The following is a 453,250-nucleotide window of genomic DNA, read 5'->3' as shown; positions in this document are numbered from 1 at the left end:
TGATCCGCGCGCTGTCCGAGTCGGGCATCGAAGGCGGGGAAACGCCGTTCGCGCCGTTCGGCGTGCGCGTGACGGGCAAGCCCGCGCTCGCGAAACTCGACACGTTCAAGAACGGCTGGTTCGAGGTGCAGGACGAGGGCAGCCAGCTGCTGTGCACGCTGCTGGCGCCGCGCCGCGGCGAGATGGTCGTGGACTTCTGCGCGGGCGCGGGCGGCAAGACGCTGGCGCTCGGCGCGATGATGCGCTCGACCGGCCGTCTCTACGCCTTCGACGTGTCCGACCGGCGCCTCGCCAAGCTCAAGCCGCGCCTCGCGCGCAGCGGCCTGTCGAACGTCAATCCCGTGCTGATCGACAGCGAGCACGACGCCAAGATCAAGCGGCTGATCGGCAAGATCGACCGCGTGCTCGTGGATGCCCCGTGCTCGGGCCTCGGCACGCTGCGCCGCAACCCCGACCTCAAGTGGCGCCAGTCGCCGGAGTCGGTGGCCGAGCTCGCGCCCAAGCAGCTTTCGATTCTCACGAGCGCGGCGCGCCTGCTCAAGCGCGGCGGCCGTCTCGTCTACGCGACCTGCAGCATTCTCGAAGCCGAGAACGAAGCGGTCGTGAAGCAGTTCCTCGAGGCGCACCCCGAGTTCGTGCTGGTGAGTGCGCGCGACGTGTTGGCCGAGCAGCGTGTGGGCCTCGATACCGGCGACTACCTCTCGCTGTGGCCGCACCGCCACGCCACCGACGGCTTCTTTGCCGCCGTGCTGGAGCGTCGCGGCGAAGCGAAGCCGAAGACCAGGGCCGCCGGCGCGCAGACCACGCCTGAAGAAGCCGCCGCGGAACAAGAGGCGTCCGACGCGATCGCGAAGGCGCAGGAAAGCGAAGCGGCCGAGCCGGACGCCGCGCTGGAGTAAGCGGCGCAGGTACGACGTTTGCGGGACCGTCCGGCGGGAGAAGCCGGATGGTCCGCGACACTCGCGCTGGCCGGCTGCATCGAATAAGCAGGCGATGCCGTGCAGCTCGAACTAGCATTCTCAGTAGAGCGCGCGACACATGGGATCGCGGTGAAAGATTAGATGGGGTCAGATATCATGGAAAGTGCTAATTGAGGTGCGGCAAAGCGCCTCGAAACGCACTTCAGACGTTGACGCCGTAACCAATAAAGAAAAAAATCTCCCTTTGTTACAAACACTTGGAACGGTTCTAGTAGAATGCCGTCCAACCGCATCTAGTCGCTTTCACTTTCTTGACACTGGCGCCTGGCCGAAAGGCCGACGCGCTTCGCTTCACAGGTAAATGCCTTGTTGAACTCCCTGCTTGATTTCCTCGCCCACGGGGTGCTCCATTTCTCGTGGTGGCAGATCGTGCTGTTCGCGGCGGTGGTCACCCACATCACGATCATCGGCGTGACGGTGTACCTGCACCGCTGCCAGGCGCACCGCGCGCTGGATCTGCACCCCATCGCGAGCCACTTCTTCCGCTTCTGGCTGTGGATGACCACGGGCATGCTCACGGGCCAGTGGGCCGCAATCCATCGCAAGCACCACGCCAAGTGCGAAACGGAAGAAGATCCGCACAGCCCGCAAACGCGCGGCATCTGGAAGGTACTGCTCGAAGGCGCCGAACTATATCGCGCCGAAGCGAAAAACGAAGAAACGCTGCGCCGCTTCAGCCACGGTACGCCCAACGACTGGATGGAGCGCAACGTCTACACGCGCTACCCCATTCTCGGCGTGAGCATCATGATGGTGATCGACGTCGCGCTGTTCGGCGCGGTCGGCCTCACCGTGTGGGCCGTGCAGATGGCGTGGATTCCGTTCTGGGCCGCGGGTGTCGTGAATGGCCTCGGCCACTTCTGGGGCTACCGCAACTTCAATTCGTCCGACGCGAGCACGAACCTTCTGCCGTTCGGCATCATCATCGGCGGCGAGGAGCTGCACAACAACCACCACACGTTCGCGACTTCCGCGAAGCTGTCGAACAAGTGGTACGAGTTCGACATCGGCTGGATGTACATCCGCATGATGCAGGCCGTTGGTCTCGCCAAGGTGAAGAAGGTCGCGCCTACCCCGCGTCTCGCCAAGGGCAAGCTCGTGGCCGATCACGAAACGCTTCAGGCCGTGCTCTCGAACCGCTATGAAGTCATGGCGAGCTACGCGAAGGCCGTGAAGCAGGCCTATCGCCAGGAACTGGCGCACCTGAAGGAAGTGGGCGAACGCGAGAAGTACAAGGTCATGCGCGGCGCGCGCAAGTGGTTCGACAAGGAAGAAGCCAGCCTGAACGAACCGCAAAAGCGCCAGCTGCCGCAAATCTTCGCGAACAGCCAGAAGCTGCGCACGTTCATCGAACTGCGCAACGAACTCGCGGCAATCTGGGAGCGTTCGAGCGCCTCGCGCGAACAACTGCTCACGCAGCTTCAGGATTGGTGCCATCGCGCTGAACAAAGCGGTATCAAGGCGCTGCAGGAATTCGCTTCGCGCCTGCGCCGTTACGCCTGATCATCGGCTCGATCGTCCCGAGCGGATTTCGGCCCCTCAGTGGGGCGCAGGAAAATCCTTTAGAATGACGAGACGTCACAAAACCCCGCGCTGGCGGGGTTTTTCTTTTTGGGCCGCAAAAAAGCCGGAGTCCCCACAATGGCTTCATGGCGCGGCGATCGGTAGGGGCAGGAGATGATGAGTCAGGCGATCAGGAAGGTCGAATATGACCGGCCGCAGGGTGCCGTCTGCAGCGTTGGACAGGCTTGGGCGCGCGTGCCCGATGCGCCGTCCGCGGCAGAGCGCGTTGCGTTGAAGGAGCGAATTCGCGCGTTGCTCAAGCGCGAGAAGGCAGTGCTTGTCGCGCACTATTATGTGGATCCTGAGTTGCAGGAACTCGCGGACGAAACCGGTGGCTGTGTGGCCGATTCGCTCGAGATGGCGCGTTTCGGCCGCGACCACGAGGCGCAGACGCTCGTCGTGGCCGGCGTGCGCTTCATGGGCGAGACCGCGAAGATTCTGAGTCCGAACAAGCGGATTCTCATGCCCGACCTCGACGCGACCTGCTCGCTCGACCTCGGCTGCCCCATCGACGAATTCTCGGCGTTCTGCGACGAGCATCCGGACCGCACCGTGGTCGTCTATGCGAATACGAGCGCGGCCGTGAAGGCGCGCGCGGACTGGATGGTCACGTCGTCCATCGGTCTCGAGATCGTCGCTGACCTGCACGCGAAGGGCGAAAAGATTCTGTGGGCGCCGGACCGGCACCTGGGCAGCTACATCCAGAAGAAGACCGGCGCCGACATGCTGCTGTGGCAAGGCTCCTGCCTCGTGCACGACGAGTTCAAGGGCATCGAGCTCGATCTGCTGCGCGCCGAATATCCGGACGCCAGGATTCTGGTCCACCCCGAATCGCCCGAGAGCGTGGTTGCGCTCGCGGATGTGGTCGGCTCGACCACGCAGCTGATCGACGCCGCTGTGAAGCTCGACGCGCAACGCTTCATCGTCGCGACCGATCTCGGCATTCTGCACAAGATGCGCCTCGCGGCGCCGGGCAAGACCTTCATCGAAGCGCCCACGGCTGGCAACAGCGCCACCTGCAAGAGCTGCGCGCATTGCCCGTGGATGGCCATGAACGGTCTGACGAATCTCGTCGACGTGCTGGAGCGCGGTCACAACGAGATCCACGTCGACAGCGCGATCGGTGAGCGCGCGCGTCTGCCGATCGATCGCATGCTGGCGTTCGCGGCCGAGCACAAGCGCCGCGTGCAGGCAAGCGGCGACCTCGCGCGCGACACCGCGCTGTTCTCGCAAGTGGGGGCGGCGTAAATGGGCGCACTCGAATTGCTCGCAGTCGATGCCGTTTCGCCCGTGCTCGATGAAGTGCGCTCGCAGTACGGCGCGGCGTTCGACGCCGCGATCGCACGCAACGTGGCCGACGCGCTCGCAGAAGACGTGGGCCCCGGCGACCAGACCGGCCGCCTCGTGCCCGCCGACGAAATGCGCGACGCGCGCATCATCGTGCGCGAAGAAGCGGTGCTGTGCGGCGTGCTCTGGTTCGACGGCGTGGTGAAGCAGGTCGATCCGCGCATCGAAGTCCGTTGGCACTATCGCGAAGGCGAGCGCATGGCCGCCGATACGACCGTCTGCTCGCTGCGCGGTCCGGCGCGCTCGCTGCTCACGGCCGAGCGCAACGCAATGAACTTCCTGCAGCTGCTTTCGGGCGTGGCTAGCGTGACGCGCCGCTACGTCGAGATGATCGCGCACACCCGCACGCGCATTCTGGACACGCGCAAGACGATGCCCGGCCTGCGCCTCGCGCAGAAGTACGCAGTGCGCGTGGGCGGTGGCGTCAACCAGCGTCTCGCGCTTTACGACGGCATCCTGATCAAGGAAAACCACATTGCTGCGGCGGGTGGCGTTGGTGCGGCGATGGACGCCGCGCTGGCGCTCGATGCGGGCGTGCCGGTCCAGATCGAAGTGGAGACGCTCGAACAGCTCGACACGGCGCTCGCGCACGGCGCGAAGTCGGTGCTGCTCGACAACTTCTCGTTCGACATGATGCGCGACGCGGTGAAGCTCACGGCGGGGCGTGCGGTGCTCGAAGTCTCGGGCGGCGTGAGTTTCGACACGGTGCGCGCGATCGCGGAAACGGGCGTGGACCGCGTATCGATTGGCGCGCTCACAAAGGACGTGCGCGCGACGGACTTTTCGATGCGTATTGTCTGAAGCCGCGAGTTCGCTGAGCTGAACCAGAAGGAAAAAGGCCGCCTCGCGATGAGGCGGCCTTTGTTTTTTGCGGCGCTTTCAGTTCGCTCGACTCATGAAACCGTGCGATTGCGTACGCGCTCCGGCGCGAGCACGGTCGGCAGCGCCTTGGGCAGCGAGTTCGGCCAGTCGCGGCTGTAGTGCAGGCCACGGCTCTCGCGGCGCGAGCGCGCACTTTCCACGATCAGCGAAGCGACTTCGACGAGGTTGCGCAATTCCAGCAGGTCGCGCGTGACGCGGAAATTCGCGTAGTACTCGAGAATTTCGTCGCGCAGCAGGGCGAGGCGATGTTGCGCGCGCTCGAGCCGTTTGTCGGTGCGCACGATGCCGACGTAATTCCACATCAGCCGGCGCAGCTCGTCCCAGTTGTGGGCCACGACGACTTCCTCGTCGGAATCGGAGACGCGGCTTTCGTCCCAGTCGGGCAGCGGCGCATGCGCCCCCGCGCTGAAGCCTTCCGCCTCGATCGCCTCGGCTGCCGAGCGGCCGATCACGAGGCACTCGAGCAGCGAGTTGCTTGCGAGGCGGTTCGCGCCGTGCAGGCCCGTGTACGAGGTCTCGCCCACGGCGTAGAGGCCCGCGAGGTCGGTGCGCCCAGCCAGGTCGGTGACGACGCCGCCGCAGGTGTAGTGCGCGGCGGGTACCACGGGAATCGGCGCCTTCGTGATGTCGATGCCGAACTCGCGGCAGCGCGCGAGGATGGTCGGGAAATGCTCTTCGAGAAACGCCGGCGGCTGATGGCTGATGTCGAGATGCACGCAGTCGATGCCGTGTTTCTTGATCTCGAAGTCGATCGCGCGGGCGACGATGTCACGCGGGGCCAGTTCGGCGCGCGCGTCGTGCGAGGGCATGAAGCGGGTGCCGTCGGGCAGGCGTAGCACGCCGCCTTCGCCGCGCACGGCTTCCGAAATCAGGAACGACTTGGCGTGCGGGTGGAACAGGCAGGTGGGGTGGAACTGGATGAACTCCATGTTCGCCACCCGGCAGCCGGCGCGCCACGCCATGGCGATACCGTCGCCGGTGGCCGTGTCGGGGTTCGTCGTGTACAGGTAGACCTTGCCGGCGCCGCCCGTGGCGAGCACCGTGTGCGGCGCCTGGATCGTCACCGTGCGGTCATTCTTCAGATCGAGCGCATAGAGGCCGTGACAACGACGGCCAGGCAGGCCCAGCCGGTCGGACGTGATGACGTCGATCGCCTGATGGTCCTCGAGGATCGTGATGTTCGGGTGCGAGCGCGCACGCTCGAGCAGCGTTTGCACGACTGCGTGGCCGGTGGCGTCGGCGGCGTGGATGATGCGGCGATGGCTGTGGCCGCCTTCGCGCGTGAGGTGAAAGCCGAGTTCGGCGGCGGCGTCCTTCGTGAACGGGACATCCTGGGCGATCAGCCATTCGATGGCCTCGCGGCCATGCTCGACGATGTAGCGCGTGGCTGCCTCGTCGCACAGGCCGCCGCCGGCGACGAGCGTATCGTCCACGTGGTTCTCCACGCTGTCGGCCGAATCGAGCACGGCGGCAATGCCGCCTTGCGCGCGGTCGCTCGCGCCTTCGGTCATCGCGCGCTTGGCGATGATCACGACGCGGCGCGAACCGGCGAGATTCAGCGCGACGCTCAGTCCTGCGAGGCCGCTGCCGACGATCGCTACATCGAAATTCATGATCCTGCTTCTCCGTCTCTCTTGTTCTGCGCTTTCCGGCCGCCGCATTTGCCGCGGGGCTGCACTGTCATGGCCGCTGTGATGCCCGCTGTGATGCCCGCTGTGATGCCATATGACACGCGTGTGGCAGCCGGTATAAAGCGGGAAGCATACTCCGAGAGAGGAGCGAACGGATAGCGCCAGTTTGGGCGCTGCCGTTAAAACACCGTTGCCGGGCGCGAACCGAGGCGGGGCGGGCGAGCCAAAAGAAAAACCCCGCTAAAAAGCGGGGTTTTTCCGTCTTCGTCAGGCTCGAAACCCGATCAATTACTTGATCTTGGTTTCCTTGTACTCGACGTGCTTGCGAACAACCGGGTCGAACTTCTTGATCGACATTTTTTCCGGCATGTTGCGCTTGTTCTTCGTGGTCGTGTAGAAGTGACCCGTACCTGCGGTCGATTCCAGCTTGATCTTGTCGCGGACGCCCTTGGCCATGATTTACTCCTTACAGTTCGCCGCGTGCACGCAGGTCTGCGAGCACGGAATCGATGCCGTTCTTGTCGATCAGGCGCAGGCCTGCGTTCGAGATGCGCAGACGCACCCAACGGTTTTCGCTTTCAACCCAGAAACGGCGGTTTTGCAGATTCGGGAGGAAACGGCGCTTGGTTTTGTTGTTAGCGTGGGAAACGTTGTTGCCGCTCATCGGCGCTTTCCCAGTGACTTGGCATACACGTGCCATGAGACACTCCTACGGAAATTCTGAGTTCGAGAGCCGCTTAGGTTTCCCAGGCGAGAAATGGCCGGAATAAGAGCGCGCTCACGTATGGATGAGAGACAACCTCGAACCCAGGCCATATTTCCCCTGGAACGCCTCGATGGGCTTCGGAACAGGGTTGGAAATAGGCAAACCATAATTCTAGCAGGAAAAAGCCTGGAAAATCAAACCCGGTTTGCACAATTGTTGTGTGCCGTCGCGTCTGGCGCTGTGTCGCCTCAGCTCCAGCCATGGCGCGCGAAGGAAAACGTGTCCCGGGTGCCGATGACCAGGTGATCGATGAGTTGAACCTCCACGAGTGCCAGCGTTTCCCGCAACACCCGTGTGAGGCGCCGGTCGCTCGCGCTCGGCTGTACCGCGCCCGAAGGGTGATTATGGGCGACGATCAGGCTCGCGGCATTGAGCGTCAGCGCGCGCCGCACGATTTCACGCGGGTACACCGCCATGCGAGTGAGTGATCCGCGCGAACTTTCCTCCAGGCGGATCAGCCGATGGCGCGCATCCAGGAAGAGGCAAACGAACACCTCGTGCGGCCGCCCGCCGATCAGCAGGCGCAAGTAGTCTTCGACCGCACCGGGTGAGTCGACGAGCGGTTTGTCGTCGAGCGCTTGCGCAAGCGCCCGGCGAGCGAGTTCCGTCACCGCTTGCAGCATCGCGGCTTTTGCGGGCCCGATGCCGCGCAGGGCCTCGAATTCTTCTGGCGGCGCATCGAGCATGGCGCGCAGCGAGCCGAATTGGGCCAGCAGCGTGCGGGCGACTTCGAAGACATCGTGGCCCGGCAAGCCGAAGCCGAGCAGGATCGCGAGCAGCTCTACGTCCGAAAGCGCGCTGGCGCCGGCCGTGCGCAGTCGCTCGCGAGGCATGTCGCGGCGTGGCGCCGCAGGCGCCGCGCTCTCGGGGCTCGAAACCGCAGGCGCTGCCGGCGCGGGGAGGGCGCCGCCGACGGCATCGGGCGCCGTGTCCAGGATGCAGGCGCGTTCCGTCATGGCATTCTCCACAGACAAATAAGGCATGCCCGGCGCGCGCGAGCGCGAGAGTTGGCAGTGCACAATCGTGCCGCGACCGCCTCGGCCAAGTGGCTTACAATAGATGCTTTCCTGCCGCCCGAGGCAGGCCGGACCGGCGCCTTGCGGCGCGCACGCGCGAAGCGCGCGTTACGACGAAATGAGTTACGCATGAGCATCATCGACATCTCCGAAGTGAAATCCGGTTCCCACGTGACGCTGAATTACCGGCTTTCACTCGCCGATGGCACCGAAATCGTCAATACCTTTGTCGACCGTCCCGCCACTCTGCTGATGGGCGCCGGCCAGCTTGCGCCGCCGCTGGAAGAGATTTTGCAGGGCCTGAAGGTGGGTCACCACTCGACCTTTCAGCTAGAACCCGGCGTCGCATTCGGCCAGCGCAACCCCGACCTGATCCAGCGCGTTTCGCTCAAGACCCTGCGCGAGAACGGCATGATCGGCGAGGAATTCAGCCCGGGCGACCTGATCGAATTCAATGCCCCGAACGGCGGGCGCTACGCGGGTGTGCTCAAGGAAGTGAACGAGACCTCCGCCCTGTTCGATTTCAACCACCCGCTCGCAGGCCAGGCGGTTGCGTTCGAAGTGCAAATCATCGGAATCCTTTAAAGCCCATGACCAACACGGACACGTCCCTCATCGCAGAACTGGCCGACGCGGAAATCCTGCTCGCCCAGCCGCGCGGCTTCTGCGCCGGCGTCGATCGGGCCATCGAGATCGTCGAGCGCGCCATCCAGCTCCACGGCGCACCGATCTACGTGCGTCACGAGATCGTTCACAACGCCTATGTCGTCGAAGACCTGCGCAAGAAGGGAGCGATCTTCATCGAGCAGCTCGAAGAGGTCCCGTCCGGCAACACGGTGATCTTTAGCGCGCACGGCGTCTCCAAGTCGGTGCGCGCCGACGCCGAGGCGCGCGGCCTGCGTGTCTACGACGCGACCTGCCCGCTCGTCACGAAGGTGCACGTGGAAGTCGCGAAGATGCGCGACGAAGGGCTCGACATCGTCATGATCGGGCACAAGGGCCATCCGGAAGTGGAAGGCACCATGGGGCAGGTGGCCGAGGGCATGTATCTCGTCGAAGACATTGCCGATGTCGAGGCGCTCAAGCTGCGCGACCCACAGCGTGTGGCATTCGTCACGCAAACCACGCTCTCGGTGGACGACGCCGCGGAAATCATCGCGGCGCTCAAGGCGCGCTTTCCCGCCATTCGCGAGCCGAAGAAGCAGGACATCTGCTACGCCACGCAGAATCGCCAGGACGCCGTCAAGTTCATGGCGCCGCAGTGCGACGTCGTGATCGTGGTGGGCAGCCCGAACAGCTCCAATTCGAACCGGTTGCGCGAAGTGGCCGAGAAACGCGGCATTCCTGCCTATATGGTGGATGCGCCCGAGCAGATCGACCCCCAGTGGCTCGCCGGCAAGCGCCGGATCGGCCTGACGGCTGGAGCGTCGGCTCCCGAGGCGCTCGCGCAGGAAATCATTCGCCGCCTGCACGAACTTGGTGCGCGCAACGTGCGTGCGCTCGAAGGCATCGAGGAGAACATTGCATTCCCGTTGCCGCGCGGACTCGGTCAACCCGTCTGACGCCTGCCGCACTCCGCACGAACGCGCCCAGGTGGCGCGTTTTTTTATGCCCGCGACACATACTGCGCGCGAGTAATAAGGGTCGCATGATGGGGAAAGGCAGGTTAACCTCACATTCGGCGGGTGTTCTTATCAGTGTTTTCTCTAGAGTGCGGGACCGAATTACGTGGTGTGACCCCATAATATAGGGGGCAATTGACATGCTTTCGATACGAATGCACCGCGCCGGGGCGGCATTATTATGCTCTCCCTTAAATACCCTTCATTTGATCCAATGCCCGCGCGACAAGGCATTGCGGCCATTATCTGCAACACATGATGCGAAGCGCGTCGATTTTTGGTGCAACTGGTGCACGAAAATGCGGCGCAACCGGTGGTGCAACCCACCCCATGCGGTTATCTAAAAATATGGTTGCAATGCAGGAAAACCCTGCCGGTTCAACAATATTGCCCGTCGCATAATTGGCGTTACAATGCGCGCGTTCTGAAGGCTGGACATTCCATGCGAAGGCCATCAGACAAGCATTTCGGAAGGCGCAGGAGACCTGATTAATGCAATTCAAGTCGGCTTTTGCCGCGTCATCGGCAAATGCGGTTGCGCCGCGCAATGCGTGGCTTAGCCGCAATGTCGAGACGGGCACGAGCACAACATCGATCATTTCTGGCATGCAGATTGCTTTTGCATGCACCGGCGTTGTCATGCCGGTTCGCCGCCTGGGTGCGACGGGTCTCGCAGCCGAGATCCCGCAGTGCGCGGGCGGCCGGGGAGTGGGAGTCATGGCGTTTGACGCATTCGCGTTTGCCGGCCGCAAGGCTCGCCGCGAATACGCCAACGTGAATATGACGCGTAGTTGATTGAACCCGACGGCACCGAACCATCCGACGGTGCCGTTTTTGCATCCGCTTTTGGCGAGCCTGCCGCTGCAACACAGCGGCAACGCGAACCGGGGCGGCCAACCGTTACCGGTTTTTACTTCAATACCCGAAAGTGTCGTTGCGGTTCCGTAAAACATCGCCCACCGGCCGATGACGAGCGCGAATCCGGTTGCACGGGCTAAGGAGCATTAAATGGATATTTTCATCCAGCAGATCCTGAATGGGCTGGTGCTTGGCAGCATCTACGCCATCATCGCACTGGGCTACACCATGGTGTACGGGATTCTGGGCATCATCAATTTCGCGCACGGCGACGTGCTCATGGTCGGCGCCATGGTCGCGCTCTCCGCGATCAACGTGCTCCACAATCATTTCCCGGGCCTCGGGAACATCCCCACGCTGTGCATTGCGCTCGCGGTTGCCGCGCTCGTGTGTGCGGTCGTCGGGTACACGATCGAAAAGGTCGCGTACCGGCCGCTGCGCCGCGCGCCGCGCCTCGCGCCGCTGATCACCGCGATCGGTGTGTCGATCCTGCTGCAGACCCTCGCCATGATCATCTGGGGCCGCAATCCGCTCGCGTTCCCCCAGCTCATCTCGACCGACCCGATCAACGTCATCAAGCCGACTGAAACCGGCGTCGGCGCCGTGATCTCGATGACGGAAATCGTCATCATCGTCGTCGCGTTCGTCGTGATGGCGGGCCTCCTGCTCCTCGTGCACAAGACCAAGCTCGGCCGCGCCATGCGCGCCATCGCCGAGAACCCGAACAATGCTTCGCTGATGGGCGTGAACCCGAACTTCGTGATCTCGGCCACGTTCATGATCGGCTCGGCGCTCGCCGCGCTGGCCGGCGTGATGATCGCCTCGGAATACGGCAACGCTCACTTCTACATGGGCTTTATCCCCGGCATGAAGGCCTTCACGGCCGCGGTGCTGGGCGGTATCGGCAACCTCGGCGGCGCGATGGTCGGCGGCGTGGTGCTCGGTCTGATCGAGCAGCTCGGCGCAGGCTACATCGGCAACCTGACCGGCGGGGTGTTCGGCAGTAACTATCAGGACGTCTTCGCATTCATCGTGCTGATCGTCGTGCTCGTGTTCCGTCCGTCGGGGCTGCTGGGCGAACGTGTCGCGGACCGCGCATAAGAGGGAGTAACACAACATGACTTCAATTCAACCGATCGAGCCGTCGACGACGCTCATCCCCGAAAAGAACATGACGAAGACCCTCACGGTCGGCATCGTGACGGCCATCGTCGTGGCAGCGCTTCCCTTCGTGGTGGGCGCCGCGGGCGGCAACTACTGGGTGCGCGTGCTCGACTTCGCGATGCTGTACGTGATGCTCGCGCTGGGCCTGAACGTGGTGGTGGGCTTCGCCGGCCTGCTGGACCTGGGCTACATCGCGTTCTACGCGGTGGGCGCCTACGTCGCCGCGCTGCTGACTTCGCCGCACCTGACCACGCAGTTCACATGGATCGCCAACATGTTCCCGGGCGGCATGCATACGCCGTACTGGATCGTGATTCCGTGCGCCATGGCGCTCGCCGCGCTGTTCGGCGTGCTGCTCGGTGCGCCGACGCTGCGCCTGCGCGGCGACTACCTCGCTATCGTGACGCTGGGCTTCGGGGAAATCGTTCGTATCTTCATGAACAACCTCGACCGTCCGGTGAACATCACCAACGGGCCGCAGGGCATTACCGGCGTCGCGCCGCTGCAGGTGTTCGGCTTCAATCTCGCGCAGCCGCACGAGATCCTGGGCTTCACGTTCACGTCGGTCTACATGTACTACTACGTGTTCGTGATCTGCGCGCTGCTCGTGATCTGGGTGTGTACGCGTCTGCAGCACTCGCGTATCGGCCGCGCATGGGCCGCGATCCGCGAAGACGAAATCGCCGCCAAGGCCATGGGCATCAATACCCGTAACGTCAAGCTGCTCGCGTTCGCGATGGGCGCGTCGTTCGGCGGCCTGTCGGGCGCGATGTTCGGTGCGTTCCAGGGCTTCGTGTCGCCGGAATCGTTCACCTTCTGGGAGTCGGTCGTCGTGCTCGCCTGCGTGGTGCTCGGCGGCATGGGCCACATCCCCGGCGTGATTCTCGGCGCCGTGCTGCTCGCCATTTTCCCCGAGTTCCTGCGCTCGACGATGGGCCCGCTCCAGCACATGCTGTTCGGTCACGAAGTCGTCGATACGGAAGTCATTCGTCAGTTGCTCTACGGCCTCGCCATGGTCGTCATCATGCTGTATCGCTCGGAAGGCCTGTGGCCGGCGGCGAAGCACGAAGACAAGATCGCGAAGATCGCCAAGCGTGCCAGCAAGAAGCCGGTTCGCGCATAACGGGGAGAACAGAATATGAGCAACAAAGCTATCCGCCTGTCCGTGAAGGGCGTGAACAAGCGCTTCGGCGGCCTGCAGGCGCTGTCCGACGTCGGCCTGCAGATCGAGGAAGGCACGATCTACGGCCTGATCGGCCCGAACGGCGCCGGCAAGACGACGTTCTTCAACGTGATTACCGGTCTGTACACGCCTGACTCGGGCGAATTCAAGCTCGACGGCACGGCCTACACGCCGACCGCCGTTTATCAGGTGGCGCAGGCCGGCATTGCGCGTACGTTCCAGAACATCCGTCTGTTCGGCGGTATGACCGCGCTCGAGAACGTGATGGTCGGCCGCCACGTGCGCACGAAGCACGGCCTGCTCGGCGCCGTGTTCCAGACTCCCTCGGAGCGTCAGGAAGAGCGCGAGATCAAGGAACGTGCGATCGAGCTGCTCGAATACGTGGGCATCGCGCAATACGCGGACTACACCTCGCGCAACCTCTCGTACGGCCACCAGCGCCGTCTGGAAATTGCGCGCGCGCTCGCGACCGATCCGAAGCTGCTCGCGCTCGACGAGCCGGCAGCCGGCATGAATGCGACCGAGAAGGTCGAACTCACGCGCCTGCTCGACAAGATCCGCGCCGATGGCAAGACCATCCTGCTGATCGAGCACGACGTGAAACTGGTGATGGGCCTGTGCAACCGGATGACAGTGCTCGACTATGGCAAGGTGATCTCCGAAGGGCTGCCGCAAGACGTGCAGAAGGACCCGAAGGTGATCGAGGCATATCTGGGTGCGGGGGTTCACTGATGTCGACATCGGTTCTGAAAATCAAGGGTCTGCAGGTCAATTACGGCGGGATCCAGGCAGTCAAGGGCGTGGACATGGAAGTTCGCCAGGGCGAACTCGTCACGCTGATCGGCGCGAACGGCGCGGGCAAGACCACGACGATGAAGGCCATCACGGGTCTGAAGCCGTACTCGGCTGGCGACATCGAGTACATGGGCCAGTCGATCAAGGGCGTGCCCGCGTATGAACTGCTCAAGCGTGGCCTCGCGATGGTGCCGGAAGGCCGCGGCATCTTCGCGCGCATGTCGATTCTCGAAAACATGCAGATGGGCGCGTACCTGCGCAGCGACAACGACGGCATCCAGAAGGACGTCGAGCGTATGTTCGGCTTCTTCCCGCGCCTGAAGGAACGCGCCACGCAGCTCGCAGGCACGCTCTCGGGCGGCGAGCAGCAGATGCTCGCCATGGCGCGCGCGATCATCAGCAAGCCGAAGCTTCTGCTGCTCGACGAACCGTCGATGGGTCTCTCGCCGATCATGGTGGAGAAGATCTTCGAAGTGGTGCGCACGATCTCGTCGGAAGGCATCACGGTGCTGCTCGTGGAGCAGAATGCACGGCTCGCGCTGCAGGCGGCCAATCGCGGCTACGTGATGGACTCGGGCCTCGTGACGATGGAAGGCGAGGCCAAGCAGATGCTCGACGATCCGAAGGTGCGGGCCGCGTACCTGGGCGAGTAAGCTGCATGGCATTGCGGTCCGCGCGGCCGCAGCAAAACAAAAGCCGCATGGGTGCGAAACCCATGCGGCTTTTTTGATGGCGTCGACCAATGATGCTCAGACGAACGCTTCGGACTCCTGCACGGCGAGGCGCTTGCCGAGGCTCACCACGGCATCGGTGCGATAGCCAAGCTGCTCGTAGAACGCGAGCACCTCGGCTTTGTCGGTGAGCACCTGAAGGTTGAGCTTGAGGCAACCCAGCGCGGCGAGCGCGTTTTCCGCATGGCGCACGAGCCGCGTGCCGAGGCCGTGGCGCCGCGCATCGGGCGCGACGGCGACCGAATAGAGCCAGCCGCGATGCCCGTCGTAACCGGCCATGGCCGTGCCGATGAGCGCGCCGTCGACGTCGCCACCGTCGCGAACCGCAACGAAGAACAGCTCCGGCTGGGTGCCGAGCTTGTTCGCGATCGACAGACGCGGATTGCGATGCGGCCGGCTCGCATCGTTGTACTCGGGAAACGCCTGCAGCCAGAGCGCGATCACCGCTTCGGTGTCGGCTTCGCTGAACACGCGGATCGTGACGGACATCGCTCGTGCTCCCCTCGAATTACAGCGAGTCGAGGATCGTGCGCAGCATCGCCATCATCTGGTCGATTTCCTGCGTCGTCACGTTCAGCGCCGGCATGAAGCGCAGCAGGTTCGGGCGCGCGGCGTTGAGCAGCAGGCCGTCCGGCTGCATGAGACGCGCCTTCTCGACGATCTCCGGCCCGATGTCCTTGCCGAGCAGCAGCGCGCGCAGCAAGCCTTCGCCACGCTCGCCCTGGAAGCCGCGTTCGGCCGAAAGCTCGAGCAGCTTTTCGCGCAGATACTCGCTGCGCTCACGCACGCCTTCGAGGAAGCCGGGCGCAACCAGTTGCGAGATCACCGAATAGCCCACGGCGGTCATCAGCGGGTTGCCGTTGTACGTGCCGCCCTGGTCGCCCGCCTCGAACACGGAGATTTCCTTCTTCGCGAGCAGTGCAGCGAGCGGCACGCCGCCGCCGATGCCCTTGCCGAGCGTCATGATGTCCGGCTCGATGCCCGAGAGTTCGTAGGCGAAGAGGGTGCCCGCACGGCCGCAGCCGCTCTGCACTTCGTCGACGATCAGCAGGATGCCGTGCTTCTTCGTGAGCGCGCGCAGTTGCTGCATGAATTCGCGCGTGGCGGGAATCACGCCGCCTTCGCCCTGGATCGGCTCGAGCATCACGGCGACGGTCTTCGCGGTGATGAGCTTCTCGACCGAGGCGATGTCGTTCAGATCGGCCTTCGGGAAGCCCGGCACTTGCGGTGCGTAGATCGTGTCCCAGCCCGGCTTGCCGCTTGCCGACATCGTCGCGATCGTGCGGCCGTGGAAGCTGTGGTCGAACGTGATGATCTCGTAGGCGCCGTCACGATGCTTCTTGCCCCACTTGCGCGCGAGCTTGATCGCGCCTTCGTTGGCTTCGGCGCCGCTGTTGGCGAAGAACACCTTGTCGAAGCAGCTGTGCTCGGTGAGCAGGCCCGCGAGCTTCGCCATCGGCTCGTTGTAGAAGGCCGGCGACGGGTTGATGAGCAGGCGCGACTGCTGCTCCAGCGCCTCGATCATGCCGTCGTTGCAATGCCCGAGGCTGTTGACGGCCCACCCCTGGATGAAGTCCAGGTATCGCTTGCCCTCGTTGTCGTAGAGCCACGACCCCTTGCCATGCGTGAAAACGATTTCGGGCCGGTTGGTGATGTACATCAGCGACTCGATCGGGTATTCGGAATAATTCATGGCAACGGGCTCCGCGTTGGGGCTGCACAAGGGTTGAAGAAGATACGGCGGAAAAACAAAAAGCCACGGACTGGCCGTGGCTTTCGTGATTCGAACTTGCTGTGCGTTGAGATGTGCAACGCGCGTCCGCGAGTAGCCAGGCCCTAAAGATGGGGCGAGCGGCGACGTCGAAGGGCGGACAGGATGCAGTTCATGGGCGCAAGAATACGACAAGCCGAATGGCGATGTAAACCATCAATGTGCCGAATTTTTCCAGGCGGCCGAAGAATTTTTCGTGACGACTGCCCGGCGGGTCGATGCATTGCACACGCAACGACCCGCTCGGGCGAGCTTCAGACGGCGTTCGCGAGGTCGGCGGCGCTCGTGAACGAGTCCGCGTAGAACTCCTCTTCGGGCAGACCGTGGTGCTGCGTGAAGTCGCGCTGCGCGGACTCCACCATCACCGGCGCGCCGCACGCATAGACCTGGTGGCCCGAAAGATCGGGCAGATCCTCGATCACGGCGCGGTGCACGAAGCCCGTGCGGCCGGTCCAGTCGTCGCCGGCGGCGGGCTCGGAGAGCACCGGCACGAAGCGGAAGTTCGGAATCTCCTTCGCCCATTGTTCGGCGAGTTCCATCAGGTACAGGTCCTTCTTCTGGCGCGCGCCCCAGTAGAGCGTCATCGGGCGGTTCAGGTTCTTGTGGACCGCGTGCTCGACGATCGCCTTGAGCGGCGCGAAGCCGGTGCCGGAGGCCAGCAGCACGATGGGCTTATCGGATTCCTCGCGCAGGAAGAAGGTGCCGAGTGGCGCTTCGAAGCGCAGGATGTCGCGCTCCTTCATCTGCGAGAAGACGTGGTCGGTGAACTTGCCGCCCGGCATGTGGCGGATGTGCAGCTCGATCGGGCCTTGCTCGTGCGGCGCGCTCGCCATGGAGTAGCTGCGGCGCGTGCCGTCCTTGAGGATGAATTCGAGGTACTGGCCGGCGAGATACTGCAGGCGCTCGTTGGCGGGCAGTTGCAGCTTGAGGACGACGACGTCGTCGGCGCGGCGCTCGATGGCGGCGATGCGGGTAGGCAGCTTGCGCACCTGCACGTCGCCCACGCCCGCCACTTCGCGGATGTCGATTTCGAGGTCGGTTTGCGCCGTCGCACAGCAGAAGAGGGCCATGCCGCGCGTTCTTTCGTCATTGGAAAGCGCCGAAGCCGCGTGGGCGCGCTGCTCGACTTCGCCGTGGCAGACCGTGCCCTTGCACGAGCCGCACGCGCCGTTCTTGCAGCCATACGGCAGGCCGATGCCCTGACGCAGGGCCGCGTTGAGAATGGGTTCGTCGGGCTCGACCTGGAATTGCCGGCCGCTTTGCTTGAGCGTTACGTTGAAAGCCATATTCAGGGAAGCGTAAGTCTGTATCCGAGGGTTGATTCCGGGCGCGGGTCGCTTTGGGTAAGCTGCCGCGCTTTCTTGCCGGCCTTCGCCGCGAGGCCCGGGCCGCTAAAATGGTTCCGCCATGATTGCCACACGAACCTTGCGCCGTGCGCGCATCCTGATTGTCGGTTGCGGCGACGTCGGCCTGCGCGGCGTCACCCAGTTGCGCGAGCGGCCAGACCGCGCGCGCGTATTCGCGCTCACGCGCCGTGCCGAGCGCGCAGACGTCGTACGGGCCGCGGGAGCCACGCCGGTGCGCGGCGACCTCGATTCCCGCAGGAGTCTCGCGCGGATCGCGGGCCTGGCTCGCACCGTCCTGCACCTCGCGCCACCGCAACAATCCGGCGACGACGACCTGCGCACGCGCCGCCTGATCGCGGCGCTGGCGGCGCGGCGTCGCGCGGTGTCGCGGCCTGCGCTGACAGGCGCCGCGCCGCGCGCCTTGCGGCCCCCATTGCATTGCCTCGTGGACCGCATGCGCCGCAGCGCTGTCGGCCAAGCCGCAGCCTTTGGAGCATCCGTCATTGTACCCGAGCGCATCCGGCGGTTTTCCGGCGCCCGGCGCAAGCGGCTCGAACGCCCGAGGCTCGTCTACGCGAGCACGACGGGGGTGTACGGGGATTGCGGCGGCGCGCGCATCGACGAAACACGCACGGTGCAGCCCGCCAACGCCCGCGCCATTCGCCGGGTGTCGGCCGAACGGCAACTGCGCCGCGCGACGGCGCGCGGCGCGCTCAGCGCCACGATCGCGCGCATTCCCGGCATTTATGCCGCGAACCGTCTCCCGCTCGCCCGGCTGGAAAAGCGCACGCCAGCGCTCGTAGCGAGCGACGACGTCTACACGAGCCACATCCACGCAGACGACCTCGCGGCGATTCTCCTGCGCCTCGCGACGCACGGCCGCCCGGGGCGCACGATCCACGCGACGGACGACAGCGAACTGAAGATGGGCGAGTACTTCGACCGCGTGGCCGATGCCTTCGGCCTCGCGCGCGCCCCGCGCGTGAGCCGCGCCGAGGCCGAGCGCGAACTCGAGCCGGTCTTGCTGTCGTTCATGCGGGAGTCGAGACGGCTCGCCAATACGCGCCTCAAGCGCGAACTGCGCGTGCGTTTGCGTTATCCCGACGTAGATGCGTTTTTGCGCACGCTGCCGCCGCACCCGTGACTCCGGGCGGGCGGCGCGGCGCAAAGCGTGCCGTTCACGTGATGGCCGGCAGCGCTTCGAGCAGGAGGAAGCACAATAGCGCTCCGATGAGCGCCCCGATGAGGTTCGGATGATACTGATGTCGCATATGCATCGACGCGAGCAGGCCACCAATCAGAACCGCCCCTAGCGCCATGAAGGCCATCAACACGAATGAGATTTCGAATGAGCCGTTGATGATCATGATGCCCCTCCTTGCAACTTGTAATCGTTCTTGAGACGAGTATAGGGCGGAAGCCCGGCAAGGACATGCTGCGGCGCGGCGAAAACGATGCCTGTTTGCAAGCATCGGTGCGTCAACCCACTGAGCGGCGGGCGCCCGCGCCGCCCCGTGGTGGTTTACCCGTTGTTGCGCAACGCGTCGAGCGCCGCGGCGTCGAGCCATTGCCAGGCGCCCGGCGCCAGACCGGCGGGCAGGGAAAAGCCGCCAATGCGCTCGCGGTGGAGCGCCTCGACGCGGTTGCCGGCCGCGGCCACCATCCGTTTGACCTGATGATATTTGCCTTCGAGCACGGTCAACTCCAGCTCGTGATCTGAACGTGCGCAGGCAGCGACGGCGGCAATCGGCTCGCGCTCGCCGTGCAGCAGCACGCCTGCACGCAGGGCATTGAGCTGGACCTCGTCGAGCGGATGGCGCGTGCTCGCCACGTAGACCTTCGGCACCTTGCGCTTGGGCGACGTGAAGGCGTGGACGAACTGGCCATCGTCGGAAAGCAGCAGGAGGCCGGTCGTATCCTGATCGAGGCGGCCCACGCACTGCACGTTGCGCTCTCCGAACTGCGGCGGCAGCAAATGAAACACGCTCAGGTGATGCTGCGGATCGCGCGAGCACTCATAGCCCGCGGGCTTGTTGAGCGCAAGGTAGGCGCGCTCGTGAAACGGCCACGGCGTGCCGTCCACGCTGAAGACGAGGCCTGCCGTGTCGAACGTTGCGAGGGGGTCGTTGCAGGGCTCGCCCGCGACGGCGACCCGCGCGTCGGCGATGAGCGCGCGGCATTGGCGGCGCGAGCCGAAACCCTGAGTGAAGAGGATGCTTTCGAGATTCATGACGGACGGCTGACAGCGTAGAGCCGGCTATTTTATCCGTGGAGACGTGGTCAACGCCGCCGTGCCCGCCGCCTGTCCGCTTCGCACGGCTTGACCGCGCTTTTCGGGCGGATGGCGTAACGTAGCGCAAGGTATCGGCAGGTCCGGCCGGCTCGCACCGCCTGGACACGTACGAAATTGCCCCCCAATTTTCTTCTCGCGCAGCGCCCGGTCTCGGAGCGCGCGCTGCGCCATTCGGCTCACGTGGAGAACACCATGGCGAAGACAATAGCGGATCATCTGGCGAAAACGCTCGAGGCAGTCGGCATCGAGCGTATCTGGGGCGTGACCGGCGACAGCCTGAACGGGCTGTCGGCGAGCCTGCGCAAGCTCGGCACGATCCGCTGGATGCACACGCGGCACGAGGAAGTCGCCGCCTTCGCGGCGGGTGCCGAAGCGGCGGCAACCGGCCGGCTCGCGGTGTGCGCGGGCAGTTGCGGGCCTGGCAATCTGCATCTCATCAACGGTCTCTACGACTGCCATCGCAACCGCTCGCCGGTGCTCGCGATCGCGGCGCACATCCCCTCGACGGAAATCGGCCTCGGCTATTTTCAGGAGACGCACCCGACCGAACTGTTCCGCGAGTGCAGCCACTACGTGGAGCTGGTGACGAACGCCTCGCAGTTTCCGCGCGTGCTCGACACTGCGCTGCGCACCGCGATCGACCAGAAGGGCGTCGCCGTGATCGTGCTGCCCGGCGACGTGGCGCTTCTGGACGCGTCCGACGAGGAGCCCGCATGGGCTCAGGCGGCGCGTCCGGCGACCTTGCCTTCGTCGGCGGATATCGACCGGCTCGCCGAACTGCTCAATCGCTCCGAAGCGGTGACGCTGCTGTGCGGCAGCGGCTGCAAGGGCTCGCACGACGAAGTGGTGGCTTTCGCGGACGCGCTCGGCGCGCCGACGGTGCATGCGCTGCGCGGCAAGCAGTACGTCGAATGGGACAACCCATTCGACGTGGGCATGACCGGGCTGATCGGCTTCAGCTCGGGCTACCACGCGATGATGTCGTGCGACACGCTCGTCATGCTCGGCACCGACTTCCCGTATCGCAACTTCTATCCGCAGCATGCGAATATCGTGCAGATCGACCGCGACGCGGCCGCGCTCGGCAAACGCGCGCCGCTCACGCTCGGACTCATCGGCGACGTACGCGAAACATTGCGCGCGCTCACGCCGAAGCTCACGCGCAAGACCGACCGGCGCTTCATCGAGCATGCGCGCGAGCACTACGCGAACGCGCGCAAGGGACTCGACGAACTTGCGCGCCCGGCGGCTGCGGGCAAGCCGCTGCATCCGCAGTATGTGGTGGCGCGTCTCGACGCGCTCGCCGAGGACGATGCAATCTTCGCGGTCGACGTTGGCACGCCCACGCTCTGGGCCGCGCGCTATCTGACGATGAATGGCCGGCGCCGCCTGCACGGCTCGTTCAACCATGGCTCGATGGCGAACGCCATGCCGCAGGCGCTCGGCGCGCAGGCAGCCCACGCCGGGCGCCAGGTCGTCTCGCTCTCCGGCGACGGCGGTCTTTCGATGCTGCTCGGCGACATTCTCACGGCGCGTCAGCTCGATCTGCCGATCAAGATCGTTGTCCTGAATAATAGCTCGCTCGGTTTCGTCGCCATGGAGATGAAGGCCGGCGGCTACGTGGAGACTGGCACCGATCTGGCGGCCACCAACTTCGCGGATATCGCGCAAGGCGCGGGCCTTTTCAGCGTGCGCGTGGAGACGTCCGAAGCGCTCGATGAGGCGTTGCGCGCGGCGTTCTCTCACGCAGGGCCGGCGCTCGTCGACGTGGTGACGACGAAGCACGAACTGGCCATGCCGCCGAAGCTGCAGTGGGCGCAGGCGAAAGGGTTCAGCCTCTACATGTTGCGTGCGGTGCTGAGCGGGCGCGGAGACGAAGTGGTGGAGCTGGCGCAGACGAATTTGCGCTGAGTTTCGTGCGGCAGACCTGCGTCAGTCAGTGATCGAGAAGCAGGTGCTGTCCTCTGGCCAGGTGCGAAATTCATCGACGCGGCCCGCGCGCACGTCGAGCAGCAGCCGGTCCAGCGCTTCGAGCCTTGCGGATCTGTCTGCGCTCGAGCGTATCAACGTGGCGGCGGTGCGTCCCGAGACGGACTCGTGGGCCTCGATGAGGATGCGAATGGCTTCCTCTCGCGTCATGAAAATGCGGTCCATTGTGCGCTCCCGGTTTGCTATCTCAATAACATCGACAACGATAGCAGCGGGGCGCGGCACGCCGCGCGGCATCCGCAGGACGCTTGATCTTCGTCCAAAGAAGGGTGTGCTGGATTCGGACCGGCAACAAAAAACCCGCGAAGCGTCGAGCTTTCGCGGGTTTCAGGACTCCGGCGGCCATTGCCGGAAAGCATTCTGGTGCTCGGGCCGGAATGAAATTTTGGCCGTAAAGCCTTGTTGGGTAAGCCTCTATTGGTTTCTTGGTTTCAGAAAACCCCCAAAACAACCCCCGTGTGAGGCTTGCTGCGAGGTTGCGAAGATGCAACGGCTAGATTGCCCGCTGCCGATGCGCCACATTAGCGCCCATAAGCGCGCGGTCGGCGATTTTGTCTGTCTGGACACCCTTTAGGCGCCTTCTACTGCGGTACAGCAAATGCGGCGCCTTTTCGGCAACCGCAGTTGGATGCGCGCTAGAATACGCAGCCGACGCGTTCCGTTCGGCCGCACACTTTCGTGCGTCAAATTGACGTCGAAAAGTAGCCCAATTTGGCAGATCATGCCCGTCCGAACTGCTTAGAATAGTTGTATCAGGCGACGGAGAGAAACAATGACACACGTTTTAGATCGGGAGATCGCCGCCTTCGAAGCTCAAGAGGCGCAACTCCTAGCCCATCATCTGGGCAAATTCGTAGTTTTTTGCGATGGCCGACTCCAAGGGTCCTACGACACATTCGACACGGCTTTTCGCTCGGCATCGGCGCAGTTCGGTACAACGCCGTTCTTGGTCCGTCAGGTCGGCGTTTCTTCCACGTTTCCCGTTCCTGCGTCAGTAGCCTATCGACCGATCGCGTATGCCCATCGCTGAAGCTGGCTTCCATTTTCCTGACGGGCGCGCGGTTCCGAACGCTCTGATCAATGTTGGACCTACGATTCAGGTGGTGGTGAGCGCACTGGGGCCTGTCGTGGCCGCGCCGGCGGCAGGTGCAGCGCCGGTTGCGCCGGTGGCTCCTGCGCCAGCTCCAACTGCCCAAGTTGTATCCGGCTTGATTGACACTGGCGCCCAACAAAGCTGCATCGATTCGGACCTGGCTATCCGCCTCGGACTCCCCGTTGTCGACCGGGTAATGATTTCTGGAGCCAATGGCGCCCACGGCCATGACGTATTCGCGGCCCAGGTTTCGGTGCCGAGTTTGGGAATTACTCAGACCGGGCTTTTCGCGGGCGTTCATCTTTCCGGCGGCCAGCAGCCGCACCAAGTCTTGCTTGGGCGTACTTTTTTGCAGAATGTTGTGATGGTGTATGACGGTAGGCGCGCGCAGGTAATGGTGGCGAGTGCAAATGGTTTTGGTTTTGGGGGTATGATGCCATTCCCTTCTCCCGTTGCACCGTTGCCTGTTCCGGTCCAGCCTGCGACTGGGGCCGCACCTGATGCAGTTCCTCCGGTGCCCCCGAATCCCACGCCCTAAAACTAGCGATGGCAGCGCCCAGGCTATTCGCTTGGGCCGTCGCGCTACCGTCATTCGTATCCTACTCTAAGCGGGTCGATGCTCTGTGCCGTAGTGCGGCTCCTTGTCTATTCGACCTTTAGCAACTGAAGCTTACTAGCCGAACAGACGGACTGAGAACAACCGCCGCTGATCCCGGCGCATCTAAGCGTTGACCGGCGCGGGCGATTGATTGGAAAACGCTCGGAAGACCGGCTAGGCGGCGCGCGTCAAAATGAAATCCCGGATCATGTTGCTTCTGACCAGCGGAAGGGGCGGAGTTGCGCAGAATCTGGAACGGCGGCTGCGACCTGACTCGCGTCCCCCATCACCACCCCCAACATAGCGACCGCGTGATTGAACACGACGCCGAAGACTGCCGCTGGCGGCTCGACCTCGGCGACGTTGTACTTGTAGAAAAACTGGTCGTTCAGGGAGTGGCCTTCTCGCTTGAGTTCGGGGAACTTTACGAGCAGTTGCCTCATGCGTGCGTCCTCGAAGAACTCCACGAACGAAGACGTGTTGGTGCGCCAGACATGGATGATCCGGCCGTTAGGCCCCAAGATTCGCCCCGTATGCTTGTAGTACAGGCTGCTGAAGAGCTTCATTGCGAACCGGTCAGCCGCTTCATGGAAGCGGGGATGCGCAATCGAAGCGATCGGCAGCTCCTTGTAAGTCTGGCCGGCGGGCAACTCTAGGCCTTTTTCTCGCACGGCAGCCCGCTTTTCGTTGGTCGACATAACCATGGACGCTGCAACGTCTGGCATGACTTGGCGGATGCCCCGTAGCAGCCGATGCCATTCCTCGGGATTACCGGCAATGTCCGGGAAGCGGATCCGGCAGATCAGGGCCATCAGCGGCTCATCGAGGCGCGACGCGCTGTTGCAGCGATCGCAGGCGGGAAAGACGTAGCCCTCCGGCCATTTCCGGCCAACGAAGATTGCTCTCGACGGCCAATGGTCTTCCGTAGTCGCAGGCGTAGCTCCACCGCAGAAGCAGCACAGCGGATGCTTGGCCAGAAAGCGTTTCTTGCGCGACTGTTGCTCTCCCATCGTCTCCCCGAATGTTGAGAGTTGTTCTTGAAGTGCGTAAGGATACGCGCGGCCGCAACCGATTCCCTGTCCGGCTTTCAGTGCACCATGAAGTTTGGCGGTTCGGGCGTCACACCGTCGAAGACCGAAGGCTGGCGCCGCGCTGTGCTTTGATCTCTTCCATCCGCGCTTCGCTCTTCAGGTCGTCGACCGTATGCTCGCCCTGTGTCAGACCGGCAATATGCCGCAGGTGCTTGGGCATCAGGCGAATGAGCCTTTCGAAGAAGGACGAGTTGTTCCGCTGGGCCATAGCATCACCATCAGGAATAGGAGGAAGCTGGATCAGCGCTGCGAACAGCCGTCTATTCCGAGGCCGTGACACATGATGAGTATATCTGCACGGTGTGCGCGCCCGTCAACGAAGCGGGAGGGCACTCTCGCGCACTGTCGCTCGTGGTGCATGTGTAGCCAGCGCAGCCGAGATCATTTGCCGATCCGCTGCCGATATCTTCGGGCCGAGCGTAACGACGAGATGTTCTAGGCATTTGGCCGAGAAAGGCAGATCGATGAAAGTCGCGCTCGTCGGAACGTGCACGCCGCCGTTCGCGCCATCGCTTTCGAACTGGTCGAGCAGGGCCTTTTCGTATGCAGTGGATGAATCCACATAGTTCATCTGTGGACCCTTTATAGCCGACAGCACGAATCGGAATTCGCGCTGTTCGGCCCACATTTTCGATTTGACTCGCGCGATGCACGTTCCTTGTCCGTGGACCGTGATTTGTTCGTCGCTCGAAGTTACGAATTGCCTCGCCCATTGAGCCGGATTGTCGTCATAGACAACTTTTCCACCAAAGCACGGACGCATGTCAGCAGCGTCCGGCTGCAGAAAATAGCCATTGCCGAACATGGTCTCGAGGCTGAATGGTGCGATTACACCAGCAAGCTGAACACCTGCCGTACCGTGGATGGTTGGGCGGCGGACGTCGACCGTCAGGAGGTTAAAGTCGAATGGAACTCCCTCCGTGGTGATGCACACGCCTCGTCCGCCGTCGCCATACTGAAACCACTGGCTGGCTTGGTCGATTGCTGCAGCTGACCACGAATTCACGAAATAAAAGCGAGAGTCAAGGCGAGCGTCTCGGAATGGCACCTCAGTCGTATCGTCCAGAAGATCTGCCCGCGTGAAACGGAACTTGCGGCTCGCGAGAATTAGCGGCAACGTTGCCGCCTTGGTGTAGTGGTGAATTTCCATGAGAGGCTCGGTGCATGTCGACGCGTCCGACTGTAGCATTTCCATGTGCGCGCTCAGACTTTCGCTTGCCGTGACGCCGAACCGGCGACTAGTTGAACCCTCGTATGCCCTTCGTTCCATGACACCATCGACAAGGAGGCGAGCCGATAGCGCTGCGGCACGCGCATCTATCGATTTCGGCGCGGACGCTCATCGGTGGTAGGGGCAAATGAAAGCGATTCGAATCAGGGAGGTTGCCGCGAAGGTTGGCCTGGGGCAGCCCACGCTTTACCGCACGATGGCCGACGGCCGCTTTCCCAAATCGTTCGAGCTGGTGCCCGGTCGCACCGCTTGGATCGAGAGCGATATTGACGACTGGCTCGCCGGCAAAGTGGATGGCGGCATACCGGCTGCGGACACGACACACGCCGCGAAGACGCCGCCAGCGGCCGCGCAGTTGCGTAACTTGATCGAGCGTCACGACATTGAGGCACCGGCGCGACGGATCGCTGCGCGGCTCCGTGCACGAGACCACAAGTGGTTTCCCCTTCCACTTTAAAGGGCGAAAAGCCCGTCACCTTCACATGGGGGGCATCCCAATATCTGTGACGCCTGGCAAACTAATATCAGCACGCCGCCGCTCCATGCGATCCAATTCACATTTCCTTTATATAGAGTTTTTATTGAATTCCGTGAATTCTGCTGATTAGCGGAATGTTGCGAATACGTATAATATAAGTCATTGATTAAATTATAAATTATTTGGCTTCATGCCGCAAAATATATTACATCGAAATTTGTGAAGATTGGATTCGAATATAAAGTGAGAGCTTTGATAATTCATTGCGACGCGCTTTTGCAATATTTTGCGTTGATTTTCTGTGAATTTTAAAAATTGAGCATTTTCCTTTTTGCGTAAATCAATTTATGGTTCGCCATGTTCAAACAACCGCGAGGTTTTGCTCATGCCCGCAACCCATCAAAACGCGCCCCCCAGCGCACACTCGGCGCTCCCGCTCGACGGTTTCACGCGCTGGGCTGACCTGAAGCATTTCATCCCGCTGAGTCACGAATCGATCCGCCAGCGCGAGATCAATGGGCGCTTCCCTAAGCGCGTGCAGCTCGGTTCGGCGCGTTGCGTCGCGTGGCCGAATCGTGAGATTCATCGCTGGTTGAATGACCCTGCCGGATATCGCGTGGAGGGCGTCTAAATGCAAGCCTTCCCTGACATCACGAACGAACGCGAACTGCGTGTGTTGCACGCGCTGAACTCGCACGCCAGCATTTCGCGCGAGGGCCTTGACCGTGTTTCGGGCGCATCCAACTCTCCCGAAATCGTGCGCCGCCTCAGGAAGAAGGGGGTCACCATTTTTTGCGAGAAGGTTGCCGGCCTCGACCGCGACGGGCATCCCGTCAAGTACGGAACGTATTCCCTGTCCGACGCTAGCCGCTGCGCGTTCTCCGCGTGGATTGAAGATGTGAAGGTTGCAGCACCGTCGCCCTGCGACGGAGGTCCGCAGTAATGGCCTGCATCTGCCACTTCGTGCGTAAGGCGGGCGGGCCAATTGCAGTGGTGGTCAGCCATGAGTAGCCGCCGAAAGAAGCGAGACAACGGCATGGGCGGACGCTTCGTCGGGCTTCCCCATTGGGTAATGCTGGACCAAGCGTTCCGCGCCGCCTCCGCGCGCGCTCGCTCCCTTCTGTTCGACGTTGCCATGCAGTACAACGGGCGCAATAACGGGCGTCTGGTGGTCTGCGACAAGGTGCTCAAACCGATCGGATGGAACAGTCGGGACGGCATCACCAAGGCCAAAACGGAATTGATCGCGCTTGGCTTGCTCGTGGAAACGCGCAAGGGCGCGAAGCCGAACCGAGCCGCATGGTATGCGCTTTCGTGGCGCCCGCTCGACTCCGCCGAAGGCTTCGACATCAACCCGCGCTCCTATGTAATGCTCGGCACGCGGAAAAACACCAGCATGCCTACACAAAATGGCGTAGCGGGAATTGCATCTAGACCCCCGCAGCACGGTCTAGAGGGCGTCGAAATACGACCGCCCCACGGTCAAGAGGATTCGAACGCTAGACCGCCTCACGGTCGTATCCCGGTCGTTTCTGCACCTTCGCCTAGACCGCCACACGGTCAGTATCTAGATGTAGCCATACCCAGTGCGCAAGCGACCGAGGTGGCGGAATGAAAGAGCGAGCCGAAAGCAACCTCGTCGAAGCTCGCATCCGCCAACTCGAAAACCGACGCGGCGACCTTTGGTCCGCGGCGGGTGGCGCGCAATTCGCGGCGAATCGCTGCCGCGAGTATCTCGACGGTCGCCGACAACCTTCCGATTTGGCCGTCGCGCTCGCCGCTATCGAGGGCGTGGATTGGGTCGAGCACTACCGGACCCGGATGGCGTCTCGGTTGGCCGATGCGGCGATTGCAAAAGCTCGCGCCAAGGCAATCAGCGCGGAACTGCGCGCATTGCGAGGCGCATCGACTGACCGGCGAGGCTAAGGTGCGAACCCTGCGCGAGCACGCACCGCCTGACATGCAAGTTGTAGTCCTAACCCCATATCAACCAATAAGGTGACGCAATGATTGAAAGAGATTTTCTGGCCTCTACTGGCCTGCAAGGCGGCAATGGCCTGTCCACTACGGTCAACGGCGAGGTGCACCTGAGCATGGCAGGCGTGTTGCTTGTTGCCCTGGGCGCCATGCACGACAAGGATGAGACTGACAACTGTCGGGAGAAGGCGACGGCGCTTGTCGAAAAGTTGCTGTCCGGCGCGCGCCGCCGTGGCTTCGGGAAGGCAGACATTCTGCTGACGCTGGTCGCTGGCGGCGAGCGTTCGCCTCGTGTCGTTGAACTTGCCCGCCAGGCAATGAACGGTGCAACACGCGATGAGATGGTCGCGGCTTTTGGTGCGTAGGCATCTAAACATAGCCCGCACGGGGCTACCTTCTCTTATCGCTTCTGCAGCAGACCAAAGGAGCAAATATGACCAAGCACGCGGATTTTTGGGGTAGCGACGAACCCGAAATCGACCGCGCCGGGCCGCATCGTCGCCTTCATCGAAAGGCGTATGACCGGCGCCTCGCCGCCGCACGCTCGCGCCGTATTGCCTACGGCAAGGGCGGCGGTGGCTCCGCCCCCTCACCGGATCCGCAGATCGGCAAGGCCGCGCTGGAAGAACAGCAGCTCGGGCGCGACTGGCTCTCGTTCGCGAAAGACCAGTTTGACCAGGGCAACGTTCGGCAAGCTGACCTCGATTCGATGACGAAGCAGGTCACTGACCAGCAACTCGCCACTCAGGGCCAGCAGATGCAGTGGGCGCAGGAGGACCGCGACCGCTCCAAGAACGTGTTCCAGCCGTTGCAGGATGACTATATCCAGCAGGCGAAGGATTACGCGACGCCCGAGAAGCAGGAACAGGCCGCCGCCGCGGCTGTGGCAGATGTTCAGCAGCAGGCGAAGCAGGCCAACGATGCGAACACGCGCAGCATGGCCGCGATGGGTATCAACCCGAACAGCGGCCGCTTCCAGGGCATCACGCGCGGACAGGAAACGCTCAACGCGCTCAACTCGGCCGGCGCCGCGAACAATGCGCGCGAGCAGACGCGACAAACCGGCCTCGCGATGGAAGCAAACGCCGTGAACATGGGCAATGGTCTTCCGGCGAGCGCATCGAGCGCGGCAGGGCTCGGCCTGAACGCGGGCAACTCGGCGACGGGTAACGCGGGCGCGGCCATGAGCAACTGGCGTGCGAACGCGGGAATCGTGAGCCAAGGCTTCGGTGGCGCAATGCAGGGTATCAGTGGCGGCGGCAGTCTCCTGAACCAGCAGTACGGCAACCAGCTTTCCGCATGGCAGGCGAATCAGCAGGCAAGTGGCGCGAGCGCGGCCGGTTTGATGGGCGGTGTTGGCAGTTTGGTGGGTACGGGAATCGGATTGTTTTAACCGGAGATGGATATGCACGAAGTAATCAAGCGTCATGAAAAGATAGGACTGCAATTTAGCAGCGGCAAGGATTCGCTCGCACTGCTGTATCTGATGCGCGAGCACTGGAATGCGCTCACGGTCTACTGGCTTGACACAGGAGACGCGTTCCCCGAGACGCGCCCGCTCGTGGATGAAGTCGAGAAGATGGTCCCGCGCCTCGTGCGCGTGCAAGGCGATCAGCCGAACGTCATCAAGCTCTACGGCATCCCGACCGATATCTTGCCGGCGGCGAGCACGCCGATGGGCATCTCGGCGGCCGGCGGTGGCGTGGCGATGCAGGACCGCTACTCGTGCTGTCTGCGCTCGCTCATGTTGCCAATGCACGCGCGTATGAAAGCCGATGGCGTGACGCTCGTGATTCGCGGGCAGAAGAACAGCGACGAGCTGCGCGCGCCGATCAAGTCGGGCTATATCGAGGATGGCATCGAGTACCTGTTCCCGCTCGAAGGGTGGGACGATTCGGACGTGTTCGCGTATCTCGCCGACGAAGGCGTGGAGCTTCCGCGGTTCTACGAGACGATGCGCGCGAGCCCTGATTGCATGACGTGCTCCGCGTATTGGGGCGACGGCCGCGCCGCGTACCTCAAGAAGTACCACCCGCAGGCGTACGAGGAGTATCAGTCTCGCCTCAACGCAATCAGCGCAGCGACGGCTGAGGCTATTGCGAACTTCAACCAGGAAATCGGGGGGCAGTGATGCACTTTGGAATCGGCTTGGGCTCGTTCACGCGAGGCCTTGGGAACGGAATCAATATCGGGCGACAGCTTAGCCAAGCTCGCGACGAAGCGGACATTCGCGATGCGAGCAAACAGGCGATGGATGACGCGAATGCCGCGCGCACCGACGCCGTGAATCAGGAAATGGCGAAAATGATGGGGCTCGGTCCGAGGCCGGGCGCGGAAGGTGCGGACCAGACCGCCGGGCCGGGCGTCGAGTCGTATGCCGTGCCGTCGCAGACGCCGCAGGCCGCGGCGATTGACCCGAACGCACAGGCCGCCGCTGCGCAGGCACATGCGCAGCAGGCGCTGGCCGCCGTGCCTACGAGCGCACCCGCCGCGCAGCAAGCGCCCGTGAATGTCCCGCAGGCCCCGGCCGCGTCGCTCTCGCCTGGCGAGACGGTTAACGCGCCGCCGACCACGACGAACACGCCTATCGCGAAGGCCGCCGATCCTGGCGGGCCCGTGGCCGCGGGCGGCATGGGCGCACCGCCGCCGCAGATGACCGAGACGCAGGCGCGTGCGCTCGCGGAGAAGAAGGTGCCGGCCGTGATGGACTTCTTCAACAAACAGGGCGTGCCGCGCATCGCACAGGCGTATCTCGCGCAGGGCAACGCGGAGAAGGCGCAGGCATGGACCGATTGGGCCGCGAAGAACGAAAGCCAGAAGCATCTCCAGACGTGGGCGAAGATGTGGCGCGCGTCGCAGACGGGCGACGTGGAAGCGATGGGCGACCACGCGATGGACCTGTACAACGAGTACGAGGACGGCTCGACGGCGACCTCGAAGGAAGTCGTCAAGGACAAGGACGGCAACGTGACGGGCTTCAACGTGAAGCTCAAGAACGACGAAACCGGCGAGGAGCGCTCGACGTTCATTGGCAAGGACCAGATGCTCAACATGGGCCTTTCCGCGCTCTCGCCGCCGCAGATGTTCGAGGCCGCATACAAGGCGCAGCAGACGAAGGACGCCGCCGCTGCAAAGGCCGCCGAGAAGGTTGGCGAGGCGAGGCTGAAGCTCGCGGGCGACCTCGCTGTGGAGAACGCGCGTCAGAGCGGGCGCACGGCGCTGCAAACGCAGAAGGCCAGCGACAACATCGCGCGCGATAACAACAACGCCAAGAACGAGGCCGCGAACCGCCAGAACAAGGTAGCCGACGAGCTTAGCGCGAAAGTGGGCGCTCTGCGCGCGGCCGGCTACTCCGACCAGCAAATCCGCGACGCGCTGCCGCGGATGCTCGGCGCAAACGAGTTCAAGCGCGGATTCTCGCCGGAAGAGACCCGTCGACAACTCACCATCGAAATGTCCAAGGATGCTTTGTTCAATGCCCAACCCGCCGAGAAGAAGCGCAAGGCAATCGATGACGCGATGAACACCATCTACGGGAATGGAGCGTCGGATATCGGTGGTAGCACTTCGCAGGGGGCGACCGGCACGACCGTCAACCCGTTCAATGGGGGCGACAACCCCGCCAAGAAGGGCCTGCCGTACCTCGATACCAAGACGAACAAGGTGGTGTATCGGTAGTTTTCGATAGTCTCGGGCGCGTCGTTTCCGCGAACAACGCTCCTGAAGCTCCACCTCGACTCGGCAGGCGCAAACGAACGACGCAATTGCGTGACTATCCGTGACATCGCCCAGAAGTTTGCACCTCGCCGCCCGACTGTGTATCGATTGACGATAGTGGTTTCGAAATCAAACCATTGCGGGAAGATGCAACCAGAGATTGATTGCGGGCAGTTGGCGCGTTGGGCTTCCTTCGCTATCGTTAATACGCCGCTGAAACAACAGCGGCCGGGCGTGGAAACCCGATGTCACAAAGGCGGACGAGCCGCCGCGACTGCGGCTATTTTTTCGTCTGCGCTACGCTCTGCGCGTCAATTTTCAATGGCGGGCCGGGCGAGGGCCAGCTCCGGCTGGGCCGGTTTCCTTTGTGGCCGGTTTTCCACCCCTCGTCGTCAGGCCCGCCACCCCTCATGTGGAAATGCGCGGCGGGCCTCCTCAAAACACAAAGGAGCCTGCCCCATGCATAGCGCCCTGGCTGTCGATACAACCCGCCCCCGAAACGGTTGCCGCCCGTTGAGATACAAGGACAACGCCCTCGGCCTAGACCGCCTCCCCTTCGTTGACGGACTACGCTCCACGGCTACGGCACCCTATTGGCATGTTCCGACAACGTGTCATGCCGACGATGCTTTCGAGGTTGGCGCCGCGATGGCGGATGCGTACCTGAAGCATCTCCGTGAGGACACGGATGAATGCCCCGTCAGCGACCTTGCAAACATCGTTGAGTCGTTCATGATGCGTTTCGAGCAGGAAGGCGGACGGGCAATGCCGGGCCTCGGGTGTAGCGCGCAGAGCGAGAGTTTCGGAAGCCTCCGCCAGCAATGCGCCGGGTTCTTCGGCACGCTCGATGCGTGGCTCACTCAAGCGGCGAAGGACAGCGCGAGCTACCTCGATGCTCTCACCGAGGACATGATTGTTCAGAGGGCCAACCGTGCAATGCACGGCTCGGTGCGGCAAATCGAAGTGGTGATAGCGCGACGACCAAACGGGGTAGATCTGTACCTGTCGTCCGCAGTGAGGTTCGCGGCGCCCTTCGTGCCGGTCGACGCTACGCCACTTGACGTTGACGACGCGCGAGTGCGCGATTTCCTGTTCGCTGGCGCCGCGCGCTCGGAGTTCGATATCCCGGTGGACAGCGACATGGGCGGCTATGTGCGGGATGATGGCGACGAAACCCACATTCGCATGTGGCTGAAGTAACCCATTGGCAGGGACACGCGCCGGAGGCCAACGCTGCCAAAGGGCTTGCTGATCGATGCTTTCGACGAGCCTTTCGATGCTTTACGGCCTCCATGCGGTTACGGTTGAAGACTCTTCGACCCAGGCTTTGCCCTAGACCGGACAACCTCATGTGCGGTAGCCCACACTTCGCCGCATATATCGGACATAGCATTGGGCACCGTGACGACGGGCCGCCTTCCGCGGGATTCACCTGGGCAGTTCTTCATCGACGGATGAAGGCCAATCCATGTGAGGAAAAAAATGGCTACGATCGCTGATTTGCTTAATCAAGCAGGAACTGCCGCTCAGAACCCTGGGACAATTACAGAACCCGGCAAGGAACTCTCGCCGGACGTCGCCAATATCGTTGCGAACGCCCCGGCGGCCCAACCCGACGATATCGGGTGGCAGCTTTTCGTGGAGGCCTCCAAAGTCGCCTATGGGCTGTTCTGTCCGCCCGACCCGAACGACCCCGAGCCGGTAGCAGTCGCGATCCAGCAGGAAGGCAAGCAGGCGGCCGTTACGGCATTGGCCGCAGCGATCGTGGCAGCGCTGGGAATTGCGAGCCCAATCGCCGGGCTATTGGCCGCAGCTCTTGTGACCTTTGTCTTTTCAGAGGCGATTGCCTCGCAATGCCCTGCATGGCTTGCGTGGAATGCGAATCCCCAGCCGATCGTCGGCACGGTAGTTCCGCCCGACATCTACAAGGGCGAGTGATCGGGCCGTCCGCGTAGGCGCGGACTGAGTCGTCTCGATGCCGTCCGGTCTCGTGTTATCGGGCGGCCCTCTATGGGTGGTCAGCCGACGTGGCTCATCACCAGGCCGCAGATTATGGCTGCGAGCCCGAGCTTCACGGACCACGGCTGCAAACTCATGTGGAGGACCAGCATGCGCCAGTGCCACAGCGCGCACGCGCGTTCACGCGACAATGGCAGGGCTGCGAAGCCCACCGTCGGCGCGATGCGGCCACCGTGCGTGCGGCCACTTAGGCTAGCGCTGGTTGCATGCGAATGGCTGTTGACCAGCGTAGGCGGACAGCCGAGTGTCTAAGCGCCGGGGCCGCCAGATGACGCGTCATGGCCGAACTGTGCCGGGCGTTCAGACATCGTCTGCCCGATCAAGTCCGGACTTCTATATATCAGGACAGACATGCAGTTGTCGCGAGCCAAGCGCATGGCTTGTGTCTGCATCCCGTTGCCATTGGGAACTACGAAACTTTCGTAGTGCTAGCCACCAAGCTCATCTCGCACCCGCGCCACCGTCGCCTGATTGTGGTACGAACTGCGAGCGAGATTCAAGGTTGTTTGCGATGCCGAGTGCCCAATCGCGCCAGCGCCTGTATGCGGCCTGCGCGGCTAGATTCTCCGGCAATACGTTTACCTCCATCGCCGCAACGTACTCCCGAACTACACGGGCAGCGTACCACTGCTGAGCGTTTTCGATTAACTTGTCGCGCCGCGCGCGCTCTGCCATAAGTTCGCGATCCGCTTTTTGACGCTCCACGTGAGCGGCCTGGAAAGCCAGATCGCTACGGCGCCTCTTTTCCCAGAAGGCGACCATTGCAGCGTGAGATGTCTCGAGTTTCGACATCACCTCGGGAAGGCGCTCGACCAGACCAGCCGTGCTGGACTTCTCTTTGAATCGCAATGCCGCGTCGGAGTTCTCATTGAGCAGCAGCTCAAGCCATCCGGTACCGACTGTCCCAACGCCACTGATCGAGTTTCGTTTGGCCTCCGAGAGGAGACTTGTGTTCGTGCGGATACTCGGCTCAACAATGCGCAAGCCTGATGCTGCACCATCGCGGGAAAGGTCGATCCGCCTGCACCGCCACCCCATAGAAATAGCGAAACCGCGACTGCGAGCCGCCTTGCAAGTCGCGTCGAGGACGACCATTGCGCGTTCGTAGGTCGCTTCCGTGCACCGAATTGCCTCGGCGTCGTACGCGCGGATCTCCTCAATCCCTGGCGCCCTTGGAAAAAAATCCTTCCACGACGGATAAGAATACTTGCCGGTGGCATGCTTCGCCCCCTTGCAGCCGTACAGTGCGTCGAATCGATCTTTGACACGCTTTGCGAAGGGGTCCCATTTGTCCATCGTCGCCTCGCTTTGAAAATGATGATTGGCGCTGCCTCAAACTGGCTCAGCAAACGTACCAAGTCCTTGCCTTGCAACGATAGCTTGAATTCCAGCTATCGCCGCGACATTGATGAGTACATTGGTTTGCGCGAGCGCGATCCGACTCGGCACTGGCAAGTGCCATATCTGGCGCTAGCTCATCAACTAGCCCGTGGTAATCCAGCGTGCATGCATTCCCCGCGGGCCCGCTCGTTGCGTTGGGTATGCCCAGAATTCGACACACCCCCGTGTTGGGTCGAGACGCTCGTACCGTCACGATCGATGGCGAGCCGTGGTTCGCCGCGCGCGACGTTGCCATTGCGCTCGATTACACCCGCTTCGATACGAACTGGAAGGGGGCGAATCCGATTTGCACCCTTGGCGGCGACGACTACCCGGAAACAGAGTATCCCTACGCCCATCGGTGTTCAGCAGTTGACGCTCATTCCCGAGCGCGATGCCTACCGTCAAGCGACGCTCCTAAAATTCAAGGAGCGCAACCAACCATACAGGCGGCTTCGCCCTAGCGAACCCGTTAGAAAACGTGAGGTATGGAGCGAGAATATCGCACGTCAAAGTAAGATAATCGAATAAAAACGAAATGAAATAGAAATGTATTCGGCTGGAGGGTAGACTCGGCAAAACTAACAAAACGAAGGCGAAGAATGAAGAAGCTAATATCGCTTGCGACTGTCTTGGCACTGGCTGGTTGCGCGTCTGGGCCGAAGCCTATGGGTCGCGACACCTACATCATGACCGATACAGGTGCCTGGAGCTGGTCATCAGGTAGCGAACTAAAAGCTGGCCTATTCGGAGACGCTACAAAATTCTGTGCGAGCCAAGGCAAAGAGATGATGCCGGTAAACACAGACCAAACCGACGCAAGCTTCTCGCGCTTCGCACACGCCGAAATTCAGTTTCGATGCCTCGCGGCGGATGACCCTGCGCTCGGGCGACCGACGATGAAGTCTCGGCCCAATATTGTGATTGAATCGAAGTGACGGTCCTCGACGCCGTTCATGTGGCGTCGAGCTCAAAGCCGCGCAGCTCTCGGCTTCAGGGTGCCATAGCGGCGGACTTGTCCAGACCGCCGCCCCGAATTAATGTATCGTCACGGCACGATACATTAATGGGATGCCCATGCGAGACACCACCCGCAAACGCGCCGTCCTTCAAATGCTGGAGGAACATGGCGAATCGGAATACCGCGAATACGGGCCGCCGCCGTACACGGCGACCACCATTGCCTTCAGAATTGGTGGGAGCGCGCAGAGCGTCGCGCGCACGCTGCGCGGCATGGCGCAGGATGGACTGCTCGTTGCAGTGCGGGACAAGCAGGAGGTCTGGAACGCCATAGCTGGCAGCCACATCGAGACGACCGTCACTGCCTACTTCAGCGCTCGGACGATGGAGCGAGACATTGCGGCCGCCAAGGCGTGGAGGGCTGGTGCTGCGGGCCGCTCTGCTGCCGCACTCGCCCGCTTCGTATAGCACCTTGGTACAGCGCCATCCGCCAGCCACGTCACGTCGCGTCGCTGGAGTCGTGAGATCGAGCGCGTCAACGTCCGCATGCGCCAATTTGAACATTCAAATTGGTTGACATTTGATTACATCCGAGCCGCATCTCGCGGTCGAGCGCAGCGAGACGGCCCGGCAGGCCAACCCGTTGCTAGCCGATGGCGAGGTCGCCGCAAGGGCCTGATTCCGATAGCTCATTTCTGAGCAACTACGTTGGATGGGGCGCCGAAAATCGTAGCGTTTCCTCACTCCCTAGTGGCGCTCGGATACAGGCGGTAGCAGGATGCTGCGCCAATGCGTGTTTTCGCGTGGATTGCGCATTGCTCGGCGCTGGAATAGTCGAACAGGGCCGAACGCCCGATCAGCACGCCAGCCACGAGCGCGATAGCTAATGCGACCAACGGGTATTTTCGGATTAGGTTCATGTGGTCCCTCTGATTCAGAGTCTTTTTCGCGTTGTACCCGTGTGAGCGCAGTGGATGTGCGTTCCTGCGATGTAAGACGGCCAACTCCAGAGTTGGCGACAGGTTCGGTGCCGAGCGAATAAGGGCGCGGCTATCCGGCCACCGCAATCGGGATAACCATTGCGCCGGCCTTAAGCCGGTCGAGATAGTCGGCCCACTCCTGCATCATTGCCCGCCGCTCCTTGATGAACCGCGTCCGGTTGTACGCGCCTCCGAGGTTGTCTGGAACCGCGTGCGCGAGTTGGTGCTCGATGACCTCGGGTTTCTGCTCAAGCTCCTCGTGCAGGATGGTACGCGCCATGGCCCGGAAGCCGTGGCCGGTGATTTCGGTTCGTGTGTCGTATCCGAGCCGCCGAAGGGCCGCATTAATGGTTGCCTCACTCATTGGCCGCTTCCGGTCGCGCGCGCCGGGAAACACGTAGCGACCGGCGCCCGTCAGCGCATGTAGGTCGCGCAGAATGACGGCGGCCTGCGTCGCGAGCGGCACCAGATGTTCGGTTTTTGTCTTGCTGACGTGATAGCGCCACTCGCCTTTGTCGAGATCAATCTCTGTCCACTCTGCCTGTCGCAGCTCACCCGGGCGCACGAACAACATCGGTGCGAGCTTGAGCGCGCACAGCACGGGGAACGTGCCGGTGAAGCCGTCGAAGGCGCGGAGCATCTCGCCAACCTTGGCCGGCTCTGTAATGGACGCGAAGTGCTCGGTCTGCGCTGGCGGAATGGCGCCGACGAGGTCGCGCGCCGGATCGGACTTGCAAAATCCCTCCTTGATCCCGTAGCGGAAGACGCGGCTGATTTCGCCGCGCAGGCGGTGTGCCGTGAAGCGTGCGCCGCGGCTGTCTACGCGTTTGAGCACGTCGAGAATTTCGGGGGCGTCGATTTCCGCAATAGGGCGCTTGCCGAGCCACGGGAAGGCGTCGTTCTTGAAGCGCGCCAGCGTCTTGTCGTATTGGGCAGGCTCGACGTAAGGCCGGCGCTCCTCCATCCAGGCCAAGGCGACGGCTTCGAACGAGTTGGCAGCCGCCAGTCTCGCGGCGCGCTTATCCGCTTTCTTGGCCTCGCCCGGGTCCGTGCCGCCCGCCAGCTTCTCGCGCGCGGCGTCGCGCCGCTTGCGCGCCTCGACCAGTGACACCTCTGGGTAAGTGCCGAGCGCGAGGCTCTTCTCCTTGCCGCTGATCCGGTACTTGAGCACCCAGCGCTTGCCGCCCGCGGGTGTGACGAGCAGGAACAGGCCCCCGGCGTCGAACAGCTTTTGCTGCTTCTCCGCAGGCTTGGCATTGCGGACAGCGAGGTCGGTAAGAGCCATGGGGTGCTCCGTGTGGTAATCGCGGGGGCGTTTTCGGGGGTGTTTTTTTCTGCCGACGCGCTGCGATGACGAACAACCCCCGGAAAAACCCCCGCTTGGGGGTTGTTGGTGCTGGTGAAAGCTGGGAGTAGTTTGCAACAAAAAAACCCGCGAGACTAGATCTGGCGGGGTTCTCTGAGAGAACGTTGTGAACGTTGGGATATTCTTTGGTGCCTCGGGCCGGAATCGAACCGGCACTCCTTTCGGAACCGGATTTTGAGTCCGGCGCGTCTACCAATTTCACCACCGAGGCGTGTGTTTTTGCGAGTTTCTCGCACTCGAGCAAACATGCAAGCGCTCGAAGTAGCCGGTGATTATGACGCAAATCGCCCTCCCAGGCAACTGTGCGGCGCCGGAAAGCCGTCAAATCGTCCGCGAGAACCGCTCGGGCTGCTGTGCGCCAAGGTAGCGGTCAAACACCATCGCAATATTGCGCACCAGCATGCGTCCAGCGGACAGCACCTCGAGGCGGTCGGCGCTGCGCGCAACGAGCCCGTCGCGTTCGAACTCGCGCAGGCGTTCGAGTTCGGTCGCAAAAGTCGCCGGAAAACGAATGCCGTAGGCGGCCTCGAACTCGTCGTAGCGCAGTTCGAGATTGCACATGAGTTCCGTGATGATGTCGCGGCGCAGACGGTCGTCGGCGGTGAGGCGCACGCCTTTCGCAGTCGCGAGCTTGCCCGCGCCGATGGCCGCACCGTAGCCGATCAGATCCTTCGTGTTCTGCGCGTAGACGTCGCCGACCTTGCCGATCGCCGAGGCGCCAAAGCCGATCAGATCGCAGTCGGCGCGCGTGCTGTAGCCCTGGAAATTGCGGTGCAGCGTGCGCTGCGCCTGCGCGCGCGCGAGTTCGTCGGTGGGCAGTGCGAAATGGTCCATGCCGATGTAGACGTAGCCCGCCTCGGTGAGCTGCTCGATCACGAGCCTGAGCAGCGCCATGCGCTCCGCAGGCGTGGGCAAGGTGGCTTCGTCCATCTGGCGCTGCATCTTGAAGAGATGCGGCATGTGCGCGTAGCCGAACACCGAGATGCGATCGGGCGCGAGCAGCAGCATCGTCTCGAGCGTGCGGCCGAATGCTTTGACGTTCTGGTACGGCAAGCCGTAGATCAGGTCGACGCTGATCGACTCGAAGCCGTTCGCGCGCGCGGCGTTCATGACGTCGACGGTCAGTTCGAGCGGCTGCATGCGGTTGACCGCCTTCTGCACGACCGGATCGAAGTCCTGAACGCCCAGGCTCAGCCGGTTGAAGCCGAGCGAACGCAGATGCGCAATGGTCTGCGCCGTGGCTTCGCGCGGGTCGATCTCGATCGAGTATTCGCCGGCGTCGTCGGGCTGCAGCGCGAAGTGTTCGCGCGTGGCGGCCATGAGCGTGCTCATTTCGTCCAGCGAGAGAAAAGTGGGCGTGCCGCCGCCCCAATGCAGCTGCGAAACTGGGCGCTTCGTGTCGAAGAGCGCGGCCTGCAACTGCACTTCGCGGATCATCTGCGCGAGATACGGTTTCGCGCGGCCGCGGTTCTTCGTGATGACTTTGTTGCAGCCGCAATAGAAACAGACGGTGTCGCAGAACGGGATGTGGAAGTACAGCGAGAGATCGGTTTCGCTCGCGCCCGGATCGGCTGCCGCGCGCCGGTAGTCGGCGGGATCGAAGTCGTCGCGGAACTGCAGGGCGGTGGGGTAGGACGTGTAGCGCGGGCCGTTGGCGCCGTATTTGGCAAGCAGGTCGGGGCGAAAGAGCAGGTCGGCGTCGCTCATGCAAAGCTCACTGGGAAGGGCGGCGCACGGGTGGGCAGCGTTCGGTGCCGCGGAACGCCGCGCACAGGTGGCCTGTCCCTTGTCCTACAGCGCCAGATGGACAAAGTGTACGAGCGCGTAGGAAGAAGCGATTGTGTAAAAAGGTCGCACGCGAGCGATGGCACAATGCCGTCTGGTCCGCTGCCGCGCGGACACGATTTGTCAGCGTTCCAGGAAACCGAAGTGAGTACCGATTTTCCCGCCGATGCCTCAGTGCACGCCTGCCGTCCCGGTTGCGGCGCGTGCTGCATCGCGCCGTCCATTACGAGCCCGATTCCGGGCATGCCTGAAGGCAAGCCGGCCGGCGTGCGCTGTGTTCAACTCGGCGAGGACCTGCGCTGCATGATCTTCGGCTCGCCGTTGCGGCCGGCGTGCTGCTCGGGGCTGCAGCCGCAGCTCGAGATGTGCGGCGAGTCGCGCGAGGAGGCCATGTTCTGGCTCACGCGTCTCGAGGCGCAAACCCAGCCACAAGCGCCAGCCGCGCGCTGAACCCGGCGCAAACTGCGTCGGTCGGCAGCCATGCGCCAGAATGACGGCGCGCCAGTCCCGGCCCAACAAGGAGATTTCGCATGGCCCACACCGCAACGCGCGTTTCCCGGCGCGCCTTCCTGTTCTCAGCCTGCGCTGCGGCGGGTACGGCGATGTCGCTCGGCGCGTGTGCGACGGGGATCTTCCCGTTCATTCCCGATCACTACACGTTTTCACAGCAGCAAGTGCAGGATGCGGTGCAGCGCAAGTTTCCCTATCACCGCTCGATGCAGCAGATCTTCGACGTCTCGCTCACGAACCCGGTGGTCACGCTGCAGCCCGATCGCAATCGCGTGGCCGTGCGCCTCGACGCACACCTCGAAAGCCCGTTGATGCAGCAACCCGTGAGCGGCGCGTTTACGGTGTCGAGCGAACTCGCGTACGACAGCACGAGCCGCGCCGTGGTGCTGCGCTCGCCTTCGGTGGATGGTGTCGACATGGCGGGCAACGCCCCCGCCTACGCGCCGCAGGTGAGTGCGGTCGCCGCGCTCGTCGCCACCCAGCTGCTCAACAATTATCCCGTCTATACGTTCAAGCCCGACCAGCTCCGATTTGCCGGCGTCAACTACGAACCCGGTACAATCACCATCCTTACAAACGGCATACGCGTGCAGATCGTCGAGAAGTAAGCCGACGAGACGCCGTCCGGCGCACGCGGCCGTTGTCGGTCGCGTGGCGCGGCGTGCGCCGTCCCCCACGCTCAAAGAAGAGGGATAAAAGGGATGGACTGGATGTTGACCTGCAAGGCCTTGATTCTCGGCATCGTCGAAGGGCTGACGGAGTTTCTGCCCGTGTCGAGCACGGGGCATCTGATCGTCGCCGGCAGCTTGCTCAATTTCGACGGCGCCTATGCCAAGACCTTCTACGTGGTGATCCAGTTTGGCGCGATTCTCGCCGTGTGCTGGGAGTTCCGCCGCAAGATCGGCGAAGTGGTCACAGGGTTGCCCTCGCGGCCCGATGCGCGGCGCTTCACGCTCAACGTGATCGTCGCCACCATTCCGGCAGTCGTGCTCGGTCTGATGTTCGAAAAGACGATCAAGTCGGTGCTCTTCGCGCCGGTGCCGGTGGCGTTCGCCCTTGTTGGCGGCGGCCTCGTCATCCTGTGGGTCGAGAATCGCCTGCGTGGCCCGAAGGGGCTGCCGGTCGCCGAACAGCGCGGCGCGCGCGTGAACTCGATTGACGCGATCACGCCGCTCGACGCCTTCAAGGTGGGCTGCGCGCAGTGCTTCGCGCTGATTCCGGGCATGTCGCGTTCGGGCTCGACCATCATCGGGGCGATGCTGTTCGGCCTCGAGCGGCGCGTCGCGACCGAGTTCTCGTTTTTCCTTGCGATTCCCGTGATCTTCGGCGCGACCGTTTATGAGCTGTACAAGAGCTGGCACGAGCTTTCCATGGACTGGCTCGGGCTCTTCGGCATCGGCTTCGTCGCAGCGTTCGTCAGCGCGTTCGCGTGTGTGCGCTGGCTCCTGCGCTTCGTGGCTTCGCACGATTTCACGGCCTTCGCTTGGTACCGGATCGCTTTCGGTCTCGTGGTCCTGCTGTTCGGTTATGGCGGCGGGCTAGGCTGGGACGACTAAAAACGCAACGGGCGCCGCGTGACATCACGGCGCCCGTTTTTCTTCACGGTTGCGGTTTTAGTCCGCGCGGCGGCGGAACACGAGATCCCACACGCCGTGACCGAGCCGCAGGCCGCGGCGCTCGAACTTCGTCACCGGGCGGTAGTCGGGGCGCGGCGCGTAGTCGGCGGCCGTGTTCTCGAGCGCGGGCTCCGCGCTGAGCACTTCGAGCATCTGCTCGGCGTAGTTCTGCCAGTCCGTCGCGCAGTGCAGGTACGCGCCCGGCTTCATGCGCGAGACGAGATGCGCGACGAACTTCGGCTGAATCAGGCGGCGCTTGTGATGGCGGGCCTTGTGCCACGGATCGGGGAAGAAGATGTGCACGCCGTCGAGGCTCGCGGGCGCGATCATGTGCTCGAGCACTTCCACGGCGTCGTGCTGGATGATGCGGATGTTCTCCAGATTCTGCTCGCCGATCAGTTTGAGCAGCGCGCCAACGCCAGGCTCGTGGACCTCGACGCCGAGGAAGTCGTCCTCTCGGCGCAAGGCGGCGATTTCCGCTGTGCTTGCGCCCATCCCGAAACCGATCTCCAGAATGCGCGGTGCGTGCCGTTCAAACACGGCGTCCCAGTCGGCGGCTTCGGGCGCGTAGGGCACGACGAAGCGCGGGCCCAGTTCGTCGAGCGCGCGGCGCTGGCCCGTCGAGACGCGGCCGGCGCGCGTCACGAAGCTGCGGATGCGGCGGTGGTGCAGCGCGTCGCCGTGCGCGTTCGTGTCGGAGGCGGCGTCTTGTGCGTCGGACTGCGTGGAGTCGGGACGGGCGTCGTCGTTGGGATCGTGATTCATCTTCGCAGGTGGTATGAGAGCGGCGGATGTCGCGGCTGTCGATAATGGGGGCGGGCTGCGCCTTCGGCTCGGTGCGAGGCATGTCGGGCCATACGCGGCGACGCGGTGCCGGAGGCTACGCGGGCCGGCGTGGCCGGACGCCTCGTTGGCCGCTTTCGCGCTCGCCGGAATCGGCGACGGCCTTGGGCCCGGCAGGCGGGCGCGGCGCGCTCGAAGCCCAGCGGCTCCGAAGCCGTCGCGCATTATATCAGCGCGCTTGCACGACTCTGGCGGCTGAGGCGGCGCGGCAGTACCTCGCCAGGCTATGGTCCGTGCCTCAATCGGCTGAAACGACGAAGTCGTGCGAAATACGTGTCGGCGGACCAGCTCGCGGCGCGTGCGGGAGGACCCGACGAGCGCCGAAGTGCATTGTGCAACGAAGGAATTCAGGTCGTGCCCGGCGTGTGCCGGTCGGGCGGGCTTGGCGTCCCGAGGGTGTCCCGGCAGGAGCGCTGTCTGGAAGCCCAGGCCTCGAAGAGAGGTCGGTAAGCCGACGTGGAGCGGGCGATGGGAATCGAACCCACGTCATCAGCTTGGGAAGCTGAGGTAATGGCCATTATACGACGCCCGCAGAGCGCGCTATTTTACGCGTTTTTGGCCTTCTTGCGCAATGACGCGCTCAAGCGACGCGGCGCGCCAGGCGCGCCGCCAGATGCATCAGACCGTTTGCCGATGCGTCCTCAGATCCCGAACAGCGTGAGCGAAACCGCCGCGCGGGTGACGATCATCAGCAGCACCTGCACGATCACGAAGAGCAGAATCGGCGAGAGATCGAGGCCGCCCAGGTTCGGCAGGATTCGGCGCAGCGGGTTGAGGAACGGCGCCGTCAGCTGGAATAGCACGGGCATTGCCGCCGAGCGCGGATTGAGCCACGAGAGCAGCGCCATCAGGATCGTCAGCCAGATCAGCAGGTTGAGCGCCCATTTCACGAGCGTGAGCAACGCGACAATCAGCAGTGTCGGCAAAAGACCCAATGGGTCCACGCCTGCGATCCATACCATCAGCAGCACGTAGGCAATGGCCGCGATCAGCGCGCCGACCACGCTCGCCCAGTCGATGCCTCGCACGCCGGGAATCACGTGCCGCAGCGGCAGCACCAGCCAGTTGGTGACCTGCTGAATCGCGTGGGTCACGGGGTTGTACGGCGGCACACGCACGTACTGGAGCCAGGCGCGCAGCAGCAGGGCGGCGCCGAACAGCGTGAAGACCGTATTGAGCAGAAAGCGGGCGATATCGCCGAACATCGGTGTTGTTTCCTTCTTGTGTGGGTGGCGGCGCGCTTGGCGTGTGGCGGCCGATAAAAGGTCAGTCGGGGTTCCGTTTGCCCCGTTCAACCACGCGGAGCACGTCAGACGGACACCTTGACCTCGCTGATCAGAATGGTGCCATTTCCGCCGTCGGTGTAGTTGGGAATGTCGTCGAGGAGGGTGTCGGCATGCGGCTGAAACACCGCGTAGAACGCATCGACCGTCTCGAACAGGAAGTGTCCGGCCGCGACGTACGGCGGCGGCGTGCCCGGCGGCCCGGCGTTGATGCCGATGTCGACCGACCAGCCCTTGAGCGATTCGCCGAAGAGCTTCGCCGCGAGCGGCATGTGGTGCGTGCAGTAGTACCCGCTGTCGAAACGCCCGTTCTCGCGATAGGGATAGAGGATGCTGACCTTGATCATTGTGCGTGCTCGTCGGTGAGTCCCATGGGCGCGCGTTGCCTGCCGCTGCGATGCGCGCCGTCGCCACATTAACACGGCTTACGCCTCGCCAGTATCCGCGAGCGATGCCGCCGCGAGGGCCTTGCGCGATGCGGCGGCCGGTGCTCGCGGCGCGCGCGCCGCGCAAAATGGCTGCGCTCACGGCAGGCTTTTCGGCGAACGGCTACAGTGATTCTGACAGGCACCGCAGGGAAGGCGCCGGACGGCGCGAGTGTTGCGCCACAGCCGCGCGGCGCACGAAGTGTTCGCCTTCGTACCGATCACGCGCCGATGGTGCGACTACAAATGAGGGGGTTGGCCGCGGCGCCGCGCCAATAGCCTGACGCGGCACGATTTCTGCTGTTGGCTCGCGGCGCATTTATGCGCCGCAACTCAAACCCAGCACGCGGAAGCCGTAACGAACAGTGCGCAATGCATATACGGCGCCTGTGAGGCTATCTCGCAACACTGCCATTTTTGTCTAGAAATCTGAGCACAATACTTTTCATCGTTTCGGTTTCGTCGTTGCAGTCGTGCAATTGGGTTTGTTCCTGTCGGTAGTCCGATTCGGGGAGTTCACCATGAGCATCTTCGCTTACCGAAAGCATCTGCGGTTTCTCACGCCCTTTCAGCGTCGCCGCTGGTGGGATCAGAAGAAGCGCCTGACGCCACGTGTGCGCATCAGTGGCGCTTATGTCCCACCGAACGTCACGCGCGAGTTCACCTACGTGAAGGTCGGATAGCGGAGAGTTTGCCTTGTCTGGCCGGCGATTCGTGTGCCGCCGGCTGGGTCGGATGAGATGCCCGGTTCCATGACCGGGCATCGTAGTTTACAGCCTCGTCGCGCGCGGCGACCGCAGGCCGAACGTGGTCCGGTGAACCAATTTGTAATCAAACATTACCGGGAGATCGGCTCCCCGATGCCCTCGCGCAGGTAACAATGACAGCGCCCTGGTTTTTGTAACCAATGTCGGCGTATTCGGGCGCGCGTGCGGCGATTTTTCGCGGCTGCCGCGCCCACCGGGCTTGACGCGCTATTAAGCGCCCCCAAAACAGGATTGCAATTCGAAACAAATGGCTACCAATGGCGGCCGCCGTTTTCGATACATTGAATGCGTGGGCACTGCCCGTTATATGCGCGTCGCCGCTGGCGGCCGCCAGGAGAAGAGAAGTGAAAAAGACCGTATCGTTCATCGTTGCCGCGGCGCTGGGTGTGGGGTTCGTCAGCGCGGCCCAGGCGCACGTCTCGGTGGGTATCGGCATTGGCATTCCGGTGGCCCCGGCTTATCCCGTCTATGCTGCGCCGGTCTACGCACCGCCGCCCCCGCCCGTGGTCTATGCGCCGCCGCCGGTGGTGTACGCGCCGCCGCCCGCCGTCGTCGTAGGCGGCTACGGTGGCTACGGCTACTACGGCCGTCCGTACTGGCATCACGGCTACTACGGCCACGGTTACTACGGCCGCGGCTACTACCGTCATTGAGTGTGACGGGCGGCGCACGCCGCCCGGCTGCGTTTTCACGAACGGCGCAACGCCGGCTCACGCCGCGTTGCGCTGTTTGTTTTTGGCGCTCGCTTTCGCCGCGAGCATGGCACGCTAGATCGATGCGCGCCGAGCGGTCCATAGGCGCACCTGCGCCCGACATGGATTACGACGCGCCCGCGCCCTGCAGGATCAGTTCGCGATAGCCGTGCACGATCACGCTGTACGAAAAATACGCGAATAGCAGCGCCGAAAGCACATGGCAGGCGCGCAGCAGACTGGTGCCGGCGCGTTTGCGGCCATGGCTGGCCAGTCCGCAGAGGAAAAAGGTCCAGCCGAGACCGCCCGCAAAAAAGCCCAGCAGGAAGAGCGAGGCCGCGCCGGCGCTCGTCGCCCCCGACTTGGCGATGAGCGCGCCACCGACAGCCGCGAACCAGAGAATCGCACTCGGCGAAGAGAGGGCAAGCAGCACGCCGCGCATGAAGCTGCGCCACGGGTTGGGCAGCGGCGCGGCGTCATCGGCTTCGCCTTCCACGGGCGGCGCCAATGCTGGATTGAGCGCTTCGCGCGCCATCTTCCACGTGAGCATGAGCAGCAGGGCCGAGCCGCCGATCCACACGACCCAGCGTACGGCCGAGAACTGCAGCAGCGCGGCCATGCCCGCAAGCGCGAGCGCGGCGTAGATGAGGTCGCCGAAACACGAGCCGAGCCCCAGCCAGAAGCCCGGGCGGAAGCCGTGCGTGAGCGTGAGCGAGATGATGGCGACGTTGACGAGACCGATGTCGAGGCAAAGCGAAAGCGACAGAAAAAAGCCGTCGGAAAGCAGGGAAACGTGAGACATGAAAACGATTTCTTGTTGGTATGGACTGCGCACCGCACACGCCCGCCTGTGAGCAAGCGGGCGTCGCGGCTCAAATCAGCTTCAGGCGTGCTTCAAACGCCGATGCACAGGTACTTCAGTTCGACATATTCGTCGATGCCGTACTTCGAACCTTCGCGCCCGAGACCCGACTGCTTCACGCCGCCAAACGGCGCGACTTCGTTCGAGATGAGTCCGGTGTTGACCCCGACCATGCCGTACTCGAGCGCTTCGGCCACACGCCAGACGCGGCCGATGTCGCGGCTGTAGAAGTACGAGGCGAGGCCGAATTCGGTGTCGTTGGCGAGGCCGACGACTTCGGCTTCGTCGTTGAAGCGGAACACCGCCGCGACCGGGCCGAAGGTTTCCTCGCGCGCGATCAGCATGTCGCGCGTGACGTCTGCGAGCACGGTGGGCTCGACATAGCGTCCCGAGCTGACCTTGCCGCCCGCGACGACTCTCGCGCCCTGGGCGGTCGCATCGCTGATGTGCTGCGCGACCTTGGCGACGGCCGCGTCGTCGATCAACGGCCCCTGGTTCACGCCATCCTCGAAGCCGTTGCCCACCTTGATCTTGCGTGAGGCGGCGGCGAGCTTCTCGACGAAAACGTCGTACACCTTGTCGTGCACGTAGAAGCGGTTCGTGCAGACGCAGGTTTGGCCTGCGTTGCGGTACTTCGAGATCATCGCGCCCTCCACGGCGGCGTCGATGTCGGCGTCGTCGAACACGATGAAGGGGGCGTGCCCACCCAGTTCGAGGGCGATTTTCTTGACCGTCGGCGCGCACTGCTGCATGAGGAGGCGGCCCACCGGCGTCGATCCCGTAAACGAGAGATGGCGCACGATGTCGCTCTCGCACAGCGCCTTGCCGATTGCGATCGAGTTCGCGGAGTCGGCGGTGAGCACGTTGAACACGCCCTTGGGTACGCCCGCTCGCTGCGCCAGTTCGGCGAGCGCGAGCGCGCAAAGCGGCGTTTGCTCGGCGGGCTTCACGACGATCGTGCAGCCCGCGGCGATGGCCGGCGCGACCTTGCGTGTGATCATCGCGATCGGGAAATTCCAGGGGGTGATCGAGGCGCACACGCCGATCGGCTGCTTGAGCACGACGAGCTTGCGGTCGCTGGCGGGGCTCGCGAGGACGTCGCCGTTCACTCGCTTGGCCTCTTCGGCAAACCATTCCAGGAAGGACGCGCCATAGATCACTTCGCCGCGCGCCTCGGCGAGCGGCTTGCCTTGCTCTGCGGTCATGATCGCGGCGAGGTCGTCGGCGTGCTCGATCACGAGATCGAACCATCGCCGCAGAATGGCTGCGCGCTCCTTGCCCGTCTTCGCGCGCCACGCCGGCAACGCGGCGTTCGCGGCGGCAATCGCGCGATGCGCCTCGTCGGCGCCAAAGTCGGGCACGCTCGCGATCTCGGCGTTGTCGGCGGGGTCGAGCACGGCGAACGTGGCCGCACCGCCGCTCCATTCGCCGTCGATGTACGCGCGGGTCTTGAAGAGGGCGGGGTCGTTCAGTTGCGTCAGGCGCTCCGATGCGGGCATCATCCTCGAGTCTCCTTCAGGTTCACTGGCGCCGCGGCTCATGCCATGCACGAGGCGTGACGCGGTAAGCGCGGCGTCGCGAAAAGGCGTCGCGGATGGATCGGCCGGCGTGGCGCCGAGGGCACTGCGCCGGGTTGCGCTAGCTGCGGCTAAAGCCTAGCTCGTCGTAGAGACGGTCGACGCGCGTCTTCACGGCCGCGTCCATCTCGATTGCGCGGCCCCATTCGCGGTCCGTCTCGCCGGGCCACTTGTTGGTGGCGTCGAGCCCCATTTTCGAGCCGAGGCCGGCCACCGGCGAAGCGAAGTCAAGATAGTCGATCGGCGTGTTCTCGACGAGCACGGTGTCGCGCGCCGGATCGATACGCGTGGTGATCGCCCAGATCACCTCCTTCCAGTCGCGGATGTCCACGTCATCGTCGACCACGACAATGAACTTTGTATACATGAACTGGCGCAGGAAGCTCCATACCCCGAACATCACGCGTTTTGCGTGCCCGGGGTAGCTCTTCTTCATCTGCACGATCGCCATGCGATAGCTGCACCCCTCTGGCGGCAGATAGAAGTCGGTGATCTCGGCAAACTGCTTCTGCAAGAGCGGCACGAACACTTCGTTGAGCGCCACGCCGAGCACCGCGGGCTCGTCGGGCGGCTTGCCCGTGTATGTCGAATGGTAGATCGCATCGCGGCGCATGGTGATGCGCTCGACCGTGAAGACGGGGAACCACTCCTGTTCGTTGTAGTAGCCCGTGTGGTCGCCGTAGGGGCCTTCGAGCGCGTGTTCGTACGCGGCGCTCGCGCCCTTGGCGGGGCGGGGCGGCGCGCCAGCGGGGGCCGGGCCGGGCTCGCCCGCCTGCGGGTAGATGAAGCCCTCGAGCACGATCTCGGCGCGCGCGGGCACCTGCAGCGTGTCGACGCCGGGCGTCAGGCACTTCGCGAGCTCGGTGCGGGCGCCGCGCAACAGGCCCGCAAACTGGTATTCGGAGAGCGTGTCGGGCACCGGCGTGACGGCGCCGAGAATCGTCGCCGGGTCGGCGCCGAGCACGACCGCCACCGGGTAAGGCTTGCCGGGGTTCTTCAGCGCGAACTCGCGGAAGTCGAGCGCGCCGCCGCGATGCGCGAGCCAGCGCATGATGAGCTGGTTGCGGCCAATCAGCTGCTGGCGGTAGATGCCGAGATTCTGGCGCGTCTTGTTGGGACCGCGCGTGACGGTGAGGCCCCAGGTGACGAGCGGGCCGGCATCGCCGGGCCAGCAGGTCTGAATCGGCAGCTTCGCGAGATCGACATCGTTGCCTTCCCAGACGATCTCCTGGCAGGGCGGCGCGTTCACGGTCTTCGGTGCCATGTCCCAGACGGCCTTGGCGAGCGTGAGGAGCTTGCCCGCATCCTTCAGGCCGCGCGGCGGCTCGGGCTCTTTCAGCGCCGAGAGCAGCCGACCCACGTCGCGCAGCGACTCGAGCGCGGCGCCGTCGCCGCCGCTTTCCGGCGCGTCGATGCCCATGCCGAGCGCGACGCGCCGGGGCGTGCCGAACAGATTGCCGAGCACCGGGAACGCGTGCGTCGAACGGTTCTCAAAGAGTAGGGCCGGGCCGCCGGCGCGCAGGACGCGGTCGCACAGCTCGGTCATTTCCAGCACCGGAGAGACAGCTTGTGGGACGCGGCGCAATTCGCCGAGCGTCTCCAGGCGACCAACGAAGTCGCGCAGGTCTTTGTATTTCATTGGGAACCAATCGTGGCCAACGGGGATGGCCGGCTTGGGGGCCGCATGGGGCGGCGGCACGGGTTCCGCGGGCGCCGTATCAGATGTATCAGACGTATCAAGACGTATCAGACATCTGGCCGGGCAGACGCGGCGTAACGATTGTCGATTTTACCTGCGTTGGCTAACGCACGCTGGGTGCCAATCTGCATAAGCGCCCGCAGACGCGCGTGCGACGCGGATTCCGCCCGATTGAACAGTGTTTATTATTACTATTGGTTATGTTTTCGGGATTCTATAGTATTGACGATCTATAAAACGCTGCTAGAATCCGTCCACATTGGTTGCAGGTTTTGAAATTTTTAGCCACCTTCCCGGTCCTTCAGACGCAACGCGTCGCCGTTTAGCCGCATCCCTGCACGGCTGTCCACGGTTTAGATTGGCTGTTCTCGTCAGCGCCTCTTCGCGCTGGCTTTTCGCGTGAGAACTCCGCGCGCGCACACTGCGTGCCTGGTCGTACAAAAGGAGTTCCACCCACGGCGACTTGCCGTTTTCCCGACGCCGCTGCCGCACCAGCCAGGGCGCGCGGTGTCTTGATCCTGCGATTGGTCGTCTGCTTCGCGCCGACCCTCCCGCTGGATCATGCAACATGGGAGATCTGTAGATGAATACCTGGTTATCGTGGTGGCGCGCCGACGAGCGTGTAGCGCTTGGCCTGCGTGCGCTGCTGCGTCGTGGCACGCGTCTTAGCCATCACCTGTTCAGCATTGTTGGCGGCTGTGCCGTTCTGTTCGCTGTTGCCGTCTGGCTCATGCCCACGCTGCGTGGCACGCTCGCCGCTCGCGTGATGCCGTTCGTCTCGGCGGCGGTGCAGGCCGGCCCGGCACGTCTGCTGCAAGGCAACCCGCTGCCCTCGTTCGCGCCCCCCGGCGTGACGAATAACGAGGACAACGCCGACGGCGCGATGCTGCCCACTGCGCTCGCGCCCGATGCCGGTGCTGCCGGCGTCACTGCCGCAGCCGGCGCCACGGGAATTTCGCCCGCAGGCTCCAACGGCACGGTCGCGAAGGTCGCGAGCTCGGTGTCGAACGGCGGCATCGCCACGCTCGATGCCGTCACGCTCAACGGCCTCGATCCGCGTGCGCTGCCGACCAGCGTCGGCTCGCTCGCGCGCATGATTCCGCCCCAGCGCGTCACGCCCGACGCTCGCGATGACCGCGTGCTCGTTTCGGCGCGTGAACAGGCGCTCGTCGCCACCTATCTGGCGCGCCGCTACCGGGTCGCGCAGGAGCCGGTCGGCGAACTCGTGAAAGCGGCGTTCGACACCGGCCGTGAAGTGGGGCTCGATCCGCTGCTGCTGCTCGCCGTGATGGCGATCGAATCGGGCTTCAACCCGTACGCCGAGAGTGGCGTGGGCGCGCAGGGCCTCATGCAGGTCATGTCGAAGGTGCACTCGGACAAGTTCCAGTACTTCGGCGGTCAGCGCGCGGCGCTCGATCCGCTCGCCAACATCAAGGTCGGCGCGCTGGTGCTCAAGGATTGCATCGCACGCGGCGGTTCGCTGCCGGGCGGCCTGCGTCTCTACGTCGGTTCGACGTCGCCGGACGACGGCGGCTACGGCGCCAAGGTGATGGCCGAGCGCGGGCGTCTGCGTGACGTCGCACGCGGCCGCAACGTGCCGATCAACGCGCCGCAGGCGCCCGTCACCACCACGGCCAGCACGTCTGCGCAGAAGGTGGCAAGCATCAACGGCGAGAAGCGCGTGCACGTGACGCTCGACAACGCCCACGCAATCGTCGAGAAGTCGTCGTCCGCGAACAGCGGTTCCGCTCAGGACGACGCCAGCACCAGCACGACGGCCCAGAAGCACGCTTCGTCCGAACTGGGTGCTTGAGCAGCTAGCTGAAAGACCGGACCAAACAAAAAGGCACCCGCGGGTGCCTTTTTCCATTTCTCGACCACTAGCGCATTAGCGTCCGAAGAACGTATGCAGCCGCTCGACCGCTTCCTCGAGGCGCTCGTACGCCGTGGCATACGAGAGCCGCACGTACTGATGCGGCGCGGCGACGCCGAAGTCCATGCCGGGCACCATCACCGTGCCCGCGTCGTGCAGCATTGCGCGGGTGAGCGCGTCGCTGTCGCCGGCGGCAGGGTGCGCAACGTTCGAGCAGTCGGCGTAGACGTAGAACGCGCCGTCGGGCATCACGGGCACCGTGAAGCCGAGCGACTCGAGCGCTGGCGCGATGAAGTCGCGGCGGCGCTTGAATTCGAGCCGGCGGCCTTCGTAGAGCTTCAGCGTGTCCGGGTCGAAGCAGGCGAGCGCGGCATGCTGCGCGAGCGCGGACGCGCAGATGAACAGGTTCTGCGCGAGCTTTTCGAATGCGCCGACCAGCGAAGGCGGCACCACGAGCCAGCCCAGACGCCAGCCGGTCATGTTGAAGTACTTCGAGAAGCTGTTGACGGTCACTACGTCGTCGCCGTACGACAGCGCGGAGACGGGCGGCGTGTCGTACGACAGGCCTTGATAGATTTCGTCGACGATCGTGAAGCCGCCGCGCGCACGCACGCTTTGCACGATGCGCTTGAGTTCGTCGGGCTCGATCGAGGTGCCGGTCGGGTTCGACGGCGAGGCGAGCAGCACGCCGCGCGTGCGCGGCGACCACAGGCGCTCGACATCGGCGGCGGTGAGCTGGAAGCGCGCTTGCGGGCCGCTCGGCACGAGCACCGGCTTGCCTTCCGCGGCGGCCACGAAGTGGCGGTTGCACGGATAGCAGGGGTCGGGCATCAGCACTTCGTCGTCGCGGTCGACGAGCGCGGTGCAGGCGAGCAGGAGCGCCGCCGAGGCGCCGGCCGTCACGACGATGCGCGCGGGGTCGACCGTGAGGCCGTACGCGTGCTGGTAGTGCGCGGCGATCGCCTCGCGCAGCGCGTGGATGCCGAGCGCGCTCGTGTATTGGGTGACGCCGCGGCGCAGCGCGGCGGCGGCCGCCTCGACGACGGGCTCGGGTGCCGTGAAGTCCGGCTCGCCGATACCCATGTGGATGATGTCGCGTCCAGCGCGTTCGAGCTTCGCGGCTTCCTTTGCCAATTCCATGACGTAGAAAGGCTGGATCTCGTCGACGCGCGCGGCTAGCCGCAGCAGCGGTTCGGCAACGGTGTTCATGCGGGTCTTTCCAATACTGACAGATCACGCGGCGCGCGGGGCCGGGCGCTCAGGCGCACCCGCTCGCCCCGGCGGCTCGCGTTCTTACGACTTGCGGGCGTTTTGTGCTTCGGTGGCGCGCAGTTGCGCCGCGAGCTTGTCGAGCACGCCGTTCACGTACTTGTAGCCGTCCGAGCCGCCGAAGGTCTTCGTGAGCTCGACCGCCTCGTTGATCACGACGCGGTACGGAATGTCGACGTGATGCTTGAACTCGTAGGTCGCGACGAGCAGCACCGCGCGTTCGACGGGCGAAAGCTGCTCGATCGGACGGTCGAGGCACGGCGTGATGGCGGCGGACAGTTCGTCCGACTCGCGGATGACGCCGTGCAGGATCGCGTCCAGATGCTCGTGATCGGCCTTGTCGTAGCCCTGCGAACCGCGCAGCTGCGCGTCGATCTCGCCGGCGGGCACACCCGACAGCAGCCACTGATACAACCCCTGCGTGGCCAGTTCGCGGGAGCGGCGGCGCGCGCTCTTCATTGCTGTTCCTCTTCGTCTTCCTCGTCTTCTTCGTCGTCGTCGCCGCCGTCGAGCTGCTCCAACGCCACCGTCAGGTTCGCCATTTCCACGGCGACGCGAGCGGCGTCACGACCCTTCTCGGTCATGCGGGCCACGGCCTGCTCGTCGTTCTCGGTGGTGAGCACGGCGTTCGCGATGGGCACGTTGAAGTCGAGCGAAACGCGCGAGATGCCCGCGCCGCTCTCGTTCGAGACGAGCTCGAAGTGGTACGTCTCGCCGCGCACGACCGCGCCGAGCGCGATCAGGGCGTCGAACTGGCCGCTTTCGGCGAGCTTTTGCAGCGCCAGCGGGATTTCGAGTGCGCCCGGCACGGTGACGAGCAGCACGTCTTCGCCCGTCACGCCAAGGCGTTCGAGTTCTTCGATGCAGGCGTCGGCGAGGCCGTTGCAGACGGGTTCGTTAAAGCGCGACTGGACGATGCCGATGCGCAGTCCGTCGCCGTCGAGGTTCGGTTGGTATTGTCCGATTTCCATGTGGTGTCCGTAAGTTCGGTTGAGCGTGGTGACGCGTGAAAAGAGCGCGATGCGACTTCAGGCGCGCGACGAGGCTGGGTCAGCCGCTTCAGGCGGGCAGGGCGCTTGCGCGTCCCCGCCAGGCATCGGCACGAAGCCGGTGACCTCCAGACCGTAGCCCGACATGCTGCCGAGGCGGCGCGGCTTCGAGAGCACCTGCATGCGGCCCACGCCGAGTTCGCGCAGGATCTGCGCGCCGATGCCGTAGGTCTTGAAGTCTACGGGCCGGCGGGCGAGCGCCTCCGCGCGCTCTTTCTGGTCGAACGCCTTGAAGACGTCGATCAGATGTTCCTTGGGTTCGCCGCAATTGAGCATAACGATCACGCCCACGTCGCGCGAGGCGATTTCGCGCATGGCGGCGTCGAGCGTCCACGAGTGCGTGGACGAACCCGTTTCGAGCAGATCCAGCACCGAAAGCGGCTCGTGCACGCGCACGGGCGTATCGACGTCGGGCTTCGGCGTGCCGCGCACGAGGGCGATGTGCGGCGTGCGCGTGGGGTGATCGACGTACATGATCGCGCGGAACTGGCCGTGCGCGGTTTGCATGGTGCGTTCCGCCACGCGCTCGACGATCGATTCGGTGCGGCTGCGGTAGTGGATCAAGTCCGCGATGGTGCCGACCTTCAGGCCGTGCTCCTGCGCGAACTCCATGAGGTCGGGCAGGCGCGCCATCGTGCCGTCGTCCTTGATGACCTCGCAGATCACCGAGGCCGGCGTGAGGCCGGCAAGCGCCGTGAAGTCGCAGCCCGCTTCGGTGTGGCCCGCGCGCACGAGCACGCCGCCTGGCTGCGCCATGATCGGGAACACGTGGCCGGGCTGCACGATGTGCTCGGCGCGCGCGTCGTGCGCGACGGCCGCCTTGATCGTGCGGGCGCGGTCGGCGGCGGAAATGCCGGTCGTAACGCCTTCGGCGGCCTCGATGCTGACCGTGAACGCCGTGCCGTACTGCGTGCCGTTGCGGTAGGTCATGAGCGGCAGGTTGAGGAGCTTGCAGCGTTCCTGGGTGAGTGTGAGGCAGATCAGCCCGCGGCCGTACTTCGCCATGAAGTTGATGGCTTCAGGCGTGACGAACTCCGCAGCGATGACGAGGTCGCCCTCGTTTTCCCGGTCTTCTTCGTCGACGAGGATGACCATCTTGCCGGCTTTGAGCTCGGCGATGATCTCAGGGGTGGAGGCGAGCGTCATGTTGGGATTCTGGCTGGAAAGGCCACATTTTACGCCACGCGGGCGGGCGCGTCGCCCAGAACGCGGGAAGGCGCGAATCGCGTCTGTTTCACGCTAGTAACGCCATGCGTCATTCAGGTGAAACGTTCCTATTCGCGGTTCATCTCGCGTGCTCGCGCGCATTGCGCCGCACGCGGGCGCGGCTCCCGCCTGAGCCGGCTTGCGGCGGGAGGGCGCGGGCGCGACGGGGCACGAACGGGCGAGGCGTCAGCGCAGGATCACATCGTCGGCGAGTCCCTTCGTCAGTTCCAGCGCCTGGCGCTCGAACAGGCGCCGGTACAGGCCGTTTTCGCGGCGCACGAGCGCGTCGTGCGTGCCTTCCTCCGCCACGCGTCCGCGTTCGAGCACGAGCAGCCGGTCGAGCGCGCGCACGGTCGAGAGCCGGTGTGCGACGACCACGGTCGTGCGGCCCTCCATGAGCCGCTCCATGGCCTGCTGGATCAGCACCTCGCTTTCACTGTCGAGGCTCGAGGTCGCTTCGTCGAAGATCAGGATCGGCGCATTCGCGAGGAACGCGCGCGCGATCGCCACGCGCTGGCGCTCGCCGCCCGAGAGCTTCACGCCGCGCTCGCCCACGAGCGTGTCGTAGCCGTGCGGCAGCGCCGTGATGAAGTCGTGGGCGCTCGCGAGCTTCGCCGCGCGCTCGATTTCGGCGTGCGTGGCGCCGGGCCGGGCGTAAGCGATGTTCTCGGCGAGCGAGCGGTGGAACAGCACCGGCTCCTGCTGCACGATGGCGATCTGCGAGCGCAGCGACGCCTGCTGCACGCGCGCGATATCCTGGCCGTCGATCGTGATGCGCCCCTCGGACACGTCGTAAAGGCGCTGGATCAGCTTGATCAGCGTCGTCTTGCCGGAGCCCGAATGGCCGACGAGGCCCACGCGCTCGCCAGGCGCGATACGCAGCGTGAGGTTCTCGTAGAGCGGCCTGGCGTCCGCGTGATCGCCGTAGCGGAACGTCATGTTCTCGAAGCGGATGTCGCCCTGATCGATCACGATGGGCGGCGCATCGCGCTGGTCCTCGATGCCGAGCGGCGCCGCGTCGAGCGCGACGAGCTCTTCCATGTCGTTGACCGAGCGCTGCAGGTTGCGCACGTGCATGCCCACATCGCGCAGGTAGCCCTTGAGCAGGAAGAACAGCGTGAGCGCGAACGTGATGTCGCCGACGCTTGCGAGACCGCGCGCCCAGAGCAGCAGCGCCGCGCCGAGGATGGCCGCCTGCATGCCCACGAGCAGCGCGCCCTGCACGCCGCCGTTGAGCGTGCCGCGCTGCCACGTGCGCCGCGTGCGGCTGCTCCACTTCGTGACGACGCGCGCGAGCCGCGCTTCTTCGCGCGTTTCCGCGCCGAACGCCTTGACGACGGCGTTGCACGAAATGGCGTCGGCAAGCGCGCCGCCCATCTTCGTATCCCACTGGTTCGCGAGCCGGGCCGAGGGCGCGACGTAAAAGAGCGAGAGCGAGACCGTGATCGCCAGATACACGGCCGAGCCGAGGCCGACCACGAGGCCCATCACGTGCCACTGCACGGCGAGCAGGACGGTCGAGCCGACCAGCATGACGAGCGACGGGAAGAGGGCGACGAGCAGCGTGTCGTTGAGCAGATCGAGCGCCCACATGCCGCGCGTGACCTTGCGCACCGTGGAACCGGCAAAGCTGTTCGCGTGCCAGTCCGTCGAGAAGCGCTGCACGCGGTGAAAGGCTTGCGTGGCGATCTCGCTCATCATGCGCAGCGTCAGCGTGATGATGTTGCGGTACGCGGCCTGGCGCATGATCGTGCCGCCGAGCCCGAGCGCCGTGAGCGCCCAGAATGCGACGACCGCCGCATGCCAGGCGGCGGCGCTGCTGGCTGCGCCGCCGTGCGTGAGGGCGTCGACGAGCTGGCCGGCGTAGTGCGGCGTGAGCACGTCGGCGAGCGCGCCGAGGAGCGAGGCGAGTGCGACGGCCGTGACGCGCACCGGTTGGCGCGCCCAGTGCCGGAAGGTGAAGCCGAGGACCTTGCGGAAGGTTTGTCCGCCCGATTCGGGTTTGTTGTTTAGCTCTGTCATGGACAGCATGCTCCGGACGTGATGCCCGAAGACTCTCCTGAAGCAAGCGTGAAGCGTTAAGACGGAAAACGGGCTTCGCACGCCCGGGCATCGGTTGCCGGACGGCCTGACCTCGAATTCGCTGAATACGGCGCGGCGTCTGAAAACATGCCGCGCGGGACGCGCTATGGCTGCGCTGGAAGCGGGACGGTTGCGTGACGCGACGCAACGTGCAACATCACCCGGACCATCGGCATGGCGGCGCTCGTGTCAATCGTTGCCAACTGTGCCTCCTGGTTCGATTCGGGTGATGGGAACGCGGCACGCCGTGCGGCGAGCGCGTAGGGAAAGGCTAGATTCTATCAGCGCCCCGGCGCGCGTGCTTGCGCGCGTCCGGGGCCGGCATGGCGCCGGCCAGGCGGCGCTTAGTCCTGCGCGGCCGAATTGGCGGCCTTCTCAGCCGAGAGCATCCGCTCCACGTATCGCGCGATCAGATCGATTTCGAGATTCACCTTCGTACCGGTCTGAAGATGCTTGAGCGTGGTGACTTCCACGGTATGGGGAATCAGGTTGATCGAGAATTCGCAGCCGTCCGTGCGATCGTCGACCGAGTTGACCGTGAGGCTCACGCCGTTCACGGTGATCGAGCCCTTGTAGGCGAGATAGCGGCCGATATCCGCCGGCGCGAGAATGCGCAGCTCGTGCGACTCGCCCACGGGCGCGAAGCGCGTGACGGTGCCAAGGCCGTCCACGTGACCCGAGACGATGTGGCCGCCCAGGCGGTCGTTCGCGCGCAGCGCCTTTTCGAGGTTCACTTCGCCCGTCGCCGCGAGGCCCACGGTGCGGTTCAGGCTTTCGCGCGAAACATCGACGTCGAAGCCCGTTGCCGACTTCTCGATGACGGTCATGCAGGCGCCCTGGATCGCGATGCTGTCGCCGAGCTGTACGTCGTCGAGGCCGAGGCTCCCTGCATTGACGGCGAGGCGCACGCCTGCGTCGGCACCCGTGCCGAGCGGCTTGATCGATTCGATGCGGCCCACTGCCGCGACGATTCCGGTAAACATCGTGCTGTTCCTTGTGTTCAGTGCTTCAGTGAGGGTCAGGCGTCTTGCGTCGTGACGACACGCGCAAGAATGCGCAGATCGCTGCCAAGACGATCGACGGAATGAAAGGCGAGGCGCGTGCGCTCGTCGAGCGTTGCGGGCGCAGCGATGTCGATCATGCCGAGCGCATTCGTGCCGAGCAGCGACGGCGCCACGTACACGAGCAGTTCGTCCACGCAGCCTTCGCGCAGCAGCGAACCGTTGAGCTTGTAGCCCGCTTCCACGTGCAGTTCGTTCACGCCGCGCGCAGCGAGCTCCGTGAGCATGGCCGGCAGATCGACCTTGCCCTGCTCGTTGCCGAGCGCGACGATCTCGGCGCCGCGCACGCGCAACGCTTCGGCGCGCTCTTCGTTGCTCGCGTCGAGCGCCGCGCAGAACACGAGCGTGGGCGCGCCCACGAAAATCTGCGCGAGCGGCGAGGCGTCGAGGCGGCTGTCGATCAGCACGCGTTTGGGCTGGCGCGGGGTGTCGACGGCGCGCACGGTCATGCGCGGGTCGTCTTCCTTCACCGTGCCGATGCCCGTGAGGATGGCCGAGGCGCGCGCGCGCCAGGCGTGGCCGTCGGCGCGCGCGGCTTCGCCCGTGATCCATTGGCTTTCGCCCGAGGGCAGGCCGGTGCCGCCGTCGAGCGATGCGGCCACCTTCATGCGCACCCACGGACGCTTGCGCGTCATGCGCGAAACGAAGCCGATGTTCAGTTCGCGCGCCTCGTTGGCGAGCAGTCCGCAACGCACGTCGATGCCCGCGTCGCGCAAGATCGAAAGCCCGCGCCCCGACACGAGCGGGTTCGGGTCTTCCATCGCCGCAATCACGCGCGCGACCTTCGCTTCGATCAGCGCGTTCGCGCAGGGCGGCGTGCGGCCGAAGTGGCTGCACGGCTCGAGCGTCACATACGCCGTCGCGCCGCGCAGATCGTGCCCGCGCGCGCGGGCGTCCTTCATCGCCTGGATTTCGGCGTGATCCTGGCCGGCCGGCTGCGTGAAGCCCTCGCCGATCACCACGCCGTCCTTCACCAGCACGCAGCCGACGCGCGGGTTCGGGTCGGTCGTGTACAGGCCGCGGTGGGCGAGCGCGAGCGCACGCACCATGTGGACGAAATCGGATTGCGAAAACATCGTCGGGCTTTCTCCCGGGCGGCGGTCAGATGGGGCCGGCGAGGCGCGCGCCGCGCCGGCGGTCGTTGGCGTGATGCCTTATTGCGTGACGTTTTCCGCCGCGGCTTCCGCTGCAAACGCGCTGCGCGCCGCGGCGATGGTCGCGTCGAGGATCGCGTCGTCGTGGGCGCTCGAGACAAAACCCGCCTCGTAGGCCGACGGCGCGAAGTAGACGCCCGCGTCCAGCATGCGGTGGAAGAAGCGGTTGAAGCGCGCGATGTCGCTCTTCGTGACCTCTGCGAAGCTGCCCGGGACGTTGTCGGCGAAATAGAGGCCGAACATGCCGCCCATCGAATCCGCCACGAACGGCACCTTCGTTTCGCGCGCCGCGGCCGACAGCCCCTTCGCGAGACGTTCGGTCTTCGCGGTGAGCTGCTCGTAGAAGCCGGGCGCCTGGATGAGCTGCAGCGTTTTCAGGCCCGCCGCGACCGCGATCGGATTGCCCGAGAGCGTGCCTGCCTGATAGACCGAGCCGTTGGGCGCAAGGTGATCCATGATCTCGCGACGGCCGCCGAAGGCAGCCGCCGGCATGCCGCCGCCGATCACCTTGCCGAGGCACACCATGTCGGCCTCGACGCCGTAGAGCGCCTGCGCGCCGCGCAGGCCGACGCGGAAACCGCACATCACTTCGTCGAAGATCAGCACGCTGCCGTGCTTCGCCGTAAGGCTGCGCAGTGCGCCGATGAACTCGGGCGTGGCCTTCACGAGGTTCATGTTGCCCGCGACCGGTTCGACGATCACGGCGGCGATCTCGTCGCCGAACGCCTTGAACGCTTCTTCGAGCGCCGCGACGCTGTTGTATTCGAGCACCGTAGTGTGCTTCGCGATGTCCACCGGCACGCCCGCCGACGTCGGGTTGCCGAACGTGAGCAGCCCCGAGCCGGCCTTCACGAGCAGGCTGTCGGCGTGGCCGTGGTAGCAGCCTTCGAACTTCACGATGCGGTCGCGCTTCGTGAAGCCGCGCGCGAGACGCAGCGCGCTCATGGTCGCCTCGGTGCCGCTCGACACCATGCGCACTTGTTCCATCGACGGGACGATCTTGCAGATTTCCTCGGCGATCTCGATCTCGGCCTCGGTGGGCGCGCCAAACGAGAAGCCATTCGCGAGCACGCGCTGCACCGCTTCGAGCACTTCCGGATGCACGTGGCCGACGATCATCGGGCCCCACGAGCCGATGTAGTCGATATAGCGCTTGCCTTCGGCGTCCCAGAAGTACGGCCCTTGCGCACGCTCGATGAAGCGCGGCGTGCCGCCGACCGAGCGGAACGCGCGCACGGGCGAATTCACGCCCCCCGGAATGGTGCGCTGGGCGCGTTCGAAGAGGGCTTCGTTGCGGTTCTGCGTGCTGGACTGGGTGTTGGACATGAGTGCTGGACCTGCGAAAGTGGTGTGGCGCGCGGCGCTGACGAAACGGGCCGGCGTACGGACCCATGCGGCGCCGCAGGGGCGCGGGCGATGGGGCTGTTCTCTTGAAATTGTACCGGAGTCGCGCGGATCGGGCCGGCCCGTCCGGTCGGTCTGGGCGGTCCCCGGCGCGCCCCGGGTCAGCGCGCTGACGGCCCCTTTTTTCCTGCTACTTTCTGCCTTTGCGGGCTGGCGGCGCGAGGTGCGGCGCCGTGTCGCGCAGATTGTCGTGCCATGCCTGCATGGCCGCGACGGCCGGCGCCGGCATGGGCCGCCGCCCGGTCAGTTCGGCCCAGCGTTTTTCCAGCGCGCCTTCGGCCGCCGGCTTGATGACGGTGCCCGAACTCTGTGCGTCCCAGGTCTGGATCGAAAACGGGTGCACGCGCAAGTCGTCGCGCGCGATGACGACATCCTCGCCCGCGTCGACGAGCCAGTCGTAGACGAAGTCGATACACAGCCGGTAGCCGCGCTTGTACGCGGCGTCCGGCACTTCGTAGGGTGCACGCGTGACGTAGCCGGAACCGAACAGCCCGCGCGGCTCGGCAGCCACACGATGCAGGAACACCCGGTCTCCCGGCAGGATGCCGCGTGCGAAGCCGCATCCCCAGGTGTCGGCGACGGCTTCCCCGGCGCGCACACGGCGCGCGAAGTCGGGCAGTTCGGGCCAGGGCCACTTCTTGGGGCTCCAGATGAGCAGGAAGGCGGTCATGTCGGCAACGCGGCAAGTTGAGCGAAAGCGGGCAGCTTAGCGCAAAGCCGCGCCGCCGCCGCATGTAGGGCGGCAGATGGCGGGCAAGGGGTGTCAGGTACAATTCGGCGGCACTCCGTTGCTGTTTTTGTCCGCTTTCGTCCGCTCCTGCAGCGACGGATGAATCGGCCCTTGACATCGAGACCGCGCGAGCCGCGCGAGTTTCGCCGCCACACACACCATGTCCCATTCCCCGCGCCGCCGGCCCGATGGCCGGCTGATCCTGTTGCTCGGCGCACTCGCCGCCTGCGGCCCGCTCGCCACCGACATGTATCTGCCGAGCCTGCCCGCCATCGCGCAGTCGTTCGGCGTGAGCGCTGCCGCTGCGGCCTCGACGCTCACGAGCTTCATGGCCGGCTTTTCGATCGGCATGCTGCTCTACGGCCCGGTTTCCGACGCTTACGGCCGCCGCCCCGTGCTGCTCGGCGGCATCGCGCTCTTCACGGTGGCCAGCATTGCTTGCTGGCTCTCGTTTTCGGTGGGCGAGCTCGTGATCGTGCGCTTTCTGCAGGCGCTCGGCGCGGGCGCGGCCTCGGTGCTCTCGCGGGCCATCGCGCGCGACGCCCACGAGCCATCGGACGCTGCCAAAGTCCTCTCGATGGTCGCGATCGTCACGGCGATCGGGCCGCTGCTCGCACCGCTGATCGGCGGACAGTTGCTGCTGATCGGCGGCTGGCGCGTGGTGTTCGTCGCGCTCACGCTGTTCGGCCTCGCGTGCGCCGTGGCGGCCTACCTGCGCGTACCGGAAACCTGGCCGCCGGAAAAGCGCGAAAGCGCGGCCGTGCTGCGCTCGTTCGCGGCTTATGGACGCTTGCTGCGCGATCCGCTCGTCTGGGGGCACATGCTCTGCGGCGGCATGGCGTTCGCCGCGATGTTCACCTATATCTCGGCCACGCCGTTCGTCTATATCGAGTACTTCCACGTTTCGCCGCAGCACTACGGCTTCTTCTTCGGCGCGAACGTGTTCGGCATCATGCTCGGCAACTTCCTCAACACGCGCTTCATCGGGCGGCTCGGCACCCTGCGCATGGTATCGATCGCTTCGGGCGTGAGCATCGTCGCGTCGCTCTTCGTCGCGCTCATGTGCGTGACGGGCTGGGGCGGCCTGTGGTCGATCGTGTTTGGCCTGTTCTTCGTGGTGAGCGTGGTGGGGCTGCTCGGCGCGAACTGCGCGACCGATCTCATGTACCGCTATCCGAAGAACGCGGGCGCGGCGGCGGCGGTATTCGGCGCGACGCAGCTCGCGCTCGGCGCGCTCGCGAGCGCCGTGGTCGGCTGGTTCCCGGGCATCTCGCCGTTCGGCATGGGCGTGACGATCGGCGTATGCGGACTGCTCACGTGGGTGGGGCGCGCGCTCGTCGTGAAGTGGCACGGCACGCCGGCGCCGGACGCGGTGCGAACGGCAACGCCGTGAGCCGTACGTCGATACGACGTGCAAAATAAAAAATGGGACGCTGAGGCGTCCCATTTTTTCATCGCTCGAATGAGTCGATGAATGAGCCGACCTCAGTCGCGCGCCGTGGGCGAAGCACCGTGGCTCAGCCAGTCGAGCACGGCCGATGCATCGTCGTCGGCATGCTCGCGCACCTTTTCGACGGCGTTGCCGAGGTCCGCATCGGGTGAAGCACGGCGAATCGCGACGCCCACCGCGAGGATGTCGATCATCAGCAGATGCAGGATGCGCGAGATCATCGAAAGCTGCGATTCGCGCATCTCGATGTGATCGGTTTCGAGCGCCACGGTCGCGCGTTTGGCGAGCGGCGTGTTGCTCGACGTGATCGCGATCACCTTCGCGCCCGCCTGCATGGCGACGTCGAGCACACGCAGCAGTTCCGGCGCGCGGCCCGACTTCGACACGGCCACGATCACGTCGCCCTTGCCGAGCAGCGCGGCGGAAGCGGCCTGCATGTACAGGTCGCCATAGGCGATGGTCGGGATGCCGAAGCGGAAGAACTTGTAGTGCGCGTCCTGCGCGACGATATGCGAGTTGCCGAGGCCGTAGAACTCGATGCGGCGCGCTCCGTTGAGCAGCGTGATCGCATTCTCGACCTGCTCGAAGTTCAGGTGCTCGCGCAGTTGCAGGATGGCCGAGACGGTATTGTCGAGCACTTTCGCGCCAAAGTCGGTGGCGGTGTCGCCCAGATGCACCTGGCTGTGGCTCACCGGAATCGTGCCCGTGAGGCCCGTGGCGAGCTTGAGCTTGAAGTCCGAGAGGCCCTGGCAGCCCAGCGAGCGGCAAAAGCGGATGACCGTGGGCTGGCTCACGTCGGCCTTGCGCGCGATATCGACGATCGGATCGTTGATGATCGAGCGCGGATGGTTGAGCGCGAGGTCGGCCACGCGGCGCTCGGCGGGCGTGAGCGCGTCGCGCATCTGGCGAATGCGTTCGAACACGGCCGACGAGCCGCCGCCCGCGCGATTGGACAGCTGCTCCGCGAGAATCGCCGACACGCCGAGGAACGCCGGATACTCCGCCGTGATCACGTAGGTGGGGACGTTCGAGAGATAGGTGTCGAAACGGCCCTTCGCCTCGAAGCGCTGGCGGAACGACGAGCGCGTGAAGAGGTCGCCCAGGCGCGGCACCACGCCGCCGCCGATATAGATGCCGCCGAGTGAGCCGAGCGTCATCGCGATGTTGCCCGCGAAGCTGCCGAGAATGCCGCAGAAGCATTCGACGGTCTCGAGCGCGAGCGCGTCGCCGTCGTGCGCGCGCTGCACGACTTCAGCCGTGCCGAGATCGGCAGGCAGTTTCTTCTTGTCGCGTGCGGCGAGCGCACGGTAGATGAGCTCGAGGCCGGGCCCCGCGCACACGCGCTCGAACGACACATGCGGCCACTTCTTGCGCGCGAACTGCAGCACGATGTCTTCGCGCTCGTCCTGCGGCGAGAAGCTTGCGTGGCCGCCTTCGCTGCCGAGCGCGATCCAGCGGTCGTCGGCGGGAATCAGGCCCGAGACGCCGAGACCCGTGCCCGGACCGAGCAGGCCGATCACGCTGTTCTGGCGGCGCTGGCCGCCGCCTACCTGCACGCGCTGCGAGTCGGTCAGGCCGGGCAGCGCCATGGCGAGCGCGGTGAAGTCGTTGACGACCAGCAGCGTGTCGAAGCCGAGCGAGCGACGCGTCGCTTCGATCGAGAAGGTCCAGTCGTGATTGGTCATGCGCACCTGGTCGCCGTCGACCGGATTCGCAATCGCGATGGCCGCATGATTCACGCGGCCGATCTTGTTGTCCTTCAGGTATTGCTGGATTACTTCCGCGACGCCGGGATACTGTGCGCACGGATACACGCGCACCTGGCCGATTTCGCCCGGACCCGTTTCCAGCGCGAAGCGCGCGTTGGTTCCGCCGATGTCGGCGAGCAGCCTCGGACCGTCGGCGTGCTGGCCTGCGCCAGGGGCGTTTTTATTAGGCGCACCAGTAGACATCGAGTCTCACTCCCTTGTCGTTCGCCAGCTTCGAGATGGCGTTGTTTTGTTCGGCCGCGGCGGCCTGTTGCAGCACTTCGAGCTTGCGCTGTCCCGCGATCAGCAGGAACAGCCGATCGACCTGGCGCAGCGCCTGCATCGACCACGAGACGCGCGCATGGGGCGCTGCCTGCGGATGCACGGCCACGAACGGGCGCGCCGTGGTGATCGCTTCGTGCCATTCGGGGGCGTCGGCGAAGATCGAGGCCGTGTGGCCGTCCTCGCCCATGCCGAGTACGGCGACGTTCGGCAGCTTGCGGGCAGGGTCGGCGTTGAGCGCGGCGACATGCGCGTCGAGGTCTTGCGCCACGTCGACGAGCGGCAGGAAGTGCGCGTGCGCCGCTTCGTGCGTGAGCAGCGTCTCGCGCGCGAGGCGCGCGTTGCTCGCGGAGTCGGTGTCCGGCACCCAGCGGTCGTCGACGAGCGTGACGTCGATGTGCGCCCAGTCGAAACGGTGCGTCGAAAGGGCCTCGAGGAAGGGGCGCGGGCTCGTGCCGCCGGAGACGGCAAGCGTTGCACGGCGCGCGGCAGTACCGGGCGCCGCCTGCTGAGCGGCGAGCGACGCATGTAGCGCGTCGCCCACGGCTCGCGCCAGCGCGTCGGATTGGACGCGCGGGTCGTCGAATACGTGAAGCTCGATCACTTCTCCTCCATGCTGCTTTTTTGTAGGTCTACGGGGTAGTTCATCTGTCCGGTCCGGCGTCGCGCTCGCTGTGCGCGCCGCCATGCAATCCCATCAATTCTCTTCTTCGAGCCAGCAGGTGCCGTGCTGCGCAAGCATCGCGCTCGCGGCCGCCGGTCCCCATGTGCCGGCCGCATACGGCTTGGGCGCGCGGGGCGTTGCCGCCCACTCGTTGAGGATCGGCTCGACCCACGTCCACGCCGCTTCCTGCTCGTCGCGCCGCACGAACAACGCGAGGCGACCGTTGATCACGTCGAGCAGCAGGCGCTGGTAGGCCTCCATCTGGCCTTCGCGGAAGAACTGGTCGAACGCGAGATCCAGATGCACGCTCGCGAGATTCATGCCTTCGCCGGGCTGCTTCGCGAGGCAGTAGAGGCGGATGTTCTCGTTCGGTTGCAGGCGGATCACGAGGCGGTTCGCGCCGGGGCGCAGCGCCGGTGCGCCGAGCGCCGAATGCGGCACCGGACGGAAGTTCACGACGATCTCGGCCACGCGGTCGGCAAGACGCTTGCCGGTGCGCAGGAAGAAGGGCACGCCCGCCCAGCGCCAGTTTTCGATCTCCACCTTGAGCGCGACGAAGGTTTCCGTGTGGCTTTCGGGTTTCACGCCATGCTCGGTCGCATAGCCCGGCACCGCCTGGCCGCGGATCACGCCCGCATGGTACTGCCCGCGCACCGCGACCTTGCTGATGTCGAGCGGGTTGATCGGCTTGAGCGCGCGCAGCACGCGAAGCTTTTCGTCACGCACCGAATCCGAATCCATCGAATGCGGCGGCTCCATGGCGACGATCGAAAGCAACTGCAACAGGTGATTTTGCACCATGTCGCGCAGCGCGCCCGTGTTGTCATAAAAGTCACCGCGCGCTTCGACGCCCAGTTCTTCGGCAATCGTGATCTGGATGCTCTCGACCCATTCGCGGCGCCACAGCGGCTCGAAAAGCGCGTTGCCGAAACGCAGCGCGAGCAGGTTCTGCACCGGCTCCTTGCCGAGGTAGTGGTCGATCCGGTAGATCTGGCCTTCGGCGAAGATCTCGCCCACGGCGTCGTTGATCGCGTTGGACGACTTGAGGTCGTAGCCGAGCGGCTTTTCCAGCACGATGCGCGAATTCTCGTTCAGCCCCACGGCGGCAAGCGCGCGGCAGATCGGCACGAACAGCGACGGGCCCGTCGCCAGATAGAACACACGAATGCCGGGCAGCGACGCGATGCCGTCGCGCAAGTGAGTAAAGTCCTCAGCGCGCGAGAGGTCGAGCTTCACATAGACGATGCGTTCGAGGAAGCTGGCCCACGCGTTGTCGTCGAAGCCGCCGTTCTTCTTCACGTGCGGCTTGACGTGCTCGTCGACCCACTGGATGTACGCTGCACGATCCTCTTCGTGGCGCGCGACGCCCACGATCTTGCCGGCCTGGGCGAGCATGCCTGAACGGTGCGCTTCATACAGGGCGGGGAGGATCTTGCGCATCGACAGGTCGCCGGTGGCGCCGAAGAGCACGAACGTGAAACCTGAATCGATCGGGGTTTGCATGAGTCTCGGTCAGAGTCCTGGGGGCCGCTGCAGGGTACAACGGGTGCCCGTCTGTGTGGGCGATCGGGCGGCCGTAGTCCGATAAAATTTTTTTTGACACTGAATTGTAGTTTAACTACAATCCAAATCAAGAGGTAACGTTCATTCGATGAAAAAAGCGTGGAACGCAGCCAGCTAGGCGGTTTGCGCGGTTTCGCGAGCGGACGGAATGCCCCCTCATGTTAACGGAGAACCACGCGGGACTCAGCCCGGCTTGCCAGTGAGCCGTGCGCCCGGTTCCCCGCCGTGCGGAGGCTTCAAGGCCGCGTGACGCAAGCGGCGCCTCGGCCGGTCGGGTGACCGGTGAAAATCAAAAGAGGAGACAGTCAAGTTGCATTCCGAACCACTCATCTCTTGAGCGTCCTGCGGCCGGTAACCGGCACGCGGCCCGCGCGCATCTAATGAAAAGCACGCGCGCGCGGCACTCCGGCGCCCGTCCGTCCAGTGTTTTGCCTGTTTTGCCTGTTTGACCAACCACCGCACCCTGGTGATCAGGGGCCAATCGTTTTTTGTTCAGGTGTCTGGAGGAGATAAGCAATGAAATTCCGCGCGATCATGGGCGCCCTGTGCGCAGCAGGTCTGTTGGGTGGCGTCGCCACGGCGCAAGCGGCCGAGTCCCTCGAAGTGCTGCACTGGTGGACTTCGGGCGGCGAGTCGAAGGCCGTCGGCGTGCTCAAGGACGACATGACGAAGCAGGGCTATGTGTGGAAGGACTTCGCGGTCGCCGGTGGCGCGGGCGCGGCGGCCATGACCGCACTGAAGACCCAGGTGATCTCGGGCAACGCACCGACGGCCGCCCAGATCAAGGGTCCGCTGATCCAGGAATGGGCTGAGCAGGGCGTGCTGGTGAACGTCGACTCCGTCGCCGGCGACTGGAAGGCGAATCTGCCGCCGCAGATCGACAAGATCATGCACGCCGACGGCCACTACGTGGCAGCGCCGTTCTCGGTGCACCGCGTGAACTGGGTGTGGATCAACAAGGCAGCGCTCGACAAGGTGGGCGGCAAGGCGCCGACCACGTGGCCGGAATTCTTCGCGCTGGCCGACAAGATGAAGGCAGCAGGCATCCAGGCGGTCGCCGCCGGTGGTCAGCCGTGGCAGGACCTGACGCTGTGGGAAGACGTGGTCCTCTCGCAGGGCGCGGACTTCTACAAGAAGGCACTCGTCGACCTCGACCAGAAGACCCTCACGTCGCAGCAGATGGTCGGCGTGTTCGACACGGTCCGCAAGATCGAGTCGTACATGGATAACGGCCGCACGGGCCGCGACTGGAACCTCGCCACGGCCATGGTCATCAACGGCAAGGCCGGCATGCAGTTCATGGGCGACTGGGCCAAGGGCGAGTTCGCGAACGCGAACAAGCAGCCGGATACGGACTACGTTTGCGCAGCCGTGCCGGGCACGGCAAAGGCCTACACTTTTAACGTCGACTCGTTCGTGTTCTTCCAGCAGAAGGGCCAGAAGGAGGCAACGCCTGGCCAGCTCGCCCTCGCGAAGACGATCATGAGCCCGGGCTTCCAGGAGCAGTTCAGCCTGTACAAGGGTTCGATTCCGGTTCGTCTCGGCGTGGACATGAGCAAGTTCGACGCATGCGCGAAGAAGTCGTACGCGGATGAGCAGGTCGCGATCAAGGCCGGCGGCTATGTGCCGTCGCTCGCTCACGGCATGGCTCAGCCGGACGCAACGGCCGGTGCGATCACCGACGTCGTGACGAAGTTCATGAACTCGAACCAGGATTCGAAGAGCGCGGTCGAAGCGCTCGCGAAGGCTGCGAAGACGAAGTGAGCGTAGCAGGTTAGTGCTGTAAGACGGGGGGCGCCATACGTGGCGCGCCCCGGGCATGACGGTTCACTCTCTGAACCCCATCATCGTGCGAAAGCGGTTTTCGCACCGTACCAGGAGTTGCGCAGTGACTGCTTCTCTTAGCGGCAACGGCAAGGCGGCCACGCCTGCTACCCGCCGCGCGTCGCCCATGGCGGCGCTCGCAGACCGCTGGATCCCGAAGCTGGTGCTTTCGCCCAGCATTCTGATCAGCCTCGTATTCGTCTACGGCTTCATTCTCATTACCGGGTATCTGTCGCTCTCGACCTCGCGACTGATGCCGCGCTATGAATTCGCGGGTCTCGACCGCTATCGCGAGCTGTTCGCGAACGACGTCTGGTGGACGTCGGCGCAGAACCTCGGATGGTTCGGCATCCCGTTCATCGCGATCTGCGTAGGGCTCGGGCTGTTCCTCGCGATCCTGCTCGACCAGCAGATTCGTCAGGAAGGCGCGCTGCGCGCGGTGTTCCTCTATCCGATGGCGCTCTCGTACATCGTGACGGGCACGGCATGGCAGTGGATCTTCAATCCGGACCTCGGCATTCAGCAGGTGATGCACAGCATCGGCTGGACGAGCTTCCACATCGACTGGCTCAACGACCCGGACAAGGCCATTTTCTGTATCGTGGTCGCCGCCGTGTGGCAATCCACGGGCTTTTGCATGGCGCTGTTCCTCGCCGGTCTGCGCGGTGTCGATAGCGAGATCTTCAAGGCGGCCCAGGTGGACGGCGCGACGCTGCCCACGATCTACCGCAAGATCGTGATTCCAAGCATGCGTCCGGTGTTTTTCTCCGTGCTGCTGATCCTGTGCCACATCACGATCAAGACGTTCGACCTCGTCGTCGCCTTGACGGCCGGTGGTCCGGGCACGTCGTCGTCGCTGCCGGCCATCTTCATGTACACGTTTTCGTTCAACCGCGGGCAGCTCGGCGTCGGCGCAGCTTCGTCGATGATGATGCTCGCCACGGTCGTGGCCGTGCTCGTGCCGCTCATGTATCTGGAATCGAGGAGCACGCGCAATGCAGCCTAAGATGAACGTGAGCCGCGTGGTCATCTATGCGGCGCTGATCCTGTTCGCGTTGTACTTCCTGTTCCCGCTCTACGTGATGCTGTCGACGTCGTTCAAGTCGCTCGACCAGATTCACACGGGCACCATGCTCTCGCTGCCCACGAGCCCGACCTTCGCGCCGTGGATCAAGGCGTGGAGCGAAGCATGTACCGGCGTGCGCTGTGACGGCATGCAGCCGTTCTTCATGAACTCGGTGAAGATGGTGATTCCGGCCGTGCTGATCTCGTCGATCATCGGCGCGTTCAACGGCTACGTGCTCACGCACTGGCGCTTTCGCGGCGCGGACGCGCTCTTCACGATGCTGCTGGTGGGCTGCTTCATCCCGTTCCAGGCCATCCTGTTGCCGATGGCGCGTCTCGAAGGCTTCCTCGGCCTGTCGAACACGATCGGCGGTCTGGTGCTGGTGCACGTCGTGTACGGCATTGCGTTCACCACGATGTTCTTCCGCAACTTCTACGTGAGCGTGCCCGCTGAACTCGTGAAGGCCGCGCGCATCGACGGCGCCGGTTTCTTCATGATCTTCACGCGCATCATGCTGCCGATCTCGCTGCCCATCTTCATGGTGTGCCTGATCTGGCAATTCACGCAGATCTGGAATGACTTCCTGTTCGGTATCGTGTTCTCGGGCGTCGATTCGATGCCGATCACGGTGGCGCTGAACAATCTCGTGAACACGTCCACGGGCGTGAAGGAATACAACGTCGACATGGCCGGCGCGATCATCGCCGCGCTGCCCACGCTGCTCGTCTACGTAATCGCCGGCCGCTACTTCGTGCGTGGCCTCACGGCGGGCGCGGTGAAGGGCTAACTGCGCGACAGAACGCGCATTCGATTAAAGGATTCATAGCATGGCAAGCCTTTCCATTCGCGACGTCTACAAGACCTATCCGAACGGGGTGCCCGTCCTCAAGGGCGTCAACATCGACATCGAAGACGGCCAGTTCCTGATTCTGGTCGGCGGCTCGGGCTGCGGGAAGTCGACGCTGCTCAACATGATCGCGGGTCTCGAAACCGTGACCAAGGGCGAGATCATGATGGACGGCAAGGTGGTGAACAACCTCTCGCCGAAGGATCGCGATATCGCGATGGTGTTCCAGTCGTACGCGCTCTATCCGTCGATGACGGTGCGCGAGAACATCTCGTTCGGCCTGAACATCCGCAAGGTGCCGAAGGCCGAGCAGACCCAGATCGTCGACCGCGTGTCGAGCATGCTGCAGATCCAGCATCTGCTCGACCGCAAGCCGGGCCAGCTTTCGGGCGGCCAACGTCAGCGCGTCGCCATGGGCCGCGCACTGGCGCGCGATCCGATCATGTTCCTGTTCGACGAACCGCTCTCGAACCTCGACGCCAAGCTGCGTATCGAGATGCGTTCGGAAATCAAGCTGCTGCATCAGCGCGTGGGCAAGACCATCGTCTACGTGACGCACGACCAGATCGAGGCAATGACGCTCGGCGACCGCATCGCGGTCATGAAGGACGGCATCGTGCAGCAGTTCGGCGCGCCGCAGGACATCTACGACTCGCCGTCGAACCTGTTCGTCGCGGGCTTCATCGGCGCGCCGCCGATGAACTTCATCGAAGGCAAGCTGGTGGAGCAGGGTTCGGGCATCGGCATCGAGCTCGACACGGGCGTGGCGCGCAACGTGCTGAACCTGCCGTTCGACGCGAACAAGGTGCGCGGCCATATCGGCCAGAATGTGGTGCTGGGCCTGCGCCCCGAGCGCATCACCGACGCGCGCAGCTCGCACGACGGCCACGGCCACGAACTGCAGCGCCACGCGGTGCAGGTCGATGTGATCGAGCCGACCGGTCCGGACACGCTCGTGTTCGCGCAGGTCAACGGCAAGCGCATCGTGAGCCGCGTGCACCCGGGCGCGAATCCGCAGCCGCTCAACAACATGGATCTGCTGTTCGACGTTTCGAAGGCCGTGCTGTTCGACCCGAAGACGGAAGCACGTATCGCCTGATCTTCGTTCACCGGTTTGTCCGGCGCGATAAAAAACCCCGTTCGCTGCGCAAGCAGCAACGGGGTTTTTTCGTATCGGCGCGACGATGACGGGTTCGGTCAGGGCGCGTGCGTATGATGCTGCCCGTGTCCGACCGGGTGCGGCTGCAACAGCACGAGCACGGCGCCCGCGCCGCCGTCGTGCGGCCGCGCCTGGCAGAACGCGATGACTTCTTCCTTCTGCACGAGCCACGCGCGCACCTTGCCCTTGAGCACGGGCTCCTTGCCGACGGAACCGAGGCCCTTGCCGTGGATCACGCGCACGCAGCGCAGCCCGCGCTTGCCCGCTTCACGGATGAAGTCCTGTAGCGCCTCGCGCGCTTGCTCGCGGCGCATGCCGTGCAGGTCGAGTTGCGCCTGCACGATCCACGTGCCGCGCCGCAGCTTCTTGACGACTTCCTCGCTCACGCCGGGGCGGTGATAGTAGAGCGAGTCGTCGGTGTCGAGAAACGCTTCCGGGTCGAATTCGTCGGAGATCGCTTCGTGCAGCACGGCCTGCTCGTCGAGCCGCGTTTGCAGCGGCAACGGCACGGGTGCTGCCCGGCGCGGCTGCGCGCGCGCGGGCTGCTTGAGCGGCGCGATCTGGCCGATCTCGCGGCGAAAGAGATCACTGTCGGCGGCGGCTTCGACACGCGCCGCCTGCGCGGCCACGCGTTCGCGCTCGCGCTGGCGGGTTTGCACCTTGAGCGCGTCGCGCAGGCTGCCGAGGCCGGCGAAGCCAGAAGCCGTCTTGCCTGGCGTGGCTTCTTCCGTTGCCGGAGCCGGCGTGGGCGCTGGAGCCTGGCGAGCCGGGGCGGGGCGCCTGGGCTCGCCCGGGTGGGGCACGTTCTTGGGCATGACGAAAAACGCTGGGTGAAGCCCGCTCGTCCGGCTCAGCGGTCGGCTTCGGCGCTCATCACGTGCGCCTGGCCCAGCTCGTTGACGGTCTCGAGGTAGCGCTGCGCGTCGAGTGCGGCCATACAGCCCGTACCCGCGCTCGTGATCGCCTGGCGATAGACGTGATCCTGCACGTCGCCGGCCGCGAACACGCCCGGCACGCTCGTGCCGGTAGCATTGCCGTTCAGGCCGCCGTTCGTGATGATGTAGCCGTTCTTCATCTCGAGCTGGCCTTCGAAGATGTCCGTGTTCGGCTTGTGGCCGATCGCAACGAACAGACCCTGCAGGTCGAGCTCGGTGGTCTCGCCCGTCTTCACGTTCTTGACGCGCAGGCCGTTTACGCCGCCTTCGTTGCCCTTGACTTCGTCGAGCACGTGGTCCCACTTGATGTCGACCACGCCTTCCTTTTCCTTTTCCAGCAGGCGGTCGATCAGGATCGGCTCGGCGCGGAACTTGTCGCGGCGGTGAATGACCGTGACCTTCTTCGCGATGCCCGAGAGGTAGAGTGCTTCTTCGACGGCCGTGTTGCCGCCGCCGATCACGGCGACGTGCTGGTTGCGGTAGAAGAAGCCGTCGCAGGTCGCGCACGCCGAGACGCCGCGGCCCATGTACAGCTCTTCGCTCGGCAGGCCGAGGTATTGCGCCGACGCGCCGGTCGCGATGATGAGCGAGTCACAGGTGTACTCGGCCGAATCGCCGATCAGGCGGATGGGCTTTTCGTCGAGCCTGGCCGTATGGATGTGATCGAACACGATTTCCGTATTGAAGCGTTCGGCATGCTCGAGGAAACGCTGCATCAGTTCGGGGCCTTGCACGCCGTTCGGGTCTGCGGGCCAGTTTTCGACGTCGGTCGTCGTCATGAGCTGGCCGCCTTGGGCCAGGCCGGTGACGAGCAGCGGCGACAGGTTCGCGCGCGCCGCATAGACGGCGGCCGTGTAGCCGGCGGGGCCGGAACCGAGAATCAGGACTTTGGCGTGTTTGGTTGCAGACATGATCGAATTCCGTAGAAAGACGCTGCGTGGCGCGTAAGGTCGGGCGCCCGGCGAGGGCCGCCCGGCATTGCGGCGGGGCTCACGCATGTAATTGGGCATCAGCCCGCAATTATAAAGGCGGGGGACGTTCGCCGCTCGATGAAGCTTCCTCATCGGCGCGATAGCCTGAGCGTTGCGGGCGGGCCGCGCAGTGCGGATCGGCGGGTGCGGCGCGGCCGGATGTCGCTTTGTGGCGCGCCCGCAGCGTTGTCAGTTACCGTCATTTACAGCGAGGGGCCGCCGGGGCCGAAACAACGCGTTTACAATAGGCCCGATCGGACGACGGCGGCCGCGCCCGTCTGCCCGGGGTTTCGGGCATACGGAAGGACTGGCGGACCGCAAACGCATCAAGAATCAGCCCAGGATTCAATGGCCAAAGCTCCCTTTTCCGCGCAGGCGCAGGCATTGCCTCACCGCATGTCGCGCCTTTTCACCGAAATTCGCTGGATTCTGCAGGTCGCGCTAGGCGTATTCCTGCTGATGGCGCTCATCAGTTACAGCCGCCACGACCCGAGCTGGACGCACGCGGCCCAGGTCGACCACATCTCGAACTGGGCGGGGCGCGTCGGCGGGCGCGTCTCGGACATCCTGCTGCTGCTGTTCGGCCTGTCCGCCTACTGGTGGATCGTGCTGCTCGGGCGCCTCATCTCGGCAAACTACCAGCGCATCACGCGCCACGAAGCGATTGCCGACGATGACGAGGACAAGCCGCGCGACATCAGCTGGGTCGCCGAAGCCTTGTCGTTCGTGCTCGTCATGCTGTCGAGCTGCGGCATCGAAGCGCTGCGCATGTGGTCGCTCAAGGTGCAGCTGCCCCAGACGCCCGGCGGCGTGGTGGGCGGCGCGGTGGCGCGCGGCGTTTCACACGCGCTCGGCTTCACGGGCGGTACGCTCGCGCTGCTGCTCGGGCTCGCGATCGGTCTTTCGCTCTACTTCCGCTTTTCGTGGCTTTCGGTCGCCGAAAAGGTCGGCGAATACATCATCAACGCCGTGACCATGGCGAGGCTGCGCCGCGAGGCGGGCCGCGACCGCAAGCTCGGCGAAGCGGCGGCCGTCAAGCGCGAAGGCAAGGTCGAGCGTGGCCGCGTGAAGATCGAGGAACACGAGCCGGTTACGATCGTGCCGCCGGTGGTCACGCCGCAGCGCTCCGAGCGCGTCGAGAAAGAGCGTCAGGTGCCGCTCTTCAAGGATCTGCCGGGCGATTCCACATTGCCGGCGATCTCGCTGCTCGACCCGGCTTCGGCCACCCAGGAAACCATCTCCGACGACACGCTCGAATTCACCTCGCGCCTGATCGAGAAGAAGCTCAAGGACTTCGGCGTGGACGTCGCCGTGGTGGCCGCGTATCCGGGCCCGGTCGTCACGCGCTACGAGATCGAGCCGGCCACGGGCGTGAAGGGCAGCCAGATCGTGGGCCTCGCGAAGGATCTCGCGCGTTCGCTCTCGCTCGTCTCGATCCGTGTGGTGGAAACGATTCCGGGCAAGAATTTCATGGCGCTGGAACTGCCGAACCAGCGCCGCCAGACTGTGCGGCTTTCGGAAATCCTCGGCTCGGCGGTCTATTCCGACGCGCCTTCGGCGCTCACCATGGGCCTTGGCAAGGACATCGGCGGCAAGCCGGTATGCGCCGATCTCGCGAAGATGCCTCACCTGCTCGTGGCCGGCACGACCGGCTCGGGCAAGTCGGTGGGGATCAACGCGATGATCCTCTCGCTGCTCTACAAGGCGAGCGCCGAGCAGGTCCGCATGATCCTGATCGATCCGAAGATGCTCGAAATGAGCGTCTACGAGGGCATTCCGCATCTGCTCTGCCCGGTCGTGACCGACATGCGTCAGGCCGGCAACGCGCTGAACTGGACCGTGGCCGAGATGGAGCGCCGCTACAAGCTCATGAGCAAGCTGGGCGTGCGCAATCTCGCGGGCTACAACAACAAGATCGAAGAGGCGAACAAGCGCGAGGAGAAGATCCCGAACCCGTTCAGCCTCACGCCGGACGATCCGGAACCGTGCCAGAAGCTGCCGCATATCGTGGTCGTGATCGACGAACTCGCCGACCTCATGATGGTGGTCGGCAAGAAGGTCGAGGAGCTGATCGCACGTATCGCGCAGAAGGCGCGCGCCGCCGGCATCCACCTGATTCTCGCGACGCAGCGGCCTTCGGTGGACGTCATCACCGGCCTCATCAAGGCCAACGTGCCGACGCGCATTGCGTTCCAGGTCTCCTCGAAGATCGACTCGCGCACGATTCTCGACCAGATGGGCGCCGAGTCGCTGCTGGGCATGGGCGACATGCTCTACCTGCCGCCGGGCACGGGTCTGCCCGTGCGCGTGCACGGCGCGTTCGTCGCCGACGACGAGGTGCACCGCGTCGTCGAGAAGCTCAAGGAGCAGGGCGAGCCGAACTATATCGAGGGCATTCTCGAAGGCGGGGTGGGCGGCGAAGGCGACGAGGGCACCGCTGCGGGAACCAGCGGCACTGGCGACGAGTCCGATCCACTGTATGACCAGGCCGTCGAAGTGGTCATCAAGAATCGCCGCGCGTCGATTTCGCTCGTGCAGCGGCACTTGCGCATCGGCTACAACCGCGCGGCGCGGCTGCTCGAACAGATGGAGCAGTCCGGGCTCGTTTCGGCGATGTCGTCGAGCGGCAACCGCGAGATCCTCGTGCCCAACCGCGGCGACGCCGAATAAGCCATGCCAGGCCGCCGCGCGCCTTGGCAACGGCCCGGCAGCGGCTGCGGCAACCCGACGGCCAAAGACACACCTCTTGGAGAACGATAGATGCAGTATCCGGCTGGACTTCCGACCCGCTTTGCGCGCGCAGCGCGCCGCGCGCTCTTCGTTGCGCTTGGCGCGTCGGTCCTGATGGTCTCGCAGGCGTATGCGAGCGGCACCGATCAACTGAAGCAGTTCGTCTCACAGGTCCATTCCGCGCGCGGCAGTTTCGTGCAGCGGGAACTCAAGGCGCCCTCGGGCGCGAAGAACGCCAGCGACGCCATTGCCACGGCCACGATGAACGCCAAGACTTCGAGCGGCACATTCGTGTTCGCGCGGCCCGGCAAGTTCATCTGGTCGTATGAGAAGCCGTATCAGCAGGTGCTGCAGTCGGACGGCGACAACCTCTACGTCTATGACAAGGACCTGAACCAGGTGACCGAGCGCAAGCTCGGCGGCGCGCTCGGCGCGAGCCCGGCGGCGATCCTGTTCGGCAGCAACGATCTCGACAAGAACTTCACGCTCTCCGACGCGGGCGTGAAGAACGGCATCGACTGGCTGGAGCTGATTCCGAAGTCGAAGGACACGCAGTTCAAGAGCGTGGGCATCGGCTTTCGCGACGGCAACCTCGAAGCCATGGAGCTGCACGACGTGTTCGGCAACGTGACGCTGCTCACGTTCTCCAACATCGAGAAGAACCCGACGCTGCCGGCTTCGACCTTCAAGTTCGTGCGGCCGCCAGGCGCCGATCTGATCACGGGCGGCTCGAACTAAAGCCGTTCACCTCACGCACCACGTAAAAACGGGCGGCTCTTTGCAGGCCGCCCGTTTTTCTTTGTGCGCAGCGGTTTGTCAGGCCGTGAAGCGGATCACGCCGTCCGCGCCGGTCGTGCGCGTGACTTTGCCTTCGAGCCACAGCAGGTTCAGGTGCGCGAGCGCTTCGCCCATCGCGAAAGTCATCTGGTGGATGTCGAGCTCGCGCTTGAACATCATCGGCACGATGTCGGCGGCGCTTTGCGGCGCTCGCCCGCACGCTTCGATCACTTCGGCAAGACGCGCGTCATGGTGCGCGCGCAACTGCGCGATGCGCGTGCGCACGCCGCGAAACGGCTTGCCGTGCGAGGGCAGCACGAGCGTGTTCTCGGGCAGCGTTTCGTAGCGGCCGAGCGATTCGAGGTAGAGGCCGAGCGGATTGCCTTCCGGCTCCATGTCGAACACGGAGACGTTGGTCGAGATGCGCGGCAGCACCATGTCGCCGGAAATCAGCACGCCGGTTTCTTCGCAGAACAGCGCGCAATGCTCGGGCGAGTGGCCGTAGCCTGTGATGACGCGCCAGTCGCGGCCGCCGATCGCCACCGTATCGGCTTCGCGCAGGCGGCGGTACTGCGTGGGGAGCGCTGGCACGAGGCTGCCGTAGTAGCCGCGGCGGTTGCGCAGCTTGTCGAGCGAGGCTTCGTCCTTAAGCCCGTGACGCGCGAAATGACGCGCGGCGCCTTCGCCGCCCGCGTTCGAGCCGTCGCCGGCCGCCATCACGCGGGCCTGCATGTATTCGCCGAGCGTGGTCCACAGGCGCACGTCCCAGCGCGCTTTGTCCCCGCCCGCGCAAATCCAGTGTGCAAGGCCGATATGGTCGGGGTGGCAATGCGTGACGAGCACGCGCAGCACCGGCAGGCCTTCCAGCTGGTTCTCGAACACGGCTTCCCAGCGGGCCTTGATGGTGTCGTTGGTGATGCCGCAGTCCACCACAGTCCAGCCTTGCTGGCCGTCGATCTCGTCGCGCAGCAGCCAGAGGTTGATGTGGTCGAGCGCGAATGGCAGCGGCATGCGCAGCCATTTCACGCCGGGCGCGACGTCGAAGGCGAGGCCGGGCTCCGGCAGGGTGTCGGCGTAGGGATAGTCGAGCTGGTGTTCGAGGGCATTCATTGGGGGTGTCTTCTCCTGTCGACCAGAGTTAGCGCTTACTCTGGTCCCATGTAAAACGGTCGACCAGAGTTAGCGCTTGAGCACCGACTCCGGCCCCATGCAAAGCGCGTCTTGCGCGTCGCTCCTGCCGGTTGCGTAACCGCGTACTTGACGATAACGTAAACGTCGATTCTATCGTCCCTCGCGCTGTCGTGCAGACAACAGCCGGGCCAGCCGCCTTTCGCACACCATGACGACCCAGTACACGATTACCGAACTCGCCCGGGAATTCGACGTAACGCCGCGCGCGATCCGTTTCTACGAGGACCAGGGCCTTCTGGCACCCAGCCGGGAAGGCGCGGGTGGCCTGAAGCGCGTCTTTTCGGGGCGCGATCGCACGCGGCTGAAGCTGACGCTGCGCGGCAAGCGCCTCGGCTTCACGCTCTCGGAGATCCGCACGCTGCTCGACCTCTACGAGTCGCCGACCGACACGCTCCCGCAACTCCAGGCGTTCCTCGACACCGTGGTGCATCACCGCGAGATACTCGAGCGCCAGCGCGCGGACCTCGACGCGACGCTCGAAGACCTCGCGCAGTACGAGTCCCAGGCGCGCGCGCTGCTCGACAGGAATGTGGCGCACGAAAGCGACGCTCCCGCCGCCGCTCGCGCGAAAACCTGACGCCCGCGCAACGGGCATGGCCGCCATGAAACACTTCCCGAAACTGCTTTCTTCGCAGATCGGCTTCGATGTCGCGCAGACCATGCTCGACGGCTTCAACCGTCACTACCACAACTTCTGCGACGCGGCGGCGAGGGCGCGGACGTTCTTCGAGGCCGCCGACTGGCGCGCCCTGCAGCAGCTTGCGCGCGAGCGCATCGCCTCTTACGACGATCGCGTGAAGGAATGCGTGGTCGCGCTCGAAGACGAATACGGTGCCGAGAGCATCGACGACGAGGTGTGGCAGCAGATCAAGCTGCACTACATCGGCCTGCTCACGACGCACCGGCAGCCCGAATGCGCGGAGACGTTCTTCAACTCCGTGTGCTGCAAGATCCTGCATCGCTCGTACTTCAACAACGATTTCATCTTCGTGCGGCCCGCCATCTCGACCGAATACATCGAGAACGACGAGCCCGCCGCGAAGCCCACTTACCGCGCGTACTATCCGGGCAAGGACGGCGTCGCGGCGACGCTCGAGCGCATCGTCACGAACTTCCAGCTGCAGACGCCGTTCGAGGATCTCGGGCGCGACGTCGACTGCATCATGCAGACGATGCTCGACACCTTCGGTGTGGTCGAGCCCAAGCCGAACTTCCAGATTCACGTGCTGTCGTCGCTGTTTTTCCGGCACAAAGGCGCGTATATCGTCGGGCGCATCATCAACGGCGATCTGCTCGCGCCGTTCGTCGTGCCGATCCGTCATGTGGAGTCGGGCAAGCTTGCACTGGACACGGTGCTGCTGCGCACGGAGCAGCTGCTCATCCTCTTCAGCTTCTCGCACTCGTACTTTCTGGTGGACATGGAAGTGCCGTCTGCCTACGTCGAGTTTCTGCGCACCATCATGCCGCGCAAGGCCAAGGGCGAAATCTACACGTCGCTCGGGTTGCAGAAGCAGGGCAAGAACCTGTTCTATCGCGACTTGCTGCACCACCTCTCGCATTCGAGCGACCTGTTCATCGTCGCGCCCGGCATCCGCGGCATGGTGATGATCGTGTTCACGCTGCCTTCGTATCCGTATGTGTTCAAGGTCATCAAGGACAGCTTTCCCGCGCCGAAAGAGACCACGCGCGAGCAGGTCGAAGCGAAGTATCAGCTCGTGAAGCGCCACGACCGGCTTGGGCGCCTTGCCGACACGCTGGAATATTCGAGCGTGGCGCTGCCCATCGCGCGGCTCGACCACGCGCTCGTGCGTGAGCTGCAGACGCTGGCGCCCTCGATGCTCGAGTACGAAGGCGATAACCTCGTGATCCGTCACGTCTACATCGAGCGGCGCATGGTGCCGCTCAATCTCTATCTGCAGAACGGCAGCGACGCGGAAGTCGAGCATGGCATTCGCGAATACGGCAACGCGATCAAGGACCTGCTGCGCGCGAACATCTTTCCGGGCGACATGCTCTACAAGAATTTCGGCGTGACGCGCAACGGCCGCGTGGTGTTTTACGACTACGACGAGATCGAATACCTCACCGACTGCAACGTGCGCGCCGTGCCGCCGCCGCGTAATGAGGAAGACGAACTATCGGGCGAGCCATGGTACCCGGTCGGCCCGCGCGACATCTTTCCGGAGACGTACGGCACATTTTTGCTCGGCGATCCGCGCGTGAAGCGCGCATTTCTCGCCCATCACGCGGACTTCTTCGAGCCCGGGCTCTGGCAGGAAAGCCGCGCGAGGCTCATCGCGGGCGAAGTGCCGGACTGCTTTCCTTACGACGCATCGATTCGTTTTAGCGTGTGTTACCCAGAACGTTTCGCGCGTGAAGACGCGCCGGTCGTGCGCGTTGCCTGAACGCGCGTGCGGCCAACAGCGAATGCAAACGGATTCATCAAGGAGCACAAACATGAGTGAGACGCAAAAGCAGGACGCCATCGTGATCGTTTCGGCGGTGCGCACGCCGATGGCGGGCTTTCAGGGTGATTTCGCGACGCTCACCGCGCCGCAGCTTGGCGCGGCGGCGATCGCGGCGGCCGTCGAGCGCGCCGGGTTGAAGCCCGAACAGGTCGACGAGGTCGTGATGGGCTGCGTGCTGCCCGCGGGGCAGGGCCAGGCGCCCGCGCGCCAGGCGGCGCTCGGCGCGGGGCTGCCGCTCGCAGCGGGTGCCACGACCGTCAACAAGATGTGCGGCTCGGGCATGCGCGCGGCGATGTTCGCGCACGACATGCTGCTGGCGGGTTCGGCCGATGTGATCGTCGCGGGCGGCATGGAGAGCATGTCGAACGCGCCTTATCTGCTGCCGAAGGCGCGCTCCGGCATGCGCATGGGCCACGGCCAGGTGCTCGACCACATGTTCCTCGACGGCCTCGAAGACGCCTATGACAAGGGCCGCCTGATGGGCACGTTCGCGGAAGAATGCGCGGGCGAGTACGACTTCTCGCGCGAGCGCCAGGACGCGTTCGCGATCGAGTCGCTCAAGCGCGCGAAACGCGCCAACGAGGACGGCTCGTTCGCATGGGAGATCGCGCCGGTGAAGGTGGCCTCGCGCGCAGGCGAAACGACCATCGAACGCGACGAGCAGCCGTTCAAGGCCAATCTCGACAAGATCCCGACGCTCAAGCCCGCGTTCAGCAAAACCGGCACGGTGACGGCGGCGAATTCGTCGTCGATTTCGGACGGCGCGGCGGCGCTCGTGATGATGCGCGAATCGACGGCGAAGCAACTCGGCCTCAAGCCGCTCGCACGCGTGACGGGCCATTCGACCTTTGCGCAGCAGCCCGCGAAGTTCACGACGGCGCCGGTGGGTGCGATCAGGAAGCTGTTCGAGAAGACCGGCTGGACGGCCGGCGACGTCGATCTCTACGAGATCAACGAGGCCTTTGCCGTGGTCACGATGGCCGCGATGAAGGAGCACGATCTGCCGCACGAGAAGGTCAACGTGAACGGCGGCGCGTGTGCGCTCGGTCACCCGATCGGCGCTTCGGGCGCACGCATTCTCGTGACGCTGATCGGCGCATTGCGCGCACGCGGCGGCAAACGCGGCGTGGCGACGTTGTGCATCGGCGGCGGAGAGGCCACGGCGATGGGCGTCGAACTGCTGTAGGCTGGCGCCAGACGAAGCGCGCCGCATTGCAAGGCGGGCGGCGCGCTGCAGCGGTTTCCATGCACGGACAAGCAAGGTGACGAGATGAAAACAGCGTTGATCGTGGGCGCGTCGCGGGGCCTGGGTTTCGAGTTCGCGCGGCAGTATGCGAAAGCCGGCTGGCGCGTGCTGGCCACGGCGCGTGGGCCCGAAGCGCTCGAAGCCCTGCGCGCAATCGGCGCGCAGACCTTCCAGCTCGACATCGCGCGACCCGAGGAAATTGCTGCGCTCGGCTGGAAGCTCGACGGCGAACGGCTCGACGTGGCGCTCGTCGTCTGCGGCGTCTACGGCCCGCGCACCGAGGGCGTGGAGACCATCACGGCCGAAGACTTCGAATACGTGATGAACACCAATGTGCGCGGCCCGATGCAGTTGATCCCCGTTCTGTTGCCGCTCGTCGACGACGCCCACGGCGTGCTCGGCGTGCTGTCGAGCCGCATGGGCAGCATTGCGGAGACCACGGGCACGACGGGCTGGCTCTATCGCGCGAGCAAGGCCGCGCTCAACGACGTGCTGAAGATCACCTCGCTGCAAACTCGCCGCGCCACCTGCGTCGCGCTGCATCCGGGCTGGGTGCGCACCGACATGGGCGGCGCGCACGCGGCGATCGACCCGGCGGTGAGCGTCGCCGGCATGCGCGAGGTGGTGGCCGAGGCGGCCGCCGCGCGCGACGTCTTCAATGGCCGCTTCTTCCAGTACGACGGCACCGAACTCGACTGGTAAAGCGCCGCCCGTCTACGCTACGCTTGCGGCCTCTCGCAACGGAGCCTCGACCCATGAACGCTGAAACCGCGCGCGTTGTCCCGCCCGCCACCCGGCCCACCGATTGTCCTTGCGGCGGCGCTGCGCCCAACCAGAAGGCAGTCAGCAAGCCGCCGCGTTACGCGCAGTGCTGTGGCCGCTTCATCGACGCAGCGGCGATCCCCGCCACGGCGCTCGAGCTGATGCGCTCGCGCTACACGGCCTACGTGCTGGGTGAGGAGGCGTATCTGCGCTCGACGTGGGCGCCCGAAACCTGTCCCGCCGATCTCGACGTCGATCCCGCAGCCGAAGGCGCCCCGCGCTGGCTGGGTCTCGCGGTGAAGCGCCACGAACAACGCAACGACGCGCACGCGATCGTCGAATTCGTCGCGCGCTACAAAACGGGCGGCCGCGCGTTCCGGCTGCACGAGACGAGCCGCTTTACGCGCGGCGACGACGGCCGCTGGCGTTATGTTGACGGCGACGTTTCGTCGGGCTAACGAATAACTGACTGCCGGCAATATTTTCCGCAGCGAATTCCCTCGCCGGTTCTCTAACGACGCCGAAATTAATGCCTTTGCAAACAGGCGCTTACTGCAGAATCCCGCGGCTGTTGTCCGCGCGCGACGCTCACCACCCGGACCTTTTTTAAAACGCGCGCGTCCGGCGCGGGCCGAAAGTGCTGCGTCCGCCTTGCCTCATAGGGCCGCGCGAGGTTGGCATGCGTTATGCCGGGTTAGCCCTGAATTGCACAACAAATATTTGTCGTGCGAGTATCTAATCACGGTGCCCCGCACGATACGTAAGTGCATAGTGAAGAAGTTTTTTCACGTGATGCGTGTATCGACTGCAATGGGTGCTGGCGGCGGGTCTGATCGACGATAGAACTGCGCCGCGCAGGTGTTCCGATCGATGCAATTCCCCGTTACGGGTACACGCCCGCTCCTGGCTTCGCGGCCAGGCGCAACGGTGTCTCGTTGTGCCCTGAAAGGGCTGAAGCGTGGGTAATGGTCGGACGGTTGTCGGGTTCACAGCAGCAGGTCTTTTGCAGGTGGTGTAGCGCATGGCGTTCAGGAAGCTCCTTACCGGATGGGTCGTAGCCGGCACCGCGTGTGTGCTTTCGGTGGCTCACGCAGCGTCGCTTTCCGATCCGGCAAGTGCGAGCGCGAACGCGCAACTCGCCGCCAACACCCCGGCCACGCATTCCGCCAACGGCCCCCAATCCAGCCTCGCAGGCGGTCCCCTCGGCAGCGCCAACGTGCCGCGCATCGCGCTCGACGACGCGTATCTGCCCGTCGTGCCCGCCAGCATGAACGAGCAGGTGATCCGCGTTCCCGTCGATGCATCGGGTGACGTCACGCTCGAAACCACGATTTACCGCCCGAACGGCCCCGGCCCGTTCCCGATGGTGATCTTCAACCACGGCAAGATTCCCGGCGACCCGCACCTCCAGTCACGCAGCGACCCGCTCTCGTTCGCGCGCGAATTCGTGCGCCGCGGCTACGTCGTCGTCGCGCCGAACCGCCAGGGCTTCGCGGAGTCGGGTGGCTCGTATCAGCAGGACGGCTGCGATGTCGCGAACAACGGCCTCGGCCAGGCGGCCGATGTTGCTTCGACCATCGCGTACATGTCGAAGCAGCCTTATGTCGACGCGAGCCAGATCATCGTCGCGGGCACCTCGCACGGCGGCCTTGCCACCATGGCCTATGGCACCGAGGCGGCCAACGGCGTGCGCGCACTCATCAACTTCTCGGGCGGCCTGCGCCAGGACGCCTGCACGGGTTGGCAGAACAACCTGACGCAGGCATTCGGCGACTATGGCGGCAAGGCCCGCGTGGCCTCGCTCTGGCTCTACGGCGACAACGACTCGGTCTGGTCGCCCGATCTCGTCGCGAAGATGTTCGCCGCTTACCGCGACGCCCAGACGGGTGAGGATCACCCGGCCGCGACGGCCAAGCTCGTGGACTTCGGCGCCTACAAGAACGACGCGCATCGCCTCGTGGGCGATCGCGACGGCGTGAAGATCTGGTGGCCGACGGTCGAGGCGTTCCTCGCCAACCGCGGCCTGCCGACGGCGGTGCAGTATCGCGTGGCCACGCCGGTCGCGCCGCGCGGCACCGGCTTCGCGCAGATCGACTCGGTCGGCGCGGTGCCGTTCGTCGATCAGGCCGGCCGCGACGGTTATCGCAACTTCCTCAAGCAGTATCCGAGCCGCGCCTTCGCGGTGTCCGACTCCGGCGCGTGGTCGTGGGCCGAAGGCGGCGACAACCCGATGGCCGTGGCGATCTCGAACTGTGAAAAGCACAGCGCCGATCCTTGCCGCCTCTACGCCGTCAACAACACGGTGGTCTGGAACAACGGCGGCACGCAGACCGCCCAGACCGACGAGAGCGACACCACGCGCGCCACGGCGGACAACACCGCCAACGACAGCGACCACCCGCTGGCGAGCCGGTAAGGACCGCTGCGCGGCGAGCGCCGGGCTCACACTCTCCATCGCGTTTGAAGCTTGCGGCCCCAGAGCGGGCCGCTTTGCCTTTGCGCGGCCCATTGCCTCGCACGCAACCCGTTGTGCCGCCCACTATCGGCTGACTTTCGCACGCCTGCGCCGGCGGACGCGTCGCCAAAAATATCCGCCGCGCCGTCCTGCGTTCTGCAATTTCGCACCGCCGCGCAGATTTTTTTGCGTAGGGCGGGTTCACTTTGCCGTCGTCATCTCCGCGCATTTCTGGTCTTTCTTTTCCATCGGTCCGGAGTTGTCCCGAACGGCGCGAAACGCCGCACCGCCGTGCGTTGGAGGGCGATTTCCGGGGTAGTGCATTGCGGCAGCTAACACGTTAATCTCGGTCCCGCTGTCGTATCGGGAGTCGTATTTGAATTCGCAATCTCACCTTGCCCGCGAAGATCGCGCCGCGACCGATTGGGTCGCTCGCAGCCTGCGCGCCGTGTGGCACCCTTGCACACAGATGAAACATCACGAGCGCCTGCCGCTCGTGGCCGTCGCACGCGGCGAAGGCCCGTGGCTGCATGACCGCGAGGGCCGCCGTTACCTGGACGCGATCAGTTCGTGGTGGGTGAACCTCTTCGGCCACGCCAACGCCTCGATCAATGCCGCGCTCAAGGCGCAACTCGACACGCTCGAGCACGTCATGCTCGCGGGCTGCACGCACGAGCCCGCCGTGGAGCTCGCCGAGCGGCTGTCGGCGCGCACGGGCGGCGTGCTTGGCCACGCGTTCTTCGCTTCCGACGGCGCGTCGGCCGTCGAAATCGCGCTCAAGATGAGCTTTCATTCGTGGCGCAACCGCGGCGAGAGCGGCAAGCGTGAATTCGTCTGCCTTGCCAACAGCTATCACGGCGAGACCATCGGCGCGCTCGGCGTGACCGATGTGAAGCTCTTCAGGGATGCGTACGATCCGTTGCTGCATCACGCGCATGTGGTCGCTTCGCCCGACGCCCGCGCGGCGCAACCCGGCCAAACGGCGGCGGATGTCGCCGCGCGCGCGCTGGCCGATGTCGAGCGTCTTTTCATCGAGCGCGAGGGGCGCATCGCTGCGTTGATCGTCGAGCCGCTCGTGCAGTGCGCCGCCGGCATGGCGATGCACGATCCCGCGTATCTCAAGGGCCTGCGCGCGCTGTGCGACCGCCATCGCGTTCACCTGATCGCCGATGAAATCGCCGTAGGCTGCGGGCGCACCGGCACGTTCTTCGCGTGCGAGCAGGCCGACATCTGGCCCGATCTGCTCACGCTCTCGAAGGGCATCAGCGGCGGCTATCTGCCGCTTTCGATCGTGCTGTCGCGCGACGCGATCTACGAGTCGTTCTACGACGACGACACGACGCGCGGCTTCCTCCATTCGCATTCGTACACGGGCAATCCGCTCGCGTGCCGCGCCGCGCTCGCCACGCTCGATTTGTTCGAGCGCGATGACGTGCTGGTTGCGAACGCCCGCAAATCGGCGCATCTGCGCGAATTGTTCGATCCTCTCGCCGCGCATCCGCTCGTGCGCAACCTGCGCCAGTGCGGCACGATTCTCGCGTTCGACGTGGCGCTCGAAGACGCGCAGCGCGCGGCGACGTTTTCGCGCCGCTTCTTCGAAAACGCACTGCAGCGCGAACTGCTGCTGCGCCCGATCGGTACGACGGTCTACGTCATGCCGCCGTATATTCTGGACAACGAAATGCAGGCGTTCCTCGCTGCACGCACGCGCGAGACTTTCGACGCCACCGTCGCGGAGGACCTCTGACATGGCATTGCTCGATACCCTCGAACAGGGCTTGCGCGATATCGACGCGCACGGCCTGCGCCGGCGCCGCCGCACCGCCGAGACGCCTTGCAGCGCCCATATGCAGGTGGACGGCCGCGCGACTATCGGTTTTGCCAGCAACGACTATCTCGGTCTCGCCGCGCACCCGCAACTGGTCGCGGCCATCGCTGAAGGCGCGCAGCGTTACGGCGCGGGCAGCGGCGGCTCGCATCTGCTCGGTGGCCACTCGCGCGCTCACGCCCAACTCGAAGACGATCTCGCGGCATTCGCGGGCACCTTCGTCGCTGCGCCGCGCGCGCTGTACTTCAGCACCGGCTACATGGCCAACCTGGCCGTGCTCACGGCGCTCGCGGGGCGCGGCACGACGATCTTTTCCGATGCGCTCAACCACGCCTCGCTGATCGACGGCGCGCGGCTCTCGCGCGCCGACATCCAGATCTATCCGCATGCCGACATGGCGGCGCTCGCCGCGATGCTCGAAGCCTCCGACGCGAGCGCGAAGCTGATCGTGAGCGACACGGTGTTCAGCATGGACGGCGATGTCGCGCCGCTTGCGCGTCTCGTCGAACTGGCGCAACAGCATGGCGCGTGGCTCGTGGTCGACGACGCACACGGTTTCGGTGTACTGGGCCCCCAAGGCCGCGGCGCGCTCGCGCAAGCCGCGCTGCGCTCGGAGCATCTGGTGATGGTCGGCACACTCGGGAAGGCGGCGGGCGTGTCGGGCGCGTTTATTTGCGCGCATGGCACCGTGATCGAGTGGCTCGTGCAGCGTGCGCGTCCGTACATCTTCACCACGGCTTCGTCGCCGGCGGTTGCGCATGCGGTGTCCGCGAGCCTGCGTTTGATCGAAGGCGAGGAGGGCAATGCGCGCCGCGCGCATCTCAAGCATCTGATCGCGCGCACGCGTGCGCTGCTCAGCGATACCTGCTGGCAACCCGTCGATTCGCATACCGCCGTGCAGCCGCTCGTCATCGGCGCGAACGAAGCGACGCTCGCGCTGCAGGCCACGCTCGAGCGCGACGGCCTGTGGGTGCCCGCCATTCGTCCACCGACCGTGCCCGAGGGCACCTCGCGTCTGCGCATTTCGCTCTCCGCTGCGCATTCGGATGCCGACCTCGACCGGCTGAACGCATCGCTGCAACGCGCGAGCCTCGAGGCACGGGAGCTTGTGCAATGACGGTTTCGCTTTTCGTCACCGGCACCGATACCGAGATCGGCAAGACCTTCGTGAGCGCGGCGCTGCTGCGCGGCTTCGCCCGCGCGGGGCTGCGCGCCACGGCGCTCAAGCCGATCGCCGCGGGCGCTTACGAGCGCGACGGCGTGTGGCACAACGAGGACGCCGATCAGCTCGACGCCGCCGCGAGCGTGCTGCTGCCGCCCGAGATCCGCACGCCGTTCCTGCTCAAGGAGCCCGCCGCGCCGCACATCGCCGCCGCGCTCGAAGGCGTGACGCTCGATATGGCGCGCATCGTCGATTGCTACGAGGCGGCCTGCGAGCGCGCGGATGCCGTCGTCGTGGAAGGCGTGGGCGGTTTTCGCGTGCCTCTTACGCCGACCGAAGACACCGCCGATCTCGCCGTCGCGCTCGGTCTGCCCGTCGTGCTCGTGGTGGGCATGCGCCTCGGCTGCATCAGCCACGCGCTGCTCACTGCCGAAGCGATTGCCGCGCGCGGACTGACGCTCGCGGGCTGGGTCGCGAACCGTATCGACCCGGCCATGACGTTCCCCGAGGAAAACATCGGCACGCTGCGCGAGCGCCTCGCCGCCCAGTACGGCGCGCCGCTCGTCGGCGTCGTGCCGCACATGCGCGGTGCGAGCGCTGACGACGCAGCCGGACATCTGAACATCGATGCGTTGCTCGCACGCCTGCGCGCCAACGCGTAATGCAAGACAAGCACAGTCACGTAAAGAAGGACCCGACACCATGACGCAAACCCACATCGACATCACAACGCTCAAGGCCACCGCGCCGAGCGCCCAGGCCGCCGCCGAAGCCGCCGCACGCTGGAAAGTCGCCGACGTCGCCGCACTGTACGAGTTGCCGTTCAACGACCTGATGTTCCGCGCGCAGCAGGTGCATCGCGAGCATTTCGATGCGAACGCCGTGCAGCTTTCCACGCTTCTCTCGATCAAGACCGGCGGCTGCGAGGAAGACTGCGCGTACTGCCCGCAATCGGCGCATCACGACACGGAACTGGAAGCCGGCAAGCTGATGGAAGTCGACGCCGTGCTGGACGCGGCGCGCGCGGCCAAGGCAAACGGCGCGACGCGCTTTTGCATGGGCGCGGCGTGGCGCAATCCGAAGGATCGCCACCTCGAACCGATCAAGGACATGATCCGCGGCGTGAAGGCGATGGGTCTCGAAACCTGCGTGACGCTCGGCATGCTCGAAGATCACCAGGCGAAGGCGTTGGCCGATGCGGGCCTCGACTACTACAACCATAACCTCGATACGTCGCCGGAGTTCTACGGCAAGATCATTTCGACGCGCACCTACGAGGACCGCCTCGAGACGCTCGAACGCGTGCGTGACGCGGGCATCAACGTGTGCTGCGGCGGCATCGTCGGCATGGGCGAGTCGCGCCGCGAGCGCGCGGGCCTGATCGCCCAGCTCGCGAACATGGAGCCGTATCCGGAGTCGGTGCCCATCAACAACCTCGTGCAAGTCGCGGGCACGCCGCTCGAAGGCACGGAACCGATCGACCCATTCGAATTCGTGCGCACGATCGCGGTGGCGCGCATCACGATGCCCAAGGCGATGGTGCGCCTCTCGGCGGGCCGCGAGCAGATGGACGACGCGCTCCAGGCACTGTGCTTCATGGCGGGCGCGAACTCGATTTTCTACGGCGACCAGCTGCTCACCACGAGCAACCCGCAGGCGCAAGCCGACCGCAAGCTGCTGCAGCGCCTGGGCATCACGGCGCAGGCCGCGCAGCATCTGCCCGCCGACGACCACGCTCATCACGACCATCACGGCCACCACGGCCATGCGCACGGCGGCTGCGGCCATTGCGAGTGACGCTGCGCATGTCGCCAAAAGCAAAAACGCCAGGCTGCGTAGCCTGGCGTTTTTTATTGTCCAGCGAAAGTACGGCGCGTTACGCGTAAGCCGCGCGCCGGCGCCCCGCGAGCACGAGATAGCACAGTGCGCCGATCACGAGCGAAGGCAGCGTCGCGCCGAGATTCGGCAGCCACTGGTTGAGCGCCTGATACGCGCCGAAACCGACCACCCACGCGACGAACGCGCTCACGTGCCAGCCGCCCGAATAGCCATAGGCGCCGTTCAGATCGGCGAGGGCCTGGGTGTCGATGCGGCGGCGGCGCACGATGAAGTGATCGGCGAGCACTACCCCGAAGAGCGGCGCGAACACCGAGCCGATAAAGAGCAGGAAGTTCTCGTACTTCGCCATCGGCACGACGAGGCCGATCAGCGTGCACAGCGCGCCGAACGCCGCCGAGAGCCAGGGCACACTGGCGCGCGTCCAGAACGTGCCGGTCGAGACCGCGGCCGAGTGGATATCGGCGAAGGCATTGTCGATTTCGTCGATCAGCACGAGCAGCAGCGCGAAGCCGCCGCCGGCCTGCGCGAGCGCCGTGGTGAGGAGGGCGTCGCCGCCGCCCGCGGCGAGGCCGTAGATCGCGCCGAGCGCATAGAACCACAGGTTCGCGATGCCATAGCCGAACAGCGTGCCGCGGAAGGTTTCGCCCGCCTTGCGGCCGAACCGCGTGTAGTCGGCGATGAGCGGCAGCCACGAGAGCGGCATCGCCACCACGAGGTCGATGGCGCTGCCAAACGGCATTTCGCCCGTGCCGGGGCGGCGCATCAGCGCGCCCAGGTCCTGCTTCACGAGCAGGCTCCACGTGAGCCAGGCGGCGCCCGCGAGCAGCAGCCAGATGCCCCACGTGCGCAGGAAGCGCCGCACGAAGGAGAGCGGCCCGCTCACGGCGAGCAGCGTGGCGAGCACGCCGAAGATCACGGTCCAGACGAGCGGCATCGACAGGCCGAAGGCTTGTTTGGCGAGCGCATCGGCGGAATCGCGCATCACGATGATCTCGAACGAGCCCCAGCCCACGAGCTGCACCATGTTGATGACGGCCGGCACCGACACGCCGCGCACGCCGAGCGTCGGGCGCAGCGACGACATGGCGGCGAGGCCCGTGTCCGTGCCGATCACGCCCGCGAGCGCGAGCAGCACGACGCCGATCACGCTGCCGATGACGATGGCCATAAGCGCGTGGGGCAGCGAGAGGCCCGGCACGAGCAGCGCGCCTGCCTGCGCGACGAGCAGGCCGATGCCGAGCGAAAACCATAGCGCGAAGGCGTCGCCGGTGCGGAACTGGCGGCGCGCGTCGGGCACGGGCACGTTCGGCGCGTAGGTGGAGCCGGTCTCGCCGGCGTGCGAATCTTGAGTCATGTGGAACGCTTTCCTCTGTATCGTCTGTTTTGTCTGTTTTGTCCGGGTGCGTTGGCTTCAGCAGCTCGGCCCGCGCTTCGCGCCGCGGCGCACGCTGTCATAATGCACGACTGCATCCGGTGCGGCGCGCCGTTTTGTGGAGCGGGGCGCTGTGTCCCCGAATCTGCCACCGAATTTGCCACACATATGTGGCCAGCCGGAAAGCCGTCATTATCGCGAAAACGTCATGTTTGAAGAAACCCGTGCCAACGTCCCGCTCGCCGAACGGCTGCGCCCGCGCTCCATCGACGAGGTCATCGGCCAGAAGCATCTGCTCGGGCCCAACAAGCCGCTGCGCGTCGCGTTCGAGTCCGGCGAAGCGCATTCGATGATTCTCTGGGGGCCGCCGGGCGTGGGCAAGACCACGCTCGCGCGCCTCATGGCCGATGCCTTCCACGCCGAATTCATTGCGCTCTCGGCGGTGCTTTCGGGCGTGAAGGACATCCGCGAGGCCGTGGAGCAGGCGCAGCTGCATCGTGCGCATGGCCACCAGACGCTCGTGTTCGTCGACGAGGTCCATCGCTTCAACAAGAGCCAGCAAGACGCCTTCCTGCCGCACGTGGAGTCGGGCCTCTTCGTGTTCGTCGGCGCGACGACGGAAAACCCGTCGTTCGAGGTGAACAGCGCGTTGCTTTCGCGCGCCGCCGTGTACGTGCTCAAGAGCCTCGACGAGGAAGAGCAGGGCGAACTGCTCGCGCGCGCGAGCGAGGAACTGGGCGGCCTGACTTTCACGGATGAAGCGAAGAAGGCGTTGATCGGTTCCGCCGACGGCGACGGGCGCAAGCTCCTGAACAACCTCGAAATCGTCGCGCGCGCGGCCGCCCAGCAAAAGAAAACCGAGATCGACGGCGAATTGCTCGGCAGCGCGCTGGCGGAGAACCTGCGCCGCTTCGACAAGGGCGGCGACGCCTTCTACGACCAGATCAGCGCGCTGCACAAGTCGGTGCGCGGCAGCAATCCGGACGGCGCGCTCTACTGGTTCTGCCGCATGCTCGACGGCGGCGCGGACCCGCGCTATCTCGCGCGGCGCATCGTGCGCATGGCGTGGGAGGACATCGGCCTGGCCGACCCGCGCGCCGGGCGCATCACGCTCGATGCCGCTGAAACCTACGAGCGCCTCGGTTCGCCCGAAGGCGAACTCGCGCTCGCGCAGGCCGTGATCTATCTGGCCGTCGCGCCGAAGTCGAACGCGGGCTACAACGCCTATAACGAGGCGCGGCGCTTCGTGAGCAAGGACCAGTCGCGCGCGGTGCCCATCCATCTGCGCAATGCGCCGACGAAGCTGATGAAGGAGCTGGGCTACGGTCACGAATATCGCTACGCGCACGACGAACCCGACGCCTACGCAGCCGGCGAGACCTATCTGCCCGACGGCATGCGCGAGCCGCGCTGGTATCAGCCCACGCCGCGCGGGCTCGAGGGCAAGATCGGCGAAAAGCTCGCGCGCCTGGCCGACCTCGACGCGCAATGGCGCGAGGAGCACCGCGAGGACATCCGCGAGAGGAAGCGCAAGGGCTGAATCGCCCCGAACAACGGCGATGCCCGCCGCGCCGGGATGGCCCGGCCGGTGCGCTAAAATCGTCCCTTCACACAACGAAACTGCGTCTCACAATCCCATGCTCGACATCCAGCTGCTGCGCAAAGACCTCGACGGCGTCGCGAAGCGCCTCGCCGACCGCGGCTACACCCTCGACGTCGCGGCCTTCTCCGCGCTCGAAGCGGAACGCCGCGCCATCCAGACCCGCACCGAAGAGCTCCAGGCGCGCCGCAACATCCTGTCGAAGCAGATCGGCGCGATGAAAGGCCGTGGCGAGGACACCTCGGCGGTCATGGCCGAAGTGGGCGGCATCGGCGACGAGATGAAGACGTCGGCGGCCAAGCTCGACGAGATCCAGTCGAAGCTCTCGGACCTGCTGCTCGGCGTGCCGAACCTGCCGCACGAAAGCGTGCCCGCGGGCAAGGACGAGGCCGACAACGTGGAAGTGCGCCGCTGGGGCACGCCGCGCGCGTTCGACTTCGAGGTGAAGGATCACGTGGATGTCGGCACGCCGCTGGGTCTGGACTTCGAAACGGGCGCAAAGCTCTCGGGCGCCCGCTTCACGATGCTGCGCGGCCAGATCGCGCGCCTGCACCGCGCGCTCGCGCAGTTCATGATCGACACCCACACGCTCCACCACGGCTACACGGAAACGTACACGCCCTACATCGTCAACCCGGAAATCCTGTACGGCACGGGCCAGCTGCCCAAGTTCGCCGACGACATGTTCCGCGTGGAAAAGGGCGGCGGCGAAAACACGGTCACCCAGTACCTCATTTCGACTTCAGAAATCTCGCTCACGAACACCGTGCGCGAGAGCATCGTGGAAGGCAGCGCGCTGCCGATCAAGCTCACGGCGCATTCGCCGTGCTTCCGCTCGGAAGCCGGTTCGTATGGCCGCGACACGCGCGGCATGATCCGTCAGCACCAGTTCGACAAGGTCGAGATGGTGCAGATCGTTGCGCCCGAAACGTCGTACGACGCGCTCGAGCAGATGGTCGTCCACGCGGAAACCATCCTGCAGAAGCTCGGCCTGCCGTATCGCGTCATCACGCTGTGCACGGGCGACATGGGTTTCTCGGCCACCAAGACGTATGACCTCGAAGTGTGGCTGCCTGCGCAGAACACGTATCGCGAAATTTCGAGCTGCTCGAACACGGAAGCGTTCCAGGCGCGCCGCATGCAGGCGCGCTATCGCAACGCGCAGGGCAAGCCGGAACTCGTGCACACGCTCAACGGCTCGGGCCTCGCCGTCGGCCGCACGCTGGTTGCCGTGCTGGAGAACTATCAGGAAGCCGATGGCTCGGTCGCCGTGCCGGAGGTGCTGCGGCCGTATATGGGCGGCGTGGCGCGTCTCGAAGCCGGCGCCTGAGGCGCTGTCTCGCGCGCAGGACATGTGATTCCTTGCCCTCGAAACTTTTTTCCGATGAGGGCTTGCAGAAGTCAAAAAATGTTCTATAATCTTCGCTTCTCCGGTTGCCGACCAACACCGGGGAAGCAGTAAAGAGCCGTACACCGGAGAGGTGGCAGAGTGGTCGAATGTACCTGACTCGAAATCAGGCGTACGGTTTCCCCGTACCGTGGGTTCGAATCCCACCCTCTCCGCCAGATTCAGAAAACCCCTGCATGCTTACCCGCTGCAGGGGTTTTTGCTTTTCTGCTCGAGTTCCGGCATGCAGGCCGGCGCGCGCATTCACTTGCGCTTGGGGTCATGATCGGACTGCCAGCGCGCGATGTAAGATATTTCTCATTCTTGACGGCGGCTTTTGCTCGAACGATCGGAGATCTCTGAAAATTCGGCGTCCGGCGTCATCGGGATGACACAGATTGCTGCGGGTTGCTGCGCTGGCGACGCCGCAGCGCCGGTACAATCGCTCCTTTGAATTGCGGCGCAGGCTTCTCTGTCACCGCCGCGCCCACTCCGGTCCATCGATGCCTATCACCTACAAGTCTGCCGATGATCTCGCCCGCCTGCGCATTTCGGGCCGGCTCGCCGCCGACGTGCTCGCGATGATCGGCGAGCACGTGAAGCCGGGCGTCTCCACCGACGACCTCGACGCGATCTGCAACGACTACATCGTCAACACGCTCAAGGCCGTGCCGGCCAATGTCGGCTACCTCGGCTTTCCGAAGACGATCTGCACGTCCGTCAATTCCGTGGTCTGCCACGGCATTCCGAATCGCGGCGAGGTGCTCAAGGACGGCGACATCATCAACATCGACGTGGCCGTGATCAAGGACGGCTATTTCGGGGACACGAGCCGCATGTACTGCGTCGGCACGCCGAGTTCGGTGGGTCGCCAGCTGATCGACACGACCTACGAGGCGATGCTCGCGGGCATCCGCCAGGTGAAGCCGGGGGCGACGCTCGGCGACGTCGGCAACGCCATCCAGAAGCGCGCCCAGGCGGACGGCTTCTCGATCGTGCGCGAGTACTGCGGCCACGGCATCGGCAAGGTCTACCACGAGGAACCGCAGGTGCTGCACTACGGCCAGCCGGGGCAGGGCGTGCGCCTGAAGCCGGGCATGGTCTTCACGATCGAGCCGATGGTCAACGCGGGCCGCGCCGGCACATCGGTGCAGCGCGACGGCTGGACGGTCGTCACGAAGGACCGCTCGCTTTCGGCGCAGTGGGAACACATGGTCGCGGTTACCGACGACGGCTACGAACTCCTCACGCCCTGGCCGGACGGCACAGGCGCCTACGAGGCCCCGTGAGCGTGGCTGTGCGGCCTCTGGGGCCGTCTGTCAAGGCTCGCGCGCGGGGCGTCGCGTGCCGGCAATTGTCAAATAAGGATTTGACTCTCAAGCCAGTTCGGTTAAAGCTACGCGTTAGCGCTTTATTGGGGTTTACGACTGCATGAGTCCGTCACTGACCGTTCGCCGTATCGCCGCCGATCAGGGTGCCGTGCTCCGCGAGCTTCGAACAGCTTCGCTGCGCGACGCGCCTTATGCATTCGGCGACACGCTCGAAGACGCGCTATCCGCCGATGTCGCCGTTTTCGACGCCGCGGCGGCCCGGCATGCGGTCTCGCACACGGGCACGTCGTTCATTCTCTATACCGAGGGCCATCCGGCCGGTCTGATCGGCGCGAGCTTCGAAAGCGCGCCGGCGCGCCGCGCGTTCGTCTCGGCGCTGTGGGTCGCGCCTGCGGTGCGTCATCTGAGCGGCGGCGAACTGCTGCTGAACAGCGCCATCGACTGGCTCGTGAGCGAAGGCGCCACGCAGGTCTACGCCTGGATCACCGATACGAACGCCACGGCCATGCGCTTCTACGAGCGCCTCGGCTTTGTCGCCACCGGCGACCACGCGCGCAGCCAGCAGCAGCCCGAGCAGTGGGAAACGCTGCTCATGCGCACGCTCGGCGAGCATACGAAGTCCGCTTCTTCGCCGTAACGCCCCGCGTTCGCGCCGCTGCGTGCGGCGTCGCGCGCGTTTCGCTTCCCTCCGCACGTCACACCGAAACACCATTAAAAATAATGGCCGTGTGCGTCCGCGCCTGTAAAATACGCAGAATTTTTAGCCGAACGCCATGTCGCCCAAGAAATCGCCATATTTTGAACTGAAGAGCGGTTCAGTCGATACGCTTCTGTTCGTGGTCAAGACGACCGAGCTCGACGCCATGCGCGCCGAGCTCACGCGGCGCTTCGAGGCGACGCCCGAATTCTTCGCGAACGACACTGTCGCGATCGACGTGCGGCGTCTCGCCGACGGCGAGCAGGTCGCGCTCGGCGACATCGCGCGCCTGCTCGAAAGCGTGCGCATGCGTCCGGTAGGCGTGGTTGCGCAACCTGAACAACACAGCTGGGCCGCTGCGGCAGGCCTGCCGTTCCTCGAGGCCCGCGACCGCCGCGGCGCGGGCGCGAAGCCGGCCGCCGAAGAAGGCGCAAGCGAAGGCGAGGCAGCGAATGCTTCGGCGAGCGCATCCGCTACCGGTTCGGCCGCGCCGCACGCCACCGCTGCACAGCCCGAACTCTTTACGGCCGAAACGGACCCGGCCGCCGCCGAAGCGAGCGCAGCGGCAACGGTGAGTGCCGCGGCGGCCCTCGACGCCGGCGCGTCGGGCACGCGCGCGGAACCCACGCTCGTGATCGACCGGCCGCTGCGCTCGGGCCAGCGCATCTACGCGAAGGGCGACGTGGTCGTGCTCGGCCTCGTATCCAACGGCGCGGAAGTGATCGCCGAGGGCAACATCCACATTTACGCGCCGCTGCGCGGCCGCGCGCTCGCGGGTGTGCACGGCAACCACGACGCACGCATTTTCTGCACGAGCCTCGAGGCGGAACTGATTTCGATTGCGGGCATCTACCGTACGACTGAAGTTCCACTCGCCGACGACGTGCGGGGCAAGCCGGCGCAAATCCGGCTCGAGGAAGAAAAGCTGTTGATCGAACCGTTGAGGCTCACCTGAGTCGCAGCTCGAGCGTCGTGCGCAGGCGATCAGGGGCATGAGCGGCACGCGATGAGACCAAACTGAGAAACTGACGAACGCAAGGTAAGGGAATGGCAAAAATCATTGTGGTGACTTCGGGCAAAGGTGGTGTCGGCAAGACGACCACGAGCGCGAGTTTCGCATCGGGCCTCGCGTTGCGCGGCCACAAGACCGCGGTCATCGACTTCGACGTGGGCCTGCGCAATCTCGACCTCATCATGGGTTGCGAGCGCCGCGTCGTGTACGACCTGATCAACGTGATCCAGGGTGAGGCGAACCTCAATCAGGCGCTCATCAAGGACAAGAAGTGCGAAAACCTCTTCATCCTCCCGGCCTCGCAAACGCGCGATAAAGACGCGCTCACGAAAGAAGGCGTGGAGAAGGTGATCGAGGACCTGCGCAAGATGGACTTCGAGTACATCGTGTGCGATTCGCCCGCGGGCATCGAGTCGGGCGCGCTGCTCGCGATGCACTTCGCCGACGAAGCGCTCATCGTGACGAACCCGGAAGTCTCTTCCGTGCGCGACTCGGACCGTATCCTCGGCATGCTGTCGTCGAAGACGAAGCGTGCGATCGAAGGCAAGGACCCGATCAAGGAGCACCTGCTCATCACCCGCTACAACCCGAAGCGCGTGAGCGAAGGCGAAATGCTCTCGCTGAACGACATTCAGGAAATCCTGCGCATAGAACTGATCGGCGTGATTCCCGAATCGGAAGCGGTGCTGCACGCATCGAACCAGGGTCTGCCGGCAGTGCATCTGGACGGCACCGACGTCGCCGAGTCGTACAAGGACGTCGTGTCGCGCTTTCTCGGCGAGGACAAGTCGCTTCGCTTCACCGATTACCAGAAGCCGGGCCTCTTGCAGCGCCTCTTCGGTAGCAAGTAAGGGAGGCGAACGTCATGTCGTTTCTTTCGTTTTTTCTCGGCGAGAAGAAGAAGTCCGCCTCGGTAGCGAAGGAACGCCTGCAGCTCATCATTGCTCACGAGCGCGCAGGCGGCCATCCGCCCGCCGACTATCTGCCGGCCCTGCAACGCGAACTGGTCGCGGTGATCTCGAAGTACGTGAAGATCTCCGATGAAGACATTCGCGTGAGCCTCGAACGTCAGGACGATCTCGAAGTGCTCGAGGTCAAGATCGAGATTCCGCAGGCTTGAGTTTCAACGCGCGCAGCCACTGCGCTGCGCGCGTCGTTCGTCGTATCGCCCCGCTGTTCCTTCGCGCCTTCCCTTCTCGTGCGCCGTGCTTTGGCCCGGTCGCCTGCCTTGCCGAAATATTCCGTTTCACATCACCCCGCGCCGTAACACCGCCGCTGTCAGCGCAACGCCGTGCTCGCGCATTGATCGGGTAACGCCAATCCAGGCGTCAAACAATCAAGGGTGGCCAACATGAACAACTCCATTCGCCTCTTCATCGCCAAGGTCGCAATCGTTGCCGCTGGCACCTGCGCGGTCGCGGCTCCGGCGCTTGCCGAAATCGTCGTGGTCGAGCCGAGCGCGCCGCCGCCTGGCGAACGTGTGGAAGTCGCGCCGGCGCCGCGCGTGGGCTACGTGTGGGACAAGGGCCACTGGCGCTGGGACCACGGCCAGTACGTGTGGGTGAGGGGCCACTGGCAGGCCGAGCGTGTCGGCTACCACTGGGTGCCGGGCCACTGGATCGCGCACGGCCCGAACTGGCGCTGGGTCGAAGGCCACTGGGCCGTCTGATCCTTCAAGCCTGAGGGGAGCCCTATCATGAGTAAAAAATTGCTCGCGGCGGCCGTGCTCGGGCTTATGCTGGCGGGCTGCATCGTCGTGCCGGCGCGGCCCATGTACGTGAGACCCGCACCGGTCGTCGTCTACTAGCCGTCGACCGTTTCTATCGCTCCTCGACGGATCGTCCCGACCGGGCCCGACACGCATTGGCGTGTCGGGCCCGGTGCGTTTTGCGGCGTAGTTTGTCGACGCCGCACAGGGAACCTGTAAGAAAGGGACAGATTTCGCTCGTGCCGAATCGCCCATTCGCAGGTTGGCGCAAGGTTCGTCCGCTAAAATCTCCGCCAATCCCTTGAAGACTGGAATATCGGGCCCTGAGGCCCGCAGCACAATGAAACGAGTTTTGATTGTCAAAGTGACTTCGCTCGGCGATATCGTCGAGGCGCTTCCGGTCGTGGCCGACGTGCAGCGCGCCTTCCCCGGCGTGAAGGTCGATTGGGCCGCCGATGAGGCCTTTGCCGATATCGTGCGCTGGAATGCCGGCATCGACCGCGTGCTCTGCGCGCCGCTGCGCCGTTTCAAGAAGGCGCGCCGCTGGAGCGACTTCAAGTCGATCTGGGCGTCGATTTCGGAGTTGCGCGCCTACCGCTACGACGCCATCGTCGACATTCACGGCGTGTACAAGAGCGCGATCATCGCGTTTCTCGCGCGCGGGCGGCGCCGCTTTGGCTATCTCACGCAGGACCTCGGCGAGCGTGGCGCAGCCTTCGCGTACAACGGCCGTTTCGGGCCGCGTCCGAAGTGCGATGCGTGGCACGGCATGCGCATCAGCGCCGGCGAGGCGCTCGGCTATACGGTCGACACGCCGCCCGAATTCCAGATGCGCGTTCCGCGCGACGGCACCGCGCTGCCCGCGCCTGACGCGCCCACGGCGCTGCTCTTTCACGCGACTTCGAAAGACGAGAAGAAGTGGCCGGTCGCGCATTGGGGGGAACTGGGCAATGCGTTGATCGCGCGTGGCCTGCGTATCGAGTTGCCGTGGGGATCCGATAACGAGCACGCCACGGCGCGCGAGATCGCGGCGCTCATCCCGGGCGCGACGGTGCTGCCGCGCCTCACGGTTTCTCAGGTCGCACAGCGCATCGAGGATTGCGCGCTCGTGGTCGGCACCGACACGGGGTTCGTGCATCTCTCGCACGCGCTCATCAAGCCGACGGTGATGGTCTTCGTTTCGACCGACGCCGAACACAGCGGCGTGCGTGCGCCCAATCGCTCGATCTCGATCGGCGATGGCCGTCACGTGCCGCCCGTGCAGGTGGCGATCGATGCCGTCGATCGCATCTACCCGGTGCGCGACGGCGGCGTGTCCGTGCCGTCATCGCGCGTTCACGCCGCTTGATTTTGGCGGGTCGCCACGCGCGTTGCGGCGGGCATTCCCCCGCCGTTTCCCATTACGAGCTTGTTAAAAGTGTCGTGCCTGTATTGCAGGGGCGCGCCTGACAGCGCGTGCAAAAGGCTTTGCGCTCCGATGCTGTTACACGGGCCATACCGCTGCTTACAAATTGCAACGCCTCACGCCTTCGCCGTCGTGTTCAATCGTAACCGTCCAGCCCGACATCGCATGGCCGGACACAGACACTGACTTGAAGGGAGAGACCACTGTGAAACGATTGACGCTTACCCTCATCGCCGGCGCATTGCTCGCGGCTTCGCTGGGCGGCTGCGTCGTGGTGCCGGCCGGCGGCTACTACGGCGGCGGCTACCATCACGGCTATTACTATCGCTGATCGCCGCCGGACGGTGCCGCACCAACGGTACCAGCGGCACAGCAGCCTTCAGGCAAGCAGCATTTCAATCGCGATAACCGCGGCAATTGCCGCGGCGTTCGCGGCCAGCGCTTCGAGCAGGACCGCACGCCAGCTCGCGGTGCGCAGGCGAAACGCCAGCAGGAGCGAGATGCCCAGGGCGAGGGCGATGATCAGGACAATGTCGGCGTTGCTCAGATGCAGGTTCATCGTCGGCTCCCCCGGGAGATCGCTCCCCGCTAGCTGATTCGAGTATAGACACGCCTCGCGCGTACCCAAAGCGATCAAAAAAGGCATAAAAAAAGCGGAGACCGCCTGGCGGCCTCCGCTTTTTCATTGTTGCGGCGTTGCGTTACGAGAGCGACGTATGGCGCGTCTCGCGCATGCACAGGACACCGAACAGGCTCACGCAGGCGGCGATCGACACATACGCGCCGACCCACGAGAGTCCGCCGCGCGCGGCCAGCACCTGCGCGATATACGGCGCAACCGATGCGCCAAGAATGCCGCCCAGGTTGTACGCCACGCCCGCGCCCGTGTAGCGCACGCTGGTCGGGAACAGCTCCGGCAACAGCGCGCCCATCGGCGCGAACGTGGCGCCCATCAGGAACAGCTGGATCACGAGGAAGAGCAGCACGAGCGGCGTGGCACCGCTGCCGAGCAGCGGCTCCATCGTGAAGCCCGAGAGAATCGCCAGAATGCAGCCGACGATCAGCACGGGCTTGCGGCCGAAGCGGTCGGAAAGCCAGGCCGAGATCGGCGTGGCGATGCCCATGAACACCACCGCGATGCACAGCATGCCGAGGAAGGTCGGGCGCGGAATGTGGAGCGCCGTCACGCCGTGCGAGAGCGAGAACACCGTGGCGTTGTAGAAGAGCGTGTAGCACACGACCATGGCGAGCGCGCCGAGCAGCGTCGGCCACCAGTACTGCGAGAGCAGCGTCGCGACCGGCACCTTGACGCGTTCCTCGCGCTCGACAGCGGCCTTGAAGGCGGGCGTCTCGGCGATCTTCATGCGCACGTACAGACCGAGCGCGACGAGCACCGCCGAGACGATGAACGGCACGCGCCAGCCCCAGTCGCGGAACTGCTGGTCGGAGAGCGTGGAGGCGAGGCCGAAGAAAAGGCCGTTCGAGGCGAGAAAGCCCACCGACGGCCCGAGCTGCGGGAACATGCCGAACCAGCCGCGCTTGCCTTGCGGCGCGTATTCCGTTGCGAGGAGCGCGGCGCCGCCCCATTCGCCGCCGAGGCCAATGCCCTGGCCGAAGCGCAGGATGCACAGCAGGATCGGCGCGAGGCTGCCAATCGCGTCATAGCCGGGCAGGAAGCCGATCAGCGTGGTGGAGAGGCCCATGACGAGCAGCGACGCCACCAGCGTCGATTTACGGCCGATACGGTCGCCGAAGTGGCCGAAGATGAACGAGCCGATCGGCCGCGCGACGAACGCAATGCCGAAGGTGACGAACGCCGAGAGCGCCTGCGCCGTAGCCGAACCGTGCGGGAAGAACACGGGGCCGATCACGAGCGCGGCGGCCGTTGCGTACACATAGAAGTCGTAGAACTCGATCGCGGTGCCGATAAAGCTCGCAAAGATCACGCGCGCAGTGCTTTGCTGCTTCGCTGCGTTTGCCTGATCGGCGCGCGCGGGCGAAATGGGTGAGGTGGACATTCAAGGGTCTCCAGTCGTTGTGACGCGCTTGCGCCTGAGTCTTGCGTGGCTTTGCGCGGGCGTCTTTGTACAGGCTCGAAGCGTAGCGGGGCGCGTGCCTGATGCTCGACGCTCCGGCAGCGTCCGTCAGGCGGCGACGCTTCGCCAGTATGCAACGCACAGCGCGGGCCGTGCGCGTTGATTCCCGACCGGCCAAAGCGCGCGCCGATAGGCGCAAGAAGGCGAAAGCGCGGTCGAAGCCTCACGCGGCCGCGCGGATGGCGCATGGCAAGAGGTATGGCCGGCGGGCGCCGGCTGGGGATAGCGAAAAATTATAACGACCGTGCGCGCCGTGCAGCAAGGCCGGCGTAAGCAGGCTCGCGCGCGTCAGGTATCGCGCGAAGCGCGTTGGTCACTGGTAGTTCTGCGCCTGCGGCGAGGCGAGCGTGCGCAACTGGAACTTGCCGTTGTCGTTGAAGAGCCAGTCCTCGAACATCTCGAGCTGGCCCGCGGAATTGAGCAGGCCGCCCGGCGGCGGCGGCAGAGGCGCGGCGCGGCGCAACGTTGCGAGGGCAGTGGCTTCGGCTTCGTCGTCGCCGTTGGTCCGGTAAACCGACGACTTCACGATCTGGCCATTGCGATTGACCGTGAACGACACGACCACGAGCGAGCGCAGCATGGCCTGGGGCGCGCCGTGCAGAACGTAGGACGGGTTGTGCTCGACGATGTGTTTCGCCACCGTGGTGCGGTAGTCGTCGAGTGTGGCGCTATTGATCGCCGCGGGGGGAATGACGAGAAGCGGCCTGGGCGGCGGCGTGATCGTGCAGGCGCCGAGGCACCCGAGCATCGCGAGCAGCAAAACCAGACCGAGGCGCCGTGCGAGGGAGGCGCTGCGTGCGGACGAACCGCAAGACCACTGGACGCGGATGAGCATGTCGAACAAGCTCGGAAGCGGAACCTGAATCGAGCTTAGACGATACGCAGCGGGAAGCAATCAGAACTGTCCCGCGTAGTCACGGGACGGGCGAAACGGCGAGGGTGTTCGAGGTGCTTATTCGACCGGGAACTGCGCGCAGGGATCGGCCGCGGTGGTTGCGCAGGCGTACGAGTATTCGCCGCTCTTCAGGAACAGCTCCTTGCCGACCTGGAAGTTGTCACGCAGATTGGGCGAGCTTTCCCACGCGATGTAGCTGGAGCACATCACGGCGAACAGGACGACGAGCGAAAACGCGAATTTCTCGAGCAGTTGGTATTGGTGCGGCATGGCGATCTTTCCCATCAATGGGTAGGATTTTACCTCATGATTAGGGTTTTCACCTAGTGATTTGAGCGCGATTTTCTGGGGCGATTTTTGGGTTTGACCCTTTAATTGTTGATTTCCGTGTCATACGCTCGGCGCGAGATGATTTGCCGGCGCAAAATAACTCGCAGTCCTGATTACTGAGGGTGCAATGCTGACCACGCATTTTCGCGTGGCGCAGGGGCGGTATCTCGTTGATCGATGGCGTTTCGGCCTGAGGGCCGGCATCTTGACGACACGCTGGCGTTCAGTCGCGCCAGGTTGCACGAATTGGCGGAGGCGGTGAGATTCGAACTCACGGAAGGGTTACCCCTTCGCCGGTTTTCAAGACCGGTGCATTCAACCACTCTGCCACACCTCCGAAGCCGCGCATTGTAACCCGAAACGCACGCGCGACGGCAGTCGCACAGGCGACCGGCGTCGACCTCAGTGCGGGTCTTTCAGGAACAGCGCCTGCAAGTCGTTGAGGAAGCGCTGCCCCAACTCGGTCGGCGCGATCTTCTCGTAATCGCGCGTGATGAGGCCGCGCCGCTCCGCTTCCTGCAGCGCCGGTTCGATCGTCGTGATCGGTAGGCCCGTGCGCTCGATGAAACGATGTACCGGAAACCCTTCCACGAGCCGCAGCGCGTTGAGCATGAACTCGAACGGCAAATCGCGCGCGCTCACTTCGTGCTCTTCCTGGACCGGCGTGCCCGCGCGCGCCTGCTCGATAAAGGTCGCCGGATGCTTGTAGCGCGCCTGGCGCACGATACGGTTCGGAAACGAGAGCTTCGTATGCGCGCCGGCGCCGATCCCGAGATAGTCGCCGAAGCGCCAGTAGTTAAGGTTATGCCGGCATTGGCGATCCGGCTGTGCGTAAGCCGAAACCTCATAGCGTCCGTATCCCGCGCCCGACGTGCGCTCGTGAATCCAGTCCTGCATGTCGGCGGACTGGTCGTCGTCGGGCAGGGCGGGCGGAAACTTGGCGAACAGCGTGTTCGGCTCGAGCGTCAGGTGATACAGCGACAGATGCGGCGGCTTGAACGAGAGCGCCGTATCGATGTCGGCCTGGCATTCCGCGAGCGTCTGCTGCGGCAGAGCGAACATCAGGTCGAGGTTGAAGTTGTCGAAAGTCTTCGCCGCGACCTCGACCGCATGGCGCGCCTGCGCCGCGTCGTGAATGCGTCCGAGCGCCTTCAGATGCGCCTCGTTGAAGCTCTGGATGCCCACCGAAAGCCGGTTCACGCCGCTCGCGCGAAATTGCGCGAACTTCGCGGCTTCGAAGGTCCCGGGGTTCGCTTCGAGCGTGATCTCGGCGTCGGCGTCGAGCGGCAGCAGGGCGCGCACGTCCGAAAGCAGTCGATCGAGACCCGCCGCGGAAAGCAGGCTGGGCGTGCCCCCGCCGATGAACACCGTATGCACCTGGCGTCCCCAGACGAGCGGCAGCGCCTGTTCGAGATCGGCGCGCAGCGCGTCGAGGTAATCGTCTTCGGGGAAGCGTTCGCCTTTCCATTCATGCGAGTTGAAATCGCAATACGGGCACTTGCGCACGCACCACGGAAAATGCACGTAGAGCGCGAGCGGTGGCAGCGACGTGAGGCGAATGCTGCCAGGCATCGTGAACGACTGGACCACTTCGATGCCGATTCGATGCTGCTGGCTCACGCTTCCTCCTGGAGGCGCGCGAGCAGTTGGCGCAGCGCGATGGCGCGATGGCTCGACGCGTTCTTGAGCGCCGGATCGAGCTCGGCGGCCGTGGCCTCGAGTTCCGGAATGTAGAAGTAAGGGTCGTAGCCGAAGCCGTTGTCGCCGCGCGGCATGTCGAGTATTACGCCGTGCCAGCGGCCTTCGGCGATGAGCGGCTCGGGGTCGTCGGCATGGCGCACGAGCGCGAGCACGCAATAGTAGTAACCGCGGCGATCCGCGTGATCTCTCAGGTTCGCGACGAGCAGCGCGTTGTTCGCCGCGTCGCTCTTCTCGCCCCCCGCAAGCTGCGCGTAACGCGCCGAATACACGCCCGGCGCGCCGTGCAGTGCGCGCACGCACAGGCCCGAGTCGTCGGCGAGCGCGGGCAGCCCCGTGAGCTTCGCCGCGTGGCGTGCCTTGGCGAGCGCGTTTTCCACGAAGGTGGGGTGCGGTTCCTCGGCCTCGGGCACGTTGAGTGTGCCTTGCGGCACGAGCTCGATGCCGGCCGCGCCGAGCAGCGCCGCGAACTCGCGCAGCTTGCCTGCGTTGTTCGAAGCGAGCACGACGCGCGAGAGCGCGTCCGCCGCGGTTTTAGCCGCTGAATCCGGCTGCAGATCAGCCATGCGAAATCTCCAGCGCCGCCTTTTGCTTCTCGATCAGCGAGCGGATGCCGCTTTGCGCCAGATCGAGCAGTGCACTCAGTTCTTCTCGCGAGAACGGCGCACCTTCCGCTGTGCCCTGGACTTCGACCATGCCGCCCGAGCCCGTCATGACGATGTTCATGTCGGTGTCACACTGCGAGTCTTCGTCGTAGTCGAGGTCGAGCACGGCCACGCCGTCGTATACGCCCACCGAAATTGCGGCGACGTAGTCGGAGATCGGCGAGCGTTCGATGCGGCCCGTGGCCAGCAGCTTCGAGACGGCGTCGTGGGCCGCCACGAACGCGCCCGTGATGCTCGCCGTGCGCGTGCCGCCATCGGCCTGCAGCACGTCGCAATCGATGTTGATGGTGCGCGCACCCAGCGCTTCGAGGTCGAACACGGCGCGCATCGCGCGGCCGATCAGGCGCTGGATTTCCTGTGTGCGGCCCGTTTGCTTGCCGCGCGCGGCCTCGCGGTCGCTGCGCGTGTGCGTGGCGCGCGGCAGCATGCCGTATTCGGCGGTGAGCCAGCCCTGGCCCTTGTCGCGCAGGAACGGCGGCACGCTTTCGGACACGCTCGCGGTGCACAGCACCTTGGTGTCGCCGAACTCGACGAGGACCGATCCTTCGGCGTACTTCGTGTAGTTGCGGGTGATACGGACTTCGCGAAGCTGGTCGGCGGCGCGGCCGGAGGGGCGCTGGATGGATTGGGTCATCGTGAAGGTGCGCGAGGGCACGAGAGGGAAGGGGAAAGCGTGATTTTACCGCCTCCGCGCGCCTCGCGACGGGCACGCCCGGAAGGCGGCGGGAGCGCGAAAACGGGGTCGCCCCGGCCAGGCGGACCGCGCAGCCCGCGCTTGCGAAGGCGCGCCCTCAAAAATGGGATAATGCGATTTCTCCGCCCCGCGCTTTTCGTCCATTCGCGACAACACGCCGGGCGCCTCGATTTCCTCGCCGTGACCCGCGCGCCCAGCGCACGACGCCACGGCTTTCTTCGCGAGACGAACCATGATTTACAGCATGACCGGCTATGCCAGCGCCACGCGCGAGCTTGCTGCGGCTTCGGGCACGGGCGGCGCGAGTGTCTCCGTCGAATTGCGCACGGTGAATTCGCGCTTTCTCGATCTGAATTTCCGCATGCCCGAAGACGTGCGCGTGTGCGAGCCCACGCTGCGCGAAATGCTGATGACGAAGCTCTCGCGCGGCAAGGTCGACATCCGCATCAACATCCAGAAGAGCGAGCAGGGCGCCAATGCGGGCGCGCTCAACCGCGATGCGCTCGATCAGCTCGCCGGGCTCGAGCGTGCGGTGCTCGAAGCGTTTCCCGAGTCGGGTCGTCTGCGCACGGGCGAGATCCTGCGTTGGCCCGGCGTGCTGGCGGAAAGCGGCGTGGCGCCCGAGGTGCTGCGCGACGCCGTGCTCGGCTGTGGCAAGCAGGCCATCGCCGACCTGATCGAAGTGCGCGCGCGCGAAGGCGCGCAGCTCGCCAACATGCTGCTCGCGAACGTGACCGAAATGGAGGCGATCGTCGCACGCATCACGCCGCTCGTGCCGGAGCTGATCGCGAAGCACCAGCAGAAGATCGTCGAGCGCCTGCAGGAAGCGCTCGGCATCGCCGCGCCGGACAGCAACGGCAACGGCGGCAGCATCGGTAACATCTCGCGCGAAGAAATCGCCGAGCGCATTCGCCAGGAAGTGACGATGTATGGCATTCGCATCGACATCGCCGAAGAGCTCTCGCGCCTCACGGCGCACCTGAACGAAACGCGTCACGTGATCGAGAAGGGCGGCCGGGTCGGCAAGCGTCTCGACTTCATGATGCAGGAGCTCAACCGCGAAGCGAACACGCTCGGCTCGAAGGCGGCGGCGAAGGAACTCGCGGACGCCTCGATGACGCTCAAGCTGCTCATCGAGCAGATGCGCGAGCAGGTTCAGAATCTCGAATGAAGGAAGCAACGAACATGACCGACCAAAGCAGCGCCCCCAAAACGGACGCGAAGCACGACAAAAAGCGCAATCCGTATGCGGGCATGTACCCCGGCAACCTCTTCATGGTGGTGGCGCCTTCGGGGGCGGGCAAGTCGACGCTCGTGAACGCGCTGCTCGCCGAAGACAGCGCGATTCGCCTGTCGGTTTCGTACACGACGCGCGCGCCGCGTTCGAAGGAGCGCGACGGCGAGCACTATCACTTCACGACCGTCGACGACTTCCTCACGCGCCACGCCGCGGGCGAGTTTCTCGAGAGCGCGGAAGTGCATGGCAACTACTACGCCACGTCGCGCGTGTGGATCGAAGACCAGATGAAAATCGGCCATGACGTCCTGCTCGAAATCGACTGGCAAGGCGCGCAGCAAGTGAAGAAGCAGTTCCGCAATGCGGTGGAAATCTTCATCCTGCCGCCCTCGCTCGAAGCGCTCGCCGACCGCCTGAAAAAGCGCGGCGAAGACGAGCCGAACGTCATCACGCGGCGCCTGCTCGCAGCGGGCAGCGAGATCGCGCACGCGAGCGAATCGGAGTATGTCGTGATCAACGAGAACTTCGATCGCGCGTTGCAGGAGCTGCGCAATATCGTGAGTGCTACGCGCCTGCGCTTCGCTTCGCAATACGCGCGGCATACCGAGCTCTTCGTGCAGCTCGGTATCCACCACCCGCAGCCCGGCGCGTCGGGCACATAAGGTAGAATAAGAACCTGCTGAGAATGAGAAGGAACCCGACATGGCCCGCATCACCGTCGAAGATTGTCTGAAACAGATTCCGAACCGCTTCGAACTGGCGCTCGCCGCGACGTATCGCGCCCGCCAGCTCGCACAAGGTCACACGCCCAAGATCGAAAGCCGCGACAAGCCAACCGTTGTCGCGCTGCGCGAGATCGCGGCTGGCCAGGTCGGCCTCGAAATGCTGAAGAAGGTGCCCGTCTAAGGGCGCGTTCCGAGGCATTGTCGATCGCCATGTAGTTCGTACCGCCGCAGCCGCTTAACCGTCAACGCCAAACCTGATACGGAGGGGAACATGAGCATCACGCCCTCGCCGGCCACCGAGGTGGACCAGGAAGCCGAGACTGCGAGCCCTGCGCGCAATTACATCGACGCGGTCCTCGAACAGTCGTTTCGACATCTGTTCGGTCCGACCGCGACGCCGGAGCAGCCCCGCAAGCACGGGGTCGTCTCCATCGCCAATCTGACCGCCGCGCTCTCCGGTTACCTCACTCCCGAGGAAATCAAGGAGGTCAAGGCGGCGTTCCACTTCAGCGATGAGGCCCACCTCGGGCAATATCGCCAGAGCGGCGAACCCTATATCACCCATCCCGTCGCCGTCGCGGAAATCTGCGCCGGCTGGAAGCTCGACGCGCAGTCCATCATGGCCGCGCTCCTGCACGACGTGATGGAAGACCAGGGCGTGACCAAGGCGGAACTCGCCGAGCGCTTCGGCGCGAAGGTCGCGGAACTGGTCGATGGCCTGTCGAAACTCGACAAGATGGAGTTTCGCAACCGCGAGGAAGCGCAGGCGGAGAACTTCCGCAAGATGCTCCTCGCGATGGCGCGCGACGTGCGCGTGATTCTGGTGAAGCTCGCCGACCGGCTGCACAACATGCGCACCCTCGGTGCGGTGCCGCCCGAAAAGCGCCGCCGCGTGGCGCGCGAGACCATCGACATCTACGCGCCCATCGCGCACCGTCTAGGCCTGAACAACACCTATCGCGAACTGCAGGACCTGAGCTTCGCGAACTTCAATCCGAATCGCTACGCCACGCTCGAAAAGGCGGTGAAGGCCGCGCGCGGCAATCGCCGCGAAGTGGTCAGCAAGATTCTGGAAGCGGTGCAGCGCGCAATTGCCGACGCTAAGCTCGACGCCGAAGTCACCGGCCGCGAGAAGACCATCTTCAGCATTTACAAGAAGATGCGCGACAAGCAGTTGTCGTTCTCGCAGGTGCTGGACGTGTACGGTTTTCGCGTCGTGGTCGAATCGGCGCTCGAGTGCTACACCTGCATCGGCGCGCTCCATGCGCTCTACAAACCGGTTCCGGGCAAGTTCAAGGACTACATCGCCATTCCCAAGGTGAACGGCTATCAGTCCCTGCACACCACGCTCGTGGGCCCGTTCGGCGCGCCGATCGAGTTCCAGGTGCGTACGCGCAAGATGCACGAGATCGCCGAAGCCGGCGTGGCGGCGCACTGGCTCTACAAGAACGGCGGCGCCGATCTCAACGACGTGCAAAAGCGCGCGCACCAGTGGCTCAAGTCGCTGCTCGACATCCAGAGCGAGGTGGGCGACTCGAGCGAATTCCTCGAACACGTCAAGATCGACCTGTTCCCGGACGCCGTCTATGTCTTCACGCCGAAGTCCAGGATCATGGCGCTGCCGCGCGGCGCCACAGCGCTCGACTTCGCTTATTCGATCCACAGCGACCTCGGCAACCAGTGCGTGGCCGTGAAGATCAACAACGAGTTGCTGCCGCTGCGTACGGAACTGAAGAGCGGCGACATCGTCGAGGTGATCACGGCGCCGTACTCCAAGCCGAATCCGGCGTGGCTCGGCTTCGTGCGGACCGGCAAGGCGCGTTCGGCGATCCGGCACTACCTGAAGACGATGCGTCTCACGGAGTCGGTGCAGCTGGGCGAGCGGCTCGTCGATCAGGCGCTCAAGGGCTATGGCTACCAGCTTTCGGAAGTCACGCCGGAAGTGTGGGAGAAGCTGGTCCTGTGGACCGGCAACAAGAACCGCCAGGAAATTTTCGCCGACATCGGTCTTGGCCGGCGCGTGGCGGCGGTTATGGCCAAGCGCATCGAAGTGCTGATGAGCGGCCAGGACGCCGACGACGCCGAGCATCACCATCCGCCGCGCGACCCGAATGCGCCGCCGGCGCCGCCTGTCGTCATTACGGGCACCGAGGGCATGTCGGTGCAGCTTTCGGCTTGCTGCCGCCCGATTCCCGGCGACGACATCATGGGCTACATAGGCATCGGCCTCGGCATGGCGATCCATACGACCGACTGCCGCGTGGCACAGCGCATCCACCGGCGCGACCCGGGCCGCTGGATCGACGTGGCGTGGGCGCCGCAACCGGGGCGTCTGTTCGACGTCGCCGTCAAGGTGCTGGTCAAGAATACCAAGGGCGTGTTCGCGCGCGTGGCGGCCGACATTACGTCGGCAGACGCCAATATCGTGCACATCGCGATGGACGACGATCTGGCGCAGGAATCGAACATGTTGCGCTTCGTGATCCAGGTGAGCGATCGCGTGCACCTCGCGAACGTCATGCGCCGCGTGCGCACGAATCCGGACGTAATGCGCATCGCGCGCGAGCGCTCGAGCGACGACGGGCACCATCGCCACGACGGCGGCATGCGCATCGAGCGCGAGCGCGCGGATTATTGATCGGGGCGCGTGCGCCATCTTCCTTCGAACCGAAACGAGGGACTCGCAATGAACGTAGCTGAACTGACCGGCCTCGCACTCGATTACTGGGTGGCACGCAGCCTGCCGGACTTCGTGCGTGAAATTTATTTCACCGACAGCGGCGAGACCGTCGCCGTGCGCGGCAACGACCGCGGGCGCCCGTGGGATGGCCGCTTCATGCCCACCGATTCCTGGGAGGCGGCCGGCGTGGTGCTCGACCGCGCGAGGCGCGTGGAACTGCGCGAAGGCGAGCCGGCTTCCTGTGTGGCCGAGTTCGAGGGTGACTCGCGTGCAGTGCCAGCCTACGGAGAAACCACGCGCGAGGCGCTGCTGCGGGCGTTTGTCGCGAGCCGCTTCGGTGAGACGGTAGGGGAGATGCTGCGTCAGCCCCAGGCATTGCTAGGGATGGGCATGGAGCCGGTGGCGGAGCCCAGTGCGATTGGCGACGTGGAGGACCTGCCGCGTCCCGACGCCCAGATCGGCGATATCGGCGCGCCACCGCGTTAGGCTCCGCTTCTCGCGCGAACCCTGCGCAGCCAATTCAGCAGCTGAAAAGACAAAGGGCCTTTCCATTCGGAAAGGCCCTTTATTTGGTGGCGCGGCTGGCAGGATTCGAACCCACGACCCCTTGGTTCGTAGCCAAGTACTCTATCCAACTGAGCTACAGCCGCACGCTAAAACGATACTACTTACTACAGTATACTGCTTGAAACCCTTCCCGGATCGAACAGACGAGAAACGTTTCGAATAAGTGGCGCGGCTGGCAGGATTCGAACCCACGACCCCTTGGTTCGTAGCCAAGTACTCTATCCAACTGAGCTACAGCCGCACGCAGAAAAGAGATTATAGCAGGGCTTTAAAAAAAGGGAAGGCCCTGTCGTGATTTGTGTTGCGGCGAGGTTCGTGTACGCTGGTAGTCATGACTGAATCAGTACACGTACCGCAGTGATCCCATCATGAACAAGGCATTTGTCAAAGAATCGACCGACGACGACGATCTCGAAGCCGGTCTCCCGGAAGTTCCCACCGGCACGAAGAACTACATCACGCCCGCCGGCTATGAGCGCATGCGCAGCGAACTGCTGCACCTGATCGACGAGGAGCGGCCCGAAGTGGTCAAACTCGTCTCATGGGCGGCCTCGAACGGCGACCGTTCCGAAAACGGCGACTACATCTACGGCAAGCGCCGGCTGCGCGAAATCGACCGCCGCATCCGCTTCCTCACGAAGCGACTGGATCTGGCCGAAGTCGTGGACAGCAGCCGGCAGGAGAGTGTGGACCAGGTATTCTTCGGCGCGACCGTCGAGTACGGCACCGCGGACGGCGAGGCGCATTCGATCACGATTGTCGGCATCGACGAGGTCGATCTCGACCTCGGCCACGTGAGCTGGGTTTCACCCATCGCGCGGGCGCTTCTGAAGGCGAAGATCGGCGATCAGGTCACGCTGCACACGCCGGCTGGGCCGGAGCCGATCGACGTGCTGGACGTGCGTTATCCGCCGCCGCGCGCCTGAGCGTATCGGTTGCCGCAGAAATAAGAAAAGGCACCCGCGGGTGCCTTTTTCAGCTGCAGTGCTGGCCGAGACGGCCAGCAGCGTGCTGCTTAGAAGCGGTGACGCATACCGACCGTCACAGCAACCTGGTCCTGACGGGTCGAAGCCGAACCCAGACCGTTCAGGTACGCGCCGATACCGTCCTGGTTCGACGACACGTGCTGCCAGTCGCCTTGCAGGTAGACGTCGGTGCGCTTCGACAGTGCGTAGTCCGACTGCAGTGCGACCGTGTTGTAGTTCGGGTTCACGCCGCCGCCGAAGTTCGCACGGGTGTACGTGTACGCGCCAGCCAGGCTCAGGGCCGGGGTCAGAGCGTAACGGATGTTGCCTTCAAAGTTCTGGAAGCGTGCGCTGTTACCGCCCAGCGAGATGCCCTTGCTCGTACCCGACTGCGCCGGCGAAATGTTGATCGCGTTGCCCAGTTGGGTTTGCGTGTAGACGAAGCCAGCCGTTGCCGGGCCGAACGTGTAGTTCACGCCGCCGCCGAACGTGCTTTGGCGGCCTGCGCCGAACGTGTAGTCGCCCGCTTGCGCGCCCGAGAACGAAGACGAGTTGAACTGCTGGTTGTTGATGTTGTTGTTTGCGTGCAGGTAAGCAGCTGCAACGTTCAGGCCGGCGTAGTTATACGTCGCGCCGAAGCTGTACGCACGGTTGTTCGCGAATTCGGTGCTGTTCGAGAACGAGTACGTGCCGCCGAACTTGAAGCCAGCGTAGTTGACGCTCGAGTACTTGATCGTGTTGTTGAAACGGACCGAGTTGTTCAGATTGTCGTTGTCATACGGGTGGGCAGCGATCGTGCCACCGTATTGCGTGCCGGTGTTCGACAGCGGTGCAAGGTAGTCGACCACGGAGTCGTACTGGCGACCGAGGGTGACCGCGCCGAACTGGTCGCTTGCCAGACCGACGAACGCCTGGCGGCCGAACATGCGGCTCGACTGGCCAAGCGTACCGTTCTGGATGTTGAAGCCGTTTTCCAACGTGAAGATGGCCTTCAGACCGCCACCGAGGTCTTCAGCGCCACGCAGGCCCCAACGGCTGCCGTTGACGGTGCCGCTCGATGCCTTCCAGAGGCTGTGGCCGCCGGAGTTGTTTGCGTAGGTGATGCCTGCGTCGATCAGGCCGTACAGCGTAACGCTGCTTTGCGCGTGTGCAGCCGTTGCAAAAACGCCCGTCAGGGCGGCGACCATGAGAGTCTTTTTCATCTTTGTAACTCCGAGAACAGAGGTGGGTTTCGTTGAACCCTGTTTGGGAAACCGACCATGCGAAGCGCAGCGAGAGGCAAAGTTCGCGTGGTACGAATTAATCAGTCCGAGACAATCAGTCCGAGACGGTTTCCAGACAGGCAGAGTGTAGAGAGGGTGCTCGAAGAGGGGGTATTCCGAATTCCGCAATAAAGTATTGCGATATCTGAAATGATTATCTCGCTCGTCTTAAGCCCTGCTGGTAAAGGCTTTGAGCGGATTTCTCGGGAGAGGGATGAAACTGTCAACCGATCGAGCGTTGTGCGATCGCTACAACAATCGGTTGCGGAAAACGGCCTAAAACGATTTCAACTGATTATTGCGCGCAGCGTAACAGATGATTGCGCGCCGTATACTTAATCGTGAGACCTGGCTCCGGCTATACTGCAATCGCTGCTTTCCGAAGCAGACTTTTTCGTTGACGAAAAAGATCTCCAAACCTTTGTCGGCGCGGCCTTTTCAGCCGCGCTTTTTTTTTGCCTGTCTTCAGCCACGCGCGCTACGCGTACCTTATCGGGTGCCCGCATGCGGCGGTTCCGGCTGCAGGCTCCAGTCTTCCATTACGTAGTGCCTGGCGTCCATAGGGGAACACAGCAGGTTGTGCCAGTGGTCCCCGTGCCATGCGCCGTAGGTTTCGGCTTCTTCAGCCGTTGGCGCAATCCCGTCCGTTTGTACGAGCCAGTGAATCCATCGCTGCAGAGCTGTCAGCATGATGACCTCCGATGCCGCTAACAATATGAATCATGAATTGAATGTATTACTCGAACAACCGGGAGAAACACTTACGTTTGACACGAATTGTTACACTTCGGGAAAACTTCCCGGTAGAAATGACGTGAGCGAGATAATCGGGTAAAAACGACGTACTTTTATATATTCATTCGGATGGCATACGGTTTTCTTGCCGCTTTTTGATGCGTACCGCTTTTATCGCTGAATCGGGAATGCTGTTATAAAAAATTCGCTTGACTGGCGATTGTCGTTCCCCGTATAACGGCAAGGCTGATTTTCGTTCTGCTGCATTTCAAACCTGGAATTCGCGAAGCGGGACGGCGGGAATTGGCTGGATACGGCGTGAGGGTTATTACCCGCGTCATTAAAATCTCGAGGGAAACTGAAACATGGAAACCGGTATCGTCAAATGGTTCAATGATGCGAAGGGCTTTGGCTTCATCACGTCTGACGCGGGCGGCGACGATCTGTTCGCGCACTTCTCGGAAATCCGCGCCGACGGCTTCAAGTCGTTGAAGGAGAACCAGCGTGTGTCGTTCGACGTCAAGGTCGGTCCGAAGGGCAAGCAGGCCGCGAACATTCAGCCGCTGTAAGTACAGCGTGCGAGCGCTCGCTACGCGTACGCTCATGCGACACCAGGCCCCGGGCAAACCCCGGGGTTTTTTATTTTGACATATTGATATTTAGTCAAATTGACTTGTCATGCTTTTAGTCGCGGAATTAATCGGGAAAACCCTGGAATCCGGGATTCTTCTGATTCGGGTTTTCACTAAAAGGCACAAGTCGTAGTTGCACTGCCGGAACCGTCGGCGCGTGGCGTCCAAACGGTGCATACTTGGGCCGTTTTCCATTTCCCCTGTCGTTTTCCATGTTTGAATCCTCCTCGAGCGCCGCACAGCCCGCCGGCGATCTTCCCATCGTCTTCGTGGACCTCGAGACGACCGGCGGTTCGCCAGGCGAGCACCGCATCACCGAAGTTGGCGTTGTGGAGGTGGCCCAAGGACAGGTGACACGATGGAGCACCCTCGTCGATCCCGGCCAGCCTATCCCGCCCTTTATCCAGCAACTCACCGGTATTACGGACCAGATGGTGCGCGGCGCGCCGCGCTTCGACGAGATTGCGGCGGAACTCCACGAGCGACTCGCCGGCAAGCTCTTTGTGGCGCACAACGCGGCCTTCGATCGCGGCTTTCTGCGCGCAGAGTTCGAGCGTGCCGGTTATTCCTTCAACCCCGATGTGCTGTGCACCGTGCGCCTGTCGCGGGCGCTTTTTCCGGGTGAGAAGCGCCACGGGCTCGACGCGCTGGTCGAACGCCACGCGCTCGTGCCGTCCGATCGACATCGCGCGCTCGCCGACGCCGATCTCCTCTGGCAATTCTGGCAGCGGCTACCCGCGCTAGTGCCCGGGGAAGCGCTGGCGTCGCAGATCGAGCGTACGACGCGCCGCCACGTACTCGCCGGCGACATTACCGACGAACTCATCGACACGGCGCCGGCAGGCCACGGCGTGTATGCGTTCTATGGCGAGAACGACGTCCCGCTCTATGTGGGGCGCAGCGTGCGGGTGCGCCAGCGTGTGCGTGCGCATCTTTCGGGTGAGCGGCGCTCGTCGCGCGAACAACGGATGGCGCAGCAGGTCCGTCGCGTGGAGTGGCGAGCGACAGGCGGCGAGCTTGGCGCGCTCCTTGTCGAGGCGCAATGGATCGCCACGCTCAAGCCCTCGTTCAATCGCATGCCGCGTGTGTCGAAGCGCGACCCTGCCGACCTTGGGGCGGCGCCCTGGCCATTCGGCGGCGCAGTGGTCGTGCTCGAGCAGGACTCGACGAATGGCGCCGACGTTTATCACCTGATCGATCGCTGGTGCTATATGGGCGCCTTTCCCACCACTACCGAGGCTGAGGCGCTGGTGGACCACAGCGCCGAGCGGGTATTCGAGCTCTCGACCTGGCGCATCCTGCAGACGCACTTCGAACGCGGCCTTCGCGTGCAGGTGCTGCACCCCTCCGAGGCCGACGGCCTCACGAGCGCGGCATAGCAGCGCTTAGGCGGTTCCGCCCACGCCGCCCGCTTCGCACACGTGTTCCAGCGCCTGATTCATCGCATTCGTGCGCGCGGAGTCGTATCGTGTGAGCTCCTTCCAGTTCGCCACCGTCCTTGCGACGCGCGCCGGGCAATCCGGTGCGCTGCGCAGCGGCTGCACGCGTGCGAGCGCGCCGATCAATTGTCCGGTGAGTCTGTCGAGTTGCGGCCGTGTCGCCGTAGCGAGATCGGGTGCCGGGTCGCTGGGCGCCTGGGAGGCACGCCACGTGTCGAATAGCGACTTCTGCATTTGCGTGCTGGCATCGATCTGATCGCGGAAGAATGCACGCGCAAACGCGGGATCGACGCCGGCTGCCGTGGCGCGCTTCTGCACGTCGGCGAGCAGGGCGTCTTCGCGGGGCGTATCGGTGATCGGCTTGTGATGCTGCCATTTCCAGTGCGCGACCGGTTCGGCGAGCGCCAGCCGCTGGGAAACGAGCGCGACGAGGTTGGTCAGGGCGGTGTCGTCACCGTCGGCGTGGACGGATGCGATCGGCAGGGCGAAGAGCAGCGCTGCAGCGCAGCGCGCGTTCGCACGGGTCAGCAATGTCATCGAGTGGAAGAGAGACGCCGGCAATAAAAACCGAAGCATAGCCGGTTATGGCGCGCTTGCGTCTAACGGCGCTGAGGTCGAATCTTCGAGATGGTCGCATCGAGGCGCGCCCGCGATCCAGCGCGCCGGGTGCAAGCTGCTATTGCGCAAAACTGCGCGCAGCACGACACGCGCGTCCCCGAGCTACGCGTGTCTTTAGTCACACGAACGTCTACCGCGTGCTCGCGAGCGCGTACGTGTGCATTTCCCCGTCACTTCTGTTCGTGTGCCTTGCGTTGCTCGTCGAGAAATGCGCGCACGTGAGCGGGCAATTCATCGCCGAGAAACTCAACGGCCACCGGTTCCGGATCCGGGCTGAAGACTTGGTCCGGGGTCGGAACCCTTGGCGGTTTGGCGTCCATGATCTTTCTCCTATGTAAGCCGATTATCCGGCTCGCTACTTCTGCTGCGCTAGTCCCGCTTACGGTAACAGTGCTTTTCTCGCACGCGTGTTGCTTCTTCGCACAGCGATACAAATGATTAACGGCGCGGGAATATAATTGTTGAGATGTCCTTCGTACTGTCGCATGCTGCGTGAATCGCGCACGTCCCACGTTTCTCCCAACACTCCCGCGCAGCATCTGCTGCACTTGCACAACGCCTCGAGCGCACTTCCCCCGGCTCTGAGCACGGCGCGGGTTCTGCCGCCTTGCCGCGTTCGTATTGCGCGCCGCAAGGGCGGGCCGGTCCTTCGGCCTTGGCTGGCACATACCGTTTATGTACAACGGTCGATTATGCTTAGCCGTTGACGTCGAAACGTTAATAAGAATTAAAACTATGTAAGCGACCGTTTCTATCCAATTGGGCGATTAATACTTTGTTGCGCGTCATTTGGCCGCGATTAATGACCGAACGTGCGTAAATGGCCGCGCATTGGGGCGCGCCCTCTTGATGCACTCCGATAATTCGTTACGTTTGGGCCTCCGGCGGCGCCGGCACGCGCTGCACGTGAGCATGGTTCGCGGGCGTCGCGCGCACGTCCACCTGACCGTGAATACGTGACTGGTGGACGTCCGCGAACATGTAGTACGGGAACGGGTGTGCGGGCTCGGAGGCCGCATCGAGACGCGCGACCAGTTCGGGCGCGAGCGTGAAGTCGAGCGCGCCAAGCGACTCTTCGAGTTGCTCCGACCTGGTCGCGCCCACGATGATGCTCGCCACGCCGCGCTTCTGATACAGCCAGTTCAACGCGACCTGCGCCATGGGCCGGTTGGCCTCGTGCGCGACCCGCTCGAGCTCGGCGACGATCGCGAAGTTGCGCGCCGAGAGCTTGTCGAAGCCGGGCGGCGGCTTGGCGCCCATCGTCTGCAAGCGGCCCGCACCGCTCACGCCTTCGCTTGCCTGCGACGGCCGATATTTTCCCGACAGCACGCCCATGCCGAGCGGACTCCAGGGCACGAGCCCCATGCCGAGTTGCGTCGCGAGATCGGCGAATTCGTGTTCCGCGTTGCGCTCGATCAGGGAGTATTCGAGCTGCATGGCGGCTACCGGCTCGAAGCCGCGCCAGTCGGCCAGCGTCTGCGCGCGGCCCGCGTACCAGGCGGGCACGTCGGAGAGGCCCACGTAGCGGATCTTGCCGGCGCGCACGGCGTCGTCCATGGCGCGCATCACTTCGTCGACGGGCGTCATACGGTCCCACGTATGCAGGTAATAGAGATCGATGTAGTCGGTGCCGAGGCGTTTGAGCGAGCCGTCGAGCGCACGCAGCAGGTTCTTGCGATGGTTGCCGCCGGCGTTCGGATTGCCCGCTTGCGCGTTGTATGAATACTTGGTGGCGATGACGAGTCGCTCACGCAGACCGCGTGCCGCCGCGAAGCGCCCGACCCAGGTTTCGCTCGTGCCTTCTGTATAGAGATCGGCGGTATCGATGAAATTGCCGCCTGCGTCGACATAGAGGTCGAAGAGTCGCTGTGCGGCGGCTTCGTCGGCGCCCCAGCCCCATTCGGTGCCGAACGTCATCGTGCCGAGGGCGATGGGGCTGACGCGTAGGCCCGAGCGGCCGAGCAGGGTATAGCTGTCGAGTTTCATGGCGGTTTCCTCAAAGAGTGATTGGCGAACGCGAACTCATCTTGCGCTATTCCTTTTTGTGGAAAAATCGGGTTCACCTGAAAGCACTGTGAAGTCAGGCTTCACAATGGAGACGAGATGAGCCCGGTTTCCACTCCGGCGTTAGCGCCGCCCGTCACCTCGGGACTGGCGGGACGCCTGCCTGCACTGCTGGCGGTGGCTGCTGTCGCGCGCCACGGCAGCTTCACGCGTGCGGCGTCCGCCGCGGGCTTCTCGACGTCGGCGCTATCGCAAACCGTGCGTGCGCTCGAAGCGCAACTCGGCGTGAGGCTCTTCAATCGCACGACGCGCCGGGTCGCGCTGACCGAGGCCGGCGCGCAGTTTCTCGCGCGCGTCCAGCCCGCGCTCTCACAGATCGAGGCGGCGTTCGAGGCGCTCGACGCCTCGCGCGACGCGCCGGCCGGCACGCTGCGCATCAACCTGCCGCGCGTGGCGAGCGAGCTGCTCGTCATGCCGCACCTCGCGGAATTCATGACGCGTTATCCGCAGATCAAGCTCGAACTCGCGCTCGACGATGGTTTTGCCGATCTGGTCGGCGACGGCTTCGATGCAGGCATTCGCCTGGGCGAATCGGTTGCGCCGGGCATGGTGGCGGTGCCGATCGGCGGGCCGGTTCGCATCGTCGTGGTGGGCTCGCCCGCATACTTCGAACGCCACGGCCGGCCGGTCACCCCCGACGACCTGGCCGCGCATGATTGCCTGCACTATCGCTTCGCGACGGGTGGGGTCTACCGATGGGAGTTCGCGCAGCCGGGCGACCCAGGGCGCGTGTTCGAAGTGGTCACCGAGGGCCGCTTCGTGACGAACGATCTGCGTACCATGGTGCGCGCCTCGGAGCAGGGCGTGGGTCTTCTGCACGTGATCGAGGATTACGTGCGCGCGCCGCTGGAGGAAGGCCGGCTCGTGCCGGTGCTCGAGCCGTGGGGCGCATCGTTTCCGGGGTTCTATTTGTATACGGTCGGACGTGCGCAGTTGCCGCCCAAGCTGCGTGCGTTCATCGACTTTCTGCGCGAGAAGCGTGAGGGCGCTTAAGCTCAGGTAGCGCGACTTGGGGGGCGATGGGAGGATGGGATGGCAGAGGCGGGCGAGGCCGCTGCGTGCACGCCGACGCCACAAAGCAAAAAGCCCAGTCGAAGACTGGGCTTTTTGCTTGAATCCTGGTGCCGGAAAGAGGAATCGAACCCCCGACCTTCGCATTACGAATGCGCTGCTCTACCGTCTGAGCTATTCCGGCGCGCATCAGAGAAGAAAGATTATAGGAAGTCTCCGCGAACTATGCAAGCCCTTCCCTCCTCTTTTTTCATTTTTTCGCTTCGTGGTGGTAGCGCGTGACGCGCTCGACCTCGCTCTTCGAGCCGAGGAACACGGCAACGCGCTCATGCAGGCTCTTCGGCTGGATGTCGAGAATGCGCTCTTCGCCGTTGGTCGCCATGCCGCCCGCCTGTTCGACGATGAACGACATCGGGTTCGCTTCGTACATCAGGCGCAGCTTGCCGGGCTTGGACGGATCGCGCTTGTCGGCCGGGTACATGAAGATGCCGCCGCGGTTCAGAATGCGGTGCACGTCCGCGACCATCGAGGCAATCCAGCGCATGTTGAAGTTCTCGCCGCGCGCGCCGTCCTTGCCGGCGTTCAGCTCGCCGATGTACTTCTGCACCGGCTCATACCAGTGGCGTGCGTTCGACGCATTGATCGCGTATTCGCGCGTCTCTTCCGGAATGCGCATGTTGCTCTGCGTGAGCACCCACGAGCCCAGTTCACGGTCGAGCGTGAAGCAGTTCACGCCGTGGCCGGTCGTGAGCACGAGCACCGTTTGCGGGCCGTACACGGCGTAGCCTGCGGCGACCTGCTTCGTGCCGGGCTGCAGGAACGATTCCTCGGTTGCCTGCTGGCCGTCCGGGCAGCGCAGCACCGAGAAGATCGTGCCGATCGACACGTTCACGTCGATGTTCGACGAGCCGTCGAGCGGATCGAACACGAGCAGGTATTCGCCCTTCGGATAGTTGGCCGGAATCGGGAAGAACGTTTCCATTTCCTCCGAGGCCATCGCGGCGAGGTTGCCGCCCCATTCGTTGGCGTCGAGCAGGATTTCGTTCGAGAGGATGTCGAGGTTCTTCTGCACTTCGCCCTGGACGTTCTCGCTGCCGGCCGTGCCGAGGGCGTCACCGAGCGCGCCCTTGCTGACGTTGAAGCTGATCGCCTTGCACGCGCGCGCGACGACTTCGATCAGAAGACGCAGGTCGGCGGGCAGATTGCTGTGCTGGCGCTGCTGCTCGATCAGGTACTTGGTGAGGGTGGTGCGACGTTGCAAAGCCATTGCAGTACTCCGGATACGCTTAGGGATGTCGCAATTCTACCCGCTCGACTGTGACCGCCCGCCGCACAGCCACGCAAAATAAAGCGCCGGGGCGCCGCTGGGCTTGCTGGAGCGGCTTTTCGCGCGGCGACGGGTCGCTTCACCCCGCCAAAAATAATCGTGAAAAAATGCGCAAAAAAACCGGCGCGAAGGCCGGTTCGTGTATCGCCGCGCGGCGCTGCCCGGCCGCCGCGCGTTGTTCGCCCAATCGCTATGTTTCGTCTGATCAAGCCAGCGCTTTTTCGACGATCTCGCGTACATCGCGCGATTTGGCTTCGGCGGCGACGCGCTCCAGCGCCGCTCGCATCGCGTCACGCAGTGCGGGCGTGAAGCGGCGCCACAGTTCGAGATTGCGGGCGAGGCGCGCCGCGACCTGCGGATTGAGCGCGTCGAGCGCGATCACCTGGTCGGCCCAGAACGCGTAGCCCGATCCGTCGGCGGCATGGAACTGCGCGGGGTTCGCCGCGCAGAAGCTGAAGATCAGCGAGCGTGCGCGGTTCGGGTTCTTGATGTTGAACGCCGGGTGGCCCATCAGCGCGCGCACCGTTTCGATGGTCGGGCGTTGCGCAGTGCCCCGTTGCGTGGCTTGCAGCGCGAACCACTTGTCGATCACGAGCGGTTCCTTCTCGAAGCGCACGTAGAAGTCTTCGAGCGCGCGGCGCGCGACGTCGCCGCCCGTGGCCGCCTGCACGTTCAACAGCGCGGAAAGCGCCGCCGAACGGTCGGTCATGTTGTTCGCGGCGTCGTACTGCGCCGTGGCGAGCCGTACCGCTTGCGCGGAGTCGTCGAGTTCCGGGAGATACGAGAGCGCGAGGTTCTTCAACCCGCGGTGCCCGGCCGCCTCGGGCGTCGGCTCGTACGCGCCAGGCGTGACATTGCGCTCATAGGCCGCGAGCCATTTGCCTTGCAGCACCGTTGCCAGTTGCTTGCGCACGAACTGGCGCGCGGCATGCACGGCGGCCGGATCGGATTCGGTCATCTGCTCGGCGAGATACGTTTCCGAAGGCAGCATGAGCGCAAGCTCGCGGAACGACGGCGAGAGCGATTCGTCGGTCAGCACGCGGCGGAAGGCATCGACGAGCGCGTCGTTGATGTCGAGCGGCTGGCCCGCGGCGGCGCGCCCGGCGAGCGCGAGCAGTTCGCGCGTGGCGAGGCGCTGGCCCGCTTCCCAACGGTTGAACGCATCGCTGTCGTGCGCGAGCAGGAACGCGAGTTCGTCGTTGCCGTAGTCGTAGTCGACGATGACCGGCGCCGAGAAGTTGCGCAGCAGCGAGGGCAGGGGCTTGGCCATCACATCGGCGAACGTGAAGGTCTGCTGTGTGTCGGTCAACTCCAGCACGCGCGTCGTGCCGTGCGCGGCGGCTTCGCCTTCGAGGCGCAGCGGCAGGTCCGCGCCGTCCGGGCCGATCAGGCCGATCGCAAACGGAATGTGCAGCGGGCCCCTCTGCGTTTCGCGCGCGGCGGGCGAACCGTTGGCGTAGCCCTGCGTGAGCGTCACGCTGTAGCAGCGCGTGCCTTCGTCATAGCTCGTGCTCACACTCACGCGCGGCGTGCCCGCCTGGCTGTACCAGCGCTCGAACTGCGCGAGGTCGCGGCCATTGGCGTCGGCCATGGCGTGGCGGAAGTCGTCGCAGGTCACGGCCTGGCCGTCGTGGCGCTGGAAGTACAGGTCCATGCCTTTGCGGAAGCCATCGCGGCCGAGCAGCGTTTGATACATCCGCACGACTTCCGCGCCTTTTTCGTAGACGGTCATCGTGTAGAAGTTGTTGATCTCGACGTAGCTCTCGGGGCGCACTGGATGCGCCATCGGGCCTGCGTCTTCGGCGAACTGCATCTGGCGCAGCACGCGCACGTCTTCGATGCGTTTGGTCGCGCGCGCCGCTTCGTTCTCGTCGCCGCCCGACATCGCCGCCGAGAACTCCTGGTCGCGGAACACCGTGAGGCCTTCCTTCAGGCTCAGCTGGAACCAGTCGCGGCAGGTCACGCGGTTGCCGGTCCAGTTGTGAAAGTACTCGTGGCCGACCACGGCCTCGATGTTGGCGAAATCGACATCGGTGGCCGTTTCCGGATTCGCGAGCACGTACTTCGTGTTGAAGATGTTGAGCCCCTTGTTCTCCATCGCGCCCATGTTGAAGTCGCTCACGGCGACGATCATGAAGCGGTCGAGATCGAGCTCGAGGCCAAAGCGCTGCTCGTCCCAGTGGATCGAGTGGACGAGCGAGTCCATGGCGTGGCGCGTCTTGTCGAGATCGTGCGGCTCGACCCAGACCTGCAGCAGCTTTTCCTTGCCCGAGCCGCTCTGGATGCGCTCTTCCAGCGCCACGAGCTTGCCCGCCACGAGCGCGAACAGATAGCTCGGTTTGCGGAACGGGTCTTCCCATTTCGCATAGTGACGGCCGTCGGGCAGCTCGCCTTCGGCGATCAGGTTGCCGTTCGAGAGCAGCACCGGGTAGGCGGTCTTGTCTGCGCGCAGCGTCACCGTGTAGGTCGCCATCACGTCGGGCCGGTCGAGGAACCAGGTGATGCGGCGAAAGCCTTCGGCTTCGCATTGCGTGAAGAAGTTGCCGCTCGACACGTACAGGCCCGAGAGCGTGGTGTTGGCGGCGGGCGCGCACGCGCCGGTGAGCGTGAGCTCGAAAGTTTCGGGCACGTTCTCGATCGTGAGCCCGTGTTCGTGTGCGCGCACATTCGCGTACGGCTTGCCGTCGATCGCCGCGCCGATGAATTCGAGTTGCTCGCCCATGAGTTCGAGATGCGCGGTGGGCTGCGCATCGGGATTGCGACGCACGCGCAACGTGCTCTTGACGATCGTGCGCTCGGGCACGAGGTCGAATTCGAGGTCGACGGTATCGATCAGAAACGCGGGCGGCGCGTAGTCTTCGCGGCGGATCACGGTGGGCGTGGCGGTATCGGACATGGTCTGGATAGGGGCGGGTCGGATCGGGGGGGATCGCTCGGTGTTGATCGAATGGGCCGGCCGCGGCGGCGTGTGCGCCCGCGGGCGCTGCCTGCCGTCGCGGGAGCGCGGCGGATCGCCCCATTGTACAAAGGCTCGGGCCGCTTTGTCCGTCGGGGCACGGCCGCCGAACTTTCGCGCCGGGCCGCGAGTCAGTATGATCAGGCCCTGCCGCGCGGCTGGCGGAGCGCAAAACAAGACACGACCGGCGCGCAATGCGCACGGAGCGGATACGGAATAAGCGCGGCGCAACGATCGTATCGGAGAGAGCGGCCCCCACGACTGCACTTTTCCAACTGAAGCAACACTGCTATGAGAAGACCATGATGCACGACAGATGGACCCGCCGCGCCCTCCTGATGCTGGCGGCGCTCGCTCTCACGCTCTCCGGCTGCACGACGTACGTGACGAGCCAGGTGACCGCCTTCTCCGCATGGGACGGCGGCAGCGACGCCACGCGCACCTTCGCGTTCAAACGCAGCCCCGAGCAGAACCAGAGCATCGAGCAGAGCACCTACGAGCAGTTCGTGGCCAACGGGCTCGCCATGCACGCGTTCCGCCTCGTGCCCGAGCCGCAGGCGCGCTATCTGGTGGGCCTCGCCTACGGCAGCCGCACCGACACGGTGACGGTCGCGCAGCCCGTGTTCTACAACCCCTGGCCGGGCCCGTACTGGGGGCCGTGGAACCCGTGGGGCGCGTGGGGACCGTATCAGCCCGCCTACGTCAACCAGAGCTATCCCGTGTATTCGCATGCGCTAGGCATTCGCATCACGGAAAAGGCGAGCGGCAAGGAGGTCTATAACGTGCAGGCGCGCACCTCGGGCGACGATCCCTCGCTCGTGCGCGTGATGCCTTTTCTCGTGCAGAGCGCGCTGGGGAATTTCCCGCTGGCCAATGGCACGGTCACGGAGGTCAAGATCCCGGTCGGCAAGAACGGCGGCGCTCCGAACGAGACAGCCGCGGCCCCGGCGGGTGCGGGGCAGGGCGGGGCGGCCGCGACGGGGAACGCGCCGGCGAAATAGGCACGTATCGTCGTGCCCGCCCAGTAAGCGACGCGCCGGGCCTCGTATCCGGCGCCCAGGCGCGGATTGCAGTCTGACGCTTTTTCCTGTAACCCGCGCCGGGCGGGGCCTTCAGCGCCGCGCGCCGTCGCGGCTGTGCACGCGCTTGCCTGCCGCGTAGGTCTCGAACACGGCGCGGTCGTCGCCGAGCAGGGCGAGCGCGAACAGCAACTCCTCGAGCGATTCGGCGCGCGCCGTGCGCCGCGCGAGCAGCGGCGTGGCCTGCGCATCGAGCACGACGAAGTCCGCTTCGCTGCCGGGCGCGAGCGTGCCGATCTTGTCGGCGAGATCGAGCGCCTGCGCCGCGCCCGCGGTCGCGAGCCAGAACATGCGCGTGGCCGTGAGGTGGTGGCCGCCCATGCGCGCGACCTTGTGCGCCTCGTTCATGGTTTGCAGCATGGAGAACGAGGTGCCGCCGCCCACGTCGGTGGCGAGCGTGACGGGCATCGACGATTCGCCCGCCTTGTCGAAGTCGAACAGACCGCTGCCGAGGAACAGGTTCGAGGTCGGGCAGTGCGCGGCGACGGTACCCGTATGCGCCATGCGGCGGCGGTCTTCATCGTCGAGCCAGATGCAGTGGCCGTACACGGCCCGCTTGCGCAGGAGTCCGTAGTGATCGTACACGTCGAGGTAGCTGCGATGGCCCGGGAACAGTTCCTTGACCCACTTCACCTCGTCCGGGTTTTCGGCCACGTGGCTCTGGATGAAGATATCGCCATGCGCCTTCGCGAGCGCGCCGCACGCTTCGAGCTGCGCTTCGGTCGAAGTGGGCGCGAAGCGCGGCGTAAGCGCATACATCTGGCGCCCGCGGTTGTGCCAGCGCCCGATCAGCTCGGCGCTGTCGTCGTAGCCCGTTTGCGGCGTGTCGCGCAGGAACTCGGGGCAATGGCGGTCCATCAGCACCTTGCCCGCGACCATGCGCAGGTTCTTCGCTTCGCTCGCGGTAAAGAGCGCGTCGGCGGACTGCTTGTGGACGGTGCAGTACACGAGCGCCGTAGTCGTGCCGCAGGCGAGCAGCTCGTCGACGAAAAAGCGCGCCGTGTCCTGCGCCACCGCTTCGTTTTCGAAGCCGCGCTCGGTCGGGAACGTGTATGTGTTCAGCCACGGCAGCAGACCCGGCGCGGGCGAGGCGATCATGTCCGTCTGCGGGTAGTGGATGTGCGTGTCGATGAAGCCCGGCACGATCAGCTTGTCGCGCAGATTGTGGACCGTCGCGTTTTCATCGACGCGCGACTTGAGCGCGGACCACGCGCCCGAGGCGACCACGTGGCCGTCTTCGACGATCACGACGCCGTCCTCGTCAAAGACAGCGGCGTCGGACGATTGCGCAGGGTCGCCTGTGAACGTCAACAGTTTCGCGCGGTAAGCCGATTGAGTCATGGGAACTTCGTCTCCGAAAAATTCAGGTATTCGTCCAATGCATGCCCGCATGGCGCGTGCCGCTCCTGAAAACGTGTCGACCAGAGTTGGCGCTTCAGCGCTTACTCTGGTCCCATGCCAGAAGGGCACGCGCGAGGGCCCACGGTCCGGCGCTCGCGCGCTGGACCGGATTCGTGTGACAGCCCGGGCTGGGGCTTGCTGTGCGGACGAGTCCGCTTTTCAGTTTGCGCCTGAGTCGACGCTTAAGCCGTTGCGCGACGCCAGTTCGCGTCGAGCTTCGCGATCAGCGCGGCGCGCTCTTCGGGCGTGACGAACGACGCCTCGAAGCCGTTGCGCAGGATCGTGTACACCTCGTCGTCGTCGAGCTCGAGCGCTTCGATGATGGCGCGGTAGTTCTCGTTGACGTAGCCGCCGAAGTAGGCGGGATCGTCGGAATTGACGGTCACTGCGACGCCCTTGTCGAGCAGGGCCTTGAGCGTGTGCTGCGTCATGTCGTCGAACACGCACAGCTTGGTGTTCGAGAGCGGGCACACCGTGAGCGCCACACGCGTGTCGGCCAGACGCGTGACGAGCGCCGCGTCTTCGATGCTGCGCACGCCGTGATCGACGCGGTCGACCTTGAGCAGGTCGAGCGCTTCGTAAATATAGGAGGGCGGGCCTTCCTCGCCTGCGTGCGCGACGAGCTTTAGCCCCAACGCCCGCGCCTTCTCGAACACGCGCTCGAATTTCGAAGGCGGATGACCGCGCTCCGACGAGTCGAGGCCCACGCCGATCAGGCGCGCATAGCGCTCGAACAGCGGGCGCGCGGCTTCAAAGGTGGCGAGCGCATCGGCTTCGCTCAGGTGGCGCAGGAAGCACAGGATCAGCTTGCTCGTGAGGCCGCGCTTTTCGGCGTCGCCAAGCGCACGGTCGATGCCCGCGACCACGGTTTCGATCGGCACGCCGCGTTCGGTGTGCGTTTGCGGATCGAAGAAAATTTCGGTGTGCACGACGTTGTCGGCGAGCGCGCGCTCGCAGTACGCCATCGTCATGTCGTAGAAGTCCTGCTCCGAGAGCAGCACGCTCGCGCCCGCGTAGTAGATGTCGAGGAACGACTGCAGGTCGGTGAACGCGTAGGCGGCGCGCAGCGCGTCGATCGAGTCGTAGGCGAGCTTCACGTTGTTGCGCTGCGCGAGCGCGAAGATCAGCTCGGGTTCGAGCGAGCCTTCGATATGGATGTGCAGCTCGGCCTTCGGCGCATTGGCGGCCTTTTCGACGAGCGCCTTTGCGTTGGCGGCGGTGTTGGCGGTGGTCGTGATCGTCATGTTAGGTTCGATTCGCTTATGGGTTCTTCAGTGTTTGACATCACGCGGAATGGGTGGCGGGGGCATGCGCCGCGCTCGCCCGCTTCGCCGCTTCGATCGCCTGCAGCAGTTGCGCGGCGGCCGACACGGCGATGACTTCGGGCGACTTGTCGACGATACCGTCCACGCCGAGCGGGCAGTGCATGCGCGCGATCTGCATGGGATCGATGCCGCGCGCGGCGAGCCGGTGCTCGAACTGCTTGCGCTTCGTGTGCGAGCCGATCATGCCGAAGAACACGAAGTCGCCGCGGCGCAGGATGCGCTCGGCGAGATCGAGGTCGCGCGAATGATCGTGCGTCATCACGATGAAGCTCGTGCCGGGCGGGGCCGTGTCGACGGCTTCGTCGGGCGCGTCGTTGGCGTCGATCGCCACGTTGGGCGCGTTCAGCAGCGCGAACGCCTCGGGCGTCGGAAACGCCGCGTCGCGCTCATCGACCCACAGCACGCGGCAGGGCAGCGTGCCGAGCACACGCACGAGGGCCGCGCCCACATGGCCCGCGCCGAACAGCACGACGGGAAAGTCGTTCGGCGCGATGGTTTCGGTCAGGAGCAGCGCGCCGCCCGTTTCCCAAAGCAGGCAGTCGGGCGCTTCCACGCCCGGTTCCGGCTCGGACAGCATGGCCGGATCGGCCGCGGTGCCTTCGCCCTCCGGGCTCCCGTTCCGCGAGGAGCGAAATGATACGCTACGCACGGTCGACGCGCCTGCCGCGAGGCGGCGCGCGAGCGTGGCGAGCCAGCCGAGGTCGGCCACGTCGAGGCGCTCGAACGCGAGCACCACGGCGCCGCCGCAGCACTGGCCGAGGCTCGGCCCGAGCGCGAGACGCTCGAGGCGTCGCGCGTGCGGCGTGCGCATGCCGTCGCGCAGCACCTGGCGCGCGATTTCGATGGCCTTCCATTCGAGGTGGCCGCCGCCGATGGTGTGGCGGGCCGCTTCGCGCGTGACGATCATCTTCGTGCCGGCCTCGCGCGGCGCCGATCCCTCGACGCGCGCAACGGTGACCAGCACGGCGGCGTCGCCGTGCGCGAGCAGTTGCTGCAGATCGGAAAGCCAGGTTTGCATCTGGCGCTTCTCCCTACGGGGCGGCACGTTCTTGCCTGTGCCGCCGGTTAATCTTCGTGGCCTCGCGCGGGCGGCGCTTCGCGGTTGGAGTGTGCGAAGCGCTGGCCGGTTCGCGCGGTCAGTTCATTTTGCGGTGGTTTTCCCGCAGCGCGTCCAACGCATCGAGAATCGCTTCAGGCGTCGCGGGCGCACGCAGCGGCGCGGCCTCGCGCGCCTCGGGCACCGCCGCGCCCACGGCCTCGCGAATCGCGAGAAATACCGAGAATGGCAGCAGCAGGGGCGGTTCGCCTACGGCCTTCGAGCGGAACACCGTCGGTTCCACGTTGTCGTTGCCGCCGCTGCGATAGAGCCTCACGTCGAATGCCTCTGGCGTGTCGCTCACCGCTGGAATCTTGTAGGTGGACGGGGCATGCGTCATGAGCCGCCCGTCGCGGTTCCACCAAAGCTCCTCGGTGGTGAGCCAGCCCATGCCCTGGATGAAGCCGCCTTCCACCTGGCCTAGATCGATGGCCGGATTGATCGACTGGCCCGCGTCGTGCAGCACGTCGGCGCGTACGAGCTTCCATTCGCCCGTGAGCGTATCGACGACCACTTCGGACACCGCTGCGCCATAGGCGAAGTAATAGAACGGATGGCCGGTCAGCGTACGTGCATCCCAATGCACTTTGGGCGTGGCGTAGAAGCCATCGGACCACAGTTGCACACGCTTCATGTAGGCGAGTTCGACGAATTCGCCAAACGCAATCGCCTTACCGTTCGCTCGCACCTGGACATCTTCGAACGCGACGTCTTCGGGCGAGCCGCCGTATTGCGCCGCCGCGAAGGCCGCGAGGCGCGTGCGGATCGTGAGCGCGGCGTCTTCGGCGGCCTTGCCGTTGAGATCGCTGCCCGTGGAGGCGGCCGTCGCCGACGTATTGGCGACCTTCGAGGTATCGGCGGCGCTCACGCGCACGCGTGCGAGCGGCAAGCCGAGCGTGCCCGCCACGACCTGCGCGACCTTGGTGTTGAGCCCCTGGCCCATTTCCGTGCCGCCGTGGTTCACGAGCACCGAGCCGTCGCGGTACACATGCACGAGCGCGCCCGCCTGGTTCAGATGCGGCACGTTGAACGAGATGCCGAACTTGACGGGTGTAAGCGCCAGGCCGCGCTTGAGCACGGGGCTCGTGCGGTTGTACGCGGCGATGGCCGCGCGGCGCTCGTGATAGCGGCTCGACGCCACCAGTTCGTCGGTCAGCGGCGCGAGCACGTTGTCCTCCACGCGCTGGCCGTACGGCGTGACATCACGCTCGCCGATGCCGTAATAGTTCGCGCGCCGCACATCGAGCGGATCGCGGCCCAGTGCGCGCGCGATCTCGTCGAGCATCACCTCCATCACGAGCGCGCCTTGCGGGCCGCCGAAGCCGCGAAACGCGGTGTTCGACTGCGTGTTCGTCTTGCAGCAGAGCGCGACGATTTCGACATCCGAAAGAAAATAGGCGTTGTCGAAGTGACATACCGCGCGCGTGGCGACCGCGCCCGAAAGATCGGCCGAATAGCCGGCGCGCAGCGCGATCTCGACGCGCGCGCCGAGCAGCCGTCCTTCGTCGTCGTAGCCCGCTTCGTACGTGTAGAGCGCATCGTGGCGCTTGCCGGTGATCATGAAGTCGTCGTCGCGATCCGCGCGAAGCTTCACGGGGCGCTGCAGCTTGTGCGCCGCGAGCGCGGCGACGCACGCGAACAGCGCCGACTGCGATTCCTTGCCGCCGAAGCCGCCGCCCATGCGCCGGCATTCGCAACTCACGCGATGCGCGGGCCAGCCGAGCAGATGCGCGACGACCTGCTGCATTTCGCTCGGGTGCTGTGTCGAGCTGTAGACGAGCATGCCTGTCTGCTCCTGCGGGAGCGCATAGGCCACCTGGCCTTCGAGATAGAACTGCTCCTGGCCGCCCACGGCAAACGTGCCCGCGAGGCGATGCGGCGCCGCGGCGAGCGCGGCATCGGGTGCGCCGCGCACGAGACGCAGCGGCGGCAGCACGTAATGCTGGCGCGTGCGCGCCTCTTCGATGCTGAGAACGGGTTCGAGCGGCGCGTAGCGCACGACGTCTTCGCTGGCGGCGAGCGCTGCAGCGCGGCGTGCGAGCTCGTGGCTCGTGGCGATCACCGCGAACACGGGCTGTCCGAGATATTGGACGGTGTCGCTCGCGAGCACGGGATCGTCGTGCACGACCGGGCCGCAGTCGTTCTCGCCGGGGATGTCGGCGGCAGTGAGCACCGCAAGCACGCCCGGCGACGAGCGCACACGGTCGAGATCCAGCGCGACGATGCGTGCGTGCGCATGGCGCGCGAGGCCGAGCGCCGCGTGCACGGTGCCGTGCAGTTCGGGGATGTCGTCGGTGTAGCGCGCCTCGCCGCTCACGTGCGCATCGGCGGATTCGTGCGGCAGCGGTGCGCCGAGCGCGCGCTCGTGGGCGTGCTCATCGCCTTGCTGCGGGCGCATGACGAGCGCTTCGGCCTGATCGTTCATGGCGTGACTCCCGCGGCTGCAGTGCCCTGGTCATCGTCGTCGCCTTCGGCGAAAGCGAACGCGTTGACGTCGCAAAGCGCGAGCGGGGCCTCGTCGCGCGTTTCGAGCCAGCAGCGCCACAGCAGATTGCGCGCGACCTTCAGGCGATAGGCACCGCTCGCGCGCATGTCAGTGAGGGGCTGATAGTCGGTGGCGAGCGCATCCATCGCGCGCTGCGCACTGGTTTCGTCCCAGCGTGCGCCGGTTAGCGCGGCTTCGGCAAGCGCGGCGCGCTGCGGGATCGCGGCCATGCCGCCGTAGGCGATACGTGCGCTCGCGAGTGTGCCGTCCTCGCGCACGTCGAGTGCGAACGCGGCGCACACCGCCGAGATATCCTGGTCGTAGCGCTTCGAGACCTTGTAGGTGCGAAAGCGCAGTGTCGGCGCGGGGCGCGGCACGCGGACCGCTTCGACGAATTCGCCCGCTTCGAGCGCGTTCTGCTGGTAGCCCGTGTAGAAGGCCGCGAGCGGCAGCGTGCGCACGTGCGCCGCGCGGCGCAGCACGAGCGTGGCATCGAGCGCGAGCAGCGCGGGCATGGAGTCGCCGATCGGCGAGCCGTTCGCGACGTTGCCGCCGAGCGTGCCCGCATTGCGAATCGGCAGCGAGGCGAAGCGCGCCCACAGTTCCGCGAGTTCGGGGTAATCGATGGCGAGCGCGGCGTAGGCAGCTTCGAGCGAGACGGCCGCGCCGATCGTGAGCGTCTGCGCGTCGCGCGAAACGCTCGCCAGTTCCGCGACGTTGCCGGTGTAGATGAGGTCGCCCAAGTCGCGGAACTGCTTCGTGACCCACAGGCCGATATCGGTGCTGCCCGCGAGCACCCGCGCGTCAGGATGCGCGGCACGCAGCGCCGCGAAGTCGGCGAGCGTGCGCGGCGCGTAGAACGTGCTTTCACCGTGCGCGGCGCCTCGCACGTCGGGGCCGCGATATTCGAAGGTGCCGGTGCGCTGCAGCGCGCGCAGCTGCGCTTCGACGCGAGCGCGATCGAGCGCCACGCGTGCATGGCAGGTCTCGTCGAACATGCGCAGCGACGCTTCGATGATCGGCCGGTAGCCGGTGCAGCGGCAGAGGTTGCCCGAGAGCGCCTCGTTGATCTCCTCGCGGGTCGGCAGGCCCGCACCGATGGGCTGGTTCTCGTAAAGCGCCCACATGGACATGACGAAGCCCGGCGTGCAGAAGCCGCACTGCGAGCCGTGGCAATCGACCATCGCCTGCTGGACCGGGTGCAGTGCGCCGTCCGGCTGGCGCAGGTCTTCGACGGTATAGAGCGCGCGGCCGTCGAGGGTCGGCAGGAACTGGATGCAGGCGTTGACGGACTTGAGCGCGAGATGACCTTCGCTGTCGAGTTCACCCACGACGACCGTGCACGCGCCGCAGTCGCCCTCCGCGCAGCCTTCCTTGGTGCCGCAGGCATGCAGATCCTCGCGCAGATGCTGAAGCACCGTGCGCGTGGGAGGCAGGTCGCGCACTTCGTGCACGGCGCCTCGGTGGAGGAAGCGGATGGTTTGCGTTGTCATGGTGAACCCGGGGACATTGCGGATCAGGCGCGCGTTACGAGAGGGGCGCGCCAACACCGGCCTCGCGCACGTAGATCGCCATCCAGTTCCGAAGATAGCACCGCTTGCCGCAGGAAAGTATTTCCCCCGCAAGATGGGGGTTATGTGACTTGGGTCATGACGCCGTCACAGCGCGCACGGCGGCGCAACGCCGCTGCGCGCGGCAATCGCGCCCGGATGGCCGGGGAAGGTGCGCAAGTCGTGCGCGATTCGATGCTACGGTGCAAGGCTCACGCTCGCCTCGCGCTGGCGGGCGGGCCGCCCGATGGCTGGGCGGCGCAAGCGTTTGAAGAGCCGGCGGAGCCTGAAATGGCGCGGTGCGCCCTTTAACCGGTCAGCGGCGGATGCCGGGCCACGACACCTGGCGGCGCCGGTTGCGCCACAGGCTCAGGATCACGGCCAGGAACACGATGATGAAGGCGAGCAACGACCACACCGGCATGGTCAGGCCGAGCGTCGGCGGGTAGGTGGTTTCGCAAAGACCCTGGACCTTGAACACGCCTGGCAGCCAGTGCGCGAAAGGCAGGCTATCGACGATGGGCTGCAGCGTGTCGAAACCGCAGCTGTAGTTGGGGAACGCCTGCACCCAGACGAGCTTCGCGGACGCGACTGCGCCGCCTGCCGCCGAAAGCACCACGAGCGCTTCGAGCACGCGCACGCCGCGCCAGCTCGTCATACGCGCGCCGAGAAAGGCGAAGACCGCAATCAGGATCAGGAAATAGCGCCCCAGGATACACAGCGGGCACGGGTCCTGATGCTCGACATACTGGAAGTACAGGGCGCCGCCCAGGAGCGCGAGGCAGATCAGGCCAAGGAGGACCAGCAGGCCGCGCTCGCGGCGCAACAGCGCGTTATCGTCGTTCATGAGGCTCGTTCGTTCGGGTTATCTGGCGCAGCGCACGGGCGGCTGCGACGGCGTGACGGGATTCTAGCGCGAAGGTTGCGTGCGGCGCGGACGTGTCCTTGCCCGCGCGCAGGGGGGCTCAAGCGATTTCCGCTCAAATCAGCGCAGCGGCGCGAGCACGGCCTCGACGCCGCGGCCAATGGCGAGCAGCGCGTCGTCGTTGTCAGGCGCGGCGGCGAGCATCAGCCCGACTGGCGCTGCGCCGTAGTGGTGGCATGGCAGCGAGAGCGCGCAGGCATCGAGGAAGTTGAACGCGCTCGGGTTGCGCAGCACGAGTGCATTAGTGCGCGCGAAGACATCGTCGTCGGCGGCAAGCGGGGCGACGGGCGGCGGCGCGATGGGGACAGTCGGCGCGATCACGGCGTCGAAGCGCGACCAGAGCGTAGCCTGCGCCTCGGCCATGACCGACGCGCGCGCGGCGATCAGATCCAGATAGTCGACGGCCGTCGCGTGCTCGCCCTTCAGGATGCGCACCAGCACGCGCGGGTCGTACTGGTCCCGATGCTTCGCAATCAGCTCGCGATGCCATGCATACGCTTCCATCGGCGAGAAGCCGATGCGGTTGATCTCGGCGAAGCGCTCGAAGGCGGCGAAGCGGACTTCGCTCACGATCGCGCCGGCGGCATCCAGATGCTTGAGCGCCGTATCGATCGTTTCCGCGACTTCGGGGTCCACGTCGTCGGTCACGTAGTGGGTGAGCACGCCGAGGCGTACGCCTTCGAGGTGGCGCGTGGCCGGCACGTGCGGCGCCAGCCCGGCGAGCACGCGGTCCGTGAGCGCGCAGCACGCCACCGTGTTGCCGATCGGGCCGAACGAGTCGAGCGTGGGGGAGAGCGGCACGCCGCCCGTTTTCGGAATGCGCCCGGCGGTGGGCTTGAAGCCCGTGAGACCGCAGAACGCGGCGGGAATGCGAATGGAGCCGCCGGTGTCGGTGCCGAGCGCGACGGCGGCCATGCCGTCCGCGACCGAGGCCGCCGCGCCCGAGGACGAGCCGCCCGCCACGCGCGCGTCGCCTGCCACGCCGCGGCGCCAGGGCGAGAGCGGCGTGCCGTAGTGCGGATTCAGGCCGAGCCCCGAGAACGCGAATTCACTCATGTTGGTGCGGCCGACCAGCACTGCGCCCGCATGGCGCAGCCGCGCGACGACGGTGGCGTCCTCTTTGGCGGGCGCCGCGTTCGCGAGCGCTGTGGAGCCCGCGCGCGTGACTTCGCCCGCCACGTCGAAAAGATCCTTCACCGAGACGGGGATGCCCGCGAGCGGCGAAAGCACCGTGCCGGACGCGCGCAGGCGGTCGTGCGCGTCGGCGGCGGCGCGCACGCGCTCGGCGTCGACCTCCGTGAAGACGGTCGCGCCTTGGCCGGCCGGGTCGGCGATGCGCTCGAGCGCGGCTTCGGCGAGCGCGCGGCTCGTCGTGCGGCCCGCGGCGAGATCGGCCGCGAGCTGGGCGAGGGGAGGGAACGGGGTAAAAGCGGTGGTCATGGCGGCGGAAGACTTGGTCAATGCGCGGCGGCGCGCTGCGCGAAGTTCAGCAAAGCAGGCGGGCGGCCCGCCGGCGAAGGGCGCCGAGGGCGGTCGGCGCCTGCAAGGGTCGCATCATTGTAGGTCGGCTTTTTTCCTCGCGTGCGATTTGGCTCACGCCGTGCATCGGGTAACATGCTCAGACTCGATAGCTATTTGTAAGGAAAGACCTTCATGCACCACGGAATCGGCTTCATTCAGGACCTGGCAGTCGTGATGGCGCTCGCAGGCGTCGTCACCGTGCTGTTTCATCGCCTGAAGCAGCCGGTCGTGCTCGGCTATATCGCGGCGGGCGTGATCATCGGGCCGTACACGCCGCCGTTCCAGCTCATTCACGACGAGCAGACCATCCAGACGCTCGGCGAGCTCGGCGTGGTGTTCCTGATGTTCTCGCTCGGCCTCGAATTCAGCCTGCGCAAGCTCTTCCAGGTGGGCGCGACCGCCATCGTCGCGGCGCTCTCGGAAATCGTGCTGATGCTGTGGATCGGCTACGAGATCGGTCGCGCGTTCGGCTGGGCCACGATGGATTCCCTGTTCCTCGGTGCGATTCTCGCCATCTCTTCGACCACGATCATCGTCAAGGCGCTCTCCGATCTCGGCGTGAAGCGCGAGCCGTTCGCACAGCTCGTGTTCGGCATCCTGATCGTCGAGGACATTCTCGGCATTGCCATGCTCGTGCTGCTGGGCGGCATCGCGCAGACGGGCGAGCTTTCGCCGGGCATCGCACTCATCACGCTCGGCAAGCTGCTGCTCTTCATGCTGGTCTCGCTGCTCGCGGGCATCCTGATCGTGCCGCGCGTGCTCGGCTACATTGCGCGCGTGGGCAACGACGAGATGCTGCTCGTCTCGGTGCTGGGCTTTTGCTTCGGCTTTTGCCTGCTGGTCGTGAAGCTCGACTATTCGATCGCGCTCGGCGCATTCCTGATCGGCGCGGTCATGGCCGAGTCGCGCCATCTGCATCGCATCGAGCATCTCGTCGCGCCGCTGCGCGATGCGTTCTCCGCCATTTTCTTCGTGACGATCGGGCTCATGCTCAACCCGCTCGTGCTGGTCGATTACGCCTGGCCGATCGCCGTGATCTCGATTGCCGTGGTGCTCGGCAAGCTCGTGTCGTGCGGCCTCGGCACCTTTCTCGCGGGCCGCGACGGGCGCACCGCCATGCGCGTGGGCATGACCGTCTCGCAGATCGGCGAGTTCTCGTTCATCATCGCCTCGCTCGGACTCACGCTGAAGGTGACGAGCGGGTTTCTCTATCCGATCGCCGTGACCGTCTCGGCCATCACGACGCTCACCACGCCTTACCTCATCCGCATTGCCGATCCGCTCTCGCAGCGCCTCGCGCGCGCCATGCCGCCCGCCGTCTCGAACGTGTTCGGCATGTACAGCCAATGGCTGCGCTGCCTCGTGCCGCGCTCGGACGGGCCGACGATCTTTTCGCTCACGAAGCGCATCGTCGTGCAGATTGCCGTGAATCTCGCGCTCGTCTCGGCGATCTTCATCGGCGTGTCGTATGGCGCGCGCTACGCGTCGCCGTTGCTTGCACACTGGATCGGCGACGAGCGCATTCAGCGCGTCGTGCTCTGGAGCGCCGCGCTCGTGCTTGCGATGCCGTTTCTCGTGGCGGTGTGGCGCAAGACGCAGTCGCTCGCGCTGTTGCTCGCCGAAGTGAGTGTGCAGCCGGAGAAGGCAGGGCGCTTCACACGTGCGATTCGTCATGTGATTGCGGAACTGGTGCCCGTGGTCTCGATGTTCGGCGTGTTCCTGCTCGTGGCGGCGCTCTCGGGGACGATCCTGCCGCCCACGGGCTTCCTCGTCGGCGTGCTGGTGTGCGCGGCCGCGCTGACCATGCTGCTGTGGCGCTGGTGCGTGAGGATCCACGCGTCGATGCAGATTGCGTTGCGCGAGACCTTCGACGAGCGTCCGGATGCCTGACCTGAGCATGGTCGAGACGCCGCTGGTGTGACGGGATGTGAGCAATTGTGTGCGGGGGTGGCGGCGGCGTGCCGTGCGACGGATAATCAAAGCCTGTTCATTCGTTCGCGCGCCGCGCGCCTGACCCCACGTCATGAGCGATAACAAATCAGACCAACCCGAGGCCCCTGACGGCGCAAGCCGTCCTGCCGATGCCGGTCCCGCCGGCGCCCCCGCGGCCCCGTCCTCTCCTCCCGCCGGTTCTCCCGGCACTTCTGCTGGTTCTCCCTCCGCATCGCCCTCCGGTTCACCCTCTGGGGAGGCCGCGCAACGTGCCTCGACCGACGCGCCCGAAAGCGCTTCGACCGTTACGCCCAGCGCTGGGGGGGCAGCAGCGGCTTCCACGCCCGGCGAGTTGCCGAAGCAGACGCCGGCGGGCACGACGCCGAGTATTCCGATCAGCGAAACCGCCGAGGCCGGCAAGGCCGCGCCCGCGCCGGCCCCGCATACCGAACCGGCGAGCACGGGCGAGGCGGCAGCGTCTGCTGCGCCGCAACGTCCTGGTGCCGCGCCGGCCGGCTTCGGCCAGGCACCCGACTTTACGGCACATCATCCTCCGCCGCCCGGTGCCATTCCGCCGGAACCGCCGCGCTATCTGCGCGCGAGCGATTCGGCCTGGGCGGTGTTCGGCCGCATCGTCGTGGCGCGAGCGCGGCAACTGTTCGACCGCGCCGGACAGCGCATCACGCAGCGCACGCTGCGCATCGGCGTCTCGGCGCGGATCTTCCACCCGGAGCCGGGCGCGCAAGGGCTGCGCGGCAAGACGTTGCAGTACCTGGAGGAATCGATCGCACACTGGGTGATGTCCCGGGACGTCATCGTGTTCATGATTCCGACGGTCGGGCACCAGGGGATGCTGCACCCGAGCAATATCCGCCTGCGCGATTACGCGAAGCACCTCGATGGCCTGCTGCTCCAGGGCGGCGCCGACGTCTCGCCGCAGACGTATGCGGAAATCTCGCCACGCCCCGAATGGCCGGGCGACCGTGTGCGCGATATGTACGAACTCGAACTGCTGCATGAGTTCGTCGAATCGGGCAAGCCGGTGCTGGGTGTGTGCCGCGGCTGCCAGCTCATCAACGTGGCGTTCGGCGGCACGCTTTACCAGGACATCGCGAGCGACGTGCCGACGGCCGGCGTGCACGTGAGCGAGCATTACGACCAGCATCGACACGCGGTCACGTTCCCGGAGGGCTCGACGTTCGCGACCATGTTCCCGGGGCGGCGCGAGGCGATCGTCAACTCGATTCACCATCAGGCCGTGAGGAATCTCGGACGCGACCTGACCGTCGAGGCCGTTTCGGCGGGCGACGGGCTCATCGAGGCGGTGCGTTACCGGCGCTCGCCGTTCGTCGTGGGCGTGCAATGGCACCCGGAGTTCCATCGCGCAGGCGGTCCCGAACTGCTCGACTGCACGCCGCTGCTCGACACCTTCTTGCGAACCGCGCGCGAAACCCGCTTCTGATTGCCAACCACGCTGCAACCCCATCCCGGCCGCGCGCAACCTGCGTGCGGCTTTTTTATTTCGGTCGCCTTCCTCGGAGTCCTACCTGATTCCGAGCTCGTCGAGCCGGTATACGTAACGCAGTGCGGTAATGTCGATGCCGCCCATGCGGTCGGGCTCCGAGCCGGAATAGGTCCAACCCTGGCGCTCATAGAACGCAATCGCGGGCGTGTTGCCGTCGAGCACGTACAGATAGAGCTGCGTCTCGCCCTGGGCGCGCGCCCAGTCCTGCGCTGCGCGCATGAGCCGCTTGCCGACGCCGGTGCCCTGATGCGCCGGTAGCGCATGAAGATTGTCGAGCAACACGCCCCAGGGAGAGCCTGGCTGGCGTTCGACGCACACGAAGCCCACGGCCGCACCCGATGCAAGCTCGGCGATCAGAACGAGCCGCCGTTCGCCGCCTGGCGCCTCCATGCGCGCGCGCCAGTAAGCCGCGCGCTCGGCGTCGACTTCGCGCTCGAGAAACGCAGCGGGCAGCAGCGCACGATACGTGGCCTGCCAGCTTGCGGCGTGCATGGCGGCGAGCAAGGGAGCATCGGCGACGGTGGCCGGACGCAGCGTGAGGGCGGGGATTTCGGGCATGCGGATGGCGGACGTGTGGGCGTCTGGATCAGGGCGCGCGTCGGGGGCCGCGCGCCGAGCCCTGCTGCAAGATATTTTGCCCCATTCGAGGATATTCGCGGCGGGCTTGCCACGCATGAAAGCGTGACGAAGTGTAATCGTAATAAAAATGGAAGAAATGACTTCCGTTGATGCTTTTTGCTAGCCTCTTTTAAGGAAATGCCCGAATATCTGAGTCCCGGCGCGTACCGCACAATAAAATGCCCGCGCGCGCGCCCGCGCGACCCTCGCTTTACCGCGAGTGATTGTTTCTCACTGTCCCGCGAGCCGCTCAGGCTTCCCGGTCAGTCTCTTCAGAGAGTGTCATGTCTACCGCGTCCCACGCATCCCCAGGCGAATCGAAATTCCGGACCGTTTTCCGCGTCGTCAGCGGCAACTTCCTGGAAATGTACGATTTCATGGTCTACGGCTACTACGCTTCGGCGATCGCCCGGACCTACTTCCCGAGTGACAATGCGTTCGCTTCGCTGATGCTCACGCTGTCCGTGTTCGGCGCAGGCTTCCTCGTGCGTCCGCTCGGCGCCATCATCCTCGGCGCGTACATCGACCATCACGGCCGCCGCAAGGGCCTCATGCTCACGCTCGGCCTGATGGCGTTCGGCACGCTCGCGGTTGCCGTCGTGCCGGGTTACGCGACCATCGGCATACTCGCGCCGGCGCTCGTGCTGGTGGGGCGCCTGCTGCAGGGCTTTTCCGCGGGCGTGGAACTGGGCGGCGTCTCGGTCTATCTCTCCGAGATCGCGACCAAGGGCAACAAGGGCTTCTACGTCTCGTGGCAGTCGGGCAGCCAGCAGGTCGCCGTGGTGTTTGCCGCGCTGCTTGGCGTGCTGCTGCATCGCCTGCTACCGGTCGAGCACATGACGAATTGGGGCTGGCGTGTGCCGTTCCTCATCGGCTGCCTGATCGTGCCGTTCCTCTTCATCATTCGCCGCTCGCTCCAGGAAACGGAGGAGTTCGCGAAGAGGAAGCATCGTCCCTCGATGGGCGAAATCATGGCGTCGATGGTGCAGAACTGGGGCGTCGTGATTGCCGGTATGGGCATGGTCATCATGACCACCGTGTCGTTCTACCTCATCACCGCCTATACGCCGACCTTCGGCAAGGAAGTGCTCAGGTTGAACGAGATCGACACGCTGATCGTGACGGTTTGCATCGGCTTGTCGAATCTCTTCTGGCTGCCGGTTTCCGGCGCGGTTTCGGACCGTGTGGGCCGCCGCCCGATGTTGATCACCTTCACCGTGCTCACGATCCTCACCGCCTATCCCACGGTGCAGTGGCTCGTGGCGGAACCGTCGTTCGGCCGCCTGCTCACGGTCGAGCTGTGGCTGTCGTTCCTCTACGCCTGCTACAACGGCGCGATGGTCGTGGCGCTCACCGAAGTCATGCCCGCCGACGTGCGCACCGCCGGCTTCTCGCTTGCCTACAGCCTCGCGACGACGATCGGCGGTTTCACGCCGGCGATCTCGACCTACCTCATTCACGTGAGCGGCAACAAGGCTGCGCCGGGTGCGTGGATGGGCGTCGCGGGCGTGTGCGGCCTGATCGCGACGCTCGTGCTCTATCGCACGCCGGAAGCGCGCAATCAGTACAAGGCGGCTTGATTTGCGGATCGGTTGATCTGCGATTTCGCGGCAAAAGCAATAAAAAACGGGGCGCTCAGGCGCCCCGTTTTTCATTGTGTCGCTTACGCGTCGCGCAACTCGCGCGCGACCGTGTCCACGACTTCCGCCCACGCATGCGGGCGCGGCTGACGCACGAGTCGCGCGCGCGGGTACCAGGGGCTTTCGTCGGTGCCCGCAAACCAGCGCCAGTCCGCGGCGAACGGCAGCATGACCCAAAGTTTTGCGCCCAGCGCGCCCGCGAGGTGGGCGATCGACGTATCGATCGACACGACGGCGTCCAGACGTTCGATCACGGCAGCGGTATCCGCGAAGTCCTGCAGCTTGCGGCCCAGCCGGTGGATCGAGCGCGCTCGCGGATGCGCGTCGAGCGCCGCGTGCTCAGCGGCGCTGAGTTCGGGCTGCAGGACGATCCAGTCGATGCCGTCGAGCGCGAAGAGCGGTTCGAGCGCGGCGAGCGCAATCGCGCGATTTTCGTGCTTCTGGATGCGTCCGGACCACGCGAGGCCGATCTTGCGCCGCGCCTGGCCGCCCAGCGAGCCGCGCCACTTGCGCCTGTAGGCAGTGCTCGCGTTGAGGTAGGGCGTGCGCGCTGGCAGTGTGTCGATGCTCGTGCCGAGCGCGAGCGGCAGCGAAAGGAGCGGGCAGTGAAGGTCGGCAGCGGGCCGGGGCGCGCCCTGCTCGACGAGCGTGACACGCCAGGCCTCGGCCGCGGGTGCGATGAGCGGCACGAGCGCGCGCTGCACTTCGAGCACGACGCGCGCACTGGCTTTCTGTGCCACGGCCACGACTTGCGGCACGAAGCGCACGAACTGAAGCGTGTCGCCGTAGCCCTGCTCGGCCTCGATCAGCAGCGTGCGGCCGTTCAGGGGCTCGCCGTGCCAGCGTGGCAGCGCATTTTGCGGCGTGCGCGGCGCAATCGTTGCACTCACCTGCGGGGGCGGGGTGTAGCCCGCGCCGCGCGGTGCGTTGGCATGCGCCTCGTCGCGTGCGGCCGGATCGAGCCGCCATTCGTACTCGGGCAGTCCACGCCGGAAGTCGCCGAGCGTGAGCCACGTGAGCGCGCGATTCAAATGCGCGGCGGCCAGATCGGGCCGCACGCGCAGCGCTTCGTCGAAGGCGCGCAGCGCGGCCGCATGGCGGCCGAGCGCGTGATGCGCCACGCCGAGCGCAAGCCAGGCGAGGGCAAATTTCGGATCGAAGCCGATCGCCCGCTCGTAGGGTCCGATGGCAGCGTCGTGGCGGCCGAGCGCGGCGAGCGCGTTGCCGAGCCCGAAGAGAGCAGGCCCGAAATGCGGCTGCAGCGAAAGCGCCGTTTCGAAGGCGGCCACGGCCTCGCTGTGATGGCCGGTCGCATCGAGCGTATTCGCAAGATTGAAATGCGCGGCGACGAAGCGCGGCTGCACGCGCAGCGCCTTCTGGAACTGTTCGATCGCGCTCGCGCTGTCGCCAAGCGCGTTGAGCGACATGCCGAGATTGTTGTGCGCCCCTGCATGGCCCGGGCGGATCTTGAGCGCGCGGCGAAACGAGTCGGCGGCTTCGGCATGGCGGCCGAGCGCGTGCAGCGCGTTGCCGAGATTGTTGTGCGAGGAGGCGTCGCCGGGCTGCAGGCGCACGGCCTGGCCGAACGCGTACATCGCGTCCTCGTGCCGGCCGATCGCCGCATAGGCGTTGCCGAGGTTGTAATGCGCGAGGGCAAAGGCGGGTGCGAGCGTGAGCGCGTTGCGAAAGCGCTCGATCGCGCCTTCCAGTTCGCCGAGTGCCTTGAGCGCGTTGCCCAGGTTCAGCTGGAGCGCGGCGTCGTCAGGGCGCAAGGCGACCGCGCGACGCACGAGGTCCGCGGCTTCGGCGTGCTGGCCTCGCTGATGCCGCAGCACGCCGAGCAGATGCAGCGCATCGACGTGCACGGGATCGGCGGCGAGCGTCGCGCGGTAGTCGCGCTCGGCGTCGTCCAGCCGGCCGTCGCGATGTGCGGCGTACGCGCGGACAAAAAGCTGTTCCATGACTGAAGAAGCAAAACGATCGAGACACAAAGGCGGCATTTTCCCACACTCGCGGACCCGTTCCCGAAGTTGGCCGAATGTTGAATGAAAGTTGACCTGCCGCTGTTGCCGAACTAACATATGAACATCTGTTCATATGTATCGTGTGTAGTCATGACCCCAGTTTCCGATGACGAGCGCATCGTACCGCTCGCCGACCTCTTTCGTTTGCTCGGCGACGCAACCCGTCTGCGTATCGTGCTCGCCTGTGTTGAGGACCGGATCGCGGTGGGGGCGATCGCCGACACGCTCGGTCTTTCGCCGTCGCTCGTGAGTCACCATCTGCGGCTTTTGCGCGCCGCGCGCGTCGTGCGCGCCGAACGCGAGGGCAAACAGATGTTCTACACGGCCGCGGACGCGCATATCAGCGCGATGATCGCCGGCATGCTGGAACACGTGGCCGAGCCCTCGGCGCAATGGCAGGAGGGCGCATGAGCGCAGCGGATCACGAACACGCGCATGACGGCGAGGGCGCCGGGAAGCACGAGGGCGAGCACGACCCTGCGCACGACGCCCACGCGCCGCACGGGCAGGCTCACGCGCACGGCCACCATCACCATCATCACGCGAGCGTCGCGGGCCACGGCCGCGCGTTCGCCATCGCCGTCGCGCTAAACGTCTTCATCGTCGTCGTACAGGCGGTGTACGGCGTGCTCGCGCATTCCACCGCGCTGCTCGCCGACGCCGGCCACAATCTCTCCGACGTGCTCGGCCTGCTGCTCGCCTGGGGCGCCGGGTGGCTCGCCATGCGCCGTCCGTCGGCGCGCTTCACGTTCGGGTTCGGCAGCTCGTCGATCCTCGCCTCGCTCGCCAACGCCGCGCTGCTCCTGCTCGCGTGCGGCGCGATCCTCGCGCAGGCGCTTGGCCGACTGTTCCATCCGGCGCCGGTCGCAGGCTTCGACGTGTTCGTCGTGGCGACCATCGGCATGGTGGTCAACGGTTTTTCGGCGTGGCTTTTCATGCGCGGGCAAAAGGACGACCTGAACATTCGCGGCGCCTTCCTGCACATGGCCGCCGACGCCGGTGTTTCCGCCGCCGTGGCCGTGAGCGGTCTGCTGATTCTTGCGACCGGCTGGAGCTGGATCGATCCGCTCATGTCGATCGCCGTGGTGCTCGTGATCGTGTACGGCACCTGGGGGCTGTTGCGCGAGTCGGTGCGGCTTGCCCTCGCGGCCGTGCCCGAGAACGTCGACATCGTGCGCGTGCGCGGCTTCCTTGTGCAGCAGGAGGGGGTCGTCGACGTGCATGACCTGCACGTCTGGGCGCTTTCGACCACGGGCTGTGCGTTGAGCGCGCACCTCGTGATGCCGGCTGGGCACCCCGGCGACGCCGCGCTCGATCATATGGTCGAGTCGCTCCAGGTGCGCTTCGGCATGCGGCACGTGACGTTGCAGGTGGATCTCGGCACGAGCGAGCATCGCTGCGCACTGGAGATGCCGGACGTCGCGCACAGGCACACGCCAACGCGCGGGCATCCGCACGCGCACTGAAGCGCGGCCATTCGCGCAGCGACTTCCCGCTCGATTCAAAGCGCATTTGATGCGCTGCCGCGCGACCGGTCCCGGCGCGGGCGATACACTAAGGGCCTGCTCACATGAATAACAGGCTTGCGCTGGCCACCAGAAGGGCCGAGCGCAAGGATTGCGACGAAGCGAATACTCAACGTATTCGTGAGGAGCATGACGCAGCGATCGGCCCTTCTGGTGGCCAGCCCCTGTAATGCAATTAGTTGGTTTGGGGAACGTGCCTTGCCGGCCGCATTGCAGCGTCGCGCGTCGCTTGATTGGCTCGGCCAAACGGCGCGCCGCCCTCCTTGCACTGCAGCCGGCAAGGCGCGTTCGCAAGCCTGTTGTTCATGTGAGCAGGCCCTTGTATCGTGTCGAGCGCATGGAGGTCTGCATGGCCGTGGCTTCTTCTCTCGCGCCCGTGCTCATCGTGGGCGCGGGACCCACCGGGCTCGCCGCCGCGATGAGTCTTGCGCGCGCGCATATCCCCGTGCGGCTGATCGATCGCGCGCCGCAGCCCGGACGCCACTCGCGGGCGATCGGCATTCAGGCGCGCACGCTCGAGCTGTTCGAGCAGCATCGCATCGTCGAGCCGTTTCTCGAACTCGGCCACCGCGCCCATATTGCGAATCTCTATTCGAACGGTCAGCGCCGCGCGCGGCTCGACTTCGATCCGCTCTTCACGCGCTATCCCTATCTGCTCTTCATTGAACAGACGGTTACCGAACGCATCCTCGGCGGGCATCTCGCGACGCTCGGCGTGGAGATCGAGCGCGGCTGCGAACTGCTGGAGTACACCCAGGGCTCGGCCGGCGCGAGCGCGGAAGTGCGCCGCCCGGACGGGCGCGTCGAGTCGGTGCGCTGCGCTTACGTGATCGCTGCCGACGGCGCGCATAGCACCGTGCGCCATCGCCTCGACATGAAGTTCGACGGCGAGACGATGGCGCAGTCGTTCCTGCTCGCCGACCTGAGCGCGAGCACGCCCTGGTCCGACGACGAGTTCCACATCTTCGCCTCGGGCGACGGTCTCGCCGCGCTCTTTCCGTTCGGCCACGGCCGTTACCGCCTGATCGCCGATCACAAGGCCATGCTGCCCGCCGCGCCCGAAGGCACGATCCCCGTGCCCACGCTGGAAGAATGCCGCGACATCATCCTGCAGCGCGTGCACCATCCGGTGTCGGTCTCGGACATGAGCTGGGCTTCGTACTTCAGCGTGAACAGCCGCATGGTGCGGCAGCTGCGCGTCGAGCGCACCTTCTTTGCCGGCGACGCCGCACACGTGCACAGCCCCGCCGGCGCGCAGGGCTTGAACACCGGCATCCAGGAAGCCTTCAATCTGGGCTGGAAGATCGCGCGCGTGCACGCGCGCGGCGCGCCCGAGCGCCTGCTCGACACCTATCATGCGGAGCGTTATCCGATCGAGCGGCTCGTGCTGCAGCAGACGAGCTTCATGACGCAACTGGTGGAAGCCGATCACGGCCCGCTCAAGCTGCTGCGCGAGCGCGTGATGCCGGCGCTCGTCGCGCTCGGGCCGCTGCGCGACGCGGCGCGCCAGGCGGTGAGCGAGCTGTCGATCCAGTACCGCCGCAGCCCGCTCACGCTCGAGCGCGTGCTGGACGGCGGCCCTCGCGCGGGCGAGCGCGCCCCGGATGCATTCGTGCGCGTGGTGAACGGTCCGCTTGGCAAGGCGCCGGGCAAGGGGCGCATCTTCGATCTGCACGACCCAGCGTGCTTTTCGTTGTTCCTGCTGGTGGAGGGCGACGCCGACGCGGCAGCGGCGAAAAACGGTGCAGAGGTGAGCGCAATGCTCAAGCGTCTTGCCGAAGCCGTCGAGCGGCTGTTTCCGCAGGCGCTGCGAGTGTGGTGGATCGCCGATCTCGCCAATGGCGAGACGCCGCTGGCGGGCGAGGGCGCGGCAACGCTCACCGAATCGTACGGGCGCACGCGGCCCGCGTTTTATCTGATGCGGCCCGACGGCTATATCGGCGCGCGGGGGCGTCCCGCGTCGGACCTCAATGCCCTGCTGCGCCACTGCGAGACGTGGTACGCGGCTGCGGGCTTTGCCCAGGCGCCGGCGGTCTGAACCGCGCGGCGCCGTGCGTCTCATGTGACGGGCCGGCTGGCCCCGCTCAAGCCGCCGCGGGCGTCAGCGCCTCGCGATGCTTCGTGAGCGAGGCGAGCACGATCTCCGTGAAGCCCGCTTGTTCGCCTTCGCCATCGAGCGCCGCGAGCAGCGTGCGGCGCATACGCGGCTCCCAGAACTTGCGGATGTGCTCCGCGATGCCCGTGAGCGCTTCCTCGCGATCGGGCAGCGAGTCGAAGAACATGCCTATCTGGTTCGCCATTTCGATCAAGTGATCCGCTTTCATCGCTTTATTTCCCTGAGGTTGTAAGCGGTTCGCGCTTGCTGAGCAGCTCGAGCTGGGTGGTGTTGAAGCGCGAGTATTCGCGCTGCCACTCCGAAGGCTGCTGCACGTGGCTGACCTGCACGGCCGTCACCTTGTACTCGGGGCAGTTCGTGGCCCAGTCCGAGGCATCCGTGGTGATGACGTTCGCGCCCGACTCGGGGAAGTGGAACGTCGTATAGACCACGCCCGGCTGCATGCGCGTGCTGACTTGCGCGCGCAGCACCGTATGGCCCGCGCGCGATTCGATCCCCACCCAGTCGCCGTCGCGGATGCCGCGGTCTTCGGCGTCCACCGGATGGATCTCGAGGCGGTCCTCCTCGTGCCAGCGCGAGTTCTCGGTGCGGCGGGTTTGCGCGCCCACGTTGTACTGCGAGAGGATGCGGCCCGTCGTGAGCAGGAGCGGGAAGCGGCGCGTGACCTTCTCCGGCGAGGCGATGAACTTCGTGATGACGAATTTGCCCTTGCCGCGCACGAACTCGTCGATGTGCATGATCGGGGTGCCTTCGGGCGCATCTTCGTTGCACGGCCACTGGATGCTGCCCATCTCGTCGATCTTCTCGTACGAGACGCCGTGGAACGTTGGCGTGAGGCGCGCGATCTCGTCCATGATCTGCGACGGATGCGTGTAGTCCATCTCGTAGCCGAGCGCACGCGAGAGCAGGATCGTCACTTCCCAGTCCGAGTAGCCGGCGATCGGCGGCATGACCTTGCGCACGCGCGAGATGCGGCGCTCGGCGTTGGTGAACGTGCCGTCCTTTTCGAGGAACGACGAGCCCGGCAGCAGCACGTGCGCGTACTTCGCCGTCTCGTTCAGGAAGATGTCCTGCACGACGATGCATTCCATCGACGAAAGCGCCGCCGCCACGTGCTGCGTGTTCGGGTCGGACTGAACGATGTCCTCGCCCTGGCAGTAGAGGCCCATGAAGGTGCCGTCGAGCGCCGCTTCGAACATGTTCGGAATGCGCAGGCCCGGCTCGCTTTGCAGCGCGACGTTCCAGGCCGCCTCGAACTCGCCGCGCACGATCGAATCGCCCACGTGGCGGTAGCCCGGCAGCTCGTGCGGGAACGAACCCATATCGCACGAACCCTGCACGTTGTTCTGGCCGCGCAGCGGATTCACGCCCACGCCTTCGCGGCCGATGTTGCCCGTGGCCATCGCGAGGTTGGCGATGCCCATCACCATCGTCGAGCCTTGTGCGTGTTCCGTGACGCCGAGGCCGTAGTAGATCGCCGAATTGCCTTGCTGCGCATAGAGGCGCGCGGCGGCGCGCACCTGCTCGGCGGGCACGCCGGTCACTTCGGCCATCGTTTCGGGCGAGTTTTCGGGCAGCGAGACGAAATCGCGCCATTGCTCGAACGCGCGCGTCTCGCAGCGCTCCGCCACGAACGACTCGTTGACGAGCCCTTCGGTCACGATCACGTGCGCGATCGAGTTGATCATCGCGACGTTGGTGCCCGGGCGCAGTTGCAGGTGATGCTCGGCCTTCACGTGCGCGGTATCGACGATGTCGATGCGGCGCGGATCGACGACGATGAGCTTCGCGCCCTGACGCACGCGGCGCTTCAGACGCGAGCCAAACACCGGATGGCCGTCGGTGGGGTTCGCGCCGATCACGATAATCACGTCGGAGTGATCGACCGAAGCGAAGGTCTGCGTACCCGCCGATTCGCCGAGCGTGGTCTTGAGACCGTAGCCCGTTGGCGAGTGGCACACGCGTGCACAGGTATCGACGTTGTTGTTGCCGAACGCGGCGCGCACGAGCTTCTGCACGAGGTAGGTTTCCTCGTTCGTGCAGCGCGACGACGTGATGCCGCCGATCGAATCGCGCCCGTGCTTCGCCTGGATGCGGCGGAACTCGCTCGCGGCGTAGTTGATCGCTTCGTCCCAGCTCACTTCGCGCCACGGATCGGTGATCTTCGCGCGGATCATCGGCTTCTTGATGCGGTCCTTGTGTGTAGCGTAGCCCCACGCGAAGCGGCCCTTCACGCAGGCATGGCCTTCGTTCGCCTGGCCGTTCTTGTGCGGGACCATGCGCACGACTTCATTGCCCTTCATCTCGGCCTTGAACGAGCAGCCCACGCCGCAATAGGCGCAGGTCGTCACGACCGAGTGCTCGGCCTGGCCCAGCATCACGACGGTCTTTTCCTGCAGCGTCGCGGTCGGGCACGCGGCGACGCAGGCGCCGCACGACACGCATTCCGAGTCCATGAACGATTCGCTCGCGCCGGCGGCGACGCGCGATTCGAAGCCGCGCCCGGCGATGGTCAGCGCGAACGTGCCTTGCGTCTCTTCACAGGCGCGCACGCAACGATTGCAGACGATGCACTTCGACGGGTCATACGTGAAGTACGGATTCGATTCGTCCTTCTTGTCCTTCAGGTGATTCGCGCCGTCAAAGCCGTAGCGCACTTCGCGCAGGCCCGTCACGCCGGCCATGTCCTGCAGCTCGCAGTCGCCATTGGCGGGGCAGGTGAGGCAGTCGAGCGGATGATCGGAGATGTACAGCTCCATCACGTTGCGGCGCAGCTTCTGCAGCTGGTTGCTTTGCGTGCGCACCTTCATGCCCGCTTCGACGGGCGTCGTGCACGAAGCGGGATAGCCGCGACGGCCTTCGATTTCCACGAGACACAGACGGCACGAACCGAACGGTTCGAGCGAGTCGGTGGCGCAGAGCTTCGGCACGTTGATGCCGGCCTCGATCGAGGCGCGCATCACCGACGTGCCGGCCGGCACGGTGACGGACTGGCCGTCGATCTCGAGCGTGACGTCCACGTCGGCGTGAACGAGCGGCGTGCCGAAATCGGTATCGTCGAAGGGCGAGCGTTGCTTCTTTGCCTGGGACTTGCAGGCGCAATTGCCGGAACCGCAACCACCGGCTTGGGACATGAGCGTGTCGGACATGGTGGTTCCTCGTTCAGGCGGCCGCCGGTTGCTGGCCTGCTTGTTGGGCGACGGGTTCGAGACCGAAATCTTCAGGGAAATGGTTGAGTGCGGAGATCACGGGGTAGGGCGTCATGCCGCCCATCGCGCACAGCGAGCCGGACACCATCGTGTCGCACAGGTCGCGCAGCAGCGTGACCTGCTTTTCGGACGTGTCGCCCTTGCGGATCTTCGCGATTACCTCGACGCCGCGCGTCGAGCCGATGCGGCACGGCGTGCACTTGCCGCACGATTCGAGCGTGCAGAACTCCATCGCGTACTGGGCGAGTTCGGCGAGATTCGACGTGTCGTCGTGCACGACCAGGCCGCCGTGGCCCACGACCGCGCCAACGGCCGCATACGCTTCATAGTCCATGGGAATGTCCCACTGGCTTTCGGGCAGATAGGTGCCGAGCGGGCCGCCCACCTGCACCGCACGTGCCGGACGGCCGCTGGCGGTGCCCCCGCCGTAGTCGACCATCAGCTCGCGCAGCGTCACGCCGAACGCAAGCTCCACGAGCCCGCCGCGCGCGATATTGCCCGCGAGCTGAAACGGCAGCGTGCCGCGCGAGCGGCCCATGCCGAAGTCCTTGTAGAACGCCGCGCCCTTCGCGAAGATGATGGGCACCGTGGCGAGCGTGATGACGTTGTTGATGACCGTGGGCTTGCCGTACAGGCCGGCGAGCGCGGGCAGCGGCGGCTTGGCGCGCACGATGCCGCGCTTGCCCTCGAGCGACTCGAGCAGCGCCGTTTCCTCGCCGCATACGTAGGCGCCCGCACCCTTGGCCACGAACAGTTCGAAGCGCTTGCCGCTGCCGAGCACGTCGTCGCCGAGCCAGCCGGCAGCACGTGCGCGGCGAATGGCTTCTTCGAGCGCTTCGATCGAATGCGGATACTCGCTGCGCACGTAGATATGGCCCACGGTCGCGCCCACCGCGATGCCCGCGATCGTCATGCCCTCGATCAGCACGTACGGATCGCTTTCCATGACGAGGCGGTCGGAGAACGTGCCCGAATCACCTTCGTCTGCATTGCAGACGATGTACTTCTGGTCGGCATGCGCGTTCGCAACCGTGCGCCACTTGATGCCGGCCGGGAACGCCGCGCCGCCGCGGCCGCGCAGGCCCGACTCGAGCAGCGCTTCGCAGATATCGGCGCCGGTCATCTTCAACGCATTGCGCAATCCTTCGAGGCCGCCGTGGGCGACGTAGTCGTCGGTGGAAAGCGGGTCGGTGATGCCGATGCGCACGAACGTGAGGCGCTGCTGCTTGCGCAGATACGGAATTTGCTCGACGAGGCCGACGCTGCGTGCGTGCTGGCCGCCTTGCAGGAAGCCGGCGTCGAAGAGTGCGCCGACTTCATCGGGTTCGACGTTCGCATAGCCTACGCGGCCATCGGGCGTTTCGATTTCGACGAGCGGTTCGAGATAAAGCAGGCCGCGCGAGCCGTTGCGCACGAGTTCGATGCTCGCGCCGCGCGCGGCGGCTTCGCGTTCGATGGCCTCGGCGATGGCATCCGCGCCGAGCGCAAGCGCCGAGGAGTCACGGGGAACGTAGACGCGAGTCATGCGGCCTCCTCGGTGCGCACGGTCGCGAGCGCGGCTGCGTAGAGCTTGTCGAACTTCTGCGGGGTCACTTTTGCGTGCAGCGTGCCGTTAATCATCATGGTGGGCGAGAGCGCGCATTGCCCGAGGCAATAGACGGATTCGAGCGCGACCGGGCCTTCGTGCGCGTGCGCGTGTTCGGCGTCGTGGCCGTGCTGTCGGAAGCGGCAGCCGGTATGCGACTCGACGTGCTGCGCGAGCGCCTCGCTGCCCATGCTGCGGCAGGCCTCGGCGCGGCACAGCTGAACCGTGACCGGCGCGGGCGGCGCAGTGCGGAAGTGGTGATAGTAGGTGATCACGCCGTGGACCTCGGCGCGCGAGAGATTCAGCGCCTTCGAGAGCGGCACGACCGTGGACGGCGGCACGAAGCCGACTTCGTCCTGGATCGCATGCAGGATCGCAAGCAGCGTGCGGCCTGGTTGTGCGTGACGCAGGACGAGATCGTCCGGCGCGCTAACAGCTGTCTCTTCCATCATGGGGCTTCTCCTGGGCATATATGCACTTGTTATTCATAAAGTGTGCATCTATGCTGCGGTTGTCTTGTTGTCTGACCGAACAATAGGCCCGTGGAAAGGCAGACGCAATAGGAAGGAAAATTTCATAATGATCAAGGTCGAGTGCCATGCGCAGCTAGTCGTGCGCGACGCGGACGGCCGCGAGGCAAGCCTGACGGACGTTGTGCCGTTGCTTGCGCTCGTCGCCGAGGAAGGAAGCATTGCGCAGGCCGCGCAGCGTAAGGGTTTGTCCTATCGCCATGCGTGGGGCGTTTTGCGTGAAGTCGAGGAGCGCCTGGGGGGCGCGTTGATCGCGAAAGCGCGTGGCCGCGGCTCCGTTCTCTCCGAATTGGGCGAGGCTGTGCTGCGCTCCCAGCGCCTGTGCGGGGAGCGGCTGCAGGGTAACCTCGAGGCGCTGGCCAGTGAAGTGGCGAGCGACCTGAACCGCTGGCTCGCGCCCGACGCCCAGGATCTGCGCATCCATGCTTCGCACGGCTACGCGGTGGCGGCGCTCGTGACGGCGCTCGTCGCCGACCAGGTGCCCGTGGAGATCAAGTACCGCGACAGCGTCGATGCGATCACGGCGCTCGCGCGCGGCGAATGCGATCTTGCCGGCTTTCATCTACCGCGCGGCGATTTTCGGGCCGCCTGCGCCAACGCCTACCGGAGCTGGCTCGACCCGCAGCGGCACGTGCTCATCCATCTCACGCAGCGCAAGCAGGGACTCTTCGTCGGGCGCGGCAACCCAAAGCAGATCACAGGTCTCGCCGACCTCGCGCGCGGCGATATCCGTTTCGTGAACCGGCCACCGGGCTCGGGCACGCGCATGCTGATCGATCTGCTGCTCACGCGTATCGGCGTCGATCCTGAGCGCGTGAACGGTTATGCGTCGTCGGAACTCACGCATTCGGCGATCGCCGCATTTGTGGCGAGCGGAATGGCCGACGTGGGCTTCGGCGTTGCGCCGGCGGCGCACCATTTCGGGCTCGATTTCATTGAAATCGCCGACGAAGACTACTATTTCGCGTGTGATCGCGGCCACCTCGCGCACGAGCCGCTGGCGACCGTGCTCGGTTTGCTGCGCGGTGCGGGGTTCCGCGCATCCGTTGCGCAACTGGAGGGATACGATCCGGCGTCGTGCGGCGACGTGTTGGAACTCGAAGCCGCATGGGGCGGGCCGCTCGAGGGCGAGGCGCGGCCGTTGTAACAGAAGGCAATGGAATGGTCGGACTATGCTGCAGACTGAGGCGCTTTTTGTGATACTTTCAGTTTGTATTCGCTCTCACGTTTCAGATGCGCGCCCGTCGCGCCGATCGACCATGAAATTTGTCCTCAAAGTTGGTGCCGCGGCCGCAACGGCGGCAGTGTTGTTTGCTACGTTCAACGTTGCCTTTGCGCAGAATTCGCCGGGCGTGCCTGGCGGTATTCTGAGCGATCAGTTCAAGTTTAACGAGCATCCGCAGATGCAGTTCGCCGCTTCGGCGCCGTCGGCCAAGTATCAGCATGGCAAGCCGACTGCCGCACGCAAGCGTGGCGATCTGGGTGATCAGAACGGCTGTAATCTGCAGTGCCCGCAGGACAATTGATGATCACGGGGCGCACGCGAAAGTTGCGCCGCTTGTGGAGCAAAGAAAAACTCGCGAGGCCTGAACGGGCCGTCGCGAGTTTTTTTGTTTGCGACTGGCTAGAGTGAGGACTGCAGCAAGCAAAAAGCCCCGACAGCCTTGCGGCGCCGGGGCTCGAGTCCGTTCGTCGTGGACGAAAGGAAAAATCTGGTGGAGCCGGCGGGAATCGAACCCGCGTCCAGAAGCAGTCCATAACCAGTTCTACATGCGTAGTTCTGTCGTTTGATTTAACCGGAGCGACGCGGACGAACACGCTGCGCTACGGCGATTCACTGGATTTTCGACCTTGGCGTCGTGACGCCACCAAGGCTTAACTGACGTAAATGACCTCTGGCGGTATTGCTACCGGTCTTGCGACGCTAGCCCGTCAGTGAGCCAGGCAGAGGACGGCGGCCCTTAGGCTGCCAGTGCGAACGTATCGTCGTTTGCAGTTACGTTTTTCCCATTGATTAACGAGGTGACGGGTCCTCGGCATGCCCTGATTACTTCATAACCCCTGTCGAAACCAGGTCGGCCCCAGAGGATGGAACAATTATCCCATAGTTCGCCATATGAGGCGAACCGTGCCCGGTTCAAGGGCGCGCGGGGCTCTTCGCGATCAAAAGCCGCTGCAGCACCGCCTCAGGCCCCCTTGCCGATGTGCTGAAGCAGGGCGAACAGTGCCGCCGTGGTGTCCGCGACATATTGCGCGTCCCACTGCGAGGGCGGTACGTCGTTGCCGCAGTAGCCGTAGGCGGCGGCGATCGTCGCCATGCCCGCCGCGGCGCCCGCCTGCACGTCGCGCAGATCGTCGCCGACATAGACCACGCGCTGCGGCGCGATGCCGAGCGCCTCGGCCGCGTGCAGCAATGGCGCCGGATGCGGCTTGGAATAGGGCGTCGTATCGCCGCTCACCACGCAGCTAGCGCGCGTGTCCAGATGCATCAGTTTCACGAGCGGCTCGGTGAGACGGGCGACCTTGTTGGTCACGATGCCCCAGCGCACGCCGCGTGCGTCGAGGTCGTCGAGCACCGCATCGATACCGGCGAAGAGCGCCGTCTCGATGCGCAGATTCGCCTCGTAGTTGGCGAGAAACTCCTCGCGCATGGCGGCGAACTCGCGATCGTCGGGGCCGATCCCGAACGCGCCGCCAATCAGGCCGCGTGCGCCCGCCGAAGCGAGCGGACGCAGCTTCTCGAGCGGCGTGGGCACGAGACCGCGCGCGTGGCGCATCTGGTTGACGGCGGCGGCGAGGTCGGGGGCCGTATCGGCAAGCGTGCCGTCGAAGTCGAACAGCACGGCGTCGCAGGCGGCAAGCGCTGCGGCGCTCTCCGCGGCAGGTTGGGCGTTCGTGGGTGAATTCATGTCTGGAAGCGATGGCGCGGCGCGCCGGTGTGCAGGGAATGCCGCCGGAGCAGGGTGATCCGGCGGCGCCGCTCGCGCAAGAGCCGTCAGGCGCCGCGCCGGCAAGCGATCATGTAATTGACGCTGGAATCGTTCGACAGCGCGAAGTGCCGCGTGAGCGGGTTATACGTGATGCCCTTGATCTCGGCGACGTGCATGCCGGCGTCACGCACGAACGCGGCAAGCTCCGAGGGGCGGATGAAGCGCGCGTAGTCGTGCGTGCCCTTGGGCAGCATCTGCGCGATGTATTCCGCGCCGATCACGGCGAGAAGATACGACTTCACGTTGCGATTGAGCGTCGAAAAGAACACCCAGCCGCCGGGCTTCACCAGCGTTGCGCAGGCCTTCACGACTTCGGCGGGCTGCGGCACGTGTTCGAGCATTTCCATGCAGGTCACGACGTCGAACGACGCCGGTTCGCGCGCGGCGATCGCTTCGGCTGCGATCAGCTCGTAGTCCACCGTCACGCCGCTCTCGAGGCTATGCAGGTCGGCCACGCCGAGCGCCTCGCGCGACAGGTCGATGCCTTTTACGGTTGCGCCGAGTCCCGCCATCGATTCGGAAAGGATGCCGCCGCCGCAGCCGATGTCGAGCACGCGCCTGGAAGGCAGATGCGCATGGCTGTCTATCCAGGCGAGGCGAATGGGGTTGAGTTCGTGCAGCGGCTTGAATTCGGCGTTCGGGTCCCACCAGCGATGAGCGAGATCGCTGAATTTCTGCAGCTCGTGGGGATCGGCATTCGTCATGTCGTGGCAGCCTGAAGCGCGGTGCGGGTCGGAAAGAATAAGCCCAGAGTATACAGGCGGGTGCACAGGGCAGCAAAATGCCGCGCCGTGCCGTCAGGCTTTCCGGAACGATGACGCCGCGCGCAGACAGGCGAAATGAAAGAAGGATAAAGCGCGGGATAAAAAAAGCCCCGCCGAAGCGGGGCTTTTGAGACTTGCGGTCGAGCGCTCGCGATTACTGCTTTTGCGTGCCGACGACTTCGACTTCCACGCGACGGTCCGGTGCGAGGCAGGCGATGAGAGCCTTGCGGTTCTTCTGGTTGCAGCCCGTCGTAACCGGGTTGCGCTTGCCCTTGCCTTCCGTGTAAATACGCTCTGCCGGAACGCCCTTGCTGACGAGGTACGACTTGACGGCTTGCGCACGGCGCAGCGACAGACGGTCGTTGTAGGCGACCGAGCCGATACGGTCGGTGTAGCCCGTCGCGACGACGACTTCGAGGTTCAGAGCCTGGATCTTGCTTGCCAGGTCGTCCAGCTTTTCCTTACCAGCCGGCTTCAGGATGGCCTTGTCGAAGTCGAACAGGGCGTCAGCCTGGTACGTGATCTTCTGGCTGGTGATGGCCGGCGGCGGAGGAGCGACCGGCGGCTGCGGTGCCTGGGCGACCAGGGCGCCATCGCACTTGGCGTTGGCGGTGGCCGGCGTCCAGAATGCATCGCGCCAGCAAAGCTCGTTCGTGCCGTTCATCCACACGTATTCGCCGGTACCATTCACCCAGTTGTCATTGACGGCTTGTCGCGACGCCGGCACCGATTGTGCCTGAGCGGATGCAGCCACAACTGCGGTAGCTGCAATGAACGCGAGCTTTGAAAGTTTATTCATATTTCTCCTCTCGAAATTGAGATTACCGCAGGTTTACTGCGAGCCATATGACGAAGACAAGTCATACATTGCTCGAAGTATAACATTGGCAAGTTGTGGGGAACGCTTTGCGTTGTGTAGACTTCGAGCAGTGTCTAACTTTGTGCGTTGGCATTTTGCCATATCGTTCCCCTCCGACGATAAAAAAAATCCGCCCCTTTCACTGCTGCTGGTCGAACGTGGTACGCCCGCAACAAAAAAGTTCCCTTAATTTTACCTGGTATTGCGCCTGGGTAGCGGGAGCGTCACACATTGTCATCCAAATCAGTGGCGATGCATCTGATTCCGGTTCGCACTGCGGCGTTTGCGCCACGCTCAAGGCGCTTTTGAGCCCTTCGGCTTCACTCCTCTAATAGGTATACGCAGGCGGCGGGCGAGGGTGTCGTGCATGGTAGAATCGCGTGATGCGCTGCGTCCGCGGCGTCCATGCGACAGCTGGGCGTCCCGCGGTGACTGCGGCGACCTCCGCTCTACAGTTGGGGCGAGGCGCTAGCACACCGCGTGCCCAAATAAGACATCGATAATGGATCAATTCGCCAAAGAGACTCTGCCAATCTCCCTCGAGGAGGAAATGCGCCGCTCGTATCTCGATTACGCGATGAGCGTGATCGTCGGGCGAGCACTTCCGGATGTTCGTGACGGCCTGAAGCCTGTCCACCGGCGCGTGCTCTATGCAATGCACGAGCTGAATAACGACTGGAACCGCGCTTACAAGAAGTCGGCGCGTATCGTCGGCGACGTCATCGGTAAGTACCACCCCCACGGCGACACGGCTGTCTACGACACGATCGTGCGGATGGCGCAGAACTTCTCCCTGCGCTACATGCTCGTCGACGGCCAGGGTAACTTCGGCTCCATCGACGGCGACAACGCCGCCGCCATGCGATACACCGAAATCCGCATGGCGAAGATCGGCCACGAGCTGCTGGCCGACATCGACAAGGAAACGGTCGACTTCGGGCCGAACTACGACGGCAGCGAGAGCGAGCCGCAGATCCTGCCGGCGCGCATCCCGAACCTGCTCATCAACGGTTCGTCGGGTATCGCGGTCGGCATGGCCACGAACATTCCGCCGCACAATCTCAACGAAGTCGTCGACGCTTGCCAGCATCTGCTGAAAACCCCGCAGGCAACGATTGACGAGCTGATCGAGATCATTCCCGCACCCGATTTCCCGACCGCCGGCATTATTTATGGCGTCGCCGGCGTGCGCGACGGCTATCGCACCGGCCGCGGCCGCGTCGTGATGCGCGCGGCTACGCACTTCGAGGAAATTGATCGCGGTCAACGCATGGCGATCATCGTCGACGAACTGCCGTATCAGGTGAACAAGCGTTCGCTGCTCGAACGCATTGCCGAGCTCGTCAACGAGAAGAAGCTCGAAGGCATCTCCGATATTCGCGACGAATCGGACAAGAGCGGCATGCGTGTCGTGATCGAGCTCAAGCGCGGCGAAGTGCCCGAGGTCATCCTCAACAATCTGTACAAGGCGACGCAGCTGCAGGACACGTTCGGCATGAACATGGTCGCGCTGGTGGACAACCAGCCGAAGCTGCTGAACCTGAAGGAAATGCTCGAGCATTTCCTCTCGCATCGCCGCGAAGTGCTCACGCGTCGCACGGTGTACGAGCTGCGCAAGGCGCGCGAACGCGGCCACGTGCTCGAAGGTCTCGCCGTTGCGCTCGCGAACATCGATGATTTCATCGAGCTCATCAAGGCCGCGCCCACGCCGCCCATCGCGAAGCAGGAGTTGATGAATCGCTCGTGGGATTCGTCGCTCGTGCGCGAGATGCTCACGCGCGCGGAGCAGGACAATGCGGCGGCAGGCGGGCGCGAAGCCTACCGTCCGGAAGGGCTGAACCCGCAATATGGTATGCAGGCCGACGGCCTCTACCGTCTGTCCGACACGCAGGCGCAGGAAATCCTGCAAATGCGCCTCCAGCGCCTGACCGGCCTGGAGCAGGACAAGATCATCGGCGAGTACCGTGAAGTGATGGCGCAGATCGCCGACCTGCTCGACATCCTTGCGCGCCCTGAGCGCGTAACTGTCATGATCTCCGACGAACTCACCTCGATCAAGAGCGAATTCGGCGACGCCCGCCGCTCGAAGATCGAGATGAACGCCACTGAGCTCAACACCGAAGACCTGATCACGCCGCAGGACATGGTCGTGACCATGTCGCACGCCGGTTATGTGAAATCGCAGCCGTTGTCGGAATATCGTGCCCAAAAGCGCGGAGGTCGCGGCAAGCAGGCGACTTCGATGAAGGACGACGACTGGATCGACACGCTCTTCATTGCCAACACGCACGACCACATCCTGTGCTTCTCGAATCGCGGCCGCGTGTACTGGGTGAAGGTGTATGAGGTGCCGCAGGGTTCGCGCAACTCGCGCGGCCGTCCGATCGTCAACATGTTCCCGCTGCAGGACGGCGAGAAGATCACGGTCGTGCTGCCGGTCAAGGAGTTCTCGGCCGACAAGTTCGTTTTCATGGCCACGGCGCTCGGCACGGTAAAGAAGACGCCGCTAGAAGCCTTTAGCCGCCCGTTGCGCAAGGGTATTATTGCGGTCGGTCTGGACGACGGCGACTACCTGATCGGCGCCGCGATCACCGACGGCGAACACGACGTCATGCTGTTCTCCGACGCCGGCAAGGCGGTGCGCTTCGACGAGAACGACGTGCGTCCGATGGGCCGCGAAGCGCGCGGCGTGCGCGGCATGCAGCTCGAAGACAATCAGCAGGTCATCGCGCTCCTCGTGGCGGGCGACGAGCAGCAGTCGGTGCTCACCGCGACCGAGAACGGTTATGGCAAGCGCACCCCGATCACGGAGTACACGCGCCACGGCCGCGGCACGAAGGGCATGATCGCGATCCAGACGTCGGAGCGCAACGGCAAGGTGGTTGCGGCCACACTCGTCGACTCCGAAGCGCAGATCATGCTGATCACCACCACGGGCGTTTTGATTCGCACCCGCGTGTCGGAAATTCGCGAAATGGGCCGTGCAACGCAAGGTGTTACACTCATCAGCCTTGACGAAGGTACGAAGCTTTCCGGGCTGCAGCAGGTCGCCGAAGCGGACGCAGAAGTGGACGCCGAAGGTGAGGGCGAACCGGGCGAAGGCGAAGAGTGATGCGTCATCCTGGCCCGCACAAGCGTGTTCAATCGATGCGCTTACGCGGGCTTTAAGGTGGGTTTCAGCGAACCTTGTTAGTGTCAGCGAAATGAATGGTGTGCCGGGCGGACCGGTGAGCGGGCGCAGAACGCAATGCGGCGCCCCGCAGTCCGCGCGGCAGCGCAAATCGATTAATTTCTCAAAGGGAGTAATGATGCAAAAACGATTCAAGCAGGTGATGTTGCTGGCCGCTCTCGTGCCGACGTTTGCCATGGCTCAGGCGCTCCAGAACCAGGCGCCCGCCCCCCAGGCACCGGCAGCGGCTGCAGCACCCGTCGATCCGGCCAAGCAAGCCGCGATCAAGGACCTGCTCGACGCGATCGACGCACAGAAGCTCGTCGGCGCAATCGGCAACAGCGCCCAGATGCAAGCCAAGCAGCTCGTCCCGGCCATCCTGTCGGACGCGCTCTCGGAAAACAAGACGATGACGGACAAGCAGAAGCAAGCTGCCGTGCCGTCGCTGCAAAAGAACGCCGTGCCGAAGCTGGTTGACTCGGCAGGCCAGGTCTTCGCGACCGACTCGTTCAAGACGGACGCCATGCAAGCTCAGTACGACGCCTACGCGAAGTATTACAGCACGCAGGAAATCAAGGACCTGACGACGTTCTACCGCAGCCCGACCGGCCGCAAGTTCATTCAGGTTCAAGACCAGGTTGGCCGCGACGTCGTGAACAGCCTGATGCAGAAGTACATGCCGCAGTCGATCAAGGCAACGCGCGACCAGGCCGACAAGGAAGTCGCTTCGGTCAAGGTCGGCAAGTAAGCCTGGCAAATGAGCCCGGCACTTAAGCCCTTCAGGTCCGCAGCCATGATGCACGGTCGCGGGGCCGGATCGGCCGCATAGACCGGGAAGCCCACTGCCGCGCCGTGCGTGGCGGGTTCCCGGCGACAATGCGATAATGGTCGTTTGCGCGATGAGCGCAAGCGGCCATTTTCTTTTTTCTGGCGTGTTTTCCGGCGGTTTTTGCCACAGCGCCTGCCTCGGGGATCTCTCTACGATGCGCGTCTACAACTTCTCAGCCGGGCCGGCAGCGTTGCCAGAGGAAGTCCTGCGTCAGGCCGCTGACGAAATGCTCGACTGGCACGGCAGCGGCATGGGCGTGATGGAAATGAGCCATCGCGGCCCGGAATTCATGCAGATCCACGCCGAGGCGCTGCTCGATCTGCGTGAGTTGATGCAGGTCCCCGCAAGTCACCAGATTCTGTTCCTGCAGGGCGGCGGCATCGGCGAAAACGCGATCGTGCCGCTCAACCTGTTCGGTTCGAAGCCGCGCGCCGATTTCGTCGTGACCGGCTCCTGGTCGCAGAAGTCGCAGAAGGAAGCGCTCAAGTACGGCGAAGCGCATATCGCCGCCACGGGCCGCACCGAGGCCGGCTTCACGCATTCACCGCCGAAGAGCGAGTGGAAGCTCTCCAGCGACCCCGCCTACGTGCACCTGTGCACGAACGAGACGATCGACGGCGTCGAGACCTTCGAGATTCCCGACCTGGGCGACATTCCGCTCGTGGCCGACGCCTCGTCGCACATCCTCTCGCGCCCGATGGACATCGCCAAATACGGCGTGCTCTACGGCGGCGCGCAGAAGAACATCGGCATGGCGGGCGTGACGGTCGTGATCGTGCGCGAGGACCTGCTCGACCGCTCGATGCCGATCTGTCCTTCGGCGTTCGAATGGAAGACCGTGGCCGCGAACAACTCGATGTTCAACACGCCGCCGACCTACGCGATCTATATCGCCGGGCTCGTGTTCAAGTGGTTGAAGCGTCAGGGCGGTCTCGAAGTCATCGAGGCGCGCAATGTGGAAAAAGCGAAGCTGCTCTACGACACGATCGACGCGAGCAGCTTCTATATCAACAAGGTGGAGCGCCGCGCGCGCTCGCGGATGAACGTGCCGTTCTTCCTCGCCGACGAAACACGTAACGCAGATTTCCTCGCCGGCGCCAAAGAGCGCGGGCTGTTGCAGCTGAAGGGCCACAAGTCCGTCGGCGGCATGCGGGCATCGATTTACAACGCGGTGCCGCTCGAAGCAGTGAATGCGCTGGTCGAGTACATGAAGGAATTCGAGGCGAAGCACGCGTAAGCGCTCCTCGCTCACGGGCGAAGCGGCGCCGCGCGCATCCTTTCAGATTGCCGGTTTCACGCATGGACGACGAACTCAACTCCCAACTCAAGCCGCTGCGCGAACGCATCGATGCGATCGACGCGCAGCTCATCGCGCTCCTGAACCAGCGCGCCTCGGTCGCGCTCGAAGTAGGCGAGGTCAAGAAGCACTTCAACGCGCCGGTGTTTCGCCCGGAGCGCGAGCAACAGGTGATCGAGCGCCTGCAGAACATGAGCGACGGCCCGCTCGGCAACGATCACATCAGCGCGATCTGGCGCGAGATCATGGCCGCGAGCCGTTCGCTCGAAAAGACGATTTCGGCTGCGTTCCTCGGCCCGGTCGGCACCTATAGCGAACAGGCGATGTACCAGTACTTCGGTCAGTCGATCGAAGGCCTGCCGTGCCCGTCGATCGATGAGGTGTTCCGCTCGGTCGAGGCGGGCGCCGCCGAGTTCGGCGTCGTGCCGGTCGAGAACTCGACCGAGGGCGCCGTTTCGCGCACGCTCGACCTGTTCCTCGAAACGCAGCTCGTCATCGGCGGCGAAATCGCGTTGCCGATTCAGCACAATCTGATGACGCAAAGCGGCAACCTGCAAGGCGTTACGCGCGTGTGCGCGCATCCGCAGGCGCTTGCACAGTGTCAGCACTGGCTGACGGCGAACGCGCCGCAGCTCGAGCGTCAGAGCGTGTCGAGCAACGCGGAAGCCGCGCGCCTCGCCGCCGCCGACCCGACGGTCGCCGCGATTGCGGGCGATCGCGCCGCCACGCACTACGGTCTCCTGATCGCGAACGCGCTGATCCAGGACGACCCGCACAACCGCACGCGCTTCGTCATGATCGGCAAGCAGCCGGCGGGCGCGACGGGGCGCGACCAGACCTCGATGATCGTGTCGGTGAAGAACGAGCCGGGCGCGGTGTACAAGCTGCTCGAGCCGCTCGCGCGCCACAGCGTGTCGATGACGCGATTCGAGTCGCGGCCGGCGCGCCTTGGCAGCACGTGGGAGTACTACTTCTACATCGACTTCGAAGGTCATCGTGACGAACCCGCCGTGGCCGCCGCGCTCGACGAACTCAGCAAGAAAGCCGCGTATCTGAAGATCCTTGGTTCGTATCCGCGCGCACGCTAAGGCGTGGAAGGTGCGGGCGGCCCGCCGCCAATCGCCGCCCGCCGCATGAGAATGCCGGGCGGCGCGCCTTTCCGATCCGTCCGGTAGAGACCGTTGTACGCCCGGCGCCTTGAGCCCTGGAGAGACGCATGACCACGCAATTCGGCCCCTCGTATGTGCGCGCCATCGCGCCTTACATCGCCGGCAAACCGATTTCCGAAGTCGCGCGCGAGTTCGGACTCGACGAAGCGCGCATCGTGAAGCTCGCATCGAACGAGAATCCGCTCGGTGTGCCCGAATCGGCGCAGCGCGCGATCGCGCAGGCCGCAAGCGAACTGGGCCGCTATCCCGATTCGAACGCTTTTGAGTTGAAGGCCGCGCTGGCCGCGCGCTACGACGTGCCGCCCGAGTGGATGACGCTCGGCAACGGCAGCAACGACATTCTCGAAATGGCCGCGCATGCGTTCGTCGAGCGCGGTCAGGCGATCGTTTATTCGCAGTACTCGTTCGCGGTCTACGCACTCGCGACCCAGGGCCTCGGCGCGCGCCATATCGTGACGCCGGCCGTGCACTACGGCCACGATCTCGACGCGATGCTGGCGGCGATCGATGAGGACACGCGTCTCGTGTTCGTGGCGAACCCGAACAACCCGACCGGCACGTTCGTCGACGGCGCGACGCTCGAGGCGTTCATCGCGAAGGTGCCAGCGCATGTCGCGGTCGTGCTCGACGAGGCGTACACGGAGTACCTCGCGGCCGAGAAGCGCTATGACTCGATCGCGTGGGTGCGCCACTATCCGAACCTGCTCGTTTCGCGCACGTTCTCGAAGGCCTACGGACTCGCCGGCCTGCGCATCGGCTTCGCGATCGCGCAGCCGCAACTGACCGATCTGCTCAACCGTCTGCGCCAGCCGTTCAACGTCAACACGCTCGCGCAGGCCGCTGCGATTGCCGCGCTCGGCGACACGCCGTTCCTCGAGCGCAGCGCGGCGCTCAATGCCGAGGGCTATCGCACGCTTACCACGGCGTTCGAGCGCCTCGGCCTCGAATACGTGCCTTCGGACGGCAATTTCGTGCTGGTGCGCGTGGCGAAGGACGCAACGGACGACGGCGCCGGCGAGCGCGTGAATCTCGCGCTGCTCAAGCAAGCCGTGATCGTGCGTCCGGTGGGCAACTATGGCCTGCCGCAATGGCTGCGTGTGACGATCGGCTTGCCCGAGGAGAACGCGGCATTCGTCGCGGCCCTCGAGCGAGCGCTTGGCGCGCAATGAGCGCGCAACCCTTACTTTTTTCGGTGACGTCGTGAGTGCGTTTTCGTTTAACAAACTGGTGATTTTCGGCGTGGGCCTGATCGGCGGGTCGCTCGCGCGCGCGTTGCGCGAGCGAGGCTCGCACGGCGGCGAAGGCGCGCAGGTGATCGGTGTGGGCCGCAGTGCAAAGTCGGTATCGCGCGCGCTCGAACTGGGCGTGATCGATGCCGCCGCGACGCTCGACGACGAAGCGGCGCTCGCCGCCGCGCTCGACGGCGCCGACATCGTGCTGATCGCCGCTCCCGTTGCGCAAACCCAGGCCCTGCTCGAGCGCATAGCGCCGCACCTGGGGCAAGCAACCATCGTCACCGACGCCGGCAGCACCAAGAGCGACGTGATCGCCGCGGCCCGTGCCGCGCTCGGCGCGCGCATCGCCCAGTTCGTGCCGGGGCATCCCATCGCCGGGCGCGAATCGAGCGGCGTCGACGCCGCGCTGCCCGATCTCTACGTGGGCCGCAACGTCGTGCTGTGCCCGCTCGCGGAAAACGCGCCGGCATCGGTCGAGCGCATCGCCGCGATGTGGCGCGCCACGGGCGCATTGATCGGCGAGATGCCGGCCGCGCAGCACGATCGCGTGTTCGCTTCGGTGAGCCATCTGCCGCATGTGTTGTCGTTTGCGCTCGTCGACCAGATTCTCGCTTCGCCCGACGCCCAGCTGAAATTTTCGTTCGCGGCAGGCGGTTTCCGCGACTTCACGCGCATTGCCGCGTCGAGCCCCGAAATGTGGCGCGACGTGTGCCTCGCGAACCGCGCCGCGCTGCTCGCCGAACTCGACGGCTACACTGAAGTGCTGGCGAAGCTGCGCGCGGCCATCGACGCCGGCGACGGCGCAGCGCTCGAAACCGTGTTCGCGCGTTCGCGCGCCGCGCGCGAGGCGTGGCAGGAGCGCGGCGGCAAGGGCGCGGCGGCGGCCATCGATACAGCACCAGGCAAATAAGCAAGCAGGACCCAGCCCGACGGCGCGAGCGCCGCAACCCAGGCAACCTCAGGTAACACCAGGCATTCTCAGGACACGCTCATGGAACACCTCGATCTCGGACCGTTCACCCGTGCGTCCGGCACGATCCGTCTGCCCGGCTCGAAGAGCATCTCGAACCGCGTGCTGCTGCTCGCCGCGCTGGCCGAGGGCGAAACGACCATCACGAACCTGCTCGACTCCGACGACACGCGCGTGATGCTCGACGCACTGGAAAAGCTCGGCGTGAAGCTCAAACGAGAGGACGACACCTGCGTCGTGCAGGGCACGCGCGGCGCGTTCCAGGCGGTGCGCGCGGATCTCTTCCTCGGCAACGCAGGCACGGCGGTGCGTCCGCTCACGGCCGCGCTCGCGGTGAACGGCGGCGACTACCGCATTCACGGCGTACCGCGCATGCACGAGCGACCCATCGGCGACCTCGTGGACGGCCTGCGCCAGATCGGCGCGAAGATCGATTACGAAGAAAACGAAGGCTATCCGCCGCTGCGCATCCGCCCCGCGCCGGTTTCGGTCGAGGCGCCCATCCGCGTGCGCGGCGATGTGTCGAGCCAGTTCCTCACGGCGCTTCTGATGACGCTGCCGCTCGTGCGCGCCAAGGACGGCGTGACGATCGTCGAAGTGGACGGCGAACTGATCTCCAAGCCCTACATCGAAATCACGATCAAGCTGATGGAGCGCTTCGGCGTGAAGGTTGAGCGCCACGGCTGGCACCGCTTCGAGATCCCGGCGGGCGTGCGCTACCAGTCGCCGGGCAAGATCATGGTCGAGGGCGATGCATCGAGCGCGTCGTACTTTCTCGCCGCGGGCGCGATCGGCGGCGGCCCGCTGCGTGTGGAAGGCGTGGGACGATCGAGTATCCAGGGCGACGTTGCGTTCGCCGCGGCGCTCATGCGCATGGGCGCGAACGTCACGGTCGCCGATGACTGGATCGAGGTGCGCGGGATCGGCAACGATCACGGCAAGCTCGACCCCATCGACATGGACTTCAACCTGATTCCCGACGCAGCGATGACGATCGCCGTGGCGGCGCTCTTCGCCGACGGCGCAACTACGCTACGCAACATCGCGAGCTGGCGCGTGAAGGAAACCGACCGCATCGCCGCGATGGCCACGGAACTGCGCAAGGTGGGCGCGAACGTGGAAGAGGGCCCCGATTACCTGATCGTGCGTCCGCCCGAGCAACTCACGCCGAACGCAGCGATCGACACCTACGACGATCACCGCATGGCGATGTGCTTCTCGCTCGTGAGCCTCGGCGGCGTGCCGGTGCGCATCAACGACCCGAAGTGCGTCGGCAAGACGTTCCCCGATTACTTCGAGCGCTTCCTGGCGCTCGCGCAACCTTGATTCAATGAAGCCGAGTACCTTTGCCGCATGAAATCGACCCGTCCCTTTTATCCGACGCCCGTCATCACGATCGACGGCCCGACTGCTTCCGGCAAGGGCACGGTGGCCGCGCTAGTCGCCGCGCAGCTCGGCTTTCACCTGCTCGACAGTGGCGCGCTGTACCGCCTGGCGGCGCTCGCGAGCATGCGCTACGCGATTGCGGCCGACGACGCCGAGAACCTTGCGAAGCTGATCGACGATCTCCATATCACGTTCCGCGAGGGGCTTGCGCAGCTCGATGGCGTTGACGTTTCGAACGAAATCCGTGCCGAGGAAGTGGGCAACCGCGCCTCGATGATCGCTGCGCATCCGGCCGTGCGCACCGCGCTCGTGGCGCGCCAGCGGGCGTTTCGCAAGCTTCCCGGGCTCGTTGCGGATGGCCGCGACATGGGCACCGTGATCTTCCCGGACGCCGTTCTGAAGGTGTTTTTAACGGCCAGCGTGGAGGCCCGTGCGGCCCGCCGGCATAAGCAATTGATCCAAAAAGGTTTTTCTGCTAATATGGATGACTTGCTTCGGGATTTGCGTGGACGCGACGCGCGCGACAGTAACCGCGCGGCCGCACCGCTCAAGCCTGCAGCAGATGCGCAGCTTCTCGATACTTCGGCGCTCTCCGTCGACCAGGCGGTCGAACAGGTGGTGCAGTGGTATCAGGAGTCTAGCCAACTGCGGCCCGTACGGTAATCCGCGAACGGGGCAAAGCGCAGTAAAGAAAGCAGTAAGCAGTACGAGTAGGTGCCCTGGAAAGCAACAGGGCGTGTGTTAAACCCTTTAACCCCGTATGGCTTTTGCATCTGCGCCGCGAGCATCGTGTTCCGGCCTCAACGCCCGGCAGTCAAGACCGACTGGCGAGGTAGCGAAAACCATGCAAATCCAGATTTTTATGTCCGACCTGCAAACCTCCACCCCGAATACCGAATCTTTCGCGGCTCTGTTCGAAGAGTCGCTGACCCGCCAGGACATGCGCGCCGGCGAAGTGATTTCCGCCGAAGTCGTGCGCGTCGACCACAACTTCGTGGTCGTCAATGCTGGTCTCAAGTCCGAAGCCTATATTCCGCTCGAAGAATTCCTGAACGACGCGGGTGAAGTGGAAGTGCAGGCGGGTGATTTCGTTTCCGTCGCGATCGACGCGCTGGAAAACGGCTACGGCGACACTATCCTGTCGCGCGACAAGGCGAAGCGTCTCGCTTCGTGGCTGTCGCTGGAAAAGGCTCTCGACAACAACGAACTCGTGACCGGCACGATCACGGGCAAGGTCAAGGGCGGCATGACCGTCATGGTCAACGGCATCCGCGCGTTCCTGCCGGGTTCGCTCGTCGACACGCGTCCGGTCAAGGACACGACGCCGTACGAAGGCAAGACCCTCGAATTCCGCGTCATCAAGCTCGACCGCAAGCGTAACAACGTCGTGCTGTCGCGCCGTGCAGTGATCGAAGCCACGCAAGGCGAAGAGCGCGCAAAGCTGCTCGAAACGCTCAAGGAAGGCGCGATCGTCAACGGCGTGGTCAAGAACATCACCGACTACGGCGCGTTCGTGGACCTCGGCGGCATCGACGGCCTGCTGCACATCACCGACATCGCATGGCGTCGCGTGCGTCACCCGAGCGAAGTTCTCTCGGTTGGCCAGGAAGTCACCGCGAAGATCCTCAAGTTCGACCAGGAAAAGAACCGCGTTTCGCTCGGTATCAAGCAACTGGGCGACGATCCGTGGGAAGGCATCTCGCGCCGTTACCCGTCGGGCACGCGTCTGTTCGGCAAGGTCACGAACATCACCGACTACGGCGCGTTCGTCGAAGTCGAATCGGGCATCGAAGGCCTGGTTCACGTGTCGGAAATGGACTGGACCAACAAGAACGTTGCTCCGTCGAAGGTTGTCCAGCTGGGCGACGAAGTCGAAGTCATGGTCCTCGAGATCGACGAAGACCGCCGCCGCATCTCGCTCGGCATGAAGCAGTGCAAGCCGAATCCGTGGGATGACTTCAGCCGCAACTTCAAGAAGGGCGACAAGCTCCAGGGCGCGATCAAGTCGATCACCGACTTCGGCGTGTTCATCGGTCTGCCTGGCGGCATCGACGGTCTGGTTCACCTTTCGGACCTGTCGTGGTCGGAAGCTGGCGAAGAAGCCGTTCGCAAGTACAAGAAGGGCGACGAAGTCGAAGCCGTGGTTCTGGGCATCGATGTCGAGAAGGAACGCATTTCGCTCGGCATCAAGCAGCTCGAAGGCGACCCGTTCAGCAACTTCGTTGCTGTCAACGACAAGGGTTCGATCGTCGACGGCGTGGTCAAGTCGGTTGACGCCAAGGGCGCAGTCGTGACGCTGAACGCTGACGTCGAAGGCTACCTGCGTGCTTCGGAAATCGCGCAAGACCGCGTGGAAGATGCTCGCAACGTGCTGAAGGAAGGCGACAAGGTCAACGCGATGATCATCAACATCGATCGCAAGTCGCGTGGCATCAACCTGTCGATCAAGGCGAAGGACTCGGCTGAAACGCAGGAAGCCCTGCGCACCATGTCGGCTGATTCGGGTCAGGCTGCCACCGGCACGACCAACCTCGGCGCGCTGCTCAAGGCCAAGCTCGACGGCCAGAACCAGTAAGCCTCAAACGGGGGCAAGCTGAAGTATGACCAAATCTGAATTGGTCGCGCAGCTGGCTACGCGATTTCCGCAACTTGTTCTCAAGGACGCGGATTTCGCGGTCAAGACGATGCTCGATGCGATGTCCGAGGCGCTTGCCAAGGGCCATCGCATCGAAATTCGTGGCTTTGGCAGCTTCGGCCTGAATCGTCGGCCGTCGCGCGTCGGTCGCAATCCGAAGTCGGGTGAAAAGGTGCTGGTGCCTGAGAAGTTCGTGCCGCACTTCAAGCCGGGCAAGGAACTGCGCGAGCGCGTCGACCGTAATTCGGGCGAGCCGCTGAAGGCGGACGAGCCGGACGACGACCTGTAAGCGTTGGATCGTTTTCGATCGGGCGATTGCGGTCGTCGGCGGTCAATGCCAGATGGCCAGAATGCATGGACCGGTAAAAAGCGCTGGGGTGAACAACCCCGGCGCTTTTTTTTCGTCTGCGCCTTTTCGACGCGGTTAGTTCCGGCAAGCCAGGTCGCCTGGCTCAGTGCTCGCTCACACGTGTCGGCCCGCGAGCCGTTCAATTACAATACGGGACACTTCGGCGCGGCTTGTGCTGCGGCGCAGCATGTCCGCCGTGCCGGCGCCTTTCTCAACTGCCAAGAGAATCCTTCAATGAGATTGATCGCCTGGGTGCTCCGTGTGCTGGTGTTCGTACTGCTGCTCGTCCTTGCGCTCGCCAACACGCAAACCGCGACGCTGAACTTTCTGGCCGGATATTCGTGGCAGGCCCCGCTGATCCTGATCGGCCTCGCGTTTTTTGTCGTGGGGGTGCTGGCGGGGCTGCTTTCCGCGCTGCCCGGCGTGTTCCGGCTGCGCATGGAAAACGGCCGCCTCAAGCGCGACTTGCGGGTGGCGCGTGAAACGCCCACGCCGAGCGTCGAGCCGCCGCTGCCGCCGCTCATCTGATTTGTATTGCCGTGCCGCGCGCCTGAACGCGTGCGGCTGATTTTCCGCTCATACCATCGCTCGCATGGATCTCGATTTTTGGTGGCTCCTCGTCATTCCCGTGGCTTTCGCGCTCGGCTGGATGGCGTCGCGCTACGACCTGAAGGCACTGCTTTCCGAAAGCGCCAACCTGCCGCGCTCGTATTTTCGCGGCCTGAATTTTCTGCTCAACGAGCAGCCGGACAAGGCCATCGACGCGTTCATCGAGGTCGCCAAGCTCGACCCCGAAACCGTCGAGCTGCACTTCGCGCTCGGCAATCTGTTTCGCCGCCGCGGCGAGACCGACCGCGCGATCCGCGTGCATCAGAACCTGCTTTCGCGTTCCGACCTGCCCGTGAACGAGCGCGACCACGCGCTCTATGAACTCGGCCAGGATTTTCTGAAGGCCGGCATGCTCGACCGCGCAGAAGAGACCTTCGGCAAGCTCAAGTCGGGCGACTTCGCGCTCGGCGCTCAGCGTGCACTGCTCGCGATCTACGAGATCGAGAAGGACTGGAACCGCTGCATCGACACGGCACGTCATCTCGAAACGATGGGCGCGGCGTCGCTCGACCTCGAGATCGCCCAGTTCCACTGCGAACTCGCGCAGGAAGCGCTCCAGCAGAAAAAGCCCGACGAAGCGCGCCGTCAACTGGCGCTCGCGCTCAAGGCCAATTCGCAGAACGTGCGCGCGACGATCCTCGCAGGCGACGTCGATGCGGCAAGCGGCGATTGCGAGACTGCGCTTGGCCACTGGCGCGATGTCGAAGCGCAAAACCCCGCTTATCTGCCGCTCGTCGCCGAAAAGGTCATGAAGGCCTACGAGACGCTCGGCCGCGCCGAAGAGGGCGCACAATTGCTCACGACGTGGGTCGACGCGTATCCGTCGAACGATCTGCTCGACGTCGCCTACAAGTATGTCGCCGCGCTGCGCGGCCCCGATGCGGCGCACGCGCTCGCCCGCACGCAGATGCAGAAGTCACCGAACCTCGCCGGCATGGCGCGCCTGCTCGAAGCGCAGCAGGCCACGGCCGAAGAGCCGCGCCGCAGCGAACTCGAGCTGATGCGCAAGCTGCTCCAGCAGCGCACCAAGAACCTGCCTCGCTACACCTGCCAGAACTGCGGATTCCGGGCGCGCCTGTTCTACTGGCAGTGTCCGGGCTGCAGCGGCTGGGAAACCTATGCGCCGCGCCGTGTCGAGCCGGTTCCCGCGTCGAGCTGAGCCTTAGGGGCGCGCGTGCCCAGCCCGGCACCAGCCGGCCGCGCCCACAATCATTCCAACATCCGCATCTGTCACCGGAGCGCCTATGAAGATCACCATTGTCGGTACCGGCTACGTCGGCCTCGTCACCGGTGCGTGTCTTGCCGAAATCGGCCACGACGTGTTTTGCCTCGATGTCGATCCGCGCAAGATCGATATCCTGAATGGCGGCGGCGTCCCGATTCACGAGCCGGGCCTGCTCGAACTCATCGCGCGCAACCGCGCGGCCGGGCGCATTACCTTTTCCACCGACATCGCGGCGAGCGTCGAGCACGGCGAGGTGCAGTTCATCGCCGTCGGCACGCCGCCCGACGAAGACGGCTCGGCCGATCTCCAGTACGTGCTCGAAGCGGCGCGCAGCATCGGCCGCCACATGAACGGCTTCAAGGTGGTCGTCGACAAGTCGACGGTGCCGGTCGGCACGGCGCAGCGCGTGCACGGCGTGCTGGCCGAAGAACTGGCGAAGCGCGGCCTCTCGCATAGCGTGGATCACCGCTTCTCGGTCGTCTCGAACCCCGAGTTTCTGAAAGAGGGCGCGGCGGTGGACGACTTCATGCGTCCGGACCGCATCATCATCGGTCTCGACGAGGACGAGAACGGCACCGTGGCGCGCGAGAAGATGAAGCGCCTCTACGCGCCGTTCAACCGCAATCACGAACGCACGATCTACATGGACGTGCGCTCCGCCGAATTCACGAAGTACGCGGCCAACGCCATGCTCGCGACGCGCATCTCGTTCATGAACGAGATGGCGAATCTCGCCGACCGCGTGGGCGCCGACATCGAGTCGGTGCGCCGCGGCATCGGCTCCGATCCGCGCATCGGCTATCACTTCCTCTATGCCGGCTGCGGCTATGGCGGCTCGTGCTTCCCGAAGGACGTGCAGGCGCTGATCCGCACGGCCGCCGAGTCGGGCCAGAACCTGCGCGTGCTCGAAGCCGTCGAGGAGGTCAATCACGGCCAGAAGGAAGTGCTCGTGAAGAAGATCGCCAGCGTGTGCGGCGACGACCTCACCGGCAAGCACTTCGCCGTGTGGGGCCTCGCGTTCAAGCCGAACACCGACGACATGCGCGAAGCGCCGAGCCGCCGTCTGATCGCCGACCTGCTCTCGCGCGGGGCCACGGTGGCGGCGTGGGACCCGGTCGCAGCCGAAGAGGCGCAGCGCGTGTTCGCGCTCGATCTCGCACACGCGCCTGAGCAGCACGCGCGCCTGACGTTCGCATCGAGCCAGGACGACGCGCTCACGGGTGCCGACGCGCTCGTGATCGTCACCGAATGGACCGCCTTCAAGGCGCCCGATTTCGCGCATTTGAAGAAGGTGCTCAAGGCACCGCGTATCTTCGACGGACGCAACCTCTACGAGCCCGACGCCATGGCCGAGCTCGGCATTGACTATCACTCGATTGGGCGGCCCCATGTCAATCTCGCAAACTCCGCAGCCTGAAGCCGCGCCCGTCGCCGCGCTTGCTGCTGCCATCGCGCCGGAAGTGCGCGTCGTGCCGCGCGAAAAGCTCGCGACCTCGCGTGTGCTGGTGGTGGGCGACGTCATGCTCGACCGCTACTGGTTCGGCGACGTCAACCGCATCTCGCCGGAAGCGCCGGTGCCGGTCGTGCATGTGCAGCGCAAGGAAGACCGTTTGGGTGGCGCCGCGAACGTCGCGCGCAACGCGGCGGCGCTCGGCGCTCACGCGGGCCTCCTGTGCGTGGTGGGCCATGACGAACCCGGCGAGCGTATCGTCGAGCTGCTCGACGAAAGCAACGTGAACGCGTATCTCGAGCGCGATCCCGCGTTGCCGACCACCATCAAGCTGCGCGTACTGTCGCGCCAGCAACAGTTGTTGCGCGTGGACTTCGAAAACACGCCCGCGCACGAGATCCTGCTCGCCGGCCTCGCGCGTTTCGACGCGCTGCTGCCCACGCACGACGTGATCCTGCTCTCCGACTACGCGAAGGGTGGGCTCACGCATGTCACGCAGATGATCGCGAAGGCGCGCGCCGCGGGCAAGGCGGTGCTCGTCGATCCGAAGGGCGACGACTGGGAGCGCTATCGCGGCGCGAGCCTCATCACGCCGAACCGCGCGGAGCTGCGCGAAGTGGTGGGCACGTGGAAGTCCGAGGAGGACCTGCACGCGCGCGTGACGAAGCTGCGCCACGAACTGCAGTTCGATGCGCTCCTGCTCACGCGCTCGGAAGAGGGTATGACGCTCTTTTCCGATGACGGCGCGCTGCACGCGGCGGCCGATGCGCGCGAAGTGTATGATGTCTCGGGCGCCGGCGACACGGTGATCGCGACCGTCGCGGTCATGCTGGGCGCGGGATTGCCGCTCGTCGAAGGCGTCGCACTCGCGAATCGCGCGGCCGGCATCGTGGTCGGCAAGCTCGGCACGGCCACCGTCGACTACGACGAACTCTTTCAATAATGTTGCGCATGCGAGCGTGCAGCGCTCGCACCCCGGCCGGAATTTCCGCAGCGTTTTTCCGGCGGGGCATCAACCTCGCGTGAACCTCGTCACCGCAGACCTATCATGACCCTCATCGTCACCGGCGCGGCCGGCTTCATCGGCAGCAACATCGTCAAGGCGCTGAACGAACGCGGCGAAGACCGCATCATCGCCGTCGACAATCTCACCCGCGCGGACAAGTTCAGGAATCTCGTCGATTGCGAGATCGACGACTACATCGACAAGACCGAGTTCGTCGAGCGTTTCACACGCGGCGATTTCGGCGACGTGCGCGCGGTGTTCCACGAAGGCGCCTGTTCGGACACGATGGAAACCGACGGCCGCTACATGATGGACAACAACTTCCGCTATAGCCGCGCCGTGCTCGACGCGTGTCTCGCGCAGCGCGTGCAGTTTCTGTATGCGTCGTCGGCGGCGATTTACGGCGGCTCGACGCGCTTCGTCGAAGAGCGCGAAGTGGAAGCGCCGCTGAACGTGTACGGCTATTCGAAGTTCCTGTTCGACCAGGTGATCCGCCGCGTGCTGCCCACGGCGCAAAGCCAGATTGCGGGCTTTCGCTATTTCAACGTGTACGGTGCGCGCGAAACGCACAAGGCGCGCATGGCGTCGGTGGCGTTCCACAACTTCAACCAGTTCCGCGCCGAAGGCCGCGTGAAGCTGTTCGGCGAATACAACGGCTATGCGCCGGGCGAGCAGACGCGCGACTTCGTCTCGGTCGAGGACGTGGTGAAGGTGAACCTGTTCTTCTTCGATCATCCGGAGAAGACGGGCATCTTCAATCTGGGCAGCGGCCGTGCCCAGCCGTTCAACGACATCGCCACGACCGTGGTGAACACGCTGCGTGCGATGGAAGGCAAGCCCGCGCTCTCGCTCGCGGAGCAGGTCAAGGAAGGGCTGATCGAGTACATCCCGTTCCCGGACGCGTTGCGCGGCAAGTATCAGTGCTTCACGCAGGCGGACCAGTCGAAGCTGCGCGCGGCGGGCTACGACGCGCCGTTCCTGACGGTGCAGGAAGGCGTGGATCGTTACGTACGTTGGCTTTCTGGCCAGGTGTAACGCAAAGCCCTGACTTCATAAACTGGACTCTCCTCGCCGGCGATGGTCGCCGGCGTTTTGAGGGAGATCCAGCATGTTCCGAAAAGTCCTTGCGGCGGCCGCGCTTCTGGCCGTATTCAGCCACGCCTTTGCGGCCGTGGACGTCAACACCGCCAACGAAGACGCGCTTCGCGGCATCAAGGGGGTGGGGCCCGCGCGCGCCAAGGCCATTCTCGACGAGCGCAGCGCGCACGGCCCGTACAAGGATGCCAGTGACCTCGGCAAGCGCGTGAAGGGCATGGGCGGCCATACCGTCGAACGTTTGCAGGCCGAAGGATTGGCGATCGGTCCCGCGAATGCCCATGCAGCACAGGCGAAGGTTGCGCAGGCAACGCCCGCGAAGGCGGGCGCACCTCAGGCTGCCGTGGCGGTCAAGAAGTAGCAGGCCGCTTGCGCTCGTGTGTTACCCCGCGCGTCGTGCTGCGCCGTCGCGGGGCGCAGTTTCCTTCAGGTGTCGCTCAGGTGATGTCGACCCGCGACGTTGACCCGCGGCCCGGGCCGCGGGCTTTTTGCAGCCCATGATGGTCGAGCCGCCAGCCGGCGTCCATACCGGCGTCATGGGTCCCCTGCGGTCGCTGCCCGCGTGGTTTAGAATCGACGGGTCACGTCATCGCGCCTCACTGCCATCCCCATGCCCTACAAGACCATTGAAGACACGATCGGCAATACCCCGCTCGTGCAACTCGTCCGCCTGCCGGACGACGAAATCCGCGCCCGCAACAACGTCTTGCTGGCCAAGCTCGAAGGCAACAACCCGGCTGGGTCCGTGAAGGACCGCCCGGCGCTCTCGATGATCCGTAAAGCCGAAGAGCGCGGCCGCATCAAGCCCGGCGACACACTCATCGAAGCGACGAGCGGCAACACGGGCATCGCGCTCGCCATGGCGGCGGCGATCCGCGGCTACAAGATGGTGCTCATCATGCCGGAGGACCTCTCGGTCGAGCGCCGTCAGAGCATGGCGGCTTACGGCGCCGAAATCATGCTTACGCCGGTCAAGGGCGGCATGGAATATGCGCGCGATCTCGCCGAGCAAATGCAGCGCGACGGCAAGGGGATTATCCTCGACCAGTTCGGCAATCCCGACAATCCGCTTGCGCACTACGAGGCCACTGGCCCGGAAATCTGGCGCGATACCGAAGGGCGCATCACGCACTTCGTTTCGTCGATGGGCACGACCGGCACGATCATGGGCACGTCCCAGTTCCTGAAAGAAAAGAATCAGGCGATCGAGATCGTCGGCGCGCAGCCGGAAGAAGGCTCGCGCATTCCGGGCATTCGCAAGTGGCCCGAAGCGTATATGCCGAAGATTTTCGATCGCAGCCGCGTGGATCGCGTGGAGAGCGTGAGCCAGGCCGCCGCCGAGAACATGGCGCGCCGCCTGGCCTCGGTCGAAGGTATCTTCGCGGGGATCTCGTCGGGCGGCGCATGTGAGGTGGCGATGCGTCTTGCGCGCCAGCTCGAGAACGCGACGATCGTGTTCATCGTCTGCGATCGTGGCGACCGCTATCTCTCGACGGGTGTGTTTCCCGCCTGATTGAAGCGTGGACGCAAAAAAACGGCCTTCGATGTTTCCGAAGGCCGTTTTGCTTTGTATCGCTGAAGTTACTCTTGCTGTTCGGGTGGCGTCGCGCCCGTGCCGTTCGGGGCGCTGTTCATCCCGTTGCCATTGCCACCGTTGTTGCCGCCGTTGCCGCCATTTCCACCGTTTCCGTTCGCCGGGCCCACCCCCACGCCTGGCTGCGTCGCCAGCATCTGCGCTTTCACGCGCATGCCCAGCTGATACACCGCGAGCGCATAGAAGAAGCTGCGGTTATAGCGCGTCAGCACATAAAAGTTCTTGAGCCCGAGCTTGTACTCGGTGCCGCGGCCAGGCGAGGGCAGGTCGATCACCGTGACAGGCGTGCCCGCCTCGGCGGCGATATCCACGTCCGGCTGGTCGAGCACGAGGCCCGAGCGCAGCAACTGGCTCAGCGGCCAGCGCGGTTCGGGCTTGCCGTCGGCGGCGGCCTGGGCGATGCCGAGGCTGCCCGCATCGGTGGCGATATTCCACACCACGGGCCGCCCCGATTCCCAGCCGTTCTGCCGCAGATAGTTCGCCACGCTGCCGATCGCGTCGGCCGTGCTCCCGCGCAGATCGATGTGATTGTTGCCCTCGTAGTCCACCGCGTACTGCACGATGCTGCTCGGCAGGAACTGCGGAATGCCGATCGCGCCCGTGTACGAGCCGAGCACCGACGACGGATCGATCTGCGCGTCGCGCGTCCACACGAGGTAGTCCTCGAGATTCTTGCGGAACGTCGCCATGCGCTCGGCGCGGTTCGGCGTGTCCGGATAATCGAAGGCGAGCGTGGTGAGCGCATCGAGCACGCGGAAGTTGCCCATGTAGCGGCCGTAGATCGTCTCCACGCCGATGATGCCGACGATCACCTCGGGCGGCACGCCAAACTCCTCCGACGCGCGCTGCAGCGTGGCCTGGTTCGCGCGCCAGAAGCGTACCCCCGCATTGATGCGTACCGGGTCGAGGAAGCGCGCCTGATATGCGCGCCAGTTCTTCACGCCCGGAACGGGCGAGGGCGTCACGAGCTTCACCGCCGTCGCCGAATAGTTCGCGCTCGCGAACAGCGCATGCAGTGCGGCGGGATCGAAGTCGTAGCGCGCCACCATGTCGTTGATGAAGCCGTCGACGTCCGGATTGTTCGCGTAGCGCTGCGGGACGATTTCCTCTTCGAACGTCTGGCCCTGCGTCGGCGTTTGCGGTTGCGCCTGCGCGAGCGTGAGCGGCGTCTGTCGCGATTTCGGCGCGGCAGTTTGCGCGCGCGCCGCGCCGGTGCACAACGACGCCGCGACGCAAAGCGCGAGTGCGAAGGTCGTGCGACGTGGGCGGCTGGAGGCGGACAGAGCGGTCTTGAGGGTCATGAGAGAGCGGAGGGAGAGCGGTCCAGGAAGAACCCGGGCAGTATAACCGAGCGCCTTCGGGGAATCGGGCCGTTGCGCGCCGGCGTGGCGCGTGAGCACCAGGTCGCTGTGGTAACGTGGTGTCTGTTCGCGCGCCAGCCGGCGTGCCGCCAGACTAAAGACAGAAGGAGACCCGCGGCCGCGCGCATGCGCGAAGCCCGCGGCGAGTGCGACTCATGACGACCGGTTTCTTCTCTCACCCCGATTTTCTGCTGCACGAGATGGGCGAATGGCATCCTGAATGCCCCGCGCGTCTGCAGGCCATCGAAGACCAACTGATCGCGAGCCGCATCGACGCGCTGATCGAGCGCGACGAATCGGCGCCGCTCGCGACCGAGGCGGACCTCCTGCGCGTGCATACCCAGGCGCATATCGACTTCATCCGCAACACGGCGCCCAGCGAAGGCTACGCGAGCATCGACCCGGACACGCTGATGAATCCGCACACGTGGCAGGCGGCGCTGCGTGCGGCGGGCGCGGCGATCGCGGCCACCGACGCGGTCCTCGCCGGGCGCTACGAGAACGCATTCTGCAGCGTGCGCCCGCCCGGCCATCACGCGGAGCCTGCGCGCGCGATGGGCTTTTGCTTCTTCAACAACATCGCGATCGCGGCGCGCCATGCACTCGAAGTCCACGGCCTCCAGCGCGTGGCGATCGTCGATTTCGACGTGCATCACGGCAACGGCACCGAGGCCGCGTTCGCGGGCGACTCGCGCGTGCTGATGTGCAGCTTCTTTCAGCATCCGTTCTATCCATACTCGGGGGCCGAGAATCCGGCGCCGAACATGGTCAACCTGCCGATCGCGGCGCGCACGAAAGGCATGGAAGTGCGCGAGGCCATCGACATCATGTGGCTGCCGCGGCTGCACGAGTTCAAACCGGAGATGGTGTTCGTCTCGGCGGGCTTCGACGCGCATCGCGAAGACGATCTCGGCAACATGGGCCTCGTGGAGGACGACTTCGCCTGGATCACGGACCAGATTCGCGACATCGCGGGCCGCTATGCGAAGGGGCGCATCGTGAGCAGCCTCGAAGGCGGCTATAACCTCTCGGCGCTCGGCCGCAGCGTGGTGGCGCATCTGCGCGCGCTGGCGGATATCTAGGCGGCCGGCGCGGCCCCGAGCGCGGACCCGCATCGCACACATTCGAACGAAGGAGACACGCATCGTGAGTGCCATTCCCTCTTCATCGCAAGCGCTAGTCGAAATTACACGCGATGCGTATGGCGTGTCGGGCGTCGTGCGCCTCACGCTGAACCGTCCGGATGCGTTCAACGCGCTTTCCGAGGCGCTCATCGATGCGTTGCAGGGCGAACTCGCCGCGCTGGCGCAATCCGACGCGCGCGTGGTCGTGATCGCAGCGGCAGGGCGCGCGTTCTGCGCGGGCCACGATCTCAGGGAAATGCGCGCGGCGCCCTCGCACGAGTACTACACGAAGCTGTTCGAGCGCTGCTCGAAGATGATGCTCGCCATTCAAAAGATGCCGCAGCCCGTCATCGCGCGCGTACAGGGCGTGGCGACGGCGGCGGGCTGCCAGCTCGTCGCGATGTGCGATCTGGCGGTGGCGGCGGACTCGGCGCGCTTTGCGGTGTCGGGCATCAATCTCGGGCTCTTTTGCTCGACGCCCGCTGTGCCGCTCTCGCGCAATGTCTCGCGCAAGGCGGCCTTCGAGATGCTGATGACGGGCGAATTCATCGATGCGGAGAAGGCGTTGCGCGAAGGCCTCGTGAATCGCGTGGTGCCCGCCGACCAACTCGACGCCGCCGTGACCGCACTGGCCGCGAGCATCTGCGCGAAGCCGCGCGAGGCCGTCGCGGCAGGCAAGGGGCTCTTCTACCGGCAGCTCGAAATGGGCATCGACGCCGCGTATCAGTTGGCCGGGCAGACCATGGCCTGCAACATGATGACCGACCCAGCGCTCGACGGCGTGCAGGCCTTCATCGAGAAACGCAGCGCGAAGTAACGCGCCTGACCGCTCAGGAGTGCTGGTCGATCCAGTCGATCAGCGCGCCGATCACGCGCTCTCGATCGAGGTCGTTGAGCGTTTCATGGAAGCTGCCTTCATATAGCGTGAGCGTGCGATCGGGCGATCCCACGTTCGCGCCGAACGCGCGGCTGCCCTCGGGCTCGGTGAGCTTGTCCTCGGTGCCATGCCAGATCAGCACGGGTAGCCGCAGTTGCGCGCGTCCCGTCTCGATGCGCTTCATCGCTTCCAGCAATTGCGCCCCCGTGCGGGCGGGAATCGCGCCGTGATGCACGAGCGGATCGGCGCGATTGGCTTCGACCACGTCGCGCACGCGCGCGAGCAGCGCCGCGTCGATTTTCATGGCCGGAAAGGTCGGCCAGATCGCGCTGATTACGCGGCTCGCGGCGATTTTCCATGCGGGCACGTCGCGGCCCGGCGCGAGCGCCGCGCTCGAGAGCAGCAGGCCCGCGAGCGGCACGCGAGTTTGCGGCAGGCGCTCGATGGCGTAGAGCGCGGCAATCGCGCCGCCCATGCTGTGTCCCATCAGGAAGAGCGGTGTGCCCTGTGCAGCGCATTGCGCGCTCGCGTGGGCGAGGAGCGCCTCGGCGTCGTTGAGATAGTCGTCGAAGTGCGAGATCCAGGTGCGGCGGCCAGGGGCATGCCCGTGGCCGCGCAGATCGATTGCGTAGACATCGATGCCCGCGGCGGTCAGCCGCGTGGCGAGCGCCGCATAGCGGCCCGCGTGTTCCGCGAGACCATGAATCAGCGCGATGGCCGCGCGCGGCGGCGCGCTCGCGCGCCAGACGTAGAGCGGCAACTCGACGCGGTCACGCGTACGCAGCGTCGCTTGCGCGGCGGGTTCGGCGGCTTGCGCCATGGCGATGTTCTGACTGGTCTCCATCTCGCTCCCTGCTTGGCGGATTGTGGCGGGTCGTTTTCGGCATCAATCTGTCGGCATCAATCTGTCGGCAGCAGTGTAGCGGCCGCGCGGGCGGCCACGCGCTGCCAGAAGCCTCTAATGCAAATGAGTTATGAAATTATCGAAATTGATTATTAAAAGGAATTTTGCGTGCCAGGGTAAAATGCGGGGCTAAATCCAGTCCATCAAACGGCGGCTGTCTGCCGGCGCGACGCGTTTTCCGCTACTGAAAAGGAGCGGCCTGCGCGAGCGGCGCGCGGCACACCCGCCGTTTTGCTTTTTTTCCATGATCGAAATTCGAAACGTGTCCCAGCGCTTCGCCGGCCCACAAGGCTGGATCGAGGCGCTGCACAACGTCAATCTGACGATTCCGCCGGGCGAAGTGTTCGGCATCATCGGGCGCAGCGGCGCAGGCAAGAGCACGCTGGTGCGCACCATCAACCTGCTCACGCGGCCCACCGAAGGCGACATCGTCGTCAACGCTCGCACGCTCACGTCGCTCTCTTCGGCCCAGCTGCGCGAAGCGCGCCGCGAGATCGGCATGATTTTCCAGCACTTCAACCTGCTGTCGTCGCGCACCGTGTTCGACAACGTCGCGCTGCCGCTCGAACTGGCCGGCGTGAAGCGCGCCGAGATCGAAGCGACGGTGCTGCCGCTGCTCGAACTCGTCGGCCTGACCGCGCAGAAAGACCGCTATCCCTCGCAGATCAGCGGCGGCCAGAAGCAGCGCGTGGGCATTGCGCGCGCGCTCGCGAGCAAGCCGAAGGTGCTGCTTTCGGACGAGGCGACCTCGGCGCTCGACCCCGAAACCACGCGCGCGATTCTCGACCTGCTGCGCAAGATCAATCGCGAACTGAACCTGACCATCGTGATGATCACGCACCAGATGGAAGTGATCAAACAGGTCTGCGACCGCGTGGCCGTGCTCGACGCGGGCCGCGTGGTGGAAAGCGGTCCCGTGATCGACGTGTTCCTGCAGCCGCGCCACGAAGTCACGCGCGCGCTGCTCGGCGACGTGATCGCCCAGGAACTGCCGCCCGCGCTCAAGGCGCGTGTGGCCGAGCATCTCGCGAAGGGCAGCGGCCACTTGCTGCGCCTCGCGTTCAAGGGTACGGGCGTCGACCAGCCGGTTCTCTCGGAGACGATTCGGCGCTTCGAACTCGATTTCAACATCCTGCACGGCCAGATCGACGAGATCCAGGGGCAGGCGTTCGGCTCGCTCGCGGTGCTCGCGGGCGGCGATCCGGTGAAGGTGGCGCAGGCCATGGCGTGGCTGCGCGAACAAGGCGTCGTGGTGGAGGAACTGTCCCATGTGGAGTGAAATGTTCGACATGTTCGTCCAGTCGTTCTGGGAGACGCTCGTCATGGTGGGCATCTCGGGACTCGTGGGCGCGGCCATCGGCCTGCCGCTCGGCGTGCTGCTCTATCTCACCGACCGCAACGGCGTGCTGCAGAACATCGCCGCGAACCGCGTGATGGGGGTGATCGTCAATGCCGTGCGTTCCACGCCGTTCATCATCCTGCTCGTTGCCGTGATTCCGTTCACGCGCCTCGTGGTCGGCTCGTCGATCGGCACGGCGGCCGCCGTCGTGCCGCTCACCATCGCCGCTGCGCCGTTCATCGCGCGGCTCGTCGAAACGGCGCTGCGCGAAGTCGATCGCGGCCTGATCGAAGCGGCCCAGGCCATGGGCGCGAGCACGAGCCAGATCGTCTTCAAGGTGCTGCTGCCCGAGTCGCTGCCAGGCGTCGTCGCGGGGCTCACCATCACGTTCATCTCGCTCGTCGGCTATTCGGCGATGGCCGGCGCGATCGGCGGCGGTGGTCTTGGCGACCTCGGCATCCGCTACGGCTATCAGCGCTTCGAACCCGAAGTCATGTTGATCGTGGTCGTGATCCTGATCGTGTTCGTGCAGCTCGTGCAGTCGTTCGGCGACTGGCTCGTGCGGCGCCTGAGCCACAAATAGGCCTTAAAACAAGCGGTTTTTCGATCAACATAACTACACAAGACAAAGGTTGGGTATGCAACGTCGTTTCATGATCCGGCTCGCGGCGGCGCTTGGCGCGGCTTCGCTCATCGCACCGCTTGCTGCGCACGCGGACGAAACCATCAAGGTGGGCGTGACGGGCGGCCCGCACGAGCAGGTGATGGAAGTCGTGAAGAGCGTGGCCGCGAAGAGCGGCCTGAACATCAAGATCATCGAGTTCTCCGACTACGTGCAGCCGAACGCGGCGCTCGCGGGCGGCGATCTCGACGCCAACAGCTACCAGCACGCGCCGTATCTCGACGCGCAGGTGAAGGATCGCGGCTACAAGCTGATCAAGATCGCCGACACCGTTACGTTCCCGATGGGCATCTACTCGAAGAAGATCAAATCGCTCTCCGAACTGAAGCCGGGCGCGCGCATCGCGGTGCCGAATGATCCGACGAATGGCGGCCGTGCGTTGCTGCTGCTGCAGAGCCAGGGTCTCATCAAGTTGCGCGCCGACGCAGGTTTGAAGGCGACGCCGCTCGACATCGTGGAAAACCCCAGGAAGCTGAAAATCGTCGAGCTCGACGCCGCACAGATTCCGCGTTCGCTCGACGACGTGGACGCCGCCGCGATCAACACGAACTTCGCCATGCAAGCGGGCCTGAAGCCGAAACAGGACGCGATCGCAATCGAAGACCCGAAGGGGCCGTACGTGAATATCCTCGCGATCCGCGAGGCCGACCGCAACAAGCCCTGGGTGGCGAAGCTGGTCGCCGCGTACCACTCGCCGGAAGTGAAGCGCTACGTCGAAACGACGTTCGGCGGGGCGGTCATCACCTCCTGGTAGGACCCCCTGGGCCGTGAAATTAGAGATATTTTTTCGGCGCCCGGGCTTGATGCCCGGGTTTTTTCCACCGTAAAATCGCACGATCGTTCGCTACTGATGACCGGGGTGCGGCAGCGGTGGTTCGGGAAAATTGCTGGTGGCAGATCGGCCCGACAGGGCTATCGCTATAATGTCCGCCAGGTTGACGTATTCGTAACTTCGGAGCATGTGAATGAAAGTCCTTGTGCCAGTCAAACGCGTAGTCGATTACAACGTGAAGGTTCGTGTGAAGTCGGATGGCACGGGCGTCGACATCGCGAACGTGAAGATGTCGATGAACCCGTTCGACGAAATCGCCGTGGAAGAAGCGGTGCGTCTGAAGGAAGCGGGCGTGGCGACCGAAGTCATCGCCGTTTCGGCGGGCGTGACGCAAGCGCAGGAAACGCTGCGCACGGCGCTGGCCATCGGCGCGGATCGCGCGATCCTCATCGAGTCGAACGAAGACCTCCAGCCGCTGGCTGTGGCCAAGCTACTGAAGGCGCTGGTCGACAAGGAACAGCCGCAACTGGTCATCCTCGGCAAGCAGGCCATCGACGACGATTCGAACCAGACCGGCCAGATGCTCGCCGCGCTGGCGAACCTGCCGCAGGCTACGTTTGCCTCGAAGGTGGTCGTGGCCGACGGCAAGGCGACCGTATCGCGCGAAGTGGACGGTGGCGCGGAAACGCTGTCGCTCAAGCTGCCCGCAGTCGTTACGACGGATCTGCGCCTGAACGAGCCGCGCTACGTCACGCTGCCGAACATCATGAAGGCGAAGAAGAAGCCGCTGGAAACCGTCAAGCCCGAAGACCTCGGCGTCGACGTCACGCCGCGTCTGAAGACGCTGAAGGTTGCCGAGCCGCCCAAGCGCAGCGCAGGCGTGAAGGTGCCGGACGTGAAGACGCTGGTCGAGAAGCTGAAGACGGAAGCCAAGGTGCTGTAAGGAGCGAGACGAAAATGACGAATCTGGTTATTGCTGAACACGACAATCACTCGATCAAGGCCGCGACGCTGAACACGGTCGCCGCAGCACAGAAAATTGGCGGCGACGTGCACGTGCTGGTCGCGGGCCACAATGCGCAAGCCGCAGCGGATGCCGCCGCGAAGATCGCAGGCGTTGCGAAGGTGCTGCTGGCCGACGCGCCGCAACTCGAGCAGGGTCTCGCCGAGAACGTCGAAGCGACGGTCCTCGCGCTTGTGCAAAATGCGGCGAAGAACTACACGCACATCCTGGCGCCGGCAACGGCAGCGGGCAAGAACGTCACGCCGCGTATCGCCGCGAAGCTCGACGTCGCGCAAATCAGCGACATCACCGCCGTGGATGCGCCGGACACATTCGAGCGTCCGATCTACGCGGGCAATGCCATCGCGACGGTGCAATCGGTCGACCCGATCAAGGTCATCACCGTGCGTACGACGGCATTCGATGCAGTTGCAGCCGTTGGCGGCAGCGCAGCAGTCGAGAAGCTCGACGCGGCAGCGGACAGCGGCCTCACCCAGTTCGTCGGCCGTGAAGTGACGAAGCTCGACCGTCCGGAACTCACGAGCGCAAAGATCATCGTCTCGGGCGGCCGGGGTCTGGGCAGCGGCGAGAACTACACGAAGGTGCTGGAGCCGCTCGCGGACAAGCTCAACGCCGCACTTGGCGCATCGCGCGCAGCCGTCGACGCGGGCTATGTGCCGAACGACTATCAGGTCGGACAGACTGGCAAGATCGTCGCGCCGCAACTGTATGTGGCGGTCGGCATCTCGGGTGCGATCCAGCATCTGGCCGGCATGAAGGACTCGAAGGTCATCGTCGCGATCAACAAGGACGAAGAAGCACCGATCTTCAGCGTGGCCGATTACGGCCTCGTGGGCGACCTGTTCACGGTCGTGCCGGAACTCGTGAAGGAACTCGGCTGAATCCGGCCGGTGTATCGAGCGACGAGCGCCGCGTATCATGATTGAACGCGTGGCGTGAGACGAAGCAGCAAAGGGGCGCCGCGGCGCCCCTTTGTCATTTGAGGAACCGCATACCGACAGGAGGAGACTGAAATGTACCAGGCGCCCACGAGCGACATGCTGTTCGTCATGAAGGAACTGGCCGGCCTCGAAGAAATCGCCAACTTACCGGGCGGCGAAGACGCCACGCCCGAAACGGTCGAAGCGGTGCTGCACGAAGCCGCTAAGCTGTGCGGCGAAGTGCTCGAGCCGCTGAACGCCGAAGGCGACCGCAATCCGAGCCGCTGGGAAAACGGCAACGTGCACGCCACGCCCGGTTTCAAGGCGGCATTCCGGCAATACGTGGAAGGCGGCTGGCAAGGCGTGCAGCATCCTCAGGAATACGAAGGACAAGGTTTGCCGAAGCTCGTCGGCACGCCGTGTGTGGAAATGCTCAACGCGGCGAACCTTTCGTTCGCGTTGTGTCCGCTGCTCACCGACGGCGCCATCGAAGCGCTCCTCACCGCCGGCAGCGAAGCGCAAAAGCAGCGCTTCGTGCCGAAGCTCATCTCCGGCGACTGGACCGGCACGATGAACCTCACCGAGCCGCAGGCGGGCTCCGATCTCGCCGCCGTGCGCACGCGCGCCGAGCCGCTAGGCGACGGCACGTACAAGGTGTTCGGCACGAAGATCTTCATCACGTGGGGCGAGCACGACATGGCGGAGAACATCGTCCATCTCGTGCTCGCGCGCACGCCCACGGCGCCCGAAGGCGTGAAGGGCATTTCGCTCTTCATCGTGCCGAAGTTCCTCGTCAACGAAGATGGCACGCTCGGCGCGCGCAACGATGTGCACTGCGTATCGATCGAACACAAGCTCGGCATCAAGGCGAGCCCGACCGCCGTGCTGCAGTTCGGCGACCATGGCGGCGCGATCGGCCAGTTGATCGGCGAAGAGAATCGCGGCCTCGAATACATGTTCATCATGATGAACGCCGCGCGTTTTGCGGTGGGCATGCAGGGCGTGGCCGTCTCCGATCGCGCGTACCAGAAGGCGCTCGCCTATGCGAAGGAGCGCGTGCAGAGCCGCCCGGTGGATGGTTCTGCGAAAGCGGCAGTGAGCATCATCCATCACCCCGACGTGCGCCGCATGCTCGCCACGATGCGTGCGCTCACCGAAGCCGCGCGTGCGCTCGCTTACGTGGCGGCCGGCGAGAGCGACCGCGCGCATGGCGACCCCGACGAGGCGGCCCGTGCGCGGCATCAGGCGCGCTACGAGTACCTCGTGCCGATCGTGAAGGGCTGGAGCACCGAACTCGCGCTGGAAGTGACCAGCCTCGGCGTGCAGGTGCATGGCGGCATGGGCTTCATCGAGGAGACGGGCGCGGCGCAGTTCTACCGTGACGCACGCATTCTGCCGATCTACGAGGGCACGACGGCGATCCAGGCGAACGATCTCATCGGACGCAAGACGCTGCGCGACGGCGGCGCGGCGGCAAAGGCGCTGCTCACCGATATCGCGCAGACCGTCGACGCGCTGGCCGCACAACGAGGCGCGGCGTTCGAGTCGATGCGCAAGCATCTCGCGGCGGGTAAGGATGCGCTGGCATCGGCCGTGGACTTCGTGCTCGCGAAGACGAAAAGCGATCCGAACGCGGTATTCGCGGGCAGCGTGCCGTATCTGAAGCTGGCGGGCATCGTGCTGGGCGGCTGGCAGATGGCGCGCGCCATGCTCGCCTCGCAGCGTCTCATGCAGGAGGACCCGAAGTTTCATGGCGCGAAGATCGCCACGGCGCAGTTCTACGCGCAACACGTCTTGCCGCAGGCGGTGGCGCTCGAAGCGGCGATCGTCAGCGCCAACGGCAGCGAGGGCGTGCTGGCGCTAGCGGAGGATCAGTTCTGACGCAGCCGCGCGCTACTCACAGCGAGAAATGAAACACGGCGCCCTGGCGGCGCCGTGTTCGTTCACGCAGCGTGGCTGGCTTCAGGCATACGCCGGACGATGCGAGCCTTGCGTGTCGCCGAGATAGCGGTGCACCGAAAGATCGTCGGCGCGGATGGCGGGTTGCTTGCCCGAGATCAGGTCGGCGAGCAACTGGCCCGAACCGCACGACATCGTCCAGCCGAGCGTGCCGTGACCCGTGTTCAGGAACAGGTTCGAGATCGGCGTGCGGCCGACAACCGGCGTGCCGTCCGGCGTCATCGGGCGCAGGCCGGTCCAGAAGGTGGCCTTCGTCGTGTCGCCGCCGCCCGGGAACAAGTCGTTGACGCACATTTCGAGCGTTTCACGGCGCGCTTGCTTGAGCGTCTTGTCGAAGCCGACGATCTCGGCCATGCCGCCCACACGGATGCGGTCGTCAAAACGCGTGATCGCGATCTTGTAGGTTTCGTCGAGCACGGTCGAAACCGGCGCGGCACTCGCATTCACGATCGGCGCCGTGATCGAATAGCCCTTGAGCGGATAAACCGGAATCTTCACGAGGCCCGCGAGCATCTTCGTCGAGAAGGAGCCGAGCGCGACCACGAACGAATCGGCGCGCACCAGCTCGCTGCCGCATTGCACGCCCGCGATACGGTCGCCCTGCATGGCGAGGCCGTCGATCGGCGTGTTGTAGCGGAATTTCACACCCAGTTGTTCGGCCATGGCGGCGAGGCGCGTGGTGAACAGCTGGCAGTCGCCGGTTTCGTCGCCGGGCAGACGCAGGCCGCCGGTGAGCTTGCCCGACACCGCGGCGAGCGCCGGTTCTGCGCGGCCGAGTTCGGCTGCGGTGAGCAGTTCGTACGGAACGTTCGCGTCCTTGAGCACGGCGATGTCCTTCGCTGCGCCTTCGAACTGCTGCTGCGTGCGGAACACCTGAAGCGTGCCGCCCGTGCGGCCTTCATACTGAATGCCCGTGTCGGCGCGCAACGCCTGCAGGCAGTCGCGGCTGTATTCCGCGAGACGCACCATGCGGCCTTTGTTGAGCGCGTAGCGTTCAGCCGTGCAGTTCTGCAGCATCTGCCACATCCACTGCAGCTGGAACTTCGTGCCGTCCAGACGAATGGCGAGCGGCGCGTGCTTCTCGAACATCCACTTGATCGCCTTGAGCGGCACGCCCGGCGCGGCCCACGGTGCGGCGTAGCCCGGCGAGATCTGTCCGGCATTGGCAAAACTGGTTTCGAGCGCGGGACCGGCCTCGCGGTCGATCACCGTGACTTCGTGGCCCGCGCGGGCGAGATACCAGGCGCTGGCCACACCGACCACACCACTGCCCAACACGACGACTCGCATAGCTGCTCCATATAGTTTCGTTGAGCTACGCCGCGTTGCCGGGCCCTTGGAAGCCGTCTTTTGGCACCGATAGGGAAGAAGGCATGGAAATCCGGGTGTAGCCAGTATTTGTAGCTATGCTATTGTTGTATGTCCAGGTTTTGTTATCGTATTTTTCAGATTTTCGGGAAGAAATCATGAGAACGCAGCGCCAACCGGTCCGCGCGCTCGACCGGCTCGATCACCGCATCCTGAAGCTGCTCCAGGAGGACGGCCGCATGGCGATGAAGGACCTCGCGGAGCAGGTCGGGCTCTCGGTCACACCGTGCATCGAGCGCGTCAAGCGCATGGAGCGCGACGGCGTGATCACGGGTTACTTCGCGCGTGTGAATCCCTCGGTGCTGGGTGCGGCGCTGCTCGTGTTCGTGGAGATCACGCTCGATCACAAGAGCGGCAACATGTTCGACCAGTTCCGCCGCGAGGTGCAGAAGATTCCCGAAGTGCTCGAATGCCATCTCGTCTCGGGCGACTTCGACTATCTCATCAAGGCGCGCATCGGCGAGATGGCCGACTACCGCAAGCTGCTCGGCGACATCCTGCTGCAACTGCCGGGCGCCGTGCAGTCGAAGAGCTACGTGGTGATGGAAGAGATCAAGGAGACGCTGACCATCGCCGTGGGGGAATGACGAGGGTCACTGTGGCGGCTGAAAGCGCCCCGTTTTTAGGACTCGACAACGCGGATCGATACTGTATATTTATACAGTATCGATCCGCGTTTTCTTGTCTATTCCGCTTAAGCCGTGACCGACTCCCATCACCCCGATCCCGACGCCTGGTATCCCGTTGCGCCGCCCACGGCGCGCAAGGGGCGCGGGGCGGTCACGAACCTGCAAGGGCGCTACGAAGTCGACCAGCGCGAAGCGTTCGACGACGGCTGGCAGCCCACGGGTGTCGGCGGGGAGCGCGATGGTGATGGCGATGAAACCGGCGAGCCCAGGCTGCGCACCGAAGTCTTCGAAGAGCGCGCGAAGAGCATCCTCACACGCAACCAGTCGCCGGACATTCCATTCAACGTCTCGCTCAATCCGTATCGCGGCTGCGAGCACGGCTGTATCTATTGCTTTGCGCGGCCTACGCACAGTTATCTCGGCCTTTCGCCGGGGCTCGATTTCGAGAGCCGAATCTACGCCAAGGTCAATGCGGCGGAGTTGCTCGCGCGGGAAATCGCCAAGCCGTCGTACGAGCCCGAACCGATTGCGCTGGGCGTGAATACCGACGCCTGGCAACCGGTGGAGCGCGACCTGCGCATCACACGCCGCGTGGTCGAAGTGCTGGCGGAACGGCAGCATCCGTTCGCGGCCATCACGAAATCCTCGCTGATCGAGCGCGATCTCGACCTGCTCGCGCCGATGGCCGCGCGCCAGCAGTTCATGGCGGCAATCACGATCACCACACTCGACGCCGATATCGCCCGCTCGCTCGAACCGCGTGCGGCGACACCCGCGCGGCGGCTGCGTACCATCCGCACGCTCGCCGAAGCCGGTGTGCCGGTCGGCGTGAGCATCGCACCCGTGATTCCGTTCGTGACCGAGCCCGACATGGAGCGCGTGCTCGAAGCCTGCGCCGAGGCCGGTGCGACAAGCGCGAGTTACATCGTGCTGCGTTTGCCGTGGGAGGTCGCGCCGCTGTTCCAGGACTGGCTGGCGGCGCACTTCCCGCAGCGCGCCGAGCGCGTGATGAGCCGCGTGCGCGACATGCGCGGCGGCAAAGACTACGAATCGGCGTTTTCGCAGCGCATGAAGGGAACGGGGCTGTGGGCCGACCTGCTCAAGCAGCGCTTTCATCATGCCGTGCGGCGCCTCGGGCTCAACGAGCGGCGCCACGGCATTCTGGACATGTCGGCGTTCGTGCAGTCGAGGACCGTGCGCGAGAAGCCTCAGCTCGACCTGTTCTGAGCCGTTACTGCGCGATTTACTGCGAGAGCGCCTTCGCGGCCTCGACTTGCGACTCGAAGTACGTTTGAAACGAGAGTGCGAGTCCCGTCATCAGCAGGAACGCGCCAATCAGCAGCGAGAAGATCACGACGAAAATCACCGTCCAGCCCGAGCGGCTCGTGCGGCCTTTCTCCACGAACGCGGCGTTGAACTGCGCGTCCCATTTGGCGTCGGGGCGAAGTCCGTAGACGATTGCCGCCAGAAACGCCGAGAGGACGGACACCGCGCCGATCACGGCGAGCACCCAGCCGGGAATCGAGGCGCGCTCGGTGGCGACGAGCAGCATCACGCCCGGAATGCCGAGGAGCGTGCCGAACAAATGCGCCCAGCCCCACACGTCGCGCGGGCCATACAGGTAGAAGCGGTGGGCGCCGAGACTGCCAAACAGGAAGGCGAGGGCGGCGGTGAGCGTCTTGGAGCGAAAGCGTGCGAGGTTCTTGTCGTTGGGCATGGGCTCGGGCGAAACGTGGGCGTCGGCCGCCATGAGCGCATTACGTCGAACGCGCACGGGCCGCCGGGCATTGTATGCCGCACGACGCGCTTGCAGCACAAGCGCACGCTTATGCCCGGCACCATGGTCTGCCCGCGTCACGGTTTCGTGTAGGTCACGCGATAAATCGCGCCCGCATAGTCGTCGCTGACGAGGAGCGATCCGTCGGGCAGCGGCAGCACGTCGGCGGGGCGGCCCCATTGGGTCTCGTCTGAATTGAGCCAGCCCTGCGCGAACACTTCCTGGCGTGCGTTCGTGCCGTCCGGGTTGGCGATCACGCGCACCACGCGATAGCCGACCTTCTTGCTGCGGTTCCACGAGCCGTGCTCGGCGATGAAAATGCTGTTCTTATAGTCGGCCGGGAACATCGAACCGGTATAGAAGCGCATGCCAAGCGACGCCACGTGCGCGCCGAGCTTGAGGACGGGGGGCGTGAAGCCGCTGCACGGATGGCCTGCGCCGAACTCGGGGTCGGCGACATTGCCGCCGTGGCAATAGGGAAAGCCGAAGTCCTCGCCCACGTGCGCGAGGCGGTTGAGCTTGTCGTCGGGGATGTCGTCGCCGAGCATGTCCCGGCCGTTGTCGGTGAACCAGAGCTCATGCGTCTGCGGATGCCACGCGAAGCCGACCGTGTTGCGCACACCGCGGGCGATGGTCTCGTAGTGCGAGCCGTCGGGCTCCATGCGCCCGATCATCGCGAAATGCATGCGCTGCGGGTCGCTGACCGGCAGACAGACGTTGCACGGCGCGCCTTGCGGCACGTAGAGCTTGCCGTCGGGGCCGAAGGCGATGAACTTCCAGCCGTGGTGGCGCTCGGCGGGCAGCGAATCCGTGACGACGACGGCTTTGGGCGGATCGTCGAGATGACGGTCGATGTCGTCGAGCCGCACGATCGACGACACCGCTGAAACGTACAATGCGCCGTTGCGCCAGGCCACGCCCACCGGCATCGTCAGTCCCGAGGCCACGATATGGCGCTTGATGGCTTTGCCGTCCTTGAGTTCGAGCGCGTAGACGTCGCCGTCCGTACTCCCCACATACAGGAGGGTGCCGTTGCCTGACTGCGTCATTTCGCGCGCACCGGGCAAGTCGGCGGACAGCACCTCGATGTGGAAGCCCGGCGGCAGCTTGATGCGCTCGATGGGAAGCGCCGCTTGAGCGAACGGCGCCGCGAGCAGGGCGGCGGCAAAGGCGAGACACGCCGCTGCAAAGCGTCGGGCCGACTCGCGAGACACCGGAAAAAAGGAGCTGCCACCCACGCCGCCGCCACAAACGCGAGGCAGCCCTTGCACGAGTCGTCTGAAAGTCGCCACAATTCGCTCCAGGGCCCGCCCATCGTGGGCATGAGCCGCAGTTTGACCGCTTTGTTGACCGCTTTGTCTCGCCGCTTTCCGCGCGCCGGCGTGCAATTTCCCGTTAAGTGTTTGTTATGCCTCCGGTTTCGGGCTATAATCGCATGTTTCAGTAGTCCCGAACCCCCGGTTTTCAAGGATTTTCGTATGGTCATCATCCGTCTGGCACGCGGCGGCTCGAAGAAGCGCCCGTTCTACAACATCGTCGCAACCGACTCGCGCAACCGTCGCGACGGCCGTTTCATCGAGCGCGTGGGCTTCTACAACCCGGTCGCTACCAAGGGTGAAACGCTGCGTATCGCTCAAGATCGCGTGACGTACTGGAAGGAAAACGGCGCGCAAATGTCGCCGGCCGTCGAGCGCCTCGTGAAGGAAGCGCAAAAGACCGCCGCCGCTGCGCCGGCTGCTTAAGTCTTTAAGCGTCTTTTCAGTCTGTTGTCCGTGTTTCACCCGTGTACGCGCTGCATGATCCGCGTATGCAATATCAAGCTGGTCGCAAGGGGTGCCGATGTCCGCGCATGACGCCAAATCTGCCGTAGAGGCGAACGACGCGTCGGAAAGCGGGGCGCCCGAAGTTGCAGCCAGCGGCGCCGGCAAGGCTGCCGCCCGCGGCGCGCCGTCGTTTGGTGCGTTCGTGCGCAAGCCTGCGCGCGAGAGCGCCGCGAAAGCTGCGCCCGCAACCGGGACAGCCGGTGGCCTGCGCGCCGAAACCGAGGCGAGTTGGCCTGCCGACGCCGTTGAAGTCGGCGCCGTGATCGACGCCTACGGCCTCAAGGGCTGGCTGAAGATCGCGCCGCACGCGCAGGATAGCCAGGCGCTGCTTTCCGCTAAACGCTGGTGGCTCCTCAAGGGCCGCGAGGGTCAGGCGCATCGCGAGCGTCATTGCGCGGTGCGCGTGAGCGCCAAGGTTCATGGTGACAGCGTCGTTGGCCAGCTTTCGGGCGTGGCCGACCGCGATGCCGCGCTGCTGTTGCGCGGCGCGCGCGTGTACGTGAGCCGGGCCGAATTCCCGGCGCCCGCAGCCGATGAATATTACTGGGTCGACCTGATCGGCCTCGATGTCGCCAATGAGGCGGGCGTCGAGCTCGGCAAGGTTGCCGACCTGATCGACAATGGCGCGCAATCGGTGTTGCGTGTCACGTATGCGTCCACGGACAAGGATGGCAAGCCGGCCACCGGCGAGCGCCTGATCCCGTTTGTAGGCGTGTTCGTGAAGACGGTGGACCTGGCGGCGAAGCGTATCGTCGTCGACTGGGAAGCCGACTACTAAGCAGCGGCAACGCTGTGGCAACCCCGCCGCGCGCCTTGATTCAATTTCGCTGAACGGAGAGAGCGATGCAGTTCGATGTCGTCACGCTCTTTCCCGAGATGTTCCGCGCGCTGACCGACTGGGGCATTACCAGCCGGGCGGCGAAGCAGCAGCGTTACACGTTGCGCACGTGGAATCCGCGTGATTTCACGACCGACAACTACCGTACGATCGACGATCGCCCCTACGGCGGCGGGCCCGGCATGGTCATGCTGGCCAGGCCGCTCGAAGCGGCGATCGACGCGGCAAAGGCCGCGCAGGCGCAAGCCGGCGTGAGCGCCCCGCGTGTGCTGCTGATGTCGCCGCAAGGCAAACCGCTCACGCATGAACGCGTCATGCAGTTCGCGCAGGAGCCGGGTCTCGTGATGTTGTGCGGCCGCTATGAAGCGATCGACCAGCGTCTCGTCGACCGCTGCGTGGACGAAGAAGTGAGCCTCGGCGACTTCGTGCTCTCGGGGGGTGAATTGCCCGCGATGGCCTTGATGGACGCCGTGGTGCGCAACCTGCCGGGCGTGCTGGGCGATGCGCTTTCGGCGGTGCAGGACAGCTTCGTCGACGGTTTGCTCGACTGTCCGCATTACACGCGCCCCGAGGAATACGACGGTGTGCGTGTGCCCGATGTGCTGCTTGGCGGCCATCATGCGGAAATCGAGCAATGGCGTCGCCGCGAGGCGTTGCGCAACACGTGGAACAAGCGGCCCGATCTGATCGCGCGGGCCAGAAAGAACAAGATGTTGAGCCGGGCCGACGAGGCGTGGCTCGCTAGTCTCGCGAAGGGCTCGAACGAAGCGTAAGGCTTCGGGCGTGCGCGACAAGGGGCGCAAAAGGCGGTGCCGCTTCATGCGTGAACGGCGCCAGTTGTGAATCCATCCTCTATCGGGGCCGTAGTGCAGCAACCCTGCACAGGTACGAACGCCGACAAGATGGCATACGGAGTCAATCCATGAATCTGATTGAAAAACTCGAGCAGGAAGAAATCCAGCGCGTGCTGGGCGAGAAGACCATCCCCGAATTCGCCCCCGGCGATACGGTGATCGTCAACGTGAACGTGGTTGAAGGTAACCGCAAGCGCGTTCAGGCATACGAAGGCGTCGTGATCGCGAAGCGTAACCGCGGCCTGAACTCGTCGTTCATCGTGCGCAAGATCTCGTCGGGCGAAGGCGTCGAGCGTACGTTCCAGACGTACTCGCCGCTGCTGGCCAGCATCGTGGTGAAGCGTCGCGGCGACGTGCGTCGCGCGAAGCTGTACTACCTGCGCAACCTGTCGGGCAAGAAGGCACGTATCAAGGAAAAGCTGGTGTCGAAAGACCGCGCAGCTGCTCCGGCCGAACAGGCGTAAAAGCTGTAAGAAAGAAGCACCCTCCGGGGTGCTTTTTTCTTTTTGGCCGCAAAATAATCTCGTGTATGTGTAATCCGGGACGCCCGTTGATCCGCCCAGTATTTGAACCCGAAAGCCTGCCGATCGAATCGACAGGCGCGAGCCTTCCGCAGGTCGCCGCGGAACGCCTGACCGCCGCCGGCTTGCGCACGCGCTTCGAGCAGCGCCTGCCGTGGGACCCCGAACCCCAGGAAGCCCGTCTGTTCGAGATGCGCGATCCGCGCGAGGCCGCCGTGCTCATGCCCATCGCCATGCGCCCGGGCGGCCTGACCGTGCTGCTCACCCAGCGCGCCGACAACCTCAGCAATCATGCAGGCCAGGTGAGCTTTCCCGGCGGCAGCCGCGAACCTTCCGACCCCACCCCCATCGCCGCCGCGCTGCGCGAGGCGCACGAGGAAGTGAACCTCGACCCCGCGCGCGTCGAGGTCCTCGGCGCATTGCCCGACTACCTCACCGGCACCGGCTTCAGGGTCACACCCGTGGTCGGTCTCGTGCACGAGCCGTTCAGTCTCGCGGCGGACTCGCTCGAAGTGGCAAGCATCTTCGAAGTGCCGCTCAGCTTTCTCATGAGCCCGGTGCATCACCAGGTGCGCGTGCTCCGCTGGGAAGGCGGCGAGCGGCGCTTTTATGCGATGCCGTATCCGGACCGCAATGCACCGGACCTCGACGTGCCCGAACCCGTCGTCGCTTCCGGTGTCGGCTCCTCGCACTTCATCTGGGGGGCGACGGCCGGTATGCTGCGCAACTTCTACCGTTTCCTGCTCGCGTAACACGTCTGGCGGCGCGTGCAAGCGTCGCTGCGCACTGTTGCGAGTTTGCCGCCCGAATTGCCGGCGATGGTCAGGCACATCTGGCCCTGTGATATCGTTGCAACACTTTCATAAAACCCCTTTCGCAACCCGATCTGCACGGCGCGTCGCATGACCTTCTTTTCCGTATTGCTGGCTCTCGTCATCGAACAGGTGCGGGCGCTGTCGCCCAATAATCCGGTCATGGCGCTCGTGCGCCTCAATGCGGAGTGGGCCGCTCACGGCTTCGACGCCGGCAAGCAGAAGCATGGCCTCCTCGCGTGGCTCGTGGTCGTGCTGCCGTGGACGCTCGCCACGGCGCTCGTCTACTACGTGCTGTACCACATCAGCTTCGTGCTGGCGTTCCTGTGGAACGTGGCGGTCGTGTACTTCACGCTCGGTTTTCGCCAGTTCAGCCACTATTTCACCGACATCCATCTCGCGCTGAACAACGACGACGTGCCGCGCGCGCGTGAAATCCTCCAGGAATGGACCGGCATCGACGCCGTGGACATGCCCGTGAGCGAGATCGTGCGCCACACGCTGATTCATGCGGTGATCGCCTCGCATCGGCACGTGTTCGGCGTGTTCTTCTGGTTTCTCGTGCCGATCGGGCCCGCGGGCGCCGTGCTGTACCGCATCGCCGAATACCTCGCGCGCGAGTGGGCACGTCCGGCCGAGGACCGCACCGAGGCATTCTCGAACTTCGCGCAGCATGTGTTCTTCGTGATCGACTGGGTGCCTGCGCGGCTCACGTCGCTGGGCTTCGCGATCGTCGGCAACTTCGAGGACGCGATCTACGCCTGGCGCAACCACACGAACCAGTGGCCCGACACCAACGAAGGCGTGCTGCTCGCCACCGGCAGCGGCGCGCTGGGCGCGCGCCTGTCGGGCCCGCTCGCCGAGCAGTCCAGCGTCGATGTGCTCGCGCAGCCGGGCGAGGGCGGTCCGTACACGGTGGGCGACGACTGCACGCCGCGTACGCTGCAATCGGCCGTGGGCCTCGTGTGGCGCGCCGTGATCCTGTGGATGATCCTGCTGCTCATGCTGACGATTGCCGTCTGGCTCTGAGCGCCCGACGCTGAATCGCAGAAATGCAAATGGGCCGCTTCCAGCGGCCCATTTTCGTCTGGATCAGCAACTCACGCCGTCACTCGTCGCGCACGTCGCGATCGCGTCCGCAATTCCAGCACACGGTGAACTGCGCCTCGAGCACCTCGCCGCAGCGCGCACAGCGCCACGTGGGCGAGCCCGGCGGCGGCCCGTTCACGGCTTCGTCAATCAGACGCCGGGCGAGCTTCTCGTCGCGCTCGTCGACGAGCCACAGTTCGGGCGCGCACTGCTCGGCCGGAATCTCGCCCATCGCGCCGCTCAGGTAGCGGTTGTGCAGCTCGCAGGGCACGCCCGCCGTCGCCAGGATGTTCATCCAGTGCTGGGCGATCAGCAGATTCGGCGCGCGCACGAGCTTGAGCATAGGGCCTTGGGGGCAGGCGCGCGTCAGCGCACGACCTGGCTGATCTCGTGGATGAGCTGCGCGTAGAGCGCCTGGCGCTCGGGCGCGATGCGGCCGTCGTCCACGGCTTCCAGAATCGCGCAGCCCGGTTCGTGCAGGTGATGGCAGTTATAGAAGCGGCAATGCGCGAGCAGCGGCCGGAACTCGGGGAACGCACGCTCCAGCTTGCCTTCGGTGAGGTGATAGAGGCCGAACTCCTGGAAGCCCGGCGAGTCGATCAACGCGCCGCCCTCGGGCAGCGTGTAGAGCCGTGTGAACGTCGTGGTGTGGCGTCCGCTGTTGAGCGCCGTCGAGATCTCGCGCGTGGCCGCTTCGGCGTCGGGGATCAGCAGGTTCACGAGCGTCGACTTGCCCATGCCCGACTGGCCGAGCAGGATCGTCTGATGGCCGTGGAGATGCTCGGCCAGCACCGCGTGTGCTTGCTCGGGGCGGCCCTTCACCGAAACCTCCAGCACCGTATAGCCCAGCGCGCGATAGCGTTCGAGGCGCTGGCGCGCAAGCGGCAGCGCGGCCTCTACGTCGATCTTGTTGAGCACGATGAGCGGCTTGAGGTCGTTGGCCTCGGCGGCCACGAGCGCGCGCCCGAGCAGGTCCTCGCTGAAGTGCGGCTCGGTGGCGAGCACGATCAGCAACTGGTCGAGGTTCGCCGCGAAGAGCTTCGACTTGAACTGGTCGGAGCGATAGAGCAGGTTGCGCCGCTCGCCGATCGCGACGATCACGCCCTGGTCGGCGGAAGTCGACTGATACTCGACGCGGTCGCCCACCGCGACCTCGCTCTTCTTGCCGCGCGGGAAGCATTGCAGGTGCGCGCCGCCGCCGTCGGGCGCGACGAGATAATGGCGCCCATGGGCGGCGATCACCACGCCGTGCAGCGTGGCGCCTGCAGCTTTTGCGTTGCCGGCGGCTTTGGATGCGCGCCGGTTCATGCGTGCGCGAGCAGTCGGTCGATCCGCTGCGAAGCCGGCGGATGCGAGTAGTAGAACGCGGTATAGAGCGGGTCGGGCGTGAGCGTCGACGCGTTGTCCTCGTAGAGTTTCACGAGCGCGTTGACGAGATGCTGCGCGTCCGTTTGCGTGGCGGCGAAGGCGTCGGCCTCGAACTCGTGCTTGCGCGAGGAGAGGCTGCCAAGCGGCGTAACGAAGAACAGGAACACGGGCACGGCGAGGAAGAACAGCACGAGCGCGAGCCCTTCATTGCCGCCGAGCAGCGACGGCCGCACGCCGAGCCCCTCGTAGAACCAGACGCGCTGCGAGAGCCAGCCGAGCAGGGCGAGCAGCGCGAGGCTGATCGCAAACGTGACGACCATGCGCTTGATCACGTGACGACGCTTGAAGTGACCGAGTTCGTGCGCAAGCACGGCCTCGATCTCGCTGCCGGACAGGCGCGCGAGCAGCGTGTCGAAGAACACGATGCGCTTGGATGCGCCAAAGCCCGTGAAATAGGCGTTGCCGTGCGCGGAACGGCGGCTGCCGTCCATCACGAACAGGCCCTTGGCCGCAAAGCCGCAGCGCTGCATGAGCGCCTCGATGCGCGAGCGCAGCGCTTCATCGCGCAGCGGTTCGAACTTGTTGAAGAGCGGCGCGATGAAGGTGGGGTAGAGCACCAGCACGAGCATCTGGAAGGCGACCCATACGGCCCACGTCCAGAGCCACCAGAGGCTGCCCGCCTGCTTCATGAGCCAGAGCACGACGAAGAGCAGTGGAATGCCGAACGCGGCGCCGATCAGGAGCCCCTTGATGCGGTCCATGATGAAGATGCGTTTCGTCATGCGATTGAAGCCGAAGCGCTCCTCGACCACGAACTGGCGGTAGTAGTCGAGCGGCAGCTCGACCAGGCCGGAGATGGCGAGCACGGCCCCGACCAGCGCGATCTGGCCCACATATTCGCGCCCGATCGCATCCGAGATGCCGAGATCGAGCGCCTGCACGCCGCCGAGCAGCGTGAGCGCGATCAGCACCACGGCGCCGAGCACGATTTCGATCATGCCGAGGCGCGTGCGCGCGACCGTGTAGTCGGCAGCGCGCTGGTGCGCGGCGAGCGGAATGGTGGCGGTGAACTGCGCCGGCACCGCGCCGCGGTGGGCGGCCACGAAGCGGATCTGGCGCGACGCGAGCCAGAGCTTGGTCGCGACCATGGCGAGTACGCCGACGACGAACAGCACGCTGAAGTACAGCGCAGGGGAGGGGGACAGATTAGGCATCCAGGAAGTCCGTGGTATCTATGCGACAATTATATGTTCTCGCCGGCCGGGCATCGCATCCTGTCGATGCCGCGCACGCGCCGCGCCACCAACGCTCTCCGGGTTGCCTTTCATGACTGACATTACCGCTGCCGGCGCGCCGCTCATCGAGCGCACCGACATGAACCTGATCTGGCTCGATATGGAGATGACGGGCCTCGATCCCGACAACGACCGCATCATCGAGATCGCCGTGGTGGTGACGAACTCGACGCTCGAGAAGCTCGTGGAAGGCCCCGTGCTGGCCATCCATCAGCCGGAGTCGGTGCTCGACCGCATGGACGAATGGAACCGCAACACACACGGCCGCTCGGGCCTCACCGAGCGCGTGCGCGCTTCGACCGTCACGGAAGAAACCGCGACCGAGCAGATCATGGCGTTCCTTTCGCAATACGTGCCGCCGGGCAAGTCGCCGATGTGCGGCAACTCGATCTGCCAGGACCGCCGCTTCATGGCGCGCTGGATGCCCACGCTCGAGCGCTTCTTTCACTACCGCAACCTCGACGTGAGCACGCTCAAGGAGCTGTGCCGCCGTTGGCAGCCCACCCTCTACAAGGGTTTCCAGAAGCGCGCGATGCACACGGCGCTCGCCGACATCCACGAGTCGATCGACGAACTCAAGTACTACCGCGAGCACTTCCTCGTTCCGGCGCCGGGCATCGTGCCCGACGTGGCGGCAGGCGAGGCCGGCCCGGCGCTCTGAGCGCCGTTGAGACACGCAGCAGCAGCGGCGCTGCCGCTGCTGCGCGATCGTTGAAGTTCGAGTGTCAAGCGCGCGGCGCCCGCTGCGCGTTCCTGGGCCGGAACGCCGCCACGACGTTCGGATCGGTTTCGATATACGGTCCGCCGATCAGGTCGATGCAGTACGGCACGGCAGCAAAAATACCCGGCACCTTCACCGCGCCCTGATCGTCGCGCAAGCCTTCCAGCGTTTCCTTGATCGACTTCGGCTGCCCCGGCAGATTGATGATGAGCGCCGCGTGGTCGTCGTTCTCGCGGATCACGGCAACCTGGCGCGACAGAATGGCCGTCGGCACGAAATTCAGGCTGATCTGGCGCATCTGCTCGCCAAAGCCCGGCATTTCCTTTGTCGCGACCGCGAGCGTCGCCTCGGGCGTCACGTCGCGGCGTGCGGGGCCGGTGCCGCCCGTCGTCAACACGAGGTCGCAGCCGAGGCCGTCCACGAGCGCCGTGAGCGTCGCGGAGATCGTGCCCGCGTCGTCGTGGATCAGGCGCGTTTCGGCGCGCCACGGCGTTTTCAGCGCGTTGCCGAGCCACTCCATCAGCGAGGGAATGCCCTTGTCCTCGTAGACGCCGCTCGTCGCGCGGTCGCTGACCGACACGAGGCCGATCACGAGTTCGTCAGGATGGCTGCGCTCAGGCTTCGTCATCTTCGCGGTCCTCGTCGGCACGCTCGTCGTCCTGGTCTTCGCTCTCGCCGGCGCCCTGGGCGCTCGCGTCCTTGATCCACTGGAACAGCTCGCGGAAGGACCTGGGCGGCTTGCCTTGCTCCTGCTCGCGGCGCGCGTTGCGGATCAGCGTGCGGCCTTCCTGCGGGTCGGCGGCGGGGTGCTGGCGGATGAATTCGGTGAGCGCGGCGTCGTCCGCGAGCAGCTTGTCGCGCGTGCGCTCGATCCAGTGCAGGCGCGCCGTGGCGGCCCTGTTCACGCCGCGGTGCTCGTCGAGCTTCGTGCGCAGCGCGGCGACTTCGGCCTCCGTGAGCCCGCGCATCATGCGGCCCACATACTGGAGCTGGCGGCGACGGCCTTCGTGGTCGGTGATGCGGCGGCACTCGTGGACGGCGTCTGCGAGGTCTTCGGTCATCGGCATGCGCTTGAGCGCGTCCTTGGGCAGTTCCACGAGGGCCTGGCCGAGTTCCTGGAGCGCTTCCATGTCGCGCTTGAGCTGCGATTTGCTCGGGCGATCGTAGCCGTTGTCGTCTTGTTCGGCGACAGCGTCGTTAATCGGTTGAATGCGGGTTTTGCGTTTCATGGGGCGTATTGTAGCGTGCGCGCGCGTGCGGCTCGGGCTGGAAGTCGGCGGAAAGCGGCGCCGGCGGCCCGATGCGGGTGCGGGCATTGGTACGGCGGTTGGTGCGGGGGCCAGGCGGCGAAAGCGCCTGTGATGCGTGTTCACATACCTTGCTATGATCGCGGGATGCGCTTTGCGAACGCTGCGCGTTCCGAGGCACCTGAATCGACACCAGCGAAACACGACATCAGCGGGCCGCACCGGCCCAATACCGGACCGTAACGACAATGGCAGCAGACATCGAAGCCCGGCAACGCTTTTTCCCCCACACCCAGGACGAGCTGAAGGAGATCGCGTCAGACATCCTGCGGCATGCCAGCGCGCTCGGCGCGAGCGACGCCGCGACCGAGATTTCCGAAGGCGACGGTTTGTCCGTCTCGGTGCGGCGCGGCGAGGTCGAGACGATCGAGCACAACCGCGACAAGATGGTCGGCGTGACCGTCTATATCGGCAACAAGCGCGGCAACGCGAGCACCTCGGACTTTTCGCCGCAGGCGCTCAAGGACACGGTGGCGGCCGCGTACAACATCGCGCGCTTCACCGCCGACGACGACTGCGCGGGCCTCGCCGAGCGCGATCTGCTCGAAACCGCGCCGCGCGACCTCGACCTCTATCACCCGTGGAATCTCTCCGCCGACGAGGCCGTGGAAATCGCGCGCCGCGCCGAAGACGCCGCGTTCGCCGTCGACCCGCGCGTGAAGAATTCCGAAGGCGCGAGCGTGTCGGCGCAGCATTCGCAGTTCGTGCTCGCCACCTCGGGCGGCTTCATGCACGGCTATCCGTACTCGCGCCACTACGTTTCGTGTGCGCCTATCGCAGGCGTCGGCCGCAACATGCAGCGCGACGACTGGTACACCTCGCGGCGCAGCGCGGCCGAGCTGGCCTCCCCCGAAGCCGTCGGGCGTTATGCGGCCGAGCGTGCGCTTTCACGCCTGAACGCGCGCAGCCTCGACACGCGCAAGGTGCCGGTGCTGTTCGAGGCGCCGCTCGCGGCGGGCTTGCTCGGCGCGTTCGTGCAGGCTGTGAGCGGCGGCGCGCTGTATCGCAAGACGTCGTTCCTCGTCGACAGCCTCGGCAAGCCGGTGTTCGCGCCGCACATCCAGATCGTCGAGGACCCGCATGTGCCGCGCGCGGCCGGCAGCGCGCCGTTCGACGAAGAGGGCGTGCGCACGCAGCGCCGCGAAGTCGTGAAGGACGGCATCGTGCAGGGCTATTTCCTGTCGTCGTATTCGGCTCGCAAGCTCGGCATGCAGACCACGGGCAACGCCGGCGGGTCGCACAACCTGCAGTTCCAGAGCTCGCTCACGAAGCCCGAGGACGACTTCGAGGAGATGCTGAAAAAGCTCGGCACGGGCCTGTTGCTGACCGAACTGATGGGGCAGGGCGTGAACTTCGTGACGGGCGACTATTCGCGCGGCGCGTCGGGCTTCTGGGTGGAGAACGGCAAGATCCAGTACCCGGTGGAAGAAATCACGGTGGCTTCCACGCTGCAGGAGATGTTCCACCACATCGTCGCCGTGGGCGCGGATACGCTCGCGCGCGGCACGCGTCAGACCGGCTCGGTGCTGATCGAGCGGATGACGGTGGCGGGCCAGTAAGCGCCCTTTAGCGCCTTCTGCGCTGGCTCGATGAAAACGGCACGCCCTGGCGTGCCGTTTTGCTTTTGGTGGGCCGCGCTGCGCGCCCCCGTCGATCAATCCCGCCGCACGTACCGCACGAAAGCGAAATCGAAGTCGTTCGGTGCATTCGCATGCAGCGACTCGCGCGACGTTTCCTCCCACACGTCGGGGTCGGGCGCGGGGAAGGTGGCGTCGCCCTCGAAGTCCGCGGAGATTTCCGTCACGACGAGTTCGCGCGCAAGCCCGAGTCCTTCGCCGTAGAGCTGCGCGCCGCCGATCAGGAACGCCGTGGGCGCCTGGTCCTGGGCCGCGAGCGCGAGCGCCTCGTCGAGGCTCGTGGCGGTGTCGCAGCCGGGAAAGCGCTTGCCCGCGTCGCGCGTCACGACGATGTTGCGGCGGCCCGGCAAGGCGCGGCCGATCGATTCGTGCGTTTTACGGCCCATGATGATGGGCGCGCCCATCGTGGTGCGCTTGAAGAACGCGAGGTCTTCGGGGAGCCGCCAGGGCAGCGCGTTGTCGCGGCCGATCACGCCGTTGCGGGCGCGCGCGACAATGAGAGTGAGCGTCGTCATCGAAAGGGTAGAGGTGCGAGGTTGTAAGCTGTTCGCAGTCATTCTACCCGAGCGCGCCGGGCGCCCCGACGCGCTTCCTCGCGGCATCGGCTCTTTCAGTCCTGCCCGTCGGGCGGCAATTCCGCCTGGTTTTCCGCATCGCCGCCAAAGAACGTTTTTTCGTCGCGCAGGCCGTGCGTGCCCATCAGCCGGTAAAGCGTCACGCGCGAGATGCCGAGATCGGCAGCGGCTTCCGTGAGCCGGTGCCGGTGCCGCAGCAGCGCCGCTTCGATCGCGCGCCGCTCCGCGGCCTCGCGCGCCTGCGCGAGCGTGACCGTCTGCTGCGCGGTGAAGTGCGCGAGATCGAGATCCTCCGCCGAGATCAGCTTGCTTTCGGCCATCACGATCGCGCGGCGCACGCGGTTGATGAGCTCGCGCACGTTGCCAGGCCAGTTGTAGTTGTACAGGGCCTCGATGGCGTCTGGCGTGAAGCCGCGGATGCGGCGCGCGCTGTCCTGCTTGAACTTGTGCAGCACGTGATGCGCGAGAATTTCGATGTCCTTGCCGCGCGCGCGCAGCGGCGGCTCGTCCACGCGCAGCACGCACAGGCGGTGAAAGAGGTCGGCGCGAAAGCGTCCGTCGCGCATCGCCGCCTCGAGATCGACGTGCGTGGCCGAAATGATGCGCACGTCCACGGGAATCTGCTCGCGGCCGCCCAGCCGCTCGATCTTGCCTTCCTGCAAAAAGCGCAGCAGGCTTGCCTGGCTTTCCAGCGGCAGGTCGCCGATTTCGTCGAGAAAGAGCGTCCCGCCGTTGGCCGATTCGACGCGCCCGATCTTGCGCTGGTTCGCGCCCGTGAACGCACCGCGCTCGTAGCCGAACAATTCGGATTGCAGAAGATGGTGCGGGATCGCGCCGCAGTTGATCGGCACGAAGGTCGCCTTGCGCCGCGCGGAGCGCTCGTGGATCGCGAGCGCAGTGAGTTCCTTGCCGGTGCCCGATTCGCCCGAGATGAATACGGTGGCATCGGTGTTGGCCACCTTGCGGATCGTGCGAAAGAGCTGCTGCATCGCTTCACAGGTGCCGACCATCTCGTCATCGTCCTGGCTCGCTGTGGCGGCCGGCGTGTCGAGATCGCACAGCGACACCATGCCGAACGCGTGGCCCACGAGGTAGTCGAGCGTCGCATGCGCGACCGGCACGTGCACGTAGTCGAAGCAATAGTGGCGGATCAAGCGCCGCACTTCGGCGTCGGTGAGGCGCGAATCGTCGGTGAGCGCGATCCATCCCACCTGCTGCAGCCGCAGAATCGTCTCGAGGCCCGCGAACTCGCGCGGCGCGAAACCCGTGAGATCGATGATGCCGGCGTAGGCCGCCTCCGGTTTCACGAGGCGCGAGGCCTCGTGCACCGTGCGCGCGGTCGAGATTTCCCAGCCACGGCTCTTGAGGTAGGCACACAGCAGCGGGTCGGGCGTACGCGCGACATACAGCAGGGTGCGCTCGATGCCCGCCTCGGGCTTCGCATCGCGCGCGCGGCCCACGTCGGGGATATCTTCGGCAAGCGGCGGCCCGCCCACGGCGAGACGCTGCCCGGCTCCGGCGAGTGGTGTCACAGTGGCGCCCAGATGTGAGGATTCGCGCACGATCGGCCTCATGTGATCAGAAGGTGTAAGGGAATCGCACGCCGACGACGAAGTTCGGTGCATCGGGCGTGAGCCCGACGGACACCGCGCCGTTGATCGTCAGGTGCTTGTTCACCACGTGATTCAGGCCGAAGTTGAGCACCGAGGCGGTCGTCTGGCTGCCCGGCACGCCGGTCCAGGTGCCGCCCGGCGACTTGGTCTTCGACTGCGGCTCGATGGCCATGGTGTACGAGATGCTCGCCGAGTCCTTGTCCGAGAAGGCGAGCGCTACGCCGCCGCCGAACTGGATGATGTCGCCGAGCTTCACTTCGGCAGGCTCGGTCTGCCCGATCACCGAGGAGATGTCGGCGAACGAGCGTGAGATGTTGTACGTGTATGAGAAGCTGCCGAACAGCACCACGGGGTCGTAGGTCTTCAGCACCGAGATGCCGGCCGTGACGTTCCAGAAGCCCGTGCCTGTAGGCAGCTTGCTGGGAGCGACGAGATTGGTGTTGTCGGGCGTGATCTGCTGAACCTTGATGCCGAACGGCGAGGTGCCGGTCGCCGTTTTCACGCGCAGGCTGCCGACCACGTCGGGAATGCTGTTGGTTTCCTTCAGGAACTGGTAGTAGATCCCGAAGTTCACGTCGCCGATGGCGTTCGAATTGACCGATGCATCCGTGAGCGTGCTGGCCGAGCCGCCCGCGCCACCCACGATGAAGGTGCTGTGCCGGTAGACGTAAGGCACGTCCACATCGATGCTCATGCGGTCCGTGAGGCCGTAGCGCGTGTCGAGGTCGGCCGTGATCGTGTGCGACTTGGTCTGCCCCAGATTGATGTTGCCGAGGAAGATCGCGTCGAGTGCAAGAAAGCCCGAAAGCTGGAGCTGGCGCCGATCGTAGTAACTGTCGCTGATGCCCCAGTCCAACGTCAGCTTGTGGTCGAAGAGCGGCGCGTGCTCGCGCTGCACGACCGCCTCTTCGGCTTGCGTGCGCGACGGCTCGGCGCTCTTTTGCGTCTCACCCACGGTCGGGCTGCCGGTGTTGGGATTGACGCCCGGGTTGATACCAACGGGCGCGCCCTGCTGCGGCCCGCTCGCGGCCGAAGTGCCGGTCGCACCATTGGTCGCGCCCGCGTCGGGCGAGGGCGGGTTCACCGGCACGCCCGTGGCCGTGCCGGTGAGCGAACCCGGCGCCGTCGCGCCCGGCAGCGCCTGGGCGAGCGGCGGCAGGGGCACAGGCAGACCGTCTGCGCCCGGCTGTTCCGCGACCGTCGCGCCCGACGCGGCGTCAGGCGCGCCCGCGCCCGGCATGCCGCGGCCGCGTTGCGCCATTTCGAGGTTCGTCACCTGGCGCTCCAGCGACTGGATTTGCCTCTGCTGCTCGTCGACGACGCGCATGAGCGTATTCAGGCGGTCTTCGATCGACTGGCTTTGTAGCGCCTGCGCGTGGGCGGATTGCGAGAGCGCGAATAGTAAAACGGCTGCTGGAATGGCGGCCAGCGACACGTGTGGCGCGGCCGCCCTGGACATCATCTTCATTGTTCTTCCCCCGGGATCGAATGCGGGCGCCCGGCGGAACCCCCTGGTTCCACGCCCGCGCACGTCGATGCTCCTCATTCAAAGTGCTGCTTCTCGCGCGGGTCCTTGCCCGCGTGGTGGTCTCCTTGACTGGCACGTCTCGTGTAGGCCCTCGGTTAGTGGAGATTTCGCAGAGCCTGTAATACGCCGGTCTGCCGGATCATTTGCGACGTCATCTGCTGCGTCTGCAGACTCAGTTGCAACTGGTTGGCGACCTGCTGGTTATTGCCTGCGACCTGGAGTAACTGGGCGATCGCGCCGGTTTGCTGCAAGTTGCCCGGCACGATGTTCTGCGTGGCGATGCCCGCCGGCGTCTGCAGCGTCACGTTGACGCCGTTACTGCCGAACGAGATGCCCGCTCTTATGCTGCCGGTCGCGTTCGATGCCGACGCGCTCGACTGGTTGGCGGCGCCTGGCAGATTCGCGAGGTGCGGCGCGTTGTTGTCATAGGAGATGGTGGCGGCATTGGCGCCCGTATTGCCGTTGCCGGCCACCTGGGTGATCTGCGAGACGCCGTTGATCGAGACGTTCTGGCCGCCGGTGGCCGTCGCGTTCGGGTTGGCGCCGCTGTTTGCGCCCGTGGCCCCGCTCTGCGTCGGGTCGATCACGGTTGCGTAGGTCTTCACCTGCGCGCTCACCTGGTTGGCCGCGTTCTGGGCGACCGCGAGCGCGCCTTGCGCGACTGCGGTCGCGCCGTTTGGCAATTGCCATTGAGAAAGCAGGTTCAGAACGAACCCGGAAATCATGTCGCTGCCGGCATATTTGCCGGTCTGATGCGCGAGCACGTCGTCGCCGACGGCTTCGCAGCGGATGCCTTGCGCCTGTCCGTCGGCGTTCGCGAGAAACGCCGGCACCGGTTGCGGCAAGCCGATGCCTTCAGCCGCTAGCGCACCGCTCGAAAAAGCGCAGGCGAGCGCGCAGACGGCCGCCGCGATGCCACACTGTGAGAGGTTGCGTTTCATGATTCTTCGGACTTCAGAACATGACGGCCTTATCGAGGCCGTATTCGAAGAAGGGAGTCGCCGCAGTGCCATTGAGCAAGGCTTGTTCACGCAGCTTGAGCGCGAGCGACTCGTTGTTCTGCAACAGCGGAGAGTCCTCCAGGAACGGTTTGCCGAGCACCGCGAAGACGAGGCCGTTCCATGTTTTGGCGAAGTCGTCTTCGGCGACGATCCGGTTGCCGAGCGCGGGGTCCGCAATGAAGATGCGGCCGTTCTCGGCGTGCTTGACGATCACGAAGTGCTCGTAGCCATCGATGTTCATGAGCACCAGCACGGGAATCTGCAGGTGGTAGAGCGCGTCGGTATTGACGCGAAAACCGCGGCCGCGCAAGCCGATCGTCTCGACGAACTTCTTCATGTCGAGCATGGAGAAGCCGTTCTTGACGACCACCTCGGGCGTGGAGAACACCATCATCTGGCGGATCAGCTCAGGTTCGGGGATGTCGATGCCGTAGCCATACTTGAGCAGTGTGGCGAGTGCGGCGGCGCCGCAGCTGTAGTCGTACTGCTGGCTGACGATGCTGCGATAGCGCAGGTCCCGCATCGAGTGGAGCGGCAGCTTCACCGGCACGCCGACGAGGTGGGTCGCGTCGAGCGTCGACTGCTGCGCATGCACAGGCACAAGGGCTGCGCTGGCCGAGAGCGTCAGCGCGACGACAAACATCCTTGATGCCGGGGTCGATACGGGCCCGGACATGGTGGTCTCCTGCCTTCTGGTATGCGCGCCGGCTGCGGTGGGACAGCCGGCGCGCGTTGCTTGCTGCGTTTTCTGCCTGGGGCGAGCCCAGTTCCTGCAGTGCTGCCAACCGTGCTTAGTGGCCGTTGTTCATCGCGGCGATTGCCATGCCGTTGTGCTGCAGGTTGCCGATGCCGCCGGCAATGTTCACGCCGATGTTGCCTTGCGCGCCGGTGAGCGTATTGGCGCCGAGGCTGGCCGTACCCTGGAACTGGCCGACTGCCGACATGTTGGCGTTCTGCGAGCTGTTATCCGTCGCGACCATCGCAACCGTCGAGTAGGCACCCGGGGTTGCCGTCGTCACCGAGCCCGCAAGACTGTTGTTCTGCGCGTTGCCGATGCCGGATGCGACGTTCACGCCGACGTTGCCCGATACGTTGGCGAGAGAGCCGTCGCCGACAGACGCGTTCAGGTTGAAGTTCTTCACGTGGGCGCTACCGCTGGACGCCTGCGTGTTGAAGATCTGCGCGTTGCCGAACACGTTGCCCATGTCGACGGAAGCGAGCGCGACGTCGTTGCTTTGCGCGTTGTTGATGCCTTCAGCGATGTTCACGCCGAGGTTGCCCGTCACGCCGGTTGCTGCGCCGTTGCCGGTATTGGCGTCGAGCGTGCCCGCCTGTTGTGTGTTGATATGCTGCGTAACGGAGCCGGTGGTGTGCTCGTCGACGGTGTTGAGCGAGTCGCTCACGTTGTAGCCCCAGCTCTTGCTCGAGCTCGAGCTGCGCGACGACGAGTGGCTATGCGAATCCGAGCTGGAGCTCGACGAGCTGTACATGGATGCGTACGTGCTCGACGAGTTCTTCGACTTTTCGCTCGTGCCGTTCACGCTCGTCGAAAGCGCGGCGCTGGCCGTGCCGTCAGCATGAGCCGTATTGGCGGTCGTCGAGCTGTTGCTCGTATTCTTGTTGTTGTTCACGGACCAGGCCGCGCCGACGTTCGTCGTGTCGCTGTTGTTGTGCGAGTTGGTCGTGGTGTGCGACGTGCTTTCCGAGCCAGTGAGGTCGATGCCGGCCGAGCCGTTCCGGTGGTTGCCGGTGTGCGACCACGATGCGTTGGCCTGGAGGCTGCCATTGCCGCTCTGCGACTTCGTCGACGTGTTGTTGCCTACGCTGCTGTAGCTCGTGCCAAGGGCCGCGCTGCCCGTGTCGCTATAGGTGCTGGCAGTCGTGTGGTCATGTGTGCTGCCATTGTCGGTCGCGACGTGATAGTCGGCGCTCGCGCTTGCGTTGAAGGTCTTGCTGAAGCTCGAGTTGCTCGACGAGCTCTTCGAGTTCGACGCATTCACTTGATGCGAATGCGACGAACTGCTCGACGACGACGAGCTGCTCGACTCGCTCGAGCTCGAGGACTTCGAGAAGGAATTGCTGCCCGTGCCCGTCACGCTCCACGTGGTGTTGTTCACTGCCGTGGTGATCTTGCCGCTGTTGTAGCTTTGCGCTTGCGGAAGCAGCGTGCCGCCACCGGTGGTCTGGTTGTTGTTGATGACGGCGCCGGCGGTGCTCGAAACCGAGACGCAGCCGAACAGCGCGACAAAGCCTTCGATGCCTACGTATTGCGTGACGCCTGTGGCGTTGAAGAGATACGCCGAATTTGCCGCGTGAGCGGAGCCTACCGCCGACGCAAGAACTGCCGCTGCTATGAGGGTGCGCTTCATGATTTCGCTCCGATACTGAGTGGTCAGTTAAAAAAGAGTGCCCGCCGGGGGACGGAGCACAAAACTGTTTGCCGTAGCGTTACCGGCGCCGGCCGTCTGGTTCACCTGCACGAGGCCCGTCGCATTCCTGAATGCCGCATTGTCGATGCGTACCTCACGAATACCCCCTGCCTGGGCCATTTGCCCCTGACCGCCGTTTTGAGCAGCCGCCGCGGACAGTTCGCCGTCCGAGACCGCCACTACACCAATCGCACCACTGCTGATGAGAGCAGTGTTGCGCTGGACATTGCCCACGCCCGCCGACTGATTCACCATCATTGCGCCGTTCGCGTTTGCAAAAGCTCCTGCACCTATCGTCGCGCTCGCGCCCTTGAGTCGCGCCGTGACGCTGGCGAGCTGCTCGTCGCCGTTGACATTGATCGACACGTTGCCGGTCGTGATCGTCAGCTGGTTGGCCTGCGCGTTGTCGACACCCGCGGTCTCGTTCACCGTGAGCGCGCCGGTCGTCGAGGTGGCGGCGCCCGGGGCGATGCTCGCCGTCGCGCCGACGCTCACCTGGGCCTGCGCGGCGCTCGCGAAGGCGAGCGCGGCGACGCCGGCGAGCGCGCCTGAAAGCGCCGTGCGCCACGCGCGTGACGTCTGGATCGAACGGCTCATTTCATGCCTCCCATGGCGCCCGAAAGTGGGGCGAGCGCGCCCGTGATCGTCGAGGAAATCGTGCCGCCGAGACCGGCGCCGACGCCGCCGGTCGCGCCGGCTCCGGCCGCCACATTCGAGCCGGTTGCGCTGCCCGTGAGAATGCGCGTGAGCGCCTGGACGCCGGCGGTCTGCGCACTCAATGCGCCGTTCGCGTTGACGCCGCTCGAGCCGTGCGCGTTGGTGAGATCGGTGTCGGTGACGAGCGTCGCCATCGCCGGGTCGAAGCTGTTCTTGGGGAAGGTCGTGGCGCGCACGAGCACCGGGTCCTGACTCTTCGGCACGTTGTCGAAAGCGCTGCGCGGCGTGATGTCTCGTTCGACGATGACGTCGCCGGGGTTCGTGACCTGCTGGGCGGCCACGCCCGCCGTGACGCTCGCGGCCAGTAAGCCGCACAGGGCGGCGGCGACCTGGGCCGACCGGCGGCGGGCGCCGCGCGTCGAATTGCGTGCTCTCATGCTGGTCTCCTCCTGGCCGGAGTCGGCACATCGGCGCCTCGTCCGGTCATTTCGTCCTGGTCGCGCGTGTTCGCAGTGAACCAGGACACCGCGCCGCAAGCGGCGCGGGTGCTATCTCATCGTTACTTTCTCGTGTAGCTCGCGAGGTTGCCCTGCGCGTTCTGGGTCGCGTCGACAGGGATCGGCAGCGGTGCGGGCGGCGCGATTTCGTCCCAGAGCGTCACGTTGTTGTTGCCGCGCATCAGTTGCGGGGTGGCAGCCATCATCACCATGCCGACGGCGCCGCCGCGCTGGCGCGAAAGCGTCTGGTCGTCGAGCGAGCCGATGCCCGCGAAGACGCCGTCATTGCCAAAGGCGACGGGGTCGGCCGGGGCGGGGGCGCTGGCGGACGTGGTGCTGGCCGGGGCCGCGGCGGTCGAAGTCGTGTCGCTGGCCGGCGTGCCCACTGCTAGCGTGGCGGGAACGAGTGCCGCAGGTGTTGCAGGAACGACATCCGGGGTGGCGCTGGCGACGCTGGCAACCACAGTTGGCGCGGCAGGTGCATCGTCCACTGCCTGTGCGCGAGCACCGGGCGAGAGTAGGAGGAGGGCGGCGGGAACGAGCATGGCGGCACATGCACTGCCGTAGCCAATGACACTGCGCCGGACCTGCTGGATGTTGAGTCGCATGGCGTATCTCCTGATGCGAGACATTTAGCGAAACGTGTGCCATCGCCCGCAATCCATTGATACGCTTCGAACCGCACTATTCTCTGCAAATTTTGAATGGCGGATATTCGCCAAAATGTTTCAGCGCTGAAACGTGGGGCTGTTTAAACCCGTTTGGAATGCGATACGGGTTTCAAAGGAGAACGTTTGCGCGCCAGACACTTAACTATTGAGAGAAAGGAAACATCCGTAATTCTTTCTGCACTGACAAAATGCCGGAAAACTAGTGGAAACATTTCCATCGGTCCCTTATCGATTCCCATTGCATAAATTCTATCCAAGTGCCACGAGGCTATAGTAAGCTTCAGAAAAAGCCGTAATGCCTAAAAGAAAACGCCCGCAACTGGGCAAGTTGACACACACGCCACAACTCGGGGATTCACTGTCAGCAAAAGCATGCGCGTTCACTGTTTTTCAGGTACGCGAAAGCCGCTTTTTGCTGCGTGTCTGTACATTCAGGTGCGTGCCGTCATTCCCAAACGATGGTGTTGGCAAGAGGATCTGAATAATGGAACCTGCAACGCGGCAATTGGTGTACGTGACGCGAAAACCGGTCGAAGCGTTGAACGAGCGGTTCCACGAGCGTGGCTGGCAGGTGGAGATCGTCGGCAACGCACGGGACGCGCGGCGCGCTCTCCGCGCAGGGATGCCTGCGGGCGGGCTGCTCGATCTTTCCAGCGAATTCCATCTGCATGAAATCGGCTCGTTCGAGCCGTGCCTTACGCTGCCCAACGTCGGCTGGGTGGCTGCGACCACGACGGGCCAGTTGCAGGACGCAACGCTGCGCCGTCTGGTGCGCGATTACTGTTTCGATTACGTAACGGTCCCCTGGAACGGCGATCGGATCGTCGATTCCGTCGGCCACGCGTATGGCATGGTCTCGCTCTGCGAAGTCGCCTCGAACGACACCACGGGCGGCACCGAAGGCGAAATGGTCGGCTCGTGCGAGGCGATGCTGGCGCTGTTCCGCTCGATCCGCAAGGTCGCGCTGACCGATGCGCCGGTGTTCATCTCCGGCGAGTCGGGCACGGGCAAGGAACTCACGGCGGTGGCGATCCACGAGCGCTCGGCGCGCCGCAGCGCGCCGTTCGTGCCGATCAACTGCGGCGCCATTCCCCCGCACCTGCTGCAGTCCGAGCTGTTCGGCTACGAGCGCGGCGCGTTCACGGGCGCGAGCCAGCGCAAGATCGGCCGGGTCGAATCGGCCAACGGCGGCACGCTCTTTCTCGACGAAATCGGCGACCTGCCGATGGAAAGCCAGGCGAGCCTGCTGCGTTTCCTGCAGGAAGGCAAGATCGAGCGCCTGGGCGGTCATCAGTCGATTCCCGTGGACGTGCGCATCATCTCGGCCACGCACGTCGATATGCGCGCGGCGATGGTGGAAGGGCGCTTCCGCCAGGATTTGTATCACCGTCTGTGCGTGCTGCAGATCGACGAGCCGCCGCTGCGCGCGCGCGGCAAGGACATCGAGCTGCTCGCGCGGCACATGCTCGAGCGCTTCAAGAAGGACGGCAGCCGGCGCCTGCGCGGCTTTTCGCCCGACGCCATCGCCGCCCTGCACAACTACAGCTGGCCCGGCAACGTGCGCGAGTTGATCAACCGCGTGCGGCGCGCCATCGTGATGTCGGAGGGCCGTGCGATCACGGCGCGCGATCTCGAACTCGGCGACTACGTCGAGGTGGTGCCGGTCTCGCTCGCCCAGGCGCGTGAAGCCGCCGAGCGCCAGGCCATCGAACTCGCGCTGCTGCGCCACCGCGGCCGCCTCGGTGACGCCGCCCAGGAACTCGGCATCTCCCGCGTGACGCTGTACCGGCTCTTGTGCGCGCATGGCATGCGCCATATGGAAAGCGAGCCGCTCGCGCCGCATCCGGGCGGCCTGGCTTCGGGCGGTTGAGGCGGAGTGGGGTTGCCTGAGGGCGCTTGACGTCGATTGAGGCGACCGGCACTTTCGTGCTCTACGCGTGGATCGCGCGCCGTCGCTTTGCGCAGCCTTTGCCATGCGTTTCGTTTCGCTGCGTCTTATAGCGTCGCGAGACTTTCTCCGGGCTCGTCGTAGTCCGTCCTGTGGGCGTTCCGCCCTTGTCACCGTTGCGTGATGCACTTGCGCTTTCGGCGCGGCCGACCCGGGACGCGCGCGCCGGGTAAAATCCTCCTTTTCCATCCTGAATCCGAACCGGGCGCCACGTGCCCGACGAGGGAACCGCGCATGAAACAGTATCTCGAGCTCGTCCGCTCGATTCTCGACACCGGCACCTGGCAGGAAAACCGCACCGGCATCCGCACGATCAGCCAGCCGGGCGCCATGCTGCGCTTCGACCTGCAGGAGGGCTTCCCCGCAGTGACGACGAAGAAGCTGGCATTCAAGTCGGCCGTGGGTGAGCTGATCGGATTTTTGCGCGCCTCGCGCAGCGCAGCCGACTTCAGGGCGCTGGGCTGCAAGGTCTGGGACGCCAACGCGAACGAGAACGCCCAGTGGCTCGCCAACCCGTACCGCCAGGGCACGGACGACCTGGGCGACGTGTACGGCGTGCAATGGCGGCGCTGGCCTGCTTACAAGGTGCTCGACGGCGACGCCGCCGCACAGCTCGCCGACGCGCAGTCGCGCGGCTATGCGCGCGTGGCAGAATTTACCGAGGATGGCCGCTCCAAGGTGCTGCTCTACAAGGCGGTGGACCAGCTGCGTCAGTGCCTCGATACGATCATGAGCAACCCCACCGACCGGCGAATTTTGTTTCATGGCTGGAATCCGGCCGTGCTCGAAGAGATCGCGCTGCCGGCTTGCCATCTGCTGTACCAGTTCCTGCCGAACCCGACGAAGCGCGAAATCTCGCTGTGCCTCTACATCCGCAGCAACGATGTGGGCCTCGGCACGCCGTTCAACCTCACCGAAGGCGCGGTGCTGCTGCACCTGGTGGGCCGGCTCACGGGCTATACGCCGCGCTGGTTCACGTACTTCATCGGCGACGCGCACATCTACGAGAACCAGCTCGATATGCTCAACGAGCAGCTGCGCCGGGAGCCGTACGCGAGCCCGCGTCTGGCCATCTCCGAGCGCGTGCCCGAGTACTCGAAGACGGGCGTCTACGAGCCTCAGTGGCTCGAAAAGGTCGAGCCGTCGGACTTCTCGCTCGTCGACTACCGGCATCACGAGCCGCTGACCGCGCCGATGGCAGTGTGAGGCGCTTGCATTTGCGTGAGTGGCCGGTATGACCGCGCCATGAATAAAGCCCGCGAACGGCGACGTTCGCGGGCTTTTTCGTTGGCGGCGCGTCGATCAGCCGTGGTGGCGATCGTCGTGATTGCCACCGCTTGCACGCTCTTGCGGATGAGGCGCGGGCTGCGGCTGCGGACGCGGTTGGGGCTGCGGCTGCGGGCGGGCCTCCGCGTGCTGCTGCGGCTGGGGCTGGGGCTGCGGATGGAATTCCGGGCGCGGCTGCGGTTGCGGCTGCGGACGGGCTTCGGCGCGCTGCTGCGGTTGCGGCTGCGGATGGAATTCCTGACGCGGCTGGGGCTGCGGCTGCGGCCGGACCTCGGCGCGCTGCTGCGGTTGCGGCTGGGGTTGCGGCCGGACCTCGGCGCGCTGCTGCGGTTGCGGCTGGGGTTGCGGCCGGACCTCGGCGCGCTGCTGCGGTTGCGGCTGCGGCTGCGCTTGCGCTTGCGGATGAAACTCGGGGCGCGCCGCGGGCTGCTGCGCCGGCCGCGCCTCGGCTTGCTGCGGCATCTGCTGGCCGTGCTGCGCCGCGGCTGGCTCGGGCATCCGTTGCTGCGCTTGCGGCTGCGGCTGGCCACGCGCCGCGTCACGCTGCTCCTGCATCGCGACGGCGGGCGGTCGGCCTGCCTCGTTGCTGCCCGGCTGGCCTCGTGTGGCCATCGGCGCGTGCGGCTGTGTCCAGGCCGGTTGATGCACTTCGCCGCGCGCCGCGTTGGCCGCGTTCATCGCGCCCGGGCCGGGCTGACCGGCTGCAGGCGCGCCGCCTTCGGGCCGGCCCGCAAACTGCGGCGGACGCGGCACGCCATGTTCCTGCGCGGCAGCGGGCGGCATGCCCGCCTGGCCATGTTCGGGGCCACGCGGCATGGCGTTGGCGGCTGCGGCGCCCGGTTGGGGGGCGCCGCCAGGCATGCCCGGACGGCCGGCTTGCGCCTGCGGGGCCGCCGGCCTGCCCGTCGCGCCAAGCACCGGTGAGTGCGGCGGTACGACACGCACGTTCTGTGCGGGCCACGCGCCGTGAGCTGCGGCAGAGAACGGCGAGGACGGCGCATGCGCCGGCGCCGACACGCGCACCACGGGCGCGCCTGCCCCCGGCACCGTGCCGCCGGCGTGGGCGAAGCGCTGCGCGAGGTTGTCGTGGAATGCGGGCGGTGCGACCGGCGCGCGCGTGGCGACGACCTGACGCTGATTGAGCGCCGCGGGCGGGCGGTAGTCGGCTCGGCGCATGTTGGGCCCGAAGCTGCCCTTCACAGGCGCGATGCCAGGCGTGCCCGGGTCGATGCGCGCATTGCGCCATTGCTGCGGATCGACACGCTGCGCGAACCGCGAGACCGGCTGACCATGGACGAACGCCGTGGCCGGTACCGCCGTCACCGCACCCGGCGCGCGATAGTTCACGTAGGTGTTGTGAACGTTGATATTCGTGATGTTGACGTCGCGCCGGTAGTTGTTGACGACGACGGTCTGGTTCACGCGCTCGTAGTAGTGCGGGCTCCAGCCGCCCCAGTGCGGATGCCATGGCTCACCCGGCCCGAGCGCGAACCACGCGACGCCCGCGGCCGCGACGCCGCCTACCGCGAGGTTGACGCCCCAGTCCGTGCCGCCGTCTCCGCCGCCCACGAACGCGACCAGCGCCGGCGCATAGACGGGCGGCGCGCTTTCGACGACCGGCCCGGGCACCCACGCCCACGAATCGTCGACGTAAGCCCAGCGTCCGTAGTGATACGGCGCGAAGCCCCAGGGCGCGTCATCGACCCACGTCCAGCCCCACGGCGCCTGCCACACCCAGTGGCCGTCGTGATACGGCGCCCAGCCGGAGGGCACCGAGTTCGGCGTCCAGACTTCGCCATATTGCGGATCGTTGCGCCACGTGCCGTTGTTGTCGAGGTCCTGGTAGCCCGGGACGTCGCGCGAGACGTAGCGCGCCGAGACCGAGCGGTCCTCGGCGGCGTCGCGCGCGAGCCCCCACTGGTCGAAGGCGTCCGGCGGCGGCGTCTGGTCGCTCGCCACCTGCTGCAGGTCGGTGCCGGCGAAGCGGATCTGCTGGCCGGCCGTCATCGGCGTCTGACCGTTTTCGCCGTACACGGTCACGCTCCCGCTGCGCACGGTGACGGTCGTGCTGCTGCCGTCGGGTGCCACATCCACGCGATAGTCGCCGGGGCTCGTCACGCCGAGTGCGAGGTTCGGCGTGTCGATTTCATACGAGCTGCCGGGCGGCACTTCGCGCACGCGCGTCGAGAGCGTGCCCTGCGCGATCTTGAGCTGCGCGGTTTGATCGTCGAGATTGAGGACGTCGAGGCTCGTTTGCGCGCCGAGGCGCACCGCCGTCGAGCCGATGTGCATTTCCGAGCGCCCATTGGCGTCGTTCCAGAGCTGATCGCCGGTCGTGAGCGGGCGGTTGAGCTGCGCGTACGACCAGTCGCTCGCGCCGGCCGGCTCGGTGGTCACGGCGCCGGCCATGTAGTCCAGACGCGCGACGCGGCTCGGCGGATCGCCGCCCGTGGCAGCGGGGGCGGTCGCGGCATCGGGCGGCGCTGCCTGCGCGAAGACCGCGGGCGCGGCTGCGAGGTTCAGCGCCGCGAGCGCGGCGAGCGCAAACAGCGTGCGGCGCGAAGTGCGCCGAAACTGGGTGATCGTAGGTGTGCGCGTCATCATTGTTCTCCTGTCGATGGGATTTGGCGCTTTGCTGCCGCAGCGTTTAGCGCTATCCCATGCAGGGCACTGTATCCGGCGGGCTTGTTTCCATGCTCACGGATTTGTTAAGGCTTATGCACCAGATGTAACAGAACGTGTGACCGCGCGCGAAACGCGCATTTTTGCGCGCGAAATCGGCGATGTTGTACGGTAATTGTCAGCTAATTCCGCGCGTGCAGCCGGTGTCTCAGGCACCGGCGATTGCGTCGAACTCGCGCTGTCCCTTGGGTGTGATGCGCAACACGCGCGGGCGGCTCGTGCGCTCGATCCAGCCGCCCTGCGTCCACGAATCGAGCAGCGCCGCGCCGAGTGCGCCGCCCAGGTGCGGCCTGCGCTCGCTCCAGTCGAGGCAGGTGCAGGCGAAGCGCCGCCGCCGCGCGCGCAGCGCCGCCACGTCCACGCCCCAGGCCGCGAGACGCGTTGCGCCCTCGGGGGTGGCTTCGAGGGTGTCGCCGTCGCGCACTAGCAGGCCGCCGTCCACGAGACGTTCGAACACCCGCACGGCCACTTCGCCGGCCATGTGGTCATAGCAGGTGCGCGCATGGCGCATCTCGAGGGGCACCGTACGCGCGGGGCGCGGCGCCGGGCGTTGCGAGGCGACGGTGTTGGACACCTGCGCGACGTTCATGAGCGCCTCGATCGCCGCAGCGATCTCGGGGTTGGCGATGCGGTAGTAGCGGTGGCGGCCGCGCACGTCGAGCGCGAGGAGCCCGCCGTCGGTCAGGCGCGCGAGGTGGCCGCTCGCCGCCGAAGGCGACAGCCCCGCGATCATCGTGAGTTCGCCCGCGGGCCGCGCGCTGCCGTCCATCAACGCCCACAGCATGGCGGCGCGGCCCGGATCGGCGAGGAGTGCGGCAACGCGTGCGAGGCCCGGGAAGTGGCTCGACTCGTCGGTGGCGGGAAGGTTCATGGCGGCTCCTTCATGGTTGCGATGGCGGCTGACGCCGCCCACACCGTGACTTTAGCGAATTGTCGCATTCGACGTTTCAGTCTATGGTGAAGTGTCGATTGCAACCACTCGAGATCCCCGCGGTGAGGTCGAGGCATTGCCTGCGGCGGTACATACTGCGGTGCGCCAGAGCCCCGCGCTAAAATCGTTCATTCACGCAATCGGCCCGGCCTTTCATGAAACGCTTCCTCGCTCTTTTTGCCGTCGCCGCGCTCGCCGCCTTGTGCACCGCCTGCGCAGGCGGTTCCGCGCCGTCGTCGAGCGGTGCCAGCGGCATCACGATGTACGGCACGATCGACGAGGGCATCACGTTCCACAAGTGAGCGGCCTGGCATCATCTGGCAGTTTTTGATGTTGCTTTGGCCTGACTGCCAAAGGCGCGCGTGCGATGATGCAGACAGATCGTCAGCATCGAGTCCGCCGCCATGCCGTCTCAACCGCCGTCCCAAACGCACGCACGCCATGTCGTGTTCGCCGTCGCGCCGGAGCTCGTGCTCCTCGACGCCTGCGGTCCCGTCGAGGCGTTCTGGCGCGCCGAGCTGACGATGCGTGTCGCGAGCGGTATCCGCGGCGGCGATCCCTGCGCCTACCGCACGACGCTCGCCTCGGTCGCCGGCGGCGTGCTGCCCACCTTCGCGGGCATGCCCATCGTCACCGAGCGGCTCGACACGCTCGACCCTGCCACGATCGACACGCTGATCGTCCCCGGCGTCCCCATCGACGACACCACCGCGCTGCAACCCGAACTCGTCGCCTGGATCGCAGCGGCCGCGCCGCACGCGCGCCGCGTCGCGTCGGTCTGCACGGGGGCGTTCTATCTCGCGGCAGCGGGGCTGCTCGACGGCCGCCGCGCGGCCACGCACTGGCGCAACGCGGCGCAGCTCGCGCGCCGTTTTCCCCGTATCGAAGTCGATCCCGAGCCGATCTTTATCCGCGACGAGCGCGACGGCCGCGTGGTGTGGACGTCGGCGGGCGTGACGGCGGGCATCGATCTCGCGCTCGCGCTGATCGAGGAGGACTGCGGCCATGCGGTCGCGATGCAGGCCGCGCGCCGCCTCGTCGTGTTCATGAAGCGGCCCGGCGGCCAGTCGCAGTTCAGCGAGGCACTCGCGGCTCAGGTCAGCGCGGGCGCGGAGTTCGACGCGCTGCACGGCTGGATGGCCGCCAACCTGCACGGCGAGCTGAGCGTCGAGCGTCTGGCCGAAGAAGCGCGCATGAGCCCGCGCACGTTCGCGCGCCGATATGTCGACGCAGTGGGGCGCACGCCTGCGCGCACGGTCGCGGCGATGCGCGTGGAGGCCGCCGCCCACGCGCTCGTGCAGTCGCGCCGCCCGCTCAAGCGCATTGCGGCCGACTGCGGTTTCGGCACCGAGCAGAATCTGCGGCGCGCGTTCGAAAGGTCCTACGGCGTGCTGCCCCTCGACTATCGGGCGCGATTCGCGGCGAGCTAGAAACACCGCCGATGGCGTTTGGCAGGCGGCTGCGACTCTCTGTCTTATTGCGCTCGTATAATCAACGCCTCCTTACCCCACCATACGAGCCGCCGTACGCGGCTTTTCGCCATGAGCCAAGCCGAGATGAAGACGCCTACCCAGCCGCTGGACCGTTCGGAAACGACGTTCCGGTTCCTCGCCGAGCCGACTTCGGTGAACTTCGGCGGCAAAGTGCACGGCGGTGCGCTGATGAAGTGGATCGACGAGACGGCTTATGCGTGCGCCGCGGTCTGGTCCGGCCGCTATTGCGTCACGGTGAGCGTGGGCAATATCCGCTTTCGACGGCCGATTCTCGTCGGCAACATGGTCGAGCTGCGCGCGCGCGTGGTCGCCACGGGCCGCACGTCGATGCATATTCACATCACCGTGCATGCCGGCGATCCGAAGAGCGGCCAGCTACGGCTCACCACGGACTGCCTGATCGTGTTCGTGGCCGTCGACGAAAACGGCAATCCGATTCCCGTGCCCACGTACGTGCCGGAAACGGACGAGCAGAAGCGCCTCGCGAAGTACGCGCTCGACGTGAAGGAAGCGCTCGACGCGATCGTCGAACTCAAGCCCGAGGAAGTGGCGAAAGGGCAGGTTTAAGCAGGGTCGACACGCAGGCACGCTGTTGCGCCAGCATGAAAAAACGGGCGGCGAGGGTTTGAACCACGCCGCCCGTTTTGCATTTCAGCCCTGCAAATAGACCTTATTCCTTCGCGTTGCCGACCATCTCGCCGGGCTTCACCCATTCGTCGAACTGCTGCTCGGTCACGTGTCCCAGCGCGAGCGCGGCGGCCTTGAGCGTGGTGCCTTCCTTGTGCGCCTTCTTGGCGATCTGCGCGGCCTTGTCGTAGCCGATGTGCGGATTGAGCGCCGTCACGAGCATGAGCGATTCGTTGAGCAGCGTGTCGATGCGCGAGCGGTTCGGCTCGATCCCCACCGCGCAGTGATCGTTGAAGCTGAGCGCACCGTCGGCGAGCATGCGGATGGACTGCAGCACGTTGTGCGCGATCATCGGGCGGAACACGTTCAGCTCGAAGTTGCCGCTCGCGCCTCCCATGTTCACGGCAACGTCGTTGCCGAACACCTGGCAGCAGAGCATTGTCACGGCTTCCGACTGCGTAGGGTTCACCTTGCCCGGCATGATCGAACTGCCCGGCTCGTTCTCGGGAATCGACAGCTCGCCCAGGCCGCAGCGCGGACCGCTCGCGAGCCAGCGAATGTCGTTGGCGATCTTCATGAGGCTCGCCGCCACGGTCTTGAGCGCGCCGTGGGCGAACACGAGCGCGTCTGCGGCGGCCATCACCTCGAACTTGTTGGGCGCGGTGACGAAGGGCACGCCCGTCAGCTTCGCAATGCTTTCCGCCACCTTGTGCGCGAACTGCGGATGCGCGTTCAGGCCCGTGCCTACGGCCGTGCCGCCCTGCGCGAGTTCATACAGATGGGGCAACGAAGATTCCACGTGCTTGATGCCGTGATCGAGCTGCGCAACATAGCCCGAGAACTCCTGGCCGAGCGTGAGCGGCGTGGCGTCCTGCAGGTGCGTGCGGCCGATCTTCACGATGTCGGCAAAGGCCTTCGCCTTCGCATCGAGCGTATTGCGCAGCGTCTTGAGCGCCGGCAGCAGATGCTTGACGATGCCGTAGGCGGCGGCTACGTGCATCGCGGTCGGGAACACGTCGTTGGACGACTGGCCGCGGTTGACGTCGTCGTTCGGATGCACCTTGCGCGCCTCGCCGCGCTCGCCGCCCAGAATCTCGCTCGCGCGGTTCGCGATCACCTCGTTGAGATTCATGTTGGTTTGCGTGCCGGAGCCCGTTTGCCAGACCGCAAGCGGGAATTCGCCCGGATGCTTTCCCGCGATGATCTCGTCGGCGGCCTGCATGATCGCGTGCGCCCTGGTCTCGTCGAGCACGCCTAGCGAGAGATTCACTTCGGCTGCAGCGCGCTTGATCGTCGCTAGCGCGGTGATGAGTTCCGGCGACTGCTTTTCGGTGGAGATGCGGAAGTTCTGCAGCGATCGCTGCGTCTGCGCGCCCCAAAGCTGCTGGGCGGGCACGGCGATTTCGCCGAACGTGTCGCGCTCCATGCGGACGCTTTCGTTGCTTGCGGTCATTTGATCCTCCGGTGATTGAGGCGGCGCCTTCGGCTCCCGCGGCTTGCGAGTCAAGCGTTCTACGTTTTGCTCGCCCGATAGCGACGTGCGCTCAAAGCCGCTTCAAAGCTGGCTATCGACCGGCAACAGCAAGAATAGCCCGGTTAGGACATTTCTGTAGAAACCCGCACCAGGGTCGAGGTTGTAGGTGCGGATCATGCCGTTCTCCTCGTCGGTCCAGACGAGCGCCGAGTTGACCGTCGTGCCTTTGAGCAGCGCCAGTTGTTCGGGCGTCGCGAGCGTCACGCGGTAGCTCACCTGCGGCGAGGTCGCACGCTTGAACAGGTCGGCGACTTCATGCGCGATCGGCGGACTCTCGATGGTGAGCGCAAGCTCGGTGTTCAGGCGTGCCGAGCGCGGATCGAGATTGAGCGAGCCGATCACGAGCGTGCTGTCGTCAATCACGTAAGCCTTGGCGTGCAGGCTCGCTCGCGAGCGCGAACCGACCACGCCGAAGCGCTGCTCGTCGTCGTGCTCCTCCTGCTGCGGCTTGAACTCGTAGAGCTCGACGCCGGCCTCGAGCAGCGGCACGCGGTAGGGGCTGTAGCCGGCCTGCACCGCCACGGCGTCGGTGGCGGCGAGCGAATTGGTGAGGATCGCCACGCGCACACCATGCGAGGTGAGCGCGCGGATGGTCTGCACGCCCGTGTCGTGCGGCACGAAGTACGGCGAGAACACCAGCACGCTGTTGTGCGCCTGATGGATACGATCGAGCAGCGCGCGCATGGCGTCGCCCAGCTCGCCTTTGTCGGCGCCCGCGATCTTGCCGGGCGAGTCGGCCACGAACGCCCATTTCGCCCAGACAAGCCCGAGCGTGTTGCCCGCGATCTGCTGCGCGAGCGGCGTGGCGTTGAGCGGCTTGGCGTTGTAGGGTTCGGCGCTCTCGTGCCAGTGGCGGCGCAGGTCGTCGCGCGCGGCGTCGAGATCGTGTGCGTCGAACTTCTGATGATTGAGCACGCGCAGGGGGTAGGAGATCGAGCTGTTCCAGTACTCGTCGAAGCTTGCCGAGACGCTTTGCGCGACCGGGCCCGCCGTGAGCACGTCGAGGTCGCGGAAGTCGATCGTCGGGCTCGCGTTGAAGTACTCGTCGCCGAGATTGCGGCCGCCGACGATCGCCATTTCGTTGTCGACGATCGTCGCCTTGTTGTGCATGCGGCGCGTGAACTGGTCGACGTTCGTGAAGAAGTTGCGCGTGCGCAGGTACATCGATTCGCTCGTGCTGCCGTACGGATTGAACACGCGGATCTGGATGTTCGGATGGCTGTTGAGCGCGGCCATCAGGCGGTCGATGTCGTGAAAATTCAGGTCGTCGACCAGCATGCGCACGCGTACGCCGCGATCGGCCGCATAGAGCGCCGAGCCGAGCAGCAGCTTGCCGGTGGTGTCCTCGTTGGCGATGTAGTACTGCATGTCGAGCGTTTTCGTCGCCGCGCGCGCAAGCGCGACGCGCATCTGCAGCGAGTCGGTGCCGGTGGCGAGCAGGCGGAATCCCGATTCGTTCGGGTGAGCGGCAAGGGGGGCGGCGAGCGCGGCGCTGAGCGGCGTGGCGCTGGCTTGCTGCGCCGGCAGCGCCGCGCTCGTCTCGCGCGGGTAGTCGGTGGCGGGCGGGCGCGTCGCGCAACCGGCGACCAGCGCGAGGCAAACGAGCGCGAAGCAGGCTCGCCGTGGGGCTCCAGGCAGGGCTTGCGGCGGGACGCGCCGCAAGGTCATGCGTTGCGAAACGGTTTCGGATCGGGCGGGATGCGCGGGCAAACGGATTCTCCATGGCGGCGCGCCGCATGATGGTTCGTTTTCATTGCACGGCTTCGCGAAGATTCTACGGGAAGCGGCCTGCCTGTCTTGCGGCGGCGGACACGCTGCGTATGCAATTTCCGGGCCGCAAGCAACTGACGATTGCGCGCGGCCGGAAAGGTCTGCGGTCGATCAAACGCGCGCGGTCGACGCGTTCTCAGCGCCTTGCGCATCGCGCGTGCTGCCGCGCGCCGGCTTCCCGGCCCAGTAGCCGGCGAGCACCGAGCCCGAGAGGTTGTGCCATACCGAGAAAAGCGCGCCGGGCAGGGCGGCGAGCGGCGAGAAGTAGAGCTTGCCGAGCGTCGCGGCGAGACCCGAGTTCTGCATGCCCACTTCGATGGCCAGCGTGCGGCACACCGATTCGTCGAAGCCGAGCAGGCGGCCGCCCCAGTAGCCGCCGAGCAGGCCGATGCCGTTGTGCAGCACCACGCCGAGCGCGACGAGCGGACCGACCGTGGCGATGCTCGCATGCGTGCCGCTTACCACGGCGGCGATGATCGCGAGGATCGACACCATGGAGACGAGCGGCAGCACCGGCTCGACGCGGCGCACGAGCGCGCCCGCGAGGCGGTTCACGATGAGGCCGATGGCGATCGGCAGGCCGACGATCTGCAGGATGCTCATGAGCATGCCGTGCACGTCGACGACGATCGAGGCATCGACGTAAAGACGGGTCAGCAGCGGCGTCGCGAATACGCCGACCAGGGTGGAGAGCGCGCTGATCGTCACCGAAAGAACGACGTCGCCGCGCGCGAGATAGATCATCACGTTCGACGCCGTGCCGCTCGCCACGCTGCCCACGAGCACCATGCCCGCCGTGAGGTCGGGCGGCATGTGCAGCACTTTGGCGATCGCCCAGGCGGCGAGCGGCATGACGAGGTAGTGCAGGAAGATGCCCGCGGCGACCGGCGCGGGCCGCGTGAAGACGCGCTGGAAGTCGGCGAACGAGAGCGTGACGCCCATCGCCAGCATGATGATCATCAGGAGCGTCGTGACGTGCGGCGCGATCGGCGCGACGAGGCCCGGGTCGAAGTAGGCCAGCAGGGAAACGAGGACGGCCCAGAGCGGGAAGAGTCGGGTAATCGGGGCGAGCATGAAGGGGCGGTCCGTGAATGGGTTCGTTGTGCGTTGGCGCACGGCAAGCGGTGCCGGGGTGGCCGGCGGCGGCGCTCGCGGGGCGCGGCTGTCTCCTGTGTCGACTGGCGTTGGCGCTTTAGCGCCCGGTCCAGTCCCATGCAGCGTACTGTTCTTGCCCTCGTGGGACGGACGCCGCTTGCGGCGCCTGGCGCGTATTTTAACCGGTCGAGCCGGTGCGGCCCGGTCGGTTAAGTGAACGCTTCAACCCGCGCTTCAACCCGCGCGGCCCGCCGCGGCGGCGTGAGCCTGCGAGCGCAGGCTCATCCGGTGAAAGCGCCATGTCATGAGCACGGCGACGGTGGCAAGCCCGGCTGCGAGCCCCCACCAGAGCCCGAGCGCGCCGAGGCCGAAGTAAAACGCCAGCGCGTAGCCCAGCGGAAAGCCGATCCCCCAGTAACCAAGCGTGGCCGCGAGCATCGGCACGCGCGTGTCCTTCAGGCCGCGCAGGCAGCCCGAACCCACGGTCTGCGCGCCGTCGACGATCTGGAAGATGGCCGCGACGCCGAGAAGCGTGGCGGCGAGCGAGACCGTCTGCGCGTTGGCCGGGTCGTCGAGATGCAGGTAGAGCCCGACGATCCAGTGCGGCGCCAGCACCATCACGAGCGCCGAGAGCGACATGAAGCCGACGCCGAGCCCGAGCGCGACGAAGCCCGCATGGCGTGCCGCGCTCGGCACACCCGCGCCGGACCAGTAACCCACGCGCACGTTGGCCGCCTGGCCGATCGCGAGCGGCACCATGAACGTGACAGAGGCCACGTTCAGGGCGATCTGGTGCGCCGCCAGCGGCGTCTCCCCGAGCAGGCCGGCGAGCAGGCCGGTGGCGAGAAAGAGCGTCGCTTCGACCGCATAGGTGATCGCAACCGGCCAGCCGATCGTGAAGAGTTCGCCCATCAGCGGCGCCGTCGGTCGGCGCGCGACGACGAAACGCTGGTGCGAAGGCCGCAGGTGCAGCAGCGCCATCAGCACGAACGCGGTGAGCCACACGGTGATGGTCGTCGCTACCGCCGAGCCGAGAAAGCCGAGGCGCGGCAGGCCCCAGGCACCGTGGATCAGGCCGAAGTTGAGAAAGCCGTTGATGAACACGCACGCCACCGACACCCACAGGAGGCGCCGCGCCGCGCCGATGGCGGGCAGGAACGAGCGCATGAGCCCCACGCCGATAAGGCTGGCGGGCGCGCCCCAGCGCAGCACGGCCGTGTATTCGCCGATGTGATGCGCGAGCAGCGTCGGCTCTCCGAGGGCGCGCAGGATCGGCTCGGCGAACGAGAGCAACGCGAACGCCGGCACGGAAAGCAGCAGGGACAGCGCGAAACCGGTCCAGTAGATGTGCGGTACGTGGCTTTCGTTGTCGGCGCCGCGCGCCTGCGCGACGCTCACGCTCACCGAGGTCAGCACGCCCTGCAGCACGGTGACCACCACGAAGAACAGGTTGGCGCCGAGGCCGCCCGCGGCGAGCGCGTCGGCGCCGAGCGAGCCGAGCAGCACCGTGTCGGTCACGCTCATCGCCATCTGCGAGAGTTGGGCGATCGCGAGCGGCCCGGCGAGGCGGGCGGTGTCGGCGGCATGGCGGCGCAGCGTGGGCGGCGCGGCAACGGCGCGGCGGGAAAGCGTAGTTCTAGTCATGAAAAACAAGCGGCGCGAGATAAGCGCGCCGCGCGGCAGGGTTCGTCTGTCAAAACTGAAAGCTTATTGCGAGACAGCGACCTTGTCGATCCAGATGCTCAAATGTGGTGCATAGCTGGCGCCTGCGGGCAAGTTCCGGCGGCGTTCACTCGCTCGCCTTGATGGCAATGCGGGTGTCGCCGAGCAGCACGGCCTGGCCCGCGCGGATCTTACACGTCTTGCGCAGCTCGACTTCGCCGTCCACCTTCACCGCGCCCGAGGCGACGATCTGCTTGGCCGAGCCGCCGCTGTCGGCGAGTCCGGTGATCTTCAGGAGGTTGTGCAGTTCGACGTAGTCGCCGGTCAGCGTGAAATCGAGGTTGGGCATGGCGGATTCAAATTCGAAAGGCGTGCGGCTAGCGCGCGACGGGTGAGCATCATAAGCGATGGCGGGCTCGCGGCAGCGCCTGCCAGCGCATCGTTACATGCAGGGGCCAGATGTTATGAATTCGTCAGTAAATGAAACGTTGAGTAACGTCGCGGGACCCCGCGGCGATCTTCATACCAAAATGGTTTCACCCGGATCGACAGCGCCGCTCGAGTTTTTCTGGTGCGGTTCCGTCGAGCCGGGGCGCGATTGTGGCGGGCTTGCCCACCGCATAAGCGCCTTCGGAACCACTGCAAAGAGGATACGCCATGACCCAGATCGCCAAGCTGCTCACTGCTACCGCCGCTTTTGCCACCGTGACCACTGCCGCCGTATTTGCGCAGGGCGCGTATGCCCAAAACGCGACCCAGGGCGCGACACAGGCCGGCGAAGCCCCAACGATGGCGCCTTCCGGCGCGCCGGCCATGGCGCCGGGCGCTGCCCCTGGCCAGATGACCGGGCAGGCGCCGAGCCAGGCGCCGGCGGCCGCAGGGATCGCGCAGCCCGCGCCCGCGCCGCAGGCCCTGACCGCACCGCAGTCCGCCGACCCGCTGGTGCAAAAGCGCAACGCGAACGCGGCGGCGAACGCCGAATACCGCATCGCGAAGAAGTCGGCGAACGCCGAGTACGGCGACGCGAAGAAGCAGGCGAAGTCGCAGTACAAGGCGCAGGTGAAGGACGCGAAGATCAACCACAAGGCCGATCGTCAGGCCAACGACTCGGAAATGAAGGACCAGATGAACGGCATGTCGGCCCAGCAGCAGGGCGGCCAGTCGCAGTAACGATCGGCTGATGCCGAAGGCGCCCGCGCCTTTGGGGGCGCCGGCCTTGTGCCTGGCCTTGTGAGCGGCGGCGTCCGGCAACGGGCGCCGCCGTTTTGTCTGGCGGCTCCCGGGTGTCGGCGGCGGCGAAACGCGCCGTGGCGTTGTCGTTAAATCCCGCCAGATCGCCGTGGAATCAGGCGCTTGCGGACGCATGGTGTATGGATATACAGTATGCGTCGCTCCTTCCCGATTCGCCACGTTCATCGTCCCAGCGCCCGCCGTGTCCACCGTTTCCGTTGCCGATTCCTCCGTCTCCGATGCCAGCCAGGCGCGCGCCGAAGCAGCCAATGCCGTTGGCGCGTGGCTCGCGAAACTCAACGATGCGCAGCGCGAGGCCGTCGAACACGGCGGCGAAGCGGGCTACGCGCCCGGTTCCGCGCTGCCGGGCCCGCTGCTCGTGATCGCGGGCGCCGGGTCGGGCAAGACGAATACGCTCGCGCACCGCGTCGCGCATCTGATCGCGGGTGGCGCCGACCCGCACCGCATCCTGCTGCTCACGTTCTCGCGGCGCGCCGCGCTGGAAATGACGCGGCGCGTGGCGCGTATCGCTGCCAGCGCCCCAGGCGCGGCCGCCGTGCTCGCGCAAGGGCTCAGTTGGGCGGGCACCTTTCACGGCGTGGGCGCGCGGTTGTTGCGCGAGTACGCGGATCACATCGGCCTGTCGCCGGCGTTCACGATCAACGACCGCGAGGATTCCGCGGATCTTATGAATCTGGTGCGCCACGAGCTGGGTTTCTCGGCCAAAGAAAAGCGCTTCCCCTCGAAATCGACTTGCCTCGCGATCTATTCGCGCGCGGTCAATACGGGCGATTCGCTCGCCAATGTGCTCAACCGTTCGTTCTCGTGGTGCCTCGAGTGGGAGCCGCAGCTACGTGCGCTGTTCGCCTCGTACGTGGACGCCAAGCAGAAGCAGAACGTGCTCGACTACGACGACCTGCTGCTCTACTGGGCCCACATGGCCGCGGAGCCGGCCATCGCCGCCGATCTCGCGGGCCGCTTCGATCACATCCTCGTCGACGAATACCAGGACACCAACCGCCTGCAGGCCTCGATCCTGCTCGCGCTCAAGCCCGATGGCCGCGGCCTCACCGTGGTCGGCGACGACGCCCAGGCGATCTATTCGTTTCGCGGCGCGACCGTGCGCAACATTCTCGACTTCCCGGCGCAGTTCGACCCGCCCGCGCGTCAGGTGACGCTCGAACGCAATTACCGTTCGACGGCGCCGATCCTCGCCGCCTCGAACGCCGTGATCGACGCCGCCGCCGAGCGCTTCACCAAGAACCTGTGGACCGAACGCCCCTCGCAGCAGCGCCCGCGCCTCGTCACCGTGGCCGACGAGGCCACCCAGGCGCGCTATGTCGTCGAGCAGATTCTCGAGGCGCGTGAAGCGGGCATGAAACTCAAACAGCAGGCCGTGCTGTTTCGCGCGGCGCACCACAGCGCGACGCTCGAAATCGAACTGGCGCGACGCAATATCCCGTTCGTGAAGTTCGGCGGACTGCGTTTTCTCGACGCCGCGCACGTGAAAGACGTGCTGGCGGTGCTGCGCTGGGCCGAGAATCCGCTCGACCGTGTGGCGGGGTTTCGCGTGACGCAGTTGCTGCCGGGCGTCGGGCCCGCCAACGCCGCGCGCCTGCTCGACCAGGTGTCAGCGTGCACGGGCGCGTATCGCGCCGCCGAGGCGCTCGCGGCTTTCGCGCCGCCGCCGCGCGCGGCCGAGGACTGGCCGGCGTTTGCGTCGCTCATCGACGGCCTCTCGATGCGCTCGACGCCGTGGCCGGCCGAATTCGAGCGCGTGCGGCGCTGGTACGAGCCGCATCTCGAGCGCAATCACGAAGACGCCCAGGTGCGTCTCGCCGACTTGCTGCAGATGGAGAGCATTGCGAGCACCTACGCCTCGCGCGAGCGCTTTCTCACCGAACTCACGCTCGATCCGCCCGACGCGACGAGCGCCGAATCGGCCGATCCGCTGCTCGACGAAGACTACCTGATCCTTTCGACGATCCATTCGGCGAAAGGTCAGGAGTGGCGCAACGTGTTCGTGCTCAACGGCGTGGACGGCTGCATTCCGTCCGATCTCGGCGCGGGCAGCGACGAGGAACTGGAGGAGGAGCGGCGGCTGCTCTATGTGGCGATGACGCGCGCGAAGGAGGATCTGCACATCGTCGTGCCGCAGCGCTTTTATGTGCACAACCAGGTGGCGTCGGGCGACCGGCACGTGTGGGCCTCGCGCACGCGCTTCATCGCGACGCCCATGCTGCCGCTGTTCGAATCCCGCGCGTGGCCGCCCGCGCCCGTGGCGAGCGCGCCGAGCGCGGCCGGACTCGCCGCCGCCGCGCAGGCGAAGGTCGAGATCGCCGCGAAGCTCAGGAAGATGTGGGATTGAGGGGGAAAGCGGGGCGCGCGCCGTTTTCAGGCGCGCGCGCCAGCGCTTAGCGCCGCTGCTCGCGTGCCGTGCTGCGCTGCGGCGGCATGAAGAAGTTGCGCATCCACGCGGCGAGGCGCGTGAACACATCGTCGGGCTCCTCGACGAAAATCTCGGGCTTGAGCAGGCGCAGATACTCCATGATCTGTTGCGCTTCCTGCTTCTGGAACACGCCATGCGTCACGCCGAGCCTCAGCAGCCCGCGCAGCTCGCCCAGACGCTCGCGCGCCGCACTGCCGCTCGCCTGTTCACAGCCGATCTTCGCTTCGTACACACGCTGACGCAACGACTCGGTGAGGCGCCACGCGGGCGTCTGCATCGACTCTTCGAGGGCCTGGATGTCCTGCACGCCCGACTTGATCTGCGCCGCCAGCGGGTCGACCAGCGTGTCGTCGCCCTGTGCTTCGCTCACGATGGCCGCCGCCCAGTCGCGGCACTGCTTCGAGAGTTCGTCGGGCGTCCACTCGGGCCGCGACGCGAAGCCGAAACCGAATTCGCCTGCCTGACGCATCAGGATCGAGACGACCTCGGGGAATTCCTTGTCGAGCGTGCGCTTGGCCCACGCGTACTGGCCGCCTTGCAGGAGCCGCTGGACGGCGTGCTCCGTGAGCGGCGTCATGTTGTCGAGCAGCTTCGCGCGCAGGTAGTCCTCGAATTCCGGCGTGGCGAATTGCGGGTCGAGTTTGAGCGAGACGCGCAGGAACGCGTCGAAATCCTTGCGCAGCGACGCAAGCGTTTCGTCCTTCAGGTTAAGGGTGATATGCCCCATTGTGGTTGCCCCGGTGTAATCCTTGTCGCTTCTTGCGTGCTCTCGCCGTTCGAGCAGTGGCCTGCCAGAGCAGGCCCTGACGGGTTTAACGGCGCTCCGGGGTGAAACTTGAGCGTAAGGGGCGACGCTTGCCTCTAGCGCAGGACAACGCCTTGCCAGAGGAAGAACACGCCGAGCCCGATCGCGATGGTGAGGAGCGGGCGCTTCGTGAGCGCGCTGACGACGATCGCCGCGAGCGCGCCGACGAGTTGCGGGTTGCGCCAGGTCAGCTCGGCGCCCTGACCGTGGGGCGAGACCGCCATCGGCACGATGATCGCCGTGAGCACGGTGACGGGCACGAAGCCGAGCGCGGTGCGCACGAGCGGCGGGAATACCAGCCGGTCGCCGAGCACGAACACCGCAGTGCGAATGACCAGGGTGATCAGGGCCATGCCGAGAATCAGGACGACGTAGTTCATTGCCCGGCTCCTGCGGTGCGTTGGACGTTGGGGGACTTGCGGGAGGACTCGCTGCCGGCGCGGGCGCCGCGCGACGAACCTGGCCGTGAGAGCACGACACCCACGACCACGCCCGCGAGCACGGCGCCGAGCAGCCCGAGCTTGTACGGCCAGCCCTGCCAGAAAAAGGCGAGCGCGCCCGCCGTCGCGGCGGCGGCGAGGTAACGCAAGGCAACCAGCTGTGGCACGACGATGGCGATGAAGGTCGCGACCATCGCGAAGTCGAGGCCGAGCGACTGCAGACCCGGGAACGCCGCGCCAAACAGCAGGCCGGCCGCGGTCCAGAGTTGCCAGTTCAGGTACATCGAGAGGCCCGAGCCGAGGAAATGCCACGGCGAGACGTCGTCGCCGGGCGGATGGCGGCGCAAATGCGCCCACGCGACGGCGAAGACCTCATCGGTGAGCAGGCTGCCGAGCACGAGCCGCCAGCGTAGCGGCAGGTGCGAGATATAGGGCGCGAGCGTCGCGCTATAGAGCACGTGGCGCAGGTTCACGATGAACGTGGTGGCCCAAATCACCGCGAAGCTCGCGTGCGAAGCGATCAGCCCGAGCGCGATGAACTGCGCGGAGCCGGCGAACACGGCGAGCGACATGAACTGGCCGTGCCAGAGCGAAAGCGGGCCCGAGGTGACGAGCGTGCCGAAGATCACGCCGAAGGGTGCGGCGCCGATCATCATGGGGATCGTGTCGCGCGCGCCGGCGATGAATTCGGCAAGGCGGTTGGGATGCGTGGTCAAACTGTCCTCCTGATACAAGGGGACAGCATAGCGGGCCGCCTTACGCGTGGCTTGTACGTTCTTGCGGCCGGATGCGGGTTGGCGCGTTCAGGACGACTGCCAGCGCCCCGGCGGCACGCCGAACATGCGCCGAAAGTGTCGCGTGAAATGGCTCTGGTCGGTGAAACCGCTCGCGGCGGCGACCTCGGCAACCGTAGCGCCTTCGCGCAGCGGGGCGAGGGCGCGCTGCAGGCGCAACTGGGTGCGCCAGGCGTGCGGCGGCAGCCCGGTTGCCTGCGTGAAGAGCCGCGTGGCGTGAAACGGCGAGAGGCCGACCGCCTGGGCGAGATCGGCCACGCGCAGCGGCGTGGCGAGATCGGCGGCAAGGAGCGCCTTCATCGTTTCCACGCGGGGATCGTTCGGGCCGTGTTTGAGCGCCGCCTCGCGCGTGCGGCCGTAGCGCGTGAGCAGCGTCGAGAGTGCGTCGAGCAGCGAGCCTTCCACGGCGAGCAGATCGGCACAAGGCGCCGAAGGCGATGCCGGACTGGCGCTCGCGCCGGGTTCGGGCACGGCTGCGCCGCGCCGCCAGTCCGCGTCGGCTTCCAGCAGCCGGTGGGCGCGCGAGAGCCGGTGCGCGAGATCGAGATCGTGGATCACCTCGGCGTCGAACCACGGCAGCGGCTGCGTGCGCCCGGCGATTTCGCCGGCGAGCTCGTGCAGGAAGTCGATCGGCACATACATCACCCGATAGCTCCAGCCTTCTTCGACGGCGCGTGAACCCGTATGCAGCTCCCCCGGATTGATCACCGGCACGCTGCCCGTTGCGGCGACATGCTGCGTGCCGCGATAGCGAAAGCATTCCGCGCCGCCCTCGATCACGGGGATCGTGTAGGCCTCGTGCCAGTGCGGCGCGAACGTATGTTGGTTGTATTCGGCCGTGACGAGATCCGCGCCGGGCAGAAGCGGCGTGCGCCAGTAGCGGGCGGAATCTCGAAAACGGGAACCGGTCATGGTGAAGGATCCTGCACGGATCCCCAGTTTAGCGCAGCGGAATCGTCGTGCCCGTGGGCACCGGCACGGCCGTGACGCTGTTCTTGGCGCTGCCGCTCACCACGCGGTCGCTGTAGGTCAGATACACGAGCGCGTTGCGCTTCGCGTCGACCACGCGCACGACGTGCAGCGTCTTGAAGAGGAACGACATGCGCTCGTTGAAGACGTCGTCTTGCTGTTTGAGCGGACCTGCGAAGGAGATCGGCCCGACCTGCCGGCACGCGATCGATGCCTCGGTCGGATCTTCCGCAATGCCGAGCGTGCCCTTCACGCCGCCCGTGCGTGCGCGGGAGACGTAGCAGGTCACGCCTGGCACCTGCGGATCGTCGTAGGCCTCGACGACGACTTTGTCCGAGCCGGTCACGCGGAAGTTGGTGTTCACACTGCCGATCTGTTCGGCGTGGGCGGCGGCGCAGGCGACGAGGCTCGCGCAGGCGAGCAGCGGGCGCGCGAGGCAAGCGCAGAGGCGGGTGGATTTCATGCGGATTCCCGAAGATGACGAAGCGACATTATCGGGGAGGGTAGCGCGCGCCACGCGCGCAGCAAAAGAAAAAGGGGTTGCGTGCAACCACGCAACCCCTCGATATTTTGGCTCCCCGACCTGGGCTCGAACCAGGGACCTACGGATTAACAGTCCGGCGCTCTACCGACTGAGCTATCGGGGACCAGCAGTACAGCGACAACACTTTACGTCATAAAAAAGCCCGTTTTGCGTTGTGAACGCCAACGGGCTTTTGCGAATCTTGGCTCCCCGACCTGGGCTCGAACCAGGGACCTACGGATTAACAGTCCGGCGCTCTACCGACTGAGCTATCGGGGATCAACAAAAGCAGAGAACGAGATTCTATGGGGTCTGGCTGGGCCTGTCAATACCCTGTCGCGATCTGTTTAGGGCAATCCGCTGCGCGAGGGACTGTCCGTGTAAGCGACAGCGGCGGGGAGATACCCCGAACAAGCGATCAGCGTGCGAGCAGCGCGAGCTTGTCCTTCACGTCCTTGAATTCGTCGGCTTCCGGCAGCGGGGCCTTGGTCTTCGTGATGCTCGGCCAGCCCTTCGCGAGGTCGGCGTTCAGCTCGATGAACGATTGCTGGTCGCTAGGCACGTCTTCCTCGGCGTAGATGGCGTTCACCGGGCACTCGGCAACGCACACGGCGCAGTCGATGCACTCGTCCGGGTCGATCGCGAGGAAGTTGGGACCTTCGCGAAAGCAGTCCACCGGGCACACATCGACGCAGTCGGTATAGCGGCACTTGATGCAGCTCTCGGTCACAACGTGAGTCATTCAGGCAGCTCCTGCAAGCTTTTTGTATCGGGGGATGGCGGTTCGCCAAAAGCGCTATTGTAACTGATGAGGAATTACCCCAACCACAGGCCCGCGACCGTCCTTAGATCGTTTCGTGATTAGTTTATAAGGCCGGGCGATCCGCAGCGTTTTATCCCTTGCGCGCGAGGGGCCGTGCCGGCGGGCACGCGGCGCGCGCGGGCATTCGGGTAACATGGACGCACCGCTGGCGTCTGCCGCCCGGAACCGCTGCGGGACATCTGCCCGGCAGCATGTCCGGTTCCCGCTTCGCGGGCGCTATCCGATTGCAGTCCGGCCGGCCCATCATGATCATTACTTCGCTGCTCGATACCGATCTCTACAAATTCACCATGATGCAGGTGGTGCTGCATCATTTCCCCGCGGCCAATGTGGAATACCGCTTCCGCTGCCGCACGCCGAACGTCGATCTCGTGCCTTACGTCGACGAGATCCGCAGCGAGATCCAGAAGCTGTGCAGGCTACGCTTCGCCGAGACCGAGCTCGACTACCTGCGCAAGATGCGCTTCATCAAGAGCGACTTCATCGACTTTCTCGCGCTCTTTCACCTCAACGAAAAGTACATCTCGGTCACGCCGTCGCCCAAGGCCAATGGCGAGATCGACATCGCGATCCAGGGGCCGTGGCTGCACACGATCCTCTTCGAGATCCCGGTGCTCGCCATCGTCAACGAGGTGTACTTCCGCAACACGCAGCATCATCCGCAGTACGAGGAGGGGCGCGAGCGCCTGCGCCACAAGATCGAGCTACTTGGCGCGAAGCCCGAATTCGCCGACTGCAAGATCGCCGACTACGGTACGCGCCGCCGCTTCTCGAAGCGCTGGCACGAGGAGGTGATCCTCACGCTCAAGGCCGATCTCGGCGAGCAGTTCACGGGCACGAGCAACGTCTACTACGCGATGAAGCACAACCTCACGCCGCTCGGCACGATGGCGCATGAGTACCTGCAGGCGTGCCAGGCGCTCGGGCCGCGTCTGCGCGACTCGCAGATCTTCGGCTTCGAGATGTGGGCGAAGGAATACCGCGGCGACCTGGGCATTGCGCTCTCGGACGTCTACGGCATGCAGGCGTTCCTGCGCGACTTCGACATGTACTTCTGCAAGCTCTTCGACGGCGCGCGGCACGACTCGGGGGATCCGTTCGAGTGGGGCGAGCGCCTGCTCAAGCACTACGAGGACAATCGCTGCGATCCGCGCACGAAGACGATGATCTTCTCGGACGCGCTCGACATTCCGAAGGTGCTGCGCCTGTACGAGCGTTTCGGCGACCGCTGCCGCCTCGCGTTCGGCGTGGGCACGAACCTCACCAACGACCTGGGTTACCAGCCGCTGCAGATCGTCATCAAGATGGTCCGCTGCAACGGCCAGCCCGTCGCCAAGCTTTCCGATTCGCCGGGCAAGAACATGTGCGACGACAAGGCATATCTCGCCTATCTGCGCCAGGTGTTCGGCATCGAGCAGCCCGTAGAGGAAGAGTGCGGGGGGCAACCAGGCGTGTGAAAAACGCCGCACGCTTGACCCGCAGATCGCAGGCGACGCCCCGGTATAATCGGCGCGTCGCCTTTCTTCATCTGACGAGGACGTTCATGGACACGACGGCCGCCCGCCGCAGCATACTCGCGCGCATTCGCGCGGCGCAGGGACGCGAGGCCACGCCCGCGGCGGATGAGCGGGAAGCCGTGGCCGACTACCTCGCGCTACATCCCGAGGGTCCGCGCCCGCCGCTGGAAGGCGATCTCGTTGCGCGCTTCGTCGGCGAGGCGCGCAAGATGTCGAGCACCGTCGACGAAATCCAGCAACTCGCCGATGTGCCCGCCGCCGCGCAACGCTATCTCGCTGAGCGCAGCCTGCCGATGCAGGCCGTCGCGTGGCAGACGCTCGACACGCTCGACTGGGCCGGCGCCGGTCTCGCCGTGCAATTGCGCAAGCCCGAAGATCGCGATCTCGTCGGCCTCACGGGCTGCTTTTGCGCCACCGCTGAAACCGGCACGCTGGTCCTGCTCTCCAGCCCCCAGACGTGGGCCTCGGGCGCGCTGCTGCCCGAAACGCACATCGCCGTCGTGCCCGCTTCGCGCATCGTCGCGGGCCACGAGGACGCCTTCGCGCTCATGCGCGCCGAACGCGGTGAGCTGCCGCGCGCGGTCAACTTCGTTTCGGGGCCTTCGCGCACCGGCGACATCGAGCAGACCATCATTCTTGGGGCACACGGGCCGTATCGCGTGCATGTGATCGTCGTGCATGGCGCGTAAGCGCAACACGGCAAGCGCTTGCGCGGGGACGCTCTGCGCGGCGCTGACGCTCTACAGCACGAGCGCACACGCGGCGGCCTTCGACGGCGCATCGCTCGGCGCCGCGTGGGCGCTGCCGTTCGCCGGCATGCTGCTGTCGATCGCGTTCTTCCCGATGTTCGCGGCCACGTTCTGGCATCACCACTTCGGCAAGGTTTCGGCGGCCTGGGCGCTCGCGTTCCTGCTGCCGTTCGCGGCCACGCATGGTGTCGGCGTGACGTATCCGCTGTTCGTGCACGCCGTCGTCGACGAATATCTGCCCTTCATCGTGTTGCTCGGCGCGCTCTATACGATCGCGGGCGGCATCTGCGTGTACGGGAATCTGCGCGGCTCGCCGCGCATGAACACGGAGATCCTCGCGCTCGGCACCGTGCTCGCGAGCGTGATGGGCACGACCGGCGCGGCGATGCTGCTGATCCGCCCGCTCCTGCGCGCGAACGACAACCGCCGGCACAACGTGCACGTGGTCGTGTTCTTCATCTTTCTCGTCGCGAATGCGGGCGGCCTGCTCACGCCGCTCGGCGATCCGCCGCTGTTCCTCGGTTTTCTCAACGGCGTGGGATTCTTCTGGACTGCGCAGCATCTCGCGCTGCCGATGCTGTTCGTGTGCGGCGTGCTGCTTGTGGTGTTCTACGCGCTCGATAGCTGGTACTTTCGCCGCGCCGGGGAAGTGCACGCCGCTGCGCTCGACGCGACGCCGGACACAGACGCGCTCTCCATCGGCGGCAAGGCGAATTTCGTGTTGCTCGCGCTACTCGTCGTGCTCGTGCTGATGAGCGGCGTGTGGCGTCCCGGTATCGTTTTCGAGGTCGCGGGCGCGCACCTGCAGTTGCAGAATCTCGTGCGCGATGCGGGACTCGTTGCGCTCGCACTCATTTCGCTCGTGTTCACGTCGAAAGCAGCGCGCGCCGACAACGGTTTCGAATGGGCGCCGATCGTCGAGGTGGCCAAACTCTTCGCGGGCATTTTCGTGACGATCACGCCGGTCATCGCGATGTTGCGCGCGGGCGAGGCGGGCGCGTTCGCGGCGCTGATCCGGTTTGTGAGCGACGCGCCAGGCCGCCCCAACGAAGCGATGTACTTCTGGGCGACGGGGCTCCTCTCGTCGTTTCTCGACAACGCGCCCACCTACCTCGTGTTCTTCAATCTCGCGGGCGGCGACGCCAACGCGCTCATGTCCGGCGGCGCGAAAACGCTCGCCGCGATCTCGGCAGGCGCAGTGTGGATGGGCGCGCTCACCTATATCGGCAACGCGCCGAACTTCATGGTGAAGGCGATTGCGCAGTCGCGCGGCGTGCGCATGCCGGGCTTCTTCGGCTATCTTGGCTGGTCGGGCGTGCTGCTCGCGCCGGTGTTTCTCGCGGCCACCTGGCTCTTTTTCGTCTAGCGGCAAGGCGTTTGCGAGCCGGACTGCGAAAAGCGCGCGAGACTTCCCTGAGCGCCCCGTCACGCGCAACAATGACGGACATCGACTGAAGTGTGGAGAGCAACGATGCAAAAGATTCTCGTGGCGCGCCCGATCTTTCCCGACGTGATCGATCGGCTCAAGCAGTATTTCGACGTGGACTGGAACAACGGCGAGGCGCTTTCGCCCGAGGCGCTGCACCAGCGTCTCGCCGACAAGGACGGCGCGCTCACCGCGGGCGACCCGATCGGCGCCGCAACGCTCGCCGCGGCGCCGCGCCTGCGCGTGGTGTCGAACATGGCCGTGGGCTACAACAACTTCGACATGGCCGCCTTCAACGCGGCCAACGTGCTCGGCACCAACACGCCGGACGTGCTCAACGAAACCACGGCCGACTTCGGCTGGGCGCTGATGATGGCGGCCGCGCGCCGCGTGACGGAATCGGAGCACTTCCTGCGCGCGGGCAAGTGGGACAAGTGGTCGTTCGACGCGTTCCTCGGTTCGGACATTTTCGGCGCCACGCTCGGCGTGATCGGCATGGGCCGTATCGGCCAGGCGCTCGCGCGTCGTGCGCGCGGCTTCGACATGCGCGTGGTGTATCACAACCGTTCGCGCGTCGCGGCTGAGATCGAGCGCGAGCTGAATGCCGAATATCTGTCGAAGGAAGACCTGCTCAGGCAGGCCGACCACGTCGTGCTCGTGCTGCCCTATACGGCGCAAAACCATCACACGATCGGCGCAGCCGAACTCGCGCTGATGAAACCCACGGCGACGCTCACCAACATCGCGCGCGGCGGCATCGTCGACGACGCGGCGCTCGCACACGCGCTGCGCACGCGCCAGATCGCGGCGGCGGGCCTCGACGTGTTCGAGGGCGAGCCGCGCGTGCATCCGGCGTTGCTCGAAGTGGAGAACGTCGTGCTCACGCCGCACATCGCGAGTGCGAGCGAAGCCACGCGCCGCGCGATGGCGAACCTCGCCGCCGACAACCTCATCGCGGCGCTCGGCGAGGGACCGCGCGCCGGCCAGCCGCCCAATCCGATCAACCCCGCTGTGCTGGGGCAAGCCCGTAAATGAGTCCGCTCGCAGTCATGTCGCTGGCGATCGTCGCGCTGGCGATCGCATTCGTCGTGACGCTCGTGGCGTTGCTGCGCGCGCGTCAAGGCCATGGCGATGGCGACGCCGAGGTCACGCTCGACGCACTCGATCAACTGAGCGACCGCCTCGCCGCGTCGACCGACACGCAGGCGCGCGCGGCCGAGCGCATCGAGCGCGAGCTGCGCAATGAGATCGCGCGCACGGCGCAGAGCTCGCGCAGCGAGTTCGGCGGCGGCTTCGCGCAGGTGCAGCAGGCGCTGGCGGCGCAGCTCGGCAGCATCGCGACCGTGCAGAACAGCCAGATCGACGGTTTCGCCCAGCAGCTCGCCAAACTCACCGCCGCCAATACGCAGCAGCTCGATGCCGTGCGCCAGAGTCTGCATCAGCAAGCCCAGCAGGCGCGTGACGAGCAGGGCGCCGCGCTGCGCCACTTCGGCGCGCTGCTCACGCAGCAGCTCGGGCAACTCACCGAAGTCAACGACCGCCGCTTCGCCGAAGTGCGCGCGACGCTCGAACAGCGCCTCAAGGACATCGAAGCGAACAACGCGGCGAAGCTCGAGGAAATGCGCCGCACGGTCGACGAGAAGCTGCACGCCACGCTCGAACAGCGCCTTGGCGAATCGTTCAAGCTCGTTTCCGATCGGCTGGAGCAGGTGCATCGCGGGCTTGGCGAGATGCAGACGCTGGCCGCGGGCGTGGGCGACCTGAAGAAGGTGCTCACCAATGTGAAGACGCGCGGCACCTGGGGCGAAGTGCAGCTCGAAGCGCTGCTCGAACAGATGCTCACGCCCGACCAGTACGCGAAGAACGTCGCGACGGTGCCGAAGAGCACGGAGCGCGTGGAATTCGCGATTCGCCTGCCCGGACGCGGCGCGGGCGGCGCGGAACAAGGCGAGCCGGTCTGGCTGCCGATCGACGCCAAATTCCCGCGCGAGGACTACGAGCGTCTCATCGATGCGCAGGAGCGCGCGGACGTGCTCGCGATCGAGGAGGCCGGGCGCGCGCTCGAACTGCGCATCCGCGCGGAGGCGCGCACCATCGCCGAGAAGTACGTCGCGCCCCCGCACACGACCGATTTCGCGCTGCTGTTCCTGCCGACCGAAGGCCTTTACGCCGAAATCCTGCGCCGCCCGGGCTTGACCGATGTCCTGCAGCGCGACTACCGCGTGAGCGTGGCGGGTCCGACCACGCTCACGGCACTTCTCAACAGCCTGCAGATGGGCTTTCGCACGCTCGCGATCGAGCGCCGCTCGAGCGAGGTGTGGCAGGTGCTGGGCGCGGTGAAGACGGAGTTCGGCAAGTTCGGCGACGTGCTCGCGCGCACCAAGACGCAGCTCGAAACGGTCACGCGTTCCATCGAGGCGGCGGAGGTGCGCACGCGTGCGATGAACCGCAAGCTGCGCGACGTCGAGGCGCTGCCGGGCGAGGCCGCCGCGAATCTCCTCGGCGACGCGCTCCGTAATGGCAACGGCAACGGCGACGCAGAAAGCGAAACGGGCTTCGGCGACGAGTGACCGCAACCCGCGCGCCAAAAGACAACGGGCCGCCCGATTCAGGCGGCCCGTTTGCATTCGAGCGTGTGCGGTGCGTTGGCTTAACCGATCATCGTTTCACCAGCTGCGGCGAGCTTTTCGAGCGCATCGCCGGTCATGCGCACGACGCGCCAGTCGGGCAGCACGGTCGCGCCGAGCTTTTCATAGAAGCCGATGGCCGGCGTGTTCCAATCGAGCACGGTCCACTCGAAGCGGGCGCAGCCGCGTTCGAGGGCGATCGCCGCGAGCGCGCGCAGCATCGCGGTGCCGAGGCCGGTGCCGCGCTGCGACGGCTGCACGTAGAGGTCTTCGAGATAAAGGCCGCGGCGGCTCAGGAACGTCGAGTAGTTGTGAAAGAAGAGCGCGTAGCCGACGATGCGGCCGGCGTCTTCCGCCACCAGCGCTTCAGCGGCCGGGCGCGTGCCGAACAGGGCGTCGGCGAGGCCATCGGCCGTGCCCGTGAACAGATGCGTGAGCTTTTCGAACTCCGCGAGCTCGTACATCAGCGCGTGCATCGCGCCGACGTCGGCGGCCGTGGCGGCGCGGATCGTCGCGGCCATCACGCTTCCTCGGGCACGTCGGAAAGATGGATCTCGATGCCGCCGAAGCGCGAGGCCACCCAGTTGTAGGCGTGGCAGGCGATCCACAGCAGGATGAAGCCGACGATCGCGTTGAGCAGCAGCGCGCTGAAGATGGTCGAGAGTTCGACCGCGCCATAGCGCACGAACGCCACGAGCACGCCAAGCAGCACGATCGGCACGCTGAAGGTCAGGTACACGAGGATGAGCGCCTTGGCGGTCTGGCCCGCAGCGATGAACGAGATCTGTTTTTTCATAGTAGTCGGTCCGTTATGCAGGTGTGGACGTGTGGTTGGTTTTGATGACCTCTCGGGCGCCGCCGCGCTAGACGAGTCCATCGAACAGCATGATGTCGACCGCGTCGCCGGCATCGAGATCGCCGGCTTCATGGGCGAGCACGATGAAGCAGTTCGCCTCGCTCATCGTGCTGAGCGCGCCCGAGCTTTGCGAGCCGGTCGGCGCGACGCGCCACTGGCCGCTGGCGTCGCGGCGCGCGAGGCCGCGCTGGAATTCGGTGCGGCCTGCGCGCTTTTTGATCGGCTGATCGCTCAATGCCGGCACGAGCGGGACGGGCTGCGCTTGCGCGCCCGCCATCGCCAAGAGAGCGGGGCGCACGATCTGGTAGAACGAGACCATCGTCGCGACCGGGTTGCCGGGCAGCCCGAACAGGAGCGCCGCGCGGCCCGCGCCCGGGCGTCCGCCCGACCAGATGCGGCCGAACGCAAGCGGGCGGCCGGGACGCATGGCGAGGCCCCAGAACGAGACGTCGCCGAGCGTTTGCAACTGGGTGCGCGTGAAATCGGCTTCGCCGACCGAGACGCCGCCGGAGGTTAGCACGACATCGGCGGATTCGGCAGCGAGTTTCAGCGTGGCGGCCAGCGCCGCGGGGTCGTCGCGCACGACGCCCAGATCGATCGCCTCGACGTTCAGGCGCTGCAGCATCGCGCCGAGCGCGTAGCGGTTGCTGTCGTAGATGCAGCCCGCTTCGAGCGGCTCGCCTGGCGAGCGCAGTTCGTCGCCGGTCGAGAAGTAGGCCACGCGCAGGCGCTGCTTCACGTGCGCCTCGATGAGGCCAAGCGACGCCAGCAAGCCAATGTCGGACGCGCGCAGCACGCGGCCGGCCGCGAGCGCCGCGCCGCCGCGCGCGAGGTCCTCGCCCTTACGGCGCGCGTTCGCGCCGCGTTTGACGGCGTTTGCTTCGAAAGTGACGACGTCGCCCTGCACAGACACATGCTCTTGCGGCACGACGGTGTCGCAGTTCGCGGGCATCGGCGCGCCGGTCATGATGCGCACGCACGCACCCGCGGCAACGTCGCCCGGGTAAGCGTGACCGGCGAAGGCCTTGCCGCATACGGCGAGCGAGAGGGCGCCGGAGATGTCGGCCAGGGCCGCGCCATCGAACGCGTAGCCGTCCATCGCGGCGTTGTCGTGCGCGGGAACGTCGATGGGCGAAATCACGTCTTGGGCCAGCACACGCGCGAGCGCTTCACGCAGCGGCACGCGTTCGCTCGCCGCAAGCGGCGTCGCCCACTGCAGCACGATGGCCTGGGCGGCGCTGACGGGCAAAGCTTGCGGATCGTACTGGCTGATGCAGCCGGCGCTGCCGGAGGGATGGTTAAGCGTGGTCATCGAGTGAGGAAGCGTCGCATCCGCACGGCGTGTGCGGCGATCGTCCAGGCGGGCGTGCCGGCCGTGTGCCGGGGACGGCGGCCGACCGGGCGGCGCCCGATTGCAATTCAGGCGCGTTCGAGTTCGGCCAGTTCCTGTAAGGAATTGATATTGTAAAACGCACGTTCGTCGGCAAAGGCGACTTCGGTGGCCGTGTGGCGCGCGTACCACGCACGCACCTTGCGCTCGCCGGCGGCGAGGAAGGCGGCAAGGTCGTCGGCGAGCGAGGTGCGTACGAGCGCGAATACCGGGTGCAGCGAGACCACGCCTTCGGCATTCGTCGTGGTCGCGGTCACGATGTCGGCGCGCGCCGAGAGCGCGGCGTGGCCCAGGCGCTCGGCGAGATCGGCCGGCAGCCAGGGCGAGTCGCAGGGCGCCGTGAGGAGCCATTCGGTTTGCGCCGCACGCAGTCCCGCGAGGAGCCCCGCGAGCGGGCCCGGGAAGTCGGGCAGCGTATCGGCGAGCACGCTCGCTCGCCATGGTGCGCCGAGCGCCGCATAAGCATCACCGTTGCGGTTCGCGCTGATCGAGAGGGCGCCGACCTGCGGCGCGAGGCGCGTGAGCACGTGCGCGGCAAGCGGTTTGCCGTGCAGCATCTGCAAGCCCTTGTCCGCGCCGCCCATACGCTGGCCGCGGCCGCCCGCGAGCACGAGGCCCGTGATCGATGCCGTGGAAATGGGGTTGGCGCTCGTCGGCGTCATGGGCTGCTCAGCCGCCGATATAGGACATTTCGATGCGGCGCTCGTCGGAGGCCGCCGGCGCCTGCGCGCTGCCCCGCAGCTGCGAATAGCGGTCGGCGCGGCCTTCCCATACCTGCGCGATGGCGCCGGAGATTGCCGTGTCGGTGGCGCCGTTGCGCAACAGCGCGCGCAGGTCGTAACCCATCGAGGCGAAGAGGCACAGGTACAGCTTGCCCTCGGTCGAAAGGCGCGCGCGCGTGCAGTCGCCGCAGAACGCGCGCGTCACGCTGGAGATCGCGCCGATTTCGCCCGCGCCATCTGCGTAGCCCCAGCGCTGCGCCGTTTCGGCGGCGTTGTGGGGCTCCAGCGGCACGAGCGGCCAGTGCTCGGAAATGCGCGCGACGACTTCCGCCGACGGCAGCACTTCGGCCATGTTCCAGCCGTTCGAGGTGCCCACGTCCATGTACTCGATGAAGCGCAGCGTCACATCCGTGCCGCGGAAATGCCGTGCAAGCGGCACGATCTCGCCGTCGTTCGTGCCGCGCTTGACGACCATGTTGACCTTGATCGGCGCGAGACCCACGGCTTGTGCCGCCGCAATGCCGTCGAGCACGTCGGCCACCGCGAAGTCGGCGTCGTTCATGCGGCGAAAGAGGGCGTCGTCGAGGGCGTCCAGGCTCACCGTCACGCGTGTGAGGCCCGCGTCACGCAGCGCGCGCGCCTTGCGGGCAAGCAGCGAGCCATTGGTGGTGAGCGTGATATCGAGCGGTTCGCCTGCGGGCGTACGCAGCGCGGCGAGCCGCTCGATCAGGAATTCGATGTTCTTGCGCAGCAGCGGCTCACCACCCGTGAGGCGGATCTTGGTGACGCCATGCGCGACGAAAAGCCGCGCGAGCCGCTCGATTTCTTCGAGCGAAAGCAGCGCGGAATGGGGCAAAAACGGGTAATCCTTGTCGAACACGGCTCGCGGCATGCAGTACACGCAGCGGAAATTACAGCGGTCCGTGACCGAGATGCGAAGGTCGCGCAGGGGTCTGGCGAGCGCGTCGAAGACCGCGCCAGAAGGCGCGCGCACGGCTTCTGCGGCCGTCCGGGGCAATTCGGGCGGCAGCGATCGAACGTCGGCAACAGGGATGATGCGTCGTGTCATGGTCTCTTCGTTCTCGCGTTAGTTCGATTTTAGCCGAACCAGGACCTGCCTTCAGACAAGGGAGAACGCTGATATATCAAAAAAAGCCCGCCGGGAGGGGCGGGCTTTTCGGGGTGCGCCGGAATCGGGGCCCGGCGGCCAGTTGCCTTGCAGCGCTTACGGCAGGCGGGTGGTCTCGACCTGCTGCATCGGCGTGCTGTCGACCGGCGGCAGCGGCTTGCGCTCGCGCGGCGTGCGTGCGGGCTTGACCAGCTGCGCGGCGGCTTGCTGCGCAGCGCGCAGCTTGTCGGCGTCAGTATTGACCCAGACGAGACCCGCCGATTCCAGCATCGGGCGCAGCGTGTCTGCGGTGGGGGCAGCCGCGGGCGCCGCCGTTGCCACCGGGGCCGGATGCGAGGCAACCGGCTCGGTGATCGCGACGACCGCCGGAGCGGCGGCTACCGCTTCTTGTGCCGGCTCCGGTTGAGCGACGGGCGCTGCTGCCGCTGCCACGGGCTCTTCGGTCCGCGGTGCTTCGACGCGATCTTCGCGCACGACAGGCGGCGTTTCGGCCTGAACCGGCTCCACCGGGGCTGCCGGCGCGACCGGTTCGTCCGCTGCGGCAGGGGCCACAGGAGCGACAGGTGCCACAGCTTCTTCGGCCTTCGGCTCGACCGCGTGTGCGGTTTCGACGCTCACCGGTGCGGCTTCGGCGGGTGCCGGAGCCGGCTCGGCAGGAGCCGGAGCTTGCTCTGCAGCGGGCGCGACGGTTTCGACGGGCGCCGTCGTCACTGCAGCGGGAGGCACGTGCCCGGCTTCAGCGACGGCGGCTGCGGCCGGCAGTGCGGTCACGACAGGCTCGGCAGCCGCCTCGGTGCGCGCTTCTACGGCCGGTGCTTCATGCACTTGTGCGGCAATGGCAGGCTGCTCGAGCGCCGGTTGGGCGGGGGCGGCTTGCTCTTCGCCTTCCGGTGCATCTGCGCCCGGTGTCAGGCCGGCTGCATCCGTCTCGCGCTCGCGGCGACCACCGCGGCGGCCGCGGCGGCGGCGGCGGCGTTCTTCGCCTTCACGCGGTGCGCCATCTTCGTCGGCACTGGCGCTCACGCCTTCGAGCAGGTCTTCCGTCTGCGGCGCTTCGACGCCTTCGGCGCCTGCCGATGCGGCGTCAAGACGCGCTTCCTGGGCTTCAGCGGCCTCGGCTTGCTGACGGCGACGCGACTCACCGCGCTCGCCACGTTCACCACGCTCGCGGCGCTCGCCACGTGCGGCGCCGGCTTCTGCCGTTACATCGCTACGTTCCTGACCGCGCTCGACGCGTTCGATGCGCTGTTCGCGCTCGGTGCGCGCTTCGCGGGTTTCACGCGGTTCACGTTGCTCGCGCGGTTCGCGTTGTTCACGCGGCTCACGCGGCTCGCGGACACCACGGCCTTCGCGTGCTTCACGCGGCTCACGCTGTTCGCGCGGCTCGCGTTCCTCACGGCGGCCAGCCGGCTGGCCGGCACGTGCGCCGCCTGCGCTTTCGCCGCGGGCTGCCGCGTCGCGGCCGCCGGAGCGGCGATTGCGGTTGCGATCGCCGCCGGTCTTCTCACCGCGCTCGGTACGCGCTTCGCGGGTCGGACGGGCAGTCTTTTCGGGTTGAGCGACCGGTGCCGGCGCGGGCGCCGCAGCCGGTGCACCGCCAAAGAGACGCTTGACCCAGCCAAAGAAGCCGCCGCCCGCGGGCGTGACAGCCAGTTGTGCCGCGACGGGCGCGGTTTCGGCCGGCTTGACCGGCGCGCTCGGCGCCGGGCGCTCCGGCGTGATGCCCTTCACCGCCGCTTCCTGTTTCGGCTTGGCTTCGGCGGTACGCTTGCTGTAGCCGGTTTCCGACTCGAGTTCGCGAGCCGCTTCCTCGGCCATCTTCCACGAGGCGCGCGGGTCGTCGAGGCGCGCATCGTCGTGACGCAGGCGCTCGAGCTTGTAGTGCGGCGTTTCGAGGTGCTTGTTCGGGATCAGAACGACCGCAACCTTGAAGCGCGACTCGATCTTGTTGATCTCCGAGCGCTTTTCGTTGAGCAGGAAGGCGGTCACTTCGACCGGCACCTGGCAATGAATTGCCGCGGTGTTTTCCTTCATCGCCTCTTCCTGGATGATGCGCAGCACCTGCAGCGCCGACGATTCCGTATCGCGGATATGACCCGTGCCGTTACAGCGCGGGCAGGTCACGTGGCTGCCTTCCGAGAGGGCGGGGCGCAGGCGCTGGCGCGACAGCTCCATCAGGCCGAAGCGCGAGATCTTGCCCATCTGCACGCGGGCGCGGTCGTGGCGCAGCGCGTCTTTCAGGCGCTGCTCGACTTCGCGCTGGCTCTTGGCCGACTCCATGTCGATGAAGTCGATCACGATCAGGCCGCCCAGGTCGCGCAGACGCAGCTGGCGCGCCACTTCGTCGGCGGCTTCGAGGTTGGTGCGCGCGGCGGTTTCCTCGATGTCGGCGCCCTTGGTGGCGCGCGCCGAGTTCACGTCGATGGCGACCAGGGCTTCGGTGTGGTCGATCACGATCGCGCCGCCCGAGGGCAGCGGCACCGTGCGCGAATACGCCGTCTCGATCTGGTGCTCGATCTGGAAACGCGAGAAAAGCGGCACGTCGTCGTGATACCGCTTCACCTTATTGACATTGTCCGGCATCACGATATCCATGAAGGCGCGCGCCTGGTCATGGATCTCGGTGGTGTCGATGAGGATTTCGCCGATGTCGGGCTGGAAGTAGTCGCGGATCGCGCGAATGACGAGGCTCGATTCCAGGTAGATCAGCATGGGCTGACCGGACTGGCCGGCCTGCGACGCGGCTTCGATGGCGCGCCACAGTTGCAGCAGGTAGTTCAGGTCCCACTGGAGCTCTTCGGCGGAGCGGCCGATGCCGGCCGTACGCGCGATGATGCTCATGCCGTCCGGCAGTTGCAGCTGCGCCATGGTTTCGCGCAGTTCCTGACGGTCGTCGCCCTCGATGCGGCGCGAGACGCCGCCGCCGCGCGGGTTGTTCGGCATGAGCACGAGGTAGCGGCCGGCGAGCGAGATGAACGTGGTGAGGGCGGCGCCCTTGTTGCCGCGCTCTTCCTTCTCGACCTGGACGATCAGCTCCTGGCCTTCCTTGAGGGCGTCCTGAATGCGCGCGCCGCGCATGTCGATGCCTTCGCGGAAGTACTGGCGGGCGACTTCCTTGAACGGCAGGAAGCCGTGGCGGTCTTCGCCGTAGTTGACGAAACACGCCTCGAGCGAAGGCTCGATCCGGGTGACGATCCCCTTGTAGATGTTGCCTTTGCGCTGTTCGCGCCCGGCGGTTTCGATGTCGATGTCGATGAGCTTCTGTCCATCGACGATGGCGACACGCAGTTCTTCCTGCTGTGTCGCGTTGAACAGCATTCGTTTCATTGAACGACTCCAGTGCGTTCGCGCGCGAGCCGCACGGTGCGCGGCGGTGACGCCAGGCAGCACGGTGCGGGCAGCGGCGAGCCGCGCCTTATTGTGTTGTCACAAGCACGCTGGAGCGGGAACGATGGCGGGGAGAATTGCCTTTCCTGGGCGCCGGTCCGGCGTTGCGTTGCCGTGGACGGGGCCGCGTGGGCACATGCGAAATACGTCTTCAAGAAGAGAAGAGACATGCCGCGGGTTCGCGACGGCAACGTTTTCCTGCGCTTCCAATCCACCTGGCTGCCGTGACCATGAACGTGCCGATGGGTGTGCCCATCGCACTGGCCGTGACAGACGCCGGCCGCAGCGGCGAACCGCGCGCGCTTGCGACTGGATCAGGTTCGCGGCCTCAAGATTCAATCAGGGCCGCGCACGGGAAGCTATTCAGGAACGCCCGTCTTCCCCCTCGGGGTGTCTCGCCACTTTTGACGTCGCCGTGTCCCGCACATTGCCGGGACGCTTCGGGCGCTCGCCGTATTTTCGCCACCAGCGCCTCCTGCAGCGGTCACTTCGACCGCGCGGCGGGACGCGCCGGATAAATTCTTTATACCAATGTTCCGTTACCGTCGGAGCCGCTCCTGACCGAACGTGCCTGTGGGCGCCGTCCCTGCCGGAGTGGTGATCCGTGCGTGCAACTCGTTGCTTCTCATCAAACGGGGTGAGCAACCAGCCCCGGGCGCAAGTAAAATAACCGTTTATCGCTTGCAGCCTGCGCTCGCCGCGTGGTCCAAGTCCAGGATAACCCCCTTGGGGTGTCCATTGGGTGGTTCGCAGAACATTTGGCCATTTGGCCTGGGCCATTTGGCCTACCGTTGCGTCGGCGCTGGGCAAATTATATTCAGAATGAAAGGGTTAGGCAAAACATCCCAGAATCAGGTCGCAAGCGACCAGGTTTCGTTCGTCGAAATCGACGAGGGCGCGGCCGGTCAGCGCATCGACAATTTTCTCGTGCGCGTCTGCAAAGGCGTGCCGAAAAGCCACATCTATCGCATTTTGCGCAGCGGGGAAGTGCGCGTAAATAAGGGCCGGGTCGACGCGCAGTATCGGCTCGCGGAAGGAGACATCGTGCGCGTGCCGCCCATCCGCACGTCGCAGTCGAATGCGCCGGCCGGCGCCACGCCCGTGCCGGCGGCCCAGTTTCCCATCATCTACGAGGACGACGCGCTGCTCGTCATCGACAAGCCTGCCGGCGTGGCCGTGCACGGCGGCAGCGGGGTGGCGTTCGGCGTGATCGAGCAGTTGCGCGCGGCGCGAACGCAGGGCAAGTTCCTCGAACTGGTCCACCGGCTCGACCGCGAAACGTCGGGCGTGCTGATGCTCGCCAAGAAGCGCGCCGCACTCGTGGGCCTGCATGCGCAGATGCGCGATAACCAGACCGACAAGCGCTATTACGCCTGCGTCCACGGCGAATGGGCGAGCGACTGGGGCCGTCGGCGCGCTGTGAAGGAGCCGCTTCACAAATATCTGACCCCGGAAGGCGAGCGTCGTGTGCGCGTGCAGCCGGACGGCATGCCCTCGCATACGGTGTTCAATCTCGTCGAGCGCTGGCCGGGCTACGCGCTGCTCGAAGCCGAACTGAAGACGGGCCGCACGCACCAGATCCGCGTGCACCTCGCTCACCTCGGCCTGCCGATCGTCGGCGACGCCAAGTACGGCGACTTCGCGCTCAACAAGGATCTCGCGCGCACGGGCGCGCGGCCGGGCATCAAGCGGATGTTCCTGCATGCGCACCGGTTGAAGCTCGCTCACCCGATCACGGGCGTCCCGTTGCAGTTCGAGGCGCCGCTGCCGGCGGATTGCCGCGGCTTCGTCGACGCGCTGCGCGCGCAGCGCGAGCAAGGCGCGGCAACCGACGCGGCCCGACCTGACGCGGCCCAACCTGACGCGGCCCGTCCCGAATGACACCGAATCTGACAGCGTTTGGAGAAGTCCTGCATGGCTCGAGAGTTATTTGACCTGATTGTGTTCGACTGGGACGGCACCCTGATGGACTCGACCGCCCATATCACGCGCAGCATCCAGGCGGCGTGCCGCGACCTCGGCTTGCCCGTGCCCGGCGACGAGGCGGCGAGCTACGTGATCGGCCTCGGCCTGCGCGAGGCGCTGCAGATCGCCGCGCCCACGCTCGATCCGGCCGACTACCCGCGGCTCGTCGAGCGCTATCGCATCCATTATTTGCTGAAGGACCAGCAGACCGAGCTGTTCGCAGGCGTGCGCGAGATGCTCGCGGAACTGCGCGACACCGGCTACCTGCTCGCCGTGGCGACGGGCAAGAGCCGCGTGGGGCTGAACCGCGCGCTGGCGGATTCGCGGCTCACGAGCCTCTTCGACGGCACCCGCTGCGCCGATGAAACCTTCTCGAAGCCGCATCCGGCCATGCTTCAGGAGCTCACGCGCGAACTGGGGCAGGATCTGGGTCGCACGGTGATGATCGGCGACACGACCCACGATCTGCAGATGGCGATCAACGCGGGCGCGGCTGCCATTGGCGTGGCGTATGGCGCGCACGCATCCGGCGCACTCGAAAAGCTCGAGCCGCGCTTTGTCGCGCCCGACGTAGCTGCGCTCGCGGGCTGGCTGCGGGAGAACGCATGAGCGCGGCGCCCGAGACAGCGGCGCTCGAGCCGGTGCGCGTCTGCGCGTCCGACGAACTCACCGAGGGCGGCGAGGGTCGGCGCATGAATGCGACCTACGCGGGAGGCGACGCGGTGGTGTTCTTCGTGCGCTATGGCGGAGAGGCGTACGGCTACCTGAACCGCTGCGCGCACGTGCCGATGGAACTCGACTGGGTCGAGGGCCAGTTCTTCGAGTCCTCGGGGCTCTATCTGATATGCGCCACGCACGGCGCGATCTACCAGCCCGACACGGGCAAGTGCGTGGGCGGCCCATGCCGCGGCGGGCGTTTGCGCCCCGTGCAAGTCGAGGAACGCGACACGCCGGAGGGGCGTGCGGTATTCTGGCTGCCGGACGACGCTTTGCGTCCGACCCCAACCTGATTCCCGACTTTCGACCCTTTCGACCGTAACCCGCTCGCATGTCCGACAATCCGACCCCTGATTCGAACGAAGCGCCACGCGCGGCTTCGTCAGACCGCGGCGCGCCCGCGCCTGGCTGGGAGCGCGAGGCGCTCGAACGTATCGCGCTCGCGGCCATCACCGAGCAGCGTGCGGCGCGGCGCTGGCGTATTTTCTTTCGCTTCGCGTTTCTCGCCGTGTTCGTGGTGATCGCGTGGGCGATCCTCGATCTGTCGGGCGCGCGCGTGGAGAGTGAAGGGCGCCACACGGCGCTCGTTTCGCTCGACGGCGAAATCGGCTCCGACACCCCGGCGAACGCGGAGGACATCATCAGCGCGCTCGACAGCGCCTTCGACGACGACGGCACCGCGGGCGTCATCCTGCATATCGACAGCCCCGGCGGCAGCCCGGTGCAGGCCGGCATCATCAACGACGAGATCCACCGTCTGCGCATCAAGTATCCGGCCATCCCGCTGTATGTGGTGGTGGGCGACATGTGCGCTTCGGGCGGATATTACGTTGCGGCCGCCGCCGACAAGATTTACGTCAACAAGGCGAGCATCGTGGGCTCGATCGGCGTGCTGATGGACGGATTCGGCTTTACCGGCCTCATGGACAAGCTCGGCGTCCAGCGGCGCCTGCGTACCTCGGGAGAAAACAAGGGCTTCTTCGATCCGTTCTCGCCCGACACGCCGAAAATGGACGCGCATGCCCAGGAGATGCTCGACCAGATCCACCAGCAGTTCATCGACGCCGTGAAGGCCGGCCGCGGCAAGCGTCTGAAGGACTCGCCGGATATCTTCTCGGGCCTGTTCTGGACCGGGCAGAAGAGCGTGGATCTCGGTCTGGCTGACGGCTACGGCGACACCGATTACGTGGCGCGCGAGGTCATCAAGGCGCCGGACGTCGTCGATTACACGGTCAAGCAGAGCCTCACCGATCGCGTGGCGAAGCGCGTGGGCGCGAACATCGGCTCGGCGGCTGTGCATTCGCTGCTGATGGGCGGCAAGCTGTCGGTGCACTGAGCACTGGCTGGGCGTTAGCCACCGGTCGTCCTCGAGAAAAATCGGCCGCTGCGCGAGGGTTGCGCAGCGGCCGATTCGTTTTTGCGCGCCGAAGGGTTCAGTGCGCGAGCAGCAGGAAGATCGCCGGCCGCTTGTGCAATTCGGGCGCGGGCTTCTTTTTCCAGTCGGACACGGCGCGGCTTACGATCGTCTCCGTGGGCAGCGTGAGATCGGCGGCGACGCACACGAGCGTGGAGGGCGCACAGGTCGCGAGCAGCGCGTCGAGCAGCGTGCGGTTGCGGTAGGGCGTCTCGATGAAGATCTGCGTCTGCTTGCCCTTGCGCGAGATCTGCTCGAGATCGCGCAGCTTTTTCACGCGCTCGTTCGCGTCGACGGGCAGGTATCCGTGAAACGCGAAGCTCTGGCCGTTCAGGCCCGACGCCATCAACGCGAGCAGAATCGAACTCGGACCCACGAGCGGCACGACCTTGATGCCGCGCTCGTGCGCGCGCCGCACGAGCAGCGCGCCCGGATCGGCGACTGCGGGCACGCCCGCCTCGGAAACGAGCCCCGTGTCGATGCCCGCGAGCAGCGGGGCGAGCAGCTTTTCGACCTCGCCGGCGGGCGTGTTGACATTGAGTTCGCGGATCTCGATTTCCTGGATCGGCCGCGTCGTGCCCACGCGCTTGAGGAAGGCGCGCGTGGTCTTCGCGTTTTCGCCGATGTAGCTGGCGAGTGCACCCGCGCGTTCGCGCACGGGCGTCGGCAGGACGGCATTGAGCGCGTCGTCGTCGCCTTCGCCGAGCGTGTTGGGAATCAGATAGAGGGTGCCGAGGCTCATGCTTGCGTCTCCAGCAACGGGTATCCCGCGGCAAGCAGCATGCGCGTGAGCGCGATGAGCGGCAGGCCAATCAGGGCGGTGGGGTCGTCAGATTCGATCGCTTCGAGCAGCGTGATGCCAAGCCCTTCCGCTTTCGCGCTGCCCGCGCAGTCGTAAGGCGTTTCGGCGCGCAGGTAGGCGTCGAGCGCGGCGTCGGGCAGGTCGCGAAAGCGCACCTTCGTGACGACATCGACGGTATCCGTTTGGCCAGTCGCGGTGTCGAGCACGCTCAGGGCACTATGGAACAACACTTCGCGGCCGCGCATGGCCAGCAACTGCTCGAGCGCGCGCTCGTGCGTGCCGGGCTTGCCGATCTGGCGGCCATCGAAGGTGGCGACCTGGTCGGAGCCGATCACCAGCGTTCGCGTCGCGCCGGCGGGCAGCGCGGCGGCCACGGCGCGGGCCTTCGCGGCAGCCAGGCGCAGCGCCGTCGCTTCGGGCGTTTCGCCGGGCTGCGGCGTTTCGTCGACGGCGGGCACGGCCGTGTCGAAGGGAATGCGCAGGCGCTCGAGCAACTCGCGCCGGTAGCGCGAGCTGGAGGCGAGGATGAGGGCGGGGCGGCCCGTGCGCGGGGCCTGCGAGGGAGAATCCTGCATGTTCGATCTGAGTATCGGAGTATGGAAGAGCGGCTGCGAATGTGGCTGCGTTTGCGACTGGAGAAAAGGCGGCTGTGGTTTGGCGATTTTCGGGCGGATTTCGCCGTGAAAACGGGGGCGGATATCCCGCAAAACGTCGTCAGAGGCTCCCGAAAACCGCGCTTGCACAGACACTTGCGTACGCGAGCTTAAGTGTTTGACTCACAAAGATAAAGGCGATATGATTTTGGGCTTTTCATCGGTACGCTCTCGTCGCACGTCTTGTGCGGGCGCCTGAATTTCGCGGCGTCACGGCTCGAATGACCTTGCCGGCAGTAGCGTGTCGATGGCGAATGTTGGCAAGCGCAGGTCGATAGCGACCCGTGCGGGCCGGCCAGGCTGGATTGCTGCGGGCCGCTGGCGGCTTTCGCGCATCGCTCGCCGCGCCCTAAGCCTTGAAGCAGGAGAGCGCACATGACCGAACACACTGGCAAGCCTGCTGGCGCCGAATTGAATCCGCGCGACTTCGATATCTTCGAATTCGCGCGCAGCGAGCGCGAAGCGGCAGGCGTCGTGCGCGTCTCGCAACTGCCGCGCATGTTAAACGAAGTCCCGGCCGACGCGCCAGATCGCGACACCGCGTTCACCTGGCAGGCTGCGGGCTTTACCCAGCAGGAATTGCAGGACGACGGCACCGAAGGGTCGCAGCCATACCTGCGGCTGGCTGTTCACGGTGGCGCGTGGCTCACGTGCCAGCGGTGCCTCGCTCCCTACGAGCAGGCATTCAATGCGGATGCGACCTTCCGTATCGTCCAGACGGAAGAAGAGGCGGACGAGTTTCCGCTCGACGACGATGAAGTCGAAGTGATCGTGGGCTCGCGCCATTTCGATCTCGTCGACTTGATCGAAGAGGAGCTGTTGCTCGCGCTGCCGCTGGTGCCGAAGCACGAAGTCTGTCCGGAAATTCACGAAAGCCTCGCCTCGGGTCCCGACGGCGCGGAAGGCGTGGATTCCGTAGACGACGTGCCGGAGCAGGAAATCGAGCCGGAAGAGCGCGTCAACCCGTTTGCGGCGCTCGAATCGCTCAAGAAGGACGGTCCTGGCAGCAAGCACTGAGGGAAGCCTTGGGCGGCTGTGCGGGGCAGGCAGTACCAGACGCGTGGGCCTGAGCCCGGAGTCCGGCCATCCCCCAAGGGTGGCGGCGGCCGGATCGGGCTGTGTTAGAATTCGGAAAATTTTCAGGAGTTATCATGGCAGTTCAACAAAACAAGAAGTCGCCGTCGAAGCGCGGTATGCACCGCTCGCACGATTTCCTCACGGGCGCGCCGCTGGCCGTCGAGCCGAGCACGGGTGAAGTGCATCTGCGTCACCACATCAGCCCGAACGGCTACTACCGCGGCAAGAAAGTCGTCAAGACCAAGAACGACTAATCGTTTCAGCGTGCGGCGCAGTGTTTGACATCTGGCGCCGCATCTGACGATTCCGTTCGCTTGACCATATTTCGGCTCGGCAAAAAGGCGGCATTCAACTGCCGCTTTTTTATGCCTGAAATCCGTCGCATTCCATGACTGTTACGCTCACGATAGATTGCATGGGAGGCGACCACGGCCCGTCTGTGACGGTGCCTGCCGCAGTCCATTTCGTCCGCTCGCACCCCGACGCGCATCTCATGCTCGTGGGCGTCGAGTCGGCGGTTCGCGCCCAGTTGAAGAAGCTGAAGGCGTCGGACCATCCCGCGCTTACCGTCGTGCCCGCCACCGAGGTCGTCGAAATGGACGATCCGGTTGAAGTCGCCCTGCGCAAGAAAAAAGATTCGTCGATGCGCGTCGCGCTCAATCGCGTGAAAGAGGGCGAGGCGCAAGCCTGCATCTCGGCCGGCAATACCGGTGCGCTAATGGCCGTCTCGCGCTACGTGCTCAAGACGTTGCCCGGCATCGAACGCCCGGCCATCGCCTTCGCGCTGCCGAACCCGCGCGGCTATACGACGATGCTAGACCTCGGCGCGAACGTCGACTGCGAACCGCAGCACCTGCTGCAGTTCGCGGAGATGGGCCACGCGCTCGTCGCGGCGCTCGAGGGCAAGGATCGCCCAACCATCGGGCTCCTCAATATCGGCGAAGAAGTCATCAAAGGCAACGACACCATCAAGCGCGCGGGCGAGCTCCTGCGCGCGAGCACGCTGAACTTCCGCGGCAACGTCGAAGGCAACGACATTTACAAGGGCACCGTCGACGTCATCGTCTGTGACGGTTTCGTTGGGAATGTCGCGCTCAAGACGTCGGAGGGCCTCGCGCAGATGCTCAACGACATGATCAAGGAAGAGTTCGGCCGCTCGTGGCTCACGAAGCTCATGGCGATTGCCGCACTGCCCGTGCTCATGCGCTTCAAGAAGCGTGTCGACCATCGCCAGTACAACGGCGCGGCGCTGCTCGGCCTGAAGAGCCTCGTCATCAAGAGCCACGGCTCGGCCGATGCCTACGCGTTTGAGTGTGCGATCAATCGCGGGTATGATGCCGTCAAAAATGGCGTGCTGGAGCGCCTCGCGCACGCCATGGAAGAAAACGCCGGTTCGCTCGAACAGGCGGCAGACGAGCCCGGCGGCGCCCAGAACGTGCAAGCCGCGCAGGCGGGGCAGGCTACCAGTGCGCCCAGCCAGGCAGCGGGCGAGGTACCGCCCGGCGCCGCATCATCCTCGAAGGCATAATGGCTCAATCGACTCTCTATTCCCGCGTGATCGGCACGGGCAGCTACCTTCCGCCTGATCGCGTCACCAACCAGGAACTGGCCGAACGGCTCGCCGCAAAAGGCGTCGAAACGAGCGACGAGTGGATCGTGGCCCGCACGGGCATTCACGCGCGCCACTTCGCCGCGCCCGACGTCACGACGAGCGATCTCGCGCTTGCGGCATCGCAGCGCGCGATCGCGGCAGCCGACGTCGATCCGCAGTCGATCGACCTCATCATCGTCGCCACTTCCACGCCCGATTTCGTCTTTCCGAGCACGGCCTGCCTCTTGCAGAACAAGCTCGGCATCCGCAATCACGGCGCGGCGTTCGACGTGCAGGCCGTGTGCTCGGGCTTCGCGTACGCCGTTTCGGTAGCCGACAGCCTGATCCGCAGCGGCCAGCATCGCACGGCGCTCGTGGTCGGCGCGGAGACCTTCTCGCGAATTCTCGATTTCAACGATCGCACCACCTGTGTGCTGTTCGGCGACGGCGCAGGCGCGATCATCCTGCAGGCGTCGAGCGAACCGGGCGTGCTTTCGAGCGCGCTGCACGCCGATGGCAGCTACGCGCACATCTTGTGTACGCCGGGCAACGTGCACGGCGGTGTGATCGCGGGCAACGCGTTCCTGCACATGGACGGCCAGGCCGTGTTCAAGCTGGCCGTGAACGTGCTCGAAAAGGTCGCGATCGAGGCGCTCGACAAGGCGCAGCTAAGCGCTGACCAGGTCGACTGGCTGATCCCGCACCAGGCCAACATCCGCATCATGCAGGGCACTTGCCGCAAGCTCGGCCTGCCCGCGGAGCGCATGGTGGTGACGGTGGGCGAACATGGCAACACCTCGGCGGCCTCGATTCCGCTCGCTTTCGACGTCGCGGTGCGCGACGGCCGCATCAAGCGCGGCCACAACGTGCTGATCGAAGGCGTCGGCGGCGGCTTCACCTGGGGCGCCTCCGTCATCCGCTTCTAAGCATCCTGAGCGGGCTTTCGCGCTCCCGCAGCGGTCCTGGCGCACGACATGCATGTCGCGCGCAGCCGGCGGCGGTTCATCCGAGCACATTGCCCACCCGTATTGATCGAATTTGGGGACGTTATGAAATTCGCGTTCGTTTTTCCCGGACAAGGCTCGCAGGCCGTCGGCATGCTCGACGCCTTCGCCGATAACGCCATCGTGCGCGAGACGCTGCAAGAAGCGTCCGACGCGCTGGGCCAGGACCTCGGCAAGCTGATCGCCGAAGGTCCCGCCGAAGAACTCAATCTCACCACCAACACGCAGCCGGTCATGCTCACCGCCGCCTACGCCGTCTATCGCGCGTGGCAGCAGGCGGGCGGCCCTCTGCCTGCCATCGTCGCGGGCCACAGCCTCGGCGAATACACGGCGCTCGTCGCCGCCGGCGTCCTCGCGTTCCGCGACGCCGTGCCGCTCGTGCGCTTTCGCGCGCAGGCGATGCAAAGCGCGGTGCCGGTGGGCGAGGGCGGCATGGCCGCCGTGCTCGGTCTCGACGACGACACCGTGCGCGCAGTCTGCACGGAAGCCGCTGCTGCGAGCGGCGGCGTGGTCGAAGCCGTGAACTTCAACGCGCCGGCGCAAGTCGTGATCGCGGGCCACAAGGGCGCGGTCGAGAAGGCCTGCGAGATCGCCAAGGCGAAGGGCGCCAAGCGCGCGCTGCCGCTGCCGGTTTCGGCGCCGTTCCACTCGTCGCTGCTCAAGCCTGCCTCGGATCAGCTGCGCGACTATCTCGCGAACGTGACGCTGAACGCGCCGCAGATCCCCGTGGTGAACAACGTCGACGTGGCATTCGAAACCGACCCCGCGAAAATTCGCGACGCGCTCGTGCGCCAGGCCGCGGGCGCCGTGCGCTGGGTCGAATGTGTGCAGGCCATTGCGGCGCAAGGCGCGACGCACGTGGTCGAATGCGGTCCGGGCAAGGTGCTTGCGGGCCTCACCAGGCGTATCGACGGCAACCTGGTCGGCGCCTCGGTGCTCGATCCGAAGTCGCTCGACGAAGCGCTCGCGCTTCTGAAGGCCTGAGCGCCTACGCCACCACCGCTAACGGATTCAAACGATGGAAAAGACTCTCGACAATCAAGCCGCGATCGTGACCGGGGCCACCCGCGGCATCGGCCGCGCGATCGCGCTGGAACTGGCGCGCCAGGGCGCGACGGTGATCGGTACGGCAACGAGCGAAGCCGGCGCGCAGGCCATCTCGGCCGCTTTCGAAGCAGCGGGCCTGAAGGGCCGCGGCGCGGTGCTCAACGTGAACGACGCCGCTGCGGCGGAGGCGCTGATCGACGCAACGGTCAAGGAATTCGGCGGTCTTGCGATCCTCGTCAATAATGCGGGCATCACGCAGGACAACCTGGCGATGCGCATGAAGGACGACGAGTGGGACTCGGTCATCGACACCAACCTGAAGTCGGTGTTCCGCCTCTCGCGCGCCGTGCTGCGCCCGATGATGAAGGCGAAGGGCGGCCGCATCATCAATATCACCTCGGTGGTGGGCTCGTCGGGCAACCCGGGTCAGGCTAACTACGCCGCCGCCAAGGCCGGCGTGGCGGGCATGACGCGCGCGCTCGCACGCGAGATCGGCAGCCGCGGCATCACCGTGAACTGCGTCGCGCCCGGTTTCATCGACACCGACATGACGAAGGACTTGCCGGCGGAGCAGCAAGCCGCGCTCAAGCAGCAGATTCCGTTGGGCCGTCTCGGCAGCCCGGACGACATCGCGCATGCGGTCGCGTTCCTCGCGTCGCCGCAGGCAGCCTACATCACGGGCACGACGTTGCACGTGAACGGCGGCATGTATATGTCTTAACCGGATTCAGGTACTATCCGCGCCTTGATGCGCTTGATGCAAAACATTGCGCAAGCGCCGTCGCGGATAGCCTTCCGGAACCTTGAGCGCCGCTTTTCAGCCAGGTCAAACCTGATAAAATGCGCGCACTCGCATTCATGAGCTAACTTTTTTCCCTTGGAGGGGTAATGGACAACATCGAACAGCGCGTCAAGAAGATCGTCGCCGAGCAACTGGGCGTCGCCGAAGCTGAAATCAAGAACGAAGCTTCGTTCGTGAACGATCTGGGCGCCGACTCGCTCGACACCGTCGAACTGGTCATGGCTCTCGAAGACGAGTTCGGCATGGAAATCCCGGACGAGGAAGCCGAGAAGATCACGACGGTTCAGCAAGCGATCGACTACGCTCGCGCGAACGTCAAGGCTTAAGCGCCAGATTCCCGCCTGGGCCGCGCAACGCAGTGCGCTGGCGGCCCGCGAGGACGCTCGCCCGTGAAACCGCATACGCCTGCCGCACTCGCTGCGGGGCATCTGCCGGTCAACTAGCCACAGGGCTCACAGGAGCATTTCCTGTGGCCTCTGTGGCTTTTGTTTTTGTCATCTATGGATAAGGGGTTACCGTGAGCCGTCGTCGAGTTGTTGTTACAGGCCTGGGGCTGATTTCGCCTGTTGGCAATAATGTTGCCGACGGCTGGGCCAATCTGGTCGCCGGGAAGTCCGGCATCGCCAACATCACGAAGTTCGACGCTACGAACTTCTCGACCCGCTTTGCCGGCGAAGTGAAGGGCTTCAACGTCGAAGACTACATGCCGGCGAAAGAAGCGCGCCATATGGACACGTTCATCCATTACGGCATCGCGGCGGGCATGCAGGCGATCCAGGACAGCGGTCTCGAAGTCACCGAAGCGAACGCTGAGCGGATCGGCGTGAACGTCGGCTCGGGCATCGGCGGTCTGCCGATGATCGAAGTCACGCAAACCGAACTGCTCAACCGCGGCCCGCGCCGCATCTCGCCGTTCTTCGTGCCCGCCTCGATCATCAACATGATCTCGGGCCATCTGTCGATCAAGTACGGCCTCAAGGGTCCGAATCTGGCGATGGTCACGGCATGTACGACCGGCCTGCACTGCATCGGCGAAGCGTCGCGTCTGATCGAATACGGCGACTGCGACGTGATGATCGCGGGCGGTGCGGAAGCGACCGTGTCGCCGCTCGGCATCGGCGGCTTCGCGGCGGCGCGCGCGCTCTCGCAGCGCAACGACGATCCGGCGACGGCCAGCCGTCCGTGGGACAAGGACCGTGACGGCTTCGTGCTCGGCGAAGGCGCGGGCGTGATGGTGCTCGAAGAGTACGAACACGCGAAGGCGCGCGGCGCGAAGATCTACGCGGAAATCAGCGGCTACGGCATGAGCGGTGATGCGTATCACATGACCGCTCCGCCGGAAGATGGCGACGGCGCACGCCGCTGCATGATCGCCGCGCTGAAGAACGCGGGCGTCAACGCCAACGAAGTGAACTGGCTCAGCGCACACGGCACGTCGACGCCGCTCGGCGACCTCGCGGAAACCCTCGCGATCAAGCGCGCGTTCGGTGACCACGCGAAGGACATCGTCGTGAACTCTACCAAGTCGATGACGGGCCACCTGCTGGGTGGCTCGGGCGGCCTGGAATCGGTGTTTACGGTGCTCGCGGTGCATAACCAGGTGTCGCCGCCGACGATCAACATCTTCAACCAGGATCCGGCATGCGACCTGGACTACTGCGCGAACACCGCGCGGGACATGAAGATCGACGTCGCGCTGAAGAACTCGTTCGGGTTCGGCGGCACGAACGGCACGCTCGTCTTCAAGCGCCACGCTTGATCCCGCACGACGAGACAGCGGCCGTGCCGAATGCTTCGGCCGGCCGCGTCCCTCCTGCTTTCCCCTCGCGGCGCGCGGGCGCGCCGCTTCTTTCCCTGCGTCCATCGCTTGCGCTGCAATTGCTCGTTGCCGCGGGTCTGGGCGTGGCCGCGGCCGCCGTCTGCACGGCGCTCGCACCCTGGCTCGGCGTCTGGCAAGCGTTGCCGGTCACGCTGGCGTTCCTCGCGACCGGCGGGCTCGCGGCTGCGGCGTGGCGCCGCAAGCAACCGGCCTTCCTCGAAATCGGGTCGGATTTTCTCGCGGCCTGGTCGTGCGATGGCGCCTGCCTCGCGGCCGGGCGGCTTGCCGGCGCGTCGCAATGGGGCGCGTGGCTGCTCGCGCTCGTCGTGGAGCAGGGTGCACGCCGCACGACGATTCTCGTCGCCGCCGACGCCGTTCCCGCAGAAACCTTCCGCACACTCGCCGTGCGCGCGCGCAGCGCGGCCGGTCGCTGAGCCTCCTTTCGCTGTAAAGCTTGTAACCGCTGTTACTCGCGCAACGTGAGACCGTGGCGAGGACGCTACAATGGTGCCCCCACGTCTACTTCATGTGCTAACGGATTTTTCAGGTGAGCGAAAAAGAAATTGATCAGGTTCTGGTCGAGCGCGTGCAAAAAGGCGACAAGGCCGCGTTCGAGCTCCTGGTCTCGAAATACCACCGCAAGATCATCCGGCTGATCTCGCGCCTCGTGCGGGACCCCGCCGAGGTCGAGGACGTGGCCCAGGACGCCTTTATCAAGGCTTACCGTGCACTACCGCAATTTCGTGGCGAATCGGCTTTCTATACGTGGTTGTACCGAATTGCTGTCAATACGGCAAAGAACTACCTTGCGACGCAGGGAAGACGCGCGCCGACTTCTACCGAGGCAGATGCTGAAGAAGCGGAAACTTTCTCGGACGCCGATCAACTAAGGGATATCAATACGCCCGAGTCGATGTTGATGAGCAAGCAGATCGCACAGACGGTCAATGCTGCGATGGCGGTTTTACCGGAAGAGCTGCGCACCGCCATTACGCTTCGGGAAATAGAAGGCCTAAGCTACGAAGAAATCGCCGAGATGATGGGGTGCCCGATCGGGACCGTCAGATCGAGAATTTTCCGCGCTCGGGAAGCCATTGCGGCAAAATTGCGTCCGCTGCTGGACACTCCGGAAGGCAAGCGCTGGTAAGAAGAAGAACCAGCTTCGCCCCGGGCGGCGACGCGATTCACCAGAATGAGTTGGTGTCACAGGGACGTCTGTTAGGGAATGGGGAGCATCATGGGTTCGGTCTCGATGCAATCGGTATCAAGCTCGCGCAGCGAGCGTCTGTCCGCCTTCGTCGACGGTGAAGCGTCGGCGCAGGAGCATCTGAACGGAAATTTTCTGGAACTCGACGGCGAAGGGCGCGCAGCCTGGTCGGAGTACCACCTGATCGGCGACGTACTGCGTTCCGACGATCTGGCCCTCAGCCAGGCGGCAAGCCGCGCCTTCATGACGGGTTTCGCGGCGCGCTTCGAAGCACAGCCGCATCTGCTCGCACCGGCTGCGCTGCCGCAGGTGCAGCCCGGCCGCAATGAGCGCGTTGGCCGCATTCTGGCGCTGCGCCGCCGCGTGATGCCGTCGCTGGCCGTGGCGGCTGCGGCCGCCACGCTCACGTGGATCGTCATGCCGCAGATGCGCGGCGTGGGCATGGCCGGCGCGCCGCAAATCGCTGCTGTGCAGTCGCAGGGCGACGGCGTGCAGCGCGTGGCGATGAACACCACGCCGGCGCCTGTTGCAGGCGGTCAGGACGGCAATATCATCCGCGACGCTCGCCTCGACGAATATCTCCAGGCGCACCAGCAGTTCGCGCAGCAGCCGGTCATTTCGGATTCCATGCCGTACATCCGTTCAGCCGCTCTTACCACGCAAGGCCAATAAGTTTGATGCAGACATTGCGGTTGAATAAAAAGACAATCTGGGGGCGGTTGCCGGCATTCCTTTGCTGCGCAGCCGTGATGTTCACCGCTCTGTCTGTCGCCCCGCGTGCCCACGCGCAAGGCGCGTCCGCGGCCGATGCCGCCACGCGCCAGAGCGCGGCACAGCTGCTCGACCGCATCCAGCAGGCCGCCCAGCAGCAAAGTTACGAAGGCACCTTCGTCTATCAGCGCGGCGAGTTCGTGCAATCTTCGCGCATCACGCACTACGCCTCGAAGCAGGACGGCGAGTTCGAAAAGCTCGAAAGCCTCGACGGCAAGCCGCGCACAATGCTGCGCCACAACGACGATCTCTATACCTTCGTGCCCGAGCGCAAGCTGCTCGTCGTCGAAAAGCGCCAGAACAAGGACGCTTTCCCGGCGCTGCTTTCCACGAGCGGGGACCAGGTGCTGGGCGTCTACGAGCCGAAGATGCTGGCCAACGACCGCGTGGCCGGCCTCGACAGCCAGGTGATCCAGCTCGACCCGAGGGACAATTTCCGCTTCGCCTACAAGCTGTGGGCGGACGCGAAAACCGGTCTCCTGCTGCGCTCGCAGATGCTCGACCCGTCGAACGGCCAGGTGCTCCAGCAGCTCGCGTTCACGCAGGTGCGCATCGGCGGACCCGTCGACAAGACGCCTATCGTCAATGGCATGCGCAATATCGAGGGTTGGAACGTGGTGCGCCCGCCGCTCCAGCCGGTCGACATCGAAGCGCAGGGCTGGTCGTTCGGCCAGGCTGCGCCGGGATTCCAGAAGATTCGCGAAGTGCGCCGGCCGATGGCGGCGCGCGATGCGAGCGATCCGCCCATCCCGGTCGATCAGGCTGTATTCTCTGACGGACTGTCCACGCTTTCCGTCTTTATCGAGCCGGTGAAGAACAACAGTCGCAAGGAAGGCTCGGGCAGCAGTGGCGCGACCCACGTGCTCGTGAAGCGCAACGGCGATTACTTCATCACGTTGCTTGGCGAAGTGCCCCAGACCACGTTGCAGCAGTTCGCGTCTGCCATAGAATACAAGGCTCCCAGGTAACTCCTTCCTTCGGCTGACTTCGATATGACGATTCTCCCGCTGCGCAAATTCTTCGCGGCCGCGGTCGTGGCGGCGTGCCTGCCGTTGGCACCGCACGTGGCATCGGCGGCGCCGGCTGCCAACCTGCCCGACTTCGCCGACCTCGTGGACAAAGTGGGGCCGTCGGTCGTCAATATCCGCACCACCACACGCGTCTCCTCAGCTCAGCGCGGCCTGCCGCCGGGCATGGATCAGGGCGACATGTCGGAATTCTTCCGCCGCTTCTTTGGCATCCCGCTCCCGCAAGGGCCGCAGGGTGGGCAGGGCGGCGGCCAGGGGGGCAGTCAGGGCGGAAGCCCGGGCGGCGGTTCGGACTCCGGCCCGGACAGCGGCAACGACACCGAGCAGAACAGCGGCGTCGGCTCGGGTTTCATCCTCTCGGGCGACGGCTACGTGATGACCAACGCGCACGTGGTCGACGACGCGGACAGCATCTACGTGACGCTCACCGACAAGCGCGAATTCAAGGCGAAGCTGATCGGCGTGGACGACCGCACGGACGTCGCCGTGGTGAAGATCCAGGCCGCGAATCTGCCGGCCGTGACGATGGGCGATTCGAACAAGGTGCGCGTGGGCGAGTGGGTCGTGGCGATCGGTTCGCCGTTCGGCCTCGAGAATACCGTGACGGCGGGCATCGTGAGCGCGAAGGGTCGCGACACGGGCGATTATTTGCCGTTCATCCAGACCGACGTGGCCGTGAATCCCGGCAACTCGGGCGGTCCGCTCATCAACATGCAGGGCGAGGTGATCGGCATCAACTCGCAGATCTATAGCCGCACCGGCGGCTTCATGGGCATCTCGTTCGCGATTCCGATCGACGAGGCGATGCGCGTGGCGGACCAGCTCAAGTCCACGGGCAAGGTCACGCGCGGCCGCATTGCCGTCGCAATCGGCGAGGTGACGAAGGACGTCGCCGACTCGCTCGGTCTGCCCAAGGCGCAAGGCGCGCTGGTCTCCAGCGTCGAGCCGGGCGGCCCGGCCGACAAGGCGGGCATCCAGCCGGGCGACATCATCCTGAAGTTCAACGGCACGACCGTCGATGCCGCGACCGACCTGCCGCGCATGGTCGGCGACACGAAGCCGGGCACCAAGGCGACCGTGACGATCTGGCGCAAGGGCGCAACGCGCGATCTACCGATCACGATCGCCGAGATGCAGACCGACAAGAGCGCGAAGGCCGACCAGAAAAAGGCGCCCGAGCCCAAGCCGCGCGCGATGAACGCGCTCGGTATCGCGGTGGTCGATATTCCCGCCGACCAGCTCGCCCAGCTCAAGATCAAGGGCGGCGCGATGGTGGACTCGGTCGATGGCCCCGCACAGCGCGCCGGCCTGCAGAAGGGCGACATCATCCTGCGCGTGGGCGACACGGATATCACCAGCGCGAAGCAGTTCCAGGAGGTGACGGCGCATCTCGACTCGCAGAAGACGGTCGCGGTGCTCGTGCGTCGCGGCGACAACACGCAATTCGTGCCGCTGCGCCCGCGCGCGCCGGGGCAGAAGTAACGCCGATGCGCACGCCCATGCGGTCTTCGTCGGCGGCGCCGGGCGCGCTCGAACGCACGAGTGCGCACCTCGTGCTGTATGGGCGCGCGTGGTGTCATCTGTGCGAAGAGATGCGCGTGGCGCTCGCGCCGCTCGCCGCCGCGGCGGGTGCGCGTCTCGACGTCGTCGATGTCGATTCAGACCCCGCGATCCAGGCGCGTTACGACGAGCTCGTGCCGGTGCTCCTTTGCGACGGCATCGAGCTGTGTCACTACCGTCTCGACGAAGCACGCGTGCGCGCTACGCTGGGCCTGAGTGCCGACGCGCCGAACACACCGCCGGCGCCGCCGGGCGGTGCGTGAAACGCGGGCGGGGGGGCGGCGCAAGACGTGCCCCGCGCCATCACACATCCGTTACATCAGCGGACGGTTAGCCTGTGGGACCCCTTTTCGGCTAAAATAGTCCGGTTTTTCATCTGTTTACGAGGCGTGTCCAGCTATCGTTGGGGCGCGCCTTTTTCGCTTGATCGGCACTGAATGGATCATATTCGTAACTTCTCGATCATTGCGCACATCGACCATGGCAAGTCGACGCTCGCCGATCGCATCATCCAGCTGTGCGGCGGCTTGTCCGACCGCGAAATGGAATCGCAGGTGCTCGACTCGATGGATCTCGAGCGCGAGCGCGGCATCACCATCAAGGCGCAGACCGCTGCGCTCTCGTACAAGGCGCGTGACGGGAAGGTCTACAACCTGAACCTGATCGACACGCCGGGGCACGTCGACTTCTCCTACGAGGTGAGCCGTTCGCTCTCCGCGTGCGAGGGCGCGCTGCTCGTGGTGGACGCGAGCCAGGGCGTCGAGGCGCAGACGGTGGCGAACTGCTACACCGCAATCGAACTCGGCGTGGAAGTCGTGCCGGTGCTCAACAAGATCGACCTGCCCGCCGCCAACCCCGAAAACGCCATCGAAGAGATCGAGGACGTGATCGGCATCGACGCCACCGACGCCACGCGCTGCAGCGCGAAGACCGGCCTCGGCGTGGAAGACGTGCTCGAAGCGCTCATCGCCAAGGTGCCGCCGCCCAAGGGCGATCCGCAAGCGCCGCTGCAGGCGCTCATCATCGACTCGTGGTTCGACAACTACGTCGGCGTGGTGATGCTCGTGCGTATCGTCAACGGTACGCTGCGTCCGAAGGACAAGATCAAGCTGATGGCTACCGGCGCGCAGTATCCGGTCGAGCACGTCGGCGTGTTCTCGCCGAAGTCGCGCAACCTCGAGCAGCTTTCGGCGGGGCAGGTGGGCTTCATCATCGCCGGCATCAAGGAACTCGCCGCGACCAAGGTGGGCGACACCGTCACGCTCGCGACGAAGCCGGCGGCCGAGCCGCTGCCGGGCTTCAAGGAAGTGAAGCCGCAGGTGTTCGCGGGCCTGTATCCGGTCGAGGCGAACCAGTACGACGCGCTGCGCGAATCGCTCGAAAAGCTCAAGCTCAACGACGCCTCGCTGCAATACGAGCCGGAAGTTTCGCAGGCGCTGGGCTTCGGCTTCCGCTGCGGCTTCCTGGGTCTTCTGCACATGGAAATCGTGCAGGAGCGTCTCGAGCGCGAGTTCGACATGGACCTCATCACCACGGCGCCGACCGTGGTGTACGAAGTCGTGCAGGCGGACGGCAGCACGATCAAGGTCGAGAACCCGGCGAAGATGCCGGAGCCCTCGAAGATTGCCGAGGTCCGCGAGCCGATCGTGACGGTGAACCTGTACATGCCGCAGGAGTACGTGGGTTCGGTCATCACGCTCTGTACGCAAAAGCGCGGCAACCAGATCAACATGCAGTACCACGGCCGCCAGGTGCAGCTCACGTACGAAATTCCGATGGCGGAAATCGTGCTCGACTTCTTCGACCGTCTGAAGTCGGTGTCGCGCGGTTATGCGTCGATGGACTACGAGTTCAAGGAATACCGCACCTCCGACGTCGTGAAGGTCGACATGCTGATCAACGGCGACAAGGTCGATGCGCTGTCCATCATCGTCCACCGCTCGCAGTCGCAGTACCGCGGCCGCGAAGTGGCGGCGAAGATGCGGGAGATCATCCCGCGCCAGATGTACGACGTGGCCATTCAGGCTGCGATCGGCGCGCACATCATCGCGCGCGAGAACATCAAGGCGCTGCGCAAGAACGTGCTGGCCAAGTGCTACGGCGGCGACATCACGCGTAAGAAGAAGCTGCTCGAAAAGCAGAAGGAAGGCAAGAAGCGGATGAAGCAGGTCGGCTCGGTCGAGATTCCGCAAGAGGCCTTCCTCGCCATCCTTCGTGTCGAAGATAAATAAGTAACGCAAATAAGCCGGACAACGGATCTCTACATGAATTTCGCGCTGATACTCTTTGTGCTCGTCATCTTGACGGGCGTCGCGTGGGTTGCAGACAAACTGGTGTTCATGCCGCGCCGGCGCCTCGCCGCCGATGCGGCGGTCGCGGAGTTCGACCGTCAGCAGGAGCGTGTGGGCGAGCGCTTCGCCGATGAAAACGCGCCTGTCACGCGTCAGAACCTGCGCAACGACAAGCTGCGCCAGCCGTGGTGGCTCGAGTACACGGCGAGCTTCTTCCCCGTCATCCTGATCGTGTTCCTCGTACGGTCGTTCGTCGTCGAGCCGTTCAAGATTCCGTCGGGTTCGATGGTGCCCACGCTGCTCGTGGGCGACTTCATCCTCGTGAACAAGTTCGACTACGGCATCCGCCTGCCGATCACGAACACGAAGATCACGCAGGGCCGGCCGCTCGAGCGCGGCGACGTGGTCGTGTTCCGCTATCCGAAGGATGAGTCGGTCGACTACATCAAGCGCGTGATCGGCCTGCCGGGCGACGTGGTCTCGTATCAGGACAAGCAGCTCACGATCAACGGCAAGCCGGTGCCGGAAGTGCCGCAGGGCGACTTCTTCGATGAAGAGCGCATCGGCTATGCGAAGCAGTTCACGGAAGACCTCGGCAGCGGCCGCAAGAACAACATCCTCAACAACCCCGCGGTGCCGCCGTTCATCGTAGGCGCAGAGGATTATCCGTATCGCGACAACTGCCAGTACAACGCGCGCGGCGTGATCTGCAAGGTGCCGGCGGGCCATTACTTCATGATGGGCGACAATCGCGACAACAGCGCGGACAGCCGCTACTGGGGCTTCGTGCCCGACGCGAACATCGTGGGCCGCGCGTTCTTCATCTGGATGAACTTCAGCAACCTGCGTCGCATCGGTTCGTTCGAGTAATTCGTGTTGCCTCGACGTGCAATGCATGTAGAGCATGCGCGCGAAGGAGCCATCGAAGCAGCAACAAAAAGCGTATGCGCGAGCACGAGTCTCACTCGCAACGCATCTTCGCGCGCTACTTGAAGAATCCCCGGTAACGTCGCTTCGTCACGGTTTTTCGCCCGCCGCCCCCTGTTTTCGCCGGGGGCGGCGGGCGCGTTATACTCTCCCCATGCCCCAATCTCCGTTGGAAAGCCGTCTGCGCTACGAATTTCGCAATGCGGAATTGCTGCGCCAGGCTTTAACCCACCGCAGTCACAGTGCCACGCATAACGAACGCCTCGAATTCCTCGGTGATTCGGTTCTGAATTGCGCGGTGGCTGCCCTATTGTTCCAACGTTTTGGCAAGCTGGACGAGGGCGACCTCTCGCGCGTGCGCGCGAACCTGGTCAAGCAACAGTCGCTCTACGAGATTGCTCAGGCCCTCAATATCGCCGACGGCCTGCGCCTCGGCGAAGGCGAGTTGCGCAGCGGCGGTTTCCGCCGCCCGTCGATCCTCGCCGACGCGCTGGAAGCGATCTTCGGGGCGATTTTCCTCGACGGCGGCTTCGATGCCGCCCAGACGGTCATCAAGCGCCTCTACGTGCCGATCCTCGATCACATCGATCCGCGCACGCTTGGCAAGGATTCCAAAACGCTGCTGCAGGAGTACCTGCAGGGTCATAAGATCGCGCTGCCGACCTACACGGTCGTCGCGACGCATGGTGCGGCGCACAATCAGCAGTTCGAAGTCGAATGCACGGTGCCGAAGCTCGACGTGAAGGTGTCGGGTTCGGGCGCGAGCCGTCGCGCGGCGGAGCAGGCCGCAGCGAAGAAGGCACTCGACGAGGTCATGGCTGCGGCGCCCGCGCTGGTTGCGAAGCCGCGCCGCTCAAAGGGCGCGCGTGCGCCCAAAGCGGAACCCGAGGTCGTCCCCGGCGTGACCGGCGTGCAGGGCGCGCTCGATCTGCGCTCGCCGGAACGCCGCGAGCGTGCCTCGGCGCGCGCCGAGCGTCCGTCGCTAACCCCGGCAGCCGAAGGCGCGCCGCTCGCGGTGATCCGCGCGGCGCACGTCCAGGAGCGTCCGGCGGAGAAGGACAAACCGGCTGAAAAGCCCGTGGAGAAGGCCGAACGCGGTGCAGAGAAGGCCAGCGACAAGCCCGCCGACAAGGCCACGGGCTTCGACGCCGTGCCGAGCACCGGCGCCATCGGCCACCGTTCGGCCGCGGTGAAGGCCGAAGCGGCGTTGCGCACTGTCGAGCGCGCGCAAACCGCAACGGCCGGCGGCACCAGCGCCGACGCCCAGACCCATGCCGAAGCCACGACGGCCATTCCCGTGCGCGCGGCCGATGCCGGCCACTGATTCCACCGAGGCGCGCCGCGAGCGCGCCTCCCGTTTTTCTATTCCGGTCCGATCATGAACGCTCCCACTTCCACTCCTGCCGGTTTCCGTTGCGGCATGGTCGCGATCGTCGGCCGTCCGAACGTTGGCAAATCGACGCTGATGAACGCGCTGGTCGGCCAGAAGATCAGCATCACGTCGCGCAAGGCGCAGACTACGCGCCATCGCATCACCGGCATCAACACGATCGACGACGCACAGTACATCTTCGTCGACACGCCCGGTTTCCAGACGCGCCACAGCACGGCGCTCAACCGCTCGCTGAACCGCGCGGTGACCTCCACGCTCAGCTCGGTCGATGCCGTGCTGTTCGTGATCGAGGCCGGCAAGTTCGGTCCCGACGACCAGAAAGTGCTCGACCTGATTCCCCCGAGTGCGCCCACGATCCTGATCGCCAACAAGATCGACCGCGTGACCGACAAGGGCACGCTGTATCCGTTCATCCAGCAGGTGCAGGGTCTGCGCGAATTCCGCGAGATCGTGCCGCTTTCGGCAAATAATCCGGACGACATCAAGCGCCTGCTCGCGACGCTCAAGCCGTATCTGCCCGAAGGCGAGCCGATCTACGGCGAAGACGACCTCACCGATCGCAGCGAGCGCTTCCTCGCGGCCGAAATCCTGCGCGAGAAAGTATTCCGCTGGACCGGCGACGAACTCCCGTACACGAGCACGGTGCTGATCGACAAGTTCGAGCAGGAAGGGCGGCTGCGGCGCGTCTTCGCGACGATTCTCGTCGAGCGCGACACGCAGAAGGCGATGGTGATCGGCCAGAAGGGCGCGAAGCTCAAGCAGATCAGCACCGAGGCGCGACTCGACATGGAGAAGCTGTTCGACGGTCCCGTCTACCTCGAAACCTTCGTGAAGGTGAAGAGCGGCTGGGCCGATAACGAAGCCGGGCTGCGCGCCTACGGTTACGAGTAAGCACGACGGGCACCGCGTATGAGTGACGGCGCAGCCGGAACCCTGCACGACGACTGGCCCGCGCACGATGACGCGCAGGCCGACGAGGCAATCGCTGCGGACGAACCGACCGGTTCCCGCAGCGCGCGTCGCTCGCCCGCGAAAGGCACCCAAAGTGCGACGAGCACGCGCAGCACGAAGGCGACGAAAGGCGCCGCCACGCGCAACGCGATGACCGAAGGCGCCGACGCCATGCTCGAAGGCCGCGCCGAACCGCGCAACGGCCGCAAGACCACCGCGCGCTCGCAATTGCCGCGCGCGTCACGCAGCACGACCCCCGATTACCGCATCGCCGAGCAGCCGGCTTTCGTGCTGCACAGCTATCCGTACCGCGAGACGAGCCTCATCATCGATGTGCTCTCGCGCGATCACGGCCGCGTGGCGCTCGTCGCGAAGGGCGCGAAGCGTCCGCATTCGGCGTTGCGCGGCGTGCTGCAAACCTTCCAGCCGCTCGCGCTTTCGTGGACCGGCAAGGGCGAGGTGCGCACACTCACGGGCGCCGAGTGGGTCGGCGGCATGTTGCCGCTGACCGGCGACGCGCTCCTGTGCGGCTTCTACGTGAACGAGCTGCTCGTGAAGTTCATCGCGCGCGAAGACCCGCACCCCGAACTCTTTCGCCACTACGTCGTGACGCTCACGCGCCTCGCGCACGACGAGCCGCCCGTGCAGGTGCTGCGCTCGTTCGAGCGCGTGCTGCTGCGCGAGGCCGGCTATGCGCTCGCACTCAACCGCACCGTGAACCGCAAGACCGTCGCGGCCGAAGGGCGCTACGTGTTCGATCCGGAACGCGGCGTGCGCGAAGCATCGGATGAATGGCCTTCTCAATGGCCCCGGCTTTCGGGTCAGACGTTGCTCGACATGGAAGAGGACGATTACCATCGACCCCAGACGGTTGCGCAGAGCAAGGCGCTCATGCGCTTCCTGCTGAACATGTACCTTGGCGGCACGCCGCTCGCGACGCGCCAGATTCTGATCGACTTGCAGAACCTATGAGCTTCTTTCTCACTTCGCCCAACGTGATCGACCTCGGTGTGAACATCGATCACGTCGCCACGCTGCGCAACGCGCGCGGCACCGCTTATCCCGATCCGATCCGCGCGGCGCTTCTCGCCGAAGAGGCGGGCGCCGACGCGATCACGCTGCATCTGCGCGAGGATCGCCGCCATATCGTCGACGCCGACGTGCGCGCGCTGCGTCCGCAGCTGAAAACGCGCATGAATCTCGAATGCGCGGTGACGCCCGAGATGCTCGACATTGCGTGCGAGATCAAGCCGCATGACGTTTGCCTCGTGCCCGAAAAGCGCGCGGAACTGACGACCGAAGGCGGCCTCGACGTCGCGGGCCACTTCGACGCCGTTGCCGCCGCCTGCCGTCAACTTGCCGATGCGGGCTGCCGCGTCTCGCTTTTCATCGACCCGGACGAAACGCAGATTCGCGCGGCGCACGAAACGGGCGCGCCCGTGATCGAGTTGCATACGGGCCGCTACGCCGAGGCGCACGACGCCGGCGAGCAGGAGCGCGAATACGAGCGCGTGGTCACCGGCGTGAGCTGCGGCAACAGCCTCGGACTGAAGGTGAATGCCGGCCACGGTCTGCACTATACGAACGTGCAGCAGATCGCGGCCATCGACGGCATCGTCGAGCTGAACATCGGCCACGCGATCGTTGCGCACGCAATTTTTGCGGGCTGGGAGAACGCGGTGCGCGAAATGAAGGCGATCATGGTTGCGGCGCGCCTCGGCACGCGCGGCTGACTGCTACCCCGCGCCATCGCGTCAGGCGCAATCGACAGACATCGACGGGAGTCTCATGGCGATCTACGGTATCGGCACCGACATCATCCAGGTGAGCCGAGTGGCGGCGGTCATGGAGCGCACCAACGGGCGCTTCGCGCCGCGCGTGCTTGGCCCGGACGAACTCGCCGTCTACGAGGCGCGCAAGGCGCGCTCGGCGGCGCGGGGCCTCGCGTATCTATGCACGCGGTTCTCCGCGAAAGAGGCGTTCTCGAAAGCGATCGGCCTCGGCATGCGTATGCCGATGACCTGGCGCGCCATGCAGACCCTCAACGAGCCGGGCGGCCGTCCGGTGATCGTCGCTTCGGGCGAACTCGCGCGGTGGCTCGACGAACGCGGTATCACGGCGCGCGTGAGCATCACCGACGAGCATGACTACGCGGTGTCGTTCGTGGTTGCGGAAATCAACGGTTGATATCTTTCGCCGTGCGTTGCGCGGCATCTACGCAAAACTCATCGATGAAGAATAATCCCGGGCCAGTCATGCTCGACGTGGTCGGCACCACGCTGAACGACGACGACGTGCGTCGCCTCGCACACCCGATGACGGGCGGCGTGATCCTGTTCGCGCGTCACTACGAGAACCGCGCGCAGCTCGTTGCGCTGACCGACGCCATCCGCTCGGTGCGCGAGGACCTGCTGATCGCCGTCGACCACGAAGGCGGCCGCGTGCAGCGCTTTCGCACCGACGGCTTCACCGTGCTGCCCGCCATGGGGCGCCTGGGCGCCTTGTGGGACAAGGATGTGCTGCTCGCCACGAAGCTCGCGACGGCGGTGGGCTATATCCTCGCGAGCGAGCTGCGCGCATGCGGCATCGATCTCTCGTTCACGCCGGTGCTCGATCTCGGCTACGGCCAGTCGAAGGTGGTCGGCGATCGCGCGTTCCATCGCGATCCGCGGGTCGTCACGCTGCTCGCCAAGAGTCTCAATCACGGGCTATCCCTTGCGGGCATGGCCAATTGCGGCAAGCATTTCCCGGGGCATGGCTTCGCGACGGCGGACTCGCACGTCGCGGTGCCCGTCGACGAGCGTCCGCTCGAAGCGATCCTCGGCGAAGACGCACAGCCTTACGACTGGCTCGGTCTCTCGCTCACGGCGGTGATGCCGGGGCACGTGATTTATCCGAAGGTCGATGCGAAGCCCGCGGGCTTCTCGCGCATCTGGGTCGAGGAAGTGCTGCGCAAGCGCTTGCGCTTCACGGGCGCGATCTTCAGCGACGACCTCTCGATGGAGGCCGCGCGCCAGGGCGGTACGCTCACCGAGGGCGCGCGCGCCGCGCTCGAAGCGGGTTGCGACATGGTGCTGATCTGCAACCAACCGCACGAAGCCGGGAAGGTGCTTGACGCGTTGCGTACGATGGAGCCGCGCCGCGCGCCCAAGGCTTCGGGGCTGCGCATCAAGCGCATGCGCGCGCGCGGCAAGGCGCAGCGCTGGGACAGGATGGTAGCGGACCCGGGGTACATCGAGGCGCAGGCGTTACTGCGCAGCGTGCTGCCTTGATGTGCTGATTGCTGCATCGGTGGAATGAAAAAGGCTGTCCTTCGGAAACGAAGGACAGCCTTTTTACAACGTGCGTGCGTTTTGCCGATTCAGTTGAGCCGCATGCGCTGGAGCTTGTTATAGAGCGTCTTGGGGCTGATGCCGAGCAGCGACGCGGCGCGGTGCCGCGTGCCGCCCACGGCGTCGAGCGTCGCGCGGATCAGCATTTCCTCCACGTCGGCGAGCGGCGTGCCCACGGTGACCTGCACGCGGCCGCCGTTCATCTCGCGCGGGCCCGCGCCGCTGCTTTCCTCGGCCTGCAGCGTCTCGAGCACCTCGCCCGAGGCGTGCCACGCGCGCCTCACGCGTTCGTGCAGTTCGCGGACGTTGCCGGGCCAGTCGTACGCGAGGCACTCGCGGATAAACGAGGGCGCGACGAGCCGCGTCGCGCCGGCCAGACCGTGCGCCTGGGCCTCCTGATTGAGTTCGTCGATGCAGGCGAGCGCGAGCAGGGCGGCGTCGTCGTCGCGCTCTCGCAGCGGCGGCAGCTGGATCGCCGCCGCATCGAGGCGCAGCCAGAGATCCTCGTGCAGTGCACCCTGCTGGACGGCTTCGCGCGGGTTCGCATGGGTGGCCGCGATCAGGCGGAAATCGGTGCCTACCTCGCTGTTGCCGCCCACGCGCATGAAGGTCTGCGAATCGAGCGCGCGCAGCAGTGTTTCCTGCTGCTCACGCGGCAGGTCGGTCAGCTCGTCGATGAAAAGCGTACCGCCGCTCGCCTGATCGACGAGACCCGGCTCGCGCTGTTCCGCGCCCGTGAACGCGCCCCGCTCGTGGCCGAACAGCACGCTCGCCAGCGGCCGGCCCGCGGCCGCTTCGGCCACGAGCGAGCGCGCGTCGCACACGATGAACGGCCCCTTGCGGCGGCGGCTCAGCTGGTGCAGCGTGCGCGCCGCGACTTCCTTGCCGGTGCCGGCTTCGCCGTGCACGAGCAGCGCCGCTTCGGTGGGCGCGAGCTGTTCGAGCGTGTCGTAGACATGCTGGATCGCGCTGCTGCGGCCGAGCATCGGCCCGAAGTGGCCCATCTTGCGCAGTGTCGCGCGCAGCGCGCTGACCTCCTCGGTTAGCTCGTAGGGACGCGGAATGCGTGCGAGCAGGCTGCGCAGGCGCGGAATGTTGACGGGCTTGAGCAGATAGTCCCAGATGCCGTGGCGCAGGCCTTCGATCGCGCTTTCGACCGTGGCGTTGCCGGTCATCACGATCACCGGCAGGGCGCCGCCTGGCGGCTGCGCCGGCAAATGCGGCAGCAACTCGAGGCCGCCGCCATCGGGCAGGTTCAGGTCGACGAGTACGACGTCGGGGATGAAGCGCGCAAGGGCGGCACGCGCTTCGGCGAGGGTGGCAGCGGTGTCGACGGAGAACCCGTCGGCCGACAGGATCGCAGACAGACCTGACAGGCTATTGGGATCGTCTTCGACAATCAGGGCGTGTGGCATGGCGGTAGCGGCTTACGGATGAGCGCAGTCGCGCCGGTGCTGCACGCGCGGGTAGCGCGTGCGCCCCGGCAGGCAGCCGCGCGGCGCGCGGGAGCGCGGCACGATGCGAAAGAATTCACCGAGATCACGGAGATGTCTCGTAGCAGGGTGTTCAGTTCCGGTCCTCCCAGTTGTGCTGCGCCAGAACGGGGGCGCGACGGCGTTGCCGGGCAGTGAACTGCCGGCGGGGCCGAGCAGCAGCGCAAGCCGAAGCGCCAGGCGCTTTGGCATGCGTGCAACCCCCTGTTTGCCTGCAAGTGGGCGACGTCCGTACCGGCCATGCCGTGGACGGTGCGTCAGTCGGGTGGCCGGTGCGCGTCGAACCAGCGGCGCACTTCCAGTTCCGCCTCGTCACGCGTCTTGCCGTAACGTTCCTGGATAAGCCCGGCGAGCCGATCCGCACGGCCTTCGGCTTTTGCGAGTTCGTCGTCCGTCAGCTCGCCCCATGCCGCTTTGGCCTTGCCGATCAACTGCTTCCACTTGCCTTCGGCAATGTCGTTGTTCATTGTGTTTCTCCTGAAAAGGGGAAAGAGCGTGGTACGCATGCTCTCTCACCCCACAGCAGAAATCGTGCCGCGGGAGTCACTTTGACCGGTGCGCGCTGCCCTTGCTCGCCGCTTGTCCGCTAAAGGCGGCAAGCACGTAATCCATCGCGCATAACCGGTAAGGTTTTCCGTAGCACTCTCAAACATACACGTTCGGCAAAAAAAGAAAAAGCGCCCCGGGGGGCGCTTTCATAGCGGTGTCCGCCTTTTGCCGCTGGGGCAGCGGGCGGGCGCCTTTTCGGCCTGAGGCTGTCGTCAGCCCGCCGTTAGGCGCGGCTGCGGTACTCGTTCGTACGCGTGTCGATTTCGATCTTGTCGCCGATGTTGCAGAAGAGCGGCACTTGCAGCTCGAAACCGGTGTTCAGCTTGGCGGTCTTCAGGACCTTGCCCGACGACGTGTCGCCCTTGACGGCCGGTTCGGTGTAGATGATCTCGCGCACCAGCACGGTCGGCAGTTCGACCGAGATGGCCTTCTCGTTGTAGAACACGACTTCGCAAGCCATGCCGTCTTCGAGGTAGTTCAGGGCGTCGCCCATCATTTCGCCTTCGACTTCGAACTGGTTGTAGTCGGCGTCCATGAACACGTACATCGGGTCGGCGAAGTACGAGTACGTCACTTCCTTGCGATCCAGCACGACGACGTCGAACTTGTCGTCCGCCTTGTACACGGTTTCCATGCCCGCGCCGGTCAGCAGGTTCTTGAACTTCATCTTGACGACGGCGGCGTTGCGGCCCGACTTGTTGTATTCGGCCTTCTGCACGACCATCGCGTCGTTACCGATCATCACGACGTTGCCGACGCGGAGTTCCTGTGCGGTCTTCATAGTAAAAAACTGTCCTGTCCAGATTAAGTAGCTTCGAGTGTGCTCGACGGCAAACGTCGCAAGCGGATTCGGTTGCTGCAGCAGGTGCAGTTGCTGCGACCCTCTTTCATGCGTGCACGATGGGGGCCGCGGAACTCGAAGCGCTTGAGACGGTTGCCGTCGGATAACCGCTTATTTTAACTGACTTTTTGCGAACTCGGCGAGATTTCCGGCGAGATCGCCAACCTGCCCGAGTTCGGCCGCCCAGGCGTTGGCGCGCGCCGCGTAGGCGGGCAGATGCTGCGCAAAATCGGCCCAGTCCGGCGTGCCGCGGCCGTTCCACGCATGCCAGAAGCGTCCGAGCGCGGCGCGCGGTGCCTTCGGCAGCGTGCGGCCGTAGTGCGCGAGCGCGGCGTCGAGCTTCGGCAGATGGGCGTCGTCGGCTTGCGGGTAGATGTGCCACACGAACGGTCGCGCGGCCCATTGGGCGCGCACGAACGAGTCCTCGCCGCGCACGAAGTTGAGGTCGCTCGCCCAGAGCAGGGGGTCGTAACCGCGCTGCTCGGTGAACGCCAGCGCGTGCGCGCGAAGCGCGCCGCGCGTGGCCTGCGAACCTGCACCGAACGCCGGCTCTCCGAAAAAGCGCGCGAGCGCGCCAGAGATGCGGCCCTCCGGCACGAGCAGGACCACCGGCTTCGCGCCGTCGCGCCATTGCTCGAGCAGCGCGTCGACGGCGGGATTCTCATAGGCGAAGAGCGAGATCACGGTGGCTTCCGGCCCGGGCGGTGGGCCGCCCGTGGCGCGCTGCCACCATGCGGCGCGCTCGTCCGGTGAGCGCTCGAAGTCCGCGCGCGCCGCATCGAGCGTGCGCTCCTTGAGCACGCCCCCCGTGCCGGGTCCGAGGCCGGGAAAGAAGAAGTGCTTGGCGAGCGCGTAACGCGGGTGCGGCGACGGCCGCAGATGAAAGTCGGCGACCCAGTCCTCGCCGCTCAGATATTCGAGGTTGAGCCAGACGGGCTTGCGCGCACGCTCGGCCATCGCCGCGACGTAGACGCCCGGCAGCTCGCACGCGAACGCCTCGATCACGACATCGGCGATTTGCAGCGTGTCGCCCGCATGCTCCGGCGCGTGCCAGTGCTCGACGAGCACGCCTTCGACCGATTGCGTGGCGCGGCTCGGGTCGAGCGCGGGGCAGAGCTTGCGAAACGCGTGCAAGTCGTCGACGAAGAGGCGCACCTGCCAGCCGTGCTCGTGCGCGAGCTGGCGTGCGAGCCGCCAGCACACGCCGATGTCGCCGAAATTGTCGATGACGGCGCAAAAGAGGTCGCAGGCAATGGCGCTAGCGCTGACGGCGGTGGGTGTGGGGGCTTCTGTCATAGGTAGCGGGTGACGCGGAGAATCGGGACCGCCATGCAGCAAGCGGGTGCAGAACGCCCGGCCGGCAAGTTCGGCGCAGGTTCCGTGCGGCATGGAATGATCTAAACTTGCGATTCTAGGACACAGCCATGAATGCGTCGCGACGGCGGCGCTGGGCCAGGTCTCATCTCTCTCGACGCACCGCCCGTCCCCGAAACTGGATGACCGACACCGACGTTTTCGACCCGAAAAAGGCGCTCGCGCAGTTGCCGCATCTGCCGGGCGTGTATCGCTACTACGACGCGCAAGGCGCGGTGCTCTACGTCGGCAAGGCGCGCGACCTGAAAAAGCGCGTATCGAGCTACTTCACCAAGACGCAGCTTTCGCCGCGCATCGCGATGATGATCACGCGTATCGCGCGCATCGAAACCACGGTCACGCGTTCCGAGGCCGAGGCGCTGCTGCTCGAGAACAACCTCATCAAGGCGCTCACACCGCGCTACAACATCCTTTTTCGCGACGACAAGTCGTATCCGTTTCTCAAGATCACCGGGCACAAGTTCCCGCGCATGGCGTACTACCGCGGCGCGGTGGATCGCAACAACCAGTACTTCGGGCCGTTTCCGAGTGCGTCGGCGGTGCGCGAGAGCATCCAGATCCTGCAGCGCGTATTCCAGTTGCGCACCTGCGAGGACTCGGTGTTCAACAACCGCACGCGGCCCTGCCTGCTGCATCAGATCGGTCGCTGCACGGCGCCTTGCGTGGGCGCCATAAGCGAAGAGGATTACGCGCGCGACGTGAACAACGCATCGCGTTTTTTGCTGGGCCGTCAGAACGAGGTGATGAAGGAACTCGAGACGAAGATGCACGCGTTCGCCGCGGAGCTTAAGTTCGAGCAGGCGGCCTCCGTGCGCAACCAGATGAGTTCGCTTTCGACGGTGCTGCATCAGCAGGCCATCGAAACGGGTAGCGAGAGCGACGTCGACATTCTTGCCGTGGTGGCGCTGGGCGGGCGCGTTTGCGTGAATCTCGCGATGGTGCGCGGCGGCCGGCATCTGGGCGACAAGGCTTATTTCCCCGCGCATGTGGAGCGCGCGCTGACCGACGAGGAGGGCGGCGTCGCCGAGGAAATCGACAGCGAGACCGTGGTCGCGGCAAGCGCGCTGAAGTCGCTGCCCACGCTCGCGCGCAAGACGGTGGAGGACTACGTCGAGGAAGCGCAGGCGGAAGACGCACAGGACGATGCGGCGCTCGAAGCGGATCCGCTCGCCATCGCGGCCGATCTCGCCGACGATGACGACGCGGCAAGCGATGCCGAAACCGCCACGCCCGCGCTCGAGCCGCAGGCGGATGCGCGCAGAAAGCGCGAGATCGGCATCGAATCCGAAGTGCTCGACGCCTTCATCGCGCAGCATTACTTCGGCAACCGTGTGCCGCCCGTGCTGGTGGTGAGCCATCCGCCCGCGAACCGCGAACTCGTGGACGTGCTGAGCGAGCAGGCCGGGCACAAGGTCACGGTGCTGCGTCAGCCGCAAGGTCAGAAGCGCGCATGGCTTGCCATGGCCGAACAGAATGCGCGGCTCGCGCTCGCGCGTCTGCTCTCCGAGCAGGGCTCGCAGCAGGCCCGCACGCGCACGCTCGCGCAACTGCTCGGGCTCGAGCTGGACGACCTCGCGCACCTGCGCATCGAGTGCTTCGACATCAGCCACACGATGGGCGAGGCGACCCAGGCCTCATGCGTGGTGTATCACCATCACAAGATGCAGTCGGCCGAATACCGGCGCTACAACATCACCGGCATCACGCCCGGCGACGACTACGCCGCCATGCGCCAGGTGCTCACGCGGCGCTACGAAAAGATGGTCGCGCAAGCGGCGCGCGCCGAAGCCGACGAGGCGCCTGGGCTGTCCGTGCCTGCGCCCGATCCGGCCGACCCGGATGCCGCGTCGCAAGCCATGGAGGCCAGCGAGTCAGTCGAAGCCCCGCCGCCCGGCGGCACGCTGCCCAATATCGTGCTGATCGACGGCGGCAAGGGGCAGGTCGAGATTGCGCGCCAGGTGTTCACCGAACTGGGTCTCGATCCGGCGATGCTGGTGGGCGTGGCGAAGGGCGAGGGCCGCAAGGTCGGCCTCGAAACGCTCGTGTTCGCCGACGGCCGTGCGCCGCTCGAACTCGGCAAGGAGAGCGCCGCACTCATGCTCGTCGCGCAGATCCGCGACGAAGCGCACCGCTTCGCCATCACGGGCATGCGCGCGAAGCGCGGCAAAACGCGCCAGACTTCGCGTCTCGAAGAACTGGAGGGCGTGGGGGCGAAGCGTCGCCAGCGCCTGCTCGCGCGCTTTGGCGGCCTGCGCGGCGTGATGGCGGCGAGCGTGGAGGATCTGGCGAGCGTGGAGGGCATCTCGCGCTCGCTCGCCGAGCAGATCTACCAGCAGCTTCACTGATGCGGCGGCGTCGCTGGCCGGGTCCGGTTGGGCCATTCCTTACGGTTGCTTGTGGCACGTGCGGCGACGCGGCACAATTGCATCTCCCATCATTGCATCTCCCCGACAGATAGCGCCAGCCGATGCCGTTCAATATCCCGATTCTCCTGACCTGGCTGCGGATCCTGGCGATTCCGCTCGTGGTTGGCGTGTTCTATCTGCCGCAGACGATGCTTTCCCCGATGCAGCAGAACGTGCTGGCGATGCTGCTCTTCGTGCTGGCGGCGCTCACCGACTGGTTCGACGGTTTTCTCGCGCGCAAGTGGAATCAGACCTCGTCGTTCGGCGCATTCCTCGATCCCGTCGCGGACAAGCTCATGGTGACCGCGGCTCTGCTCGTGCTCGTGCATCTGCAGCGTCTCGACGCCGTGATCGCGCTCGTGATCGTCGGGCGCGAAATCGCGATCTCGGCGCTGCGCGAGTGGATGGCGCAGATCGGCGCGTCGAAGAGCGTGGCCGTGAATTCGCTCGGCAAGTTCAAGACCGCGTGCCAGATGGTCGCGATTCCCATGCTGCTGTTCTACGCCCCGCTCACGCTCGGTGGCATAACGCTGTTCGACTCGCGCGTGTGGGGTGCGTGGCTCATCTACGTGGCAGCGTTCCTCACGATCTGGTCGATGCTTTACTACATGAAGCTCGCGTGGCCCCAGATCCGCGAACGGGGGAGCTTGTGACCCCTATGCTGTGAATCCCTTATGTCTTTTCCAAAAAGATCATGCGAAGGGGTTGACACGATTCTGCGGGTTATACATAATCTCACTTCTCCGCTGCACGACGCAGTAGCAAGTAAGAAGATGTGGTGGAGATAGCAGAAGATAGGCCGATGTTAGTTGAAAATTCGGCGAAATCTGAAGCGAATATGCGGGAGTAGCTCAGTTGGTAGAGCGCAACCTTGCCAAGGTTGAGGTCGCGAGTTCGAGACTCGTCTCCCGCTCCAGAATTTTAGGTGCGGCGTTTTTGCAGTAACGAAAAACGAAGTGCCGAAGCAGTAAAAGTCGCAGTAAAGCAGGATATTTGCGGGAGTAGCTCAGTTGGTAGAGCGCAACCTTGCCAAGGTTGAGGTCGCGAGTTCGAGACTCGTCTCCCGCTCCAAATGCCAAGGGGAAGCAGCGCTTCCCTTTTTGTTTGGCAGGTTTTGGTCAGCGTATCAAGCCATCAAACAAATCTGTCCGGTCGTTGCGAGCGCAAGCAGTTTCCGCACCCCGGTCAGTCCGCTTCTGGCGCGATAGCAAAGCGGTTATGCAGCGGCCTGCAAAGCCGTGTAGGCCGGTTCGACTCCGGCTCGCGCCTCCAGATGCAAAACAAAAGCCACCTTCGGGTGGCTTTTGTTTTTTGCGGCCGCCTTGCTGCGTTTTTCGCGACACGCCAACGCGCCTGGCGCAAAATAACCGCAACCTTTCCTCCGCGGTTTGCCGACATGTCCATCGAACTCCCCGAAGACGCGCGCACCGAAGCGATCGCCTCCATCCAGCGCTATTTCGATGCCAACATGGAAGAGCCGATCGGCAACATCGCAGCGGGCGCGCTGCTGGGCTTCTTTCTCGAAGAGATCGCGCCGGCGGTCTACAACAAGGCCATTGCCGACGCGCAGGAGAGCATGCAGGCGCGCATCGTCGATCTCGACATCGATCTGCACGAGGAGCCATTCCAGTACTGGCGCAAATACGAGCAACCGCGCCGGCGAAAGTGAGCGCTGCGAGAGTCGCGAGTTTGTGGCGCTCGCGGCGCGCGGCATAATCGTGGTCATTCACGACGCCTTGATGGAAATCACCGACCATGACCGTGCAGTCCACCGCCTTGCCGCTGCCCCAATTCGACTGGCAATGGAAAGCCTTTGATGCGCTCGACGCGCGCGAAGTCTACGCCATGCTCAAACTGCGCTCGGACGCGTTCGTCGTCGAGCAGAACTGCGTGTATGGCGATATCGACGGTCTCGACTTCGGCGCATGGCATCTGTTCGCATGGAGCGAGCAGGGCGGCGCGCGAGAGCTTGCGGGCTATTTGCGCGTGCTGCTGCCTGACGCGCAGGACCCCGACGTGCGCATCGGCCGCGTGGTGACGTCGCAAAACCACCGCGGCATCAAGCTCGGCAACGCGCTGCTCGAGCGCGCCATCGCGCAGATCGAGCGTCAATGGCCGGAGGTCGCGATGCGTCTGCATGCCCAGGCGCATCTGCAGAAGTTCTACGGTGCGTTCGGCTTCTCGCCCGTTGGCGAGATTCACGACGAGGACGGCATTGCGCACGTATGGATGCGCTCGGCCTGATTCGACGTTGATCGCATCTTGCGCCGGCACTCGAGTGCTTTACGTGCGCAGGGTGCGCCCTTCCTCGTGACGCTGGCCGTCCGCCGGACGCATGCCGGGCCGCCGGTCCCGCTGCAATCGTCCGCGCGCGGATAGCCGCATCCAGTGGCGCAGCGCGACCAGCGCGCCGACCACGCTCATCATCGACCCCGGAATCCACAGCAGCAACCCGCCGATCTGCTGGTCGCGCATTGGCGAGAGCCAGGTGAACGCGCGGCCGCAGATCGAATAGACCGGGTAAAGCTCGTGCGGCGTGAAAAAGATGAACGCGCCGAGCACGATCTGCGGCGGAATCGCCGCGATCACGACGAGCACACGCTTGCCCGGCGAGAGGCGCGCGGGCGGCGCGGGGCGCGAGTCGAGCACGAGCCACCAGAACAACAGCCCGTCGATCACCATGCTCCAGTTCATGACGCGGTAGAGACGCCAGTCGAGCATCGCGATGAGGTGGATCGGCGAAAAGAGCCAGAAATAGATGAGCCCGACGAAGAGTCCGACCGCGACGACGGGATGCATGACGATGTCGAGCGCCACGCGCACGGGTCGAGCGGCGAGCGCGGGACGCACGAAGCGCTGCCGCCACCTGAACGGAATGCCCGCGCGCAGCGCCGCACCCGGGTAGGCGAGCGCGATAAAGAACGGCCCCAGATGGTGCAGCACCAGGTGCTGCGCGCGATGCATGAAGAACTCGTGCTCGAAGTAGTAGTCGAGGCGCGTATGCAGCACGACGTAGAGCGCGCCAAGCCCGAACCAGAACGAGAGCTGGCGTGCGAGCGACACCCGCGCGTGCCGCTTGCCGCGCACGAACAACACCGCCGCGAGCATCGTGCAGATCATCACGGTCGGCGAAGGCTCCCAGGGCTGGAGCCAGTAGAGCAGGGTCATCGCGAGCATGGCGGCGGCTTCATCGCGGGTTCGACATGCTTGCGCGCGCAACCAGTCTTGAATGCGCGCGCGGTGGTGTTACCGCGGCCTTACTGCCCCGAGGGCGGCTTGACCGCGAACGGCGTGTCGAGCGTTTCGCCGTCCGAGAACTGCAGCTTCACGTTCACGGTGTCGCCCGGCGCGACCTTGTGCTTCGCTTTCTCCAGCATCAGGTGGTAGCCACCCGGCGCGATGGCGAGCGTGCCGTGCGCAGGCACCGTCGCCTTGTGCACCATGACCATCTTCTGCGTCGAGCCATTCGAGACTGTCTGATGCAGCATGACCATGCCGTAAGCGTCGCTCGAGACACCCACGAGGTCGACCGGCTGGTCGCCATCGTTCTTGAGCGTCACGTAGCCCGCGGCCGGCAGGTCGTTGGGCAGCCAGCGCACCCATGCGTCCTGCGCGCTCAGCGTGGTGGCGGCGTGTGCGCCGGGCGCGAAGGCGGCGAGCGCACCGAAGGTGCTCAGCGCGCAGCCGAGCGAGACGGTGAGTGACTTGAGGTTCTTCGTCATAACGTTTCCTGTTGCGATTGCTGTTACGTCAAAACCCGATGATTGGACCGGCGAGGCCGCATGCGTTCACGCCGTGTCGTTGATGACGCGGCGCAGGTCATGCGCGATCGCGTCCGCAGAGTCGTGGTCGGTGGCGAGCAGGCGCGCATGACCTTGCGCGTCGAACACATAGACGGCCGAGCTGTGCGTGACTTCGTAGTCGCCGTCGGGGTCGCGCTTTTCCATCTGATAGGCCACGCGGTAGCGCCGCGCGAGCGACTCGATCTGGGCATCGGTGCCGGTCAGGCCGCGCGCATGCCGGGCGTCGAACGCGCCGACGTAGGCGTGAAGTGCCTGCGGCGTATCGCGCGCCGGATCGACGCTGATGAAGAGTATCCGCACTTTGTCCGCATCGGGGCCGAGCTTCGCTATAACCTGCATCAGGCGCGCCATGGTTTCCGGACAGACGTCCGGGCAATGCGTGTAGCCGAAATAGACGAGCGTCGTGTTTCCGCGAAAACTGGTGCCGGTCACGGGTTGGCCGTTGTCGGCCGTGAGCGCGAAGTCCAGGTCGGGCAGATGACCGCTCACGTTCGTGAGCTGCCACGCCTCGCCCGGGTGCGAACACGCGGCGAGCAGCACCGCGCCGGCCACCACCGCCGCGTGCCGCAGGCTACGCATGCCGCCGCGAAGGTGGCCGCGAAGGTGGCGGCTCAGGCGGGTGCGGAACGTGCGCAGCGTGCGCTCGAAGGTGGGAAACAAAGGCAATGTCGTCGACTCGATTGGATCACGTTGGCCGCGCTCGCTCAGACCATGGGGCTCGGCTTGTCGCTGCGACTGTAGCAAAATTGGGTCCGCGCGGTCGCGAGTGGCCCGGTCGTGCCGATCGCTCGCGTCGATATGCCGCATCTTCGAGTCCGGGAATGTCTGCACAGGCGGTCAGCCCTCACTTTCTCGATAATCGATCCAAGGCGCGGTAAGATTCGCACACTTTCCCTGGGCGCAGCCCGGGGCCGTACCCGGCCAGCGAGGCCGATGGGTGAAAAGAACGCAATGCAAGCACTTCCGGCAGTCTTGCCGCCTGATCAGACGGCATTTTTCTTCGATTTCGACGGCACGCTCGTCGAGCTCGCGCCCACGCCCGATGGCGTGCTCGTCCGACCGGAGATGCTCGCGCTGCTGCGCGAGTTGCGCCGCGCGACGCACGGCGCGGTGGCGATCGTCTCCGGTCGCGGCATCGAGAGCATCGACGGTTTCCTCGGCATGCCCGATCTGCCCGTGGCCGGCCTGCACGGCGCCGAGCGGCGCGACGCCAACGGCGACACGCAGCGTGTCGGCTTCAACGACCAGCGTCTGCTGCACATGGAGCAGGTGCTCGCGGAGGTCGTGCGCACGCATGCGGGTATGCTGCTCGAGATCAAGGGCGCGTCGCTCGCGCTGCACTACCGCAACGCGCCGGAGCGAGAAGCCGAAGCGCGCGCCGCGACCGAGCGCCTCGCCGCCGACTACGCCGACGCCTACGTCCTGCAGCCCGGCAAAATGGTCTACGAAATCAAGCCGAAGGACGTCGACAAGGGCCGCGCGCTGCGCGCGTTCCTCGACGAGCCGCCGTTCGCGGGCCGTAGCCCGGTGTTCGCCGGCGACGACTTGACCGACGAAAAGGGCTTCGCCGTCGTCAACGCGCTCGGCGGGCTGTCAATCAAGGTCGGCGGCGGCGACACCATCGCGCAGACGCGCGTCGACTCGGTCGAAGCGCTGATCGGCTGGCTCGCATCGCTGGTCGCCGCCATGCCAGGCGCCCGATGACCGCGCGCATGCCTCACTTCATTGCCCACGTAGACTGCCTGACCCGGCCGAGCCGAAGCCCCGCCTCGCGCGCGCCACGCCTTCCCGATTTCCTGCACGGACCCCGCCCCTCATGAGCCGATTGATCATCGTGTCGAACCGCGTCGCGCCGATTTCCGAAGGCGGTCCGGCCGCGGGCGGCCTCGCGGTGGGCGTGTACGACGCACTCAAGGAAACCGGCGGCATGTGGTTCGGCTGGAGCGGGGACGTGCTCACCTCCGGCCAGCCGCAGATCGCCCTCGAAGAGCGCGGTCCCGTGACCTTCGCCACCATCGGCCTGCTGCGGCGCGACTACGACCAGTACTACCGCGGTTTCTCGAACGCGACGCTCTGGCCCGCCTTCCACTACCGCGCCGATCTCGTCCAGTACGACCGCCACGACTACGAGGGCTATAGCCGCGTGAACGCGTGGCTCGCGCAGCAGCTCGTGCCGCTGCTGCGCGAAGACGACGTGATCTGGGTCCACGACTATCACCTCATCCCGTTCGCCCAGGCATTGCGCGCGGCGGGCGTGAAGAACCGCATCGGCTTCTTCCTGCACATTCCGTTTCCGGCCTCGCAGGTGTTGCTGGCGGTGCCGCCGCATCGCGAGCTGGTTGAGGCGCTGTGCGCGTTCGACCTGCTCGGCTTCCAGACCAAGCCCGATCTGCGCGCCTTCTGCGACTACATCGTGAACGAGGCGGGGGGCACGACGGCGATGCAGCCGGACGGCCTCACGCGCATCGACGCGTTCGGGCAGACGCTCTGCGCGGGCGATTACCCGATCGGGGTCTATCCCGACGAGATCGCGGAACTCGCCAAGGCCGGCGAGCGCGGCAAGCCGGTGCGTACCCTCAAGTCCACGCTGCACGGGCGCAAGGTCATCATGAGCGTGGACCGGCTCGACTACTCGAAGGGGCTCGTGGAGCGCTTCCGTGCTTTCGAACGCCTGCTCGACCACACGCCGGCGCAGCGCAACAAGGTCTCGTTCGTGCAGATCGCGCCGCCCACGCGTGCCGACCTGCATGCCTATCAGGACATCCGGCTGCGCCTCGAGGCGGAGTCGGGGCGTATCAACGGCCGTTACGCGGAACTCGACTGGACGCCGATCTGGTACATCCACCGCCAGTACGAACGGGCGGTGCTGGCCGCGCTGTTCCGGGCGTCGAACGTCGGCTACGTCACGCCGCTGCGCGACGGCATGAACCTCGTCGCCAAGGAATACGTGTCGGCGCAGGACCCCGAGGACCCGGGCGTGCTCGTGCTCTCGCGCTTTGCCGGCGCGGCGCAGGAGCTTTCCGGCGCGCTGATCGTCAATCCGCTCGATATCGACGGCATGGCCGATGCGCTGGGCGCCGCGCTCTCCATGCCGCTTGCCGAGCGCCTCGCGCGCTATCAGGACATGATGGCCCAGTTGCGCGAGAACAATGTCTCGGTCTGGCGCGACCGCTTCATGCGCGATCTCGGCCGGGTCTGCGTGCGGCAAGGGGTGAGCTTGCCGCCGCTCGAGCGCGCGCAGGGCTGAGCACCCGCGCCTCGCTCCCATTCGAGAGCGAAAAAAAGCCGCTTCAGTCGATGCACTGAAGCGGCTTTTTTGCGTCCGGGAGTCTGGGGCAAGACCAGCGGGCGATGCGCCCGCAGGCGGGGTGGCGTCAGGCCACGTGCTTTTCGTCGGCCTTCTTGCTGCCCAGATGGAGCGTGGCCTGCTTGCCGTACTGCTTGGCGAGGAGGTCGCGGTAGAGACCCGGACGGTTGCGCAGTTCTTCCGGACTGCCGTCGTCGATCACCTTGCCCGCACTCATCACGATGATGCGGTCGAAGTTGTTGAGCGTGGAGAGGCGGTGCGCGATCGCGATCACCGTGCGGCCCACCATCAGCCGGTCGAGCGCCTGCTGGATGGCCTCTTCGGACGCGCTGTCGAGCGCCGAGGTGGCCTCGTCGAGCAGCAGGATCGGCGAATTCTTGAGAATGGCGCGCGCGATCGCGATGCGCTGGCGCTGGCCGCCCGACAGCTTCACGCCGCGGTCGCCCACGATCGTGTCGTAACCCTCGGGCATCGCCTCGATGAATTCGGCGCAGCGCGCCTCGCGGGCCGCGGCGAGCACTTCCTCGCGGCTCGCCTCGGGGCGGCCGTAGGCGATGTTTTCGTAGATCGAGCGGTGCAGCAGCGAGATGTCCTGCGGCACGAGCGCGATGGCGTGGCGCAGGGTGTCCTGCGTAACGTGCGCAATGTCCTGGCCGTCGATCTTGATGGCGCCGCCCTGGGTGTCGTAGAAGTGCTGCAGCAGCGCGAGCACCGTCGTCTTGCCTGCGCCCGATTTGCCGATCAGCCCCACGCGCTGGCCGGCCTCGATGCGCAGGTCGAAATGGTCGAGGATCGGCTTGCGGTGCGGATACGCGAAGGTCACGCCCTCGAATTCGACGCGGCCGCCCTGGGCCACGAGCTCCTTGGCGTCGTCCCGGTCGGGCATGCCGTGCGGCTCCAGCAGCGTCTGCACGGCCTCGGCGAGGCGTGCCACATGCTGGGTCACGTCCACGAGCGCCACGGCCAGATCGCGCGTGCCGTGCAGGATCGTGAAGCCGAGCGAGCTGACCAGCACGATGTCGCCCGACGTCGCCTTGCCCTGATCCCACAGCCACAGCGCCCAGCCGAGCAGGCCGGCGGACAGCATGGCCGTGATCACGGCGTGCAGCAGACGCAGCTTTTCGAGATAGAGCAGGCTCGAGCGTCGCGCGTCGAGTTCGGCCTTGACCGTCGAGCCGAAGCGCTTTTGCTCGCGGAACGTCATACCGAAGGCGCGCACGAGCGCCATGTTGCCGATCACGTCGACGAGCTCGCCATCCACCGCGGCCGCTTTCGAGGCGAAGGTGTGGTGGCGCGACGAGCCGCGCCCAGCCAGCTTGAAGAGGATCACCGAAAGGATCGCAGAGCAGAGCAGGAGGCCCGCCGCCATCAGCGGGTTCACGACGATGATCATGACGATCGCGCCGGCCACGGCGATGCAGGGCGGCAGCACGTTCCAGGCGGTGGTGTTCTCGGCCGTGTAGACGGCGTTCGACGTCGCCGTGATGCGGCTGGCGAGCGTGCCGGGCTGTTTTTCGGCGTAGTAAGTGGGCGAGTGCCCGGTCAGATACTGAAAGAGATCGCGCCGCAGGTCGCCCGTCACGGCGACGAAGGTGTGCGCTGCGAACCAGCCGCCGACCCGCCAGAGCAGGTTGTCGGCGGCGATCAGGCCGACGAGGATGGCGAACGCGGTCCACAGCGGGCCCGGATGGTGGCGTCCCGCTCCGAGCACGTCGATCAGATGCTTGATGGCGTACTGCGACGCAAGCGCGCAGCCGACGGCCGCGAACACGCTCGCGAGCACGACAGTATGGGCGAACGGATGGCGCTTGATGTAGCGGAAAAGGAACGCGAGCGGGCGCCGCGCATAGCTCGCGAGCTTGGCGTTGTGGGCGTTACGCTGAGCGGGAGTCAGATGTTCCAATTGATCGGGTGGTCGGTCTGACGGAATTTCGTCCGTGCAAGTTCAAGGAAGATAGCGGGCGCTCCGGCGATGAACGGCTTCCGGCGCGCGGCAACGAAGGCGGACTTACCGCATTGTAAACACCCCATGGGCCTGGCGCACCGCCTGTGCCCGGCGGACGCGCATCATATCGCGACACGATAGCGCGGGATACAGATTGGGGACACGTTGTTGCAGTGGAGGTTCAACAGGAATCGTGGATCGTTTTAGAGATAGGTGTTTTAGAGATAGAATTACCGATTGCATTCGGAAAAGCGGTGTGCTTGCTCGCAACACGCTGTCGGCCGGTTGCGAACCCGGAAACGAGCAGGATCGATTCATGCGCACAAGAGCCGCGACAATCGCGCGCAGTTGCTTCCCGCAGCGCAGCACCCAATCTAGAACTCTCTTGGAAAACAATGGGTTGCGGAGTGTTTCCGGTGTGTAACAACGTAAAGACTTTGAAATGATCTAGCCGGTATTTACCCTGGACCGGGATAATGCCGACTCGGACAGCGTAGGGAATTTGACAGCTTCTGTGTCAACGGCCGCGAACCCTGCGCGTTTACCGCCTGAACCGCCGCGTGTGCGCTCTCTTGCCGCTTCACAACTGCGTCGGGTCTGTGTCCGGATTTCCGGCGCGGTTAGCGGTATGGAACGCCTGTAAGGCGCGTGGCGACAAGGAAGCCGCAGCCTGCATAGGTCGATTGTCAAACTTGCAGTCTATTGCCCGATTTATTACGAGGAAGGAGTTCACCACTATGCGAATCGCTCAAATCGCTCCGTTGCACGAGGCGGTTCCTCCCAAGCTGTACGGCGGCACGGAACGGGTGGTCTCCTACCTGACCGAAGCGCTGGTCGAACAGGGCCACGATGTCACGCTGTTCGCCAGCGGCGATTCGATCACCTCGGCAAAGCTCGAAGCGTTCTGGCCGCAGGCACTGCGCCTCGACCCCACGATTCGCGACGTGATGGCTCCGCACATGCTGCTGCTCGAAGAAGTTCGCCGCCGCGCGGACGAGTTCGACGTGCTGCACTTCCACATCGACTACTACCCGTTCTCGCTGTTCCAGCGCCAGCCGGTGCCGTTCGTCACGACCATGCACGGCCGTCTGGACCTGCCGGAACTGCAGCCGGTGTTCAATGCGTTCAACGACGTGCCGGTGGTGTCGATCTCGGACAATCAGCGTATTCCGCTGCAGCAGGCCAACTGGCAGCAGACCGTGTACCACGGCCTGCCGGAAGACGTGCTCACGCCGATTCCGAACGTCGAGCCCGGCTACCTCGCATTCCTCGGCCGCGTTTCGCCGGAGAAGGGTCTTGACCGGGCGATCCGCATCGCCGGCCAGGCGGGCATGAAGCTCAAGGTCGCCGCCAAGATCGACAAGGCCGACCGCGCCTACTACGAAGAAGTCATCAAGCCGCTGATGGCGTTGCCGCATGTCGAGTACATCGGCGAAATCGGCGAGCACGAAAAGCGCGAGTTCCTCGGCAATGCGCATGCCCTGGTGTTCCCGATCGACTGGCCGGAGCCCTTCGGCCTCGTCATGATCGAAGCCATGGCCTGCGGTACGCCGGTCATCGCGTTCAAGCGCGGCTCGGTGCCGGAAGTCATCGAGAACGGCGTGTCGGGCTTCGTCGTCGAGGACGAAATCAGCGCAGTCGCGGCGGTCAAGCGCCTGTCGACGCTGCCGCGCGAGAAGGTGCGCGCCGCGTTCGAGGCACGCTTCTCGTCGAAGGTGATGGCACGCAATTACGTGGCCGTGTACGAAGAACTGCTGCGCCAGAAGCATCGCACCGTGCTGCGCGAAGTCAACGCCGGCTAAGCTACGTACCGAAACTGGACGCGCTGCGGCGCGCCCGGTTTTCCCGCTGTTCCCCAACGCCCCGGTGCAATGCGCCGGGGCGTTGTCACATTCGCGGCGGCGGCGGGTGAGGCGCACGCTCAATGTCCCTATAATGGCCGTGCCGTAAAATCCGCAGCGCCCACGAAAGCGTGCTTTGCATGGGACCGGAGTAAGACGCTAAAGCGCCAACTCCGGTCGACAGCTTTGCATGGGACCGGAGTAAGACGCTAAATCGTCAACTCTGGTCGACAGCTTTGCATGGGACCAGAGTAAGACGCTAAAGCGTCAACTCTGGTCGACAGCTATGCATGGGACCAGAGTAAGACGCTAAAGCGTCAACTCTGGTCGACAGAGGAGAATACCCTTGGCCAGAACCCGACCGACGCCCACGGCCACCGTACCCGGTGCCGGGACGCTTTTCGCGCTGCGCGCGATCGGGCTCGTGATCCTCGCGCGCTGGTTGCACTCCATGGCGCAAATGAACTTCGTCGCCGCGCTCGAAGGCATGGCGTCGTCGCCGGCGGCAAGCCTGAATCTCGTCTTCCTGTTTTTGCTGATCGTGCTGCCGGGCGCCAAGGCGCGCGTCGAGCGGCCGTTTCACCCGCTGCCCCAGTGGCTGCGTCAGGCGCTGCGATTTTTCGGCGTGCTCGGCCTCTTGTTCGCAATCGGCTCGATCGGCGTGTTCGTCTGGACCGCCGGCTGGCGTCGCACCTTCCACGCCGTGGCCGACACCAACGGCTGGCTGGTTGCCGCCCCCGCGCTCTATGCCGCCGTGGTCTGGATCTGCCGGCCGCGCGCGCTCTGGCGCAGCAACTTCGCCGCGCGGCGCTTCGCGATCGGGCGCTTCGCCGTTTCGATCGATGCTGCGACGCGCACGACGGTCGTCTGGCGGGAGAGCCGTAAGGTAGGCCAGTACGATGCCCGCGAGTTGTCGGTGCGCTGGCTCTGCGGTGCGGCGCAGGGCGGGGCCGTTGCGTCCGGGCCCGCGCTCTTGCCCGCGCCGCCGCAGACCGGCGATCCTGCGCCCGCGGGTGGCGTCGCCGAACCGGCTGCTGTTTCGGATGCTGCGCATGCCGCGGATACCACTGCAACGCTGGGGGCCGGCCAGTCTGCGGCCACGCCTGAGCCGGGCGCGCCCGCTGCGCAGCGGCCGGCATCGGCATCCTCTGCTGCAGCGCCTGCGGGCAAGCCCGCGCGCCGCGCGAAGATCGAGTTGCTCTGGGATTCGCCCGCTGCGGCGGGCCATAACCGTCAGACTGTGTTTCGCTTGGGGCTCGCCTCCGAAGGCGACCGCACCGCTGCACGCGCCCTCGACACCGCGCTCAAGCAGGTCTGACGGCCCGTGGCCCGGCCGCGTTGCGCGACGTCCGCGTTCTCGCCGCTTTACCATTGCTTGCCGTTCCTGTCGTCCACCGGAAGGAGTTGCAATGCTGATACGCTGGTTGCTCGCCGCCGTTCATTTGCTCGCCTTCGGCTTTGCGCTCGCTTCGATCCTGCGGCGCACGCGCGGCCTGCGCCGCTGCACGTCGACCGAAGACCTGCCGATGATCTTCAGCGCCGACAACGGCTGGGGCGGCTCGGCGGTCGTCCTGATCGTGACTGGCGCAATGCGTGCGTTCGGCGGTTTCGAGAAAGGCGCTGAGTACTACATCCACGAGCCGCTCTTTCTCGTAAAGATGGCCGCGCTCGTGCTGATCCTTCTGCTCGAAATCGCACCCATGATGGCGCTGCTGCGCTGGAGGCTCGCCGTGCGGCGCGGCGACGTGCCGGATCTCACCGGCGCGGCGAAATACGCACTTATCGGCAGATGGCAGACGCTCATGCTTGTCGTGATGGTATTCGCGGCCACGGGCATGGCGCGCGGCATCGGTCTAGATCCTTCGATTGTTTGATTCGGATTGCTGACAGTGAAACGCGCCGACCGGATGTTTCGCGCAATGCCGAAGCCCAAAGCAAAAGGCCTCGTTGCTTTCGCAACGAGGCCTTTATTCTTCGGTGCTTGTCGTTACCAACACCAGGAATTCTGGTGGGTAGTACTGGGATCGAACCAGTGACCCCTGCCGTGTGAAGGCAGTGCTCTACCGCTGAGCTAACCACCCGAAGAGATTGAAATTATGCAGGGTGTTTTCGATCTTGTAAAGCCCTTTTTAAGCATTTTGCGCATCGGCCGCATTGGCTTCGGCGGGAGCCGGCTCGGTGCGCCAAACCGACGTCCCCTTGATCGCCGTGTCGAGACCGTCGAGCACGGCGTTGTGTTCGGCGATTTCTTCGTCGCTCGCCATGATCACCGGCAGATCGATCGACTCGAGCTGGATGCGCGGCGCGGCGGCCGCACCGGGCGCGGCGTGCTCGCCCAGCATGTCGATGACGAGGCTTTCCTGGCCGCGCGTCATCGCGAGGTACACCTCGGCGAGCAGTTCCGAGTCGAGCAGCGCGCCGTGCAGCGTGCGGTGCGCGTTGCTGATGCCGAAGCGGTCGCACAGGGCGTCGAGCGAGTTGCGCTTGCCCGGGAAGATCTGCTTGGCCTGCACGAGCGTGTCGATCACCTCGCCACAGTGCTCCTTGAATCCCGGCTTGCCGAGTAGCGCGAGTTCGGCGTCGAGAAAGCCGATGTCGAACGGCGCGTTGTGGATGATGATGTCCGCGCCGCGAATGAAGTCGAGGATCTCGTCCGCGACTTCGGCGAACTTCGGCTTGTCGGAGAGGAACTCGGTCGTGAGGCCGTGCACGGCGAGTGCGCCCGGGTCGCTGTCACGCTCCGGGTTCACGTAGAAGTGCAGGTTGTTGCCGGTGAGCCGGCGGTTCACCAGCTCGACGCAGCCGATTTCGATGATGCGGTCGCCCGTGCGGGCGTTCAGGCCGGTGGTTTCGGTATCGAGAATGATCTGGCGCATGTCTTGTAAGGCGTGAAAGCGTGAGGCTGCCGCGAAGCGGTCCTGGAAAGCAGCGGTCTCAGAGTTCCGCGAGGGTGGCGACGCCGCGGTTCGCGAGCGCGTCGGCGCGCTCGTTCTCCGGGTGGCCGGCGTGACCCTTCACCCAGCGCCACTCGATCTCGTGCTGGGCGACGAGCGAGTCCAGACGCTTCCAGAGGTCGTCGTTCTTGACCGGCGTTTTAGCGGCCGTCATCCAGTTCTTCTTCTTCCAGCCGTGAATCCACTCGCTGATGCCTTTTTGCACGTACTGCGAGTCGGTATGCACGATCACCTTGCACGGGCGCTTGAGCGCGTCGAGTGCGGCGATCACCGCCATCAGCTCCATGCGGTTGTTGGTCGTGCCGGCCTCGCCGCCGAACAGTTCCTTTTCCTGCGCGCCGAAGCGCAGCAGCGCGCCCCAGCCGCCGGGGCCGGGGTTGCCCTTGCAGGCGCCGTCCGTGAAGATTTCGACGAAGTCGGGTGTGCTCATGAGTCCTTGTTGCGTGTTGGGGAGGGGGTGGTCGCCGCGGGCTTCAGGCTCGCGGCCAGCACCGGCTTCTTGACCTTCAATGGGCCGACGAGGCGCATGCCGCGCACGCGCTTGATCGCCGTCACCATATAGATAGCGCCGAAAATCGGCCACCAGCGGTCGCCGGCGGCTTCCATGAAGCCGTAGCGGCCGAGCCACTGGTCCGTCGCGAGCGGCGGACGATAGCAGCCGAAGCGCCCGCGTTCAAGCTCGAAGCCCAGCAGCTTGATCCAGTCTTTCAGACGCGTGAACGCGATCAGGTCCTGGCGCGCGGGCAGGAACGGATGGCCGGTCAGCTTGCCGACCGACTGGCGCGCACCCCACAGTGAAAGCGAGTTGAACCCGACGATCAGCAGCTGCCCTTCGGGCATCAGCACACGTTCGGCTTCGCGCAGCAGACGGTGCGGGTCGCTCGTGAATTCGAGCGTGTGCGGCATCACGATGAGGTCGACGCTCTGCGCCTCGAACGGCAGATCGAGAAAGTCGCACCAGACAGTGCTGCGGCCCGCGGGCGCGTGAAGCAACGAACCGCCGCCCGCAGCCGGCGTGCGGTCCGCTGTTGCGCCGCCTGCCTCGGGCGGAGTTTGCCCGCCGTTCGGGTGGGAATGGGCCGACGCGCCGGGTACGGAGTAGGGTGCGCTTGCAGCACTGGCGGCGTCGAGCACGAGGCCGCGGCACGACATGCGGTTCTCGCGCAGGGCGTCGAGCTGCGGCAGGCCGAGCTGCAGCGCATGGTAGCCGAATATGTTCGACACCACGCGGTCGAGCTGCTCCTGCTCCCAGCCGAGCACATACCTGCCAGCGGGCGAGGCGGTCCAGGCGGGCCAGTCTATAATCAATCGGTCAGACATGTCGAAGAATACGTCGCCCCATGAAGAGTCCGCTTGAGTACGCGCGTTCGAGCGATACGTGCGCCTACGAGTACGTACCGGTTCCGGCTTTTGAAGACAATTACATCTGGGTCGTTTCGGACGGCCGGAATGCCGTTGCCGTCGATCCGGGCGACGCCGCTCCGGTTCGCGCGTACCTCGCGATGCGCGGCTGGCGGCTCGTCGCTATTTTACTCACCCATCACCACAACGACCATGTCGGCGGTGTGGCCGACTTGCTCGCCGACGCACGCGTGCCCGTCTACGGCCCGGCCGGCGAGGCGCTCGGCTCGCTCGATGGATTCGTCACGCGCGTGAAGGGTGGCGACGCCGTCCATCTGGATGCACCCGCGCTCGACCTGACGGTGATCGATGTGCCTGGCCATACGCGTGGCCATATTGCGTATTTCCAGGCGGCCGATGCCACCGGCACACCTCACGTGTTCTGCGGCGACACGCTCTTTGCCTGCGGCTGCGGCCGCCTCTTCGAGGGTACGCCCGCGCAGATGCTCGACTCGCTCGACGCACTCGCGGCGCTGCCCGGCAATACCCATGTGCATTGCGCACACGAGTACACGTTGTCGAACATTCGCTTCGCGCTCGCCTGCGATCCCGAAAACGGCGATCTGCTCGACTGGAGCCGCGAGGCGGCGGCGCTGCGCGAGCGCGGCGTGCCGACTCTGCCTACGACGATCGCGCACGAGCGCGCCGTCAATCCTTTCCTGCGCGCGGGCGATGCGGCGGTGCAAGCCGCGCTCTCAGAGGCGCTGCACGAATCGGTGCCGGACCGGCTGGCGGCTTTCGCAATGATGCGTGAATGGAAGAATCGGTTCCGCTGACCCAGCCGGGCCAGGGGGCATGCTCAACCCAATCGTATGGAATCACGCCCAAGCTGCGGATTTCATGGCTTTTTTTCCATTAATTCCGATTGACGGAAACCGGCACGTTCCGTACTATCGGCTGCAAATTCCAGCCATGCGGATGTAGATTTTCATGCGATTCATAATCAGTGCGCTGCTGGTCCTCATGCTCGCCGCCTGTGCGAGCGGGGGACCGTCTGCGAGTTCTCAAGCACCAGCCAACGCCCAGGCCAACGCCGACCTCATTCGTAAGACCTCCGCTGCGAAAGAAACCATTAACGTCGATCAAGGCTCCGTCGATCAGTTGACGAGCCCCGACGCCGACCTCTGGGGACGCATTCGCCGCGGCTTCCAGATGCCCGACCTGCAGAGCGACCTCGTCGACATGAACGCCAACTGGTACGCCCAGCGGCCGGACTACGTCGCGCGCATGACCGAGCGTTCGCAGAAGTACCTCTATCACATCGTCGAAGAGCTCGAGGCGCGTCACATGCCTACCGAGCTCGCGCTGCTGCCGTTCATCGAGTCCGCCTATAACCCGCAGGCGCTGTCGGTCGCGAAGGCCGCCGGCATGTGGCAGTTCGTGCCGGGCACGGGGCGCACCTACAACCTCAAGCAGAACATGTGGCAGGACGAGCGCCGCGACGTGCTGGCCTCCACCAGCGCCGCGCTCGACTATCTCTCGCGCCTGCACGACATGTTCGGCGACTGGTATCTCGCGCTGGCCGCCTACAACTGGGGCGAGGGCAACGTGCAGCGCGCCATCGCGCGCAACGAGGCGGCGGGCTTGCCGACCGACTATCAAAGCTTGCGCATGCCCAGCGAAACACGTAACTACGTGCCGAAGCTTCAGGCGGTCAAGAACATCGTGATGAACCCGCAGCAGTACGGGCTCACGCTGCCATCCATTCCGAACCACCCGTATTTCGTCACGGTCACGACCTGGCACGACATCGACGTGGACGTCGCCGCCAAGCTCGCGAACATGACGACCGACGAGTTCCGCTCGCTCAACCCGTCGTTCAAGAAGCCCGTGATTCTTGGCGCGACCGACCCGCAGATCCTGCTGCCGTTCGACAACGCGAGCGCGTTCGAGCGCAACCTGAAGGCCTATTCCGGTCAGCTTTCGTCGTGGACCGTCTACACGACCGACTCGCGCACCACGCCTGCGGCGATTGCGCAGAAGATCGGCGTGGACGCCGATACGCTGATGTCGGTGAACAAGATTCCGGCGGGCATGCGCCTGAAGGCGGGCTCGACGCTCGTGGTGCCGCGCACCGACGACGGCGACGACGAGGACATCAGCGCCGACGTGGCGGAAAGCGCCGTGCTGGCCATGGAGCCGGACGTACCCGACACGCGCAAGATGCTGATCCGCGTACGCCGCAAGCAGTCAATGGAAGCCGTGGCGAGCCGCTATGGCGTGTCGCTCGGCCAGTTGAAGGCGTGGAACAAGACCCGCCGCGACTACGTCGCGCCCGGCCAGGTGCTGGTTTTGCACGTACCGGTCAACAAGGCGATGCCGAGCGAGCCGGGACCGGAGCGTCTGGCAACGAACGTTTCTAGTGGTGGAGTGCAGCGAATTGGCACCCGCGTTGCAGACACCGGGTCGAAGTCGCGATACGATAAGAAGCACGGTCGCGCGCGCACCGAAGTCGTCAAGGTTTCTGAACCTGTCAAGGCCAGGACGGTCAGCGCTGCGCCCAGCAAGGCGTCGAAGGGTACGGCGAGCCGCCCGAAGGCCGACACCCACACGCAGAAACACCATACAAAATAGCGGCTGGCGAAGGGTGCTCAAACATGCGTTGCGGGGGCAGCGCATGGTATTTCGCTCCGATCACTTTTCCGTTTTTGTTGTGTTTGACGCCGTCACCCCGCCAGGTGGCGGCGTTTTCATTGGCGGGTCCCAAACATAAAGGGCGTGATTCGGTGCGGCGCCGTGCGGGCAACGCTTGCCGCTGCGCCCCCGCCCGCTATAGTGGAAAGGGCCATGCACCGGGCCGCGAGCACGCTCCCCGTCGCCAGCGTCATCCTGAAATTTGAAGGAAAGGTGACTTTCGCGCTATAATTTCAAGGTTTGAGCTTATCAACCCGCACCCTAGCGCCTACCTCCTCCCATCCGTTCATCCGCCGCCCGCGCTTCATCGTCAACTGGCCGGCTGCCGCCCGATCCTGCGTCACAAACGCGCGCTCGTGGCCCGGCGCCACAACGGTCGACCGCACGAAGAGTCGCGCAAGCGAGCGAGCCGCGCGCGCATCCTGATCCTCACGGAAAGGGGTGCCGACGCCGCAGCCGCTCCCACAGGTCGCAAGATCGCAACGTCGGATAACAGGTCGGCACAGGGTGCTCCCCCAAGGAGTCTCCCGTGTTGCCGTCATTCTCTCCCGCTCTGCTCGCGCTCGCCGACGGCACGGTCTTTCGTGGTTACTCGATCGGCGCGCCGGGTCATACGATCGGTGAAGTCGTGTTTAACACGGCCATCACCGGTTATCAGGAAATCCTGACTGACCCGAGCTACGCTCGCCAGATCGTCACCCTCACGTATCCGCATATCGGCAACGTCGGCGTCAACGCCGAAGACGTCGAAGCCACGAAAGTCCATGCCGCCGGTCTGATCATCCGCGACCTGCCTGTGCTCGCCTCGAACTTCCGCATGGAGCGCACGCTCGGCCAGTATCTGAAGGACGAAGGCGTAGTCGCCATCGCCGGCATCGATACGCGCAAGCTCACGCGTATCCTGCGCGACAAGGGCGCGCAGAACGGCGCGATCCTCGCAGGCTCCGACGACGAAGCGAAGGCCATCGAACTCGCGCGCTCGTTCCCGGGCCTCGCGGGCATGGACCTCGCGAAGGTCGTCTCGACCGACGAGCCGTACAAGTGGAACACCACCGAATGGCGTCTGGGTGAAGGCTACCGCACGCAATCGGCGCCGAAGTACAAGGTCGTGGCGTTCGATTACGGCGTGAAGCAGAACATCCTGCGCATGCTGGCCGAGCGCGGCTGCGACGTCACAGTGCTGCCGGCGCAAGCGACGGCTGAAGATGCCTTCGCACTGAACCCGGACGGCGTGTTCCTTTCGAACGGCCCCGGCGACCCGGAACCCTGCGACTACGCGATCAAGGCGACGCAAGCCTTCATCGAGCGCGGCATCCCGACCTTCGGCATCTGCCTCGGCCACCAGATCATGGGCCTCGCCGTGGGCGCGAAGACCATGAAGATGAAAACGGGCCACCACGGCGCGAACCATCCGGTGAAGGATCTGGCCGACGGTCGTGTCGTCATCACGTCGCAGAACCACGGCTTCGCGGTGGACGCCGGCACGCTGCCGGCCAACACGCGCGTCACGCACGTTTCGCTGTTCGACGGCACGCTGCAAGGCTTCGAGCTGACCGACAAGCCCGCGTTCTGCTTCCAGGGCCACCCGGAAGCGTCGCCGGGCCCGCAGGACATCGGCTATCTGTTCGACCGCTTCACGGCGCTGATGGACAAGGCCAAGGCGGCGTAAGCGCCGCATCGAGCGCAAAAGCAGAGCAGGGTGCGCAGCGAGCCGGTTCGAAGAACGACGGCCCACGCGCGCACCCGGGCGGCAAGCTGAGTCACCCGCGAGCCGCCAGACGTAAAAGACACAGGAATATTTAGCGAGAGCGTTATGCCCAAGCGGACAGACATCAAGAGCATTCTCATCATCGGCGCGGGTCCGATCATCATCGGCCAGGCGTGCGAGTTCGACTATTCGGGCGCGCAGGCATGCAAGGCGCTGCGTGAAGAAGGCTACAAGGTCATCCTCGTCAACAGCAATCCGGCGACGATCATGACCGACCCGAACACGGCCGACGTCACGTACATCGAGCCGATCACGTGGGAAGTGGTGGAGCGCATCATCGAGAAGGAGCGCCCGGACGCGATCCTGCCGACGATGGGCGGCCAGACCGCGCTGAACTGCGCGCTCGACCTGCACCACCACGGCGTGCTTGCGAAGTACAACGTCGAGCTGATCGGCGCGTCGCCGGAAGCCATCGACAAGGCCGAAGACCGCCAGAAGTTCAAGGACGCGATGACGAAGATCGGCCTTGGTTCGGCGAAGTCGGGCGTCGCGCACTCGATGGAAGAGGCGCTCAAGGTGCAAGGCGAAATCGCCGAAGCCACCGGCTCGGGCGGCTACCCCGTCGTGATCCGTCCGTCGTTCACGCTCGGCGGTTCCGGCGGCGGCATTGCCTACAACCGTGAAGAGTTCGAAGAGATCTGCAAGCGCGGCCTCGACCTCTCGCCCACGCGCGAACTGCTGATCGAAGAATCGCTGCTCGGCTGGAAGGAATATGAGATGGAAGTGGTCCGCGACAAGGCGGACAACTGCATCATCGTCTGCTCGATCGAAAACCTCGACCCGATGGGCATCCACACCGGCGACTCGATCACGGTCGCGCCGGCGCAAACGCTCACCGACAAGGAATACCAGATCCTGCGCGACGCCTCGCTGGCGGTGCTGCGCGAGATCGGCGTGGATACGGGCGGCTCGAACGTCCAGTTCTCGATCGACCCGCGCACGGGCCGCATGATCGTGATCGAAATGAACCCGCGCGTGTCGCGTTCGTCGGCGCTGGCTTCGAAGGCCACGGGCTTCCCGATCGCCAAGGTCGCGGCCAAGCTGGCCGTGGGCTATACGCTCGACGAGCTCAAGAACGAAATCACGGGCGGTCAGACGCCGGCTTCGTTCGAGCCGACCATCGACTACGTCGTCACGAAGATTCCGCGTTTCGCGTTCGAGAAGTTCCGCGAAGCCGACCCGCGCCTCACCACGCAGATGAAGTCGGTGGGCGAAGTCATGGCGATCGGCCGCACGTTCCAGGAGTCGTTCCAGAAGGCGCTGCGCGGCCTCGAAGTCGGCGTCGACGGTCTGGACGAAAAGACCACGAGCCGCGACGAGATCATCCGCGAGATCGGCGAAGCCGGTCCGGACCGCATCTGGTACGTGGGCGACGCGTTCCGCGTGGGCATGACGCGCGAAGAGATCTTCGAAGAGACCGCGATCGACCCATGGTTCCTCGCGCAGATCGAAGAGATCGTCAAGAAGGAAGAGGCATGCAAGGGCCGCACGCTCGAAAGTCTCTCGAAGGACGAGCTGCGTTACCTCAAGCAAAGCGGTTTCTCGGATCGCCGTCTCGCGAAGCTGCTGGGCAGCAACGCCGCGGACGTGCGCAAGCGTCGTATCGAGCTGAACGTGCGCCCGGTCTACAAGCGCGTTGACACCTGCGCGGCCGAGTTCGCCACGAAGACCGCCTACATGTACTCGACCTATGAGGAAGAGTGCGAGGCCAACCCGACCGCCAACAAGAAGATCATGGTGCTGGGCGGCGGCCCGAACCGGATCGGCCAGGGTATCGAGTTCGACTACTGCTGCGTGCACGCCGCGCTCGCGATGCGCGAAGACGGCTACGAAACGATCATGGTCAACTGCAACCCCGAGACCGTCTCGACCGACTACGACACGTCCGACCGTCTGTACTTCGAGCCGCTCACGCTCGAAGACGTGCTCGAAGTCGTGGACCTGGAAAAGCCGGTTGGCGTGATCGTGCAGTACGGCGGCCAGACGCCGCTGAAGCTCGCGCTCGACCTCGAGGCGAACGGCGTGCCCATCGTCGGCACGTCGCCGGACATGATCGACGCCGCGGAGGACCGCGAGCGCTTTCAGAAGCTGCTGCAGGACCTGAACCTGCGCCAGCCGCCGAACCGCACGGCACGCGCCGAAGACGAAGCGCTCAAGCTCGCCGACGAAATCGGCTACCCGCTCGTCGTGCGTCCGTCGTACGTGCTGGGCGGCCGCGCCATGGAAATCGTCCACGAGCCGCGCGACCTCGAGCGCTACATGCGCGAGGCCGTGAAGGTGTCGAACGACTCGCCGGTGCTGCTCGACCGCTTCCTGAACGACGCGATCGAATGCGATGTGGATTGCATCTCCGATGGCACGGACGTGTTCATCGGCGGCGTCATGGAACACATCGAACAGGCAGGCGTGCACTCGGGCGACTCGGCCTGCTCGCTGCCGCCGTACTCGCTGTCGCAGGAAACGGTCGCCGAACTGAAGCGTCAAACTGCCGCGATGGCCAAGGCGCTGAACGTGGTCGGCCTGATGAACGTGCAGTTCGCAATCCAGCAAGTGCCGCAGGATGACGGTTCGAAGAAGGACATCATCTACGTGCTGGAAGTGAACCCCCGCGCTTCGCGTACTGTGCCATACGTCTCGAAGGCGACCAGCCTGCCGCTCGCGAAGATCGCGGCGCGCGCGATGGTCGGCCAGAAGCTGGCGGAGCAGGGCGTGACGAAGGAAGTCGTGCCGCCGTACTTCAGCGTGAAGGAAGCGGTGTTCCCGTTCATCAAGTTCCCGACCGTCGACCCGGTGCTCGGACCGGAAATGCGTTCCACGGGCGAAGTGATGGGCGTGGGCAAGACCTTCGGTGAAGCGCTCTTCAAGTCGCAGCTCGCAGCAGGCTCGCGCCTGCCGGAGTCGGGCACCGTCTTCATCACCGTGATGGACGCCGACAAGCCCAAGGCTGTCGAAGTCGCGCGCATGTTGCACGAACTCGGCTACCCGATCGTCGCCACGCGCGGCACCGCTGCCGCGATCGAGGCGGCCGGTGTGCCGGTGAAGGTCGTGAACAAGGTGAAGGACGGCCGTCCGCACATCGTCGACATGATCAAGAATGGCGAGATTTCGCTCGTGTTCACGACGGTCGACGAAACCCGCTCCGCGATCGCCGATTCGCGTTCGATCCGCATGAGCGCGCAGGCCAACAAGGTCACGTACTACACGACGATGTCGGGCGCCCGTGCGGCCGTCGAGGGTCTGCGCTACCTGAAGAACCTGGAAGTCTATGATTTACAAGGCCTCCATGCTCGCCTAAACTAAGGCTTCCATTGTCTGTCTAACGTTCGACGAGGCAGGCTACAAAAGCTGAATGTGCCGCGGTTAAGCGGCGTCCCAACAGGGTTTCAGGCTGCGCCAGACCGCGCAGTCGCCCTCGCGGGATGCACTTAACCGCGGAATTTTTTTATGGCCGCAACGTGCGCGACAAGCGTGCGTGGCGCGGTCTCCTTTAGGCCCTTTTGGGCCGTACGAGTTGTTTATGAGCACGATTCCCTTGACCAAGCGCGGTGCAGACCAACTCCGCGGAGAGTTGCAGCGCCTCAAGTCCGTCGAGCGTCCGGCGGTCATCAATTCGATCGCGGAAGCGCGCGCGCAGGGCGATCTGTCGGAAAACGCGGAATACGACGCCGCAAAGGAAAAGCAGGGCTTCATCGAAGGCCGCATCGCCGAGATCGAGTCGAAACTGGCGGCCGCGCAGATCATCGACCCGGCCACGCTCGAAGCAGACGGCCGCGTGGTGTTCGGCTCGACCGTGGATCTCGAAGACCTCGATTCGGGCAAGACGGTGACCTACCAGATCGTCGGCGACGATGAAGCCGATCTCGAGCACGGCCTGATCTCGGTCAGCTCGCCCATCGCCCGTGCGCTGATCGGCAAGTCCGAAGGCGACGTCGCCGAAGTGCAGGCCCCCGGCGGCGTGCGCGAATACGAGGTCATCGAGGTCCGCTACGTCTGAGGGCGCGTCGACGTGAGTACTGCAAGCCACGTGGGTTCCGCCACTCCCGTTTCGCTCGTTGCGCACCGCCTCTTCGGGCTGCTCGCCATGCTGTGGGTCGGCAGTCAGCTGACCATCGGCTATGCGGTCGCCCCCGTCCTGTTCGCGTCGCTCGACAGGCCGGTGGCGGGCGAACTCGCCGCGCAGCTGTTTCGCCTCGAAGGTCTGATCGGCGTGGTGTGCGGGCTGCTGCTGCTCGGGCTCTCGAGCGTGCTCGTGCGCCGCGGCGCGTTGGGCTATCGCCGGCTGCGCTGGATTCTGGCCGCCATGCTGCTGTGCGTGCTGATCGGCTATTTCGCGCTGCAGCCGTTCATGAACGCGTTGCGCGTTCAGGCGATGAGCGCGGGCATGGACGTGGCCAGTTCGCCGTATGCGAGCCGCTTCGGCTTGCTGCACGGCGTGTCGAGCCTGTTCTATCTCGTGCAGAGCCTGCTGGGTGCGTGGCTCGTTTGGCTGCTGCCTTCGGCGCGCGGCATGCTGCCGCGGCGCATGGAAACCGCTCCGCACTGAAAACAACCTGAAGCCGGGCCAGGCGAAAAAAAGCGCGGCTCGAAGGCCGCGCTTTTTTACTTCGAACCCTGGTGGGCCCGCTTGGAGCTGGTTTGGCGTTTCTTGGCGCGCTTGATGTTGCCGCCTTGCGTGACGCGCTCGTTGCCCTTGACCGTCACCTTTTGCGCCTTCGGCTTGCGCATGGGGTTCTCGCTGGCCTTGACGACCTTGACGGTGCGCGGCGCGGCGCCGCGCTTGCCCGCTTCACGAGCGCTCGGTACGTCGGCGGCCGGGCGCGACACGGTGCCGCGGGCGCCGGCGCGCGCGGTCGTGGCCTTCGCCTTGGCTTCTTCGGGCTTGTAGATGACGAGCAGCTTGCCGATGTGCTGGATCGGGGCGGCGCTCAGGCGGTCGCAGATCTCTTCGTAGATCGCGAGGCGCTCTTCGCGCTCGTCGCCGAACACGCGCACCTTGATGAGCTGGTGCGCAAAAAGGTGAACCTTGATTTCCTTGAGGACGGCGTCGGTCAGTCCCTCGGCGCCGATGAGCACGACCGGTTTGAGCGCGTGAGCCTGGGAGCGCAGCTCGGAGCGCTGTTCGGCGGAAAGAGTGAGGGCGGGCATGGGATGTGGCAGACTCGACTAAAATGACGGCGCCGCGCGGGTCGACAGGCGTGAATTGACAACCTGGGCAGACGTGGATTGCGGTCCGCGAAAAGCGGGCCGCCAGCGGGCAAAGCGCGTCGGAACTACGGAAAACCGTGGGGAACGGCAGGGCGCGGGCAAAAAACGCCGGCGGAGCAACAAACATCCGGCCAGGCGGGCCGCGACGGCCGCACGAATAAAACGCGTATTATCCGCTAAAAGCGCGGAATCACGCAGCAAGAGTTCATCTTTAATGGCAAAAAATCGCTTCAACCAGTCGTGGCTGCACGACCATATCAACGATCCGTACGTGAAAATGGCACAGCGGGAGGGCTATCGTGCCCGCGCTGCCTACAAGCTGAAGGAAATCGACGAGCAGGACAAGCTGATCCGCCCCGGCATGGTGATCGTGGACCTGGGCGCGGCGCCCGGCAGCTGGAGCCAGTACGCTCGCAACAAGCTCGCGCAAGGCACGAAGCGCGACGACCAGCGGCAGGGTGGGATCGACGGCACGATCATTGCGCTCGATCTCCTTCCGATGGAACCCGTCTCCGACGTGCAGTTCCTGCAGGGCGACTTTCGCGACGACGAGGTGCTCGCGCAACTGGAAGAATTGGTGGGCGGCCGCCCGGTCGACCTTGTAATTTCGGACATGGCGCCCAATCTCTCGGGGGTCGCGTCGGCAGACGCGGCACGCATCGAGCACGTGTGCGACCTCGCGCTCGAGTTTTCGCAGAATCATCTGAAACCCGATGGAGCCCTTTTAGTCAAATGCTTCCACGGCAGCGGTTACAGTCAGATCGTCGAGAAGTTCAAGCAGCAGTTCAAGGTCGTGGCGGCACGCAAACCGAAGGCTTCGCGTGATAAATCGTCTGAAACGTTTATTTTGGGTAAACATCTGAAGCGTCCCTGTTAAACGGGGCATGATTGCCGTGCAAATGGCGCAATCTGGTCGCAAAATGACCCCGAGAGGCGGTCAGGACAAGGCGCTCGGGCTATTCCTGCGGTAGCGAAACGTTATGGCAGGGGTCCGTGTACTGGATTAGAATGCTTTGGTGGTGTCGCAGTCGCAAGGCAAATGTAGGCGCCCATCTATGAGTGAAGGAGTGGTGCTTTGAACAACAACATGTTTTCGAAGGCAGCAGTGTGGCTGGTAATCGCACTGGTGCTGTTTACGGTGTTCAAGCAGTTCGACAAGCCCCGTGTCCAGGAAGGCGTTTCCTATTCGCAGTTCATGGACGACGCGAAGAACGGCAAGGTCAAGAGCGTCGTGGTGCAGGGGCGGAACCTCACGGTCACTCCGGCTGATGGCCAGAAATACCAGATCGTCTCCCCAGGCGACATCTGGATGGTCGGCGACCTGATGAAATATGGCGTGCAGGTGAGCGGCAAGGCTGACGAAGAGCCGAACGCGCTCGTTTCCGCGCTGTACTACCTCGGGCCGACCATACTCATCATCGTGTTCTGGTTCTACATGATGAGACAGATGCAGGGGGGCGGCAAAGGCGGGGCGTTCTCCTTTGGTAAATCGCGCGCCCGCCTGATCGACGAGAACAACAATGCGGTCAACTTCTCCGACGTCGCGGGCTGCGACGAAGCGAAGGAAGAAGTGTCCGAACTCGTCGACTTCCTGCGCGATCCGCAAAAATTCCAGAAGCTGGGTGGACGCATTCCGCGCGGGGTGCTGCTCGTTGGCCCTCCGGGCACGGGTAAGACGCTGCTGGCGCGCGCCATTGCCGGCGAAGCGAAGGTGCCGTTCTTCAGCATCTCGGGTTCGGACTTCGTCGAAATGTTCGTCGGCGTGGGCGCGGCCCGCGTGCGCGACATGTTCGAGCAGGCCAAGAAGCATGCGCCGTGTATCGTGTTCATCGACGAAATCGACGCGGTCGGCCGCCATCGTGGCGCCGGCATGGGCGGCGGCAACGACGAGCGTGAGCAGACGCTGAACCAGATGCTGGTCGAGATGGACGGCTTCGAGGCGAACTCGGGCGTCATCGTGATCGCGGCAACCAACCGTTCGGACGTGCTGGACAAGGCGCTGCTGCGTCCGGGCCGTTTCGACCGCCAGGTCTACGTGGGCCTGCCGGACATCCGCGGCCGCGAACAGATCATGAAGGTGCACCTGCGCAAGGTGCCGATCGCCAACGACGTGGATGCAGCGGTCATTGCACGCGGCACGCCGGGCTTCTCGGGCGCCGACCTCGCGAACCTCGTGAACGAAGCCGCGCTGTTCGCGGCGCGCCGCGGCAAGCGCATCGTCGAAATGCAGGACTTCGAAGACGCGAAGGACAAGATCTTCATGGGTCCGGAGCGCAAGTCGGCGGTGATCCGCGAAGAAGCGAAGCGCGCCACGGCGTACCACGAGTCGGGTCACGCGGTGATCGCGAAGCTGCTGCCGAAGGCGGACCCGGTGCACAAGGTCACGATCATCCCGCGCGGTCGCGCGCTGGGCGTGACGTGGCAGTTGCCCGAGCACGACAACGAAACGTACTCGAAGGACTATCTGCTGGATCGTCTGGCCATTCTGTTCGGTGGCCGTGTGGCGGAAGAGCTGTTCATGAACCTGATCAGCACGGGCGCCTCGGACGACTTCAACAAGGCCACGCAAACCGCACGCGCCATGGTCACGCGCTTCGGCATGACCGACGCGCTCGGAACGATGGTCTACGCCGACGACGACAACGACGGTGGCCCGTTCGGCAAGGGCTTCACGCGTGCGATCTCGGAAGCGACGCAGCAGAAAGTCGATGCGGAAATCCGCCGCGTGCTCGACGAGCAGTACAACCTCGCGAAGCGCTTGCTCGACGAGAACCGCGACAAGGTCGAAGCCATGACCGCGGCCCTCATGGAGTGGGAAACGATCGACGCCGACCAGATCAACGACATCATGGCCGGCCGTCCGCCGCGCTCGCCGAAGAGCACGCCGTCGCCGGGCGACGCGTCGTCGGGCGGCAGCACGGGCACTGAGGTCAAGCCCGGTAGCGCCACCGCACCGGCGTGATCCTGATCGAGTAAAGTTGCGGGCCGGTGTGATGTTCACATCGGCCCGTTTTGCATTTCTGGCGTGCCGCTGTGGCGCCGCATCTCGTTACACATCTGACGTTTTCTGACGTGCCCAACATCTCCTCGCAAGGTAGTCTCCCACCTGAACCGCTCGCGTGCGGTCGTTTCACGCTGACGTTCGAGCGTCCGCTCGTCATGGGCATCCTCAACACCACACCCGACTCGTTTTCCGACGGCGGTCGCTATATCGCTTTCGGCGACGCCTTGCGCCGCGCCGAGCAGATGATGCTAGACGGCGCCGATATCATCGACATTGGCGGCGAATCGACGCGCCCGGGTGCGCCGCCTGTGCCGCTCGACGAGGAACTCGAACGCGTGATTCCGCTGGTGGAAAAGCTCAAGGGTGCGAACGTGCCGCTGTCGATCGACACGTACAAGCCCGAGGTCATGTGCGCGGCGCTCGCGGCAGGCGCAGACATGATCAACGACATCTGGGGTTTCCGGATGCCCGGCGCAATCGAGGCCGTGCGCGAGAGCAACTGCGGGCTGTGCGTGATACACATGCTCGGCGAGCCGCAGACGATGCAGCTGGGCGAGCCCGACTACGTGAATGTTGTGCGCGAGGTGCGCGAGTTTCTTGCCCAGCGTTGCGCCGAACTTGAAGCGGCAGGCGTGGCGAAGGCGCGCATCAGCGTTGACCCGGGCTTCGGCTTCGGCAAGTCGGTGGTCGAGCACAATTACGCGCTGCTCGCGCACCTGCCCGAGACGGCGCCAGAGGTTGCGGCAGGCCTCGCACCGTATCCGATCCTGGCCGGCATGTCGCGCAAGTCGATGCTCGGCGCGCTCGTGAACCGGCCCGCACCCGAACGCGTGGCGGCGAGCGTGGGGGCGGCCGTGTGCGCGGCAGAGCGCGGTGCGGCGATCATTCGCGTGCACGACGTGGCGCCCACCGTGGACGCGCTCAAAGTCTGGGCGGCGATGCGCGACGCGATGTCCGCCGCTACGTCGGCTACACAAGGCTGAGCGTTTGCCCGGCGCAACGCTGACCGGCGCGAAGTGCGCCGGAGCGGCTCCGGGCGCCACAATACAGGACAAAGCAGCACCAAACCGAGGGGTAGAAAGATGGGACGTCGTTATTTCGGAACTGATGGAGTGCGTGGCAAGGTCGGCGAGGCGCCGATCACGCCCGATTTCGTGCTTCGGCTAGGCTATGCCGCGGGCAAGGTGCTCGCGGGGTCGGCAGCGGCATCCGGGCCGCGCCCGTCCGTGCTGATCGGCAAGGACACGCGTATTTCGGGCTATATGCTCGAAGCCTCCCTGGAAGCGGGGCTCTCGGCTGCGGGCATCGACGTGATGCTGGCCGGGCCAATGACGACGCCAGGCATCGCCTATCTCACGCGTGCGCTGCGGCTGGCCGCGGGCGTCGTGATCAGCGCGTCGCACAATCCCTACTACGACAACGGCATCAAGTTCTTCTCCGCCGACGGCAACAAGCTCCCCGACGAGGTGGAGACGCTGATCGAGGAGCAGCTCGAGCAGCCGCTCGCCTGCGCGCCGTCCGAACAGCTTGGCCGCGCACGCCGCCTGCACGACGCGGGCGGGCGCTACATCGAGTTCTGCAAGAGCACGTTCCCGCAGGCGTTCAATCTGCGCGGCCTGAAGCTCGTGATCGATTGCGCCAACGGTGCGGCTTATGACATCGCGCCGCACGTGTTCCACGAGCTGGGCGCGGACGTGATTCCGATCGGTGTGTCGCCGAACGGCTTCAACATCAACGATGGCGTGGGCGCGACCGCGCCCGATGCGCTCGTGCGCGCCGTGCGTGCGAATCATGCGGACCTCGGCATCGCGCTCGACGGCGACGCCGACCGTCTCCAGATCGTCGATGCCCAGGGCCGCCTCTACAACGGTGACGAGCTGCTCTATGTGCTCGTGAAGGACCGCATCGCGACCGACGGCAAAGTGGAAGGGGCAGTTGGCACGCTCATGACCAATCTCGCGGTGGAGCAGGCGCTCGAGGGCCTCGGCGTGCAGCTGGTGCGCGCGAACGTGGGCGACCGCTACGTGCTGGAGCAACTTCGCGAGCGCGGCTGGCAGCTCGGCGCGGAAGGCTCGGGCCACATTCTTTCGCTCGACCGCCACACCACCGGCGACGGCATCGTCTCGGCGCTGCTCGTGCTCGCGGCGATGAAGCGCAGCGGCAAGACGATCGCGCAGCTGCTCGACGGCGTGAAGCTGTTTCCGCAGAAGCTCATCAACGTGCGCATCGCGCAGGGCGCCGACTGGAAGGGCAACGCCGAGATCCAGCAATCGATCGCTTCCGCCGAGGCGGAATTAAAGGGCAAGGGCCGTGTGTTGATTCGCGCCTCAGGGACGGAGCCGGTCCTGCGTGTGATGGTCGAAGCCCGCGAGGAGCGCGACACGATGCATTACGCCGAGGCGATCGCCAGTGTGGTGAAGCGTTCGATCGCGTGATCGCCGACGATTCAGTCGCGCAAGTCGCGCGACTGAATCACGCTTGCGCCTAACCGATGAGCACGACGTTGCAATCCGCCGTCGTGCTCATTTTTTTGCGATTTATTCGGCGTCACAAGGGAAGCAGGCAAACGTTTAAAACAATCGCATAACGGTTTGCAAACCATTTTCGAGGAAATCCTCGAATTTTCTCATGCGACCCTCAGCATCCGCCAAACTCCCGCCTGGCGGGCTTTTCAGCTATCCAGGCACGTGCAGGCCATGTCGCAACCGCGCCTGCAAAGTCGCCCAAAACGCATATCCACGCGCCTTTCAGCCAGTAATCGAACTGTCACGTTCGCTTCATGAATCGTCACAGTACTGTCACAGAGACCCCCTAAGCTTCGCGGTGTCGTTCATCCGCTCACACACTGGAGGTCTCATGAAATTGATGCAAACCGCGCTCGCTGGCGTTGCTGGCGCGCTCTTCGCGATCGCAGCGCAGGCTGCTGACATCACCGGCGCGGGCAGCACCTTCGCAGCACCGATCTATACGAAATGGGCGGATGCCTATCAGAAGGCGGGCGGCGGCAAGGTGAACTACCAAGGTATTGGTTCGTCGGGCGGCATCAAGCAGATTCAGGCCAAGACCGTTGACTTCGCGGGCTCGGACGCTCCGCTGAAGGACGAGGATCTGGCCAAGGAAGGCCTGTTCCAGTTCCCGACGGTGGTCGGCGGCGTCGTGCCGGCGATCAACGTGCCGGGCGTGAAGCCGGGCGAGATCACCCTGTCGGGCCCGGTGCTCGGCGATATCTACCTCGGCAAGATCAAGAAGTGGAACGATCCGGCCATCGTCGCCCTGAACCCGAAGGTCAAGCTGCCTGATCTCGACATCGCCGTGGTCCGCCGCGCCGATGGTTCGGGCACCAGCTTCATCTGGACGAACTACCTGTCGAAGGTCAACCCCGACTGGAAGAGCAAGGTCGGCGAAGGCACGACCGTGAACTGGCCGACGGGTACGGGCGGCAAGGGCAACGACGGCGTCGCAGCCTTCGTGCAGCGTCTGCCGGGCGCGATCGGCTACGTCGAGTGGGCGTACGCCAAGCAAAATCACATGGTCTACACTGCCATGAAGAACGAGGCGGGCACTGTGGTTCAGCCGGACACCGAAACGTTCAAGGCAGCGGCCGCTGGCGCGGACTGGAAGAAGTCGTTCTACCAGATCCTCACGAACGAGCCGGGCAAGGACGCATGGCCGGTCGTCGGCGCGACCTTCGTGCTGCTGCACACGGCACAGGACAAGCCGGACCAGGGCAAGGAAACGCTCAAGTTCTTCGACTGGGCCTTCAAGAACGGTACGCCGGCTGCTGACAGCCTCGACTACATCTCGCTGCCGCAGTCGGTCGTGAGCGAAATCAAGTCGCAGTGGAAGGAGAAGGTCAAGGACGCGAGCGGCAAGCCGGTCGCCGAGTAAGCAGGGCGTCAGGCAAGTGTAAAAAAAGGCCGCCGCGTGACGCGCGCGGCCTGTTCGCTTGTGGCTTGCCTGAATCCGCGCTGTCCAAGATGTGCCGTCCGCCTTCCGGCTGAGTCGTCAGTATTAACGGCCGGAAGTCGGGCGATCTGCAGTCCCACGGCTGCATCAACGTCGTGAGCCCGCGCTCGCGGCAACTGGAACCCAGGTCACCATGTCCGACGTCCCGCTCGTGTCGAACCCGCCCGGCAACGCCGCGCAGCAAAAAGCGCCCAGCCCGGCAGGGGACATCATTTTTGGCGGCCTCGCACGCCTCGCCGCCATCGTCACGTTGTTGCTGCTCGGCGGCATCATCGTGTCACTGATCGTCGCCTCGTTGCCGACGATCCAGAAATTCGGTTTCGCATTCCTCTGGACTGCCGACTGGGATCCACCCAGCGAGCAGTTCGGCGCGCTCGTGCCCATCTACGGCACGATCGCCACCTCGATCATCGCGCTCATCATCGCCGTGCCGGTGAGCTTCGGCATTGCGCTGTTCCTCACTGAGCTTTCGCCGGCGTGGCTGCGCCGTCCGCTCGGCATCGCCATCGAACTGCTCGCCGCGATCCCGTCGATCGTCTACGGTATGTGGGGTCTGCTCGTCTTTGCGCCGATCTTCGCGCAGTGGTTCGAAAAGCCGCTCGGCTCGCTGCTCGGCGGCATGCCGATCGTGGGCGCGCTGTTCCAGGGCGCGCCCATCGGCATCGGCATTCTGTGCGCCGGCGTGATTCTCGCGATCATGATCATTCCGTATATCGCTTCGGTCATGCGCGACGTGTTCGAAGTCACGCCCGTGCTGCTCAAGGAGTCGGCTTACGGCATTGGCTGCACGACGTGGGAAGTGATGTGGAAGATCGTGCTGCCGTTCACCAAGACCGGCGTGATCGGCGGCGTGATGCTGGGTCTCGGCCGCGCGCTCGGCGAGACGATGGCCGTCACGTTCGTGATCGGCAATACGAACCTGCTCGACAACGTGTCGCTCTTTTCGCCGGGCAACAGCATCACCTCGGCGCTCGCCAACGAGTTCGCGGAAGCGAGCCCGGGCCTGCACACCGCCGCGCTGATGGAACTCGGCCTGATCCTTTTCGTGATCACCTTCATCGTGCTGTCGATCTCGAAGCTCATGTTGCTGCGCCTTGAAAAAGCGGAGGGTGCGCGATGAGCGAACCGATGATGAAAATTCCGGGCGCGATTTACGGCCCCGAACTGGAGCGCATGCGCGACAAGCTGCAGCGTCGCCGCCGCGTGACCAATGCGATCGCGCTCACGTGCTCGCTCGCTGCGATGGTGTTCGGCCTGATCTGGCTCGTGTGGATTCTCTACACGACGCTCTCGCTTGGGATCGGCGGCCTTTCGGTGGAACTGTTCACGCAGTCCACGCCGCCGCCGAACACCGACGGCGGCGGTCTCGCCAACGCCATCGTCGGCAGCTTGATGCTCGTTGCGATCGCAACGTTCGTCGGCACGCCGATCGGGATTCTCGCGGGCATCTATCTCGCGGAATATGGCCAGAAGGGCTGGCTCGCGGGCGTCACGCGCTTCATCAACGACATTCTGCTGTCGGCGCCTTCGATCGTCGTGGGCCTGTTCGTGTACGCGCTCGTCGTGGCGAAGATGGGGCACTTCAGCGGCTGGGCCGGCGCGATTGCGCTGGCGCTCCTGCAGGTTCCGATCGTGATTCGCACGACCGAGAACATGCTCAAGCTCGTGCCGAACAACCTGCGTGAAGCGGCATTCGCGCTCGGCACGCCGAAGTGGAAGATGGTGATGTCGATCACGCTGAAGGCTTCGATCGCCGGTATCGTGACGGGCGTGCTGCTGGCGGTTGCGCGTATCGCCGGCGAAACCGCGCCGCTGCTCTTCACCGCGCTGTCGAACCAGTTCTTCACCGCGAACATGAATCAACCGATCGCGAACCTGCCGGTCACGATCTTCAAGTTTGCGATGAGCCCGTTTGCGCAGTGGCAGTCGCTTGCGTGGGCCGGCGTTTTCCTGATCACGCTCGGCGTGCTGGGTCTGAATATCCTCGCGCGCACGATCTTTTCGAACAAGTAAGCAAGGGCGGAGTTCCCGATGAACATGGCTGAGAGTCACCTCAACACCGCTGCGCACGGCAATGCGCCCTCCGCTGGGTTTGAACCTGCGGATCCCGCCCAGAACGCACGCCTGCCGGCGCTGGGCAAGCCGAAGATCGAAGTGAAGGACCTGAACTTCTTCTACGGCAAGTACCACGCGCTGAAGAACATCAACCTGCAGATTCCCGAAGGCAAGGTGACGGCGTTCATCGGCCCGTCGGGCTGCGGCAAGTCCACGCTCCTGCGCACCTTCAACAAGATGTTCGCGCTCTATCCGGAGCAGCGCGCCGAGGGCGAAATCGTCATGGACGGCGAGAACCTGCTGACGACCAGGCGCGACATCTCGCTTTTGCGTGCGCGTATCGGCATGGTGTTCCAGAAGCCGACCCCGTTCCCGATGTCGATTTACGACAACATCGCGTTCGGCGTGAAGATGTTCGAGAAGCTCTCGCGCCCGGAAATGGATGACCGCGTCGAATGGGCGCTCACCAAGGCCGCGCTCTGGAACGAAGTGAAGGACAAGCTCGGCCAGAGCGGCTACGGCCTCTCGGGCGGCCAGCAGCAGCGCCTATGCATCGCGCGCGGCATTGCGATCCGCCCCGAAGTGCTGCTGCTCGATGAGCCGTGCTCGGCGCTCGACCCCATTTCCACCGGCCGCATCGAAGAGCTGATCGCGGAACTCAAGAGCGATTACACGGTGGTGATCGTCACCCATAACATGCAGCAGGCCGCGCGTTGCTCGGACTACACTGCTTACATGTACCTTGGTGAGCTGATCGAATTCGGTGACACCGAAAAGATCTTCATCAAGCCGGTCCGCAAGGAAACGGAAGACTACATCACCGGCCGCTTCGGCTAATCGGAGCAGGGAGCAAATCATGTCCGACAAACACTTGTCCAGCCAGTTCGACGCCGATTTGAACCTCATTTCGTCGAAGGTGCTCGAAATGGGCGGCCTCGTCGAATCGCAGATCATCACGGCAATGCAGGCATTGAACGAGTTCGACGGCGCCGCCGCCGAGCGCGTGATCGCCGCCGAAGACCGCCTCAACACGATGGAAGTCGAGATCGACGAGGAGTGCAGCAACATCATCGCGCGCCGCCAGCCGGCCGCGCGCGACCTGCGCCTCGTGCTCGCCATTTCGAAGACCATCACGAACCTCGAGCGCGCCGGCGACGAAGCCGAGAAGATCGCCAAGCGCACCAAACGCCTGATGGAAGACGGCGCTTCGCGCGCGGTCAACATCGCCGAGATCAAGGTCTCGGGCGAAATGGCCGTGTCGATCCTGCGCCGCGCGCTCGACGCGTTTGCGCGTCTCGACACCGTGGCCGCCGCGCAGATCGTGCGCGACGACAAGGCGATCGACGAGGAATTCCGCGCGTTCGTGCGCAAACTCGTGAGCTACATGATGGAAGATCCGCGCACGATTTCGGTGGGCCTCGACTATCTGTTCATCGCCAAGGCGATCGAGCGGATCGGCGACCACGCGAAGAACATCGCGGAATTCATCATCTACATCGTGAAGGGCACCGACGTGCGCCACAAGTCGCGCGACGCGCTCGAACGCGAAGCGCTCAGCTAATTCACTCCATAGGTAACAAGGTCAAGAGGTGCCGATGCCTAGCAGCATTCTCGTCATCGAAGATGAGCCCGCCATTTCCGAGCTGATTTCGGTGAACCTGCAGCACGCAGGCCACTGCCCGATCCGCGCCTACAACGCGGAGCAGGCGCAAAACCTGATCAGCGACGTGCTGCCCGATCTCATCCTGCTGGACTGGATGTTGCCGGGCAAGTCGGGTGTGAACTTCGCGCGCGACTTGCGCAACAACGAACGCACGAAGCATATTCCGATCATCATGCTGACCGCGCGCGGCGACGAGCAGGATAAGGTGCTCGGCCTCGAAATCGGCGCTGACGATTACGTGACGAAGCCGTTTTCGCCCAAGGAGCTGATGGCGCGCATCAAGGCGGTGCTGCGCCGCCGTGCGCCGCAGCTCACGGAAGACGTGGTGGCGATCAACGGTCTGAAGCTCGATCCGGCCACGCACCGCGTGGCGGCCGCCGCCGAAGGCTCGGAAATCAAGCTCGATCTCGGCCCGACCGAATTCCGCCTGCTGCACTTCTTCATGACGCATCCGGAGCGCGTGCATAGCCGTACGCAACTGCTCGACCAGGTATGGGGCGATCACGTGTTCGTGGAAGAGCGCACGGTGGACGTGCATATCAAGCGTCTGCGCGCCGCGCTCAAGCCGGCAGGGTGCGATGCTATGATCGAAACGGTGCGCGGCAGCGGCTACCGTCTCGCCAAGAGCGCCTGAGCTGGACCCATGGCCGCGCCGCAGGGTGACTCACCGGGCGGCGCGACCGTTTCACTGCCGCCGGTATTCGCGCGGTAGTCACTCGATGTCGCGTGCCCGCATCCGACCGTATTTATCTTCGATCGCAGGAACATGAACATCATCTGGGCGCGCTCCCTCGTATCGATCGTGTTGCTCGCGCTCATGTGCGCGGGCGTTGGCGCGATTTTCGGCGTCAAGATCGCGCTGAGCATCGCCGTTCTGGCGCTGCTCGCGCAAATGCTCTTCAGCACGTTTCACAAGCAGCGTCTGTGGCGCCTGCTCGACGCGCCGGTCTACGGCGAAGTGCCGAGCGCTCCCGGCATCTGGGGCGAAATCTACTACCGTCTGCATAAGCTCGCGAAGCGCTGGCACGCTCAGGTGCGCCAGGTGGAGCAGCAGCATTCGCGCTTCATCCAGGCGATCCAGGCGTCGCCCAACGGCGTCGCCATGCTCGACGACCACGACCAGATCGAGTGGTGCAACGCGATCTCGGAAGTTCACTTCGGCCTCGATGCGAGGCGCGACCTGCGCCAGCACATCACGCATCTCGTGCGTCAGCCCGACTTCGTACGCTACCTCAATTCGCACGATTACAAGGACATGCTGATCATGCGAGGCATGGGCGCGAAGCGTCAGAACGTGATCTCGGTGCAGGTGTTTCCGTACGGCGAGAACCGCAAGCTCATCCTGTCGCAGGACATCACCGAACTCGAGCGCACCGACGCCATGCGGCGCGACTTCGTGGCCAACGTCTCGCACGAGCTGAAAACGCCGATCACGGTGCTCTCGGGCTTCCTCGAGACGATGCGCGAGCTGCCGCTTGGCGAAGCCGAGCGCAATCGCTACCTGGAGCTGATGGAGCAACAGGCCTCGCGCATGCGCCACATCGTCACCGACCTGCTCGTGCTCGCCAAGCTCGAAGGCGAGGGGCGCCAGCCCGGCGACCACATGGTCGATATGCGCGCGGTGCTCGGGCACGTGCGCGAGGACGCCGAAAGCCTTTCGGGCGGGCGTCACCGCATCACGGCCGATTTCGACGACGGATTGAGCGTCACCGGTTCCGAAACCGAGATCATGAGCGCGCTCGGCAATCTGGCGACCAACGCGGTGCGCTACACGCCGGACGGCGGGACGGTGCATCTGTCGTGGCGCGCAGAACACGGCAGCGCGGTCTTCGCGGTCACCGACAGCGGCCTCGGCATTCCGGCCGCCGATATTCCGCGCCTGACCGAGCGCTTCTATCGTGTGGACCGCAGCCGCTCGCGCGATACGGGCGGCACGGGACTGGGTCTCGCGATCGTCAAGCACGTGCTGCAGCGTCACGACGCGGCGCTCGAAGTGAAGAGCGAGGAAGGGCGGGGCAGCACGTTCACGGTGCGCTTCCCGGCCGCGCGCACGACGAGACGGCAGCCGGCGCCGGCGTAACGAAGCGCCGCCGCAATTGAAAAAGCCGCTTCATTCGAAGCGGCTTTTTTGCGTTCAGCGTTATTGCTCCGTCAAGGCATCACGGACAGAACTTCGCCAGCAAGCTCAACTGCGCATTGCGCACGGCCTTGCCCGCGCGGCGGCGGCGATAGTGGCCGTCGCTTTGCATGAGCCACGCCGATTGATTGTCGCCGAGGAAGGTGGAAAGCCCTTCGGCGATCACGCGGCGCTTGAGTCTGCGGTCGTGAATCGGGAACGCCACTTCGACGCGGCGGAACAGGTTGCGATCCATCCAGTCCGCGCTCGACAGATAGACGTCTTCCTTACCGCCCGCATAGAAGTAGTAGATGCGGTGGTGCTCGAGGAAACGCCCGACGATCGAGCGCACGGTGATGTTCTCGGACAGCCCCGGCACGCCGGGCTGCAACGAGCACACGCCACGGATGATCAGATCGATCTTCACGCCGGCCTGCGATGCTTCGTACAACTCGTCGATCACGGTCGGCTCGAGCAGCGCGTTCATCTTCGCGACGATGCGCGCCTTCTTGCCCGCGCGCGCGGCATCGGCTTCGTTGCGGATCGCCTCGATCATCTTCGGATGCAGCGTGAACGGCGACTGCCACAGATCGTGCAGCTGCAACTCGCCACCGATGCCGGTGAGCTGCTGGAAGACGTGGTGCACGTCCTCGCACATCTTCGGCTCCGAGGTCATGAGGCCGAAGTCGGTATAGAGGCGTGCCGTGCGCGGGTGGTAGTTGCCCGTGCCCAGGTGCACGTAGCGGCGCAGCACCATGCGCCCGTTCACGGGCACGCGGCGCACGATCAGCATCATCTTGGCGTGGCACTTGTGGCCCACCACGCCGTACACCACGTGCGCGCCCACGGCTTCGAGCTGCGCGGCCCAGTTGATGTTGGTCTCTTCGTCGAAGCGCGCGAGCAGCTCCACCACCACCGTCACTTCCTTGCCGTTGCGCGCGGCCTGCATGAGCGCGTCCATGAGCGGCGAGTCGGTGCCGGTGCGGTAGATCGTCTGCTTGATCGCGACGACGTTCGGGTCGTTCGCGGCCTGCAGCAGTAGTTCGAGCACGGGCTGGAAGCTCTCGTACGGATGATGCAGGAGCACGTCGCCCTGATCGATCACGTCGAACATGTTGCTGTTCGCGGCAATGCGGCGCGGAATCGCGGGCACGTGCGGCACGAACTTGAGGTCGGGGCGATCGACCATCTCGGGCAGCTGCATGAGCCGTACGAGATTCACGGGGCCATCGACGAAATAGCAGTCCTTTTCGTCGAGGCCGCTTTCGTCGAGCAGGCGCTTCACGAGATGCGGGGGCGTTTCCGCCGACACTTCGAGACGCACCGCATTGCCGAGGTGCCGCGCGGGCAGTTCGCCCTGCAGCGCCACGCGCAGGTTGGTGATTTCGTCTTCGTCGACGAAGAGTTCACTGTTGCGCGTGATGCGGAACTGGTTGCAGCTGCGCACGACGAGGCTCGGGAACAGCTCGCCCACGAAGCGCTGCAAGAGCGAGCCGAGCAGCACGAAGCCGTGCTGGAAACCGGAAAGCTCCTGCGGCATGCGCACGAGGCGCGGCAGCGCGCGCGGCGCCTGCACGATGCCCATGACGGCCTGCCGCCCGAAAGCGTCCTTGCCTTCGAGTTCGACCACGAAGTTCAGACTCTTGTTGAGCACGCGCGGGAACGGGTGCGCGGGATCGAGCCCGATGGGCGTGAGAACGGGCAGCAGTTCGTCGAAGAAGTATTTGCGCGCCCATGCGGTTTGCGCTTCATTCCAGGCGTCGGTGCCGTGGAAGTAGATGCCTTCCTGTTCGAGCGCGGGCAGCACGGTGTCGTGCAGCATGCGGTACTGGCGATGCACGAGACGCTGCGCGCGCTCGACCACGAGGTCGTACACGTGCTGCAGCGACATGCCGTCGGGCGAGAGCACGCCCGGGTTGTCGCGCATCTGCTCCTGAAGCCCGGCCATACGGACTTCGAAGAATTCGTCGAGGTTGCTGCTGGTGATACAGATGAAGCGCAAGCGCTCCAGCAAAGGAACAGCGGGATCGGACGCCTGTGCGAGCACGCGCTCATTGAATCCCAGAATGCCCAGTTCGCGATTGAGTAGGGGATAGCGGATGGACATCGGCAATGAAAACGGAATGTCAGGAATGGATTCGAACGGACGCTCGGAAATTCTCACAGTAATATGACTTTATTGTGACTTTCGAAGTGTCATAAATTTTACGCCGCATTTTCACGAAATCGACAAGTCGCGTTGCGAACATGCACGCTGGGTAAAAGTACCCATGGTCATGACCAATGCGAGGAGCGACATGGTGAAGTCGGCTACGCTTAAAATGACGCATTTGGACAGCGCGGCGGCGGCGCAGCAAGCCCGCATGGCTGCGCGTTCGTCTCTGTATGCACGCATGGAGCCTGCCCCTTCGATGGTCACCAATCCCCAACTGCTTGCCGCCGTCGATCTCGGTTCGAACAGCTTTCGTCTGATCGTCGGCCGCGTCGAGGAAACCGATGCCGGCAGCCAGATCTACCCGGTGGACGCGCTGCGCGAACCGGTGCGCCTCGCGGCCGGCCTCTCGAGGGACAAACTGCTCGACCGCGCCTCGCAGGTGCGCGGCTGGGACGCGCTCAAGCGCTTCGGCGAGCGCCTGCGCGACTTTCATCCCGACCAGGTGCGCGCGGTGGCGACCAATACGCTGCGTGTCGCCAAGAACGCGCGCGAGTTTCTCACCGAGGCGGAAGCCGCGCTCGGGTTCCCGATCGAAGTGATCGCGGGGCGCGAAGAAGCGCGCCTCATCTATGCGGGCGCCGCGCACTCGGTGCCGGCGAGCGCGGGCAAGCGCTTCGTGGTGGACATCGGCGGCGGCTCGACCGAGTTCATCATCGGCGCGCACTACACGCCGATCCGCATGGAAAGCCTCTATATCGGCTGCGTGAGCCATAGCCGCCAGTTCTTCCCGTCGGGCAACGTCGACGAGTACACCATGCGCCAGGCCGAACTCGCGGCCACGCGTGAAATCCAGATCATTTCCTCCGACTACCGCAAGACCGGCTGGGACCAGGCGATCGGCTCGTCGGGTACGGCGCGCGCGCTCGCGGAACTCGTCGAGGCGAACGGCTTCAACGATCCCGGCATCACGCACGGCATTTCGCGCGGTGGCCTCGAGCGCCTGAAGCGCGCGCTCATCAAGGCCGAGAACGTCAACCGGCTCAAGCTCGTCGCGCTCAAGCCCGACCGCATCCCGGTGCTGGCGGGCGGTCTCTCGATCATGATCGCGGTGTTCGAGGAGCTCGGTATCGACTATGTCGACACCACGGACGGCGCGTTGCGCCTGGGCGTGCTCTACGACCTGCTGGGCCGCTCGCAGCACGAGGACATGCGTACGGTGACGGTGGAGGGCTTCATGCGCCGCTACGGCGTGGATCGCGCGCAGGCGGGGCGCATTGGCGAGCTGGCCGTGAAGTTCTACGATCAGTTCGAGGAGCCCGACGACGAGCGCCGCGAAGAGAACCGCATGTTCCTCACGTGGGCGGCGTCGCTGCACGAAATCGGGCTTTCCATCTCGCACAGCGCGTACCACAAGCATTCGGCCTACATCGCCAGCAACGCGGACATGCCCGGCTTCTCGCGCACCGACCAGGCGCGCCTCGCCGCGCTGGTGCTCGGCCACGTGGGCAAGCTCGGCAAGCTCTCGCAAACGCGCGATGTGGAATGGACGCTGCTGTTCTGTCTGCGTCTCGCCGCGCTGCTGACGCGCCGCCGCGCCGATGTCGGTCTGCCGCACATCAAGGTGGAGGAGGAGGGCAGCGGCTACGAAGTGCTGCTGCCCAATGCCTGGGTCCAGAATAATCCGCTCACCGATTACAACCTCGTTCAGGAAGCGGCGGAATGGGGCAAGATCGGCATTCCGTATCGCGTGGTCTATACGGAGGAGTGAGCAAAGCGCGCTGCGCCTCGTCTGACTGCGCCGATAAAAAAGCCCGGCTCGTTCGTGAGCCGGGTTTTTTTGTTGACTCATCCTGCCCACTGAGGAGCGGATGAGGTTTTAACGCGTGACGGCTTCGCCGAGGAAGTGGCGCGCGTAACGCTCGTTGATTTCCGAGAGGCGGAAGAGCGTAAGGAAGTCGGCGGTGTTGAAGTCGGGGTCCCAGGCGGGCGCGCCACAGATCTTCGCGCCGAGGCGCAGATAGCCCTTGATGAGCGGCGGCGGCACGGCCGGCGTGCCGGTGCGCAGTTCCTCGACGGGCAGCGGCGTGTGCGGGAACGCGCGGTATTCGGGCGCGGTCAGCGCGTTCGCGCCGAGCGCGCAATACAGGTTCGCCGCGTAGTGGCCACCGTCAGCCATGGCCACGCTCGCGCAGCCGAGCATCGTCTCGTAGCCGTTGTGCTGCATATAGCCGCCGAGACCGCCCCACAGCGACATGATGACCGAGCCGCTGCGGTAGTCGGGATGCACGCACGAGCGGCCCACCTCGACCATTTTCGGGCGCAGATGCGCGAGGCGCGAGACGTCGAATTCGCTTTCGGCATAGAGGCGGCCGATGCGCGCCGCCTGGTGCGGCGGCAGCACGCGATAGGTGCCGACGACCTTGAGCGTGTCGAGGTCGCGCACGAGCAGGTGGTCGCAGTAGGCGTCGAAGGCGTCGACGTCGAGGCCGGCGGGGCCGGTCAGGCGTGCGCCCATCTCTTCGGCGAAAACGCGGTAGCGCAGGCGCTGGGCTTCGCGCAGCTCCTCGTCGGTGCGAGCCCAGGCCACCTGCAGCCGATGCTGCGCGGTGACCGTTTCTTCGGCACGCGGCAAGCGTCGGTTCGACTCGAACAGCGTCGAGGCGAACGGCAGGGTGGGCGTCGGCAGATCTCGCATAGGGCGTCCTGGTCGGAAGTAAGAGAACTTTTCCGGCAATGTAGTAATACGCGGTTACGTTTCCATGAAAACGCAATGACGATTCGATGACGTGGCGTCAGGCAGACGGACGAGGTGGCCAGAAAGGCGGGGGGCGGCGGGCGCGTTTGAAGGGCGCTTGAATCGCGCTTGAACCGCGCTTGAACCGCTGTAGGGGCCGCGTGCAGGCGGCCCGGTGGGCAGATGCAGGCGGGGTCAGGGCTAGACGAGATCGGGCGTGATGGCCGCGTGGAGGACCGCCTGGTCGCCGCCGTCGCGCTCACGGCTCGCGAGCCAGAGCACGCCGGCTTTCTTGACGGCCCAACTGCGCGAATCGGCGCCGCCCGAGAGCAGCCGCGCCGCGACCTCGCCGAGCGTGGGCTGATGGCCCACCACGACGACCGTGGACGCGAGGCCCTTGGGCCAGCCGACGGAGGCCAGCACCTCCTCGACGCTCGCCTCGGGGGCGAGTTCGCGCACGACGCGATATTGGTCGGTGAGCGCCTCGGCGGTCTGGATGGTGCGTGCGGCGGGGCTGGCGAGGATCACGGCGTCGTCGGGCAGGCGCGCGCGCAGCCAGCGCGCGACGTTCTGCGCCTGCTTGCGCCCGCGTGTGGTGAGCTGGCGGGAGAGGTCGCTGGCGGCGATGTCTTCGGCTTCGGCGTGGCGCCAGAGGATGAGGTGCATGGCGTCTCCTTTTTTGGCGGTATGGGGTGCACGTGCGGCGTGTCCTGTCATGGTGCACGCCAGGCCGGTATGCGGCAAGCGCGTGATGTGGATCGCTTTTCGTCGCTATGGCTCACTCAGATTTGACGGCGTGGCATCAGTGCCGATACAATCGCTGATTCGTCGGAGCGTAGCGCAGCCTGGTAGCGCATCTGATTTGGGATCAGAGGGTCGTAGGTTCGAATCCTATCGCTCCGACCAGCAATACCGAGGGGTTACACGCCATTGGCCTGTAGCCCCTTTTTCTTTTTCTCCCATGTTGGGTCATACGCGCTCGCGTCTCGTCGTACGGCTTGCGTTCGCTTTGAAAAGCCACCGAGCCTATAAAATACGGATCGGCCACAACTCCCGTGGCGATCGCACCCTGGCAGCCATGTTACGTTTATCCGAAGTCAAACTCCCCCTCGACCACGCCGAAAGCGAACTTGAAGCCGCGATTCGGGGACGTCTCGCGGAACTCGGCGTGGGGGCGGATGCGCTCGTGCGTTACACCGTATTCCGCCGTGCGCACGACGCACGCAAGCGCTCGGATATCAAGCTGACCTATATCGTCGACGTCGAAGTCAAGGACGAAGCGGCCGCGCTCAAGCGGATCGCCGGCAAGCCGCATTGCGGGGTGACGCCGGACATGACCTACCGCTTTGTCGCCAAGGCGCCCGAGCACTCGACGCATCCGCGTCCGGTGGTGATCGGCATGGGGCCATGCGGCCTGTTCGCGGGACTGATCCTCGCGCAGATGGGCTTTCGTCCCATCATCCTCGAACGCGGCAAGGCCGTGCGCGAGCGCACCAAGGACACCTTCGGGCTGTGGCGCAAGTCCGTGCTCAACCCCGAATCCAACGTGCAGTTCGGCGAAGGCGGGGCCGGGACGTTTTCCGACGGCAAGCTGTACAGCCAGATCAAGGATCCGCACCACTACGGCCGCAAGGTGCTCGAGGAGTTCGTCAAGGCGGGCGCGCCGGAAGACATCCTGTATCTGAGCCGGCCGCACATCGGCACGTTCCGTCTCGTCAGCATGGTGGAAAAAATGCGCGCCACCATCCATGAGCTGGGCGGTGAAGTGCGCTTCGAAACCCGCGTCGAAGACATCGAGATCGAACAGGGCAAGGTGCGCGCGCTCAAGCTTTCGAACGGTGAGACGCTGCCGTGCGACCACGTCGTGCTGGCCGTCGGCCACAGCGCCCGCGACACGTTCCAGATGCTGCACGATCGCGGCGTGTTCATGGAAGCCAAGCCGTTTTCGCTGGGCTTTCGGATCGAGCATCCGCAGGGGGTGATCGATCGCAGCCGTTTCGGTAAGTTTGCGGGCCACAAGCAACTCGGCGCGGCCGACTACAAGGTGGTGCATCACGCCAACAATGGACGGGCGGTCTATAGCTTCTGCATGTGCCCGGGCGGCACGGTGGTCGCGGCGACCTCCGAACCCGGCCGCGTGGTCACCAATGGCATGAGCCAGTATTCGCGGGCCGAGCGCAACGCGAATGCGGGCATCGTCGTCGGCATCACGCCGCAGGACTATCCGGGCGGTCCGCTCGCGGGCATCGCCTTCCAGCGCAAGTGGGAAGAGCGGGCGTTCGAACTCGGCGGCGGCAATTACCAGGCGCCGGGCCAGCTGGTCGGCGACTTTATCGCCGGTCGTCCGTCGACGTCGCTGGGCTCCGTGGTGCCGTCTTACAAGCCGGGTGTGCACCCGACCGATCTCAGCACCGCGCTGCCCGACTACGTGATCGAAGCCATCCGCGAAGCCCTGCCTCAGATCGACAGGAAGATCGCAGGCTTCGCGATGCACGACGCCGTGCTCACCGGCGTGGAGACGCGCACGTCGTCGCCGCTGCGCATTCGTCGCAAAGACAATTACCAGAGCATGAACGTCGAAGGTCTGTATCCGGCGGGCGAAGGCGCCGGGTATGCCGGTGGTATCTACTCGGCGGCCATCGACGGCATCGAAGTGGCGCAAGCCGTGGCGCTCGATATGACGTCGGCGCAGGCGTCTTGATAGCAACAAGCTCTGCCGCCCTTATCGCACAGCGCCCACATCGGGCTGGCGGTGTGTATTAAGCAGCGTTTGCCCCGGACGTCAGCGCGACGTCCGGCGGCGGTCCGGTCGCCCCTCGGCGATCGCAAAGTGACCCGCCCCCAATTTCCGCCTCCTCCAATCTCTCAAAATACTGTATAAATATACAGGTGGAGGCGAGTCGACCTCCTTCTTGCCGATGCCCCATTTCTTGCCGGGCAGGGCGAAGCGTTCCCATCAATCAGGCCACGAACATGGCAGCAGCAGCCCAGACCACTGCGCAGACCACCGCGCAACTCGCCGCGCACTTGCCCCCCCGGCTGCAAAGCCGCGTGTGGCAAGGCGATCAGCTCGCGCGCGCCAGCGAGCGCACGGTGCCGAGCGGCCACGCGACGCTCGACGCCCAGCTCCCCGGCGCCGGCTGGCCCTCGGGCAGCCTGACCGAGCTGCTCGTCGAACAGGGCGGCGTGGGCGAGATGCGACTTGTCGCGCCGGCGCTGCGCGCGCTCACCGCGCAGGCGGGCCGGCACGTGCTGCTCGTCGCGCCGCCGTGGCGCCCATACGCCTGCGCGCTCAAGGCGTGGGGGCTCGCGCTCGATCGCGTGATCTGGGTGCGCGCGGCCGAAGACGAAGCCGCCTGGGTGGCCGAACAGGCGCTCAAGCAGGAAGGCATGGGCGCCGTGCTGCTCTGGCAGGCGAAGGCGCGCGCCGACGCCGTGCGCCGTCTACAGGTCGCCGCCCAGGATTCGCAGGCGCTCGCATTTCTCGTGCGGCCGCTCGCCGCGCGCAACCAGTCGTCGCCGGCGCCGCTGCGCATGACCTGCTCGCCGGTGCCGCCGCCCGACGACGCGAGCCTGAACCGCCGGCAATGGATGCAGTTCGCCGCGCTCTCTGTCGATATTTTCAAGCGCCGCGGGCCGCCGCCCGCCCAGCCACTCGTCATTACATTGCCGCTGCAGGATGCGGTGCTGCCCCAGCCGGACGCAGCTTCCGTCGTCATGCCGTGGCCCGGGGTCAATCATGCTGTGGATCGCCGTCACCTTGCCGTTGTTGCCGCTGGAGGCCGTCAGACCTCTGATGCCGCCGGCGCCGTCAACGCCGCTCCTGCCTGAAAGCGTCGATGCCCATGTCACCAGCGCGCCGCGCTGCTACGCGCTCGCCGACCACACGCGCATCCTGATCGCCGATCTCGACGCGCTGCGCGCAGGCGTCGAGCCCGGCAACACGCGCTCGCATGCGCTCGCGCTCGCGCCGGGGCTCGTGCTGCTCGAAGCCGATCCGGCGCGCGAGACCCGCGCGTTCGAGGCGCTCGCGCTCGCGTTGCTCGCCTATACGCCCAAGGTGTCGTTCGCGCAGTCGCACACGCTGCTGCTCGAAGTCGGCTCGGGCTTGCGTCTGTTCGGCGGCGTGCGTGCGCTGCTCGCCAGGGTCGCGGCGACAGTGGCCGGCTGCGGGCACACCGCGCGCATGGCGTGCGCGCCCACGGCGTGGGGGGCATGGACGCTCGCGCAGGCGCGCGTCACGCGTTCGTCGCGCCGCTGGCATGTGCTCAAGGAAACAACGCTCGCGCGCGTGCTCGACTCACTGCCGGTCACGCTTGCGCCGTTCGCCGCGCAGCACGACCACGCGCTCACGCAGATCGGCTGCGCGACGCTCGGCGATTTGCGGCGGCTGCCGCGCGACGGCATCGTGCGTCGTTTCGGCGACGGCGTGCTCGGCTGGCTCGCGCAGGCGCGCGGCGAGGCGCCCGATCCGCGCGTCTGGTTTGCCGCGCCGCCGTCGTTTCACGCGTCGCTCGAATTGCAGGCGCGCGTGGAGAGCGCCGAGGCGCTGCTCTTTGCCGCGCGCCGGCTCGTGATGCAGCTGGCCGGCTGGCTGGCCGCGCAGCACGCGGCCTTGAGCGGCTTCGAACTGCGCCTGGAGCACGAACTGGCTTCGCGTCACGCGCCGCGCACCTCGACGCTCACGATCGCCTGGGCATCGCCTTCGCGCGACGCCGAGCATCTGCTGTGGCTGCTTCGCGAGCGCCTGAATCAGACTGAGCTTGCCGCGCCCGTGATTGGCCTTGCGCTCGTCGCCTCGCAGGTGAGCGAATACGCGGCGCCCACCGACACGCTCTTTCCGATGGCCGAGGCCGCCGAGGCGTCGCTCGGGCAGCTCTTCGAGCGCATCGGCGCGCGGCTTGGCGAGCAGAACGTGCTGCAGCTTTTCGTCGAGGACGATCACCGGCCCGAGTTGGCGATGTCGGCGCGGCCTTACCGCGAGAGCGGCGCGAAGCGTGCGCGCAGGCCGCGCAAGGCAGGCAAGCCGCAGCAGGAAGCCGGCGCGAGCGCGCCCGTGCAAAGCGCCTTCGATCTGCCCGAGGTGCCGCTGCCGACCCAGCCGCGTCCGGCGTGGTTGCTCGAAAAGCCGCTCAAGCTCGCGACGCGCGGCGATCGGCCCGTTTATCGCCGGCCGCTGAAGACGCTCACGCGCACCGAGCGCATCGAGTCCGGCTGGTGGGACGGCGAGGGCGTCGGGCGCGACTACTACGTCGCCGCCGACGACCAGGGTCGCATGTTCTGGCTGTATCGCGAGCGCATTGGCGGCCAGTGGTATCTGCAAGGGCTGTTCGGCTAGCGCTTATTCGTCGTTCTTTCGGGTTTCAGGAATCATGTCGATCAGCGGGACGGGCGCGTCGTCGCCTCCACAGTTGCCGCCGCAGTTGGCCGCGCAGCTGCCTGACTACGCCGAGCTGCACTGCCTGACCAATTTCACCTTCCTGCACGGCGCGTCGCGCCCGGGCGAGATGGTCGAGCAGGCGATCCGCCACGGCTACCGCGCGCTCGCGATCACCGACGAATGCTCGTTCGCGGGCGTCGTGCGCGCCTGGAGTGCGCTCAACGAATACGACGAGGCGCGCAAAAAGGCGTATGACGAAGCCGTGCGCGAGGCGCGCGAACGCGGCGGCCATGCCGCCGCCGCGGCGCTGGGCCCGTTCGAGCCGTCGCTGCACCTGCTGATCGGCAGCGAGCTGAATCTCGTCGACGAATATGGCGCCCCGTTCTGCACGATCGTTGCGCTCGCAACGACACGCGAAGGCTACGGCAACCTCTGCGAGCTGATCACGCTGGCTCGCTCGCGGGCGGCAAAGGGCAGCTATCGCGTGCATCCCGCCGATTTCACCGAGCCCGAGCCCGGTTTCGAACATCTGAAGCACTTGCGCGAGTGCGTGTTGCTGCTCGTGCCGCAACGCGCGGCCACGCTCGCGCAAACGCTGCGCGCCGCGCACTGGCTCGCGGGCTTCGCGGCCGAGCGCGCCTGGCTCGCGCTCGAACTCTGGCAGACCGGCGGCGACGACACGCAGATCGAAGTGCTACGCCATGTCTCGCAGGAGAGCGGCCTGCCGCTCGTCGCGGCGGGCGGTGTGCTGATGCACGCCCGTTCGCGCAAGCCGTTGCAGGATACGCTGAGCGCGATCCGTATCGGCAAGCCGCTCGCTTCGTGCGGGCGCGCGCTGGAAGCGAATGCGGAGCGGCATCTGCGCTCGCGCGTGCGGCTTGGCGCGATTTATCCGCGCGAGGCGCTCGACGCGACGCTCGACGTCGCGCGCCGCTGCACGTTTTCGCTCGGCGAGCTGGCCTACGAATATCCCGAGGAGCTGGTGCCGCCCGGCGAGACGCCCCAGTCGTGGCTGCGCAAGCTCGTGATGAAGGGCGCACTGGAGCGCTGGCCCGACGGCCTGAACGACAAGCGCCGGGATCAGATCGAGCAGGAGCTCGGGCTCATCGACGAGCTGAAGTACGAGAAGTACTTCCTCACGGTGCACGACATCGTCCGCTTCGCGCGCGATCAGAAGATCCTGTGCCAGGGGCGAGGCTCGGCGGCGAACTCGGTGGTTTGCTACTGCCTGAAGATCACGGAGATCGACCCCGTGCGCATGAACATGCTCGTGGCGCGTTTTCTCTCCCGCGCGCGCAACGAGCCGCCCGATATCGACGTCGACTTCGAGCATCAGCGCCGAGAAGAGGTCATTCAGTACATCTACCGCAAGTACGGCACGCGCCGCGCCGCGCTGGCCGCGACGCTCATCACCTATCGCTCGCGCAGCGCGTTGCGCGATGTCGGCAAGGCGCTCGGCCTCGACAATGCGCTCGTCGAAAAGCTCTCGGGCGCGCATCAGTGGTGGGACGGCCCCGATTCGATCGCGCGCCATCTGGAGGAAGCGGGCTTTTCGCCCGACTCGCACGTGACGCAGCAGCTCATCCGCCTCACGCGCGAGCTGCGCGGTTTTCCGCGCCATCTTTCGCAGCACGTGGGCGGTTTCGTGATCGCGCGCGACAAGCTCTCGCGCCTCGTGCCGATCGAAAACGCGGCGATGAAGGACCGCTACGTGATCGAGTGGGACAAGGACGATATCGACGCGCTGCGGCTGTTGAAAGTGGACGTGCTCGCGCTCGGCATGCTCTCGGCGATCCGGCGCTCGCTCGAATTCGTGGCGCTCAGGCGCGGGTTGCCCGAGATGCGCGTGCAGGACATTCCGGTCGAGGACCCGGCGGTGTACCGCATGTGCGCCAGGGCCGATACGGTCGGCGTGTTCCAGATCGAGTCGCGCGCGCAGCAGAGCATGTTGCCGCGTTTGCGGCCGCGCACGTACTACGACCTCGTGATCCAGGTGGCGATCGTGCGACCGGGGCCGATTCAGGGCGACATGGTGCATCCGTACCTCAAGCGCCGGCACGGCGACGAACCAGTGGAATATGCGAAGGAAGAATTGCGCCCGGTGCTCGAACGCACGCTCGGCGTGCCGATCTTCCAGGAGCAGGTGATGCATCTCGCGATGGTCGCCGCGGACTACACCGGCGAGGAAGCCGACAAGCTGCGCCGCGCAATGGCCGCATGGCGGCGCGATGGAGATCTGCGGCCGTATCAGGCCGATCTCACGAAGCGCATGCTCAAGAAGGGCTACTCGCCGGAATTCGCCGAGCGCATCTGCAAGCAGATCGAGGGTTTCGGCGACTACGGCTTTCCGGAAAGCCATGCGGCGAGTTTCGCGCTGCTCGTCTACACGAGTTCGTGGCTCAAGCGTTACGAGCCCGCCGCATTTCTTGCAGGACTGCTGAATAGTCAGCCGCTCGGTTTCTATTCGCCTTCCCAGCTCGTGCAGGATGCGAAGCGTCACGGCGTGCCGGTGCGCGCGCCCGATATCGCGTTGAGCGACTGGGCGTCGGTGCTGGAGCAGCGCGGCGCACCCGGCGAGCGGCTCGATGGCGAGGCGGTTCGCGCACGCACCGCCGAGGTGCTGCGTTATCGCGCGCTGCTGGGTGCGGCCGTGCTGACGCGCAGGGGCACGCTCAAGCGCGGCGGCCGGCGGCACAGGTTCATGGACGGCCTCAAGCGCGTCGTGCACTTGCGCATTGCGCTTGCGCCGCAGCGCTATGGACGCGGCGGGCCGGCCGTGCGCCTCGGCTTCAGTCTCATCAAGGGCTTTTCCGAAGATGCCGCGCGGCGTGTGATTGAGGCGCGCGAGCGCGCACCGTTCACCGACGTCGACGATCTCGCGCGCCGCGCGGCGCTCACGCGACGCGAGCTGGAGGCGCTGGCGGCGTCGAACGCGCTCGAGAGCATCGCGGGCCACCGGCGCGAGGCATGGTGGGCCGTGACCGCGCAGCACGCGGTGCCTGCGCTTTTGCGCGACGCGCCCGTTGCCGAGGCGCCGCTCGCGCTGCCGCGCGCTTCTGAAGGTGCGGAAATCGTCGCCGATTACGCGAGCCTGCGTCTCACGCTCAATCGCCATCCGCTCGAACTGCTGCGCCACGGCCTCGCGAAGCAGCGTTTTCGCACGGCGGAGCAACTGGCGCACTGCCGGCACGGCATGCTCGCGCGCGTGTGCGGGATCGTGACGGTGCGCCAGCGGCCGGGCACGGCAAACGGCACGATCTTCGTATCGCTCGAGGACGAGACCGGCAGCGTCAACGTGATCGTGCACGCGTCGCTCGTCGAGTCGCAGCGCAAGGAACTGCTAGGGTCTTCGCTGCTGGCGGTGGCGGGCGTGGTGCAGCGCGAGGGCGAGGTCGTGCACCTCGTGGCGCATCGGCTGGAGGACCACAGCCGGCTGCTCGGGCGGCTCGCCACAGAGAGCCGCAATTTTCACTGAATTTTCACTGGCGAGCGGCCGGCGCGCCGTCTCTCATGAAAGCGTCGAGCACGGCGCGAATCGCCACGTCGAACGGCGTGCGGCGGCCCATCCCCAGCGTCTCGAGGCGGCTCGAATCGAGATGACAGTCGCGCGGGCGCGGCGTGGCGTCGGTGGGCGTGGGCTGTGCGAGCAGACGCGCCTCTACGCCAAGCGCCTGCGCGATCCGTTGGGCGATGTCGTACTTCGTCATCGGCTCGTCGCCGGACCACTGCGCGACCCCGCGCACCGCGTTGCCGTCTGCGCAGCGCAGCAACAGTTCGCGGATCACGAACGCCACGTCGGGCGTGAAAGTGGGGTAGCGCGTGGCCCACGCGTCCATCGGCGCCGCCTGCGCCCCGGGCTCTCCCGAAGCGACGATGGCCGGCACGAGGCTCGTGACGGCGGATTCGTGCCAGCCGACGATCGGCCCGTACAGCAACGGCAGGCGCAGCACGAGTGCGTTGTCGCTGGTTTCGAGCAAGGCCCGTTCGCCTTCGAGCTTGCTGTGGCCGTAGGCGTTGAGCGGATTCGGCGTGTCGTCGACGCGGTAGGGCGGCTTGGTGCCGTCGAAGACGTAGTCGGTGGAGATCGACAGCACCCACGCGCCGCGCTGCCGCGCCGCCGCGGCGACGCTGCGCACCGCATCGACATTGAGCGCGCGCGCCGCTGCCGGATCGTGCTCGCACACATCGGGGCGGCGCTCGGCAGCGGCCAGCACGATCGCGTCGGGCGCCTCGCGCTCGACGAACGCGTTCACGGCCTGCGTATCGCGCACATCGAGCACAGTCTGTTGCGGGCCGCCGTGACGGAACGCGGTCGGCACGACTTGCCAGGCGGTATCGGCGGCGAGTTCGCGCACCACGGCGCGCCCAAGCAGGCCAGACGCGCCGATCACGGCAACCTTGAACATGGCCCGGACCGTCAGCTGGCCGTACCGACGACGGTGTAGCCGGCTTCGTCGATCGCCGTTTTCAGGACTTCGGCGCTCTGGCTCGATTCGACCTTCACGCGGCCAGCGGCCAGATCGATCTCGACCCGGGCTTGCGCGTCGTGTTCGTGGATCGCGCGCGTGACGGCGCCTACGCAGTGCTGGCAGCTCATGCCTTCGACGTTGAACTGAATCATCGTGTGTTCCTTTTTCAGAGATTGAGGCTTGTCCTACTCGATATGAGGCCGTCGGCGGATTATGCCAGCGGGGACCGGATGTCGCGCTGGACCTTCCCATCGTGGGAAGGTGTACGATCCGTGCATTGATCAAACGATCGACCAGACAGCGGGAGAACGGCGTGAACATCGGTGAAGCGGCGCGCGAATCGGGCGTTACGGCAAAAATGATCCGGTACTACGAGAGTGTCGGGCTGCTCGCGCCCAAAGGGCGTACGGAGTCCGGCTACCGCGTCTATGGCGCAGAGGAAGTGCATTCGCTGCGCTTCATCCGCCAGGCGCGCCGGCTCGGCTTTCTGGTAGAGGACATCCGGCGCCTGCTGGCGCTCTGGCACGACCGCTCCCGCGCAAGCGCCGAGGTCAAATCGATCGCGCTCGAACATGTCGCGGAACTCGACCAGCGCATCGCCGAACTCTCCCAGATGCGCGACACGCTCGCCCACCTGGCTTCGCACTGCCAGGGCAACGACCGGCCCGACTGCCCGATCATCGAACGGCTTGCCGACGCCGCGACTACAGAGTTCCACGAGCCCGGCCACGTGCACTGAGCGCAGGTGCAACCGCGGCGGGCAAATTGACGCAACCACATGGGCTGTTTGCACCGTATTGGTGCGATGTAACGTGGTTGCCGTCAAGTCTCCGTGAATTCGCTGGAAAATGTGTCGATGGAACATGATGTTGCCGATTCGCACTTAGGGGTCATTCCAAAATGGAATGCACAGTATTCGGGCAATTCACTGGCAAAGTTCGGTGCAACCGTTACAATGCGGGTTATCCCTGATGAGGGTTATCCCTGATGCGAATTCACCGGGGATCGCCGAACCGAATCCTTGGAGCACACCGTCATGTTTGCATTCCTTCTTGAAAAGCTGAGCAACTGGTTTGAAACTGCCGAACGTCGTCGCCGCGAAGCGTATCTCGCCTCGTCGGCCGATATCGTCCAGCTCGAGCAGCGCCTTCGTTCGATCGAAACGAACGGCTACAACTCGCTGTAAGCCAGCTTTGACCGGGCTTCAGTCCCGTTGAAGCAGCACGATCTCAAGCCCCGCATTGGCGGGGCTTTGTCGTTTCTGCACCGCCGATGGAACCGAGTCTGAGCCTTCCCACCGGGGTAAGGTAAAGTCTTTTTGCGACAAGCCGTCATAGCAATGGTGTCGCTTTCTCTCCGGGGGCCGTTCATGGTGCTAGACCGCATTTCCCACCGCATGCCTGTGTTGCCGCGCCGCGCGTTGCGTCGTTTTTCTGTTGCGCGTGCGGGCCTGATCGTCGTCGTGATGGCGTGCGCCAGCGCCGGCGCGCATGCCGGGCAGCCGCTCATTCTGGATACACAAAGAGGGATCAGCGACGGCCAACCGGGGCTGGTGCTGCAAAACGCGCCGCTCTCGCACGAGCCGATGGTTCAGGCGACGCAACCGGCGGGTCTCGCGCCGGATTCTTCGCAGCCGTATGTCGTCGCGCCGTATGTGGAAGTGCAGCAGGGCGGCGGGAGGCCGACACCGCCGCGGCCGCCGCGCCCCCCTCATCGCCCAAACCCGCCGCTTCCCCAGCCGCTACCGTCCGGGCAGTGACGCCGTTCAGGCGGGTTTGAGTCCGTGGCCTAGTCGCCGCGCGACTCGATCCTGAATTGCGCGCCGGCGTCCTGGCCGAGATTTTTCACGAGCCACGGGAGCGCCTCTTTCATCGCCCCTTCGAGCGTGTACGGCGGGTTCAGGATGAACATGCCGCTGCCGTAGAGGCCGAAGCCGTCTTCGGGCGGGTTGCTCACCGAAAGCGTGAGGTGCAGCCAGTTCTTGTTCTGCAGGCGCTTGAGTTGCTCCGGGAAGCGCTGCGATTCGGGACGGGTGACCTGCGGATACCAGACCGCATAGGTGCCGTTCGCGAAGCGTTTGAGACTTTCATCGACGCACGTCAGCGTGCGCGCGTAGTCGCGCTTGTCCTCGAAAGACGGGTCGATCAGCACGAGCGCCCGGCGCGGCGGCGGGGGCAGGAGTGCCTTGATGCCGTCGAAGCCGTCGCCCGCGTAGATCATCACGCGGCGGCCTGCGTCGTGGAAGCGGTGGCGCAGCACGTCGATTTCCGTGCTGTGCAATTCGAACAGCCGCATGCGGTCCTGCTCGCGCATGAGGCGCCATGCGAGATAGGGCGAGCCGGGATAGAAGCGCAACTCACCGTCGGGGTTCAGCGCCGCCACTTCGTCGACGTAGTCCGAGAGCGCCGCAGGCAGGTCGTTGCGGCCCCACAGCTTGCCGACGCCCGTGTCGAACTCGGCGTTCTTCGTCGCGTAGCCTTCGCGCAATGCATAGGCGCCGGCGCCCGCGTGAGTGTCGATGTACCAGTACGCCTTGTCCTTCTTGCCGAGGTAATGCAGCAGTTGCACGACAACGGCGTGTTTCAGGACATCGGCATGATTGCCGGCGTGGAAGGCGTGACGGTAGCTCAGCATGATGGACGGGACACGAGGTCCGGTGAATACGGGGAAGACGGCAGCGGCGGCGCGATGACTGCGCCGCCCGCGAGGCCGCGTATTGTACGCCACCGCAAGACGCGACCCGCGGTACGCCGTCCGTCCGGCTATGCCTGCGCGCGAATCCGCCCCGCGGTGTCGGGTGCGCCGCGCCTCGCGGGTACGCGCTCCACGTCAGTCGTAAGCGTCGCCGACGATCGCCTCGATCTGCGCCTTGACGTCCGGCGTGATTTTTTCCGCCACGTCGCGCGCCTTCACGTTTTCGCCGATCTGCTCGATGCGCGAGGCCCCGGTGATGACCGTGCTCACGTGGGGATTCTTCAGGATCCACGCGAGCGCCAGTTGGCCCACCGAGCAGTCGAGTTGTTTCGCGAACTCGGCGAGCTTGCCGACGATCTCGTTCTTGTCGGGGTCGGTGACGTTCTTGCGCAACCAGTCGTAGCCCTGCAGTTCCGCACGGCTGCCCGTCGGCACGCCGCCGCGGTACTTGCCGGTGAGCAGACCCGAGGCGAGCGGGCTCCACGTGGTGAGGCCGAGGCCGATGTCTTCGTAGAGCCGGCGGTATTCGTCTTCCACGCGCGTGCGGTGAAACAGGTTGTATTGCGGCTGCTCCATGACCGGCTTGTGCAGGTGATGGCGCTCCGCGATCTCCCACGCGGCGCGGATTTCGTCGGCGCTCCACTCCGAGGTGCCCCAGTAGAGCGCCTTGCCGCGCGTGATCATGTCGCTCATTGCCCAGACGGTTTCCTCGACCGGCGTGTTCGGGTCGGGGCGGTGGCAGAACACGAGATCGACGTACTCGAGCTGCAGCCGCTCGAGCGAGCCGTCGATGGCGTTCATGAGGTACTTGCGGTTGAGCGTGTGGTACTGGTTGGGCGCTTCGTTCAAGCCCCAGTAGAACTTGGTCGAGACCACATAGCTCACGCGCGGCCACGCGAGTTCCTTGAGCGCCTGGCCCATGAGCGCTTCCGACTTGCCGCCGGCGTAGGCCTCGGCGTTGTCGAAGAAGTTGATGCCGGCGTCGCGCGCCGCCGCGAGCGATTCGCGCGCGAGCCTGGCGTCGACCTGGTTGCCGTAGGTGACCCACGAGCCGATGGACAGTTCGCTTACCTGCAGGCCTGAGCGGCCCAGTCGCCGATAGTTCATGAACGCCTCCTTGTGAGCCGATAAAGCTAGCACGACTTGGCCGTCGCTGCTGAACGGCTTGCGCCGTGCGCGCCGCGCCTTGCAGTGCGGCGAAAATCTCTTTTGCCTGTCCTGCTCGATGCTTCGACGAGGCGCCTTCATGCACAATAGCCTCGTTGGCCGCGACGCAACATCCGGCCGGATGGCATAAGCCATTCGTCAGGTTTGACGGCGCGCGCTCCGAGGTTTCATCCTGTCCCGTTCACTCACCTGGAGGTGCCCGATGTCGTCTCTCTCTCTGAACACGAAACTCGATGGCAAGGTCGCCGTCGTTACCGGCGCGGCCAGCGGCATTGGCAAGCAGATCGCGCTCACGCTCTCGCAGGCGGGCGCCGCGGTCGCCATCGCCGACCTGAACCAGAGCGGCGCGGATGCCGTGGCCGAAGAGATCAAGGGCGCAGGCGGCAAGGCCATCGGCGTCGCCATGGACGTTACCAGTGAAGAGGCCGTGAATCAGGGCATCGACCGCGTCGCGGCCGAACTCGGACCGGTCGACATCCTTATCTCGAACGCCGGCATCCAGATCGTGAACCCGATCGAAAACTACGCGTTCTCCGACTGGAAGAAGATGCAGGCCATCCACGTGGACGGCGCGTTCCTCACCACCAAGGCGGTGCTCAAGCACATGTACAAGGACGACCGCGGCGGCGTCGTGATCTACATGGGTTCGGTGCACTCGCACGAAGCGTCGCCGCTCAAGTCGGCCTATGTCGCGGCCAAGCACGCGCTGCTCGGCCTCGCGCGCGTGCTCGCCAAGGAAGGCGGCAAGCACAACGTGCGCTCGCATGTGGTGTGTCCGGGCTTCGTGCGCACGCCGCTCGTGGAAAAGCAGATTCCGGAGCAGGCGAAGGAACTCGGCATCTCGGAGGAAGAAGTGGTCAAGCGCGTGATGCTCGGCGGCACGGTGGACGGCATCTTCACGACCGTCGAAGACGTCGCGCAAACCGTGCTGTTCCTCTCGGCGTTCCCGAGCGCTGCGTTTACCGGCCAGTCTTTCGTGGTGAGCCACGGCTGGTTCATGCAATAACGCAGGCATCGGGCCGAGGAGGCGCGGCAATGGCGCAACGCAAGAAGGGGCAGGTCCAGTCGAGCGCAGTCGACGACGAGGTCGGCGCGCATACCGGCGCGCGTGTCGGGAACGCACCGCAGGGGAACGCACCGCAGCCGCATGTTTCGAACTGCGGCGCGCAAGCGAAAGAATGGGAAACCATCGCGCTCACGCTGCAGGGGGGCGGTGCGCTCGGCGCGTATCAGGCCGGCGTGTACGAAGGGCTCGTCGAGGCCGGCATCGCGCCGAACTGGATCGCGGGTATCTCGATCGGCGCGCTCAATACCGCCGTCATCGCGGGCAATGCGCCCGAACATCGCGTGGCGCGGCTGCGCGAGTTCTGGGAGACGATCTGCCAGCCCGCCTTCAGCTTCCCGCTGCCGCCCTTCGTCGAGCATGCGCTCTTCAATGCAAACGCCGCCGTGCGCAAGACCTTCACGGCGATGCAGGCGGCAGGCGCGATCGTGGAGGGGCAGAAGGGCTTTTTCGTGCCGCGCTTCCCGCCGCCGCTGCCCAACGGATCGGGTTCGCCCGAAACGGCCAGCTACTACGACACGAAGCCGCTCAAGGCCACGCTGGAACGCTTGTGCGATTTCGAGCGCATCAACTCGGGCGAAACGCGCGCGTCAGTGGGCGCGGTCAACGTGGGCAGCGGCAACTTCGTCTACTTCGACAACAAGACCACGACCTTGCGACCCGAGCATTTCATCGCCTCGGGCGCGCTGCCGCCGGGCTTCGCGGCGGTGGAGATCGACGGCGAGTATTACTGGGACGGCGGCCTGATGTCGAACACGCCGCTCTATGAGGTGATCCAGACCACGCCGCGGCGCGACACGCTCGCGTTCCAGGTCGATCTCTGGAGCGCGCGCGGGCCGGTGCCCGACAACCTCATCGACGTGCAGGGGCGCGTGAAGGACATTCAGTATTCGAGCCGCACGCGCCTCGTGACCGATATCCTGCAGCGCTCGCAGCGTTACCGGCATGTGTTGCGCGAGGTTCTCGACCGCGTCGCGCCCGAGCATCGCAATGACCCGTGGGTCGCGCTGGCGGACGAGCTTTCGTGCTCGAAGAAGTACAACGTGATCCACCTCATCTACCGGCAGAAGGAATACGAGGGGCACTTCAAGGACTACCAGTTCGGCCTCTCGACCATGCACGAGCACTGGGCTAGCGGCTTGCAGGACATCCGCGCCTCGCTCGCGCAGCCGGACTGGCTCGACAAGCCGGACAACGACTCGGGCTTCGTCACGCACGATATCCATCGCGATTCGCGAGGCCACGGCGGCTGATACTTGCCGGCGGGTTTTCCGCAGTCTTCACCAAAGAAAAAGGCGTCCGTTCGAAAGAACGGACGCCTTTTTTTATCGCGCCGGCAAGCCGCTTCGCAGCGGCCTGTCTTGCTGGCGAACGCGCTTACTTCAGCACTTGTGCGACTGCGCTCGCCACGACGTCGAGGTTGCGCGTGTTCAGCGCGGCCACGCAGATGCGGCCCGTGCTCACGGCATAGATGCCGAACTCTTCGCGCAGGCGGTCGACTTGGGCAGCGGTCAGGCCCGAGTACGAGAACATGCCGCGCTGCACGTTGATGAAGTTGAAGTCGCGGTCCACGCCGGCGGCCGTGAGGCGCTCGACGAGGCCCGTGCGCATCGCGCGGATGCGGTTGCGCATTTCGCCGAGTTCCGCTTCCCACATGGCGCGCAGGTCGGCCGAGCCGAGCACGGCTGCGACCACCGAGCCGCCGTGCGTCGGCGGGTTCGAGTAGTTCGTGCGGATCACGCGCTTGAGTTGCGAGAGCACGCGCGCCGACTCTTCCTTGCTGGTCGTGAGGATCGACAGCGCGCCCACGCGCTCGCCGTACAGCGAGAACGACTTCGAGAACGACGACGAGACGAACACGTTGAGTTCCGAAGCGGCGAAGAGGCGAACGACTTCGCCGTCTTCCGCGATGCCGTCGCCGAAGCCTTGATAGGCGATGTCGAGGAACGGCACGAGGCCTCGGGCCTTCACGACCTCGATGACCTGCTTCCATTGGTCGATCGTGAGGTCCACGCCGGTCGGGTTGTGGCAGCACGCGTGCAGCACGACGACGGTGCCGGCGGCGTAGCCGTTCAGCGCGCTCAGCATGCCTTCGAAGTTCACGCCGTTGGTCAGCGCGTCGTAGTACGGATACGCGACGACTTCAAAACCCGCGCTTTCGAAGAGGGCGCGGTGGTTTTCCCAGCTCGGGTCGCTGATCGCGACCTTGGCGCTCGGGTTCACGCGCTTGAGGAAGTCCGCGCCGATCTTGAGTGCGCCCGTGCCGCCCAGCGCCTGCGCCGTGACGACGCGGCCCGCGGCGATCAGCGGCGAGTCGTCGCCGAGCAGCAGCTTTTGCACCGCGGCGTCGTAGGCGCCGAGGCCTTCGATCGGCAGATAGCCGCGCGGCAGACCGGCTTCCACGCGGGCCTTTTCTGCTTCGCGCACCGCGCGCAGCAGCGGAATCTTGCCTTCTTCGTTGGTGTACACGCCCACGCCGAGATTCACCTTGGTCGCGCGCGCATCGGCGTTATAGGCTTCGTTCAGACCCAGGATCGGGTCGCGGGGGGCGAGTTCGACAGCGGAAAAGAGGGACATGATCGTTCGGCTAGAGTGAAGGAAGATCGGTTGGGCCGCATGCTGCACCGGCCACGGAACTCGCTATTGTAACGAATCCTCAAGCAGGATTTCCGCGGATTTGCCATTCTCCGCGCCGTTTTGAGGGCTATTTCCGGCACGATTGGGCGATTTCTGGCGCACGCTCGCTGACGTTCACCGTCGCTGCGACGCGCGGCCCTTGCAGCGCCGCCGTTACGCCCCATCTATGGCTCCAGCCCACCTCGTCTCGCCCCAGGCTCGCCCCTCGGCAAGAGGCGGCGAGACGCTAGAATAGTTGTTTGCTCCGCGCACAGGATGCCCCCATGTCCGACCACACCGTCGCCGACGCGCCCGCGCTCGACGAGTCGAAATTCGTCCACTACGAAGGCTCGCCGTTCCAGCTCTACCAGCCGTACCCGCCGGCCGGCGACCAGCCTACGGCCATCGAAACGCTCGTGGAAGGCGTGGAAGACGGCCTCTCGTTCCAGACGCTGCTCGGCGTGACGGGCTCGGGCAAGACCTACACGATGGCGAACACCATCGCGCGCCTCGGCCGCCCGGCCATCGTGTTCGCGCCGAACAAGACGCTCGCCGCGCAGCTCTACGCCGAATTCCGCGAGTTCTTTCCGCGCAACGCCGTCGAGTACTTCGTCTCGTACTACGACTACTACCAGCCGGAAGCCTATGTGCCGCAGCGCGATCTCTTCATCGAGAAGGATTCGTCGATCAACGAGCACATCGAGCAGATGCGGCTTTCGGCCACCAAGAGCCTCATGGAGCGGCGCGACGTGGTGATCGTCGCGACGGTTTCGGCGATCTACGGTATCGGCAATCCGTCCGAATACCACCAGATGATTCTCACGCTGCGCCACGGCGACAAGCTCGGCCAGCGCGACGTCATCGCACGCCTGATCGCCATGCAATACACGCGCAACGAGCAGGACTTCCAGCGCGGCACCTTCCGCGTGCGCGGCGATACCATCGACATCTTCCCGGCGGAGCACGCCGAAATGGCCGTGCGCGTGGAACTGTTCGACGACGAAGTGGAAACGCTGCAGCTCTTCGATCCGCTCACGGGCCGCGTGCGCCAGAAGATTCCGCGCTTTACGGTGTACCCGTCGTCGCACTACGTCACGCCGCGCGAGACCGTGCTGCGCGCCGTCGAAACCATCAAGTCGGAATTGCGCGAGCGCCTCGAGTTCTTCCACACGGAAGGCAAGCTCGTGGAGGCGCAGCGCCTCGAGCAGCGCACGCGCTTCGATCTGGAAATGCTTCAGGAGCTGGGCTTCTGCAAGGGCATCGAGAACTACTCGCGGCACTTCTCGGGCGCGCTGCCCGGCGAGCCGCCGCCCACGCTCGTCGATTACCTGCCGACCGACGCCATGATGTTTCTCGACGAGTCGCACGTGCTGATCGGCCAGTTCAACGGTATGTACAACGGCGACCGCGCGCGCAAGGAGAATCTCGTCGATTACGGCTTCCGGCTGCCTTCGGCGCTCGATAACCGGCCGCTCAAGTTCAACGAGTTCGAGCGCAAGATGCGCCAGGTGGTATTCGTCTCGGCCACGCCGGCCGACTACGAGAAGAAAGTGACGGGGCAGATCGCCGAGCAGGTCGTGCGGCCCACGGGCCTCGTCGACCCGGTGATCGAAGTGCGGCCCGCATCGACGCAGGTCGACGACGTGCTCGGCGAGATCAACGAGCGCGTGGCCGCGGGCGAGCGCGTGCTGGTGACCACGCTCACCAAGCGCATGGCCGAGCAGCTCACGGAGTTCCTCGCCGACCACGGCGTAAAGGTGCGCTATCTGCACAGCGACATCGACACGGTCGAGCGCGTGGAGATCATCCGCGACCTGCGTCTGGGCACGTTCGACGTGCTCGTGGGCATCAACCTGCTGCGCGAGGGCCTCGACATTCCCGAGGTCTCGCTCGTGGCGATTCTCGACGCCGACAAGGAAGGCTTCCTGCGCGCCGAGCGCTCGCTCATCCAGACGATCGGCCGTGCCGCGCGTAACGTGAACGGCAAGGCGATCCTCTACGGCGACCGCATCACGGATTCGATGCGCCGTGCCATCGACGAAACCGAGCGCCGCCGCGCCAAGCAGATGCACTTCAACGAAGAGCACGGCATCGTGCCGCGCGGCGTCGTGAAGCGCATCAAGGACATCATCGACGGCGTCTACAACGTCGATGAAGCCCGCGCCGAACTGCGCGAGGAGCAGGAGCGCGCGAAGTTCGAGGACATGTCCGAGAAGCAGATCGCGAAGGAAATCAAGAAGCTCGAAAAGCAGATGATGGACTACGCGAAGAACCTCGAATTCGAGAAGGCCGCACAGACGCGCGACCAGCTCGCCGTGCTGCGCCGGCGCGTGTTCGGGGCGGACGTGGGCGATCATCCGATCTGATGGGCGTCGAGCGGGCTATCCCCTCGGGCGGGCAGGGCGGCATGGGCGCCACCCTGCGCCTGTCTCGCCCCCAAGTATTCCTTCGATTGCCTTTCGTGTATTCCCGGCCCGGGAACCCCGCTGTAAGGCGCCCTAAGCCTGTGTTAACCAGGCGCTGCTAAAACCCTGTTCCACTGAGGCTTTTCCTGGCGCCGAATTTGTCCCTCATCTGCATCGGTGTTAAACTTCGCCATTATTGAGAATTGTTCGCATTAACTTTCTTATGTGCATGCGGCAGGCTCAGTGGGAAGTCACCCTCATATAAAAAACAGGAGTTTCGATGCGGATTCACACTCTCGTGCGCGGCACTGCCGTCATTGCGGCCGCCACGGCGGCATTGGCTGCCAATGCGGCTGAATACCCGATCGGCAAGCAGGCCATCCAGGGCGGCATGGAAATCGGCGCGGTCTATCTGCAGCCGATCACGATGGAGCCCGAAGGCATGATGCGCAAGGCATCGGATTCCGATATTCACCTCGAATCGGATATCCACGCGGTCAAGAACAACCCGACCGGTTTCGCGGAAGGCGACTGGATGCCGTATCTGCAGGTTCACTACGAACTGACGAAGCCGGGTTCGAGCTATGTGCAAAAGGGCGACCTGATGCCGATGGTCGCGAACGACGGCCCGCATTATGGCGACAACGTGAAGCTGGCCGGTCCCGGCAAGTACCACCTCAAGCTGATCGTGGATGCGCCGATGCAGACGGGCCACATGGCGTTCGGCCGTCACGTCGACAAGGAAACGGGCGTGGGCCCGTGGTTCAAGCCCATCACGCTGGAATACGATTTCCCGTTCGCGGGCATCGGCAAGAAGGGCGGCTACTAAGCCGTCGCGAAGCAGCTCGGGCGGCGGCGCGCATCGCGTGCAGCGCCGCCGCATGAATGGCAGCAAGGAGCAGGTAAAACCAATGACTGGAATGCGGAAGTTTGCGGCGCTCGCACTCAGCGCGTCGTTTGCGGTGTCGCTGGCGGGCGTGGCTACGACGGCGCACGCCGAAGATCTGCCCACGTTCAAGCTCGAAATGGCCGACGGCAAGCTCAACCCCGCGCGCATCGAAGTGCCGGCGGGCAAGCGCATCAAGATCGAGGTGCGCAATATGGGCAAGGGCGCAGCGGAGTTCGAGAGCGTTCAGCTGCGCAAGGAAAAAGTCCTGGCGCCGGGCGCGGACTCCTTCGTCGTGATCGCGCCGCTCGATCCGGGCGAGTACAAGTTTTTCGACGATTTCCATCAGCAGGCGCAGGGCGTGATCGTCGCCAAATGAGCGTCGCCAAATGGGCATTGAGAAGTCAGGCCGCCGGCGCGTATCGCCGGTAGCGGGAGGTGTTGAATGGGTCAGGTGATGTTCATCGTATGGCGGGAGAGCGTCGAGGCGCTGCTCGTCGTCGGGATTCTTTATGCGTGGCTGAAAAACGGCGACGCGGATGCGCGGCGCGGCGTGCCGTACCTGTGGGGCGGCGTGGCGCTCGGCATTCTTGCCGCCATCGGCCTCGGCGCGGCGCTGGTCGGCTTTACCGAAGTGCTGTCGGGCGATGCGCAGGACTACTTCCAGACCGGCATGGTGCTGGTGGCGTGCGTGCTGATCGTGCAAATGGTGCTGTGGATGAAGCAGCACGGCCGCACGCTCAAACGCGAGATGGAAGAGTCGCTGGAAAAGAGCACGCAGGACGCGAACTGGTGGGGCATAACGATTCTCGTCACGCTTGCCATCGCGCGTGAGGGCAGCGAGACGGTGATCTTTCTCTACGGCCTCGGCTTCGGCCAGTCGGGCCATGTGGACGCGAGTCAGTACCTCGCGGTGCTGATCGGCCTCGCGCTCGCGTTCCTCACGTTCTATCTCCTGCAGCTGGGCGGCAAGATCTTCTCGTGGCGGCACTTCTTCCGCATCACCGAGATCATGCTGCTGTTCCTCGGCGCGGGCCTGTTCCAGACCGGCGTGGACAAGCTGATCGACAAGGAAATCCTGCCGACCATCGTCGACCAGGTGTGGAACTCCTCGGCGATCCTCGACGACTCGAGCACCTTCGGCTCGCTCGTCGCGACGCTTACGGGCTACCGCGCGCATCCGGCGCTCATGAACCTGATCGCCTATGCCGTGTACTGGCTCGTGGTGTGGTTCCTCGTGCGGCGCGCCAGCGGCCGCGCGGGTGCGGTTGCGAAGAGGAAGGCAGCATGAGTTGTGCATCCGCTCGCCCGACGCAGGCAACGGGTCGCCCAGGCAAGCTCGCCCAGGCGGGCCAGTGGATGCAACGTAACGGCGCGGCGATCCGCGCCGTGCAGTGGGTCGTCGTCGCTGTCTACGCATTCCTGATTCTCGTGCCGGCGGCGATGCCGCTGCCCGGCGACACGGCGCACCTGTGGAACAACTTCACGCTCGCAGCGCAGTTTGTGTTCTGGGGCATCTGGTGGCCGTTCGTGCTGCTCTCGATGGTGATGCTCGGCCGCGTGTGGTGCGGCGTGCTGTGCCCCGAAGGCGCGCTCACCGAGTTCGCGAGCAAGTTCGGCCGCGGCCGCGCCATCCCGCACTGGATGCGCTGGGGCGGCTGGCCTTTCGTGGCCTTCGGTCTCACCACGATCTACGGACAGATGGTGAGCGTCTACCAGTACCCCAAGGCGGTGTTGCTGGTGCTGGGCGGATCGACGCTCGGCGCGATGGTGATCGGCTTTCTGTACGGGCGCGAAAAGCGCGTGTGGTGCAAGTATCTCTGCCCCGTGAACGGGGTTTTCGCGCTTCTGGCGCGCCTCGCGCCGTTTCGCTACAAGGTCGACGAAGACGCCTGGCGCAACTCCTACACGCACGGCGAGCACGGCGGGCATCGCGTGATTCCCGTGAACTGCGCGCCGCTCGTGCCGCTGCGCAACATGAAAGGCGCGGCGCAGTGCCACATGTGTGGCCGCTGCAGTGGCCATCGCGACGCCATCGCGCTCTCGTGGCGATCGCCGGCGCAAGAGGTGGTCGAACTCGGCGACAGCCAGGCCAGCGGGTGGGACACGGCGCTGATTCTCTACGGCCTGCTCGGCGTGGCGATCGGCGCGTTCCACTGGACCGGCTCGCCGTGGTTCATCGGCATCAAGCAGTGGCTCGCGGGCTGGCTCATCGACCGCGACATCACCTGGCCGCTCGATACCAACGCGCCGTGGTTCCTGCTCACGCATTACCCCGCGCAGAACGACGTCTTCTCGTGGCTCGACGGCGCGATGATCGTCGCTTATATCGTTGCGACGGGGCTCGTCTATGGCACCGTGCTGCTCGCGATCCTCGCGGGCTCGACTGCCGTGCTCGGGCGTTTCGAGATGCGCCGTCTGCATCACTTCGCACAGTCGCTGATCCCGCTGGCGGGGGCCGGCGTGTTCCTCGGCCTGTCCGCCACGACGCTCTCGCTGCTGCGCGCGGAGCACGTGCCGCTCGACTGGGCCGCCGAGGTGCGCATTGCGATTCTGGTCATCACGAACCTCTGGAGCGCGTGGCTCGCGTGGCGCGTGACAGGGCGCTACAGCTCGCGGTTCTGGCAGCGCGCGCTCGCGCTCGCGGGCTTTGCGCTCGCGCTCGCCGTGGTGGACAGCGCCTGGTGGCTCATGTTCTGGGGCTGGGTGCGCTGAGCCTGTTTCGACGCTTCTTCATCTGCCGCTGATATAGGCGACATACGAAGGATCAGCGCGTCGCGGCACAAGTCTGGGTGTTACTCTCAAAACCGGGTTGGCGATTTCGCCAAATCCGGTTTTTGACTTTTCGGAGAGACGCATGCGAACGCGAGCAGTACTGACCGATGAAGACGTGATCCGGGTAGCCGAGGCAGCCGTCGCGCACGCCCGTTCGAATGAATGGCACGTGACGATCGCCATCGTCGACGATGGCGGCCATCTGCTGCATTTGCGCCGCCTCGACGGCGCAGCGCCCATCAGCGCGGAGATCGCCGTGGCCAAGGCGCGCACCGCGTCGCTGGGCCGCCGCGAGAGCAAGGTGTACGAGGACGTGATCAAGCAGGGCCGCACGGCGTTCCTGAGTGCGCCGCTCACGGGCATGCTGGAAGGCGGCGTACCCGTGAGCGTGAACGGCGATGTGATTGGCGCGGTCGGGGTCTCGGGCGTGAAGTCCGACCAGGACGCCGCCATCGCGCGCGCGGGCATCGCGGCGCTGAAGGTGGAGTAAGCAATCCTTTGCCGCGCCGGGCGGCGCCGGAAAAAACAAAAGCCGCGGACGGATGCCGCGGCTTTTGTCCCGGGCGGCTCACGCTTCGCGCGCCGCCCCGATCTGGTATGAGAACAAAAAAATGGCGTGGCTTGCTTCGACGGCTGGCTGAAGCTTGAAGGATGTCTGCACGAAGGGGTCTAGATCTCGCGTGCAAGCCGTCGTTGCTGGCTAATGCCCCAACGCCTCTCGGTGGAGGCGGTCCCCACAATACCCGGTTGAAAACTGCGTAAAGCCTATTTCGTCAGGATCAGCTTGCCGAGCCGGGTGGCCCGCAGCTGATACGTTTCGCCGTTGTGCATGATGCTCACGTGGCTGCGGCCTTGCAGCAGCGCCGCGCTATCCAGTTTCCTCTCGTCGCTTGCCGCAGCTGCCGCCGGCTCGGCGCCCTTGCGCGGCTGGGGCTGTGTGACGGCAGGCCTGGGCCGCGCGCTGGTCAATGCCGAGCTGCCGTTGCGGCGCAAGCTAAGCGTGGAGGTGCGGTTCAGTTCGGTCATGAACGTGACGTCTTTGTCTCGATTCGATGGATGAATTCTAAATGATAATAGTTCGTATTTGCAACTACGAGATATTCATCGAAATCGAATGCCGATAGCCTGAGCCGAAGCGCGCTGTAGCGTGAATCGGCGCTTGCCGCGCCGCGCAGGGCGGTAGGGCAAGCGCCAGGGGGCTTCAGTGCAGCGCGTTTGGCGCGCTGCCGTCGCCCTGCACGAACTGGCGGATGAGACGCACGGTGTCGATGTCCGACTCGCGATAGGCCGACTTCACGATCTCGGAGGTTTGCCGGTCATCCTCGGTATCGGCGGTCGGCAGCGTCGTGCGGTACTCGAAGCGCAGAAAGAGCTGTAGCGGATCGGGCTGCTCGATCGTCATCGTGAGCGAGCCGCCCACGTACTCGGCGGTTGCCATGATGTCGTAGCGCACGCTCTCGTTGGGCGTGAGCGTGACGCGATCGCGTACCGTGGCGTGGCCATAGTGCAACTCGCGCTCCATCGTGCTCTCGGTGCGCGAGAGGATCGTGCAGCTGTCGAGCCCGATCACGAAGAGCTGCGGCTGCTCGGCGCGCAGCACGAGTCCTTCCCAGAGCTGCTCGCGCGTCATGGCCTCGACGAGCGGGTTCAGCGGATCGTTGATCTGGATGAGGTGTTCGAAATTCAAGGCGTCGCCTTCCTGTGTCTGTGTCCGCGCGCCGTCGCTCAAGCGACGGCGAGACCCGTGCGGATCGTGATCGTATTCGTGAGGACCTTGTGGACCGGGCAGGCGTTGGCGATCTGCAGCAGGCGCTCGCGCTGCTCGTCGGTGAGCGCGCCTTCGAGCACGATCTGGCGATCGATCTTCGTGCCTTCGCTGCCGGTTTCCATCGCGAGCTTCACACGTACGCCTTCGAGCGGCCACTCCTTGCGCTGCGCGTACATCTTCAGCGTGATGGAGGTGCAGGCGCCAAGGCTCGAGAGCAAGAGCGAGAAGGGCGACGGTCCGCGGTCGCCGCCGCCGAGCGAGGCGGGTTCGTCGGCGATCCAGGTGTGGGTGCCGTCGTCGAACTGGACCTGATAGTTCGTCGAGCCAATGTGTGCGGTGACTGCGGGTTCGGCCATGCGCTCCTCGCGGGCGGGACGGTTAAAGAGGGACGGGCGCGCAACCTGCGAGGCGCGCCCCAGGAACCTTATTGTGACGGAAACCGGGCCGCCCTGTAGCGATGCTTCGGAAACCCCCGTCTCCGCGCAACCCGGTTTCAGTGAGCGATGCGCCCCATGCGCCCGGCCTGATAGTCGAGCACGGCCTGGCGGATCTCCTGCTCCGTGTTCATCACGAACGGGCCGTAGCGCACGACCGGCTCGTTCAGCGGCACGCCGCCGATCAACAGAACGCTGAGCGGCGCGCTCGCGTCGGCCGGGGCGGCGAGCGTGACGGTGTCGCCGTCGCTCGCGAAGCTCACCATCTGCTGGGCATCGATCGCTTGCGCATCGGGCCCGTACAGACCCGTGCCCGAAAGACCGTACGCAAACACGCGATAGTCGCTCGGCACCGGCTGCTCCACGCGCGCGCCGGGCGCGAGCGTGAAGTGCTGGTAGAGGATGGGTGTGCGCGTTTCGATCGCGGCCTTCACGCCCAGCGCTTCGCCGGCGATCACTTTCACCGAGACCTTGCCGTCCTTCGAGCGGCCCACCGGAATCTGCTCGGTGGGCAGCTCCTGGTAGCGCGGCGCCATCAACTTGTCGCGCGCGGGCAGATTCACCCACAGCTGCAGGCCATGCATGCGGCCGCCCGTACGCGTGAATTCGGGGTCGGGCATCTCGCTGTGGATCACGCCTGCGCCGGCCGTCATCCATTGCACGTCGCCGGGGCGCAGCGTGCCCGAATGGCCCGCCGAGTCCTTGTGGCCGAAGCGGCCTTCGACCATATAGGTGACGGTCTCGAAGCCGCGGTGCGGATGGTCGGGCGCGCCCTTGGCCTCGCCGGGCGCGTAATCGACGGGGCCCATTTCGTCGAGCAGCAGGAACGGATCGAAGTCCATCAGCTGGCGGGTCGGAAACGGCCGATGGACGATGAATCCGCCACCCTCGGTGGTGCGAACCGCGGGATACACGCGTTCGATCGTACGGGTCATGGTCATGGATATCACCTCGAATTGTGGGAATTGCGTTATATGCGAAACAAACCGCTATTATAGGTAGCCAATTTGGCCTGTTTTACGGCCTCATCGCAATGGATTGTCCCATCGCTGGAACGACGACATGAAAATCGATTCGCATAATCTCAACGATCTGATGTACTTTTCGCAGGTGATCGAGCATGGCGGCTTTTCCGCTGCCGAACGCGTGCTCGGCATCTCGAAGTCGCGTCTGTCGAGGCGGGTGAGCGAACTCGAGGCCTCGCTCGGCGTGCGCCTGCTGCAGCGCTCCACGCGCAAGCTCGCGCTCACTGAAGCGGGCGAACTCTTCTACCAGCATTGCCGCTCGATGCTCGCCGAAGCGCAGGCCGCGGTGAACGTCGTTCAGTCGCTGCGGTCGTCGCCGCGCGGCACGGTGCGCGTGAGCGTGCCCGTCACGCTTTCGCAAACGATCTTTTCGCAGGTCATTCCGGAATTCATGCATCGCTACCCCGAAGTGCGGGTAGTGATGCGCGTGACGAACCGCGTGATCGACCTGTTCGAAGACTCCGTGGATATTGCGCTGCGCGTGCGCTCGGAGCCGCCGCAGAACGCCAATATCGTGGTGCGTCCGCTGTGGCGCACCGAGCAGATGCTGGTGGGCGCGCCGAGCCTGCTCGCGCAGAACGCGCCGCCGCTCACGCCGGAAGACCTCGCGCGCTTCGAAACGCTCGACACGCCCACGGGCGACGGCCGCCACGTGTTTCAGCTCATCGCACCCGATGGCACGCGCCACTCGCATGAACACGAGCCGCGCCTCATCACCGCGGACCTCACGACGATCCGTGAAGCGGCGCTCGAAGGCCTCGGCATCGCGGCATTGCCGGAGATGATGTACGGTGCCGCGCTGCGCTCGGGCAAGCTTTCACCGGTGATGCCGGGCTGGACGCTGCCGGTGCCGCAGCTCTATGCGGTATTTCTCTCGCGCCAGGGCATGGTTCCGGCCGTGCGTGCCTTCGTCGATTACCTCGTCGAAGTGCTCGATGCCGATAAGGGCTTGCAGCAGGAATGTCCGCTGAAAAGCGACATCGCCGCGCTTGCGCCGAAAGCGCAAGGGCAGAGTGCACCCGCCGGGCAGGTTGGGCTCTCGCGCACAAAGAGCGCGAGCAAGATCGAAACTGCATGAAGCTTTGCGAACGTGCAGGCACGTGCGCTTGTATGAAACTTGAGTTTTCACGCAGTGCATTTGTGCGCAACGTATAGCGCCATTTGTTTTTAGGCATTCAAGCGTGAGCGGCCATCGCTACTTTCAATGGCCTGGCTCTTGAAGGTGCGAAGCGAGAGGAATATATTGAAGTCCTTCTCGCCAAGCACCGGTCTTGAGCGGGAATTGATGGCCGCTATCATAGTGGGCCTTCAGGGCCGAAAGCGCAGTCCGTGTTGCCCACGGCAGTCGCATGTGCCGGCGTGAACCGATCGATTGTCGGGGAGTCGCCGCCACCGCCCGAATGCGCCGCGTGCGCACGAAAAAAGGCCTTCATCTGACGATGAAGGCCTTTTACTTTGTACCGCTCAATTTTGCGCGTTGCGTGCAGTGACGCGATCAGTGATGCGCAGGGTCGGTGACGAAGCCGAGCTTCGTGAGGCCGCCGCTTTGCGCGGCAGACATCACTTGGGCCACGCGTTCGTATTGCACCTTGCGGTCCGCGTTCAGATGCAGTTCCGGTTGCGGCGTGGTTTGCGCCGCGGCTGCGATCTTCTGGTTCAGCGCCGCGTCGTCGACCTGCGTGCCGTCCCACAGCACAGTACCGTCCGCTTCGATCGAGATATTGATCTGCGCGGGCTTCGTGTCTTCCTTCTGGCTGCTCGCATGCGGCAGGTCGATCTTCACGGCGTGACGGATTACCGGAATCGTCACCATGAAAACGATCAGGAGAACCAACATGACGTCGACGAGCGGCGTCATGTTGATTTCGTTCATCAGGCCATCGTCGTCGTCGCCGGCAAAGGGGCTCATCGCCATGATACTTGCCTCCGCTCTTTAGTGGCTGCGCGCAGCGACACGCAGGTTGCTCGTGTTGCCTTCCTTCGCGCCGCCGCGTGCGGTCGAGGTGAGGCGCGCGCCCGTCACGAAGAAGGCATGCAGGCCGTGCGCGAAGCGGTTGAGCTTCGTGACGATCGCCTTGTTGGCGCGGGTGAGGGCGTTGTAGCCGAGCACGGCGGGAATCGCGACAAAGAGGCCGAAGGCGGTCATGATGAGCGCTTCGCCAACGGGGCCCGCCACGGCGTCGATCGAGGTTTGACCCGTTGCACCGATGGTAAGCAGTGCGTGATAGATGCCCCACACCGTGCCGAACAGGCCGACGAACGGCGCCGTGCTGCCGATCGAGGCGAGAATGGCGAGCCCGCTTTGCATCTTCGCGACCGACTCGTCCATCGTGTCCTTGAGGCACCGCGTGACCCAGTCCGACACGTCCATGCGGTCGTGCAGATGCGGCTGGGTCTGGTGATGGTGGTCGGCGGCTTCCTGGCCCGACAGCGCAAGTGCGAGGAACGGGTTGTCTTCACGCGAGCCGCTGCCGAGCTTCTTCACGCCGTCGGCGAGATCGTCCGAATGCCAGAACTGCTGCTCGGCGTTCTTCGTGAGGCGTTTCAGGCGCGCGACATTCCAGCCTTTCACGACGATCACGCACCACGACAGCACGGACATGATCAACAGCGCGAGCGCGATGCCGCGTGTCACGAAATCCCCTTGCGCCCACACGTGGGCGATACCGTAGTTCTGCATTCCTGATCCTCTTTATTCAATTCATGAAAGCGTGTGACTTCAGCCCGTCAATTGTTCAGGCTGAACTCGAATGGTTGCGTGTAGGCCGCGCGGACGGCTTCGCCGTTTTCCAGGTACGGCTTGCACGAGCTTTGGCGCATCGCGTCGAGCGCGGCGTCATCGAGGCGGGTGGAGCCGCTCGACTTCTTCAGCTCGATGTTCTCGATCTTGCCCGTGAGGCCCACGACGAAGTGCACGAATGCCGTGCCGGTTTCGCCGCGCCGGCGCGAGAGCGTCGGATAGTCGGGCTGCACGATGCGGCAGTCGAGGTGCGAGACGTTCTTCGGCGCCGAGAGCGCCATGGTCGGCCTGGCGTCGGTGGCCGCCGCGGCTTGCGGTGCCGGTGCGGGCGGCGTGGGAGCCGGCGGCGTGGGTGCCGTGGGCGCGGCCGATTCGATCGCGTGCTGCGAGGGCGCTTCGGCCACGGGCAGCGGTGTTGGCTTGGGCTTGGGCTGAACTTTCGGCTTCTCGCGCGTCACGTGCGGGACCGGCTTGGGCGGAGGCGGCGTGGGCGTGGACTGAATCGCAGCGGGGGCGGCGACCGGTTCGGGCTTGAGCAGTTCGGCCATCATCGTCTGCGACTGGAGCGCGACGGGCGTCACGGGTTCGCGCTTCATCAGCACGACGGCGATGAGCGCGGCGTGCAGCGCGACCACGATCGCGCTCGCGGTGACGACACGGCGGTTGACGCGAATGGAGGGAGACGGCAGCGTGCCAGCGGTGGTTTGGAAAGCCTGCATGTTTAGCGTGGCTGCCATGCGGACGACGGCGCGCAGGCAAACCTACGCGTCGTGTCGGGCAGCTTTATTTGCGAAAGATCAACAGCGAGATGCACAACGTCGTTACGAATCCGAGCAGCAATTCCATCACGACCTCCTTTGAGGGGTACGAGCGGTAGCTGGCTGGTCGGGAGACGGGCTTGCTGTCGGCGGCGATTTGACGTCCGCGGCGCGTGGCGCCTGAGGCGCCGCCGGCTAAACGGGCGGACGGGGCGGGCGCGCATCGGTGGCCGGATGCGCGCCATGGCTTCAGGCAGCCTTGCGCTCGTAAAACGTGAGCGGAACCGCATGGGGGACCACGGCGGGGTGCGCCGGTTGCGTGACCCCGCAGCGGCTCGCACAGACACCGCTTTGCGCCATCACGTCACGAACGGATTCTTCGCACTTGCCGCAGCAGGTCGCGACGCCGAGCTCGAACTGCAGCTCGTCGAAAGAATCCATGCCTTCCTGAATGGAGGCGCGGATCGTCCGGTCGGAGACGGATTTGCAAACGCAGACAATCATGATGGACCGCAATAGAGAGAGTTAATGCGAATTATTATCATTATGTTTGCTGGGTTTGGCAAGCGCGTAGGCGGATTTTTTGTAACAAAACCGGATGCTTAGCAGGGGTTTTGCTTTGCGTCAGGAAAAGGCAAGCCTTTGTAGAGCGCTCGTCAAGGCGTTTGACGGGCCGGCTAGCGGTTAGCCGTTGCGTGACTGTCAGCAGGATTGAGCATTGCCGCGGGAGCTCACCAGGAGACTCCTGGCAGGAGCCAAGCGGAACGAGGCGGGTGAGTCAGATAGGCGGAAACGGGGTTGAAACGCGCTCTTCCGGGCGAGGCGCGAATCGCGAACTTCGTATCACGCGCGGTGTGAGGCGCCGGTGCGTCAGGCGGCGTTCGCTTCCAGTTCCCGCGAGCGGCGCGAGGGGATGACTACGCGCTCGACAGGGGCGTCGAGACCCAGCAGCGCGGCCGCCAGTTCGTGCAGGTGCGCGCCGTCGCTCGTCGAGCAAAAGCGAATCTCGTCGCCGCCCGCGCCGGCAGGCTCGCCGCTAGCGCGCAGGCCGTGCTGGTCGAGCACGCGTTCGAGCTGCCGCGCGATGGCGACGCTCGTGTCGACGAGCGTCATCCGTTCCCCGACGATCGAGCGGATCGCCGTGTCGAGAAACGGGTAGTGCGTGCAGCCGAGCACGAGCGTGTCCGCGCCCGCGTCGAGCATGGGCTCGACGTATGCGCGCAGTAGCGCGAGCAAGTCGGCCGAACCGATGTCGCAGCGCTCCACGGCCTCCACGAGGCCATGGCCCGGCTGGCACAGCACGCGCAGGTCGGCTGCATGGCGCTCCACGAGCGCCTGAAAGCGCGCGCTGCGCAGCGTGACCTGGGTGGCGAGCACACCCGCTACGCGCGATTTCGAAACCAGCGCCGCCGGTTTGATCCCCGGCTCCACCCCGATGAGCGGGATGGAGAGCCGCTCGCGCACGAGCGCGATGGACTGCGCCGTCGCCGTGTTGCAGGCCACCACCAGCGCCTTCGCGCCCTGCGCCACGAGCCATTCGCAGATCGCGAGCGTGCGGTCGGCGATGAAGTCGTCGTCGCGCTGGCCGTAGGGGGCGTAGCGCGAGTCGGCGGCATACACTAGCCGCTCGGCGGGCAGTAGCGCACGCACGGCGCGCAGCACCGACAGGCCGCCGAGGCCAGAGTCGAAGATGCCGATGGGCGCAGCGCTGGATGAGGCCGGAAGGTTCACGGGGATGGGCGCAATAGGGTTGAGGCGCACCCGCAAGGCGGACGGATGCGCGCGGGCGCGAGGCGCGCGATCAGGATTCTACCGAACCCATGGCCGACTGCTGGTAATTCTGGATGCCGATCTTGCCGATGAGGTCGATCTGCGTTTCGAGCCAGTCGATGTGCTCTTCGGTGTCTTCGAGAATCGTCACGAAAATCTCTCGCGAAACGAAGTCGCGCACCGATTCGCAATAAACAATGGCTTCCTTGCAGGTGGACTGGGAAATCTGTTCGAGCTTCAAATCGCACTCGAGAATTTCCCCGGTTTCTTCGCCAATCAACAACTTATGCAGGTCCTGGAGGTTCGGCAGACCGTCGAGCATGAAAATACGCTCGATGAGCATATCGGCATGTTTCATTTCGCCGATCGATTCGTCATATTCATGCTTGCCGAGTTTCTCGAGGCCCCAGTGCTTGTACATGCGGGCATGCAGGAAATACTGATTGATAGCCGTGAGCTCGTTCTTGAGCTGCGCGTTCAGATATTCGATGACCTTCTTGTCGCCTTGCATAGTCTTTCCTTTCTTTGTGGGGCGGTGACTGGTTTCCAACAATAAACGCTCAATACACAAAAGCCAAGGCCGAATCCACATTGAATTGCGGTGTATATCGGCGATTTACTCAGTGCTGGGAACTAATCTCAGTACGCCTCGCGTGATGCAAAAAAAACCGGGGCGCGCGGCCCCGGTTTTTAAACAGGCATCAGGCAGACATCAAACCGTGGCAACCGGAATCTTGCCGATCTTCGCCTGCCATTCGGCGGGGCCGGTCTTGTGGACCGAGGTGCCCGACGAATCCACGGCGACCGTCACCGGCATGTCCTGGACGTCGAACTCGTAGATGGCTTCCATGCCGAGGTCTTCGAACGCGAGGACCTTCGAGCCGCGGATCGCCTTCGACACGAGGTAAGCCGCGCCGCCCACCGCCATCAGGTAAGCCGCCTTGTGCTTCTTGATCGCCTCGATGGCGACCGGGCCGCGCTCGGCCTTCCCGACCATCGAAATGAGGCCCGTTTGCGAGAGCATCAGCTCCGTGAACTTGTCCATGCGCGTGGCCGTGGTGGGACCTGCCGGGCCGACCACTTCGTCGCGCACCGGATCGACCGGGCCGACGTAGTAAATCACACGGTTCTTGAAGTCCACCGGCAGCTTCTCGCCTTTCGCGAGCATGTCGGCGATGCGCTTGTGCGCCGCGTCGCGGCCCGTGAGCATCTTGCCCGAGAGCAGGAGCGTCTGGCCCGGCTTCCACGAAGCGACTTCTTCCGGCGTGAGCGTGTTGAGGTCGACGCGCTTGCTCGTTTCCGTTTTCGGTTCCCAGTTGACCTTCGGCCATGCGTCGAGCGAGGGCGCTTCGAGCTTTGCCGGGCCCGAGCCGTCGAGCACGAAGTGCGCGTGGCGCGTGGCGGCGCAGTTCGGGATCATCGCGACGGGCTTCGAAGCCGCGTGCGTGGCCGTGGCCATGATCTTGACGTCGAGCACGGTGGCGAGACCGCCCAGACCCTGCGCGCCGATGCCGAGCGCGTTGACCTTCTCGTGCAGTTCCACGCGCAGCTCTTCGATCCAGTCCTTCGGGCCGCGCTTGATGATGTCCTGGATGTCGATGGATTCCATGAGCGATTCCTTCGCCATCAGCATCGCCTTTTCGGCGGTGCCGCCGATGCCGATGCCGAGCATGCCCGGCGGGCACCAGCCCGCGCCCATCGTCGGCACGGTCTTGAGCACCCAGTCGACGATCGAGTCGGAGGGGTTCAGCATCACGAACTTCGACTTGTTCTCCGAGCCGCCGCCCTTGGCTGCGACCTGCACGTCGACCTTGTCGCCCGGCACGATCTCGTAGTGGATCACGGCCGGCGTGTTGTCCTTCGTGTTCTTGCGGCCGCCTTCGGGCGGGCTCACGATCGAGGCGCGCAGCACGTTGTCCGGGTTCAGGTAACCGCGGCGCACGCCTTCGTTGATCATGTCGGTCACGCCCATCGTGGCGCCGTCCCAACGCACGTCCATGCCGACCTTCACAAAGATCGTGACGATGCCGGTGTCCTGGCAGATCGGGCGACGGCCCTCGGCGCACATGCGGCTGTTGGTGAGGATCTGCGCGATCGCGTCCTTCGCGGCCGGGCTCTCTTCGAGTTCGTAGGCGCGGCCGAGCGCCTCGATGTAGTCCTGCGGATGGTAGTAGCTGATGTATTGCAGCGAATCCGCAATGCTCTGGATGAGGTCTTCCTGTTTGATGACGGTCATGGCTAGCTTCTGTGGGGACGGGTGTTTTGAATCATGTCTGCCGTGTGCGCGGTTCAGTCGGACTCGGCGTGCTCGGGAACCGCTCGACGCGCAGCGGCGTGCCCGCCTGGCGCTGGATGGCGCGCGGCGAGCTCCTGATAGTGTTCGGGGTGCGTATGCGTGGTGATGCGGTCGATCCACGCCATCACGAGCGCGGAGGCGAGGAACGCCACGTGGATGATCACCTGCCACATCACCGTATGCGCCGAAGCGGCGTCCGGATTGATGAAGGTCTTGAGCAGGTGGATCGACGAAATGCTGATGAGCGCCATGGCGAGCTTCACCTTGAGCACGCCGGCGTTCACGTGGTCGAGCCATTCGGGCTCGTCGGGATGGCCTTCCAGGTTGAGGCGCGAGACGAAGGTCTCGTAGCCGCCCACGATCACCATGATGAGCAGGTTCGAGATCATCACCACGTCGATCAGGCCGAGCACGGCCAGCATGATGCTCGTTTCGTCGAGCGTGGTGGCGTGGCTCACGAGGTGCCAGACCTCCTTGAGGAACAGCACGCAGTACACGGCTTGCGCGACGATCAGGCCCAGGTAGAGCGGCACCTGCAGCCAGCGGCTCATGAAGATGATGCTGGGCAACGGACGCATGCGGCGACGGGCTTTACCCGGGGCGGCGGCGGAAGGCGGCTGGGGGCGTGCGGCGGACATGGGCAATCACGATGGCGAATTCGGGCGGGGCTGCCTAAGTGGGGCTGCCTAAGCGGGGCTGCTCAAGCGGGGCTGCTCAAGCGGGGCCGTCTGGTTAGGGCCAGAAGGCGCGCGCGAGGGGCCGGGCGGGCGCTATTGTACAGCGTCGCAGGAAGGGCTCGCCGGGATTGCGGCAGCGCCGCCCGCGCCCGATACTTTCAATCGCATTACGGAATGGTCACGAGGCCACCGGCGGCAGGCGCCTGATCTTGAGGCTCGCGAGGCCGATGCCGACCACCACGCAGGCGAGGGCGATGCCGTGCGCGGGCGTGGGGCGCTCGCCGAGAAACGCGATGCCGTACACGGCTGCCGCGACCGGCAGCACGGCCGTGAACACGCCGGCGATGCTGCCTGGCACATGGCGTATGCCCATCATCCAGAGACAGAACGAGAACACGCTTGCCGAAAGCCCGTACCAGAGCGCCAGCCACCAGATGCCCGAAGGGACGCTCGCGAAATCGAACGACAGTGCGCCCGGCAGACCCACGGGCAGCATCAGCAAAAGGCCGAACAGGTGTGTGTACGCGCAGATGTCGAGCGGCGCGAGCGTTTGGGTGAGACGGCGCGACAGGATCACATAGAGCGATTCGCAGCACACCGCGCCGAGCACCATCAGGTTGCCGATCAACGAGCTGGCGCCGGTGTCGCCACCGCCGCCCACGTGCGCGAAATTGATGACCGCGATGCCCGCAATGGCGAGCACGATGGAAGCGAGTGCGCGTGCGTCGGGGCGCTCGCGCAGGAAAAGCCAGGAGAAGAGGGCGACCACGGCGGGGATCGTGCTCGTGATGACGCCGGCCGCGACCGCGCTCGTGCGATGCACGCCGCCGAGCATCAGCAGCGTAAACCCGAATGTCCCAAACAGCGCCTGGAGGAACAGATTGATCCATTCGCCGCGCTTCACCTGTTGCATTTTGGAGCGACGCAGGAGCGGGCCCAGTACCGCGAGCGCGATCACGAAGCGCAGCAGCGCGAAGAGGGGAACGGGAATGAAGGCGACAATCGATTTGCCGATGCCGACGTTGCTGCCCGCGAGCAGCATCGAGGCAATGAGAAACAGGGAATAGCGATTCAAGCTGGAATCCGGGTGCGCAGTTCAGTTAGCATTCTAAATGTCTGCTTACTTGCGTGCCATGGCGCGCCGCTGCATGGGCGCGCGTAAGTGGCTGGTAAGTTGCTACGCTTAATCTTGCCGGCATGGGTAGTTTGCGAAGATCGCGCACGATCGTGCCTGTATCGCGCGCCCATGCATGCCGGATGCCACAATGGCGGCTCCCGGCGCAAGCCAATAGCGCCGTGCCCGCATGCGGGCGGCGGCGCACGGAGACGGCGCGCACGGGCATTGAAGATGCTCATGCGTGTCCACGAGTTTGACGTTTCATCTTCACCAAGGGGTTGTCGATGTCTGCGATTGAATCGGTTCTTCAGGAACGCCGCGTCTTTGCGCCTTCCGAGCAAACGGTGGCTGGCGCCACGGTGTCCGGCATGGACGCATACAAGGCGCTGTGCGCCGAAGCCGAACGCGATTACGAAGGCTTCTGGGCGCGCCTCGCGCGCGAAACCCTGAGCTGGCAAAAGCCCTTCACGAAGGTGCTCGACGAATCGAAGGCGCCGTTCTACACGTGGTTCGAAGACGGCGAACTCAATGCCTCGTACAACAGCCTCGACCGCCACGTCGAGGCGGGCAATGGCGAGCGCGTCGCGATCGTCTTCGAAGCCGACGACGGCACCGTCACGAACGTCACCTACAAGGATCTGCTCGCGCGCGTGTCGCGCTTCGCCAATGCGCTGAAGAAACGCGGCGTGAAGAAGGGCGACCGCGTGGTCATCTACATGCCGATGTCGGTGGAAGGCGTGGTCGCGATGCAGGCTTGTGCACGCATTGGCGCGACGCACTCGGTCGTGTTCGGCGGCTTCTCGTCGAAGTCGCTCAACGAACGCATGGTCGACGTGGGCGCGGTCGCGCTCATCACCGCCGACGAACAGATGCGCGGCGGCAAGGCGCTGCCGCTGAAGAACATCGCCGACGAAGCGCTCGCCATGGGCGGCTGCGAAGCGGTGCACAGCGTGATCGTCTACAAGCGCACGGGCGGCAAGGTTACATGGCACGAAGGCCGCGACCAGTGGATGCACGAGCTTTCGGCGGCCGAGAGCGATACGTGCGCGCCGGTGCCGGTGGGCGCGGAACACCCGCTCTTCATCCTCTATACGTCGGGCTCGACGGGCAAACCGAAGGGCGTGCAGCACAGCACGGGCGGCTACCTGCTGTGGGCCGCGCAAACGATGAAGTGGACTTTCGATCACAAGCCCTCGGACGTGTTCTGGTGCACGGCCGACATCGGCTGGATCACGGGCCACAGCTACATCGCCTATGGCCCGCTCACGATCGGCGCGACCCAGGTCGTGTTCGAAGGCGTGCCCACGTACCCGAACGCCGGCCGCTTCTGGGACATGATCGCCAAGCACAAGGTCACGGTGTTCTATACCGCGCCAACGGCGATCCGCTCGCTCATCAAGGCATCCGAAGCCGACGCGAAGGTGCACCCGAAGAGCTATGACCTTTCTTCGCTGCGCATTCTCGGCACGGTCGGCGAGCCGATCAATCCCGAAGCGTGGATGTGGTACTACGAAAACGTGGGCGCCAAGCGCTGCCCGATCGTCGACACGTGGTGGCAAACCGAAACCGGCGGCCACATGATCACGCCGCTGCCGGGCGCGACGCCGCTCGTGCCGGGTTCGTGCACGCTGCCGCTGCCGGGCATCATGGCCGCGATCGTCGACGAAACCGGCCAGGACGTGCCGAACGGGCAGGGCGGCATTCTCGTCGTGAAGCGTCCGTGGCCCGCAATGATCCGCAACGTCTGGGGACAACCCGAGCGCTACAAGTCGGGCTACTTCCCCGAGGAACTCGGCGGCAAGCTGTATCTGGCCGGCGACGGCAGCGTGCGCGACAAGGACACGGGCTACTTCACGATCATGGGCCGTATCGACGACGTGCTGAACGTCTCGGGCCACCGCCTCGGCACGATGGAGATCGAGTCGGCGCTGGTCGCGAACCCCCTCGTGGCCGAAGCCGCCGTGGTGGGCCGCCCCGACGACACCACCGGCGAAGCCGTGGTGGCGTTCGTGGTGCTCAAGGCCACGCGTCCGCAGGGCGACGAGGCCGTGAAGCTCGCCAACGATCTGCGCGCCTGGGTGGGCAAGGAGATCGGGCCGATCGCCAAGCCCCGCGACATCCGCTTCGGCGAGAACCTGCCGAAGACGCGCTCGGGCAAGATCATGCGCCGTCTGCTGCGCTCGCTCGCGAAGGGCGAGGCGATCACGCAGGACGTCTCCACGCTGGAAAACCCGGCGATTCTGGACCAGCTCGGCGAATCGCTCTAAACGCCGAGGCTCGCGCGGCGCCTTGCCTGGCGCCGCGCGCCGCATCGATCCCCGCATTGCCCCGGATTGCCGGCCCTACGCGTTTTTGCTACACAGGCGCATGGCCGCGCCACACACGACTCCGCAGAACAATCTCAATCCATTGCCTGAGCCACCTCCGGTGAGCGAGGCGATGGCGCGCGCGCATCGGCGCTACTGGCGCTTCAATCTCGCGCTGATCGCCGTGCTCATGACGATCGGCTTCCTGGTCTCGTTCGTCGCGCCGCTCTTTGCGCGGCAGCTCGCCGACTTGCGCTTCGCAGGCTTCAGCCTGCCGTTCTACCTCGGCGCACAGGGCGCGATCCTGCTCTACGTGCTGCTCGTGGCGATCTATATCGTGCTGATGCAGCGCGCCGACCGCGTACTGCAAGCCGCGCTCGAAGCCGACATCGCCATTCGCGAAGCCAGCAAGGCACAGCAACGATGAGGCTTGCGCACCGGCTCATACGCTCCTATGCGTTGTACACGCTCGGCTTTCTCGCCTTCGTCTACGTGATGTGGCGTATCGAGCTTTCCACCGGCCCCGGCATGTGGATCGGCTATGTGTTCCTGTTCGTGCCGATCGCGGTATATGCGGTGATCGGGCTGCTTTCGCGCACCTCGGACCTCGTCGAATACTACGTGGCGGGGCGGCGTGTGCCGTCGTTCTTCAACGGCATGGCGACGGCCGCCGACTGGCTTTCCGCCGCGTCGTTCATCGGCCTTGCGGGTTCGCTCTACGCGAGCGGCTACGACGGCCTCGCTTACCTGATGGGGTGGACGGGCGGCTACTGCCTCGTCGCCTTCCTGCTGGCGCCGTATGTGCGCAAGCTCGCGCGCTACACGATCCCCGACTTCCTCGGCACGCGCTTTTCGAGCAACCTCGTGCGTGCGCTCGCCGTGCTCGCGACCATCCTCTGCTCGTTCGTCTATCTCGTCGCGCAGATCCAGGGCGTGGGGCTGATCGCCACGCGCTTCATCGGCGTGGATTTCGCCATCGGCATTTTCTGCGGGCTGGCGGGCATTCTCGTGTGTTCGTTTCTCGGCGGTATGCGCGCCGTGACGTGGACGCAGGTCGCGCAATACATCATTCTCATCGCGGCCATTCTGATTCCGGTTTCGCTGATCGCGCATCGCGACGGCCTCGGCTGGCTGCCGCAAGTCGACTACGGCAACGTGATGCAGCGCGTGGAAGCGCTCGAGCATGACGTGCGCGGTGCAAGCACCGAAGCCACCGTGCGCGACGCTTACCGCGAGCGCGCGGCGCAATGGCAGACGCGGCTCGACACGCTGCCGCAGTCGTACGTTGCGGAGAAGACGCACCTCGTCGAATCGCTTGCGAACCTGCGCCGTAACAACGGCCCGCTGCGCGATATCGATTCGCTCGAACGTGAATTGAGCGCCTTCCCGCGCGACGTGGATGCCGCACGCATGGTGTGGACGCGCCAGCGCGACGACCTGCTCGAGCGCGCCGCGCCGCCCGTGCCGATGAACGAACCGTTTCCCGCCGACGACGATGCCCAGCGGCGCATTCATCAACGCAACTTCCTGTCGCTGCTCCTGTGTCTTTCGCTTGGCACGGCGAGCCTGCCGCACATCCTCACTCGCTACAACACGACGACCTCGGTGGCCTCGGCTCGGCGCTCGGTGGGCTGGACGCTGTTTTTCGTCGCGCTCTTCTATCTGACCGTGCCGGTGCTCGCGGTGCTGATCAAGTTCGAGATCCTCACGCATCTGGTGGGGCAGCGCTTCGACGATCTGCCGCAATGGGTCATGCAATGGCGGCGCGTCGAGCCATACCTCATCAGCATTGCGGATATGAACAACGACGGCGTGGTGCGCTGGAGCGATATCCAGATGCAGCCTGACATGGTCGTACTCGCTGCGCCGGAAATCGCGGGGTTGCCGTATGTGATGTCGGGGCTCATCGCATCGGGTGCGCTCGCGGCTGCGCTTTCGACCGCAGACGGTCTGCTGCTCACGATCTCGAACGTGCTCTCACACGATGTGTACTACCACATTGTCAGTCCGGGCGCGTCGAGCCAGCGGCGCGTGACGATGTCGAAGATCCTGCTGCTCGGCGTGGCGCTGTTCGCCTCGTATGTGGCGTCGCTCAACGCGGGCAACATTCTTTTTCTGGTGGGGGCGGCGTTTTCGCTCGCGGCGTCGAGTCTTTTTCCGGTGCTTGTGCTCGGCGTGTTCTGGAAGCGCACGACGCGCCTGGGCGCCGTGGCCGGCATGATCGCGGGACTGACCGTGTGCGTCTATTACATCGTCTCGACGTACCCGTTCTTCACGCAGCTCACGGGCTTCGCGGGCCCGCGATGGTTCGGCATCGAGCCCATCAGCTCAGGTGTGTTCGGTGTGCCCGCAGGCTTTCTCGTGGCGATCGGCGTGAGTCTCATCGATCGCAAGCCGGACGCGTATACGCTCGCGCTGGTGGACTATATCCGCCATCCGTGAGAGTGGGGACCTGATTGCCGGTGTGCGGTCGAGCACTTAAAAAACGGGCGGGCGAGGCGATACTGAAGTCCTCTCGTTCCCGCGCCGGTCCTCGAAGCAGTACGCGGGAATTCGGCGTCGGGCTGCGGCCCGACGCCTTTTTCTGCTTGCCTGTTCTGGTCGATTCGGACTTCCTTCCAACGTTGCGTGTTCAACGACCGGCGGCGCTGCTGTTCTCGTTGCGCCCATCAAGTCATCCGTTTTTTGTCCGATAACTAGCGGGAGCGTGCGATGCACGCGTGTCCGGCGCATCCGTAGATCGCCCTGGCGGCTACGGTACAATTTCGCGCGCCGCCGGCCTCGGACTCGTGGTGAATCGAGCCGGAAAAAGGGCGTTTTCTCGGGGAAATCATTGAAGCGCGTTGCACTCAGCCTGATCATTTTCGGCGCCTTTACGGCGCCCGCCGCTTTTGCCAAATGCTGGGGCAACGATGCCTTCCAGAACTGCGTCGACGAATCGGGCAATTCGTACACGGTGCAGCGCTTCGGCAATACGTCTACCGTCAACGGGTATCAGCAGAAGCTGCCGGGCGAGGCCTGGGAGCAGACCGGCGCGTCGATTGGCGACACGACGTTCATCACCGGGCAGGCTGCCGATGGGTCGACGTGGACCGAGACGATCACGAACTACGGCAACGGCACGCGAACGATCTCGGGGATGGATGGCAAAGGGCTCGTGTACAACAAGTATTGCACTGTGAGCGGGTGTAATTGAGGGCGTTTGGACGTGCCCCGCGCACGTTATCCCCTCTCTGGCGGGCTATTTGATGGGCTGGAAAAACAAAAACCCCGTAAGTCATTGCGCTTACGGGGTTTCGGCGTTTTGTTCTGGCGGAGAGAGGGGGATTCGAACCCCCGATAGGCTATTAACCTATACACGCTTTCCAGGCGTGCGACTTAAACCGCTCATCCATCTCTCCGGCGGGAGGCGAATTATAGCAGACTCCGCGCGCCGGAGGAAAGCGCTCGCGCAGCGCCTGGCACGATCTGCGCTTTGCAAAGTCCCTCGCGCACCCTAAGCAACGCAGAATTCGTTCGTTCCCCGCTTGCCGGGCATTCCGTAACGTTGCCGCACCGGCCTTGCAGCCGCCTCGCAAGGACCGCGTAGCGACAACCACCACACGCAACGGAACGCCCCGCATGAACAACAAAAACGCCTCTTTCACACGCCGCCCGCTAACCGCCGCTCTCGCGCTCGCCTTCGCCGCGTCGGGCGCCACTATCGCCACGAGTGCCCACGCGCAAAGCAGCGTCACACTCTACGGCATCGTCGACGCGGGCCTCGCTTACGTACACAACGCCCAGGGCGCGAACGGCCTGAACCAGTCCACGCTCGTCAAGCTCAGCAGCGGCAACCTTTCGGGCAGCCGCTGGGGCCTGCGCGGCACCGAGGATCTCGGCAACGGCCTCGCCGCCATCTTCCAGCTCGAAAACGGCTTCAACGTGGGTACCGGCGCGCTCGGGCAGGGCAGCCGCGAATTCGGGCGCAAGGCGATCGTCGGTCTTGCCAGCACGACGTGGGGCACGCTCACGCTCGGCCGCCAGTACGATCCGCTCGTCGATCTCGTGCAGCCGCTCACCGCTGACGGTCCGTTCGGCGGCGTGTTCGGCACGCCTGGCGACCTTGACAACTACGACAACAGCCTGCGCGTGAGCAACTCGGTCAAGTACGCGAGCCCGCTCGTCGCAGGGCTGCAGTTCGAGGCGCTGTACGGTTTTGGCGGCGTGGCCGGCGCGACCGGCAGCGGCCAGACTTACAGCTTCGGCGCCGCCTACTCGAACGGGCCGCTCTCGCTCGCGGCCGGCTATTTCTTCGCCAATGGCGGCAGCACGCTCACTGCCGGCGTGCGCAGCTGGACGAGCAGCTCGGATAGCCTCTTCAACACGGTCATCAATCAGGGCTTTGCGAGCGCAACCTCCATCCAGATCGTGCGCGCAGGCGGCAGCTATGCGGTGGGCGCATTGAGCTTCGGGCTGGCCTACTCGAACACCCAATACGCAAACGATGCGTACTCGACCTTCCACCAAACCGCCAAATTCAATAGCGGCTCGGCGTTCCTGAATTACCAGATCACACCGGCGCTGCGCGCGGGCGCGGGCTACAACTACACGTCGCTCACCGGGCCCTCGTCAGCGCACTACAACCAGGTGAACCTCGGCAGCGACTACTCGCTCTCCAAACGCACCGATCTCTACGCGCTCGCCGGTTACCAGAAGGCGAGTGGCCGCACGCTCGACGCAAAGGGTTCGAGTGTCGTTGCGCAGGCATCGATCGGCGACTTCGGCGTGAGTTCGGGCGCCGACAATCAGGCGCTTGTCGTAGTGGGTATCCGTCACAAGTTTTGACGCCAGAACGGAGCCACGTGGCGAGCGTCGGCAGCCGCGCAGGGGATCGCCGATAATGCTTCGTCGATCCCCCGAGGAGAATCTGCTTGAAGGTCAGCGAAGCCGTCACGAGCCGCAAGTCCGTGCGCCAGTTTTTGCCCGATCCGGTGGACCCCGCCGTCATTCGCCGGGTACTCGATACCGCTGCGCGCGCGCCTTCGGGCGGCAATCTGCAGCCGTGGCATGTTCATGTCGTGGGCGGCGAATCGCTCGCGAAGCTCAAGTCGATCATGGCCGATCGCATTGCGCAGGTGCCTGCGGGCGAGCCGATGGAGTACGACGTGTATCCGCGCGAGCTGGGTTCGCCATATCGCGAGCGTCGTTATCAGGTGGGCGAGGATCTTTACCGCAGCATCGACGTCGCGCGCGAGGACCGGCCGGGCAGGCTACGGCAATTCGCGCGCAACTACGCGTTTTTCGACGCGCCGCTCGCGCTCTTTTGCAGCGTAGATCGTCAGATGGGGCCGCCGCAATGGGCCGACCTCGGCATGTTCCTGCAGACGGTGATGCTGCTCCTGCGCGAAGCCGGCCTGCATAGCTGCGCGCAGGAATGCTGGGCGCGCTACGCGCAAAGCGTTGGCCAGTTTCTCGCGTTGCCGCGCGAACGCATGGTGTTCTGCGGCATGGCGATCGGTCACGAAGACCCGGACGCGCCCATCAACCAGTGGCGCTCGGCGCGGGTCCCGCTCGACGAATTCGTGCAATTCGACGGCGTTTAAGCGTCAAGAATAGCTAACGTTAGCAATACATATTGCTTACAGTGCAGCGCGAATGCGCGCGGCCAGCGCTTCGAGCTGCGCCATGTCGGCCATTTCACGCGCATGCGGGCGCAGTTCTTCGCCCGCGCGGCGCGGAATCAGGTGGAAGTGCACGTGCGGTACGGTCTGCCCGGCGGCGGCGCCGTTGAACTGCGCGATCAAGAGGCCTTCGGGCGCAAGCACCTTGCGCATCGCGACCGCCATCTTCTGCACCGTCGCCATCGCGGCGGCGCCGGCTTCCAGTGAAAGCTCATAGATGAACTCGGCGCCTTCCTTCGGCAGCACGAGCAGGTGGCCTTCGGATTGAGGCATGACGTCCATGATCGCGAGCGTAGCGTCGTCCTCGTACACCTTGATGCAGGGTGCTTCGCCGCGCAGGATGCGCGCGAAGATGTTCTTGTCGTCGTAGGCCATTGTCGGTATCTCCAGTTCGGGCGCGCCGTTTGCTGGCGCCAGGGCGATGGGTTTCATCGAGTTTGCGATTATGGCCCGCCCCGTATGGCTTGTGCGTGTTCCTGCACAATTTTTGAAGTAGGTGCATCATAGAGTTTCTCGCAGCGCGCGCGACGACGAATGTCTTGATAGCAACCTCTTGAATGGCATCGGAGCAAGGTACCAAGGACCCGACTCCTGCCGCATGGAGCACGTATGGCAACGACTGATCTCGAAGCAGCTCAACCCGTTCGTGAGGCCACCGTTTCAGGGGCCTGGCGGTTTATAGCCCAGCTATTGGCGCGCGCTGACGTGAAATTCAACGGCACACGGCCGTGGGACATGCGCATCCACGATCCGCAGTTACCCGAGCGCGTATTGGCGCTCGGCAACCTGGGCCTCGGCGAGGCCTACATGGACGGCCAGTGGGATTGCGAGCAACTCGACGAATTCTTCGCACATGTGTTGCGCGCGCATCTAGACGACCAGATCGATCCCTCCCGTCTCGTCTTCTACGCGCTCAAGGCACGCCTCGTGAACCGCCAGACCGTGCGCAGGGCATGGAAAGTGGGCCAGCAGCACTACGACATCGGCAACGAGTTCTACGAGGCCATGCTCGACAAGAACATGGCCTACACCTGCGGCTACTGGTCGGGCGGCGCGAAAACGCTCGACGAGGCGCAGGACGCCAAGCTCGATCTCATCTGCCGCAAGCTGGGCCTGAAGCCTGGCATGCGCCTGCTCGACATCGGCTGCGGGTGGGGCAGCCTTATGAAGTTCGCGGCCGAACACTATGGCGTGTCGTGCGTGGGCGTGACGATCTCGAAGGAGCAGGCCGCGCTCGGCGCCGAGCGCTGCAAGGATCTGCCGGTTGAATTCCGCCTGCAGGACTACCGGTTGCTCGACGAGAAGTTCGACCGCATTGCGAGCGTTGGCATGTTCGAGCACGTGGGCCCGAAGAACTATCGCACCTATATGGAAGTCGCGCACCGCTGTCTTGCCGACGACGGTCTGTTCGTACTGCACACCATTGGCAAGAACCGCCGCGACACCACGCCCGATCCGTGGATCGACAAATACATCTTCCCGAACGGCGAGCTGCCGACCATCGGCCAGATCGCCGACGCTTCGGGCGGCCTGTTCGTGGCCGAAGACCTGCATAACTTCGGCGCCGACTACGACCGCACGCTGATGGCCTGGCACGCGAATTTCGAGGCCGCGTGGCCGCGTTTCAAGGCGCAGATGGGCGAGCGCTTCTATCGCATGTGGCGCTACTACCTGCTTTCGTGCGCCGGAGCGTTCCGTGCGCGCGACATCCAGTTGTGGCAGTGGGTGTTTTCGAAGAACGGTTTGCTGGGCGGGTATCAGCGTCCTGCCTGATCTTCCCGTCGCATCATTAATGCGGCCGCGTTTCGCGAATGGCGAACGCGGCCGTTTTCGTTGCCGATCAGCGAACCAGTGCCGATACCGTTGCAATGCCAAGGATCGTCATGACGACCGAGGCGCACACGTGAATGGCGATTTCGCCCGCGGCCCAGCCGAAACGTCCGTGCTGCAGATGCGAAACGACTTCGGCTGAGAAGGTCGAGAACGTGGAGAGGCCGCCCATCAAGCCGGTAATGACAAAGAGGCGCCATTCGGCGGAGAGTTGGGGCATGCGCCCGAAATAGGCGACTGCGACGCCGATCACATAGCCCGCGATGATGTTCGACGCAAGCGTGCCGAGCGGCAGGTCAGGGTAGAGGGCATTCAGGCGTAGCCCGAGAACCCAGCGCAACAGCGAGCCGAGCGCGCCGCCAATGCCGACGGCGAGGATGGACAGATACATGGTCTGGAGTGGTTGAGGGCGCAATATGAGCCGGCGCGCCATGCCTCCGGCTCTGTCTTTCTACCGTTTTTCGACCACGGAGTGTAGCACCGGCCGGGACCGCCGGTTTCACGCCGCAGCGGTTTGCCCTGAGACCACGTCCCGCCCGGGTTCTGCCGCGAAGCCACGCCGGGCGGCGTGTCAGACGATCCCGCCGTTCGCGCGCAGCACCTGGCCGTTGACCCAGCCGCCGTCCGGGCCCGCGAGGAACGACACGACATTTGCAATGTCGTCGGGTTGCCCGAGGCGCTGCAGCGGCGGCATGTTCGCGAAATGCTGGACCTGTTCTTCGGTCTTGCCGCTGAGGAACAGCTCTGTCGCCACCGGCCCCGGCGCAACCGCGTTCACGCAGATCGAGCGGCCGCGCAGCTCGCGTGCGAACACGCGCGTGATCGTCTCCACGGCCGCCTTGCTGGCCGTATAGAGCGCGTAGCCCGGCAGATCCATCGCGAGCACGGAGGTCGAGAAGTTGATCACGCGGCCGCCATCCGCGAGTTTCGTCGCCGCTTCGCGCAGCGTGTTGAGCGTGCCGCGCACGTTGATGTCGAACGTTTCGTCGTAGATCGCGTCGGTCGAATCGGCAACTGTCACCGTCTTCATGATGCCCGCGTTATTCACAAGCAGTGTGGGCTGGCCCAGCGTTTCGGCGGTGGTGTCGAAGAGACGGCGCACGTCGTCGGCCTTCGCGACGTTCGCTTGCACCGCAATCGCGCGACCGCCGCCCGCCGCGATCTTCGCGACGAGCGCCTCGGCTTCGGCGCTGCGCGAAGCGTAGTTGATGACGGCGGCGTAACCGTCGCGCGCGAGACGTTCGGCAATGGCGGCGCCGATGCCGCGCGAGGCGCCCGTGACGATGGCGACGCCGCGCGAATTCGTGGAGGCATTCATGATCGGAGTCCTTCTCGTAAGTGGTGAGAACGGGCTCGATCATGGACGAAACCGCGGCGGCGATCATTGCGCGCCGCCGGGTTTCATCATTCCATTTCGATTAACAATGCTGCACGGCGGCGCTCAGTAGGCGATGCAGACGGATTTCGTCTCCGTGTACGCGTCGATGATCGCGCGGCCATGCTCGCGGCCGATGCCCGAGGCCTTGAAGCCGCCGAAGGGCAATGCCGGGTCGACCATGTTGTGCGTGTTGACCCATACCGTGCCCGCCTGCACGCCGTCCACGACGCGCAGCGCGCGGTCGAGCTGGTTGGTCCAGACACTCGCGCCCAGACCGTACTCCGAAGCATTCGCCGCCGCAACGGCTTCTTCGACGTCGTCATACGGCATGGCGACGAGCACCGGCCCGAACACCTCTTCGCGCACGACGGTAAGCGGCTTGTTGGTCGCGTTCGCAATCACCGTGGGCTCGATGAAGAAGCCGGGCCGATTGCCGCCGCCGCCGCCCGCAACGACCTCGCCGCCTTCGGCGCGACCCTGCGCGATCATGCCGGCGACCTTGGCGCGATGGCGCGCCGAAACGAGCGGGCCCATCTGCGCGGCCGCATCGAAACCCGAGCCGAGCACGGTTGCGCGCGCAACCTTAGCGATGCCATCGACGATCTGCTCAAAACGCGCGCGCGGCAGATACAGGCGCGAGCCTGCCGTGCAGACCTGGCCGTGATTGAAGAAGATCGCGCCGGCTGCGCCTTCGATCGCGCGCTGCGGATCGCAGTCGTCGAGCACGATCACGGGGCTCTTGCCGCCCAGTTCCAGCGAGACGCGCTTGAGATCGCTCGCGCATTGCTTGCCGATGAGGCGGCCCACTTCGGTCGAGCCCGTGAAAGTGACCTTGTCCACCTGCGCATGACGACCTAGCGCTGCGCCCGCCGTTTCGCCCTGGCCCGTGACGACATTGAACACGCCCGGCGGAAAGCCGGCTTCGTGCGCGAGCTCGGCGAGGCGGATGGCCGTGAGCGGCGTTTCTTCGGCGGGCTTGAGCACCACGGTGCAGCCGCAGGCGAGCGCGGGCGCGATTTTCCAGACCGCCATCAGCAGCGGGAAATTCCACGGCACGATCGCGGCGACCACGCCCGCAGGCACGCGCCGCGTGGAGGCGTTATAGCGCACGCCGGGCGGGAAAGCGAGCGAGAGGTCCACGGTGCTGCCCTCGATCTTCGTGGCCCAGCCGGCCATATAGCGCAGCCATTGCACGCTGCCGCCCACTTCGAGCATCTTCGAGAAGGCGAGCAGCTTGCCCTGGTTGAGCGTTTCGAGCGCAGCAAGTTCGTCGCCGTGCTGTTCGACGAGGTCGGCGAGTTTGAGCAGCAGGCGCTCGCGCGCGGCGGGCACCATACGCCGCCACGTGTCGGCTTCGAAGGCGCGGCGCGCGGCAATGACGGCAGCGTCGATGTCGGCGTCGCTGGCGTCGGGCACCTGCGCGATCTCCGCGCCCGTGGCGGGATTGAATACGGCAAACGTGCGGCCGTTGCCGCTTTCGCTAAAACGTCCGTCGACGAACATTTGTGTGCGGATCGTGTGCGTGAAGTCCTGGCGGTCCATACCGTCTCCTGATTTCGGTAGTAATGCGAACGTTTTTCGGTGAGTGTTTCAGCGTAAGTCGATTGTGCTGCCCGTAGCGAGCGCGGCTGACGCAGGGTAGGGCGTGTGTGCACGGAATCGGCGTGGCATTGCGAATGCGTATGCGCATGCAAGATTGAGCGCGCCCGCAACGATGAACAGCGCGTAAAAACCCTGTCCGAAGCCCCATGACGTGGTGGCGAGCGCCGCGCCTGCCAGCATGCCCGCGTGATGTGCGAGGCCCGGGCAGCCGGTACCCGAGGCGCGCGACGTTCGCCCGCCGCGTATGAGCGTGGGGAGCGTCAGGTAGTCGAGCACGGCGAATGCGGGGGCAGCAAGCGCAGCCCACGGCGCGAGGCAATCGGCCGTCAGCGCGGCGAGCAGTCCGCCACGCAATACGAAGAGCACGAGCAGTGCGCGCCGGTAATCGACGCGATCGGCGAGCCAGCCTGCGAGGCTCACCACGGCGAGTGACGTCACAACCTGCGTCACGGACATCGCAGTGCCGCCGCAGAGCGCAAAAAACTGGAAGCGCGCGAGCGCGCCGCTCGACAGGCCTGCAAGCAGCGCGGGTGCGATGAGCAGCAAGCCGTTGCGCCACACGGGCGCCGTTGCGTGCGTATGCACCGACCTTGCCGCGCTATCGCGCCTGCGCCGCAAGTGCATGCACGCCGCGGCGATCACGGCGACGCCGCCCAGGATGAGCGGCGTCTGCGCGAGCGTCGCTCCTGCATGCGCGCCGGCGCCCATTGCCGCCATCGTGAGTGCGAGTGCGCTCGCGATCGGCACCGTGGGGTGCGTGGCGAAGCTGCGCGCAAGCACGCCCGGAATCAACGACATCGCAGGCAGGGCAAGCGCGCTCGCGGCGAATGCGGCAAACGGCGCGCCGGCCGGCATCGCCGCGATCATGACGCCTCCCGCAAGCGCGCTCGCGCCGCCCGTGATCGACGCCCAGACGCACAGCAGGCGTGCGGCGTGCATTACATCAAGGCGGCGCTCGCGCGGCATCATCGCGCGCTCACTGCTTGCTGTGGCAGCACGATTTTGCTTCGGGCGCGTCTGTGCGGTCCTGCACGCTGTGCGGATCGCGCCCGCCCGGCAGGTCCATCGCGGGATTGCCGTAGAAGAAGTTGTTGGGCTTGAGCATGAAGCCCGCATACTCCACCGGCATCACGGGGAAATCCTCGGGCTTGCACACGTGCGTGTGGCCGAAGCTGTGCCACAGCACGATGTCCTCGTTCTCTACGTTGCGGTTCGCCTCGATATAGCGGGGCAGGCCGTCGCCGCCGGCGTGCTGGTTAGGGTAGTCGCCGCTCGCGTAGCGCTGCGTCGTGTCGTACGGCGTGACCCACACGTGGCGCGTGGCGAAGCCGCCGCGCTGGCGCACCTTCGAGTTGGGATCGGCGAGCATGAGCGGCGAGTCGTTGATGATGAGCTTGTAGCCCGGATTCGCGCCGACGCGATTCTTCACGTTCGGGTTCACCACTTTCCAGAAGCGCCCCGTCTGACCACTGGCGTTACGCGCCGCTTCCTGCTCGGTCTTGAGCACGCGCCTGGTCGTATCGAACACGTTGCCGTATGGATTCCCGGCACCCATCGCGCGCGGCACGAATTCGTGCTCGGTGACGGAGTTCTTCTCGCCGTCCACCATCATGTGCAAGCGCGCGTTGAAGAAGTGCTGATGCGTCGGGCCGCCCAGGTTCTCGGTGACCATGCCGCCCCACGGGTAACTGTCGCCATCCGCCACCGCGGAAGTCTGGATGATGCCCGTGAGCTTGCATTCGAGCTGGATCGTGCCATCCTGATAGAAGTACCAGTAAAAGCCGTAATCGTAGTTGCCCACTGTTGCGAAGAACGAGATCACGAGGCGGCGCGAACGGCGCATCTCGAACACACCGGTGCGGAACTCGTAGTGCTTCCAGAGCGTGCCGTAATCCTCTTCGTGCAGACACACGGCGTTCTTCATGGTGAAGCCGTTGCCGAAGTCGTCGGCGGACGGAATGTCGAAATAGCGGATCGTGCCGAGGCAATCGCAGCCCAGTTCGAGCTGGTTCGCGAGCTTGCCGAGTCCGTATTCGCCCGCATCGAACGCGCTTTTCCAGTAATGGTTCGTGGTGGGGTCCGAGTAGGGCACGCACATCTCGGTCACGCTCGCGCGGTAGACGATCGGGCGCGGCGCGCTCTTGCCGTCGTCCCATGTGATCTGGTGCAGCACGAGCCCTTCGCGCGGCGTGAAACCCACGCGGAATTTCCAGTTCTGCCAGCTAACCTGCCAGCCGTCTATCGTGAAGCTCGGGCCTTCGGGCTGACTGATTGAGAGCGGCTTGACGGTGTCACGCGGCTTGCCGAGGCTCGGCGTGTCGTAGTTGTGCCTGGCGCGCGGAATGGGGATGATGCGGCCGTCGTCGATCAGTTCGATCACCTTGTGCGCGAGCAGGTCCACCACGGCGACGACGCCTTCGATGGGGTGCGCGTAACCGTTGTCGGTCAGGGACTCCCGGTAGTAGCTCACGCAGCGCACGAGGCGGCGGCCATTCTCGTTCAGGCGGTCGAACGCGCCAGCGGAGAACGGATCGACCTGCACGCGCTCGAGTTCGTCTTCGGTGAGGCCGCGCTTTTTCACGGCCTCGCGCCATGCTGCGTCTTCCTTGACGATGCGCTCCGCGTTCATGAAGTCTTCGATCATCACGGGCGGCTGGCCATAGGGCGCGCTTTGCAAGGCGAGCGCCTTACGCGATTCCACTTTCTTCTCGCGCAGGTCCACCACGAATTCGAGCGTCTGGCTGCGGGTGCGATCGATCGCGATGACGAAGGCGCGGCGCGAGAAGTAATCGCCATGCTTGTACGCGAGCACTTCCGCCTTGGGCGGCTCGCACAGTTCGGTGACAGGAAAGCGCCCAAAATCATCGAGCTGCTCGGCGGCTTTCACGATGTCACAGGCCAGCTGCATTTCGGCGAGGCTCAACGGGTCGAGCGGATGCGCGTTCGGATTCGTGTTCATAAGCATTTCGTAAGGATGGCGTTGGGCGCAACAGGGCATGGGACGGTATGAAGAATCCGCATTCGTCTCATGCGATGTCGATGGGTCAATCGTAGAAACGCCGTATTTTTTTCGCGCTTGCGAAACGCGCCAAAGGGGCGATAGAGTGCGCCAGAGACGATCGACTGTTAAATCCGTCGGCGCATACAGGCCCTAATGGAGCGAGACATGAAAAGAGTGCCTGTCAATAGCGGCTTCCCGATGATTCGCGGTGCCGTGATGGGTCCCATCGTGCGTGCACTCGACGCCGCTGGTGCGGACTGCGATGCATTGCTGGCCGAGTTCGGCCTGAGTCGCCGGCAGCTTTCCAATCCGTATGAAATCGTGGCGCTCGGGCGCTACGTGGGCGCGTTCGAACGCGCGGCGCAGGTCCTCGACGAACCCTTTCTCGGCCTGCGCTTAGGCGCCGAATTGCAGCTCACGGAACTGGGGCCGGCTGGCCTCGTGTTCATGTCGTCGCCTACACTCGGCGCCGCAATCCGTAAATTCACCGACACGCTCGGCTCGTGGCAAAGCGCGACGGCCGTCGATCTCGTGAGCGACAACGCATGGCCGATGTGGAGCTATCGCATCGCGCATACGCAAATCTGGCCGCGCCGGCAGGACGCCGAGTACAGCGTCTCCGCCATGTGCCACATGATTCGCCAGGTGCGAGGCGCAGCATGGACGCCGTGCGAGATTCATTTCGAGCACGCCGCGCCCGAGGACCTCAAGCCTTATTTGCGCCTCTTTCGCGTGCCCGTGCGCTTCCAGCAGCCGGCCAACGGTGTGGTCCTGCACCCGCACGATCTCGACACGCCGCTCAAGAGCGCCGACGTGCAGATGGCGCGCATGATGGAGCGCCACGCCACCGACCTGATTTCGCGCGACACGATTCCGCATACGCTCGTGGACCAGGTGCGCGATCTCGTGACGCGCCGGCTCGCGCGCGAAAAGCTCGTGGTCGGCGATATCGCCAAGGACCTCGGGCTTTCGGACCGCTCCTTGCAGCGGCATCTCGCCGACGCCGGGACCTCTGTGCGCCAGATCATTCGCGAAGAGCGCGAGCGCAGCGTGGCGGTGCTGCGCGAGCAGGAGGGCATGACCAACGCGGCCGTGGCCCGCGCCGTGGGTTATGCCGACGCCACCGTGCTATGGCGTGCGACGCGCAACTGGGGCCGTGCAGGCGCCAAGCGACCCCGCTAGCGCGCAAATCGTGAAAGAGAATTGACGGCTTTCACTAAGCTTGTGGGCTGAAGTACGGATTCCCGGCTCGCGGCATTAATCAGGATGCCGAAGGTAATATCGGCCGCTTCAGCGCGGTTAAGTGAAAACCCGCTCCAGCCCTGGCGCACTTTATCGAGTAATTGGCGCGTTGCGCCAAGCCGGCGAGTTTATTAGCTGCCTACCATGCGCTCAATCCGAATCGGGAAATTCGATTCGTCGAGCGCCGGAGGCACGCGGTTCTTCATCGTGTCGTATGGCGAACCCAGAACAGACACCCGCAGAGGCAACGATGAACGAACCGTATTCTTCTCCCGCTCACCTCGTTGGAGACAACGCGGCAGTGGACTCACAGCGCAGCCTGCTCGGGCTTTGGCAGATCGTCTTTCTCGTCATTTCCGCGGCGGCGCCGCTCACCGGCATGCTGGGCGCGGTGCCACCCGCCATCAGCCTTGGCAATGGCGCGGGCATTCCCGGCGCATTCGTGATCGCGGGCGTCGTGCTGCTCGTGTTCAGCGTGGGCTTCGCTTCAATGAGCCGCCACATCGTGCGTGCCGGCGCGTTCTACGCGTACATCACGGCGGGTTTCGGCCGACCTGTTGGCATGGCCGGCGCACTCGTCGCGCTGCTCTCGTACACGAGCATCCAGATCGCGTTGTACGGCCTGTTCGGTTTCTTCTGCACGGTGGTGCTCGGGCCACTGCTGCATAGTTCGCTGCCGTGGTACGCGTATTCATTCGCGTGCCTCGTCGTCGTGCAGTTCACCGGCATTCGCGGCATCGACCTGAACAGCCGCCTGCTCGGCGTGCTCATGTGTCTCGAACTCGGCATCCTCCTGCTGCTGAGCCTCGCGATCGTGATTCATCATGGTGGACCGGATGGCCTGACGCTCGAGCCGTTTTCGCCGCGCCACGTTTTCAGCTGCCACCTCGGCATCGCGGTGATGTTCGCGCTCGCGTCGTTCATCGGTTTCGAGGCCACGGCGATCTACGGCAAGGAGTGCCGCGACCCGAAGGTGACGGTGCCGCGCGCCACCTATGTTTCCGTCACGCTGATTCTCGTGTTTTTTGCGTTCGTCACGTGGGCCATCGTTTGCGCCTATGGCATCAGCAACGTCACGGACGTCGCGACGAAACAGCCGGGCGACTTCTGGTTCATCCAGTCGACGAAGTACCTGGGCGGCGCGATGACCACGACGATGAGCTTCCTGCTGCTTTCCAGCATCTTCGCGAGCCTGCTGTCGTTCCACAACACGATCGTGCGTTACATCCACGCGCTTGCGGGCGAGGGGATTCTTCCCGCGGTGCTCGATCGCCTGCATCCGAAGTATGGATCGCCGTATCTCGCGAGCTATCTGCAGACACTTTCGGTCGCTGTGCCGGTGGGCCTTTTCGTTCTCGCGGGCAGCGATCCGTTCAACATCGTGTTCAGCTGGGGCTCGGCGCTCGGCACCATCGGCATCGTCATGCTGCAGGCGGTCACGAGTTTTTCGGTGGCGGCGTTTTTCCGCGCCACGAAGAAGGACACGCGACTGTGGCACGCGTTCCTCGCGCCGGTGCTGGGCGGCTGCGGTCTGCTCTCCATCGGCATCGTGCTGATCGGCAATCTCGACGCGCTCGCCGGTTCTGATAGCCCGGTCGTACGTGCGTTCCCGTGGGTCGTGCTCGCGGTGGCGCTGATCGGCGTGCTGATTGCTTTCGTGCTCAAGCGTTCGCGGCCGGACATCTACGCGCGCTTCGGCCAATAACGACTTGCCCGGGACGCGTCTCGCGTCAAGCCCTCGATTCCCGCAGTTCCTGACTCGTGCGGCGCGCTCCCGGCGCCGCGCTTCGGCCGCGCACGCGCATGCAGCGCAGCGGCCCATCTCTCTTCGACAAGACAACGACATGGCAAATCTCGTCAAGCGCACAGCGCTGGCGCTGGCTTCGTGCGCCCTCGCGACGAGCGCACTCGCGCAATCTTCAGTCACGCTTTACGGCACGGTGGACGCGGGCCTCATCTATTCGACCAACCAGCAGACCACGCACGCAGACGGCAGCACGAGCGGCCACGCCAACTGGCAACTGGGCGGCGGCAACCTCGTGCCGTCGCGCTGGGGTCTCACGGGCAGCGAGGACATTGGCGGCGGCACGAGCGTCAATTTCACGCTCGAAAACAGCTTCTTCTCGCAGAACGGCGCACTCCTGCAGGGCGGCACGCTCTTCAACCGCAACGCCTGGGTGGGCGTGGCGAATAGCCACTACGGCACGCTCACGCTGGGTCGCCAGTCCGATCCGTTTTCCGACGATCTGGGCGCCTATGTGTCGAGCAATAACTGGGCAACGCTCTATGGCTCGCACTTCGGCGACGTGGACAATCTCAACGAAGCGTTCAACTTCAATAACTCGATCAAATACGTGAGCCCGAGTTTCGGCGGCTTCACGATAGGCGGTCTGTTCAGTTTCGGCGGCGTGGCGGGGAATTTCTCGCAGAACCGCGGTTGGTCGGTGGCGGCGAATTACGCCAACGGGCCGCTTTCGCTTTCTGCCGGCTACCTCGAGTTGCGCAATCCGCTGCAGGCGGCGTTGGGCGGGGAGAGCGGCTATATCGGCGACTTCAGTTGCAGCAATCCGAATGCGTCGTACTGCGAACTACAGAATGCGCAGCGCGTGAGCATTTTCGGCGCGGGCGGCTCGTACGCGTTCGACAAGGTTAGCGTGGCGCTCAGCTATACCCATACGCTTCTTTCGCAGAGCCAGTATTTCGCGGATGCGGCACGGCCGCAGGGCGCGGACATCTCGTTCGATATCGCCGAGCTGAATACGCCGTGGCAATACTCGCCCGCGCTGCAGTTCGGCTTCGCTTATATCTTCAACGACGCTCACCCGGACGGCGGCTCATCCACACGGCTTCACCAGATCAATCTGGGCGCGGTCTACAGCCTCTCCAAGCGCACGGCAGTTTATGCGGTGGCGATCGGCCAGAAGTCGTCGGGGGCGGGTCTCGGGATCGATGCCGCGAGCGGAGCGACGCAGAATCTGGCGCAGATTCCGAACCTCGTGAATTCGAGCACCGACAAGCAGCTTGCCGTGATCGCGGGCATTCGCCACAACTTCTGAGTGAAAAGCCGCGGCGCAGCATGATGCACCGCGGCAACGCGCAGCGCATACACGCTTCGCGCGACGCCCGCGCCGTTCGGCAGTAGAATGTTCGGGTCCGCTTTTCGTGTGAGCCCGCGCATGAAAGTTGCCTTGTTCGTCCCTTGCTTCATCGACGCGTTCTACCCCGAGGTGGCAATCGCCACACTGGAACTGCTGGAGCGTTTCGGCTGCGAGGTGGACTATCCGCTCGAACAAACCTGCTGCGGCCAGCCCATGGCCAACAGCGGCGCGCAGGCCGAGGCAGCCGGCGCGGAGCGGGTATTTGCGCGCGCGTTCGCGGGCTACGACTATATCGTCGGCCCGTCGGCGAGCTGCGTGAATCACGTGCGCGACCACTTCACCGCGATCGAGCAGACCGAGACCGTACGTAAGGTGCGCGAGAGCACCTATGAACTCGTCGAGTTTCTGCACGACGTGCTGGGCGCGCGCGAATTCCCCTGGGCCGAATTTCCCTGGCGCGTGGGTTTGCACAATAGCTGCAGCGCGCTGCGCCATTTGAAGGAAGCTTCGGTTTCGGAAATCGCGGGTCCGACGTTCTCGAAACCCCTCGCGCTGCTCGAACATGTGAAGGGCATCGAATTCGTGAAGCCGGCGCGCCCCGACGAATGCTGCGGCTTCGGCGGCACGTTCGCCGTGACCGAAGAGGCGGTGTCGGTGCGCATGGGCCAGGACAAGGTGGTCGATCACGTGAGCGCGGGCGCGCAATACATCGTTTCCGCCGACATGTCCTGCCTCATGCACCAGCAGGGCTGCGCCGAGCGCATGAGCGCGGACATCCGCTTCATCCACATTGCCCAGGTGCTCAACGGAGCGCGCGAATGAAGCGAGTCGAACACGCGAAGCTCGCCGGCACGTTTCTCTCGCGGCCGGAGCATGTCGCCTTCCACGACAAGCGTCTATGGGACTTGCGCTCGAAGCGCGACGCCCAGGCGCATGCCATTCCCGAGTGGGAAATGCTGCGCACGCTCGCCTCGCAAATCAAGGCGCATACGCTCTCGCATCTCGCCGACTACCTCGACCATTTCACGCGCACGGCGCAAGCCAATGGCGTGCAGGTCCATTTTGCGGATACGGCCGAGGAACACAACGAAATCGTTTATCGCATCCTGAGCGAGCGCGGTATGACGGCGCTCGTGAAGAGCAAGTCGATGCTCACCGACGAGTGCGAGATGCGTCCGTATCTGGAGTCGCGCGGCATTTCGGTGATGGAGACCGACCTTGGTGAGCGCATCCAGCAGCTCGACAAGCAGCCGCCCAGCCATATCGTCGTGCCCGCCGTGCACAAGCTGCGCGACGACGTGGCCGAAGTGTTCGGCCGCACCATCGGCACGGACCCGCACAACAACGACATTCACTATCTGGCGGAAAGCCAGCGCATGAATACGCGGCCGTGGTTCGTGCGCGAGAAAACGGCGGGCATGACCGGCTGCAATTTCGCGGTGGCGGAAACGGGCACGGTGGTGGTATGCACCAACGAGGGCAACGCGGACCTTTCCGCCAACGTGCCGCCGCTGCACATCGTCTCGATGGGCATCGAGAAGCTGATTCCGCGCCTTTCCGATCTCGGCGTATTCGTGCGCATGCTCTCGCGCAGCGCGCTCGGCTCGCCAATCACGCAATACACCTCGCATTTCCGCGCGCCGCGGCCCGGTGCGCAAATGCATTTCGTGCTCGTCGACAACGGCCGGGCCGAGCGGCTCGCCATGCCCGAGTTCTGGTATTCGCTCAAGTGCATTCGGTGCGGCGCGTGCATGAATACCTGTCCCGTGTACCGGCGCAGCGGCGGCCTCTCGTACGGCAGCACCTATGCGGGGCCGATCGGCGCGATCATCAATCCGACCTTCGACCTCAAACGCTTCAGCGCATTGCCGTTCGCCTCGACGCTCAACGGCAGCTGCACGAACGTGTGCCCGGTGAAGATCAATATTCACGAGCAGATCTACCAGTGGCGGCAGGTCATCGCGGCACAGCACGAGGTGCCCTTCGTGAAGCAGGAAGTGCTGAAGATGGCTGGCCGGTTGCTCGGCAGTCCGACGCTTTATCGCGGCACGGTGAAATCGCTCGAGGGCGCGTTGCGGCGCTTGCCCAACTTCATGCTCTACAACCCGCTCAATATCTGGGGCAAGCAGCGCGATCTGCCGCACGTGCCGCACACGACGTTCCATGCGTGGTACCGGAAAAACCGCAAGGGAGGCGGCGATGGCGGATCGTGAGGCGTTTCTCGCGCGCGTGCGCGCCGCGCAACCCGCGCACGAACCGTTGCCCGAGGTGCCGTTGTTCGAAGCGCCCGCCGGCGATCTGCGCGAGCGCTTTGGCGCCGCGCTCAAACTGATGGGCGGCAGCGACACGCAGATGCAAAGCGGGGCCGAGGTGCGCGCCATGATCCTGCGCCGCTTTGGCAGCGAGGCGCGTATCGCGTCGGCCACGCCGGAGGTCCAGGGCACGCGCGAGATCAGCGCCGTCACGAAGCCGGCCTCGCTCGAAGACGTCGACGTGGGCGTGGTGCGCGCACGCTTCGGCGTGGCGGAAACGGGATCGCTATGGCTGAGCGAGTGCGAGTACGTGGTGAACGCGCTCGGCTATATCGTGCAGCATCTCGTGGTGCTGCTCGATCCCGCACAGCTGGTGGCGGGGCTGCAGGACGCGTACCGGCGCGACGATTTTCGCAGCGCGCGCTACGCGGCGCTCGTCACAGGGCCGTCCGCGACGGCCGATATCGAAGGCGTGTTGATCCAGGGGGCACAAGGGGTGAGGTCGTTGACGGTGGTGTGGCTGCCGGCGCCGTGACGGTTGCACGCCATGGTCATCCACGTCCTTCTCCTGAGCGGCTTTCTGCTGGCGAGCATCGCGCTCGTGCAGGCGGTGAGCCTGCGCTGGTCGATTTCCGAATCGGTGCTGCTCGCCGGGTGGGGTTTCACGCTGGGCGGCATCTACCTCGTGAGCGGTGAGGCCTGGCCCACGCTCGCCGCGAACTTCGTGATGCCCGCGCTTGCGCCTCGGCTGCCGCCCGAAGCTTACCTTTGGATCTTCCTGCCGCCGCTGCTATTCCAGGCCGCGCTCAGCGTGAACGTGCGCGAGATGCTCGGCGACGCGGCGCCGATTCTGCTGCTTGCCGTGGTGGCCGTGTTCGTGGCGACCGGCATGGTGGGCGGCGCAGTCCGGCTCACGGGCCTCGGTCCGCTTGCCGACGGCCTCCTGCTCGGTGCGATGATCGCGACGACCGACCCTTCCGCGGTGCTCGCCGTGTTCCGCGAAGTGGGCGCACCCGAGCGGCTCGTGCGCCTCGTGGAAGGCGAGAGCCTGCTCAACGATGCCGCCGCCATTGCCATTGCCGGCGTGCTGATCGCCGCGATCACAGGAGACGCGGCCAATGTCTCGGCAACGGCCGCGCTGCGTGCGCTCGGCATCGCGCTCGGCGGCGGGCTGCTGGTCGGGGCGCTGGCCGGGCGCGCATTCGCGTGGCTCCTGCCGGCGCTGGGCGGCGAGGGCAAAGCCGAGATCTCGCTCAGTTTCGCGCTGCCGTATCCGCTCTATCTCCTCGCCGACCAGATGTTGCACGTCTCGGGCGTGGTGGCCGTGGTCGCGGCCGGGCTCGTCATCAGCGGGCTCGGGAGCACGCGCCTGTCGCCTGTGAACTGGAAGCATCTGCAGCTGATCTGGGAACAGATCGCGGCCATGGCGGGCGCAGCGATCTTTCTGCTCGCGGCCATGCAGATTCCGGCCACGCTGCGTGACGCGCAATGGATCGATCTCGTCGCGCTCGCCGTCGTGGTGGTGGCGGCGTTCGCGGCGCGCGTCGTCGTGGTGTTCGGCATGCTGCCGCTACTGAGCCGCCTGCGGCTCACCGAGCCCGTGAGCGCAGCCTACAAGCTCGTGATTGCATGGGGTGGACTGCGCGGCGCGGTGACGCTCGTGCTCGCGCTGGGCCTCGCGCAGGACACGGCGCTGCCCGATTCCACGCGCCGCTTCGTCGCGATCCTCGCGACGGGCTTCGTGCTCGTGAGCCTCATCGTGAACGGCACGTCGCTCAAGCTGCTGATCCGGCGGCTGCGCCTCGATCTGCTGTCGCCCCAGGAGCAGGCGCTGCAGCAAAAGGCGGTGCAGCTTTCGTCGATCGGCGTATCCGAGCGCGTGCATATGGCGGCACGCACCTTTCACATTCCCGATGCGATCGCCGACCAGGCCTGCCATACGTTCCGGCGCAGCGTGGATATCAGCGCGACGGCATTCGATTTCGAGGCGGCGCTCTCGGACCGCGAGCGTCTCGTCATCGGCCTCGTGACGCTCGCGGCGAAGGAGCGCGACCTCATCCCGCAGTATGGCAGCGGCATCATTACGATCCGCAATCTCGACGCCATGATGCGCAACACCGATGCCATGATCGAAGAGGCGCGCGTGGGCGGGCGGCTTGGTTATCAGCGCGCGGCCGCAAAAATACTGGCCGATACGATCGAGATGCGTGTCGCGCGGCTGCTTTATCGCTGGCTGCGCGTGCGGCAGCCGTACGGCGACGCGCTCGCCGATCGTTTCGAACTCCTGATGTGTCGCCGCGTGGTGCTGCATCAGCTGATCGTCTTCAACGACCGCAGCCTCACGCCGCTGCTGGGCGAGCGTCTCGCGGCGCTGCTCAAGACGATACTCAAGGCGCGCATCGCGACCGCCGAGCATGGGCTCGCGGACGTGCGCCGTTGCTTCGGTCAGGCTTCGGACGTGCTCGAGCGGCGCATGCTGCTGCTGTACGCGCTGCGTGAAGGGCGCGAACGCGTACAGGCCATGTACGAGGACCGCTCGATCTCGAAGGAGATCTACGATTCGATCCGGCGCGAGCTGGACGCCGCGTGGAAGCTCGCCGTGCCGCGGGCGCATCCGGACCTCGTGCCGGGCGAGACGCACGCGAAGGAGATTCATACGCGCATCGACGCATTGAGCGTTGGCGGCGCCGATGCGCATGCGCAGCCCCCAGCACCCATAGCGCCGCACACCGACACCGTCGCGCCGATGGAAAACGCCGCAGCCGGGGAGCGCAGGCCGTCGCCATGACCGAAATCCAGTCGGCGCTGCTCGTGTTCGCGCTGCTGCTCGGCGGTACGGGCCTCGGCGTGCTGCTGCGGCCGTTATTGCCCGAGGAGCATCGCAAGCATGAAACCGTGCAGCTCGTGCAACTCGTGATCGGTATGCTGGTGACGTTTGCGGCGCTCGTGCTGAGCCTGCTCACCGCGTCCGCGAAATCGAGCTTCGATACGGCGACCAACGACATGCGCGCCTACGCCGCCGACCTGATTCAGCTCGATCAACGCCTGCGCGAATACGGTCTCGACGCGGCCGCGGCGCGCACCTTGCTGCGCGCGTATACGGCAAGCGCCATCGCCTCGACCTGGGCGCAGGAAAAGCCGCCGCCGGGAAACTACTATCCACACGATCCGGGCGTCGGCAATGACGAACTCGAAAGCCGGCCGCTCGGCGCGCTGCTCAACTCAGTCGGGCACGAAATCGAAATGCTCGCGCCACGCGACGCCTATCACCAGGCGCTCGTGGGCCCGCTCTCGCAGATGTTCGACCGCGTGACCGATACGCGGTGGCGTCTGATCGAAGAGGCGCATGGCACGATTTCGCGGCCGTTCTTCACGATGCTCGCGCTCTGGCTGATTCTGATCTTCCTGAGCTTCGGGCTCGTCGCGCCGCATAACGCGCTGGCGATCGTGCTGATCTTCCTTGGTGCGGTGTCGATTTCGTCGGCCGTCTACGTGATCGCCGACCTCGATACGCCGTTCACGGGACAACTCGTGGTGCCGAGCGATTCGATGCGCGATGCGCTCGCGCACATGAACGCGTCGGCCACGTAGCGACGCGAGCGAGTCATTGCGCTAGACTCGCGCGACGTGACGCGTACAGGAAAGGAGGTTCCAATGTTGCGCAAGACGCTCAATGCTTCGCGGCTGCAGGATGAAGTGCATCGGCGCATCCACAAGCTGCAGGAGGTGGTCGAAGACGGCGTGAAGATCGGCGTGCCGCGCCCGCAGTTGCAGGAGCCCGACCGCAGCGGCTGCAACTGGACGATGCAGCACTTTCACAACGCGGCTGGCTTCGAAGCGAGCGTGGCGCGCGTGCTGGAGCAGGTGCAGGCCGAGTACAACCTCACGCAGGCAAAGGATGAAGCCGTGGAGGACGATGTCGGCCAGCAGGCCGGCACGTGCGATCCGTTCGGAGGAGCGAAGCGCGCCGGCGCTGAGAATCCATTTGGCGGATCGAAACCCGCGCAGGCCGCAAACCCGTTTGGAGTGGCGGGGCCGTCGGGCAAGCAGGATCCTTTCGGCGATACTGCGCCCGCGAGTGAAGATGCGCCGCCTGCGAAGGGCAAACGCCCCGCGAATCCGTTCGGCGATTGACCGATGCGCGGCGCGCCGCCCACCTCGAGCGGCGCGCGTCACGCCATTTTCAGCTTTCTTCCGCTGCGGCCTTGCTGCGCGCGCGACGCGCACGCGACGGCGCTTTCCTGGCAGCGGGCTCGGCCGGCGCAACGGCCGCGCTCACCGGTTCATCCGCGGAACTGGCCGGTGTTTCTGCCGCTTTCTTCGCTGTCTTCTTGCGCGCGGGGCTCTTGCGAGCTGCCGTCTTGCGCGCTCGCGCGGGGGCGGGCGCGGTGGGCTCGACATCGGCGGCCGGTTCGGGCGCCGCATGCGCCTCGTAGGCCTCTTGCGGCGAATGGGTGCTCTCGTTCGCGTCGAATGGCAGGGCGGGGAAGGGCGGCTCGGCTTCGTGCCGATGCGCGGTTTGCGCGAGCGCCTCGACCGGCTCGAACGGAATTTCGCCTTGCGTCTCGGCCGGTTGCTCGACTGCGGTTTCTCGCACCTCCGCCGCGCTGCTTGCGCGGCCATTGCGACGGCCCTTGCGCCTGCCGCGCGGCTCCTCGGCACGCGCCGCCGTGCTTTCCGGCGCTGACACGCTGGCGGCGGCAGCCGCGAGCGGGGGCGGGTTCAGCCGCGACACCCAGGTCCCCGACTTGTCGTCGCGGCCCACTTCGAGCAGCCCGCGCGACTGCGCCTCTTCGAGCAGATTGCCGAATGCGCGAAAGCCGTAGCGCGTTTCGTTGAAGTCGGGCCGGCGGCGCTTGATGGCGCTCTTGAGCACCGAAGCCCAGATCTTGCCGCTTTCGCCACGCTCGAGCACGAGCGCGTCGAGCGTTTCGATCGCGAAGGCCACGGCCTTCGACTTGCGCTCGTCGCCGTCCTGCTTCGGCTGTCGTTCGTCGCCGCCCTGGCGTTTCGCAGCGCCGCCGTCCTTGTTCTTGCCCCTGCCGTGCGTGTGCTGTTCGCGCTCGAGTTCGCGCACCAGGTCGTCGTAGAAGATGAATTCGTCGCAATTGGCGACGAGCAGGTCGGAGGTGGAGTGCTTCACACCCACGCCGATCACCTTCTTGGCGTTCTCGCGCAGCTTCGAGACGAGCGGCGAAAAGTCGGAGTCGCCGCTCACGATCACGAACGTGTCCACGTGCGACTTCGTATAGCAGAGATCGAGCGCGTCCACGACGAGGCGGATATCGGCCGAATTCTTGCCCGACTGGCGCACGTGGGGAATTTCGATCAGCTCGAAGCTCGCCTCGTGCATCGCGGCCTTGAAGCCCTTGTAGCGCTCCCAGTCGCAATAGGCTTTCTTCACGACGATGCTGCCCTTGAGCAAGAGCCGTTCCAGCACGGGCTTGATATCGAAGCGGTCGATCTTCGCGTCGCGCACGCCGAGCGCGACGTTCTCGAAGTCGCAGAACACCGCCATGCTGATGTTTTCCTGGGGGGAAGCCATGTGATTGATTCGTTCCATCTACGGTGTGAATTCACATGATAGCCGGTTGCACCGCGGCGGGCCGGGAATCGCGATAGCGGCGCCTCACCCCGTGCGGCATGTGGTTGTGTGCGCAAGCATGATTCCTTTGAACGATTTTCGAACGTGGAGCCGTAAAACGCAGTCATTTTATGTTTACCCAACAACTCCTTAACAAGCGTGTAACACAACTTTCATAAGCTTTCCGCGAGTCAAAATCCGTCGGCTGTGTCCGACTTATAACGAGGGACGGTTGTGAAGAAAATACAGTCGCGCAGGGGTGCGCTCGCGATGCTGGCGAGCATCGGCGTATTGGCTGGGTTATCTGGTTGCGGAAGCAACGGCTCAGATGGCGGACCGAAGGTCACCGGTCAGGTGCTCGGCAGCTATATCCAGAATGCGGCAGTCTGCCTGGATGTGAACAACAATGGCAAGTGCGACCCGGGCGAGCCGGTCGCGCGCTCGGATGCCCAGGGCAAGTTCTCGATCTCCGATACGAGCAATGGGTCGTGGAAGTACATCGTGGCCGACCTGAGCGGCGCCACGGAGAACGACGCATCGGGCAAGAACATGGGCACGGCGTTCAACGGGACGGCTACGTTCCGTTCGCCGCGTGGCGTCGGTTCCGTCAGCGCGATCACGACGCAGCTTTCGCAACTGATCGACAGCGGCCTGTCGCAGTCGGATGCTCAAACGCAACTGGCGAACAAGATCGGCACGACGCCGGACGCCCTGCTGGGCGACTTCAATACCAACGGCAACAACGTGGTGAAGGCCGCGAGCGATCAGTACATTGCAACCGTCGTTTCGAGCAAGGCGATCAAGCACGTCTGGGTTATCGTGCTCGAAAACAAGAGCGCGGAATCGACGTACGGCACGACGGCCTCGGATTCGAACCAGGACCCGTACCTGAAATCGCTGATGCCGCAGGGCACGTTCCTTTCGAACTACTACGGCACCGGCCACGTTTCGCTGGACAATTACATATCGATGGTGTCGGGTCAGCCGTCGACGCACGACACCGAAACGGACTGCTTCCAGCTGTGGTCCGATATCGTGGACGCCGGCAACGACTCGGCGAACCCCAAGGTTCTCAAGGCAGGTACGGACGCAAACGGCCACGCGAGCGGCGGCTGCGTGTTCCCGGCTCGCGTGCAGCATATTGGCAACCAGATGGAACAGGCCAAGCTCACGTGGCGCAGCTACAACGAGGACATGGGCAACGACCTGAACCGTGACGGCACGAGAACCTGTTCGTTCCCGCGCCGTACCGCGCAGCTTGCGGGCTCGGACCCGGCGAAGGCTGTGGACGGCACACAGGCCGCGCAGGCGCCTTCGGCTTCGGGTGACGTGGCAGGCGATGAGTACGCAACGCGTCACAATCCGTTCCCGTATTTCCATTCGACCATCGATGATCTGGCCAACTGCGACGCGCACGTGGTCAACCTGCAAGACAACCTGGCAACGGATCTTCAGTCGATTGCCACTACGCCGAACTTCTCCTTCATCACGCCGAACCTGTGTAACGACGGCCATGATGGTGACGGTACGGGCGCGGCAGGCAAGGGCTGCAAAAACGGTCAGCCTGGCGGTTTAGCTTCGATCGACGCGTTCCTGAAGAACACGATCCCGTTGATTCAGGCTTCGCCCGCCTACAAGCAGGACGGCCTGATCATCATCACGACGGACGAAGGCGTCGTGACCGGACTGACGCCGACAACGTCGCTCAGCGCAGATGGCACGACGCTTTCCCTGCTGGAGCCGGAAATGGGCAACCAGTGCCCGGGCTGCAACCAGCAAACGGGTCCGAACGTGACGCGTCCGGAACAGGTCACGATGTCCACGCTGCCGGTGGCTCAAGCAGCCCTGCTCGGTATGAACCCGGCGACGCTGCCTGCATCCGTGCGGAGCGTGTCGATTGCGTTGAACTACCTTGGAGTCGGTGGCGATCAGATCGGTACGCTTCTGCTGTCGCCGTTCATCAAGGGTGGTCACGTGGATGGTACGGGCTACAACCACTACGCGCTGCTGCGTTCGCTCGAAGACAACTTCGGCATCGGCTCGTATCTCGGCTACGCAGATGATGCATCGCTCAAGCCGATCTTCACATCGGCCAACATCGATAACCGCTAATCCGTAGCGGTCTCACAAGAACTTTGTTGTCCTGGCCCGGTTCTCGGCTCGAACCGGGCTCTTTTCTTGATCCGTCATGTGCCAATTTCCTCTAAGGGCTGTTCTCACAACGGCCCTTTGCATTTGCCTGCTTTGCGCATGCGACCAACATGCACCGGACGCTCAGGCAGCCACGGTCAAAGCACCCGCGCCTGATCTGGCAGCCATCGGCAAGGCAGCGTTCTTCGATCCGTCGCTGTCGGCTTCCGGCAAGCAGTCATGCGCCTCCTGTCACAGCCCTGAGAATGCCTATGGGCCGCCGAACGGTCTGGCAGTCCAGTTGGGTGGTCCAAACCTCGATCGAGCCGGACTGCGCTCGGCGCCGTCGCTGCGCTATCTGCGTGCTGTGCCTTACTGGACGTTCACGCAGGCAAATAGCCTGAAAGAGCGTCTCGAGGACGGCGACAATCAGCCCAGCGGCGGGTACACCTGGGATGGACGCTACAACTCCCCCGCGGATCAGGCTGCATTTCCCCTGCTCAATCCGGATGAAATGGCAAACAGCAGCGCGGAGGACGTAGCGCAGAAGCTGAGCAAAAGCGCCTACGCACAGCAGTTCCGCGAAGCATTCGGTCAGGACATTTTCTCGCGGCCGACGCAGGCGCTGGCGGACCTCGGAAAGGTATTGCAGGCATTCCAGTTCAACGATCCGTCGTTCGCGCCGTACTCCAGCAAATTCGACCGGGTGCTCGACGGCAAGGAGCATTTCACGCCACAGGAAGCGCACGGATTGGCGCTGTTCAGCGACCCGGACAAGGGCAACTGTGCAAGCTGTCACCTGATCAACAAAGGCGCTCACGGCGCGCATCCGGCATTGACGGATTACAACTTTCAGACGCTGGGTGTGCCACGCAACATGGAAATTCCGGCCAACCGCGATCCGAACTTCTTCGATATGGGGTTATGTGGGCCGCTGCGTCAAGACGAGGCGAAGCAGCAGAAGTGGTTCTGCGGGATGTTCCGCACGCCCACGCTTCGCAACGTCGCCACGCGACGCGTCTTCTTTCACAACGGCATGTACCATACGCTTGAAGATTCGTTACGCTTCTATGTCGAGCGCGACACGAACCCGGAGAAGTGGTATTCGAAAGACGCGCACGGCCACGTCGTGAAGTTTGACGACCTGCCGAAGAATCTGCGCAGTAATGTGGATACCAGGACGGAGCCGCTGACGAATCACCTCGGCGGCAAACCGGTCTGGTCAGACTCGGATATCCGCGACGTAATGGCGTTCCTGGATACCCTCACCGACGCGGACGCAAAGACGGTGGCTCGCTAACGTCGTTCAGAAAAAGGAAAAACCCGGTCAGTTTTGAACCGGGTTTTTTATGCGCTGACGAAGCGTTAAGCGCTGCTCGCCACGTAGCCGAGGAGGGCGCTCACGGCGTCCGCTTCGCGGCGTACGGCGCGCCCGTTCGGGCCCTCGGGCGTGGCGTCGAAGCCGCCGGTGGCGCCCAGCGCCGTGAGCACGCCGCAGAGCTTGCCGGTGTGATCGAAGAGCGGCGCCGAAACGGCACTGATGCCCTTGAGATTCGTGTCGCGCACGCTCGCGCAGCGTGCTTGCTGCACGTCGCGCCGCAGCGTGCCGATCGGATCGCTTGCACTCAGTTGCGCGCGCAACGAAGCATCGGCGTGGGCGAGTTCTTCTTCAGCTTGCGCGAGCACGCGCGTGTCGTCGAGCAGGCCGAGAAACACGCGGCCCGTGGACGACCATAGCAGCGACATCACCGAGCCCACCCGCACGTTGACGGTCACGGGCAGCCCCGGTTCCTCGAAACGGATGATCGTGGGTCCCTTGTTGCCCATCACCGCGACGAACGACGTCACTTCGAGCGTCTCGCGCAGGCGCACGAGCGCGGGCTCCGCAATGCGCACCGGATCGGCCTGACGCATGGCGGCCACGCCGATCATCATCGCCTCGACGCCGAGCCGATACTGCTGGGTGGCGGTGTCCTGCGCGACCAGGCCTTCCTCGATCAGGCTCACGAGATAGCGATGCACCTTTGCGGGACTCTCGCCCACGCAGGCGGCGAGACCCGAGAGGCTCGCGCGGCCGCCCAGGCGCGCGAGACCCTTGAGCACGGCCATGCCGGTTTGCGCGGATTGCACGCGCTGGCGGCGCTCTCGCGGCGCGGCTACGGCCTTCGTCTCTTGCGCGACTTTGGGCGACGTCGAAGCGTCGGCCACTTTGGCCGTGGTGCGACGGGGAGTGGTTTTCCTGCTTTCCATACTGGACGGGACGCTGGGATATCGGTTGGGTTCACGCGGATTTTAGGGCGCGTAGGGGCGGCATAGTGCCTGCTGAGCTTGCACGTTAACCCCTATCTCGTAATTACGCAATGCGTACTAGAGTTACGCAAAACGTAATGCACGCAGGATGCAGGAGAGGCATATGAGCGAGACACCTTCCCCATCGACGGGCCGCTGCCCGTTTCCCCACGCCGCGAACCGGACGTCGGCCGCCACGTCGCGCTGCCCGGTCAGTGCCAATGCCGCGGCATTCGACCCCTTCAGCGACGGCTACCAGCAGGACCCGCCCGAGTACGTGCGCTGGGCGCGCGAGCAGGAACCCGTGTTCTACAGCCCGCAGCTTGGCTACTGGGTGGTCACGCGCTACGACGACATCAAGGCGATCTTTCGCGACAACCTCACGTTCTCGCCCTCCATTGCGCTCGAAAAGATCACGCCCACCGGTCCCGAGGCGAACGCGGTGCTGGACTCGTACGGCTACGCCATGAACCGAACGCTCGTGAACGAGGACGAGCCTGCCCACATGCCGCGCCGCCGCGCGCTGATGGAGCCGTTCACGCCCGAACATCTCAAGCACCACGAACCGATGGTGCGGCGCCTCACGCGCGAGTACGTGGACCGTTTCATCGACGCAGGGCGTGCCGACCTCGTGGACCAGATGCTCTGGGAAGTGCCACTCACCGTGGCGTTGCATTTTCTGGGCGTGCCCGAGGAGGACATGGACTTGCTGCGCAAGTATTCGATTGCGCATACGGTCAATACGTGGGGGCGGCCGCGCCCCGAAGAGCAGGTCGAAGTGGCGCACGCGGTGGGCAACTTCTGGCGGTTCGCGGGCAAGGTGCTCGACAAGATGCGCCAGAACCCGGACGGCCCGGGCTGGATGCAATACGGCATCCGCAAGCAGAAGACGCACCCCGAAGTCGTCACGGACTCCTATCTGCATTCGATGATGATGGCCGGCATCGTGGCCGCGCACGAGACCACGGCCAATGCCACGGCGAACGCGATGAAGCTGCTGCTGCAGCACCCGCATGCGTGGCGCGAGATCTGCGAGGACCCGAGCCTCATTCCGAACGCGGTGGAGGAGTGCTTGCGCCACAACGGCTCGGTAGCGGCCTGGCGGCGCCTCGCAACAAAAGACGTGCAAATCGGCGGCATCGACATTCCGGCGGGTTCGAAGCTGCTCATCGTGACGTCCTCGGCGAATCATGACGAGCGCCATTTCGCCGATGCCGACCTGTTCGATATTCGCCGCGACAACGCGAGCGACCACGTCACGTTCGGCTATGGCTCGCACCAGTGCATGGGCAAGAACCTCGCGCGTATGGAGATGCAGATCTTCCTCGAAGAATTCACGCGCCGCTTGCCGCACATGCGTCTGGCCGAGCAGACGTTCACGTATGTGCTCAACACGTCGTTCCGGGGTCCTGAGCATGTCTTCGTGGAATGGGACCCCGCGCAAAACCCGGAGCGCGCGAATCCGGCGCTGCTCGGCGCGCACGTGGCGGTGCGCATTGGCGAGCCGTCGGCGCACGCGCTTTCGCGGCCTGTGGTGGTCGAGCGTGTGGACGCCGTGGCAGAAGGCATCGTCCGTGTGCGCCTCGTCGCGCCGGACGGCGGCGCGCTGCCGCGCTGGGCGGCGGGTGCGCATATCGACGTGGAGTGCGGCGACACCGGCATCTCGCGCCAGTACTCGCTGTGCTCGGACCCCGCCGACACGGGCGCGTTCGAGATCGCCGTGCTACGCGAAATGCAAAGCCGCGGCGGTTCGGCCTGGGTGCACGACACGTTGCACGCAGGCATGCGCCTGAAGATACGCGGCCCGCGCAACCACTTCCGGCTCGACGAAGAGGGGCGGCGCGCGATCTTCATTGCGGGCGGCATCGGCATCACGCCGGTAAGCGCCATGGCGCGCCGCGCGCGCGAACTGGGCATCGACTACGAATTGCACTATAGCGGGCGCTCGCGCAGGACGATGGCGCTCGTCGACGAACTCGCGCAGCTGCACGGCGAGCGCCTGCATCTGCACGTTTCGGACGAAGGCTCGCGCAACGATTTTGCCGCGCTGTACGTCGACGAGCATACGCGCGTCTACGCGTGCGGACCGGCGCGCATGCTCGAAGCACTCGAAGCGTGCAGCGAGGCGTGGCCCGAGGATGCACTGCGCGTGGAGCATTTCGCGGCGACCGGCGGCAAGCTCGACCCCTCGCGGGAGCAGGCGTTCGAAGTCGAGCTGAAAGACTCAGGGCTCGTACTCAACGTGGGCGCCGACCAGACCGTGCTCGACGCGCTGCGCCGCGCGAACATCGACGTGCAAAGCGATTGCGAAGAAGGCTTGTGCGGCTCGTGCGAGGTGCGCGTGCTGGCGGGCGAGATCGACCATCGCGACGTGGTGCTCACGCGCGCCGAACGCGACACGCAAACCCGCATGATGACCTGTTGCTCGCGAGCGAAAAGTGGGCGATTGGTACTCGAACTTTAGTCGCCACAGAGCGATCGGCACGACATAACAATGATTGGAGACATTGCATGAACAAGGCGGTGGAGGTTACCGGCATCATCGACGAAAGCCGGTTCGGGCGGTATCAGCTCCTCGTGGTCACGCTGTGCGCATTGTGCCTCGTGATGGACGGCTTCGATGTGCAGGCCATGGGCTACGTGGCGCCGGTCGTGATCCGCGAGTGGGGCATCGCGAAGGAGACGCTCTCGCCGGTGTTCGGTGCGGGCCTCTTTGGCATGCTGGTGGGCTCGCTCACGTTCAGCACGCTCGCCGACAAGATCGGCCGCCGCCCGGTGTTGATCGGCGCGACGCTGTTCTTTTCCGCGTGCATGGTCGCAACGGGCTTCGCGCATTCGATCGCACAACTGGTGGCCTGGCGCTTCGTTGCGGGGCTGGGTCTCGGCTGCATCATGCCGAACGCGATGGCGCTCGCGGGCGAGTACAGCCCGCGCCGCATGCGCGTCACGCTCATGATGATCGTCTCGTGCGGCTTCACGCTGGGCGGCGTGGTGGGTGGCCTGATTACCGCGGCGCTGATCCCCGCGTTCGGGTGGCGCGCCGTGTTCTTCGTGGGCGGCGCGATTCCGCTCGTGCTCGGCGTGCTGATGTGGCTCGCGTTGCCCGAGTCGATCCAGTTCCTGCTGTTTCGCGGCCGTGGTGAGCACACTCAAGCGTGCGTGCGCCGCAATCTGTCCCGCGTGGCCCCTGCGCTCGCGTTGCCGGCCGGCGTGCAGTTCACGAGCGTGGAAACGCGCTCGCGCGGCGTGCCGTTCGTCGAGCTGTTCAAGGAAGGGCGCGCGCGGGTGACCGTGCTGCTGTGGGTCGTGAACTTCTCGAACCTGCTCGCCATGTATTTCCTCTCGAACTGGCTGCCGACCGTGATCCGCGACGCCGGCTATTCGACCCGGACCGCCGTGTTCGCGGGCACGGCATTGTGGGGCGGCGGTGTGATCGGCACGCTGCTGCTCGGGCGCATCATCGACCTTGCGGGCTTCACGCGCGTGCTCGCCACGACGTTCCTGATCGCCATCGTCTCGACGGCCGCCATCGGCAATCCCGCCGTGATGGTCTCCGTGGCCGCGATGTTCGTGGCGATCTTCGTGACGGGCTTTACGATCATCGGCGGCCAGCCCGCGCTCAACGCGCTCGCCGCGACCTACTATCCGACCGCGCTGCGCTCGACCGGCATCGGCTGGAGCCTCGGCGTGGGGCGTATCGGCTCGGTCGTCGGCCCGGTGCTGGGCGGCGCGCTCCTGCACCTGCAGTGGTCGTCGTCGGCGCTCTTTCTCGCGGCGGCCGTGCCGGCCTGTGTGTCGCTCGCGGGCATCGTGGCGATTCATCGGGCGAATAGCGCTTCCAGGGGCACGATGGGAGGCGAGCGTGCGGCGGCGCAGATGGAGTGACTGGCGGCAGCGCCTGCGCAGGGCCGCACCGGCGCCTCGCACGCGTCACTCACGAGGGCTGAGCGCCCGCCGAGCACGCTCCCGGTCGAGAAGATAATCACCTCGAAGCCCCGGCCATCGGGGTGAATTCCGACTTCTCGGCAGACGAATGCCGGCTTTATCGAAAACGAATTGTTGGCAGGCCGCGCCTGAACCACACTGATACCTGTCGCGATGCGGCGTGCCACGGCGCGCCGTACGCAGTCAAAGAGCAACGACGGGAGGTGACAGTGGTGAGGCGAGCGGCGCGCAAGATCAGCGATATCGCGCGGCATTGGGCGCAGGCGTCGCCCGAAGCCGTGGCGATACGCGAAGAAGCAAAGGTGACGAGCTTCGGGCAGCTCTGGAGCGACGTGGGGCAGGCGCAGCGGTTTTTGCGCGAGCAGGGCGTGGACGTGGGCGACCGCGTGCTCGTCGTGGCCGAAAACTGCTCGGCCGTGGTGACGCTGCTGTTCGCGCTATCCGAAATCGGCGCGTGGCCGGCCGTGGTCAATGCGCGGCTCTCGGAACGAGAGATCGAGACGATTCGCGCCCATTGCGGGCCGCGTCTCATACTGTTTACGCATGGTGCTTCGCCCGACGCGCTGCGTCATGGCGTGCGCTATCGCGCGCGCGAGATCGCGCCCGCCGGGCTCGGTCCGCTGATGATGGCCGCGCCCGATCTCAACGCCGTGCGTGAGGCCGAAGCGCTCGCGCACGAGGTCGCGGTGCTCATCTACACGTCGGGCACGACGGGCCAGCCCAAGGGCGTGATGGCCACGCATCGCGGCCTGCTGCATTTCGCGCATGTCTCGGCGACATCGCGCGACATGACACAGGCGGACTGCGCGTACGCGGTCATGCCGATGTCGCATATTTTCGGACTCGCCACGCTGCTGCTCGCCACCTTCGAGGCGGGCGCGAGCCTGCATCTGGCCGCGCGCTTTTCGGCCGAGGAGGTCGTGAAAGCGCTCGCCGCCTCCGAAATCTCCATCCTGCAGGGGGTGCCGACGCTCTTCACGCGCATCGTCGCCTATGTGCGCGAGCACGGCGGCACGGTACATGCGCCCCGTTTGCGCTATCTGTACACGGGCGGAGGTCCGCTCGATCCCACGCTCAAGCAGCAGGTCGAAGCGCTCTTCGGCATGCCGCTGCATCACGGCTACGGCATGACCGAGTACGCGGGCTCGCTATTCATCACACGCATGGACCGTCCGCGCAAGGACGTGTCTTCGGGCGAGATCGTCGAGGGTGCCGAGTTGCGCGTGGTCGGGCCCGACGGTCACGATGTGCCGCGCGGCGAAGCGGGCGAGTTGTGGGTGCGCGGTCCCGGCGTCATGCACGGCTACTACCGCGAGCCGGGCCTGACCGCCGAAGTGCTCGATGCGCAAGGCTGGCTCAAGACCGGCGACCTCGGCCGGCTGGACGCGGACGGCGCGCTCTTCATCGTGGGCCGCTCGAAAGATCTCATCATCCGTTCGGGCTTCAACGTGTATCCCATCGAAGTCGAGTCGGTCATCAACACCTACGCAGCGGTGCGCCAGAGCGCCGTGGTGGGGCGGCGCGACGCCGAAGGTAACGAGGAAGTCGTGGCGTTCGTGGAAGCGAAGGACGGCGCGACGATCGACACGGCCGATCTCGCCCATTATCTGAGCGAGCGGCTCTCGGCCTACAAGCGCCCCTCGGAAATCGTGACCATCGACATGATTCCGACCACGGCCAGCGGCAAGCTGCAAAAGCAGCCACTGCGCGAAATGGCCAAACGCGCCGTGCGCGCTCACTGAGCATTCCTGATTGTCTCATCCTCACGGGCGGCGTCGTGCCGCCCGATCAACGATTGCAGGGCATACACCATGATTCGCGACCAGGAAACGATGAACGTTCTGCTCGACAACGTCGCGCGCTTCGTGCGCGAGCGTCTCGTGCCGAACGAAGAGCGCGTGGCGGAAACCGATGAAATTCCGGCCGATATCGTCGATGACATGAAGGCCATGGGCCTCTTTGGCCTGACCATCCCGGAGCAGTACGGCGGGCTCGATCTCACGATGGAAGAAGAAGTGCTCGTGATGTTCGAACTCGGCAAGACTTCGCCCGCGTTTCGCTCGATCATCGGCACGACGGTAGGCATCGGCTCGCAGGGCATCGTGATCGACGGCACCGACGAGCAAAAAGCAACATGGCTGCCGAAGCTTGCGAGCGGCGAGATCATCGCGAGCTTCGCGCTCACGGAGCCAGGCGCGGGCTCGGACGCCGCATCGATCAAGACGCGCGCCGAGCGGCGCGGCGACCACTACGTGGTGAACGGCACCAAGCGCTTCATCACGAACGCGCCGCAGGCCGGCATGTTTACGCTGATGGCGCGCACCAATCCCGACGAGCCGCGCGCGGGCGGCATCACCTCGTTCATCGTCGACGCGAAAACGCCCGGCATCAGCTTCGGCAAGCGCGACAAGAAGATGGGCCAGCGCGGCGCGCATACCTGCGACGTCATCTTCGAGGACGTGAAGGTGCCCGCGGAAAACATCATCGGCGGCAAAGAAGGCGTGGGGTTCAAGACCGCGATGAAGGTGCTCGACAAGGGGCGTATTCATATCGCGGCGATTTGCGTGGGTGTGGCGCAGCGCATGCTCGACGACGCGCTGCGCTACGCGATGGAGCGCGAGCAGTTCGGCGAGAAGATCGCCGAGTTCCAGCTCGTGCAGGCCATGCTCGCCGATAGCCAGACCGAACTCTACGCGGCGCGCTGCATGGTGCTCGACGCGGCGCGCCGCCGCGATGCCGGCCAGAACGTGAGCACCGAGGCCGCGTGCGCGAAGCTATTCGCATCCGAAATGTGCGGGCGGGTGGCAGACCGCGCGGTGCAGATTTTCGGCGGCGCGGGCTATATGTCCGACTATGGCATCGAGCGTTTCTACCGCGATGTGCGCATCTTCCGCATCTACGAAGGCACGAGCCAGATCCAGCAGATCGTCATTGCGCGCAATATGATTCGGGCGGCCGGCGGGCGCTAATCGAGAGGGGCGGCGCGCAGCACGCGCGCCGCGTCATGGGGCTATTCGAGGCGGCCGATGCCGTCGGCCACCAGCAGATCGACGAGCTTGCGCGCGAACAGCGGCAGCGCATCGCGGTCGGTCATGCAGATCTGCAGTTTGCGCACGGCCCACTCGTCGGTGAGCGGTACGATCTTGAGCGACATGGTTTGCGCGTGGCGGCGCGCCGTACCTTCGGGCAGCACGCCGATGCCGATGTTCGCCTCGATCATGCGGCACGCGGCTTCGAAATTGCCGATCTGGATGCGCCAGCGTATCGTGCGTTGCAGATCCGACGAGGCGCGCTTGAGAAACGAGAAAATCGCGCTTTCGTCGGGCGGCCCGATGAAGTCGTAGTCGAGCGTATCGGCAAACGCCATCTCGCTCGCTTGCGAAAGCGGGTGGCTGAGCGCGGTGACGAGCACGAGCCGGTCGCGCCGGTAGGGCAGCACCTGCAGTCCCTCGGTGCGCACATTGCCGGCCACGATGCCGATATCGATCGTGCCGTCCTGCACGGCGCGCACGATATCGGGCGAAAGGCGCTCGTGAATGTCCACGTACACGTCGGGATGATTGATGAGGTAGGTGCGCAGCACGGCAGGCAGGAACTCGCTCATCGCCGTGGTGTTCGCAAACACGCGCACATGGCCCTTCACCCCCTGCGAATATTCCTGCAAGTCTCCCGTGAGTTGCTCGAGTTGCTTGAGCACGCGGCGCGCGTGGGCGAGCAGCGTCTCGCCGGGGCCCGTTAGCGTGACCCCCTGGCTCGTGCGGCTCAAGAGCTTCACGCCCACCTGTTCTTCGAGATTCTTGATACGCGTGCTCGCCGCGGGCAGCGACAGGTGCGCGCGTTCCGCGCCGCGCGTGAGGCTGCTCGCCTCGGCTACGTGGGTGAAGAGCTTCAGGTCGACGAGATCGAAATGCATGGGTTGACTTGCCGTGACTCCAATGTCCGTCAGCTCGTTCGTTAGAGGGATGCAAAAAACATGAGGGGCGAGCAGACTCCAGCCATTATTGCGCCGCAGCGCAACGCACGCCATTAGCGATAGTACGGGTTAATCCTGGCCGAAACAGGCGTTCGGCATATCCAAATTGTGCAGCTTTGGCCGATGCGTCAAGCTGCAACACGAACGGCACAGCTTGCCGCATCACGATTCAAATCGAATGAATGCCCGGCGCAACGCGGGCTGGAGGAGCGAAAACGATGACGACGCAACGAATGCTGGACGGCAAGGTCGTGGTGGTGACAGGATCGGGCGGCGGCATTGGCCGCGATATTGCGCTCATGATGGCGCGCCACGGCGCGAAAGTCGTGGTGAACGACGTGGGCGCCACGCTCACCGGCGAGGGCCATAACGACGGCCCCGCGCAAGCCGTGGTGAACGAGATCACGGCGTTCGACGGCCAGGCCACGGCGAACACCGACAGCGTGGCCGACGCCGCCGGCGCCGCCCGCATCGTGCAGAACGCGCTGGACGTGTTCGGCCGTATCGATTGCGTGGTGAACAACGCGGGCATCCTGCGCGACCGCTTCTTCCACAAGATGAGCGAAGAGGAGTGGGACGCCGTGCTCAAGGTTCACCTCTACGGCTCTTACTACGTTTCGCGCGCCGCCGCCGACCACTTCAAGGAGCAGCGCAGCGGGGCGTTCGTGCATATGACGTCCACGTCCGGGCTGATCGGCAATCTCGCGCAGGCCAACTATAGCGCCGCGAAGCTCGGCATTGCGGGCCTGTCGAAATCCATCGCGCTCGATCTGGAAAAGTTCGGTATCCGTTCGAACTGCATCGCGCCGTTCGCCTGGAGCCGCATGATCAACTCTATCAAGATCGATTCGCCGGAACAGGAAGCACGCGTTGCCAAGATCAAGCAGATGACGCCCGCGAAGATCGCGCCGCTCGCCGTCTACCTCGCGAGCGAACAGGCCGCCGACGTGACGGGCCAGATTTTCGCGGTCCGCAACAACGAAATCTTCCTGATGAGCCAGCCGCGCCCCGTGCGTTCGGTGCATCGCGGCGAAGGCTGGACGCCGGAGACGATCGCCGAGCATGCCATGCCGGCGCTGCGAAAATCGTTCCATACGCTCGATGTTTCCGCCGATGTCTTCAGTTGGGACCCCGTCTGATGACGCGCGGCCCGCGCGCGGCGCGCATCGTCGACGCCGCGCAGCTCGATCTCGCGCAGTACGTGCGCCCGGGCGACACGCTCGCATGGGGCCAGTGCGGAGCCGAGCCGTGCACGCTCACCGCGCTGCTGATGGCGCAGCGCAAGGCGATAGGCGGGCGCTTTCGCGTGTTCGTGGGCGCGTCGTGGTCCGACACGCTCGAGCCCGCGTATGCCGACTGCGTGGACTTCATGGCCTATGGCGCATCGGGTACGAACCGGCGGCTCGAACGCGAAGGCGTGCTCGACATCCTGCCGTGTCACTACTCGCAGTTTCGCAGCGTGCTGACTACGGGTCCGAACCGCATCGACGTGTTGCTGCTGCAAGTTGCCCCCGCCGATGAGGCGGGCCGCTACAGCCTCTCGATCGCCCATGAGTATCTCGTGCCGCTGATCGACAGTGCGCGCGTGGTCATTGCGGAGGTAAATGCGGCGGCGCCGTGGACCTTCGGCGAGCGCATGTTGTGCGGCGATGATTTCGACGTGCTGATCCATACCGACCGCGCGCCGCTGGAAGCGCCTGCCACGCAGGCCGGCGACATCGAGCGGCGCATCGCGCAGCACGCCGCATCCCTGATCGAAGACGGCTCGACAATCCAGTTCGGGCTGGGCGCGCTGCCCGAGGCCATCGTCGCGCAGTTGCGCGACCGGCGCGATCTCGGCGTGCATAGCGGCACCATCGGTGACGCGGTGGTCGATCTGATCGCAGCCGGTGTGGTGACGAATGCTCGCAAGTCGCGCGATCGAGGCGTGAGCGTGGCCGGCACGATGATGGGCACGCGCAAGGTCTACGCGCATGCGCACCGCAATGCGCAGATTCAGTTTCGCGCCACGGCCTATACGCACGACATCGACGTGCTCGGCAGCCTCGACCGGTTCGTGGCGATCAACTCGGCGCTCGAAGTCGATTTGACGGGGCAGGTCAATGCGGAAGCTGCCGGCGGTCGCTATGTGGGCGCCGTGGGCGGGGCGCTCGATTTCATGCGCGGCGCGGCGCGCTCGCACGGGGGCGTCGCGATCGTCGCGCTCGCAGCCAGCACGCGGCATGGCAGTCGCATCGTCGCGCGTCTTTCGGGGCCGGTCAGCACGCCGCGCAGCGACGCCGCGGTGATCGTCACCGAGCACGGCGTGGCCGATCTGCGCGGGCTCACGCTCGCCCAGCGCACCGAGCGCATGCTCGCCATCGCGCCGCCAGAATGGCGCGAACAGCTGGCGGCGCAACACCATGCGCGGCGGGATGCGATAGCGGTTTGACGGTACGCAGGCACACGACGCGGCGAACAACAACAACCAGACTCCATGTAAAGGAATCCGAAATGAGAAGAGCAGCGATAGTCGCACCCGTACGCACGCCGGTCGGCACCTTCGGCGGCAGCCTGCGCCCTGTTTCCGTCGAAACGCTCGCGGCCACGGTGCTGCGCGAAACCATCGCGCGCAGCCGCGTGGACCCGGCACGCATCGAGGACGTGGTCTTCGCGCAATCGTATGCGAACAGCGAAACGCCTTGCATCGGCCGCTGGGCTGCGCTCGAAGCAGGGCTGCCCGTGCAGGTGCCCGGCATGCAGCTCGATCGCCGTTGCGGCGGCGGGCTGCAGGCGGTCGTGACCGCCGCGATGATGGTGCAGAGCGGCGCGGCGGACGTGGTCGTGGCCGGCGGCGTGGAAAGCATGAGCAATATCGAGTACTACACGACCGACATGCGTTGGGGCGCTCGCGCAGGCTCGGTGAAGATGCACGACCGTCTCGAGCGTGGCCGCGAACGCTCGCAGCCCGAAGCGCGCTTCGGCTACATCTCCGGGATGATCGAAACGGCTGAAAACCTCGCGAAGGAATACGGCATCACGCGCGAGGAAGCGGACGCGTACGCCGTGCGCAGCCACCAGCGCGCCGCGGCGGCATGGGAGTCGGGCCGTTTCGCCGACGAGGTGGTGGCGGTTTCGGTGCCGCAACGCAAGGGCGACCCGGTGCTGTTCGCACGCGACGAAGGCGTGCGCGCCGACGCAAGCGAGGCGTCGCTCGCGAAGCTCAAGCCGCTCATGAAAGGCGGCACGGTGACGGCGGGCAACGCGAGCCAGCAGAACGACGCCGCGGCTGCGTGCCTGATCGTCGCCGAAGACCAGCTCGACAAACTGGGCCTCACGCCGCTTGGTTACCTCACGGGCTGGGCAGCTTCGGGATGCGAGCCCGCGACGATGGGCATCGGCCCGGTGCCGGCCGTGCAAAAGCTGCTGCACAAGACCGGGCTCACCTTCGATCAACTCGATCTCGTCGAACTGAACGAGGCCTTCGCGTGTCAGGTGCTCGCGGTGCTCAAGGGCTGGGGCTGGCACGACGAAGCGCGGCTGAACGTGAACGGCTCGGGCATTTCGCTCGGTCATCCGATCGGCGCGACCGGCGTACGTATGCTCACGACCTTGCTTTACGAACTGCAGCGCCGCAAGGGCCGCTATGGCCTCGAAACCATGTGCGTAGGCGGCGGCCAGGGCATCGCGGCGATTTTCGAGCGGGCGGCTTGAGTACGAACGCTTCGCATCCCTACGGAACATAACAAGGAGGAGACGATGCTCGATGCACTCAACGCGCAGCTCGCCCGGCTGCAAACGCATCCGTTCTATGCGGGACGTCTTCCGGGCAGCGTCGCGAGCGCGGCGGAGTTCGCCGAGCGCGTGCCGCTCATGACGCGCGCCGAACTGGTGGCCGAGATGAATTGCCCCGGCTACGGCGCGTTTGCGCCGGCCATTCCGCCGGTGCGCGTGCACCTCACGCCGATGGGCGCTTCGCTCGTCCCGATCCTGCAGAGCGCGGCCGATCTGCGTGCCATCGAAGCCGCGTGTGGGCAGCATCTCGACGCGTGCGGCATCGGCCCCGGCGACGTGTGCATGGTGACGTTCGGCTATCACCTCTTCGTTGCGGGGCTTTTCTATCAGACCCAGATGGAAGCGCGCGGCGTGGCGTGCATTCCGCATGGCCCGGGCGAGACCGAGCGCGCGGCACGTGTCGCGCAGCAGTGCGGCGTGACGGTGCTGGCCGGCAACCCGTCGCATGCGCTCAAGCTCATCGAAGCGGGGTGCCCCGTGCCGCGCGTGTTCTTCGCGGGTGGCGAAGCGTTCACGGGCAATGCCGCGCTGTACGCACGCGTGCGCGAAGCGATGCCGGGCACGTTGTTGATCGACAGTTACTCGCTTTCCGAATGCCTGCCGGTGGCGCGGACATTCCCCGGTGGTACGGGGGTGCATGTGTTCGACGAACTGCTGTACGCCGAAGTCATCGACCCGGACACCGGCAATCCGGTTGCCGAGGGCGAACGTGGCGAACTCGTGCTCACGCATCTGAACAAGGAACTGCAACCGCTCGTGCGCTATCGCACTGGCGACCTCACCTTGCTCGAGCGCACTGCGCCCTTGCATGGGCGCACGGTGGCGCTGCCGCGCGTGGTGTTCGGCCGCGCGGATTCGATGGTGAAGATCAAGGGCGTGAAGGTCTACCCATCCGAATTGAAGACGGTGCTGCTGGGCCTGGAGGGCGCGACGGGCGCCTATCGGCTCGTGGTCGGCACTAAGACTCATGGTGGCGACCATCTGACGCTGCAGGTGGAAGGGACGGTGCAGGGCGGTGCGATCGAGGCCATAGCCGAGCGCTTCAAGCGCCAGACGCTCATACACGCGGACGCCATCGAGACGGTCGCGAAGCTCGAAGGCGCGGCACTCGCAGAAGATCAACGGAGAGAGACGACATGAATGCAAGCGCAACGCACACCCCAACCCCGTGGCGACTCGTCGTAGGCGGCCACAGCTACGCGGACTTTTCCATTTCGGTGTCGCCGGCCGTCGAGCGCGCCGTGGCCGAGAATCTCGTACCGCCCACGGTCTATCTGAACGTCTTCAACGAAGACAGCATCACCGTAGGCGTGAACGAAGATCCGAACCAGGTGCTCGATCTGCCGTTTTGCCGCGACAACAACGTGCTCGCGCGGCGGCGCGTGAGCGGCGGCGGCGCGATTTACGCGGGGCGCGGCTCGGCATTTCTCGCGTTCTATCTGCCCATCGGTCTGCCCGGCGTGCCCCAAACGGCGGCGCAAGCGTTTCCGACGATACTGGGCCACGTCGCCGAAGCGCTACGCGATGTGTTCGGCCTGCAAGCCGCTTATCGGCCGCTGAACGACGTCGAGATCGACGGACGCAAGCTCGTGGCCACGTCGCTGAAGATCGAAGGCGGCGTGCTGACGTTCCGCATTTTGCTGAACGTGAAGGCGATCGACACGGCAATCGCGGCGCGCGCCATGCCCATGGCGCCAGAGAAGGTGAAGGACAAGAAGCACAAGGATCTCGGGTCGCGCTACACGTTTCTGGAGCAGGAACTCGGCCGCGAGGTGAGCGCCGATGAGTTGACCGCATGGGTCACGGCCTGCGTTCGCCGCACGTTCGGGGAAGTGGCGCTCGTATCTGGCGCGCTCGGCAGTGAAGAACTCGTTTTTGCCCGGCAATACGAGCGCGAGTTGCACGAAGAGAGCTGGTTCCATGAGAAGAGCGAGGCCGCGCGTTACAGTCCAATCAGCGTGCTGGGAGACCGTATCGTGCGCGGACGCGAAAAGGCGCCGGCAGGGCTGATCTGGCTGAGTCTGCTCGTGCGTGACGGCACGGTGGTCAAGGCGATCGTCAACGGCGACTGGCACCCGCGTCCGCTGGCTTCGGTCGCCTGGCTCGAAGACGGCTTCACCGGACTTGCCGCCACGCGAGAAGCCTGCGCGGCGCATATCGAGGCATTTCTCGCGCGTCCCGACGTGGAGTTCGCAGGCGTCGAGCCGGTGCATCTCATCACGGCGCTCGACAAGGCGCTCGCTGAACTCGCAAGCGTAGGGGTGAGCGCATGAGCGAAAAAACCTTGCTGGTCGAACAGGACGCGGGCGTCGCGACGCTCACGTTCAATCGTCCGGAAGCGAAGAACGCCCTCAGCGGTGAGATGCGCGTGGAATTGCTCGAAGCCGTGCAGCGCATACGTACCGACCGCGGCGTGCGTGCGGTCATTTTGCGCGGCGCGGGCAATGACTTCTGCTCGGGCGGCGACGTGGGCGGCATGAACGTAACGAGCGCCGAAACGGGACGCGACCGGATCGACGACCTGCATGGCTGGGTGAGCATGCTGATCGACCTCGACCGCCCGGTGATCGCGGCCGTGGATGGCGTGTGCTACGGCGCGGGCTTCAGCTTCGCACTCGCCGCCGATTTCGTGATTGCCAGCACGCGGGCGCGCTTTTGCATGCCTTTCATGAAAGTCGGTCTCGTGCCCGATTGCGGCGCGTTCTATACGCTGCCGCGCGTGGTGGGACTCGCGCGCGCCAAGGATCTCGTCTTTACGGCGCGCGAACTACGCGCCGCGGAAGCGAAGGAGATCGGCGCGGTGCTCGAAGTCGTCGAGCCCGAACAGCTTCATGCGCGCGCCGCGCAGGTGGCGGCCAGTCTCGCGGCGGCGTCGCCCATTGCGTTCGGTCTGGCCAAGCGCGCGTTGAATCAGTCGCTTGGCAGCGACCTGCGCGCGATGCTCGAAATCGAGTCGGCGGCGCAGGGCATTGCGTTCACGACCGAATTCCATCGCGAAGCCGTGAAGCGCTTTCGCGAGAAGGCCGACCCGCTCTTCAAGTGGCCCGCCGCCGAGGCCTGATCTTTCATCCACGCACCGCCATGACGATCGACTATCACACCCTGCGCAACTGGCCGTTCAAGGACGTCGAGCAAACCTATACCGCGCGCGACGCCATGCTCTACAGCCTCGCTGTGGGATACGGCGCCAATCCCGTCGATCCGGACGACCTGGCATTCGTCTACGAAAAAGAGTTGCGCGTGCCGCCGACGCTTGCCGTCGTGCTCGGCTTTCCCGGCTTCTGGGCGCGCGACCCGCGCTCGGGCATCGACTGGGTGCGGCTGTTGCACGGCGAGCAGAGCCTCGTGATGCACAAGCCGCTGCCGCCGGCCGCAACGGTGATCGGCCGCTCGCGTATCACGCGGGTGGTCGACAAAGGCGCAGGCAAGGGCGCGCTGCTCGAAATCCAGCGTAGCATTACCGACAAGGCAAGCGGCGACCTGTATGCCACCGTCACGCAGCTCACGTTCTGCCGTGGGGACGGCGGCTTCAGCGCGGACAACGGTTTGAGCGACGAAGCGCCCGCGCCGCCGCCGCCGATGCCCGAGCGCGCGCCCGATCATCATTGCGATCTGCCGACGCGCCCGGAAACGGCGCTGATTTATCGCCTGTGCGGTGACGACAACGCGTTGCATGCCGACCCGCAGGTCGCACGCGCGGCGGGTTTCGAACGGCCTATCCTGCACGGGCTCGCCACGTGGGGCGTGGCCGCGCATGCCGTGCTCAAGACGATGTGCGCGAGCGACCCGCAACGCCTCGTGGCGTTTCACGCACGCTTTACGGCACCTGTGTATCCGGGCGAGACGATCCGCACCGAGATGTGGCGAGATGGCGACGAAGTGAGTTTTCGCGCGCGCGTGCTGGAACGCGACGTGCTCGTGCTCAACCATGGGCGCGCACAATTGCGCTGAGCGCTATTCTGTATAACGAAGGAAATCAGGACTATGGCCCGTCAACCGAAACCGCTCGTGCGCTCCGATATCGCGTACAGCACGCCCGATCGTATCGTCGTGCGAGGCAAGAGTCTGCCCGACGAAGTGCTCGGCCACATGAATCTCGGCGACTTCGCGTTTCTGCAACTCACGGGCAAGGCGGCCACGCCGCAGCAGTCCGCGATGTTCAACGCCATCGTCATCACGCTCGTCGAGCACGGCATGACGCCAAGCGCCATCGCCGCGCGCATGACCTATGCGGGCGCGCCCGAGTCGCTGCAGGCGGCTGTCGCCGCGGGGCTATGCGGGCTTGGCTCGGTGTTCGTCGGCAGCATGGAAGGCGCGTGCCGCATGCTGTCCGAAGCGCTGCCCTATGACGGCCAGTGCGACGACCTGGAGAAACTCGCAGTCGATACCGTCGCCGCATGGCGCGCGCGTGGTATGCCGATTCCGGGGCTCGGCCATCCGCTGCACAAGCCCATCGATCCCCGCACGCCGCGCCTTTTCGAACTGGCCGCGCAAAACGGCATGTCGGGGCGCTATGTGACGCTCATGCAACTCATTGGCGCGGAGGCCGAGCGTGCGTCGGGCAAAGCACTGCCGATCAATGCGACGGGTGCGATCGGCGCGATTTGCTGCGAATTCGGCTTCCCGTGGCGTATCGTGCGCGGCTTCGGTGTGATGGCGCGCGCCATTGGCCTCGTGGGTCATCTGCTCGAAGAAGGCGAGCGCCCCATGTCGTTCGAGTTGTGGCAGCGCGTGGAAGACGAAGCCTCCGCCCATCTGCGCGGCGAAGCGTGAGGCCTGCGCGCGGCCGTGGTTGAAAGCCGCGTGCAAGTATCGGGCCGCGATGGTCGGGGGATTAACGAAAGCGAAAGGGCCGATTCGGCAAAGGCAACTTCGCGAAACGATGTGAGCCGTTCATAGTATGGCCAACAGTCTCGAATCGGAGAAACGCCATGCCGGAATCGCAAACGCCAACGCTCAGTGCGTGGCTCGACAAGACCGAAACGCTCACCGACGATATCACCGCGTTTCCGCTGCGCGCCCTCGCGGCCACGCTCGATCGCGAAGCCCCCGATAGCGCCGTGCCGCCGCTGTGGCACTGGCTCTATTTTCTGCCCGTCTCGCCGCTCGCGCAAGCGGGTCCCGATGGACACCCGAAACGCGGTGGCTTTCTGCCGCCGGTCGAACTGCCGCGCCGCATGTGGGCGGGCGGACGCCTTACCTTTCACGCGCCGCTGCGCGCGGGCAGCGAGGCCGCGCGCACCTCTACCATCGCGAACATCGAGGACAAGACCGGCCGTAGCGGCCGTCTCGTGTTCGTGACCGTGCAGCATCGCTACGAGAGCGGCGGGGCGCTGTGCATCGAGGAAGAGCACGACATCGTTTATCGCGACGCGCCGCAACCCGGCGCGAGCGCGCCCAAGCCGGTAGTGGCACCCGAAGGCGAGACATGGTCGCGAACGCTCACCGCCAGTGCGCTCATGCTGTTCCGCTATTCCGCGCTGACCTTCAACGGTCATCGCATTCACTACGACTTCCCGTACGTCACGCAGGAAGAGGGCTATCCGGGCCTCGTCGTGCACGGCCCGCTCATCGCCACGCTGCTGCTCGACCTCGTGCACCGCGAGCGGCCCGACGCCACCATCGCAACGTTTGCGTTTCGCGCGGTACGGCCCACGTTCGCAGGCCACGCGTTCACGCTGTGCGGCAAGCTCGCGGACGACGCGCGCTCGGTGGAACTCTGGGCGAAAGACCACGACGGCTATCTGACGATGCAGGCCACCGCCACGCTGGCCTGAACGGCAACACGAACTACATAGCGAATTCATATCGATCATGCAAACCACGCAACAAGATTCGTTTCAGGATATCCGCGAAGCCGTGCGCGATCTGTGCCAGCAGTTCTCCGGTGAATACTTCCGCAAGATCGACGAGGCGCGCGGTTATCCCGAGGAATTCGTCGACGCACTCACGAAAGCGGGCTGGCTCGCTGCGCTGATTCCTCAGGAGTACGGCGGATCGGGTCTGGGCCTGACCGAAGCTTCGGTCATCATGGAAGAGATCAACCGCTCGGGCGGCAACTCGGGCGTCTGTCACGGCCAGATGTACAACATGGGCACGCTGCTGCGCCACGGCTCGGCCGAGCAAAAGCGCAAGTACCTGCCGAAAATCGCGAGCGGCGAACTGCGTCTGCAATCGATGGGCGTGACCGAGCCCACGACGGGCACCGATACCACGAAGATCAAGACGACGGCGGTACGCAAGGGCGACCGCTACGTGATCAACGGGCAAAAGGTGTGGATTTCGCGCGTGCAGCATTCGGACCTCATGATCCTGCTTGCGCGCACCACGCCGCTTGCCGACGTCAAGAAGAAGTCCGAAGGCATGTCGATTTTCGTGGTGGACCTGCGCGAGGCGATCGGCAACGGCCTCACCGTGCAGCCGATTCTCAACATGGTCAATCACGAGACCAACGAACTCTTCTTCGATAACCTCGAAATTCCGGCGGAAAACCTGATCGGCGAGGAGGGAATGGGCTTCAAGTACATCCTCGACGGCCTGAACGCCGAGCGCACGCTGATCGCGGCCGAATGTATCGGCGATGGCTACTGGTTCATCGACAAGGTGAGCGCCTACGCCAGGGAGCGCATCGTGTTCGGGCGGCCGATCGGACAGAACCAGGGCGTGCAGTTTCCCATCGCGCGCGCGTTCGTCAACGTCGAAGCCGCGAGCCTGATGCGCTTCGAGGCCGCGCGCCGCTTCGACGCGCACGAGGCCTGCGGCGCGCAGGCCAATATGGCGAAGCTGCTCGCCGCCGACGCTTCGTGGGAAGCCGCGAATGCATGCCTGCAGTTCCACGGCGGTTTTGGCTTCGCCTGCGAGTACGATGTGGAGCGCAAGTTCCGCGAGACGCGCCTCTACCAGGTCGCGCCGATCTCGACCAACCTGATCCTTTCGTACGTGGCGGAGCATGTGCTCGGCCTGCCGCGTTCGTTCTGACCGGAGGCGCGCGCCATGAGACCACTCGACGGCATCAAGGTCGTCACGCTCGAACACGCGATCGCTGCGCCTTTCTGCACGCGCCAGCTTGCCGATCTCGGCGCGCGCGTGATCAAGATCGAGCGGCCTGGCGTCGGGGACTTCGCGCGCGGCTATGACGAGCGCGTGCATGGACTCGCATCGCACTTCGTGTGGACGAACCGCTCGAAGGAAAGCCTCTCGCTCGACGTCAAGCACAAAGAGGCCGCGCCGATCCTCGACGCGCTGCTCGCCGACGCCGACGTGCTCGTGCAGAATCTCGCCCCGGGCGCCGCCGCGCGACTTGGACTGAGCTACGAAGCGCTCAGCGAGCGTTACCCGAAGCTGATCGTGTGCGACATCTCCGGTTACGGCGACGACGGCCCTTATCGCGAACGCAAGGCCTACGACCTGCTGATCCAGAGCGAATCGGGCTTCCTCTCCATCACGGGGTCGCCCGGCGAGCCCGCGAAGGCAGGCTGCTCGATCGCCGATATCGCCGCAGGCATGTATGCCTACTCGAACATCCTCAGTGCGTTGCTGATGCGCGGTCGCACCGGGCGCGGCTGCCGCATCGACGTTTCGATGCTGGAGAGCATGGTGGAGTGGATGGGCTATCCGCTCTACTACGCGATCGACGGGCAAACGCCTCCGCCACTCGCAGGCGCTTCGCACGCGACGATCTATCCCTATGGGCCGTTTCCCGCCGGCGACGGCAAGTCGGTGATGCTCGGCCTGCAGAACGATCGCGAATGGAAGCTCTTTTGCGAGCACGTGCTGTCGCAGCCGGAACTCGCCACCGATGAGCGCTTTGCCTCGAACTCCCAGCGTTCCGCGCGCCGTGCGGAACTGCGCGAACTGATCGTCGATGCGTTTTCGAAGCTGACCGCCGCGCAGGTCATTGAACGGCTCGACCGCGCCGGCATTGCCAACGCCCGGATGAACACGATGGCCGATGTTTGGGCGCACCCCCAACTGCAGGCACGCGAGCGCTGGCGCGAGGTGCAGACCCCGGCGGGGACCGTTCCGGCGCTGTTGCCGCCGGGCGCGCCTTGCGCATTCGATGCCCGCATGGATGCGGTGCCCGCGCTCGGTCAGCATACCGAATCAATCCTGCGTGAGCTTGGCTATGACGCGGCGCGCATCGGCGCGCTGCGCGAAGCCGGAGCCATCTGATCGCGTCTCGCGCTTCGCAAACCGACTCCACTGAACTACGCTGCCATGACAGATCATCCCAGCCGCGCGCTCGCGGCCTTCGCCTCGCAACTGCGCTTCGACGCGATTCCGACTCACGTGGTCGAGCGCGCCGTCAATCTTTACGTGGACTGGCTCGGCTCCGCGCTGGGCGGAAAGGGCGCGCGTCCGGTCGAAACGATTGCGCGCTTCGCACGTGCCGCGCGCGGTGGCACCGACGCGCAGGGGCCGTGCGACATCATCATCGACCGCACTCGCACCACGGCGTATTTCGCCGCGATGACCAACGGCGCCGCTTCGCATTTCGTCGAGCAGGACGACGTGCACAACGGCTCGGTGCTGCATCCGGCTACTGTCGTGTTTCCGGTGACGCTGGCACTCGCGCAGGCACTGGGCGCCTCGGGACACGAGTTCATCGCAGCCTCGGTGGCGGGTTACGAGGTGGGCATCCGCGTCGGCGAATTCATGGGACGTTCGCACTACAAGATATTTCACACGACTGGCACCGTGGGCACGATCGCGGCTGCCGCGGCCGCAGGTCGTCTGCTCAAGCTCACCCCTGAGCAGATGCTCGACGCATTCGGATCGGCGGGCACGCAGGCGAGCGGCTTGTGGGAGTTCCTGCGCGACGCGGCCGATTCGAAGCAACTGCACACGGCCATGGCGGCTGCGAATGGACTGATGGCCGCCCAGCTCGCGGCGGACGGGTTTCGCGGCGCGCAGCGCATTCTCGAAGGTGCACAGGGCATGGCGGCGGGTATGTCGAGCGACGCCGATCCCGCGAAGCTGGTCGATCGCCTGGGCGAGCGTTGGGCCACGGTCGAAACGTCGTTCAAGTATCACGCGGCGTGCCGTCATACGCATCCGGCCGCTGACGCGCTGCTGTCCGTGATCGAAGCGCACGGTCTGAATCCCGACGATATTGCGAGCGTGACAGCGCATGTGCATCAAGGCGCCATCGACGTGCTCGGCAGCGTGGTCGTGCCGAGCACCGTTCACCAGGCGAAATTCAACATGGGGACGGTGCTCGGACTGGTCGCCTATCGCGGCTATGCAGGCGTGAACGAGTTCGAGCGCGACTCCTCGGCGGACGATATCGCCGCGTTTCGCGAACGCGTGACGATGGCGCTGGACGAGGAAGTGGATCGCGCATATCCCGCCCGCTGGATCGGCAAGGTGAGCGTGACGACGCGCGACGGCCGGACGTTGCAGGGCCGCGTGGACGAGCCGAAGGGCGATCCGGGCAATACGCTCTCGCGCGAGGAGATCGGCGCGAAGTTCGTGCGGCTCGCGGCATTTTCGGGCGCAGCGAGCGAAAGCGATGCGCAGCGTCTGCTCGACGCGGCGTGGGGCATTGCCGAGGCGCAGCGCGTGGGCGCGCTGTTCGGCGAGAGGATGGGTGTATGAGCGCCGTGCTTTCCCGCTCGTATCTCTTCGTACCGGGCAACCGGCCCGAGCGCTTCGAGAAGGCGCGTGGCGCAGGGGCGGATGCCGTGATCTTCGATCTGGAAGATGCGGTTGCGCCGGACCAGAAGGGCGCGGCGCGCGACGCCGTGCTTGCGTCGCTGGACCCCGTGCGCCCCGTGTGGGTGCGCGTGAACGGCACCGACACGCCCTGGTTCGCCGATGATGTCGCGGCCCTCGCGGGGCACGCGGGCGTGGCGGGCATCATGTTGCCGAAGGCGGAAAGCGCGGAGCAGGTCGCGGCGGTGCGCTCAGGCGCGCACGGCGCGCTACACGTGTTGCCGATCGTGGAAACGGCGCGCGGCATCGCGGGCCTGGACGCAGTGTGTCGCGCACAAGGCGTGCTGCGCGTCGCGTTCGGCACGCTCGACTTTCAGGTGGATATGGGTATCGACGGCGACGGCGAGGAACTCGACGCGTTCCGTTCGCAGATCGTGCTGGCCTCGCGGCTTGCGGGCATTGCGGCGCCCGTGGACGGTGTTTCGACCGTATTCGACGATGCCGATCTTCTCGAGCGTGAAGCACGGCGTGGACGGCGATTCGGCTACGGCGGCAAGCTTTGCATTCATCCGAAGCAGATCGAGCCTGTGCATCGCGCGTACGCATGGAGCGAGGCTGAGCGCGCATGGGCGCAGCGCGTGCTCGATGCGGTGCAGGCGAGCGGCGGGGCGGCGGTGGCGCTCGAAGGCAAGATGGTCGACATGCCGGTGATCCTCAAGGCGCGGCGGATTCTGGGTGCTTGAACGCTTGCCGTCGTCGTAGAAGTTGCTGCGATGAAGTCGATAAAGAAGGCGCCTTGTTTTCACAAAGGCGCCTTCCGTTTTTTGCTGCCAGCCTGGCGGCGGTATTAGCCGATTGCCCGAGCGAGTTCCGGTACGGCCGTGAACAGGTCGCCCACGAGGCCGTAGTCGGCCACGCTGAAAATCGGCGCTTCTTCGTCCTTGTTGATCGCGACGATGACCTTCGAGTCCTTCATGCCGGCCAGATGCTGGATCGCACCCGAGATGCCGACGGCCACGTACAGCTGCGGCGCGACGATCTTGCCGGTTTGGCCGACCTGATAGTCGTTCGGCACGTAACCAGCATCCACCGCTGCGCGCGAGGCGCCAAGTGCGGCGTTGAGCTTGTCCGCGAGCGGCTCCAGAACCTTGGTGTAGTTCTCGCCGCTGCCCAGACCCCGGCCGCCCGAGACGATGATCTTCGCGCTCGTGAGTTCCGGACGGTCGAGCTTGGTCACTTCGCGGCTCACGAATTGTGAGAGTCCGCTGTCGGCTGCGGCTTCGATCTTTTCGATCGCTGCGTTGCCGCCAACGGCAGCGACTGCATCGAACGCCGTCGAACGGACCGTGATGACCTTGATCGGATCGACCGACTGCACCGTCGCGATAGCATTGCCCGCGTAGACCGGACGCTCGAACGTGTTGGCGCTGTGCACCGCGACGATGTCGCTGATCTGGGCGACGTCGAGCTTCGCGGCGACACGCGGCGTGACGCTCTTGCCCGCTGCCGTTGCCGGAGCCAGGATGTGCGTGTAGTTCTTTGCAATGCCAAGGACCGTCGCTTCGACGTTTTCCGCGATACCTTGTTCGAGTTGCGGCGCGTCGGCAAGCAGCACCTTTGCGACGCCTGCGATCTTCGCGGCGGCATCCGCTGCGGCTTGCGCATTGTGGCCCGCGACCAGCACGTGCACGTCGCCGCCAATTTTCTGTGCTGCGGCGACCGTGTTCAGCGTCGCGGCCTTGATCGAGTGATTGTCGTGTTCAGCTATTACCAGATTCACCAGATTCGTCATTTGTTTCGCTCCCCTTACAGCACCTTGGCTTCGGTTTTCAGCTTCTCGACCAGCGCCGCAACGTCGGGCACCTTCAAGCCTGCCGAACGCTTCGGCGGCTCGGCAACCTTCAGCGTCTTCAGACGCGGCGCGACGTCGACACCCAGGTCTTCAGGCTTGAGCGTCTCCAAAGGCTTCTTCTTCGCCTTCATGATGTTCGGCAGCGTGACGTAGCGCGGTTCGTTCAAGCGCAGGTCCGTGGTGACGACCGCGGGCAGCTTGAGCGACAGCGTTTCCGCGCCACCGTCCACTTCGCGCGACACGGTCGCGTTGCCGTCGGCCACGACCACCTTCGAGGCGAACGTCGCTTGCGGCAAGTTTGCCAGCGCAGCGAGCATCTGCCCGGTCTGATTCGAATCGTCATCAATGGCTTGCTTACCGAGGATGATCAGCGACGGCTGTTCCTTGTCGACGAGCGCTTTCAAAAGCTTCGCCACGGCGAGCGGCTGCAGATCGTCGTTCGACTCCACCAGCACGGCACGATCCGCGCCGATAGCGAGGGCCGTGCGCAGCGTTTCCTGGGCCTGCGAAACACCGCACGAAACGGCAATGACCTCGGTCGCCACGCCGGCTTCCTTCAGACGCACCGCTTCTTCAACGGCAATTTCATCGAACGGGTTCATCGAAAATTTCACATTGGCGATATCCACCCCCGTGCCGTCCGACTTCACTCGGACCTTCACGTTGTAATCGACCACGCGCTTGACGGGCACCAGAATTTTCAAGCTCTCTCTCCTCGATAGGGGCAATGCTTTCGTCACTGTGACAGACGCGTGAGCTGCGCGGAATTCAGCTTTGCGGAAGGCGTGCTTCGAGCACGCTAAAGCGGCACCGCGCAACCTGCATGGGCGCGAAGCGTCGCATGAAAGCAGCGCGCGTCGCAATCGTCCGTTCGAACGAAGCGGCGCGCGTGCAGGGGAAGGGGGGAGCGTCAGTGCTTCTTGTCGCGCACGAAGCGCAGTGCGAAGCGCACGAGCCGCGGCATGGTCACCGGGCGCAGCAGACGCTTGTCGTAGCCCGCAAAGCGCCGCTCGTTCTCGGCGAGACACAGGTGCATGAGTTCCGGTACGCTGATGTCCACGTCCGTCACCTGCTGCGCGCCGTTCATCGTGAAGTTGTTGTCGTGCCGGTGTTCGTTGCCCTCTGCATCCATGGCGCGCGCGAGGCCAACGCGTTCCCACGCCAGAAAGGCCCAGACGCCGGCCACCTTCAACTCGAAGCGAATGCGTTGCCACCAGTTGAGCCGGACGCGGTGCCAGGCCACCCAGTTCGCGAACAGCAGGATATGGCGGCATTCTTCCTGCATGACGGGCTCGAACGTGTCGATGAGTTCGGGCGGAAAGAGGCCCGAGCGTCGCGCCACTTCGAAGAGGCCGAACGCGAAGAAGCTGTCCACGCATTCGCTGTAGCCCGTCACGAGGTAAGCCCATTCGGCGTCCTTGGGGTACACGTAGGGCGGCTCGCTCGCGAGCTTGATGCCGTACGCCGCCACCATGCGCGAGAGCACTTCCTTGTGGCGGTTCTCCTCCCACGCGTTGAGTGCGAGCGCGTCGCGCATTACGGCGTCGTCGAGCGAGGCGGCATAGGCGGCCATGCGCAGGCGCGCGCGGCCTTCCGTTTGCACGGCGATGTCCCAGATGGGCAGATCGGTAATGCGCTTGAGCGCCGCGGCTTCGAGCTGCGGCCAATCGAGTACCGAGGGCCGGTAAGGATTGAAGGTCTCGCGGAACATGCGGCACATTTCGTCGCGATGCACGTCGGAGCCCGGCGTGAGCGCACCGGTGACATGGCTCGTCCAGTGGCGCGTGTTGCGCTCGGCGGCGTCGAGCGTTTCGCGGTCCGGACGCTCGACGGGCAACGCTGGCGCGTGGAAGCCGGGAATCAGTTGCGACGCATCGAAGGCGTCGAGGATCAGGTCGTCCATCTCGCTGTTCTTTTGCTGGCGGCAAAGGCACGCAGTGCAGAAGAGATTGCAGTCGTCGCAAGAGCTTACTTCGAACCGGCGCGATGCGCGATGAGCGCGACGTGCCGTCGAATCGTTAGCTATCGTTCAGACGTCGCGCAAGAAGGCCGACTGCCGCTTCCGATCGAGTCTGTCTCGTTCGGCGCAATAACGGGCCGCCCCATATCGAATCGTTGAACAATCGCGGCGCGAACGAGCGGGCCTGAGCATGGCGGTGCGGCACGCTTGCCGCGTGGGGTAGCGGGTCGTCATGGAAAACGCGGCACACGCGGCAAGTGCGCTCGCCGCGCATCGCGCTTTCGTGGACTTCAACGCAATTGCGCAAAGGCGATCAACAGCACCATCCCGCCGATAGCGCCGTCGAGCACGCGCCATGCACCCGCACGCCGGAACAGCGGCGCAAGCACGCGTGCGCCGTAGCCGAGCGCGACGAACCACACCGCGCTCACGGACATCGCGCCGATCGCGAAGGCGAGGCGGCTGCCCTGCGGTTCTCTCGCGCCAGCCGTGCCGATCAGCAGGAAGGTGTCGAGATAGACGTGCGGATTGAGCCAGGTGAACGCGAGCGTCATGAGGATGATCGGCCAGGCGCGCTGTTCGGGCGCATCCGCCGCGGCATGGCTCTCCAGCACCGCGTGCGACGGGCGCACCGCACGGCGCAGCGCGCCGATGCCGAACCACACGAGCCACGCGAGCCCCACGTACAGCACGATGTGCACGAAGGTCGGATAGCGCTCGACGAGCGCCGAAGCGCCGCCTACCCCCGCGCCGATCAGCACGAAATCGGACAGTGTGCAGAGCAGGACGATCTTGCCGACGTGCGAGCGCAGGATGCCCTGACGCAGCACGAACGCATTCTGTGCGCCGATCGTGACGATGAGCGAGGCGCAGAGCGCCGCGCCGTGGGTGAAAGCGAGCCAGTTCATGACGGTTGCGAAGAAAGTAGGCGCCGCGGGCGGCGCGGTGCGCAGCGCCTGCGGTCATTGGACATCGACAGGGAATGGCGTTAGTCTGCCGCCAGGAGCCGCATAAGCAAAGCTCATTTTCATTAACCGGATTAAGGAACGCTAATGCTCGACTATGCCTTGCTCGATGCGCTCGCCGCCGTCGTGCGGCATGGTTCGTTCGATCGCGCCGCGGGCGCACTCAACGTTACGCCCTCGGCGGTTTCGCAGCGCGTGAAGCTGCTGGAGGAGCGCGTGGGCACTGTGCTAGTGAAGCGCGGCCAGCCTTGTGTCGCGACGGCTTCCGGCGCGCTGCTGTGCCGTCACACGGAGCGCGTGCAATTGCTCGAGGCGGAGCTGGGCGGGGCGATGCCGACCTTCACGAGCGCGCTGGGGGCGGCGCGGCCGACGCTACGGGTGGCCGTGAACGACGACAGCGTGGGTACCTGGTTCATCGACGCCGTGGCGGGCTTCTGCGTCGAGCGCGGCGTTCTGCTCGACCTCGTGATCGACGACCAGGATCACACCGCGCAACGCATGCGCGACGGGAGCGTGCAGGGCGCCGTCACGACGCAGGCCGAGCCCGTGCAGGGCTGCCGCTCGACGCGCCTCGGGCGCATGCGGTACCTCGCGGTGTGCTCGCCGGCGTTCTTCGAGCGGCATTTCGCGCAAGGGGTGACGCGCGACACGCTGCGCCACGCGCCGTGCGTCGAGTTCAATCCCAAGGATCAACTGCAAAAGCGCTTCATTCGCCGCATTACGCGCGCGCAGATCGACGCGCCGCTGCACTGGATTCCTCATGTGGCCGGGTTTCTGCGCTGCTGCCTGAACGGTCTGGGCTGGGGCATGTGCCCGGAGCGCATGATCGCGCCGCATCTCGCGCGTGGCGAACTCGTCGAGCTCACGCCCGGCCGCGCGCTCGACGTCGAACTGTACTGGCAAAGCTGGCGGCTTTCCATTGGCTGGCTCGACGACTTCGGCGCCATGCTCAAGGTGCGCGCCGGCGAATTTCTCGATCAGGGCCGCGGGACATAAGATGCGCGCCGCGCGATAGCTTCATTCGTTTGTCTTTATCCACGGATTCAATGGTGGATTAGTGTGCTGACTTTCGGTGCGCACGACAGGGCTCGTAACATCACCGTTTTGTTGCTATTTCTCTCCTGCGAGTTGCACAATGTCAGCATTGGGTCGCGGCAATGCATCTAAAGCAATATCCGAAATCCATTAATTGCTTTTCGAATAGTGGAATGCTTCGATATTCTATGGGTGTGGAGAATGCAAGCTTCGTGCGAGAATTTCGCGTCCAATAGACTGACGTTTAGTATGTGATATGTCTGATGCACCAATGTCGAATAGATGCATTGCGTTTCATTGATCGGTCACGTCCCGTGTGTAAGAGTGGAGCCGTCGCGATGCGGGTAAAGACCGCGAGACCGGCCATGGGCGGGCATTTCGGGCTTTATGCGCGCGCGTGGCGCAGCGGGCGCTGTAACAATTCAGTTATGTGGAAAGTCGCGCGACGCGTGACATCCAGGCCTGAAACCGGTTATTTTTTCCGCAGTGAGATTGTTAAGTATCATCAAATCGGCAAAAAAGTTCACGGATGTAAAGAAACCAACATTGGAGGCGTACAGCCGGAACTGAAAGCTCTGCCGTCTCGTCTTTTGCGTTTCGCATTATCGTGTGAAAATTGCGTTTTTCCTGTGGATTGCGAGTTGGACACGCTATAATCCGGACGTGGCAGAGTGCTTATTCGACCGGCATATTTGAATCGTTTCCACGTGCACGAGGTGCATTATGACGAAATTAGATACCGGCAGCGTTTGGCAACAAACCATTGACCTTCTGTCCGCGGCTTCCGAGCCGTTAAGCCTGGACGGCGAATTCGAAGGCGGCAGAAGCTGCAAACCGGTACCCATCACACGCGGCGCATCGGAGGCGGCGAACCGGCGGCGCGCCACCGTCCGTTCGTGGGATGCGCAGGGCATCACCTTGATCCGGCGGCATGATCCGGACAGCATCACCGTTTGCTGGAGCGACGCCACCTATGGCCGTTACTCCGACCAGTTGTGGCGGGTCTGCACGGCGCGCCGCAGCGCCGTTTGTGCGCTGACCGGCGAGAAGATCCGCCGCGGCGACGCGGTGTTCCGGCCGAGCCCCAATCGCCGTCACCGCCCGGCCAATGCCGACGCGATGATCCTCGCGAGCAAGCTCGACAACCTGCCCAACGCCGTGGTCGCGGCGCGTCTGGACGAGGCGCTGGCCGCCTGAGCGGCGTCCCAGGGCGCACCGGTCGCCCGCGCGGGTATGCCACCCGCCGTTCACATGCCACGTGGCTGGTCACACCTCGTCATGCTCATGTCATGAACTGCACAAGAACAAAACGGCGCCCCAAGGGCGCCGTTGTTCGTTTGCAGGGTGAAAGGCGGGTCGCCGCCATCCGTCGGCGCAGGCGCAACCGGCGCCCGCCCCGGCGGCGCACCGCTCACACGGTGGCGTCGCGGGCGTTTTCCTCTTCGAGCGCGTCGCGCGTCTCGGGCATCGCAAGCCAAACCAGCAGCACGGCGGCGGCGCCCGCGCTCGCGAGCGCGAGGAAGCTCACCGTATTGCCCAGGTGATCGGCGATAAAGCCGGCAAGGGCCGTCGAAAGCGTCGCCCCGATCCCCGCCGACAGTCCGAAGAGCCCGATACACAGGTTGTAGCGGCCCTTGCCCCCCGCCACGTCGGCGGCGATGAGCGGCAGCATCACGCCGAACACGGCGGCCGACAGGCCGTCGAGCATCTGCACCGGGACGAGGAAGTAGGGGTTGCCGACGGCGGCGAACAGCAGCGCCCGCAGCGGCAGCGCGCAAAAGCCCAGAATCAGCACGGGGCGGCGCCCCCAGGCCTGCGCGGTGCGGCCGACCCAGGGTGACATCAACGCGACGATGGCTTGCGGCACGATGATGCACGCCGCGATCACGAGCTGAACGTTGTCGCCCATGCCGGCCGTCACTTCGCCGGCGGCGAGGTTGAGCATCGCGGCGTTCGAGAGGTGGAACAGCACCACACAGGCCGCGAAGGTCAGCATGCGCCGGTCGCGCAGCAGGTCGAGGATCGTTTCGCGCGGTTCGCCGGCAACTGCCGCGGCGGCCTTGCCGGGCCTGGCCGCGGGTTTGGCGTAGGCGGCGTTCTGGTCGTACTCGATCATCGCGAGCGCGACGAGCGCGGGCAACGCGAGCGCAGCCGTCAGCCAGAACACGGAGCGCGGCGACCAGTACTCGCCGCACAGGCCCATCAGGCCGGCGGCCACCGCGCTGCCGATCGAGGCCCAGCGCGCGTTGCGGCCAAGCCGGTCGCCCAGGTTCTGGCGGCCCACCAGCGCGAGGGCGAGCGCCGCCATGGCCGGCACGAGCATGCAGCTGGCGAAGCCGTGGAAGACCTCGGCGGCCATCACCGCCACGACGGTCGGGCTCGCGGCGAGCAGGACGGCAGAGATGATGATCGCGATGATCGCCCACGCGGCGGCGGCCTTCTTGTTGCGCAGGGCGTCCACAGCGGCGCCGCCCGGCACCTGGCTCACCATCGCGCTGATCGTGCCCACAGAAAGCGCCAGGCCGATCTCGCCCTGGGTCCACTTGTGCGATGCCAGATACGACGCAATGAACGGCCCGAAGCCCGTCTGTACGTTCGCCACGAAGAAGTTCAGCCAGTCGAGCGCGCGCACGCTGCGCTGGCCTGGATTGGGTTGTTGCATGGTGCCGTCCGTCATTTGGCACCGTGGGCATTGGCCGCCGAGGCGACGGGCGATGCAGCGGGCGCGGCTTGCGCAGCCGAAGCAGCCGAAGTGGCGGAAGCGGCCGAAGCGGCCGGGGCCGGGGCCGGCGGCGGCGGGGCGGCGGGCGTGACCGCGTGCACCGGCTGGTCGGGTGCGTAGGGCGGCGAGGCATCCACCTGCTGGTCGCTCATTTCGAGCTGCGCTTCGAGCGTGTTGTTCTTCGTGACGAAGTGCAGCGCCGACCAGTCGGCCGCGATCGTATGACGTTTCTCGAGCGTGCCGCTCACGTCGAGCACGACGGCCTGCGGGGCGGCGCTGCCGTCGAGCAGCACGTCGACGACGCGGCCGACCTTGCCGCCGTTGGCGCGTTCCACGTCCGCGTCGAGCATGGGCAGGCGCGTCGCGCTCGCCTCGGGGTTGCCGGGCTGCGGCGCACCGGCCTTGGGCCGGTCGGGAACCTGCAGCTGGCTGGCCGGCAGGGCGAGCGTGATGGCGGGCGTTTTCGCCTGGGTATTCACGCGCACACCACTCCACGGGAAGTTGGCCTTGCGGTCGCCAATGCCCATGAAGCCCTGCAGGTTCACCACGACGTCGACGGGCTTGCCGCCGGGGCCCGTGACCATGTCGACGGCGCGGCCCACGACCTTGCCGTCGGTCTTTTGCACTTCGCTGTCGAGCAGCGTGCGGAAGGTGCCGCGCTCGAGCGTGCGTACCTGCACGATGGGCGCGGGGGGGGGCGCCGGCGGGGCGCTGGCGGGCGCGGGCGGCGCTGGCGCGGGACGGCGGCGGTGCACCGGCGCGGGGCGCGGCTTCTTCGGCGCCGGCTTCGCCGTGCCCCCCGCTTCCGGCTCGCTCGCCATCTCGGGCGCGGACGCGGCCTCGGGCTCGCTCGCGGCCGGCTCGGGCTCCGTGGCTACGGGCGCTTCCGGCTCGGGCGGCGGGGCCGGCCGGAATAGGCTGCAGCCCGAAAGCGTGAGCAGAATCAGCAGCGTAAGGGCGTACGGGAAGTGAAAAACGGGACGTGCGCAACGCAGGAAGCCGCGTCTCATCTACTGAAACTCCTTGGAGCAGCCGTCGCGACGCGCGCGCGGCAGGGGAAACCGGGTCGGGATGCGTGAGTGTAACCCGCGCACCGGCCCGATCCGCTTAATGACGGCGTCAAGGCGACCAGCGTGGGCGGCCGGCTGGTCGACTCGCCGCAAGCGCCGCGCCGGGACGATCGCGCTTCGTCATACGAAACCAGCCCCGGTGCACGCGGCAACGGCCCGCTTCACGCCCAGGTGTAAACGCGGGGCCGGCCTCCGCGCCGTGCCCTGTACACGGGCATATAAGCATCGCGGCATGAACGCAATGCGATTCGTGCGATGGGAGCGCAAATCGTGTTCGCCTAACCTTCGCTCCATCCATAAGAGATGTCAAAACGATGAGCGCCTGGAAGTGGAAGAAGGCGCCGGCAACGCGTCGACACGACTAATTCAATTCGAGACGAACCTGATGACGGATCGGGCTGGTGAGCCGTGAACCGTTTCAGCATGCTGATAAAGGAGGCACTCACCATGATCGAACCCCACGCGCAGCCGCTCGCCGGTGCGACCGCCGCCGAAGTCGAGTCCCCAGATTCATTGGGCCCGGCCTCGGGTTTCATCGACCGTTATTTCGACATTGCCGAGCGCGGCAGCTCGCTGCGTCAGGAGACGATTGCGGGCGTCACCACCTTCCTCGCGATGGTCTATTCCGTGTTCGTCGTGCCGGGCATGCTCGGCAAGGCGGGCTTCGACACCAGCGCCGTGTTCGTGGCCGTGTGCCTGACCACGGCGTTCGGCTCGCTGCTCATGGGCCTGTGGGCGCGCCTGCCGATCGCCATCGGCTGCGCCATTTCGCTGACGGCGTTCACCGCCTTCGGCCTCGTGCTCGGCAAGGGCCTGAAGCCCGAAGTCGCGCTCGGCGCGGTGTTCCTCATGGGTCTCGTGTTCACGGGCATTTCGGTGACGGGCGTGCGCTCGTGGATCCTGCGCAACCTGCCGCACGGCATCGCGCATGGGACGGGCATCGGCATTGGCCTCTTCCTGCTGCTGATCGCCGCCAATGACGTGGGCCTCGTGGTCAAGAATCCGGGCGCGGGCCTGCCGGTCTCGCTCGGCCATATCACCTCGCTGCCCGTGATCCTTTCCGTGGTCGGCCTCGCCGCGATCTTCGGCCTCGTGCGCCGCCGCGTGCCGGGCTCGATCCTGATCGTGATCGTCGCGATCTCCGCGCTCGGTCTCGCCATCGATCCGGCCGTGAGCTTTCATGGCGTGTTCGCGTGGCCTTCGCTGTCGGCGCCGGGCCATGCCTCGCTGATCGGCGCGATGGACATCAAGGGCGCGCTCTCGCTCGCCGTGCTGCCGAGCGTGCTGGCGCTCGTGATGACGGCCGTGTTCGACGCGACCGGCACGATCCGCGCCGTGGCAGGGCAGGCGGGCCAGCTCGACGCGAACGGGCGCATCGTCAACGGCGGGCGCGCGCTCACGGCCGACTCGGTCAGCTCGATCTTCTCGGGCTTCCTGGGCGGCGCGCCGGCGGCAGCCTATATCGAATCGACGGTGGGCGTGGCCGCGGGCGCGAAGACGGGCCTAGCCGCCGCCACGGTAGGCGTGCTGTTCCTCGCGGTGATGTTCTTCGCGCCGCTCGCGGGCCTCGTGCCCTCGTATGCGACGGCGCCCGCGCTGATGTACGTCGGCCTCATGATGCTCTCGAGCGTGAGCCGCCTCGACATGGCCGATATGGTCGACGCGATGTCGGGCCTCGTATGCGCCGTGTTCATCGTGCTTACGGCGAACATCGTCACGGGCATCATGCTGGGCTTCTGCACGCTCGTGATCGGCCGCGTGGTGAGCGGCGAGATCCGCAAGCTGAACGTGGGCACGGTGGTGATCGCCGGCGTGCTGGCCGCGTTCTACCTGGGCGGCTGGGCCATCTGATCATCGGATGACCCGGTCATTCGCCCGGCGGCCATGGCGGCCCGCCCGGGCGGCTGCACGGCCCGCGTCGCTTCACGGCGGCGCGGGCCGTGTGGCTTTTGCGCGCTATGTTCCGGCGCGCTACCCGGGCAGCACGCTGTTGCGAGCCTTGGCCGCTTTGCGCGGCTTGCGTGGCTTGGGCTCCACGCCAATGCGCGGGTCGCGCGCGAGCACGAGCGCGCTCAACTGCGCGGCCGTGTCTTCGAACGCGGCATCGGCTTGCGGCACATAGAGCCATTTGCCGAGCACGGGGTGCACTCGCAACGCCGGCATCGCTTCGATGAGCGACGCATGGTTTTCCCGCGACGTGCAGACCAGTACGCCGTTGAAGGGCGGGTCGCGGTCGGCGGCCACGAGGCACAGCAGGCCGTCGAGATAGGCGGCGTCGCAGCCGAACATCGGCTTGCGGATATAGCCGGCCTCGCGCTCGAAGGCGTCGAAGATCCAGAGCAGTGAGTTGCGGATTTTGGACGGCATGGCGTGATGGGGCGGAGAGAGCGGGGCGCGGCGCGCAGAAATCGCCATTCTAGTGGCGCCGATGCGGCCGTGCGCACCGCCGCTCGCGGACGACTTACGCATGTCTTGACATCGCTCGCTCGTCGCCTATGCTAAACCACATGGTTAAGTATGAAGACGCCACCCTCGACCGCACCTTCGCGGCGCTCGCCGATCCCACGCGGCGCGCGCTGCTGGCGCGCCTCGCGCAGCACGACGAGCTCTCGGTGAGCGCGCTCGCACAGCCATTTGCGATGTCGCTGCCCGCGGTCATGAAGCATCTGGACGTTCTCGCTCAGGCGGGCCTCGTCACGCGCGCGAAGACCGGCCGCACCGTGGCGTGCCGGCTCGCCGCCGGGCCGATGGAGGACGCGATGCAGTGGCTCGCGCACTATCAACGCTTCTGGAGTGAAACGCTCGATCGACTCGCCGCTTTCGTGGAGGAAGATGCATGTCTACCCAACCCGCAGCCGGACCTGGCAACGCCCCGCAAGCTCCCAGCCTCACCATCCGGCGACGTCTCAACGCCACGGCCGCGAAGGTCTACGCGGCGTGGACGCAGCCGTCGCAACTGATGCGTTGGATGCACCCGTTCGATACCACCTGCATTCACGCCGAAGCCGACGTGCGCGAGGGCGGGCGCTTTCGCGTGATCATGCGCGGTGCGAACGGCGAAGACCACGATGTGAGCGGCACGTATCTCGAAGTCGTGCCCGACGAAAAGCTCGTCTTCACGTGGGTGTGGCGCAGCACACCGGAGCGCGAGTCGCTCGTCACGGTGACGCTGCGCGCCGACGGGTCCGCCACTGACCTCACGCTCGAGCACGAACGCTTCTTCGACGAGGCGGCGCGCGACTCGCACAACGAGGGCTGGACGAGTTCGATCGATCAACTGGTGGCGCTGTTCGACTGAACGGCGCTCATTCAAGCGCACGGAGGAATCGAAAGATGGAATCGCACAAGATCGTTTCGCAGACCGAATGGCTGGAGGCCCGTAAGGCGCTTCTCGCCGAAGAGCGCGCCTTCACGCACGCACGCGACGCGCTGGTGGCCAAGCGCCAGGCACTGCCGTGGGTGAAGGTCGAGAAGACCTATACATTCGAGACACCGCAAGGCCCGCGCACGCTTGCGCAGCTATTCGGGCCGCGCAGCCAGCTGATCATTTACCACTTCATGCTCGGGCCGGAGTGGGAAGAGGGGTGCCCGGGCTGCTCGTTCCTGTCCGATCACGTGGACGGCATGCTGCCGCATCTGGAGCATCACGACGTGACTTACGTGGCCGTTTCGCGCGCGCCGCTCGCGCAGATCGAAGCGTTCAAACAACGCATGGGCTGGCGATTTCCGTGGGTTTCGTCGCATGCGAGCGACTTCAACTTCGACTATCACGTATCGTTCAGCGAAGGCGACAAGGCGCGCGGCAAGGCGATCTACAACTACATCGAGCAGGACTACATGAGCGACGAGCTGCCCGGCGTCAGCGCGTTTTATCGCGACGAAGCGGGCAACGTGTATCACACGTATTCGACCTACGCGCGCGGTGGAGAGATGTTGATCGGCACCTATGCGATGCTGGAGTTGACCGCAAAGGGACGCAACGAAGAGAAGGATATGCGCGAGTGGATGCGCCACCACGATCGCTATGAAGACGCGCCCGCGCCGGCGTCGTGCTGTGCGCACGAGAAGCAGTAGATGCGTTGGGCGGACAGTCGTTAGCGCAACGAAAGAAAGCTGCGCCGGTCGCGAATGAATCGGGAAAAGAGCGCGTTACAGCGACATGTCGAACGCGGGGCGCAGCAGTACTTCGATCGCCATCACGACGAGTCCCATCGCGCCGGCGGCGAGCGTCAGCGTGCCATATTCGTCGTAGCGCGTGTCGTAGAGGCACGCGACGATGAACAGGATGGCCAGCAGGTTGGTTAGCCAGTAGAAGTTCAGCGCGAGGAGCATCGGCGTATCCGGTACCGGCGGGCAGCGCGCCGGCGGCGAGTGCAAGACGCTCGGATTCTAGCGGAGCGACCTTACGGATACGCAACAATTAGGTGCGCTACAACACTTATTTTTGCGCGATCGGCGCTTTTAGCATCTCGTTGCGGATCCAGTCCGTGACCGAGGTGCGCCGCGGTTGCCAGCCGAGCAGCGTGCGGGCGCGCTCGCCGCGCACGCGGCTGTTCGAGCCGAGGCCGTAGGACGCCATTTCGTAGCCCCATTCTTCGATCGCGGCTTCGAGCGGCCAGTCCTGCGGCGCGCCCAGACCCATCACGTCGGCGAGCGCCGTGGTCATGTCGCGGAAGTTCGCTTCGCCGCTTTCCACGAAGTAGAACGTGCCCGCGGGCGTGTTTTCGAGCGCGAGGCGATAGAGTTCGGCGACGTCGTCGACATGCACGTTCGACCAGATGTTCAGTCCGCGCCCCACGTGACGCATCACGCCGCTCTTCTGCGCCTGGCGGACGAGCCGCGGCAACTGTACGCTCGCGGCGCCCGGCACCGCGCCCACGCCATAGATCAGCGTATTGCAGAGCACGGCACTCTTCACGCCGCGCGCGGCGGCCGCGAGCACGAGATTGTCGATGGCCACGCGCGGCGCCTTGTCGGCGGTCGGCTCGGGCAGGGCGTCTTCGCGATAGATGTGCGCGGTCGCCTCGCCGCCCGACGCGTCGCCCACGATGCTCGAGCCGCTCGTATGCAGGAGCGTCTTGCCGGAGCCTTCGAGCGCGTCGATGAGCGCCTCGACCGCGCCGCGGTGGTCGCTGCTCGCCGCGTTGACCACGGCGTCGGCGTCGCGTGCTTCTGCCATTAGCGTCGCGCGGTCGTCGAGATCGCCCTGTACGGGCGTGATGCCGAGCTTTTCGAGGTCGGCGAACTGCTCGGGCCTGCGCACGAGACCGCGCACCGTGTGGCCCGCGCGCACGAGATGCGCCGCGATCGAGCCGCCGATAAATCCGCCTGCGCCTGTCACGAAGACTTTCATGAGTGGCTCCTGATCCTGTCTTGATTGCGATGGAAGCCAGTATCGGGGCATCCGGGTTTTGCAAAAACCGTGTTAGTCTCAAATGAATATTGACTGCGGATCAAGAATGTCCACGATGAAGACGTCGACCGACGAACTGCTCGTATTCGTCACCGTGATCGATGCGGGGTCGATTACCGCCGCGGCCGAAAAGCTCGAGCAGACCGTCTCGGGCGTGAGCCGCGCGCTGACACGGCTCGAAAAGCAGCTCGGTGTCGCGCTGATCCTGCGCACGACGCGGCGCCTGCAACTCACCGAAGAGGGCGAGCTGTTCCTCGATCGCGCCCGCGCCATTCTCGCGGCGCTGGCGGACGCCGAGGAGGCCGTCACGCGCCACCGCGAGCGTCCCTCCGGGCGGTTGCGCGTGGATGCGGCCACGCCGTTCATGCTTCACTGCATCGTGCCGCACGTCGCGGCATTCGCCGACGCGTATCCCGAGATCGAACTCGAACTCACGAACAACGAGCGCATCGTCGATTTGCTGGAGCAGCGCGTGGATATCGCCATTCGCATCGGCACGCTGCAGGACTCCACGCTGCACGCGCGCTCGCTCGGCACGAGCCGTTTGCGCATCGTCGCGAGTCCCGGCTATCTCAAGGCACACGGCACGCCGCGCAGCGTGGCCGCGTTGCGCGAGCATCGGCTGATCGGCTTTACGGCGCCCGCGCATCTGAACGGCTGGCCGCTGCGGCTGGCGGGCGGCGACGAAACGCACACGGCCGCAAAGACCCAAGCGACCGAGCCCGGCTACACGATCGCGCCCGCGCTTTTGGCCTCGAGCGGCGAGACGATCCGCCAGCTCGCGCTCGCCGGCAGCGGCATTGCGTGCCTCTCCGACTTCCTCACGACGGCCGACCGCGAGGCGGGCCGCCTCGTCACCGTGCTCGACGACGCGCTGGTCGAATCGCGCCAGCCGATCCACGCGGTCTACTACCGCAGCGCGGCGCTCGCCGCACGCGTGCAATGCTTTCTCGCGTTTATCGGGGGCAGGCTGCAACTCGACGCGTGACGGGCGCCGGCGGCGCTCTCGTGGATAATCCCAGGCTACACGGGCCGCAAAGGGGAGTTGTATAGACAGGCGCGCCAGGCTAGACTTCGGCCACTTTCGCGACTTGTATAGACAGGATTCGACCATGCTCCCGACCCTTCGCCTCACGCCCGGCCATCTGACCCTGCCCCAACTGCGCCAGATCGCGCGCGAGGCAGTGCGGCTCGAGCTCGATCCTGCCAGCTTCGCGGCCATCGACGCAGGCGCACGCGCCGTTGCCGAGATCACGGCGAAGGGCGAGCCCGCCTATGGCATCAATACGGGCTTCGGGCGTCTCGCGAGCACGCATATCCCGAGCGACCAGCTCGAACTGCTGCAGCGCAACCTGGTGCTCTCGCACGCCGTGGGCGTGGGTGCGCCGATGTCGCGCCCGGTCGTGCGTCTGCTCATGGCGCTGAAGCTGTCGAGCCTCGGCCGCGGCTATTCGGGCATCCGCCGCGAAGTGATGGACGCGCTCATCACGCTGTTCAACGCCGACGTGCTGCCGCTCATTCCCGTGAAGGGCTCGGTGGGCGCCTCGGGCGACCTCGCGCCGCTCGCGCATATGTCGGCGGTGCTGCTCGGCATCGGCGAAGTGTTCATCCGCGGCGAGCGCGCCAGCGCCGAAGCCGGTCTCGCGGCTGCGGGCCTCAAGCCGCTCGCGCTGCAGGCCAAGGAAGGTCTCGCGCTGCTCAACGGCACGCAGGCTTCGGCCGCGCTTGCGCTCTACAACATGTTCGCGATCGAGGACCTCTACCGCACGGCGCTCGTCTCGGGCGCGCTCTGCGTGGACGCGGCGGCAGGTTCGGTGAAGCCGTTCGACGCGCGCATTCACGAACTGCGCGGCCATCGCGGCCAGATCGAGGCGGCCGCGGCCTATCGCACGCTGCTCGAAGGCTCGGCGATCAACCTCTCGCACCGCGACTGCGGCAAGGTCCAGGACCCGTACTCGCTGCGCTGCCAGCCGCAGGTGATGGGCGCGTGTCTCGACCAGATGCGTCACGCAGCGCAGGTGCTGCTCATCGAAGCGAACGCGGTGTCGGACAATCCGCTGATCTTCCCGGAAACGAACGAAGTGCTTTCGGGCGGCAACTTCCACGCGGAGCCGGTGGCCTTCGCCGCCGACAATCTCGCGCTGGCCGCGGCCGAAATCGGCGCGCTGGCCGAGCGCCGCATCGCGCTGCTCATCGACGCCACGCTTTCGGGCCTGCCGCCTTTCCTCGTGAAGGACGGCGGCGTGAACTCGGGCTTCATGATCGCGCACGTCACGGCGGCCGCACTGGCGTCGGAAAACAAGACGCTCGCGCATCCGGCTTCGGTCGATTCGCTGCCGACCTCGGCAAACCAGGAAGACCACGTGTCGATGGCGACGTTCGCCGCGCGCAAGCTCGCCGACATCGCCGACAATACGGCCAACATCCTCGCGATCGAACTGCTCGCCGCGGCCCAGGGCGTGGACCTGCGCGCGCCGCACCACACGAGCCCTGCGCTTGCGCATGTGATGCAGTCGGTGCGCGCCGAGGTGCCGCATTACGACCTCGACCGCTACTTCGCGCCGGATATCGAAGCGATTGCGCGTCTCGTGCAGAACGGTGCCATCGCTTCGCACAGCCCGTTGGCATTCGAATCCGAGGCGCAGTAAAGCGCAAGCACGCGCGATCACGCACAAGCAGACGCCAAGCCAAAGCACGGGCCAACGCGATGAACGCTCCCGCATACCAGGGCATCAAGGACTTCGTCCTCGCGCGCATTCACGCCGGTGAGTGGAGTGAGGGCGACCAGGTGCCTTCGGAGAACGAACTGGCGCGCGAGTTCAAGGTCGCGCGCATGACCGTGAACCGGGCGTTGCGCGAACTCACCGCGGAACAGGTGCTCACGCGCGTGCAGGGCGCGGGCACCTTCGTCGCGCGGCCGAAGTACGAATCGACGCTCGTCGCCATCCGCAGCATCTCCGACGAAATCCTCGCGCGCGGGCACCACTACCGCGCCGAGGTGCTCGAGATCGGCGTGCATCGCGCCGACGAGGCGCTCGCCGTCGAAATGGGGCTCGCCGCGAACGATCAGGTGTTCAACTCGCGGGTGCTTCACTTCGAAAACGACGAGCCCGTGCAGCTAGAAGAGCGCTGGGTCAATCCCGCCGTCGCGCCCGATTACGCGGCGCAGGACTTCACGCACATTACGCCGAACCAGTACCTCGTGCATGTCGCGCCGCTGCAGGGCGTGGAGTATCGCATCGAGGCGCTCGCCCCCGAGGCGCAGACGCGCGCGCACCTCGCCATGGGGGAGGCCGAGCCGTGCCTCGTATTGCACCGGCGCACCCGCTCGCGTGGGCTCGTCGCCTCGGTCGCCAATCTCTGGCATCCGGGCAGCCGTTACCGCTTCACGGGCCATTTCTAAGCCCTGCCAAGGTCCGGCCGCGCCGCTCGCCGTCATTTCCTCAGTCATTTCCCCGTGCACGGCCGACAGTCGTCGGCATGTGCCTTGCTCCCTTTACCGTTAGCTGACCCTATTGCTAACGACAGCGCGCGTACGGGGCAGACGGCCCGCGAAAGCGCGCGTGGTGCGCCGCAGCCTTTATCATTGGCAGATGACGCGAACGAAGGAGGAGCTCCGCAATGGACGATGCCAACGCCACGCTCATGCCGATGTGGCGTGCCAATCTGGCGCTGCTCACGCGCGAGGTCGGGTCGGCCACCCGGCTCGCGCGCATGATGACGTTTTCCGCGAGCTACATGAAGCTGATCGTGTCGGGCCAGCGCGACTTCAGCGCGGAGTTCGTGCGCGGCGTGGAAGCCGTCACGGGTTTGCCAGAAGGCTGGATGGACGTGAAGCACGACAGCGCCGAGGTGCCCGACGAGACGCGCGAAGCGATCGCGAGCGAGACGCCACGCGCGCGCTTTCGCGGCACCGCGCATCCGGTACGCAAGGCGCCTGTGCTGCGCGTCGAGCCGATCTTCGGCCAGGGCGCGAAGCGCGAGGAAGCGACGGCGACGCCCGAGGCGCACCGGCGTCTCGCGGGCACGCGCAAGATCCGCGATCTCGCCGCGCAGGACGTGCGCAAGCTCGAGCGCTACCTGAGCGTGCCGCCGGTCGAGCCCGCGGTGCTGCGCTCGCGTATCGAAGACGTGATCAACTACGCCGACCCCGACGAGCGCGTGCGCGCCGACCTCGAAGGCCGCCTCGAACAGATCGAGAAGCATCGCGAAATGCTATTGCGGCATGTCTCGCGCCTCTACGCGTTGCTTTCGCGGCTGGGCGACGATTGATCGACTGATTCGTTGCCCGAAGCATCGTCGGAAGATCACCGCTCCTGAACGCGCAGTTCCGCGAGGATCTGGTCGGCGAGAAAGTCGCACGGCGGACGGTTCGAGCGTGCGCTGCGCGCGAGCACCACTTCCAGTTCGGGCAGTGCCGGCAAGCCATGCTGGCGGCCGAGCGTGACGAACGTCTCGGGCACCGCGCAGCGCGCGAGCGGCGCGATGGCGAGACCCGCGGCCACCATGCTGCACAGGCCCATCAGGCTCGGGCTTTCATACGATGTGCGATAGGCGATCTTCGCGCGCTCCAGCGCCTGGATCGCGTTCGTGTGCGCGACGCTGCCGCCGCCGAAGAGGGCGACCGGCAGCGGCCGCTCGCGCCAGATCTCACGTCCGCTCGCCGCGCTCACCGCCGCGGGGGGCGCGGCCCACACCATCGGCTCGAAGCGGATGAACTCGCCCGCGAGGCCGCGCGTACGCGTGATGCAGGCCAGGTCGATCTTGTTGTCCTTCAGGAGCGGCAGGAGCGCGCTGCTCGGCAGCCCGATCACCTGGATCTCCACCTTCGGCCAGTTCGCCGAGAACTTGCGCAGCACCGGCGGCATGAGCGAGGACGCGTAGTCGTCGGGCACGCCGATCGACACGCGCCCCGTCACTTCCGGGTGCGCGAGCGAGGCCCACGCTTCGTCGCGCAACGCGAGCATGCGCCGCGCGTAGGCGATGAGCGTCTGGCCGTCGGGCGTGGGCGTGACGCTGCGCGGTGCACGGATAAAGAGCGGCTTGCCGATGGATTCCTCGAGCGCGCGGATCTGCATGCTGAGCGCCGCCTGCGAGCGGTGCACGAGCGCGGCGCCGCGCACGAAGCTGCCGGCGTCGGCGACGGCCACCACCATGGCCAGCACGTCGAGGTCGAGGGTCTTCATTGGTATAAGAAAAATTGATCGAAGGCTTCAATATAACGCGTTTGTCTGAACGCGGGGACGCGCCGATACTGGGGCCGTACCGACCCTTCGCGTTGTTCTTCGCATCGTCCTTCGCTTTCTGGAGAAGCCCATGTTGATGTCGCCGCCCGTCGATTTGACCTACGAACGATTCCAGCAACTGCAGATGCGGCTCGACATGTCGCGCGGCAAGCCTTCGCCCGAACAGCTCGACCTCTCGCAGGCGCTCATCGACGAAGCCGCACAGGCGGGCTATCTTGCGCGCGATGGCTTCGATTGCCGCAACTACGGCCTGGCGAGCGGCTTGCCCGAGGCGCGCGAGCTGGGCGCCGGGCTGCTCGGCGTGCCGGCCGCCCAGGTGATCGCGGCGGGTAATTCGAGCCTCGAACTGATGCACGACGCGCTGACTTTCGCGCTGCTGCACGGCGTGCCGGCGGGCGAGGGCGCAGAGGTGGGCGCGCCATGGCGAGCGCAGGGCGAGATCGCATTCCTGTGCCCGGTGCCGGGCTACGACCGCCACTTTGCAATCTGCGAAGCGCTGGGCGTGCGCATGATCGCCGTGCCGATGCGCGAGGACGGCCCCGACATGGACCGCGTGGAAGCGCTCGTGCGCGACGATGCGTCGATCAAAGGCATGTGGTGCGTGCCGCTCTACAGCAACCCGACGGGCGCGATCTGGTCCGACGAGGTGATCCGGCGTCTGGCCGCCATGCCCGCCGCGCCCGATTTCCGGCTCTTCTGGGACGACGCCTACCGCTTTCACCATCTGAGCGACGAAGCGCACACGACACTCGACGTATTCGAAGCCTGCGCGGCGGCGGGCCACGCAGACCGCGCGCTGATGTTCGCGTCGCTCTCGAAGGTGACCTTCGGCGGCGGGGCGTTCGCGTGGCTCGCCGCTGCGCCGCGTAACGTGGCCTGGTGGCAGAAGCACTCAGCCGTGCGCACGATCGGGCCGGACAAGCTCAACCAGCTGCGCCACGTACGCTTCCTGCGCGACCGCGCGACGCTCACCGGGTTGATGGCGCGCCATCGGGCGCTGCTCAAGCCGAAGTTCGATGCGGTCGACGCGGTGTTCCGCGCGCGCCTCGCCGGCGTGCCCGGCGTGAGCTGGAACGTGCCGCGCGGCGGCTATTTCATCAGCCTTTATGCGCCCGAGGGTTGCGCGCGCCGCACGGTCGAACTCGCGGCGGCGGCGGGACTCGTCCTCACGCCCGCGGGCGCGGCGTTTCCGTATGGCGTCGATCCGCACGACAGTCATCTGCGGATTGCGCCGTCGTTTCCGGCGCTCGACGAGGTGCGCCTTGCCGCCGAGGGCATCGCGCTGTCGCTTCTGCGCGCCATCGAGGAACGGCGGCGATAGCAGGCGGGGCCGCTCCGGCGACGCTCGCGGCGATGTGTTACAACGGCAGACGGAGCCTACGAACGTAGTCAACGAACGTAGCCAACGAACGTGCCAACTTCACGCGAGGTTGCCGTGCAAGGTCTCGCCGTTCATTGCAACGCGCGCTCGCCCAGCGCGAGCGCGAAGGCCGCGCCGCGAGCGGCCGTGCGCCCACGGCGCGCCCGCTCGCGGCGGGCGCCGGCTGGTCGGTCGACGACGTCGTCTGCACGTTCGGTCCCGGCGACCGGCCTTACGAGGAGCGCCACACGAGCGCGTGCCTCGCCGTCGTGGCGGCGGGCGTATTCGGCTACCGCAGCGGCAACGCGCGCGCGCTGATGACGCCCGGCGCGCTCATGCTCGGGGAAACCGGCGCCTGCTTCGAATGCGGCCACCGTCACGCGGCGGGCGACCGCTGCCTCTCGTTCCACTACGACCCTGGCTGGCTCGACGAGCAGGCCGCAGCCGCGGGCCTCGCGCCCGGCGCGCGCCGCTGGCGGGCCGCGCGGGTGCCGCCGGTGCGCGCGCTCGCGCCGCTCGTGGCGCACGCTTGCGCCGACGCGCTCGCGCAAGAGCGGGACCATGCGACCGGGGTGGTCGCCTGGAGTGAAATTGCACTGGAACTCGCGCTCGCGACCTTGCGCGTGGTCGCGAGCGGCAAGGACGCGGCGACGCCTGCCACGCCGGGCGCCGCGGCGGCGGCACGTGTGGTTGCGACGCTGCGGCTGATCGACGAAACGCCCGACGATGCGCATACGCTCGCCAGCCTCGCGAGCGCGGCGGGCGTGAGTGAGTTCTATTTTCTGCGCACCTTCTCGGCGGTGGCCGGCGTGACGCCGCATCAATACCTGCTGCGCGCGCGATTGCGCGCCGCCGCCCTGCGTCTTGCCGCCGACGACGAAGCGAAAATCGTCGATGTTGCGCTCGCGAGCGGCTTCAACGATCTGTCGAACTTCAACGCGGCGTTTCGCGCGGAGTTCGGCGCGAGTCCCCGCGCATGGCGTGTCGCGCAGCGCGAGCGCTCTCTCGCGCAGACCTCATGGCCGAACGCCGCGCAAGCCGCGGCGCGCGCCTGAGACGCCCATGACGCGAGGCGAGGGGCTCAGGCGCGCCGCCCGGTGCGTTGCGTCGTGTCTAGCGTTGACGTTGGCAGTTGTGAGCGGCCATGCCCGCGCCCAGGCGAGCGACCGCAGCCCCGACAGCACGGCACGCGTCGAGACCGCCGATCGCGCCGCGCAAACCGACGTGCCGCCATACACGCTCGAGCGCGACGTGCATCTGTTCGTCGTGCAGCAGGACGGCTCGGTCGTCGAGGACGACGACACCGTGCTGCGCGCCAACACCACCGCCGGCGTGGACGAGATCGCCCAGCGCTACGTCTGGTTCAATAAGGATATCGAAACGATTACCCAGCTGTCGGCCGAAACCGTCGATCCGGACGGCACCGCGCACGCGGTCGGCGCAAGCGGCATTCGCGACGTGCAGGAGCCGCGCTCGGCGGGCGCGCCCACGTTCGAGGACGGCGTGCTGCGCACGGTGATCTTTCCGGGCGTCCAGGTCGGGTCGCGCGTGCATCTGCATTTCGCCAAACGCCGCGCGAAGGCGCTCGACGCGGGCTCGTTCTCGTACTTCGTCGAGCCGACGGGCGAACCGGTCGAGTTTCAGCGCCTCATCTTCGATTTGCCCGCCAGCGTGCCGCTCCACGCCGACGCGCGCGGCTACGCGGCGCTCGCCCCCGAGACGGCGAACGGCCGCACCCGCTACGCGTTCGACTACCGGCACGGCCCCTATCCGCCGCTCGAAGCTGGGGCGGTCGCCTACGTGAACTGGGGCGACCGGCTGATGGTCTCGACAATGCCCGACTTCGCCGCGTTCGCCGCGCGTTATCGCGAAGCCGCCGCCGATCCCACCGGGACCGATCCGGCCATCGCGTCGCTTGCGCAGGCGCTCACGGCGGGCGTGAGCGACCCGCGCGAGAAGGCGCGCCGCATTTACGACTGGATGCGCTTCAATATCCGCTATGTCGCGCTCTTTCTTGGCGAGACCGCGGCCGTGCCGCATCGCGCGACCGACATCCTGCACAACCGCTACGGCGACTGCAAGGACCACGTGGCGCTCTTCAGCGCGCTGCTCGCGGCGGTGGGCATACGCGCCGAGCCCGTGCTGCTCGATCTCGGCCCCGTCTATACGCTGCCCGACGTGCCGGGCTACGGCGCGCACGCGATCAACCATGCGATTGCGTGGCTGCCCGACCTCGGCGTGTATGCGGACACCTCTTCGGGCGGCTACGCGTTCGGTTATTTGCCGCCGGGCGTGATGGACCGGCCCGTGCTGCTCGTCGACGACGGCGTGCTTTCGCGTACGCCCGCGACCGGGCGGCGCGAGCGCACGGCGCGCCTGTCGCTCGAGGTGGGGGCGACCGGCGACGCCACCTACAGCTACTACGTGGAAGACGAAGGCGCGGGCGCGGAGCCCGAGCGCAACGCGTTTCGCCGCGCCACGCACGCGCAGGCGCAGCAACTCGCGGCACAGCGCCTGCGGCTCACCGGACTCGCCGGCACCGCGCACGTCAGCACGGCCCAGACCGAGGCAACCGACGGACCGTTTTCGGTGACGATGGAAGGCACTCTCGATCATGTGGTCTGGCGCGACGGCACGACGGCAATCCCCACCACGAGCAGCTTCACGGGTGGCATTGCCACGCAGATCGACAGCTGGCTCGCGCAGCCGCGCCGCACGCAGCCCTGGGCGTGCATCGGCGGAGAATTCACGGAGAGCGCGCAGATCGTGCTGCCCGCGTTCGCGAGCGTGACCGACGTGCCGCAAGACACGCAAGCGAGCGACGCGTTGCTCGACTACACGTCGCATTACGTGTTCGACGCGCGCTCGCGCACGCTGCAGATCGAGCGGCGGCTAGCGGCGCGTTTTGGTCACCAGATGTGCACGGCCGACGAATTCGCGCAGATGCGCGACGCGCTCTTGCGCATCGAGCGCGACACGCACGCGCAGATCGTCGTGCGGGCGGCGAGCGCGCCGCAGCAACCGTGAGCGGCGCTCAGCCGCCGCGCGTCGTCACGGGCACCCACACGCCTTTCTTCACCTGCCAGAGCGTGGAGGCGCCGTTCTTGAGCGAGCCGTCTGGCTCGAAGGCAATGCGGCCCGTCACGCCGTCGAAGGCGAGCGTCTTGAGCGCGCTGCGGTAGACCTCGGGTTGCGCCGATTTCGCGTTGACCATCGCGTGGATCGCGGCCCACGCCGCGTCGTAGCCGAACGGCGCGTAGGCGAGCACGTTAGCGCCGAAGCGGGCTTTATAGGCTTGCTCGAAACGCGGGCCCTCCGGCAGTTGCGCGAGCGGGCGGCCGTACTCCCAGGCCATCGCGCCTTCGGCTGCTGCGCCCGCGGCCTGGGTGAAGTCGGCGTTCGCCACGCCGCCGCCGCCCACGAACTGCGCGTTCATGCTGCGCGCCTTCATCTGCTTCGCGAGCGCCGCGCCCTGGTGCGCGAGGCCGCCGAAGTAGAGCAGGTCGGCATCGGCGGCCTTGATTTTCGCGAGCTGCGGGCCGAAGTCGCTCGCGATGCTTTGCGCGAACTCGCGCGCGACCACGTTGCCGCCATGCTCGCGCACCGCGCGCTCGAACATGTCGGCTTCGCCCTGACCGAAGGCGGTGCGATCGTCGATGATGGCCACGCGTTTGGCCTTCATCACGTCCACGGCCCAGGCGCCTGCGATGCCGGCGTTCTGCGCGTCGTTTGCAATCACCATGAAGGTGTTCGCGAAGCCTTGCGACGTGATGACGGGATTGGTGGCCGCGGGGCTGATCATCGGGATGCCCGCGCTCTCGTAGATGCGCGAGGCCGGAATGGCCGAGCCCGAGTTGAAGTGGCCGACCACGGCGTTCACTCCCTGATTCGCCAGCGTCGCGGCGGCCTGCACGCCGAGGCGTGGGTCGCTGCGATCGTCGATGGGCACGAGTTCGAAGTGCGCCGCCTGCTCGCCGATCTTGAGGTTTTGCGCGTTCGCCTCGTCGAGGGCGAGCTGCACGCCGTTTTGCAGATCGCGGCCGTAGTCGGCGGAGTCGCCCGAGAGCGGCGAGACGAAGCCGATGCGCACGTCGAGCGGGCCGGCGGCCAGAGCGCTGCGGCTCGCGCCGAGCGTGCCGATGGTGGCCAGCGCGCCGATCAGGAGCCCAGCCGCAAGCCTGCGGCACGCCCGGTACGGCGTGGCGAATGCGCAGACGCCAGCGGTTGCAGGCGCGGCAGCGAGACTCATGGTGACTCCTTGCGCGACAGCGGCGCGGTGTTCTTGTGTGCGTTTTGTCCGGGTACGCCGCGCCGCGCGTCGGCGTGGCGCGTAGACGGGGCGTCTCGTCTTCGGGCCTTGCGTCTTGCTGTTTGCGACTGCGGCTTGCCGGAACGGGCTGTGCGACGGCTGCGCGCGTGGGTGGGGTGTCTCGTGGGGGTCTCAGCCAGCTCCCCATGTGCGCCGGCTGGGCGCGCGCCTTCGCGAGGCGGCGGATGGCGAGCAATATATCAGGCTGCCAGGTCAGCCGCTCACGCCGTGCCGCGCGCTCGGGCTACTCGCCCCTTTGCAGTTCGAAGAGCGCGTCGCGCAGGCGCACGAGCGGCGCCATGGTGTCGGCGCTCGCCCATGCTTCGAGGTCGTCGAGCGCGCGGTTGCAGCCGTCGAGCACCACGTCGAGATCGACGGGAATGCCATTGGCGAGCGCGAAGCGAATCGTCGCTTCGAAGCGTGCGCATTCGTCGTCGCCGTACGAGATGTCGAGCGTGTCGGCAATGGTCTGGGCGATGTCGCTGCGTTCGCGCTCGCTCTCGTCGACGAAGTCGATGATGCCGCGCGCGACGTCGGGTGCATGGTAAAGCGCGATGTCGAGCCACACGGCGGCGTCGAAACCGCTTTCGTGGCTGTGTTCCTCGAAGTATTCGATGGCTTCCTGCTCGTGGGTCTCGCCGGCGTCGACGGCAAGGCAAAGCTGCTCGAAATACTCTTCCTGCTCGCTACGGATTGAATCGGACATCGGTCATTCTCTAAAGACGGTGGGCGCCGCGGCCGTGCACTGTGTCTGGCCGCCGCGAGTCATGCGGACGGCATTATAGGCCGCGCGCGCACCGCTTCAGTTTAGGCGGCTTCCACCGCCCAGGCGTCGAACCATTCGCGCGGGCGTGCGATCTGGTCTTGCGCCGCGACGATCTCCAGCTCGTAACGGCCTGCGTCGTAAGTCGCCTTCACTACGGCGTTCACGGCCGCGAGCGTGTGTTCGAACGCGCGGCGCAGCGAGTCGCCGAGCATCAGGCGCGCGACGAACACCGCGCTCGTCACGTCGCCCACGCCCACCGGCTGGCGCGCGAACGGGTAGAGCGGGCGCTGGCCGAGCCATGCTTCATGCTCGGTCACGACGAGCATGTTGAAGCGGTCGGCAGGGCTGTTGCGGTCGAGCAGATGCTTCACGAGGACCAGCTTCGGGCCGCGGCGCAGCAATTCGCGGCACGCGAGCACACCTTCTTCCGCGGTCTCGATCTCGCGGCCCACGAGTCGTTGCAGCTCGATGTGATTGGGGATCATCGCGTCGGCGACCTCGGGCATGTTGCGCACGAGGAACTCCTGAATGCCGGGCTCGACGCGGCAGCCGTTCTCGGCGTTGAGCGTGCCCATCACCGGGTCGCAAAAGTAGCGCGCCTGCGGGTTGGCGGCCTTGACGGCGCGCACCACGTCGATCACGGCCTGGGCCTGCTCGGGGGCGCCGAGGTAGCCCGAGAGCACCGCATCGCAGCGCGGCAGCACGCCGATCGCGCCGATGCCTTCGACGAGATCCACGACCTCGTCCGAGCCGATGGCGGCGCCGGTCCAGTGGCCGTATTGCGTGTGATTCGAGAACTGCACCGTGTTGAGCGGCCAGACATTGACGCCCAGGCGGCGCATGGGAAACACCGCGGCGCTGTTGCCCGCGTGACCGAACACGACGTGCGACTGGATGCTCAAAACGTTTTTCATGGCCGGTCCAGATTTCGTTATCGCTTGCGGCGCTTCGAGCAGCGCGCCTTTGCGCAGGTGCAGCAACGATAACCGAATTCGCTGCGCCCAGTCGATGGATGCGTGGGCGCGGTGTTGCGCGCTCGCTCGCTGCCAGCGGCTGCAATGCGTCTGGGCGGGCGCTAGGCCACGACGTGTTGACCGGCCAGCTCGCGATAGAGCGCCATGTAGCGTTGCGCCGACGCGGCCCAGCCGAAGTCCTGCTGCATTGCACGCGAGCGCGTCTCGCGCCAGTCGCGGCTGCGCCCATAGAGCGCGAAGGCGCGGCGGATCGCGGCCGTGAGCGCGTCGGGCTCGAAGCGCTCGAACACGAAGCCGGTGGCGAGACCATCGGCGAGATTCTCCAGCGAGGCGTCGACCACCGTATCGGCGAGTCCGCCCACACGGTGCACGAGCGGCAGCGCGCCATAAGCGAGCGCATAGAGCTGCGTGAGCCCGCACGGCTCGAAGCGCGAGGGGACCATCATCACGTCGGCGCCCGCGACGATCTCGTGCGCGAGCGTCTCGTCGAAGCCCAGCTCCACGGCCACCGATTCGGGATGCTGGTGCGCGGCGCGCGTATAGCCCTGTTCGAGGCTAGGGTCGCCGGTGCCGAGCACGACGAGCTGCCCGCCGCGCGCGACGATCTCGGGCAGCGCCGCGAGCAGCAGGTCGAGGCCCTTTTGCTCGGTGAGCCGGCTCACCACGCCGAACACCGGGGCGTCGTGCTTCTGCGCGAGCTTCATGCGCGTCTGCAGCGCCGCCTTGCAGCGCATCTTGCCGCTCTGGCGTGTGGCCGAATAGCGCGTGGCGATGGCCGCGTCGCTCGACGGATTCCAGACGGCGTAGTCCACGCCATTGAGAATGCCGACAAGGTCGTGCGTGCGTCCGCGCAGCAGCGCCTCGAGACCGCCGCCCTGGGCGACCGTCTGAATCTCGCGTGCGTAGGTCGGGCTCACGGTCGTGATCTTGTCGGCGAAATAGAGGCCGGCTTTCAGAAATGAAAGCTGGCCGTAGAACTCCACGCCATGCATGTCGAAGAAGTCGCGCGGCAGGCCGAGCGTGTCGAACTGCTGGGCGGGGAAGATGCCCTGATACGCGAGATTGTGGATCGTGAAGATCGAGCGCGCGCCGCCGGGCGCCAAGCTCGCGCCGCGCTCGCGCGCCGCCGCGCGCAGGTAGGCCGGCGCGAGTCCCGCATGCCAGTCGTGCGCCTGCACGATCGCGGGCGCCCAGTCGGCATCGAGGTGCAGCGCGAGTTGCGCGGCGGTCCAGCCGAGCAGCGCGAAACGTTGCGCGTTGTCGCCGTAGGGCACGTGCTCGGCGTCGAGGTAGGGGTTGCCGGGGCGCGCGTAGAACGCATCGGCGCGGATCATGTAGACGGCCAGCTCGCTGCCGGGCAGACGCCCGAGTTCGAGCGTCGCCTCGGGCGCGCCGAACGTGCGCGTAAGGCGCGCGACGGGGCGCAGGTCCTCGAGGCCCGCCGCCACGGGCGCGAAGCCCGGCAGAAGCAGGCGGGCGTCGGCGCCTTGTTCGATCAGCGCGGCGGGCAGGGCGGCGGTAACGTCGGCGAGGCCGCCGGTCTTCAGGAGCGGATACAGCTCGCTGGCTACGTGCAGGACGCGAATGGTCATCGGGAGTCAGTCCTCTCGGTGCTCGGGTTGCTTGCGGGTTGTTTGCGGATTGGCGCGCCCGTAAGCGAAGCCGGTCTCGCGGATCGGCTTCGCGGGGCGCATGGACTAGCCAGGCAGTTTCGCCAGCGCCTCGCTCGTGACCAGCACGACGCCGCTCTCGGTGCGATAAAACCGCTCGGCATCGCTCGCAGCGTCTTCGCCGATCACGGTGCCGTTGGGAACCGTGCAGCCGCGGTCCACGACGACCTTGCGCAGCCGGCAACTCGTGCCGACCGTCACCTGTGGCAACAAGACTGCCTCGGCAATGTTGCAGAACGACTGCACGACGACATTCGACGAGAGCACCGAGCGCGAGATCTGCGAACCCGAGATCACACTGCCGCCACACACGATCAGGTTGGTGCCCGAGCCCTGCAGGCCGTTGAGGTCGCGCACGAACTTGGCGGGCGGCAACTGTTCCTGGTAGGTCCAGATCGGCCAGTTGCGGTCGTAGAGATCGAGCGCGGGGATGGTCGAGGCGAGGTCGAGGTTGGCGGACCAGTAGGCGTCGACCGTGCCCACGTCGCGCCAGTAGGGTTCGGCGGCCGGGTCCGACGACACGCAGGACATGCTGAACGGATGCGCGATCGCATGGCCGTCGCTCACCACGCGCGGAATGATGTCCTTGCCGAAGTCGTGGTCGGTGGCCGAGCGCGCGATGTTCTCTTCGAGCAGTTTGACGAGATAGTTCGTGTCGAACACATAGATGCCCATGCTCGCGAGCGCGATGTCGGGGCGGCCTGGCATGGCGGGCGGATCCTCGGGCTTTTCGACGAAGCCGGTCACGCGGCGCGACTCATCCACGGCCATCACGCCGAACGCGCGCGCTTCCATGCGCGGCACTTCGATGCAGCCCACCGTGCAGTCGGCGCCGCTTGCGGCATGGTCGGCGATCATGCGCGTGTAGTCCATCTTGTAGATGTGGTCGCCGGCCAGCACCACCACGTATTTCGGTCTGATCGAGCGGATGATGTCGATGTTCTGGTAGACGGCGTCGGCGGTGCCCCGATACCAGTGCGCGCCTTCCACACGCTGCTGCGCGGGCCACAGGTCGAGGAACTCGTTGAATTCGCCGCGCAGGAAGCCCCAGCCGCGTTGCAGATGGCGCAGGAGCGAGTGCGCCTTGTACTGCGTGACGACCGCAATGCGGCGGATGCCCGAATTCAGGCAGTTCGAGAGGGCGAAATCGATGATGCGGTACTTGCCGCCGAAGTACACGGCCGGCTTCACGCGCTTGTTGGTGAGCGGCCCGAGGCGCGTGCCGCGGCCGCCAGCGAGCACGATGGCGAGGGTGGTGCGTTGCAGATCGTTGAGGCTTGCCGGGGTTTCCATGGTCGTCTCCTTGTTGTGCCCCCCGGTACGGCCGCCGCGGCCCGCCTCGTCGTGCCCGGGCCGGTGCGGTCCTTCTTTCGCGTGCTTGTCGCGTCCCTGATGCGGCGCGTTTCGCGGTGCAACACGCGTGCGTCTCTCGCGTCGCGGACGTCTCGTGCGTCCTGTATTGACTGTTCTAGCACCGAATGCAGCGTAGCGCGAATTGCCGGTGCCCGGTGCCGGAGATGCGCGCCGCAATCGTGCGAGGCGCTGATGAGCAGCAAACCGCATGCCCTACAGACGCGCTGGACGAGAAAGCCGGCATGAGCGGGGCGGGGCCGCTAGAATCGCTGGCTGTACCGGCGCCATCTCGCCGTCCTGTTCTTCTGTCCGACCTTTCGCCCGATCTCCCGTCGATGAGAGCCATCCTGAACCACACGCTTGCCCGCTTTGCTGCCTTCGCTCCCTTCGTTGCCGCGCTGAGTGCGGCCGCGCTCTGTCACGTCGCCCTCGCTGCCGACCCTGGGGCGAGCGATGCCGCGCCGTCGTCGGCGTCGTCACCGCAAGCCGCGATCGAGACGCCCGACGGCCCCGCGTATGGTGCCGAACTGCAGGGCTTCGAGTATCCCCATCCCGTGCATGACTTTGCGTTCGTTTCGCAGGGGCAGACGCTGCACATGGCGTACATGGACGTGCAGCCCGCGAAACCGAACGGACGCACCGTGGTCCTGCTGCACGGCAAGAACTTTTGCTCGGCGACGTGGGACGCCACCATCCGCGAGTTGCACGCCACGGGCTACCGCGTGATCGCGCCGGACCAGATCGGCTTTTGCAAATCGAGCAAGCCCGCCTCGTATCAGTTCAGCTTTCAGCAGCTCGCGCGCAACACGCATGCGCTGCTCGCGGCGCTCGGCGTGCACGATGCGACGATCGTCGGCCATTCGACGGGCGGCATGCTGGCGGTGCGCTACGCGCTCATGTATCCGGGCGAAACGGAGCAGCTCGTGCTCGTGAACCCGATCGGGCTGGAAGACTGGAAGGCCAAGGGCGTGCCGTCGATTTCGGTCGACGACTGGTACGCGCGCGAGCTCAAGACGAGCGCTGACGGTATTCGCCGCTACGAGCAGGCCACCTATTACGCGGGCCAGTGGCGGCCGGCCTACGAGCCGTGGGTGCAGATGCTGGCGGGCATGTATCGCGGGCCGGGCAAGACGCAGGTGGCGTGGGACTCCGCGCTGCTCTACGACATGATCTACACGCAGCCGGTGATCTATGAGTTCGGGCAGTTGCAGATGCCGACGCTCCTGCTCATCGGCGACAAGGACACGACCGCCATCGGCAAGGATCTCGCGCCGCCCGAGGTGCGCGCGCAGCTCGGGCACTATCCGGTGCTGGCCAAGGCCGCGCAGCGCGCCATTCCCCACGCGACGCTGGTGGAATTCGCCGATCTCGGGCACGCGCCGCAGATGCAGGATCCGCGGGCGTTTCATGCCGCGCTGCTCAAAGGCCTCGACGCGTTGAACGCCTCGCACTAAGGGGGCGTTCGCACGCGGGCGCGGTTACCGTCCCGCGGCGGCTTCCTTCAATTCATCGCGCGCCTGCGCCGCCATCTCGAACGAACGCAGACGCGCCGCGTGGTCGTAGATCTGCGCGGTGACGATGAGCTCGTCCGCGCCGGTCTGCTCGATCACCGAGGCGAGGCCCGCGCGCACGGTTTCCTGGTCACCCACCACGGAGCAGGCGAGCGAGTGCGACACGCCGGCGAGTTCGAACTCGTTTGCCGCGATCTGCTCGACCGGCGGCGGCAACTGCCCCGGCGTACCGCGCCGCAGATTCACGAACTGCTGCTGCAGCGAGGTGAAGAGAAAGCGCGCTTCTTCGTTGGTGGGCGCGCCGAACACGTTCACGCCGACCATCGCATGGGGCCTCGCGAGCACCGCCGACGGACGGAACTGCGAGCGGTACAGACGCAGTGCCGTGAGCAGATGGTCGGGCGCGAAGTGCGAGGCGAACGCGAACGGCAGACCCATTGCCGCCGCGAGCTGGGCGCCATAGAGGCTCGAGCCGAGGATATAGAGCGGCACGTTCAACCCAGCGCCGGGCACTGCGCGCACGCGCTGGCCTTCGACGGGCGCCGCGAAATAGCGCTGCAGTTCGGCCACGTCGTCGGGGAAGCTGTCGGCGCTGCCCTGCAGGTCGCGGCGCAGCGCGCGCGCCGTGGTCTGGTCGGTGCCGGGCGCGCGCCCGAGGCCGAGGTCGATGCGGCCGGGGTAGAGCGCTTCGAGCGTGCCGAACTGCTCGGCAATCACGAGCGGCGCGTGGTTCGGCAGCATGATCCCGCCCGAGCCCACGCGGATGGTCTGCGTGCCGCCCGCCACGAAGCCGATCACCACCGAAGTCGCCGCGCTGGCGATGCCCGTCATGTTGTGATGTTCGGCCAGCCAGAAGCGGTGATAGCCGAGGCGCTCGGCGTGCCGGGCGAGATCGAGCGTGTTGTGCAGCGCGGCGCCGGCATGGGAGCCTGCGGGGATGGGCGAGAGGTCGAGTACGGAGAAGAGGGTCATGGGCTAGCGTGGGGCCTGGTATGAGGGGCGCGACGCGTGTGCCGTGCGCCGGGTGCCCGACGCGAGGCCGCAAGGCAGTCGCAAGGTGCGGCCATTGTGCCAAACCACTTTCGTTCGTGCTGGCGGCCTTCGGGAACCCATGCAGGCGGCGTGGGTTCAGAAATGGCTGATTGCCTTTTCGCCCAGTCAATTTGAATATTAACGAGAACTACTCCTGTTTCAATGCAAAAGCCGCGCTTTCAATTCAGAATTATTAAAGAACCATTTCTAGATGCTTACCGAATTTTTTCGGGTCGGAAAAGCGCTGGAAGGCGGCTGTTTAATCGCTGAAACAGTTACGCTTTTACAACTTTGGCAACGCATTTTCCCGCGTCCGTCGGAAGCAACTGACGGAGCTTGCTGATACAATTTTCGGCGTCGAATCGGGGATCGACCATGTCCAATGTTTCATACGATGGTTTATCTCCCCTTCGTTGTTTGTTCAATTGCCTCGCATCCTGCAAACCGGCATCCATTGTCTGGTTTCCCGCTTCAAATACGTAATGCGGCTAAGATGCGCGGCTTATTTCTGGATTTTCAGGGCAGGGAAATGGTACGTGGTGAAACGCGAATTCCGGTCGGGGCACCGCAGGAGCTTCTCCCCTTGCGCGCAGCCCGCGGCGAGCGCGGCTTGGCCCACGTGACCCGGCAAGGCGGCGCGTCATGACGGTGGCGCAGGTTTTCGCCATCCCGGCGGCCTGGCCCGTGCTCGTCTGGGTCGTGGTCGTGCTGTGCGGCGTGGCCGCTTTCTACGGCCTCGTTGCCGCGCTGACGATGCCGCGCCTCGGTTCGGCCGCGCTCGTGCGCGAAGCCGCGCGTCGTGCGCGCCGGGCGCAACCGCAGCCTGTGAGCGTGCTCAAGCCCTTGTGCGGCGCCGAACCGCGCCTCTACGAGAATCTCGCGACCTTCTGCGAGCAGCGGCATCCGCGTTTTCAGTTGCTGTTCGGCGTGTCGTCGCCGGCGGACCCGGCCATTGCCGTGGTGCGCCGGTTGCAGGCGGCGTATCCCGGCCACGACATCGAACTCGTGATCGACCCGCGTGTGCACGGCAGCAATCTCAAGGTGAGCAACCTCATCAATCTGGCGGCGCGCGCGCGCTACGACGCGATCGTCGTGGCCGACAGCGATATCGCCGTCGAGCCCGACTATCTGGAGATCGTCACCGCGCCGCTCGCCGACCCGGACGTGGGCGTCGTGACCTGTCTCTACAGCGCCCGCAGCATCGGCGGTTTCTGGCCCCGCGTGGGTGCGCTCTTCATCAACGAGTGGTTCGCGCCTTCGGTGCGCGTGGCGCATTCCACGGGCTCGCGCGCGTTCGGTTTTGGCGCGACGCTCGCGCTTTCCCGTACGACGCTCGAGCGCATCGGCGGTTTCGCCGCGCTCAAGGACTGCCTCGCCGACGACTACCTGCTCGCCCGCTATGCGCGCGATCACGGCCTCGCCACGGTGCTGGCGCCCGTCGTGGTCGCCACCGACGTGATCGAGCCGACCTTCGGCTCGCTCTGGCTGCGCGAGACGCGGTGGCTGCGCACCATCCGCTCGGTGAATCCGGCGGGCTTCGCTTCGCTGTTCATCACGTTTCCCACGCCGTGGCTCGTGCTGGGCGCGCTGTTCTACGGCCTGCTCGCGGCCGGCGCGGGCATCGGCGCGTGCGCGACGACGCGCGCGGCGCTGGCCGGACTCGCCACGGCCACGATGGCGGGTATCATTGCGCGTTTGATACTGCACGCGCGAGCGAGCGGAAGCTGGCGAGGGTTCTGGCGCGATTTGCCGCTCGTGCCGCTGCGCGACGTGCTGCTGGCGCTGCAGTGGCTTTCCGCCGCCTTCGGCTCGCATGTGATCTGGCGCGGCGTGCGCGTGAGCGTCGCCAATCCCGAGGCCGCAGCGCCTTCCGCCATGGCCAGGCCCGCGAGCACGCGGCGGCCTGCCGTCGAGGGATCGGACGCTCGCTGAGGCGTCGCTTTGATACCGCGCTAGCGCGCTTTTTTACCGAATTGTCACCTCAATCATCACCCGGCACAGTACGGGTACCCGGAGCACTCATCGCATGAAAACGCTGTTTCTGCAGGCCCCGTCGTATGACGGCTTCGACGGTGGCGCGGGCTCGCGCTACCAGGCAAAGCGCGAGATCCGCTCGTTCTGGTATCCCACCTGGCTCGCGCAGCCCGCGGCCCTCGTGCCGGACAGCCGCGTGCTCGACGCGCCGGCCGACGGTCTGGGCGTGGAAGAAACGCTGGAGATTGCAGCCGCATACGACCTCGTCATCATCCACACGAGCACGCCGTCGTTCCCGACCGACGCGCTCTTCTGCGAAGACCTCAAGAAGCGCAAGCCGTCGATCGTCATCGGTCTGGTGGGCGCGAA

At 65.3% G+C, this 453,250-nt stretch carries 412 protein-coding genes, 15 tRNA genes, 1 other RNA gene and 2 pseudogenes (1 of these 430 cut by a window edge); 252 read left to right on the top strand and 178 right to left on the bottom strand.

Annotated elements, in window-relative coordinates; genetic code table 11:
• From AB3X98_RS07930 to nadC, 4 genes are all read left to right on the top strand, one after another.
• On the top strand, positions 1-899 hold the 3' portion of the coding sequence (locus AB3X98_RS07930; RefSeq protein ID WP_069262755.1) for an RsmB/NOP family class I SAM-dependent RNA methyltransferase. 493 nt of this gene lie to the left of the window's left edge; the window shows 899 of its 1,392 coding nt (coding positions 494-1,392); its start codon lies off the left edge, out of view; its stop codon occupies positions 897-899.
• Positions 900-1,286: 387 nt separating this feature from the next.
• Complete coding sequence (locus tag AB3X98_RS07925) at positions 1,287-2,483, top strand: acyl-CoA desaturase (RefSeq protein WP_069262754.1); 1,197 nt, start codon at positions 1,287-1,289, stop codon at positions 2,481-2,483.
• Positions 2,484-2,660: 177 nt separating this feature from the next.
• On the top strand, positions 2,661-3,791 hold the full coding sequence (gene nadA / locus AB3X98_RS07920) for a quinolinate synthase NadA (RefSeq protein WP_342948594.1): 1,131 nt from the start codon (positions 2,661-2,663) through the stop codon (positions 3,789-3,791).
• Positions 3,792-4,691, top strand: coding sequence for a carboxylating nicotinate-nucleotide diphosphorylase (nadC, locus tag AB3X98_RS07915; RefSeq protein ID WP_368604039.1), 900 nt, complete (start codon positions 3,792-3,794; stop codon positions 4,689-4,691).
• Positions 4,692-4,783: 92 nt separating this feature from the next.
• Here nadC and nadB read toward each other — a convergent pair whose 3' ends face one another.
• The 4 genes from nadB to radC form a co-directional block, all read right to left on the bottom strand.
• Positions 4,784-6,385 (bottom strand): L-aspartate oxidase, encoded by a 1,602-nt coding sequence (gene nadB, locus AB3X98_RS07910; RefSeq protein ID WP_069262752.1) that lies wholly within the window; start codon positions 6,383-6,385, stop codon positions 4,784-4,786.
• A 306-nt stretch (positions 6,386-6,691) separates the two neighbouring features.
• A complete protein-coding gene (rpmG, locus tag AB3X98_RS07905) occupies positions 6,692-6,859 on the bottom strand; it encodes a 50S ribosomal protein L33 (protein ID WP_027794136.1) in 168 nt (55 codons plus the stop codon).
• Positions 6,860-6,869: 10 nt separating this feature from the next.
• Positions 6,870-7,103, bottom strand: coding sequence for a 50S ribosomal protein L28 (gene rpmB, locus AB3X98_RS07900; RefSeq protein ID WP_027794135.1), 234 nt, complete (start codon positions 7,101-7,103; stop codon positions 6,870-6,872).
• A gap of 254 nt (positions 7,104-7,357) precedes the next feature.
• Positions 7,358-8,125, bottom strand: a complete 768-nt coding sequence (radC, locus tag AB3X98_RS07895; RefSeq protein ID WP_069262751.1) for a DNA repair protein RadC — start codon at positions 8,123-8,125, stop codon at positions 7,358-7,360.
• Between the two features lie 189 nt (positions 8,126-8,314).
• Between radC and AB3X98_RS07890 the strand changes: the two genes are divergently transcribed.
• Both AB3X98_RS07890 and ispH read left to right on the top strand, forming a co-directional pair.
• Complete coding sequence (locus AB3X98_RS07890; protein ID WP_028205261.1) at positions 8,315-8,770, top strand: peptidylprolyl isomerase; 456 nt, start codon at positions 8,315-8,317, stop codon at positions 8,768-8,770.
• A 5-nt stretch (positions 8,771-8,775) separates the two neighbouring features.
• Positions 8,776-9,747, top strand: coding sequence for a 4-hydroxy-3-methylbut-2-enyl diphosphate reductase (gene ispH, locus AB3X98_RS07885; RefSeq protein WP_042271909.1), 972 nt, complete (start codon positions 8,776-8,778; stop codon positions 9,745-9,747).
• Positions 9,748-10,049: 302 nt separating this feature from the next.
• Here the strand turns inward: ispH and AB3X98_RS07880 are convergent, their stop codons facing one another.
• Positions 10,050-10,448, bottom strand: a complete 399-nt coding sequence (locus AB3X98_RS07880; RefSeq protein WP_368604038.1) for a hypothetical protein — start codon at positions 10,446-10,448, stop codon at positions 10,050-10,052.
• A 367-nt stretch (positions 10,449-10,815) separates the two neighbouring features.
• On the opposite strand from AB3X98_RS07880, the gene AB3X98_RS07875 reads away from it, so the two are divergent.
• Genes AB3X98_RS07875 through AB3X98_RS07860 form a run of 4 tightly spaced genes read left to right on the top strand, consistent with a single transcriptional unit; the run spans position 10,816 to position 14,460 of the window.
• Positions 10,816-11,766, top strand: a complete 951-nt coding sequence (locus tag AB3X98_RS07875; protein ID WP_069262749.1) for a branched-chain amino acid ABC transporter permease — start codon at positions 10,816-10,818, stop codon at positions 11,764-11,766.
• 16 nt (positions 11,767-11,782) lie between these two features.
• On the top strand, positions 11,783-12,952 hold the full coding sequence (locus AB3X98_RS07870) for an ABC transporter ATP-binding protein (RefSeq protein WP_069262748.1): 1,170 nt from the start codon (positions 11,783-11,785) through the stop codon (positions 12,950-12,952).
• A gap of 15 nt (positions 12,953-12,967) precedes the next feature.
• Positions 12,968-13,744: an ABC transporter ATP-binding protein gene (locus tag AB3X98_RS07865; protein WP_069262747.1), complete on the top strand. Its 777-nt coding sequence runs from the start codon at positions 12,968-12,970 to the stop codon at positions 13,742-13,744.
• Positions 13,744-14,460 carry an ABC transporter ATP-binding protein gene (locus AB3X98_RS07860; protein ID WP_112173207.1) on the top strand — a complete coding sequence of 239 codons (717 nt, stop codon included), beginning with the start codon at positions 13,744-13,746 and terminating at the stop codon, positions 14,458-14,460. Before AB3X98_RS07865 ends, AB3X98_RS07860 begins: the two co-directional genes overlap by 1 nt.
• A 96-nt stretch (positions 14,461-14,556) precedes the next feature.
• On the opposite strand, the gene AB3X98_RS07855 is transcribed toward AB3X98_RS07860, so the two are convergent.
• The 3 genes from AB3X98_RS07855 to AB3X98_RS07845 all read right to left on the bottom strand — a co-directional run bounded on the left by AB3X98_RS07855 (position 14,557) and on the right by AB3X98_RS07845 (position 17,595).
• Entirely contained in the window at positions 14,557-15,027 is a 471-nt protein-coding gene (locus AB3X98_RS07855) for a GNAT family acetyltransferase (protein WP_368604037.1), read from the bottom strand.
• Positions 15,028-15,046: 19 nt separating this feature from the next.
• Entirely contained in the window at positions 15,047-16,231 is a 1,185-nt protein-coding gene (locus tag AB3X98_RS07850) for an acetylornithine transaminase (protein WP_069262744.1), read from the bottom strand.
• Between the two features lie 332 nt (positions 16,232-16,563).
• Positions 16,564-17,595, bottom strand: a complete 1,032-nt coding sequence (locus AB3X98_RS07845) for a CDP-6-deoxy-delta-3,4-glucoseen reductase (RefSeq protein ID WP_368604036.1) — start codon at positions 17,593-17,595, stop codon at positions 16,564-16,566.
• 121 nt (positions 17,596-17,716) lie between these two features.
• Between AB3X98_RS07845 and AB3X98_RS07840 the strand changes: the two genes are divergently transcribed.
• A complete protein-coding gene (locus tag AB3X98_RS07840; RefSeq protein WP_368604035.1) occupies positions 17,717-18,799 on the top strand; it encodes an NAD-dependent epimerase/dehydratase family protein in 1,083 nt (360 codons plus the stop codon).
• Between the two features lie 34 nt (positions 18,800-18,833).
• Here AB3X98_RS07840 and AB3X98_RS07835 read toward each other — a convergent pair whose 3' ends face one another.
• Together AB3X98_RS07835 and AB3X98_RS07830 are read right to left on the bottom strand one after the other, a co-directional pair.
• On the bottom strand, positions 18,834-19,022 hold the full coding sequence (locus AB3X98_RS07835; protein ID WP_042260822.1) for a hypothetical protein: 189 nt from the start codon (positions 19,020-19,022) through the stop codon (positions 18,834-18,836).
• Between the two features lie 155 nt (positions 19,023-19,177).
• Positions 19,178-19,885, bottom strand: a complete 708-nt coding sequence (locus tag AB3X98_RS07830; RefSeq protein ID WP_069262741.1) for a pseudouridine synthase — start codon at positions 19,883-19,885, stop codon at positions 19,178-19,180.
• A gap of 255 nt (positions 19,886-20,140) precedes the next feature.
• Here AB3X98_RS07830 and poxB point away from each other — a divergent pair, with 255 nt between their 5' ends.
• Positions 20,141-21,859 carry a ubiquinone-dependent pyruvate dehydrogenase gene (poxB, locus tag AB3X98_RS07825; protein WP_069262740.1) on the top strand — a complete coding sequence of 573 codons (1,719 nt, stop codon included), beginning with the start codon at positions 20,141-20,143 and terminating at the stop codon, positions 21,857-21,859.
• 21 nt (positions 21,860-21,880) lie between these two features.
• On the opposite strand, the gene AB3X98_RS07820 is transcribed toward poxB, so the two are convergent.
• Positions 21,881-22,102, bottom strand: a complete 222-nt coding sequence (locus AB3X98_RS07820) for a hypothetical protein (RefSeq protein ID WP_368604034.1) — start codon at positions 22,100-22,102, stop codon at positions 21,881-21,883.
• Positions 22,103-22,709: 607 nt separating this feature from the next.
• Between AB3X98_RS07820 and AB3X98_RS07815 the strand changes: the two genes are divergently transcribed.
• The gene (locus AB3X98_RS07815; protein WP_368610228.1) at positions 22,710-22,967 is read left to right on the top strand and encodes a hypothetical protein; all 258 of its coding nucleotides are present in this window, start codon (positions 22,710-22,712) and stop codon (positions 22,965-22,967) included.
• On the top strand, positions 22,954-23,568 hold the full coding sequence (locus AB3X98_RS07810) for a retroviral-like aspartic protease family protein (protein ID WP_368604033.1): 615 nt from the start codon (positions 22,954-22,956) through the stop codon (positions 23,566-23,568). The genes AB3X98_RS07815 and AB3X98_RS07810 overlap by 14 nt, the downstream gene beginning before the upstream one ends.
• A 266-nt stretch (positions 23,569-23,834) precedes the next feature.
• Here AB3X98_RS07810 and AB3X98_RS07805 read toward each other — a convergent pair whose 3' ends face one another.
• The 3 genes from AB3X98_RS07805 to AB3X98_RS07795 all read right to left on the bottom strand — a co-directional run bounded on the left by AB3X98_RS07805 (position 23,835) and on the right by AB3X98_RS07795 (position 25,869).
• Positions 23,835-24,638 carry a hypothetical protein gene (locus AB3X98_RS07805; protein WP_368604032.1) on the bottom strand — a complete coding sequence of 268 codons (804 nt, stop codon included), beginning with the start codon at positions 24,636-24,638 and terminating at the stop codon, positions 23,835-23,837.
• Positions 24,639-24,747: 109 nt separating this feature from the next.
• Complete coding sequence (locus tag AB3X98_RS07800) at positions 24,748-24,927, bottom strand: hypothetical protein (protein ID WP_368604031.1); 180 nt, start codon at positions 24,925-24,927, stop codon at positions 24,748-24,750.
• A gap of 105 nt (positions 24,928-25,032) precedes the next feature.
• Positions 25,033-25,869 (bottom strand): DUF2971 domain-containing protein, encoded by an 837-nt coding sequence (locus AB3X98_RS07795; RefSeq protein ID WP_368604030.1) that lies wholly within the window; start codon positions 25,867-25,869, stop codon positions 25,033-25,035.
• 208 nt (positions 25,870-26,077) lie between these two features.
• On the opposite strand from AB3X98_RS07795, the gene AB3X98_RS07790 reads away from it, so the two are divergent.
• From AB3X98_RS07790 to AB3X98_RS07740, 11 genes are all read left to right on the top strand, one after another.
• On the top strand, positions 26,078-26,407 hold the full coding sequence (locus AB3X98_RS07790; RefSeq protein WP_368604029.1) for an AlpA family phage regulatory protein: 330 nt from the start codon (positions 26,078-26,080) through the stop codon (positions 26,405-26,407).
• 406 nt (positions 26,408-26,813) lie between these two features.
• Complete coding sequence (locus AB3X98_RS07785; protein ID WP_368604028.1) at positions 26,814-27,059, top strand: helix-turn-helix transcriptional regulator; 246 nt, start codon at positions 26,814-26,816, stop codon at positions 27,057-27,059.
• Positions 27,060-27,371, top strand: coding sequence for a hypothetical protein (locus AB3X98_RS07780; protein WP_368604027.1), 312 nt, complete (start codon positions 27,060-27,062; stop codon positions 27,369-27,371).
• A gap of 60 nt (positions 27,372-27,431) precedes the next feature.
• Positions 27,432-28,043 carry a hypothetical protein gene (locus tag AB3X98_RS07775; RefSeq protein WP_368604026.1) on the top strand — a complete coding sequence of 204 codons (612 nt, stop codon included), beginning with the start codon at positions 27,432-27,434 and terminating at the stop codon, positions 28,041-28,043.
• Positions 28,040-28,354: a hypothetical protein gene (locus AB3X98_RS07770; RefSeq protein WP_368604025.1), complete on the top strand. Its 315-nt coding sequence runs from the start codon at positions 28,040-28,042 to the stop codon at positions 28,352-28,354. Before AB3X98_RS07775 ends, AB3X98_RS07770 begins: the two co-directional genes overlap by 4 nt.
• Positions 28,355-28,434: 80 nt before the next feature.
• Positions 28,435-28,770 carry a hypothetical protein gene (locus tag AB3X98_RS07765; protein WP_368604024.1) on the top strand — a complete coding sequence of 112 codons (336 nt, stop codon included), beginning with the start codon at positions 28,435-28,437 and terminating at the stop codon, positions 28,768-28,770.
• Positions 28,771-28,838: 68 nt separating this feature from the next.
• Positions 28,839-29,798 (top strand): hypothetical protein, encoded by a 960-nt coding sequence (locus AB3X98_RS07760; RefSeq protein ID WP_368604023.1) that lies wholly within the window; start codon positions 28,839-28,841, stop codon positions 29,796-29,798.
• 12 nt (positions 29,799-29,810) lie between these two features.
• Positions 29,811-30,536, top strand: a complete 726-nt coding sequence (locus tag AB3X98_RS07755; RefSeq protein WP_368604022.1) for a phosphoadenosine phosphosulfate reductase family protein — start codon at positions 29,811-29,813, stop codon at positions 30,534-30,536.
• Between the two features lie 119 nt (positions 30,537-30,655).
• Complete coding sequence (locus AB3X98_RS07750; RefSeq protein ID WP_368604021.1) at positions 30,656-32,083, top strand: hypothetical protein; 1,428 nt, start codon at positions 30,656-30,658, stop codon at positions 32,081-32,083.
• Between the two features lie 498 nt (positions 32,084-32,581).
• Positions 32,582-33,322 (top strand): hypothetical protein, encoded by a 741-nt coding sequence (locus tag AB3X98_RS07745; RefSeq protein WP_368604020.1) that lies wholly within the window; start codon positions 32,582-32,584, stop codon positions 33,320-33,322.
• A gap of 282 nt (positions 33,323-33,604) precedes the next feature.
• On the top strand, positions 33,605-34,060 hold the full coding sequence (locus AB3X98_RS07740; protein WP_368604019.1) for a hypothetical protein: 456 nt from the start codon (positions 33,605-33,607) through the stop codon (positions 34,058-34,060).
• Between the two features lie 522 nt (positions 34,061-34,582).
• Here AB3X98_RS07740 and AB3X98_RS07735 read toward each other — a convergent pair.
• A complete protein-coding gene (locus AB3X98_RS07735; RefSeq protein ID WP_368604018.1) occupies positions 34,583-35,437 on the bottom strand; it encodes a hypothetical protein in 855 nt (284 codons plus the stop codon).
• A 245-nt stretch (positions 35,438-35,682) separates the two neighbouring features.
• On the opposite strand from AB3X98_RS07735, the gene AB3X98_RS07730 reads away from it, so the two are divergent.
• From AB3X98_RS07730 to AB3X98_RS07720, 3 genes are all read left to right on the top strand, one after another.
• Positions 35,683-35,985, top strand: a complete 303-nt coding sequence (locus AB3X98_RS07730) for a BRO family protein (RefSeq protein WP_368604017.1) — start codon at positions 35,683-35,685, stop codon at positions 35,983-35,985.
• 138 nt (positions 35,986-36,123) lie between these two features.
• Positions 36,124-36,459 (top strand): hypothetical protein, encoded by a 336-nt coding sequence (locus tag AB3X98_RS07725; RefSeq protein WP_368604016.1) that lies wholly within the window; start codon positions 36,124-36,126, stop codon positions 36,457-36,459.
• Positions 36,460-36,598: 139 nt separating this feature from the next.
• Entirely contained in the window at positions 36,599-36,949 is a 351-nt protein-coding gene (locus AB3X98_RS07720) for a hypothetical protein (RefSeq protein ID WP_368604015.1), read from the top strand.
• 582 nt (positions 36,950-37,531) lie between these two features.
• Here AB3X98_RS07720 and AB3X98_RS07715 read toward each other — a convergent pair.
• The 3 genes from AB3X98_RS07715 to hemN all read right to left on the bottom strand — a co-directional run bounded on the left by AB3X98_RS07715 (position 37,532) and on the right by hemN (position 40,534).
• Entirely contained in the window at positions 37,532-38,746 is a 1,215-nt protein-coding gene (locus AB3X98_RS07715) for a tyrosine-type recombinase/integrase (protein ID WP_368604014.1), read from the bottom strand.
• A gap of 207 nt (positions 38,747-38,953) precedes the next feature.
• Positions 38,954-39,038: transfer RNA gene (locus AB3X98_RS07710), tRNA-Leu, on the bottom strand.
• Between the two features lie 110 nt (positions 39,039-39,148).
• Positions 39,149-40,534 carry an oxygen-independent coproporphyrinogen III oxidase gene (hemN, locus tag AB3X98_RS07705; RefSeq protein WP_368604013.1) on the bottom strand — a complete coding sequence of 462 codons (1,386 nt, stop codon included), beginning with the start codon at positions 40,532-40,534 and terminating at the stop codon, positions 39,149-39,151.
• A gap of 222 nt (positions 40,535-40,756) precedes the next feature.
• On the opposite strand from hemN, the gene AB3X98_RS07700 reads away from it, so the two are divergent.
• The 3 genes from AB3X98_RS07700 to AB3X98_RS07690 all read left to right on the top strand — a co-directional run bounded on the left by AB3X98_RS07700 (position 40,757) and on the right by AB3X98_RS07690 (position 42,678).
• On the top strand, positions 40,757-41,062 hold the full coding sequence (locus tag AB3X98_RS07700; RefSeq protein WP_368604012.1) for a YkgJ family cysteine cluster protein: 306 nt from the start codon (positions 40,757-40,759) through the stop codon (positions 41,060-41,062).
• An 80-nt stretch (positions 41,063-41,142) separates the two neighbouring features.
• Positions 41,143-41,730: a DUF1439 domain-containing protein gene (locus AB3X98_RS07695; protein ID WP_368604011.1), complete on the top strand. Its 588-nt coding sequence runs from the start codon at positions 41,143-41,145 to the stop codon at positions 41,728-41,730.
• Between the two features lie 93 nt (positions 41,731-41,823).
• Positions 41,824-42,678 carry an undecaprenyl-diphosphate phosphatase gene (locus AB3X98_RS07690; RefSeq protein WP_342948518.1) on the top strand — a complete coding sequence of 285 codons (855 nt, stop codon included), beginning with the start codon at positions 41,824-41,826 and terminating at the stop codon, positions 42,676-42,678.
• Between the two features lie 57 nt (positions 42,679-42,735).
• Here AB3X98_RS07690 and trmB read toward each other — a convergent pair whose 3' ends face one another.
• From trmB to AB3X98_RS07670, 4 genes are all read right to left on the bottom strand, one after another.
• A complete protein-coding gene (gene trmB / locus AB3X98_RS07685) occupies positions 42,736-43,503 on the bottom strand; it encodes a tRNA (guanosine(46)-N7)-methyltransferase TrmB (protein WP_069262735.1) in 768 nt (255 codons plus the stop codon).
• 535 nt (positions 43,504-44,038) lie between these two features.
• Positions 44,039-44,113 (bottom strand) — tRNA-Gly (locus AB3X98_RS07680).
• 109 nt (positions 44,114-44,222) lie between these two features.
• A complete protein-coding gene (locus AB3X98_RS07675; protein WP_069262734.1) occupies positions 44,223-44,786 on the bottom strand; it encodes a YggT family protein in 564 nt (187 codons plus the stop codon).
• Positions 44,787-44,890: 104 nt separating this feature from the next.
• Entirely contained in the window at positions 44,891-45,211 is a 321-nt protein-coding gene (locus tag AB3X98_RS07670) for an EthD family reductase (RefSeq protein WP_069262733.1), read from the bottom strand.
• Positions 45,212-45,810: 599 nt separating this feature from the next.
• On the opposite strand from AB3X98_RS07670, the gene AB3X98_RS07665 reads away from it, so the two are divergent.
• On the top strand, positions 45,811-45,972 hold the full coding sequence (locus AB3X98_RS07665; protein WP_165822777.1) for a hypothetical protein: 162 nt from the start codon (positions 45,811-45,813) through the stop codon (positions 45,970-45,972).
• A gap of 428 nt (positions 45,973-46,400) precedes the next feature.
• Positions 46,401-46,709 carry a hypothetical protein gene (locus AB3X98_RS07660; RefSeq protein ID WP_069262732.1) on the top strand — a complete coding sequence of 103 codons (309 nt, stop codon included), beginning with the start codon at positions 46,401-46,403 and terminating at the stop codon, positions 46,707-46,709.
• A gap of 166 nt (positions 46,710-46,875) precedes the next feature.
• Here AB3X98_RS07660 and AB3X98_RS07655 read toward each other — a convergent pair whose 3' ends face one another.
• The 3 genes from AB3X98_RS07655 to AB3X98_RS07645 all read right to left on the bottom strand — a co-directional run bounded on the left by AB3X98_RS07655 (position 46,876) and on the right by AB3X98_RS07645 (position 50,826).
• Complete coding sequence (locus AB3X98_RS07655; protein WP_368604010.1) at positions 46,876-47,550, bottom strand: LysE family translocator; 675 nt, start codon at positions 47,548-47,550, stop codon at positions 46,876-46,878.
• 92 nt (positions 47,551-47,642) lie between these two features.
• Positions 47,643-49,112, bottom strand: a complete 1,470-nt coding sequence (locus AB3X98_RS07650) for an NAD-dependent succinate-semialdehyde dehydrogenase (protein WP_368604009.1) — start codon at positions 49,110-49,112, stop codon at positions 47,643-47,645.
• A gap of 136 nt (positions 49,113-49,248) precedes the next feature.
• Entirely contained in the window at positions 49,249-50,826 is a 1,578-nt protein-coding gene (locus tag AB3X98_RS07645; RefSeq protein WP_069262729.1) for a UbiD family decarboxylase, read from the bottom strand.
• A gap of 643 nt (positions 50,827-51,469) precedes the next feature.
• On the opposite strand from AB3X98_RS07645, the gene AB3X98_RS07640 reads away from it, so the two are divergent.
• The gene (locus AB3X98_RS07640; RefSeq protein ID WP_368604008.1) at positions 51,470-52,699 is read left to right on the top strand and encodes a transglycosylase SLT domain-containing protein; all 1,230 of its coding nucleotides are present in this window, start codon (positions 51,470-51,472) and stop codon (positions 52,697-52,699) included.
• 75 nt (positions 52,700-52,774) lie between these two features.
• Here AB3X98_RS07640 and AB3X98_RS07635 read toward each other — a convergent pair whose 3' ends face one another.
• The 9 genes from AB3X98_RS07635 to AB3X98_RS07595 all read right to left on the bottom strand — a co-directional run bounded on the left by AB3X98_RS07635 (position 52,775) and on the right by AB3X98_RS07595 (position 62,654).
• Entirely contained in the window at positions 52,775-53,968 is a 1,194-nt protein-coding gene (locus AB3X98_RS07635; RefSeq protein ID WP_342948521.1) for a pyridoxal phosphate-dependent aminotransferase, read from the bottom strand.
• Positions 53,969-54,052: 84 nt separating this feature from the next.
• Positions 54,053-54,487 (bottom strand): transcription antitermination factor NusB, encoded by a 435-nt coding sequence (nusB, locus tag AB3X98_RS07630; RefSeq protein WP_042260852.1) that lies wholly within the window; start codon positions 54,485-54,487, stop codon positions 54,053-54,055.
• Positions 54,484-54,999: a 6,7-dimethyl-8-ribityllumazine synthase gene (gene ribH, locus AB3X98_RS07625; RefSeq protein WP_028211567.1), complete on the bottom strand. Its 516-nt coding sequence runs from the start codon at positions 54,997-54,999 to the stop codon at positions 54,484-54,486. The genes nusB and ribH overlap by 4 nt, the downstream gene beginning before the upstream one ends.
• A 57-nt stretch (positions 55,000-55,056) precedes the next feature.
• Positions 55,057-56,223, bottom strand: a complete 1,167-nt coding sequence (ribBA, locus tag AB3X98_RS07620; RefSeq protein ID WP_069262725.1) for a bifunctional 3,4-dihydroxy-2-butanone-4-phosphate synthase/GTP cyclohydrolase II — start codon at positions 56,221-56,223, stop codon at positions 55,057-55,059.
• 246 nt (positions 56,224-56,469) lie between these two features.
• Entirely contained in the window at positions 56,470-58,305 is a 1,836-nt protein-coding gene (locus AB3X98_RS07615) for an ABC transporter ATP-binding protein (protein ID WP_368604007.1), read from the bottom strand.
• Positions 58,306-58,709: 404 nt separating this feature from the next.
• Positions 58,710-59,348, bottom strand: coding sequence for a riboflavin synthase (locus AB3X98_RS07610; protein ID WP_342948523.1), 639 nt, complete (start codon positions 59,346-59,348; stop codon positions 58,710-58,712).
• Between the two features lie 35 nt (positions 59,349-59,383).
• Positions 59,384-60,502: a bifunctional diaminohydroxyphosphoribosylaminopyrimidine deaminase/5-amino-6-(5-phosphoribosylamino)uracil reductase RibD gene (gene ribD, locus AB3X98_RS07605; protein ID WP_368604006.1), complete on the bottom strand. Its 1,119-nt coding sequence runs from the start codon at positions 60,500-60,502 to the stop codon at positions 59,384-59,386.
• A gap of 78 nt (positions 60,503-60,580) precedes the next feature.
• Positions 60,581-61,906: a glutamate-1-semialdehyde 2,1-aminomutase gene (gene hemL, locus AB3X98_RS07600; protein WP_368604005.1), complete on the bottom strand. Its 1,326-nt coding sequence runs from the start codon at positions 61,904-61,906 to the stop codon at positions 60,581-60,583.
• 208 nt (positions 61,907-62,114) lie between these two features.
• A complete protein-coding gene (locus AB3X98_RS07595) occupies positions 62,115-62,654 on the bottom strand; it encodes a hypothetical protein (RefSeq protein WP_368604004.1) in 540 nt (179 codons plus the stop codon).
• Positions 62,655-62,874: 220 nt separating this feature from the next.
• On the opposite strand from AB3X98_RS07595, the gene AB3X98_RS07590 reads away from it, so the two are divergent.
• Positions 62,875-64,107 carry a Bcr/CflA family multidrug efflux MFS transporter gene (locus tag AB3X98_RS07590; protein WP_368604003.1) on the top strand — a complete coding sequence of 411 codons (1,233 nt, stop codon included), beginning with the start codon at positions 62,875-62,877 and terminating at the stop codon, positions 64,105-64,107.
• A 92-nt stretch (positions 64,108-64,199) separates the two neighbouring features.
• Here the strand turns inward: AB3X98_RS07590 and AB3X98_RS07585 are convergent, their stop codons facing one another.
• The 3 genes from AB3X98_RS07585 to zwf all read right to left on the bottom strand — a co-directional run bounded on the left by AB3X98_RS07585 (position 64,200) and on the right by zwf (position 68,361).
• Positions 64,200-66,116, bottom strand: coding sequence for a bifunctional transcriptional regulator/glucokinase (locus AB3X98_RS07585; RefSeq protein ID WP_342948527.1), 1,917 nt, complete (start codon positions 66,114-66,116; stop codon positions 64,200-64,202).
• Positions 66,097-66,798, bottom strand: a complete 702-nt coding sequence (gene pgl, locus AB3X98_RS07580) for a 6-phosphogluconolactonase (RefSeq protein WP_342924080.1) — start codon at positions 66,796-66,798, stop codon at positions 66,097-66,099. The genes AB3X98_RS07585 and pgl overlap by 20 nt, the downstream gene beginning before the upstream one ends.
• A 93-nt stretch (positions 66,799-66,891) precedes the next feature.
• The gene (gene zwf / locus AB3X98_RS07575) at positions 66,892-68,361 is read right to left on the bottom strand and encodes a glucose-6-phosphate dehydrogenase (protein WP_069262718.1); all 1,470 of its coding nucleotides are present in this window, start codon (positions 68,359-68,361) and stop codon (positions 66,892-66,894) included.
• 576 nt (positions 68,362-68,937) lie between these two features.
• Here zwf and AB3X98_RS07570 point away from each other — a divergent pair.
• The 4 genes from AB3X98_RS07570 to AB3X98_RS07555 all read left to right on the top strand — a co-directional run bounded on the left by AB3X98_RS07570 (position 68,938) and on the right by AB3X98_RS07555 (position 73,257).
• Positions 68,938-70,185, top strand: coding sequence for an ABC transporter substrate-binding protein (locus tag AB3X98_RS07570; RefSeq protein ID WP_069262717.1), 1,248 nt, complete (start codon positions 68,938-68,940; stop codon positions 70,183-70,185).
• A gap of 124 nt (positions 70,186-70,309) precedes the next feature.
• Positions 70,310-71,251, top strand: coding sequence for a carbohydrate ABC transporter permease (locus tag AB3X98_RS07565; RefSeq protein WP_069262716.1), 942 nt, complete (start codon positions 70,310-70,312; stop codon positions 71,249-71,251).
• Positions 71,241-72,098 carry a carbohydrate ABC transporter permease gene (locus AB3X98_RS07560; RefSeq protein ID WP_176732845.1) on the top strand — a complete coding sequence of 286 codons (858 nt, stop codon included), beginning with the start codon at positions 71,241-71,243 and terminating at the stop codon, positions 72,096-72,098. Before AB3X98_RS07565 ends, AB3X98_RS07560 begins: the two co-directional genes overlap by 11 nt.
• Before the next feature lie 40 nt (positions 72,099-72,138).
• The gene (locus AB3X98_RS07555) at positions 72,139-73,257 is read left to right on the top strand and encodes an ABC transporter ATP-binding protein (protein ID WP_069262714.1); all 1,119 of its coding nucleotides are present in this window, start codon (positions 72,139-72,141) and stop codon (positions 73,255-73,257) included.
• Between the two features lie 98 nt (positions 73,258-73,355).
• Here the strand turns inward: AB3X98_RS07555 and AB3X98_RS07550 are convergent, their stop codons facing one another.
• A complete protein-coding gene (locus AB3X98_RS07550; protein ID WP_069262713.1) occupies positions 73,356-74,132 on the bottom strand; it encodes a Smr/MutS family protein in 777 nt (258 codons plus the stop codon).
• A 35-nt stretch (positions 74,133-74,167) separates the two neighbouring features.
• On the bottom strand, positions 74,168-75,163 hold the full coding sequence (gene trxB / locus AB3X98_RS07545) for a thioredoxin-disulfide reductase (RefSeq protein ID WP_368604002.1): 996 nt from the start codon (positions 75,161-75,163) through the stop codon (positions 74,168-74,170).
• 408 nt (positions 75,164-75,571) lie between these two features.
• Here trxB and AB3X98_RS07540 point away from each other — a divergent pair, with 408 nt between their 5' ends.
• Both AB3X98_RS07540 and lolA read left to right on the top strand, forming a co-directional pair.
• Positions 75,572-77,893 (top strand): DNA translocase FtsK, encoded by a 2,322-nt coding sequence (locus AB3X98_RS07540; protein ID WP_368604001.1) that lies wholly within the window; start codon positions 75,572-75,574, stop codon positions 77,891-77,893.
• A 90-nt stretch (positions 77,894-77,983) separates the two neighbouring features.
• The gene (gene lolA, locus AB3X98_RS07535; RefSeq protein ID WP_342948531.1) at positions 77,984-78,691 is read left to right on the top strand and encodes an outer membrane lipoprotein chaperone LolA; all 708 of its coding nucleotides are present in this window, start codon (positions 77,984-77,986) and stop codon (positions 78,689-78,691) included.
• Positions 78,692-78,769: 78 nt separating this feature from the next.
• On the opposite strand, the gene AB3X98_RS07530 is transcribed toward lolA, so the two are convergent.
• Positions 78,770-79,840 (bottom strand): MBL fold metallo-hydrolase, encoded by a 1,071-nt coding sequence (locus AB3X98_RS07530; RefSeq protein ID WP_342948532.1) that lies wholly within the window; start codon positions 79,838-79,840, stop codon positions 78,770-78,772.
• A 229-nt stretch (positions 79,841-80,069) separates the two neighbouring features.
• On the opposite strand from AB3X98_RS07530, the gene AB3X98_RS07525 reads away from it, so the two are divergent.
• The 10 genes from AB3X98_RS07525 to bioB all read left to right on the top strand — a co-directional run bounded on the left by AB3X98_RS07525 (position 80,070) and on the right by bioB (position 91,639).
• Entirely contained in the window at positions 80,070-80,498 is a 429-nt protein-coding gene (locus AB3X98_RS07525) for a MerR family DNA-binding transcriptional regulator (RefSeq protein WP_368604000.1), read from the top strand.
• Positions 80,499-80,523: 25 nt separating this feature from the next.
• Positions 80,524-82,326: a bifunctional isocitrate dehydrogenase kinase/phosphatase gene (gene aceK / locus AB3X98_RS07520; RefSeq protein ID WP_368604079.1), complete on the top strand. Its 1,803-nt coding sequence runs from the start codon at positions 80,524-80,526 to the stop codon at positions 82,324-82,326.
• Positions 82,327-82,378: 52 nt separating this feature from the next.
• A complete protein-coding gene (locus AB3X98_RS07515) occupies positions 82,379-83,575 on the top strand; it encodes an acetyl-CoA C-acetyltransferase (RefSeq protein WP_069262707.1) in 1,197 nt (398 codons plus the stop codon).
• Between the two features lie 84 nt (positions 83,576-83,659).
• Complete coding sequence (locus AB3X98_RS07510) at positions 83,660-84,337, top strand: SDR family oxidoreductase (RefSeq protein ID WP_069262706.1); 678 nt, start codon at positions 83,660-83,662, stop codon at positions 84,335-84,337.
• A 53-nt stretch (positions 84,338-84,390) separates the two neighbouring features.
• Complete coding sequence (locus AB3X98_RS07505) at positions 84,391-84,855, top strand: YchJ family protein (protein ID WP_368603999.1); 465 nt, start codon at positions 84,391-84,393, stop codon at positions 84,853-84,855.
• A 563-nt stretch (positions 84,856-85,418) separates the two neighbouring features.
• The gene (locus tag AB3X98_RS07500) at positions 85,419-86,813 is read left to right on the top strand and encodes a dienelactone hydrolase family protein (RefSeq protein ID WP_368603998.1); all 1,395 of its coding nucleotides are present in this window, start codon (positions 85,419-85,421) and stop codon (positions 86,811-86,813) included.
• Positions 86,814-87,228: 415 nt separating this feature from the next.
• Entirely contained in the window at positions 87,229-88,599 is a 1,371-nt protein-coding gene (gene bioA, locus AB3X98_RS07495; RefSeq protein ID WP_342948537.1) for an adenosylmethionine--8-amino-7-oxononanoate transaminase, read from the top strand.
• Between the two features lies 1 nt (position 88,600).
• Positions 88,601-89,797, top strand: coding sequence for an 8-amino-7-oxononanoate synthase (gene bioF / locus AB3X98_RS07490; RefSeq protein WP_368603997.1), 1,197 nt, complete (start codon positions 88,601-88,603; stop codon positions 89,795-89,797).
• Positions 89,794-90,504 carry a dethiobiotin synthase gene (gene bioD, locus AB3X98_RS07485; RefSeq protein ID WP_368603996.1) on the top strand — a complete coding sequence of 237 codons (711 nt, stop codon included), beginning with the start codon at positions 89,794-89,796 and terminating at the stop codon, positions 90,502-90,504. The genes bioF and bioD overlap by 4 nt, the downstream gene beginning before the upstream one ends.
• Positions 90,505-90,544: 40 nt before the next feature.
• Entirely contained in the window at positions 90,545-91,639 is a 1,095-nt protein-coding gene (gene bioB / locus AB3X98_RS07480) for a biotin synthase BioB (protein ID WP_368603995.1), read from the top strand.
• Positions 91,640-91,718: 79 nt separating this feature from the next.
• On the opposite strand, the gene cytX is transcribed toward bioB, so the two are convergent.
• Entirely contained in the window at positions 91,719-93,035 is a 1,317-nt protein-coding gene (gene cytX, locus AB3X98_RS07475; protein WP_069262700.1) for a putative hydroxymethylpyrimidine transporter CytX, read from the bottom strand.
• Between the two features lie 226 nt (positions 93,036-93,261).
• On the opposite strand from cytX, the gene AB3X98_RS07470 reads away from it, so the two are divergent.
• From AB3X98_RS07470 to AB3X98_RS07420, 11 genes are all read left to right on the top strand, one after another.
• Complete coding sequence (locus AB3X98_RS07470) at positions 93,262-94,593, top strand: replication-associated recombination protein A (RefSeq protein ID WP_368603993.1); 1,332 nt, start codon at positions 93,262-93,264, stop codon at positions 94,591-94,593.
• Between the two features lie 97 nt (positions 94,594-94,690).
• Positions 94,691-95,983 carry a serine--tRNA ligase gene (serS, locus tag AB3X98_RS07465; RefSeq protein WP_368603992.1) on the top strand — a complete coding sequence of 431 codons (1,293 nt, stop codon included), beginning with the start codon at positions 94,691-94,693 and terminating at the stop codon, positions 95,981-95,983.
• Positions 95,984-96,128: 145 nt separating this feature from the next.
• Positions 96,129-96,219, top strand: a tRNA-Ser gene (locus tag AB3X98_RS07460).
• A gap of 324 nt (positions 96,220-96,543) precedes the next feature.
• Positions 96,544-97,329, top strand: a complete 786-nt coding sequence (map, locus tag AB3X98_RS07455; RefSeq protein ID WP_069262698.1) for a type I methionyl aminopeptidase — start codon at positions 96,544-96,546, stop codon at positions 97,327-97,329.
• 142 nt (positions 97,330-97,471) lie between these two features.
• Positions 97,472-98,008, top strand: a complete 537-nt coding sequence (locus AB3X98_RS07450; protein WP_069262697.1) for a GNAT family N-acetyltransferase — start codon at positions 97,472-97,474, stop codon at positions 98,006-98,008.
• Between the two features lie 136 nt (positions 98,009-98,144).
• Positions 98,145-99,023 (top strand): septum site-determining protein MinC, encoded by an 879-nt coding sequence (gene minC / locus AB3X98_RS07445; protein ID WP_368603991.1) that lies wholly within the window; start codon positions 98,145-98,147, stop codon positions 99,021-99,023.
• A 92-nt stretch (positions 99,024-99,115) separates the two neighbouring features.
• On the top strand, positions 99,116-99,931 hold the full coding sequence (minD, locus tag AB3X98_RS07440) for a septum site-determining protein MinD (protein ID WP_042260914.1): 816 nt from the start codon (positions 99,116-99,118) through the stop codon (positions 99,929-99,931).
• Between the two features lie 14 nt (positions 99,932-99,945).
• Positions 99,946-100,200, top strand: coding sequence for a cell division topological specificity factor MinE (gene minE / locus AB3X98_RS07435; protein WP_027795398.1), 255 nt, complete (start codon positions 99,946-99,948; stop codon positions 100,198-100,200).
• 231 nt (positions 100,201-100,431) lie between these two features.
• Positions 100,432-100,749 (top strand): YXWGXW repeat-containing protein, encoded by a 318-nt coding sequence (locus AB3X98_RS07430; RefSeq protein ID WP_069262695.1) that lies wholly within the window; start codon positions 100,432-100,434, stop codon positions 100,747-100,749.
• Between the two features lie 379 nt (positions 100,750-101,128).
• Entirely contained in the window at positions 101,129-102,136 is a 1,008-nt protein-coding gene (waaC, locus tag AB3X98_RS07425; RefSeq protein ID WP_069262694.1) for a lipopolysaccharide heptosyltransferase I, read from the top strand.
• Positions 102,137-102,398: 262 nt separating this feature from the next.
• Entirely contained in the window at positions 102,399-102,524 is a 126-nt protein-coding gene (locus tag AB3X98_RS07420; protein ID WP_256094537.1) for a hypothetical protein, read from the top strand.
• 48 nt (positions 102,525-102,572) lie between these two features.
• Here AB3X98_RS07420 and AB3X98_RS07415 read toward each other — a convergent pair whose 3' ends face one another.
• From AB3X98_RS07415 to rph, 8 genes are all read right to left on the bottom strand, one after another.
• Entirely contained in the window at positions 102,573-102,752 is a 180-nt protein-coding gene (locus AB3X98_RS07415; RefSeq protein WP_069262693.1) for a hypothetical protein, read from the bottom strand.
• 142 nt (positions 102,753-102,894) lie between these two features.
• Complete coding sequence (locus tag AB3X98_RS07410) at positions 102,895-104,211, bottom strand: MFS transporter (RefSeq protein ID WP_069262692.1); 1,317 nt, start codon at positions 104,209-104,211, stop codon at positions 102,895-102,897.
• A 391-nt stretch (positions 104,212-104,602) separates the two neighbouring features.
• On the bottom strand, positions 104,603-105,037 hold the full coding sequence (locus tag AB3X98_RS07405) for a TonB family protein (RefSeq protein WP_256094568.1): 435 nt from the start codon (positions 105,035-105,037) through the stop codon (positions 104,603-104,605).
• A gap of 204 nt (positions 105,038-105,241) precedes the next feature.
• Positions 105,242-105,454 carry a hypothetical protein gene (locus tag AB3X98_RS07400; RefSeq protein ID WP_028205175.1) on the bottom strand — a complete coding sequence of 71 codons (213 nt, stop codon included), beginning with the start codon at positions 105,452-105,454 and terminating at the stop codon, positions 105,242-105,244.
• A 307-nt stretch (positions 105,455-105,761) separates the two neighbouring features.
• Positions 105,762-105,851: transfer RNA gene (locus AB3X98_RS07395), tRNA-Ser, on the bottom strand.
• 65 nt (positions 105,852-105,916) lie between these two features.
• Positions 105,917-107,086, bottom strand: coding sequence for a radical SAM family heme chaperone HemW (gene hemW / locus AB3X98_RS07390; protein WP_342948597.1), 1,170 nt, complete (start codon positions 107,084-107,086; stop codon positions 105,917-105,919).
• A 44-nt stretch (positions 107,087-107,130) separates the two neighbouring features.
• The gene (gene rdgB, locus AB3X98_RS07385) at positions 107,131-107,778 is read right to left on the bottom strand and encodes an RdgB/HAM1 family non-canonical purine NTP pyrophosphatase (protein WP_368603990.1); all 648 of its coding nucleotides are present in this window, start codon (positions 107,776-107,778) and stop codon (positions 107,131-107,133) included.
• Positions 107,771-108,511: a ribonuclease PH gene (gene rph, locus AB3X98_RS07380; protein WP_368603989.1), complete on the bottom strand. Its 741-nt coding sequence runs from the start codon at positions 108,509-108,511 to the stop codon at positions 107,771-107,773. Before rph ends, rdgB begins: the two co-directional genes overlap by 8 nt.
• A 292-nt stretch (positions 108,512-108,803) precedes the next feature.
• Between rph and AB3X98_RS07375 the strand changes: the two genes are divergently transcribed.
• The 5 genes from AB3X98_RS07375 to AB3X98_RS07355 all read left to right on the top strand — a co-directional run bounded on the left by AB3X98_RS07375 (position 108,804) and on the right by AB3X98_RS07355 (position 113,699).
• Complete coding sequence (locus AB3X98_RS07375) at positions 108,804-109,742, top strand: YicC family protein (protein ID WP_069262677.1); 939 nt, start codon at positions 108,804-108,806, stop codon at positions 109,740-109,742.
• Positions 109,743-109,756: 14 nt separating this feature from the next.
• Complete coding sequence (gene gmk / locus AB3X98_RS07370; protein WP_069262947.1) at positions 109,757-110,470, top strand: guanylate kinase; 714 nt, start codon at positions 109,757-109,759, stop codon at positions 110,468-110,470.
• A 40-nt stretch (positions 110,471-110,510) separates the two neighbouring features.
• Entirely contained in the window at positions 110,511-110,714 is a 204-nt protein-coding gene (gene rpoZ, locus AB3X98_RS07365) for a DNA-directed RNA polymerase subunit omega (RefSeq protein WP_006400783.1), read from the top strand.
• A 90-nt stretch (positions 110,715-110,804) separates the two neighbouring features.
• A complete protein-coding gene (locus tag AB3X98_RS07360; protein WP_069262676.1) occupies positions 110,805-113,171 on the top strand; it encodes a bifunctional (p)ppGpp synthetase/guanosine-3',5'-bis(diphosphate) 3'-pyrophosphohydrolase in 2,367 nt (788 codons plus the stop codon).
• Between the two features lie 48 nt (positions 113,172-113,219).
• Complete coding sequence (locus tag AB3X98_RS07355) at positions 113,220-113,699, top strand: phage protein NinX family protein (RefSeq protein ID WP_368603988.1); 480 nt, start codon at positions 113,220-113,222, stop codon at positions 113,697-113,699.
• Positions 113,700-113,786: 87 nt separating this feature from the next.
• Here the strand turns inward: AB3X98_RS07355 and AB3X98_RS07350 are convergent.
• Both AB3X98_RS07350 and AB3X98_RS07345 read right to left on the bottom strand, forming a co-directional pair.
• Positions 113,787-113,863, bottom strand: a tRNA-Arg gene (locus AB3X98_RS07350).
• A gap of 81 nt (positions 113,864-113,944) precedes the next feature.
• A tRNA-Arg gene (locus AB3X98_RS07345) sits at positions 113,945-114,021 on the bottom strand.
• Between the two features lie 127 nt (positions 114,022-114,148).
• Between AB3X98_RS07345 and greB the strand changes: the two genes are divergently transcribed.
• Positions 114,149-114,706 carry a transcription elongation factor GreB gene (greB, locus tag AB3X98_RS07340; RefSeq protein WP_368603987.1) on the top strand — a complete coding sequence of 186 codons (558 nt, stop codon included), beginning with the start codon at positions 114,149-114,151 and terminating at the stop codon, positions 114,704-114,706.
• Positions 114,707-114,795: 89 nt separating this feature from the next.
• Here greB and AB3X98_RS07335 read toward each other — a convergent pair whose 3' ends face one another.
• Together AB3X98_RS07335 and AB3X98_RS07330 are read right to left on the bottom strand one after the other, a co-directional pair.
• A complete protein-coding gene (locus AB3X98_RS07335) occupies positions 114,796-115,947 on the bottom strand; it encodes a porin (RefSeq protein ID WP_069262673.1) in 1,152 nt (383 codons plus the stop codon).
• 549 nt (positions 115,948-116,496) lie between these two features.
• Entirely contained in the window at positions 116,497-116,697 is a 201-nt protein-coding gene (locus tag AB3X98_RS07330) for a hypothetical protein (RefSeq protein WP_083245145.1), read from the bottom strand.
• 410 nt (positions 116,698-117,107) lie between these two features.
• On the opposite strand from AB3X98_RS07330, the gene AB3X98_RS07325 reads away from it, so the two are divergent.
• Both AB3X98_RS07325 and AB3X98_RS07320 read left to right on the top strand, forming a co-directional pair.
• Entirely contained in the window at positions 117,108-117,311 is a 204-nt protein-coding gene (locus AB3X98_RS07325) for a cold-shock protein (protein WP_028205165.1), read from the top strand.
• Between the two features lie 275 nt (positions 117,312-117,586).
• On the top strand, positions 117,587-118,753 hold the full coding sequence (locus AB3X98_RS07320) for an exonuclease domain-containing protein (RefSeq protein ID WP_368603986.1): 1,167 nt from the start codon (positions 117,587-117,589) through the stop codon (positions 118,751-118,753).
• 6 nt (positions 118,754-118,759) lie between these two features.
• Here AB3X98_RS07320 and AB3X98_RS07315 read toward each other — a convergent pair whose 3' ends face one another.
• The 3 genes from AB3X98_RS07315 to AB3X98_RS07305 all read right to left on the bottom strand — a co-directional run bounded on the left by AB3X98_RS07315 (position 118,760) and on the right by AB3X98_RS07305 (position 121,417).
• A complete protein-coding gene (locus AB3X98_RS07315) occupies positions 118,760-119,350 on the bottom strand; it encodes a chorismate mutase (RefSeq protein ID WP_368603985.1) in 591 nt (196 codons plus the stop codon).
• Positions 119,351-119,601: 251 nt separating this feature from the next.
• On the bottom strand, positions 119,602-119,751 hold the full coding sequence (locus AB3X98_RS07310) for a hypothetical protein (protein ID WP_176732842.1): 150 nt from the start codon (positions 119,749-119,751) through the stop codon (positions 119,602-119,604).
• Between the two features lie 547 nt (positions 119,752-120,298).
• Complete coding sequence (locus AB3X98_RS07305; protein ID WP_368603984.1) at positions 120,299-121,417, bottom strand: aldo/keto reductase; 1,119 nt, start codon at positions 121,415-121,417, stop codon at positions 120,299-120,301.
• A 117-nt stretch (positions 121,418-121,534) separates the two neighbouring features.
• Between AB3X98_RS07305 and AB3X98_RS07300 the strand changes: the two genes are divergently transcribed.
• Positions 121,535-122,488: a LysR family transcriptional regulator gene (locus tag AB3X98_RS07300; protein ID WP_368603983.1), complete on the top strand. Its 954-nt coding sequence runs from the start codon at positions 121,535-121,537 to the stop codon at positions 122,486-122,488.
• Between the two features lie 126 nt (positions 122,489-122,614).
• On the opposite strand, the gene AB3X98_RS07295 is transcribed toward AB3X98_RS07300, so the two are convergent.
• From AB3X98_RS07295 to pepN, 3 genes are all read right to left on the bottom strand, one after another.
• Positions 122,615-122,690, bottom strand: a tRNA-Thr gene (locus AB3X98_RS07295).
• Positions 122,691-122,756: 66 nt separating this feature from the next.
• Positions 122,757-123,773 (bottom strand): class 1 fructose-bisphosphatase, encoded by a 1,017-nt coding sequence (locus tag AB3X98_RS07290; protein ID WP_368603982.1) that lies wholly within the window; start codon positions 123,771-123,773, stop codon positions 122,757-122,759.
• A gap of 265 nt (positions 123,774-124,038) precedes the next feature.
• Positions 124,039-126,729 carry an aminopeptidase N gene (gene pepN / locus AB3X98_RS07285; RefSeq protein ID WP_368603981.1) on the bottom strand — a complete coding sequence of 897 codons (2,691 nt, stop codon included), beginning with the start codon at positions 126,727-126,729 and terminating at the stop codon, positions 124,039-124,041.
• A 362-nt stretch (positions 126,730-127,091) separates the two neighbouring features.
• Between pepN and AB3X98_RS07280 the strand changes: the two genes are divergently transcribed.
• Complete coding sequence (locus AB3X98_RS07280; protein ID WP_321929933.1) at positions 127,092-127,790, top strand: DUF4136 domain-containing protein; 699 nt, start codon at positions 127,092-127,094, stop codon at positions 127,788-127,790.
• 111 nt (positions 127,791-127,901) lie between these two features.
• Here AB3X98_RS07280 and guaD read toward each other — a convergent pair whose 3' ends face one another.
• The 7 genes from guaD to AB3X98_RS07245 all read right to left on the bottom strand — a co-directional run bounded on the left by guaD (position 127,902) and on the right by AB3X98_RS07245 (position 138,090).
• A complete protein-coding gene (guaD, locus tag AB3X98_RS07275) occupies positions 127,902-129,209 on the bottom strand; it encodes a guanine deaminase (protein WP_342948556.1) in 1,308 nt (435 codons plus the stop codon).
• A gap of 242 nt (positions 129,210-129,451) precedes the next feature.
• Positions 129,452-130,513: an adenosine deaminase gene (locus AB3X98_RS07270; protein ID WP_083245121.1), complete on the bottom strand. Its 1,062-nt coding sequence runs from the start codon at positions 130,511-130,513 to the stop codon at positions 129,452-129,454.
• Positions 130,514-130,553: 40 nt separating this feature from the next.
• Positions 130,554-131,612, bottom strand: coding sequence for a xanthine dehydrogenase accessory protein XdhC (gene xdhC, locus AB3X98_RS07265; protein WP_069262663.1), 1,059 nt, complete (start codon positions 131,610-131,612; stop codon positions 130,554-130,556).
• A 118-nt stretch (positions 131,613-131,730) separates the two neighbouring features.
• Entirely contained in the window at positions 131,731-134,115 is a 2,385-nt protein-coding gene (gene xdhB / locus AB3X98_RS07260) for a xanthine dehydrogenase molybdopterin binding subunit (protein ID WP_368603980.1), read from the bottom strand.
• Complete coding sequence (gene xdhA, locus AB3X98_RS07255; RefSeq protein ID WP_368603979.1) at positions 134,112-135,668, bottom strand: xanthine dehydrogenase small subunit; 1,557 nt, start codon at positions 135,666-135,668, stop codon at positions 134,112-134,114. The genes xdhB and xdhA overlap by 4 nt, the downstream gene beginning before the upstream one ends.
• 373 nt (positions 135,669-136,041) lie before the next feature.
• On the bottom strand, positions 136,042-136,572 hold the full coding sequence (locus AB3X98_RS07250) for a disulfide bond formation protein B (protein ID WP_069262660.1): 531 nt from the start codon (positions 136,570-136,572) through the stop codon (positions 136,042-136,044).
• Positions 136,573-136,710: 138 nt separating this feature from the next.
• Complete coding sequence (locus AB3X98_RS07245) at positions 136,711-138,090, bottom strand: amidase (protein ID WP_368603978.1); 1,380 nt, start codon at positions 138,088-138,090, stop codon at positions 136,711-136,713.
• Between the two features lie 213 nt (positions 138,091-138,303).
• Here AB3X98_RS07245 and AB3X98_RS07240 point away from each other — a divergent pair, with 213 nt between their 5' ends.
• A complete protein-coding gene (locus tag AB3X98_RS07240) occupies positions 138,304-140,061 on the top strand; it encodes a cation:proton antiporter (RefSeq protein WP_069262658.1) in 1,758 nt (585 codons plus the stop codon).
• Positions 140,062-140,194: 133 nt separating this feature from the next.
• Complete coding sequence (locus AB3X98_RS07235) at positions 140,195-141,565, top strand: gamma-glutamyl-gamma-aminobutyrate hydrolase family protein (RefSeq protein WP_368610227.1); 1,371 nt, start codon at positions 140,195-140,197, stop codon at positions 141,563-141,565.
• An 81-nt stretch (positions 141,566-141,646) separates the two neighbouring features.
• On the opposite strand, the gene AB3X98_RS07230 is transcribed toward AB3X98_RS07235, so the two are convergent.
• Positions 141,647-142,186, bottom strand: a complete 540-nt coding sequence (locus tag AB3X98_RS07230; protein WP_069262656.1) for a GNAT family N-acetyltransferase — start codon at positions 142,184-142,186, stop codon at positions 141,647-141,649.
• 344 nt (positions 142,187-142,530) lie between these two features.
• On the opposite strand from AB3X98_RS07230, the gene AB3X98_RS07225 reads away from it, so the two are divergent.
• Positions 142,531-143,826: an MFS transporter gene (locus AB3X98_RS07225; protein ID WP_069262655.1), complete on the top strand. Its 1,296-nt coding sequence runs from the start codon at positions 142,531-142,533 to the stop codon at positions 143,824-143,826.
• A gap of 83 nt (positions 143,827-143,909) precedes the next feature.
• Here the strand turns inward: AB3X98_RS07225 and AB3X98_RS07220 are convergent, their stop codons facing one another.
• A complete protein-coding gene (locus AB3X98_RS07220; RefSeq protein WP_368605537.1) occupies positions 143,910-145,847 on the bottom strand; it encodes a tetratricopeptide repeat protein in 1,938 nt (645 codons plus the stop codon).
• A gap of 153 nt (positions 145,848-146,000) precedes the next feature.
• Here AB3X98_RS07220 and AB3X98_RS07215 point away from each other — a divergent pair, with 153 nt between their 5' ends.
• From AB3X98_RS07215 to AB3X98_RS07205, 3 genes are all read left to right on the top strand, one after another.
• On the top strand, positions 146,001-146,321 hold the full coding sequence (locus AB3X98_RS07215) for an ArsR/SmtB family transcription factor (protein ID WP_368610226.1): 321 nt from the start codon (positions 146,001-146,003) through the stop codon (positions 146,319-146,321).
• Positions 146,318-147,376: a cation diffusion facilitator family transporter gene (locus AB3X98_RS07210; protein ID WP_342948566.1), complete on the top strand. Its 1,059-nt coding sequence runs from the start codon at positions 146,318-146,320 to the stop codon at positions 147,374-147,376. The genes AB3X98_RS07215 and AB3X98_RS07210 overlap by 4 nt, the downstream gene beginning before the upstream one ends.
• Before the next feature lie 409 nt (positions 147,377-147,785).
• Positions 147,786-149,474, top strand: a complete 1,689-nt coding sequence (locus tag AB3X98_RS07205) for an FAD-dependent monooxygenase (RefSeq protein WP_342948567.1) — start codon at positions 147,786-147,788, stop codon at positions 149,472-149,474.
• 46 nt (positions 149,475-149,520) lie between these two features.
• Here AB3X98_RS07205 and AB3X98_RS07200 read toward each other — a convergent pair whose 3' ends face one another.
• Genes AB3X98_RS07200 through AB3X98_RS07185 form a run of 4 tightly spaced genes read right to left on the bottom strand, consistent with a single transcriptional unit; the run spans position 149,521 to position 154,795 of the window.
• Entirely contained in the window at positions 149,521-149,760 is a 240-nt protein-coding gene (locus tag AB3X98_RS07200) for a formate dehydrogenase subunit delta (protein ID WP_042260984.1), read from the bottom strand.
• Between the two features lie 4 nt (positions 149,761-149,764).
• The gene (gene fdhF / locus AB3X98_RS07195) at positions 149,765-152,701 is read right to left on the bottom strand and encodes a formate dehydrogenase subunit alpha (RefSeq protein ID WP_368605535.1); all 2,937 of its coding nucleotides are present in this window, start codon (positions 152,699-152,701) and stop codon (positions 149,765-149,767) included.
• Positions 152,702-152,714: 13 nt separating this feature from the next.
• The gene (locus AB3X98_RS07190) at positions 152,715-154,286 is read right to left on the bottom strand and encodes a formate dehydrogenase beta subunit (protein ID WP_368605534.1); all 1,572 of its coding nucleotides are present in this window, start codon (positions 154,284-154,286) and stop codon (positions 152,715-152,717) included.
• Positions 154,283-154,795, bottom strand: coding sequence for an NAD(P)H-dependent oxidoreductase subunit E (locus tag AB3X98_RS07185; protein ID WP_069262945.1), 513 nt, complete (start codon positions 154,793-154,795; stop codon positions 154,283-154,285). Before AB3X98_RS07185 ends, AB3X98_RS07190 begins: the two co-directional genes overlap by 4 nt.
• 130 nt (positions 154,796-154,925) lie before the next feature.
• Here AB3X98_RS07185 and AB3X98_RS07180 point away from each other — a divergent pair, with 130 nt between their 5' ends.
• Together AB3X98_RS07180 and AB3X98_RS07175 are read left to right on the top strand one after the other, a co-directional pair.
• Positions 154,926-156,023 carry a substrate-binding domain-containing protein gene (locus tag AB3X98_RS07180; RefSeq protein ID WP_069262648.1) on the top strand — a complete coding sequence of 366 codons (1,098 nt, stop codon included), beginning with the start codon at positions 154,926-154,928 and terminating at the stop codon, positions 156,021-156,023.
• Positions 156,024-156,135: 112 nt separating this feature from the next.
• The gene (locus AB3X98_RS07175) at positions 156,136-156,402 is read left to right on the top strand and encodes a hypothetical protein (protein WP_069262647.1); all 267 of its coding nucleotides are present in this window, start codon (positions 156,136-156,138) and stop codon (positions 156,400-156,402) included.
• Between the two features lie 187 nt (positions 156,403-156,589).
• Here AB3X98_RS07175 and ssrA read toward each other — a convergent pair.
• From ssrA to ompA, 4 genes are all read right to left on the bottom strand, one after another.
• Positions 156,590-156,959, bottom strand: a transfer-messenger RNA (tmRNA) gene (gene ssrA, locus AB3X98_RS07170).
• Between the two features lie 103 nt (positions 156,960-157,062).
• Positions 157,063-157,785, bottom strand: coding sequence for an HAD-IA family hydrolase (locus tag AB3X98_RS07165; RefSeq protein WP_368605533.1), 723 nt, complete (start codon positions 157,783-157,785; stop codon positions 157,063-157,065).
• Between the two features lie 86 nt (positions 157,786-157,871).
• Positions 157,872-158,570 carry a bifunctional 2-polyprenyl-6-hydroxyphenol methylase/3-demethylubiquinol 3-O-methyltransferase UbiG gene (gene ubiG, locus AB3X98_RS07160; protein ID WP_069262645.1) on the bottom strand — a complete coding sequence of 233 codons (699 nt, stop codon included), beginning with the start codon at positions 158,568-158,570 and terminating at the stop codon, positions 157,872-157,874.
• A gap of 214 nt (positions 158,571-158,784) precedes the next feature.
• Positions 158,785-159,429, bottom strand: a complete 645-nt coding sequence (gene ompA, locus AB3X98_RS07155) for an outer membrane protein OmpA (RefSeq protein WP_042260999.1) — start codon at positions 159,427-159,429, stop codon at positions 158,785-158,787.
• 562 nt (positions 159,430-159,991) lie between these two features.
• On the opposite strand from ompA, the gene gyrA reads away from it, so the two are divergent.
• From gyrA to cysM, 17 genes are all read left to right on the top strand, one after another.
• Complete coding sequence (gyrA, locus tag AB3X98_RS07150; protein WP_083245119.1) at positions 159,992-162,601, top strand: DNA gyrase subunit A; 2,610 nt, start codon at positions 159,992-159,994, stop codon at positions 162,599-162,601.
• Positions 162,602-162,797: 196 nt separating this feature from the next.
• Positions 162,798-163,406 carry a DUF2059 domain-containing protein gene (locus AB3X98_RS07145; protein ID WP_069262944.1) on the top strand — a complete coding sequence of 203 codons (609 nt, stop codon included), beginning with the start codon at positions 162,798-162,800 and terminating at the stop codon, positions 163,404-163,406.
• Between the two features lie 235 nt (positions 163,407-163,641).
• Positions 163,642-164,724 (top strand): 3-phosphoserine/phosphohydroxythreonine transaminase, encoded by a 1,083-nt coding sequence (gene serC / locus AB3X98_RS07140; RefSeq protein WP_069262943.1) that lies wholly within the window; start codon positions 163,642-163,644, stop codon positions 164,722-164,724.
• A gap of 62 nt (positions 164,725-164,786) precedes the next feature.
• On the top strand, positions 164,787-165,872 hold the full coding sequence (gene pheA / locus AB3X98_RS07135) for a prephenate dehydratase (protein ID WP_069262643.1): 1,086 nt from the start codon (positions 164,787-164,789) through the stop codon (positions 165,870-165,872).
• A 128-nt stretch (positions 165,873-166,000) separates the two neighbouring features.
• On the top strand, positions 166,001-167,122 hold the full coding sequence (gene hisC, locus AB3X98_RS07130) for a histidinol-phosphate transaminase (protein WP_368605532.1): 1,122 nt from the start codon (positions 166,001-166,003) through the stop codon (positions 167,120-167,122).
• Positions 167,109-168,098: a prephenate dehydrogenase gene (locus tag AB3X98_RS07125; RefSeq protein ID WP_368605531.1), complete on the top strand. Its 990-nt coding sequence runs from the start codon at positions 167,109-167,111 to the stop codon at positions 168,096-168,098. Before hisC ends, AB3X98_RS07125 begins: the two co-directional genes overlap by 14 nt.
• Before the next feature lie 81 nt (positions 168,099-168,179).
• Positions 168,180-169,484, top strand: coding sequence for a 3-phosphoshikimate 1-carboxyvinyltransferase (gene aroA / locus AB3X98_RS07120; protein ID WP_069262640.1), 1,305 nt, complete (start codon positions 168,180-168,182; stop codon positions 169,482-169,484).
• Between the two features lie 27 nt (positions 169,485-169,511).
• Entirely contained in the window at positions 169,512-170,207 is a 696-nt protein-coding gene (gene cmk / locus AB3X98_RS07115) for a (d)CMP kinase (RefSeq protein WP_028208177.1), read from the top strand.
• A 181-nt stretch (positions 170,208-170,388) separates the two neighbouring features.
• Positions 170,389-172,119 carry a 30S ribosomal protein S1 gene (gene rpsA / locus AB3X98_RS07110; RefSeq protein WP_069262639.1) on the top strand — a complete coding sequence of 577 codons (1,731 nt, stop codon included), beginning with the start codon at positions 170,389-170,391 and terminating at the stop codon, positions 172,117-172,119.
• A 25-nt stretch (positions 172,120-172,144) separates the two neighbouring features.
• Positions 172,145-172,468, top strand: a complete 324-nt coding sequence (locus AB3X98_RS07105; RefSeq protein WP_027817382.1) for an integration host factor subunit beta — start codon at positions 172,145-172,147, stop codon at positions 172,466-172,468.
• 294 nt (positions 172,469-172,762) lie between these two features.
• On the top strand, positions 172,763-173,056 hold the full coding sequence (locus AB3X98_RS07100) for a lipopolysaccharide assembly LapA domain-containing protein (protein WP_368605543.1): 294 nt from the start codon (positions 172,763-172,765) through the stop codon (positions 173,054-173,056).
• 64 nt (positions 173,057-173,120) lie between these two features.
• Positions 173,121-174,296: a lipopolysaccharide assembly protein LapB gene (lapB, locus tag AB3X98_RS07095; RefSeq protein WP_069262638.1), complete on the top strand. Its 1,176-nt coding sequence runs from the start codon at positions 173,121-173,123 to the stop codon at positions 174,294-174,296.
• Positions 174,297-174,381: 85 nt separating this feature from the next.
• Positions 174,382-175,779 (top strand): UDP-glucose/GDP-mannose dehydrogenase family protein, encoded by a 1,398-nt coding sequence (locus tag AB3X98_RS07090; protein WP_069262637.1) that lies wholly within the window; start codon positions 174,382-174,384, stop codon positions 175,777-175,779.
• On the top strand, positions 175,751-176,755 hold the full coding sequence (gene rfaE1, locus AB3X98_RS07085) for a D-glycero-beta-D-manno-heptose-7-phosphate kinase (protein ID WP_342948582.1): 1,005 nt from the start codon (positions 175,751-175,753) through the stop codon (positions 176,753-176,755). The genes AB3X98_RS07090 and rfaE1 overlap by 29 nt, the downstream gene beginning before the upstream one ends.
• A gap of 105 nt (positions 176,756-176,860) precedes the next feature.
• Positions 176,861-177,853, top strand: coding sequence for an ADP-glyceromanno-heptose 6-epimerase (rfaD, locus tag AB3X98_RS07080; RefSeq protein ID WP_342948583.1), 993 nt, complete (start codon positions 176,861-176,863; stop codon positions 177,851-177,853).
• Positions 177,854-177,926: 73 nt separating this feature from the next.
• On the top strand, positions 177,927-178,274 hold the full coding sequence (locus AB3X98_RS07075) for a helix-hairpin-helix domain-containing protein (RefSeq protein ID WP_069262634.1): 348 nt from the start codon (positions 177,927-177,929) through the stop codon (positions 178,272-178,274).
• 249 nt (positions 178,275-178,523) lie between these two features.
• A complete protein-coding gene (gene cysM, locus AB3X98_RS07070) occupies positions 178,524-179,426 on the top strand; it encodes a cysteine synthase CysM (protein ID WP_069262633.1) in 903 nt (300 codons plus the stop codon).
• A gap of 68 nt (positions 179,427-179,494) precedes the next feature.
• Here the strand turns inward: cysM and mltB are convergent, their stop codons facing one another.
• Positions 179,495-180,808, bottom strand: a complete 1,314-nt coding sequence (gene mltB, locus AB3X98_RS07065; protein ID WP_368605530.1) for a lytic murein transglycosylase B — start codon at positions 180,806-180,808, stop codon at positions 179,495-179,497.
• Between the two features lie 215 nt (positions 180,809-181,023).
• On the opposite strand from mltB, the gene AB3X98_RS07060 reads away from it, so the two are divergent.
• Positions 181,024-181,950 carry a histone deacetylase family protein gene (locus AB3X98_RS07060; protein ID WP_069262632.1) on the top strand — a complete coding sequence of 309 codons (927 nt, stop codon included), beginning with the start codon at positions 181,024-181,026 and terminating at the stop codon, positions 181,948-181,950.
• A 64-nt stretch (positions 181,951-182,014) separates the two neighbouring features.
• A complete protein-coding gene (locus AB3X98_RS07055; RefSeq protein ID WP_368605529.1) occupies positions 182,015-182,809 on the top strand; it encodes an enoyl-CoA hydratase in 795 nt (264 codons plus the stop codon).
• Positions 182,810-182,822: 13 nt separating this feature from the next.
• Here AB3X98_RS07055 and AB3X98_RS07050 read toward each other — a convergent pair whose 3' ends face one another.
• Positions 182,823-183,713 (bottom strand): lysophospholipase, encoded by an 891-nt coding sequence (locus AB3X98_RS07050; RefSeq protein WP_368605528.1) that lies wholly within the window; start codon positions 183,711-183,713, stop codon positions 182,823-182,825.
• Positions 183,714-184,017: 304 nt separating this feature from the next.
• Between AB3X98_RS07050 and AB3X98_RS07045 the strand changes: the two genes are divergently transcribed.
• From AB3X98_RS07045 to AB3X98_RS07020, 6 genes are all read left to right on the top strand, one after another.
• Positions 184,018-185,052, top strand: a complete 1,035-nt coding sequence (locus AB3X98_RS07045; protein WP_069262629.1) for a methionine ABC transporter ATP-binding protein — start codon at positions 184,018-184,020, stop codon at positions 185,050-185,052.
• Positions 185,042-185,695, top strand: a complete 654-nt coding sequence (locus tag AB3X98_RS07040; RefSeq protein WP_069262628.1) for a methionine ABC transporter permease — start codon at positions 185,042-185,044, stop codon at positions 185,693-185,695. The genes AB3X98_RS07045 and AB3X98_RS07040 overlap by 11 nt, the downstream gene beginning before the upstream one ends.
• 55 nt (positions 185,696-185,750) lie before the next feature.
• The gene (locus AB3X98_RS07035) at positions 185,751-186,548 is read left to right on the top strand and encodes a MetQ/NlpA family ABC transporter substrate-binding protein (protein ID WP_069262627.1); all 798 of its coding nucleotides are present in this window, start codon (positions 185,751-185,753) and stop codon (positions 186,546-186,548) included.
• Positions 186,549-186,759: 211 nt separating this feature from the next.
• Positions 186,760-187,509, top strand: coding sequence for an electron transfer flavoprotein subunit beta/FixA family protein (locus AB3X98_RS07030; RefSeq protein WP_069262626.1), 750 nt, complete (start codon positions 186,760-186,762; stop codon positions 187,507-187,509).
• 14 nt (positions 187,510-187,523) lie between these two features.
• Complete coding sequence (locus tag AB3X98_RS07025; RefSeq protein WP_069262625.1) at positions 187,524-188,471, top strand: electron transfer flavoprotein subunit alpha/FixB family protein; 948 nt, start codon at positions 187,524-187,526, stop codon at positions 188,469-188,471.
• A 132-nt stretch (positions 188,472-188,603) separates the two neighbouring features.
• Positions 188,604-190,391: an acyl-CoA dehydrogenase gene (locus AB3X98_RS07020; protein ID WP_368605527.1), complete on the top strand. Its 1,788-nt coding sequence runs from the start codon at positions 188,604-188,606 to the stop codon at positions 190,389-190,391.
• An 81-nt stretch (positions 190,392-190,472) separates the two neighbouring features.
• Here AB3X98_RS07020 and AB3X98_RS07015 read toward each other — a convergent pair whose 3' ends face one another.
• Positions 190,473-191,759 (bottom strand): D-amino acid dehydrogenase, encoded by a 1,287-nt coding sequence (locus AB3X98_RS07015; RefSeq protein WP_368605526.1) that lies wholly within the window; start codon positions 191,757-191,759, stop codon positions 190,473-190,475.
• 176 nt (positions 191,760-191,935) lie between these two features.
• On the opposite strand from AB3X98_RS07015, the gene AB3X98_RS07010 reads away from it, so the two are divergent.
• Positions 191,936-192,424, top strand: a complete 489-nt coding sequence (locus AB3X98_RS07010) for an Lrp/AsnC ligand binding domain-containing protein (RefSeq protein ID WP_042261052.1) — start codon at positions 191,936-191,938, stop codon at positions 192,422-192,424.
• A gap of 114 nt (positions 192,425-192,538) precedes the next feature.
• Positions 192,539-193,693, top strand: coding sequence for a PA0069 family radical SAM protein (locus tag AB3X98_RS07005; protein ID WP_368605525.1), 1,155 nt, complete (start codon positions 192,539-192,541; stop codon positions 193,691-193,693).
• 16 nt (positions 193,694-193,709) lie between these two features.
• Here AB3X98_RS07005 and AB3X98_RS07000 read toward each other — a convergent pair whose 3' ends face one another.
• Both AB3X98_RS07000 and AB3X98_RS06995 read right to left on the bottom strand, forming a co-directional pair.
• Entirely contained in the window at positions 193,710-194,216 is a 507-nt protein-coding gene (locus AB3X98_RS07000; protein ID WP_368605524.1) for an NINE protein, read from the bottom strand.
• A gap of 104 nt (positions 194,217-194,320) precedes the next feature.
• Entirely contained in the window at positions 194,321-195,400 is a 1,080-nt protein-coding gene (locus AB3X98_RS06995) for a sorbosone dehydrogenase family protein (RefSeq protein ID WP_368605542.1), read from the bottom strand.
• A gap of 321 nt (positions 195,401-195,721) precedes the next feature.
• Between AB3X98_RS06995 and rpsP the strand changes: the two genes are divergently transcribed.
• From rpsP to AB3X98_RS06965, 6 genes are all read left to right on the top strand, one after another.
• The gene (gene rpsP / locus AB3X98_RS06990; protein ID WP_028206744.1) at positions 195,722-195,985 is read left to right on the top strand and encodes a 30S ribosomal protein S16; all 264 of its coding nucleotides are present in this window, start codon (positions 195,722-195,724) and stop codon (positions 195,983-195,985) included.
• Positions 195,986-196,082: 97 nt separating this feature from the next.
• The gene (rimM, locus tag AB3X98_RS06985) at positions 196,083-196,844 is read left to right on the top strand and encodes a ribosome maturation factor RimM (protein WP_368605523.1); all 762 of its coding nucleotides are present in this window, start codon (positions 196,083-196,085) and stop codon (positions 196,842-196,844) included.
• A gap of 65 nt (positions 196,845-196,909) precedes the next feature.
• Complete coding sequence (gene trmD / locus AB3X98_RS06980; RefSeq protein WP_069262619.1) at positions 196,910-197,677, top strand: tRNA (guanosine(37)-N1)-methyltransferase TrmD; 768 nt, start codon at positions 196,910-196,912, stop codon at positions 197,675-197,677.
• Positions 197,678-197,826: 149 nt separating this feature from the next.
• Positions 197,827-198,222: a 50S ribosomal protein L19 gene (gene rplS, locus AB3X98_RS06975; RefSeq protein ID WP_035522529.1), complete on the top strand. Its 396-nt coding sequence runs from the start codon at positions 197,827-197,829 to the stop codon at positions 198,220-198,222.
• Between the two features lie 86 nt (positions 198,223-198,308).
• Complete coding sequence (locus tag AB3X98_RS06970; protein ID WP_368605522.1) at positions 198,309-199,031, top strand: CoA pyrophosphatase; 723 nt, start codon at positions 198,309-198,311, stop codon at positions 199,029-199,031.
• Positions 199,032-199,181: 150 nt separating this feature from the next.
• Positions 199,182-200,120, top strand: coding sequence for a CobD/CbiB family protein (locus tag AB3X98_RS06965; RefSeq protein WP_342945415.1), 939 nt, complete (start codon positions 199,182-199,184; stop codon positions 200,118-200,120).
• Between the two features lie 79 nt (positions 200,121-200,199).
• Here AB3X98_RS06965 and AB3X98_RS06960 read toward each other — a convergent pair whose 3' ends face one another.
• From AB3X98_RS06960 to AB3X98_RS06950, 3 genes are read right to left on the bottom strand one after another with little or no spacing between them, the layout of a single operon-like run.
• Positions 200,200-200,523: a DUF2007 domain-containing protein gene (locus tag AB3X98_RS06960; protein ID WP_028206738.1), complete on the bottom strand. Its 324-nt coding sequence runs from the start codon at positions 200,521-200,523 to the stop codon at positions 200,200-200,202.
• A 23-nt stretch (positions 200,524-200,546) separates the two neighbouring features.
• The gene (gene rsgA, locus AB3X98_RS06955; RefSeq protein ID WP_368605521.1) at positions 200,547-201,488 is read right to left on the bottom strand and encodes a ribosome small subunit-dependent GTPase A; all 942 of its coding nucleotides are present in this window, start codon (positions 201,486-201,488) and stop codon (positions 200,547-200,549) included.
• Positions 201,485-202,762 (bottom strand): M48 family metallopeptidase, encoded by a 1,278-nt coding sequence (locus AB3X98_RS06950; RefSeq protein WP_069262615.1) that lies wholly within the window; start codon positions 202,760-202,762, stop codon positions 201,485-201,487. Before AB3X98_RS06950 ends, rsgA begins: the two co-directional genes overlap by 4 nt.
• Before the next feature lie 112 nt (positions 202,763-202,874).
• On the opposite strand from AB3X98_RS06950, the gene orn reads away from it, so the two are divergent.
• Positions 202,875-203,504 carry an oligoribonuclease gene (gene orn, locus AB3X98_RS06945; protein WP_069262614.1) on the top strand — a complete coding sequence of 210 codons (630 nt, stop codon included), beginning with the start codon at positions 202,875-202,877 and terminating at the stop codon, positions 203,502-203,504.
• Positions 203,505-203,568: 64 nt separating this feature from the next.
• Here orn and mog read toward each other — a convergent pair whose 3' ends face one another.
• Both mog and yjgA read right to left on the bottom strand, forming a co-directional pair.
• Positions 203,569-204,192: a molybdopterin adenylyltransferase gene (gene mog / locus AB3X98_RS06940; RefSeq protein WP_368605520.1), complete on the bottom strand. Its 624-nt coding sequence runs from the start codon at positions 204,190-204,192 to the stop codon at positions 203,569-203,571.
• Positions 204,179-204,793 (bottom strand): ribosome biogenesis factor YjgA, encoded by a 615-nt coding sequence (yjgA, locus tag AB3X98_RS06935; RefSeq protein ID WP_368605519.1) that lies wholly within the window; start codon positions 204,791-204,793, stop codon positions 204,179-204,181. Before yjgA ends, mog begins: the two co-directional genes overlap by 14 nt.
• Positions 204,794-205,059: 266 nt before the next feature.
• On the opposite strand from yjgA, the gene pmbA reads away from it, so the two are divergent.
• A complete protein-coding gene (gene pmbA, locus AB3X98_RS06930; RefSeq protein ID WP_324161641.1) occupies positions 205,060-206,430 on the top strand; it encodes a metalloprotease PmbA in 1,371 nt (456 codons plus the stop codon).
• Positions 206,431-206,525: 95 nt separating this feature from the next.
• On the opposite strand, the gene AB3X98_RS06925 is transcribed toward pmbA, so the two are convergent.
• The 9 genes from AB3X98_RS06925 to AB3X98_RS06885 form a co-directional block, all read right to left on the bottom strand.
• Positions 206,526-207,023, bottom strand: coding sequence for a dihydrofolate reductase (locus AB3X98_RS06925; protein WP_368605518.1), 498 nt, complete (start codon positions 207,021-207,023; stop codon positions 206,526-206,528).
• Between the two features lie 95 nt (positions 207,024-207,118).
• Positions 207,119-208,543 carry a sigma 54-interacting transcriptional regulator gene (locus AB3X98_RS06920; protein WP_368605541.1) on the bottom strand — a complete coding sequence of 475 codons (1,425 nt, stop codon included), beginning with the start codon at positions 208,541-208,543 and terminating at the stop codon, positions 207,119-207,121.
• Between the two features lie 118 nt (positions 208,544-208,661).
• Complete coding sequence (locus AB3X98_RS06915) at positions 208,662-210,164, bottom strand: hypothetical protein (protein WP_342945419.1); 1,503 nt, start codon at positions 210,162-210,164, stop codon at positions 208,662-208,664.
• Positions 210,165-210,319: 155 nt separating this feature from the next.
• Entirely contained in the window at positions 210,320-211,165 is an 846-nt protein-coding gene (locus AB3X98_RS06910; RefSeq protein ID WP_368605517.1) for a peptidase C39, read from the bottom strand.
• A 13-nt stretch (positions 211,166-211,178) separates the two neighbouring features.
• The gene (locus AB3X98_RS06905) at positions 211,179-211,868 is read right to left on the bottom strand and encodes a C39 family peptidase (protein ID WP_141710611.1); all 690 of its coding nucleotides are present in this window, start codon (positions 211,866-211,868) and stop codon (positions 211,179-211,181) included.
• 148 nt (positions 211,869-212,016) lie between these two features.
• Positions 212,017-213,594: a hypothetical protein gene (locus tag AB3X98_RS06900; protein WP_069262606.1), complete on the bottom strand. Its 1,578-nt coding sequence runs from the start codon at positions 213,592-213,594 to the stop codon at positions 212,017-212,019.
• Between the two features lie 27 nt (positions 213,595-213,621).
• The gene (locus tag AB3X98_RS06895) at positions 213,622-214,251 is read right to left on the bottom strand and encodes a hypothetical protein (protein ID WP_176732841.1); all 630 of its coding nucleotides are present in this window, start codon (positions 214,249-214,251) and stop codon (positions 213,622-213,624) included.
• Positions 214,248-214,748 (bottom strand): hypothetical protein, encoded by a 501-nt coding sequence (locus AB3X98_RS06890; protein ID WP_368605516.1) that lies wholly within the window; start codon positions 214,746-214,748, stop codon positions 214,248-214,250. The genes AB3X98_RS06895 and AB3X98_RS06890 overlap by 4 nt, the downstream gene beginning before the upstream one ends.
• Positions 214,749-214,870: 122 nt before the next feature.
• Complete coding sequence (locus AB3X98_RS06885; RefSeq protein WP_368605515.1) at positions 214,871-215,416, bottom strand: hypothetical protein; 546 nt, start codon at positions 215,414-215,416, stop codon at positions 214,871-214,873.
• Between the two features lie 547 nt (positions 215,417-215,963).
• On the opposite strand from AB3X98_RS06885, the gene AB3X98_RS06880 reads away from it, so the two are divergent.
• Both AB3X98_RS06880 and AB3X98_RS06875 read left to right on the top strand, forming a co-directional pair.
• On the top strand, positions 215,964-217,349 hold the full coding sequence (locus tag AB3X98_RS06880) for a sigma-54 dependent transcriptional regulator (RefSeq protein ID WP_069262603.1): 1,386 nt from the start codon (positions 215,964-215,966) through the stop codon (positions 217,347-217,349).
• A gap of 312 nt (positions 217,350-217,661) precedes the next feature.
• A complete protein-coding gene (locus tag AB3X98_RS06875; RefSeq protein WP_368605514.1) occupies positions 217,662-218,633 on the top strand; it encodes a thymidylate synthase in 972 nt (323 codons plus the stop codon).
• A 96-nt stretch (positions 218,634-218,729) separates the two neighbouring features.
• On the opposite strand, the gene AB3X98_RS06870 is transcribed toward AB3X98_RS06875, so the two are convergent.
• Entirely contained in the window at positions 218,730-221,318 is a 2,589-nt protein-coding gene (locus tag AB3X98_RS06870; RefSeq protein ID WP_368605513.1) for a DUF6600 domain-containing protein, read from the bottom strand.
• A gap of 226 nt (positions 221,319-221,544) precedes the next feature.
• The gene (locus AB3X98_RS06865) at positions 221,545-222,267 is read right to left on the bottom strand and encodes an ArsR/SmtB family transcription factor (RefSeq protein WP_368605512.1); all 723 of its coding nucleotides are present in this window, start codon (positions 222,265-222,267) and stop codon (positions 221,545-221,547) included.
• 215 nt (positions 222,268-222,482) lie between these two features.
• On the opposite strand from AB3X98_RS06865, the gene AB3X98_RS06860 reads away from it, so the two are divergent.
• The 3 genes from AB3X98_RS06860 to AB3X98_RS06850 all read left to right on the top strand — a co-directional run bounded on the left by AB3X98_RS06860 (position 222,483) and on the right by AB3X98_RS06850 (position 224,387).
• Positions 222,483-222,629: a hypothetical protein gene (locus AB3X98_RS06860; protein WP_176732839.1), complete on the top strand. Its 147-nt coding sequence runs from the start codon at positions 222,483-222,485 to the stop codon at positions 222,627-222,629.
• Positions 222,630-222,731: 102 nt separating this feature from the next.
• Positions 222,732-223,757 (top strand): GlxA family transcriptional regulator, encoded by a 1,026-nt coding sequence (locus tag AB3X98_RS06855; protein ID WP_368605511.1) that lies wholly within the window; start codon positions 222,732-222,734, stop codon positions 223,755-223,757.
• Positions 223,758-223,883: 126 nt separating this feature from the next.
• The gene (locus tag AB3X98_RS06850; protein WP_069262939.1) at positions 223,884-224,387 is read left to right on the top strand and encodes an acyl-CoA thioesterase; all 504 of its coding nucleotides are present in this window, start codon (positions 223,884-223,886) and stop codon (positions 224,385-224,387) included.
• Positions 224,388-224,490: 103 nt separating this feature from the next.
• Here the strand turns inward: AB3X98_RS06850 and fumC are convergent, their stop codons facing one another.
• The 5 genes from fumC to AB3X98_RS06825 form a co-directional block, all read right to left on the bottom strand.
• Positions 224,491-225,900, bottom strand: coding sequence for a class II fumarate hydratase (fumC, locus tag AB3X98_RS06845; protein WP_368605510.1), 1,410 nt, complete (start codon positions 225,898-225,900; stop codon positions 224,491-224,493).
• Positions 225,901-226,002: 102 nt separating this feature from the next.
• On the bottom strand, positions 226,003-227,649 hold the full coding sequence (locus AB3X98_RS06840) for a phospholipase D family protein (protein ID WP_368605540.1): 1,647 nt from the start codon (positions 227,647-227,649) through the stop codon (positions 226,003-226,005).
• Between the two features lie 213 nt (positions 227,650-227,862).
• Positions 227,863-228,825 carry a bile acid:sodium symporter family protein gene (locus AB3X98_RS06835; protein ID WP_368605509.1) on the bottom strand — a complete coding sequence of 321 codons (963 nt, stop codon included), beginning with the start codon at positions 228,823-228,825 and terminating at the stop codon, positions 227,863-227,865.
• A 255-nt stretch (positions 228,826-229,080) separates the two neighbouring features.
• Positions 229,081-230,490, bottom strand: a complete 1,410-nt coding sequence (locus AB3X98_RS06830; RefSeq protein WP_368605508.1) for an MATE family efflux transporter — start codon at positions 230,488-230,490, stop codon at positions 229,081-229,083.
• 145 nt (positions 230,491-230,635) lie between these two features.
• Positions 230,636-230,857, bottom strand: a complete 222-nt coding sequence (locus AB3X98_RS06825) for an RNA-binding S4 domain-containing protein (RefSeq protein ID WP_028206712.1) — start codon at positions 230,855-230,857, stop codon at positions 230,636-230,638.
• A gap of 308 nt (positions 230,858-231,165) precedes the next feature.
• Between AB3X98_RS06825 and AB3X98_RS06820 the strand changes: the two genes are divergently transcribed.
• Both AB3X98_RS06820 and AB3X98_RS06815 read left to right on the top strand, forming a co-directional pair.
• Positions 231,166-231,678, top strand: coding sequence for a hypothetical protein (locus tag AB3X98_RS06820; protein WP_368605507.1), 513 nt, complete (start codon positions 231,166-231,168; stop codon positions 231,676-231,678).
• A gap of 193 nt (positions 231,679-231,871) precedes the next feature.
• Positions 231,872-234,106: an ATP-dependent helicase gene (locus tag AB3X98_RS06815; protein ID WP_368605539.1), complete on the top strand. Its 2,235-nt coding sequence runs from the start codon at positions 231,872-231,874 to the stop codon at positions 234,104-234,106.
• 46 nt (positions 234,107-234,152) lie between these two features.
• Here the strand turns inward: AB3X98_RS06815 and AB3X98_RS06810 are convergent, their stop codons facing one another.
• The 8 genes from AB3X98_RS06810 to fdxA all read right to left on the bottom strand — a co-directional run bounded on the left by AB3X98_RS06810 (position 234,153) and on the right by fdxA (position 238,460).
• Positions 234,153-234,914: a DUF4088 family protein gene (locus tag AB3X98_RS06810; RefSeq protein ID WP_254354957.1), complete on the bottom strand. Its 762-nt coding sequence runs from the start codon at positions 234,912-234,914 to the stop codon at positions 234,153-234,155.
• 134 nt (positions 234,915-235,048) lie between these two features.
• Positions 235,049-235,372, bottom strand: coding sequence for an AzlD domain-containing protein (locus tag AB3X98_RS06805; RefSeq protein WP_069262594.1), 324 nt, complete (start codon positions 235,370-235,372; stop codon positions 235,049-235,051).
• Complete coding sequence (locus tag AB3X98_RS06800) at positions 235,369-236,088, bottom strand: AzlC family ABC transporter permease (RefSeq protein ID WP_256094564.1); 720 nt, start codon at positions 236,086-236,088, stop codon at positions 235,369-235,371. Before AB3X98_RS06800 ends, AB3X98_RS06805 begins: the two co-directional genes overlap by 4 nt.
• A 147-nt stretch (positions 236,089-236,235) precedes the next feature.
• The gene (locus AB3X98_RS06795) at positions 236,236-237,138 is read right to left on the bottom strand and encodes an AraC family transcriptional regulator (RefSeq protein ID WP_368605506.1); all 903 of its coding nucleotides are present in this window, start codon (positions 237,136-237,138) and stop codon (positions 236,236-236,238) included.
• A 28-nt stretch (positions 237,139-237,166) separates the two neighbouring features.
• On the bottom strand, positions 237,167-237,658 hold the full coding sequence (locus AB3X98_RS06790) for a CreA family protein (RefSeq protein ID WP_368605505.1): 492 nt from the start codon (positions 237,656-237,658) through the stop codon (positions 237,167-237,169).
• Positions 237,659-237,766: 108 nt separating this feature from the next.
• A tRNA-Asn gene (locus tag AB3X98_RS06785) sits at positions 237,767-237,842 on the bottom strand.
• Between the two features lie 79 nt (positions 237,843-237,921).
• A tRNA-Asn gene (locus AB3X98_RS06780) sits at positions 237,922-237,997 on the bottom strand.
• Positions 237,998-238,136: 139 nt separating this feature from the next.
• Positions 238,137-238,460 carry a ferredoxin FdxA gene (gene fdxA / locus AB3X98_RS06775; protein ID WP_368605504.1) on the bottom strand — a complete coding sequence of 108 codons (324 nt, stop codon included), beginning with the start codon at positions 238,458-238,460 and terminating at the stop codon, positions 238,137-238,139.
• A gap of 326 nt (positions 238,461-238,786) precedes the next feature.
• Here fdxA and pncB point away from each other — a divergent pair, with 326 nt between their 5' ends.
• The 5 genes from pncB to AB3X98_RS06750 all read left to right on the top strand — a co-directional run bounded on the left by pncB (position 238,787) and on the right by AB3X98_RS06750 (position 244,803).
• A complete protein-coding gene (gene pncB / locus AB3X98_RS06770; RefSeq protein ID WP_342945432.1) occupies positions 238,787-239,998 on the top strand; it encodes a nicotinate phosphoribosyltransferase in 1,212 nt (403 codons plus the stop codon).
• 86 nt (positions 239,999-240,084) lie between these two features.
• On the top strand, positions 240,085-240,747 hold the full coding sequence (locus AB3X98_RS06765) for a lactate utilization protein C (protein ID WP_368605503.1): 663 nt from the start codon (positions 240,085-240,087) through the stop codon (positions 240,745-240,747).
• Positions 240,737-242,173, top strand: coding sequence for a sodium:proton antiporter (locus AB3X98_RS06760; RefSeq protein ID WP_368605502.1), 1,437 nt, complete (start codon positions 240,737-240,739; stop codon positions 242,171-242,173). The genes AB3X98_RS06765 and AB3X98_RS06760 overlap by 11 nt, the downstream gene beginning before the upstream one ends.
• Positions 242,174-242,278: 105 nt before the next feature.
• Complete coding sequence (locus AB3X98_RS06755) at positions 242,279-243,268, top strand: D-glycerate dehydrogenase (RefSeq protein WP_069262588.1); 990 nt, start codon at positions 242,279-242,281, stop codon at positions 243,266-243,268.
• Positions 243,265-244,803 carry a DNA recombination protein RmuC gene (locus AB3X98_RS06750; protein WP_368605501.1) on the top strand — a complete coding sequence of 513 codons (1,539 nt, stop codon included), beginning with the start codon at positions 243,265-243,267 and terminating at the stop codon, positions 244,801-244,803. Before AB3X98_RS06755 ends, AB3X98_RS06750 begins: the two co-directional genes overlap by 4 nt.
• Before the next feature lie 80 nt (positions 244,804-244,883).
• Here AB3X98_RS06750 and AB3X98_RS06745 read toward each other — a convergent pair whose 3' ends face one another.
• The 6 genes from AB3X98_RS06745 to AB3X98_RS06720 all read right to left on the bottom strand — a co-directional run bounded on the left by AB3X98_RS06745 (position 244,884) and on the right by AB3X98_RS06720 (position 252,284).
• A complete protein-coding gene (locus AB3X98_RS06745) occupies positions 244,884-245,381 on the bottom strand; it encodes an N-acetyltransferase family protein (protein WP_368605500.1) in 498 nt (165 codons plus the stop codon).
• Entirely contained in the window at positions 245,381-245,656 is a 276-nt protein-coding gene (locus AB3X98_RS06740; RefSeq protein WP_028206699.1) for a hypothetical protein, read from the bottom strand. Before AB3X98_RS06740 ends, AB3X98_RS06745 begins: the two co-directional genes overlap by 1 nt.
• Before the next feature lie 67 nt (positions 245,657-245,723).
• Positions 245,724-247,028: a gephyrin-like molybdotransferase Glp gene (gene glp / locus AB3X98_RS06735; protein WP_368605499.1), complete on the bottom strand. Its 1,305-nt coding sequence runs from the start codon at positions 247,026-247,028 to the stop codon at positions 245,724-245,726.
• A gap of 107 nt (positions 247,029-247,135) precedes the next feature.
• Entirely contained in the window at positions 247,136-247,768 is a 633-nt protein-coding gene (gene mobA, locus AB3X98_RS06730) for a molybdenum cofactor guanylyltransferase MobA (RefSeq protein ID WP_342945437.1), read from the bottom strand.
• 7 nt (positions 247,769-247,775) lie between these two features.
• Complete coding sequence (gene moaA / locus AB3X98_RS06725; RefSeq protein ID WP_368605498.1) at positions 247,776-248,897, bottom strand: GTP 3',8-cyclase MoaA; 1,122 nt, start codon at positions 248,895-248,897, stop codon at positions 247,776-247,778.
• A 156-nt stretch (positions 248,898-249,053) separates the two neighbouring features.
• Positions 249,054-252,284: an Rne/Rng family ribonuclease gene (locus AB3X98_RS06720; protein WP_368605497.1), complete on the bottom strand. Its 3,231-nt coding sequence runs from the start codon at positions 252,282-252,284 to the stop codon at positions 249,054-249,056.
• A gap of 882 nt (positions 252,285-253,166) precedes the next feature.
• On the opposite strand from AB3X98_RS06720, the gene AB3X98_RS06715 reads away from it, so the two are divergent.
• From AB3X98_RS06715 to AB3X98_RS06700, 4 genes are read left to right on the top strand one after another with little or no spacing between them, the layout of a single operon-like run.
• On the top strand, positions 253,167-254,225 hold the full coding sequence (locus tag AB3X98_RS06715; RefSeq protein ID WP_368605496.1) for an RluA family pseudouridine synthase: 1,059 nt from the start codon (positions 253,167-253,169) through the stop codon (positions 254,223-254,225).
• A gap of 33 nt (positions 254,226-254,258) precedes the next feature.
• Positions 254,259-254,918: an HAD-IIIA family hydrolase gene (locus tag AB3X98_RS06710; protein WP_069262580.1), complete on the top strand. Its 660-nt coding sequence runs from the start codon at positions 254,259-254,261 to the stop codon at positions 254,916-254,918.
• Positions 254,915-255,319: a Rieske (2Fe-2S) protein gene (locus AB3X98_RS06705; protein ID WP_368605495.1), complete on the top strand. Its 405-nt coding sequence runs from the start codon at positions 254,915-254,917 to the stop codon at positions 255,317-255,319. The genes AB3X98_RS06710 and AB3X98_RS06705 overlap by 4 nt, the downstream gene beginning before the upstream one ends.
• Before the next feature lie 38 nt (positions 255,320-255,357).
• Positions 255,358-256,362 (top strand): S49 family peptidase, encoded by a 1,005-nt coding sequence (locus AB3X98_RS06700; protein ID WP_368605494.1) that lies wholly within the window; start codon positions 255,358-255,360, stop codon positions 256,360-256,362.
• Positions 256,363-256,459: 97 nt separating this feature from the next.
• Here the strand turns inward: AB3X98_RS06700 and AB3X98_RS06695 are convergent, their stop codons facing one another.
• Both AB3X98_RS06695 and AB3X98_RS06690 read right to left on the bottom strand, forming a co-directional pair.
• The gene (locus AB3X98_RS06695) at positions 256,460-257,182 is read right to left on the bottom strand and encodes an SAM-dependent methyltransferase (RefSeq protein WP_069262577.1); all 723 of its coding nucleotides are present in this window, start codon (positions 257,180-257,182) and stop codon (positions 256,460-256,462) included.
• Positions 257,179-257,817, bottom strand: coding sequence for a Maf-like protein (locus AB3X98_RS06690; protein WP_368604843.1), 639 nt, complete (start codon positions 257,815-257,817; stop codon positions 257,179-257,181). Before AB3X98_RS06690 ends, AB3X98_RS06695 begins: the two co-directional genes overlap by 4 nt.
• Before the next feature lie 453 nt (positions 257,818-258,270).
• On the opposite strand from AB3X98_RS06690, the gene AB3X98_RS06685 reads away from it, so the two are divergent.
• The 22 genes from AB3X98_RS06685 to nagZ all read left to right on the top strand — a co-directional run bounded on the left by AB3X98_RS06685 (position 258,271) and on the right by nagZ (position 278,635).
• A complete protein-coding gene (locus AB3X98_RS06685; RefSeq protein WP_368604844.1) occupies positions 258,271-258,912 on the top strand; it encodes a DUF177 domain-containing protein in 642 nt (213 codons plus the stop codon).
• Between the two features lie 134 nt (positions 258,913-259,046).
• The gene (gene rpmF / locus AB3X98_RS06680; RefSeq protein WP_018441573.1) at positions 259,047-259,226 is read left to right on the top strand and encodes a 50S ribosomal protein L32; all 180 of its coding nucleotides are present in this window, start codon (positions 259,047-259,049) and stop codon (positions 259,224-259,226) included.
• 134 nt (positions 259,227-259,360) lie between these two features.
• Positions 259,361-260,500, top strand: a complete 1,140-nt coding sequence (plsX, locus tag AB3X98_RS06675; RefSeq protein WP_069262574.1) for a phosphate acyltransferase PlsX — start codon at positions 259,361-259,363, stop codon at positions 260,498-260,500.
• Entirely contained in the window at positions 260,500-261,489 is a 990-nt protein-coding gene (locus AB3X98_RS06670; RefSeq protein ID WP_368604845.1) for a beta-ketoacyl-ACP synthase III, read from the top strand. The genes plsX and AB3X98_RS06670 overlap by 1 nt, the downstream gene beginning before the upstream one ends.
• 123 nt (positions 261,490-261,612) lie before the next feature.
• Complete coding sequence (fabD, locus tag AB3X98_RS06665) at positions 261,613-262,551, top strand: ACP S-malonyltransferase (protein WP_069262572.1); 939 nt, start codon at positions 261,613-261,615, stop codon at positions 262,549-262,551.
• 34 nt (positions 262,552-262,585) lie between these two features.
• A complete protein-coding gene (gene fabG / locus AB3X98_RS06660; protein ID WP_368604846.1) occupies positions 262,586-263,335 on the top strand; it encodes a 3-oxoacyl-ACP reductase FabG in 750 nt (249 codons plus the stop codon).
• Positions 263,336-263,502: 167 nt separating this feature from the next.
• Positions 263,503-263,742: an acyl carrier protein gene (acpP, locus tag AB3X98_RS06655; protein ID WP_004197638.1), complete on the top strand. Its 240-nt coding sequence runs from the start codon at positions 263,503-263,505 to the stop codon at positions 263,740-263,742.
• A gap of 191 nt (positions 263,743-263,933) precedes the next feature.
• Positions 263,934-265,175, top strand: a complete 1,242-nt coding sequence (gene fabF / locus AB3X98_RS06650; protein WP_069262570.1) for a beta-ketoacyl-ACP synthase II — start codon at positions 263,934-263,936, stop codon at positions 265,173-265,175.
• A 23-nt stretch (positions 265,176-265,198) separates the two neighbouring features.
• Positions 265,199-265,669 carry a protein YgfX gene (locus tag AB3X98_RS06645; RefSeq protein ID WP_368604847.1) on the top strand — a complete coding sequence of 157 codons (471 nt, stop codon included), beginning with the start codon at positions 265,199-265,201 and terminating at the stop codon, positions 265,667-265,669.
• Positions 265,670-265,782: 113 nt separating this feature from the next.
• A complete protein-coding gene (gene rpoE / locus AB3X98_RS06640; RefSeq protein ID WP_027795258.1) occupies positions 265,783-266,382 on the top strand; it encodes an RNA polymerase sigma factor RpoE in 600 nt (199 codons plus the stop codon).
• Between the two features lie 90 nt (positions 266,383-266,472).
• Positions 266,473-267,114: a sigma-E factor negative regulatory protein gene (locus tag AB3X98_RS06635; protein WP_368604848.1), complete on the top strand. Its 642-nt coding sequence runs from the start codon at positions 266,473-266,475 to the stop codon at positions 267,112-267,114.
• Between the two features lie 5 nt (positions 267,115-267,119).
• The gene (locus AB3X98_RS06630; protein ID WP_368604918.1) at positions 267,120-268,181 is read left to right on the top strand and encodes a MucB/RseB C-terminal domain-containing protein; all 1,062 of its coding nucleotides are present in this window, start codon (positions 267,120-267,122) and stop codon (positions 268,179-268,181) included.
• 24 nt (positions 268,182-268,205) lie between these two features.
• Entirely contained in the window at positions 268,206-269,723 is a 1,518-nt protein-coding gene (locus AB3X98_RS06625) for a DegQ family serine endoprotease (RefSeq protein ID WP_368604849.1), read from the top strand.
• Between the two features lie 5 nt (positions 269,724-269,728).
• Complete coding sequence (locus tag AB3X98_RS06620; protein WP_368604850.1) at positions 269,729-270,064, top strand: glutaredoxin family protein; 336 nt, start codon at positions 269,729-269,731, stop codon at positions 270,062-270,064.
• Between the two features lie 174 nt (positions 270,065-270,238).
• Positions 270,239-272,032, top strand: a complete 1,794-nt coding sequence (lepA, locus tag AB3X98_RS06615) for a translation elongation factor 4 (protein WP_069262568.1) — start codon at positions 270,239-270,241, stop codon at positions 272,030-272,032.
• Positions 272,033-272,065: 33 nt separating this feature from the next.
• Positions 272,066-272,962 carry a signal peptidase I gene (gene lepB, locus AB3X98_RS06610; RefSeq protein ID WP_069262567.1) on the top strand — a complete coding sequence of 299 codons (897 nt, stop codon included), beginning with the start codon at positions 272,066-272,068 and terminating at the stop codon, positions 272,960-272,962.
• A 211-nt stretch (positions 272,963-273,173) separates the two neighbouring features.
• Entirely contained in the window at positions 273,174-274,343 is a 1,170-nt protein-coding gene (gene rnc / locus AB3X98_RS06605; protein ID WP_368604851.1) for a ribonuclease III, read from the top strand.
• A gap of 54 nt (positions 274,344-274,397) precedes the next feature.
• A complete protein-coding gene (gene era, locus AB3X98_RS06600; protein WP_069262565.1) occupies positions 274,398-275,303 on the top strand; it encodes a GTPase Era in 906 nt (301 codons plus the stop codon).
• 18 nt (positions 275,304-275,321) lie between these two features.
• On the top strand, positions 275,322-276,335 hold the full coding sequence (gene recO / locus AB3X98_RS06595; RefSeq protein ID WP_368604852.1) for a DNA repair protein RecO: 1,014 nt from the start codon (positions 275,322-275,324) through the stop codon (positions 276,333-276,335).
• The gene (gene pdxJ, locus AB3X98_RS06590) at positions 276,332-277,096 is read left to right on the top strand and encodes a pyridoxine 5'-phosphate synthase (RefSeq protein ID WP_069262563.1); all 765 of its coding nucleotides are present in this window, start codon (positions 276,332-276,334) and stop codon (positions 277,094-277,096) included. The genes recO and pdxJ overlap by 4 nt, the downstream gene beginning before the upstream one ends.
• A gap of 55 nt (positions 277,097-277,151) precedes the next feature.
• A complete protein-coding gene (acpS, locus tag AB3X98_RS06585; RefSeq protein ID WP_069262930.1) occupies positions 277,152-277,550 on the top strand; it encodes a holo-ACP synthase in 399 nt (132 codons plus the stop codon).
• Positions 277,551-277,594: 44 nt separating this feature from the next.
• Complete coding sequence (gene nagZ / locus AB3X98_RS06580; RefSeq protein WP_069262562.1) at positions 277,595-278,635, top strand: beta-N-acetylhexosaminidase; 1,041 nt, start codon at positions 277,595-277,597, stop codon at positions 278,633-278,635.
• 89 nt (positions 278,636-278,724) lie between these two features.
• Here nagZ and AB3X98_RS06575 read toward each other — a convergent pair whose 3' ends face one another.
• The 4 genes from AB3X98_RS06575 to earP all read right to left on the bottom strand — a co-directional run bounded on the left by AB3X98_RS06575 (position 278,725) and on the right by earP (position 282,874).
• Positions 278,725-280,110, bottom strand: a complete 1,386-nt coding sequence (locus tag AB3X98_RS06575) for a sigma-54 dependent transcriptional regulator (RefSeq protein ID WP_069262561.1) — start codon at positions 280,108-280,110, stop codon at positions 278,725-278,727.
• Positions 280,111-280,445: 335 nt separating this feature from the next.
• Entirely contained in the window at positions 280,446-280,655 is a 210-nt protein-coding gene (locus AB3X98_RS06570; protein ID WP_368604853.1) for a CsbD family protein, read from the bottom strand.
• A gap of 305 nt (positions 280,656-280,960) precedes the next feature.
• Entirely contained in the window at positions 280,961-281,518 is a 558-nt protein-coding gene (efp, locus tag AB3X98_RS06565; protein ID WP_069262560.1) for an elongation factor P, read from the bottom strand.
• 171 nt (positions 281,519-281,689) lie between these two features.
• Positions 281,690-282,874 carry an elongation factor P maturation arginine rhamnosyltransferase EarP gene (earP, locus tag AB3X98_RS06560; protein ID WP_368604854.1) on the bottom strand — a complete coding sequence of 395 codons (1,185 nt, stop codon included), beginning with the start codon at positions 282,872-282,874 and terminating at the stop codon, positions 281,690-281,692.
• Between the two features lie 200 nt (positions 282,875-283,074).
• Between earP and uvrC the strand changes: the two genes are divergently transcribed.
• From uvrC to AB3X98_RS06525, 7 genes are all read left to right on the top strand, one after another.
• Positions 283,075-285,297 (top strand): excinuclease ABC subunit UvrC, encoded by a 2,223-nt coding sequence (gene uvrC / locus AB3X98_RS06555; RefSeq protein WP_368604855.1) that lies wholly within the window; start codon positions 283,075-283,077, stop codon positions 285,295-285,297.
• A 122-nt stretch (positions 285,298-285,419) separates the two neighbouring features.
• On the top strand, positions 285,420-286,010 hold the full coding sequence (gene pgsA, locus AB3X98_RS06550; RefSeq protein ID WP_368604856.1) for a CDP-diacylglycerol--glycerol-3-phosphate 3-phosphatidyltransferase: 591 nt from the start codon (positions 285,420-285,422) through the stop codon (positions 286,008-286,010).
• Positions 286,011-286,197: 187 nt separating this feature from the next.
• A tRNA-Gly gene (locus AB3X98_RS06545) sits at positions 286,198-286,273 on the top strand.
• Positions 286,274-286,352: 79 nt separating this feature from the next.
• Positions 286,353-286,428: transfer RNA gene (locus AB3X98_RS06540), tRNA-Gly, on the top strand.
• Between the two features lie 127 nt (positions 286,429-286,555).
• Positions 286,556-286,629: transfer RNA gene (locus AB3X98_RS06535), tRNA-Cys, on the top strand.
• Between the two features lie 124 nt (positions 286,630-286,753).
• A complete protein-coding gene (locus AB3X98_RS06530; protein WP_342951950.1) occupies positions 286,754-287,026 on the top strand; it encodes a DUF2164 domain-containing protein in 273 nt (90 codons plus the stop codon).
• 86 nt (positions 287,027-287,112) lie between these two features.
• A complete protein-coding gene (locus tag AB3X98_RS06525; protein WP_342945457.1) occupies positions 287,113-287,601 on the top strand; it encodes a GNAT family N-acetyltransferase in 489 nt (162 codons plus the stop codon).
• A gap of 39 nt (positions 287,602-287,640) precedes the next feature.
• Here AB3X98_RS06525 and AB3X98_RS06520 read toward each other — a convergent pair whose 3' ends face one another.
• From AB3X98_RS06520 to AB3X98_RS06510, 3 genes are all read right to left on the bottom strand, one after another.
• On the bottom strand, positions 287,641-288,525 hold the full coding sequence (locus tag AB3X98_RS06520) for a cytochrome c oxidase assembly protein (protein WP_368604919.1): 885 nt from the start codon (positions 288,523-288,525) through the stop codon (positions 287,641-287,643).
• 89 nt (positions 288,526-288,614) lie between these two features.
• A complete protein-coding gene (locus tag AB3X98_RS06515) occupies positions 288,615-289,079 on the bottom strand; it encodes a copper chaperone PCu(A)C (protein ID WP_368604857.1) in 465 nt (154 codons plus the stop codon).
• A 66-nt stretch (positions 289,080-289,145) separates the two neighbouring features.
• A complete protein-coding gene (locus AB3X98_RS06510; protein ID WP_368604920.1) occupies positions 289,146-289,739 on the bottom strand; it encodes an SCO family protein in 594 nt (197 codons plus the stop codon).
• A 372-nt stretch (positions 289,740-290,111) separates the two neighbouring features.
• On the opposite strand from AB3X98_RS06510, the gene otsB reads away from it, so the two are divergent.
• Together otsB and otsA are read left to right on the top strand one after the other, a co-directional pair.
• The gene (gene otsB, locus AB3X98_RS06505; protein WP_342945458.1) at positions 290,112-290,864 is read left to right on the top strand and encodes a trehalose-phosphatase; all 753 of its coding nucleotides are present in this window, start codon (positions 290,112-290,114) and stop codon (positions 290,862-290,864) included.
• Positions 290,865-290,976: 112 nt separating this feature from the next.
• Positions 290,977-292,407 carry an alpha,alpha-trehalose-phosphate synthase (UDP-forming) gene (gene otsA / locus AB3X98_RS06500; RefSeq protein WP_368604858.1) on the top strand — a complete coding sequence of 477 codons (1,431 nt, stop codon included), beginning with the start codon at positions 290,977-290,979 and terminating at the stop codon, positions 292,405-292,407.
• A 127-nt stretch (positions 292,408-292,534) separates the two neighbouring features.
• Here the strand turns inward: otsA and AB3X98_RS06495 are convergent, their stop codons facing one another.
• Positions 292,535-294,370, bottom strand: coding sequence for an ABC transporter ATP-binding protein (locus tag AB3X98_RS06495; RefSeq protein WP_368604859.1), 1,836 nt, complete (start codon positions 294,368-294,370; stop codon positions 292,535-292,537).
• 779 nt (positions 294,371-295,149) lie between these two features.
• On the opposite strand from AB3X98_RS06495, the gene AB3X98_RS06490 reads away from it, so the two are divergent.
• The 3 genes from AB3X98_RS06490 to AB3X98_RS06480 all read left to right on the top strand — a co-directional run bounded on the left by AB3X98_RS06490 (position 295,150) and on the right by AB3X98_RS06480 (position 298,127).
• Complete coding sequence (locus tag AB3X98_RS06490) at positions 295,150-296,214, top strand: glycosyltransferase family 4 protein (protein ID WP_069262552.1); 1,065 nt, start codon at positions 295,150-295,152, stop codon at positions 296,212-296,214.
• 385 nt (positions 296,215-296,599) lie between these two features.
• Entirely contained in the window at positions 296,600-297,571 is a 972-nt protein-coding gene (locus AB3X98_RS06485; protein ID WP_368604860.1) for a hypothetical protein, read from the top strand.
• 91 nt (positions 297,572-297,662) lie between these two features.
• A complete protein-coding gene (locus tag AB3X98_RS06480; RefSeq protein ID WP_069262550.1) occupies positions 297,663-298,127 on the top strand; it encodes a DUF2214 family protein in 465 nt (154 codons plus the stop codon).
• 132 nt (positions 298,128-298,259) lie between these two features.
• Here the strand turns inward: AB3X98_RS06480 and AB3X98_RS06475 are convergent.
• The 4 genes from AB3X98_RS06475 to AB3X98_RS06460 all read right to left on the bottom strand — a co-directional run bounded on the left by AB3X98_RS06475 (position 298,260) and on the right by AB3X98_RS06460 (position 300,527).
• A tRNA-Val gene (locus AB3X98_RS06475) sits at positions 298,260-298,334 on the bottom strand.
• Between the two features lie 48 nt (positions 298,335-298,382).
• A complete protein-coding gene (gene dnaQ / locus AB3X98_RS06470; RefSeq protein WP_069262549.1) occupies positions 298,383-299,129 on the bottom strand; it encodes a DNA polymerase III subunit epsilon in 747 nt (248 codons plus the stop codon).
• A 58-nt stretch (positions 299,130-299,187) separates the two neighbouring features.
• Positions 299,188-299,637, bottom strand: a complete 450-nt coding sequence (rnhA, locus tag AB3X98_RS06465) for a ribonuclease HI (RefSeq protein WP_069262548.1) — start codon at positions 299,635-299,637, stop codon at positions 299,188-299,190.
• Positions 299,634-300,527, bottom strand: coding sequence for a class I SAM-dependent methyltransferase (locus AB3X98_RS06460; protein WP_069262547.1), 894 nt, complete (start codon positions 300,525-300,527; stop codon positions 299,634-299,636). Before AB3X98_RS06460 ends, rnhA begins: the two co-directional genes overlap by 4 nt.
• A gap of 20 nt (positions 300,528-300,547) precedes the next feature.
• Between AB3X98_RS06460 and gloB the strand changes: the two genes are divergently transcribed.
• The 6 genes from gloB to AB3X98_RS06430 all read left to right on the top strand — a co-directional run bounded on the left by gloB (position 300,548) and on the right by AB3X98_RS06430 (position 309,553).
• On the top strand, positions 300,548-301,384 hold the full coding sequence (gloB, locus tag AB3X98_RS06455) for a hydroxyacylglutathione hydrolase (protein WP_368604861.1): 837 nt from the start codon (positions 300,548-300,550) through the stop codon (positions 301,382-301,384).
• A gap of 154 nt (positions 301,385-301,538) precedes the next feature.
• Positions 301,539-303,182: a transglycosylase SLT domain-containing protein gene (locus AB3X98_RS06450; RefSeq protein WP_368604862.1), complete on the top strand. Its 1,644-nt coding sequence runs from the start codon at positions 301,539-301,541 to the stop codon at positions 303,180-303,182.
• A gap of 589 nt (positions 303,183-303,771) precedes the next feature.
• Positions 303,772-304,911 carry a glutamine-hydrolyzing carbamoyl-phosphate synthase small subunit gene (gene carA / locus AB3X98_RS06445; RefSeq protein WP_368604863.1) on the top strand — a complete coding sequence of 380 codons (1,140 nt, stop codon included), beginning with the start codon at positions 303,772-303,774 and terminating at the stop codon, positions 304,909-304,911.
• Positions 304,912-305,055: 144 nt separating this feature from the next.
• Entirely contained in the window at positions 305,056-308,310 is a 3,255-nt protein-coding gene (gene carB, locus AB3X98_RS06440) for a carbamoyl-phosphate synthase large subunit (RefSeq protein WP_368604864.1), read from the top strand.
• Positions 308,311-308,527: 217 nt separating this feature from the next.
• Complete coding sequence (greA, locus tag AB3X98_RS06435; protein WP_042261359.1) at positions 308,528-309,004, top strand: transcription elongation factor GreA; 477 nt, start codon at positions 308,528-308,530, stop codon at positions 309,002-309,004.
• An 87-nt stretch (positions 309,005-309,091) separates the two neighbouring features.
• A complete protein-coding gene (locus AB3X98_RS06430; protein ID WP_342945987.1) occupies positions 309,092-309,553 on the top strand; it encodes a DUF4149 domain-containing protein in 462 nt (153 codons plus the stop codon).
• A 56-nt stretch (positions 309,554-309,609) separates the two neighbouring features.
• On the opposite strand, the gene AB3X98_RS06425 is transcribed toward AB3X98_RS06430, so the two are convergent.
• Positions 309,610-310,155, bottom strand: a complete 546-nt coding sequence (locus tag AB3X98_RS06425) for a YhbY family RNA-binding protein (protein WP_069262542.1) — start codon at positions 310,153-310,155, stop codon at positions 309,610-309,612.
• Between the two features lie 274 nt (positions 310,156-310,429).
• Here AB3X98_RS06425 and AB3X98_RS06420 point away from each other — a divergent pair, with 274 nt between their 5' ends.
• From AB3X98_RS06420 to phoR, 11 genes are all read left to right on the top strand, one after another.
• A complete protein-coding gene (locus tag AB3X98_RS06420) occupies positions 310,430-311,092 on the top strand; it encodes an RlmE family RNA methyltransferase (protein WP_069262541.1) in 663 nt (220 codons plus the stop codon).
• 198 nt (positions 311,093-311,290) lie between these two features.
• Positions 311,291-313,177 carry an ATP-dependent zinc metalloprotease FtsH gene (gene ftsH / locus AB3X98_RS06415; RefSeq protein WP_069262540.1) on the top strand — a complete coding sequence of 629 codons (1,887 nt, stop codon included), beginning with the start codon at positions 311,291-311,293 and terminating at the stop codon, positions 313,175-313,177.
• Positions 313,178-313,296: 119 nt separating this feature from the next.
• On the top strand, positions 313,297-314,202 hold the full coding sequence (gene folP, locus AB3X98_RS06410; RefSeq protein ID WP_368604921.1) for a dihydropteroate synthase: 906 nt from the start codon (positions 313,297-313,299) through the stop codon (positions 314,200-314,202).
• Positions 314,203-314,301: 99 nt separating this feature from the next.
• A complete protein-coding gene (gene glmM, locus AB3X98_RS06405; protein WP_342945464.1) occupies positions 314,302-315,654 on the top strand; it encodes a phosphoglucosamine mutase in 1,353 nt (450 codons plus the stop codon).
• Between the two features lie 421 nt (positions 315,655-316,075).
• Positions 316,076-317,107, top strand: a complete 1,032-nt coding sequence (gene pstS, locus AB3X98_RS06400; RefSeq protein ID WP_069262538.1) for a phosphate ABC transporter substrate-binding protein PstS — start codon at positions 316,076-316,078, stop codon at positions 317,105-317,107.
• Between the two features lie 211 nt (positions 317,108-317,318).
• Positions 317,319-318,305 carry a phosphate ABC transporter permease PstC gene (gene pstC, locus AB3X98_RS06395; protein ID WP_069262537.1) on the top strand — a complete coding sequence of 329 codons (987 nt, stop codon included), beginning with the start codon at positions 317,319-317,321 and terminating at the stop codon, positions 318,303-318,305.
• Positions 318,302-319,198 carry a phosphate ABC transporter permease PstA gene (gene pstA / locus AB3X98_RS06390; protein WP_342945465.1) on the top strand — a complete coding sequence of 299 codons (897 nt, stop codon included), beginning with the start codon at positions 318,302-318,304 and terminating at the stop codon, positions 319,196-319,198. The genes pstC and pstA overlap by 4 nt, the downstream gene beginning before the upstream one ends.
• 18 nt (positions 319,199-319,216) lie before the next feature.
• Complete coding sequence (pstB, locus tag AB3X98_RS06385; protein WP_342945466.1) at positions 319,217-320,077, top strand: phosphate ABC transporter ATP-binding protein PstB; 861 nt, start codon at positions 319,217-319,219, stop codon at positions 320,075-320,077.
• Positions 320,078-320,096: 19 nt separating this feature from the next.
• Positions 320,097-320,801, top strand: a complete 705-nt coding sequence (gene phoU / locus AB3X98_RS06380) for a phosphate signaling complex protein PhoU (protein WP_069262534.1) — start codon at positions 320,097-320,099, stop codon at positions 320,799-320,801.
• Positions 320,802-320,835: 34 nt separating this feature from the next.
• Positions 320,836-321,537, top strand: a complete 702-nt coding sequence (gene phoB, locus AB3X98_RS06375) for a phosphate regulon transcriptional regulator PhoB (protein ID WP_042261377.1) — start codon at positions 320,836-320,838, stop codon at positions 321,535-321,537.
• A gap of 132 nt (positions 321,538-321,669) precedes the next feature.
• Positions 321,670-322,983, top strand: a complete 1,314-nt coding sequence (gene phoR / locus AB3X98_RS06370) for a phosphate regulon sensor histidine kinase PhoR (protein WP_069262533.1) — start codon at positions 321,670-321,672, stop codon at positions 322,981-322,983.
• A gap of 79 nt (positions 322,984-323,062) precedes the next feature.
• Here the strand turns inward: phoR and ppk1 are convergent, their stop codons facing one another.
• Positions 323,063-325,126, bottom strand: a complete 2,064-nt coding sequence (gene ppk1 / locus AB3X98_RS06365) for a polyphosphate kinase 1 (protein WP_069262532.1) — start codon at positions 325,124-325,126, stop codon at positions 323,063-323,065.
• Between the two features lie 193 nt (positions 325,127-325,319).
• Between ppk1 and ppx the strand changes: the two genes are divergently transcribed.
• Complete coding sequence (gene ppx, locus AB3X98_RS06360; RefSeq protein WP_342945989.1) at positions 325,320-326,942, top strand: exopolyphosphatase; 1,623 nt, start codon at positions 325,320-325,322, stop codon at positions 326,940-326,942.
• Between the two features lie 108 nt (positions 326,943-327,050).
• On the opposite strand, the gene AB3X98_RS06355 is transcribed toward ppx, so the two are convergent.
• Positions 327,051-327,869, bottom strand: a complete 819-nt coding sequence (locus tag AB3X98_RS06355) for a GNAT family N-acetyltransferase (RefSeq protein WP_069262530.1) — start codon at positions 327,867-327,869, stop codon at positions 327,051-327,053.
• A 240-nt stretch (positions 327,870-328,109) separates the two neighbouring features.
• Positions 328,110-328,574 carry a phosphohistidine phosphatase SixA gene (sixA, locus tag AB3X98_RS06350; protein ID WP_368604866.1) on the bottom strand — a complete coding sequence of 155 codons (465 nt, stop codon included), beginning with the start codon at positions 328,572-328,574 and terminating at the stop codon, positions 328,110-328,112.
• Between the two features lie 163 nt (positions 328,575-328,737).
• Between sixA and AB3X98_RS06345 the strand changes: the two genes are divergently transcribed.
• The 5 genes from AB3X98_RS06345 (at position 328,738) to AB3X98_RS06325 (ending at position 336,763) form a co-directional block, all read left to right on the top strand.
• Positions 328,738-328,814: transfer RNA gene (locus AB3X98_RS06345), tRNA-Pro, on the top strand.
• Positions 328,815-328,986: 172 nt separating this feature from the next.
• Positions 328,987-330,609, top strand: coding sequence for an NAD(P)/FAD-dependent oxidoreductase (locus tag AB3X98_RS06340; RefSeq protein WP_368604867.1), 1,623 nt, complete (start codon positions 328,987-328,989; stop codon positions 330,607-330,609).
• 272 nt (positions 330,610-330,881) lie between these two features.
• Positions 330,882-331,739, top strand: a complete 858-nt coding sequence (imuA, locus tag AB3X98_RS06335) for a translesion DNA synthesis-associated protein ImuA (protein WP_083245112.1) — start codon at positions 330,882-330,884, stop codon at positions 331,737-331,739.
• Positions 331,648-333,246, top strand: coding sequence for a DNA polymerase Y family protein (locus AB3X98_RS06330; protein ID WP_368604868.1), 1,599 nt, complete (start codon positions 331,648-331,650; stop codon positions 333,244-333,246). Before imuA ends, AB3X98_RS06330 begins: the two co-directional genes overlap by 92 nt.
• A gap of 34 nt (positions 333,247-333,280) precedes the next feature.
• On the top strand, positions 333,281-336,763 hold the full coding sequence (locus AB3X98_RS06325) for an error-prone DNA polymerase (RefSeq protein ID WP_368604869.1): 3,483 nt from the start codon (positions 333,281-333,283) through the stop codon (positions 336,761-336,763).
• Positions 336,764-336,767: 4 nt separating this feature from the next.
• On the opposite strand, the gene AB3X98_RS06320 is transcribed toward AB3X98_RS06325, so the two are convergent.
• Both AB3X98_RS06320 and AB3X98_RS06315 read right to left on the bottom strand, forming a co-directional pair.
• Positions 336,768-337,694, bottom strand: a complete 927-nt coding sequence (locus AB3X98_RS06320; protein WP_368604870.1) for a dTDP-4-dehydrorhamnose reductase family protein — start codon at positions 337,692-337,694, stop codon at positions 336,768-336,770.
• 11 nt (positions 337,695-337,705) lie between these two features.
• A complete protein-coding gene (locus AB3X98_RS06315) occupies positions 337,706-337,909 on the bottom strand; it encodes a heavy-metal-associated domain-containing protein (protein ID WP_069262524.1) in 204 nt (67 codons plus the stop codon).
• Positions 337,910-338,070: 161 nt separating this feature from the next.
• On the opposite strand from AB3X98_RS06315, the gene cueR reads away from it, so the two are divergent.
• The 4 genes from cueR to AB3X98_RS06295 all read left to right on the top strand — a co-directional run bounded on the left by cueR (position 338,071) and on the right by AB3X98_RS06295 (position 339,516).
• Positions 338,071-338,496 (top strand): Cu(I)-responsive transcriptional regulator, encoded by a 426-nt coding sequence (cueR, locus tag AB3X98_RS06310; protein ID WP_368604871.1) that lies wholly within the window; start codon positions 338,071-338,073, stop codon positions 338,494-338,496.
• Between the two features lie 93 nt (positions 338,497-338,589).
• Positions 338,590-338,745, top strand: coding sequence for a hypothetical protein (locus AB3X98_RS06305; protein ID WP_368604872.1), 156 nt, complete (start codon positions 338,590-338,592; stop codon positions 338,743-338,745).
• Between the two features lie 48 nt (positions 338,746-338,793).
• Entirely contained in the window at positions 338,794-338,943 is a 150-nt protein-coding gene (locus AB3X98_RS06300; protein ID WP_083245111.1) for a DUF3563 family protein, read from the top strand.
• Between the two features lie 183 nt (positions 338,944-339,126).
• Complete coding sequence (locus tag AB3X98_RS06295) at positions 339,127-339,516, top strand: hypothetical protein (protein WP_368604873.1); 390 nt, start codon at positions 339,127-339,129, stop codon at positions 339,514-339,516.
• Positions 339,517-339,545: 29 nt separating this feature from the next.
• On the opposite strand, the gene AB3X98_RS06290 is transcribed toward AB3X98_RS06295, so the two are convergent.
• Complete coding sequence (locus AB3X98_RS06290; RefSeq protein WP_368604874.1) at positions 339,546-340,391, bottom strand: 23S rRNA (adenine(2030)-N(6))-methyltransferase RlmJ; 846 nt, start codon at positions 340,389-340,391, stop codon at positions 339,546-339,548.
• A 195-nt stretch (positions 340,392-340,586) separates the two neighbouring features.
• The gene (locus AB3X98_RS06285; RefSeq protein ID WP_368604875.1) at positions 340,587-341,558 is read right to left on the bottom strand and encodes a potassium channel beta subunit family protein; all 972 of its coding nucleotides are present in this window, start codon (positions 341,556-341,558) and stop codon (positions 340,587-340,589) included.
• Between the two features lie 262 nt (positions 341,559-341,820).
• On the opposite strand from AB3X98_RS06285, the gene AB3X98_RS06280 reads away from it, so the two are divergent.
• Together AB3X98_RS06280 and AB3X98_RS06275 are read left to right on the top strand one after the other, a co-directional pair.
• Positions 341,821-342,624 carry a 3-hydroxybutyrate dehydrogenase gene (locus tag AB3X98_RS06280; RefSeq protein WP_069262520.1) on the top strand — a complete coding sequence of 268 codons (804 nt, stop codon included), beginning with the start codon at positions 341,821-341,823 and terminating at the stop codon, positions 342,622-342,624.
• Positions 342,625-342,653: 29 nt separating this feature from the next.
• Positions 342,654-343,934 (top strand): DUF3734 domain-containing protein, encoded by a 1,281-nt coding sequence (locus tag AB3X98_RS06275; protein WP_368604876.1) that lies wholly within the window; start codon positions 342,654-342,656, stop codon positions 343,932-343,934.
• A gap of 124 nt (positions 343,935-344,058) precedes the next feature.
• Here AB3X98_RS06275 and AB3X98_RS06270 read toward each other — a convergent pair whose 3' ends face one another.
• The gene (locus tag AB3X98_RS06270) at positions 344,059-345,258 is read right to left on the bottom strand and encodes an amino acid aminotransferase (protein ID WP_069262518.1); all 1,200 of its coding nucleotides are present in this window, start codon (positions 345,256-345,258) and stop codon (positions 344,059-344,061) included.
• Positions 345,259-345,581: 323 nt separating this feature from the next.
• Here AB3X98_RS06270 and uvrB point away from each other — a divergent pair, with 323 nt between their 5' ends.
• The 6 genes from uvrB (at position 345,582) to AB3X98_RS06240 (ending at position 351,853) form a co-directional block, all read left to right on the top strand.
• Positions 345,582-347,663, top strand: coding sequence for an excinuclease ABC subunit UvrB (gene uvrB / locus AB3X98_RS06265; protein WP_342945475.1), 2,082 nt, complete (start codon positions 345,582-345,584; stop codon positions 347,661-347,663).
• A gap of 319 nt (positions 347,664-347,982) precedes the next feature.
• Positions 347,983-348,531, top strand: coding sequence for an iron transporter (locus AB3X98_RS06260; RefSeq protein WP_342945476.1), 549 nt, complete (start codon positions 347,983-347,985; stop codon positions 348,529-348,531).
• Between the two features lie 82 nt (positions 348,532-348,613).
• Complete coding sequence (locus AB3X98_RS06255) at positions 348,614-348,967, top strand: cupredoxin domain-containing protein (RefSeq protein WP_342945477.1); 354 nt, start codon at positions 348,614-348,616, stop codon at positions 348,965-348,967.
• Between the two features lie 66 nt (positions 348,968-349,033).
• Positions 349,034-349,879 (top strand): FTR1 family protein, encoded by an 846-nt coding sequence (locus AB3X98_RS06250; RefSeq protein WP_342945478.1) that lies wholly within the window; start codon positions 349,034-349,036, stop codon positions 349,877-349,879.
• Positions 349,876-351,303, top strand: a complete 1,428-nt coding sequence (locus AB3X98_RS06245; protein ID WP_342945479.1) for a 4Fe-4S binding protein — start codon at positions 349,876-349,878, stop codon at positions 351,301-351,303. Before AB3X98_RS06250 ends, AB3X98_RS06245 begins: the two co-directional genes overlap by 4 nt.
• Before the next feature lie 142 nt (positions 351,304-351,445).
• Positions 351,446-351,853, top strand: a complete 408-nt coding sequence (locus AB3X98_RS06240; protein WP_342945480.1) for a heme-binding protein — start codon at positions 351,446-351,448, stop codon at positions 351,851-351,853.
• Positions 351,854-352,128: 275 nt separating this feature from the next.
• Here AB3X98_RS06240 and hemP read toward each other — a convergent pair whose 3' ends face one another.
• From hemP to AB3X98_RS06220, 4 genes are all read right to left on the bottom strand, one after another.
• Positions 352,129-352,389 (bottom strand): hemin uptake protein HemP, encoded by a 261-nt coding sequence (hemP, locus tag AB3X98_RS06235; protein ID WP_069262511.1) that lies wholly within the window; start codon positions 352,387-352,389, stop codon positions 352,129-352,131.
• A gap of 175 nt (positions 352,390-352,564) precedes the next feature.
• On the bottom strand, positions 352,565-353,050 hold the full coding sequence (locus AB3X98_RS06230) for an SRPBCC family protein (protein ID WP_133183540.1): 486 nt from the start codon (positions 353,048-353,050) through the stop codon (positions 352,565-352,567).
• A gap of 38 nt (positions 353,051-353,088) precedes the next feature.
• Positions 353,089-353,487, bottom strand: coding sequence for an OsmC family protein (locus AB3X98_RS06225; RefSeq protein WP_069262510.1), 399 nt, complete (start codon positions 353,485-353,487; stop codon positions 353,089-353,091).
• Between the two features lie 137 nt (positions 353,488-353,624).
• Positions 353,625-354,506 (bottom strand): pirin family protein, encoded by an 882-nt coding sequence (locus tag AB3X98_RS06220; RefSeq protein ID WP_342945481.1) that lies wholly within the window; start codon positions 354,504-354,506, stop codon positions 353,625-353,627.
• Positions 354,507-354,627: 121 nt separating this feature from the next.
• On the opposite strand from AB3X98_RS06220, the gene AB3X98_RS06215 reads away from it, so the two are divergent.
• A complete protein-coding gene (locus AB3X98_RS06215) occupies positions 354,628-355,668 on the top strand; it encodes a LysR family transcriptional regulator (protein WP_368604877.1) in 1,041 nt (346 codons plus the stop codon).
• A gap of 417 nt (positions 355,669-356,085) precedes the next feature.
• On the opposite strand, the gene AB3X98_RS06210 is transcribed toward AB3X98_RS06215, so the two are convergent.
• From AB3X98_RS06210 to AB3X98_RS06170, 9 genes are all read right to left on the bottom strand, one after another.
• Positions 356,086-356,505: an ExbD/TolR family protein gene (locus AB3X98_RS06210; protein WP_368604878.1), complete on the bottom strand. Its 420-nt coding sequence runs from the start codon at positions 356,503-356,505 to the stop codon at positions 356,086-356,088.
• Between the two features lie 18 nt (positions 356,506-356,523).
• Positions 356,524-357,270, bottom strand: a complete 747-nt coding sequence (locus tag AB3X98_RS06205; protein ID WP_069262508.1) for a MotA/TolQ/ExbB proton channel family protein — start codon at positions 357,268-357,270, stop codon at positions 356,524-356,526.
• A 47-nt stretch (positions 357,271-357,317) separates the two neighbouring features.
• Complete coding sequence (locus AB3X98_RS06200) at positions 357,318-358,049, bottom strand: energy transducer TonB (protein WP_368604879.1); 732 nt, start codon at positions 358,047-358,049, stop codon at positions 357,318-357,320.
• A gap of 288 nt (positions 358,050-358,337) precedes the next feature.
• Positions 358,338-358,592, bottom strand: coding sequence for a bacterioferritin-associated ferredoxin (locus AB3X98_RS06195; RefSeq protein WP_028208420.1), 255 nt, complete (start codon positions 358,590-358,592; stop codon positions 358,338-358,340).
• A gap of 366 nt (positions 358,593-358,958) precedes the next feature.
• Complete coding sequence (gene murI / locus AB3X98_RS06190; protein WP_256094518.1) at positions 358,959-359,819, bottom strand: glutamate racemase; 861 nt, start codon at positions 359,817-359,819, stop codon at positions 358,959-358,961.
• A gap of 70 nt (positions 359,820-359,889) precedes the next feature.
• The gene (bfr, locus tag AB3X98_RS06185) at positions 359,890-360,369 is read right to left on the bottom strand and encodes a bacterioferritin (RefSeq protein ID WP_342945484.1); all 480 of its coding nucleotides are present in this window, start codon (positions 360,367-360,369) and stop codon (positions 359,890-359,892) included.
• Between the two features lie 201 nt (positions 360,370-360,570).
• On the bottom strand, positions 360,571-362,094 hold the full coding sequence (locus AB3X98_RS06180; protein WP_368604880.1) for a fumarate hydratase: 1,524 nt from the start codon (positions 362,092-362,094) through the stop codon (positions 360,571-360,573).
• A gap of 53 nt (positions 362,095-362,147) precedes the next feature.
• Complete coding sequence (locus AB3X98_RS06175) at positions 362,148-362,792, bottom strand: TIGR00645 family protein (protein WP_069262503.1); 645 nt, start codon at positions 362,790-362,792, stop codon at positions 362,148-362,150.
• Between the two features lie 217 nt (positions 362,793-363,009).
• The gene (locus AB3X98_RS06170; protein ID WP_368604881.1) at positions 363,010-363,906 is read right to left on the bottom strand and encodes a DMT family transporter; all 897 of its coding nucleotides are present in this window, start codon (positions 363,904-363,906) and stop codon (positions 363,010-363,012) included.
• Positions 363,907-364,232: 326 nt separating this feature from the next.
• On the opposite strand from AB3X98_RS06170, the gene acs reads away from it, so the two are divergent.
• The 4 genes from acs (at position 364,233) to AB3X98_RS06150 (ending at position 369,450) form a co-directional block, all read left to right on the top strand.
• On the top strand, positions 364,233-366,215 hold the full coding sequence (gene acs / locus AB3X98_RS06165; protein WP_069262501.1) for an acetate--CoA ligase: 1,983 nt from the start codon (positions 364,233-364,235) through the stop codon (positions 366,213-366,215).
• A 100-nt stretch (positions 366,216-366,315) separates the two neighbouring features.
• Entirely contained in the window at positions 366,316-366,681 is a 366-nt protein-coding gene (locus AB3X98_RS06160; RefSeq protein WP_083245109.1) for a DUF4212 domain-containing protein, read from the top strand.
• Positions 366,678-368,696 carry a sodium:solute symporter family protein gene (locus AB3X98_RS06155; RefSeq protein WP_368604882.1) on the top strand — a complete coding sequence of 673 codons (2,019 nt, stop codon included), beginning with the start codon at positions 366,678-366,680 and terminating at the stop codon, positions 368,694-368,696. Before AB3X98_RS06160 ends, AB3X98_RS06155 begins: the two co-directional genes overlap by 4 nt.
• A gap of 391 nt (positions 368,697-369,087) precedes the next feature.
• Entirely contained in the window at positions 369,088-369,450 is a 363-nt protein-coding gene (locus AB3X98_RS06150) for a hypothetical protein (protein WP_083245108.1), read from the top strand.
• A gap of 114 nt (positions 369,451-369,564) precedes the next feature.
• On the opposite strand, the gene AB3X98_RS06145 is transcribed toward AB3X98_RS06150, so the two are convergent.
• Positions 369,565-369,655: transfer RNA gene (locus tag AB3X98_RS06145), tRNA-Ser, on the bottom strand.
• A gap of 220 nt (positions 369,656-369,875) precedes the next feature.
• Between AB3X98_RS06145 and AB3X98_RS06140 the strand changes: the two genes are divergently transcribed.
• Positions 369,876-371,081, top strand: a complete 1,206-nt coding sequence (locus AB3X98_RS06140; protein WP_368604883.1) for a porin — start codon at positions 369,876-369,878, stop codon at positions 371,079-371,081.
• Between the two features lie 86 nt (positions 371,082-371,167).
• Positions 371,168-371,839 carry a nitroreductase gene (locus tag AB3X98_RS06135; protein ID WP_069262498.1) on the top strand — a complete coding sequence of 224 codons (672 nt, stop codon included), beginning with the start codon at positions 371,168-371,170 and terminating at the stop codon, positions 371,837-371,839.
• A gap of 36 nt (positions 371,840-371,875) precedes the next feature.
• Here AB3X98_RS06135 and AB3X98_RS06130 read toward each other — a convergent pair whose 3' ends face one another.
• Positions 371,876-372,292: an HIT family protein gene (locus AB3X98_RS06130; protein WP_069262497.1), complete on the bottom strand. Its 417-nt coding sequence runs from the start codon at positions 372,290-372,292 to the stop codon at positions 371,876-371,878.
• A 234-nt stretch (positions 372,293-372,526) separates the two neighbouring features.
• Between AB3X98_RS06130 and cfa the strand changes: the two genes are divergently transcribed.
• Positions 372,527-373,690, top strand: coding sequence for a cyclopropane fatty acyl phospholipid synthase (cfa, locus tag AB3X98_RS06125; protein ID WP_368604884.1), 1,164 nt, complete (start codon positions 372,527-372,529; stop codon positions 373,688-373,690).
• Positions 373,691-373,757: 67 nt separating this feature from the next.
• On the opposite strand, the gene crcB is transcribed toward cfa, so the two are convergent.
• The 5 genes from crcB to AB3X98_RS06100 form a co-directional block, all read right to left on the bottom strand.
• A complete protein-coding gene (crcB, locus tag AB3X98_RS06120) occupies positions 373,758-374,138 on the bottom strand; it encodes a fluoride efflux transporter CrcB (RefSeq protein ID WP_342945518.1) in 381 nt (126 codons plus the stop codon).
• A gap of 180 nt (positions 374,139-374,318) precedes the next feature.
• Complete coding sequence (locus tag AB3X98_RS06115; protein WP_368604885.1) at positions 374,319-375,065, bottom strand: SDR family oxidoreductase; 747 nt, start codon at positions 375,063-375,065, stop codon at positions 374,319-374,321.
• 123 nt (positions 375,066-375,188) lie between these two features.
• Positions 375,189-376,628 carry a phenylacetaldehyde dehydrogenase StyD gene (styD, locus tag AB3X98_RS06110; RefSeq protein WP_368604922.1) on the bottom strand — a complete coding sequence of 480 codons (1,440 nt, stop codon included), beginning with the start codon at positions 376,626-376,628 and terminating at the stop codon, positions 375,189-375,191.
• An 87-nt stretch (positions 376,629-376,715) separates the two neighbouring features.
• Positions 376,716-377,696, bottom strand: a complete 981-nt coding sequence (locus AB3X98_RS06105; protein ID WP_368604886.1) for a hypothetical protein — start codon at positions 377,694-377,696, stop codon at positions 376,716-376,718.
• 7 nt (positions 377,697-377,703) lie between these two features.
• Positions 377,704-379,686, bottom strand: a complete 1,983-nt coding sequence (locus AB3X98_RS06100; RefSeq protein ID WP_368604887.1) for a primary-amine oxidase — start codon at positions 379,684-379,686, stop codon at positions 377,704-377,706.
• Between the two features lie 207 nt (positions 379,687-379,893).
• On the opposite strand from AB3X98_RS06100, the gene AB3X98_RS06095 reads away from it, so the two are divergent.
• From AB3X98_RS06095 to AB3X98_RS06055, 9 genes and pseudogenes are all read left to right on the top strand, one after another.
• On the top strand, positions 379,894-380,910 hold the full coding sequence (locus AB3X98_RS06095) for an AraC family transcriptional regulator (protein WP_141710590.1): 1,017 nt from the start codon (positions 379,894-379,896) through the stop codon (positions 380,908-380,910).
• 310 nt (positions 380,911-381,220) lie between these two features.
• Positions 381,221-382,675: an APC family permease gene (locus AB3X98_RS06090; RefSeq protein ID WP_368604888.1), complete on the top strand. Its 1,455-nt coding sequence runs from the start codon at positions 381,221-381,223 to the stop codon at positions 382,673-382,675.
• Between the two features lie 139 nt (positions 382,676-382,814).
• Positions 382,815-384,026, top strand: coding sequence for a porin (locus AB3X98_RS06085; protein WP_368604889.1), 1,212 nt, complete (start codon positions 382,815-382,817; stop codon positions 384,024-384,026).
• A 120-nt stretch (positions 384,027-384,146) separates the two neighbouring features.
• A complete protein-coding gene (locus AB3X98_RS06080; RefSeq protein WP_069262487.1) occupies positions 384,147-384,890 on the top strand; it encodes a (Fe-S)-binding protein in 744 nt (247 codons plus the stop codon).
• Positions 384,887-386,281, top strand: coding sequence for a lactate utilization protein B (locus tag AB3X98_RS06075; protein ID WP_069262486.1), 1,395 nt, complete (start codon positions 384,887-384,889; stop codon positions 386,279-386,281). Before AB3X98_RS06080 ends, AB3X98_RS06075 begins: the two co-directional genes overlap by 4 nt.
• Positions 386,268-386,855 (top strand): LUD domain-containing protein, encoded by a 588-nt coding sequence (locus AB3X98_RS06070; protein ID WP_069262485.1) that lies wholly within the window; start codon positions 386,268-386,270, stop codon positions 386,853-386,855. Before AB3X98_RS06075 ends, AB3X98_RS06070 begins: the two co-directional genes overlap by 14 nt.
• A 12-nt stretch (positions 386,856-386,867) precedes the next feature.
• Positions 386,868-389,108 (top strand): cation:proton antiporter, encoded by a 2,241-nt coding sequence (locus AB3X98_RS06065; RefSeq protein ID WP_342945525.1) that lies wholly within the window; start codon positions 386,868-386,870, stop codon positions 389,106-389,108.
• Positions 389,105-389,911, top strand: a complete 807-nt coding sequence (locus tag AB3X98_RS06060) for a hypothetical protein (protein ID WP_368604890.1) — start codon at positions 389,105-389,107, stop codon at positions 389,909-389,911. Before AB3X98_RS06065 ends, AB3X98_RS06060 begins: the two co-directional genes overlap by 4 nt.
• 63 nt (positions 389,912-389,974) lie before the next feature.
• Positions 389,975-390,217: pseudogene (locus tag AB3X98_RS06055) on the top strand (hypothetical protein); the annotation flags it as partial.
• Between the two features lie 286 nt (positions 390,218-390,503).
• On the opposite strand, the gene AB3X98_RS06050 reads toward AB3X98_RS06055, so the two are convergent.
• Positions 390,504-391,865 (bottom strand): NYN domain-containing protein, encoded by a 1,362-nt coding sequence (locus AB3X98_RS06050; RefSeq protein ID WP_368604891.1) that lies wholly within the window; start codon positions 391,863-391,865, stop codon positions 390,504-390,506.
• 273 nt (positions 391,866-392,138) lie between these two features.
• Between AB3X98_RS06050 and AB3X98_RS06045 the strand changes: the two genes are divergently transcribed.
• Both AB3X98_RS06045 and AB3X98_RS06040 read left to right on the top strand, forming a co-directional pair.
• Positions 392,139-394,016 carry an alkaline phosphatase family protein gene (locus AB3X98_RS06045; protein WP_368604892.1) on the top strand — a complete coding sequence of 626 codons (1,878 nt, stop codon included), beginning with the start codon at positions 392,139-392,141 and terminating at the stop codon, positions 394,014-394,016.
• A gap of 76 nt (positions 394,017-394,092) precedes the next feature.
• Positions 394,093-395,334: a cytochrome-c peroxidase gene (locus AB3X98_RS06040; RefSeq protein WP_368604893.1), complete on the top strand. Its 1,242-nt coding sequence runs from the start codon at positions 394,093-394,095 to the stop codon at positions 395,332-395,334.
• Positions 395,335-395,399: 65 nt separating this feature from the next.
• Here AB3X98_RS06040 and AB3X98_RS06035 read toward each other — a convergent pair whose 3' ends face one another.
• Positions 395,400-396,284 (bottom strand): IclR family transcriptional regulator, encoded by an 885-nt coding sequence (locus AB3X98_RS06035; protein WP_368604894.1) that lies wholly within the window; start codon positions 396,282-396,284, stop codon positions 395,400-395,402.
• 163 nt (positions 396,285-396,447) lie between these two features.
• On the opposite strand from AB3X98_RS06035, the gene AB3X98_RS06030 reads away from it, so the two are divergent.
• The 4 genes from AB3X98_RS06030 (at position 396,448) to AB3X98_RS06015 (ending at position 403,237) form a co-directional block, all read left to right on the top strand.
• Positions 396,448-398,787: a cytochrome P450/oxidoreductase gene (locus AB3X98_RS06030; protein ID WP_368604895.1), complete on the top strand. Its 2,340-nt coding sequence runs from the start codon at positions 396,448-396,450 to the stop codon at positions 398,785-398,787.
• A 47-nt stretch (positions 398,788-398,834) separates the two neighbouring features.
• Positions 398,835-400,208, top strand: coding sequence for an MFS transporter (locus AB3X98_RS06025; protein ID WP_368604896.1), 1,374 nt, complete (start codon positions 398,835-398,837; stop codon positions 400,206-400,208).
• A gap of 269 nt (positions 400,209-400,477) precedes the next feature.
• A complete protein-coding gene (locus AB3X98_RS06020; RefSeq protein WP_368604897.1) occupies positions 400,478-402,010 on the top strand; it encodes a class I adenylate-forming enzyme family protein in 1,533 nt (510 codons plus the stop codon).
• A gap of 69 nt (positions 402,011-402,079) precedes the next feature.
• A complete protein-coding gene (locus tag AB3X98_RS06015) occupies positions 402,080-403,237 on the top strand; it encodes an acyl-CoA dehydrogenase family protein (protein ID WP_133183506.1) in 1,158 nt (385 codons plus the stop codon).
• 41 nt (positions 403,238-403,278) lie between these two features.
• Here AB3X98_RS06015 and AB3X98_RS06010 read toward each other — a convergent pair whose 3' ends face one another.
• The gene (locus AB3X98_RS06010; RefSeq protein ID WP_342945534.1) at positions 403,279-404,181 is read right to left on the bottom strand and encodes a LysR substrate-binding domain-containing protein; all 903 of its coding nucleotides are present in this window, start codon (positions 404,179-404,181) and stop codon (positions 403,279-403,281) included.
• A 293-nt stretch (positions 404,182-404,474) separates the two neighbouring features.
• On the opposite strand from AB3X98_RS06010, the gene AB3X98_RS06005 reads away from it, so the two are divergent.
• From AB3X98_RS06005 to AB3X98_RS05945, 13 genes are all read left to right on the top strand, one after another.
• Positions 404,475-405,380: an SDR family NAD(P)-dependent oxidoreductase gene (locus tag AB3X98_RS06005; RefSeq protein ID WP_368604923.1), complete on the top strand. Its 906-nt coding sequence runs from the start codon at positions 404,475-404,477 to the stop codon at positions 405,378-405,380.
• A complete protein-coding gene (locus AB3X98_RS06000; RefSeq protein WP_368604899.1) occupies positions 405,380-406,672 on the top strand; it encodes an acetyl-CoA hydrolase/transferase family protein in 1,293 nt (430 codons plus the stop codon). Before AB3X98_RS06005 ends, AB3X98_RS06000 begins: the two co-directional genes overlap by 1 nt.
• A gap of 62 nt (positions 406,673-406,734) precedes the next feature.
• Complete coding sequence (locus tag AB3X98_RS05995) at positions 406,735-407,934, top strand: acetyl-CoA C-acetyltransferase (protein WP_069262472.1); 1,200 nt, start codon at positions 406,735-406,737, stop codon at positions 407,932-407,934.
• Positions 407,935-407,979: 45 nt separating this feature from the next.
• A complete protein-coding gene (locus AB3X98_RS05990; RefSeq protein WP_368604900.1) occupies positions 407,980-409,155 on the top strand; it encodes a phenylacetate--CoA ligase family protein in 1,176 nt (391 codons plus the stop codon).
• Positions 409,152-410,288 carry a biotin/lipoate A/B protein ligase family protein gene (locus tag AB3X98_RS05985; protein WP_368604901.1) on the top strand — a complete coding sequence of 379 codons (1,137 nt, stop codon included), beginning with the start codon at positions 409,152-409,154 and terminating at the stop codon, positions 410,286-410,288. Before AB3X98_RS05990 ends, AB3X98_RS05985 begins: the two co-directional genes overlap by 4 nt.
• Positions 410,285-411,076, top strand: a complete 792-nt coding sequence (locus tag AB3X98_RS05980; protein ID WP_368604902.1) for an enoyl-CoA hydratase/isomerase family protein — start codon at positions 410,285-410,287, stop codon at positions 411,074-411,076. The genes AB3X98_RS05985 and AB3X98_RS05980 overlap by 4 nt, the downstream gene beginning before the upstream one ends.
• A gap of 20 nt (positions 411,077-411,096) precedes the next feature.
• The gene (locus tag AB3X98_RS05975; protein WP_069262468.1) at positions 411,097-411,966 is read left to right on the top strand and encodes a MaoC/PaaZ C-terminal domain-containing protein; all 870 of its coding nucleotides are present in this window, start codon (positions 411,097-411,099) and stop codon (positions 411,964-411,966) included.
• Between the two features lie 33 nt (positions 411,967-411,999).
• Complete coding sequence (locus AB3X98_RS05970) at positions 412,000-412,788, top strand: citryl-CoA lyase (protein ID WP_368604903.1); 789 nt, start codon at positions 412,000-412,002, stop codon at positions 412,786-412,788.
• Positions 412,789-412,946: 158 nt separating this feature from the next.
• The gene (locus AB3X98_RS05965; RefSeq protein WP_368604904.1) at positions 412,947-413,792 is read left to right on the top strand and encodes a MaoC family dehydratase N-terminal domain-containing protein; all 846 of its coding nucleotides are present in this window, start codon (positions 412,947-412,949) and stop codon (positions 413,790-413,792) included.
• A 37-nt stretch (positions 413,793-413,829) separates the two neighbouring features.
• Positions 413,830-414,993, top strand: coding sequence for an acyl-CoA dehydrogenase family protein (locus AB3X98_RS05960; RefSeq protein ID WP_368604905.1), 1,164 nt, complete (start codon positions 413,830-413,832; stop codon positions 414,991-414,993).
• A gap of 15 nt (positions 414,994-415,008) precedes the next feature.
• A complete protein-coding gene (locus AB3X98_RS05955; protein WP_368604906.1) occupies positions 415,009-416,187 on the top strand; it encodes a CaiB/BaiF CoA transferase family protein in 1,179 nt (392 codons plus the stop codon).
• A gap of 45 nt (positions 416,188-416,232) precedes the next feature.
• Positions 416,233-417,612 (top strand): MmgE/PrpD family protein, encoded by a 1,380-nt coding sequence (locus tag AB3X98_RS05950; protein ID WP_368604907.1) that lies wholly within the window; start codon positions 416,233-416,235, stop codon positions 417,610-417,612.
• Complete coding sequence (locus AB3X98_RS05945; protein WP_368604908.1) at positions 417,609-418,412, top strand: CoA ester lyase; 804 nt, start codon at positions 417,609-417,611, stop codon at positions 418,410-418,412. The genes AB3X98_RS05950 and AB3X98_RS05945 overlap by 4 nt, the downstream gene beginning before the upstream one ends.
• Before the next feature lie 104 nt (positions 418,413-418,516).
• On the opposite strand, the gene AB3X98_RS05940 is transcribed toward AB3X98_RS05945, so the two are convergent.
• The 4 genes from AB3X98_RS05940 to AB3X98_RS05925 form a co-directional block, all read right to left on the bottom strand.
• Positions 418,517-419,452 carry an electron transfer flavoprotein subunit alpha/FixB family protein gene (locus AB3X98_RS05940; RefSeq protein WP_368604924.1) on the bottom strand — a complete coding sequence of 312 codons (936 nt, stop codon included), beginning with the start codon at positions 419,450-419,452 and terminating at the stop codon, positions 418,517-418,519.
• Between the two features lie 23 nt (positions 419,453-419,475).
• Positions 419,476-420,225, bottom strand: coding sequence for an electron transfer flavoprotein subunit beta/FixA family protein (locus tag AB3X98_RS05935; RefSeq protein ID WP_368604909.1), 750 nt, complete (start codon positions 420,223-420,225; stop codon positions 419,476-419,478).
• Positions 420,226-420,431: 206 nt separating this feature from the next.
• Positions 420,432-421,424: a ferritin-like domain-containing protein gene (locus AB3X98_RS05930; RefSeq protein ID WP_368604910.1), complete on the bottom strand. Its 993-nt coding sequence runs from the start codon at positions 421,422-421,424 to the stop codon at positions 420,432-420,434.
• 347 nt (positions 421,425-421,771) lie between these two features.
• Positions 421,772-422,389, bottom strand: a complete 618-nt coding sequence (locus tag AB3X98_RS05925) for a LysE/ArgO family amino acid transporter (RefSeq protein ID WP_368604911.1) — start codon at positions 422,387-422,389, stop codon at positions 421,772-421,774.
• 144 nt (positions 422,390-422,533) lie between these two features.
• Between AB3X98_RS05925 and AB3X98_RS05920 the strand changes: the two genes are divergently transcribed.
• A complete protein-coding gene (locus tag AB3X98_RS05920) occupies positions 422,534-423,442 on the top strand; it encodes a LysR family transcriptional regulator ArgP (RefSeq protein WP_069262457.1) in 909 nt (302 codons plus the stop codon).
• 762 nt (positions 423,443-424,204) lie between these two features.
• On the top strand, positions 424,205-424,678 hold the full coding sequence (locus AB3X98_RS05915) for a DUF3331 domain-containing protein (protein WP_083245099.1): 474 nt from the start codon (positions 424,205-424,207) through the stop codon (positions 424,676-424,678).
• A gap of 214 nt (positions 424,679-424,892) precedes the next feature.
• Here the strand turns inward: AB3X98_RS05915 and AB3X98_RS05910 are convergent, their stop codons facing one another.
• Positions 424,893-426,143 (bottom strand): MFS transporter, encoded by a 1,251-nt coding sequence (locus tag AB3X98_RS05910; protein ID WP_141710589.1) that lies wholly within the window; start codon positions 426,141-426,143, stop codon positions 424,893-424,895.
• Positions 426,144-426,154: 11 nt separating this feature from the next.
• On the bottom strand, positions 426,155-427,213 hold the full coding sequence (locus AB3X98_RS05905) for a PRC-barrel domain-containing protein (RefSeq protein WP_368604912.1): 1,059 nt from the start codon (positions 427,211-427,213) through the stop codon (positions 426,155-426,157).
• 507 nt (positions 427,214-427,720) lie between these two features.
• On the opposite strand from AB3X98_RS05905, the gene AB3X98_RS05900 reads away from it, so the two are divergent.
• Positions 427,721-429,124, top strand: a complete 1,404-nt coding sequence (locus tag AB3X98_RS05900) for an NCS2 family permease (RefSeq protein ID WP_368604913.1) — start codon at positions 427,721-427,723, stop codon at positions 429,122-429,124.
• Positions 429,125-429,244: 120 nt separating this feature from the next.
• On the opposite strand, the gene AB3X98_RS05895 is transcribed toward AB3X98_RS05900, so the two are convergent.
• Positions 429,245-429,640, bottom strand: coding sequence for a hypothetical protein (locus AB3X98_RS05895; RefSeq protein ID WP_342945553.1), 396 nt, complete (start codon positions 429,638-429,640; stop codon positions 429,245-429,247).
• A gap of 140 nt (positions 429,641-429,780) precedes the next feature.
• Here AB3X98_RS05895 and AB3X98_RS05890 point away from each other — a divergent pair, with 140 nt between their 5' ends.
• From AB3X98_RS05890 to AB3X98_RS05880, 3 genes are read left to right on the top strand one after another with little or no spacing between them, the layout of a single operon-like run.
• Positions 429,781-430,233 (top strand): ArsR/SmtB family transcription factor, encoded by a 453-nt coding sequence (locus tag AB3X98_RS05890; protein WP_368604914.1) that lies wholly within the window; start codon positions 429,781-429,783, stop codon positions 430,231-430,233.
• The gene (locus tag AB3X98_RS05885) at positions 430,167-430,571 is read left to right on the top strand and encodes an SRPBCC domain-containing protein (protein ID WP_368604925.1); all 405 of its coding nucleotides are present in this window, start codon (positions 430,167-430,169) and stop codon (positions 430,569-430,571) included. Before AB3X98_RS05890 ends, AB3X98_RS05885 begins: the two co-directional genes overlap by 67 nt.
• Positions 430,572-430,606: 35 nt before the next feature.
• Positions 430,607-431,347: a DUF899 domain-containing protein gene (locus tag AB3X98_RS05880; RefSeq protein WP_368604915.1), complete on the top strand. Its 741-nt coding sequence runs from the start codon at positions 430,607-430,609 to the stop codon at positions 431,345-431,347.
• Positions 431,348-431,422: 75 nt separating this feature from the next.
• On the opposite strand, the gene AB3X98_RS05875 is transcribed toward AB3X98_RS05880, so the two are convergent.
• Positions 431,423-431,605 (bottom strand): hypothetical protein, encoded by a 183-nt coding sequence (locus AB3X98_RS05875; protein WP_069262451.1) that lies wholly within the window; start codon positions 431,603-431,605, stop codon positions 431,423-431,425.
• A gap of 106 nt (positions 431,606-431,711) precedes the next feature.
• Entirely contained in the window at positions 431,712-432,626 is a 915-nt protein-coding gene (locus tag AB3X98_RS05870; RefSeq protein WP_368604916.1) for an NAD-dependent epimerase/dehydratase family protein, read from the bottom strand.
• 115 nt (positions 432,627-432,741) lie between these two features.
• Between AB3X98_RS05870 and AB3X98_RS05865 the strand changes: the two genes are divergently transcribed.
• The 4 genes from AB3X98_RS05865 (at position 432,742) to AB3X98_RS05850 (ending at position 436,958) form a co-directional block, all read left to right on the top strand.
• Entirely contained in the window at positions 432,742-433,674 is a 933-nt protein-coding gene (locus tag AB3X98_RS05865; protein ID WP_368604926.1) for a LysR substrate-binding domain-containing protein, read from the top strand.
• Between the two features lie 124 nt (positions 433,675-433,798).
• Positions 433,799-435,334, top strand: a complete 1,536-nt coding sequence (gene hutH / locus AB3X98_RS05860) for a histidine ammonia-lyase (protein ID WP_368610225.1) — start codon at positions 433,799-433,801, stop codon at positions 435,332-435,334.
• Between the two features lie 59 nt (positions 435,335-435,393).
• Positions 435,394-436,089 (top strand): histidine utilization repressor, encoded by a 696-nt coding sequence (gene hutC, locus AB3X98_RS05855; protein WP_368607154.1) that lies wholly within the window; start codon positions 435,394-435,396, stop codon positions 436,087-436,089.
• Between the two features lie 218 nt (positions 436,090-436,307).
• Positions 436,308-436,958, top strand: coding sequence for a hypothetical protein (locus tag AB3X98_RS05850; RefSeq protein WP_069269347.1), 651 nt, complete (start codon positions 436,308-436,310; stop codon positions 436,956-436,958).
• A gap of 35 nt (positions 436,959-436,993) precedes the next feature.
• Here AB3X98_RS05850 and AB3X98_RS05845 read toward each other — a convergent pair whose 3' ends face one another.
• Entirely contained in the window at positions 436,994-437,872 is an 879-nt protein-coding gene (locus AB3X98_RS05845) for a LysR substrate-binding domain-containing protein (protein ID WP_069269346.1), read from the bottom strand.
• Between the two features lie 136 nt (positions 437,873-438,008).
• Between AB3X98_RS05845 and AB3X98_RS05840 the strand changes: the two genes are divergently transcribed.
• The 3 genes from AB3X98_RS05840 to AB3X98_RS05830 all read left to right on the top strand — a co-directional run bounded on the left by AB3X98_RS05840 (position 438,009) and on the right by AB3X98_RS05830 (position 442,319).
• Positions 438,009-439,253, top strand: coding sequence for an aminotransferase class I/II-fold pyridoxal phosphate-dependent enzyme (locus tag AB3X98_RS05840; protein ID WP_368607156.1), 1,245 nt, complete (start codon positions 438,009-438,011; stop codon positions 439,251-439,253).
• Between the two features lie 134 nt (positions 439,254-439,387).
• A complete protein-coding gene (locus AB3X98_RS05835) occupies positions 439,388-440,347 on the top strand; it encodes a helix-turn-helix domain-containing protein (RefSeq protein ID WP_368610224.1) in 960 nt (319 codons plus the stop codon).
• A gap of 64 nt (positions 440,348-440,411) precedes the next feature.
• Positions 440,412-442,319: a DUF3857 domain-containing transglutaminase family protein gene (locus tag AB3X98_RS05830; protein WP_368607116.1), complete on the top strand. Its 1,908-nt coding sequence runs from the start codon at positions 440,412-440,414 to the stop codon at positions 442,317-442,319.
• A 7-nt stretch (positions 442,320-442,326) separates the two neighbouring features.
• Here AB3X98_RS05830 and AB3X98_RS05825 read toward each other — a convergent pair whose 3' ends face one another.
• The 5 genes from AB3X98_RS05825 to glgC form a co-directional block, all read right to left on the bottom strand.
• Positions 442,327-443,541, bottom strand: coding sequence for a branched-chain amino acid ABC transporter substrate-binding protein (locus AB3X98_RS05825; RefSeq protein WP_368607115.1), 1,215 nt, complete (start codon positions 443,539-443,541; stop codon positions 442,327-442,329).
• A 304-nt stretch (positions 443,542-443,845) separates the two neighbouring features.
• Positions 443,846-444,307 (bottom strand): hypothetical protein, encoded by a 462-nt coding sequence (locus AB3X98_RS05820; RefSeq protein WP_069269344.1) that lies wholly within the window; start codon positions 444,305-444,307, stop codon positions 443,846-443,848.
• A gap of 101 nt (positions 444,308-444,408) precedes the next feature.
• A complete protein-coding gene (gene pdxY, locus AB3X98_RS05815; protein ID WP_069269349.1) occupies positions 444,409-445,281 on the bottom strand; it encodes a pyridoxal kinase PdxY in 873 nt (290 codons plus the stop codon).
• Positions 445,282-445,442: 161 nt separating this feature from the next.
• A complete protein-coding gene (gene glgA, locus AB3X98_RS05810) occupies positions 445,443-446,933 on the bottom strand; it encodes a glycogen synthase GlgA (RefSeq protein ID WP_368607113.1) in 1,491 nt (496 codons plus the stop codon).
• A gap of 105 nt (positions 446,934-447,038) precedes the next feature.
• Positions 447,039-448,304, bottom strand: a complete 1,266-nt coding sequence (glgC, locus tag AB3X98_RS05805) for a glucose-1-phosphate adenylyltransferase (protein WP_069269342.1) — start codon at positions 448,302-448,304, stop codon at positions 447,039-447,041.
• Between the two features lie 395 nt (positions 448,305-448,699).
• Here glgC and AB3X98_RS05800 point away from each other — a divergent pair, with 395 nt between their 5' ends.
• Entirely contained in the window at positions 448,700-449,818 is a 1,119-nt protein-coding gene (locus AB3X98_RS05800) for an alpha/beta fold hydrolase (protein ID WP_368607112.1), read from the top strand.
• 24 nt (positions 449,819-449,842) lie between these two features.
• Here AB3X98_RS05800 and AB3X98_RS05795 read toward each other — a convergent pair whose 3' ends face one another.
• On the bottom strand, positions 449,843-450,847 hold the full coding sequence (locus AB3X98_RS05795) for an LLM class flavin-dependent oxidoreductase (protein WP_368607111.1): 1,005 nt from the start codon (positions 450,845-450,847) through the stop codon (positions 449,843-449,845).
• A gap of 702 nt (positions 450,848-451,549) precedes the next feature.
• Between AB3X98_RS05795 and hpnI the strand changes: the two genes are divergently transcribed.
• Both hpnI and AB3X98_RS05785 read left to right on the top strand, forming a co-directional pair.
• Positions 451,550-452,839, top strand: a complete 1,290-nt coding sequence (gene hpnI, locus AB3X98_RS05790) for a bacteriohopanetetrol glucosamine biosynthesis glycosyltransferase HpnI (protein ID WP_069269339.1) — start codon at positions 451,550-451,552, stop codon at positions 452,837-452,839.
• 94 nt (positions 452,840-452,933) lie between these two features.
• A pseudogene (locus AB3X98_RS05785) lies at positions 452,934-453,250 on the top strand (hopanoid biosynthesis associated radical SAM protein HpnJ); the annotation flags it as partial.

Source organism: Paraburkholderia sp. BR14312, assembly GCF_040948675.1.
Classification (GTDB): domain Bacteria; phylum Pseudomonadota; class Gammaproteobacteria; order Burkholderiales; family Burkholderiaceae; genus Paraburkholderia; species Paraburkholderia nodosa_A.
The sequence above is the reverse complement of the archived record's forward strand: the minus strand, read 5'-3'. Positions and strand labels throughout refer to the sequence as shown.

Bases quoted from the DNA above. Each gene is read 5' to 3' on its own strand.
- fabD (WP_069262572.1), top strand. From the start codon at position 261,613: ATGAAATTCGCGTTCGTTTTTCCCGGACAAGGCTCGCAGGCCGTCGGC.
- glgA (WP_368607113.1), bottom strand. From the start codon at position 446,933: ATGACCATTCGCGTCCTGCACGTAGCCAGCGAGCTGTATCCGCTCCTG.
- AB3X98_RS06105 (WP_368604886.1), bottom strand. From the start codon at position 377,696: ATGATGCCGCGCGAGCGCCGCCTTGATGTAATGCACGCCGCACGCCTG.
- AB3X98_RS06240 (WP_342945480.1), top strand. From the start codon at position 351,446: ATGCGAACGCGAGCAGTACTGACCGATGAAGACGTGATCCGGGTAGCC.
- AB3X98_RS07760 (WP_368604023.1), top strand. From the start codon at position 28,839: ATGACCAAGCACGCGGATTTTTGGGGTAGCGACGAACCCGAAATCGAC.
- AB3X98_RS07890 (WP_028205261.1), top strand. From the start codon at position 8,315: ATGAGCATCATCGACATCTCCGAAGTGAAATCCGGTTCCCACGTGACG.
- AB3X98_RS06035 (WP_368604894.1), bottom strand. From the start codon at position 396,284: ATGGAAAGCAGGAAAACCACTCCCCGTCGCACCACGGCCAAAGTGGCC.
- otsB (WP_342945458.1), top strand. From the start codon at position 290,112: ATGCAAGCACTTCCGGCAGTCTTGCCGCCTGATCAGACGGCATTTTTC.
- AB3X98_RS07050 (WP_368605528.1), bottom strand. From the start codon at position 183,713: ATGGAGACCAGTCAGAACATCGCCATGGCGCAAGCCGCCGAACCCGCC.
- minE (WP_027795398.1), top strand. From the start codon at position 99,946: ATGTCGTTTCTTTCGTTTTTTCTCGGCGAGAAGAAGAAGTCCGCCTCG.
- AB3X98_RS06885 (WP_368605515.1), bottom strand. From the start codon at position 215,416: ATGCGACTCAACATCCAGCAGGTCCGGCGCAGTGTCATTGGCTACGGC.
- AB3X98_RS06795 (WP_368605506.1), bottom strand. From the start codon at position 237,138: ATGACCGGTTCCCGTTTTCGAGATTCCGCCCGCTACTGGCGCACGCCG.
- AB3X98_RS07185 (WP_069262945.1), bottom strand. From the start codon at position 154,795: ATGGAAGAGACAGCTGTTAGCGCGCCGGACGATCTCGTCCTGCGTCAC.
- AB3X98_RS07015 (WP_368605526.1), bottom strand. From the start codon at position 191,759: ATGCGAGTCGTCGTGTTGGGCAGTGGTGTGGTCGGTGTGGCCAGCGCC.
- hpnI (WP_069269339.1), top strand. From the start codon at position 451,550: ATGACGGTGGCGCAGGTTTTCGCCATCCCGGCGGCCTGGCCCGTGCTC.
- AB3X98_RS07500 (WP_368603998.1), top strand. From the start codon at position 85,419: ATGGCGTTCAGGAAGCTCCTTACCGGATGGGTCGTAGCCGGCACCGCG.
- AB3X98_RS05950 (WP_368604907.1), top strand. From the start codon at position 416,233: ATGACAGATCATCCCAGCCGCGCGCTCGCGGCCTTCGCCTCGCAACTG.
- gloB (WP_368604861.1), top strand. From the start codon at position 300,548: ATGAAGAGTCCGCTTGAGTACGCGCGTTCGAGCGATACGTGCGCCTAC.
- AB3X98_RS06825 (WP_028206712.1), bottom strand. From the start codon at position 230,857: ATGCCCAACCTCGATTTCACGCTGACCGGCGACTACGTCGAACTGCAC.
- ispH (WP_042271909.1), top strand. From the start codon at position 8,776: ATGACCAACACGGACACGTCCCTCATCGCAGAACTGGCCGACGCGGAA.
- AB3X98_RS07875 (WP_069262749.1), top strand. From the start codon at position 10,816: ATGGATATTTTCATCCAGCAGATCCTGAATGGGCTGGTGCTTGGCAGC.
- fdxA (WP_368605504.1), bottom strand. From the start codon at position 238,460: ATGACTCACGTTGTGACCGAGAGCTGCATCAAGTGCCGCTATACCGAC.
- greA (WP_042261359.1), top strand. From the start codon at position 308,528: ATGAGCACGATTCCCTTGACCAAGCGCGGTGCAGACCAACTCCGCGGA.
- AB3X98_RS07000 (WP_368605524.1), bottom strand. From the start codon at position 194,216: ATGGCGGCCGACGCCCACGTTTCGCCCGAGCCCATGCCCAACGACAAG.
- AB3X98_RS06275 (WP_368604876.1), top strand. From the start codon at position 342,654: ATGGCGCAACGCAAGAAGGGGCAGGTCCAGTCGAGCGCAGTCGACGAC.
- AB3X98_RS05845 (WP_069269346.1), bottom strand. From the start codon at position 437,872: ATGAAGACCCTCGACCTCGACGTGCTGGCCATGGTGGTGGCCGTCGCC.
- AB3X98_RS06630 (WP_368604918.1), top strand. From the start codon at position 267,120: ATGCAGACATTGCGGTTGAATAAAAAGACAATCTGGGGGCGGTTGCCG.
- carB (WP_368604864.1), top strand. From the start codon at position 305,056: ATGCCCAAGCGGACAGACATCAAGAGCATTCTCATCATCGGCGCGGGT.
- nadB (WP_069262752.1), bottom strand. From the start codon at position 6,385: ATGAATTTCGATGTAGCGATCGTCGGCAGCGGCCTCGCAGGACTGAGC.
- pmbA (WP_324161641.1), top strand. From the start codon at position 205,060: ATGGCAGCAGACATCGAAGCCCGGCAACGCTTTTTCCCCCACACCCAG.
- AB3X98_RS05875 (WP_069262451.1), bottom strand. From the start codon at position 431,605: ATGCTCCTCGCGCTGAACTTCTACTGGCTAACCAACCTGCTGGCCATC.
- AB3X98_RS07245 (WP_368603978.1), bottom strand. From the start codon at position 138,090: ATGACCACCGCTTTTACCCCGTTCCCTCCCCTCGCCCAGCTCGCGGCC.
- era (WP_069262565.1), top strand. From the start codon at position 274,398: ATGAACGCTCCCACTTCCACTCCTGCCGGTTTCCGTTGCGGCATGGTC.
- AB3X98_RS07450 (WP_069262697.1), top strand. From the start codon at position 97,472: ATGAGTCCGTCACTGACCGTTCGCCGTATCGCCGCCGATCAGGGTGCC.
- AB3X98_RS05990 (WP_368604900.1), top strand. From the start codon at position 407,980: ATGCTCGATGCACTCAACGCGCAGCTCGCCCGGCTGCAAACGCATCCG.
- AB3X98_RS06010 (WP_342945534.1), bottom strand. From the start codon at position 404,181: ATGCATTTCGATCTCGTCGACCTGAAGCTCTTCACCCACGTAGCCGAG.
- AB3X98_RS07335 (WP_069262673.1), bottom strand. From the start codon at position 115,947: ATGAAAAAGACTCTCATGGTCGCCGCCCTGACGGGCGTTTTTGCAACG.
- AB3X98_RS06915 (WP_342945419.1), bottom strand. From the start codon at position 210,164: ATGAAGATGATGTCCAGGGCGGCCGCGCCACACGTGTCGCTGGCCGCC.
- recO (WP_368604852.1), top strand. From the start codon at position 275,322: ATGAGTGACGGCGCAGCCGGAACCCTGCACGACGACTGGCCCGCGCAC.
- AB3X98_RS06790 (WP_368605505.1), bottom strand. From the start codon at position 237,658: ATGAAATCCACCCGCCTCTGCGCTTGCCTCGCGCGCCCGCTGCTCGCC.
- pgsA (WP_368604856.1), top strand. From the start codon at position 285,420: ATGCCGTTCAATATCCCGATTCTCCTGACCTGGCTGCGGATCCTGGCG.
- uvrB (WP_342945475.1), top strand. From the start codon at position 345,582: ATGTCCGACCACACCGTCGCCGACGCGCCCGCGCTCGACGAGTCGAAA.
- AB3X98_RS06900 (WP_069262606.1), bottom strand. From the start codon at position 213,594: ATGAAGCGCACCCTCATAGCAGCGGCAGTTCTTGCGTCGGCGGTAGGC.
- AB3X98_RS07800 (WP_368604031.1), bottom strand. From the start codon at position 24,927: ATGGCCCAGCGGAACAACTCGTCCTTCTTCGAAAGGCTCATTCGCCTG.
- AB3X98_RS07505 (WP_368603999.1), top strand. From the start codon at position 84,391: ATGAACGCTGAAACCGCGCGCGTTGTCCCGCCCGCCACCCGGCCCACC.
- AB3X98_RS06815 (WP_368605539.1), top strand. From the start codon at position 231,872: ATGGTGTATGGATATACAGTATGCGTCGCTCCTTCCCGATTCGCCACG.
- AB3X98_RS06325 (WP_368604869.1), top strand. From the start codon at position 333,281: ATGTCGATCAGCGGGACGGGCGCGTCGTCGCCTCCACAGTTGCCGCCG.
- AB3X98_RS06025 (WP_368604896.1), top strand. From the start codon at position 398,835: ATGAACAAGGCGGTGGAGGTTACCGGCATCATCGACGAAAGCCGGTTC.
- AB3X98_RS06745 (WP_368605500.1), bottom strand. From the start codon at position 245,381: ATGGCCGCGACGATCCGCGCCGCCACGGCCGCCGACGTCGGCGCGATG.
- AB3X98_RS07795 (WP_368604030.1), bottom strand. From the start codon at position 25,869: ATGGAAATTCACCACTACACCAAGGCGGCAACGTTGCCGCTAATTCTC.
- fumC (WP_368605510.1), bottom strand. From the start codon at position 225,900: ATGACCGCAAGCAACGAAAGCGTCCGCATGGAGCGCGACACGTTCGGC.
- AB3X98_RS07375 (WP_069262677.1), top strand. From the start codon at position 108,804: ATGATTTACAGCATGACCGGCTATGCCAGCGCCACGCGCGAGCTTGCT.
- bioF (WP_368603997.1), top strand. From the start codon at position 88,601: ATGGCATTGCTCGATACCCTCGAACAGGGCTTGCGCGATATCGACGCG.
- AB3X98_RS07735 (WP_368604018.1), bottom strand. From the start codon at position 35,437: ATGGACAAATGGGACCCCTTCGCAAAGCGTGTCAAAGATCGATTCGAC.
- AB3X98_RS07655 (WP_368604010.1), bottom strand. From the start codon at position 47,550: ATGTCTCACGTTTCCCTGCTTTCCGACGGCTTTTTTCTGTCGCTTTCG.
- dnaQ (WP_069262549.1), bottom strand. From the start codon at position 299,129: ATGCGCCAGATCATTCTCGATACCGAAACCACCGGCCTGAACGCCCGC.
- AB3X98_RS06450 (WP_368604862.1), top strand. From the start codon at position 301,539: ATGCGATTCATAATCAGTGCGCTGCTGGTCCTCATGCTCGCCGCCTGT.
- AB3X98_RS07530 (WP_342948532.1), bottom strand. From the start codon at position 79,840: ATGAATGCCCTCGAACACCAGCTCGACTATCCCTACGCCGACACCCTG.
- AB3X98_RS06575 (WP_069262561.1), bottom strand. From the start codon at position 280,110: ATGCCACACGCCCTGATTGTCGAAGACGATCCCAATAGCCTGTCAGGT.
- AB3X98_RS05850 (WP_069269347.1), top strand. From the start codon at position 436,308: ATGGACGATGCCAACGCCACGCTCATGCCGATGTGGCGTGCCAATCTG.
- zwf (WP_069262718.1), bottom strand. From the start codon at position 68,361: ATGCAAACCCCGATCGATTCAGGTTTCACGTTCGTGCTCTTCGGCGCC.
- bioB (WP_368603995.1), top strand. From the start codon at position 90,545: ATGACGCAAACCCACATCGACATCACAACGCTCAAGGCCACCGCGCCG.
- minD (WP_042260914.1), top strand. From the start codon at position 99,116: ATGGCAAAAATCATTGTGGTGACTTCGGGCAAAGGTGGTGTCGGCAAG.
- AB3X98_RS06320 (WP_368604870.1), bottom strand. From the start codon at position 337,694: ATGTTCAAGGTTGCCGTGATCGGCGCGTCTGGCCTGCTTGGGCGCGCC.
- AB3X98_RS06260 (WP_342945476.1), top strand. From the start codon at position 347,983: ATGCGGATTCACACTCTCGTGCGCGGCACTGCCGTCATTGCGGCCGCC.
- mltB (WP_368605530.1), bottom strand. From the start codon at position 180,808: ATGACCCTCAAGACCGCTCTGTCCGCCTCCAGCCGCCCACGTCGCACG.
- nagZ (WP_069262562.1), top strand. From the start codon at position 277,595: ATGAAGAATAATCCCGGGCCAGTCATGCTCGACGTGGTCGGCACCACG.
- AB3X98_RS06835 (WP_368605509.1), bottom strand. From the start codon at position 228,825: ATGCTCGCCCCGATTACCCGACTCTTCCCGCTCTGGGCCGTCCTCGTT.
- AB3X98_RS06510 (WP_368604920.1), bottom strand. From the start codon at position 289,739: ATGCGTAGCCTGCGGCACGCGGCGGTGGTGGCCGGCGCGGTGCTGCTC.
- AB3X98_RS07060 (WP_069262632.1), top strand. From the start codon at position 181,024: ATGACGACCGGTTTCTTCTCTCACCCCGATTTTCTGCTGCACGAGATG.
- radC (WP_069262751.1), bottom strand. From the start codon at position 8,125: ATGACGGAACGCGCCTGCATCCTGGACACGGCGCCCGATGCCGTCGGC.
- AB3X98_RS06245 (WP_342945479.1), top strand. From the start codon at position 349,876: ATGAGTTGTGCATCCGCTCGCCCGACGCAGGCAACGGGTCGCCCAGGC.
- AB3X98_RS06800 (WP_256094564.1), bottom strand. From the start codon at position 236,088: ATGATGATCGGCGCCGCACCCTTCGGCGTGATCTTCGGCACGCTCGTC.
- minC (WP_368603991.1), top strand. From the start codon at position 98,145: ATGTCGCCCAAGAAATCGCCATATTTTGAACTGAAGAGCGGTTCAGTC.
- AB3X98_RS07595 (WP_368604004.1), bottom strand. From the start codon at position 62,654: ATGACCGCCTTCCTGCTCATCTGGAGCCCCAAGAAGTGGCCCTGGCCC.
- hemN (WP_368604013.1), bottom strand. From the start codon at position 40,534: ATGAGCGACGCCGACCTGCTCTTTCGCCCCGACCTGCTTGCCAAATAC.
- nadA (WP_342948594.1), top strand. From the start codon at position 2,661: ATGAGTCAGGCGATCAGGAAGGTCGAATATGACCGGCCGCAGGGTGCC.
- pheA (WP_069262643.1), top strand. From the start codon at position 164,787: ATGGACGACGAACTCAACTCCCAACTCAAGCCGCTGCGCGAACGCATC.
- AB3X98_RS07560 (WP_176732845.1), top strand. From the start codon at position 71,241: ATGCAGCCTAAGATGAACGTGAGCCGCGTGGTCATCTATGCGGCGCTG.
- AB3X98_RS07715 (WP_368604014.1), bottom strand. From the start codon at position 38,746: ATGGCTCTTACCGACCTCGCTGTCCGCAATGCCAAGCCTGCGGAGAAG.
- AB3X98_RS07850 (WP_069262744.1), bottom strand. From the start codon at position 16,231: ATGAATTATTCCGAATACCCGATCGAGTCGCTGATGTACATCACCAAC.
- hemP (WP_069262511.1), bottom strand. From the start codon at position 352,389: ATGACCGAACTGAACCGCACCTCCACGCTTAGCTTGCGCCGCAACGGC.
- AB3X98_RS07145 (WP_069262944.1), top strand. From the start codon at position 162,798: ATGCAAAAACGATTCAAGCAGGTGATGTTGCTGGCCGCTCTCGTGCCG.
- guaD (WP_342948556.1), bottom strand. From the start codon at position 129,209: ATGACTCAATCGGCTTACCGCGCGAAACTGTTGACGTTCACAGGCGAC.
- AB3X98_RS06075 (WP_069262486.1), top strand. From the start codon at position 384,887: ATGAAGCGAGTCGAACACGCGAAGCTCGCCGGCACGTTTCTCTCGCGG.
- AB3X98_RS07290 (WP_368603982.1), bottom strand. From the start codon at position 123,773: ATGGCTTTGCAACGTCGCACCACCCTCACCAAGTACCTGATCGAGCAG.
- AB3X98_RS07675 (WP_069262734.1), bottom strand. From the start codon at position 44,786: ATGTTCGGCGATATCGCCCGCTTTCTGCTCAATACGGTCTTCACGCTG.
- AB3X98_RS06285 (WP_368604875.1), bottom strand. From the start codon at position 341,558: ATGAACTATCGGCGACTGGGCCGCTCAGGCCTGCAGGTAAGCGAACTG.
- AB3X98_RS07585 (WP_342948527.1), bottom strand. From the start codon at position 66,116: ATGTCTACTGGTGCGCCTAATAAAAACGCCCCTGGCGCAGGCCAGCAC.
- AB3X98_RS06695 (WP_069262577.1), bottom strand. From the start codon at position 257,182: ATGAGCCTCGGCACCCTCTATCTGATTCCCAACACGCTCGGCGAAGGC.
- AB3X98_RS06340 (WP_368604867.1), top strand. From the start codon at position 328,987: ATGTTACGTTTATCCGAAGTCAAACTCCCCCTCGACCACGCCGAAAGC.
- AB3X98_RS06065 (WP_342945525.1), top strand. From the start codon at position 386,868: ATGGTCATCCACGTCCTTCTCCTGAGCGGCTTTCTGCTGGCGAGCATC.
- phoB (WP_042261377.1), top strand. From the start codon at position 320,836: ATGCCTAGCAGCATTCTCGTCATCGAAGATGAGCCCGCCATTTCCGAG.
- AB3X98_RS06080 (WP_069262487.1), top strand. From the start codon at position 384,147: ATGAAAGTTGCCTTGTTCGTCCCTTGCTTCATCGACGCGTTCTACCCC.
- AB3X98_RS07740 (WP_368604019.1), top strand. From the start codon at position 33,605: ATGGCTACGATCGCTGATTTGCTTAATCAAGCAGGAACTGCCGCTCAG.
- rpsP (WP_028206744.1), top strand. From the start codon at position 195,722: ATGGTCATCATCCGTCTGGCACGCGGCGGCTCGAAGAAGCGCCCGTTC.
- AB3X98_RS06720 (WP_368605497.1), bottom strand. From the start codon at position 252,284: ATGAAACGAATGCTGTTCAACGCGACACAGCAGGAAGAACTGCGTGTC.
- xdhC (WP_069262663.1), bottom strand. From the start codon at position 131,612: ATGCAAACCTGGCTTTCCGATCTGCAGCAACTGCTCGCGCACGGCGAC.
- AB3X98_RS06115 (WP_368604885.1), bottom strand. From the start codon at position 375,065: ATGAATGCCTCCACGAATTCGCGCGGCGTCGCCATCGTCACGGGCGCC.
- AB3X98_RS07665 (WP_165822777.1), top strand. From the start codon at position 45,811: ATGAGCATCTTCGCTTACCGAAAGCATCTGCGGTTTCTCACGCCCTTT.
- AB3X98_RS07230 (WP_069262656.1), bottom strand. From the start codon at position 142,186: ATGCCCGAAATCCCCGCCCTCACGCTGCGTCCGGCCACCGTCGCCGAT.
- AB3X98_RS07755 (WP_368604022.1), top strand. From the start codon at position 29,811: ATGCACGAAGTAATCAAGCGTCATGAAAAGATAGGACTGCAATTTAGC.
- AB3X98_RS07215 (WP_368610226.1), top strand. From the start codon at position 146,001: ATGACCCCAGTTTCCGATGACGAGCGCATCGTACCGCTCGCCGACCTC.
- plsX (WP_069262574.1), top strand. From the start codon at position 259,361: ATGACTGTTACGCTCACGATAGATTGCATGGGAGGCGACCACGGCCCG.
- AB3X98_RS07415 (WP_069262693.1), bottom strand. From the start codon at position 102,752: ATGAACCTGCATCTGAGCAACGCCGACATTGTCCTGATCATCGCCCTC.
- AB3X98_RS05995 (WP_069262472.1), top strand. From the start codon at position 406,735: ATGAGAAGAGCAGCGATAGTCGCACCCGTACGCACGCCGGTCGGCACC.
- AB3X98_RS07775 (WP_368604026.1), top strand. From the start codon at position 27,432: ATGAGTAGCCGCCGAAAGAAGCGAGACAACGGCATGGGCGGACGCTTC.
- AB3X98_RS07200 (WP_042260984.1), bottom strand. From the start codon at position 149,760: ATGAAAGCGGATCACTTGATCGAAATGGCGAACCAGATAGGCATGTTC.
- AB3X98_RS06670 (WP_368604845.1), top strand. From the start codon at position 260,500: ATGGCTCAATCGACTCTCTATTCCCGCGTGATCGGCACGGGCAGCTAC.
- AB3X98_RS07470 (WP_368603993.1), top strand. From the start codon at position 93,262: ATGTTTGAAGAAACCCGTGCCAACGTCCCGCTCGCCGAACGGCTGCGC.
- serS (WP_368603992.1), top strand. From the start codon at position 94,691: ATGCTCGACATCCAGCTGCTGCGCAAAGACCTCGACGGCGTCGCGAAG.
- ompA (WP_042260999.1), bottom strand. From the start codon at position 159,429: ATGAATAAACTTTCAAAGCTCGCGTTCATTGCAGCTACCGCAGTTGTG.
- AB3X98_RS06480 (WP_069262550.1), top strand. From the start codon at position 297,663: ATGCTGATACGCTGGTTGCTCGCCGCCGTTCATTTGCTCGCCTTCGGC.
- AB3X98_RS07770 (WP_368604025.1), top strand. From the start codon at position 28,040: ATGAAAGAGCGAGCCGAAAGCAACCTCGTCGAAGCTCGCATCCGCCAA.
- AB3X98_RS06100 (WP_368604887.1), bottom strand. From the start codon at position 379,686: ATGAACACGAATCCGAACGCGCATCCGCTCGACCCGTTGAGCCTCGCC.
- AB3X98_RS06705 (WP_368605495.1), top strand. From the start codon at position 254,915: ATGAGCGCGGCGCCCGAGACAGCGGCGCTCGAGCCGGTGCGCGTCTGC.
- AB3X98_RS06315 (WP_069262524.1), bottom strand. From the start codon at position 337,909: ATGATTCAGTTCAACGTCGAAGGCATGAGCTGCCAGCACTGCGTAGGC.
- pstA (WP_342945465.1), top strand. From the start codon at position 318,302: ATGAGCGAACCGATGATGAAAATTCCGGGCGCGATTTACGGCCCCGAA.
- AB3X98_RS05910 (WP_141710589.1), bottom strand. From the start codon at position 426,143: ATGCAACAACCCAATCCAGGCCAGCGCAGCGTGCGCGCGCTCGACTGG.
- AB3X98_RS05895 (WP_342945553.1), bottom strand. From the start codon at position 429,640: ATGCCGTCCAAAATCCGCAACTCACTGCTCTGGATCTTCGACGCCTTC.
- acs (WP_069262501.1), top strand. From the start codon at position 364,233: ATGTCTGCGATTGAATCGGTTCTTCAGGAACGCCGCGTCTTTGCGCCT.
- hutC (WP_368607154.1), top strand. From the start codon at position 435,394: ATGAACGCTCCCGCATACCAGGGCATCAAGGACTTCGTCCTCGCGCGC.
- AB3X98_RS06220 (WP_342945481.1), bottom strand. From the start codon at position 354,506: ATGACCATGACCCGTACGATCGAACGCGTGTATCCCGCGGTTCGCACC.
- AB3X98_RS06855 (WP_368605511.1), top strand. From the start codon at position 222,732: ATGCCGTCTCAACCGCCGTCCCAAACGCACGCACGCCATGTCGTGTTC.
- aroA (WP_069262640.1), top strand. From the start codon at position 168,180: ATGGAACACCTCGATCTCGGACCGTTCACCCGTGCGTCCGGCACGATC.
- AB3X98_RS06760 (WP_368605502.1), top strand. From the start codon at position 240,737: ATGGCGCGTAAGCGCAACACGGCAAGCGCTTGCGCGGGGACGCTCTGC.
- AB3X98_RS06130 (WP_069262497.1), bottom strand. From the start codon at position 372,292: ATGGCCTACGACGACAAGAACATCTTCGCGCGCATCCTGCGCGGCGAA.
- AB3X98_RS06880 (WP_069262603.1), top strand. From the start codon at position 215,964: ATGGAACCTGCAACGCGGCAATTGGTGTACGTGACGCGAAAACCGGTC.
- AB3X98_RS05795 (WP_368607111.1), bottom strand. From the start codon at position 450,847: ATGACCCTCTTCTCCGTACTCGACCTCTCGCCCATCCCCGCAGGCTCC.
- AB3X98_RS07205 (WP_342948567.1), top strand. From the start codon at position 147,786: ATGGCCGTGGCTTCTTCTCTCGCGCCCGTGCTCATCGTGGGCGCGGGA.
- rnhA (WP_069262548.1), bottom strand. From the start codon at position 299,637: ATGAGCACACCCGACTTCGTCGAAATCTTCACGGACGGCGCCTGCAAG.
- AB3X98_RS06925 (WP_368605518.1), bottom strand. From the start codon at position 207,023: ATGACGACGCTCACTCTCATTGTCGCGCGCGCCCGCAACGGCGTGATC.
- AB3X98_RS06295 (WP_368604873.1), top strand. From the start codon at position 339,127: ATGGTGCTAGACCGCATTTCCCACCGCATGCCTGTGTTGCCGCGCCGC.
- AB3X98_RS06890 (WP_368605516.1), bottom strand. From the start codon at position 214,748: ATGAGAGCACGCAATTCGACGCGCGGCGCCCGCCGCCGGTCGGCCCAG.
- AB3X98_RS07030 (WP_069262626.1), top strand. From the start codon at position 186,760: ATGAAAGTCCTTGTGCCAGTCAAACGCGTAGTCGATTACAACGTGAAG.
- AB3X98_RS06520 (WP_368604919.1), bottom strand. From the start codon at position 288,525: ATGACCCTGCTCTACTGGCTCCAGCCCTGGGAGCCTTCGCCGACCGTG.
- lolA (WP_342948531.1), top strand. From the start codon at position 77,984: ATGCAGTATCCGGCTGGACTTCCGACCCGCTTTGCGCGCGCAGCGCGC.
- rfaE1 (WP_342948582.1), top strand. From the start codon at position 175,751: ATGTCAATCTCGCAAACTCCGCAGCCTGAAGCCGCGCCCGTCGCCGCG.
- rpoZ (WP_006400783.1), top strand. From the start codon at position 110,511: ATGGCCCGCATCACCGTCGAAGATTGTCTGAAACAGATTCCGAACCGC.
- yjgA (WP_368605519.1), bottom strand. From the start codon at position 204,793: ATGAAACGCAAAACCCGCATTCAACCGATTAACGACGCTGTCGCCGAA.
- AB3X98_RS06060 (WP_368604890.1), top strand. From the start codon at position 389,105: ATGACCGAAATCCAGTCGGCGCTGCTCGTGTTCGCGCTGCTGCTCGGC.
- AB3X98_RS06425 (WP_069262542.1), bottom strand. From the start codon at position 310,155: ATGCCCGCCCTCACTCTTTCCGCCGAACAGCGCTCCGAGCTGCGCTCC.
- AB3X98_RS06740 (WP_028206699.1), bottom strand. From the start codon at position 245,656: ATGAAAAAACAGATCTCGTTCATCGCTGCGGGCCAGACCGCCAAGGCG.
- AB3X98_RS07175 (WP_069262647.1), top strand. From the start codon at position 156,136: ATGAAATTTGTCCTCAAAGTTGGTGCCGCGGCCGCAACGGCGGCAGTG.
- AB3X98_RS07870 (WP_069262748.1), top strand. From the start codon at position 11,783: ATGACTTCAATTCAACCGATCGAGCCGTCGACGACGCTCATCCCCGAA.
- trmB (WP_069262735.1), bottom strand. From the start codon at position 43,503: ATGAATCACGATCCCAACGACGACGCCCGTCCCGACTCCACGCAGTCC.
- AB3X98_RS07730 (WP_368604017.1), top strand. From the start codon at position 35,683: ATGCCCAGAATTCGACACACCCCCGTGTTGGGTCGAGACGCTCGTACC.
- hisC (WP_368605532.1), top strand. From the start codon at position 166,001: ATGACCACGCAATTCGGCCCCTCGTATGTGCGCGCCATCGCGCCTTAC.
- phoU (WP_069262534.1), top strand. From the start codon at position 320,097: ATGTCCGACAAACACTTGTCCAGCCAGTTCGACGCCGATTTGAACCTC.
- cfa (WP_368604884.1), top strand. From the start codon at position 372,527: ATGGCAACGACTGATCTCGAAGCAGCTCAACCCGTTCGTGAGGCCACC.
- rnc (WP_368604851.1), top strand. From the start codon at position 273,174: ATGCCCCAATCTCCGTTGGAAAGCCGTCTGCGCTACGAATTTCGCAAT.
- lapB (WP_069262638.1), top strand. From the start codon at position 173,121: ATGGATCTCGATTTTTGGTGGCTCCTCGTCATTCCCGTGGCTTTCGCG.
- AB3X98_RS07020 (WP_368605527.1), top strand. From the start codon at position 188,604: ATGTACCAGGCGCCCACGAGCGACATGCTGTTCGTCATGAAGGAACTG.
- AB3X98_RS07315 (WP_368603985.1), bottom strand. From the start codon at position 119,350: ATGACATTGCTGACCCGTGCGAACGCGCGCTGCGCTGCAGCGCTGCTC.
- lepB (WP_069262567.1), top strand. From the start codon at position 272,066: ATGAATTTCGCGCTGATACTCTTTGTGCTCGTCATCTTGACGGGCGTC.
- orn (WP_069262614.1), top strand. From the start codon at position 202,875: ATGACTGACATTACCGCTGCCGGCGCGCCGCTCATCGAGCGCACCGAC.
- AB3X98_RS07100 (WP_368605543.1), top strand. From the start codon at position 172,763: ATGAGATTGATCGCCTGGGTGCTCCGTGTGCTGGTGTTCGTACTGCTG.
- bfr (WP_342945484.1), bottom strand. From the start codon at position 360,369: ATGCAAGGCGACAAGAAGGTCATCGAATATCTGAACGCGCAGCTCAAG.
- acpS (WP_069262930.1), top strand. From the start codon at position 277,152: ATGGCGATCTACGGTATCGGCACCGACATCATCCAGGTGAGCCGAGTG.
- AB3X98_RS06960 (WP_028206738.1), bottom strand. From the start codon at position 200,523: ATGCTCAAGCTCGTGCGCGCGCCGAATCTGCTGATCGCCCAGCACTGG.
- AB3X98_RS06460 (WP_069262547.1), bottom strand. From the start codon at position 300,527: ATGTCTGACCGATTGATTATAGACTGGCCCGCCTGGACCGCCTCGCCC.
- cytX (WP_069262700.1), bottom strand. From the start codon at position 93,035: ATGACTCAAGATTCGCACGCCGGCGAGACCGGCTCCACCTACGCGCCG.
- AB3X98_RS06715 (WP_368605496.1), top strand. From the start codon at position 253,167: ATGAAAGGGTTAGGCAAAACATCCCAGAATCAGGTCGCAAGCGACCAG.
- AB3X98_RS07860 (WP_112173207.1), top strand. From the start codon at position 13,744: ATGTCGACATCGGTTCTGAAAATCAAGGGTCTGCAGGTCAATTACGGC.
- nadC (WP_368604039.1), top strand. From the start codon at position 3,792: ATGGGCGCACTCGAATTGCTCGCAGTCGATGCCGTTTCGCCCGTGCTC.
- AB3X98_RS06180 (WP_368604880.1), bottom strand. From the start codon at position 362,094: ATGACCGTCATCAAACAGGAAGACCTCATCCAGAGCATTGCGGATTCG.
- AB3X98_RS07590 (WP_368604003.1), top strand. From the start codon at position 62,875: ATGTCCCATTCCCCGCGCCGCCGGCCCGATGGCCGGCTGATCCTGTTG.
- AB3X98_RS06750 (WP_368605501.1), top strand. From the start codon at position 243,265: ATGAGTCCGCTCGCAGTCATGTCGCTGGCGATCGTCGCGCTGGCGATC.
- gyrA (WP_083245119.1), top strand. From the start codon at position 159,992: ATGGATCAATTCGCCAAAGAGACTCTGCCAATCTCCCTCGAGGAGGAA.
- AB3X98_RS06950 (WP_069262615.1), bottom strand. From the start codon at position 202,762: ATGCCTAATCTGTCCCCCTCCCCTGCGCTGTACTTCAGCGTGCTGTTC.
- AB3X98_RS07615 (WP_368604007.1), bottom strand. From the start codon at position 58,305: ATGACAGAGCTAAACAACAAACCCGAATCGGGCGGACAAACCTTCCGC.
- hutH (WP_368610225.1), top strand. From the start codon at position 433,799: ATGCTCCCGACCCTTCGCCTCACGCCCGGCCATCTGACCCTGCCCCAA.
- AB3X98_RS07210 (WP_342948566.1), top strand. From the start codon at position 146,318: ATGAGCGCAGCGGATCACGAACACGCGCATGACGGCGAGGGCGCCGGG.
- AB3X98_RS06215 (WP_368604877.1), top strand. From the start codon at position 354,628: ATGAAAATCGATTCGCATAATCTCAACGATCTGATGTACTTTTCGCAG.
- AB3X98_RS06870 (WP_368605513.1), bottom strand. From the start codon at position 221,318: ATGATGACGCGCACACCTACGATCACCCAGTTTCGGCGCACTTCGCGC.
- rpmG (WP_027794136.1), bottom strand. From the start codon at position 6,859: ATGGCCAAGGGCGTCCGCGACAAGATCAAGCTGGAATCGACCGCAGGT.
- AB3X98_RS07670 (WP_069262733.1), bottom strand. From the start codon at position 45,211: ATGATCAAGGTCAGCATCCTCTATCCCTATCGCGAGAACGGGCGTTTC.
- AB3X98_RS06905 (WP_141710611.1), bottom strand. From the start codon at position 211,868: ATGTTTGTCGTCGCGCTGACGCTCTCGGCCAGCGCAGCCCTTGTGCCT.
- rpmB (WP_027794135.1), bottom strand. From the start codon at position 7,103: ATGGCACGTGTATGCCAAGTCACTGGGAAAGCGCCGATGAGCGGCAAC.
- AB3X98_RS05900 (WP_368604913.1), top strand. From the start codon at position 427,721: ATGATCGAACCCCACGCGCAGCCGCTCGCCGGTGCGACCGCCGCCGAA.
- AB3X98_RS05975 (WP_069262468.1), top strand. From the start codon at position 411,097: ATGACGATCGACTATCACACCCTGCGCAACTGGCCGTTCAAGGACGTC.
- AB3X98_RS07515 (WP_069262707.1), top strand. From the start codon at position 82,379: ATGAGTGAGACGCAAAAGCAGGACGCCATCGTGATCGTTTCGGCGGTG.
- AB3X98_RS06830 (WP_368605508.1), bottom strand. From the start codon at position 230,490: ATGACTAGAACTACGCTTTCCCGCCGCGCCGTTGCCGCGCCGCCCACG.
- cysM (WP_069262633.1), top strand. From the start codon at position 178,524: ATGCCCTACAAGACCATTGAAGACACGATCGGCAATACCCCGCTCGTG.
- AB3X98_RS07785 (WP_368604028.1), top strand. From the start codon at position 26,814: ATGCCCGCAACCCATCAAAACGCGCCCCCCAGCGCACACTCGGCGCTC.
- ubiG (WP_069262645.1), bottom strand. From the start codon at position 158,570: ATGACGAATGCCGATCCCCACGAGCTGCAGAAATTCAGCGATCTCGCT.
- AB3X98_RS07820 (WP_368604034.1), bottom strand. From the start codon at position 22,102: ATGGACCGCATTTTCATGACGCGAGAGGAAGCCATTCGCATCCTCATC.
- AB3X98_RS07865 (WP_069262747.1), top strand. From the start codon at position 12,968: ATGAGCAACAAAGCTATCCGCCTGTCCGTGAAGGGCGTGAACAAGCGC.
- AB3X98_RS07305 (WP_368603984.1), bottom strand. From the start codon at position 121,417: ATGAAACTCGACAGCTATACCCTGCTCGGCCGCTCGGGCCTACGCGTC.
- moaA (WP_368605498.1), bottom strand. From the start codon at position 248,897: ATGACACGACGCATCATCCCTGTTGCCGACGTTCGATCGCTGCCGCCC.
- AB3X98_RS06000 (WP_368604899.1), top strand. From the start codon at position 405,380: ATGACGCGCGGCCCGCGCGCGGCGCGCATCGTCGACGCCGCGCAGCTC.
- AB3X98_RS06270 (WP_069262518.1), bottom strand. From the start codon at position 345,258: ATGTCCCTCTTTTCCGCTGTCGAACTCGCCCCCCGCGACCCGATCCTG.
- AB3X98_RS05825 (WP_368607115.1), bottom strand. From the start codon at position 443,541: ATGAGTCTCGCTGCCGCGCCTGCAACCGCTGGCGTCTGCGCATTCGCC.
- AB3X98_RS07325 (WP_028205165.1), top strand. From the start codon at position 117,108: ATGGAAACCGGTATCGTCAAATGGTTCAATGATGCGAAGGGCTTTGGC.
- AB3X98_RS07835 (WP_042260822.1), bottom strand. From the start codon at position 19,022: ATGATCATCAACGGCTCATTCGAAATCTCATTCGTGTTGATGGCCTTC.
- AB3X98_RS07280 (WP_321929933.1), top strand. From the start codon at position 127,092: ATGATGCACGACAGATGGACCCGCCGCGCCCTCCTGATGCTGGCGGCG.
- serC (WP_069262943.1), top strand. From the start codon at position 163,642: ATGCGCGTCTACAACTTCTCAGCCGGGCCGGCAGCGTTGCCAGAGGAA.
- AB3X98_RS07540 (WP_368604001.1), top strand. From the start codon at position 75,572: ATGGCCAAAGCTCCCTTTTCCGCGCAGGCGCAGGCATTGCCTCACCGC.
- AB3X98_RS07845 (WP_368604036.1), bottom strand. From the start codon at position 17,595: ATGGCTTTCAACGTAACGCTCAAGCAAAGCGGCCGGCAATTCCAGGTC.
- AB3X98_RS06155 (WP_368604882.1), top strand. From the start codon at position 366,678: ATGAGGCTTGCGCACCGGCTCATACGCTCCTATGCGTTGTACACGCTC.
- xdhA (WP_368603979.1), bottom strand. From the start codon at position 135,668: ATGACAACGCAAACCATCCGCTTCCTCCACCGAGGCGCCGTGCACGAA.
- AB3X98_RS06525 (WP_342945457.1), top strand. From the start codon at position 287,113: ATGACCGTGCAGTCCACCGCCTTGCCGCTGCCCCAATTCGACTGGCAA.
- AB3X98_RS07310 (WP_176732842.1), bottom strand. From the start codon at position 119,751: ATGGACGCCAAACCGCCAAGGGTTCCGACCCCGGACCAAGTCTTCAGC.
- AB3X98_RS06710 (WP_069262580.1), top strand. From the start codon at position 254,259: ATGGCTCGAGAGTTATTTGACCTGATTGTGTTCGACTGGGACGGCACC.
- otsA (WP_368604858.1), top strand. From the start codon at position 290,977: ATGAGCCGATTGATCATCGTGTCGAACCGCGTCGCGCCGATTTCCGAA.
- AB3X98_RS05905 (WP_368604912.1), bottom strand. From the start codon at position 427,213: ATGAGACGCGGCTTCCTGCGTTGCGCACGTCCCGTTTTTCACTTCCCG.
- AB3X98_RS05840 (WP_368607156.1), top strand. From the start codon at position 438,009: ATGTCGCCGCCCGTCGATTTGACCTACGAACGATTCCAGCAACTGCAG.
- AB3X98_RS05965 (WP_368604904.1), top strand. From the start codon at position 412,947: ATGCCGGAATCGCAAACGCCAACGCTCAGTGCGTGGCTCGACAAGACC.
- AB3X98_RS06290 (WP_368604874.1), bottom strand. From the start codon at position 340,391: ATGCTGAGCTACCGTCACGCCTTCCACGCCGGCAATCATGCCGATGTC.
- mog (WP_368605520.1), bottom strand. From the start codon at position 204,192: ATGACGAAGCCTGAGCGCAGCCATCCTGACGAACTCGTGATCGGCCTC.
- AB3X98_RS07220 (WP_368605537.1), bottom strand. From the start codon at position 145,847: ATGGAACAGCTTTTTGTCCGCGCGTACGCCGCACATCGCGACGGCCGG.
- AB3X98_RS06195 (WP_028208420.1), bottom strand. From the start codon at position 358,592: ATGATTGTCTGCGTTTGCAAATCCGTCTCCGACCGGACGATCCGCGCC.
- pncB (WP_342945432.1), top strand. From the start codon at position 238,787: ATGATCATTACTTCGCTGCTCGATACCGATCTCTACAAATTCACCATG.
- AB3X98_RS07400 (WP_028205175.1), bottom strand. From the start codon at position 105,454: ATGCCGCACCAATACCAACTGCTCGAGAAATTCGCGTTTTCGCTCGTC.
- AB3X98_RS06205 (WP_069262508.1), bottom strand. From the start codon at position 357,270: ATGCAGAACTACGGTATCGCCCACGTGTGGGCGCAAGGGGATTTCGTG.
- imuA (WP_083245112.1), top strand. From the start codon at position 330,882: ATGGCAGCAGCAGCCCAGACCACTGCGCAGACCACCGCGCAACTCGCC.
- AB3X98_RS06250 (WP_342945478.1), top strand. From the start codon at position 349,034: ATGGGTCAGGTGATGTTCATCGTATGGCGGGAGAGCGTCGAGGCGCTG.
- AB3X98_RS06910 (WP_368605517.1), bottom strand. From the start codon at position 211,165: ATGAAACGCAACCTCTCACAGTGTGGCATCGCGGCGGCCGTCTGCGCG.
- pdxY (WP_069269349.1), bottom strand. From the start codon at position 445,281: ATGAAAAACGTTTTGAGCATCCAGTCGCACGTCGTGTTCGGTCACGCG.
- AB3X98_RS06530 (WP_342951950.1), top strand. From the start codon at position 286,754: ATGTCCATCGAACTCCCCGAAGACGCGCGCACCGAAGCGATCGCCTCC.
- AB3X98_RS05820 (WP_069269344.1), bottom strand. From the start codon at position 444,307: ATGTCCGATTCAATCCGTAGCGAGCAGGAAGAGTATTTCGAGCAGCTT.
- ppk1 (WP_069262532.1), bottom strand. From the start codon at position 325,126: ATGTCCATCCGCTATCCCCTACTCAATCGCGAACTGGGCATTCTGGGA.
- AB3X98_RS06200 (WP_368604879.1), bottom strand. From the start codon at position 358,049: ATGCAGGCTTTCCAAACCACCGCTGGCACGCTGCCGTCTCCCTCCATT.
- poxB (WP_069262740.1), top strand. From the start codon at position 20,141: ATGGCGAAGACAATAGCGGATCATCTGGCGAAAACGCTCGAGGCAGTC.
- gmk (WP_069262947.1), top strand. From the start codon at position 109,757: ATGACCGACCAAAGCAGCGCCCCCAAAACGGACGCGAAGCACGACAAA.
- AB3X98_RS06050 (WP_368604891.1), bottom strand. From the start codon at position 391,865: ATGGCTTCCCCCCAGGAAAACATCAGCATGGCGGTGTTCTGCGACTTC.
- AB3X98_RS07410 (WP_069262692.1), bottom strand. From the start codon at position 104,211: ATGTCCACCTCACCCATTTCGCCCGCGCGCGCCGATCAGGCAAACGCA.
- AB3X98_RS06755 (WP_069262588.1), top strand. From the start codon at position 242,279: ATGCAAAAGATTCTCGTGGCGCGCCCGATCTTTCCCGACGTGATCGAT.
- AB3X98_RS07765 (WP_368604024.1), top strand. From the start codon at position 28,435: ATGATTGAAAGAGATTTTCTGGCCTCTACTGGCCTGCAAGGCGGCAAT.
- rdgB (WP_368603990.1), bottom strand. From the start codon at position 107,778: ATGGCTGATCTGCAGCCGGATTCAGCGGCTAAAACCGCGGCGGACGCG.
- AB3X98_RS05980 (WP_368604902.1), top strand. From the start codon at position 410,285: ATGAGCGAAAAAACCTTGCTGGTCGAACAGGACGCGGGCGTCGCGACG.
- AB3X98_RS06570 (WP_368604853.1), bottom strand. From the start codon at position 280,655: ATGAACAACGACATTGCCGAAGGCAAGTGGAAGCAGTTGATCGGCAAG.
- ribH (WP_028211567.1), bottom strand. From the start codon at position 54,999: ATGGAAATCGGACAATACCAACCGAACCTCGACGGCGACGGACTGCGC.
- nusB (WP_042260852.1), bottom strand. From the start codon at position 54,487: ATGAAGAGCGCGCGCCGCCGCTCCCGCGAACTGGCCACGCAGGGGTTG.
- AB3X98_RS06095 (WP_141710590.1), top strand. From the start codon at position 379,894: ATGAAAAGAGTGCCTGTCAATAGCGGCTTCCCGATGATTCGCGGTGCC.
- AB3X98_RS05920 (WP_069262457.1), top strand. From the start codon at position 422,534: ATGCTCGACTATGCCTTGCTCGATGCGCTCGCCGCCGTCGTGCGGCAT.
- AB3X98_RS06070 (WP_069262485.1), top strand. From the start codon at position 386,268: ATGGCGGATCGTGAGGCGTTTCTCGCGCGCGTGCGCGCCGCGCAACCC.
- AB3X98_RS06690 (WP_368604843.1), bottom strand. From the start codon at position 257,817: ATGCAGGATTCTCCCTCGCAGGCCCCGCGCACGGGCCGCCCCGCCCTC.
- pstB (WP_342945466.1), top strand. From the start codon at position 319,217: ATGAACATGGCTGAGAGTCACCTCAACACCGCTGCGCACGGCAATGCG.
- AB3X98_RS06840 (WP_368605540.1), bottom strand. From the start codon at position 227,649: ATGACCTTGCGGCGCGTCCCGCCGCAAGCCCTGCCTGGAGCCCCACGG.
- AB3X98_RS05870 (WP_368604916.1), bottom strand. From the start codon at position 432,626: ATGAAAGTCTTCGTGACAGGCGCAGGCGGATTTATCGGCGGCTCGATC.
- AB3X98_RS07355 (WP_368603988.1), top strand. From the start codon at position 113,220: ATGAACGTAGCTGAACTGACCGGCCTCGCACTCGATTACTGGGTGGCA.
- rimM (WP_368605523.1), top strand. From the start codon at position 196,083: ATGTCCGCGCATGACGCCAAATCTGCCGTAGAGGCGAACGACGCGTCG.
- pdxJ (WP_069262563.1), top strand. From the start codon at position 276,332: ATGAGCTTCTTTCTCACTTCGCCCAACGTGATCGACCTCGGTGTGAAC.
- AB3X98_RS07830 (WP_069262741.1), bottom strand. From the start codon at position 19,885: ATGAATCTCGAAAGCATCCTCTTCACTCAGGGTTTCGGCTCGCGCCGC.
- AB3X98_RS07360 (WP_069262676.1), top strand. From the start codon at position 110,805: ATGAGCATCACGCCCTCGCCGGCCACCGAGGTGGACCAGGAAGCCGAG.
- AB3X98_RS07810 (WP_368604033.1), top strand. From the start codon at position 22,954: ATGCCCATCGCTGAAGCTGGCTTCCATTTTCCTGACGGGCGCGCGGTT.
- AB3X98_RS06685 (WP_368604844.1), top strand. From the start codon at position 258,271: ATGACCGAACACACTGGCAAGCCTGCTGGCGCCGAATTGAATCCGCGC.
- trxB (WP_368604002.1), bottom strand. From the start codon at position 75,163: ATGTCTGCAACCAAACACGCCAAAGTCCTGATTCTCGGTTCCGGCCCC.
- glp (WP_368605499.1), bottom strand. From the start codon at position 247,028: ATGACCACGCTTAACCATCCCTCCGGCAGCGCCGGCTGCATCAGCCAG.
- AB3X98_RS06515 (WP_368604857.1), bottom strand. From the start codon at position 289,079: ATGACGAAGAACCTCAAGTCACTCACCGTCTCGCTCGGCTGCGCGCTG.
- AB3X98_RS07075 (WP_069262634.1), top strand. From the start codon at position 177,927: ATGTTCCGAAAAGTCCTTGCGGCGGCCGCGCTTCTGGCCGTATTCAGC.
- AB3X98_RS07555 (WP_069262714.1), top strand. From the start codon at position 72,139: ATGGCAAGCCTTTCCATTCGCGACGTCTACAAGACCTATCCGAACGGG.
- AB3X98_RS07040 (WP_069262628.1), top strand. From the start codon at position 185,042: ATGTGGAGTGAAATGTTCGACATGTTCGTCCAGTCGTTCTGGGAGACG.
- AB3X98_RS06140 (WP_368604883.1), top strand. From the start codon at position 369,876: ATGAACAACAAAAACGCCTCTTTCACACGCCGCCCGCTAACCGCCGCT.
- fdhF (WP_368605535.1), bottom strand. From the start codon at position 152,701: ATGTCCGACACGCTCATGTCCCAAGCCGGTGGTTGCGGTTCCGGCAAT.
- AB3X98_RS06005 (WP_368604923.1), top strand. From the start codon at position 404,475: ATGCTGGACGGCAAGGTCGTGGTGGTGACAGGATCGGGCGGCGGCATT.
- styD (WP_368604922.1), bottom strand. From the start codon at position 376,628: ATGTTCGTCGACGGACGTTTTAGCGAAAGCGGCAACGGCCGCACGTTT.
- AB3X98_RS05800 (WP_368607112.1), top strand. From the start codon at position 448,700: ATGAGAGCCATCCTGAACCACACGCTTGCCCGCTTTGCTGCCTTCGCT.
- AB3X98_RS07815 (WP_368610228.1), top strand. From the start codon at position 22,710: ATGACACACGTTTTAGATCGGGAGATCGCCGCCTTCGAAGCTCAAGAG.
- AB3X98_RS06300 (WP_083245111.1), top strand. From the start codon at position 338,794: ATGTTTGCATTCCTTCTTGAAAAGCTGAGCAACTGGTTTGAAACTGCC.
- acpP (WP_004197638.1), top strand. From the start codon at position 263,503: ATGGACAACATCGAACAGCGCGTCAAGAAGATCGTCGCCGAGCAACTG.
- AB3X98_RS07045 (WP_069262629.1), top strand. From the start codon at position 184,018: ATGATCGAAATTCGAAACGTGTCCCAGCGCTTCGCCGGCCCACAAGGC.
- xdhB (WP_368603980.1), bottom strand. From the start codon at position 134,115: ATGAACGATCAGGCCGAAGCGCTCGTCATGCGCCCGCAGCAAGGCGAT.
- AB3X98_RS06160 (WP_083245109.1), top strand. From the start codon at position 366,316: ATGGCCGCGCCACACACGACTCCGCAGAACAATCTCAATCCATTGCCT.
- AB3X98_RS05890 (WP_368604914.1), top strand. From the start codon at position 429,781: ATGGTTAAGTATGAAGACGCCACCCTCGACCGCACCTTCGCGGCGCTC.
- AB3X98_RS07105 (WP_027817382.1), top strand. From the start codon at position 172,145: ATGACCAAATCTGAATTGGTCGCGCAGCTGGCTACGCGATTTCCGCAA.
- AB3X98_RS07690 (WP_342948518.1), top strand. From the start codon at position 41,824: ATGGACTGGATGTTGACCTGCAAGGCCTTGATTCTCGGCATCGTCGAA.
- AB3X98_RS06420 (WP_069262541.1), top strand. From the start codon at position 310,430: ATGGCAAAAAATCGCTTCAACCAGTCGTGGCTGCACGACCATATCAAC.
- ribBA (WP_069262725.1), bottom strand. From the start codon at position 56,223: ATGACGCTCGCCTCCACCCCTGAGATCATCGCCGAGCTCAAAGCCGGC.
- glgC (WP_069269342.1), bottom strand. From the start codon at position 448,304: ATGGAAACCCCGGCAAGCCTCAACGATCTGCAACGCACCACCCTCGCC.
- AB3X98_RS06860 (WP_176732839.1), top strand. From the start codon at position 222,483: ATGAAACGCTTCCTCGCTCTTTTTGCCGTCGCCGCGCTCGCCGCCTTG.
- AB3X98_RS06430 (WP_342945987.1), top strand. From the start codon at position 309,092: ATGCTGTGGGTCGGCAGTCAGCTGACCATCGGCTATGCGGTCGCCCCC.
- AB3X98_RS06965 (WP_342945415.1), top strand. From the start codon at position 199,182: ATGACCTTCTTTTCCGTATTGCTGGCTCTCGTCATCGAACAGGTGCGG.
- ribD (WP_368604006.1), bottom strand. From the start codon at position 60,502: ATGTTTTCGCAATCCGATTTCGTCCACATGGTGCGTGCGCTCGCGCTC.
- AB3X98_RS07745 (WP_368604020.1), top strand. From the start codon at position 32,582: ATGCATAGCGCCCTGGCTGTCGATACAACCCGCCCCCGAAACGGTTGC.
- AB3X98_RS06090 (WP_368604888.1), top strand. From the start codon at position 381,221: ATGAACGAACCGTATTCTTCTCCCGCTCACCTCGTTGGAGACAACGCG.
- AB3X98_RS05970 (WP_368604903.1), top strand. From the start codon at position 412,000: ATGGCCCGTCAACCGAAACCGCTCGTGCGCTCCGATATCGCGTACAGC.
- rpsA (WP_069262639.1), top strand. From the start codon at position 170,389: ATGCAAATCCAGATTTTTATGTCCGACCTGCAAACCTCCACCCCGAAT.
- AB3X98_RS07270 (WP_083245121.1), bottom strand. From the start codon at position 130,513: ATGACGATCACGACCACCGCCAACACCGCCGCCAACGCAAAGGCGCTC.
- AB3X98_RS05930 (WP_368604910.1), bottom strand. From the start codon at position 421,424: ATGGACGACCTGATCCTCGACGCCTTCGATGCGTCGCAACTGATTCCC.
- rplS (WP_035522529.1), top strand. From the start codon at position 197,827: ATGAATCTGATTGAAAAACTCGAGCAGGAAGAAATCCAGCGCGTGCTG.
- AB3X98_RS06040 (WP_368604893.1), top strand. From the start codon at position 394,093: ATGTGCCAATTTCCTCTAAGGGCTGTTCTCACAACGGCCCTTTGCATT.
- phoR (WP_069262533.1), top strand. From the start codon at position 321,670: ATGAACATCATCTGGGCGCGCTCCCTCGTATCGATCGTGTTGCTCGCG.
- AB3X98_RS06085 (WP_368604889.1), top strand. From the start codon at position 382,815: ATGGCAAATCTCGTCAAGCGCACAGCGCTGGCGCTGGCTTCGTGCGCC.
- AB3X98_RS06810 (WP_254354957.1), bottom strand. From the start codon at position 234,914: ATGGGGCATATCACCCTTAACCTGAAGGACGAAACGCTTGCGTCGCTG.
- hemL (WP_368604005.1), bottom strand. From the start codon at position 61,906: ATGTCCAACACCCAGTCCAGCACGCAGAACCGCAACGAAGCCCTCTTC.
- AB3X98_RS07180 (WP_069262648.1), top strand. From the start codon at position 154,926: ATGATCAAGGTCGAGTGCCATGCGCAGCTAGTCGTGCGCGACGCGGAC.
- AB3X98_RS06225 (WP_069262510.1), bottom strand. From the start codon at position 353,487: ATGGCCGAACCCGCAGTCACCGCACACATTGGCTCGACGAACTATCAG.
- AB3X98_RS06015 (WP_133183506.1), top strand. From the start codon at position 402,080: ATGATTCGCGACCAGGAAACGATGAACGTTCTGCTCGACAACGTCGCG.
- AB3X98_RS07640 (WP_368604008.1), top strand. From the start codon at position 51,470: ATGAATACCTGGTTATCGTGGTGGCGCGCCGACGAGCGTGTAGCGCTT.
- AB3X98_RS07780 (WP_368604027.1), top strand. From the start codon at position 27,060: ATGCAAGCCTTCCCTGACATCACGAACGAACGCGAACTGCGTGTGTTG.
- cmk (WP_028208177.1), top strand. From the start codon at position 169,512: ATGAAATCGACCCGTCCCTTTTATCCGACGCCCGTCATCACGATCGAC.
- fabG (WP_368604846.1), top strand. From the start codon at position 262,586: ATGGAAAAGACTCTCGACAATCAAGCCGCGATCGTGACCGGGGCCACC.
- rsgA (WP_368605521.1), bottom strand. From the start codon at position 201,488: ATGAACCGGCGCGCATCCAAAGCCGCCGGCAACGCAAAAGCTGCAGGC.
- AB3X98_RS06875 (WP_368605514.1), top strand. From the start codon at position 217,662: ATGAAACAGTATCTCGAGCTCGTCCGCTCGATTCTCGACACCGGCACC.
- AB3X98_RS06280 (WP_069262520.1), top strand. From the start codon at position 341,821: ATGTCGTCTCTCTCTCTGAACACGAAACTCGATGGCAAGGTCGCCGTC.
- waaC (WP_069262694.1), top strand. From the start codon at position 101,129: ATGAAACGAGTTTTGATTGTCAAAGTGACTTCGCTCGGCGATATCGTC.
- AB3X98_RS07645 (WP_069262729.1), bottom strand. From the start codon at position 50,826: ATGAAATACAAAGACCTGCGCGACTTCGTTGGTCGCCTGGAGACGCTC.
- AB3X98_RS05985 (WP_368604901.1), top strand. From the start codon at position 409,152: ATGAATGCAAGCGCAACGCACACCCCAACCCCGTGGCGACTCGTCGTA.
- AB3X98_RS07610 (WP_342948523.1), bottom strand. From the start codon at position 59,348: ATGTTTACCGGAATCGTCGCGGCAGTGGGCCGCATCGAATCGATCAAG.
- AB3X98_RS05945 (WP_368604908.1), top strand. From the start codon at position 417,609: ATGAGCGCCGTGCTTTCCCGCTCGTATCTCTTCGTACCGGGCAACCGG.
- AB3X98_RS07510 (WP_069262706.1), top strand. From the start codon at position 83,660: ATGAAAACAGCGTTGATCGTGGGCGCGTCGCGGGGCCTGGGTTTCGAG.
- AB3X98_RS06700 (WP_368605494.1), top strand. From the start codon at position 255,358: ATGTCCGACAATCCGACCCCTGATTCGAACGAAGCGCCACGCGCGGCT.
- AB3X98_RS07695 (WP_368604011.1), top strand. From the start codon at position 41,143: ATGGCCCACACCGCAACGCGCGTTTCCCGGCGCGCCTTCCTGTTCTCA.
- AB3X98_RS07405 (WP_256094568.1), bottom strand. From the start codon at position 105,037: ATGCTCGGGTGCCTCGGCGCCTGCACGATCACGCCGCCGCCCAGGCCG.
- earP (WP_368604854.1), bottom strand. From the start codon at position 282,874: ATGACAGAAGCCCCCACACCCACCGCCGTCAGCGCTAGCGCCATTGCC.
- AB3X98_RS07190 (WP_368605534.1), bottom strand. From the start codon at position 154,286: ATGACTCGCGTCTACGTTCCCCGTGACTCCTCGGCGCTTGCGCTCGGC.
- AB3X98_RS07880 (WP_368604038.1), bottom strand. From the start codon at position 10,448: ATGACAACGCCGGTGCATGCAAAAGCAATCTGCATGCCAGAAATGATC.
- AB3X98_RS06895 (WP_176732841.1), bottom strand. From the start codon at position 214,251: ATGAGCCGTTCGATCCAGACGTCACGCGCGTGGCGCACGGCGCTTTCA.
- lepA (WP_069262568.1), top strand. From the start codon at position 270,239: ATGGATCATATTCGTAACTTCTCGATCATTGCGCACATCGACCATGGC.
- AB3X98_RS06635 (WP_368604848.1), top strand. From the start codon at position 266,473: ATGGGTTCGGTCTCGATGCAATCGGTATCAAGCTCGCGCAGCGAGCGT.
- AB3X98_RS07635 (WP_342948521.1), bottom strand. From the start codon at position 53,968: ATGAACACCGTTGCCGAACCGCTGCTGCGGCTAGCCGCGCGCGTCGAC.
- mobA (WP_342945437.1), bottom strand. From the start codon at position 247,768: ATGACGCCGACGAGCGCCAACCCCATTTCCACGGCATCGATCACGGGC.
- map (WP_069262698.1), top strand. From the start codon at position 96,544: ATGCCTATCACCTACAAGTCTGCCGATGATCTCGCCCGCCTGCGCATT.
- AB3X98_RS06850 (WP_069262939.1), top strand. From the start codon at position 223,884: ATGAAGACGCCTACCCAGCCGCTGGACCGTTCGGAAACGACGTTCCGG.
- AB3X98_RS07240 (WP_069262658.1), top strand. From the start codon at position 138,304: ATGCACCACGGAATCGGCTTCATTCAGGACCTGGCAGTCGTGATGGCG.
- AB3X98_RS07790 (WP_368604029.1), top strand. From the start codon at position 26,078: ATGAAAGCGATTCGAATCAGGGAGGTTGCCGCGAAGGTTGGCCTGGGG.
- efp (WP_069262560.1), bottom strand. From the start codon at position 281,518: ATGAAGACCGCACAGGAACTCCGCGTCGGCAACGTCGTGATGATCGGT.
- AB3X98_RS07805 (WP_368604032.1), bottom strand. From the start codon at position 24,638: ATGGGAGAGCAACAGTCGCGCAAGAAACGCTTTCTGGCCAAGCATCCG.
- AB3X98_RS06765 (WP_368605503.1), top strand. From the start codon at position 240,085: ATGGACACGACGGCCGCCCGCCGCAGCATACTCGCGCGCATTCGCGCG.
- pepN (WP_368603981.1), bottom strand. From the start codon at position 126,729: ATGTCCGATACCGCCACGCCCACCGTGATCCGCCGCGAAGACTACGCG.
- AB3X98_RS06820 (WP_368605507.1), top strand. From the start codon at position 231,166: ATGACCCAGATCGCCAAGCTGCTCACTGCTACCGCCGCTTTTGCCACC.
- AB3X98_RS07225 (WP_069262655.1), top strand. From the start codon at position 142,531: ATGTCTACCGCGTCCCACGCATCCCCAGGCGAATCGAAATTCCGGACC.
- AB3X98_RS06490 (WP_069262552.1), top strand. From the start codon at position 295,150: ATGCGAATCGCTCAAATCGCTCCGTTGCACGAGGCGGTTCCTCCCAAG.
- AB3X98_RS05880 (WP_368604915.1), top strand. From the start codon at position 430,607: ATGGAATCGCACAAGATCGTTTCGCAGACCGAATGGCTGGAGGCCCGT.
- AB3X98_RS05915 (WP_083245099.1), top strand. From the start codon at position 424,205: ATGACGAAATTAGATACCGGCAGCGTTTGGCAACAAACCATTGACCTT.
- rfaD (WP_342948583.1), top strand. From the start codon at position 176,861: ATGACCCTCATCGTCACCGGCGCGGCCGGCTTCATCGGCAGCAACATC.
- greB (WP_368603987.1), top strand. From the start codon at position 114,149: ATGAACAAGGCATTTGTCAAAGAATCGACCGACGACGACGATCTCGAA.
- AB3X98_RS05960 (WP_368604905.1), top strand. From the start codon at position 413,830: ATGCAAACCACGCAACAAGATTCGTTTCAGGATATCCGCGAAGCCGTG.
- rpmF (WP_018441573.1), top strand. From the start codon at position 259,047: ATGGCAGTTCAACAAAACAAGAAGTCGCCGTCGAAGCGCGGTATGCAC.
- AB3X98_RS07235 (WP_368610227.1), top strand. From the start codon at position 140,195: ATGAGCGATAACAAATCAGACCAACCCGAGGCCCCTGACGGCGCAAGC.
- AB3X98_RS06625 (WP_368604849.1), top strand. From the start codon at position 268,206: ATGACGATTCTCCCGCTGCGCAAATTCTTCGCGGCCGCGGTCGTGGCG.
- AB3X98_RS07570 (WP_069262717.1), top strand. From the start codon at position 68,938: ATGAAATTCCGCGCGATCATGGGCGCCCTGTGCGCAGCAGGTCTGTTG.
- AB3X98_RS06865 (WP_368605512.1), bottom strand. From the start codon at position 222,267: ATGAACCTTCCCGCCACCGACGAGTCGAGCCACTTCCCGGGCCTCGCA.
- pstC (WP_069262537.1), top strand. From the start codon at position 317,319: ATGTCCGACGTCCCGCTCGTGTCGAACCCGCCCGGCAACGCCGCGCAG.
- AB3X98_RS07525 (WP_368604000.1), top strand. From the start codon at position 80,070: ATGACGACCCAGTACACGATTACCGAACTCGCCCGGGAATTCGACGTA.
- hemW (WP_342948597.1), bottom strand. From the start codon at position 107,086: ATGCCTGGCAGCATTCGCCTCACGTCGCTGCCACCGCTCGCGCTCTAC.
- AB3X98_RS05925 (WP_368604911.1), bottom strand. From the start codon at position 422,389: ATGAACTGGCTCGCTTTCACCCACGGCGCGGCGCTCTGCGCCTCGCTC.
- AB3X98_RS07855 (WP_368604037.1), bottom strand. From the start codon at position 15,027: ATGTCCGTCACGATCCGCGTGTTCAGCGAAGCCGACACCGAAGCGGTG.
- pstS (WP_069262538.1), top strand. From the start codon at position 316,076: ATGAAATTGATGCAAACCGCGCTCGCTGGCGTTGCTGGCGCGCTCTTC.
- AB3X98_RS06210 (WP_368604878.1), bottom strand. From the start codon at position 356,505: ATGGCGATGAGCCCCTTTGCCGGCGACGACGACGATGGCCTGATGAAC.
- AB3X98_RS07720 (WP_368604015.1), top strand. From the start codon at position 36,599: ATGCGAGACACCACCCGCAAACGCGCCGTCCTTCAAATGCTGGAGGAA.
- AB3X98_RS06175 (WP_069262503.1), bottom strand. From the start codon at position 362,792: ATGTCCGCCGCACGCCCCCAGCCGCCTTCCGCCGCCGCCCCGGGTAAA.
- AB3X98_RS06330 (WP_368604868.1), top strand. From the start codon at position 331,648: ATGCTGTGGATCGCCGTCACCTTGCCGTTGTTGCCGCTGGAGGCCGTC.
- AB3X98_RS07840 (WP_368604035.1), top strand. From the start codon at position 17,717: ATGATTGCCACACGAACCTTGCGCCGTGCGCGCATCCTGATTGTCGGT.
- AB3X98_RS06255 (WP_342945477.1), top strand. From the start codon at position 348,614: ATGACTGGAATGCGGAAGTTTGCGGCGCTCGCACTCAGCGCGTCGTTT.
- rph (WP_368603989.1), bottom strand. From the start codon at position 108,511: ATGACCCAATCCATCCAGCGCCCCTCCGGCCGCGCCGCCGACCAGCTT.
- AB3X98_RS07725 (WP_368604016.1), top strand. From the start codon at position 36,124: ATGAAGAAGCTAATATCGCTTGCGACTGTCTTGGCACTGGCTGGTTGC.
- AB3X98_RS07430 (WP_069262695.1), top strand. From the start codon at position 100,432: ATGAACAACTCCATTCGCCTCTTCATCGCCAAGGTCGCAATCGTTGCC.
- trmD (WP_069262619.1), top strand. From the start codon at position 196,910: ATGCAGTTCGATGTCGTCACGCTCTTTCCCGAGATGTTCCGCGCGCTG.
- AB3X98_RS06620 (WP_368604850.1), top strand. From the start codon at position 269,729: ATGCGCACGCCCATGCGGTCTTCGTCGGCGGCGCCGGGCGCGCTCGAA.
- AB3X98_RS05955 (WP_368604906.1), top strand. From the start codon at position 415,009: ATGAGACCACTCGACGGCATCAAGGTCGTCACGCTCGAACACGCGATC.
- AB3X98_RS06805 (WP_069262594.1), bottom strand. From the start codon at position 235,372: ATGAACTACGTCGTCCTGATTCTCGGCATGGCCCTGATCACCCTGGTC.
- AB3X98_RS05865 (WP_368604926.1), top strand. From the start codon at position 432,742: ATGAAGACGTCGACCGACGAACTGCTCGTATTCGTCACCGTGATCGAT.
- AB3X98_RS07010 (WP_042261052.1), top strand. From the start codon at position 191,936: ATGAGAACGCAGCGCCAACCGGTCCGCGCGCTCGACCGGCTCGATCAC.
- bioD (WP_368603996.1), top strand. From the start codon at position 89,794: ATGACGGTTTCGCTTTTCGTCACCGGCACCGATACCGAGATCGGCAAG.
- AB3X98_RS07550 (WP_069262713.1), bottom strand. From the start codon at position 74,132: ATGCCCAAGAACGTGCCCCACCCGGGCGAGCCCAGGCGCCCCGCCCCG.
- aceK (WP_368604079.1), top strand. From the start codon at position 80,524: ATGAAACACTTCCCGAAACTGCTTTCTTCGCAGATCGGCTTCGATGTC.
- AB3X98_RS07300 (WP_368603983.1), top strand. From the start codon at position 121,535: ATGAGCCCGGTTTCCACTCCGGCGTTAGCGCCGCCCGTCACCTCGGGA.
- AB3X98_RS07650 (WP_368604009.1), bottom strand. From the start codon at position 49,112: ATGATGCCCGCATCGGAGCGCCTGACGCAACTGAACGACCCCGCCCTC.
- AB3X98_RS07035 (WP_069262627.1), top strand. From the start codon at position 185,751: ATGCAACGTCGTTTCATGATCCGGCTCGCGGCGGCGCTTGGCGCGGCT.
- glmM (WP_342945464.1), top strand. From the start codon at position 314,302: ATGGGACGTCGTTATTTCGGAACTGATGGAGTGCGTGGCAAGGTCGGC.
- AB3X98_RS06355 (WP_069262530.1), bottom strand. From the start codon at position 327,869: ATGCGAGATCTGCCGACGCCCACCCTGCCGTTCGCCTCGACGCTGTTC.
- AB3X98_RS06030 (WP_368604895.1), top strand. From the start codon at position 396,448: ATGAGCGAGACACCTTCCCCATCGACGGGCCGCTGCCCGTTTCCCCAC.
- AB3X98_RS07750 (WP_368604021.1), top strand. From the start codon at position 30,656: ATGGATGACGCGAATGCCGCGCGCACCGACGCCGTGAATCAGGAAATG.
- AB3X98_RS07165 (WP_368605533.1), bottom strand. From the start codon at position 157,785: ATGAATTCACCCACGAACGCCCAACCTGCCGCGGAGAGCGCCGCAGCG.
- AB3X98_RS07090 (WP_069262637.1), top strand. From the start codon at position 174,382: ATGAAGATCACCATTGTCGGTACCGGCTACGTCGGCCTCGTCACCGGT.
- AB3X98_RS07320 (WP_368603986.1), top strand. From the start codon at position 117,587: ATGTTTGAATCCTCCTCGAGCGCCGCACAGCCCGCCGGCGATCTTCCC.
- AB3X98_RS07025 (WP_069262625.1), top strand. From the start codon at position 187,524: ATGACGAATCTGGTTATTGCTGAACACGACAATCACTCGATCAAGGCC.
- AB3X98_RS07250 (WP_069262660.1), bottom strand. From the start codon at position 136,572: ATGAACGACGATAACGCGCTGTTGCGCCGCGAGCGCGGCCTGCTGGTC.
- crcB (WP_342945518.1), bottom strand. From the start codon at position 374,138: ATGTATCTGTCCATCCTCGCCGTCGGCATTGGCGGCGCGCTCGGCTCG.
- AB3X98_RS07330 (WP_083245145.1), bottom strand. From the start codon at position 116,697: ATGCTGACAGCTCTGCAGCGATGGATTCACTGGCTCGTACAAACGGAC.
- sixA (WP_368604866.1), bottom strand. From the start codon at position 328,574: ATGCACCTCATCCTCTGGCGCCACGCCGAAGCCGAAGACATCGCCGCC.
- uvrC (WP_368604855.1), top strand. From the start codon at position 283,075: ATGACCGACACCGACGTTTTCGACCCGAAAAAGGCGCTCGCGCAGTTG.